This window comes from Dyadobacter diqingensis, assembly GCF_024220585.1.
In the GTDB taxonomy this organism is placed as follows: Bacteria; Bacteroidota; Bacteroidia; order Cytophagales; family Spirosomataceae; genus Dyadobacter; species Dyadobacter diqingensis.
Genome location: NZ_JAMXKF010000002.1, coordinates 173,015 through 634,387, shown reverse-complemented (window position 1 = coordinate 634,387; position 461,373 = coordinate 173,015). Strand labels below are relative to the sequence as shown.

Genomic DNA, 461,373 nt, shown 5'->3' with positions numbered 1-461,373 from the left:
GGATATAACTGATCCAGAAACCAATGCACAGTTTGCCGGCCACCTGGCCTCGGAAGATTTTTTTGCCATTGAATCATTCCCTACGGCTGTTTTTGAAATCACTTCTGCCATCCCGCAAACGGCTACCACGTATCATATCGGAGGAGTTCTGACCATCAAGGGGATCAGTCATCCGGTTGAATTCGATGCCGAGGTGAACCGTACAGCAGACCAGCTTAATGCTTCTGGCAAGCTCATCATTGACCGCACCAAATACGATATGAAATTCCGTTCAGGTAATTTCTTCCAAAATCTGGGTGATACCCTGATCTATAATGATTTTGAACTTGAAGTAAACATCACCGCAAAGGCTGCCTAGTCTTTGCATAACACTGGAAATCATGCCTTACATCAAAATAGAGTTAACCCGCGAAGGGGTTACAAGAGAACAGAAAAAGGCGCTTATAAAAGGCGTTACTGACGTGATTGTCGACGTATTGAATAAAGACCCGCATCTGACCCATGTGGTTATTCAGGAAGTAGCGCTGGATGACTGGGGTTATGCAGGAGAGCAGGTATCCGAGTTGCGGGAAAGAGGAATAACAGCAGATAAAAAATAGGATCATGAAAAAACAGACAGTCATTGTTACCGGTGCATCATCGGGCATTGGCAAAGAAATAGCCAGACATTTTCTTAATGAAGGCGATAATGTAGTCATTAACTCTTCAACACTTGAAAAGCTGGAACAGACCTACCAGGAATTGGGAGGGGGTAGCAACCTGGCCATGGTGGCAGGGAATGTGAAGGATAAAAGCACCGGCGAGAAACTGCTGGCGACTGCGATAGAGAAATTTGGAACGGCCGATGTACTCATTAACAACGCGGGCATATTTGAAACCAAACCATTTTTGGAAGTAGACGAAGCTTATCTGGACCGGTTTCTGGATACAAACCTGAAAGGTACCTATTTTACCACCCAGGCAATTATTCCGCAAATGCTGAAACAGCACGACGGCGTGGTGATCAATATTGGAACGCCATTGGTTAACCACGCGCTGGGCGGGGTTCCTATTACGGCTCAAATGGCTTCGAAAGGGGCGATTCATGCACTCACCATACAGTTGGCCGCCGAATTTGGCAAAGACAATATCCGGGTGAATACGGTTGCGCCGGGAACGATCCGCACACCTATGCATGGCGACAGTGTAGATGATAGCGCCGGTTTGCATCTGCTGAACCGTGTGGGTGAAGTGGAAGAAATTGCAAAAATGGTATATACCGTAGCGAAAAGTAATTTTATTACCGGAGCCATTATCAATGTCGATGGCGGTATTGCTGCGGGCCATCATCTTAACTAATAAAACTGACAATGCCTGTATTGTCTGACGCATTACAGGCATTCCATTTACTCTTAAAACATATGATCATGGAAGATTCACTAGCAATCCGGGAGGTTTTGGGACGTTATTTTAATTCGATTTATGAAGGCGATGCAGATGCGCTGGCCGATACCTTTCATCCCGGTGCCTTATTGTTTGGAGACGTGAAGGGGCAACCCTATGCCAAAACGTTAAGCGTTTATATCGATGGCGTCAGAAACAGGCAGAGTCCTGAGGACTCTGGAAAACCGTTTCATGCTGAGATCGTTGCCGTTGATGTGGTCAATTCCATTGGAGTTGCCACAGTAAAAGTGAAAATGTATGACTTTAACTACCATGAATTTCTTTCTTTTCACAGGATAGATGATCAGTGGGTTATCGTGAACAAAATGATTTCTGATGTTGCCGAATAATTATTAAACCATTCATACGATGTGGTATAACACACAGGCTTCGAAAATTTTAAATATTCAGTATCCGATCCTGCAAGGGCCTTTTGGCGGGAATTTGTCTTCCGTAAAACTGGTAAGCAGTGTATCCAATCTGGGTGGACTTGGGGGCTTTGGTGCCTACACGCTGAGTCCTGAGGAGATTATCAGCGTTGACCGGCAGATCAAAGCCGCTACCGATAAACCTTACAATATAAATTTATGGGTTTCGGACAGCGATGTTCCTGCCGGCGGGTTGGACGATGCCCGATATCAGGAGGCTGTAAAACTGTTCAGGCCCTATTTCGATGAGCTGGAAATAGCAATTCCGGAAAAACCGCTTCCTTTTATTTCAAGATTTGAAAATCAGGCAGAAGCATTGCTTCATCAGAAGCCACCGGTGTTCAGTTTTGTATTTGGTATCCCGTCGGCCGATATTTTGGAGCAGTGCCGAAAGGCAGGTATTGTAACGGTCGGTGCAGCTACGACGGTCGATGAAGCCATTGCGTTGGAAGCTTCGGGTGTTGACCTGATTGTTGCTTCGGGATTTGAAGCAGGTGGTCATAGGCCCTCATTTTTGGAGTCCTCAGAAAACTCGCTTAGCGGTACGTTTGTGCTTGTGCAGCTGATCAGGGAAAAAGTAAAAACACCTGTTGTTGCGGCAGGAGGTATTGTCGATGGAAAGGGCGTGGCGGCAGCCATGAAGTTGGGTGCCGAAGCCGTTCAGATCGGAACTGCATTTCTGGCTTGTGACGAATCCAATATTACGGATGCGCACCGCGAGGCGTTGTTTTCTGATCAGGCAAAAGATACCATGCTGACCAGGGTTTTTACCGGAAGGCTTGGTCGTGGCCTGGCCAGCAGGTTAGGACAGGAATTGTCCGGTAAAGAAAAACAGTTCCTGCCGTTTCCCCTGCAAGCGCATTTTATGTCCTCGCTAAGACAGGCCGCTATCGCCCAGAAAAAGACAGACTTGCTTATGTTTTGGAGCGGTCAGGTAGCTCCGGCTTTAAGACATCGGACTGTCAGCGGGTTAATGAACGATATTCTGGCAGAAACTTCTGCCTCATTATAAAGTTAGGGGTGAATAAGAAACCGGAACAGTCATTTGTCCGAGTTATTCCGGGAAAAATTATTTAAATAAGTTCAGCCATAATGACGCTCTTAATCCCAGATTACTCCCGGCCGGCGTATTTTCAATATTCCTGAAATCGTATACGACATAAGGGGAAAGCTGGGCCATAATTCTCGAACGGGTGTACTGAACACCAGCTCCAAACATAAAATTGTGGAAGAAGTTGGGTTTGGCATCCGTTTCAAAAGTATTTCTTCTTTTGTTTTTGTTGAGATAACTTTCAAAGTCAACTTCCTGATAAGCCGATAAATCCAGACTCGTCCCGGACTGTACAAAAATTGACAAATCCCGCTTCAAAGGAATGTAATATTTCAAACTGATCGGCAGGCTGATCACGGTTGTCTTGATCGAAATATCTTCAATCTTGTCGAAACGATGAGGAAGATAATCGCGGTACTGAATAAGGAAGAATTTACCTGTTGCGGAGTTATAATCCCGCAATGCTTTATGGTTTTCAGCTTCCAGTGTGGAGGCCTGAATACCAAAGGAAACACCCAGATTTTCGGTTGGGAATAACTCGACAACCGGCCCTATCCCATAACTGTGTAAAGAAAGCAGGCTTTCGAGGCCCAGCCGGGGCTGTAATGACGATAATCTGAAAGGAGGGCGTTTTGGTTTTACGGGGGGTAAGGATGCTTGTTTTGACGAGATCGAATCGACCAGTGCCGCAAGGAATTTATAATTATAGGTTTGAACGGCTCTGTTGGAATCCAGAATCGCGATTGTTTCGTCGCTTCGTACCTCGGTTCTTCCCGTATCTGGGATTACTGTTAAAGCCGTCGTGTTTTCGGAAACGGCAACGGAGGTATCGGTATTTTTCGATAAAACCTGATTTTCTGTAATTGGGATAATATTATTTTTTTCAGCAGGAGCCTCGTTAACCGGCTGCGGCAGAGCCGTAGTTGGTACAGTTGAGGTTTTTTGTCCCTTTTCTAAATGATCCGGCAGCTGATCGCCATTTCCTTTCGCAGCAACGCGGTTATCACGATAAAAATGTCTGTGTTCGACGATCGTTTTTTTAACAATATAGACGGTATCTTTTTTCGCAATGGATAATGCGCCGTTGTTTTTTACAGGCTCGTTATTTAGTCCATCTTCAGGCTGTACACGTGTGACTTCTTTTTTTTGACTGTCCGTCAGGTCTTTGATCAGCTCCTGATTTGACCTTAACGTATATAGGGTCGTTAGCCAGCCGGCCATCATCATACCCGCCAAAGCCCAGCCACCATATTGCTGAAACCAGGGCAGAAATCCTGCCGCAGGTAATCTTTTGCTGAACCGGTCCCAGGCATGCGGCTGATAGGCCGGCCTGACAGACTCAACGTTCTTTTTTAAAATTTTATCGAAACGTTCACTGGACATAGTTTCGTGTGTTTATAGAGCCCTTGGAGACCCAATTGATGAGTAGTTCCTGTAATTTAACCCTGGCTTTTGCCAGATTGGAACGTGAAGTTCCTTCATTGATCCCGAGCATTTCTGCAATTTCGGGATGTGAATAACCGTCCACGACATGCAACGAAAAAGCAGCCCGATAGGAGGGGGGAAGGTGTTGTACCACGGTCAGAATTTCTTCCGCGGACAATCGTTCAAGTAGCCCTTCATCCTGGCCAATTTCGTATGCTTCTTCAATGCTGCTGAATGTCAGACTGGATTTATGCTTTCTGTAATGATCAATGGCCGACCGTATCATCACGGTACGAAACCATGCATCAAACGGTTGATCCGGGTCGTAATAATTTATTTTATTTAAAATCCGGAGAAAACCGTCATCAAACATCTCTTCGGCCTCTTCCCTGTTGTCAGCATAACGCATACAGATATTTATACCGAAGCTATAATAGGCCTCAAATAACTGTTTCTGTGCGGAAGGTTTTTGGTTGCGGCAGCCTTCCAATATTTCAGGCAACGCCAATATTCTGGGTCTTTTAAAAAGCACAGAGCTGACAATTAGTTAGTGCAAAGTTTACTACGGACAAAAATAGGGTCGCCGTTGCCTGTCAAAATTAAATTTTTTTTCGGACAATTTCAGGCAACGGCGGCAGCTCCGCATGCCGTAATTGAAATGGAAGCAACACAAATTTGCTTTCGACCCTCTCAAAGCTTAATAGTAAAGTGCCAATGAAGCGTATTGCCGATTTTTTTTCCAGAGAGAAAGTAATTTTAGTTGTTTATATTTTATTGAGTGTTATTGTCGGGATTCAGGATTGTGTAAGGGGGCCAGCCAAGTTTAACAACTTTGTTATTTTCCGGCAGTCGTTATTTCATCTGCTTGCGAAAACAAATCTTCATCTGGGTTATCCCAAGGAGTACGATGATATCTTCCTGTATCATCCTTCATTTTGCATCATGTTTGCGCCTTTCAGCCTGATGCCGCTTGAAGTCGGGCTGTTTTTCTGGTTGATCTTTTGTACGGTCATACTGTTTTATGCCGTTAAAAGTCTTCCGCTGGAATACGGCCAAAAGGTGTTTTTCTGGTGGTTTATTCTTTTGGAGCTCAACACATCGGTGCACAACGAACAAACCAATCCTGTGATCGCTGCGCTGGGTTTATTTACATTTTCACTTCTGGAAAAAGGTAAAGTAAAATGGGCTTCGCTGCTGCCGGTTATTGCATTCTGTATCAAGGGATACGGACTGATTTTTGCGGGTTTGTTTCTTTTTTACCCCAAGCGCGGCCAGTATATTCTTTACTCCGTTTTATGGATCGTTCTATTCGCTTTTCTCCCCTTTGCCTTTGTTGGCCCGGATCATTTTGTACAGCTTTATAAAGACTGGTATACCTGTCTGGTTGAAGACCATAAGGTGAATTTTGGCTTTTCGGTAATGGGGCTCATGAAAGTATGGAGGCCTTCCCTGACCGATCACGACGTGACACTAATCCAGTATTTCGGCCTGCTGCTCTTCGGGTTGACATGGTTATGGACCTTATTGAAAAATAATTTTGAGACCCTGCAAACCCGCTTTTTATTGCTCGCCTATGCTTCTTTGTGGGTGATTATGTTTAACCACGCCGCCGAGTCACCCACATTCGTGATCGCCATTCAGGGGGTTGCAATCTGGTATATCATCAGCCGCGAACCGCTGCATCCCTGGGCGAAAGCGCTCGTTATCTGTGTTTTTCTTTTCAGTATTCTGGCGCCCACCGATGTTTACCCGGCATCATGGCGCCGCGATTTTTTCAGACCCAATCTGATTAAAGTGATCCCCTGTTTTATTGTTTGGTTCGTATTACAAATTCAGTTATTTAGCCTTGAAAAAAAGTAATTATCCGCCGCATTTAGTAAGCATTGTCCTGCCCTGTTACAATCCCGTCGATGGATGGTGCCAGACACTGGTCAACTGCATTACAGAGTTAAACGAACGGTTATCGTTCTGTAAAGTTCAGTACATCATCGCCAATGACGGCTCGACGCGACTCGACAAGGTCAAAGTCGGGATGCTGACATCTATTTCAAATGTCATATTTTTGGATAACCCCGTTAATGAGGGAAAAGGATCGGCCATCCGCAAGGGCACGATGCGCGCCGATGGTGACATTATCATCTACACGGATATTGATTTCCCGTTTGGTACAGATCCGATTGTCGAGATTGTAAATATTTTCTCGGAAAATCCGGATTGCTGGTTTGTTTATGGAAACCGGAGTAGTGACTATTTCAAGAAGCTTCCGCTCAAAAGGCAACTGGTTTCGAAAGGACTTCATGTGTTAAATCGTGTTTTGCTTTCAGGGCATATTACGGACACGCAGGCAGGCATAAAAGGCCTGAGAAGAGAAGTGCTTCCGGAAGTTCAGCAGACCAAAACCAACACGTTCGTCTTTGAAATTGAATTGATCCGAAAGCTTATCAGAAAAAAGATAGACATAAAGTCGGTCAATGTTTCTGCCAATGCTTCGATTATATTCAGTGATTTCAGTCTGAAAGTCTTAATTAGGGAAGCAGTAAGTCTCGGACGGATTTTTATGACAGGCAGAGCCTGGAACGATTTGTTATGAGATCAAACAGCATTTGTTGAACAGCGCCTTTGCCAGGTAATATTTAATAATTCATTAACACACAAGGATATCTGTGTTCATATTGTGATGGTAATTTCGGGCATCACTTAAGACGAGACTGATGGCTTTCCTGTTGATGAAAAACAGATATCAAAAATGCCTGGCATTGGCTTTGTTTATTTTGATTTTTTTATGGACAAGTACAGAATCCATAACCGGCTCCGGGGTTGATGATCCGATTACACTTTTAAGATCTTCACGCTTAACAACTGCTTCGGCCGGTGAATTTACCGTGATTACCTACAACGTGGCTGGCTTGCCCGGCTTTATTTCCAGTGCCGCGACTGAAAGATCATCGAGTATTGCCGAGATTGGTCGGCTACTAAACCGGTATGACATCGCCCATGTTCAGGAAGATTTTAACTACAATAAATATTTGTACGGGAAAGGAAATTTGCATGCTTATCGAACCCAATCGAAAGGCAAAGTTCCGTTTGGAGATGGCCTGAATACGCTTTCAAAATTCCCCGTTCACCAGATCAGGCGGATTGCGTGGAATAACTGCACCGGCGCAGACTGCCTGACACCGAAAGGATTTTCTTTCAGCCGGATAGAAGTTGCCGAAAACGTGTTTATTGATTTTTATAACATTCACGCCAACGCCTACAATCACCTTTCAGCGGCAGCCGCAAGGCGAAAAAATATCAAACAGCTATCGGATTATATCAGCGAACATTCCGGAAAGAACGCCGTGATTGTCATGGGGGATTTGAATGCGCATTATGGATTTTACTATGACAATATCCGATTACTGAATGCTGAAAATGGACTGAAAGATGTCTGGATGTCTCAGAAAAAAAATGATCACTATCCGGCGCTTTCCAAAGAATTTCCGTCGGACGATATACTGGCTGTGACGGATAGCTGCGAAACCATTGATAAAATTCTCTTCCGCAGCAGTGACGAGCTCTCGCTGCAAACCACCGATTATCAATTGGAAAACCGTCTTTTTTGCAATAAAGCAGGATTGCCGTTATCCGATCACCATCCCGTGAGTGCGCGGTTTTTGTGGAGTGTTAAGGATATGGAGCAGAAAGTTATCGAGCCTTTGTTGACTGCGCGTAAGAATTCGTATTAATAATCTACGTGAGGATCGTTTAATGTTGGTAGAATACCTTAATCTGTTATAAAGTAACCGGGTTAAATTTTGTCAGTTTATTGACAAAATTTAACCCGGGTCGTATCTATTCCGGCGTTATATATTTCCAGATAGACCCATTATAAAATGTTAATTTATTAACTGTTTTATCATATAGCATTAAACCTGCCGGAATACCTGGGTACGTTGCACTTATTGCATTTCTCTCGGTAGTTGTTACGGGAGTCATCGGCTGCGGTGCTATCCCGACGATTGGTTTGTCGTTGATAAAATTGTTGGACCATGTAACTCTTCCAGCTACTTTTTTTACAGCATAACCGGTAGAGACATTAATAGAATTCCCTGTCAGGATTGCATTGTTTTCTAATAAAATACCATTTATACCCTCTATTTCATTGCCGGTTATTACGTTACCGTCACTTACGGAATGAACTCCAATTTCAGCGCCTCTCATCTGATTGCCTGTGATGGTACTGTAACCTCCGTTCCCCAGCAAAGCTAGTCCATACGTATGATTAACCGGAAGTGTATCAATAGTGGCCGTGGCAGTACCAGAACCATTGATTTGGGTTATTGATTCGTTTAACGAAAACGTTCCGGAAACACTAGCAAGAATTAACTGTTTCTTTGCAATGTTGTATCCAATAACGCCTGCACTTGCTCCACTGGATGACCCAACAATTCTATGAATGGCTGTGTCGGTATAGGCCTGGAACGTACCTGTTATTGATTTGAGAATTAATGTCTTGCTTTGTTCTTCGGGAGTGCCGACAAAAAAAACGTTGTTGGAAATTGTATTGTTTGCATTCCCGCCGCTAACACTTTCTATCAAGACCCCTTGCAACGTACCATTAAAACGACCATTTGTGTCATATCCTACGTAAGGTCTGAAGACATTGTCATAAATTTTGTGTGAGCCTCCACTAACACCGTGTAAATAAACGGCAGCTCTTTTGCTTCCTTCAAATGTAGAGCCAGATAAAACCAGCTGATCACCCTGTGAGTCGATTCCATACATTCCTCCATCAGTTACAATACTGTGAATTTCAGGGTATCTGGCTCTCAACTTAATAAGTGATTCATTTTGTCCAGAATTAACGGTAGATCCGTTGAAGTAGGAATCTTTAATATAAATTCCATACGTATCGTAGTTTTCACCAATTTGGATGCAATTAACTTCGCCGCCCAAGAAAACGCAATCAGATATCTGAAAGCCGACAACATAATCGGCGTAGAGGATTCTGTTAGCGCCATTACTTTCAAACTGGATTGACTTAAATTCTATATCAGATTGAGCACGCGAGCCGTCTCCAACCTGTGGTAGACATTCAATTAGGTTTTTACCGGAGATTGCTGAGTAGATACCTTTAAGAATTGTGCGCCCCCGACCTTTGCCGCTCATCGATATTTTGTATTTAGTTTTAGACTCAACTTTTTTCGGTTTTAAAGTACTTCCTATCAAATATGTACCTTCTGAAAATTCTAAACGCATACCTGCGTTCTTAATCGAGTTGAGTGCCTTTTGAATAGCCGGCGCATCGTCGATAGAGTCATTAGGGATAGCTCCAAAATATTCAGGTCTGATAACATCATAGTCACGAATATATTTTCTACTACTGTTAATAATTACCAGAGCCGAGTCATCCGCGGTAGCGATAGCCGAATTGTATCTGAAGATACCAGATTTTAAACCCTCGTTAATGTATATCACTTTGGAGGTATCTGCCATTCCGGCTCTAAATTCAGTCAAAGTCATATGTGGTATATAATCCTGGCCAACAACCGCAATTCTCGCATTACTACCCGCAATAGTATCGGCAGAAGTAGAAATGGTCGTAAATGCCAGAGTCCCGACCTGAACAAATTCGCTTTGATTGCCTGCGCTTTTATGACTTCTTAACAATTGAAAAATTCCGCCTTTTGTGTCGGATGTGAATTTTCCTTTCACGGTATACGTCACAGATGGTTTGGATGAGGTAAGCTCTGTGCCTACAAAATCGGAGTAACTTCCGCCGGTTTGTTTGAACCCTTCCGGCATTATCAATTTAAGCTTAAAAGCGTTAGAGCCTTCGAATACATAAACCAGATTCGGATTGATGGAGAGGTATTTCGCAGTGATTTTGATTTCAAATTCTTCATTGGCAGATAAATAGGATGCCTCGGTGCTGATGGTGAAACGAACGGGATCAATTTTGTGAATTGTTTTTGCAAATAAATAGCTGTTTAGATTTAAAAAAATTAAAAGTGAAAGAATGAAACAGAGGGAAGGTGTGTTTTTCTTCATTACGATTTTTGGTTATAAGGTGTGTAATAATTGAACCAAAGCTAATAAAACAATTGGTTTTGTAGTATTAGTTATAAATTTTATATAAAACTAGTTATGTTATTTGCTATTTAAACAGTACTTTAACCACAAGATTTTTTGTTTGTGGCCATCTTAAAATTCCGCGATTAAGACAATCATCACAGCCATTTAACCTACTTTATAGTCGTAACACCCGCTTCCTTTGCATAAATTAAATATCATTAATTATGCAAAAAGAAATCAATGTTCCGCTTATCCTTGATGCGCTGAAACTGGCCGGGGATTTGTTTTATCAGGAGTTTAAAAGAACTGAAATTCCGCAAAACAATGAAGGCTTTTTAACAGGGCTGGACGACATCGAGACGCGGTGTCTGGCGTCGTTGAAAAATAGTTTATCAGAGGCATTTCCACAGGTTCCGTGGCTGGGAAATGAATTCGATTATGATGAACAGCGTCAGCCGCTCGACATTCCTGAATACTGGCTTTGCGACACGATGGACGGAGCCATTCAGTACATGCAGCATTTGCCGGGTTGGTCTGTCAATCTGGTTTTGATCAGAAAAGGCAGGGTACAATTTGCCGGGATGTACGATCCGGTTGCAAATGAGATGTTTTGGGCAACCGAGGGAGGAGGAGCTTATATGAATGGGGAGCCGATAAAACCAGGTAACAAAACGGATCTGGGGGTAATGCTCGCTGTGTTCGAGTATGCTTTGCCTTACGAAAAAGTGCCGGGACTTAACCAAAAAATAGGTGCTATGGTGACTGATTTGCTGGAAAACTTCGGTGTCGTCCGAAATTATGGGCCACATGGATTGCAGCTGGCATACCTTGCAGCGGGACGCATCGACGTATTTGTTCAGCAGGGCCTTGATACTTACAACTGGCTTGCCGGAATACTTATCGCAAAAGAAGCAGGTGCCGAAATTTTAACAGTTGACGGATTACCCTGGGTCTGGGGATCAGAAAGTCTGATGGTTGCATCGCCGGGTGTCGGCCAGAAATTTCTGATGGCAAAATCACAAAATGTTTTGTCTTAATCAGAATCTCAAATATGAATATTTCAATCATAGGCGCTTCTGCCGGTATCGGACGTCAGGCTGTTTTGCAGGGTTTGGAAAGAGGGCATAAGGTCACGGCATTGTCAAGAAATATGGAAAACATGCCGGAACATAATCTGCTCACCAAAATCAGCGGCAGTGCAACTTCGGTAGCCATACTTAAAAGAGTATTGGCGGGGGCGGATGCGGTAATTGTAACCGTCGGCACGAAAGACAAAAAAGATACTTCATTGTTTGTTGAGACTGCAAATGCGTTAATCAAGGCAATGGAAGAGCTGGATTTGAACGTCCCTGTTTTAGTCGTGACCGGATTCGGTGCCGGCGAAAGCAAAAACTATCTCAATTTCTTTATGCGCTGGGTAATCCGGTTGTTTCTAAAAAAACAGTATCAGCAAAAATCGAAGATGGAAGCGTTGATCAAAGGCAGCGGCCTGAAATGGCAGATCGTAAGACCCGGCATGTTGACCAACGGGGTGCTGACCGAAAGATACCAGATTCTTTCAGGCTTAACGAAAGCAATGCCTTTGAACAAAATTTCCAGGGCCGACGTCGCACATTATCTGCTTTCTGAGGCTGAACGCCCGACAAGAATGTATCAGACACCTGCAATTGGCGGTTAAGCTCCTCAAAAAGCAAACGGGTCCGCCTGTTGATAAGTTAAAATTGATAATTTTATAAACATTCGGTTATTTAATGGAATAATATTAGATATTGTATTGTAATCCATTATTTTCTGTTACATCAGCCATGAGAAGTATTATCGTTTTAACGGGCATTCTGCTGTATGCCGGCTCTTCCTACGGACAGTCTGCGTTGACAGGCAACAAGGCCTACGACTATTTACAGGCTCAACGTGAATTGGCCCGCGCTCCGCAAAGAGGAACGGAGCAGCCACCTCTTGATAGTTTGAAAAAAGCGGAGAAAATATTACAGGATGCGCTCGTTTACTATCACCAGCCGGAAGTGATGGAGCTGGCCAAGAAAAACGACCCGCTTTATTATCGTAAATCGGATATTTCCTTTGATCTCGCTCTGGTTGAAGTGAAAATGGGGAAAACAGAATCTGCCGTAAAACTGTTGGATTATCCGCTGAAAGGGAAGTTTGGAAATGCTTATGCGGATTTTATAAAGGATAGCCCACTCTTCTCGGAAGTGAAAAAGGATCCGGTTATAGCCGCTTTGCTCACAAAAATTGAAGTGGCCGGCAAAACCTTCGAGAGTGGCGCGCTCAAAACGCCCTACAAACCGGATATTAGTGAGGATGAGAAAATCGCGGGCCTGTCCAAACTCTGGTCCGAGGCCAAATACAACTTTGCCTACTTCGATCATATTCCGCAGGTAGATTGGGATAAGCTGTACCTGGATTATCTGCCGAAAATACGTTCAACAAAAACCACGGTTGAGTATCTGAATGTGTTAAAATCATTTTGTGCCAAATTGCAGGATGGCCATACCGATGTCTGGGGCAGCGATCCTGCCTTGGTAGACTTAACTGCTTACCGGCCGCCAATCCGTACCGTGCTGATTGAGAACAGGGTTTTTGTCCAGGAAGTATCGCAGGATAGTCTTGAAAAAACCGGGATAAAACCAATGCTTGAGATAATCAGTGTAGACGGGATCGCGGTAAAGGAATATGCGGATCAATTTGTGAGGCCTTATCAAAGCGGCTCAACGGTGCAGAATATCGACGTTAATACATACACCTATCGTCTTTTGAACGGGCCGAAGACCAAGCCGGTTACCATTACCTTTCGGGATAGCAAAGGCAAAACTTTTACCCGCAGTTTGCCGCGGTCGGGTTATAACAATGTCCGGCCATGGTCGTCTTTTGGTTTCCGGATTTTGCCGGGAAACATTGCTTATGTAGAGCTTAGGGATTTTGAAAGTAATAAGTCTCTTAACGGATTTAAAGCCGTTTTTGACTCAATTGCTACCACCAATGCATTGATCATCGACGTGCGTATGAACGGCGGCGGCGACAGCGGTTACGGCTGGGACGTGCTCGGGCATCTGACGGATAAGCCCATGGCAACGGGATCTCAAACGGCCCGGATTTACAGTCCGCTGCGAAGGGCAAGAGGCGGGCAGGTTGAGTTTGAACAAGTTGGAAACAGTGACTGGGCAGCCAATGGAAAGAAATTGTACACCAAACCGGTTGTTGTGTTAACCAGCGGACGTACATTTTCCGCCGCGGAAGATTTTTCGGTTGTATTTGATGCAATGAAACGCGGTAAAATTGTAGGAGAACCAACAGGCGGCAGCACCGGCCAGCCTCTGATGTTCTCGCTTCCCGGCGGTGTAATGGCACGTGTCTGTACAAAGCGTGACATGTATCCCGACGGAACGGAGTGGAACGCAAAGGGGATTCAGCCGAATGTGTTTGTCAAACCTACGATTGCTGATTTTCAGGCAGGTAAAGATACGGTGCTCGATGCTGCTCTGGTATTATTGAAAAAGTAGTCGGTTTATCCGGCTCTTATTGTTTAATAAAGAAAACGTTTTGTGAAAATCTTTGAGACTAGTCCGTCACTCTGGCCTTAAACCGGTACAGGTAAGGTGCTCGGTTGGAGGCTCCTGTAAATTTCTTTTCCAGTTTTTCCAGTACTTCAAGGCTTAACATTTTGCGGTGGAAATTGTTACGGTGAAATGTTGTTTCCAAAATGGTTTCGAAAAGATTCTGTAAATCGATCATCGTAAATGTTTCCGGCAGCAGTGATGCCGCCCACCGGTCCATGGTGTTCAGCCGGGTGTCCAGCATGAGTTTTAAAGTGTCCAATGCCTTTTCAATGATGTCGTTGTGGTCAAAAGCCAGCTGAGGAAGCTGCTTGATATCAAACCACTCCGATGCTTCGGTCATTTCGCCTGGTGTGGGAGTGATCAGTGAAAAGTTTACCAGCGCATAATAACCAATGGAAATAAACCTCCTGAATATCCAGTGGTTATCGGGCATATCGATGCCCACGTTATTCAGATAATCTTTCATGAATTTTGGATTCCCGCGGTCCACGTGACCAAAAGTGCGGAATTGTTCCAGATAAATATCAGTCAGGCCCGTCCGCTCTTTTAAAATATGGAGTGCCGCTTCGTCGATGCCCTCGTTTTGCTCTACGAAACCTCCCGGCAAAGCCCAAATGTCAACACCGGCGGTCTTGATCAGCAATACCTTCAATTGATTTTGATGAAAACCAAAGATGACACAGTCAACCGATAACTGCGGTACATAAAGATCCTGGCTGCTGACGAAATCTTTGAATTTTTGGTTGTGGTCCATAACTAACACGGGTAAATCGGGCGCAAACTACTAAAAACTTTTTTACAAAAACAGGCTTTTTTAATCCATTGAAAGTTATTTACTCAGAGTGAGTAAAATTATATACTCATTTTGAGTAAATAATTGCGTCCGGATGAAAAATCTAAATACAGAATATGTACCTTTGATTTTTCTCACTGTATAAGTCAATTATTTCACATTAAAATTTTATTCTTTTTGTCGATCCATATTCACCTGCAAATCTGTTTTAGTCAACATTTAAATCATATGATGTACTTATGCTAATAACCCTTACACCTTCGAAACCGTCGCGGTTTAAGAGTATTTTATTTTTGTTGTCGGTTCTGTTTTTGGTGACAGAATCGTTTGCCCAGGCACCCAAAATTAATGTGCTGGTTTTCAGCAAAACCGAGGCATTCCGGCATAACTCTATTGGTGCCGGAAAAACGGCCCTTGCGAAAATGGCTAAGGAGAAAGGTTTTGCCGTTAATTTCACGGAAGACTCCAAGCTTTTTAACGAAAAAGAATTACGGAAATACAACGCCGTTATATTTCTGAATACGACTGGCGATGTGCTGAATGATGGACAGCAAGCGTCGTTTGAACGTTATATCCAGGCCGGAGGCGGTTATCTGGGGATACATTCTGCTACGGACTGTGAGTACGAATGGCCCTGGTATGGTCAGTTGGCAGGCGCTTATTTCCTGGACCACCCGTCGACGCCAAGCAATGTTCAGAAAGGGAAATATTCAGTAAAGGAAAAAGGACACTGGGCAACTCAGGGAATGCCGGATGAATTTGAGCGGATGGACGAATTTTACAGCTTTCGGGATATTTCGCCAAAGATCAATGTCGTTTTAACGATCGACGAAAAATCTTATCAGGGCGGTAAAAACCCCGATTTTCACCCGATGAGCTGGTACCAGGAATTTGACGGCGGGCGTTCTTTTTACACCGCTATGGGACATACCGACGAGACTTTTTCTGAGCCGTTATTTTTGAACCACTTATGGGCCGGGATTAACTACGTTGCTGGTGGCCCTACGCCAAAACCGCTTGATTACACAAAATCGCGCCCGGAGGAAAACCGTTTTACGAAGGTGATTCTGGAAGAAAAGCTTGATGAACCGATGGAGCTAACTTTGCTGAATGACGGACGTGTGCTTTTCATCCAGCGTAAAGGTGAAGTGAGAATTTACAATACGAAAACGAAACAGCTCAAAACCATTGCGAAAATTCCGGTAAGTCTTAAATATGTAAGCAAGGAAGGTAAAGAATCGGTAGCGGAAGACGGGTTGCTGGGATTGAACAAAGACCCCAATTTCGCTCAGAATCATTGGATCTACCTTTATTATTCCGTGCCGGATGTGTCTAAAAATGTTTTGGCACGTTTTGAGTTGAGAGGCGAGGAACTGATTATGGATTCGAAAAAAGTCATGCTCGAAATTCCTACGCAACGTGAGGAATGCTGCCACACGGGTGGTTCGATCGCTTGGGATAAAACAGGTAATTTATATCTTTCAACGGGTGATAACACAAATCCGCACGGATCCGACGGGTTTAGCCCAAGTGATGAAAGAGAGGGCAGAAGTGCCTGGGATGCGCAAAAGTCATCTGCCAATACGAACGACCTGCGTGGTAAAATTATCAGAATAAAACCGACAGCGGATGGTGGTTATACCATTCCCGAAGGCAACCTTTTCCCAAAAGGAACGGCTGATACCCGTCCTGAAATTTACACCATGGGACACCGCAACCCGTTCAGGATTTCGATTGATCAGAAAACGGGTTATTTATACTGGGGAGAAGTGGGGCCGGACGGTTCCAAACCGGCTGACGACCGCGGCCCGGCGGGTCACGATGAAGTAGGGCAGGCTAAGGCTGCGGGTAATTATGGCTGGCCGCATTTTGTTGGCGACAACAAGGCTTACAACCGTTATGATTTTGCTAACAAAAAATCACTGGAAAAGTGGGAGGTAAATGCACCGGTTAACACTTCTCCCAATAATACGGGTCTGAAAAAACTACCACCGGCGCAAAAAGCCTTTATCTGGTATCCTTATGCTGTATCGAAAGAGTTCCCACTTGTAGGTAGCGGTGGCCGTAATGCCATGGCTGGCCCGGTATATTACAGCGAGGATTTTAAAAATGCTTCCAATGCTTTTTCCAAATATTATGATGGAAAACTGCTGGCGTACGAATGGATGAGAGGCTGGATTATGGCCGTAACGATGGACAAAGATGGCAACTACAAGTCGATGGAGCGCTTTATGCCAAGTTACAAGTTCAGCAATCCAATGGATATGGAATTTGCCGAGAATGGAGATTTATACATGCTTGAATATGGTTCTGGGTGGTTTTCTGCCAATGATGATGCCCGTTTGATCCGTATCGAATACAATGCAGGCAACAGAAAGCCGCAGATTCAGCTGGCGGCAAACCAGATGGGGGGCGCTATACCGTTTAATCTGAAACTAACGGCAAAAGGAACAACCGACGCAGACGGAGATGACCTGAAATATGCCTGGAAAATTACCTCCAAAAATGGATTTACAAAGTTGGTTAGCCAGCAGGATGCCGCGCTGACTTTGACCAAGCCGGGGATTTACAAAGCGGTTCTTACTGTCAATGATGGTAAAGGCGGGGTAAGTTCGCAGGCAATGGAAATCACGGCTGGTAACGAACCGCCGGTATTGACCTTTGAAATGCCTAAAAGCAATCAGACGTTTTTTGTTGCTGACAAAACCGTTGGTTATGAGGTAAAGGTGAAAGACAAGGAAGATGGCAGTCTGGCGGATGGAAGGATTTCTTCCGACCAGGTATCTGTGAAAATTGATTATTTGCCGGAAGGCTTCGATAAGGTTGCTATCGCACAGGGGCACCGTTCGGCAGATGAATTGTCTGCTTTTGCAAAAGGTAAAAATCTGATTGCCGCCAGTGACTGCAAAGCATGCCATAGTGCCGAAAAGAAATCGATCGGACCTGCGTACAGAGAGATTGGGTTGAAATATCAGAATGACAATTCGGCTTTGGAAAAACTGACCAAGAAAGTAATAACCGGCGGTAGCGGTGTTTGGGGTGAAACTGCCATGGCAGGTCATCCGCAGCTTTCGACAGCAGATGCTTCTGAAATGGTGAAGTACATTCTTAATATTGCCAAGGCGAAACCGGCTGAAAAATCGTTACCTGTTCAGGGAGCGTTTACGGCGAAATTGCCTGCAAAAGATAAAGGACAGGGCGTTTATATTTTAAGGGCTGCTTATCAGGATCAGGGTGCAAATGGCCTGCCGTCGATCAGCGCTGAGCAAACGCATACGCTTAGAAACTCAAAGCTGGGACCGCATGATTTTGATAAGTATGAGGATGTGAGCAAGATGACTTTTGGCGGAAATGCCTTTGCCATACCTTCTAAGGACGGCTCGTATATGTTGTTGAAAAACATAGACCTGGCCTATGTTGAGGCGTTAAATGTGACTGCGATGGCTCCGATAGCCCAGCTTAATTCGGCAGGCGGAAAAGTGGAGGTAAGGGTTGATGCACCAAACGGCAAGCTGATTGGGGAGTCGGAAGCGATTGAGCCTTCGAATTCAATGGCTGGGAAGCCTGTATCGATCAAAATTACGCCGACAACCGGTTCTCATGATCTGTATCTGGTTTACAGAAATCCGAAAGCAGATGGACGTTCGCTGTTTATCGTGACGGGCTGTGAGGTGAAACTCATAGAAAATGAAACGAAACAAGCCTCGGTGATCACTGAAAAACCTGCGGAGTCAATTGCGGATTATATCGGAAAATACAAAGTAACAGGTCTTCCGTTCGACTTTATTGAGATAAAAAATGCAGATGGCAAGCTGACTATGGTAGCATCCGGACAGGCCGGCGAGTTGAAACCGACGGAGACAGCAGACAAATACGACGCGGACGGGAAAGCGCTGATTACGTTTATCCGGGGTGATAATGGTAATGTGGGTGGCCTGAAAATGGATGCGATGGGAATGACGTTTGAGGGAAAAAGGGAATAACCAGCCCCTCGGACGTACCGAATTTGGTTCATTAATTTTAAACAGTTCCATAGTTTATTAACTTCTAACAATTATCTATAATGAATAAGCCAAAATCACTTTTCGCGATCATCGTTTTCTTGTTTATAGCAAGTTTTGCACAGGCTCAAACAGCGTCGGTGCCTGAGTATTTTCAGGGGAAATGGAATGTTCTGGTGAAGGATACTCCGAATGGCGACGTTACGATGCCATTAAGATTTGAGCATAAGGAGGGAAAACTGAACGGGTTTTATACCAACCTGGAAACGGGCGAGGAACAAAAAATGACCAGTGTTGAGATTAAAGGAGAAGAGTTGATCGCCGCTTATTCAATGGCCGGATATGACCTTTCCCTTGTTTTGAAAAAGCAGGATTCAGATCATGCCAATGGTAAGTTAATGGACATGCTGGATGCGCTGGGAACACGTGTGAAAGAATAAGTCAGGCCGTTTTTTTTGAACTGTTTTTATAAACAGACAAACTGGTACTTTTGGATCGTTTTTTATCCGAAAGTACCAGTTTTGATTTCAGACAGACTTATTAAATCAATTTAAAATAGAATATTTTCAAAATATCAGACAAAAATTGACGGCGACTTACTAACTTGAATTCCCTAGGGCAAATTTTAAATCATTGGTTGTCAATTCTCTATTTTAAAACGGGTTATTAATGAATGTCGTTGTCATTTTTGATATTGGAAAAACAAATAAGAAAGCATTTATTTTCGACGAAGATTATCAGATTGTCTGGCAAAAGTCAACAAATTTTGCGGAAACGGTCGATGAAGATGGAGACGCCTGCGAGGATATTGACCTGCTGACGAAATGGGTAAAGGCCTGTTGGCAGGAAGCTAAAAGTCTGGAAGGTTTTACGATTAAAGCCGTTAATTTTAGTACTTACGGAGCCAGTTTGGTTCATATCGGTGCGGATGGCAAGGTGCTTACACCGCTTTACAATTATCTGAAGTCTTATCCTGAAAAACTTAAAGAGAAGTTTTATCAAAGTTATGGCGGCGAAGAGGCGTTTGCGATGGTTTCTGCTTCGCCGGTTTTGGGAAGCCTGAATTCCGGGATGCAGATTTTCAGGATCAGGGAAGAAAGACCTGAGTTATTTGACCGGATCAGCCATAGTCTTCACCTGCCTCAATATCTGAGCTTTTTGTTCACTGGGCAATATTATGCTGACCACACAAGTATAGGCTGTCACACCAATTTGTGGGATTTTACCAAAATGGCCTATCATGAATGGGTAACCCGTGAAAAAGTAGCGGATAAATTACCTGCCATACGTACTGCCAACGAGAGCATTCCGTTGACGGATGGTATAACAGCGGGAGCAGGATTACACGATAGTTCTTCCGCACTGATTCCTTATCTGATTAATTTTAAGGAGCCGTTTTTATTGATATCGACCGGCACCTGGTCTATTTCCTTAAACCCGTTTAATGCAACGCCGCTGACATTTGAAGAAATTCAGTACGACTGCCTTTGCTACCTTGACTACAAGGCGAAACCGGTAAAAGCGGCCAGGTTATTCGCTGGTAATGAGCACGAAATCCAGACCAGACGACTGGCTGATCATTTTAAAGTTGCGGCTGATTACTATAAAAATGTAGCGTATGATAAAACCCTGATCGATACGCTTCAAGAAGAGCGGAATGAAGTAGCGTTTGATAAATACAAAATCCTTCGCGAATCAGCTTTTAAAAACAGGGATATTTCCCAGTTTCAGACTTATGAAATTGCCTATCACCAGTTATTGCTCGATATTATAAACCAGCAGATTATTTCTACGGAGCTGGTTATTTACAACAGTCCCGTGCAGAAAATATTCGTTGACGGCGGGTTTAGTAAAAATCCTATTTTTATGAATCTGTTGGCCGAATCTTTTCCTGAACTTGAAGTATATGCTGCGTCTATTGCGCAGGCCAGTGCGCTCGGCGCGGCTTTGGCTATTCACAAAGACTGGAACAGCAAACCAATTGCCAGTAACCTGATCAATTTGAAGTTTTACAGGCATTTATAAATGGAAATATGAACACCGTACTGCCGGCTCTAACCTGCGGTCCGGTGTTTTTAAATCCCAAATGCTTTTTCAGTTCTTCGTGCATGACGCTATCGTGAATGCCATCGGCTATGACCATATATGGATGTATGGTTTCAAAAATGGTTAGCGTCCAGAGTAATTTAGTGGTTTAATTATAAATTTTGGGAATATATTTTTTAACAAAATACTGCCGCGCAGTTTTTGAGTCCATCCATATTCCTGACCTTCATTTTCTGGTATATCTTGTATTTCATGGAACTGACAGTCGATGCGGTTACCTTTAGTTCATGTGAAATCTGTCTGACCCTAAGACCTTTTAAAAGTAAATAGGCTACTTGCGATTCTCTCGGGGACAAAACTTCCAACAAGTTGTTGCTTTTTATTCTGTTCAGTAAATAGTAGGTTAGTTGCTCAAAAATGTACTTTTCTCCTTTTATAATGGCTAGTAATGTATTTTGAAATTCGCTGTAATCCATCGATTTCAGGCAAACACCGTCAGCGCCATTCTTCAGGTAAGTATAGGCCAGTATTTTTTCATCCTCTTCAATAAAAACAAGAATTTTCATTTCCGGCCAAAGCGAACGAATACTGCCCAGATTTATAAGGTAGGTTTTTTCCTGTAAATTGATGTCAATGATAAGTATGTCAAACCGCTGACCAGCCGGTCCTTTTAAAACGGTGTCCAGCATAACGAGTTCAACATATGCGTCAGGTGCGTATTGCTTTAAGTGTGATTCGATTTCCGTTCTAAAGACATTATCTTTTGTTAAAAGCAGCACATTTGTCATTTGTATTATTTTAATAGAGGTGGTTGTGTAAAACGTGTTCCGGTGTTTGTATACTTCTTTTGCCTTCCGGGTTTTGAGGACTTGATCAGGATAATCCCGTGTGAATTATTTTGTGTTGGTATATAAAAAATATCCCCTGCCAGGGCAGGGGTATTTGACGTTAATCCGATGAGGGAATAAACAGACGGACTGGTTCTTGTGACCAGTGCCGTCCGCGACTGTTATCGGACAATCACAATTTTGTGATTGCTTGAAGTACCATTGATCTGTTTGACACGCAAAATGTAAATGCCTTGTGGCAATTTACTGACGTTGATGCCATCGGAATCTACGGCTTGGCTGCTGTAAACTATATGACCGTTCATATCGATAATGGAAACTTCCCTGATTTCTGAAATCCGGATATCCTTGATATAGATTTTATCGGATGACGGGTTTGGATAAATGCTAACCGGTACGCCCTTTGAATCGAAACTGGCGGTCCGGATCCTGCTATACGCATAAGTCCCGTCTTTATCGATCATTTTCAGACGATAGAGATTTTCACCAGTTTCGGGTGAAGGGTCAACGAAGGAATATTTCCTTAACGAAGTACTTTCACCTTTGGCGGCCTGCGATCCGATCTGAACCCAGTTTCTGGCATTCAGGCTTCTTTCAATTGCAAAGACCTGACTGTTGGTTTCTGATGTTGTAGCCCAAACCATTTTAGCGGTCTGCCCTTCCTTTGTTACATCAAAATAGGCCAGCGTCACAGGCAACGGACTTCCCCAACTGATGGTGTACCGTACTGGTGGGGAAACTATACCTGCCTCATCCTGGTAAGCATAATGGAAGGTTAATGCATTATAACCTGTGCCTGTGAGTTTGATTGTCATCAGCGCAGGATCGTAATTGTCGATAACCTGTCCTTTTGTGACCAATGCACCGTTGTACCAAAGTTGTCCATGATCCGGTAGTTCAGTGATAACCACGGTGCGGTTTTTTCCTGAACCATTCAGCGTTCCGTCTTCGGTATCGGTACCCGTAAGCTGTCCCGGTGAAGTCGTTCCGGTTCCTGTTGAAACAAGTGTTCCGTTTAACGTAATAACCTGATCGGTTGTCGGCTGGTCAATTACGTAAGTTTTAGGATCACTTACCGGGGGGATCTGTATACCCAGGTTAGCGTTGATAACACTCGTCGTATTTACCACCACATTGATCAGAATGCCGTTAACAGTTCCATCGCTTCCTGCTGTTGTACCCAGGTTTTCACCTGTGTTCAGCCAGCCTGTTGGCAAACCTGGTGTTGTTGAACCGGTTGAAGTTTGGTGCAAAACCACGCTGTAAGTACCCGGTGCGGTTGTGCCGAAATCGTAGGTTCCGTCAGCATTTACCGGTACTGTTTTCACCGCTACACCGCTCGCATCGACCAGCGTTACATACAATCCGGTCGGGATGGTTGTTACTGTCCCGGTTGTATTCACGACATTATCCGTTAATGCATTGGCATCATGGAATACATTTCCACTGAGCGTAACGGCAGGGATTGGTGTAAACGGATTGGTCACTTCGCTGACATTACTTTCAGCGCCTGCGTTGTCAGTTACTTTGAAAGGTACCGATGTGGTTACGCCGCCATCGATCGGATCGATTTGTACGGAAAGACCTGTAATCGGAACGGTCAATGTTCCCGGCCATACCTGCTGCGAACCTGTTGGTGTTACACCGGCTGGCACATACGTGATGCCGTTGATGGTTACCGTAGTTACATTGTCAGGGAAATCGGTAAAGGTGATGGAGGTTAACGTACCATCAGGATCAGATTTGATAAAATCATTGCTGATATCAACGGTCACGATTCCACCCGGATTAACCTGCGATGGGAGCGCTTTGTCGTTTGTTACCGGAGGCTGCTGCACGCCGAGGTTGGCATTTATAACACTCGTCGTATTCACCACCACATTGGTCAGGATGCCGTTAACGGTTCCATCGTTTCCTGCTGTTGTACCCAGATTTTCACCTGTGTTCAGCCAGCCTGTTGGCAAACCTGGTGTCGTTGCACCGGTTGAAGTCTGGTGTAAAACCACGCTGTAAGTTCCCGGTACGGTCGTGCCGAAATCATAAGTTCCGTCAGCATTTACCGGTACTGTTTTCACTGCTACACCGCTTGCATCGACCAGCGTTACAAACAATCCGGTCGGGATGGTTGTCACTGTCCCGGTTGTATTCACGACATTATCCGTTAATGCATTGGCATCATGGAATACATTTCCACTGAGCGTAACGGCAGGGATTGGAGTAAACGGATTGGTCACTTCGCTGACATTACTTTCAGCACCTGCATTGTCGGTTACTTTGAAAGGTACCGAAGTTGTTACGCCGCCATCGATCGGATCGATTTGTACGGAAAGACCTGTAATCGGAACGGTCAAAGTTCCCGGCCAGACCTGCTGCGAACCTGTTGGTGTTACACCTGCTGGCACATACGTGATTCCGTTGATGGTTACCGTAGTTACATTGTCAGGGAAATCGGTAAAGGTAATGGAGCTTAACGTACCATCAGGATCAGATTTGATAAAATCATTGCTGATATCAACGGTTACGGTTCCACCCGGATTAACCTGCGATGGGAGGGCTTTGTCGGTTGTTACCGGAGGCTGCTGTACGCCGAGGTTGGCGTTGATGACACTCGTTGTATTCACCACCACATTGGTCAGGATGCCGTTAACGGTTCCATCGTTTCCTGCTGTTGTACCCAGATTTTCACCCGTGTTCAGCCAGCCTGTTAGCAAATCTGGTGTCGTTGAGCCTGTTGGTGTCTGGTGTAAAACTATGCTGTAAGTTCCCGGTACGGTCGTGCCGAAATCATAAGTTCCGTCAGCATTTACCGGTACTGTTTTCACCGCTACACCGCTTGCATCGACCAGCGTTACATACAATCCGGTCGGGATGGTTGTCACTGTCCCGGTTGTATTCACGATGTTATCCGTTAATGCATTGGCATCGTGGAATACATTTCCACTGAGTGTAACGGCTGGGATTGGTGTAAACGGGTTGGTCACTTCGCTGACATTACTTTCAGCACCTGCGTTGTCGGTTACTTTGAAAGGTACCGATGTGGTTACGCCGCCATCGATCGGATCAATTTGTACGGAAAGACCTGTTACCGGAACGGTCAAAGTTCCCGGCCAGACCTGCTGCGAACCTGTTGGTGTTACACCTGCTGGCACATACGTGATTCCGTTGATGGTTACCGTAGTTACATTGTCAGGGAAATCGGTAAAGGTAATGGAGCTTAACGTACCATCAGGATCAGATTTGATAAAATCATTGCTGATATCAACGGTTACGGTTCCACCCGGATTAACCTGCGATGGGAGGGCTTTGTCGGTTGTTACCGGAGGCTGCTGTACGCCGAGGTTGGCGTTGATGACACTCGTTGTATTCACCACCACATTGGTCAGGATGCCGTTAACGGTTCCATCGTTTCCTGCTGTTGTACCCAGATTTTCACCCGTGTTCAGCCAGCCTGTTAGCAAATCTGGTGTCGTTGAGCCTGTTGGTGTCTGGTGTAAAACTATGCTGTAAGTTCCCGGTACGGTCGTGCCGAAATCATAAGTTCCGTCAGCATTTACCGGTACTGTTTTCACCGCTACACCGCTTGCATCGACCAGCGTTACATACAATCCGGTCGGGATGGTTGTCACTGTCCCGGTTGTATTCACGATGTTATCCGTTAATGCATTGGCATCGTGGAATACATTTCCACTGAGTGTAACGGCTGGGATTGGTGTAAACGGGTTGGTCACTTCGCTGACATTACTTTCAGCACCTGCGTTGTCGGTTACTTTGAAAGGTACCGATGTGGTTACGCCGCCATCGATCGGATCAATTTGTACGGAAAGACCTGTTATCGGAACGGTCAAAGTTCCCGGCCAGACCTGCTGCGAACCTGTTGGTGTTACACCTGCTGGCACATACGTGATTCCGTTGATGGTTACCGTAGTTACATTGTCAGGGAAATCGGTAAAGGTAATGGAGCTTAACGTGCCATCAGGATCTGATTTGATAAAATCATTGCTGATATCAACGGTTACGATTCCGCCCGGATTAACCTGCGATGGGAGCGCTTTGTCGGTTGTTACCGGAGGCTGCTGCACGCCGAGGTTGGCGTTGGTTACGTTGGTTCCGGCAATGGTGATACCGGTCAGAATTCCGTTGGTTGTCGCATCGTTGCCTGCGCCAGCACCCAGATTTTCTCCTGTATTTGCCCAGCCTGTAGGCAGACTTGGTATCGTTGATCCGCCCGGTGTCTGGTTTAACACTACACTGTAGTTGCCCGGGGCTGTTATGCCAAAATCATAGGTTCCGTCTGCGTTAACTGCTACCGTTTTTACCGGAAGGCCATTTGCATCTACCAAAGTTACATATAGACCGGTTGGTATTGCGATAGCCGAAGTCGTGTTGACGGAGGCATCCGTTAACGCATTGGCATCATGGAATACATTACCAGTCAGGGTTACGGGAGGGTAACATGCCTGAGCGGGGTTAATGTTCACGTCTACTGTTTTTACCAACTGACAGTTTGATACATTATCGGTAACGGTCACCGTGTAGGTTTTCGCCGTATTGGTCGTAACCGTAGGATTGGCTATAAATGCATTTGATAAACCCAGAGACGGAGACCACACGTATGAATAGTTACCTGTTGAAATTACATTAAGTGGTAAGGTCGATGCTACGTCGGGACATACAGCGGTATTGGCTGCCGTTGCCTGAATTGTATTTGGATTTACCACAACAATAACTTCTTTGTAGTTACTGCAACCTGTTGAGAGGTTGGTTTGCGTCAAACGGTAAGTCTGGGTTGATGTCGCCGTAATCGTGGTCGACGGAGAAGTTGGGTTGGCTACACCTGCAAGCGGGCTCCACTGCCAGCTCGTATTTCCGGGTGCTGCTGCGGTCAATCCAACGGTCGAGAAGCCGCCTTCGCAAATTGAAGTGTTACCTGTAATATTGAAAGCTGCGGGACTGTTAACGATCACGGTAACATCGTCGGTTATAATGCAGACTCCATTACTTACTGTAACCGTATACGTGGTTGTTGCTGTCGGTTTAACAGTTGGTTGTGCTGTATTGGCACCACTAACAATCCCTGCGCCTGACCATGAATAGGTCAAGCCGGCAATAGCGGCAGAACCAATCACCAATGATTCACCCAGACAAACGGTAACGTCCGGCCCTGCATTTGCCGAGGCAAGCGGGGTCACTTTTACCTGATCCATTCGCACACAGCCATTGTTATAGGTAACCTGAACATTGTATGTCGTTTCCACTTTGACTGATGTTGCAGGATCAGCAATGGTTGCGTTGTTTAGTCCTGTGGCAGGCGACCAGAGATAAGCAGAGACATTGGCGGGAGCCGCAGGATTACCCGCAGAACCAAAACCAATATTGACGCTTCCCGTCGGGCAGAAAGATTTGTCGATCAGGGCAATGGCCGGAGCTGTTTTCACAGTCACGGTAACCAGATCTTCCATAGGAAGCGAGCAGCCCGGATAACTCACTTTTACCTTGTAGATGGCGGTCGCATCTGGTGCGAGTAATGACGGATTGGCACAATTGGTACAGCTTAAACCTATCGCCGGACTTCCGTCCTGCATTGTCCATTCATAAGTTGCGAATGGCTCGGCCTGGCGTCCCAGTTGTACGTTTTCTTCCGGACAAGCGCTAATCGCTGCCCCGGCATACTCGCCAGCAGAAATGGTTGAACGTAATGTAACAGCGTCAGTTTTACTGCAACCTGATATAGGATCGGTCACTGTCAGATTAAATGTCTGACTTGCACTGGCGAACAAAACCTGTGGCTGTGCATCATTTGGTCCTGAGCCGGGTGCCCATGCGGCGTTAACTGGTGTCCATGAGTAAGTGAAATTGGTACCAACCGGTGGGGGAGTTCCCAACGTTATTGTACCTCCGTTACATACGGCCCGGTCATTGCCCGCATCAGCCGTAACTTCGGTCACAAAAACAGTGACGAGATTTTGGCTGATACATTCCGTGGCTGTCTCTGTTACTTTAACCTTGTATGGTGTTGTAGCAGAAACTGTTGCGAGAGGATTGCTTATCGTCGCGCTGCTTAGTCCTGTTGCCGGCGTTTCGTTCACGAACGTCCAGTTGTATGTAAAACCGGCATTGGCTACATCACCGATTGTGATGCTGGTACCCGGACAGGTATATTTATCCTGAGCGTTAAATATCGGCAGCGACCATTGTGGATTGTTAACCAGTTTGGTTTTCGAACAGGTGATGCTTGCATCATATTTGTTCGTTACGGTACAGGTAATCGGCGTATTAACTGCGGAGGTTACCGTCACAACAGCCGCATGCGGATCGTCTACCATATTGGCCGGACTCCATGTAAAGTTATAATCCGACGCAGGTAAATCTGTCATTAACTGGAATGATGGGAAGGCGGGGAAGACCTTCGGGCAACCTTGTTCACCGATCATCGAGATCTTGAAGTCACAGACGGGGCCTCCCGCAGTGCACGAAGTAATGAACACATCAGCAGAACAGGAAATACCGTTGAGTGTGGTCGTACGACGGAATTGTGTGATACCGCTGTTGCTTTTCAGGTAACCACTTGAACCTCCCGCACGTGTTGACAAAACGACACCGTTTCCACTGACAACCGACCAGGTATATACTGCTTCGTCGCAGTTTTCCCAGGTTGTCAGATTGTTATCGTTCTGATCTATCCAGATCGGACCGCATTTGGTCTCATTCTGAAATGTTATCGCCGGGTTGATTACTGAAACCTTTACCTGGTCCACGAAAGAGCACCCGGTTTTAACAGCCGTAACGGTGTAGTTCATGGCACATTGCACAGCAGAGGTGCCGGCACTGAAAACAGGATTGAATATCTGAGAATTTGACAGATATTGTCCGGAAGTCCACGTGTAGGCGAAAGTAGCGTCATTGGTTCCACCCAAAGTCACAGTGCTGTTTTTACAGATCGTTTGGTCAGGTCCTGCGAAAGCAGCGGTACCGTTGGGTGCTGACACAGGTGTAACAACGACATCATCCGTGGACGAGCAAGTGGCACCGCCTTTGCGGGTTACGGTAACGGTCAAACGATAAGTTGTTGCCACGAGTGGATTGGCAACAGGCTGAGCGCAGGAAGTACAACTTAAAGTAGATGATGCCGATGCGCCCGTTGATAAGGTCCAGGAATATACCACATTCGGACTGGACACAGGCGCAGTGCCGATTTGAACACCTGCTCCCGCACAATTGGATTTGTCGGCCCCGGCGCTCGCTACCGCAGGTGTTACCGTCACCTGATCGATATCGGAGCAACCTGCTGCATCCGTTACTTTAAGGGTATAAGTAGTTGCGGAAGTTGCAGTAGGTGTATAATCTGCCGTGGTTGCCACAGCTGTGGTAGCACTTCCTGCAAACCATTCATACGTAAATGAACCTGCTCCGCCGGTAGCACTTCCGTTTAATGTGACCGTATTGTTCGGACTGGCACAAACATACCATAGAGGGCCGTCCGCATTGGCGATCGGCGAGGCACTTGTCCCGATCACAACGCTGGTTACCGGTGACGTCGCGGCATCTACTGTTAGTAAATTACAATAACTTGTATTGACTTTTGACAACCGGCGATAGTACTTGGTTGTCTGAGACGCAGGTGGCTGTAAATCTTTAAAAGTCTCGCCCGGCAGATCCGTCCAGGGGCCTGCTGCGTTATCGGATTCCTGCCACTGGTAAAATACCTTGTTGACATAATCAGATGGTGTCAGTACGCCCGTTGCGTTTCCGGTGATCAATTGCGGGATGCCGAGGATACAGGCATTCTGCGTCATCGGTGAAAGGGTGGAAGCGTTTGTTATGAAATCCTCCGACAAATAATCTTCCTTAAATTTCACGATCATACCTTCGGATGTACTTCCAGGAGTCGTTTGGTGTGCACCAGCCGTGGCCAGACCAGCCGTGGATGCAGTCCCAACAACCATCAGTGTTTTATTTCCCAGATACTTTATCCCATAAGCATTATCAATACCTGCTCCACCAAAATAAGTAGCCCATAATCTGCTGCTGCCGTCGGCGCTTAATTTGAGCGTTAGCATATCTGTGTTTCCGCTTAGTTTGGTCGTTTGGAAACTACATGCAGAAGTAAGAGAACTTAAAGGTGAACCTGCCGTACCACCGGTGACGAAAATATTATTGTTTTCGTCAATATCCAGCGGTGTGCCGAAAGTGTTCAGTCCTTCCTGACCAGCCGCTCCGAAATAAGTAGCCCATTGCCGGGCGCCCGCAGGATTAAATTTGGCAATAATCCAGTCACTGCTGGCGGTCCAGTTGGGTTGAAAACTGCCGGGAGTTGCAAGTCCACCGCCCCACATTTCGCCAACCACGACGACATCACCTGCGTGATCCACTTTAATGCCAGCCAATGTCTCACCGGCTGTTACGGTAGAGCCAAAATAAGTACTCCAAAGTAGTGAACTTCCGGTACTGTTCATTTTGGCAATGAAGCCATCCTGATTTCCGGCTAGTGTGGCCTGGAAGGCTCCGGAGCTGGCTATCCCCGTGGAGCTGGTCGTTAAACCTGCCAGATAAATGTTTCCCGTTGCATCGACATCTAAACTGGTGATCATGTCACTTACATTGCCCCCAAAATACGTTCCCCATTGACGCACACCGGCAGCATTGAATTTTACAGCCATACCGTTTTGGGTTGATCCGCTCATTATCGTTTTTAGTGCGCCCGGTGTAGCGATGATATTGGCCCCGTTAGCAGACGCAGAACTTCCTGCAGCTATGATTCCGCCATCCGCCGTCAGAATAACACTGTTAAACTGCTCAAAACCTGCTCCGCCATAATACGTTCCCCAAAGCCTGGAGCCATTGGAAGCGTTGAATTTGACCAGCATTCCATCTGAACCACCTCCAAGCGTATTTTGGTGCCCTCCCGCTCCAATGAGGCCAGCGGTAGAAGTGCTGGTATTGCCTGCCAAATATACGGCGGTGCCATCCGACACAAGGTCATACCCGCTATCCGTGGTCCCGTTTCCTCCATAGTACGTTCCCCATTGTCTCACACCGGCGTTATTGAATTTCGCAACAAATGCGTCTGTAAAACCACTTGGTCCCGAAAAACTCACCTGATGTGCGGGAGATGCTGTTGCAATACCTGAAGTACTAAAAGTTGATCCCGTAACGTAGATATTCCCAGCCGGATCACTGTTTACTGAATAAACGAGATCAGAATCACTGCCGCCATAATACGTTGCCCAAAGCACAGTTGGCGTAGGGTCAATGACCAGTGTTTTGGTTTTATCATATGCGGGGACGTTAAAAGCAAAAAGGTCCGGGCGCTCCGTTTTGTAACGCACCGCCATATTTTTACCGCTTTGCTTTATCCAGCTTGCCGGAATACTTTCACTCAGTTTCCCAAATGCCAGCTGCATTTCTATCTTTCCGTTTTTCAGGGCGATGTCACTTCCGCTGTTGTATTTCAATTTGATCAGCGACGCATCAGCCCCGGGGTGCACGATAAAGTTATATTCGACAGGTTTGTCAGTGCCTTTGCTTGCTACAAATTCCAGGTCAATGCCGGGGTAAATGTCTTTGTAAGTCACTTTGCCGAAACTTCTGATACCCTGAAATTGTCCAAGTTCGTTGTAGACATTCGTCACATCGCCAACCTGTTTTTCGGGAACTATAAGTGCGTGTGTATTGGCTCCTTCCAGATCAATGTCCACGCGGTGAAAATGAAGGGCGGAACCTTTGGTTGAAGATGGTTTGCTGCCTTTTTTATTTTTCGCAACATAGGTATCATAACTGAAACCGCTTTTTCTAAGTTGGACGTTTAGCCCCTGCATATTCAGCAGGTATTTTACAGCCTTATTGGGTTTCCCGGTTTCGTCGACGATTTGTCCTTTGTTTTCAATGAAACCTTCGTTGTCTTTTTTTAGCCATTCGGAAGTTTTATCCTTCAATGCGGCAGGAACCGTTGGCTTGCCGGGAGGCGAGTGAAAAGGACTGCTTGTAGTCCTTTTTTGACTAAACGACGCAGCCGTCGTCCAGCACAAAATGAAAATTGTAAGTAAATAATTTCGGATCATAGACAGATCTTTTGGATGGTGTTTAAAACTGATAACAGGTGAAGATTTTCTTATTTTTATTTTTCCATGTATGGTGGGTTAGGTGAGAAATTGAACGTAGTGTGTATGGGTAGTGAACAGGAGGGTAGATTTTTTTTGTAACTAGTTTGAGGTGATAAGTAAAACAGATTTACAAGGATCATTCACATTGATGGTCAAAACTAGATCAGCCTGAGAGAATCTTTTGTCGAGGAATGGGAGAAGATTTGTAGAAAGATGTCTACAATAAAAATTAAATTAATTGCTTTGATTAACAGTATGTTATAGAATATTTTCTACCATAAACAACAATATCCTCCTGTAACACAGAAAGATATTGTTGTTTTAAACTAAGAAAATGAAGGATGTTTTGCTCTTTTTCGTTTTACCGGCTCTTCTATATATTATTTCAAAACACTTAAAATTTGTTCGAGTTTTAGATAATCGGCTGGTTCAAGCCCTTTCAAAGGGCTTCTGAGATAACCACTTTCGATACCCTGTATTTTTAAACCCGCTTCTATCGCCCGGGGCAATCCTTTGGCGACGATAAATTGTAGCAGATCAAATTGTTTGTAAAAAACTTCCTGTGCCTTAGTCAGGTCATTTTCCTGAACAGCCAGATACAGTTTGTTATTTAATTCCGGTATCAGATTCGGTGCAGCTGTGCACCATCCCGATGCGCCGGCGGCAAATGCAGCGAGTGCCAAAGGATTTGAGCCGTTGTAAAAGGCTACTTCTTCACCGAGTTCCCTGCGCAGATAATGCATGCGCTGCACATCTCCCGTACTTTCTTTGATCATGGTGACGTTGGGTATTTGCAACAGCCTTTTAAGCAGTGCAGGCGCCATATCGATACCGCCCGTTGCGGGATTATTATATGCCATGATCGGGATGTTAATACTGCTGGCGACTTTTTCATAATGCGTGAAAATTTCGTCATCAGATAGTTTCCAGTAGCTCATGGGAATGATCATAACCGCCGTTGCTCCTGCCTTTTCTGCAAATTTTGCGTGATAAACGGTCTTGTCGGTCGTTAGGTTTGAGACCCCGGCAAGTACCGGGACGCGGCCGTTCACTTGCTTTAAGGTCGCCTCGGTTATGGCTTCCTTTTCGTCGTCATTCAGATATGGGAGTACGCCTGTGCTTCCCAGAGGGGCGATGGCGTTGGCACCGGATATGACTAAACGTTCAGTCAGTGCTTTGAATAATGAAATGTCGACGTTTTCATGCTGATCAAAAGGGGTGATGGGGTAGGCGATAATGCCTTTGAAAGTTTTGTTGCTGCTCATGTTTTCTGGTTTGATGGTTGAAGGCAGGTATTCCCTCGTTCAGGATTACCTGCCCGGGGATTTTTATAAATCGCGTCCTTCTTCCTCTCTCAGTGCCACACCGAGATTCTGCAATTGCGGTGCATTTTCACAGGCAATGTATTTTGCCGGCTGGGAGTCACTCAGGTTCTGATGTCTGTGCCAGGCCCAGCTTGGAATGTAAACGGCGTCTCCGGCTTTCCACTCAACCTTTTCATCTTCAACCTCGGTGAATCCTGTGCCTTCGAGTACATAAAGCACTGTCTCATAGGTATGACGGTGCCTGTTGGTCAGTTGTCCGGGTAATAGGCCTCCGATGGTAAGACTTACATTTTTGGTAGGCAGATCGACGAAGAAAACCGGATGTTTTCGTTCTGTTGAGAATTGGCTGTGTTCTCCTGCATTTTCGACATTCTGATGGATCAGTTTCTCTGGTTTTACATAGGTCGGGCGGGCAAACGTCTGATGGAAATCCTTTGACGAAAATTGCGCTTTTGTTTTTTCTGTGATGTCTTCCATGGTATTAAGCGGTTATTGGTGAAAAATATATTGGTCTCAATCGCGTTTTGACTCTGCAAAAATTGTTTATTTTTGGATTACTAAAATGGCCCAGTTTTAAACTAAACAGATGGTCCAGATGCTCAGACCCTGGAAAACGATTCTTACGCTTGACTTTGGAAATAAACTTGCCGTTTACAGGCAGATAGCGGAAGGGATTATTGCAGAAATCAGAAAAGGAAGACTAAAACCCGGAACTGCGTTGCCGGGAACACGTGTGCTTGCAGAAGATATTGGCGTAAACAGAAAAACTGTTGTATTGGCCTACGATGCGCTGATTGCGGAGGGCTGGCTCGAAACAGCGGATAAAAAAGGGACATTTGTTTCGGCGGAATTACCCAAATTAAAAACGACCCAAACCAATGCCGGAAGCAATTTTCAATTCAACAATCATAGCAACATTGAAACGCTGCAAGCCAGAACACCTTCAAGTCTGATCACTTTCAATGACGGGTTGCCGGATGTTCGTTTAGCGCCAATGGATGAGCTGGCGAAGGCTTACAAACGGATTTTTCAGCAAAAGACGAGATGGCGAATGATGGGATACGGGCATGAGCAAGGTGATGAGAGGCTGCGCGTGGCATTGGCTGATATGCTTTCACACAAAAGAGGTATGACGGCTAATTTTGCCAACATCTGTATCACGCGCGGAAGTCAGATGGCTTTGTATTTGACGGTCAATACACTGATTAAGACTGGCGATTATGTGGCGATGGAGTGTCCCGGATATCTGCCGGCGTGGCAAACTTTTAAAAATGCCGGTGCGCAAATGATCACGGTAAACGTCGATGAAAAGGGTTTGGTCGTTGACGAATTGGAGCAGATTTGTAAGGTTAAACGACTCAAAGCGGTTTACGTGACACCACACCACCAGTTTCCAACAGCCGTGAGTATGAAAGTGGAGAGGCGGCTGAAACTGATCGAGCTTTCCAACCGCTATGGATTTGCAATTATCGAAGACGATTATGACCATGAATATCACTTTGAAACCAAAAGTCTGCTGCCTCTGGCCAGTGAAGTTCAGGCCGTCAATGTGATCTATATCAGTTCGTTGAGTAAACTGGTTGCTCCGGCTGTAAGGATTGGCTATGTTACCGGCCCTGCGGAATTTATATCATCATTGTCACAACTACGATCGATCATAGACCGGCAGGGGGACGTTATTATGGAACAGGCCATTGCGGAATTGATGGAAAACGGCGCTATCAACCGCCATGCCAAAAGGGCTTACAACGTTTACAAAGAGCGACGGGAGGTTATGGATCAAAACCTTCGTCGTTATTTGGGAGATCGGATAACATACCGGAAACCCGAGGGCGGGCTTGCCTTCTGGATAAAATTCAATCATGAACTAAGCACCGAAATGTTATCCTCACAATTGTTAAAAAAGGGTGTTTCTGTCATGTCTACCGAGCGGTTTTCCTTTGATGGAAAATCACTGAATGCACTCAGGCTGGGTTATGCGTCACTCACAGCAGCAGAACTGGAAGAAGGCATTCGCACCATCGCATCGGTGATTTGACTTATGGTTTTTGAATGAATATCTGCTCCTTTTTAATACCCAGTTTTTTGATCTTTGAATTAAGCGTACCCACTTTTATGTCCAAAATTTCGGCAGCACCGCCGGGTCCGAAAATTTTGCCATTACATTTATTCAATACCTCGATGATGTAGTCGCGCTCATGTTCTTCGTGCGTTTTGAAATATCCGTCTGTTTGCGGAGACCTGTTTTCTCCGGATTTTAGTTTGGGCAAATGCATATCGCGGATGACCGGTCCGGTGCTCATCAAAATACTCCGTTCGATCAAATGTTCCAGTTCCCTGACATTGCCCGGCCAGTTGTAGGCCATCAGTTCCTTCATAGCCTGGCTGGAAATCTGGCTTATTTTCTTCCCGTTATTTTTGGCGTACTTCTCAATAAAATGAGAAACGAGCGTGGGAATATCTTCCTTATGCTCCCGAAGCGGAGGCAGGGTAATGGGAAAGACATTCAAACGATAATACAGGTCGCTGCGGAACCGACCTTCATTTACTTCCTTTTGCAGGTTTCTGTTTGTAGCGGCAATAATCCGCACATCTATTTTTATCGTGCCTTTTCCGCCAACTCTTTCAATTTCTCTCTCCTGAAGGGCCCTTAATAATTTTACCTGCAAATCAAGCGGCATTTCTCCAATCTCGTCCAGAAATAAAGTGCCGTGGTTAGCTAACTCAAACTTTCCCAGGCGACGTTCGGTAGCACCGGTAAAACTGCCTCGTTCATGTCCAAATAACTCACTTTCGATCAGATTCGCGGGCAGGGCGGCACAGTTCACTTTTACCATCAGTTTGTTTTTTCGGGAAGAGGAGTTATGAATTGCCCTGGCAATCAGCTCCTTGCCGGTACCGGTTTCGCCTAAAATTAAAACAGTACTGTTGGTGAACGAAACATGGGAAAGCAGATGAAATACCTGCTGCATGCCGGCGCTGGCTCCGATGATGTCGTTATAGGAATAACCGCTGCTGGCTTCCTGCTGCAAATAAAGGTTTTCGTCTTCCAGCTGCTGTTTGTACCTGCTTATTTCTTCGAGCTGCTGTTCAATTTTTTCATTGGCAATAATATTGGAAACGGCCGTTGCGAGATGGTGCGAAAGTTTTTCGAGAAGGTTTTTGTCGTCCTGTGAAAAAGAATTGTCCTCTTCCGAAAGCAGCACGAGTGCACCGATAATCTCATTGTTATACCTGAGCCGAACAGAGGCTACTTCGCGAATGCCGGCATTGATAATGAATTCAATATGGGGCATTTTCATATTGGCAAGCATTCCGAATGAAAAAACAACCGGACATTCAGATTCCATAACCACGTTGTGCAGTCCGTCATTAATGGGGAACATCACGGAGACAACCCTTTCAAAATCAGGATGCTGAACCGTCTTTTCATTATCGCGGGCGAAAATTGAATAAAGCCCTTTTTTAATATCATACCAGGCTACGCACATATCCGAAAAAGTCAGAGTCGATTTCAGAGGTTGCTTAATGGAAGCCATCAGATCTCTCTTGTTGCGGGTCGAGGACAGCGCGTTGCTGATCGATAGCAGAATTTCGTTTTCCCGGTCGCGACGTGTAATTTCTTCCAGTGATAAAACAGTCGAAATGGCAGTGGAAAGCTGGTCGGTTATCCCTTTCAGGATTGTCAGATTGATTTCCTCAAATGCAGTCTCACTTTCTGACAAAATATTTAGAAAACCGATCACGTCATTGTTGCTGGTCAGCTTTACCAACAGCATTTTTTTAATGCCCATTTCGTAGATGAACTGCGTCCCTTCATGTTTTCCGGGGTTTGATGCAGCGTCTTCAATGGCTATAATAACCGGTTCATCATGGCCTAATGCAACGTCGTGAATGCCATCATGCACAGCGTATTCGGGGATAATTACATTTTTGAATTCAGGATGCTGCTCTCTTTTATCTGTTAAATGATGGGCAAAAACTTTGAATGTCTGGTTTTCGGAATTGTACAGCGTAATGGCAATGTCGGTAAATGACAGTAGTTCTTTGAGCTTATGTTTAATGATCAAAAGCAGATCTTTCCGATTTTTAACCTTATCAATATCAGCACTTAACGATAACAATATTTTAGTATCCTTCTCTTTTTTTTCAAGATTTTCGTTTGCAATAATATTAGCGACCGCGATGGCAATCTGGTGCGCAACTCCCTGAATGATATCGAGGTGATTATCCTTGAAGTTGTTTGGCCTGTCTGAGTAAAAATTCAGAATGCCAAATACTTCTTTTTCATTTTTAAGGCCCACAGAAACCATTTCCCGTGTACCGATGCTATGTTGGAATTGTAAAACCTCCGGCAGCGAATCTGTTTTTACCAGTTTATCCAGATCAATAAACAATGGTTTATTGTTATCAAGAATGGAGCAGAGATTAAAATCAATGGATGCCTGAAAAGTATTTTTCGGATGGTTTTTTGCCGGCACTTCACCGGTTGCATCTACAAAGTTTTCGTAAGATTTTTTATCTTTTGAAAGCAGAATGATTGTACTGTGGGAGAAGTAAAACAGTTTTTTTAATTCGAGATGCATTACTTCCTGCAAGTCAACTTTATTTCTGGTCTGGGCTAGATGCTTTCCAAGCGACAATAGCACAGATTTTTCGTCGTTGCGTATCCTGATCTCCTCGCTGGCCAGAATATTGGCAAGTGCTTTTGCGAGATTAAACGAGATGTTTTTAAGCAGCGAAAGGTGTTCCGGTGTAAACACATTTTCGTGCTCGGACAAGAGAACCAGCTGTCCCAGGGTTTCGCTGCCGTCAAGAAGTTTCAAATGGACAAGTTGCCGGACGCCCATTTCGTAGATCGCCTTACCCCAGTCGCTTCCCTCATCCACAAGATTTTTCACCTCGGTTAATTCGGGATAATGTGTTACTCTCTGGCTGTTTAAGTCCGGATATTCGACGCGGGTCATTTCGTGAAAACGCGGATCCGAAAAACGTTTCGGCAGTACCCCAAATGAAAATATTTTGTAAGACTCAGTCTGCTTGTTGTAAACCAGCACATTGTTCTCGTCATAAGGGATGTATTTTTTTAGCCCGGTATTAATCAGGTTTATGAAATCATCTTTGTCTTTTACCGCAACCATCAAATTCCCAATCTCAAAGAGGATTTCTTTCTCTCTGCCAAGCATCAGAAGTTCCTCGTGATAAAGGATGTTTTCCATGGCAGTCGAAATGTGGCAGGCGATTCCGTGAATCAGCGTGACGATATTGCTTCCAAAACTGTCCGTTTTGTCGGAATAAAAGCTGATGGCGCCAATAGGTTTTTCGTCTGCCGTTCGCAAAGCCACCACCATAAATTCCTTTAATCCGGCTTTATGGGTCATTCTGACGTAATCAGGCACATCAATAGCCGCAGCTTTTTTGGCAATATCAAAAACTACCGGCGTGTTTGCTTCAAACAAAACGTTGTAGATGCCATCCTGAACGGGAATAGGGCGTGAAACGATCTGGTCATAGTCCGGATCCGACTTGCTGACCGAGTTTGGGTCGAGCAGGAAAGTCGTCATGAACTGCCGGTTTTTATCGAATTGAAGCGTAGCCGTATGAGTAAAATAAAACAGATTTCTCAGGTTATCATTGATCACCTTCAATAGAGAATTCCGGTCTTTCACACCAGCAATCGCATTGCTGATCGAGAGCAAAATTTCCCTTTCCGTTGTTTCATTCTGATTCATAGGGTGTACGTCTTGGCTAACAGGTAGTCACTATTTCCGATTAAAGTTACTACCGTTTTGAATAAAATTGTTGAAATAAAAACAATTTTGTCCCCGATTCCAGCAATCTATGAGCTATATACGTATATTTTCCGACTGCCTGGATCGGGTTTTGCCTTGGTTTTCTAAGCGTTTTCAAATTCACCGCAATCTATCCTGATATCTTCGGAGGATAATTTAAGATTGAGTAAATTACAAAAGTGCTTCCCGTTATGGGACGAAAAATACCGGCAATTGAAACAGGTCCTCTGCACACTGATCACTTCCAGTTTGTTGAGCAGCCTGATGTAGCCCGATATATTTTCCCACAACACCAGTTTATCATCCTGATCTGATCTTGCGATAATCTCAGTCAGCGGATTTGTGAAATTCTCAGTTTCGGAAACTACTTTATCACCTGTCTCCGTAAGCTGGATCGTATAACTCCGGGTATCGCTGTGATCCGTAAATTTTTCGATCAGCTTTTTCTGTTCAAGTATTTTAATGGCATCACTGATGGTCGGCTTGGTCAGGTTAAATTCTTTCGCGAGATAACTTACCGTAGTCCGGTCGGCCCGGTGATGCCTGATAAAAATCAGCAGCTGAATTTGAATAGGACTTAAACTATGTTCTTTCGCCTTTTCCCAGAGCAAAATCCTGAATACCTGTGAAAGACGTTCCAGTCCTGCCACAATTTTATTATCCAGGTTTGCATTCTGCTCATTTAAATTAAAAACTGACATAATTTTTTAGTTTCCTGTTCTCCCGCCTTAGTCACATCCCTGCATCTCAATGATAAAATATCCTTTTTGACTGATGCCCTCAACGATCTCGGGTGTGGCTTGTTCAATATGACAAAACCTGCACTCACGGGATGTCAGCGGTTGATTTTCATGTTGTTTATATTGTAAGTAATCCTTACCAAAAGTATGGATAATTTCTGCATCTTTTATGTGATCGGGCGCGAGAATGTCAAAGTGCATGATTTCTCCGTCCTTTCTGGTCACGTATGTGTCCCAAACTGCAACTTTCATAATTTTTCTGGTTTAATAACAGGCATGAACTTTTCATGCCTGTTGTGTTTAATTTAGGAATCCTAACTATTTAATTCAAATTTTTTAACCTTTTACTTCTTCAATGGATGCTCCGAAATTGATATGAAGTACATTGCCGTTGGGGGTTACCAGCGCCGGTACCGACTTAACTCCAGATTTTTCTGCCTCCGCAATTCTGTCGCTGTTTTCACCTAGATGCACCACATCTACCGTAGCAGGATCGATAAGATTTAAAATATCGTGTTCTGCGCTCAAACAAACCGGGCAGCCGGCGTGATAAAAAATTGACTTCGCCATTTTCTTGTTTTTTAGGTTTAAAATAAATTTCGATACAAATATAGTAAGGATTCCTAACTATACAAATTTTTGATTGTTTAATTTTTTTGTGAAATCTTTTGAGGGGTACCGATGGCATCGCTGATGGTTTTGAAATCCATTCCAGCCAGCAAACCATCCCGGATTATTCTACAAGGATGTTTGCGACTTCGGTTGCTCTTGATAAGTCGAAAAGTGCAATAAGTGGTATTTAAGTGACATTCATTAAGATAAAAACTGAATAATAAAAGATGATTCGTGGTGGAAATTGGGTTTTTTTGTAGAGTTATCTCGACAAAGGCAAACCGATAAAAAAGTAATTTTGTGCAGATTTAGAAATTCTCTGCTCAACTTATGAACATACTTATTATTGAGGACCACCCTTTAATAAAAATTGGTTTAAAACATCTTATCCGGGAGTCTGCGCCCAAGGCCGTATTGACGCAGGCGGACAGCTTTCCCACAGGAATGGCATTGATGGATACTTCGAAATTCGATTTGCTTATTCTGGATATTGAAGTGCCGGGTGGACAAAATATCAAGATGATGGATATGGTCAGAAAAAAGCAATCCGAAATAATCATATTAATTCATTCGGGACATGATGAAGATACGTATGCGCTTCCGTATTTGCAGGCCGGTGCAGACGGATTTCTTTCCAAACAATCCTCTCAGGAGGAATTCAAAAAAGCTTTCAGTGAACTGATGAATCATGGAAAGTATGTGAGCTATCGCATCCAGCAGACGCTGCTGCATAACATCAGTGACAACAATTCCAGAAAGCTAAAAAACCCGATTCTTTCTCTTTCCCGCCGTGAAACCAGGGTTATGGAATTACTGATGGAGGGAAAGTGGACCAAGGAAATTTCCTCGATCCTGGACTTGAAAGAAAATACGATCAGCACCTACAAAAGACGGATTTTCGATAAACTTGACGTGACCAATGAACTTGAACTGGCGAAAAAACTTTCACTTTTCAAAAGTTATTAATCATTCTCGAAAATGAGGTGGAAGTAAGTCATATCGGTTTGCCTGATTTCCAGTTTGATGTTAATCAGAGCAGAGATTTCCTTTACAATCAGCAAGCCGAGCCCGGATTTCCGGCCGTTGGCAAATCGTGACTCCCAAAGCTGGTCATCGTCATCTGTGCGATTGATGAGCGCAATAATCTCCTCGGGGACTCCCAATGTGCTGTTTGAGATAATCAGCCGCGTTTTCTGATTCTCGTCCACTTCTGAATTTATCCTGATAATCCCGCTGTGCGTATATTTGGCAGCATTGTCGATCAGGTTATGAATGAGGATACCAAGCATTTGGTAGTCGGACATGACGGCTATATCGGCAGGCACGTCATTAATAAACTGATTGCTGTTAAAGTCAATCACATTTTTAAACAATTCAAGTTTATCCGTAACGATTGTATTCAGAAAGATATCTTCGAACTTCAATCTGTTTTCGTATACGTATACTTTAATATAATCCAGCAGCCCTTTGAGCATATTGCTCATTCGCCGGGACGAGTCGCCGATCAAAGCGCCGAGGGTCGCCACATCCTCGTATTCCTTATGGCCGATCATGCCGGGGATACTATTGGCCGTCAGGCTTATATAGTTTAGCGGGGTTTGGATGTCATGGGTCATGGAGGTTAATATCCGGGAGAGCACGTGCACCTGTTTTTCAACATCTCCCAGCGTTTCGTTTAGCTTTTCGGTACGACTTAAAATAATTTTTTCAAGCCGAAGGTTCTCTTTCGTGATTTTTCTCAGCCTGATCAGGTTATAGCCATACACGAGACCAATGATCACCAAGCCTAAAATCACTTTGGCCCACCATGTTTGATACCAGTGTAACGGTACCTGAACAGATAATTTTTTTATTTCGATGTTGTTGATACCGAACCCGTTTGTCTTTTTGATATATAAAGTATATCTCCCCGAATTGATATTGGAGAAAATGACATCGAAATTGCTGCCGTTAACCGGTATCCAGTCGCCTGCATCAGGTTTTTCATTTTCCTGTACCAGGGCATAAGCCAGGTGTAAGTTATTCAGATTTCCGTAGTAGGGGGTGGAGAAATAAAATTTGACCTGGGATGGGTCCATGGGCAAAACGATCTGGTCGCCGGAAACCCGGATTACTTTTTGATTGACCTCGACGCGATCCAGAAATATTTTTCCGGTAGGAGTTCTCGCTGTAACCTTGTCTGGCCTGAATGCCACCAGGCCTCGTAACGATGGAAGTGACATGTACCCGTTGCCCAGTTTTACACCGCAGGGCTGACAAGAGCCATTAAATTCATTGGTTGAAAACCCGTCTTCTTTGGCATAATACATGTAAAAAAGTTCAGGACGTGCCAATTTGGCTATGTTCGTTTTTTTTACATATTGAAACAAATCAGATTTTGAAAATTGAAAGAGCCCTTTGTTGGTAGGCACCCAGAGATAACCTCTGTCGTCATCCATTACGCAATGGGGACTGGCAAGGTATCTGTTTTTGTCAAGGGGAAATTTTACCAGCTTACTTTTGCCGTCGAAATAGATAAGTCCATTTTCAAGAGAAGTAAGCCAGACTTGATTTGTATTGGATACGGATATGCTTTTGATGTACATTTCCTCTGTGCCTTTTACCGTTTCGTAGCTATTTTCGGCCGGTTTGTAAATATACAATCCGGCTGTCGTAGCCACCAGCATTTTTTCATTAGACAAAAATGCCAGATAGGTTATTGCGAGGTTTTTCAAATATCGTCTGGGTTGGGGATTAGCCTTTTTGAGGTCGATCCCGTATAACCCGTCTGTATTGATACTAAACCATATCATGCCATTGGGGCCGTCTTGAATGTGTTTAATGGTCTCGGTGAAGTGCCAGCTGCGAAGAACTTTTTCAGTATTTCGATCAAACTGCTTAAGATTTGCATTCCCTACGATCCATATAAAACCATTTCTGTCTTTTAGTCCGACACGCCTATCTGCCTTAAATATCTTTTTTGAATCGATAATCTGTCTGGAAAAATTCAATCCTGTTTCGGGATCGATGCCCATTTCTGTTCCGGAAGGAATTAACACTGAGTTTTTGGAAAACGGAATCTGGGCATAAAAAACATTGTCTATTTCTCCCCCTGGCATTTTTAGATTTCTGAACGAGTGAAGTGTCAGAACAAACAGGCCTTGTGTCAGGCTGCCAAGAAGGACTTTTTTATGTAACCTGTCGAAGAAAATTTCCTGAATATTTTTATCAGTAAAGTCGAAATCTTTAACAATCAATTTCGTAGAAACTGTGCTTCCTGTGCCAGGTTCCAATAAATACAAGTCTCTTCCAATGTTGATAAATGCCTGATCCTCATCCAGATTCCAGTATAAATATGCTTTAAGGCCTGCTTTGTAGCCGGGATTGTTCAAAATTTCACCCCCGAAAGGCAGGTCTGTTACTCCTGATCTATCTATTTTTTGAATCCCCCGGTTGTCTTTAAAATAGTAAATTTGCGAATTCATGGTGAAAAAATTCAGCGCCTTTCCATGAAATTCAGTCTGATATTGTTTCAGGCCGTTTTTGTAAAGTTTTACCAAGTTATCTTCACAGAGATAAAAGTCTCTTCCTTCGTAATTAGCTGGCAGGACATAATGTTTAATATCCTTCATTTCTCCAAGAAAGTTAGGAAGTCCGTCTGCAATCATCGTGTTTTCATCGATAGCTTTTACCTTAGGGAGTATTGTTACTTTATCCCGTATAAAAGTCAGCTCTCGAACCGCCGTGCCATTTTCAATGGTAACAAGGTCGCCATGGGTGGTTACGGCATATAAAACATTTCTGAAATTCAGTCGGTTAGAATTGTTAAAGAAGGAGGATCCCGATCCATACAATCGCCCCAGTTTTATGACAGAGGGCGGTAAAATATGAAACCGGTTATTGGAAACATTTACATTGGTGTTGTTGAATATGTAAAACCGGTTGCCGTCAAACCGTAACAGACCGTCTTCGGTAGCCAGCCAGATAAAACCGTTGACATCAGAAACTATACCCCTTATACTGTTTTGAGGTAATCCGTTTTCATCGGTAAAGTGAGAAACGGAATAATTGCTTTGGGCAGAACTGCATACGGGCAGAAGGATTAATAAAATGTATAATAATACGGGGTTTCCGGGTAAAAGTTTAGTCATTAAAGTTGTGGTTTTACCTGACGTTAATTTGTATGGCTTGGTTGAACCGTACAAAAGAAAGCCCGGTTTGGGTCCATGTTGTGAATTGAGGGTAATATTGAACAAAGTAACAATCTTGTAATAGTTATATTATTCAGAATGTTAACTATTGCGTAGATCAAAGGTACCGTAGTGCCTTAAATTTTTCGACATAATTCTACAAAAAATAGTTTAAATCTCTACAACTTATTATTAGTAGTAACCGTAAATTTGGTAGGTGAAATAAACTTATTATGCTTAGTGTATTGTCACCTGTAGTACAGTGACAAGTGCGAAATTGATGGTAGCAATTATATGAATATCCTTCTAATTGGTAAAATAACACATACTAAACAATCATGAGCAAGAACCAACATAAGCCAAGGTATTTTTGTCTGCTTTATCCGGTTTTGTTAAAGCAGTATTCTTCTTCATTTCTTCCTGATAGCCTTATTTTAGCCAGTTTGCAAACAGATTAGCAGCCATTTGGTCTGGCTTTGTTCCTTATGTTAAATTGTGATAATATCAGAAAGGCTATCTTGGAATATTTCAATTTATCAACTTTCGGGTATCGGATTGAATGGGTTCAGATCTTCATTTTTTAGATGAAGCGTTTCTGGTGCAAACAAACTGGTGCCGGCTTTTTACGACGAAGAAAATGATTCCGATGGCTTTTTAATTAGAAAATACTTTACAAATAATACGTTAAAACCCTCTACAAAAATGACCAGAATATTACTCTCCATTAAAAATGACTTTTTCCGAATGGGAATTGCGGCGTCTGTTAAGGAATACACGGGCAATGCCTACATTGAGGAAATAGACAGCTTGAAAAATGTACAAAAAAGTCTGCAAAAATCGTATTTCGATTTGCTGATCGTTGAAGCCAATTTATCAGAGATGTTTAATCCGGCTGTTTTTGATGGCATACGCCAGATCCAGCCCGACATAAAGATTCTGATCATTAGTGAAGACAATGAAAAAGTGCTGGCATATACCTATTTAAAAAAGGGCGTCGATGGTGTTTTTCTTAAATCAATGAGCAAGTATGAGTTTCAATCGGCCTTCGATACGGTATTGACCGGACGGAAATACGTTGCCACTACCCGGATGGGTCGTCAGCGTAAAAGCAAAAATGTAAGCACACTTTCTCCAAGGGAGTCAGAGGTTATGCATTTGCTTTTGAAAGGCTTCCGTACAACTCAGATTTGTAAAGAACTCAATCTCGCGCCATCCACGATCAGTACGGTCAAATTTAAAATGTACCAGAAAATGCAGGTGGATAATGTGGTTGATTTAATGGGCAAGGTCAACAGGGTAGGTTAAAAATCGGCCTTACTGAATTCGAATATTTTTGTTGAAAATACTTTTTAAATCCGGTCTTAATCAGGGATATTACATCCTGGTTGAGACCGGATTTTGTTGTAAATATATTTTTCTGTGATACTGTCTTTATTGGTATGTATCAGGGTTCCAACGTTTTTATTCATAAGTGTGTCATGTTTAAAACCAAAACCTCATCCTTATGAAAAAGATATTTTACCTGCTGCTGTTGGCTGGCCTGATCGCGGCCTGCAAATCGAATCAGGCTGATGATTTCAAGGTAGAGCCGGGCTCCATTGCTTACAATGATGAGGCAAGAGTCCTGAAAAAAACCTATGCAACAGCTGCTGATAAATCTAACGAGATCAATACCGAAGAACGTTATACATACGATGCCAGCGGGAATCTGACGCGTGTGGACGGTTATCAGTTTTATCAGGGGAAGATGGGGCTTGTGTTCTATCAGGAAGATATTTACAATGCTGGTGGACAGCGGATCCGTCGTACATATTATTCTAAAAATGCTTACAATAAATGGCCGGCGGGCAGAGAGGTGGAATACGAATACGAAAACGGTGTACTGAAAAGGGAGAAGGCTTATTATTATGTTGACAATTCACAGGATACCAGGCGGCTGGCAAGTGTGACGGTTTACGAATTTAAGGACGGTAAAAAGGTCAGACAAAAGTTTTACGGCGATCAGAATGTGTTGTACTATGAAATTGTTTATTCATACAGCAATAACATACTGACCCTGGAAACTGTGTACAACGAGAAAGGAGAAGTTACCAGGACTTTTGAGCATAAGTTTTCCGGAAACCGCCGTCAGATCTCAGAACATATGCCAACGATGAAAGAGCAGATAGCCTTGATCGAGAAAACATATGACGCAAAGGGAAGGTTATCCCGCGAGGAAACCAAAGTGAACAATCCGCTGCTTTGCTCCATGATGGCAGGGTTTATCAGATATCATTATTAACGCGGTGCCAGCGTTTTGAGGTACGTAAAAAAATCGCTGTCGGCAAACCCGGCAGCGATTTTTTGGTTTTCAGTAATGTGATGGATTTTCGTCCTGCCATTCATTGACGCCGTCACGGATCCGGTTTCGGAAGGTCAGTGTATCCTGCGCGAACGAAGTGGTTCCGTCGGTGTTGGCAAATTTGTATTTCAAAACAATCTTTCTATCCTGAAGAAGTTTGGCCTGATTGAAAATGCTGGCTCCATCGGAAATAACATTCACACCTGACCCATCAGCTTTGCTGACCGTGATATTTCCTCCGTTCAGGGTTATCTTCATCGCCCCCGACTGATCGCTGATTTTATTGGTCACCAGGGCATTGGGTGCTACGGTTTTTAAAGTCATAACTTTGCTTTCCGGAGAAGGTATCGTGGTAAAATATTTTACTGTTTTCACAACTTTTCCAGTCGAATCTTTCACCGTTGTTACACCTCCATGCCAGTAATTTCCGAAGAGCATGTTCTCGTATTTCAGTGCAATCACGGTATAACGTTTTCCTTTTGGGATAGAATCGGCGTCTGCCGAGGCAATGTAAAACGGAATCGCATAGACCGGTTTTATCGTAGCGATATCATTTAAAAACCGGGCGGAGTCGGCCTTGATGGTGATGCTTCCGGAATGGTTGCCCTTTTTAATAACCATCTGGCTATTGTCGGAAATTGTGAAATAGCTCGCAGGCATCACTTTTAGCGTATCCACGGAACCGACCGCTTCTTTAATGTAACCTGCGCCTGCTTTCATCGCTGCCAGAATACTTGCATTGATCAGTTTGGTGTCCATATCAAAATTGACGATCCGGTCGCTGCTATTTTCCCGGACACCGCTCAGTGCCGCGCCAACTTCTATTTTCATTCCCTCACCAACGACAAATGTGCGGACATTGGTTTGGTACATGAAGTAAATGGCGGTGTAATCGAAATCCTCAATATAATCCTTGTAACAGGACGTCATAAGAACCGAGAGAAGAAGTAATACCGTTGTTATCTTTTTCATAGATTTTATAATTAATTATTTCCAGGCGTCCCAACCTTCATTTTGAACCAGATTACTCATTCTAAGCATTTCGTCGTACGGGATAGGCAGATAAGCCGACGGATAGGCGCGTACTTCCACGACCTGATCCAGATTGTATGTAAAAGTACCGTCAGCATTTTTCTGGATTTTCGCCATATGAACCGGTTTATTCAGCGATGTAAGATTGGTGGTCCAGCGGCGGAGATCGTAAAAACGATTTCCCTCAAAGCAGGTTTCAAGCCTTCTTTCATTTTTAATAAAATCGTTGAATGCAGCTTTCCCGAGAGAAGCCACTTCTGTCAGATAGGGGTCGGTTGTAAAACCCTTCCCGCCATCAGTATTGTCTTTTTTTCTTAAATATGCCATGGCGTCTTTGGCAGATAGTCCGTATTTAGCTCCTTCGGGACCTTCAAACTGGTTTGCGGCCTCTGCAAAGGTCAGGCACATTTGCGCCCAATAAATGAAAAACTTTGCGTGAGGCTGCCTGTTGATTGAATTATCCGACCAGTTAAGTCCCATGAATACCATTTTTTTGATGTGGTAATTGGTTCTGCTGTTTACAGCCGGACCAGCCGCGTCCTTGCCATTCAGCCAGTTTTCGAACGTATACATCGTCGTACTCGTATTGATTTTCACCGCCTTGGCATTGTTGTGGAAAATGGTAGCGTAGAATCTCGGATCACGGTTTTCATAGGGTTTGACAGGATCGTACAAACTTCTTGGATCCGAAATCGGATACCCATTTTTCATCGGGAAAGCATCGACAAGCTCCTGGGTGGCGCCAACAGAACCCGTTCCCTGAAAACCGCCCGGATAGAACATTCTCTCCATCGCATCATTGGCATTGGTATAGCGGGCTGAAAATATGATCCCTCCGAAGTTAGGGTCGAACCAGTTCGTGGCCTTGTTGACATTAAATCCGTTGGTCACGGCATCGGTTTTCATTTTGAAATCCATTACCTCCTTTGCATTTTTTGCTGCCAGGTCCCAGCGCGTGATATCGTTGCCGGGATTAAAACGCGGGCTGGCCCAGGTCAGATAAACCATTGCTTTAATCGCACGGGTTGTGATACCGTCAAAACGGCCCCAGTAACGCCCGCCTGCATACGCACGGTCGTTCACATTCGGGACAAGAAAGTCGCGGTGGGCAAGCGGCAGATACTTATAAGCTGAGTCGCAATCCGCGATGATTTGTTTTACACATTCGTCATAAGTATTACGGGCCAGATTGGTTTGTTCTTTGATATCAATCGGTTCGAGTACGATCGGGAATCCGAGAAGCTGGCCGTTCATGCCTTTGCCTCCGAATTTTTGAAGCAGATCCCATTGAAACCACGCACGTAAGGCAAAAGCTTCGCCCTGAAGACGATTCTTAACAAGGCTGTCCAGATGGGCATTGACAAGAAACTTCGTGTTATATCCGCGGCGGTCTTTCAGAAAAAGATTGACCAGATAAATGGAACGATAATCTCTGTCCCAGTAAGTTCTGAACGGGTCCATGCTTGTAGGTAACGCACCCACCGCGAGACGGCTTATTGCATTGGTGGTGCTGGTGATCACCACATCGTCGGTTGCTCCGTCCATGTAGACACCCTCGTTGTCGTTATAGTTTCTGGGCATGTTGTCGTAACATTGCCCTACAAGTCCCTGCACCATATCCTGAAATTTCCAGATATCTTCGGTGGTACGATTCCCGTTTGGATAAGGTTCCAGGTAATCGACGCATGAGCTGAAAACTCCGGCCACCAACAAGATGGAGAAGATGCTTTTTATATTGATCATTTTAAAATCCATAAAGTCCGTAGTTAAAATGTTAGTTTAACACCTGCCGAAAATGTTTTGAACAAGGGATAGACGGTCACGCCGGAGTTGATAGACTCGGGATCTACGTCTTTTATTTTTGACAATGTCCAAAGATTGGCGCCCCTGACGTAGAGACGGATCCCTCTTGAAGAGATTATATTTCCGGGTCTTACAGGTACGTTGTAAGCCAGTTCTATATTTTGGATCTTGAAGTATCCGCCGTCACGAAGCCAGAAGTTTGAGCCTACGAAGTTGTTATTGACTTTGTAATAGGTCATTCTCGGATAGGCGCCGTTGATGTTATCCTTTGAAAAATCAGAATAATTATTGTCGCCCCAGCCGTTCCAGAAATACTTGTTGGTCATCGGGATGTCGTAAAAAGCACGGCCGTTTCCGATGGCTGTTAATTCAATATTTCTGAAATTCAACCGGATATTCAGCGCATAGATCAGTCTTGGGGTTACATTGCCAATCTCACTCTGGTCATTGTCATCGATTACGCCATCACCGTTTTTATCCTGATATTTCAAATCACCGGCCAGCAAAACTTCGTCATATATCTGCGGTACTTCCTTTGTTTCTGCATCCGTTGCGAATTTGCCGACATAAGTTTGTCCCCAGTAAGAATCAAGCGGGGCCCCAAGCCGAGTCTGATAATCGTAACGGAAGTTGGGCTCGTCGTATTTCAGGATCTTACTGTTTTGATAAGTAGCATTGCCACCAATTGAAAACCGGAACTCACCGATCCTGTCCGTGTATTGCAAACCTGTCTCCACGCCGAAATATTTGATTTTATTATAATTAAACCAGGGCCGGGAACCAGAAATACCTGCAACAAGCGGAACAGTGTTTGTCAGCTGGGAAACCATTCCGTCACGCAGGTTATTGAAATAATTGATCTCAATAGAGAGTTTTCTTTTGAATAACAAAGCGTCAACACCGATGCTGAATTCCTTGCGTTTTTCCCAGGTAAGGTCCGGGTTCCCGATCCGGCTCGGGGAGGTGCGGTACACGGTGTTATCGGTATTACTGCCAAACCACTGGCCCGTAGAGTAGGGGCCAAAAGGAGAACCGGTTGTATTGACGCCCCAGCGGTCAAGATCATAAAACGGCGGCAAGAAACTTTCAAAACCGATTATACCGGCTTCTACGCGCAGTTTAAGGAAATTCACCGCTTTTAATCCGGACATAAAATTCTCCTCCGAAATCACCCAGCCAAGACCCGCTGCCGGAAACATGGCATATCGTTTGTCTTTGGCAAAACTGTAAGTTCCCGCATAGTTCAGTACGCCCTGAAATATGTATTTATCTTTAAAAGAATATGATCCGTTTAAAACAGCATTCTGCTGGCGTTGCGGCTCTTCAATGCCATTTCTTGAAGATTTTCCAATATAATACGTGAGCCCGGCCTGAACACTGTGAACATCCCAGCTTTTTTCATAATTCAGGTTTTCATATACCACAAAGCGCTGCGAATAATAATCATGCAACTTGGCTTGTCCGGGCATGTCTACACCGTCATGTACCTTGGCCAATGTGATTGTATCCAATCCGGCAGCCGTTTTGGATGGTGTTGGGATGTATGCAATGTAATCCTCGGCCTTACCGATACGCAAGCTGTTGAAAACATTGAACCCCACATAGGTATTGGATTTCAAACCTGGAATGAGCTCCTTCATATCGTACTGAAAGGTCAGGTTGGAAGCGCCTGTTCTGCCTGTTTCGGTGTAGTACCCGTTGTGCATGAGGTTTCCGATCGGGTTGGTTTTGTAATTTGAACTTACACCATACCAGGGAGCTACCGGGTTATCACCAAAGGCGGCATAGACCGGAAATGCAATCGGGGGCGTATTGGTAATGTCGTTTATCGCGGAGTTAAACTCGACAAGGTCAAGTGCGATGTTAGAGTTGCCATCGTCGCTGGTAAAGTTGGCGTTATAGCCATAATTTGCCGAGCGACGCAGACTGAGCCCGCCGAAAAAATCGAATTTAACTTTGATCAGATCATTGATTTTGACGTCGATATTGGAGCGGACATTGATACGGTTGTAATCCGATTTGGCACCAATTTTATAAATATCGCCTTCTCCGTTGTATCCCAGATAAGCGTTATACTGAACGGTTTCATTCCCACCGCTTGACGAGACATTTACCCTTCTGAATGATTTTGAATTTTTGAGCATCATCTTGCGAAAATCAACATTGGGATGATACATGTCATAGGGATCGTTTTTACCATAGGCAGCGATGTCGGATTCATTGTAAAGAGGTGCGAGTGCACTGTTGCTTCTGGCCATATTGTTGAGTCTGGCATAATCTGTACCGGATGCCCAGCCAGGGAAACGATCAACGATGCTTACGCCTTCTTCCGCATTTACATTCAAAACCCGCTCGTTTACTTTTCCCCGCCTTGTTTTGATGTAAATGATGCCGTCAGCGCCTCTTGGTCCCAGCATAGCCTTTCCAACGATGTCCTTAATGACGGTAACGGATTCTATTTCTTGCGGATCAATGGGCATTTCAGTGATATCGGTAGGGATATCATCGATCACGAAAATAGGACTGCGGCCTCTCATGCTCAGACCTATCTTCTCTGTGACCCGGAAATTGCCAAGTTGCTCTTCCGCATTCAATCCCGGTGAACCATCTCTTTCAACAACTTCCAGACCATTGACAAGTCCGGAAAAGGCATTGCGAAGGTCATTGGTCGGGTATTTTTCAAGATCACTCGTTTTTAGTGTCTTATAACTTCCTGTTACAAACCTCTTTTTAATATCCATAAAAGGCATAGGGACTACGTCTTCGGATGTCGTATACAGTTTTGCTTTTTTCAGTTTGATCACGCTGTTGGTAATGATATCACCAACCAGAAAAACGGATTTGCTATAACCATAAGATGATATGGAGACGAAATCTTCCGGTAATGCTTCAAAATCAAAATCACCGGTTGCATTGGTTTGGGCGTAAATGGTTCCTTCGCCGACAATGATCATTGCCTCGGGAATCGGGTCACCTTTTTCATCCGTCACTTTCAGATTGACCGTGACCGGCTTTTGCTTTTTTCCTTCCTGTGCATGCGTGTCAGTGCCTGTAAAAAAGCAGAGCAGACACAGACTGAAAAGGATATAATGGGTGTAAAATTTATATAATCTCATGATTGTCTGTTAGGAATGATTGATCTACCACACTTCGTTGGAAACAAAGTTTTTCATCTTGTACATATCCTCCGTGTTAAACGGCAGGTAATACATCGCATCTTTCCAGCGTGTCTGACGATCGGCGGACAAAGGCATGCGGGTGTATTTGTAGCCCGTAGGGTAGGTTGTACTTACCGGAACTTTCTCGATATCGACACGGTACAAAGGCCCGCCCATCACTTGCGGAGCATCTTTCCAACGGCGGATGTCATGGTAATAATGACTGCCTTCAAAACACAATTCAATGACGCGCTCGTTTTTGATCCGTTCACGTAATTTGTCCTTTGAAACGCTGTACGCCTGAAGCACGTTAGGCATTCCCACACGCGTTCTGATTTTGTTCAAAGCCTGTAAAGCCGAAACAGAGGCGCCGGGAGCCATCCCGTTTGGACCATATGCCTCATTGGCAGCCTCTGCATAATTCAGGTATAACTCTCCCAACCGGATCAGCGGGTCGGTGTACTGCGGTGTGGTTTTATTATTCACACTTTGCTCTCCCCAGGTTTTTCTTTCATAATAACCTGTTCTTGTGATTCCCGCATACGACGGATCCAGGAGCTGCGAATAAACCGCTGACCCGTTGTTGGTTTCGTAATATATTTTTGCAGTAGAATAACCAGGAATCGGGGCTGTGTTGTAAATGATATCGATATAGAATCTTGGATCACGGTCTTTGTAGGGATCCTGTTCATTGTAATGGCCGGCGGATGCAGCAGCTTGTCTGTCGGCGGCGGTGTTGAGAGGTTCGCCCCATTTCGTTTCAAATTTGTCAACGGTGTTTTGCGTAGGGCATTCTCCTGACCAGCCCGTTTTGCCGCCTCCGAAAATACCGTTCATCTGGGTATTAAGGTTACCGTCATTATATGCTTTTGTTCCTGCATACCAGGCCCACAACTGCTCGTTGGAATAGGTGGTTCCGATGTAGTTTTTCTTGTAATCTGCCAGAGATAACAGCTCATATCCGTTTTTCTCAGCAATCTGGATGGCTTCCCAGTTTGCTTTGGCGGCTTCTTCCCAGTCGGCTGCACCCCGTTCATTGTTGAGCGGACTGGCAGCATACAAAAGTGCACGTGCTTTGTATGCTTTGGCTGCCACACCCGTTGGTCGTTTTTGTTCGGGATTATTCAAATGGCCTGCCACACCTGGCCCCGGATCCCGGCGCATCAGATCTGCCTGTGCAAAAAAGGCTGCTGCGCTATCCATATCCGCCGCTATCCGCACAAGGGTTTCGTGTTTGGATAATCTTGCAATATCCCACGTGTCATCCGGACCGATCACCGTGTTCAGATAGGGCATAGGGCCCCATAGACGAAACAGTTCAAAATGTGCAAATGCGCGGATAAAATGCGCTTGTCCTTTAAAATCATTGACATCCACCTGATTTACATCTTTGAGCATACCAATATTTTTCAAAGTGACGTTACAGATTCTGATGATCGAGAACATGGACCCCAGGATCGGGCGTCTCTGCGGATCATAGGTCATTTTGTTAATGATTGCCGAAATCTGGCCGCTTTTTATAACCTGGGCATCCATCACACGGCCCATGTCGCTCATGTCAGTCAGCGATTCCAGGGTGTATTTTTGATCCCAGAATTCGAAATAAAGCGGATAGGCATTTTTTATATTATAAGCCCGCCAGGTATCGCCGTCTTTTTTATTGCCCTCATAAACACTGTCGAAAAACTTTTTGAAGTTTTCGTATTTAGAGAACACATCTTCTGTCGTCAGACCCGACTCTGGCGCTTTGTTCAGATAATCTTCCACACAGGAAGTCAGCACCAAACCGAGTATTGCCGTTGACAGGAATATTGAGATATATTTTTTCATCGTAATAGGATTTAGCTTTAAAATGCCGCTTTGATAGCGAACTTAATACTGGACATCTGCGGGTAGAATCCCTGGTTGAAATCCTTGCTATCCGGATCACCTTCAATTAGTTTGGTGAAAGTGAAAAGGTTGTTTCCGGTCACGAAAAAGACCAGATTGGAGGTGCCGATTACCCTTTTCAGTAACTTGGAACTGAAATTATAGGCAGCATAAACTTCTCTCACCTTTAAAAAACTTGCGTTTCTCCAGAAGCGGTCTTTCACCATAATGTCGAAACCTCTGTCGGCTTCACCACCGCCCCAGAAAAGGTTGTCTGTACTTCCTCCGCTGGAATAATGCAGGGTCGTATGTCCGGCATTCGGGTTGGTCGGCGTCCAGTAATCCAGCTGCGAAGCGTGTACACGCCAGTCACCTTTGATAAACTCGACTTCGTATGGCTGATTGAACTCAACATATTTTCCTACAACGCCCTGAAGCATGAAGTTGAAATCAAACTTTTTGTAAGAAAACCCTGCGGAAAATGAATAAGTCGTTGAGGGATATTCCGACCCGGGAATAGGATATTTGTCAAGGTTGGTGATCTTGCCATCTGAATTGTAGTCCAGATATTTGTAATCCCCCACGTTGAGCTTGCTCACATCAATCGGTGAAACGTTGTTATGAATATCGTCGACCGAAGTGAAATAGCCAGTCCCGGTGAGCTCAACACCGCTCAACTGTGCGCCAAGCGGTTTGTTTGCCGCTTTTTGATAGTCGAATGCATAAGGCAGATCATCCTTGAAAAGAATGCGGTTTTCGTTAAATCCGAAAATTCCTTTCACGAAATAATTAAAGCCATTTGCCGTATTTTTCCGGTACTCTGCTTCCAGTTCGATACCGTGTTTTTTCAGTCTCCCCAGGTTAAGTTCTTTAAATGAGTTACCCACGAGCATGGTCACACTCTGGGGATTAAGAAGCATTTTTTTGCGCCGCTCATCAAAGAAGTCGACACTGAATGTAAAGCTGTCGTTCCAAAGCCCGAGTTCGATTCCCAAATCTCTTTTTCTGGCTTCTTCCCACTGAGAATAAAGGTTTGGGCCAAGATCTTCGCGGATATAACCTGCGTTGTCTTTAAAATAATCACTCAGATATAACCACCGGTTGTCTGCGATGTCGCTACCGACTTTACCATCGGAATAACGGAGTTTAAGTTTACTGATCCAGGGAGCACGGTCTTTCATAAATTTCTCTTCTGAAATAAGCCAGCCTGCTGCTCCTGACGGGAAAAAACCATAACGTTTTCCAGGTGCAAACCGCTCGGAACCGGTATATCCTACGTTTACTTCCAGGAGGTATTTTCCAGCATAGTCATAGGTTGCACGACTGACAAGGCCCTGGTTGTAATATGGGAATTCAATGGTTTTATCTTTTTGCTGACGGTTTACCAAAGCCAGTCCTGATACATTATGTTTGCCAAATGCCCGGTTATAATTCAGAGCGAATTCATAATAGAGATCTTTGTAATAACCTCCTTCCAGTTCTCCTACGTTGATATCAAGCGGCCCCTGCTGGAATACTTCATTGCCCTGACCGTTGCGGAACCACGGATTTTCTTCTGTTCCGATTTTGTCATAATTCAACTGATATTGAGGAAAAGTATAAGTGGCGGTTAATGACCGGTTCTTGTAATAAGTACTCATGGAAACCTTGCCTCTCATCGATAATCCTTTTGTAACGCCGTCAAGTTTCTGGTCGAGGATCAAATCCGTGAAGAGTTTCGATTCCAGATAGCGGTTAAATGAACCCTGGTTCATGGTGGTATATGGATTGCCGGTGAATTCTCCGAAATTCATCACGAGCCTTTCGCCGCTGTCGTTTGGATAATCCGGGTCAGGAACCTGTTCAAGAACCCAGGCCGGGAAATAGGCCGGATAACGTGACGGACCGGTTGAATATAAATTTCGCCATGGCGTGTCGGTTGGCTGGTTTTTAATGCCTGTTTCACCGCCAACGTTCAGTGATAAAGTTGTGCTTTTTGTCAGGTTAAAGTCAATGTTGGTACGATAGTTAAACCGGTTGTACCAATATCGTGTGTCGTCATAGCCTTCGTTGTAGGCTTTAAAAAAGTCGCCCTGATAGGCGTAGCCAATAGATGCAAAGTATTTAATGAAATTTGTGCCGCCGGATACGTTGAAATTAGCATTGGCGTTGGCTGCAAAAGGTTTTGTCATTGTTTTAAACCAGTTTACATCCGGATATCTGAGACTGTTAAGGGGAGTAGTAGGATTTTTATATTCGTTCAGTACATTTTGCGGGATCAGGTCAGTAAACTGTTGTCCGTTCATCAGGGCAACATTGTACATCGACATGGTTGTGTGAGAGCTGATATGATCGGGAATTCGTGTCGCTTTTGATAAGCCATATGAAGCCGTAAAATCAAGCTTCGGCTTTCCAATTGTGCCTCTTTTGGTTGTTACGATGATAACTCCGTTGGCTCCTTTGGCTCCAAAAACTGCGGTCGCGGAGGCATCTTTCAGAACAGAAATCGTCGCAATTTCATTAGGGTCCATGTCTTTGAAATCTCTTTCCACACCATCCACCATGATCAGCGGCTGAGATCCGTTCCAGCTTGACAGACCCCTGATAACGATCTCAGAGTGATCGTTTCCGGGTTCACCGAACTTTTGCATTGTGAAAACACCGGAAAGTTTACCGGCAAGGGCATTGGTGACGTTCGAGGTGCCAGAGCGCATCAGTGCTTTGTTATCAACCTGGGTAATAGCACCGACAACACTTTCCTTACGCTGCGTTCCATATCCAACCACGACCACCTCTTCGAGTGACTTGTTTTCTGAAACCAGTTTTATATCGATGGATCTTCGTCCACCCACCGGAATTTCCTGCGAAACATAACCGATATAGCTGTAAACCAGTACGGAACTGTTACCCGCGACAGTGATTTTGTATTTTCCGTCTACATCGGTAGAAAGCCCGTTGACAGTGCCTTTTTCAACTACGTTTACACCCGGAAGCACTTCGCCGTTATCGCCTTTAACGACGCCGGATACGGTTATCGCCATGGCAGAAAGTCCATTTGAAACAACCTGTTTCAAATGGTTAGCATGATAATCTTCAACCGAAGATGCAGACATATCTGATTTTCCAGAAAGCGAGGCTGTTACGGTGCTGGCAGCATTGATTGTCTCGGTTACCGATTGTTTTTTCGCGGTAGAAACATAGATGGTCTCATTAATCCGGCTGAAACTCAGATTTGCTTCCCTTGAAATATGACGCAAGAGTTTCCCGATACTGGCTTCTGCGAAATTCAGATCGAGTTTTTTGTTTTGAACAAGCTTTTGGTCGTATTGAAAATTGAATTTTGTCTTTTCGTTGATGACAACAAAGGCGTCCTCCAGGGGAACATCCCGGAGGTTAATGGATATGTAGATTTTTTCAATACTCTGTTCCTGGGCACTACTGTCGGTGGCTGACAGGAGCCCGGCAAACAGGCATTGTAAAACCATGCCGATTACTGCATACCTGGACATTGCTACAATTTGTTGTAGTAGTTTAAATTCCATATTTTTGAAGGTTTTGAATTGACATTCATTACACTTGGCCTTTTCCGTAACCTGATTGAGCGCCAACTCTTATGCACGGTAGGGCCACACAACTGAACCGGTAATCTTTGGATTACCGGTTTTTTTTAGCTCGTATCTGCACCCATTTCTTTCAATATTATTGAATGTTAACTATGTCGGACTGAATTGAATAAGAGAATCGGTTGGGGTAGCGCATCACGTTGAGGATATATCCCAGCGGCTTGTTTTGAAAACTTCCGCTGAACCGCCAGGTCGGATCTGGTTTTAAATCCTTGTTGATGTTGATTTTGACGCCATACCAGCGTTCGAGTTTGATGATCGTGCTGGCGAAATCGGATTTTTCGAGATGTAAAACACCATCTTTCCATCCGATTTGTTCAGCCTCGTCATAGGGACTGATCGTTAACGCCTGGCGGTTTTTTTCGAAAGTTGCCATCTCCCTTTTGGTAAGGCAGACACTGTTTTTTTGTTTCAAAGAAGAAATCTCAGCGCTTACTTTTACCGTTCCTTCTACCACGGCAACCTGAACATCGTCCGTTTCAGGATAAGCCCGTACGTTAAAGGAGGTGCCAAGTACTTTGGTAGTGACCTTACCGGTATGAATAATAAAAGGAGCATTTTTCATAGACACAACCTGAAAAAATGCCTCTCCCGTCAGCGTAACCTCCCGAAGGTTATCGGCAAATTGGGCAGGGTAGGACACCACAGAACCCGCATTCAGTTTGACACGCGTACCATCAGGAAGTATGATGTCGCGTTGCTGACCATTGTCTGATCTTTGCTCAACGGGTGCCAGCGCGGTATGTTGCCGGCCCGAAAGCAGATAACGGTCCGTTGCGAAAATAACGGCCAATACGATGGATGCCGCGGCCATCCATTTTAAGACCGTGAAAATTCTGCCGTAGGTGATCTCTTTGCTTTCAGCAGTCAATGGTTTAACCGTGGCCATCGAGGTTTCAAGCCTTTTCCATTGCTGGTCAATGTCCGTGGTTTCGGGTTTTTTCCCTTTAATTTGAAGTGCATAAATAACCGTTTTTGCTTTTTCGGCTTCGATCCTGCCCGCAGGATTGGCCAATAGCCACGATTCCCAAAGGTGATTTTTTTCCGGGGCCTGGCCGTTAAGCCATTCCCTGAAATCATCATCCAGCACGAAATCGTTACATTTAAAATGTTTGTATTTCTGCTCTTCCACTTTTGTTAGCTTAGTTCTTTATCTAAATAGAGCTCGAACAATCGCTAAGTGACCCTCTGTTTGTTATTTTTTTTCTTGAATTTATTATAAATAATAAATAGAATAGGGTAACTGATTAATAACTAATTAGTTACAATTTGAAATAAATTATTCTAAAAGTGAAGCAAGCGGTCCGGCCTTTGCCGTAAGCTCGGGAGGCGTTGAAAAAAGAAGCGAAAGAAAAATACTGATTACAAAAGGGACATTCTTTGTTTGTGGTGCCAGCTCGCGGTTAAGTGCATCCAATGCTTTGTAAATCAGTTTGTAAACGGCTCTCGTGGAGATATTCATTACCGCCGCAATATCACCGAAAGACTGCTCATTGTAAAATTTCAGATACAGCGCTTCTTTCTGGCGGTCGGGCAGGTTTTGTATCGCATTTTGCAGGATAGAAATATTTTCTCTGAGTGTCTGGTCCTGAATTATTTTTACTTCAACGGATAACTCAATATTAAAACCGGAATACTCTTTGTCGGTATCGGATCCGTCGGAATCCAGCTCTACAAAAGAAGGTTCCTGTTTTTTCCTTTTCAGGATTAATCGGCGCAGAGAGGCGAGAAGATAACTTTTAACAGATTCGGATGCGCCCAGAAACTGTTTCCTTTCCCAGATATTCAGAAAAAGGATCTGAATACAATCCTTGATTTCTTCCTCATCTTTGTGAAACCGGAGACCGTAATTAAGCAGCGCAGGGTAATAAAGCCGGAATATTTTTTCAAAAGCACTATTACTTCCTTCTTTGAGTGAATCCCATAGCGGATCACCCTTAAAAACCTCGGCTTTTAAATTTTCTGAATGTTCGTCAGGTAAAATTACTTCATTTCCCATTTTTGTTGAGTTTTCGGAATAATCTTCGCTGCATTAATTAATTCCAAATAAAATATCACCCAGGGTTGACTAAAACCGAGACGAAAAATCCATTGGTTACCCTTAAAATATTTATTGTTTTTACTGAAAAATTCAAATAAAGGTTACTTAATCGGTCAAATCCCAACGATCAACGAGAGGTATGAGCATCGTTTGCAACTGCAACTTTCGACGCCAGATATTGTTTAACAATAGAGCAAGACTGAAGCTTCTGAGGCACCGTTGGCAAGAGGGTATTTTGTTTGAAGATAAGGATTTAAATCAGATTATGAATCAGCTGCACTTATTTAATCAGGATGAGGGACTGGTATTCCCGGAAAATCTCCTGGAATATTATCCGGGTTTTTTAAGCCAGAAAGAGAGTCGTGAGGTAATGGAAAAAATCATTAGTGAAGTTCCCTGGCAGCAGCGCACGATTATGATGTATGGAAAACAACTGCTGACGCCAAGGCTGATGGCGTGGTATGGCGATAAAAATAAATCTTACGCATTTTCCGGTAGCCGGTTTGACCCCATTTTCTGGACGGACGAACTTTTGTATCTGAAAGAAAAAATTGAAAGTTCGACCAGGTTATCCTTTAACAGCGTTTTGCTGAATTATTACCGGGATGGGAATGACTCAGTGGCATGGCACAGCGACGATGAGACGGAGCTGGGCAAAAGACCGAATATCGCTTCGCTGAGCCTTGGGCAGGGAAGAAACTTTGAGTTTCGCCATAAAACGGACCACCAGCGCAAGTATTCTCTGCATCTTGAAAACGGCTCCCTGCTGATCATGAAAGGCGATTTGCAGCATCATTGGGAGCACAGGATCCCGAAAATGACAACAAAAGCTGCCGAACGGGTAAATCTTACTTTTCGGACAATATTTTAATATAATCGGAGGGTATAAAAAAAGTAATCCCGGAAAGAATTTTTCCGGGATTACAGACTGGATGCTTACTTCGAATTTTAGTTTATGTCAACTTGTTGCCTTCCTTCACCTGGTTAACAAATTCCTTCGATGGTTTGAAATGTGGAACGACATGAGCCGGGACAATCACAGTCGATTTCAATGTAATATTCCTTGCTGTCTTCTCAGCTCTTTCCTTATTAATAAAACTGCCAAAACCGCGGATGTAAATATTTTCCCCTCCGCTCATTGAATTCTTAACGGTTATGAAAAACGATTCCAGAACCTTTTCTACCTCTTCCTTTGGAATTCCGGTTGCATCTGCTATTTGTGCAACCGTATCTGCTTTTGTCATAAAATTTAGCGGGCTTGTTTAATCTGAAAGAATAATCTTTTGAAACAAGGTAAAAAGGAAAATCGCTGAATCAAAGTAGGTTATAAAATTTGTTAAAAGTTTTGTCACATATATCCGACGAGCATAAATAATAGCTCAGCCCCAATGCGTAGAAATGAGGGAAACGGTCTTTTATCTAGTTATAGTGATCTGTTCATATGGGTTACATTATAATATAAAGGCGAATATTCCTAACAAACTTACCACCTGTTATTATGTCTGCATTTCGTTTTCTAATCCCGGTTTTTCTGATTTTTTGCTCGTTGTCCGCAACTTATGGCTCTGGTTTGCCCAGGTTAGTCCGGCAAGACACTACGCATTTTGACCGGGATTATACACTTGAAGCGACCATGCTAGGTTTTTTTGCACCGGATGGCGCGCGGAATCCTACGTTAAAAGCAAATAAAGGTGATCGTGTCCGAATTAAAATTACCAACGGAGAATTGATGACCCATGACATTTCGCTGGAAAAACTGGGGTTGAAAAGTACGGTGATTATCGAAAAAGGTGCGACGACAAGTATTGTTTTCAAGGCAGAGCAAAGTGATACTTATTATTGTTCTGTGCCTGGACATCGCGCGGCGGGGATGGTTGGGAGTTTTGAAGTGGTAGAAGGCGTTATATCTGATAAAACTGTGGCAGGGCAGCTTCCTGTTAAAGACGGGCAAGTGTTGAACCTGAATTTTGAAACCGGTACTTTGAAAGACTGGACGGCAACCGGTGATGCATTTACGAATCCGCTGGTGTCGCAGGATCCTTCGCCGGTGCATGAAAAAGATATGCACATTGGCTTTGAGGGGAAATATTTTCTAAGCAGCGGTGGTAACACAAATTATAAATTGACGGGTACGTTAACTTCTGTGCCGTTTAAGGTGACACAGCCATTTGCCGCTTTCAGGGTATCCGGCGGAGCGTTACAGGATACCCGGGTTGAGCTGGTGCTGGCGGGGACGAATGAGATTATTTATCATATTACGGGACAGGGGCGCGCTACGCTTCAGCCGGCGGTTGTGGATTTACAGCCTTATCTGAACAAAGAGATTTTTATCAGGATTATTGATAACGAGACGGGTATTTCGCAAATACCTTATATCCCGAATGATAAATGGGCGCATATTAATTTTGACGAGTTTTTGTTTTACCCCACCCGTCCTGATTTCCCGAATGAACTTAAACAGAAGGATATCATCATTCTTCCACCGCTCGATCCTGTACTGAATGCGGGACTTTCGGGGCAGGAAGCGGCAAAAGCAATGACGCCGCCAAAAGGTTTTAACGTGACGCTGGCAGCAGCAGAGCCTGATATTATCCGTCCAATCAGTTTTACGATCGATGCACGGGGTAGACTTTGGGTGGTTGAAGGACATACTTATCCGGTTCCGGCACCCGAAGGACAGGGGAGAGACAGGATATTGATCTTTGAAGATACCAATGGTGACGGCACACTTGACAGCAGAAAAGTTTTTACCGAAGGATTGAATCTCGTCAGTGGTATTGAAGTGGGGATGGGTGGTGTTTGGCTGGGTGCTGCGCCTTATCTTTTGTTTATACCCATTGATGCAAAAAATGATAAACCGGCTGGCCCTCCGCAGAAACTGCTCGACGGCTGGGGAACACATGATACGCATGAAGTGCTGAATAATCTGAGATGGGGGCCCGATGGTTGGCTTTACGGGACACACGGTGTTTTTACTCATTCGAACGTAGGAAAGCCGGGTGCAACAGACGCCGAAAGGACAAAAATCAACGCCGGCGTGTGGCGTTATCATCCGACCACACATCAGTTTGAGGTTTTCGCGGAAGGTTCGAGCAATCCGTGGGGAATCGATTTTAATGATTATGGGCATCCCTTTATAACGGTTTGTGTGATCCCACATATGTATCACGTGATTCAGGGCGCTCGTTATCAGCGTCAGGCCGGAAAGCATTTTAACCCCTATACTTACGATGATATCAAAACAATTGCAGATCATGTCCACTGGGTGGGAGAGCGTGGACCGCATGCGGGGAATTTTCGTTCAGCTTCGGCAGGAGGAGGGCACGCACATGCGGGAGCGATGATTTATCTGGGAGGTGACAGCTGGCCGAAGGAGTATCGTAACGATATTTTTATGAATAACATCAACGGTGCGAAACTGAATATTGATCACTTAACACGATCCGGTTCCGGTTATGAGGCCACTCACAAAAACGACTTCCTATCGATGAACGACTCCTGGTCGCAGTGGCTTAATTTCAAGTATGACCCAAGCGGTTCTGTATTCGCCATCGACTGGTATGATAAAAACCAGTGCCACAGCCCGAACCCGGATGTACATAACAAAACGATGGGGAGGATTTTCAAGATTACACATGAGCAGGATAAATGGGTCAAAGTGGATCTTTCAAAAGCATCGGATATGGAACTGGTAAAGTACCAGCTCCATACGAATGAGTGGTACGTTCGTCAGGCTAGGACCATTTTGCAGGAACGTGGCGCAAATAAGAAAGTGCATAAAGCGTTGAAAGAAATATTGGCTAAAAATCCGGATGCAACCCGAAAACTTCGGGCTTTATGGACGCTTCATGTTACAAAAGGTTTAAATGAAAAAGATCTGACCGGTTTACTGACGAATGAAAATGAATATGTCAGAAGCTGGGCAATTCAGTTACTAGCTGAAAACAAAACAGTATCTCCCGAAACGTTGAAGCGTTTCGTGACCCTGGCCCAAAATGACCAGTCGGCTCTGGTAAGGTTGTATCTCACCTCTGCGATGTTGAGACTGGAACCTGCGCAGCGCTGGGATGTTGTGGAGGCATTGGTTCAAAAATCGGAAGATAAAGACGATCATAACCTGCCGTTGATGGTGTGGTATGCCGCGGAGCCCTTAGCCGGGCTGGATATGAAAAGGGCATTGCAACTGGCTGAAAAAGCAAAACTCCCAAAGATATTGCCTTACACCATACAACGAGTTGCGGCAATAGGAACAGATGAGTCCAAAAAGGTCTTAAAAGACCTGAACGACCGCCTGGGCAAAGCAGATTCTCACGAAAACCATGAAACGCAAATATTGATTGGGAAGGTGTTGGAAAAGTGATTTAAGCAAGAAAGTGCAAATAAATGCTGCAAAAACAGGCTTGTTGGGAGCTTGTTTGGATATGTTGAAGGCGATGCTGGAATTTTAACAATAAAGCATTCAGGTGTAAGCAGCAACCTTCCGTTTGTTTAAAAATTCTTCCAATTCTATCGGTGATATAACAATCCCTTTGTTGGGCGTAGTCTCCCCTTTGTTGGGCGTAGTCTCCAGACTACGTCCGAGCGTCATCGGTCTCTGACTTTGTTAGGCGTAGTCTCCAGACTACGTCCGAACGTCATTGTTCTCTGACCGAAACATCAAATAAAATCAATCTCCGCTGTTTATTGATAAATTTATTTTGATAAACACATTCGGGTTTTAAGGTTTAAAAAAGTACATAGCAACCACATTATTCCAACAATTCCCTTTACGGCTCATACTCCTGACCACAAGTGCATTTTCTTCGAACAGACTTTTAAATTCGGTGCAAGCATATTGAACTCCTCGGCCGGAGTGAGTCGCCGTTGGGATGGAAAATTAATTCAGATATCACAGTATTCTTGTGGCCAAAAGAATTGAAATCCCCACTGCTGCTCCATCGAACCACGTAATTTCCCCTAACCCTTATATGGTATTGAAGTGCATGGCCTTATATCCCAAATTTGCACGTCGATAAAAATTTGCCGGTTCTGTTCTTTCCGTCAATATAACCCAGACCACTACGTCGGGAAAGACTCACTTTTGCACAAACTACATAGAAGAAAAAAACGGAATGCAACATGAAAAAACTGGCCTTTAAATTCATACTGCTTTGTGTCCCTGTCCTGATGGCGGGTCGATGCAGCCGGGAATCAGAAACACCAATACCACAGGAGAACTTAGCCGACTATGGCGTGGATGCTACTTTTGATGTCGGAGAAAATTACACCTTTAAACAATTTGTATCCATGGAAACCAATATGGGAAAACAAGTTGCCGGATGCAATTTTCTTGGAAATCAGATGGTCGTTGCCTTTGGTGCGCTGAACTACCTTGACCCCACCAAGTCCAACGGATTCAATGTTGGTTTCAGCGTTGATAATGTAACCCATGAAGGGGTATATCAATTTCGGGAGGAAGATTCTGGTGCCAAAAATACATCGAGCTACACTAAAAGAACCAGGTCAGGTTTGATTACATCGACCCCTTCTCCTTTAATGGCGTATGACAATCGTAAAAACTATTGGCGGCTGCCTCCAGATAAGGACGGTCGTTGTAGTGAACAACAGATGCAGGTGGGTTTCCAAAGTATCGACGTCACCAAATATAGTAGCGAAAACGGCGGTGTTATCGAAGGCAGCTTTCATATCAATGTGTATTATAAACCCGAAAGTAAATGCGCCCAGTACCAGCATCAGCTAATTACCGGAAATTTTAAATTAAAGCGCGTGAACATACCCCTGTAATTAAACCGTTTAGCATGAAAATCTCAAAAATTATAGCAATCGTCCTTATGTCTGTTGTCTTTACTTCCTGTAAAAAAAGCGGCAAAGACATCAGTCCGGTTAAAAATGAAAAAACGGGTACCATGTCTGTGGAAGTAAATGGTACCGTATGGACCGGAACCTGCGGTGCGGTCGATGCACAGATTGGAGCCGGGATCAATGTTACTATTTTAAGTAATAACAGTCCCCAAAAAGATTTAATATCGATGACCATTGTCGGATACACGGGAAGTGGCGATTATTCTACAAACTTTAAGACCGACAGTGGTTTAACTCTTGTCTACAATGGCTTGAACTACAAGTATGATAAAAAATCAACAGATCCTCTCGTAGTAAAAATCACCGAAAGCTCCTTGCCTGCCGCTCCTTTGGGCCTGGAAAGATTGCCGGTGAGTTCAGTGGTACATTCAAAAATGTTGAAGGAGGAAAATCAATCGTTCTTACCAAGGGAAAATTCCAGACTACTGACATTTTGTAGAAGGGCCATTTTTAATCAAAATTCACGAGGGACATTTCGGGGACGCGGGATCATCCCGGTTCTTCCGAAATGGCACCAGCTGATTGCCGGGGCGGTCAAATATGCAGGTTGAAATGTAGAACTGAAAAATATGAAAAAACTTATTTAATGGAGCTAGCCCAGGATTCCAATATGTTACTTTTGAGGAGGAGGTAGGTCAGTAAACCGTGACTTATCCAATACACGACTCTCTTAAATGATGAATTTCAAGACTTTCGTAATCAGCCTGCTTCAGTTGCTTTCTTATGCAGGCACTATCCAGGCTTTTGCTCAGAGCACCAGAGCAGTTGCGCCACCGAATATTCAAGACTTGATTTCATCTTCTGAACCTTTGATAAAACGTTCGGAATACGACTCGGCATCTACTAAACTGAGCCAGGCGTTACAACTTTCCATTAATTCTGATGCCCGGCATTATGTCGCAATTTGCTATGATAAACTGGCAGAGTTAAATCAGTTTATTGGTAAAACAGGTGAAATGAACCGGTTTGACTCGCTTTCCCTGCCCATCGTGAAGCACCTCAAAGATACCATTCTGCTGATCAATATCTATAACAGACAGGGGATCCAGTACATGGAAAAAGGGAAAAACAAAGACGCCGAACATTATTTTGGCATGGCACTTGCCCTTGGTCTGGAACGGGCAGCGTCCAAAAAAACAGCTGAGGTTTATAGTAATTTCGGTTCCATGTATCTCGCCAAAGGGGAGAAAGGTAAGGCATTGGAAAGCTTTTTGAAAGCCTTAACCCTTTATGAAAAGAATGGCGCGCAACAGGGTATGGGCGAGACGTACAGCAATATCGCCTCTTTATTTTATCTTTTGGGAAAGGTCGACGATGCGATTCATTATCAACTGCAAAGTATTGAAATCAGAAGAAAACTGAATGATAAAAAGGGACTGACCATTACAAATATCAACATCGGGCAACTTTATATTATCAAAGGAGCTTATCCGCTATCACTAAGCCATTTGCAGCAGGCTTTAAAATATGCTGAACAGTTAAAGAATACTAAATTGATTGCCTCTGCGTCTTCCGCCCTGTCTGCTTATTATTCTAAAACTAAAAATTATCCGGAGGCACTGACCTGGCAAACAAAAGGCATAGCGCTCTTTGAAGAGATTGATGACAAGCAAATGCTTTCCAGACTGTACGTTTCGGCGGGAAATTTGGCTAATGCTGCCAACGACTCTGCGAAATCCATCGCTTATTATGAGAAGGGATTGCATCTCGCAATTGCCATGGACAACAAGGAAAACATTGCCAATGCTTATGAAAAGATAAGTATGTTCCATTCGGGACGAAAGAATTTTAAACAGGCCCATTTCAACTACAAACAGTACATCGCTTACCGTGACAGTATTTCAGAGAAAAGTAATCTGGTGAAAATCACTGAGATCCGCACGTTGTACGAAACGGAGAAGAAGGATGGAGAAATAATACGGCTGAATACACTCCAAAAATTAAAACAACTGCAAATTGAGAAACAAGAGGCCGTAATTGCGGGAAACTTTTTGGAAGCTAAACGGAAACAAGCCGAAATAGAGTTGCTGTCGGTCGAGAAAAAATTAAATGATGAAGCCCTTGAAAAACAGAGCTTAATTACCAAAAACAAAGAACAACAACTGGCATTGTCGGAAAAGGAAACCGAGCTGGTCGACAGCCAGCTGGATAATGAAAGAATGATACGAAACCTGTTGCTCGCAATTCTGGCTCTGGGGTTGTTAACGGGATTTACGTGGCTTAACCGGTTCAAACTGCGGAAGAAGATCCAACAACAGGCCGACCTCCTGGCTATTCGGAACAACATCAGTAAGAACCTGCATGACGAGATTGGCAGCACGCTTACCAGCATCAATATTTTGAGCAATGTATCTCAAAAAGCACTTTCCTCCAATCCTCAACAAGCGAGGGAAATGCTTGGAAAGATCGCCGGGCAAAGTAAAACTGTGCAGGAAAAAATGAGTGATATCGTATGGGCAATTCGGTCAGAGAACGAAATGATCGAAAGTCTGGTAGCCAGAATAAGAGAGTATGCTTCGCAAACGCTGGAAGCGCTCGATATTGAAATCCAGATTTCACTGGGTGATGAACTTATTGACAAAGAACTGCCAATCCAAACAAGAAAGGAATTACTGTTGATATGCAAAGAGGCGATCAGTAACATCGCTAAACATGCGCAGGCGACTCAGGTCGCGGTGTCCTTCGGCAGAAATAAGGAGTCACTGGAATTGAAAATCAAAGACAATGGAAACTGGAAAGGAGATGGGACCGGTACCGGGACAAAAAGTATGATGGAACGTGCCAGGCAGCTGGGAGGAGCCCTTTCTGTTATACCAGATAACTCAGGAACTATGGTTCATTTACTGATTCCAATAACCTGAATATGGTATGTTTTTGGTATATGAACTTTGTTAAATTTGACACATGATTCCAAAGATCCTCATTTACGAAGATAACGAAAGCTTGCGCGACAGCGTGGTGATACTTCTTGAATGGGACAAATCGTGCGAGGTAGTGGCTGCCATTACAGATGCCAGTTTCGTTAAAAAGGATGTTCTTCGCTATAAGCCGGACCTCGTCATAATGGACATAGAAATGCCACACAGCAATGGTGTACATGCAGTAAAGGAGCTTCGTTCTGTTAATAAAGATGTTCCCGTTTTGATGTTCACTGTTTTTGAGGATGATGACAATGTTTTCAATGCGATTTGTGCAGGTGCAAACGGGTATATCTTAAAGAAAAATCTTGAATCGTTGCAGGCATCTGTACGTGATGTATTAACTGGCGGCGCTCCGATGTCGGGCTCCATTGCCCGTAAAGTGCTCGGGTTTATCCCCAAATTCGAGACCAAAAAAGACCCTAATCTTGAACTTCTCAGTAAACGGGAAAATGAGATTCTGGAATTTCTTGTAAAAGGTTACAGCTATAAAATGATCGGCTCTGCATTGACGATTTCAGTCGAAACGGTTCGCGTTCATATTAAGAGTATTTACAGGAAACTGCATGTAAACAGTGCTACCGAGGCTTTGTACAAAGTATCTCAGGGTAAATGATCCAGCGGGTTTTAGACCTTCCTACCCACAAAAACCAATTGATTCTAATTACCCAGCGCAGATTAGCCGGGGGAAAAGATAGGTAAACGTGTCTGGTGACTATTGTTGGACGTAGTCTCGAGACTACGTCCAACAATAAACTACGCCCAACGAACTCCGATCCAACGAACTCCGACCTACGTCAAACAAACTTTAATGAACTCCCGATTGCGTTCAACGATCTGACGTGCATAGCAAGTGGTTACGCCAACCGGGCCTAACTACTTTTGGAGAAATTTTTAAATCCATAAATCATTAGTTTAAGTAACTGCCGGCCTTCTATCAGTAATGACAATCCGATCATCTCAATATAACTGACAACCGCATGTCTAAACCCCGATTTTGGCTTAGTATCATCTTGTGTTTTCCACTTTGGATGAGTCTTTCGCACGCTCAGCCGACGTCCAAAGATTTCAGGAAAACCAAACTGACCGGCGATTTTATCTCGGAAGGTGCGGCGGTTGCGGATGTTAATAAGGATGGCAAAATAGATATCATAGCCGGTTATTATTGGTTTGAAGCGCCAAACTGGGCAAAACACGAAATTGCGCCTTCCCGTGTGTTTGATCCGTTGAAAGAATACAGTAATTCTTTTTTGAACATGGGGATGGATGTGAATCTGGATGGATGGGATGACGTGGTGATTGTTGATTTTCCAGGCAAACCTGGTTTCTGGTTCGAAAATCCGCAGAATAAACCTGGGGAATGGAAAAAACATATGATTGTGGAATCGGTGGGAATTACGAATGAATCTCCGAATTTCGTTGATATCGATGGCGATGGAAGGCTCGAAATTCTTTGTGGTGACAAAGCGACAAAACAGATTGTATGGTTACAGGCACCAACCAAACCCGGAGAAACGGAGTGGAAACGTTTCCCAATCAGCAAAGAAAATGTGCCGGGAACCGAACCGTTTTCACACGGGATCGGCTACGGAGACATTAATAATGACGGAATCAACGACGTTACCGTACATGACGGATGGTTTGAAGGGACCCGGGATGCGAAAGCAGGCAACTGGATATTTCATAATACCAGCTTAGGCGAGGCTTGCTCTCATATGCAAATTCTGGATGTCAACGGCGACGGGAAAAATGATGTGGTGAGTGCCTCTGCACACCAAATGGGAATCTGGTGGCATGAGCAGATCACCGATAGCAAAGGGCGTCTGTATTTTGCGACACATCTGATCAGCAAAACCACGGCACAAACACATTCGTCGATCATGGCGGATTTGAATGGTGACGGACGAAAAGATTACATAACGGGGAAGCGATTTCTCGCGCACCATGGTCACGATCCCGGCGACAGCGATCCGGCAATAATTTTATGGATAGAATTCAGCGGCGGAAAAGAACCTTTATTCAAAGAACATATTATTGACAACGATTCGGGCTCTGGGCTCAATATCACGGTACAGGATATGAATGGCGATAAAAAACCGGATATCGTGGTAGCGAACAAAAACGGGGTATTTCTGTTTGAGAATCATGTAAAGAAGTAACGCGGTTTGCTTACCTTTTCAACCCAAAATCAAACCTGCTGTCGATAACCCGTTTCAGAATGCCCAGTTGTCCGCAGTGCCACATAGTATGTTTGATATTCCAATCCAGTGCTTCGAATTTGTTTCGGGCGATGGGGTGAGGTACGTCCGTAACTTCCAAAGGCATTTCCAGCTCTGCATCCGATAGCGATTTGATCATCGCTATGGATTCCTGCTGCATGTAAATAAAATCCTCAAAGAGTTTTTCCGGTTCTGTTTTTTCAATTGAATAAACAGGCAGCGCATTCGTGAACAATGCATCGTAAGTTTTCAACGGAATCTTTTTAAGGATCGGTGTTTGGTGACCTTTGATAACCATGATGGAGTGGAAATAAAAACTGACAGTTAGGTGTCCGATTTGCCAGGTTACATTCGTTTCCACTACTTCCGGGATGTGCTCCCATTTACTGACCGGGATCGAACGGATAATTTTATTCGCCCAGTTGTAGGCATCCTGAGTCTGTTTCGTTAAGATTTTGATTTGCTCCATTGGATCGACAGTTCCCGGTGGTACTTGAAGTATATTGCGGTACAAAGCTAGGTGAGCCAATCGATTGATTTCGTTGATCCGGATCAAGAAATGTGAGAAGTTGAGATCTTTTTTCTGATCCGGCTGATCGTTTCAGGTTTAACGTTAAGGTAGGAAGCAAGCATGTATTGAGGAATCCGCTGAGCCAGATCCTGCCGCTCAGAAACTAGTTTTCGATAGCGTTCGGAAGGAGAATCAAGAAGTGCAGATTTCAGGCGGTTGTGCATTTTTAAAAACAAAAACTCATTCATTTGCCTGCTCATACGTTCGATGAATGCAAATTGCTTTCCGAGTTTGTTCAGCTCGGTTTTTGAGATCACGTACACTACGCAATCTTCCAGGCATCGAATTTCCTTTTCAGATGGCGTGTCGGTCACGAAGCTGTAATAATCTGAAATGAAATTATTTTCACATGCGAATTCAAATATTACTTCTTCGCCGTTTTTGTTGTAAACACATTTCATCAAACCTTTTTCAATGAGACCGACATGATCGCAAATCCTGCCTTCCGGACTAAAAATAGCATGCTTCCGGAATTGTGTTTTGGTGAAGGAATTAAGGAAAATAGCGGTTTCCTGCTCGTTGAGCAGAAAGGATGCGGCGATATGTTTCTTTAAATTCTCCACTCAAAACTTTTTTAGAGGTACGACTTTCCGGCTTTAAGTTAGCTTTTTTCCTAAAATTTCGGCCTTATGAATCCATTTTTGAATCGTTTCGGCAGAAGCGGTCTTAATAATTCCCAGGCGCGTCACCTTCACCGGACTCACGCCACAGAATTCAAGCGTCGATTTCTTTAACTGGTTAATACTGGGCTGACCGAAAAAAAGGAAATAGTACCAGCCGGGCTGATCCATCGTAGTGATGATGTGAGCCGTTTTTCCTTTTAACAGCTTATCCCACCAAACTGAATTTTCCCGGTATCTGAAAGCCATGCCCGGTAAAAACAGGCGGTCGATAAAGCCCTTCATCAGTGCTGGAAGCCCGCCCCACCAGACGGGGTGGACCCATACCAAATGATCTGCCCATTGTATTTTTTCCCAGGCAGCAAGCAAATCCGGTTCCAGTTCTGTGCGCTGCTGATAACCATAACGCAGGTTAGGATTGAAATTCAGCTCCGAAATGATGAGATATTCAATGTGCGCACCGGATATTTCAGCACCACGTATGTATGCCGATGCGAGCGCATGATTTAAGCTTTCGGGATTGGGATGGCCGTTAATGACCAGTATTTTTTTCATGCCGGAATGTCGGTTGTGTTTTTAGCGTTTACCCCTGAAACCTGCAAGCAGCAGTTGTTCGGGGTATGCTGCAAAAGTAACCGCGTGTTTTATCTAAAAACAGGACAAATGTCCTAAAACACTTCCTGGCTGATTTCTTTTCTTAACCGGCTTAAATGTCTGGGTGTGATGTTGAGAAATGAAGCAAGGTACTGCACAGGAATTTTTAAAACATGCCCGGGCTGTTTGGCCATCAGTTCTTCATAGCGCTTTTTGGCGGAATATTTCTGGTAGCTGAAAATCCGGTTTTCCAGTCCCACATATTGCAATTCGGTCAGGTATTTACCAACTTTCAGCCATGCATTAGCAGATTCATAAAGCGCGTCGAGGTTAGCTTTTTTTATTGCCAAAAGCTCCACATCCGTGAGCGCCTGAATTGCTTCTTCGGTCGGTTTTCCAGTGATAAGGGATGAAAATGCAGTCATCATATTTCCTTCGAAAGTAAGGCAATACGTTATTTCTTCGCCTTTGTCGGAAAGATAAAATGAGCGCAGTATCCCGCTGCTGATGTACACGACTTCGTCACAAACTTTCCCCTCCCGGATCAGAAAATCGCCCTTTTTAAGTGTTCTTTTGGTCATGTATGGGTCCAGTTGATTCAGCTCATCGTCGGTGAGCATGTTCAGCTGTTTGAAAAATGCCTTCATTAAATTCTTTCTTTTGCGTAAATACGTGGCATAAAGGTAACTGAAACCGGTAAACTTACACTTCCATGCTCTTTACCTTACCAGGCATGCAGTAAAACAAGTATAAAATATGATAAAAATTGATCGTCCGAATCTGGCCGATGCGCCTTCCTGGTATCCTTATTTTTTCGGTTTGACGAGCGGAAACGATTTGATAGAGGCTTTGCAGGAGAATAAAATGCAGATGATGGAGCTGATCAAATCCATTCCTTTTTCAAAGGAAGATTTCAGTTATGAAGCAGGTAAATGGACGATCAAACAGGTTTTTATTCATCTGGCGGACGACGAGCGTTATTATGCTTACAAAGCTTTTTGTTATTCGAGGCGGGTTAATGTTTATCTTGAAGTTCCGCAGGGCGATCATTACCGCAAAGACTTCAACGCGCAAAATCGCACGCTAGCGGATATTGCCGATGAGCTATTCACCGTACGCGACGCAACGATCAGTCTTTTCAGCAACATGACAAATGAAATGCTGGATTTTAAAGATTTTCCAAACGAAACCGTTTACACCGCAAGAAGTTTGGGGTGGATGGCCGTTGGTCATAACGTCCATCATTGCAGGATGATCCGGGAAAAGTATCTGGGGGACTATAATCTGTAATTCTGTTGCTAATCCGTTTATTCAGGCAATGGGAAAGGGTTTATTTTTTGTGAGGGAGAAGAAATGGCACGTAAAAAACTTTCCAGCTGCACGCGTTCTGTTTTGGATAAAGACAGTTTTTGTAGAATGGGTGAAGTTACCGGTCGCATGGACTCGTCCACTTTTACCACTTTTTGAATGGGCGAAGGATTGCCCAGATTGTAGTACTCAATAACATCAACGAGTGTCGGGAAATTGCCATGGTGCATCCAGGGCCCTGTGCTGTTGGTTTCTCTTAATGAAGGCGTGCGAAATTTGCCTATATCTTCCTTCTTCCGGCTCTGGTTGTACAAACCGAAATCCTGCATCTTGGAGCCGTACAAAGTTTGCCCGTCATTATGAAACTGATTGTCTGAAAAAAGGGGGGTGTTGTGGCAGTTAATGCATCTTGCTTTGGTGCGAAACAGGTGCAAACCCATCACTTCGTCGTCTGTCAGAGATTTTGAGTTGCCGCTGATAAAGCTGTCAAACCTCGTTTGTTTGCTTACGATTGTCCGTTCAAACGTAGCAATGGCTTTTTGAATGCGGTCTGTCGTAACTTTGTCGGAGCCGAACGCTTCGATAAAATAGGATCGGTACCCCTTAATTTTACGGATATTTTTCTCCATGGTTTTCAGGTTCTGGGCCATTTCCAAAGGATCCTGCACCGGAAACACAACCTGTTCTTCAAGACTTGCCGCCCTGCCGTCCCAGAATAACCGTTGGTAGTGGCCGGTGTTCAAAATCGTCATCGCATTTCGTTTTCCGTTTTGCCGGTTATGACCAAAAGAAAGGTGGCGCCCATCGCCCCAACCTAATTCCGGGTCATGACAGGAAGAGCAGGCAATTTGTTTGGATGCGGATAACCTCGGATCGAAAAATAAAAGCCTGCCTAATTTCACCTTTTCCGCTAAATAAGGATTGCTTTCGGGAAATAAGGGCTTTTCAAGCAATCCGATATCGCTGAAATTTTTGACGGTTGTGTCCAGGTTTGGCTTTGGCCATATCGCCGGGTTACCGCTGCTGTACAAATTTCGCAGTTCCGTTGCTGAATACTCTTTTTCAAAAGCAAACGCGGAAATCAGGATATAACCGGACAAAATGAAAATGAGAAATGGCCTCATGGTTCGATGGAATAAAGTCAGCCAAGCGCGAAAGGCACTCAGCTGGCTCACAATGAAAATTAGTTAAGTGTTAAGGCGTCAACACTCAGTTTGTATTTGCGCGCAACAGACGATTTTCCCCCGATGGAATTTTCGTTGAAATAAACCGTCAGATCGATCACCTTCGTTTCTTCGTCGTACGTACCCTGCCCACTGATACCGATTGAGATGGTCGCCGGATTGCCACTTTTTTTAGTCATCACAATATTCTGGGCAACAACTTTAACGGTTCCCTTTTTGGCTGCGGTCGCGTCCGGGAAAAACTGCAAAACCTTTTCTGCATTAATTCTTGCTTCCTTGATGTTACTTGTTCCCAATGTGTCCGCGTAAATCGTGGTCATGCCAAACAGGTTTACTCCGCTTTCTTTTACATAAGGGTTGGTAAAACCGAGATAACTCGGCTCATTCTGCGGAATGGTTGAGAAATGCGAACCGATTTTTGCAGTCCATTTGCTGGCAGTTGAATCGTAGCGGTAAACATTTAACTGGTAGTAAGCATCACTTTTGTGAAAAGTTTCGATCACTTTGGCCGAGGCTTCTGCCGGTTTTTCTTCAACAACCGGAGTCGGGTTACTTTCAGAATCTGAGCATGCGGTAGCGAAAAAAAGCGCAACGAAGGCTAACGGAATTAATTTATTGATTTTCATTTGTATGGTTTTTGTAATGATTAAAATTGAAAAGTCTGATGCTAATATCCCGGGTTCTGGCTGATCATCGGGTTTACCAATACGGTGGCAGCCGGCAGCGGGAGGATGTAATAAGGGGATGGGTATTTGAAACTGCAGGTTGGCGCGCTGCAATCCGTTCGGGTCAAATCCTGTTTGCGGCGTGAGAGGTCGAACAGCAAAAACCCTTCGTAGTTGAGTTCCTTGCGTCTTTCCAGTAAAATTCGGTTGATAACAGTCTGTTTGTCTGCACTGTTTTCGGAAGCAGCTTTCGGGTCAGCTCTTTGAGCAATGGTGTTCAGATCGAGGTTAGCCTGCGTAAGGTTTCCAAGTTCCGCTGCCGCTTCGGCCCTGATCAGGAACATTTCTGAAATCCTGAGCACCTTAATTCCTGTGGCCAATGTACCTCCGGTGGGGTATTTTTTACAGAAACTGAATGATGTTCCGTCAATGGTTTGTTTTGCATAAAAGCTGTCACGGTTTCGTACGTCGGTCGTTGTGTACAGATCCAGAAGATCGTTTGTGGCCGCCATTTGCAAAGTACTCGGCGATGCGTTCACCGTTGTGATGTCAAAATAACTTCCAAGACTGGTTCCGGAAGTAGCGTTGGGGACTGAAACCTCGAAAATCGCTTCCGATGTATTTTTCTGGGTCCATGCATTAACATATTCTGCATTCGAATACAGTTTAAATGACCCGCTTTTGATGACTTCGTCGGCATAGTTGTGAGCAAGTTGCCAGGATCCTTTTTGCAGATAAACTCTCGCCAGCAAGGCTTTTACAGAAGCCGGGTTCATGTAGTTTTTGGCATTGCCAGCGGTGAAAACGGGCGTACTGTTATCGAACAATGTTATTGCTTCATTCAGATCATTCACAATGGCGTCGTAACAGGCAGCAACGGTTGAACGCGCGCGGATTGACTCAGCGAGTAGAATGGGTTTGAGATTCAGGACAATTCCCGGATGGGAGGCGTCAGCCGTGTATTGATAAGGCTGGGCATATAGCAACAGCAAATCGAAATGAATCATGGCGCGTAACGCAGTCGCCTCCGCCACCAGACGATTTTTTGTCTTTTCGGTGCCGTTGCTAATCGCAGGCACGTTGGAAATGATGTTGTTTAAATTGTTCAGGATCGCATAAAGCTGGGTATAGGTGTTGTTCATGTCACCCGCGTCCGGATCGGCTGCGAAAAAGTAAACGTCGCTGAGGGCTACGTTGCTGATCCGTGCATATTTTACGTTGCCGCCTGCAATATCAGGATAAAGTAAGCGGTTCCCGTTGAGGTATGCGGTTTCAAAAAGGGAACCGTAAGCACCTGTCATGGCTACCTTAGCCGCTTCAAAATCCTGAAAAGTTTCTTCCAGTGAAATCTTGTTCTGCGGCTCCTTATCCAGCAAATTCTGGCATCCGGTAAGGACTGTCAACAGTAGCGGAAGCAGATATGTCGTGATGTTTTTCATATAACTATCGTTAAACCGGATTAGATACCGATGTTGATTCCAATGGTAATCGTCCTGGTTTCCGGTGTGGTAAACCTGATTTCGCGGATTCCGTTTCTGCCCTCGGGACTTTTCTCTTTATACCAGTAGGCAAGATTGGTGGCATTCAGGTAAGCCGACATTTGTTTCATTTTCAGGCGCTGGGTTATTGTTTTGGGCAACTGATAATTCAGCGTCACGTTTGACAATTTGATATTGGTCAGGTCATGGAGATATCTCGAAGAGTTTTTGACAAGTCTTTTTTCAATTGACAACTTCGAAACGGGCGCTACATCGCCCGCTTTCTGCCACCGATCGATCAGGTTGATGTTCATGTTGGTATTTTGCAGGTTAAGTCCGTCAGCGTAATATCTGGTCGACTGCATAAAACTCTCACCCAGCGAATACAGGATGTTCAGTGTCATGGAAAAATTTTTGTACGACAAGGTGTTGATCCAACTGCCCTGTGCCTTAGGCAGGCCGTCGCCGAGCTTAACCCAGCTTGATGCCGGGTAGGTACGGATGGTCGTCCGGTCGACAATGGATCCGTCCGGTGCGTAAAATTGCTCCTGACCTGTTTCCGGATTCACGCCGGCCCATTTGACTCCCCAGATCGCGGAGGTACTATATCCTTCTTTCGTTGCAACATTAGGTTCGCCTGTGGTGGATTCGGTGCTGGCATAGAGCGTTGTCAGTCCGTTATTGTATTTCAGGATTTTGTTTTTATTAAAGCCCATTACGAACACAGACCGCCAGTTGAAATCCTGTTTTTCAAAAAAGACAGTCTGCACGGAAAGGTCCAGGCCCTCGTTTCGCATGGTGCCGGTGTTGGCTGAAATTGTCGTAAAACCAGTTTCCTGAGGAACGGCGATATTGGAAATCAGGTCCCGAATGGTGTGGTTGTAATACTCAACGGTTAAAGATATTTTGTCAAAAAATGTAACGTCAAGACCCGTGTTTAACTTGAAGTTTTTCTCCCAGCCCAGATCCGGGTTTGGAGCTGCGGCGCCATCAGGGATTGCTGCTACTTCGCCATTGTAATTTCCGTAGCTGAAATTATAGAGGCCTCGGGCGGCATAGGATCCAATGCGGGAATTCCCGGTTGAACCATAACTGGCCCGCAATTTTAAAAAAGTGAGGGTTTTGTTTTCCTGTAAAAAAGCCTCTTTGGAAAGAATCCATCCCAGTCCTACGGCCGAGTTAACAGCTACTTGCCGGTCGTTGCCAAAGATGGACGACTGATCGGAACGGATACTGGCCGTCAGAAAATATTTTTTTGCAAAATCATAACCGGCCTGTCCGTAATAGGAGATGGTCGCATCTTCCTGTTTGGATGAAAAGGAGGTACGGGTGGTTGCCTGGCTCAGTTCACGGATACGGTCATAGGAAAACCCTAAACCGGAACCTCCGAGTAAAACCGTTTTTTCGTCTTTTACTTCATAACCAGCCAGAATATTGACACTGTGTTTGCCGGAAAAAGTCTTGTTGTAATTTCCCTGAAGATAACCGAGCCAGCCAAAAGTCTGCCGGTCAAAAATTTTCAGGTTTCCGTTCGTGCTGTTTCCGGTTGCATTTTTGGCAGATTTGTAAATCGTTTGTTTCCCCTGAAGATAATTAGTACCGATCGTTCCCGAAATGGTCAGGTCCGGTGTCACGGAATAATGCAGGTTGGCATTTCCGTTAAAAGCCAGCTTATTGCTTTTATCTTCGTTCTGTGCCAAAACAGCGAGCGGATTTGGAATTCTCAATAGTTCGGTGAAATTCCCCTCGGCATCATAAGGTGCAAGATTGGGCGGGAGATAGGCGTCGTTTTCATAATTGTCCAAGCCGTTTTTTACCAACAGGGAAGGGGACAGGGTTATTCCGAATTTGAATTTTTCAGAAACGATATTGTTTACTTTCAGGCTGAGGTTCATCTGTTGCAGGTTGTTGCCAATGGAGCCTCCCTGCTGGTTTCGGTAGCCGGTGGAGAAACGGTAAGTTAGCCCGTTTTTTCCGCCCGACAGGTCCGCGTTGATGTTGTTATAGGTGGCATTTCGGTTGGTCAGTCCAAGCCAGTCAGTATTTTGCGTGGCGCTTCCGGCTTGCTGTGCAGCCTGAGATTCGGTGAATCCGTCGTTTAGCAATGCCTCCTTTTTCAGGATGTAATATTGCGGCCCGCTTAGCAGCTTCATGCGGTTAACGAAAGTAGACACACCGGAGGAATAGGCGATGTTGCCCGTTGTTTTGCCCTCCCGTCCTGATTTGGTCGTGATGATGATAACGCCATTCGCGGCGTTCGCTCCATAAATCGTCGTTGCCGATGCATCTTTCAGAATCGAAATCGATGCGATATCCTGCGGATTGATTCCGGCAATCGGGTTCAGCAATGTCTCGCCATTGAAGTTTCCCGTGGCATCACCGACTTTTTGCTCCTGTACCGGAATCCCGTCAATAACAAAAAGAGGTTGCGTGGAAGTCGTTCTGCCGCTGCCAATGGGCGTCAGCGTTCCCTGCCCGCGGATGTTGATTTTCACGGGCGTACCAAGTCCTGTACTCGGCTCCACGTACACACCGGCTGCGAGCCCTTCCAGCATTTTATCCAGACTTTCGATTGGGCGGTTTACCTGTAACTGTTTTGCTGTTATCTGGGAAATGCTTCCGACGACTTCCTCCTTTGGCGTGCCGTTTGTATAGGCGTTCGTGACGACAACCTCGTCCATTTGCTGAAAATCAGTTTCCAATGAGACGTTTATCACATTTCGGTCCCCAAGTGGTGACGAAACGAAGGTTTTCATACCTACCATTTTGAATTCAAGCTGCGTTTTGGAGAGATCGTTAGCCGTGATGACCCCGCTGAACTTACCTGATAAATCGGTTATGGCAAGCACTTTCCCATTTGAAATCCGGACCGTTACCCCGGGCAAACTTTCCCCCGATTCCTTATCGGTAACAGTCCCGTTAACGAGGCGCCTGGAAGCGGTCCTGACCAAAATCCGGTTTCCTTCGAGGCGAAAGGTCAGCTCGGCGGTGTTGGCCAGATCGTTGAGTGCTCCGGTTAAACTTCCCTTGTGGACAAAATCGTAGCGTTTGCGCAGGTTTATTTCTCCGGCATCATAGTTGAAATGGACGTTTGCCTGTTTTTCTATTTCCGAGAAAATATCTGCTAACGTGCCTTTGTTTAATTTTATGGCCAAATGCTGGCTTCGGACGGGATGAATGAGCAATAAACACAAACCGATCAGACACACATATTTGTATAAATCGCTTCTCATTTTTCTGCGCTTAAATAGATGATTTTGTTATTGATCCGGTATTTCAGGTGTTTGGAAAAACAGATGTTTTCAATGACCTGGATAACCGATTGCTGATGGAAAGTTCCGTTATAATTCCAGTTTTTATCGGGACTCTGATTGATCAGCTTATATCCATACGTCCGCTGGATTCCTTTGGCGACGGCAGCAAAATCGGCATTTTTGAAAACGAGTTTATCTTCTTTCCAGCCGGTTTCTGACTCGATGTCAAACCCGGATTCTTTCAGCGTTTTTTGCGAAGCGTCGTAACTGACCTTTTGGCCCGGCATCAGCATGACCTGATCGTTAGCAGTTGTTACTTTTACCTTACCCCTGACAAGGGAAACCGATACGTTTTTATCCGGATCGTAAGCAGAAATGTTAAATTCGGTACCCAGTACTTGTGTGTTCAGCGCACCTGCATGCACAATAAAAGGTCTGCTGGCATCGTGAGCAACTGAAAAATAGGCTTCGCCATCCAGCTTTAATTCACGTTTTTTTGATGAGAATGATTTTGGGTAATGAAGCGTACTTCCGCCGTTGAGTACAATAACGCTGCCATCAGGAAGCCGGACCCTGGATTTTTTACCGTCAGGGTTTTCGTGCTTTAGCCATTCTACGGCAAGCTCAGGAGTGTTTTGAAAACGTTGTTTATATAAAAAAGTAACGCTGATGCTGAGGATCAGGAAGATCGAAGCGGCCAGTGACCAGTAGTAATTTTTTCTGGCGGGCGTGAGTGCGATAACCTGCCTGTCCGTTATAAAGGATTGCATTTTTTGCTTTTCCAGATCAAACTCGTCTTGGGCCAGTCGGATGGCAAGCATGTCAATCAGTCTCTCGGCGGCGGCTATTTCATCAAGCTTTTCGGGATTTAAACGCCCCCAGTTTTCCCAGAAAGCCACCGCTTTCGGATCACGTTTAAGATGATACGCGATGAAAGATTCATCTGCGGCAAAATCTTCGGCTTTGTAGTTGAGATAATCCATACTGGTATTGTTTGCATACCAGTGCGGAAAAGCGGCTTTTTTTACCGGATCTTTTTAGGTTTTATTTAGAGAAAGATTTTGAAAAGGAGTTTTGTTGGTGTTAAGGCTCTGTATATCAGTATCTTGGTTTTGATACGAAACGACTTAAAAAAGAAAGAATAAAAGGCTGCTTAGTACTTTCAAATGCAGACGCAGGGTCTTTAGTGCTTCTGACACTTTGTTATAAACGGTCCGGGGCTGCAATTGAAGCTGTTCCGCAATTTGCTCATAGTCCAGCTGTTCGTAGTATTTCAACCGGATGATTTCCAGTTGTCCGGGCGTAAGCCGTTCAAGTGATTTTTTTAACTGGTCCCTTGAAGCGGAATCAGTTTGCTGCTCGATTAACAAATCTTCGTACGAGCGTTCGAACACCAGTGACTGAATATGTTCGGGAGATAATGAAATGTACTTTTTTTCGAGTTCTTTGAGGATTTTCCTTTTGAGAAAGGTGGCCAGGTACGCCTTTGGGTTTTGGACCACGGAGAGCTCCGTTCTTTTGGCCCAAAGTTCAAAAAAGACTTCCTGAATGGTATCTTTGATCAGATCCTTGTCCGGATAAACGCGAAAACCGAAAGAATATAGTGCCTGATAATGTGTCTCGTATAAGCGCATAAAGGCCTTTTCATCGCCCTGCGTTATCCTATACCAGTCATTAAATTCCGTTTCGTTCTCCATATCAGCCTGCAAAACTAGTGCTTTTATTTAGAATGAATACAGATAAATTTCATTATTTTAAATTATTCAAGAAGGTCGTTTGTTAATTTACTTATATTCAAATAATTAATTGATTTTGTTTGTGACTAAACTGTTTTTAATGTCAGCTGGAATTCCATCCCGGTACTGACATTCGTTTTAACAGAAATCTTACAGGAAATAGCTTTGGCCAAATCCCTTATCAGATAAAAACCAAGACCTGTTTTGCAGCCGGATACCTCGTCTTCGCTGTAAAGTGCATGAAGCTGCTGCTCGGTTGCTCCCGGACCATTGTCGAGAATCGCCAGGATGATCTGGCCATTTTCCTGTTTTGCCTCCCATTTAATGCTGGCATCAGGTGTTTTTCGAAGTGCCTTGATCGCATTGCTGGTCAGGTTTTGCATGATCGTTTTCAGATAATCTTCATCGGTCACGACCGTCAGGTTATCGGGATTGTTGAAATGAAACGATACGTTGCCGGTACCGGCAAAGAATTTTCTGATGTAATTAAAAAGATCTTCCACGGGTATGGATTTGACCTGCGGTTTGAAATGCTGCATTTGTCCTTTGCTCCAAAGCAGCATCGATTCCATGTTTTCCAACAGATCTTCGGCAGATTCCGTGATCCTTTTCTGGTGCATTTCGGCCAGTTCGGGCGTGAGCAAATCGGGTTCTTCTTTTTGGAGGTGCAGGAAATTGATCAGGTTTGCAACCGGACTCCGCAGATCGTGACTTAGAATGGCAAAAAATCGGGCCTTGATTTTATTCGCCTCATCCAGTTCGCTGTTCAGATGTAAAAGGGTTGTGTTGGTCCGTTTTTTGGTCTGATTTTGCCAGTAAAGTAATGCCCCGATAATGGTCAGCAATCCCAGTCCGACAATCAGCCCGAGCCGTAACTTTTTTTGCCCTTCCAGTTCCAATTTATTGATTTCAATCTGTTTATCGCGAAGTTCAATTTCGCGCTTGCCTTCCAGTTCCGCAATCTCATTTTTACTTTCCTGCGAGTAAAGTGAATCCTGAACCGACTGAAAGGTCCTGAAATTGATGTAGGCACTTCGGTAATCACCTGTTAGTGCCTGCAATTCAGAGAGATTGGCAAGGAAATAAGCCCTCGATCCGATTTCTCCTTTTTGGTCACTGATGCGAATGGCTTTTTCCAGATAACTCCTGGCCCGGTTAAGTAAGTCGTTTTTGGTAGTCCCCGAATTTTTTGATGAACCCTTTTTTGCAAGATCAAAATAAGCAACACCCAGCGTCGCCAGATTGTTGGCCGCATCCAGATGCATCGGATTTACCTCGTTCCAGAGTTTTTCAGCCTTTTTGCCGTAAGCCAGTTTCAGAGCATCATCAGTGCCTGCTAAAATCGCCAGGCTCGAATAAGATTTGGCCAAACCTTCCAGATTTCCGGATTTTTCAAGCATGGGAACGGCTCTCTGGTAAAAAGAGCGAGCCTTGGTTTCTTCTTTAATTTCTGTATAAATGGCTCCAATATTGGCCAGCGCATTACCCACTTCACGGGGAGAAGTGGACGGGTCTTCTTTGATAATTTCCTCTCTGAGTTTTAAACTTTTAAAGGCGTAATCCAGCGCCTTTTTATAGTTTCCCTGATAAAAAAATATGTGAGAAAGGTTATCGTAACAGACTGAGCTGAGAAGTTTGTCATTAAACGTTTCACTTATTTTTAAGGCCTCCAGATAATATTTTGTCGCTTTGGGATAATCTGAATTGAAGTTTTGTTCCGCGGCACCCATGTTGTTCAGCGTGGTGGCGATATTGAATTTATCGTTGGCTTTTTTGTGAATTGTCAATGCGCGATTGTTGTAGGCCATGCTGGAATCATAGTTGCCCTTATCGCTGAATGCGCGGGCAATGGACATGTAAAAATTGCCAATGGCACGGTTCCATTTTGCTTTTTCAGCATAGCGCAGCCCGGTGCGACTGTATTGCATAGCCCGGTCAGGATCTATAAAAAAATACTCATCCGAAATCCGTTTTAACATCCGGATTTTTAACGAATCATTTGTCTGCTTTGGCAGTTCTTTCACCAGCGAATCGATGAGATTCTGTCCCAACTTTTGTGCAAAACACTGGGTAGTGATCATTAACAGCACAAAAATTCCGGATAGTATTTTCATAGATCTTTATTTTAAATGCACCAAAACGTCTTTATAACTCCGTCCCACCGGCAAAGTATAATCCTGGATGAAAACCTGCTGCGGCGTGATCTTGTCTATGTAATGACGCTGCACGGCGTAACTGCGATGGATGCGGACGAAGGAATTGAATGCCGATTCGAGCAGCAGGTTACCTATGGACGATAACACGCAGTGTTTTTTGGTGGTTGTTACAATTCTGGTATAATCTTTCAACGCTTCCAGATACACAATATCATGCAGGTTAATCTTGATCTGATCGTGTCCGTCCTTGATAAAAACAGTGCTGCCGCCGAGGCTGTAATCAAACAAAGAAGCTTTGTGCCTGATCTCAAAATAATTTTGCAGTCGCGTCATGCAAAGGTCAAAACGCTCCTTTTTTAAGGGTTTTACCAGAAAATCGAAGGCTTCTGCATCAAAACTTTCGGCGGCGTAATCCGGGTAGGCCGTGATAAAAATGCACACGGGAATATCCATCATCTGCCCACGAAAATCCAATCCGTTCAAATCAGGCATATCAATGTCGGTCAGCAGCACGTCGATGTGTTTGTGCTGAATTTTTTCAAACGCTTCCACTGCGGACGAAAAGCTGCCGGAGATATTCAGAAAAGGGTATTTTCTTGCAAAAGACAGCGCGGTGAGCCGGTCTATTTCATTGTCGTCGATGATGACGCATTGGTAAGCTGGAACATTCATGTTTGGCGTATAAAATCCTTTTCTGGCTGAATCAAAAATAATCTATTTTTTGACAATTGAGGAGGAATTTCCGTGTAATTGAGTTACCGGTCTATTTAAAACGTCGTTCGTCTATTTCCGATTGAAGCAGGGCTTCCCTAAGCATAATTTTGAATAAGTATTTATCTCAAAGCCAGACGTTTTATGAAAAAGCTTTTCTTTCTCACACTATTGATTGGATTGCTGTCGTGCTCCAAGTCAAACAATGACCCCGGACCTGACGATCCGGGTAATACATCCACAGACCCTGTAACGGTCGAGCCATCTTCGGAAATTGGAAAAGGGCAGCCGGGTGTGGTTGGTTTGAGCGGTATTGATGCCTGGGATAAACTTCCGGCTTCTGAAAAAAACAGGATAAAAGGATGGAATACCATCTTCATGCACCAGTCGGTGGGTGGTGACCTGGAAGACGGTGCGGAAGCCAATGGTTTTAAATTTGAATATTTTGACCTGTCATCAGCACCGAAAGGACTCTGCGGCAATGTGTTCAGTGTTTCAAATGGTGATCCGGTGGGCAAAATGGCGGAGTTTAAAAAGAACGCGCTGGCACATAAGTCGGTGCTGAAAATTGCAGTCTTCAAATTCGGTTATGCCGATATCAACGATGGAAACATCGAGCAGGTGAAAACTGCCTACAAACAAATGGTCGATGAGCTTCGTGGGCAAATTCCCAATCTGAGGTTCATTCATATCACACCGCCTCTGATTTACATTGTGACAAAAGATGATGGTAACGCGGCAAAAATGGCTGTGGCGCAATGGATGAAGGACACCTTCAAAGATAAGGATGTGATTTATGAACTGGAAGAGATTGAGTCAAACAACGGAAGCTGCAAGCTTGGGAATGTCCTTCGAATTTGTGATGAAAACCGTTCAACAGCCGGTTGTTCGAGCAAAAACCAGGGCGTAGATGCAGCAGAAGGGCAGGGACACCTCTGTGAAAAGGCAGCCGGCCGTATCAGCAAGGCATTTTTAATGAGTATTTATAACGCAGGTAAATAAACAAAATCATGAAAAAGCTAATTTCTTTTTTGGTACTTTCGAGCATCATGTTTCTCAGTGGAGGAGCTGGTTGCAGCGAGAAAAATGAAGATCCGACTCCAGACAATTTTTTAAGTATGCTGGGCAAATGGAGGCTGGAAAAGTATGTGTTAACGAGAGAATTGACGGATGGAAGTGAAAAAGTATCTTTATGGCATGCAAAAGATCATGCGGTAAATATTGTCTGGGATTTCAAAAGCGACGGTGTTTTTAAGGCATCATACGGAAGCAAGGAGTTACCAGGGAACTGGGATTTGAAAGTGCAGAAAGGTAACGCCGAGATTATTAACAATGCTATACTTACGCTTAGCGGTCAGGCTGCCAAAGAGGCAGCCCAGACGGTTTCCAATAAGGATATATTGGTGGGCAAGCTGACCGCTGCCAGCGATATTAGTGGTACGTATTTTATAATTACTTACGATGTAGATGTTTCGCTAGGTTATACAACCGATGGGAAAAAAATAACGATTTCTTATACTTACAGGAAAATATAAATCCGCTAAAACAGTCGCACGATGGACACGCAGAAAGTACGGTTTTCATGGGTCTGGATTCTCCTTTTACTGGCCGGATTTAGCTGGGGTGTTTACGAGTGTAAATATTATTACAGCAAATGGTCCGACTATCGTGACCGTCCCTGGGCATACAGCCGTGAGGAGCATGCGAAGCTGCTGGTCGGGCATTGGGAGGGTAGCTTCCGGGATCCTGATAATATTGCAAAAACTATAAAACTGGAAATTTTCGAACCGGTGACCGAAGAAGAAAGAAAGGCCAAAGCCAGTAAACGTAGCAGACGCAGGGGAGGTATCCGGCATAAGGATAAACGAGGTTTTGATGGCATTGCAACAGTTACCAGCAAACTGGGAGTTGAGGAATATGAAATTTACGGCGCTGTGGAAAAGGACGATGATCATCAACTGCATTTTAGTTTCAGAGTTGAAGACGAAACGAAGCGGGTCCTGCCAAATTTTACTTTGCTGGAAGCACAAAAAGGGAAGTGGCTGGAAGATAACCTCACGCTGACCTTAACATTTGGTTACAACAAAGCAGACGGGTCCAGTTTTTCAAGCAGTGCAGATCCAAGGCATAGCAAAGTTGTTGCTGTAACGCTCGGCAGACGAGGGAAATAACAACGCTTTATCCATTTCAAGTCATCGGGGCCATTTTGGTCTCCTGAATGCCTGTGCTTTAAGTTTAAAAACGACAAAAAATACATCACCAACAGGACCAATTTTTGTTATGAAAACGATCATCGATTTATACAAACCCGGCAATTTTTCTTTGAGAGTAAAATGCTGCTGTCTGATTTTGATTGGATTAATATCTTGTTCGAAGGATGAAGAACAGGAAACAGTCCCGGATGTGGTCACTGCCTGCCGGCTTCTGAAAGTTAGTTATTCAACGATCGGCGCGGGGTACCTGAGCAATGACTATACGGCCACAAGCGAATACAATGCTGAAAACCAATTGTTTCGTGTCGTGAACAATACAAAAGCCAAGGCCAACAACGGAAGTGAAACCAATAATGTCTCCACAATTACTTACGAGTACGACGCGAATGGTTTTGTGACCAACGAAAAGAAGGACGCCAATGAAAACAATGCGACCCGCACAGAGAACAATTCTTCTACTGTTCAGTACGGTTACAAGGATGGGAAACTGGTGACGGAGAGTCGGGTTAGCATTTACAAAACCACTTATAAGGATTCTGGAAAAACAGAGACATATACGTACAACGAGCTGTTAACCTTCGAATATGATTCAAATGGCAGGCTTTCGAAGTTGATCAGCAAGAACACTTCTTCGTCGGGAGGGCAGTCCGTTTCTACGCGTCTTTACAGCAACGGGAAAATCACCCGGATTCTTTACCAGGGCGGCAGCGATCCTGAGGAGGATTATTACACGATTTCTGACGGGAAGATCATTCAGTATAAAAACGGCGATAACCTGCAAATTTATAAATACGACGGACAGAACCGCCTGGTAAAAACGGAGGCCTGGAGCGCCGGAAAACTTACTTCGTATATTGATCAAGGTTATGATAATCAGAAAGTGCCGGTGGAAACGAGCCCCGAGTTGTTTTTCAAAGGTTGGCCAAGAGAGAAAATTTTAACGGGTGAGTATGGGAATGTATCAAACAACATCACGTCGGTGAAAATCAGTACGGTGAAGGCAACCGGCACTACCGAGGATGCCAATTATTCTTTCCGGTATGAGTTCAATAGCCGGGGCATTCCGGTGAAAGCAGCATTATCCGGTACTTATTCGGGCAGGTCTCTTGCCGGTGAATATCGCTATGACTACATCAACTGTAACTAGTATACCTTTACACTGGCCATGAAAAAGTCACTGATCTGCCTGTTTGTCGTCGTTTTGTTCGTCCTGACGAATTGTAAAAAAACGGAACCGGAAACTGACGAATGTGCTGACGATCCGACCGCTTGCGGCTGTCCCGAGGCGCCGGTGGGGTGCGGAGAAAACGAAAATCCGGCGGGAGAGACGATCAGCGGGAAGGTTTACATTGCGCCGAACGGAAATGATAACAACGACGGCACGGAAGCGAGGCCATTCAAGACAATTCAAAAAGCCGCTGACGCAGCGGATCCGAAGGGGTTGGAAATCATTTTACGAAATGGGACCTATGAAAGCAAAGAAATCCGGTTCAGGACTTCAAACCTTACTATTCATTCTTATCCGGGCGAGTGGGCGGTTATCAAGGCGGTTATCGGCATAGAAGATATTGCAAGCTGCCTGTGGTTTAGCGAACCTTCTATAAAAAACGTGACGCTGGAAAATCTGGAAATTATTGGCGGGTATTATTACGGACTGAAATTTGAGAGCAACTGGGACGACGCCCGCTCGGTACCTTTTGACAAACGTTTCGGGGTATCCAATGTCACCGTGAAAAATTGCAGGATTCATGACACGGGCCGGGATTGTATCAAGATCACACCGGGTTGCAAGGATATCAAAATCATAAACTGCGAGATTTACCGGTCAGGTGTAGGGCCTGCGAATGTAGAGGCGCAAAATGCCGAAGGGATTGATAACGTTAACGGCGATAATATGCTCGTTCGGGGTTGTTATTTTCATGATATAGCCACCAACGGTTTGTATGCAAAAGGCGGGGCGCAGAACTGCATTTTCGAAAACAATCTGATTGTGAATTGTGGGGAACTGGGCATGGCAGCAGGTTTTCTGGATACGGATGAGGAATGGTTTAACCTGGCTGCCAACCCGAATTATCAGGAAAGTTTTGACATAATCATCAGGAACAACATCGTGGTTAACGCAAAATGGGGAGGCGTGGGGCTTTTTGCGGCGGTTGGCGCAAAAGTTTACAACAATACTTTTGTGAATACAGGAGCAGAAACTTTTTCTCCCCTGCATATCAGCGCTGGCGAAATTTATACCAGTAATGCAGCCACTCCCAAAAGTCCGCCTTGTAAGGACCTGAGTATTATGAACAATATTTTTATTCAGTCTGCGGGTTCCGATCGCCCGATGATTCACCTGCGTGGTATGAACGATAATGCCGCGCCACCGCTGGCAGGTACGAATGTGATTGACTACAATATTTACTTTAAAACAGGAAAACCGGCCGTGTATCAAAATCGTGATGTCGAAGAAATGACTTTTGCGGCCTGGAAAACATCGACAAAATTTGATACACACAGCATGGAAACAGATCCGAAATTGGAGAGTAATTATCATCTCAAATCCGGAAGTCCGGCCATAAAAGCGGGAGTGGTTACCGATATTATCAGTATTGATTATGATGGCAACAACCGCAGCGGGAAACCTGACATCGGTGCGGATGAAATGGGCGAAGTTGCCTTAACCACACCTCCGGCGTCGGGTACAACAGGGACGGGGATAAAGTAAAAGGATGTTTGACGGTTCAAAATTTAATTCAATCTTTGACAGGGCAATTACGTTGTTCTATCGTCAATTGGAATATTCTGATCCTGAAATTTGTAAACTAACTTATCCTTTTACCATGAAGATCAAACACCTGACTTTCCTTGCGCTGGCTTTTGCTTTCGGTAACGAAAGTCTTTATGCACAAAAAAAAGGCAAACCCTTATTTCCCGAGCAACCGGGGATGGTCTCTTACACGTTCAGAAACAGCCTTGGCAAAAATACCGCGGCCACGCTGGATACGTTGAAGACGTTGGGTATCAAGGATATGGAGTTTTCTAGTTTGTTTGGAAAAACAGCGGCAGATCTTCGCAAATTGCTGGACGAAAGAGGAATTAAGTGTTCATCGTTTGGGGTAGGTTATGCGGACGCACTGAATAAAACGCAGGAAGTCGGCCAAAATGCGAAAGCTCTGGGAGCCAGTTTTGTACGTGTAGCCTGGGTGCCTCATACAGGGCCTTTTACACTGGAAGCGGCTGAAAAAACAGTAGCGGATTTCAACAAAATAGGCAAGCAGCTGAAAGAAGAATTCGGCCTTACTTTTTGTTACCACAACCACGGTTATGAATTTGAAAAACACGGCGATGGGACACTGATGGATTACATTATCCAAAAAACCGATCCGAAGTATGTAAGTTTTGAGCTGGATATGTTATGGGCGTTTTTCCCTGGCCAGGACCCGGCAGCGCTTATTGAAAAATATCCGGGTCGTTTCAAATTGGTGCACATGAAAGACCTCAAAAAAGGTGTGAAGGGTAATTTGTCAGGCGGAACACCGGTTGAAAATGATGTAGCCCTTGGGACGGGACAACTTGATATCCCAACGATTTTAAGAGCAGCGAAAAAATCGTCGATTAAGCATTTTTATATCGAAGACGAAAGCCCGAGTTATGCAACGCAGGTGCCGCAAACCATCGCATACCTGAAAAGCCTCACGTATTAAAAATCGAAAAGGTCCGCCTGTTTTCAAAGAAACAAGCGGACCTTTTGATTTATTTATCAGAGACTTCTATTTCTTTGAAGGTAAAGCCGCCCTTTTCTGCGACTACTTTCAATACGTTTGAGCCTTTTGCCAAACTGACATTTTTGATCTCAACCGTTTGCCAGGTTTCTTCTCCTCCCGTTTGCGGCACGGGTAGTTTGGCTACGGGTTTTTCATTGACTAAAAATGCGATCACGCCGTCTTTATTTTCTGCACTTACTTTAAGCTTTATAATAAAGGTTTTTTTGCTTTTAGCCTTAACAGAGTATTTCAGCCATTCGCCATCTTCAAAGCTGAAAACATAAGGCTCCCCATTTGTATCTGCCCGGATATCCACGCCATCATTCCGATAGGTATTACCCCGGTTTCCTCTGGTGTTAACGCCTGGAGTGTAATGATAACTGGCCGTATCTCTGTCGAAATAGGCCTGCCGTTGCGGACCCAGATCAAAATCCGTTGCCTTGATAATGGCCGATTTCGTGATGGTAACCGGCTTGAATGGTTTTGTCGTTTTCGAGTGAATTTGCCGGAACATCGCGTCAGTCACGTCGTGGTGGTAAATGTTATTTTCCAGTTTAAGGTTTTCAAGCAATTCGTCCAATATTTTTTGCGCTTCCGCAGCTGTTGGCTTTTCGCCCTTTTTCGACCAGTAGTTGACGAGTTTCTGATAACCTTCGGGTTGTTTTATTTCAAGCGGGTTATTTATTCCCATTTTTTTGTTCTGCCACCAGGCCCAGCCGATGTCGTTGGACTCAACCAGACCGATGGCCTCGGTAAACCAGTTGTTGCTGTTCTCGCCGGATTCGCCCAGCCAAAGCGGGACATTATTTTTAGCGCTAAGATCCAGGAAGTTCTGAATCGCTTTCGTCTCATTGAAGTTTCCGTATTTATGAAAACTCAGCACCGTGTTGTTATCCCAAAGCGGTAAAACGCCCCGGTAATTGTTTCCAAACCCGTTTCCCTCAATGATGATGATGTGTTTTTGATCTACTTCACGAATGGCTTTGGTGATATCCATCATGAGTTTGCGGAGTGGTTCGTTTTTGTTTTCAGCCGTTCCACGAAAATCTTCCTTGCTTTCAAAACCCCAGTTAGGCTCGTTGATGATATCATACCCGCCGATCCAAGGCTCATCTTTATAACGTTCGGCGAGTTTGCGCCACAAGGCAATGGTTTTTTGCTGATTCTCCTCACTTTCCCAGAGCGAAGGTTTGGCAGGATCCCGATCCGAAATCGCCAGGTCATTTCCTTGTCCGCCGGGTGTGGCATGCAGATCCAGGATCAGGTACATTTTATTCGCTTTACACCAGGCAAGCAAACTGTCCGTCATTTCAAAACCTTTGGAAAGCCAGGTATTTTGCCCTTTTACCTTTTCTTTTTCAACCGGCAGCGTGTAAAGATTGTAGTGCATCGGCAGCCTTATGGAATTGAATCCCCAGGCAGCCATGGAATCAATATCGATTTTGCGGGTGTGGTTCGCAAGCCATTTTTCGTAAAAAAGATCAGTCTCTTTGGGGCCGATCAGGTCGCTGATACTTTCCTTGATCCGGTATTGCTGCCCGAGAAATCCCAGTTTATACATATATCCTTCCTGCAATTGCCAGCCACCCAGGCCCATGCCGCGCAGGATCACTTTCTGATTTTTGTCGTCGACGATCAGTTTGCCATTGGTTTTCAAAATCCCTGTCCCTGAGCAGAAAGGACAGAGAGGAATATCAGTAAGCCTGATGAAAGAATTCGCAGTTGTTTCATGAATGTCAATTGGGCGCTAAAAAGTTTATAAGAGGTGACGATTAATGGAATTTTACCAGACATAAGTGCCCACAGAGCCGGGCTTCAATGTTGATCCGGCAACCTTTTTACCGTCCCTGAACGTGAAACTTTGTGTGGTATCTGTATCATTCAATACGATCAATACCTTTTTGCCATCCGGTGTTTTAAAGGCCACATTTGGGAGCTTATCAAGATAGTTCGAGGCGATTCTGACAGAACCCGGACGGACAAATTTGGAAGCATGAGCAACCACATAATAAGCCGGGTTGCGCGTAACCTGATCCTGATCAATCGTAATTCCGCCCAGACATTTGTTGCACCCGCCGCGATCTGTAAAAGGTTTGTATTCAGGATCTGAGGACAAATTCCATTCAAGCACTGTCCGGCTCCAGTTGCGTGTCGAGCCTATGGTCAGCTTCTTGATGTGATCAGGAAAGTCTTTCGCCAGATTCCCCGGTCCTCCCATCCATTGCTCCGTGAAATAAAGATTTTTATCGGGATGCGCCTTGTGTACTTCTGAAAGGGCTTCAATTTTCCCCCCATACAAGTGAAACGCAGAACCGTCGATGTACTTTTTTGCTTCCGGGTCATCGAGAATCGAAATCGGATAATCGGGCCTGTCGGCGTTGTGGTCGTAGATGATAATTTTTGTATCAATTTCCGCAGATTTAAATGCCGGTCCCAGGTTATTTTTTACAAATACTGCCTGATCTTTTGCCAGCATCAGTAAACTTGGATTGTTTCCCGGATGCAGTGGTTCGTTCTGAACGGTGATAGCGTCAATCCGGATGCCTTCTTTTTTCATCTCCTGAATGTAACGGACAAGATAGTTTGCATAAGCTCCATAAAACTCGGGTTTCAGGCTGCCGCCTCGTGTATCGTTATTATCTTTCATCCAGACGGGCGGAGACCATGGCGAACCAAGGATTTTAATCTTGGAATTTATAGCCAGAATTTCCCTCAGGACCGGGATCACATCTTTTTTGTCCGGTCCCAGATCAAATTGTTTGAGGTCAGTATCGGTTTGTCCGCCGGGTAAATCGTTGTATGAAAAAACGGTCTCATTCAAATCGGAAGCACCGATGCTCACGCGCAGATAACTGATCCCTATATTATTCCCTTCGACGGAAAAGAGCTCTTTCAAAAGTGCAGCTCTGCTTTGTGCGCGCATCTTAATAAGGTGTGAGGCACTTCCGCCAGTCAAGGTGAAGCCAAATCCGTCGATCTGCTGATATTTTTCTTTCTCGTTAATTTCAATAACAAGCCCTGCATCTGCTTTTTTAACAAACACAGGACCTGTTTTTTGCTTCTCAAATAAAGCCGATCCGTCCGTGTTGGTGAGCCAGAACGAAATTCCTTTTTGAGACTGGGCATTACAAAAATTAAAACTGAAAAGAGAAAGGGTTAGGAATAGTAATTTCAAACTCGCGTAGCGGTTATTCATAATGGCGTATTTTTTTCGTGAATGTGTTGAAATGACGCGTTTAGCGCAGAAAATTAATAGTGACAAACTTCGAAAATAATGTAATATATTGCGACTCCAAAGGTAAGCGGACCTGCACAGGTGAACTAATTAGCTACTACTACATTATTACTACAACACCCAATACATTGCATATTAAAGGCATTAAAGCACTGCATCACTACGTCATTCCATCATTGAGACTACAACAATTGCCAAGAATGAGAAGTGTAATTTTTTTATTTGTTTTTATCCTGTCGGTGAATCTCGTTTCAGGGCAGAATTCGATCGGTCTTCCCGAAGTTGTAAATTACACAAAACAACATTATAAAGGCGGAACTCAGAACTGGGCAATTCGTCAGGACAAGAACGGGATCATGTATTTTGCCAACAATGAAGGTCTTTTAACCTTCGATGGTATATACTGGCGGGTATATCCGTTACCCAATAAAACCAAAATCCGGTCGCTTGAAATGGGTACGGACAATCGGATTTATATCGGTGCGGAAAACGAGTTCGGGTATTTTTCCCCGGACGACAGCGGTACGCTGGTTTATGTTTCACTAAAAAAACTGGTACAGAAAAAAGACGAAGGTTTCGCCGATGTCTGGAATGTCGTGGAACTGGACGGGAAAATATTTTTCAGGGCTTCGAACCGGATTTTCCTTTATGAAAACAACACCATCACAACCTATAATCCAAATTCTACCTGGCGGTACATGGGTGCAAACGGCAAATTACTGATTGCCCAGGATGCGAGCAGCGGACTTTTAAAGTTTAATAACGGAAGATGGGAAGTTTTACCCGGTCAGAATCTACTTCCGGCTGATTATCTTGGGACTGCGATTGTCCCTTACGGAAAAAATACCTCCTTGCTGGTGACGCTGGATCATGGCATTTATATTTTGGGAGAGGATAAAGTTGCCAAACTGGAATCAGCCTTTATCAGTAAAATTACGAAGGAGAGAATTTACACCGCGACGCGCGTCAGCGATGACCTGATAGCCTTGTGTACGCAGCAGGGCGGCTGTTATACGATCAATAACAAGGGTGATTTTGTTTACCGTTTCAATAAAGCGGACGGGCTGCAAAACAATAATGTCCTGAGTGTTTTTCGGGATAAGGACCGGAATTTGTGGCTTGGGCTTGATAGTGGAATTGATTTTATTGCCAACAGCAATGCGATTAAAAATGTGTATCCGGCGATGTCCAAAGAGGGCGGGGGATATGCTTCTGCAATTTTTGAAAACAGGTTATATATCGGGACATCCATCGGTTTGTTTTACGCTGGGGTTGGTAAATTTGATGATCTGAGTCTGGTGAAAGGTGATTTTTCCTTTGTTCAGAATTCCAACGGGCAGGTATGGGGCTTGTCGGAAATCAATGGCAAGCTGCTGATGGCGCACCACGACGGGATTTTTCAGATTGAAGGCGCATTGGCTAAACCGATCATAAAACGTAACGGCTTTTGGGGATTTTTGCCTTTGTCGAGGATTTTCCCCGTATCTCATGTAGCCGTAGGAACCTATAACGGTATCGATTTTCTGAAATATGAGAACGGAAGTTTTCGTCAGTCTGGGCATGTGGCCAATTTTGACATTGCGGCCCGTTTTTTGTGCACAGATGCAAGAGATGAGCACGTGATCTGGACATCCCATCCTTACCGCGGTGTTTTTAAAATCACAACGGATGGTAAAGAAAAGGGCACTTCACGGTTGTATTCTGCCAAAGACGGCTTACCCTTATCGCTCAATAACAAGTTTATATACAAGATAAAAAATAAGGTACTGGTTACGACGGAAAAAGGTATTTATGAATACGATGAGCAGAGCGATCGTTTTCGCGAATCCGTTTTTTACAAAAATATCTTCAAAGGGATCTGGGTTTCACATCTGAAAGAGGACCAGGCGGGCAATATATGGTTTGTGCGGGATAAACAGCTGGGGGTGGTCGATATAACGGGAGTCAAACCACGGATTACTTACATTCCTGAATTGAATCATAAACTGGTTTCCGGCTTCGAGTACATTCATCCGATTGATAAGAATAACATTCTGTTGGGGGCGGAAAGGGGCTTTTATCATATCAATTTTGAAAAATATAAACAGAACAAAAACAATCTGGAAGTTCGGATTAGGACGGTCAGGGCCATCGGAAATTCGGATTCGCTGCTTTTCGGTGGATATTTCGGAGAAGTAAATGAAGTGAAAAAGCAGTCGGATAAGCAGGAGCTCCGTATCGATTATGGCCTGAATTCACTTCGTTTTGAATTTTCTTCGGCTTTGTACAGCCAGCAGTCCAACATTGAATACGCTTATTTTCTTCAGGGTTTTGATCATGCCTGGTCGGGCTGGTCGGGCAAGGGAGAAAAGGAATATACAAACCTGCCTGCCGGGACTTATGTTTTTCAGGTGAAGGCCAGAAATAATTTTGGTAATGAGTCCGCCGTATCTGCTTATCATTTGATTGTTTTGCCTCCCTGGTATCAGAGCATGTGGGCTTACATGGTTTACGGGCTCATGCTATTGGCACTCGGTTATGTCTATTATTTATGGCAGGAAAAACGGTTTGCCGCGCAGCAGCAAAAGTACCAGCAGGAGCAAAAAAGACTTCAATATCTTCACCAGCTGGAAATTGAAAAGAGCGAGAAGGAGATTATTAAATTGAACAATGAAAAACTGGAAGCAGAAATAACGCATAAAAACACGGATCTGGCGACTTCGGCGATGCACCTTGTTCAGAAATCAGAACTTCTGTCAAAGCTGAAAACTGACCTGACGCGAATCCTTAAAAACTCAGAAGACGAACAGGTGAGCGAGGAAGTCAAAAAGATGATCAAGGTGGTGAGTGAGGAAAATAAGGTAGATAAAGACTGGGGACAATTTTCAAAACATTTTGATAGCGTCCACAGTAATTTCCTGATTTCTTTGAAAGAAAAATACCCAAACCTTACGGCCACTGAATTGAAAATGAGTGCTTATCTCCGGATGAACCTTTCGAGCAAGGAAATTGCTCAGCTGATGAATATTTCGCTGCGCGGGGTTGAGGTAAGCCGTTATCGTTTGCGTAAAAAATTGCAGCTACCGACAGAAATCAATATGTTCAATTACTTTCTTGGATTTCATGTCGACGAATCAAAAGATAAAAGCCCGGACCAATAAAGGTTCCGGGCTTTTGTTCAGGATGTTAGGTTAATAATACTTTTGGCTGTCGGCTGTCGGCAATCGGGTAAGGGTGTGGCGATTGACCATTGACGAATGACGATTGACCATGACTATTGCCGATTGATTGCGGAGCATTGACTTTGGACTGTCAATTGCGGAAAGCCGACTGCCGAAAGCTGACCGCCGAAGTTATTTCGTTCCTCCCCATTCTTTGCTTTGCTGGATTTTGGTGTTTTCCATTTCCAGGAGCGGAATCGGCAGGATTTCATTTTTGCCGGCAACAAATCCTTTGGATTTTAGCACCGTCGGCGCATCACCCCAGCGAACAAGATCCATCCAGCGGTGGCCTTCACCGGCAAGTTCAAGACGTCTTTCCTTTTTGATATTTTCAAAAGTTGCTTCAACGGGTTTCAGGCCAACACGGGCGCGGACTGCGTTAAGCAAGGCTGCTGCTCTGCTCAAATCCCCGCTTCCGCGTACCAACGCTTCTGCTTCAAGCAGATAAGTATCGGCCAGACGGGTATCGTACATATTTTGCGGGAAGTTCAACTCCGGCGTTCCGGCTCCTGTCCAGCGGTTTGAGGTTCTCCCTGCAAATTTTTCAAGGAAGTAACCGGTGTTCTGATATCCTTTTTCGTAGGTCACCAGACCAGCTTTTTCAAGGCTGTCAAGGTTGGCGATGGTCGCCTGGTTACGCGGATCGAAGTGGATTGCGTTGAACAAATCAGGTGTTACAGGTAAAAAGCTCCATCCCGACACATAATCCGGTGCCGTTGTTGATTTGCGGTTATAACCACGAGGCCCCGTGATGATGTTCATGATATTTCCTTCGGTGCAGGAAACGCAGCTCCATGTTCCGGCAGACGTGTTGGTGTAAGAAATCTCAAAAATAGACTCATTGTTGAATTTATTGCTTGTTTTGAACAGGTCGGAGAAGTTAGGCAAAAGTTTGTACCCGTAAGCATTTGTCCCGCCTGGTGTTCCGTTCACTTTTGCAAGCTCCTGGGCCGCTTGTGCAAATTTCTTCTGGTATAAATAAACCTTTCCCAAAATCGCGTGTGCTGCTCCCTGGCCCGCACGTCCGCCTTCGGTTGCCGTATTGATCGTCACAGGAAGATCTGCAATGGATTCGGTAAGGTCCTTCTCGATTTGAGCATAAACTTCTTCCGGAGTAGCCTGCAACACGTCATACATCGCGCTAGTTTCTACCGGAACCGTGAACAGAGGAACATTTTTAAAGAGACGCACGAGCTCGAAGTAGAAATAACCGCGGAGGAATTTGGCCTCTGCCGTATATCTCTTTTTAAGCGTTTCGTCCATAGGAACGTTCGGAAGTTTTTGCAAAATGGAGTTGGCGCGGAACACACCTGAAAATCCTTTTCTCCATAGTTCGCCCTGCGGACCGGTTGTTGGATTAAGCGTGTAGTTGGATATCACCTGAAAATCCATGATGTCACTCGGACCGCCACCGCCTGCAAAATGATCATCGGAAGCCGCGTTCATGGTTGCAATCGTGGTTACGTAGCCGTTGCCCTGCCAGCCTACTACGTCGTAAGCGGCCACAATACCGTTAAAAGCTTCTTCCTGGTTGCGGTAATAATTTGCTTCCAGATTTAGTCCTTTGGGTTTAACTTCCAGGAAACTCTCGGAGCAGGAAAGTTGCATTCCGGCTGTAATTGCCAGAATAATAAGGTTTTTGCTATATTTAATTTTCATCATTTTCTTATTAACAATATTAGAAGCCAATGTTCAAACCAACCATGAATGAGCGAGCCTGAGGATAGATACCTTTGTCGATACTCAAAACACTGCCGCCGATTTCAGGATCATAACCCGAGTATTTTGTCAGTGTAAACAGGTTTTGGCTCATCACATAAATACGTGCTTTTTTCATCGCGATTTTGCTGATCAGTGCAGTAGGCAGGGAATAACCCAGCTGTAACGTTTTCATTCTGAAGAAATCTCCTTTTTCAAGGTAGAAACTTGACGGGTTCTGGAAATTCTTGTTCGGATCTCCGTTTACAATGCGCGGATAATCGTTGGAAGTACCCGGGCCGGTCCAGCGGTTAAGGGCGTCAGACTGCCAGTTTGCGTTGGCTATATCCAGACGGCGAAGTCCCTGGAAAATCTGATTTCCCGCAACACCTTGTCCGAAAATTACCAGGTCAAAACCTTTGTAACCTACATTGATTGTTAATCCGTATGAATATTTTGGGGTTGGGTTACCTATGAACGTACGGTCTGTTTCTGTGATCGTCCCGTCACCATTAAGGTCTTCCCAGCGGAAATCTCCCGGTTTTGCGTTCGGCTGTATTTTTTTGCCATCCTTGCTCACGTGGGCATTAACTTCTTCCTGAGTCTGGAAAATACCGGTTTGTTTGTAGCCGTAAAACGAGTTTATTGCATAACCAACCTGTGTTCTTGTGATAGGAGGGGCGCCCTGAAAACTTGCACCACCCGACAGATATTCAACGCCGTTTCCTAGGTTGGTCACTTTGTTTTTGATGTAAGACACGTTTCCGTTGACAGAAAAATCAACCTGTCCGATTCTTTTGCGGTAGCCCAGTTCAAGTTCAATCCCTTTGTTTTCCATATCGGCAATGTTGGCAGCCGGGTTTGAGATCGCGCCTACGTAACCCGGGATACGTGGATTTTGCAGGATATCTTTTGTCGCTTTTTTGAACCACTCAACGGTCAGGTTGATGTTTTGGAACAATGTCGCGTCAATACCGATGTTTGTCTGGCTGGTTTGCTCCCATTTCAAATCGGGGTTGGCTGGTGCATTGGGGCTATACCCGATGATGTAACTTCCTGAATTTCCGATGGTGTAATTTCTGCCGCTTCCGATAGTTGACAGGTAAGCAAAATCACCGATTCCGTCGTTACCAACCACACCATAACCTCCGCGCAGTTTCAGGAAGTTCAGCGCATTGTTTGTCGGGATAAAGTTTTCACGTGTCAGCACCCAGCCCAAAGAGAAAGATGGGAAAACACCATACTTATGGTTGGCACCGAAACGTGAGGAGCCGTCTCTTCTCACCAATGCCTGTACAAGATATTTTTCGTTGTAGTTATAGTTTAATCTTGCAAAAAGAGAGCTCACCGTGTGCAGCGCGCCTTCAGAGCCGTCGGAACTGCGCTGATCTGCCGGAACTTTAAAGTTTAGCGAAGCGTCTTGGAAATTGTCTGCCGGAACGTTAAAGAAGGTCACACTCGTCATCGTTGTGTTATTGTCTTTGTATGCCCCCTGGCCCAATAATACATTCACATTGTGCAGACCGAAGTCGCGTGTGTAAGAAACCGTGTTTTCCAGGTTATAGTCGATGCGGCGGTTGTTGCTTCTGTTGAAATTGGTTTGAGACGTAACCGAAGCCGCATTCAGCCAGGATACCGGCGTGAAACTCTCGTTACCCCAGAAAGAAAGTTTGCCACCCAGCGTAGTTTTCAAAACCAGACCTTTGATCGGCTCAGCCTGTAAATAGGTATTGCCGACGATGTTGTCGCTCCAACTGTAATTGCCTAACCGTGTTTTAATATACGCAAGCGGATTGCTCATTTCCTGACCTACCGCAGAGGAGATGCCATAGGGATTACCATTTTCGTCACGCACAATTCCCTTGTTGGTATACGGTGCTGCATTGGCAATGGCAGGATCTGTAATCACCGCCGGTGTGATCGGGTCAAGGTTGATCGCTGAACTTAACGGACCGCCAAATTCGCTGTTGGTGTTGCCAAGCCCGACGGATTTGTCGTGGGAGTAACCCAGGTTTTGACCAAAAGTAAGCCACTTCGCAATTTTGTGTTCAGAGTTCAGGCGGATGCTTGTTCTTTTATATTTAGAAATCGGCGTTGCTACAATTCCATCCTGGTTCAGTTGCCCGAATGACAGGTAAAACGTTGATTTTTCGTTACCACCACTGACACTTAATTCGTGATTCTGACGTTTTGCACTGTTATTGAAAATCAATGATTGCCAGTCAGTGCCTTTTCCAAATGATGATGGATTGGCATACACCGCGGGCTGACCAGCTGCCAGTGCTGCTTCGTTTCTGATTGTCGCATATTGCGTTGCATCCAACAGATCCAGTTTCCGGGCAGGAGCCGAAGTTCCGAGGAAACCGTTGTAGTTAACTCTGATTCCGCCTGCTTTTCCTTTTTTTGTGGTTACCAAAATAACCCCTGCTGCCGCTCTGGCACCATAAATGGCCTGTGAAGCCGCATCTTTCAAAACTTCGATGGATTCGATATCGGATTGATTAAGAAAACCAATGCCACCGTTATCCACCACCACTCCGTCAACTACCCAAAGTGGATTGTTATTGTTGAGTGTAGTCACACCACGTACACGCACGGTTGCGGCTGAGCCCGGCTGGCCTGAGTTGGAAGCGATGGTAAGCCCCGAGGTTCTGCCCTGCAAAGCTTCTTCCAGACGGCTGATCGGCATCGTTTCAAGATCGGCACCTTTTACGCTCGAAATCGCGCCGGTTACCACGCTCTTCTTTTGTACTCCGTATCCGACAATCACCACTTCGTTCAAATTATCGGCAGATTCTACAAGATCAAAATTGATCTCGGTTTTGCTTCCCACTGTCACTTTCTGGCTGATCATGCCGATGAAACTTGCAACCAGTACCGTACCTGGCTGTGCGTCGATCGAATAGTTTCCAGAAGCGTCAGTAATTGTGGCATAGGTGGTGCCTTCTACTACTACGGTTGCTCCAACCAGCGCCTCATTACCGGATTTGACCGCGACTCTTCCCTTCACCTTCTGGCCCTGGGCAAGTACCGATTCCAGTACCCCGAATAGCAATAAGGCACTACATAATAGTACAATTTTTCTTCTCATAATGTTAGGCTTGATTTTTGATGTTCCGGCAAATGTTATTTGCCCAATAATTTATTGAAATAATAATACTATTGTATTGATGGCAAAGGTAGAAGGCCGGGGATCAACCTTAAATTATTAGGTTACTACATTACTACCTCATATTGCTCAAATGAAACAAAATCAAGAAAAAATTACCCCTACATTACTACTACATTGCTATAATGTCACCCATAATTTACAGTGATAACGATGGATATGCTGAACAAATCGGGTAAGGAAATGGATTATTTTTAAAAATCAGGTAAGTACAGGATGGTTGTCGTTGGGCAGAGGGGGTAGGGCAGGTGGGCTATAAAAATAATCCTAAAACAGCGAGGGAAAGCAGTGATGACTTTCCCTTGCTGTTGCTGAAAAAATGATCTGTGAAGGTATTTACTTTTGTTTGAGCATTTGCGGAATCCCGATTTTCCGGGTAGATGCGGAGGCATCGTTGATACCCAGATTTTTCATAATTTCCGAAGAAAGGTTGGAGGTGGAGTCGCGGGCGTAAAGTACAATGGGCCAGAAATCACCGCCGTCCGGATTAAGGTCCATTCTCAAAACATAAGAATAACCTTTTTGCCTTCCTGCAAATACGATCGCTTCACTGACTTTTTGCTTGATGGGCGTAAATTTTTTGCTGTAATAATCTCTTAATTCCGACATGGCGTTGGTTTCAAAATCTTCATACGATTTTTTCAGGTTTTCAAGTTCGGCCAGTTTATCCCGCAGAATGGTCTGTTCCGATTTTGCCGCGGCCAGTTTTTCCAGCGCCGCGGACTTGGCCTCATATTCATCGTATTTGCCTTTGAGCACCTTTTCATACTGCTGACTTTTCAGGGTGATTTCCTGATTCAGTTTTTTGAATTCGGGCATATTTTCGATGATCAACTGCTGATCTACATAACCGATTTTGTCACGGTTTTCCTGAGCCAATACCGACTTGAAACTAAACGAAAGAGCAATGAAAAGAACAGTCAAGTGTTTCATAATGATTTATTTGGATAGGTGTAACATAAAATCCAAACGTCCTCATGAAATTTCTATTGTCTTAAAAAATGTTAAATAACTAAGTTTTTAGTCGATTTATTTTTTGAATGGTTTTTAACTGATTTCAGTCTTTTGCAAAGGCCACTTTGATGGACCGTACTTCGCGTATCCATCGCGCCGGTTTTTTATCGTTGGGCGTGATAATCCTGAACGGTCCTTCACCGGCCGGAAGTGGCTGCCCGTCTTTTTCTATGGCAAGTATAATGACCTGACTGGCGAATTCGGGATCGATTTCAGCGAGAGAGTAGATAACTTCATAACCATCAGCTGCTTTGATCAGCACATATTTGGCAAGATTTTCGCCGCGTAATTTACTACCCGTCGTTACGCCGGCTTTTTCAAGCAGTTCAATCAGGGCAACGCCCTTGAATTCGTGCTCTTTACCGTCGCGGTCTTTTACTTTTTGACTTACCTGTTTGAAAGCTGAAAGCTTCTGTAATGTAAGATCCAGCGGTGTCGTGACTTCGCCTGTAATGGTCAGTGTACTTGTGTTTTGGGAAAATCCGGAAACGGATAAACCCAATGAGAACAGAAGAAGCCAGAGAGAAATCCGGACGTGAAGAGTAAATCGTGACATGTTATTGAGATTTTAAGGTTAAATGCGGATTTGAAAATTCAGGATTCGTGATGAATGCAGAGTCGGTCAGCATCGACAAAAATGAAATGATATCTGTTTTTTCGCTTTTTGTCAGCATCAGCTTTTTGCCATTTGTCTCGTTGGAAACATCTCTCAGAAAACTGCTGAGGGTGGCACTTTCGAGGATATGTTCGTTGTAGTGATCCAGAACCTGTTCGATACGCTGAAAACGGCCGTCGTGCATGTATGGGGCGGTCAGCATGATGTTTCTGAGAGTTGGTACCCGGAACCGGCCCTTATCTTCTACCTGATTTGTAAAATTTTGCCGGCCGTTGTCAGAAAAAGTACTGTCAAGGCCGTTGTTATGAAACAATTCCTTAAACGTTTTCACGCCGCCATGGCAATGTTCGCAGTTGGCGCCGCGTATCAGTTTTTGCGGGTTGGGTGCATTCTGGAAAAGGGCCATGCCGCGTAATTCCTGGGCTGTGGGTGGGTAAGTTCCGGCCAGATAGCGGTCATACCTGGAATCCGAGGAGATCAGGGTCCGTTCAAATTGTGCCAGGGCTTTTAAAATATAATCGCGGGTAATGATATCACTGCCAAACGCGGCTTTGAATAACGGTGGATAAAGAGCCGTTTGCCGCAATTTGGCAACGGATTCTGTAAGCGGTTGCCCCATTTCATGCACATTGGTCAGCGGAAAAGCGGCCTGCTGTTCCAGATTCGGGGAGCGGCCGTCCCAGAAGAAATTGCGCACCCATAACAGATTGGCCAGCGACATTGCACTTCGCGTAGTAAGCGATCCGTCAGCGCCCTGGCTTAACGCCTTTCCGTCGGTAAAGGCAAGCTTTTGTAAATGGCAACTTTCGCAGGAAATGGAATTTCCGGCAGATAATTTTTTTTCGTAAAACAGAAGTCTGCCGAGATAAACACCTTCCTTGGTTATTGGGTTATCTTCCGGAATGGTGTAGCGACCACCGAAGTTGGCAGGATAACGAAGTGTGTATGGTGTCGGCTTTTGGTTTTCGAAAGAATGGGTAAGTCCGCAAAACAGAAAAAAGCATGCCATCAGGCCGGTAAAAAACCAGCCTGATGGATATGTTCTGAATTTTGTCCGTTTAAAACCTCTTCTCATTTTAGAAATGACTAAAAACAAGGTTGACAAAAAAGTTGCGTCCGGCCTCCGGAAAACCTTCGACCAAGGTATAATTGACGTCGAAAATGTTGTTCAAGCCAGCTTCGGCCGATATGAATTTATAGAGTTTTACGGATGCCTTTGTATTGACCAGGGTGTACGCGTTTGCCCTCGTTCCATAACTTGTGCTGTTGCGGCCGCTGTTATGTTCGACGCTTGCCACAATGTTCGCACGTTTAAGAAATGAAAAATCGGCATAACCAAAAATTTTATGTTCGGGAACGTTGGTGAAAAGAATCGCCGGATTGGTTTTATTCTTTCGTTTAATGAAGGAGTAATTGGATCCGATTTTCAAACCACTGACGATCTGATAATCGGCACCTGCTTCTGCTCCGTAGAATTTAGCCTTTCCTGCGTTTTGCAACTGGAATTTCCCCGGCTGGACATTGTCGACTTGCTGAATAATGTCGTTGATATCACTTCTGAACAGGCTGGCCTGCAAACTTAATTTGTCAGCAATTTTTCCTGAATAACTCAGATCATAGTTAACGGCGACTTCGGCTGAAAGATCCGGATTTGGGATTGCCTGACCCATGCGGTAGGAATAACGGTCCTTGATGGTGGCAAAACGGGTTTTTCTGGCAACGGATCCGCGAAGCGAGTGATTGGAAGTAACATCCCAAAACAGGCCAATCTGCGCGTTCACGGCATTGTTTTTACTATTGGCGAAATTTGTGATTTCTTTTGAAGTGGCGTTGTATTCTTCGGCTTTGTCTGCTTTTCTGGTGTTAAAACTGATACCCGGAATCACCGCTAGGGAAGGCAAGAGCTGATACGTGTTTTCAATACCGATTGAAAGCGTGTTGTCTATGTAAGACTGTACAGGCTCGCCCAGGTCGTGCTCCCGGTGCACATCACGCTTGTACTGCATGTTGAAACGGAAGACATTATTGGTGACCGCTTTGGATTCAAACTCAGCATTGCCACCGAGGGTATAATCATCATAAAAACTCTGAAACGCATAACCCTTGGTTTGTTTGACGTACGTGGTATCGTCGTAGCTGAAAAGCTGATTGACGAACGTGTCGTAATATAGCCTGGTTTTTACCTTATTTTTCTCACCCACAGCTGTATTGGAAATAAAATACAGGCTTTGCTTATTCCACTTAGGCCATTTCCAGAATCGTGTCGTAATTTTTGAATCATCACCAACATAAGGCGGCGTCCCTTTTTCTCCTTTTTGATTGACATAACCGATCACATATTCATCGGTAGCATTTGGTGTAAAACCAGCTTTAACGCTGAATTTCAGATCGTCACGGTAGGCATTTTCACGATCATCGGTCCGCTGATATTTTCTTTTTTTGAAGTCGGAGGATAGGGGGTAGGAATCTTGTTTTAACTGCGAAGCACCTACCTGATAAAAGAATTTGCCAAAACGGGACCCTGCGTTTACATTCCATCGATAACCGCTGCCGCTGAAAATGCCGGCGCGTCCGTTGATCTCAAATTTGCTTACGGGTTTTCTGGAAACAAGGTTTATGGCGCCTCCCATGGTATTGGCACCGTACAATATCGATGCAAATCCTTTGGAAACGTTAATCTCAGAAAGGTCAAATGTGGTAAAACGGCCCATATCCACGTAGCCATCATAAGGGACATAAACCGGGACGCCATCAATAAAAACCGGCACCTGACGAAGATCAAAACCGCGTACATAAACCACCGATTCATTCCGTGGCCCCACATTGGCGTTACTTACACCGGGAAGGATATTAAGCGCGTTAGACAGATCGGTGCGGTTGAATTTTTCAATACGAGCAGACGAAAGTTTCTGGCTGCTGTCTCTGAGGGCCGCACCTGGGATGGTCACTTCCCCGAGCTGGAAAGTCCGGTTGATGGGTTGCGGCGACTGCGCGAAAACATGGGAACAGACTGAGGCAATGATAAAAGGAAATAGATATTTTCTCATTGAAAGCGATATGTATATAAAGATATATCGCAAATATACAAAGAGCTGTTAATCCTGACCGGGATTTTTTTAATTTCTTAGATTAATGACAGCAACTCGCGTTCCGCTTCGGCAACGGCGGAAAGTTTAGCATCCAGTTTTTTGTAAGCCTCCATCACCTTTTTTCCGGTTTCGGTCACCTGTGTTCCACCTCCGTGTTGGCCGCCTTTTTGCGTAATTACATACGGACTTTGCGCATAGCTGTTCATTTCGTCCACCATCAGCCAGGCTTTTTTGTACGACATCCCCATCAGTTTTGCCGCTTTGGCAATAGAACCTGTTTCCTCGATCCGTTCCAGCAGTTCAAGGCGACCGGGCCCGAAAAACTTCATATCGTCAATATAGACCCAGTGCCTGAAACGTATTTTTATATCCTTGCTCATATCCTTTGAAAATTGCTCTGTCTTTTCTTTCCTGCAAGGTAGGCTAATATGGTTTTAAGTTTTTGAAATGGGTGGGAAATGTTGGGAGAAATACGGTAAACAATAGATGTCTTCATCCCGAACCATTATGTCGGATTTTCTAATTTCTCCACCCCCTCAATCAGCGACCTGAATATTTCGGCAGAGGATTTTTGCCTTGCCATACTGGCAGATTGCCCTGCCCAAAGTGTGGTGAGCTGCGTATTTCTCTGCTTTTGAGAAGCGATCCTGAGTGGACCCGTCAGTGTGTTGAGGATGGGGTAGGCCGGGTAATCCAGGGCAAGCTGCTGTACTTCGTCGTGAAAACTATTTCGGATGCCGCGTGCCCATCTCCCCGAAAATGCCCGGGTCAGGACGGTATCGGTATCCTGAGTTTTACTCAATTGTTCCTTATAGGCTGCAATCGCAAGGCTTTCATCACTGCCGATAAAAGCAGTCCCGACCTGAACACCCTGAGCGCCAAGAATCATGGAAGCTTTGAAAGGCCGTGGATCAGTGATGCCCCCGGCTGCTAGGACGGGTAACCTGATGGCATCCACCACTTGCGGCAAAAGCGAGATCAGACCAACCTGCGGGAGTGGCTCGTCAAACAGGAAAGTCCCGCGATGTCCGCCGGCTTCAATACCCTGGGCCGTCACGATATCGATACCAATATTTTCCAGATAGACCGCTTCCCGAACGGAGGTCGCCGTGCCGATGAGTATGATGCCTTGTCCGTGCAGGCGTTCAATACTGGGCTTATCCAGCACACCAAACGTGAAACTTACGATCGGCACCTGTTCTTCAATGAGCACATCAAGCTGCTCTTTGTAGGAGAAATGCCTGACCTGATTTAAATCAACCGGTGTGTAAGTAACACCATATTTTTCACTGATTTTGACTAATTGCTCCTGAATTGCCTGCGTTTGCGGAACATCCATGGTTGGGATATCATGGGCAAAGAGGTTTACTGCAAAAGGTTTATCGGTCAGTGTTTTTGTTTTTACAATCAACTCCCTGGCTTTTTCGGCAGACAAAAGGCCGATCGGCAGTGAGCCGAGTCCGCCTTCGTTGGATACGGCTGCCACCATTTCAGGTGTGGTTATGCCCAGCATAGGTGCCTGGACAAAGGGATATTTTATTTTTAATAACTGAGTTAATGCGTTATTCCAGTTCATACTTCAAAAGTTAAATAAGGTTTTTCAGTTTCAGTGCCATATAGTCGTCATCGTAGTATTTTCCTTCAAATTTGATCGCGTTGCGCTCCGTTCCGAAATGCTCGAATCCCAGGTTTTTATAAAGATTCTTTGCCTTTTCGTTGTGAGTCGCAACATTCAGGTTGATCTGTTCGATATCAGGTAGTTGCTCTTTAACCCGGTTTGTAACGTAAGTTATTAAATCATGGCCGATATTTTTTCCACCGTTTTCCCTCGAAACGTACATTCTGAAAATCTCGCCCTTGTGATGGAGTTTTTTACGACTTTCCATCAACCTTTGAAAACTGACAACCCCCATCAGGTTATTACCTTCATCCAGCATCGCCATGGTAAAACTGTAAGGTGTCCCCTGGGTTGGAAAATATTCCTCCCGTTGTTCGTCAGGACTGAGTTTAAAACAATCGGCGTGCCGGATTAGTGCTTCGCTAAAAAATGGATGATAATCGTAATTGTTTTCAGCTGTGATCTCAACGATGTTCATGGGCAATGGGTTTTTCAGGATAATAATTGGGTTACAAAATTAGAAGGCCCGTCTAATTAGTTACAGATACAGTTTTGTTAACTTTGATGGTGTCAGATTTAATTCAGGTTTCATGGAGGTTGCAAAGGATTATTTATACAGGGAAATTGCCCGGCAGTTTGAAAGTCAGATCCGGGATGGCGTGCTGAAAACGGGCGATAAACTTCCTTCGGTCCGTGAGGTGAGCCGGGAACGCGGCATCAGTATCAATACCATTACCCAGGCTTATCTGGAACTTGAAAGCCGTTCTTTGATAGAGTCACGGCCAAAATCAGGTTTTTTCGTTAGCTATTCCTCCAAGGGTAAGCCGTCTGTACCTGCGCCGAGCAGGCCTGCGTTATCTTCTCTGCACCAGCTGGAGGAAGATCTGATCGATAAGGTTTACGATAGTATGGGGGAGAAAAATATTACGTTATTGTCGCTCGGTTTCCCGGCAAAAGAACTTTTGCCCATTGCAAAACTGAATAAAGGACTGATGCACGCCATGCGCAGTCTCTCTGATAGCGGGACGGGATATGAGCCTGTGCCCGGCAATGAAAAACTCAGAAATGAAATTGCCCGCATGTCGTTTTCCTGGGGCGGGAATCTGAAAGCGGACGACATTGTGACGACACCGGGCTGCATCAGTGCATTGTCCTATTGTCTGACCGCTCTTACGGGTCCAGGCGATACGATTATCGTGGAAAGTCCGGCTTACTTCGGAATTCTTCAACTGGCTAAATCGCTTCGGCTGAATGTGATCGAACTACCTACGAATTTTGTAACGGGCATAGAGCTGGATGCGCTGAAAGATACGTTGGACAAAAAGCACATCGCCGCTTGTGTGTTGATCAGCAATTTTAACAATCCCTCGGGAAGTCTTATGCCGGACGAGCATAAAAGAGAGGTTGTGCGCCTGATGGCCTATCACAACATTCCCCTGATTGAAGATGATATTTATGGTGATTTGTTTTTCGGAAATCACCGGCCAACAAACTGTAAAACCTACGATGAGGGTGGTCTGGTTTTATGTTGCAGTTCCGTTTCCAAAACGCTTGCGCCGGGTTATCGGGTGGGATGGGTTTCGCCGGGACGGTTTAAAGATCAGATTATAAGGACCAAACTTCATCATTCACTTTCTTCCGCAAGCATTACACAGGAGGTCGTTGCCGATTTTTTGAAAAACGGACGATACGAAAACCATCTCCGGAAAATCAGAGCGACCCTGTATACCAATTACCGTAATTATGTAAACACAATTACTGAACATTTTCCAGATCATGTGAAGTTAAGTCAGCCGCAGGGCGGTTTTTTTCTCTGGCTCGAACTGGAAAACGGTTTTGATATGATCTCACTTTATGAAAAGGCCATGCAGTACAATATCAGCATTGCACCGGGCCGAATGTTTTCTTTGCAAAAACAATTTGAAAATTGCATGCGGCTGAATTATGGCATGTACTGGAATACGGAGCTGCAAAAGTCACTCGAAGTGCTGGGTATGTTGATCTCAAAAACCTGAGTTGCCGGAAACGAATTCCGGATAATCCGGATTTATTTAAATTGAATATTGGCAAGAGTCAAAACAGAAATAATAATGCTTCACCGGGACTTAGATTTGGGAACATGTTGCACATTACTGCATTGAAATCCTTATTTTGCGGGTTGAGTGAACAATTTACGATCCTGAACCAGGTAATAATATCCATATGAAAAAATTCGAGGTAACCCTTTTGTCCATGTTTCTGGCGGGTACCCTAAACGCGCAGCAGGTAACCACGCTGACCAAAGAAGATTATCAAAGAGCAGAGCGTTTTCTTGCTCCCAATACGCAAAAGTATATCGATAATGTCCCTGGGAAACCTACCTGGCTTTCCGGAGAAAAATTCTGGTACCGTACCCTGACGGCCGATGGCAGCCAGTTCATTCTTGTCAATGCGGTAAAGGGAACACGATCGGCGGCTTTTGATTATACCAAACTGGCCGCCGCTTTGTCCGGAGCAACGGGCAGAAACTACACGGCTTTCATGCTGCCATTCCAAACTATTACTTATGCACCGGATGGAAAGTCTGTATCCTTTGAAGCGGCAGACAGGGAATGGAAATGTGATCTGAAAACGTATCAGATCACACAGACAGAAATAGCAAAAAACGAGCTGAATCCGAGAGGGGGTATCCTGTCGCCTGACGGGAAAAAATATGCATTTATTAAGGATTTCAATTTATGGGTGCGCGATCTGGCCACCGATCAGGTTACACAGCTGACTACTGACGGGCAGAAGGATTTTGGCTACGCAACGGACAATGCAGGCTGGCGCCACAGCGACAGACCGGTTTTGTTGTGGTCGCCGGATTCCAGGAAGATTGCAACTTTTCAACAGGATGAGCGAAATGTCGGCGATATGTATCTGGTGACCACGAATGTGGGGCATCCGACACTGAAAGCCTGGAAATATCCTTTGCCGGGTGATAGCATTGTCGCTATGGTGCATCGTGTAATTATTAATGTAGATTCTCCCAAAGTAATCCGTTTGCAGGTAGCTGCCGATCCGCACCGGTCTTCGCTGGGCGATGATATCAGCCGTGCCGGTGTGCTCAACGATGCGGCATGGAATGAGGATGCAAGCCAGCTGGCATTTGTATCTACTTCGCGTGACCATAAACAGGAAAAAGTGCGGATTGCGGACGCGACAACCGGCACGGTTAAGGAAGTTTTTGAAGAAACTGTGGCAACGCAGTTTGAGTCAGGTCAAAACGGTATTAGTTGGCGTTTTTTGCCTAAGACCAATGAAATAATCTGGTACTCTGAAAGAGACAACTGGGGCCATCTCTATCTGTACGATATCAATACCGGGAAACTTAAAAACCAGATCACAAAAGGCGACTGGGTGGTGACACAACTTGTGAAAATAGACGAAAAGAACAGACTTGTCTATTTTATGGCGAATGAAAAAGAAGCAGGTAATCCCTACTATTCACATTTCTACAAAATAGGTTTTGATGGCAGCAATTTAACCTTGTTAACACCCGAAGCAGGAAAACATACGATCTCTCTGTCTGATTCTGAAAATTATTTTGTGGACAGTTATTCGCAACCGGACGTTCCGCCGGTGACGGTGCTGCGCCATATCAATGGTAAGCTGATTGCCCAGCTTGAAAAAACGGATGTCAGCAGACTGGCCGGCACAGGATGGAAAGCGCCGGTACCCTTTTCGGTGAAAGCCCACGACGGAAAGACCGATGTGTATGGTTTGTTATACACCCCAACGCAGCTTGACTCGACTAAAAAATACCCTGTGGTGGATTACATTTATCCAGGTCCGCAGGGAGGAAGTGTTGGTTCCTGGTCGTTTGTGGCGTCAAGAAAAGATAATCAGGCACTGGCAGAACTGGGTTTTGTGGTGGTGGAACTGGAAGGGACCAGCAATCCTGCACGATCCAAGCGTTTTCATGATATGAACTATGGGAACATGGCTGAAAATACGTTGCCGGATCAGGTTTCAGCGATCAGGCAGCTTGCTGCGAAATACCGCTGGATGGATACGACCAGGGTAGGGATGCATGGACATTCGGGTGGGGGATTTGCCACGGCATGTGCCATGTTCACTTATCCTGATTTTTTCAAGGTTGGGATATCGGAGTCAGGGAACCATGACAACAGAAATTATGAGGATGACTGGGGCGAACGATATATTGGTCTTTTAAAAGAAAACTCAGAAGGCGTATCAAATTATGAAGCACAGGCTAACCAGGTGCATGCCAAAAATTTGAAAGGCAAACTGATGCTGGCACATGGCATGATGGACGATAATGTGCCTCCTTACAACACCATGTTGGTTATTGAAGCATTACAAAAGGCGAACAAGGACTATGATTTGTTGGTTTTTCCAAACAGTCCGCACGCCTACGGTAGTTATGCGCCCTACATGATGCGACGCCGTTGGGATTATTTTGTCCGTCATCTTTTAGGTGCCGAGCCGCCAAAAGAATATCTGATCCGGAATGAAAATGATCCAAGAAATGCGGTGAAATAAGTAAAATGGATTTAGTGAAAAAGCAGTTTATCATCACGGTAAACTGCTTTTTTTATCGCTTATGGAATGCTGACAATCTGAGATTTTCTGTTTTGTACAAAAACCTTGGCCATTTGAAGGACAACCGAAAGGATGATCAAACCGAGGCCGATATAAAAGGGCGTAGTCAGTTCACGGTTTTCCTTGTAGATAAAAATGGCCAAGGCAATGGTATAAACCGGTTCTAGGTTAAAGCTCAGGTTCACGGTAAAGGCGGATATTTTTCTTAAAGCCTGGGTAAGCAGCATATACAAAACAACCGTACAGAAAAGCGAAAGCATCGTTAAATAAACGAGATCCTGTACCGAAGGTATCATCGAATCGACCGGGAAAAAGTGGAGATACACAGGCATCAGTACGGCAAGTCCCATGCTCCCGCCAATCATCTGGTAAACGGTAATGACTTCGCTGCCGAAAGTATGTGCCAGTCGTTCGTTTGCGATCGTGTAAAATGCCACGAGCAAGGATGAAATCACACCAAGCGTTATTCCGGTGCGATATTTTGAATCAAAACTGAAAATGAGGGCGATGCCGAGCAGGGTTAAACCACTAAGCAATAGCTCCGATATGGCAAATTTCTTTTTATTTAAAACAGGAGCCAGAATCGCTGTAAAAAAGCCCGTAAGCGAAAAACAAACTACACCAACCGAAATGTTGGAATACTTGATGCTACCGTAAAAGAATATCCAGTGAAGTCCGAGCAGAAATCCTGAAAAGGCAATACGTTTGAAATCCTGAAAGGAAACGGCTTTTAGCTTTTTCGAAGCTCCCAGGATCATGAGCAGTAAAAGCCCTGAGATCAGCATCCTGTACCAGACCAGAAGTCCTTCGTTGAGCGTGATTAACTTGCCAAACACACCTGTAAAACCTGCCAGTAAAATGGATATATGTAATTGAATAAAAGCTTTTCTCATTGTAAAAATTCTGTATTTTTTTTGACACTCCAATCCGGTACACAAACCTCGTCTTTGAATTGTCCTGAATTGATTATTTGGTTACTTGGATTATTTTATGAAAGGAAAGAGTACAGCTAATGCCTTAAAAAAGGTGTCAGACTACCCTGGGGATCGATTTGATTATGGAATGATTCGGTCAGGCAAAGTCCTTAAAATCCGCCTAACCGGTATGTTTACGTTGAAATGCATTTGTAAAAGGAGCCCTGATCTTATTGTATCTGTGAAGACTTTTACAAAAGTAGTTATTAAAGCAGAAAACTCAAATTGATGGTGGCAGATAACAGGAGCGAAATCCCGGATTATTTATAAAATTGTTGCTACTGTTCAAAATTATCAAAATACGTAAAATCCTGCGAGATCAATCCGTTTTCGATTTTAAAGATTGTGCAGATAGGCAATTCAAATTTGGAGCTGTCAGGCGCAGTGCCGGTAGACAAAAATTCAACGATGACGTGTTTGTCTCCGGATGGATAAACGGATATTACTTCGTCTTTTACATCAGGGAATAACTGGCTCAGTTCGCCATATTTTTTGATGATCTGTGCTTTTGTCTGCTTGACGACGCCCTGCCCAAGCGAAGGATCTTTAAACGCTGCGGTGTCCGAATACATGGCAGCCATCTTATGCCAGTCGTGTTTGTTAAAATACTCAAAATACTGTTTAACGAGTTTTTCGTTTTCGCCTGAATTTTCTTTGGGTTGGTTACACGAAAGAAGGGTAAGCATCGCTGGTATTACTAGCAGATAAATTTTCATGGCTTCGAAGGTTTAGTTATGAGTATGCCTAAGATAAATGTATCTAAAAGTTTATTAATTATCAATTTAAGAATATTATCGTTGCCTGTGTAGTAAAAGGTTTTCATTTTGGCAGGCCGGAAATGAAAAATTTGATGAAGATGAAAAAGTCACACGGATACTATAAAAACTTATACATTTACGTTGGGGCGAGATCAATGCATTTTTGTCGTCGTGGCGAAGGCGAGTTTGCAAACTCGTGTTAAGTTGCCTGAAAATTCTTTCATTTCAAAATAATATCAGATGAGCAGTTTAAAAGGAAAGGTTGCCATTATAACAGGCGCCTCGAAAGGAATTGGCGCGGGTATTGCAAAGAGATTTGCAGCAGCCGGGGCTGATGTTGTTGTGAATTATGCAACAAGCAAAGAAGGTGCTGATGCAGTTGTGAAACAAATTAAGGATGAGGGTGGGAGTGCATTGGCAGTTCAGGGCGATGTTGGGAATGCGGCAGACGTGAAGAGGCTTTTTGAGGAGACTAAAACAGCTTTCGGTAAGCTGGATATTCTGGTGAACAATGCCGGTACTTTCAAGTTTGAGCCTTTGGAGGCAGTAACCGAAGAGATTTTTCACTGGCAGTTTAATACTAATGTGCTCGGGCCTATCCTCACGATTCAGGAATCTGTCAAATATTTTGACAAAGACGGTGGCAGTATTATCAATATAAGCTCGATTGCCAGCGTCAATCCTGTTCTGAATTCAGTTGTGTATGCAGCCTCCAAAAGCGCAGTGGATGCCCTGACCTATGCTTTGGCAAAGGAGTTAGGTCCGAAAAAAATCCGGGTAAATGCTATTGCTCCGGGCGGTGTAGAAACCGAGGGTACTCACCAGGCTGGTATTATGGATGGTCCGGATAAAGTAATGGCGGCGGCAACACCGCTTGGCAGGTTTGGACAGCCGGATGACATCGCCAGGGTAGCCGTTTTTCTGGCCTCAGAAGATGCTTCGTGGGTTACCGGCGAGCGAATCACTGTCTCGGGAGGGTTTAAATAATCGGATAAAATGTTATAGTTTTTTGTTGCAAAGATTATCAGTTGAGAAGTTAAGCCAGGCGTTATATTTAAGTGATTTTTGGACGTTAGCGTTGTTGTTTTCGGCGAAGTTTTTTGTTCTGCATCGCGAGTAAAACGAGGTCTTTACGCACTTAAAAGCATAGCACAAATTAACAAATCATGACAAAACAGCTTAACGTTGGTATCGTAGGTTACAAGTTTATGGGCAGAGCGCACAGCAATGCCTGGTTGAAAGCCCCATTGTTTTTTGACCTTCCGGCACGACCGGTACTGAAAATGGCGTGCGGCAGACAGGAAGCATCTTTAAAGGAATTTGCAGATAAGTGGGGATGGGAAAAAACAGAAACAGACTGGAAAAAATTGATCAGCAGTCCCGATATCGATATTGTGGATGTGGCGCTTCCGCAAGCCCTTCATTACGAAATTGCCCTCGCGGCAGCCCGTGAAGGAAAACATATTTTCTGCGAAAAACCATTGGCGATGAACAGCAAGCAGGCCGAGGAGATGCTGCGTGTTTGTGAAGACAATAAGGTAAAACATTACCTGAACCATAATTACAGGAGGACGCCCGCTATTTCTTTTGCAAAAAAGATGATCGAAGACGGCAAAATCGGAAGGATTTTCCACTGGCGTTGTGCTTATCAGCAGGACTGGATTGTGGATCCTGAGTTTCCGCTGACCTGGCAGTTACGAAAAGAAGAGGCACAGGCGGGGCCGCAATGGGATTTGAACTCGCATGCCGTTGATCTGGCGCATTATCTGATTGGGGACATCAGCACCGTTTCCTGTCTGACCACAAATTTTATAAAGGAACGCCCGCTGGCTGACGAATCGACTTCGGGCAATCTTTCAGCAGCTACGCTGGGCGACCAAAAAGGAGAGGTTACCGTGGAAGATGCTGCATTAATGATGGTTCAGTTTAAAAATGGAGCCATCGGTTCTTTTGAAGCGACCCGTTTTGCAACAGGTAGAAAAAACGGACTGCGTTTTGAGATTTATGGAAGTAAGGGAAGTCTTCTTTTTGATCTGGAAAGAATGAACGAGCTGCAATATTATTCGCTGGGCGATGAAGAGGGCACACAGGGATTTCGGACAATTCAGACGACTGAGGCCGTGCATCCTTACGCGGGAAACTGGTGGCCGGCGGGTCATATCATCGGCTATGAGCATTCTTTTGTCCATGCCGTTGCGGATTTTGTGACTGCTATCGTGGAAGACAAAACGATCAAACCAGATTTTAACGACGGGCTTAAAATTATACAGGTGCTGGAAGCGGGGCTTCAGTCGGCAGAAACCAGACAGCAGGTAGGACTTTGATTTAATCGGTTACCATGTGTTATGAATAATTACGCACGCCTGAAACAGTTCTGTTACTGTTTTTTTCTGATCTCTCTGATTCAATGTTACCCGTCGTACGCTCAAAAGCAACAGGGGACGGATATTATTTACGCGAGGCAAAATCTGATCGCCTGGTGTATCGTGCCTTTTGATGTCAAAAATCGTGGTCCGGTGGAAAGAGCGGAAATGCTCAACAAGCTGGGTATTACAAGGCTGGCTTACGACTGGCGGGAAAAACATATTGCAGAATTTGATCAGGAGCTGGATGCTTTAAAAAAGCATCATATTACATTACAAGCATTCTGGTTCCATTCGGGGCCGAATCCTGAAAATGACAAAACTTTACCCATCATTCTGGATGTTTTAAAACGGCACGGTATCAAGACCCAGATCTGGTGCATGATAAGCGGCATTAAGGATATGAAAAAAATGTCGCAGCTACAGAAAATCGAAGCTATGGCAAAACCCGTGGGGTACATCGCGGACAAGGCGGCTGAAATAGGTTGCTCAGTCGGGCTTTATAACCATGGAGGCTGGTATGGCGTGCCGGAAAATCAGCTTGATGTGATCCGTTATCTGAAAAAGCCAAACATTGGAATCGTTTATAACTTTCATCATGCGGAGGACGACATCACACGTTTTCCGGCGTTCTTTCCAAAAATTCTCCCTCATTTGATGGCCGTAAATCTGATGGGGCTAAAAAGCGGAAATCCAGTGAAGGTTGTACCGATCGGGCAGGGTGACTCAGAAGCGGAAATGATCCGTATTGTCCGCGATAGTGCCTACCGGGGCCCTGTTGGTATTATCAATGAAGACACGGCGCCCGACGCAGAAGTGGGATTGACGATGAACATCGAAGGATTGAAAGGGATACTGAAATCGCAGTCGGATACCAAAGCGCTGAAAACGTATCGATAGATTGGATATAGTTTGGACAAATACCTGTTCAAGGCTTCTTAGTCAGTTGTCGCAAAGTGCCTCGAAAATGTCGTATTTCGCCACAGTTGATTAAAAGCGTCCACGCTATCTTTGTATCATGACAACTCAGTAATAATCTTCAAAAACGACATACAAATGGAAACTGAAAACAAGACTGCGATTACTGTTGAAGCTACAATCAACGCGCCTGTTAAAATGGTTTGGGAGTTTTGGACGGAGCCGGAACACATTACACAGTGGTGCCAGGCATCCGACGACTGGCATGCGCCATTGGCCGAAAATGATTTGCGACCGGATGGGAAATTCAAAACAAGGATGGAGGCAAAGGACGGAAGTATGGGATTCGAATTTGAAGGGATTTACACGGATGTACAGACTTACAAGCTGATCGAATACGTGATGGCAGATGGTCGGAAAGTGAGTATCACCTTCACTTTTGACGACAGCGTAACCCACGTCTCAGAAACATTTGATCCGGAAACCATTAATCCGGTGGAAATGCAGCGGGGTGGATGGCAGGCGATTTTGGATAACTTTAAAAATTATTCGGAAGCAACGGTTTAGAGAAGCTTCCGAATGTTCATGGTATATAAAAAGCATTTTCGGGGTGCGTTTTATATTCTGCTCACAGGTACTAAAAATTAGGCTTACCACTCAGGTCATTGATTCATCAGTGACCTTTTTCTTTTACAAACGAAGGGTTAAAACAAGCTGACCGGTATTATAAAAACTTCTTTTTTCTGCTTCAACAGGCAAGAACTGTTTGATGAAATTAATAACATGAACAAACATCGAAAGATAAAAGTCACCAAATTGAATTTGTAATGCTTATGCTGAATCAGTTTTAAAAAATTGCAGAGGGTAATCGTAAAGAGTGCTGGGTATTTACTTGAAAATGTGTGTAATGATGTTCTTTATAGTTAGGTTAATAATGCTGATTTGAGATTGCTGCTGTTATTCAAGCAAAATTCGTTTCACTTCTGTTTTCTGACCCGAATCTTTGTCAGGAACTACATATAAATAATAGGTTCCGCGGGGCAGGCTGGCTACGTCCATCTGCGTTTTTTTGCTGTTGCCTGCTGCCGAAAATGAATTGGAACCGGAAACTGCGCGAACGATGGCCGATTTTTCATTGTATAAAAGGATTTCTTTCGGAAGCAGTTTATCAGCGCTTTCGCTTTCAAAATCGACACTGATCACGTCCCTTGCCGGGTTTGGATAAATATTGGCTCCCGTATTGGTGCATTTCCAGCTGTAAGAAACCTGGTTTGACATCGGCGTTGTTCCGCAGGCATTTGTTACCGTAGCCTGTACAAAATGGTTTGCACCGCATGTCCCCCCGTTGATACTGACTTCACTTTCAAGACCGCTTTTTATCAGCTTTCCATCGATGTACCAATTGTAAGTTCCGTAGACAACTTCTGTCGTATTAGCGGCTACAACGCCGTATGTATCAACATTGGTGATGGTTGTAGTAAGACTTGGTAGTCCAACGTAAATATTTTTCGAAAATGTTAACGGTGTTCCGCATACGTCAATCGTTGCAGTCAGTGTCACCAAACCCGATTCTGTACCCACTCTTTTAGCCACACCTGTGTTTTCGTTAATTGAAAGTATGGCTGGATCACTGCTTGACCACTCAACAGACGGTCCCAAAAGATTCATGCGGTATGTAGAAGTATTGGCGCATAAGGTAGAATCTCCTAAGATCTTAAAGTCGTATTGTGATGTAAGCAAGTTTTTTTCATTGGCAGCAATAAAGTCTTTAATTTCTTTCTGTGAAAACTCAGAGAATACGAGTGCCTTTTCAAGGCCGCTGCACATCACTGTTTTGGTGCCTGTGCTGCATCCCGACTTTGCATCGTTGGGATGTGAAGCATTGAAATTGTGGCCGATCTCGTGAGCGGTAGTTAGGTATTCGTTTGGTGTACAGTAAGTTAACGAGTAAGCCATCGCTGGATTTTTGCCAATTGTACCTGTATGTGCAATGCCTAATGTGAACGCATCCAGTACTTTGGCAGTGAACAAATGTGCTACGTCTCTTTTTACACCGGTCATATTTTTGTTCCAGTACTTGGTGAATTCGCCAAGCAGCTTTGATGGATCCGTCGAGGTGTATGGATCGTCAGCGGTAGTAAATACGTGCTGATACGTAACCATAATCCGCACGTTAAAAGTGCTTTGGTAAATACCGGCAATGATATTCATATCGTTCAGAATGCGGCTGTTTGTTGCAGCGCCATTTCTTTTATAGTACTCATAATCAGCCTCTGTGGCTACTTCCAGTATGCGGCAGGCAGAGGTAAAGGTAGCAGAAGTCCTTGCCGCACTTTGCCCTTTCGCCACTGCCTGGCTGATTGGCTCTTCTAATCCGCATTTTCCATCTATTGTATTAACATCTGCTACATTAAAAACGATGTAACGGTTTCCTGCGTCCTGCGTTTTGGTGATATCTGCCAGTGGCTCAATCGCGTAGTAGCCTGCTTTCCCGTCACTGATCACGCCCTTAATCTGGTTCTGATCTATATAAAGACGAACAAACTGGCTGGGATCGTCATTAACATATCCTGAGTAAGTATTACAGATCGTGGTTGATGAATCAGCCACCAAACCTTTATCAGTTGTCATAAGCGCTTTATAACCAACACTTCTGATCTCGTTTTGCTGAATCGTCAGATCAAGGGTCAGGTCGTTGGATATCGCCAGTTTTAATTTAGCCTGTAAAGGATTTTTCTTTACATATCTGTTCAAAGTCGCTGGTTCCAGTTGCAATACATTGAAAACCTTCAACCCGTCCAGTTTCTGGATTTCCGTTTTGGAAAGTTTTGCCTGCGAAGTAATTTGAGTAACGATCTGTGCGTGCGCTACCTGCGATAGGAATGCAAGTACAATTAATAACTTTTTCATAACCTGAGTAACTGATAAATAAAGGGATATTTCTAATGCAACAATTGGTAAAAGTGACTTATAACGATGCTTGAAATGCTGGGTAAATAATGAATAAAAGTTATTCTACAAATGGGGTCTTTTTTTGAACTTTTAGGTGGTTTTCGCCGGCCTTAATCTAAGTACTATAAGAAAATCGGAATTGCAATCATTTTTTTATACAATTTTCGTTAAAATATATACAATTCTACTTGCTTGTAGAACTTCTTAATTGTTCGGTTACAAGTGATTTATGTTGGTACTGTAAATGACGTAGTCGAAGTATAAAATGATCGTAACTTATTGATATCAAGCTTTTAAAAGTCTATTGGTTAAGAGGACTAATGAAGTTGCATGTAACCGTGTTGTTTGTATGTGATTATTAAAATGGGTTTGTACATTAATTCGTTCAACAAGATGTGGTTTTAATGTAGAAATTTGTCGTGCTGAATGCTATGAAATTTTAAAATTGTATTTTACCGTGAATTTAATTTAGCGTGATGGATCTGCTGCAAGGAGGTGGATTCGATGTTTTGGAAGCCCTTATAATTGTTTTGGGATTTCAAGTGTCAGTTGCTCAGGCGTGAGCTAGCGGAATGGGCCGGATTGACGATTAGGAACGGCGTGACAATGCCCCGGTTCAGGAAAATCCCGGGTGCAATGGAGGCAAAGTTTTATGTGATTATTTACTATCTGATATACTCGACCAAAGTTAATTCGAATGGGTCTGCGGCCAGGTCTTTTTCGGCAATGTCTGGGAAAGTAACGAGGTAGCCGCTCACTTTTACAGCCAATCCATTCTTTTTCGCGGCAGCTGGAAGGTTACATGGGCCCAGATAACCGGTATGAACTTTACCTATGCCCGTACTTTTAAGCATAAACAAGTCTCCTACTTGTACAACTTCTGTTGTATATTCCGTGATGACGCTGTCTACATTACTGCTTGACGGCCAGCTGCACGTAAGTCTTATATCAGAAGGGACAACTTCGGGTTCCGCTTTTTGCGGAACGGCTTTGTCACAGCCAGCTGTGCTCAGCAATAATGCAGTCAAAATTGCTGCATAAAAATAATACGACTTCATAGCGTTGAGTAAAGGGTAATAAAATTCGACGGGAAAGGTAGAATGATTGTGGGGATAATACAAGTTAATAATAAGATAGTTATTGTTGTCACCGTGATTAATTTATAGCGTTTATCACACATAAAAGAGGAGCGTTTATGGAATCCTCATATCCGGCTCCTTTTTACATCTTTGATTTATCGTTATTTCGGAAGCGTTGTCGATAATTGTTGAAATAAAGACAATTTTTCGAGGGTTTTGTTGAGTATAATGTATTGATATTAAGTGTTTTATATTTGTGGCACGTGATTGGTTATTCAAGAAGTGGGTGAGTGCCGCCAATCCGAAAGCATTCTCCGTCAAATTTCACCAATCAGTAAGTCTAAATCACTTAACCTTATGGCCTCCGAAACTATTTTACAAACTCAATCCGTTGACTATGCTTCCGATCCGCATCTTTCCAACGCAGTAAAGGAATTTTTAAAACCATTGAATGGTGGCGGTCCGCCGCTGGAAAGTTTGTCCATAGAAGATGCGAGAAATGTTCTTGTGGGAGCACAGGTTGCTTTTCCTGTCGATCTTTCTGGCATTGAAGAATCCGAAAAGACAATTACTGCCGACGGTTACACAATAACGCTGAACATCGTGCGACCGGCCGGTGTTTCTGGCGTTTTACCCGTTTTTATGTTTATTCATGGCGGAGGATGGGTGCTCGGGGATTTTCCCACACATAAAAGGATGGTACGCGACCTTGCCGTGCTTTCAGGTTTTGTCGGTGTATTTGTGAATTACAGTCGCGCCCCGGAAGTAAAATATCCCCAGCCTGTGCGTGAGGTGTATGCCGTAGCAAAATGGTTATCGCAAAATGGCGGTGAGATTAATGTGGATGGTTCAAAACTTGCAATCGTGGGGAATAGCGCGGGTGGCAATCTTTCTACTGCAACCGCCCTTTTAGCTAAGAAAGAAGGTGGGGCTGAATTTAAGGTGCAGATATTGTTCTGGCCGGTAACTGACGCCAACTTTGAAACGGAATCCTATAAGTTATACGGCGAGCAGCGCTTTTTGACTTCGTCGCTGATGCAGTGGATGTGGGACCAGTATATAACGCCTGAACAACGAAGTGAAATTTACGCCTCACCACTTCGGGCTACTTTGGAAGATCTGAAAGGGTTACCGCCGACATTAATTCAGGTGGCTGAAAATGATATTCTGCGGGATGAAGGAGAGGCCTATGGCCGTAAACTTGGTGATGCGGGTGTAGAAGTTACAACGGTTCGTTACAACGATGTAATCCATGATTTCGGTCTTCTTAACGGTTTGGCTGAAATTCCGCAAACCAGGGCATTGTTTGTTCAGGCTGCGGCTGAACTGAAAAAATACCTTAAATAAACCTCTATTCTCATTCAGTGAAACTGGCTGACTGTTAAGATCAGCCAGTTTTATTATAAAACAATACCTATTCAACTTATGAAAACAAAAACGATTTTATTTGTAACCGGTGCTTTTGTGACGCATCATTGCTGGGATGAGTGGAAGGTTTATTTTGAAAACAAAGGGTATAAGACGATTGCGCCAGCCTGGCCGTTTAAGGACGGAGATGCGGAAACGCTCCGGAACCGTCAACCGTACGACACCGATCTGGCGGCATTGACTCTTTCGGAGCTGGTGGATCATTATGCGGACATCGCGAAAAATCTGGATGAAAAACCGATCATTATCGGGCATTCCCTGGGAGGGTTGATGACCCAGATACTGGTTAGCCGGGATTTGGCTACGGCTGCCGTGGCCGTTCATCCGGTACCGCCTTTGGGTGTTTTTCCTTACGAGTTTTCGTTTTTGAAAGCGGGCTGGAAATCGCTTGGGTTATTTACGTCTTTAAAGAAAACCTACCTGATGTCTTTCAAAGACTGGCAGTATGCCTTTGTCAACGAGATGCCCCTGGATCAGCAAAAGGAGGCTTACGATAAACTGACGGCTCCGGAATCAAAAACGGTAGCCAGGGGAGGTTTGACCAGTGCTGCAAAAGTAGATTTTAATAAAAAACATGCGCCATTACTGATCACGGCCGGAAGTATCGATAACATTATTCCGCCGCATCTGAACTATCGTAATTTTAAGGCGTATAAAACCAATGGTTCTGTGCTGGAATACAAGGAATTCCCGGGCCGTAACCACAATGCTTTGGGGCAGCCAGGTTGGGAGGCAGATGCTGATTATGTGTTGAACTGGATTTCGAAGTACTAATATTCTACATCCATAAAATAGTTATTCGTTAATCATTCTTTTATGGACGATTCAAACCGTACTATTGAAGCGTTGCTTGAAAAATTCAGACCGGTTATCGGTCTGGATTTTTCAAAATACAGAAACCATATTTATCGAGTTTTTTTTAATTGTCTGCTGCTTGATTCCGACGAGGCGAACAAGGAGAAGTATGCCATCGCTGTGGTATTTCACGATATCGGAATCTGGACCGACCATACCATTGATTATTTAAATCCTTCCATAGAACAGGCGAGAATTTATCTTACTGAAATTGGAAAACAGCATTGGATTGAAGAGATTTCTTTAATGATATACTGGCATCATAAAATAAGTCGCTATCAGGGAAAACATCATCAAACCGTAGAGAATTTCCGAAAGGCCGACTGGATCGACGTATCCCTTGGTCTGGTTTCTTTTGGTGTTGACAAACGGGCGCTTAAAGAAAACAGAAGAAATATACCTAACCTGGGTTTTCATTTTTTCCTTATCAGGGAGACTTCAAAAAACTTTTTCAGGCACCCGCTGAATCCTCTGCCCATGTTTACGAAATAATTTTGACTGCCGACCGTCGATGGCTGACCGCTGACCGCCAAAAAAGCGATCGTGGTAATTTTTATTTTATTATTTATTCTTTGTTAAGTTATAATTAATCAAAAATTATAGGTGTGCGCATAGTTTTGGGGCTTTCCGGAATTGTAATCTCGTTCCGGACTTTCACAAATCAACTGTTAACCTTTAATTTTTGACGCATGAGAAAATCCTGTTTACTATTATTTTTGTTCATCGCTGTGCTGCAAGGGTACGGCCAGGTCGTATTGGTCGACGACTGCGAATCGCTCACCGGATGGGGCGGAGGTGGAAACACACTTAGTCTCGATACCGATAGTCCTGTTCAGGGCACAGCTTCTATTAAATCGGTTGGCGGAAATACCGAACGCTTTCGTAAAAATTTCACAGCTCCGTTAAATACCGGAATTTTGGCAAGTGAGCTTACCATTTCCTACCTTCAGTTTTCGTTGTATGTTTCGGATGTTACCAAGTTTTCAGCATCCGGCGGCCAGTTTGAAATCACCAGTTCGGGTGGACCTGATACCGATGAATTCAGTTGGGGAACGGGCAGTGTTAACCTCCGAAACGGATGGAATAACGTGGTGCTGCGGTTAAGTGGTGCCGGCAAATCCGGGAATCCGAATTTATCGGCAATCAACTTTTTCAGATATTACAAACCGATCACGGCCGGTGAAACGATAACCATCAAAATTGACAACATCCGTTTTACAAAAGGTTATGTCGGCAGCGATCTGATTGGCGCGCATATATTCAGTAATGCGGACCAGGCGACAAATTGGACCGGGTCGAACACCGTGCAGGCAGATAACAGCAACCGGATTCTGGGAGCGGCTTCAATAACGAAAACGGGTTCAGGAGCCGACTGGTTTATTTATACACCTTCCTCCGCCTTTAATTCAACGGTAGGTGAGGCAAACGGTGTCGTTAAGTTCTGGCTCTATGTTTCTGATATCAGCAAATTTAACGGACCCGGAAGTGTCGTGTTTACTTCTTCCGGCCAGGCAGGTATTGATGAATATAAGTGGAATATCGCCGGACAAAAGCTTTTGAACGGCTGGAACCATGTTTTTCTGAAAATTTCCGAAGCAGCAAAACAGGGGAATCCGAACCTTGGAGCCATTAATTATTTCCGGATTAATCAGCCCTTATCTGCTTCGATTACCACTAAAATTGATGAAATAGAATTTTACAATCCGGCCTCCGCATTAACCGCAACGCCCGCTGCCAACACTTTAAACGGTAAAGTGATGTTTGGATACCAGGGATGGTTTGGCCTGCCGAATGACTCGCAGCCGACCAACAACTGGTGGCTGCATTGGTTTGGCGGAGCGCCGCAACACAGCACGGCTACGGTAGATATGTGGCCATATCTGGCCGATTATCCTCAGAATGAACTGGCCGCAACAACCATGACCTACGCAGACGGAAGTCCCGCTAAACTTTTTTCAAGTTACAATTACAGTACAGTGGACGAACATTTCAAATGGATGCAGGAGCATGAAGTCGACGGGGTTTTTCAGCAGCGGTTTTTAGGCTACGCCACTACGTCCGATGCCCGTGTGCATCGTCATTTTGATAAGGTTATAGAAAATGTGCAGACTGCCAGCAGCAAATACAACCGGGTTTATTCCATCATGTACGATCTTTCGGGAGCTAACGCAACCTCAACGGAAGCCATTATTGCAGACTGGAAAAGGCTGGTTGATGACCTGGGTGTTACAAGCGAAAACAGTTACTTATGGCATAAAGGCAAGCCACTGGTAGCCTTATGGGGGCTTGGGCTGGCATCGGATCCGGAAGCAACGGCGGCGCGTTCTGAAAAACTGGTTCGCTGGTTTAAGGAGGGAGACCCGACCGACCCGACTGATGACCCCAAATACAGGGCTACCATTATGGGAGGTCTAAACGACAACTGGCGTACGCATTCGGCTGCCTGGCTGGCGGTTTATGATTTACTGGATGCGATCAGTCCATGGTCTGTCGGTCGTTATGGCGACGAGAGTGGTGCGAATAGTTTTGCCATTAACTCGGTAAGGCCTGATATGGCTTATTTACAGCCAAAGGGTATCGATTACATGCCGGTTATTTTTCCGGGTTTCTCCTGGTTCAACCTTCAGACTTACCGCAATAACCCCACCGCTGCCATCAAAAACTCGATTCCGAGAAATGGCGGAAGTTTTCTGTGGCAGCAGTCACAAAATGTAATCAACGAAGGTGCGCAGATGATCTATCTGGCAATGTTTGACGAAGTGGATGAGTCGACGTCATTTTTCAAGATGGCAAAGTTTGCAGACCACACGCCCAAAGGCGGAAATACCTGGTTTTTGTCACTTGATGCCGATGGTTATGATCTGACACCCGACTGGTATCTGGCACTGGCGGGTTATACCAAGAAAGTGCTGGCTGGAAAGGCAACGAATAGCTTATCGGTTCCGCTTTTCCCGAATGCCATCACGACGGCTGCCGGAACGCCGCTGCCTGTAACGCTGACCACTTTTTCTGTAACCAACGAAGTCAATAACGCCCATTTAAAGTGGCAGACAACGTCTGAGACGAACAGTTCCCATTTTGAAATACAGCGCAGCAGCGACTCAAAACATTTTAACAATATCGGAAAAGTTAACACGGCTCAAAACACTACAACTTTGCAGTCTTACAGTTACTCCGATGTTAATCTGCCGTCAGGAACTTACTACTATCGTTTGAAAATGGTGGATCTGGATGAAACAAGCAGTCTAAGCAGGATTGTGACCACGAAGATCATTTCAGAAGACATCGTGAACGTGTATCCGAACCCCGTGGCCCGGAAACTCACGATTAAATCGCAGACAAAAATCCTGAATCTGGACATTGTCAGTTCGTCAGGGCGAAAAGTGTATTCGGCCAGTCCGGAGAAAAGCGAGCTTGAACTGGATGTGACCAACTGGGCGACTGGAATTTATGTGATCAGGCTCAACGGTATTGAACGGAAATTTGTAAAACAGTAAAGAAAATGAGGTCCTAAGTCTTTTCAAAGGCTTATGACCTCATTTTGATAGGATACTACTCAGTTCTGATGGACCCGTTCATGACAAATCGAGGTAGGACTTAATGACATTTTTGAGCTCTTCAAAGTTATCGGGTTTGGTAATAAAGTCGTAAGCACCAAGGTCTTTCGTTTCCTGTACCGTTCTGGCGCTGGCGGAAGTAGAGAAAATAATCACGGGAATGTTTTTCAGAGCTTCATCCTTTTTTATCTCTGTCAAAAACTGCTGCCCGTTCATAAACGGCATATTAAGGTCGAGAAAAATAAGGTCGGGCGTCAGGCTTTTTGACGACAACTTATGCAGCGCTTCACTGGCCTTATCCATTGCCAGGTATTGAACGGCATTGGATACATCATTTAAAGCAGCCAGAAAAATTTCCTGATCATCTTCGTCGTCGTCGATTAGTAAAATGTTGCGATAGCGCATCGGGGGCAACAAATGGATTAATTTATAATTTACGTTAAAGATATTGCAAGTCGTTTGATCAAGCAAAAATGGCTTTTTTTGAGTTACGAAACCTGCCTTTTCTTTATCACGAAGTGTAAATAATGTATCAAATAATATAAGATCAGCTACAAAGCGGCTCACTACATTTGAGTCTGTTTACGAAAGTTGATCTATACTATGAATACTGGAAGTTTAGGGAAGTGGAAGTCTTTTTTGGTTGTCACGGCATATCTGATGTTTTGTGTAAAAGACATTTCCGCTCAGTCGCGAAAAAAGGCGGAAAAGTTGTCCGGTTTGGGCAAAGGCCAGGCGTCTGTCCTGACCAACTTTGATAAAAGCGGTAACCAAATAACCCGTTTTGACGCATTGGGAAACGCTATTGACGCCCATGACGGAGAAATTGCCTATTTCGACGGAACCTATTATCTGTATGGAACCAGTTATGACTGCGGATTTGCCTGGCAAAACAAGAAAGCGCCCTTTTGCGGTTTTAAAACCTATTCTTCAAAAGATATGGTCCATTGGACGGACAGAGGTTTTTTGTTTGACGCACAAACGCCTGTCTGGCAAACGCGTTGTAATGGCAATACCTATGGTTGTTTCCGCCCGCATGTGATCTTTAATCCCAAGACGAACCTGTATGTTTTGTGGATCAACGTTTACGACAATAGGGTAGGATTCAGGGTTTTTACAAGCAAAACACCAGTCGGCCCGTTTACTGAGGTGGCTGAGCCAACACTGGCTGTTAACAGTGATTCGCCGGTTGCGGGTTTGAATAACGGAGACCATGACACTTTTATAGACGATGATGGCATCGCTTACATTGCCTACACCGACTGGCGGACGAAGGGCACCATCGTGATTGAGAAATTAAATGCTGATTATCTTTCGGGCACGGGGGAGCATGTAAAAACTGTGACGGCAGGTAAAACGGAGGCGCCGGGTTTATTCAAACGCAAGGGAATTTATTACGTTACCTACTCTGACCCGAACTGTGGTTATTGTTCGGGTACAGGAACTTCTTATAAAACAGCCGCTTCGCCACTTGGCCCATGGTCTGAAGGGATTAAAATCAGTGATAAATCATGCGGTGGTCAGCCTTCTTTTGTCTCGACGATCAAGCTGAATGCAGACACCATTTTTCTGTACGGCAGTGATTTGTGGAACAACGCAGCCCGAAATGAAGCACTGGCCAATTACTATTGGGCACCGCTCGTGTTCAATGAAGATGGCAGCATTAAACCAATGATCTGCAAAGATACGGTGCTCGTCACGCTGGATCACGGCGGGAAGGAGCGCAAGACAGCGGCGGTTAAAGACCTTGATAACAGTGTAGGTGTCAATGGGTTTATTACAAAATGTGATATTGCAAAAAACATGGAGAGATCTCAATCGTTTACTGCTAAGCGTTCGGGAAATTTATCCAAAGTAACTTTCACAACTTTTAAAAACGGGAACATGGATGATGGGCTGCAAATTGAGATCTATCAGACAGACCAATCGCAGAACCCGACCGGAAAGGCTTTGCATAGCACCGGATTTAGTGCGGATTCCATAGGCTGGGCTCCCAAAAATCTGGTTGTGTTACCCAATATCAAAGTGGAAGCTGGTAAACAGTATGCGATCGTCGTAAAATCGGGAACGACAACAGGATGTTATGGTCTGCAATACAATGACGCTGCGATTTTTAAAGGCGGATCGGCCTCCGTGCGTGTCAATGAAGGGAATGCCTTTACCCTTGAAAACAACCGAACGCTTAAATTTGAAACGTTTATAAAAAAGAATTAAAACAAGCCCCGCATGCACCGCACTGATTTCCTGCAAGGAATAACGGATAGGTACATGTGGGCTAAAAAGTTCTTGCCGGATTAATTCAGCTCTTTGATACGGATATTGCGAAACCAGACTTTTTCCTTCACGTTATGGTTTTGTAAAGCAATTTTACCCTTTGCGTGAGCCGTTGCATAGGGCCATTCTGCAAATTTACTTTTTTCAAGTTTGGCTTTCCAGTCATCGCTTCCGTACTGGTATTCGACAATTTTCCTGCCATTAAGATAATGCTGGATCCGGTTGTTATTGACAACAATACGTCCTTTGTTCCATTCCCCGGGCGGTTTCACAGCTGCAAGATCCGTGGGCGCATCCATGTCATAATTTGCCCCGGAGAGCTGGCTGTCCTTTAATTGCAGGATTTTGCCATCGGCACTTTTCCATACATAACCTTTGTCATCGATGATCTGATATTCGGGACCGGAAAAAACGGTGCGTTTGATCTCAGGTTTCTCCACAACTTTATACAATACGCCGCTATTGCTGCCCGGAGGTATTTTGAAATCGAATTCGAGGTCAAAGTTTTCATATTCTTTGTCTGTGACCAGATCTCCGCCTGTTCCGTCGGGTGTGAGTGAACCGTCTTCGATCAGCCAGCCAACGGCTGCATCTTTGGAATAACTATGCCAGCCGCTGATGGTTTTTCCATCGAAAAGCGTTACCCATTTACCTTTTTTCAGATCAAAGGGAATACCAACCATTGAGATCAGGAAAGTGGAAAAAATGATCATACACGTTTGCGTGAAAACTTGTCTGCCGTTTGGGGATATTTTTTTCATAGTATTAATTTTGATATAGTTAAGAGGATGTTGTACGCAGCTATTATGGCAATTTAAAAGCCATGATAAATCCGGAGGGATTTTCCTTATTTCCTCCGACCGATAACGCAACGAATTGTTTTCCGCCCACCATGTATGTGCAAGCGGTGGCATTGGCTACACCAGGAAGTTCAGTTTGCCAGAGGAGTTTTCCTGTCTTTTTGTCGAAGGCTCTTAACTTTTTATCGTTCGTACCGCTTATAAAAACCAGACCACCGGCCGTCACAATCGGGCCAGCGGAACCTTCCTGTCCCGTTTCAGGGGCATTTTTCTCCTGGCGTTTTTCATCATTTCCCAATGGGATCTGCCATTCGTATTCACCCGTGGAAAGATTAACGGCATTCAGCGTTCCCCAGGGAGGACGTAATGCAGGATTCCCTTCGGGATCACGGAAATGGCCGTAAGCGGTCAGGTTGAGATATTTATCGGCACCGGCTTTGGTTTGCCCCGTTTCAAGTTTGGTTGCTTTCAGCGAGTTTTGTTCCCGCTCGTACAAAAATGCAATAATCCCTTTTTCTTTCCCTTTTACCACACTCGCAAACGCCGGCATTTTACCACCGCCTTTTTTGATCTTATCCAGAGCCGCTTCGCGTGTCATCCTGTTTTTCAGGCCGATCAGCGAGGGATAGTTGGGTTCGTCTCCGTTTTTGTCCTTGCCATGGCAACTGACACAATAAGTCATGTAAATGCTTTTGCCCTGCTGAAAAACGGTCTGGTTTTTAGCCTCCAATTCGGGATCAACTTTTTTCATCGATTCTATTTCCGGAGAATCATTCGACTTAATGAAAAGCACGGTGCTGGACGGATCATAGGCGGCGCCACCCCATTCTGCACCGCCACGGGAGCCGGGCAGCATGAGTGTACCTTTCAAATCGGGTGGAGTGAAAAGTCCTTCATAACGAAGAGACCTGAATTTTTTAACAATTGAATCACGACCGGCAGGTGTATAACTGGTCAGGTCCTGCTCGGTCATCAATTGACGGGCGAATGGTTTTGGCTTCAAAGGAAAAGGCTGCGTTGGCCAGGATTCCTCACCGGGAATGGTTGAAACGGGTACCTTACGCTCCTCGATGGGGTACAAAGGTTTTCCGGTAACACGGTCAAAAACGAAGATAAAACCGTGTTTGGTGATCTGTGCCACCGCGTCGATAGCCTTTCCATCCCTTTGAATGGTGACCAGATTGGGTGGGGCAGGCAAATCATAATCCCATAAGTCATGGTGCACGATCTGATAATGCCAGATGTATTTTCCGGTGGCTGCTTCGAGTGCTACCACGCTGTTTCCGTAAAGGTTGCTGCCAATTCTGTCGGCTCCGTAATAGTCATAAGAAGGCGATCCAAGTGCAAGAAAAACAATGCCGCGTTTCAGATCGAGGCTCATACCCGACCAGTCATTTACGCCGCCTGCGTACTTATACGCTTCTTTTGGCCAGGTTTCATAACCCGGCTCTCCCGGTTTTGGAATGGTATGAAAAGTCCATTCAAGTTTCCCCGTTTTGCAGTTGTATGCCCTGATGTATCCGGGCTGCGCACCGTATAACTCCGAAACTTCGGCACCCATAATGAGCAGGTTTTTGAAAACAATACCAGGAGAAGTAGGAATGACAGAAATTGTTTCAGGATCGTCGCGCAGCCCGACGTTCATGCTCACGCTGCCGTTTTTTCCAAAACCGGGAATCGGTTTGCCGGATTTGGTATCTAGCGCAAAGAGTTTATCGCCGCCCGTTACCAGAATTCTTTTGTCGTCGCCCTCTTCCCAATAGGTAAGCCCTCTGCTTACGCCGCCTCCTTCGGCTCCGTCGAAAGGATCGAATGACCAGATTTGCTCGCCGGTTTGAGCGTTAACCGCGTACACCCAGTGTTTGGCAGAAGTGGCGTACATGATGCCGTCTACAATAATCGGGTTGCATTCGCTGCTGCCGGGACGGGCGCCTTCTTTCATATCTTTCAGAGCAAAAGTCCACGCTGGCTTAAGTTGGGTGACGTTGGAGATGTTGATCTGATCCAGTTTGGAATAACTTGTACTTTCAGCGTCGGCTTTGTAGATACTCCACGTACGTTCATCGCCGTTCTGCGTCTGATAAGCAACCAGGAGGAAAAAAGCCGAAATGAAGAACAGATAAACTACATTTTTGCTGACAATCAGGTGATAACATTTTTTTCGAAAGGTCATGTGGAATGAAGAGGTTCGGTTTCTGATTTAAGATGTTATTGTAAATCAAAAAGAATAGAAAACGGCTGTTTTACTATAACGGTTGCCAGTCCTGGTCCTTAAATTTTTCGATCAGCTCAAACTTTTATTATCTTTCACAATCCTGATTCTGAATTAATAACCTGCGATACGTTTATGAAATCAATTCTTCTGTTTACAATCCTTCTCTTTATTTTTGGAAACAATAATTCGGTGAGACCGGGAGAAGGTTTTGTTCAGGTATAAGGCGGGCGTATATGGTATAAGGTTGTGGGTTCCGGTAAGGGTGTTCCATTGCTGCTGATCCATGGCGGTCCGGGTAGCAGAAGCTGCGAGGGTATCCCGTCATATGCCACTTTGGGTGGCGACAGGCCGGTGATTTTTTATGATCAGCTTGGTTCCGGTCACTCAGACAGGCCAACGGATACCACACTTTGGCAGCTTCCCCGGTTTGTTGATGAAATTACAGTGTTGAGAAAAGAGCTGAACCTTACAGAAATCCATATCCTGGGCAGCTCCTGGGGTGGGACCGTTGCGGTAGAATACATGCTGACGCAGAAACCGAAAGGCGTAAAATCGGTGATTTTTGCAGGGCCCTTGCTCAGTACCTCGCGCTGGATGCGGGATGCAAAAATTCTTCTCTCACAACTTTCCCAACCTGTTCAGGATACAATTCAAAAATATGAATCCCTGAAAATGTATGACCATAAGGCCTACATTGCAGCCACAGATTCGTTTAACATACAATATTTGAGCAGGAAACCGGGTGTAAGAATTCCTGTCCCGGATTGTGAAAGCTCGGGAAAGTTTAACGCAGAGTTGTATCGTTACATGTGGGGGCCGACGGAGTTTAACGCAACCGGCACATTGAAATCCTTTGAAAGAACCGACCGTCTGCGAGAGATCAAAGAACCGGTGCTGTTTATTACGGGCCGTTTCGATGAAGCCCGACCTGAGACAATTTATGAATTCCAAAAAGAAATACCCGGTTCAAAGGTAGAAATCATTGAGAATTCGGGACACAACAAAGTGAGGGATAACCCGGTTGCGTATCTGGCGGCGATTCGGAGGTTTTTAAATGAAGCAGAGCGGTAGGCAGAGGCTGTGGATTGTCACCCATTTTTTGCCGTTGCGAATTTGATGTAACCTCTTATCAATAAATAGGTTCCGGGTGATCTGATTATTTTAATATTTGCCTGTCCCATTAAACAAATAATCTGTGACAGGAACGCAAAAGAAATCAGCCATATCCACCGCCATAATTGTGCTCAGTTCCTGCTATTTCATTTATAGTTTCCCGAACGAGGACCACTTTTGGCCCGTTGTGGCTATGATGATCATGATCGTGGCCAGCTTTGTTTTGTATCAGACATTTTTCAGATATTTTCCGGATAATGGTTGGGGAATACTGACTTTTTTCTTTGGGCGACTACTTTTCGCCGGCGTGTTAATTGCCGCGAATGCCTGGATATGTAATAATCTCAGAGAGAAATGGATAGAGGAGGATGGGGTAAGAACGTATGCCATCGCGGGACGTATTTCCAGCGACTATCGTAAAGGAAGGTATGAGTTTTACAGGCATTATCACTACCGGGTCAATGGACGGATGGTTGAAAAAAGGATGCCTTTTAACAAACAATTAAGAACGGGAGATACGCTTTATTTAAAATATTCGGCCAGTCATCCGTTTGTCGTTGAAATGGATGTTGTTAAATAAATTGCTGGCATTGAATTGTTTAGGGTTTCTTTTTTTGCCGGGGTAGGTTAACTTCCGTTCCTGGAATAATCGTATTTTATGTTTTACGGCTTGGTGGCGATTTAATCGTTTGTGACCAATTGCAAATTGCCCGTCTACAATTTGAGAAATGTAAATACATACTATGCGTAATTCAGTTATTTGATGAAGAATTTTAAATCCCTCACCCTTATTTTTTTGATTATTCTTACGCTTTCATGCAAAGACAAGAGCGATGACATTGCTCCCGGAGATTCGACAGAAGCTTGTTTAACGAAATCGTCTGAACGCTACTCAGATGGAAAGTTAGCTTACAGATCTTTCATTGAATATGATAAATTCTTCAATGTGTCTTATGTAAAGGACGAGTACTATGGTATTTCATCAGATCCGTCTATCCAGGAAAGAGTATTTGAAAATATATATGACTCAAAAAATTTGTTGGTTAAGTCAATATCCAGAGTAGGCGATGAAATTTATATGGAAACTTCCTATGAATATCACGCAAACTTGAAATTGAAAAGTAGAACAATGACCGCTCCGGGAAATAGCTATTTGAAAATTCAGGAATTCGATGACAAAGGGAGAATGACAAGATTTTACGACGGTGATGCCGGATGGGAGTTCTTGACAAGTTATGACGAAAGAGGGAATGTATTAACAACACGCACTATGCTGAAAAACGAGTTTCGGGGCGTCGAAAAAAATGTATATAATAAGGATTTTCAAATTATCAGTTCAACCTATACTTATTCTGATAACTCAACAAGTGTCACGAAATATTACTATGATGCGGAAAAGAGGCTTGTTGAAATGGTTGATGGGCAGGTTACCAAATATTACTATAACATGAAAGGTTTGCTGGTGAATGAGAAGGTATATCAGGGAACTAAACTAGTTGACGAAGTCAGGTCGGAGTACGATGAATTGGGGAAGCTGATTAAGAAAATATCGTTAAGTAATCTGAACGTTTTTTACGTAAGTGACGAATACGAATATTATAGCAATGGAAAATTGCGAAGAAAGTCTAGTTACGCGATCAAAAGCGGTTCCGAATCTCAAAGGTACAAATACTATGAGTACAGCCTTGACGAGAGCGGTAATGAGCTTGAAAGCAATTCGTATCGAGAGAATGGAACGCAGGAACAAAGGTATATTTACACCTATCAATGTAAATAGTGCGATGGTTTGCTGGATTATTCAACCTTCAAACTATCCACCGGGTTCATCAGCGCTGCACGGATACTTTGAAAACTGATGGTTGCAAACGCAATGCAAACAGACAATAGGGCTGAGGCCGGAAAAATCCACCAATTGATGTCGGTTTGATAGGCGAAGTTTTGCAGCCATTGGTGCATGCCATACCAGGCCAGTGGGGAGGCGATAAAGAATGACAGGAGCACAAGTTTTAAAAAGTCCTTCGATAAAAGCGTTACAATATTAGCCGTTGATGCACCCAGGACTTTCCGGACGCCGATTTCTCTGGTGCGCTGGATGGTGCTGTAAGAGGCGAGCCCGAGTAACCCCAGGCAGGAAATGAAAATAGCCAGTATGGAAAAGTTGAAAAACAGTTTTTCAAAACGTTCCTCACTCCGGTACTGGCGGTCGAAAAATTCATCGACAAAATAATAGTTGAACGAGCGGTTTGGCATCAGCGATTTCCATTTGCTTTCGATGGCTGTCAACGTGTTTTTGATATTGTTACCATCTATTTTTACTGATATCATACGAGCTTCGACGGGATCGATCCGCATGGTTAACGGCCTGATTTTTTCGTGTAGAGAAGTGAAATGGAAGTCCTTGATTACACCAATGATTTTGCCTTCCCGGCCCCATTGTTTGAATTTGCGACCAATGGCCTGCTGCGGATTGGTATATCCCAACAACTTGGAAGCTGCTTCATTGATGACCATGGCCTGGGTGGTATCGGTTGAAAAGGATTTGGAAAAACTTCTGCCGGCTACCAATTTGATTTTATACAAAGGAATGTAATCGAAATCAACGAGGTATAGTCCCAGGTGACCCACCTGTAAATCGCCATGGCTGTTTTCTATTTCCGAATAGGCTCCGTCAAAAGAACCGCCGGGTGTACTGGATGCTGCGGCAGTGGCCTGAACACCCGTGAGTTCATGCAGCGATTGTCTGAATGCCTGCTGATTTGCATCCCCCTCTGCATTGATGACCAGCATCTGATCCTTGCTGAAACCAAGATCCCTGCTGCGCATGAATGTCATTTGGGAGTAAACAATGAGTGTTGCGATAATCAGGATAATGGATATGGAAAACTGGACGGTAACGAGCCCTTTTCTTAATAAAATACCTTTCAGACTACTCGTGAATCGACCTTTTAAAACCTTAACCGGTTCAAAAGATGACAAGACGATCGCGGGATAAATACCCGCCAGAAACCCAATCAGAATGGCTGAAATAAACAATACGGCGATGTATGAAGGATTTTCCAGCATACCGTGACTGATTGTTTTTCCTGACAAGTTATTGAACCAGGGGATCAGCACGGCGGAAAGGAAAACGGCCAGGACAAAAGCGGCGAGACTGACCAGAACGGATTCGCTGAGGAATTGCCTGGCCAGCAGCATTTTTCCGGCACCAAAGGACTTTCGAATCCCTACTTCCTTCGCTCTTTCGGCAGAGCGTGCTGTCGAGAGATTGATAAAGTTGATACATGCAATCAGCAAAATAAATACGGCGATGGCAGAGAATATGTAGATGTTTTTTGCACTTCCTTTTTCATGGTCGCCGCGGGGCGAGTGCAGATATATCCGGCTTAATGATTCAAGCGACAAAATGTAAAGGACATTGGATTCTTTAAACAGTTTGCCGGCGTGATTTTGCATAAAAGCCGGCAGTTTAGCCTGGAGGTTTCCGGCGGAGGTCCCGGGTTTTAGCAGCAGATAAGAAACGGCACCAAAGTCGCCCCAGTTTTCATCGAGGTCCTTGTTAAGTCGCTGTGTAAAGGTTGACATCGACACAAACAAATCCGCCTTAATGTGGGAATTGGCCGGGATATCTTTCATCACTCCAGTGACTGTCGCCGCCAGATCGCTGCCGGATAAAACCAATATTTGTCCGATGGGATCAACATCTCCAAAGTATTTTTTTGCAGTTTTTTCGGTCAGTACGATACTGAGCTGCCCTTTTAAAACAGTGGCAGGATTGCCTTTGATCAGTTTAAAATCAAAAACATTGAACAGGGATGAATCGGCAAAAAAAGCTCTTTCTTCTTTAAACAGAACATTGCCTTTGCGGATCTTGAAATTGGCTGCATTAATTCTGGTAAATGCTTCCACTTCCGGGAAATCATCTTTTAATTTCGGCGCAGTCGACCAGGTGCTTACATCAACCTCCAGTGTTTCAGACGGTGTTTTGATATCCGTTACCAGCCGGTAGATCCTATCCGCTTTTGAATGGAAGTTATCATAACTCAGCTCAAAATGGACATACAGCGCAATAAGAAAACAGGCCGACATACCGACGGCCAGTCCCAGGACATTGATCAATGAAAAAACTTTGTGTTTCCAAAGACTCCGCAATGCAATTTTAAGATGGTTTTTAATCATGACCTGAATGTATTACGGGTGGTTTTGAACGGACACTTTTTTCTCGTTTTAAAGAAAAGTAGCTATTGATCAAAATATATCTGCCTGACTGTGTTAATATTAAAACGGCCAGGCAGATATTATTTTACAGCGAGAAGTTGCTAATTATTTCTGTAATGAATGATATTGATTTTAACCAGCTTGCCGTCTTTGAAATTTAAATGAATCAGATCCATCAGTTTATCACCTGGTATGTGGGTGAAATACCACTGCGGCGATTGCGCGAGAATAGGATCGTACTTTAAAGACATGTCTTTGGTGAAAAGAGAAATACGCTCGAATTTATTTGCGTAAGCGCTCAGCTTGTTGATTTTTAGTAGTTTGGCATATAGGAAGACCACGTCGTCTCCGGTTCTTATGGATGTAGCAGCGTCTCCAAAACCAGGCCATTGGGAAAGCTGCCGGCCGCTATTCAGAAATATCTTCGAAACTTTGTTGTTTTCAAACGAAATCTGCACGCCGGAATCGGTGCCTTTTTGCTCGTCAAGAAAAATGGATTGGTATAACGGAATCCGTTCCTGAAGTTGACCCAAGCCCGAAAATATGTTGTTAACCACATTGATGTATCTGACGTTTTTAGTATCACGCAACTGTTCAAGGGTTTTATAAATTTCATACGCATTTCCGCCGATTTCTATACCGAGGTGACTACCTGACATTAGGCTGTCTTTCCCGATAATCTGTGAGCTGAAACAATCACAAACGATTGGCGGGACTTCGGTTTCTTCCTTGATACAACTGCTGGCCAGAACAGATAAAAACAGGATTGCAATAAAATTACTTTTCATGGGCTATTCGTATGGGTTGGTTTATGGAAGAACAATAAATACTTATATTCTCATGACACAACTTTCAATTCCATGGTTGTAACCGAAAGAAAAAAGACTGTCTCATGGATTTGAAACAGTCTTTTTCAAAAAAGTAGATATTCTTATTTCGCAACAATCACTTTGGAGTTTCTGGTGCTGCCGTTTTTATTCGTAATCACCACGATGTAGCTTCCGTTGGGAATATTTGTAACATCAATTTCACTATTCGTGAGCTTAGAGATACTCAGGACAAGCTGTCCGCTGGCGTTGTGAAATTTTACATTTTGAACGTCACTCCAATCCGAAATGCCGGTTATATCCAGTTTTACCATATTGCTGGCTGGATTAGGATACAGAAGCATTGCCGCTAATTTAGCAGCGTGGAAACTTTCCATCCGGCTATAAGCAAAAGTTCCGTCCAGATCCATCATTTTCAGTCGGTAATACAACGTGTTTTTTCCAAATGACAGAATTTCGGCGTCAGAAAAACGATAGGTATTCGCTGTGCTTGGATAGATATTTTCTCCAATTTTTGCCCAGTTACGGGCATCGGCGCTTTTCTCAATTTCGAAATGACTGAAATTGGTTTCCTGTGATGTCGTCCATTGCAGCAATGCCCGATTTTCCTGCTGACTAACTTCAAATGATATCAGTTTTACCGGCAGTGGAGTTATGTCCGTCAGTGCAATAAAGCCGCTGAAACCTGCTACATCGAATGAAACCTCCCACCGCTGCATTGTCGTGTTCCAAATGATATTCGCATCGTCGGGATTTATAGCCAGTTTTGTGCCGGTATAAGTTGAAGGTAACCCGGAACCATCACTGCTCGTTCCCGATAATTTACCAATTCGAAGATTCGCTTTCCTTGCCGCTATGTTCGTGGGATTATCCGTGGATAAAGGAAGTTTTACTGCACTCAGGGCATTGAAATCGCTAAAATCCTGATTTGTAAAATAGAGTGTTATTGTTGCAGTGGCTGCCTGAACGTTATTGGCCGGCGTTATCTGGTAATGTCTCGCGACATAAGGTGCGCCGCTATAATCCGGAACGCCGCTTTCGATCCATACCTTCGCTGTGACGCTACCGTTCAAGCGGTTGGGTTCACCATTTATGGCATTCGGTACAATGCCGGCAATTAGCTTGCAGTTGTTAGTCAGTGTTGCAGGGCCGCTGACAGTCAGTGTTCGTTCGGTGGTTGAGGAAGCCAACTCAGTTTCGGCGAGCGACTTTACCGTAACGCTGAAATTTTGGGTGCCCTTAATATCTGCAGCGTCCGCCGCCGTGATGGTGATCGTTGTTGTTCCGGTTTGTCCTGCGACCGGGGTGACGGTCAATGTACGGTTCGAGCCGCTGCCGCTAAATACAAGATTGGCATCCGGTATCAAAGTTGTATTTCCACTCTTCGCTGTCAGGCCAACCGTCGCCACAGTTTCGTCGGTAACGGTTAAGGCAATCGCACCAATGGCAGTTCCAAGACAGGTGGTTTGGTTGGTGACTGTTGATATGGCGGGTGGGTTGTTTGGCCCGGATACTTTAATGCTGTTTAATGCGATGTAGGAATCTGCGCCATTGGCCTGGTAAATTCTGACTTCGTCAACATTACTAAATGCGCCCGGTAATTTTAAAGCCGGTGTCCCCGAAGTTTGCGACAGCGGCAGGTAAACAGTCGTTGTATTTCCGGTGAAACTTAGGCTGCCTCTGGATAAGCCTCCTTCAAAAGCTTCTATTTTAAAGCTTTTTCCGGTCTGGTCTCCCCAGTCCAAAAAACCTATTGATGCCAATGAAAAGTTAGCGCCATTGGCTGATTTAATCGACCAGCCATAAAAAATGCGGTTATTGCCGATGGTTATCAATGCCGGATAACCATCCCAGCCGCTGTCACCGTTATGAAATTCCAGTGGGTCATCGGTTAACTTGGTTCCGGCACTGTTGGTGATCGGGATGGTTTGGATGTCGATGTCAGAAATAGCTTCTGAGCTACCCTCGCCGTCTGTTGCGATATTATCACCAAAACCAGTATTGCTGGAAAAAGTAATCGTAGGTGACGTCGATAATAAACTCGCGCTTACCCTGAACGAACTTTCATTTTTGTTTTGTGAAAAGCCTTTTTCCTGAGCGAGGAGGGTTATAAGAATAACCAGAAGGTATCTGTGCCCAGCAAGTATTTTTCGACAGAAACTGTGATTTGGAATATTCCTGCTAACGGAAATTTGACGGAATGTTTGGATACAAGGAGTTTTCGATTGACATTTTGATGTCTGGTAGAAATTTGTCATGCAGTTGAGATTGAGTAGGGAAAAAAGTAGGCAGGTAGAAAATGGCTGACGTTTTTAAAGTAGCAAATAATTGCTTCATAAGATAGCTATAATTTTCTATTTTTTATAAAAATTGGACTATGAATTTGATTTGCCTGTTAGTTGGCAAAAGGCATTATCTGCTTGTAAGTATTTGATTTGTAGTTGTATGGGTTTCTGAATGCAAAGCTTGGGAGGCTTGCAATAAAATTTAATCAACCCAAAACCCTAAAGAGTAGATTTTCCAGGAAAACAGCTGTGAATTCTTTATGGTTTTCTGACGTGATGTCGGTCAGTTTTGGTAAGTAACTGCTAAAAAATTGCTGATAGTGGGCTGTTTCGATCAGTGTACTGCTAAGTGATCGGGGGTAGGAATAATCCGGATTGTACGCCGAGATAACACCGGCTATCTTCGAGCACAGATCCTTGTAAGGTTTAAAAACCTCATCCTTATTGATTTCTTTCACCTCCTTAACAAAATATACCTTGCTGCTCTCTGAGATAACGATCTGGTTGAGATATTTTTTGTTGTAATCCAGACGGCCCGCACTTTCAGGTAAATCGTGCGTAAGTAGTTCAATGATCGTCTTCAGTTTGACATGATTGTCAGTCACATTTTGCAGGCGAAACATCACCAGAAATTCCATATAACTCCAATACCAGTTTAGGATGTAAAGCAGCAGCCTGTGTTTGTTTTCAAAATACCGGTACACAGTGGCTTCGGTGGTACCCACCTCTACCGCCAGTTTCTTAAATGTAAAGTGTTCAAAACCGAGCTCGAAAATCAAATCGATAGCACTTTTAACGATGTGCCTGCCCACTTCACTGCTTTCCGGGTTGCGCAGAAATATCTTTTGATTTACCTGAAAGGTTACTTGGAATTCCATATTTAAAAATTTGATTGCAAAGTAGCAAAAAACCCACTGGTAATAGTATATGTTATCTTAAAATTATTTTTACTTTATTTTATGATAGTAATACTATTATTATAGAGAGCATTATTATATTTGTCAAAATTTATAAGCATGGAAAAAATAAGCCCATTACAAAGACTATGGAATCTGATCCGGCTCGAAAAGAGTGAAGTCGCCTCGATCTATTTTTATGCCGGATTAAGCGGTTTGATACAGTTGAGCCTGCCAGTCGGCATTCAGGCGATCATTGGCTTTGTGTTGGGTGCAGCTATGGTCACCTCGATCTACGTGCTGATATTTCTGGTAGTTGCCGGTGTGGCTGCGGTGGGTTTGTTGCAGATCAATCAGATGAAAGTGATTGAAAGGATACAACAGAAAATATTTACACGGAATGCCTTTGAATTTGCGGATATCATCCCGCGATTTGATCTGGTCAAAACGGATAGTTATTACTTGCCTGAAAAAGTAAATCGCTTTTTCGATACACTGAATGTTCAGAAAGGGTTATCGAAGCTATTGTTGGATGTGCCGATCGCGACAATCCAGATTGTGTTAGGATTGCTTTTGCTGGGGCTTTATCATCCGTTTTTTATCGTCTTTGGTATAGTACTTCTCCTTATTTTGTGGCTCATCTTTACTTTTACAGGAAAAAGCGGATTGGACTCCAGTTTGAGAGAAAGTGTATTTAAATACAAAGTGGCAGGGTGGCTCCAGGACATGGCGAGAGTGATTAACACTTTCAAAATAGCACATGGAAATCATTTGAACCTGCAAAAGACAGATACCTTCGTAAGCGGTTATCTGGATTCGCGCAGCTCACATTTTAAAGTACTTTTATTTCAATATAAGACGCTGGTATTTGTCAAGGTTGCGATAACAACCGCGATGTTGACCGTGGGCACATATCTGTTGCTCAACCAGCAACTGAATATAGGTGAATTTATTGCTGCTGAAATTGTGATCCTGACGGTGATCAACGCAGTCGAAAAACTGATCGTCAACCTTGACAGTGCTTATGATGTGGTTACGGGTCTGGAAAAGCTGGCGACGGTAACCGAAAATATGACTGAACGGGATGGGAAATTTAAGCTGGCGAACCCGGAAAAAGGAATAGATCTTGAATTGATAGATTTCTCTTTTGCATTTCCGGGGGGTAAAATAATTCTTGAAAACACCAGCCTGCATATCCCGTCAGGAAGCAGGGTTTGTATCAGAGCGCAGCGAGGATCCGGAAAGTCGACACTACTGAAAATACTGGGCGGCTTCTATCACGAATATTCCGGCTCTATACTTGTCAATAACATTCCATTGACCAGCTACGAATCACAGTCACTGCGTGAAAATTTTGGTGTATTTTTCTCACAGAAGGAAGTTTTCAATGGTTCGATCCTGGAAAATATAACGATGGATCGGAAGGGTATTACACCTGAAACAATAAATCAGCTGGCTGAAAAAACCGGGCTTTTACACGATCTCAAAATGCCAGTGCATGGATTGGAAACCAGTATAACTTCAAACGGGAAAAATGTAAGGGGAACTGTGCTGCGGAGTATCATGCTGTTAAGAGCATTGCTGAATGAACCTTCTCTGTTACTGTTGGAAGAACCGTGGGCCGGATTTGAAGAACCTGTAAAGGAAAAAATTATAAGCTATCTGATAAACAGGCCTCCACACGTGACGGTAATCGTTGTGACCCAGGATGAAGCCTTTGCTTCCAGATGTGACTATATCATCTCCCTGAACTCAGGTTTTGCCACCATTCAAAAAAATAACTGACATGGAACACCCCCAATATGAAATCCCACTGAAATCGCTGGAACAAATTTACAGTAGCGGAGAGCATCTAAAAGTGCGTATCTGGTTTGTAGGATTTATGCTGTTTCTGGTAGCAGTTATGTTTCTGCCGTGGACGCAAAATATCAAGGCAAAAGGTAATATTACGACCTTGTATCAGGAGCAGCGCCCGCAGGAAATTCACTCACCTATACCTGGCAGGATCGCCCGGTGGTCGGTGAAGGAAGGCGATTTCGTAAAGAAAGGAGATACGTTATTACAGATATCTGAGATCAAGGAAGACTACCTGGATCCCAACCTGATTGACCGTACAAAACAGCAGGTGGAAGCAAAAAAAGGTACAATTCAGTATTACAAACAAAAAGCAGGAACATCCGACTTTCAGATTCAGGCGCTGAATATGTCGAAAAAACTGAAAATTGACCAGCTCAATAATAAATTGAAACAACTTGACAACAAGTTGACCGGTGAAAGGGCTGAGCTTGATGCAGTGACCAACGAGTTTGAACTGGCGAAAAACCAATACGAACGCCAGCAGAAAATGTTTGAAGAGGGGCTCGTCTCCCAAACCCAGTTACAACAGCGCAACCTGGCATTTCAAAATGCTCTTGCGAAGCGTGTGATGGTCGATAATAAACTGGCCCAAACTCAGCAGGAGGTAATCAATACTCGGATTGAGCAGAACAGTGTAGAGCAAGAATATGCTGAAAAAGTTAGTAAGGCGTCAGGAGACCGATTCCAGAGCATGAGTAACATTGCAAGCGGAGAGGGTGAGGTGGCCAAACTGGAAAATCAGGTGACCAATTACACGATCAGAAATAACATGTATGTAATTCTGGCGCCACAGGACGGCCAGGTGGTGCAGGCCAAGAAGGCGGGGATAGGAGAAATACTCAAAGACGGAGAGCGCGTTGCGATCATCGTGCCCACCCGGGTACATTATGCGGTTGAAATGTTTGTCCGTCCGGTAGACCTTCCCCTGATAAGCATTGGCCAGAAAGTCCGGTTCATGTTTGACGGGTTTCCGGCTATTGTGTTCAGTGGGTGGCCCGAAAATAGCTACGGAACTTTCGGAGGTAAAATACTTTCCTATGAAAATACGATTAGCCCCAATGGAATGTTCAGGGTGTTGGTTGAGGAAGACAACACGGATAAAAGCTGGCCTGCGCAATTAAAGCTCGGGACGGGGGCGCAGGGCATTGCCCTACTGAAAGATGTTCCGGTTTGGTATGAGTTATGGCGGAACATCAACGGTTTTCCACCGGATTACTACAACTTGAAAGAAGAACAATCAAAAACAAGCGACAAAACCAAAAACAAATGATGTTCTCTTTTTGCATCCGAGTTAGCGTAGCCAGTATTTTATTCTATGTTTTGTCTGTTTGCGAAATATTCGGACAGACCAGCGATACGGTAAAAACACTGAATGCGGAGCAAGTACTCCAAATTGTAAGAAAATACCACCCCGTGGTAAAGCAAACGGATATTCACATTGATAAATCCCGGGCAGATCTGCTTGTTGCACGCGGTGGATTTGATCCGGTGGTGGGTGCTTACGTGGCAAAAAAAACTTTCGACGGTACAAATTATTACAAACAGACATCGCCTGAATTGTCCATTCCGACTTGGTTCGGCGTGGAAATCCATACCGGGCTGGAAAATTTGACGGGGAATAGAACAGACCCTACCTTGACAAAGGGGCAGTCCAGCTATGTCGGGGTGACGGTGCCATTGGCAAAAAATCTGCTCATGGATAAGCGTAGGGCATTTTTAAAACAAGCACGAATCTTTAATACGATGGCTGTGGCGGAGCAGCGGGCTATTGTGAACGACCTCCTGATGGATGGAATGGACGCATACTGGCTTTGGGTAAGGGCTTATCAGACCTACAAAATTGTGGGCGATAATGTGGAAATTAATCAAAGAAGATTGGAGCTCGTAAAGAAATCGTTTGTAAACGGCGAACGGCCGGCGATTGACACGGTAGAAGCCTTGACACAGCTTCAAAGTTTTCGGTTCAGACAAAATGAAAAGCGGGTCGAATTTCAAAATGCCGGTTTACGGCTTTCTGCGTATTTGTGGCGCGACAACGATGAGCCCTATCTATTACCTGAGGCAGTCATCCCGCAGAGCGAATGGGAAAATGAGATGGTCATTCAGAATTTTCAAACGGACCTGAACGGGTTGCTGGGTATTGCGGCTGCTTCACATCCCGAATTACAGCTTTATGATTTCAAACTGGATGCCCTGCAAATTGATCGGAAGTTGAAATTTCAGTCGCTTTTACCCAAAGCAGATTTTACCTACAATCATTTGAGTAAAGGTTATAATGTAATCAGTAATGAGTTTTCGGGTCTCTTTTTTAATAACAATTATCGCTACGGGTTCAAATTTGAGCTACCGCTGCGCTTATCCGAGGGCCGCGGCGAATACCGAAAAGCCAGACTTAAGATAGAAGAAACCAGTCTGGATCTTAGTCAGAAGAAGTTGGCAATACAGATCAAAATAAAAAGCTATCATAACGAATTTACTGCTTTGCAAACACAGCTTGCTATTCAGAATGCCAATTTTCTGAGCTACCAACAACTTGTCAGGGCGGAAGAAATCCGCTTTTTGAATGGAGAAAGCTCACTTTTTCTGATTAATACCCGCGAAAGTAAAGCACTGGAGGCGCAGGAAAAACTGGTTGAAATAAAAACAAAACTTTACAAAACTATCTACGCTTTGCAATGGAGTGCCGGGATATTGGTTTTATAGTGCCATTGGGTCCCGGTAATGTATCGGACCAATTTTGAAGGTACTTTTTTAGCTGGATGTATTCTTTTACGTCAATATGTCACTAGTCTAAGCCCGAAATACAACCATCGTTTCCATCTGTTTTGCCATTGTCAGGAAACGACTGAAAACTTCTACACAGGGAAGTACACACTAAACACAGCGCCATGGCCGGGATTACTGGTTGCGGTGATAGCTCCGCCATGGTTATTGGCGACTTTCTCGCAAATCGCGAGACCGATGCCCGTGCCTGCATATTCTGTTTTTCCGTGTAGCCGCTGGAAAATCTGAAAAATACGATTCGTGTATTTATCATCAAATCCGATACCATTGTCCCGGACATCAATGCGGTGATAGGTAGGAGCAAAACGGGCCGGTTTTATTGTATTGGGGAGATCCGCCGAATTTACGATTTCTGCATTTATTTCAATAAACGGCGCCTGATTGGGCAGATGAAATTTCAGCGCATTGCTGATCAGGTTTTGATATAATTGTCCCAGCTGTAAAGGGTCGCCTTCGATGACAGGCAATTGCCCGACGGAAATAACTGCCTTGGTTTCCTGTATTGCAAAATCGAGATCCGTTAATACAGACTTTACAACTTGATTAAGTTCAACCTGCTCGGTGATATCCTTTTGCGTAGAAACCCTCGAAAACGCTAGCAAGTCTTCAATCAGTGCCGACATTCTTCGGGATGCGCTCTGCATTCTTTCAAGATAATCTGCGCCTGCGCCCAGTTCGGCTGCATAACGTTTCTTTAGCAAATCGCCGAACGATTGAATTTTGCGTAGTGGCTCCTGCAAGTCGTGCGAAGCGATGTAGGCAAATTGCTGAAGGTTTTCGTTGGACCGCATCAAAAGCTCGTTGGACTTGGCCAGCTCTTCATTGGTAGCCGAGTATTCTTCGTTGATTGCTGCGAGTTCTTCATTGGTGGTTGCCAGTTCTTCCGTACGTTCCTGCACAAGCTGTTCCAGCGCAAGTTGCACCTTGCGTTGCTCAGTCACATCCTGTACGGTTCCGCTAATTTTAACCGGTTCCCCGTTTTTGTTAAAATAAGTTTTACCCTGAGCATGTAAAATACGCTCCCGGTCAGCACTGTTTACATCCACATTGTATTCAATATCATAAATTCCATCGGTTCCCGGAGTGGTTGCGTGGGTGATGGCAGCCTTAATGCGTGGATGGTCAGACTTATTAATCGCCGCATATCCTCTTTCAATGGTAATGATTTCGTCCGCTCCGATGCCAAACCATTCTCTTAAACGGGGAGAATAATCGAGAATACCCGTCGTCAGGTCAATATGCCAGGTTCCCAGATTGGCCAGCTCAACGGCGCCGCGTAAAGTTATTTCCGCTTCCTGGATTTTTTGCCGGGATAAAACCTGCTGTGTCACATCCGTTGCTACCACCAGAATGCCGGAAATGTTGCCATCTTTTTCAACCTGAGGCTGGTACGTCAGGTTTACGTATATCGTTTCAGGACCATTCTCTCTGGTGATATTTACCGGTGCTTCTGTTGAAAAATATGGCTTCCCGGTATTGATGGTGTTCGCCATAAGCTGATCAAAACCCTGGCCTTCCAGTTCAGGAAGTGCTTCCAGTAAAGTTTTTCCGATCAACTGTTCAGGCGCCCGGCCCACCATTTGTCCATAAAACGGATTGGCCATGGTAAAAACCAGGTCATCTTTATTTAATATCGCAATACCGATAGGAGACTGTTCAAACAAGGCGAGCAGTTGCATCTGACTTTCCTTCACACGTTGATCGGCCCGAACACTTTCCGTTACATCAATAGCGATATCAAGAATGGCATAAACTTCCCCGTTGGAATCCAGCAAAGGCGTGTAGGTAATGTTATAGAAATTGTGAGTCATCACACCATGCTGGACAATATCCACCTGCGAACCAAAACTTTGAAACATTTTTCCCGAAGTGAAAACATCGTCCAGAATTTGCAGATAAGCCTGATTTTCCAGTTCGGGCATTACCTCCCTGAGGGGCTTGCCTATGATATCTGATCCTTTACCGACAATATCAATGAAAGCCTGGTTGGGCATTTCAACAACCAAGTCGCGGCCTACGAACAGGCCGATCGCGGCTGGCGCCGTTGCAATGACAGACCTTAACTTGGCCTCGCTTGCTTCAAGCGCCCTTTTTGCCAATACTTTTTCAGTTACGTCCACAGCGGTGTCCATTACCCCGTAAACTTCCCCCTGGGCATTGCGCAGTGCTTTATAGGTAAAATCGAAATAATAACCGGAGAGTACCCCGTTAACTTCCAGGTCGACGAGCGCTTCCCTGGCGGTGTACGCTTCTCCCGTTGTGAATACGCTGTCAAGGATAGCGGGAAATTCTTGTCCGCGCAATTCGGGTACGGCTTCGATCAGAGGTTTTCCAAAAACTGATTTATCCTTTCCCCAATAACCAATCATGGTATCGTTGGCTACTTCAATCTTCATTTCCCTGCCTACGAAAAGGCAGGTAGCTATGGGTGCTTCTTCGATCAGACTGCGAAACCGTTCTTCGTTGATGAATATCTGCTGACGTGAAAGGACATTTTTAGTGATGTTTAAAGCAATTCCTGAGATCTTGTAAATGAAACCTTCATCATTGAGATGAGCCTGACCCTTGCAATTAATCCAGCGGGGCGATCCGTTCACATCATCAACAGCCCGGAATTCGATATCAAATTCCCCGTCTGAATTTTTACCCAGTACCTTCTTTGCTTCTTCCTTAGTTATCTCCCTTTGCACCGGATGAACACGGTTTAAAACGTTTTCCAGGGAAGTGATATCATCAAACGGGTAGTTGAAAATGGATCTGAACCGCTTGCACAAACGAAATTCACTGCTTCCCAGATCATACTCCCAGGTGCCCACATTAGCGGCATCCAGTGCAGATTCCAGTCTGTTTATTTCAGTGATATTATCGGGGTTAAATGGTTTCGTAGAGTGGGTCATATAACTTGTGTACTTTATGTGTGTAAAAGCTCCTGATTTATGCGAAAACGTAAGTGTCTAAAAGGCAAATTTTGAGTGACTGACGTTTTTTAATTTATTATATAAAAATTGTACCTGTTGACCGCATACGCAGATTTACAAACAGGGATAAGGCACCAACCTGATAAACATAGGGCAAATCAGAAGAAATGTTCAAAATGCGAACAGTTTACCAATAGTGAGTCGCAAATTCTACACAAATCACATCCACAGGAGATTTAATGATAAGGCCTTTTACCGTTTTAATTGAAGTTATTCGTTGAAAGTAAGGAGATAATAAGGGCCGTCAATAGAATCACCTTCCGATTCAGTTTTCCACCCCATCGTTTGATAAAAACATAATGCTGTTTCATTTGCTTTCAGGCATTTGAGTGTGGCGGGGCGCCCGGTTTGTTCCAGGCATTTTTTTAAAAGTGCTTTTCCTATTCCTTTTCCCGTAAAATCGGGATGGATAAATAGTGAATGAATAAAATAATCGGGTTGCCACCAAGCGATGAAACCTACCGGAATACCTTCATTTAAAGCCACAAGCACTTTTTCTCCTTCAATCGCACGATCAAAATCTTTTAGTTTGAAGGTTTTTGTGCCTACCCACGGAAAGGCCAGTTTTCGGGATTCCAGGAAAACTTCCCTAAGCCTGGCTGTGTGTTTTGGCGTGTAGTCTGAAATAGTCCACAGCATAATTTAAAGAGAGGTTAAAAAAGTGTTAATCCTGGTTTTTGCAAAAGCGATAAACACCGGGAAAGGCATGAAACCTATTTTTTGCAAGATTTTCAATTTACACAGTGGATAAAGAAAATCGTTAAAAAAAGTGATAAATATTATCGTACGGCAGGTTTTTCTGGTATGAAAATTACAGTCATCAGGGTATGAGGTAATAATTAAAAAATTTCAGCGTGATGAAAACAGATCAATTTTATAACAAGGCTTATAGTTGGATACTCGATAAAGGACCGTCATTTTTACTTGGAATCGCCATTCTTTTCGTGGGTTTCTGGTTGATTAAAATGTTGTCGAAATGGATGTCGGTGCGTTTGCATAAAAAAGAAGTTGACCCTTCTTTAACTCCATTTCTGTTAAGTTTGACCATTACCGTTTTGCGTGTTTTGCTGATCGTTGCAGCCATGCAGGTGATCGGAATTCAGATGACGGTATTTGCAGCTTTGATCGGTGCGATCGGGGTTGCCGCAGGGCTGGCACTTTCCGGAACACTACAAAATTTTGCAAGCGGCGTTCTTATCCTCATGTTGAAGCCGTTTAAAGTAGGCGACAATATCCTCGCGCAGGGGCAGGAGGGAACGGTGACGGCCATCAAGATTTTTTATACAGTTGTTACGACATTCGATAACCGCACTGTGGTCATTCCGAATAGCAAACTTTCCAATGAGATGATTATCAACGTCAGCAGTTCGGGGAAAAGAAGACTGGATATAGAAATGAAATTCAGCAACGGTATTGATTTTACAGCGGTTAAAGACCTGATCAACAAAGTGCTGGAAGGAACGCAGAACATTCTGGTTACACCAGAAAAAAGAATTGGGGTGTCTTCCATTGAATCCGATGGTTATAAAGTTATGCTGAATGTGTGGATCAACGCGCATGGATTCATCGATACGAAAATGGCGATCCAGCAGAAATTAATGGAGAATTTAAAAACTTCTGGTTTGAAATTGCCGGGTTTGTAAGAGTCGTAGTTCAAAATGATTTATCGTTGCAGACGAACCCGGGTTAGATTCCGGGTTTTCGTTTATAAGTGAAAATGTCATTTTGCGAACATCGTCATTCTAGCGGGCTTGTAGAAATAAACAGTAACACCCGATGAAAATTTTTCCTGATGAAACAGGTTGAGCTGGATTTTGTTTTTTGAATTTTTAAAGAGCGGTTTTCCGCTTCCAAGCAGAACGGGGTGGACCCAAAGCTGATATTCATCGATCAGATCTGACTTGATCAAAGCAGAAACGATACTGCCGCTGCCAAAAATGATGATGTTTTTACCTTTCTCTTTTTTTAGTCTCTGTACTTCCTTTTTTAAACCGCCATTTACGACTCTCGAATTTTGCCAGCCCAAATGTGCCAGTGTTCTTGAAAAGACAACTTTTTTGTAGCTGTTCATCATGTCGGCATAGGCAATATCCTGTCTGGCAAAAGATAAATTGACGGCCTGATAGGGCCAGTAAAGCGCCATGGCCCGATAAGTGATCCGCCCAAGTAAGATGGTGTCGGCTTTGCTCAGCTGCTCAGCGGCTGCTTCGGCCATTTCATCGTTCCAGTAATTGAAATGCCAGTCCAGTTCACCATCTGGACCGGCCATGAATCCGTCGAGTGTAACGTTCATGGAGACAACTACCTTGCGCATTTTTTTATCGTTATAATTCAGTGGGCCGTTTTAAAGCAATCCGGTTTTATCAAAATAATCCTGCTATTATTTCAGGTTTTCGTTACAAAATTATGGGCAATTAGTATATTTGATGGTGTGTAAAAGAGACTTCTTGTAGGGTACTTTGCGACTTCAATGTGAAGCATTTGTACTTTAACTGACGCCTGATTTTAAGCAATAAACCACCGATTAGCCATCCTATCCCATGAAACACATTTCAATTCTTATTCCGAATGAGGCCGTTTTAGCCAGTATTGTTGATCCCCGGACGATATTTACCGGTGCCAACGATTTTTTAGAAGCGCTAGGAAAACCTGCACAATTTAAAGTTCAGCTTGTCGGACTTGCCAAAGATGTAAAAGTGCATGGTGGAATGTTTTCGGTACATGCGGATTTGCTGTTGCACGAAGTTGAAAAAACGGATCTGATTATTATACCTGCGATTAGTGGTGATTTGGTCACGGCTGTGGAGTTGAACAAGGAATTTTTGCCATGGATCGTGAAACAATATCAGGGTGGTGCCGAGGTTGCCAGTCTTTGTATTGGCGCATTTTTGCTGGCGTCTACGGGTTTGCTCAACGGAAAAGAGTGTTCAAGCCACTGGAAGACTGCGCCGGAATTCAGAGAAATGTTTCCGGAAGTAACGCTGGTTGATGGTAGAATTGTAACAGAACAGCAGGGGTTATATTCCTCGGGCGGCGCTACTTCCTATTGGAGTTTACTTCTGCATCTGGTCGAAAAATATGCGGGCAGAGAGATCGCCATCATGGCTTCCAAAATTTACGCGTTAGAAATTGATCGTAAAAGTCAGTCGCCATTTGTGATGTTTAACGGACAGAAAAAACATGAAGACGATCCGATTAAAAAAGCACAGGAGTTCATTGAAAATAATGTAACCGAGAAGATTTCGGTGGAAGATCTGTCGTCAAGATATGCCATTGGTAGAAGGCATTTTGAAAGGCGTTTCAAGAAAGCAACCAACAACACGCCTGTGGAATACATTCAACGGGTGAAAATTGAAGCAGCAAAGAAACATTTTGAAACCACTGGCAAAAATGTCAACGAGGTAATGTATGACGTTGGGTATTCTGATGCCAAGGCGTTCCGATCCGTTTTTAAAAAGATAACCGGTTTATCGCCAATCGATTACAGAAACCGATACAACAAGGAAGCAGCGGTGGCATAACCTTGTCAGGGGGTTAAAGCGGAAGTTTGAAATGTTTATCGATCATTTGTTGGCCTTTGGCAGTAATGACAATGGCTCTGGAATTTTGCATTTTTCTTATCCAGTCCTCGTTTAACATTTTGTCGAGTAATGCAGCGGGGAGAGCGCCGGCCATGTGGTGTCGCCGTTCACTCCAGTCCAGGCAGGGGCGCAAAAATGACCGCCTGAGTTGTTTTAAGCCAGAAATGTTAATTCCCAAATCTGTAAACCAAGCCTGGCCATTCGCGCTTAATTCAAAGTTTTTGCCTTGATCGATGATTATTTTCTGATCAATCAGACTGTCTGTAACAGCAACACCGATTTTTCCGGCAAGATGGTCGTAACAGCTCCTGCAATACTTTACGGGTACTTCGATGGTGTTTGTTTTGGCTTTCTGGTCAATCTCAACAGGGATCAGATTTGCCAGTGCTTCGATCGCATAGGCGATATCTTTTCTTGCGAATTTGTAATATTTATGTCTTCCCTGACTTTCCACACAAAGCAACTGAGCCTGAACCAGCTTATTTAAATGCATGCTGATGTTTTGCGGCGAGGTATCGGCTGCAATGGCCAGCTCCGTTGCGGTGAATGCCTTCCCGTCGAGTAAAGTCCATAAGATAGTCGCGCGTGTCGGATCGCCGATCAGTGACGCGATCTGTTTGAAGTGTTCCTCCATGAAACTTTTACAGTTAAGTATAGAATGAAGTGTTGGTGCGTAAAGCTAGATAAATTTGCAAAAGACAAGCCCGGTTAATACCATAATTTTATTTCACTTATCTGTTCCGTCACATGATCGCAGTTATTTTTGAAGCAATTCCCCATGAAGGTAAAATGCAGGAGTACATGGACATTGCCAGGCAACTCAGGCCAGAGCTCGAAAAAATAGATGGGTTTATTTCCATCGAGCGATTTCAGAGTTTTTCGGATCCGGCAAAAGTTTTATCACTTTCATTCTGGAAAGATGAAGAAAGTATCAGGGAATGGCGAAGTCTCGAAATGCACCGGTATGCGCAGGCCAAAGGTCGAAACGAGGTTTTTCAGGATTACCATTTAAGGATTGCAGAGGTGTCCCGCGATTATGGCATGTTCGAACGGAAGGAAGCGCCACTGGATAGTAAACTGTATCATGAACGTGCAGAATAAAGCTGTTTTTTTCAAATTCCAGACGATCGCGACTAATAACCTCTGATCAGCTGTCCAAAGACCGTTTATTTATTTCTGATACGTCATAAACCCCCAAAGTTTCGGATAATCCTATCCGGAATTTTGGGGTGTTTTTATGCGATTTTTGTTGTTTTCGATGTCGTTTTTCATTGGAAATGGTTTAAAGAATGCCGCTTCAATCCGCTTAATCATTCAGGTTTTTATCATGATGGACGAGTATCGTTACAGATTTTGCGTACAGAAACTTTCTTGTAACCAGATATTTACTTCAATGATTAGTATGGTATTTGCCTGAAAATTAAGTGAATTGAATTTCTGTGTGAGATAATTCTAATCTAAAAATTTTAATTTATAAATTTAATTTTTAGATTTGTCTAAATTTAAACTTTGATGCACTGGAAAGTGCTTTTAAGCGAAATCAGACTTTGTTTTTCAAAAACAGGAAATATTTTTCCATGAATTTGATTATTCCGCAATAAAATAGAGACTTACAAAGAAAATGTAGGTAAATACATTTATATTTGCAACATTGTTGCATAAATTGAATTATGAGCATTGACATTATAAAACGACGACAAATTGCCTGCTTCTTGCTGGTATTGTGGGGCCTGATCTGCCTCAGCAATGTCGTGTTTCGTCATGCCCACCGCATGCCCGATGGACGGATTATCAGTCATGTGCATCCTTATGCTGAATTTGGTACTAAATGCAATTTTCCGGCACATCAGCATACCCAATCTGAGCTCCTTTGGCTGGATTGTATCAGCAACATACCCTTTGATTCATTTCTCCCTGAACTGACATGCTTTGTACCGGGAATCTGGTCGGTGGCACGCACGGTTTATGTCTATGAGGAAAAGCAGACATTTCGGAATAACAGGTCAATTTTTCTTCGGGGGCCTCCTGCGCAGGTTGGTTAAACAAACTCTTTTACTATTTAAATTTTTCAATTCAGGATGCGATCGTTACGCATAAGTAATGCGGTTTTATTTACGACTGTAAGCCATTGTTGCTACTCAATATTTTTTCCATGAAAATAACTATCCTCTTAACGACTCTGTTACTAGCCATTATCGCCAGTGCGCAGGCACAAACCGGGCAGATTTCGGGCATTGTCCGCTCGGGTGACAAATCAGTGCCTTTTGCAAATGTCTCGCTGGCAAAAACGCGTTACGGAACTCAGGCCGACAGTTCCGGAACCTATAAGTTATCTAATTTTCCGGCCGGTGTTTATGAAATTCAAATTTCAGCTGTGGGTTTTCAGCGTTACAGGAAAATGATCGATATCGTGGCTGGTCAGCCTGTTACCTATGATGTGGAATTACATGCTGCGAATACCACGCTGAATGAAGTGGTGGTTACGGGTGTGTCCCGTGCGACGGAACTGCGGAAAAGTCCGGTCGCTATTGCGGTGATGAGCAAAAAAGAAATGGACATGAATGTCAATAACAACATCGTGGATGCTGTTTTGAAGGGTGTGCCCGGACTAAGCGCCGTGACAACCGGACCGAATATTTCGAAACCATTTATCAGAGGATTGGGGTATAACCGTGTGCTGACGCTCTACAACGGTTTAAGGCAGGAAGGCCAGCAATGGGGTGATGAGCATGGTATTGAAATTGACCAGTATGGCATCGAACGCGCCGAGGTTGTGAAAGGGCCGGCCAGTCTTATCTACGGATCTGATGCGGTGGCCGGAGTAATCAATTTTATTCCTTACGTCCCGAAAGGTCCGGAAGGCAGACTTAAAGGTGACATTACCAGTGAATTTCATACGAATAACGGAATGATCGGCGCTTCGGGTGGTGTGGCTTATAACAAAAACGGCTGGAAAAGTGCTTTCCGTGTTTCCGGGAAAAACGCCACAGCTTATAAAAACAAAATTGATGGCCGGGTATATGGAACGGCTTATAATGAACTGAACCTGTCGGCGATGACCGGATTTGAAAAGCGCTGGGGATCGTCCTATGTTTATGCAACACTTTATAATAACCTCCAGGAAATTCCCGACGGCAGCCGTGACTCGCTGACCCGCCGTTTTACGCGTCAGGTTTTTGAAAGTGGAAAAGACGATATTAAAGACCGGCCATTTGTTGCGGAAAAGGATTTGAAAACCTACAATATCAATCCGCTGCACCAGCGTATTCAGCACTATCGTTTGTTTTCCAGAAACCATTTCTTAATTGGAAAAGGAGATCTGAACGCACTGTTTGGTTTTCAACAAAGCGTCAGAAGAGAATATAACCACCCGACCACGCCGAATCAGCCGGGATTATACATTCAGCTTAATACGTATAACTATGACGTTAAGTACAATTTACCGGAATGGAAAGGGCTGGAAGCGACGTTGGGCGTGAACGGAATGTACCAGACCAACAAAAATCTGGATGGTACGGATTTTCCGATTCCGGACTATAAACTGCTTGACATCGGTGGTTTTTTATTCCTGAAGAAATCGCTTGGAAAAGTTGACGTAAGCGGCGGGATCCGCTACGATACGCGTTCTTGGAACTGGGTTGATCAATACGTGCAGCACAATGCGGAAACGGGATATGACGAGCTTCTTAAAGTGCCGCGCAATACAAATGCTGTTCTTCAGTTTCCATCCTATGACCGAAATTTTAACGGGGTTTCAGGAAGTTTGGGAGCCACTTATAATTTGTCGGAAAGGCTGCTGGTGAAAGCCAATGTTTCCCGTGGTTATCGTGCACCGAATATTACTGAAATTGGCTCTAACGGACTCGACCCTGGGGCGCATATTGTTTACCTTGGTAATCGTGATTTCAAACCAGAGTTTAGTCTGCAAACTGATATTGGCTTTATCGGATATTTGAAAGAGTTGGATATCAGTCTGGAATTGTTCAACAACAAGATTGATAACTACATTTATCAGGCCAGATTGTATGATGATGCAGGCAAGCCGGTGATTATCGTGCCTGGGAATTTCACCTATAAATATCAGCAGTCCAAAGCGCAGTTATTTGGTGCGGAAGTGAGTATAAACCTGCATCCGACCGGGCTAAAATGGCTCACGTTTAATAATAGTCTGGCATTTATCAGAGGGCTTAATCGCAATGATGTGCTGATTGAGAAGGAAGGGAATGCGGCCAAATATCTGCCATTTATTCCACCAATTCATGGGCGTTCGGAATTGAGGGCATCTGTGAGCAAAGAAATCGGGAATTTGTCAGCGGTTTACTTTCGTGCAGAAGTCGACTATTATGGAGCACAAAACAAATTTTATGGTGTTGATAATACCGAAACAGCAACGGCAGGTTATGCATTGTTTAATATAGGTACCGGCGCCACAGTGAACAACAGAAATAAAAGAGCGCTTTTTCAGCTGTTTTTGCAGGTTGATAACCTGTTTAACACGTCGTATCAGTCGAATTTAAACCGCTTAAAGTATTTTGAATACTACACGGCTTCACCCAATGGCCGGTCGGGGATTTACAACATGGGGCGCAACGCAAGTGTAAAAGTGATTGTCCCATTTTAAGTTCTGATTTTTAAATTGATAAAGGTCTGTTGAGTAATTACTTGGCAGACCTTTTTTGTTGTGGAAGTTGTTGAAATTGGGTTTGATAATGCAAGGAGGCTCCTACGGAGCCAGTAGTCTTTGTTTTCTTCATTTATTTTATATACAGGGAGCTCTTACGGAGCTGTTGTGCCGTTATTTGCGTCGGATTTTCTTTGTTTATGCTAAAACCATCCGAACACTTCACCCCGGAGAGGTATCCTGTTTATAGAAAACAGGAGCCAGGAAACGCCGAAAAACTCCGTCCGGAGTTTCCTGTGCATTTCATCAAAATCAGGACAATTTCAAAGACAGATCGAAATTTTGTGTAACCTTTTTATTGTGCAGAGGTTACCACATTGTAGGTGTGAATGGGAGGACTTTATACCGTTTGCTAACAGATAAGAGCCGGCCCGGACACAGATGCAACTTTTTAAGGATTTTAGTGCCTTTGCGATAAATCGAACTAATAATTTAGCCATGAAAAAAATCTTCTCCATTATCCTTTTACTTTTCTTTTCTAATGCGCTGCTCGCCCAAACATTTTCCTTGGAAGGTTTGGTGAAAGATCAGCAAAATGCCGGTGTTCCCTTTGCAGGGATTGCTGTGTTGAGCAGTCAGGATTCCACATTGATCAAGGCGGATGTGGCTGACGAAAGCGGGATTTTTAAAATTGAAGGAATTGCAAAAGGAAGTTATCTGCTAAAAATTACAGCGGTAGGTTTTACTCCCTTCAAATCGGCAATTCTTAAAATCGAGGACAAAGATATCCGGATGGAGTCTATCGTCTTATCTTCCGATACAAAACAGCTCAGCGAAGTGAAAATTACCGCGGCAAAACCCATGATAGAAATTGCCAATGACAAGATAATCTTCAATGTGGAAGGCAGTGTAAATGCGACTGGCTCCACGGCGCTTGAGTTGCTCAGGAAATCTCCCGGTGTGCAGGTGGATAAGGACGAAAATATTCTGGTCAAGGGTAAGTCGGGAGTCAGGATTTATATTGACGGCCGCCCTTCACAAATTTCCGGGCGCGACCTCGCTTCTACGTTGAAAAGTATGAATTCTGCTGACATTGAAGCCATTGAAATTATTACCAATCCATCGGCAAAATATGACGCAGCGGGTGACCTCGGCATTATTAACATACGACTTAAAAAGAACAGGAAAATCGGTACTAACGGGAATGTAAGCCTGGGGGCGAATTTTGGTATCACGCCAAAATACAATACTTCACTAAACCTGAATCACCGGGATAAAAAGTTTAATATCTTCGGGACTTATGGGTACAGTCAGGGCGCCTGGCATAACCGGACGCTGGATGACCAGATTTTGAACGACATCAGCTATAAAAAAACATGGAAAGGGCTCTGGCGTGATACAACCCATAATGCCAGGGTTGGTGCCGATTATTTCCTGAGTTCAAAAAGTACGTTCGGCTTTAATGCCAACGGGCGGGTGAGTAATCATAACGGGGGAGGAGAGAGCCGGACGCTGATCAGTAAAAGATTTGATATGGATACCGATTCTGTGGTGCTGAATTCCAGGACATCGAATCCGGAAAAGAACAAAAATCTTAATTTTAATTTGAACTACCGTTACGCCGATACAACCGGTCATGAATTAAATGTGGATGCCGATTACGGGATTTTTTCTTCCAAAGGAATCAGTTATCAGCCGAATACCTATCAGTTTGATGAGCCGGAAAAGCTGCCATTGGAACGCAACTACGTGACCAAAACGCCTGTCGAAATCAGGATCAGATCTTTCAAGGCTGATTATGAGCAGCCGTTTAAAAAAGGGAAACTGGGTTACGGTTTCAAGCTTTCTGACGTAAAATCAGACAATACCTTTGATTTTTTTAACGTCATCAACGATGCGGAAGTGGTTGATGTTGACAAGAGCAACCGCTTTAAGTATACTGAAAGAGTGTATGCCGCCTATGTCAACTACAATAAGTCTTTTGCAAAGAAATGGGATATTCAGCTTGGACTGCGTGCTGAAAATACGCACTCGCTGGGTAACCTGATCAGTTACAAAGAAAACGCGCTGAACAGGGTTGATACATCTTACACCAACCTTTTTCCAAGTGGTGCTTTGTCTTATAAGGCTTCGAAGAACCATAGTTTCAACCTGAATTACAGCCGCCGGATTAATCGCCCGAGTTATCAGAATCTCAATCCCTTTGAATACCGGATTGATGAACTCGTTTATTCAAAAGGTAATCCTTTTCTCAAACCGGAATATGCCAATAGTTTCAAGCTTACGCACGTTTACAAGTCGAAACTGACAACTTCTTTTGGATACCGCAGGACGCGTTTGCCCGTGGTGACACTGCGTATTCCGTATGACAGCAGCAGAACGTATTTCATTACCCAAAACCTTGACTATTCGCAGGGCTTTAATCTGGATGTCAGTCTGACGACGTCGGTCACCAAGTGGTGGGAGATTTATTTCACGGTCAGCGGTTATCATAATGTCTGGAAAGCGCAGCTGGATAACGGTTTAATTATAAATAACAGGACAACGGCTTTTCTGCTGAATGGTCAGAATACTTTCAAGCTGAAAAATAACTGGACGCTGGAATTGTCGGGATGGTATAACTCGCCATACCGTCGTATCGACTACAACTGGGCCATGGGCATGATGGATGCCGGCGTGCAGAAAAAATTCTGGAAGGATAATGCCACCTTGAAACTTTCATTCAGTGATATCCTGCACACGGCAAGAGGGGGCTATACCTCGGAGTATGCAGGTATTGAAACCCGTCTGCGGTTCAAATTCGAAGGGCGCATGCTGAAACTGAACTTCAATTACCGGTTTGGAAGTAACGAAATTAAAGCGGCCAGAAGCCGCAGGGCGGGTAGCGAAGATGAGCTGAACCGGATCAAGGGTGGTTGAGAAGAACCTGAAAATCCTTCTTGTATAATCTGATCAAGCCGTGAAAATGCGTTTGCTTTGATTTATATTTTGGTAAATTGAGGTCCAAATCAGAAAATACAGGAACAGAATCTTATGGGTATTATTAAAGCAAGTGAAATAGCAGACCTGTCAGCTACCGGAGATACGGTGATCATTGACGCGCGCGGCGGTGCCGATGCGGAGGATCGTTTTGACACGGGGCATTTGGAAGGAGCACTTTTTGTAAATCTGGAAACGGATCTTTCCGATAAATCAGAGAATGCAGCAGACGGAGGCCGGCATCCGCTGCCGGACGTGAAGAAATTTGCTCAGTTGCTCGGTCAGCTTGGCATTACCCCTGAAACGACGGTTATTGTTTACGACGATAAAAGAGGGGCAATGGCGGCTGCACGTTTTTGGTGGATGCTGAAAGCCGCCGGCCATGAAGAGGTATATGTAGTAAGCGGCGGTCTTGAAGCCATTGTGAAAGAAGGGCTTGCTATCTCCCAGGATGCGCTGGAATTACTGACCGAATATCCGGCATATCCGGTTGATAGCTGGCTTTTGCCGACGGTGGATCTGGCAAAGGTAACTGAGGTCTCCTTAGATCCAGGTTACGTGGTTATCGATGTGCGTGAAAATTACCGTTATAAAGGCGAAAGCGAACCGATTGATCTGGTTGCCGGGCACATTCCGGGAGCGGTCAATATCCCTTACCTGGGCAATATGGGAGAAGATGGTGAATTCCTTTCGGCCGATGCTCTGAAAGAAAAATACGTGGAAGCATTAAAAGGACATGCGTCTGAAAAGATAATCGTCCATTGCGGTTCAGGGGTGACGGCTTGCCACACGCTTTTGGCGTTGGAAGAAGCGGGTATTTCCGGTGCCAATCTGTACGTAGGATCATGGAGCGAATGGTCGAGAAATGACAAACCGATCGCTAAGGAAGTGTAAATTGAATGAATCAGGTATCATAGCCTTTGTCTGATGGCTGTGATACCTGAATTTCTATTGTTTCGGTATTTTATTCTGATCGATCCAACGGCTCTTCTCTTCATTTCGGCACGCAAAAAGTACGGTTTGGATAAGATGCCTTTTTGTCTGAATCAAACATTGTTTTCGTCCGGAATGTAAGGACCGCCCGGCACTCCCCAGCCCCATTTGGGCATTGGTTCGTTTTCATTGAGCGGATTTCCTGTTTCGTGGGAATTGATTACGGCGATCCGGCTTCCCCATTCCAGATAAGCCACGAGCGCGGAACGGAATTCGGGATCATCGGCCAGTTTTACTTCGTCACAACTTTCCAGCAGCAGTGCAATCCAGCGTTTCCTTTTGGGCTCATCCAGCATTTTGCCAAGGTGGTGGGCAACCATTTTGTAATGACTTCCCTGATCGTCCTCGCTGTAAAACCGGGGACCTCCGAAAACCTCTGCAATAAAATGAGCCACATGGGTGCTGTGATCGGCCGACATATTTTTGAAAACAGGATATAAAAGATCATCCTGCATCACCTTTTTATAAAAAAGTTCGGTCAGTTTTTCGAGCGCTTCCTTGCCGCCAGACCATTCATAAAGTGTGGGAGTTTGTTTTATCGCAGTCATTTATTTTTCATGGTTTAATTTTTACCAAACATCCTGAAAATAGATTTCAAAATCAAATTCAGAATATTATTTGACATAAATAATAAAATTCATAACTATACTAATGTTTAAAATGAAAAGTCGAAATTTATTGAAATGAATTTCTGAAATATTGAAATAATTATAATTATGTAATTAACTTAGGACAACGATATGAAAGTCTGAAATTTTAATGACCTGATCAAAGATGGCCGCAATCGATGAAACTTTTTTATTGAATGGTATATCTCTTGGCGACAGAAAAGCTTTTGATGAGATTTACAATCAATACCATTCCGACATTTACAAATATGTTTTCAAGTTTGTAAAATCGTCGGATTGTGCCGAAGATCTTTGCCAGGAAATTTTTTTGAAGGTCTGGGAAAAAAGAACAAACCTGTCGGACGTACGCTCGTTCCGGGCTTATCTTTATACGGTTTCAAAGAACCATATTTTTGATTTTTTACGTCGGGCGTCCGTAGAACGTTCTGCAAGAGAGGAAATTCTTCATGCATCCCGTGCGCTGAACAGCCAGGTGGAAGATTCCATCCAGTCAGAGGAATATTATCAGCATCTTCAAAAAGTACTGGATCAAATGTCTCCCCGCAATCAGGAGGTTTTTAAGTTATGCCGCGAAATGGACCAGACTTACGACGAAGCGGCAGAAGTATTGGGTATTTCCAGAAATGCGATCAAAAAGCACATGGTCAAAACGATGAAACTTTTGAAGTGTTCTGCACAAAAAAGCTTCGGCCTCTCCTTCAATTCTTTTTTTGCGTTTTTTGTCCTTCTAGGCGCCTGATTTTTCCTGTTACAATATTCTTTTTGATACTAAACCGGCTGGTTGCCAGGTAATATTTTTGTGTCTGGAAAAATTAAGAAATTTTTTTTCAGATCGGGGTACCCTGTTTTCAACGTTAATCGTCTTCACTATAAATCCCTGAAAAATGGAAGAGAAGCAATTTCTGGATATTCTCGTCAAACGGTATGTTGCCAATGAGTTGAGTGAAAAAGAACTCGAAGCATTTTTCCATTTGCTGGCCCAGGGAAAACTCGATCATGTGCTGTGTAAATATCTTGATAAAGAAAGTGAAGCACAATTGAGGGACAATTTAAAACCGTTTTCGGGGAAACGTTTGCTTGCAAGACCGTCCAGAGGATTAAGTATCGCCGCATCGGTTATCATCTTGTTGGGTATGGTAACGTTTTTGGCAAAGCCGGCGATGATCAGTTTCCTGAAAATCGGAATTATTACCGTGGCAACGGAAAAGGGACAGAAAAAAGAAATCAAACTACCTGACGGCTCAACGGTATGGCTCAACGAATCAAGCAGGTTTGAATATCCTGAAAAGTTTGCCGGCGATGTAAGAAAAGTAGTGCTGGTGGATGGAGAAGCATATTTTGACGTGAAAAGAGATACTGCCAAACCATTCAGAGTGGAAGCTTCCGGCACGACGACGAAGGTTCTGGGAACTGCATTCAATATCAGGTCCTATCATTTTTTGCAAAGCGTGCAGGTAACGGTGACGAGGGGTAAGGTACAGGTTGAGGAAGAAAGCCGGGAGTCACAGCGTAAGATATTATTGCCGAACGAACAGGTTCATTTTGATACGAAAACAAAACAGATAAAAAAGGTGGCTGTGAACAGTGCAAACGCCGTGGCCTGGAAAGAGGGTAAATTACTTTTCGACAACGAGAGTTTTGCCAACGTTACTGCCATTCTTGAAAATAAATTTGGTGTAAAAATTTCCTTCGCCGACGAATCCATGAAAAGTTATCATATGTCAGCAGAATTCATTGCCACAGACTCCCTCTCTCACATTCTTGATCTGTTAAGTCTTGCCAATAATCTGGATTACCACCTTGAAAATAAACAAATCACACTACTCAGAAAGAAAAAAACGAATACTAACCCAATGCCTATGTAAAAATGTTGCCAGTTGTTAAAGTGAAATTCCGGCAAGCCAAGGCCCGCCGGAATGTATGATAGAGAAATCAGGACGTAACGCCAATCACCCACTGATTCTGCTATCCCGTGTTGGAATTAATGTTTATTGCTTAACCCCAAACTAATCCAAAGGTATGAAAAATTGTACCAGAAGTTTACGGTCCATTGCCAAATGGACGACTAAAAGCGTATGCCTGTTTCTTTTTGTCTTTTTTTCGGGAATACAGCCGACTTATGCGGAACGTCATTTCCCCGGGCAAAGTCTTCAGGAGGTTACGATAGACCTGACACTCAAAGATAAAAGTCTGAAAGAGGCGCTCACGCTCATTAACAAAAAGACGGGCTTCCGTTTTATCTACAACGAGGAACTGGTGGCACCCTACAAGGTTAACATTGCCGTCAGCAAAAAACCGGTTAATGAAGTGCTGCATGAATTACTGAGCAGTACAAAACTGGATTATCGGGAGCAAAAACGGACGGTGGTTATCATCGAAAAAGAGCTGAAAACCACAGGTGAGGTTAAGAAAACGGAGATTTTGCTGGCTTCTCTGGTCAGACAAATGGAAAGAGAAATTGCCGGGGTAGTAACTGACGGTGAAAATGGAGATGCACTCCCGGGCGTAGCCGTGCTCATTAAAGGCACGTCCACAGGCACCATCACCGATATGAATGGAAAATACAGCATCAAAGTAGCAGACGGCGGGACGCCCGTTCTGGTATTTTCCTATGTGGGTTATGTTGGTCAGGAAATTGCGGTGACCAGCCAATCGGCTGTCAATGTGAAGCTTGCCAGCAGTACCAAACAATTGAGCGAATTAATGGTGGTAGGTTATGGCACACAGTCAAAAGAAGAATTTACGGGTTCTGCGGCGCGTGTATTGGGTGATAAACTGAAAGATATGCCGGTTCAGAGTTTTGACCAGGGGATGGCGGGCCGCGCAACCGGTGTGAGCATCGGACAGCCAAACGGTGTATTGAACAATCCGCCGGTAATCCGGATCCGCGGTGTAAATTCCATTTCACTGAGTTCTTTTCCGTTGATCGTTGTGGACGGTATTCCAATTAATACCGGTGATATTTCCGGCAATACTACGGTTGCCAATAATCCGCTGGGAGATATTAATCCGTCTGATATCGAATCGATTGACGTTTTGAAAGATGCGGCTTCTACTTCTATTTATGGTTCAAGAGCGGCAGCGGGGGTTTTGCTGATTACAACCAAAAGTGGTAAGGTAGGCAAGCCCAAGGTAAATTACGAAGGCTGGGCAGGTATCACCAAAGCAACACGTTTGCCAACAATGCTGGATGCACAGCAGTTTATGGATATTAAAAACGAGGCGGTTTTAAATGCAAAAATCCTGGGCGGTAATGCAACCAATGACGCTGTTGCTTCCCAATTGTTTTTTCCGTCCTACAATGCAGACGGTTCGATGATCGATACAAAATGGTATGATCAGGTGTATCAAACCGGTGTTTCTCAAAACCATAGTTTGAGTATTTCAGGCGGTTCAGAGTCGACGAAATATTACTTTTCGACCAATTACAGCAACCAGAAAGGGATATTGAAAACCAATGAATTTACGCGTAAGGCAGCCCGTTTTAATGTGGATCATAAATTCAATAACTGGCTTTCGTTTTCCAGCAATATCAATTACAACAACAGTCTGAATTCTTCGCCGAACACGGGTTCTCTGAGCGGAAATGCTTTTGGTCTGGTGGGATCTGCACGTCTGGCCTGGTTGTCAGCACCAAACGTTTCGCCTTACAACGCGGATGGGTCCTACAATCTGGCGTCCTCCAACACACTGGGCATGGGTGCGAATAAGGTCGTGAGTAATTTTTACAACCCGGTCCCGCTTTTGGATCTGAACAAATATACCTCTGAAAATGATCGTATCATTGCCAATTTTGGCGGAACTGTTAAAATCATCAAGGGGCTGACCTACAAGATGAACTACGCGATGGATCGTCTGAAAGTTGAAAACGTAACTTTTGAGAGTCCTGTGCATGGCCCAGGCTTTTCTACGAACGGAAGCGCGCAGAACATGAGTCGCACGATCAGCAACTGGAACTGGACCAATACATTAAGTTACAACACGTCCATTGCCACAAAACATAATATCTCTTTGCTGGCCGGTTATGATGTTCAGAAGTTTAATACGTCGAGCTGGGGTGCAAGGCGCACGCAGTTATCTGACCCTTTCTTTGACGAGTTTCAGGGAAGTTACGGGCAGATCGTTCCGATCACCAATGTCCTGACAGAAAGCGCGCTTGTATCAGTTTTCTCACGTTTTACCTATGATTATGATAAGCGTTATTTCTTTACTTTAAACTATCGCCGCGATGGAAACTCGGCGTTGGGAGCGGGGAAAAAATATGGAAATTTTGGCGGGGTTTCAGGGGGATGGACCTTGTCTGAGGAAGAGTTTTACAAAGACTCAAAACTGTCTGATATCATGAGCAGTGTGAAAATTAGAGCAAGCTGGGGCCGGGTGGGTAACTCGGGTGTCAGTCAGTATGGCTCGCTTGCACTTTATGAATCCTCGCTTTATGGAACAGCGCCAACCTGGAATTTCAGCCAGGGTGGAAACCCGGACTTGGGGTGGGAAACCAGCAACCAGACCAACGTAGGGGCGGATATCAGTTTCCTGAACGACCGCATTCAACTGGAAGCAACCTATTATGCCAACAGCGTGAATGGGCTGATCCTGAATGTACCACAGTCGCCGTCAAAAGGGATACCCGGCAATGCAATTTTCATGAACATCGGAAGTATGTATAACCATGGGATTGAACTTGGGATCAACGCGAGCGTGATCAGAAAGGGCAAATTCAGCTGGAATACGAGCATTAACTTTACCAAGAACAAAAACAAGGTTACCGAGCTTTACGGTCAGGGAACAGAACTTGTCGGCACTACGTCCACAGCGGCAGAGGCTACCAACATTACCCGGATCGGTTATTCGGTGGGTAGTCTTTACGGCGCCAAAACGGACGGTGTGAATCCTGAAAACGGACAGCGTATTTTCATTAATAAGGCGGGAGAAAAGGTTCAGTACAGTCACGTGGTACCTACGGGCGGCAGCCGCTGGACCTACCTTGACGGAAAACCTGCTGCGGCCATCGGCGTGAATGATTATTATCTTCTGGGAAATGCCCTGCCAACTTATTATGGAGGTTTTATCAACAACATCAAATACGGGCAGTTTGATCTCGGCGTGAATTTCACCTATTCGGGTGGTAATATGGTGATGAACGGGACGAAGGCGACCTGGCGTGACCAGCGTTTCTGGAATAACTCAACGGATGTACTGTCAAGATGGACAACACCGGGACAAAAAACGGATGTGCCCAAAGTGGTTTACGGTGATTTGCTTTCAAACGGATCATCCTGGCCGATTTCGGAAAATGCTGAAAAAGGCGATTTCCTGAGATTGCAGTCGGCATCGCTGGGTTACCGCGTTCCGACGGGCGGTTTGGCCAAGGTGGGTCTGGCTTCTTTGAGACTTTATGTACAGGTTTTCAACGCATTTATCCTGACCAAATACACGGGGACGGATCCGGAGATTTCGGTGAATGGCAATTCAAATACGACGCCGGGTGTTGAGAAAAACTCGATTCCACAAGGCCGTACTTTCACGTTTGGTGTAAACCTTGGATTCTAAGATCATTTTTAAATCAATTGAAAGATGAAAGAAATCAATATAAAATCAGCAAAACATTGGGTGCGTAAGGCGGCCTATCTGGCGTTGCCACTCGGGCTGGCACTAAGCTCCTGTGATGAAAACAAGCTGCTAAATCCGGTTCCCAATATCCAGTTGCAGGATGCCTTTCTTTTTGATACACCTGAAAGGGTCTTGGGGCAGGTGAACGGCATTTACACGGCTATGAAAATCGGTGATCTGTACGGCGGGAGATATCTGATGCTGGCGGATATCCGCGGAGAAGAATTTATCAACCGCACGCAAAATGTTTTTACTGGTTATGATGCATGGAGCCACACCGTAACGTCCGGATCCAATGACGCATCTTCTGCGTGGGGATCTTCCTACACGGCGATCAACTCGGCCAACCTGATTATCGACGGACTGGCAGCGCATCCGACAGCCGTGGATGCAGCACTCGCGGCACAATACCTGGCAGAGGCGAAGTTTGTCAGGGCGTTTTGTTATTTTGGACTTATTACCCGGTACGGGCAGCCTTATGCGAAGGACAAAGGTGCTTCCAAAGGGGTTCCGCTGAGGCTGAAAGGTGAGACTACGCCAGCCAATAACGATCTTGCCCGTAGTACCGTTGCGGAGGTTTACACGCAGATACTGAAAGATCTGGAAGAAGCCGAAGCCGGGCTGCCGCTGACTTACAGCACTGCGCTGTTGAATACTACGCGTGCACATAAAAACACGGCAAGGGCATTTAAAACGAGAGTTTATCTAACCATGGGTGATTACGAAAAAGTGATTACCGAGGCTAAAAAACTGGTTTCCGATGCTGCCCCTTTTTCAGCTCCAACAGGTGTGAAGAATACGTTGCAGGCCAATGTAGCTACGCCGTTTATGACGGATTATACGACCACAGAATCTATTTTCTCGATGCCCATGACGGTCTTGAATATCGTTGCAGGACAAAATTCACTGGCTTATACGTACAATCTCAACCTGGAATATAACCTGAATGCGTCGGGGATTCTTGGTGATAAAACCTGGTCTGCCACGGATGCGCGGAAAACGAATTTTACCCGTGTGGCCGGTGGGGTGACTTATTTGAAAAAGTACAACCAGACCAATCCTGCACTCGACTATGTGCCGTTGATACGTTATGCCGAAGTACTGCTTAACTACGCCGAAGCGGCAGCAAAAACGGGTGATTTAACAAAGGCAGTGGCTTTGCTGAAAGCCGTTCGTAACCGCTCGGATGCTGCTTATGTTTTTCCGGATGCGGATATTGCAACAGCAGATGCGCTTGTTAAGACAATTTGGATTGAAAGGCGGATCGAATTTCTGGGAGAGGGATTACGGTCGAATGACCTGCTTCGGAACCTGCTGACGATTCCTGCGAAGGGAAGCGGAGGGTTATCTTCGCCAGCCGTTGCACCTACACAGCCGGAATATATTTTCCCTATACCGAATGCAGAACTTTCAACAAATAAGCTGATTTAATTAATGGTTAATTCCGGGTCGCCGGTGCGATTAACAATTAACAATGTGTTGCGTATATAGTTTGCAGTTTGGTGTTTTCAGGCTGCAAACTGTGTGCTCTGTTCTTTTAAATTATTCGAGAGATCTGTGTGGATCTAATAAACGTCTTTGGTTTGAATTGATGTAAAACCTGAGCACCTGAGAATTGACAATTAACAACTAACAATTAATAATTAACCTTTAATCTGTTATGAAATGAAAAAGAATGGAAACAGATTTTTTCGGTACAAAAGTTTAATCGCAAAGGGGATATGCCTTGCCGGGACTTTTGCATTGAGCACACAATTAGTGACGGCGCAAACGAAAATGACGCCGGCCAAAATTGATGCTTTGAAAACAGAACTTGCCAAAGAAATCGACGGGCAGAAAAAGTTTTCCCAGGAAATGGTGGATATGATTTTCAGCTTTGGAGAACTTGGTTTTCAGGAGGTGGAAACGTCACGTTACTTAACCGATATTTTAAAGAAGAACGGATTTACAATCAAGGAAGGTATTTCCGGAGTTCCGACTGCCTGGACGGCAACCTGGGGTTCCGGAAAACCTGTTATTGCCGTGGGTAGTGATATTGACTGCATTCCGAAAGCTTCTCAGAAACCGGGCGTGTCTTATCATGACCCGATTGTGGAAGGTGCGCCGGGACATGGTGAAGGGCATAACTCGGGCCAGCCGCTGAATGTTACGGCGGTTCTGGCTTTGAAAAAAATCATGGAACGGGAGAAAATTCCGGGTACGATTATGCTATGGCCGGGTGTAGCGGAGGAACAACTCGCTACGAAAGCCTATTTCGTGCGTGACGGCTATTTCAAGGATGTGGATGCCTGTATTTTTACGCACGTGAGCAGTAATCTGGGTACGGCTTATGGAGATGGTGGGATGACGGGTATGATTTCTGTCCAGTTCAAGTTTGAAGGACAGGCTTCTCATGCGGGCGGAGCGCCATGGCGTGGGAGAAGTGCGTTGGATGCTGTGGAGCTGATGAATATTGGCTGGAATTACCACCGCGAACATATGGAGCCAACACAGCGCTCGCATTATGTGGTAACAGATGGAGGCGATCAGCCGAATGTGGTTCCATCCAAGGCTTCTGTCTGGTATTATTTCCGTGAACGTTCCTATCCGAAAATTATGCAGATGTATAAGGACGGGATCAAAATTGCCGAGGCGGCAGCAAAAATGACGGACACAAAAATGACGTATGAAGTGTTGGGAAGTGCCTGGCCGGGACATTTTAATCAGCCTATTGCAGAGGCGATGTATGAAAATATCAAAATGGTAGGTTTGCCAAAATGGAGTGAAGAGGATCAGACGCTGGCAAAAGCAGCTCAGAAAGAAATGCAGAGCCCAACGGATGAAGGCAAAGGAAATGAGGGGTTAGCGACAACGTTGGGAGTGCTCAGGAAACCGGCTGCAACACCGTCGGCAGGTGGGGGAGGATCGGACGATATTGCGGACATTTCCTGGAATCTGCCAACGATTGTGCTCGGTTATCCGTCCAACATTCCGGGGTTGCCTGGTCACCATTGGGCCAATGCGATTTCGATGGCAACGCCGATTGCACACAAAGGGGTTACGGCGGGAGCCAAAGCGGAAGCAATGACTTTGCTGGATCTTTTTGTAAAACCGGAAATATTGAAAAATGCCTGGACTTATTTTAACGAGGTACAAACGAAGGATACAAAATATATCCCGCTGATCTCGAAAACGGATAAGCCGGCCATTCAGCTGAACAAAAAGATCATGGAGGAATTCAGGCCGGAAATGAAAAAGTATTATTATGATCCTTCAAAATATCCGACTTATCTGGAACAGCTTGGAATCAAATACCCAACGACGACAAGGGAAGTGAATTCTGCGGGAACGGGGAAATGACTTTGGCTATCGGCTGTCAGTGATCGGCTTTTACAAAGCGAACGGACAGTGGTGGCAAAATCTATTTTAAGGTTCAAGTAAAAAACATAAGGCACGTCGGTAGAAAGTCTGGTTAACCAAAAAACTGACAGCCGATTGCTAAAAGCCGACAGCAAAAAATATGAACTCAAAAACTCCTATAAAAATGCCCGCGCAAAATCTGCTATCAACACTCGGCTTCCGTTCAGCAGCACCGACGGCCGACCGCCGAAAGCCGATCGCCCTTTTCGGTCTCGGTTGTTTTCTCAGCGCCTTTTTAGCTATGTCTGCTCCGGTTTCTGCGCAAACCAAAATGACTCCCGCAAAAATTGATGCGCTGAAAACCGAGCTGACAAAGGAAATCGACAAGCAGCAAAAATTTACGCAGGAGATGGTTGATATGGTTTTCAGTTTTGGCGAACTGGGTTTTCAGGAGACGGAAACTTCGAAATATCTCACAGACATTTTACAGAAAAACGGTTTTACCATTCAACAGGGTATCTCCGGAGTTCCCACGGCGTGGACGGCTACATGGGGCTCCGGAAAACCTGTTATTGCGGTGGGAAGTGATATCGATTGTATTCCCAAAGCTTCGCAAAAACCCGGTGTTTCCTATCACGATCCAATCATTGAAGGTGCTCCCGGCCATGGAGAAGGCCATAATTCCGGTCAGCCGTTAAACATTACTGCCGTGCTCGCCTTGAAAAAAGTGATGGAACGTGAGAAAATTCCGGGTACGATCATGTTGTGGCCTGGGGTTGCCGAAGAACAATTAGGGACAAAGGCTTACTACGTCCGTGACGGTTATTTCAAGGATGTGGACGCTTGTATTTTTACGCACGTCGCCAACAACATGAGCGTGTCTTACGGAGATCCAGGGAATAATGGTATGGTTTCGGCTCTTTTCAGTTTTGAAGGACAGGCTTCTCACGCGGGTGCTGCACCTTGGCGCGGCAAGAGTGCACTGGATGCCGTGGAGCTTACCAATATTGCCTGGAATTACCACCGTGAGCATATGGAAACCACGCAGCGGTCGCATTATGTGATTAAGGATGGTGGTGATCAGCCGAATGTGGTTCCTTCCAGGGCGTCGGTCTGGTATTATTTCCGTGAGCGGACCTATCCGAAAATTATGCAGATGTATAAGGACGGAATAAAAATCGCTGAGGGCGCGGCACAGATGACGGACACCAAAATGACTTATGAAGTTTTGGGAAGCGCATGGCCGGGACATTTTAACCAACCGATGGCAGAGGTTATGTATGAAAATATCAAAGCGGTGGGACTGCCAAAATGGACAGAAGACGATCAGATTCTTGCAAAAGCAGCGCAGAAAGAAATGGAAAATCCGGAAGGCGGCGCACTGGAAACTAACGGACTCGCGACGACATTGAGCCCCTTGGCCAAGCCTACTGCAACTTCAGGTTCGGGCGGTGGTGGTTCTGATGATATCGCCGATATTTCCTGGAATTTGCCAACGATCGTGTTAAGATATCCGGCCAACATTCCCGGGCTTCCCGGTCATCATTGGGCCAACGCGATTGCGATGGCTACACCTATTGCACATAAGGGCGTGACAGCGGGCGCCAAAGTGGAAGCAATGACTTTGCTGGATTTTTTTGTAAAACCGGAAGTCTTGAAAAATGCAAAAACATATTTTACGGACGTGCAGACGAAGGACGTGAAATATACGCCGTTGATCTCAAAAACAGATAAACCGGCTATTCACCTGAACGAAAAAATCATGCAGGAGTTTCGCCCCGAAATGAAAAAGTACTATTACGATCCGTCAAAATATCCGACTTATCTTGAACAATTGGGAATAAAATATCCAACGGTAAGGGAGACGGGGAAATAACTTGGGCTGTCAGCCGTCGGCGATAGCGCAAAGCCGATTACTGACGGCCGACAGCCAAGAAAATTTATGCTTGAAATCAGATCACTTTCACATCAGTACAATGCAGCGACTAAGCTCTCTTTTCCGGATTGGAATATCCGTAAAGGGGAGCAATGGCTGCTTTTGGGAGAATCCGGGAGTGGAAAAACGACGCTGCTCCATATGCTGACCGGAATTAAAAAACCGACATCGGGTGAGGTTTTTATCAATGAAACGAATTTGTATAAGCTTTCAAACCGGGCACTGGATCAATTTCGTGGTATACATATCGGGCTGGTTTTTCAGCAGCCACACCTGATCAGGAGTCTGACAGTGAAAGAAAATCTGACGATCGCGCAACAGTTTGCCGGGCTTAAAAAAGATCCGGGGAGAATCGATGAAGTTTTGACGGAGCTTGATATTGTCCAAAAAATCAATAGCTATCCCGGAGAGCTTAGCCAGGGGCAGTTGCAGCGGGCATCCATTGCGAGGGCGGTTTTAAACAAACCTTCGTTGCTGATTGCGGATGAACCGACTTCGAGCCTGGATAATAAAAATGCAAAAGCTGTAATCAATTTGCTGCTGAAACTTTCCGTCGCCGGTGGGTCAACGCTCGTTGTATCCACACACGATGAGCGGGTGAAAGAGGCTTTTTCAAAAGAATATAGGTTATAATCACAGATGAATTCGATTCAGATCAGTTGGAAAAGCTTGCTGTTTAATCGGTTAACATTCTTTTTGAATGTGTTGTTAATCGCGTTTGGGACAGGTATGCTGACTTTGCTGCTACTCGGTTTCACGCAAGCCGGTGAAAAACTGAAAGGAAATGCACGGGGGATAGATCTGGTCGTTGGCGCAAAGGGGAGTCCGTTGCAGCTGATTTTGAGCAGTATTTATTTTATCGATTTTCCGACCGGGAACATTTCGCTGGAAGATGCGCAGCATTTATCCCGGAATCCGATGGTCAAACGCGCCGTGCCACTGGCTTTGGGTGATAATTATGCCGGTTTCCGAATCGTAGGTACGGATACCAGTTTTATAAATCTGTATCATTTAAAGTTGGCGGAGGGGAAGTTCTGGAAAAATGATTTTGATGTGGTAATCGGTTCAGAGGTTGCGCGGGTTAAAAAACTGAAAATCGGCGATAAATTTCATGGCTCGCACGGGTTAAGTTCAGACCAAGATATTCACGAGGGAAGCCAGAATCTGATTACAGGCGTGTTAGCCCCAACCGGAAATGCCACGGATAACCTCGTGCTGACAGGCGTTGAAAGTATCTGGAAAATGCACGGAATGGAAAGCGGTGATCATGCAAGTGACGATATAGGTAAAAGAGAAATTACGTCGCTGCTGATTCAGTACCGTTCGCGTATGTCGATTGTACTTTTTCCAATGCTGGTCAACAAATCGACATCCATGCAGGCCGCGTCTCCGGCAAAGGAAAGTGCGCGCTTGTTTTCACTGATAGGGATCGGGGTTGAAACTGCGGAGTGGTTTGCGTTTACCCTGATGTTTATTGCGGCGGTCAGTGTTTTTGTGAGTTTGTATAATTCCCTGAAAGAGCGGATGTATGACCTGGCCGTCATGCGGGTAACGGGGGCTTCCCAGTTCAGGATTTTTAATATCATCCTGCTGGAAGGTGTGATGCTTACCACCATCGGATCCGTGCTGGGCATGCTAGCCGGGCATATCTGCCTGGATCTCATTGGCCGTTTTCAGGATTCACCCCAGGCCAGATTGACCGGGTTTTACTTTATGCCGGAAGAGCTGTATCTTATTGCTGCCGGGTTTTTTATTGGAATTCTGGCGTCCATTTTGCCGGCAATCCAGGCTTACCGGGCCGATATTTCAAAAACGATTTCAAAAGGTTAGGTTATGTTACTGAAAAAAGTGGTTCTCCTTTTTCTCTTTTTGGCTTCTGCTGCGGTTTTAAAAGCGCAGCCACCGACGCACATTCCGTTGATGAACAATACCTGGAAGCTGATTGCAGAAAGAACGTATAAGAAGAATAAGGATTTCAAAATGGTGCCGGCATTTCCTGCCAGGCTGGAAGCTTTGCAGAACAAAATTGTTGAGCTTCCCGGTTACATCATCCCGATTAACGCCGACCTGAATCATTCAGAATTTATGCTCGCCGTGGTACCCATGGATCAGTGTCCGTACTGCGGACAGGGAGACGTTCCCTCGATGGTGGAGGTGAAAATGGGCAGGGAATTAAGTTATACAGATAAGCCGGTGAAACTTCGGGGGAAGCTGATGCTGAATAAAACCGGAGATCTGCGTTCTGAAATTTTTCTTCTTAACGCCGAATTAGTAAAATAAAATTTCGAAATTATTGACAAAATAACTCCTGTACTATGAAATTAAGTTTTAATACACTGGCCGTCTTACTGGCTGCGGGTTCTGTTTCTTATGCGCAAAATCAGCCTTCCGGAGGCGCTGCACCGGCCCGGCAAGCGGTGACGCCTGCGACAAGTATTTCGGCATTAACCCAGGGATTGAAGAAATACGAAGGCTTTTTTAATTTTTACTACGACGAAAAAACGGGGAAGGTATTTCTGGAAGTGGATAAACTCGACAAGGAATTTCTATATTTCTCTTCTTTAACCGATGGTGTCGGAAGCGGTGGTCCTGAACGCGGACAGGCCTCGTCGGCCATCGCGAAGTTTGTCAAAGTAGGTTCGAAAGTATTATTGGTTGAACCGGTTTACAGCTACCGGGCTATCACCCAAAATCCTGACGAGAAGAAAGCGGTTGAAAATGCGTTTGCCAAATCGGTGATCTGGGGTTTTGTTCCGGCTGCTATCGAGGGGGATAAAATTCTGGTAGATCTGACCCCTTTCATTATCCGCGACAGCCAGAACATTGCTTCGCGTTTGGGAGTAAGGAGAGCGGCCGGGCCTGTTGCCGTTCCGCAGCCGGCTGGTGGTGGTGGAACGTATCGGGTAGACGAAACACGTTCGGTTTTATATCTTGATAACACCAAAAATTTCCCCAAAAATACGGAATTTGAAGCGTTGATTACTTTTACCGGCGGGAATCCGAATACCGGATTTTTTGGTGGCGGACCGGGAATAGCTCCCGATCCTAGCGCAGTGACCGTGAACATGCACCAGTCTTTTGTGGAACTTCCGGACGCTAATTTCAAAACGCGGAAGTTTGATACGCGCTCGGCTTTTGGGATGTTCAGTTATATGGATTTTTCGGCGCCAATGAATGAACCGATCGTTAAAAAGTTTATTCGCCGTCACCGTCTTGAAAAGAAAAATCCGGGTTCGGCGCCGAGTGAGGCGGTTAAACCCATTGTTTATTATATTGATCGAGGCGCACCCGGACCTGTGAAAACGGCGCTTATCGAAGGCGGCGCTTTCTGGAATGAGGCTTTTGAGGCCGCAGGTTTTAAAAACGCATTTCAGGTAAAGGAGCTTCCTGAGGGCGCTGACCCAATGGATATCCGTTACAACGTGGTCAACTGGGTGAACCGCAATGGCAGTCCGCGCGGTTTCTCGTACGGTTCTTCTTACATCGATCCGCGTACGGGTGAAATTATCAAAGGGGTAGTCACACTTGGTTCTGACCGTCACCGTCAGGATTATCTTATTGCCGAAGGTTTGTTGCAGCCATATGAGGATGGTAAACCAGTTCCCAAAGCGATGCAGGAGCTTGCCCTTGCGCGTGTGCGACAACTTTCTGCGCACGAAATTGGTCATACACTGGGCTTTAACCACAACTTTGCAGCCAGTCCGAAAGACAGAGCTTCGGTTATGGATTATCCTTTTCCTAAATTTTCTTTGAAGGCAGACGGCACGGTAGATATCTCCGATTCTTATGCCAAAGGGATTGGAAGCTGGGATAAACGTGCTGTGATGTGGGGATATACCGAATTTCCAAAAGGCGTGAATGAGGAGGAAGGATTGGAGAAAATCATGCAGGAAACATTAAAACAGGGCTTCATCTACATCCCTGATATTGGCGGAAATGCACATCCTACCTCTCACCAGTGGGACGATGGCGCAAACCCAATCGATCAGATGACCAATATCATGGCCGTGCGGAGAAAAGTACTTGACAATTTCTCCGAAAAAGCCATTCAAAAAGGAGAGCCGATGGCTACGATCGAAGAGGTTTTAGTACCGGTTTATTTGCTGCATCGTTATCAGGTAGAGGCCGTTGCCAAATCCGTAGGTGGCTTGTACTTTACCCATGCTGTTAAAAATGACGGGCAGGTGATAACCCGGATGGTTGAACCCAAAGAACAGTGGAGAGCGCTGGAATCTTTGTTGGGAACGATTTCGCCGGAGGCGCTTGCTTTGCCTGAGGCTTTGATTAAAAAAATCCCGCCTCGCCCGTCGGGTTATCCGGCCAGTCTGGAAACTTTTTCAGGACATACGGGGCCAACATTTGATCCTATTGCTGCTGCGGAGACTGCCGCCGGTACCACTTTGTCGTACTTGCTTAATCCTGAGCGTGCTGCCCGCTTGATCGAGTACAATGCAAGGGATGAAAAACAGCCTGGCCTTATGCCGGTGATCGATAAAATCCTGGAAAGCACCTGGAAAGCGCCGGTTGTTACAGGGTATAAGGGTGAGCTTCAGACATTGGTGAATAACCTTTCGCTGAAATACCTGTTGCGACTTGCGGCGGATTCCAAAGCACCGGAAAGTGTTCGTGGTGAGGCGCTTTTAAAAGTAAGCGAACTGGGCGACTGGATGAAAGGAAAGCTGGGCAGTGCAGCGCCGAAGCAAAAAGCGAACCTGCTGTTCGGACTTTCGCAAATTGATGAATTTGGGAAAAATCCAAACAAGTTTGAACCGGCCTCAGTTTTGGATATGCCTCCTGGGGCTCCGATTATGGGACTCATGGACTTTATGGGCTGCTCGCAAACGCACACTGGCGATGGGCAATAACGAAATATCAGGTGTAGGTTCCGTGATCGCTGCGCGTTTCTGTCGGAAAACTCCGTTGTGAAGTTTGTTGTAATATCGGTTTAAAATACAATGGCGGGCCAGGATAAGTCGTGGAATTGATCTCAAATTTCAGGATACCTGCCCGCCTTTATCTTTCCATCCAGTCAGAACATCCAGGATATGAAAATACATACGCTTGTGGCGGCAGCAGTGCTCTCCGTCCATGGTTATTCCTTTGCCCAGAATGTATCACCCAACGCCAATTTAGCAGCGCAAAACAAACCTGTTCAGGCGCAAACGATATCAGCTAAAACGGCCGGGATGAAAAAAAATGAAGGTTACTTCAATTTTTACTATGACGAAAAAGACGGCAGAGTTTTTCTTGAAATTCCTGACAAAATGTTTGATCAGGAATTTTTATATGTCAATTCGATGCCAAGTGGCGGCGGTGGGGCGGGGGACAGAGGAACCGTGGGAGGATACCGCATCGTGAAATTTATAATGGTGGGGCCAAAAGTTTTTTTGACTTTGCCTAATTACGATTACAGGGCAGACACGGATAACATCGAGGAAAGGAAATCGGTGGCTGAGTCATTTCCACAATCCATTATCTGGGCTTTTAAGCCCGAGGTGAAGGAAGACGGGAAAGTACTGGTTGACTTAACCGGTTTCCTGCTTCGCGACAGCCAAAAGGCTGGGGAACGTCTTGGCGGTACTGGATTTCGTCCGGCAGCGCCTGCCAACATGTACCGGGTTGATGAAACAAGATCAGCCGTTGCAATCGCCAATACCAAGAGTTTTCCAAAGAATACGGAATTTGAGGCATTGCTGACTTTCTCGGGCGCGGGTGGTAATGAGCGGAGTTATTTTAGTGGCGGGCCCGGAACTGCGCCAAAAGCTCCGGATCCCAATTCGATTACACTGCGCAATCATCATTCTTTTATCGAACTGCCGGATAACAATTACAAAAAACGGGAATTTGATCCGCGTTCGGGTTATAACTCCATGGATTACTTTGATTTTGCAGCTTCCATAGAACAGCCGATTGTTAAAAAATACATCAGACGGTGGCGCCTTGAAAAGAAAAATCCCGGCGCGGAGAAAAGTGAAGCCGTAAAACCAATCATCTATTATGTCGACAGAGGTGCACCTGCCGGGATCAAAAAAGCGCTGATCGAAGGTGCTTCATGGTGGAATCAGGCGTTTGAAGCTGCGGGCTTTATCAATGCCTTTCAGGTGAAAGAATTGCCTGAAGGAGCCGATCCGATGGATATCCGTTACAGCATTATCAACTGGGTTCATCGTCCGACCCGTGGCTATTCAAACGGAATCGGGATTTTCGATCCGCGAACCGGAGAGATAATCAAAGGGCAGGTGACGCTTGGTTCGATGCGGGAAAGGCAGGATTTTCTGATTTTACAAGGGTTAACACAGCCTTATGGTGAGGATAAAACGGCTCCACAAAAAGCAGTTGATCAGGCTATGGCACGGATCAGGCAGCTGGCTGCACACGAGGTAGGCCACACGCTTGGTCTTTATCACAATCATATGTCGAGCAGCAACGACAGGTCTTCTGTAACCGATTATCCTTTCCCGAAAGTGACGCTGAAAAAAGACGGGACGATTGATGTTTCCGAGGCTTACACCAAGGGTATCGGTGTTTATGACAAACGGTCCATTTTGTGGGGTTATGCTGAATTTAAAAAAGGTGAAAACGAAAAGGCAGCTCTGGAAAAAATTATGCAGGAATCGATCAGGCAGGGGCAGATTTTCATGTTTGATCTGGGCGTACATCCGCAATCAGCGCATTGGGATAACACTGCCGACGCCAGCGCCGAATTGTTACGATTAATGGAAATACGGAAAAGGGTACTCGCTGGTTTCTCGGAAAAGGCAATTCCGGTCGGTGCGCCTATGGCAACTTTGGAGGAAGTTCTGGTGCCTCTTTATCTCCTGCATCGTTATCAGCTTCTGGCCACCTCTTATCTCCTCGGGGGCATGAATTATCGTTACGGATTACGAGGAGACGGCCAGCCTGTGACCGAAATGCTGGATCCCAAAGAGCAGGAAAAAGCATTGAATGCAATTCTTTCGGCAATAACCCCGGCCGAATTGGCCATTCCGGAAAAACTCATTAAATCATTGCCGCCTTATCCCATCGGATATTCCAAAACCCAAGAAAATTTTAAAGGGTATACTGGCATTACTTTTGATCCGGTTGGCGCCGCTGAATCATTAGCAGGGGACTGTATTTCGTTGCTTCTGGATCCGGAAAGAGCTGCCCGGCTTTTGGAATTTAATGGCAGGGATGTCCAACAGCCCGGCTTAATTGGCGTTTTGGACAAATTAAACGAACAAATCTGGAAGTCTGCTCCGATACCGGGTTATCAGGGTGATTTACAAAGCATGGTTCGTAAGGTTTATCTCAAAAATCTGCTTGGACTGGCTGCCAATACCGCAGCCTCTGACAACGTCCGTGCGACTGTTTTGGGAGAAATTGATACCTTGAAAACCTGGATGATCTCACAGAAAAATACGACGGATGTAAAGTTGAAAGGAGATATTTTATTCAGTTTATTGCAAATCAGTCAGTTCGAATCAGATCCCGATAAATTTAAACCGACACCGCCAGCAACCATGCCGGCAGGTTCTCCAATTTGATTTTGAATGCCGGAAAGTGCGGCCCGATACTTGTTCATTGGGCTGCACTTTTAACGGTATAATAATTAACGATTAAATTATTTAGGTACGGTTACATATCTGACTTTTACAGGTTACATTTGGATAAACATCACCAATCATAAAAGCCAATGAGACCTGTAATTTTCCTCCTTCTATTAATGATTTCTTCACCCTCTTTTAGTCAGATTATCTTCGAACCGGAGCTGACCTGGGAACAGGCTGCCAAAAAAGCAAAGGCTGAAAACAAGCTGATTTTTATTCATTTGGAAGGCAACAAATGCCAGCAATGTAATGAAGTTGCTTCCCAGGGCTTTAATTCAGGAGTTTTGAGGGAGAAATTTGCTGTCAATTTTATTTCGCTTCGCGTCAACGTTGAAACGGAAGCAGGTAAAAAACTTACAGAGAAATTCGGGATTAAGGGTTCTCTTGTTTCTTTATTTGTAGATCCGCAGGGAAATATTTTACATCGTTATGAGGGTTCTACGAGCGCCGGTTTTATTTATGCCGAACAAGCAGATATTGCATTGAGCAGACGCGGAGGAAAACAGCTGGACCAATTTATAAAAGAATATGAGGGAGGACAAAGATCTTTGCCGTTTTTGAAAGAGTATATCGTGAAGCGAAAACAAAGCTCTCTTTCTGTTGAGGATCTTTTGGACGAATATATTACCTTGCTACCTGCGGACTCCCTGAAAAACTATAATACGATCAGATATATTTACGCCCAAGGCCCTTCGCTGGAGAGCAAAGCCTACAAGAGTATTCAAGCTGTTGCTCCCAAGACTTTGATGGACAGTATTTACAGAACAGTTCCTTTTAGTGAGGCAGTTGCGATGAACAATGCCATCATTAATACTTCATTCAAGAAGGCTGTGGATAAGAAAGATCGTGAGTTGGCGTATACCGTTAGCAGATTTTCCGCGAACTCCTATATGCCTGATATTACGAAAGGGATGCTTGCTTTTAACCGAAGTATTTTGCGTTATTTCTATTTTGTAAAAGATACTTCAAGGTATTTTCTGGAAACCCGGAGATTTTTAGGGCAGGTTCATCAGCGGCTTACAGTTGATTCCCTTTTAAAAATGGATGAAAAGGAGTTTCGTAATCAGCCATTTCCCAAGGAGACGCCTTCTAAGGAAGTGTCAATACAAAGAGTTGGTTTTACTGCTCCGTCACAATTTTTCCATATCGAGCTGAATGAACACGCCTGGCACTTTTATGAAATGGCTAGAAAAAAGGAAGATCTTGAAAATGCCTTACAATGGTCGCAGTTATCGATGGCCTGGTTTGACGAGCTGACTAAAAATAAGCAACATCCCATGAGGCTAGGAAACGCAGCGTACCTGGATACCTACGCACATATTCTGTACAAACTTGAAAGAAGGAATGAAGCGATCGAGTGGCAAACCAAAGCAGTTGAAGTTCAGAAAGTAACCGGGCATCCAACGGGTTCTTTCGAAGCAACATTAGCAAAGATGAAAGAGGGTAAATTGTGATACACGTTGCAATATCAACGGCAAGTCCGGTATGAACGACTGATCCTGAATATGATACCAAGTCTATGCCTGAAAATTAATTGACTTGTAATGAGGTTTTTATGCCGGTATAAAGTAACAAAACTGTCCGAATGAGACAGTTTTGGTCAGTGTTGGACAAGCGAAGATATGTAGCCTAAACTCATTTCTTGGCATCAACAATAGCTTTGACATTGTTGACTAAAGCCTCTGAAACGCCGGTGAGCGCCGCGATTTTTGACGTTGAGAAATCTGTATTTAAGAGAAGGTTTTTAACGATATCTGTTTTTCCTCTTTCAATCCCTTTCTCAATAAAAATATCCAGCGTGCTCATGATCGTTTCTTTTAATACTATGGGCAATGATTCTATTATTTCTAAAATTTGTTTTTCCTGCAATGAGCTGTTACTGAACAAATAAATGATCAGATTCTTTTGCAATTTTTCCGAAGCTTCCTGCGCAAGAATCAGAATCCGTTGGGCATTAATTTCTAACCAATCTTTGTGAAAGCTATGTTTTAAAGCGAGTAACGAGGCAACCAAAAATTTGTTGTTAAGAATTTCAACCTGTTCGTCAGCAATGTCTCCAAGATTGTTGTAAACATAATCAAAATCAGGAAGATAATGACGCCAGGCAGGCTCTAATTTTTTGAACGTGGATGACAACGTCTGGTATTTCCATTTTCCTTTTCCATGATAGAGCAATACTGGAATTATCATGGAAAGTTCTTCTTTATTCTCAATCTGTTTTTGCAATCCTGAAAAAATATAACCGCCGATCTGAATAGGAGTGTATTGATCAGGGTAGCTTTTGTGTTCAATCAGCAAGCAGATTTTTATATGTTCTTTGCTGTCCTTTTTTTTACAAACATAAACAATATCGGAAATGGATTTTCGAAGTTGCTCAGATAGGTAAGTGTCGGTGATTTGCGTAAGTGTTGAAAAATCCAGCTTATCGGAAACATACGACGGGAGGTAATTTTCAAAATAATCAATCGCAATGCGCTTGTCGGACCGGATCGCACGAATGAAATGATCATGAATAGTGGTGTGTATTTTGCTCATCTTTAAAGATAATTCAATTGAGATGTAAGTCAGAATACAAATTATCCGACTTGCATCTCAATTGAATTATCTCTACAAAAACCGTCTGCTAACTCCCGCTTTGTACATCGTCATTTCTAATACCTCTTTTGTTCTTCCTGATCGCATCTTTCAGCTTGCCAAATTTATAGTTTACACTGAAATTGAACGATCGGAAATAGTCCTGACGGTCATTGTTCTGGGTAAAATCCGGGCCAAATGATTCATTATGATTACGTCTGAATTTGGTAAACGGATTGCTGACCGAAGCGGAGAGCGATAACTTATCTTTCACGATATCCTTATTGACGCTGAATGAGGAGCTAACCATGGAATTTGAGGTGCCTTGCAAACTTACGCTGGGTCCGTTTGCATTCAGATTTGCGTTGACCCGCCATTCTTTTTCAAAACGGTAGCCTGTTGAAGCGGAAAATTGATACATAAGTCCTTCATTTTTTATCAGAACATTATTGACCAGTCCTTGTACCATGCCATAAGCAACCCTTAAATTCGTGCTGAAATTCCATTTTTTTGTTATCGGGTAGTTGATATTCAGGTTTGCCTGAGGAAGTTTTGCACTGCCGGTATTACCGTAGGAAGTCCGGGTGATATTGGTTGTTGAGTCATAGACAGAAACCGGGAAAATCAGATCTTTGAAAAAAGAATAACTAAGTCCGAAATTGATTGAGGTTTTCTTAGACCAGTTGTATCCAAGCTGAATATCATTCACGTTCGCCGGACGAAGATTCGGGTTGCCGGTACGTTCAAAGTTTGGATTGGACTTGTCAACGAAGGGGTTTAGCCGGGAAATGCCCGGACGCTGGATTCTTTGGGTATAACCCAAATTTAAAGCGCTGTTTCCTTTAAGTTTTCTGTTGACAGAAACCGAAGGAATTACGTTGAAATAATTCCGTCGCACCTTCGAATCTGTTGAAATAAAATCTATGTTTATCACTGTTTGCTCGATCCGGGCACCGGCTTTGAAACTCCATTTTTTTATGTTGTACTGATAAGTATTGTAAGCGCCGAAAACATCCTGTCCATTTCTGAATTTATTTCCCATGCCAGGTTGAATTTCATACTGGTCTCTTTCATCATTGTAAGTCCAGTTTTGAAAATCACTTTTATTATCTCTGAGAATGGCTTTCAATCCTGCCTCAATGTTTAATTTTTTTAAAGGGTAAACGTAATCAACCTGGAAAGTTTGTTCCGAAAAGCGCTCGTCATTAAGCTGTTTATAATCTGCAATGTCATAATTCACCCGGTCGTCAAATGCCAGGTTGTTGTTCGATTTATTGCTGAATGAAAAGTAGCGGTAGGAGAAAGTAAGCAATCTGTTTTTGTCGGCTTTAAATCCCTTTTGATAATTCACAGCCGCGTCTACACCTCTGCCATTTCCATCATTGGTATTTCGCAGCATATACTTTTGCAAAATTTCTTCTGTACCGGTCAGAATGCTTTTTTGCGTATTAATTATTTTAAAATCGTTTCCATTGATATTAAACTGGCCGGAAATCAAATTAAGACTGTCTAGCTCATAAGTGATCTCGTATCCCAGATAAGCGTTCTTTTTGTTGTCAGATTTATTCGTTCCGTTTTGGAGCAGACTGGTCGGGTCATTTCCGAAGGTGTTACGTGATGTGGAGTTGGTCGTTGCGGGTGTATTATAGACGCTGGCCCCCCCAAATGCTGACATACCTAATTTTCCGAATTTGGCTGATACCGAACCTCCAAATCCCGGACCACCTGTTGGAAAACGTTCGTTTACATTCAACGATCCGTTATACCCATTGTCAATTTTTTTGTTTGTGATAATGTTGATAATACCGGCCAATCCTTCGGCATCATATTTGGCTGGTGGCGTGGTAATGACCTCAATACGTTCAATAGACGATGCAGGCATACTGCGAAGCACTTCTTTGTAACTTCTTTCCATCATACTTGAAGGTTTGCCGTTGATCAGGATTTTAAAATCACTGTTTCCCTTTAGAAAAACCGTATTGTCAGCGTCCACAGAAAGCAATGGAACCTTGCGCATCATGTCCAGCACGCTAAAAACCTTGCTTTCCGGATCGGCCTGCATGTCGTAGGAGATGCGGTCTACTTCCTGGGTTACCACCGGTTTTGTCGCTGTGATTTTCACTTCTTTCAGACCTACCGTAGCAGGACTTACAAGAATGTTTTCCAGGTTAACGGCTTGTTTAGTCGAGTCGCTGAGGTCGGCGGTTAGCATTTTGTCTTTGTATCCGACACCCACAATCACTACCTGATATTTCAGCGGTTTCAAACCCGAAAATGTAAAGGTCCCGTCAGTCTTGCTGTAATCGACTTTAATCACCGTGTTTTTGTCGGTCATTAGGTTAACAGTAATAAAGTCGAGCTTTTTCAGGGAAACAGAATCGGCAATGGAGCCGGTGATCTTTCGACCTTCGGGGGCATTTTGAGCCCAGATTTTTTTCGGTGTACAAAACAAAATACTCAACATGAGCATCTGGAAAAATAGGATAGATTTAAGTTTCATGGCAGTTAAATTTATGGCTAACAGATTTTTAAGGCATAGGAAGTCTTCTCCGAAATTTTGAATTTTTCGGCCACATCGGGTATTTGTATGCTCAATTACAATGTTGAAATCTTTGTCAGAACGTCTTCCTAAAAAGTATCAACATAACAAAGGTATATCAAGGTACTATGTTTTGCAAGGTACTTGGTGAAAGGTTTTTTAATTCGTGATAAGTGGCGCGATAGATATGTGAGTGGCGCTCTTGCCTGATGATTGTTTTGCAGACGTTAACTATTTATCCGCCAGTTTTCTTTCAATAATAAAATTAATGATCAGACTTAAACCGCCAAAAAGGAATATCATTGATAAAAATGCAGGTCCTTTACTTAAATCGTAGAATTCGTGCAGTACGTCACCAATAATAATGCCGAGCGCAATGCCGACAAACAGCATACCGAATTTAAGAGTAGGAGAAATTGATTTGTTCTGATCTACAAATATTGAGGCGTCAACACCTCTTTCTATCATGGCTATACGTTCTTTGTATCGTGTCATCAGGAATACGTATACAATTCCGAAAATCCCGGCAAAGCCAGCCAGGGCAATTATGGCACCTGCGAATACTCCACTCATCTTGTTTCAGTTGTTTAAATTGAACTTATACTGCATAAGACCAATGTACCAGCCCGAAGGTTACAAAAAATGTTTAAATTTATTGAAAGAAAAATTTTCAGCGATTTTTGTAACCAGAGTGGCTTATGCCTGGTCTAACACCCATCAGGCAGTCATGTACAAGAATGAAAAATACAGAAGACCAGGTTTATATTGATAAAGTTAAAAGAGGAGATCTGGCTTCTTACACATTTCTTGTTGAGCGGTACAAGGATATGGCCTATACCATTGCCATGAAGATCATGCGAAATGCGGAAGACGCCGAGGATGCCGCCCAGGAAAGTTTTATTAAGGCCTATCAGCAGCTTCACAGATTTGAAGGGAAATCGAAATTTTCGACCTGGTTGTATACAATTGTTTACCGAACTTCAATTACCAGATTGCAGAAAAACGGGGTACCGGCGTTTTCAATTGATGAGGAAACCGGGGACAACTTTTCATACGACCATGCTGTTCCGCAGATGGAGCATATGCATGCGCAGGAGCAAAGCAGATTCATCAAACAGGCAATTTCAAAATTACCGGAAATGGAAGGTTTGTTGATAACGCTTTTTTATATGAATGAAAATACTGTGAAAGAGATTGAGGAAATTACGGGGTTGTCTTCGTCTAATATCAAGGTTAAGTTGTTTAGGGCAAGGAAAATACTGGAAGCAGAACTTCGTTTTTTATTGTGAATCTATGCCCCGAGATTTGAAATGACTATGGAAATGGATAAGGAAGATATTTTTGGAAAACTGATTCAGCATGCCGGACCGGACAAAACCAGTCCTGGTTTTACTGGCATGGTGATGAAAAATATACAAATTGAAGCGGAACTGGCACTTGAAAGAGAGGCTGTTTTAGAAACCATTTTGCTGAAACTTCAACCTGAAAGCCCGTCGCCGTTGTTTCAAAAAGCGATCATGGCCCAGATTGCTATGTCGGAGAAAAAATCGGAAGAGCCGATTATCAGCAGGAAGGCTTGGTATCTGGTCGCGGCGACGGTGTTGTTGGTTATCGGATTCTGTGTTACAGGTCAATCCGATACCGCGGTAGAAGCTACGCCGGATGTTTTGCGGGAGACAAACAACATATTGGCTTCTTTTTCTTTACGCATCGTTGTTTTGCCGGTCATTTATCCAATTGCTATGTTTGCTCTGAGCATTTTACTATTTGCTGATTATTTTGTTCGTTACCGGTTGATCAGACATTAAAAAACGAGGTATGCGGAATGACCTTTCCCATACCTCGTCTCATTCTTTCGATTATTCAGCTTATCATTCACTCCGCAAAGCCTTCACCGGATTCATCAGTGCGGCTTTTACACTTTGGAAACTTATTGTGATCAGTGCGATGATAACGGCCATAAAACCGGCCAGAGCAAAAATCCACCAGGTTATTTCTATTCGGTAGGTATAATCTTTAAGCCAGTCGTTCATGGTATACCAGGCGATGGGGGAGGCCAGCACAAGCGCTACAAGTACCAGTTTAACAAAGTCTCCGGAAAACAAACCAAAAATATTGAAGGCCGAAGCGCCAATCGCTTTTCTGATTCCCATTTCTTTCGTCCTGGATTCGGCCATGAAGGCAACTACACCATAAAGTCCCAGACAGCCGATAAAAATTGCAATCCCCGTCAGAATCCGGAAAAGAGAAAAAAGCTGTTCTTCCTTCTCATAAAAACTGTTCAGTGTCTGATCGAGGTATGTGTATTTGAACATGTAGTCCGGGAAAGTTTCCGTCCAGGCTTTTTCAATTTGCGATAGTTGTTCCCCGGTTGCATTTGCTGCGAGTTTTATACCAAGCGTGCCATATTGGTCACGTGCTGTCGTAAGCACACATGGAACAATTTCTCTGTGCAGACTATAAGTATTGAAGTTCTTCACCACCCCGACAATCGGTAATTTGTTTTCACTGCCACCAATGGTCATTCTTTTGCCGATCGCATCCTGTGGATTTTTAAAGCCAAGCTTTTTAACAAATGCTTCATTGATAACATATTCCCGCATAGTATCCGCCGGCAGGTATGTTCTTCCCGCCAGCAAAGTCAGTCCGTAAGTGTTGATATAAGAAGTATCGGCCGGGCGCATGACAATTTCGAAGGCGAGGAAGTCTTCATCATTTTCATATTTAAAACCCGTCTGCCAGTTACTTTTGGACATGGGAGTGAAAGCACTGAAACTGATAGACTTCAAACCGGGAACTGACTTTAATTTTGTTTGCAGATTTTCAAGTTTTCCATCTTTTTGTTCAGGTAGTGGAATGTTAATGATTTCATCTTTTTGAAAACCGAGGTCAAGTGTCCGGAAATATTTCATCTGACTGTAAGCAATGATGGTACCAATCAAAACAACCTGAGAAATCGTAAATTGAAGAACAATAAGTCCCCGTCTCAAATTGGATTGCTGACTTCCTGATTTGCCTACTTTTCCTTTTAGTGCCAGAATAGGCTGATAACCTGAAACGATTAATGCAGGATAAAAACCGGATAAAATCGTTGTTAAAACACATAAAAGTACCAGAAATCCCATGATCACCGGATCTGTGATAAAGAATGTTCCCTCGGACTTTACGTTAAGAATTTGTGAAACATACGGCAGCGAAATTTGTGCGATAACAAGCGCCAGCACAACGGAAAGTGTGGTAATGATCCCTGTCTCTGAAAAATACTGACGGAGTAACTGTCCCCGGGTACTGCCAAGTACTTTTCTTACGCCTACTTCGCGGGCACGGCGCAGCGCCTGGGCAGTTGCCAGGTTTACAAAGTTTACGCAAGCGGTTATCAGAATAAAACTGCCGACAAGAATCATCGACCAGATCATTCCTTTGCTTATGGAGCGACCTGCGTAGTTTTGGGTATTGGTAGCAAAATGAATATCATGCAGGGGTTGAAGAATCCAGTCGTTGCCAGCAGCGTCTTTCGGGTCGCGATATTTTTTAGCGAAAGCCGTCAGCTGTTTTTCCATCTGGCTTTTGCTGACAGATTCGGGAAGTTTCATATAAATCTGACCACCGCCATAAGTCGATTGCCAGTCATCCCAGTTGGTATGCGTTCCATATTCTTTCAGGGACGAATACGAAAGCATGACCGTAAAAGGAAAACTTGTGGTAGCAGGAGGATTGTCGATAATGCCACTAACAACGAAGTTCATCTTATTGTTAACCCGGATCGTTTTTCCCATAGGATCGGCATCTCCGAAGTATTTCTTGGCCTGATCGGTGCTGAGTACGACCGATCCCGGATTGCTCAAACTACTTGCCGGACTGCCTTTTAGCCATTTGTAATCAAAAATGTTGAAATACTCAGGATCAATAAACGAGACAGAATTGATCGGATCTATAAATTTCTTCCGCTTTTCACCATCGCCAACGGAGATAAGCATCTCTTTTGATGCATAGGTGTTGGTTACGGTATTTCTGATTTCCGGAAAATCATTTCGTAAAGCGGCCAACACTGGAAGCGGAGCGCCGACAGCATAACCTTTTTCTCCCTGCTCTTTATTCCGGTTGACAAAACGATAAATACGATCACCGTCTTGATGATGATTGTCGAAACTAAGCTCAAAACGAACGGCAAAGAAGATCAAAACGCAACAGGCCAGACCAAGCGTAAGCCCGGTCACGTTGATAACCGTGAAGTTCCAGTTACGGCGAAGGTTGCGAAAAGATGTGATCAGATAGTTTTTAATCATGGCTGCTGATTTTATAAAGCGGAATCTTTCTAGACTTTACAAATTTGTGCCAGGGTTTTGTTGTAATTTTTAGTTATTGATAATCAGCTATTTGTGTTTTTGATGTAAACAAAAAATGTCCGCTTTCGAACATATTTCAGTTTGAAAGCGGACATTCTTAACGGGTTATTAAATTTTAGCCACGGCGGTTAAAACGACCGGAGTTGTGGTTGTTTTGATAAGCCATCCAGCGTTGGCGTTGAACCGGAGTCAATACAGATATGATCTCTTTTTGTTTTTCCCATTCAAGCTCCTTGTAATTACGACCTCTGCTGTTGGCCATTATTCTGTCATAGCGGTTTTCAATTTTCTTGATCTTGTTTTCCTGTTTACGGCTAAGCTTTACAATATTGTCAAGCTTATTGATCTGAAATTCTTCATAGGCGTTATCTCTTGGAGCATTGTAATCAGGTTTTCCATTTTGATAAGCGCGCTGCGCGAAAGAATTTCCAACAGAAAGTGTTGCTAAAACGGCGATTGCTAAGATGTACTTTTTCATGGTTTTCAGTGTTTAAATTTGTTTGTTATGTCTTTTAGAGGACATTCAAATCAATTGGTTTAACCACTACATAAGCCCAATCTGCCAGTTGCCGTTTTTAATAGATGAAACTAAAAGTTACACCGACGAAATGCAACTTTCCCCAACTGTCGAAAATTAATGCCAGGTCATTTATTCGCTTCTCAGAGATTTTACCGGATTCATCAGTGCTGCCTTAATACTTTGAAAACTCACGGTTAAAAAGGCAATGGCTACCGAAAGAATTGCCGCCGCCATAAATATCCACCATTTGATATCTGTTTTGTAGGCAAAATTTTCCAGCCATTTGTACATTCCATAGTAGGCCAGCGGAGATGCGATCACAAAGGCGACGATAACCAGTTTAAGGAAATCCTTTGAAAGAAGTCCGACAATGCTGCCGATCGAAGCACCCATCACTTTTCGGACACCTATTTCCTTGGTACGCTGCATGGTGCTGTATGAGGCGAGTCCGAGTAGGCCGAGGCACGAAATGAATATGGCCAGGATAGCAAAATTGAAAAACAGCTTTTCGAAACGTTCTTCACTACGGTACTGGCGGTCAAAAAATTCGTCCATAAAATAATAGCTGAACGGACGGTTCGGCATGGTGGCTTTCCATTTTCCTTCTATGGCGGCAACCGTACCTTTGATATTTCCGCCGTCAATTTTTACCGATACAAGATCACTTCCACCCGGTTCGATCCGCATGGTCAATGGCTTTATGGTTTCCTGCAAAGCACGGAAATGGAAATCTTTGACAACGCCGATAATTTTTCCCTCACGTCCCCATTGTTTGAATCTTCGGCCAATGGCTTCTTGCGGCGTTTTGTATCCGAACAATTTTACAGCGGCCTCATTCATAACCATCGCCTGAGTCGTGTCTGTCCCAAATTCTCTTGAAAATGGTCGTCCGGCGATTACTTTCAGCTGAAATTGTGGAATATAGTCGAAGTCGACAAAGTATAAGTCCAGATTGGCAATTTGTAAATCACCGCTTTTATTTTCGATTTCAGAATATGCCCCAGGATTCCCGCTACCCGGCACACTCGACGAAGCTGCGGTCGATTTTACACCAGCCAAGCCCGCCAATGATTGCTTGAAAGCTTCCCGTTTGGGATCGCCTTCTGAATTGACGATCAGCATCTGGTCCTTACTGAACCCGAGGTCTCGGTTGCGCATGAAGTTCATCTGGGTGTAAACGACAAGTGTTGCAATGATAAGCGCAATAGAGATAGCAAACTGGACAGTAACCAGCCCCTTTCTCAATAAAATGCCTTTTACACTGGTCGTAAAACGTCCTTTCAAAACCACAACCGGTTCAAATGAAGACAAAACCAGCGCGGGGTATAATCCTGCCACAAAACCGATGAGAATGGCTGCGACAAACATGCCACCTAAAAATGGAAGGTTTGCGAAGATACCGGTACTAATAATTTTGCCCGAAAGGTTATTGAACAACGGAATTAAGGCTGCGGATAATGCCACGGAAAAAACGAAGGCGATCAGGCAAATCAGGATGGATTCACTAATGAACTGGCGTGCCAGCAGCATCCTGGGGGCTCCAACCACTTTTCTGATGCCGACCTCCTTAGCTCTTTCGACGGAACGGGCGGTGGTCAGGTTAACAAAATTGATACAGGCTATCAGCAAAATGAAAATCGCGACGGCCGAAAATACATAAACATTGTTGGCACTTCCGGTTTCTTGTCCGCCACGCGTGGAATGAAGATAAACATCTCTGAGCGGTTCCAGGAACAGTGTGTAATGCATCTGCATTTCTTTCATCAATTTTCCTGCCCGGTTTTCAAGAAATGCAGGAAACTTCTTTTCCAGAGACGCACTTGTGGTTTGCGGTTTCAAAAGCAGATAAGTACTCGCGCCGAAGTTTCCCCATTGCTCATCAATTCCCTTATTCATACGTTGCGTCAGCGTAGCCATTGACAAAAACATATCCGCTTTAATCTGGGAATTTTCAGGTATATCTTTGATGACACCCGTAACAGTAGCCGGCAAACCTTCTCCTGACAAAAGTAAAGTCTGGCCAACGGGATCAGTGTCGCCAAAATATTTTTTCGCAGCCTTTTCAGTGAAAACAATACTTAGCTGATCCTTTAAAGCCGTTTTAGGGTTGCCCTTGATCAGTTTAAAATCAAATACCTTAAACAGGGTGGAATCCGCAAAAAGTGTTTTTTCTTCCTGAAACTTTATATCTCCTTTCCGCACAAGAAAACTTCCTCCGCTCACACGCGTAAAGGCTTCCACTTCGGGGAAATCATTTTTAATATTGGGTGCAAACGCCCAGCTGGTTACGCCGGTGTTGATGGTTTCAGATGGTGTTTTGATGTCCGTTACCAATCGGTAAATACGATCGGCTTTGGTGTTGAAAGCATCATAACTTACCTCGAAATTGACATACAAAAAGATTAGGAAGCAGGCCGACATACCGACAGTCAGACCCAGTACATTGATGAAGGAAAACACTTTGTGTTTCCAAAGATTTCGCAGCGCGATTTTTAAATAATTCTTTAACATAGATTGCCTTATGTATGAATTGAGGATTTTCAGCCGATGGCTTCGGCTTTTCATTTGCCCGATACTAAATCTATGCCGGATATTTTAATGTATTGATTGTTAATTGTTTATGGTTATTGAGAGGCCTGAAAATGTTCATTTTCGGACACTTGTGTTCAGTGCCGGATGGGTTGTTACAAAAAAAGTCAGCACCCGGGAGTATGGTGCTGACGTTGAAATTTGCGTGTTCAGGATTGAGTAAATCTAACCAGTGATTCTGTACGCCAGTAAGTTACCATAAACTACCGTCCCGTCTTTTAAAATCGCATAAGTTCTATAATATACCAGTGGGCCGCAGGCACCGCCTGCAAATTTTTGTTTCTCGCCCAATGTCAGGGGCAGATCAAAAACTGCTTTGGTATCCGTTTCAATGACTGGCGGATCTTTTGGCATAACTCCTGGCTGATATTCTTGCGCATTACCTGGTTTCCATACAATGCCGTATTCCGTAACAGGGAAGTCGCCCACTCTTCGTACATTCAACTTGTAAGTAAACAGAAATTTACAATTTGCTCCATAAACTAACGTTTCCAAATCAGGTTGTTCCTTGATGTCGTGATCTGTACAAGACAGCGTGAAAAAGAGCAGGACAACCACAAGGTAGCTGCCAATGGAGGATAGATGTTTCATGACGATAAATTGTTTGGGGGATTGAGTGACTTATTAACCGATGCTGACTAGTTAATTATAATCAAATATTTAATTATTTATACAAAAATCCTAGTTGTTTTTATTTAGTGGTTTTGCTGGAATCAGATAAAATGCGCTGGCTTCTAATCAGCGTAAAATCAGTTCAAAACATTACCCGTTTTTTAATTAACTTTGGTAGTACACAAATGAAATAAATATGGAACTGGTCAGGGAAATTATAGTGCCAACGGGCAACTCTTATCTGCTAAATCTGCCGGATGAAATGATTGGGAAACAGGTGGAGGTAATTGCGTTTGAGATTGATTCAAAACCTGTTTCAGATGCCCAGAGTAAAATTAATAAGCTTACCGCTTCGTTGACCGATCTGAAAACGGATCTTTCGGACTGGAAATTTGACAGAGACGAAGCAAATAATTATGATGAATAAAGTCGCCGTTGATACCAATATTCGGGTTTATTTGCACGACGAAAGTAATTCGTCTAAAACCGATAAAGCCAAGGATATTATTCAGCATTTTCCTGTCATACCGGCACAAGTCATTTCTGAATATTTAAATGTCCTGAAAAGGATTTTAAAAGTACCCAAGCTTCGTCTTATTGAGCATTGCATCATTTTGATAGAAGGATGTGAAATTGTTAATATCAATCACAGTATATTGGAACAATCACGAAATCTGATAACGAGATACGATTTCCAACTTTTTGACAGCATTATAGTTGCTTCGGCGCTTGCTGCAAATTGTAATATACTTTACTCAGAAGATTTGCAGCATAACCAACTTATCGAAAACCGTCTCACCATTATCAATCCATTTATTTGATTCAGGTGGTTGCTGTCAATAAGTTGGCTTAGTTTTTTTTTACTCGCTCTTTAAACTTTTTACAGGATTCATTAAAGCTGCTTTAATCGCCTGAAAACTTACCGTGAACAGCGCAATTAACAAAGCGGCAAATCCGGCGATGACAAAATACCACCACTCCATTTCTATCCGATAAGCATATTCTTCAAGCCAGCCTTTTAAGAAATACCAGGCGATTGGAAATGCAATCAGCGCTGATATTGCCACCAATTTTACAAAATCCGCAGAAAGCATGCTGACGAGATTGGTTACGCTCGCGCCCAGAACTTTCCGAACTCCGATTTCTTTGGTTCGTTGCTCAGCCGTAAATGCAGCCAGTCCAAATAACCCAAGACAGGAAATGAAAATTGCCAGGAAAGCGAAATAACCCGAAAGACGGCTGACAACATTTTCAGATTTATATTGTTTGCCAAACTCTTCGTCGGCGAATTGATATTTAAACGGAAAACCGGGATTCAGCCTTTTGAAGACTTCTTCTACACTCGCAATAGCCTGTTTGGTTTGTCCTGCCTCAGTTCGGATGATGGCGGCTCCGAAGTTCGGACTTTTGGCCTGAAGGTTAACAATCAGCGGCTCAATAGCCACATGGAGTGACCCGATATGAAAGTCTTTCATGAGTCCGATGATTTTTCCTTTCGACCCCCAAAGTGTCAGTTCTTTGCCTACGGGATCTTTATAACCCATCTTTTTGGCGGCCGCCTCGTTGACAAGATAATTTGTTGAATCCGTTCCGTAGTCCGAGCTGAAATCACGTCCATCGAGCAGTTTGATTCCCATTGTTTTTACAAAATCATAACCGGATGGATTGACATTAAAAAGCAGTTGCTGTGTCGTATCCTTTCCCGGCCACATGACACCCATGGTAGAGCTTCCGTAGTTCAACGGATTCGCCTGAGAAACCGAAACAGCCTTGATTCCCGGCTGATTTTCGAGTGCCTGTTTGAAAGTAGCGAAATTCTTTTCCATGCTTTTTTCAATATCGGTGATATAAAGCAGGTTTTCACGGTTAAAGCCCAGATTCTTTGTCTGGATATACTGGATTTGCCGGTAAACCACAATCATCGATAAGATCAGCAAAATGGACAAGCCAAACTGAAATACGACCAGTCCCTGACGGAAATAGGCAGCGCTGGGTTTGAATTTCAACGCACCTTTCAGCACGACAACAGGGTTTAGTGAAGACATAAACAAGGCCGGATAACTGCCCGCAATGATACCCGTAATGGCTGTTAATCCCAGGAGAATAAGGAACAGGTAGGGATTTGTGAAATCAAGCGACAATTGTTTTTCTGTCAATGTGTTAAAAGAGGGGATTAACAGAAGAACAATGGCCATGGCAAAAATCAGTGCCAGAAAGGTAATCAGAATGGATTCTCCCATAAATTGGCCAATTAAACTGCTTCTGTAAGCACCAACCACTTTCCGAAGACCGACTTCCTTGGCACGTTTTACCGAACGGGCCGTGGCAAGATTCATGAAATTGATACAGGCGATAACCAGAATGAAAACGGCCACAATGACAAACATCTTCACGTACTCGATCCGGCCGCCATTTTGTTTGCCGGAATCCCACTTGGAATAAAGATAGGATTCACCAAAATTCGTAAGAAAAAGATCGACGTTACTGTCCTTATTCTTGGTTTTGATATAACCTTTGATCTTTGCTGAAACCTTTTCCGGAGACGCATTTTTTGCCAGCAGCAAAACGCAGCTTGGCCCGTTATTGCCCCATTCCTTTGCCCAGGCATTGTAGGTTTTCCATCGGTCGAAGCTCATCAGAAAATCAAACTTTATTGAAGAGGTTGACGGGATTTCGTCCAAAATACCGGTAACAATGACGTCATCCTTATTATCGATACGCATGGTTTTGCCCATCGGATCTGTCCCTTTGAAATACTTATCGGCCAGTTTTTTAGAAATGACAACACCATCTGGTCGCTTCAATGCAGTGGCAGCATCACCCTCTGTCAGTTTAAACGAAAACATGCTCAGGAAATCTCCCTGTACAAAACGTCCTTTTTCATTGTCGAAAATATCGCCAACCCTGAACACCGGAGCCGTTTCCCATAGGAACTGACTTGCTTTTTCAATCTCGGGTATATCTTTTACAATGTTTTCGGCCAGGATACCGGGCGTGGACGCGTAAGTATTGATAGAGCCCGAGTAATGCTGGTTTTCCATCACATTGAAAAGTCGGGCATCATTTTCGTGAAAATGGTCCATTTTTATTTCATCCTGCACCCAAAGCATAATCAGCAGACTACACGCCATGCCCAGGGCGAGCCCGAGGATATTGATAAGGCTGAAAGTCTTATTTTTTAGGAGATTCCGCCACGCAATTTTAAAATAGTTTTTAAACATACTGGAGTGGTTGACGAGTCACAACGGGATTAACTTTTTATTCGCTTTTCAGAGATTTTACCGGATTCATCAATGCTGCTTTAATACTCTGGAAACTGACGGTCAGCAGGGCAATGAAGAGTACCAGAACAAACGGTGCAGCAAAAAGCCACCACTGGATACCGGTACGAAATGCATAACCATCGAGCCACTGACTGGCCGCAAACCAGGCAATAGGTGCCGCGATCAGGAAGGAAATAAAAACAAGGATGGCAAATTCGCGGTAGAGCATTTCAACGATGGCATAGACGCTGGAACCCAATACCTTCCGTATCCCGATTTCTTTGGTTCGTTGGGCGGTTGTAAATGATGCCAGTCCGAATAATCCCAGACAGGCCACCAGAATAGCCAGTCCTGTGAAAATACCAAATACCTGTCCAAAACGCTGGTCAGCTTTATACTGATCGTTAAACCGATCATCCAGGAATGTGTATTCGAAAGGATTTCCTGGGAAGAATTTGTTCCATTCTGACTGAACACTGGCAATGGCGCTGCCAGCCGATCCTGTGCTTAGTTTAACTGAAAAATATCCACGGATATCAGGAATCAAACGTATGATCAGCGGTTCGTAAGCATCTTTCAGGGATTGCTGATGGAAGTTGTCTGTAACACCCACGATCGTGAAAATCTCTCCCCAAAAATTAATTTCCTTGCCGATAGCCTGCTGCGGATCGCTAAAACCTAACTGCTGTACAGCCATTTTATTAAAAACCACGGCTTTGGGATCATTCCCGAAATCTTTTGAAAAGTTCCGGCCGGCAATCAGTTTTAAATCATAGGTCTGTAAAAAATCATAGTCCACACCGATGATACGGTATTGCTTTCCTACACTTTCGTCAGCTCCTTTCAGCCTTATACCCCCGGCGTTCCAGTCGGATGGCTGGCCGGGTACAACGGTCGATGCGGTAATCGCTTTTACCCCCGACTGACGTAACAGTTCTTCTTTGAAGGCAGCCATTTGCCGCATAAAAGTAGAATCATCGGCAATGATGGGCGGATTAATAACGAGCGTCTGGTCAATGTTGATGCCCAGACTTTGCTGCCGCATAAAACGGATTTGCTGAAACACCGTAAGCGTGCCAACGAGCAGGAACAGCGAAGCGGCAAATTGAAAAACAACCAACGACTTCCGCAGCAGAATACCCCGCGACGATGCACTGACTTTGCCTTTTAATACCGCAACCGGCTTGAACCCCGACAGGACGAAAGCAGGATATAGGCCCGAAAAAAACGCACCGATCAGAAACAGGCCAGCCAGAGGAAGCCAGAATAGTTTACTGCCAAGCAGTTTAAAAGAAAGCTCCTGACCTGATATTTCATTGAATTTAGGCAGCGACAAGGCGACAAGAACCAGAGCCAGTACTACTGCCAGGCCATTCAGCAAAACAGATTCTGTCATAAACTGGCCAATAAGCTGGCTTCTTAACGAACCAACCGCCTTGCGTACTCCGACCTCCTTGGCCCGGTTAATGGCCCGTGCCGTTGCCAGATTGATATAATTCACCCAGGCAATCACCACGATAAAAAATGCAATCCCGAGCAAAAGATACACGGTTTTGCCATCTCCGTTAGGTTCAGGTTCCATCATCAAATGAGAATAGAGATGGATATCCCTTAGCGGCTGCAAAAGATAAACCGCTGCCGATTTGTATTTTTTATGTTCTTCGCCGGCCAGTTTGTCGACGAGCGCGGGAAACTTCGCTTCAAGTTTGGCGGGATCTGTGCCGGGACGCAGTTTAATGTACGTCAGGCAGCCATCCCATTGCCAGGCAGTTTCAGGGTTGTCAGGTTTTACGTCGTTGAGAAATGTGGCGTAGGAAACAAGTATATCCGCTTTGATATGCGAATTTTTAGGCATATCCTCAAAAATCCCCGTCACTTTAAAAGGCTTCCTCTTGTTACGAAGGACTGTTTTTCCAACCGGGTTTTCGTCGCCAAAAATTCGTTTTGCAACGGAAGATGATAATACAACCGTATTGGGTTCTGTCAGTAAAGTTTTGGGATTACCGCTTACCAGCGGAAAGGAAAAAATGGAAAAGAACGAAGGGCTGGCCATGTAAATTTTTTCAACCTTTACGCTCTTCTCTCCATAGTCCACGATAGAGATGCCTTTTCTCAGTAATTTGACATAATCTTCCACTTCCGGATAAGCATCCTTGAAGGAATTGCCAACCGCATAAGCTCCGGCAGCCCATTGGGTGCTAAGTTTTCCGTCATTGTAGCGATCTTGTTTAACACGATAGATCTGACTGCCATTTTTATGAAAATTATCATAACTCAATTCAAACGCGACATACTGTAAAATCAGGATACAGGCTGCGATACCCAATGCAAGCCCAACGATATTGATCGCTGAAAAAGCTTTGTTGCGGATCATGTTCCGCCAGGCAATTTTGAAATAGTTTTTGATCATGGCCGATGTTATTAAAGAGCAGTGATGGTAAGTTTTTTTGAAACGTAGTTTACTCGCTCTTTAAAGATGCAATCGGGTTCTTTAAAGCTGCTTTGATGCTCTGAAAACTTATTGTCAGCATGGCAATACCAGCCGAAAGTGCTCCGGCAGCAATAAATATCCAGGCCGAAATCTCGGTGTGATAGGCGAATTCCTGCAACCAGCGGTGCATGCCGTACCAGGCGATGGGGGAGGCGATCACAATGGCGATTAAAACCAGTTTGAGGAAATCGTTCGACAATAACACGACAAGATTTGAAACACTGGCACCCAGCACTTTCCGCACACCGATTTCCTTAACCCGAAGCTCGGCCATGAACATGGAAAGTCCCAGTAAACCAAGGCAGGAAATAAAAATGGCTATCCCCGCAAAAACACCGAAAAGAAGCTGCTGCGTTTGTTCACGCGCGTACAACCTGCCAAAACGTTCATCGAGAAATTCGTAGACAAAAGGTTTTCCGGGGAACCGGCTTTCCCAGACCTTCTTGATGTGAGCGATCGAACCGGTAATATCTCCGCCCGAAACCTGAACCGAGATCCATCTCATGTTGCCATGCATAAACATGACAATCGGCGCTACTTTCTGATGTAGAGATTCAAAATGATAATCTTCGGTGATGCCGATGATCTGCCCACGGATATCACCGTAGCCAAACCGGTTGCCAACGGCCTCCTGCGGATTTTTCCAGCCAAGCAGTCGTGCGGCAGTTGCGTTGAGCACAAATCCTTCTGCCTTATCTGTTGGATATTGTTTTGAAAAATTCCTGCCCGCGGCCATTTTTATTTTGTAGGTCAGGATAAAATCTTCGTCAACAGCCAGCGATTTTATACTGATATCGGTAGGTGCCATGGAGTCACCTTTCATGACATAGGCTCCCCAGGAGTCGAGAAGCCGGCCCGATGGAATCCGCGATGAGCGGCCCACTTCGGTTATGCCACTGTTTTCTTTCAGCTGCTGACTTATCGCTTCATAGTTTGTAGCGGAGTCACCGGCCGCCTGCAACAGAATCACCTGGTCTTTGGAGTAGCCAAGTTTGTAATTTTGAATATACTTCATCTGGCTATAAACCACAGCGGTGCTGATAATAAGTACGACGGCGATCGAGAACTGAGCAACAACAAGTGTTTGTCGCAGTTTTCCGTTTTTAAGTGCCGAAGCAATTTTTCCTTTCAAAACACTGGTCGGTTGAAAGGACGTCAGGAAAAATGCAGGATAACTACCGGCAACCAGTCCTGTGAAAAGCGTAATGGAAATTAAAACCACGATGAAAACAGGATCTGCCAGCGCGGATAATGTCAGTTTTTTTTGAGTAAACTCGTTTAAAAAAGGAAGACAGAAAGCCACAATCAGCATTCCTAACATAAGCGAAATACAAACGAGCAAGATTGACTCGCTTAAAAACTGGTTAATCAGCTGACTACGCATGGCGCCAACTACTTTTCTCATACCCACTTCCTTCGCCCTTTTCGCAGAACGGGCCGTGGCCAGGTTCATGTAGTTGATACAGGCGATCAGCAAAATAAATATTGCGATGGCTGAAAACAGATAAACATACTGGATGTCGCCGTTTGCTTCCATTTCAGAATCCATGTGCGAGTGCAAATGAATATCCGAAAGCTTCATCAGATTAAGTACCGAGTAGGTGGATGCGTTTGAATCAATATGGCGGTTTTGGAATGACGGAAAAGCGCTGACCAGTTTTGCAGGGTCATAGTTTTTCGGTAATAACAAAAATGTTGAAAATGAGTTATTACTCCAGTTGGTACGCAATCCCTCTGCGCCGTAAACACGGTTATCGTTTAGTGTGGAAAACGAGATCAGAAAGTTCGGGTGAAAAGTTGCCTGCGAGGGCAAGGGCTCGTAAACACCTGTAACGGTATAATCCAGTAGATTATCAAGTCTGACTGTTTTTCCCAGAGGATTTTCCTGTCCAAAATATTTTTCAGCCATCGGCCGCGAAAACATGATTGAAAACGGATTGACCAACGCACTTGCAGGATTCCCCCGGATCACGTCGAAAGTAAAAACCTTAAAAAGATTTGCGTCTGCGGCGTAGAGATTTTCTTCATTGAAAAGGTGCTCTCCATAACGTACGATCGCATCCGTTTCCAGCATTCTGGTTACTTCTTCAACCTGCGGGAAATCCTGCTTGATCAATGGCCCGAAGGGAGGCGCAGCGTGACCAAGACGAAGTGATTCGGTTCCGTCTTTGGAAAGAAACGTTCTGGACAAACGATAAATCCTGTCTGCATTGGCATTGTGCCGGTCGTAACTGAGTTCGTCTTTTACGTAAATGGTGAGCAGTAAAAAACAGGCAAGGCCAATGGCTACACCAATAATATTGATGAAGCTGAATGACTTATGTTTAAGAAGATTTCTAAATGCGATTTTAATGTAGTTTCGGATCATGGCTGTTCGCTTAAATGTGGGCACCTCAGGTGCCAGGCAATAATTTTGTGCCAATATGTTTATCAGTCAATTACAGGGCAAATATGTCCGAAAGCGGACGTTTTTGTTCAGAAGCGGACAGCATTTTAGGGCTGACTTTCAAATGGTATGATTGTTCTTGCTGTAATAACTTGGCGTTTGTCCGGTAATGCTTTTGAAGATGCGGGAAAAGTAGGAGAGGCTTTCAAAACCGGTTTCAATGGCTATTTCATTAAAGGTAAGATCCGTGGTCAGCATCAGAAATTGAGCTCTTTCGATCCTTTTTATCTGAACATAGGCAAGCGGCCTCAAACCCGTGTGGTCCTGAAAGACTCTTGAAAAGTAATCCGTATTTTGAAAAGTCCTTTCAGCGAGCTGCGCGACCGTCAGATTTTCGCTCAGATTTGTCGCGATGTAATTAATGGTTTCCAGGATTTTGGACGGAATAGGTTTCGCAGTGGACGGATTATACAACTCCGGCGTTAAAAACCGTGATAAAAGCTGTAATAAAATACCTCTTGTTTCCATAAAAGCAGCGATCGGGACATCGTTATTCAAATCCTGCGAACGTTGAATAACCGGCTGTTTCTGATAGTCTTTCGGATTATGGGATCGTTTCAGGTCGCGTCCGGGGTTTAGCGTCAGCAGTCTTTTGAAATGGTCGTGATCCGTTGGTGTAGCACTGATTCTTAAAATTTTTTGGTGGGAAGAAAAAAGCGATGTCCCATCGGGCGCCTCTTCCAGAAAATGGATATAATACTGGCTCAAAAAATCCTGACAATAATAATTGCAGATGGTAAAACTGGGTATCAGATACAAATAATTTTCTTCCAGCGTGACTGTGTTATCGGTCTGATAGAGTTTGCCCGACCCGCCATCGATCAGATACAGCCGGTAGAAAGGACTGATGACATTACGGTAATTCCAGTTTTTGTTCAATTTGACATAATCGGTATTTAATAATGAAAATATCGATCTGGCAATGGATTGGTTCGTCATAACTTCTTTTTGTCAACCTGAGAAACGGAAATTTACCGATAAAAGTCGGATTTGTGAAAGTGTGGGTCAATTTTGTATAATTTTTACAATTTATTAAACTATACATTTGTTGAAGTTTTAATTAGCCCTGAATTCCGATGCGGTTTGATTATGTTTTGCTATTTTTCCTGTCTGCCGTTTTCCTGTTCTCCTGTGGACCTGATCTGCCGGCCGATGTGCAGGTGGCTTATGATGAACTGCCTGATCAACTGGATTATAACCAGCATGTCAAGCCTGTGCTGTCAGATAAGTGTTTTGCCTGTCACGGGCCGGATAAAGCCAAACAAAAAGCGGGATTGCGACTGGACCTGAAACAGGCAGCCTATGCCGAACTTTCCGAAAATCCGGGCAAGGTGGCCATCAACCCGGGAGACCTTGCGGGAAGTGAATTTTTTCACCGCATTATGTCTGCTGACCCGGATTACATGATGCCCACCAAAGAATCACATTTAAGTCTGACGGCCAGGGAAAAGGCAATCCTGATCAAATGGATTGAGGATGGCGCTGAGTATAAACCACATTGGGCATTTGTGAAACCTGAAAAAACGGGATTGCCGGACGTTGAAAATAAAGATTGGGTGAAAAATCCAATCGACCATTTTATTCTCGCGAAACTGGAACAGGAAAAGCTTAAACCGGCCAGGGAAGCTGACAAGGAATTGCTGTTACGAAGAGTTTCGCTGGATTTGACCGGCTTGCCACCTACGCTGGAAGAGACTGATGCTTTCCTGAAAGACAATTCTCCCAATGCGTATGAAAAACAGGTGGACCGACTTTTGAAATCTCCTCATTACGGTGAGAAAATGGCTGTGGACTGGCTGGATCTGGCCCGTTTTGCAGACTCACATGGCTACACGGTGGATCGACTGCGTGATATGTCGCCTTATCGGGATTGGGTGATCAAGGCATTTAATACCAACATGGCGTATGACAAATTTGTGCATTGGCAGCTTGCCGGTGACCTTATGCCAGGGCCGACAAAAGACATGATCATCGCCACGGCTTTCAACCGTAATCACCAGCAGAATATGGAGGGCGGAATTGTTGAGGAAGAATTTCAAACCGAATATGTGATTGACCGTACCAATACCTTTGGAGACGCGATGATGGGAATTTCGGTGGGTTGTGCCAAGTGTCATGACCATAAGTATGACCCCATCTCACAGAAAAATTACTATCAGCTTTTTAGCTTTTTCAATAATATAAAAGAAGCCGGGCAGATTTCCTGGGATGATGCATTGCCGACACCGACACTGATGCTGCCGACAGATCAGCAGGAGAAAATGCTTCGTTTTATTGACACGCAGATTGCTGTGCAGCAGAAAGCGGTCGACAATGCAAAGACAGCTTCGGAGCAGGATTTTCAAAAATGGATTCGTGAAAAAAAATATCAGGAACTCGCAACTGAAAAACTGCCTCAGGCCGGATTGCAGGGTTATTATTCTTTCGATCAGAATTCCTTGAAAAACCGCGCGAATCCCCGGCAAACGGGTATCATGAAAAGGGAGTCGGGACAAGCGGGAGATTTACCTGTATTCATGACGCATGACAATGGACAGGCTATGGCGTTGAATGGCGATGTCTTTTTAGATCTGGATCAGACCGGCGTTTATCGGCGATCAGAACCATTTAGCATCGGTATTTGGGTAAATATTCCAAAAGAGCTTAAAGAGGGTGTTATTTTACATAAATCGCAGGCCGAGCGGCTTTACAATTTCCGGGGTTATCATTTGTATTTAAAAGATGATCAGCTTGAACTTAACATGGCGCATACAGCACCGTCGAATGCAATCACGAAAATATCGAAAAAGGGCATTCCCCGGGCGCAGTGGATCCAGCTCACGATCACCTATGATGGCTCCTCAAAAGCAAACGGGTTCCGGCTGTTTCTGAATGGCTCAGAAATCAGTATGCAGACTACCATGGATCAGCTTACCAAGGATATTCTTTTTAAAACGGATAAACAACCCGGTTTGCAGATCGGAGGCTGGTGGCGCGGGCTTGGTTTTAAAGGGGGTAAGGTCGATGATATTGCTGTCTATAACCGGGTGCTGACGGACTATGAAGTTGGTGTTTTGGCCCGCAAAAATCTTTGGTCAGATATTACTTCCAAAACGCAGAATCTGCTCGCTGATAACGATAGGAAGGTGTTGAGAAATTATTACCAGTCGGCGGTTTCCCCGCGGACAAGAAGTGCGCAAACCGACCTGACGAAAACAAGAACTTTACAGGCCGATTCGGTCGAAAAAATCCATGAGCTGATGGTGATGGAGGAAATGCCAAAACCAAAGAAAACGCATATCCTAAATCGTGGGAACTATGATTCTTTCGGCGAGGAAGTCTTTCCGGATACCCCGGAGTCGATATTGAAGTTTCCGAAAAATCTTCCCAAAAACAGGTATGGTCTTGCTTTGTGGCTCACCAGCAAGGATAACCCGTTGACTGCACGGGTGGCGGTGAACAGGTTCTGGCAGAATTTCTTCGGCACCGGGATTGTCAAAACAACGGAAGATTTTGGAAATCAGGGAGAAATGCCAAGTCATCCGGAATTGCTCGACTGGCTTGCCGTAACTTTTCAGGATTCGAAATGGGATGTGAAAAAACTGAATAAACTGATCGTGATGTCGGCGGCTTACCGGCAGGATTCCAGGGTTTCCAGAGAACTGCGGGACAAGGATCCGGAAAACCGGTGGCTGACACGCGGGCCTTCTAACAGGATGTCAGCCGAAATGATCCGGGACAATGCTTTGATGGCGAGTGGTTTGATCAATAAAAAAATAGGAGGGAAGAGTGTGAAACCCTATCAGCCGGAAGGACTTTGGGAAATAAATAACACCACTTACCAGTCCGATTCCGGGGACGCTGTTTACAGGCGGAGTTTGTATGTTATTGTAAAGAGATCGGTGCCGAATCCGACGCTTTCGACTTTTGATGCAACGTCAAGAAGTTTTTGCGTGGTTAGAAGGCAGAAGACGAACACGCCCTTGCAGGCGCTGGTCACGCTGAACGATCCTACATTTATTGAAGCCATGAAGGTGATGGGTGTTCAGATGGCATCGATTTCTGATCCAAAAAATGCCATTTTTACCGCATACAGAAAGTTGACGGGTAAAAAACCATCAGCCCAAGAGGTTGAACTGCTTTTGGTGATGCAAAAAAAACAATACGAACGATTCAAAAAATCGCCGGGGAAAACGGTAGGCTGGCTTGGAGAAGGCCAGTTTTTGATTGACAAAAAAGCAGACACGGCACTGATTGCAGCAAACGCAGTGGTAGCAAGCACAATCCTGAATTCTGACGCTACCTTAACAAAAAGATAACGATGTCACACCATCACAACGACGAGTTCAGGCTGAATAGTCCTGAGTTCAACCATCTGAACAAAAAGCTTGACAGGAGACGTTTTTTGACCAAGACATCCCTTGGGTTGGGTGCGCTTGCTATGGGCTCATTACTTGGTGCAGAAAAGATTTTTGGCTCGTCGCCCAACGCCTCCCCGGAGAGCGCCGCAAAATTTGAGGAAGACATATTAAAAGCATTGCCGCATATCGCTCCGAAAGCGAAACGGGTGGTTTATTTGTTCATGAGCGGAGGTCCTTCGCAGTTTGAAACTTTTGATTACAAGCCCAAACTGGTAGATCTGGCAGGTCAGAATCTCCCGGATTCGGTGAGGAAGGGACAGCGTTTAACCGGTATGAGCGCCAATCAGAGTGCCTTGCCGATGGTGCCTTCGATCTATAAATTTAACCAGTTTGGAAAAAGCGGAACCTGGGTCAGTGAGCTGATGCCGCATACGGCCAGGGTTGTCGATGATCTTTGCATTATTAAGTCGATCAATTCCGAAGCGATTAACCATGATCCGGCCATAACCTTTTTTCAAACCGGTAATCAGCTTCCTGGGCGGCCTTCGATTGGCTCCTGGGTGAGTTACGGGTTGGGTTCCGACAATCAGAATCTGCCGACTTTCATCGTGCTGGTTTCTAAAAACGGATCAAAGGACCAGCCGCTGTATGCGCGTTTGTGGGGCAATGGTTTTTTGCCGTCAAAACATCAAGGAGTACAGTTTCGCTCGGGAAAGGATCCGGTTTTATTCCTGAATAACCCCGAAGGGTATGATGGTGCCGACCGCAAGGCAATGCTGGAATATTTGTCGAAACTTAACCAGCTGCAAAACGAGGCTTACGGAGACCCCGAAGTGGACGCGCGAATTGCCCAATATGAAATGGCGTACCGTATGCAGACTTCGGTGCCGGAAGTAATGGATACCAAAGATGAGCCCGATGAAGTTTTTGATCTTTATGGCCCTGATAGCCGGGATTCGGGTACCTACGCAGCCAATTGTCTTTTGGCAAGAAAACTTTTGGAAAAGGATGTCAAGTTTGTTCAGCTTTATCATCAGGGCTGGGATAACCATGGCGGGCTGCCTAAAGGAATAGCAAATCAGTGTAAAAATACCGACCAGGCCACGGCAGCACTGATAATTGACCTCAAAAGACGAGGTTTACTGGATGATACGTTGGTAATTTGGGGAGGCGAGTTTGGGAGAACGGTGTATTCGCAGGGCAAACTGACGGCAGACGATTACGGTCGCGACCATCATCCGAGATGTTTTACGATGTGGATGGCCGGCGCCGGTGTGAAGCCGGGCATCAGTTATGGGGAAACAGACGATTTTAGCTATAACATCGTAAAAGATCCCGTTCACGTGCACGATTTTCAGGCGACACTGATGCATCTGATGGGGGTGGATCACGAGCGGCTGACCTATAAATTTCAGGGTCGAAGGTTCCGGCTGACCGATGTGCATGGTAAGGTTGTCAACGATATTTTAACCTGAAAAACTTTTATTACGCTAAAAACAGTCGATTAATATTAATTAATCTGGCAAAGGCTTGATGATCCTATGAAACAACTATTTATACTTTTTTGCTTTTTAATTTATACCCACACACTCTTTGCGCAACCAAAAGAACTTGATAACTACAATGTTGTTTGGACTACACAGAGTAAAAATTCATCTGAATCCATGCCTTGCGGAGGTGGTGATATCGGATTGAATGTGTGGGTGGAAAACGGAGATGTATTATTTTATCTTTCTCGGAGCGGCACTTTTGATGAGAATAACCAGATGCTTAAACTGGGGAGAATGCGGCTGAAATTATCTTCCAATCCATTTGCCGGAACTGATTTTCGCCAGGAGCTGAGGTTGTCCGAAGGTGGCGTGAGAATTACCGGGGGCGGTACAGAGCTCAATCTGTGGGTAGATGTTTTTAGTCCGGTGGTGCATGTGGAGATAAAAAGTAAAAAAGCGGAGAAATTGACTGCCTCCTACGAATCGTGGCGGTATCAGGACCATCTGTTAACGGGCACTGAGTTTCGTGCAAATTCTTATCGTCACAAACAACCATTTGAGGTGAAAACGTTGAAGGATGAGACCGGCTTTCAGGATAATCAAATTGTTTTTTACCATCGTAACAGTGCGGAAAAAGAAAATATTTTTGATTACACGGTGCGCATGGAAGGCATGGGGTCTGTGAAAAACGAAATGTTTGATCCGGTAAAAAACAATACTTTCGGAGGTATGATACGCGGTAGTAATCTGAAAGTTGCCGGGAATGATCAGGGGCGTTATGCGAGTACAGATTTTAAGTCGTGGAAACTGGAAAGTGTTAAAGCTGCCCGGACACATACGCTGGAAATTGGTTTGCATGTAAGTCAGTCTGTCACGCTGGATAACTGGAAAAGCGGTCTGGCATCAATCATGAAGCAGGCCAAAGTGACTGAGAAAACGGCTTTGTCGAGGACCAGGCAATGGTGGAAGGATTTCTGGAACCGCAGTTATATTTTCATTGATGGTCAGGATAGCACCGTTTCCAGAAATTATCAATTGTTCCGGTACCAGCTGGGATGTAATGCCTATGGAAAATGGCCGACCAAATTCAATGGGGGGCTGTTTACTTTTGACCCGGAATACGTTGATAAAAATTACAGCTATTCACCCGATTTCAGGTTATGGGGCGGGGGAGCGATGACGGCGCAAAATCAGCGGCTTGTTTACTTCCCGATGATAAAAGCAGGTGATTTCGACATGCTCAAATCACAGTTTGACTTTTATCTGAACGCACAGCACAACGCGGAGCTAAGGAGCAGAATATACTGGAACCACGGAGGTGCATCCTTTACCGAACAGATCGAAAATTTTGGCCTGCCCAATATTTCAGAATATATCACGAAGAGACCGGCTGGTTATGACGCGGGAATGGAATACAATCCATGGCTGGAATATCTCTGGGAAACCGTTTTTGAATTCTGTCTGATGATGCTTGAAACGGAGCGTTATGAAGGGCGTGACATCAAGCCGTACATTCCCTTTATCGAAAGCTGTCTCACTTTTTATGACGAACACTACCAGCAAATTGCATTAAAACTGGGAACGAAGGCGTTTGATGAAAACGGTCATTATATTTTTTATCCAAGCACCGCAGCGGAAACCTTTAAAATGACCTATAACTCCACGACCGTTATTTCGGCTTTGAAGGTGATTTTAGAACGGATGCTTGCCCTTCCGGATCCATATCTTAGCCAACAGCAAAAAGACCGATGGGCTGTGATGCTGACACGAATCCCGCCGATACCTTTTCAGCAGTTTGACGGAAAAAAGACACTCGCTCCCGCGGTGGCCTGGGCAAGAGTTCAAAATTCGGAAACGCCGCAGCTTTATCCCGTTTTCCCCTGGGGCATTTACGGGGTAGGAAAACCGGACCTGGATGTGGCCGTTAATACTTATAAACTGGATCCGCATGCTGTGAAATTCAGAAGTCATGTTGGCTGGCGGCAGTATAGTATTTTTGCAGCACGGCTCGGTCTCGTGGATGAGGCTGCCGATTTGACCAAAGAAAAATTTAAAGATTCAAGACATCGTTTTCCGACTTTCTGGGGACCGGGTTTCGACTGGACGCCGGATCATAACTGGGGTGGTTCGGCCATGTCGGGTTTGCAGGAAATGATTATGCAGGTGCATGACAAAAAGATTTATCTGCTGCCAGCCTGGCCCAAAAACTGGAATGCAAAATTCAAGCTCCATGCACCTTACAATACGACGGTAGAAGGGATCGTAAAAGACGGTCAGGTATTGAGCTTAAAAGTGATTCCGGAGTCCAGGACTGCGGATGTGGTGTTAGTGAAATAGTGGGTTTGACGGTTGACGATTGACTGATGACGGTTTGACGATTGACAGGTGACTGATGACGATGGTTTTACCGTTGTTTGATTTATCGATCAGGGTCTGAATGGTTGGGAGACCGTTCAGACCCTGATCGATAAATAGCATTTGACGTTTTCGGAACTAAGGGTTAACCAGTTTTCCTTCAATGGAATCGTCCAGCGTTTTGCCCAATATTGCTCCGACGACCGTTTTCGCAAATGCGACAGCATTGCCATGTTTGTTGTCCCAGTAATAACCATTTTGCGGCTCGACCCTGATCGCCGTAATGCGTGGATCATCAATACCTTCCGTAAACCAGGCTTTTAAAAGTGGCTCCCATAATTCTTTGATCACCTGTTTGTCTTTGGTTATGGACGCGGTGCCATAAATGCTCAGAAAATCTGAATAGGCCGAACCCTGAAAAAGCAGGTGAACATTGGAATCAGCGCTTATGTCAGCGTTTTTGTGACTGTCGTCAGCACTTAAAAACCAGAGATTACCCGTTTCGTCGATCTTCTGTACAGACATCGGTCTCACTTTCAAAGGCTCTCCGGTTGTGATCTCCGTGCAGAAAAAACAGGTATTATCTGCATTTTTTACCAGCTCCCTGATTTTTTCTCCGGCTCTCTGTCCGAGAAGATCTTCATGATTTTTCTCGGGTTGTTGTTGATTTATACTGTCCATAATGTTTTGATTTTTAGGTTTTTAGTTTAAATGTGGTTTTTGAAGTATTTCGGATGCTGTTGAAGTTTTATATGCGGGATGTAAGCTGAGACCTTTCAAAACAGGTTCCGGTAGCGGGTCAGTCTTTTTTCTTCGGAACTTTCGCTCCGGCTTTTCGCGCCTCGGATAAACCTATCGCGACAGCTTGTTTTTTAGACGTTACTTTTTTTCCTGAGCCGGTTTTAAGTTTGCCTTCTTTTTGTTCATGAACGGCTTGTTCTACTTTTTCACTGGCCTTTTCTGAATACTTTGCCATTTCATTCAATCGTTTAAAGTTTGAAGATTAGTTTTTACTACCTATTCAGCATTCAAACGTTATGCCTGATTTTCAGATTGATAACTTTGAGTAAAATTGTTTGGCACCAAAAAATACAATTACAGACTCATTCCTCCGTCAACGAATATATTTTGACCCGTAATAAACTTGCCCGCGTCGGAACAAATGAAAAGTGCCATACCGGCGCAGTCTTCGGGTTGACCAATTTCTCCTACAGGTGTTTGCATTCTTTGTAGAATTCTATCATCAGCTTTGGGTACGGGTTCGTCTATCCTGGGGGTGGCAATGACCCCGGGGGCAAGGTTGTTAACGGTAATACCTTTGTCGGCCAGCTGCATAGCAATATTCTGGACGAGATTTAAAACGGCAGATTTTGTTGCCGCATAGGCGATCATTTCCGGGTGAGGTTTGACCTGCTGGACACTGCCAATGGTTAAAATCCTTCCCCATTGCTGTTTTTCCATAGCCGGGGCAAAACTTTGCATCAGAAACAGGGTGGATTTGAAATTAGCCTGGATCTGTTCGTCAAACTCGTCGCTGGTAAGTTTATCCCAGTTTTTTGCAATCTGGACGGATGCGTTGATTACCAAGATATCTACCCGGGTGACCTTTTTAAGCACCTTTTCGTGAAATGATTTTACACCGTTTGGTTTGGAAAAATCTGCCTGAACAATATGGACCTCCGCTTTGAGCTTACTAACCTTCTTCCTGACCTGATCCGCTTTTTGTTTCCCGCTGTTGTAATGTAGCACAATGGACGCCCCAAATTCTGCGAAAGTTAATGCGATGGCTTCACCGATACCCTGGCTCGAACCGGTGATGACGGCAGTTTTGCCTGCGAGACTGAGTTTTTCTGAAATCATATGCTTACAGATTAACCGGCTGATGACCTCAGCCTGGTGCTTAGTGTTGTTGAAAGAACGGGAAGAAATTACGTTCCGATCCGACAGGTATATCATTGCTTTATCGTAAAACAATTGTTCCCTTGGTTTTCGAAATAGTTGCCTGAAAGTTGGATTAATACCTGAATTCGGTGGCTGATTTTGGCCTGAAATAGAGAAAATTAAAATGAGTGTAGAATTTTCTTGCTTTAATTAAAAAACTTAATAAATTTTATAATTAATTGTAAAATAGGATTATTGTGTGTGCGGTCACATTTTTTTAATGGACTTCACGTGTTTTATTAGAATATAAGTTGGATTTTTACTTAAATCTCCGAAAATTGGAAAATCTCTACACTTATATATACCATCATACCGGTCTGCCCGAAAAAAGCTGGCAAGCCCTGATCAAGGTCCTGACAACCCGGCATTACAAAAAAGGCGAAGCACTTTTGAAGTTAGGAGAAGTCTGTACTTCCATTTTTTTTATAAGCAAAGGCTATTGCCGTGCTGTTTATAATCACGAAGGACAGGAGATAAACACCAACTTCTATTTTGAAAACGAACTGGCAACCAATATCCGCAGCCTTAAGCAGGAGCAGGGATCAGAGTATGTGATTCAGGCCGAGGAAGATCTTGAGGCCATTATCTTTGATAAGGACAAGTTGTATGCGCTTTTCAGTAAGTCGGCGGAGATTGACTCCATGGGCAGAACGCTGATGGAAGGCGTTTTGGAAAGGCAGGAAGAGCAGGCTAAATTGTTTAAACTGGACACCGCGCGCGAACGTTACGATTACATGCGCAGTATCCAGCCTCAGGTCATAGAGCGGGTTCCGTTAGAACATATCGCTTCTTATCTTGGTATTAGCCAGGACGCTCTTTTGGGCATCCACAACACCGATCGGGAAAATTAACTTCCGATTATACATCCTGTCTCAACACTTCGAGAGGCGATTTTGAAAGTATTCCCCGGCTATTGATTAATCCGATTATTACCGTCAATCCCGAAACCAGCAGGAACAATACCAGCACTGGTAGTAATTCAGGTTTGAATTCTGTTTCAAAAGTATAGGTAGCAAGCGCCCAGCTGCTGGCGAGTGCCAGAATAATGCCGGTCAGTGAAGCCATTGCACCGAGGAAAAAATATTCAAGTGCTGTAATAACAAAAATCTGCTTTCTGCTAGCGCCCAACGTCCTGAGCAATACACTTTCCTGTAAACGCTGATATTTGCTGATCAGAACGGAGGAAATTAAAACAACAAGGCCCGTCAGGATACTGAATCCCGCCATAAACCGGATCACAAAACCGATTTTATTGAAAAGATCATCAATTACTTTCAGTATCAGCGCGAGGTCAATAATGGAGACGTTAGGGAATCGTTGTACGAGTGCCTGCTGAAACCTGGCCGAAACCTGCGGGGATGGGACATGGGTTAAGATCACATGAAATTGCGGTGCATCTTCCAGAACGCCTTTGGGAAATACCACCAGAAAATTTGTCTGTACCTCAGCCCAGTTAACTTCACGCATACTGCCGATGACGGTTTGCATCATGGCCCCCTGTACGTTGAAAAGCAGGGTATCACCAAGTGAGATGTGGTTTCTTTTGGCAAAACCCTCTTCAATGGAGACGGGGATCAGCACAGACTGGTCCGTGTACGTGCCTGTCCATTTGCCTTGTACCAGTTTTTCAGAAGCAGTCAGGGAATCGCGGAAAGTAACGCGGTACTCCCGACCGAAGATGCGTCTGGACTGCTCTTTGGAGGTATCACTTTTTGCTTCGGCGCCATTCCTGCCGTTAACGGATTCCAGTCGCATATTAACAATCGGTACGGTTTCATTCACGGGCAAACCCTGCTGTTTTGCAAGAGCCATGATGTCATTTTTCTGGCTTGACTGGATATCGAATAAGACAATGTTGGGCTTATTTCCACTGGACGAACGTTTGACGCGGTTTAACAGGATGGTTTGTGTGAAAAACAGCGTACAGATAAACAGCGTACCGAGTCCGATGGAAACAATTAAAATAATGGTCTGGTTATTGGGCCTGAATAAATTAGCCAACCCCTGACGCCACAAATAACTCCATGAGGAAGGGAAAAACCGGCGGACGAGCCACATTAATAACACGGCCATGCCAGTCAGCACGATAAATGATGCCAAAATCCCTCCTGTGAAGGAAAGTGCCTGCATCCAGTTTTTGGTTTGTAGAAATGAGAAGCCGAAAATAAATGCAAGAATCAACACATAAACCAGCCAGGTAACGGGATCCCTTTCAAGTTTTACGTCATCACCGGTATTACGCAGCACATTTAGCGGTGAGATTTTTCTAATGCCCACCAACGGTGGCATGGCAAAGAGGATCGAAATAACAAGCCCTATACCTATGCCCTGACCGATGGCTGGCCAGGAAATTCCGGTTGTCAGCTCAAAGGGAAGAAAATCTTTTACGACAAAAGGTAAAAACTGCTGAATGACACTTCCCAGCGCGGCGCCTAAAATTGAACCGAAGAGGCCAATTCCGGCAATCTGGATCAGATAAATGAGGAAAGCCTGATAACCCTTTACGCCCAGGCAGCGTAATATCGCAATGGAATTAAGCTTTTCACGGATGTAGATGTGAACGGCGCTTGCCACGCCGATACAGCCCAGTAACAGTGCGATAAAACCGACCAGTGCAAGAAACTGTGTGAGGTCTTTGAAAGATCTTCCGGTGTCTTCCTTCTGGCTTTGAACTGTTTTGGAGTCCAGGTCAGCGGCGTCGAGTTTTGGCTCGATGGTTTTTACCAGTTTTTCAACATCGGTTTTAGGTTTAAATCTGATGTAATGACGATACGCTACCCGACTGCCCTTTTGCATTAACCCCGTTTGGTCAAGATATGCCATGGGGATATACACAGACGGCGCGACAGCAGCCGTGATCCCGGTTTGTCCGGGTGCTTTTAACAAAATCCCGGCAATGGCAAAGGTCACTTCCCCGACCTTGATCGAATCTCCTACTTTGGCTTCGTATTGCAGCATCAGTGTTTGGTCAACCACGGCCTGTTTCCCTTTACGGAAAGTTGTGCCGGCATCAGCAGGTATCGTTTCGAGAGACCCGTAAAAGGGGAAATTTCCTTCCAGGGCTTTGACCTGAGCCAGTCGGTTTCCGCCATTTTTGGGGAATAATATCATGGATGCAAAACTTCTTTCTTCGGAACGCTCTGTTCCGAGGGAGGCGATGAGCTGTTTTGCTTTTCCCGTAACCGGCCGGTTGCCGGATATCTGAAGGTCTGCACCGAGTAGTGTGGCTGCCTGGCTGTCGATGTTCTCGCGCAGGTTGTCGCCCAGAGAATAAATGGCGACCAGCGCCGCAATACCCAGTACAATGGATGACACAAAAAGCAGTAGTCGTGAACGGTTCCGACGACTATCCCGCCAGGCCATTTGCAGGAGCCAGGAGAAATTTAAACCTTCTTTGTTATTGTCAAAAGAATTTTCTGATGAGATCATTTGGTATCAGTATCAGAGATGATTTTTCCTCCCTTTATTTTTATGATTCTTTGTGTTTTTGCAGCGAGTTCGAGGTCGTGGGTGACAACAACCAGCGTTGTACCCGCTTCTTTGTTAAGATCAAAAAGAAGTTTGACTACTTTTTCGCTCGTTTCTGCATCGAGATTACCCGTAGGTTCATCGGCGAACAGAATCTGGGGTTTATTGGAAAACGCACGTGCAAGAGAAACACGCTGCTGTTCGCCACCGCTAAGCTGGGTAGGGTAGTGATGCCCACGGTCGGCCAGCCCGACTTTATCAAGCAGGTCCAACGCGCGCGGACGGATATTTTTTTCGCCGCGAAGTTCCAGAGGGACCATCACGTTTTCCAAGGCAGTAAGTGTAGGCATCAGCTGAAAATTCTGAAAAATGAAGCCGACGTATTTGTTACGTACCGATGCCAGCTGATCCTCGCTGAGTCCGTCCAGACGGGTTTCATGCAATTCAACCAGCCCTGACGTGGATCTGTCCAGGCCTGCGCACAAACCAAGCAGTGTCGTTTTGCCGCTACCCGACGGCCCTACAATCGACATGGTGGAGCCGGCTTCCACGGTAAAACTGATCTTGTCAAGTACAGTTAATGCGCGATCTCCGCTTTGGTATATTTTACTAACTTCCTGAAGATTAAGTATCGTATTCATTTAACTTTTTCGTTGTAAAGGTTCCTGGGTTTATCCTTTTGGGATCAGATGGTCACACGTGCGCCTGGCAACTATAATCTGTCAGGTTTGTTACCTAACAGGAAATATAAACCATTAATATTATATTTTTACATGTTGATGATGGGCATTTACAAAATGAAAGACTATAAAATTGTATTTTCAATAAATCGTCAGCACAGAATCCAAAATCATTTTCACGACATGAGATTATTTTTTTCATACACACGACTGCTTGCGCTGGTTATTTTGATCGCGGCGTGTAACGGAAATAAAAAAACTGAGCCAGATCAGGCTGAATCCGCGGCGACGGAAAAACAAGCTCCAAAGAAGAAAACGAAAACCATTCTTTTCTTTGGTAACAGCCTCACTGCTGCCTATGGGCTGGATGACCCGACGCAGGGTTTCGCTGGTTTGACGCAAAAAAGAATTGATTCACTCGGGCTTGACTATAAGGTTGTTAATGCCGGTGTCAGTGGCGAAACGTCCGCAGGTGGCAATAGCCGTGTGGACTGGATTTTGAAGCAGCCGGTGGATGTGTTTGTTTTGGAACTGGGTGGAAACGATGGGCTTAGAGGCATTCCGGTGGCTGAAACGAAAAAAAACCTGCAATCGATTTTGGATAAGGTGAAGGCAAAATATCCTGATGCGAAGCTTGTTCTGGCCGGTATGCAGATGCCGCCGAGCATGGGTAAAACCTATATTACCGATTTTAAAAATGTTTATCCGGACCTTGCTGCAAAAAATAATGTAACGCTGATCCCGTTTCTGCTTCTCAATGTCGGAGGCGAGCCCAAATTAAACCTCCCGGACGGTATTCATCCAACGGTAGAAGGACATAAAATTGTTGCAGAGACTGTCTGGAAATCGTTAAAAGATATTCTTTAAAATCGGCCGGCTCAGATTGGTTTGATAATTTCCCAAAGTTCCAGTTTGGCCTGCAATATTTCTTTTTTTGAGATATAGTTATCAAATGTGTCGTGGACCAGCCCATTCAAAAACCGGGGTTTGATCACCCTGGCGATATATTCTGTATCACTGAAAGGGTCTATCCACTTGGCTGAGTCTTTTTCCTTGATGAAAATGGAATAACCCCAGTTTGACTTGTTGAGATGAACGTACAACCAGACCGATACCTTGACCAGATCGCCGTTTTTCCTTTTAAATATCTTTTCGTGTGTCATGGCATGATAGGAGTGGTTGTTTTCAATCCATATTATTGAATACCACTTCCTGGATTTTATGTTCAAGAATTTTTTTAATCTTATTCATTTTCAAAATGACAGGGTCGTCGCTCTCCTCATTGAGAATAAGCTTGACATAATCTTCTTTTATTCTGCCTGTTACCTGAAACTGGTGGTCGCCAGCGGTTTTGTAAATAATAGCTTCCAGATCCTGTTTTACAAACTCATCAAGGATTTCATCTGCAACATTCTCCTGATACTTTTCGATTGTATCGAACAGAAAAAATCCATTTTCGTGTCTGCATTTTATATATTCCGCCATGTCGTGAATTAAGTCTTTTTATTGGGGGTTATTTTAAAATTATCATACCGAACTTAAAAAGCCGGTGGATATTCCTGAGAATATACCGGCTTTAAGTTAGCAAAAAAGACGATTAAATACCTAGTCTTCGTGGATTTGTGTTCCTCCTGAATGATTCCAGGCCGTAATGATATCGATACGGTCTTCGACTGTTTTGGGTTTGAAACCGATGATGATTCCACCATCTTTCAGGCTTTTGTCGTAATGATCCGCATGATTTTTGGGAACGCCTAAACCGACGAGCGCGCCGATTACTCCTCCTGTTAACCCTCCCGCACCAGCTCCCGTGAGGGAGGCAAGAATGGGGCCGGCGACTGCAATACCAAGACCAGGAATAACCACGGCTGTGCCGATGGCCGCAATGGCACCCGTGATGGCGCCGACAGTTCCGCCGATAGCAGAGCCTAACCCGGCATTTTCAAGGGTTTTGGTTGTCAGGTCCGTGGGACGGTTATCGTTAAAGTGCAAATCTCTGGTTTCGTTTGATAATAAAACCGTAATTTCTTCGGCCTTGTATCCCCTGTAAATCAATTCGTCGTAAGCTCTTTCCGCACCGTCCCGGGTCATAAACACGGCGGTAACGGTATCCGGGATATTTATTTCTTCTGAATTTTCCATAGTTGCTGATGATTTAGTAAAACCTGAGGCTTATGCTATTTCAGGTAACAATTGTGCCAGGCATGGGCAAGGCTGTTTTACAAAAAGGCTCAGAACCGGTTAGGATTCTGAGCCTGTATTTATTGATGAAGTATTTTTAGACCACTCTGTCTCCACGTATCACCCTAAGAATTACTGCAACAATAGCAATGACCAGAAGTATGTGAATGATGTTGCCCATTCCGAAGCTGGCAAAGCCAAAATAACCGATAAGCCACAAAATGACCAGAATAACGGCTATTGTATAAAGAAGATTTCCCATGGTGGTAGTAAGTTAGTTTGATGATTAAATGTATAGTGAGTTTTATTAAATTTAAGTGCCAGCACTATTTTGATCAGTTTTTCCCGGTATTAGGGCTCAAATCCTGGTTTTAAGCGCGGAATCGGTGGAAGTTGTGGAAAAAAACACTCAATATTTCTCTCCACATTGGTAATTGAATGTATTTCAGGTATTTACAAAATACACAACAGGGAGAAGAATTTCTGGTGCAGTTTTATCTGGTCAGAAGATTCGGCTGCGGTTGTTTTTCGGACACCGATATTATAAATTCGGCCGGATATTAATAGAAATAACACAAGTGATGAAATACGAAGATGTTGAGTTGGTGGATAACAAGGAGCTGCACAATTTTGAATTTGTGGTCGATGGTTATCGCTCTTTTATTGACTATGTGATTAAGTATGAGCTCGTTTATTTGATTCATACCGAAGTGGCTCCCGAGCTGGAAGGGAAGGGCGTGGCTTCGGCGATGGTTACAAAAACGCTGGAATATCTGGAGGCGCAGGGCAGGCAAATTGTTCCGCGTTGTTCCTATGTGCTGTCTTATTTAGAGCGGCATCCGGAGTGGAAAAGACTGGTGGCCCATCATTAGAGGTCTTTTATCTTTTTGCCTGAGTAATCTTTAAAAACCAGGTTTTTAGGCTCGCCGATAACCTGGGCGTGGTAAATGCTGTTGTTGCCTGAAAACAGATAAGCGATCACACAGGCAATGGCAGCATAGACGCCACATTCGGCTCCAAACAGTTCTATGGCCATGAGTGTACAGGCCAATGGGGTGTTGGTGGCGCCTGCAAAAACCGCTACAAAACCCATTCCGGCCAACAGTCCAACGGGGAGCGGTATGATAAAGGAAAGGGCGTTTCCGAGTGTCGCGCCGATAAAAAACAGGGGCGTTACTTCGCCGCCTTTAAATCCTGCACTCAGGGTGATGACGGTAAAAATAATTTTCAGCAAAAAATCGTAGGGCGGGAGGTTTTGGTCAAAGGATAACAAAATGGTGGGAATTCCCAGACCTATATATTTTGTCGTGCCGATCAGCCAAACACCCAGCGCAACCATTATGCCGCCTGCAAAAGGCCGTAGCGGAGCATAACGGATAACCGATTTGAAAAAACCGGAACAGATTGCCATGGCCTTACTGAAAACAGCTGCGGTAATACCAAATGCAATAGCCGCCGCAATGCTGTATAAAATGGAGAGAAGCGAAACTTTGGGTATCAGTGAAATGTGGTAATGCGTGTGCGCCACATCCCAGGCGTCAGTAACCAGACTGGCCAGAATAGCGGACATGAACGCCGGGAAAATGGCATCGTAACGTAACCTTCCGATCAAAAAAACTTCAAGCCCGAAAACAGCGCCCGCGAGCGGTGTACCGAAAACAGAGCCAAAACCCGCGCTGACCGCGGAGATCAGGAGTATTTTTCGGTCATTCACATTTAATTTGAAAAGCCGGGAAAACTGTTCGCCGATAGCACCGGCCATTTGTAAAGCAGTTCCTTCACGCCCGGCAGACCCTCCGAAGACATGCGTGGTGATGGTTCCGATCAGGACGAAAGGAGCCATACGAAACCGGATAAATTCTTTTGGATTGTGTATCGTATCAATCAACAGATTATTCCCTGCTTCAACTTCTTTGCCAAAATGATAATAAAGTAAGCCGATTAACAAACCTGCAACAGGCAGCAGCGCAATAAGCCATGGTTGCGATTCCCGCAGTTCGGTGGCCCATTGAAGGGATATCAGAAAAAAGGCAGAGGCAGAGCCCACACAAATAGCCAGAACACCGCAAAGAAATAGCCATTTGATGACGTACCGGGATGATGGAAATTTCTGATTGAATAAAAAGAGAGGGCTTTTTTTTGTGTGGATTGGCGACATTTCTTGATTTGGTACAGACATAATGATCCTGGCAGATAATGATTTTCATTAAAAATTACCAGGCGCCATCAGCTTTTCAGGGCGGTTCAAATAGGAAGACACCATTTCCTTTGCGCTACAAATATAGTATAATCGCTTTTTGCCTGACTATATTTAGCTGTTAAAAAAGAATTAAACCAGGCGGGACTTCGTTCAATCTTTTCCGGAAATGACAAAAATGGATACACAAAAATTATTTATGGTTTTGCTTGGCTGCCGTCCACCGGGACGATTCACCGAACAGCATGACATCTTTTTCGGAATAGGCAGTTCACTGAAAGATATCGTTCCGCAGCTGATCGCAAGCTGGCCTGAGGCAAAGGGGCAAATTCATGTTGACGTATTCCGGGAAGTAACGTCTGTCGGTGGTTATCACATTGAAATCGTGGAGAGGGCAGAACCAGCGAAGGAAACTGAGGAAGGCTTGTTTTTTATTAATCTGGGTGGTTACAAGGAAGGAGAATTTGACGAATTTCATTACAAAATGCTGGTGGTAGCTAAAAGTCAGGGTGAGGCCATTAAGGTTTCAAAGGAGACTGCATTTTACAAACACACCGGATTTAAAGGCGCACCTTCCCATGTGGATGATAAGTATGGCATCGACGTGGATGATATTTATCCTGTCAATGAAATTCTGTCGCCGGCTTTTAAAGATAAATACCGGATAAAAATCACTGAAAAACCGGTTGCGGAAGACCTGATTCATTTGGGTTATTTACACTAAAAAAGATCACCGAGGAGTTTTAGACGGCTACTACTAACTTATAATTCCTGAAACAATACATGCATATTGTTTCAGGAATTATAAGTTAGTAGTACAAAATTTGCCGCATTAAAGGTTGACCGCCGACCGCCGAAAGCCGATGACCGACCGCTACCTACTTAATCGTCAGCGTTGAACCGTTTCTCACTTCTTCACTGGCAGATTTTACAAGCTGATCGTCTATTTTTAAGCTGTCGCTGAAAATCTCGACATTTCCTTCCGCTTCTCTTCCTTTCTGAACATCAATCCAAACGGCTTTTTTGTCAATAACTTTGACGACGAAAACCCTTTCCATCGAATTAACGAGTGCCGATTTCGGGATGACGAATGAGCTGGCTTTTGATGCCAAAGGAATAGATACCTCAGCAATCATGCCAGGCAGCAGTTTCTTGTCGTTGTTAATTACGTCCATTTCGATGCGTTCAGAGCGAAGTCTTGTATCGAGCGCACCCGCCATACGTTTAACTTTGGCAGTAAACTGTTCGTTGGGGTAAGCTTTTACTGAGAATTTGATCTCGGTATGACTATTCACATAACCTACATAAGCCTCGGGAATTGAAACGACAAGACGCATTCTCTTCTGGTCCTGTAACGTGAACAGAGGAAACTCAGAGCCTTTGCCCGCTGGTCCGACGTAGGCCCCCAAATTCACATTTCTGGCGGTGATTATCCCTGCAAACGGCGCCCTTACTTCGAGATAATTTTTGGTCGCACTAATTTCCTTTTGACCAGCCTGCGCAGATTGCAACTGTGCATGATCCGCGTTCATACGGGCAAGTGCCTGGTCGAGGTCATTTTGAGAAATTGTTCCCGGCGTTTTGCTTGTTTCCAGAAGACGGTTATAATTGGCTTTGCTGGCAATGTAAGCGGCTTCCTGCGCCTTTGCTCTCGATTCAGCACCAGCCAGACGAGAATTTAATTCAGGAGCTTCCATGGAAATCAGCAGCTGTCCGGCTTTTACCTCGGTTCCCACGTCAGCATAAAGTTTTTTAACGAAGCTGGTTTCTCGTGCATACAGATCCACCTGCTGATACGAAATGAGCTCTCCCGGCGTATGAAATGCGGTTGAAAGGTCTTCTTTTTTCAAAGAGAAAGTTTCCGTTGCAGGAATTGCCGGGGTTTCTGTGGGTGCCTCGCCGGTTTTGTGTTCTTTTTCCTCCGCGTTGCTCTGGCATCCGATCGCGGTTGCAACGAGGATACCAAAGATCACACTGTTTATGGCTGAATATTTATTAACTGGTTGCATCGTGAATGTTTTGAATTAGTGAGCAGGTATGTAATATTTGCTGTCCTTATCCTCCGGATCGAGAGAGACCGAAGCAGTCGATGTTTTTTCCTGAACCCAGGCAAAAACTAATGGCAGAATAATCAGTGCAGAGAACGTCGAAGCAATAAGCCCGCCGATAACGGCTCTTGCCAGCGGTGATGCCTGATCACCTCCTTCACCAAATCCGGCAGCCATCGGTATCATACCTACAACCATCGCAACACTGGTCATTAAAATGGGGCGAAGACGCAGGGCAGTGGCCTCTTTTGCCGACAACAATGCATTCCCGTTATGTCTTCGCAGCTCTTCCGCGTTGGTTACCAGCAGTACGGCGTTGGCGATGGACACCCCGACCGACATGATGATCCCCATATATGACTGCAAATTTAACGTAGATCCGGTAATAGTCAACATCGCAAGCGCTCCCAGCAATACGGCCGGCACGGTGGTGAGTACAACCAACGAAACTTTAAAGGACTGGAAGTTAGCCGCAAGCATTAAAAATATTACTACGATTGCCACACCAAGTCCTGACTGAAGGCTGTCGAGTGTTTCGGTCAGGACATTACTTAATCCGATAGGCTCAACCGTTAATCCGCGTGGAAGTTCACCCAGCGACGCAATAGCAGCCTTTACCTCTTTGGTTGCTGTTCCCAAATCGGTCTTATGCAGATTGGCTGTGACAGAAAGTATCGGCATGGCGCCCAGGTTATCGTTTTCGCCATAAGTCGTATCCATTTTGATGGATGCTACGTCGCTGAGCACCGGTCTTGAAGAATTTTTCAATACCGGAATCTCGCCGATGCTGTTGATGCTGTTCATTTTATTTTCAGGAACCTGTACCTGCACTGCATAACTCAAACCGATTTTTTCATCCAGCCAAACGTTTTTCTCGGTATACCGGGAAGAAGAGGTGGAGGCTGTCAATGAGCGCGAAACGTCTGACATATCCACGCCAAGCTGCGCGGCGCGTGTTCTGTCGATATTGATATTAATGGCCGGATAATGAAGTGGCTGAGCAATCTGCACGTCACGAAGGAAACTGATCTGCTGTAATTTGGCTGCCAGTTTGTTCGCATACTCTTCATTTTGCTTTTTGTTTTTCCCCATAATCCGCACTTCAACAGGCGTAGGAGAGCCCTGGCTCAGGATCTTGTCGGTCAGTTCAATCGGCTCGAAAGAAACTTTCACGTCCGCCAGGTTCTGCTTCATTTTGTTCCGAAGACTTTCTTTTAGGTCATCCAGATTCACATGATAACCCTCTTTCAAACTTACCTGAAGAATGGCATCATGCGGCCCGCTTGTGAAAAGATAAATCGGGTTTGTAGAAAACTGGGCCGGGTGCATGCCGACAAAAGCGGAGGTAATCGAAATGTTTTCCTTACCCACCACACTTTCCAGAAGTCCGATCGTTTGAAGCAATTTTTCTTCTGTCCGTTCAATACGTGTTCCGTCAGCGACACGGATGTGCAGCTGGAACTGGCGCCCGTTTACCTTGGGAAGCACATCGCGGCCAATATTAAACAACAACAATCCGGCGAAGGCGGATATTACCACAACGTAGGCAATGACAACCGGCTTTTTTTGGGGCAGGAGTTTGTCCAGCATCGCCATAAAACGATTTCTGAATTTTTCGAATCCTGTTACTTTTCCGTCATTGTTAAAATCATCGCGTTCAACCAATTCCTTTTTTTGATCCCAGGTATCGCTTTCTGTACCACCTATCGATAAATCAGACGGTTTTTTATGCTTATGCTCCTTCATAAGCCAGTTGGCCATAACGGGTACGAAGGTCTGGGATAACAGATAAGACACAAGCATGGAAAAACCGATGGCCAGCGCAAGTGGCAGGAAAAGTGCTCCCGGTATCCCGGTCATTGTAAATGCGGGGGCAAATACGGCCAGAATACATAACAGAATCAACAGCTTTGGAAACGCAATTTCCTTACAGGCATCCCAGATGGCGAGGGCCTTGGGTTTACCGAGATCCAGATGCTGGTGAATATTTTCAATGGTTACAGTGGATTCATCGACCAGAATACCAATTGCAAGGGAAAGTCCGCTCAGCGTCATGATGTTGATGGTTTGTCCGAATAATTTCAGGAAAAGCACTCCGGCAATGATGGAGGTCGGGATGGTCATGATCACGATCAGGGCGCCACGCGGGTCGCCTAGGAAAAGTAATACCATGATCCCAGTCAGCACGGCTCCGATTGCCCCTTCCGTAATAAGACTCTCCACAGCATTGATTACATAAGCCGACTGGTCAAATTCGTAAGAGATTTTTACGTCGTCAGGAAGCAAAGACTGGAATCTTGGCAACGCCTTTTTCAGGTTTTGTACCACTTCCCAGGTTGAAGCATCCGCCGACTTGGCGATTGGGAGATATACGGATCTTTTTCCGTTTACCAGTGCATATCCGGCAGTTAAGTCAGCTCCGTCTTCAATCGTAGCTACATCACGCAGGTAAAGGTTTTGGACACTTCCCTTGAAGAGTGGAATGGCACCAAAATCTTCAACATTTTTAATTGAAGTATTGGCCGGTGTTAAATAATTTTTGTCTCCGATCCGGACATTTCCTGCCGGTGTTGCCTGGTTATTAAGCCGGATTGCTTCTACGAGCTGGTCGGGTGTCAGGTTATGTGACCGAAGCAGTTGCGGATCAGCCTTGATCAGTATCGTACGCAGGTTTCCTCCAAAAGGCGGCGGTGAAATAAGTCCAGGAATCGATGTGAAGGAGGATCGTACGTAAACGTGTGCAAGATCCAGCAGTTCATTATTTGAGCGGGTCGGACTGCTGAAAACCAGCTGACCTACGGGCAAGGTTGAAGCGTCAAACCTGATGATAAACGGAGGCTGGGAGCCGGGTGGAAAAGAGCTTTGCATCCTGTTACAGAACGAGCTCAGCTCGGCCGCTGCCTGCGCCATATTGGTGCCTTCGTAAAAACTCAGCTTCATCAATGTTAAACCCTGAATATTTTTGGTTTCAACGCTTTTTAAGCCATTTACAAAAAGGAAGATGTTGACATAAGGTTTACCGAAATAGGCTTCCATCTGGTTTGGTGTAAAACCGCCAAACGGGTGCGATATGTAAATCACCGGCAAATCCATCGCCGGAAAAATATCGATCTTGATGGTCCGCACCGCGTTGATTCCAAAAAAGAACATCCCGGCAACGAGTACTAAAATGGAGATGGGTTTGCGAAGTGCACTTCTTATTAATTCCATATAATTGGGGAGAGATTATGAAGGAAGGGTTAGGGATAACGCCTGTTTCACAACGATTCTAAAAACTGCTGGTGAATAAATTAAAGTCTCCGGTAGCTGCTGCTTTGAGCAGAAGTCCCTGCCAAACATTGCTGTAAGCGATATCTCTGTCGGTCTCGGCCCTGTTTAAAATGTAGAGCGCCTGAGTCAGGTCAACGATGTTACTCAGTCCGTTTTTATAAAGCGTACTTTTTTGAATGTATGCATCCGTCGCGGATTTGATCTGAACAGGGGCTTCCTGATAATTGCTCAGGGCATTTTTTATCTTGTTGTTCGACAAAAGCAGCTGGTTTCGGATCTGCTGATCTACCAGATCATATTCATTTTGCAGGGCATTGGAAACAAATTTTTGCGATAACACCTGATGCCTGATCCTTAAAACATTGGTCATATTCCAGACCACACCTACACCCAAAAGATAATTGGATCTTATGGGTTTGATCCCTTCCGTAAAACTTCCGGTATAAGAGCCCTGGTCCTGTGCGTAGTTGGAATTAAAGCCGGAACCTCTCGTCTGGAACACACCGAATGCAGAAAATACCGGCATGCTTAGCGTGTGGTAATATTTTGCCTGTTGGTTACTGAGTGCAATCCGGTTTGAATAGTATTTCAAAAGCGGGTGATTTTCATTCGGTCCGTTCAGTGAATCGCTGAATGAAATCGGTATTTTTGAAATGAAAATCGTGTCCAGAGCAAATTCCTGCTGTTCGACACCCATCAGCACGGCAAGTCTGTTGGCTTGTTCCTGCTCAAAATCGCGGGCCCGTGTAATCGCAATTTTGGCGTTACTGACTTCTGCATTGGCAAGTGAAGAATCCACGCCGGCGATAAGTCCGTTTTTAGCTCTTGTAACCACCACCTGCTTGATAGCAGAAGCGCGGGTGAGGTTGTTTTGCCAGGATCTGGTTAATCTTTGGGCAGCCAGCAGATTAAGATATGCGCCTGCGACCCGGATTTCGTGCTGGAATAACTCCTGGCTCAGGTCGCTTTCATCACGAACCACAGCGGATTTGGCAACGTTAATTTTCTCACGTGCGCGGCCAAAGGCAAAAAAGTCCCAGTTAACGTTCGTCAGGTAAAGTGCTCCAAAGGCTGCATTCCAGTTTTGGCTCGCCAGCGGGAGACCGGAAGAAGCCACGCCGAGGCCGCCGAGGCCATATAGAGGCCCGTTTTGTCCATTGACGGTTCCGTAATCCTGTTGCAATGAAAGGTTAAGGTTTGGTAAATAATCCTTCACACTTTGTTGCACGGTCGCTTTGGACGCATTGATATAATTTGCCTTTGCTTTTAGGCTGCCATAGGTGCTCCTGGCAGTGGCGATTGCGTCGGGCAGGGTTAATATCTGGGCACTGGTTTTTGCCGTAACGAAAACCGAGCTTGCCAGCAAAGCCAGGAAGAGTCCTTTTTGTTTTAGTAAATATGGAAGATAGCGGAAATGTCGAAAGATTAATGAAGTCTTGGGAGGATCTGCTGCGAAAATAAATTTCATTTTAATCATTTTCTAAAAGGGTATTCTTGGGCTACAAAAGTAATACGGCCCGTATCACTTATTCTTATGTATTTCAAACAATAAACTATAAAATTCAAACAATCATTTCCTGAATGTGTTTGGTGTTATTCCAGTCTGTTTTTTGAAAAGGCTGTTAAAGTATTCCGGGTATTCAAATCCCAGGCAGTAGGCGATTTCCGAGATGCTCCAATTGGAGTTTTTTAATAATATCTTTGATTCGAGTATCAGTCGTTCCGTTATGTGTTCCGTTGTTGTCTTTCCGGTTACTTCTTTGAGTGCGCGGTTGAGGTGATTGATATGTACCGATAACCTTTGCGCATAATCCTTGGCCGTGCGGAGCTGTAATTTATGCTCCGGGGAATCGATCGGAAACTGGCGCTCCATCAGCTCTGTAAAACAGGAGGCGATGCGGGTCGAGCCGTTGATGTGGTTGTCACCGATCTCGGAAGCTTGCATCTTTACGGCCTCATGAATGATCAGATTGACGTAGTTTTTTACCACATCATACTTATAAATGTAACTTGATTCCATTTCAGCGGACATTTTTTGGTAGATGTCCAAAAGATATTCCTGCTGTTGTTCGTTAATGAAGTAAACCGGGATGGTATCGTTTTTAGAAATAGGCAGATCCATGAAATTTTTTGTCCGGTTCATTCCATTCAGAAAGTCGTCGTTAAACAGACAGAAATAACCCGATTGCTGTTCTGAAAATGTTTCCCAGGAGTAGGGGACATTCCTGTTAAAAAAGACAAGTGCGTTCTGATTGATTTCAATTTTCGTGTCGCCGTAGAGCAATTTTCCTTTTCCGATGATCAGCGAAATCTTGTAATAGTCACGGCGGCTGTACGCGTTATACCGATTACAAAATTTCCGTGAAAATACATTAAAATGTTCCTGCTGCTGGTGTACGGGAATCGTGTTTACGGGAGCTTGTTGTGCCGCCGGGTGGGTTTTGTAAAAATCCGCTATTGACTCACTTTCTATCATTTCATAAAGCTATGAAATTCAAATATCAGCTGCAAAGTTTGCTGTGTTTCAATTTGTGATTTTAATGCTAAATTAATTTTTAACGCAGTCAGCGGAACACGCATCCATATCTCCGAATGGAGAATTTGATGCATATTCCGCTGAGAAAATTTTGCGGGAAATACTTAAAAACAACGAATCAATAGCTGAACCAGACCCTTTTAAGATTCAAAGACTTCAAAATGCCTTAAACAATCTGCGTCGATTTTGTCCAGATCATGACAAATGGGATGCGTAACGAAACGGATGCACCTGGCAAGTTCATTGATACGTATGTCATTTTTGGGTTTCCATACATACGTCTTGTTTTTCTTTCCCGGTGGATTGGAAGAACAGCCGTCTGCGGTTGAACGTGGAATTAGTGGGTTCTCACTCATAACATTTCAAGTTAAGTTGAGGTTTTGGATATCTAAACTTACGCAATCGGCAGGTTAATGTCAATTTCTCATCGATTAAATTCAATAAATAACGTAGAATTTAATCGTTTGTTAATGTAGAAGTAACTTGAAGTGAAATCTTTTGGGACAATTTGTAGTTGCAGCTGCTATGATCTCAGATGCAGAAAGAGATGGGTTTTATCGGCTACGAAATGCTCGCAGGGCCTGGAAATATTACCGTGAATTTTCTGTGAAATAGATTATGTAATAGTTTTAGAGGGTTAGGCTGTGGGTAATCGCGAGTCTAGTACGATCGTGATCAACGCCCCGCATAAATCGCATCTTTATCTAAAACGATCATTTTAGCTTTTGGTGTAACTCTTGGCTTTTCTATTTTTGCCGTAATTACGATTTCCTTTGTTTCGGATTTTCCAAACGGAGTGGTCCAGCAGAAATAAAATCCCGCCATCAAAACCATAACAACGGAAGATAGTCCAAGAGACCAAAGTAAAGCATCAAAGCAGCGTATCGAAAGTGAAATAAGACTTTTCATGGTGTTATCAAGATGGTTATAGTTACAGAAAGAGAGGCGTTACCAGACCTGATCTCTTCCCGTCCGGGATACTTTTAAAGAAAATCGTGCCACCGGCTATATGAAACCGTAACTTTTAACCAATTCAGACCAGTTTGCGGCCTTTCCACTCATATTCAGGTTTTTGTGCTACTAAACCAAAGAAACATACATAGAAAGAATAGAAAATTTGTGTGACCGGGATGAAGAAAATTGATACAGTTTTCCTTAAAAAGTGTAGAATTGTACCAAGGAATAACCATTCGGGGGCGCATTTGATCAGTAATAACGCCAAAAAACTGCTGCCTGGCAAAGTTCCTGCGAGCCATAGTATCAGGCTGACAATGAGCGCGAGGTTACATGAAAAAACATAAAGTGCCAGGATTAGCGGCGTTTTACTTTGGTAATGCTTCCACTTGCTGGCCCAGCGTTTTCTCTGTTTGAAAAACAAAGACCATTGTTTGTGGGCCTGGGTAGAAACGACAGCTTCTGACGATTTAAGGAAAGTGACCTGTCCGGGATAGTGTGCTGAAATTTTATGCATCAGAAATTCGTCGTCCCCGGAGGCAATGTGACGAACTCCTTCGTACCCGTTAACAGCTGTGAAAGCGCTTTTTTCATAGGCCATATTGGCTCCGTTGCACATCGAAGGAAAACCGGCTGCAATGGCACTGGCTCCGCTTCCGATCAGGCTTGAAAATTCTACGGTTTGTAAATGATCAGTGAAGGAAGTTTCGGCGGTAAAGGTTACGGGACCGCTGATTAATTTGGCGTTGGTGGTTTGATAACAATGCGCGATAGCGCCAAGCCAGCCGGCCTGAACGCGACAGTCTCCGTCAGTCGTGACGATCAGTTTTCCTTTTGCCTGTGACACAGCGGTTTCTATGGCCCTTTTCTTTGGCGAAGTAGTGGGCGTGTCGGGAAGTGTGACGAGACGTATCGCAGCGGCAGAATGCTGGCTGAAATTGTTGACCAGGGTGGCGGTATCATCCGTGGAACCGTCGTCCATGACGAGCACTTCAAATTGTTTAAACGGAAATGACTGTTTTTCCAGATCTTGAAGCAGGTTCAGGATATTTTCCTGCTCATTTCGAACCGGAATAACAACAGTGATGAAAGTATCACGATTGGTTTCAGTTTTAGTATGCACCGGGAGGAAATACCAGAGACATAATAAAACAATCGTGAATACAGCATAACTCACAATCAGGATCCATAACACCGGCACGAGCCAGGAAGCGATGTATTGTTCAATCATTCAGCTGTTTTTTAAAATTTGTTTGGAAGCCTGGCGGCAGATTACTTCAAACCCTTCCATTTATACTTCCAAATTAAGAATATTCCAACCAGTATAGGCCCGAGCACGTTAATCGTCCAAACCAGAAAAGTAGCGGCAATGACCTGTTCGGGCGGGAGATTATATTGCTTAAAGACAAATAGCGCAGTGAACTCCCGAAGACCCAGGTCCCCAAGCACGTTAATGGCGGGAATAAGGGTTTTTGCCAGAAATATCAGTGCGACACACGCTGCCAGGTCGATAAATGACATGGGGAAGTCGAAGAGCGACAAGGCCAGTAAAAATTGGGATAAAAAAACCAGATACCGGAGCATGCCATAACCGGTTGCGACGAGCAGGTCGGTGCCCGTGTAAGCGCCTATGATCCGGAAATAGGAGAGAGACTTTACGAGAAAAGCGCGCCTGGGTTGCCAGTTCGTAAGCCGTTTACGAAAAAGAACAACCAGAATCCCCAGTAAACACAGTGAGATCAAAAGTCCGTACAACATGTTTTTTCCGGAAGTATCGATCCCCAGTTTATTCCCGATCGAGGCAAGTCCCCAGCCACCAAAGATCAAAGAAACATAAAACTGGATACCATTGGAAACAACGGCGGCACCGATGGCTTTCAGTCGGTCATCGGATTTTAGTGCTGCAACACGGCCAATCGTATCGCCCAGCTGGGCAGGTGCTGCAACGCCTACAGCCAGGCCTGTCAATGTTCCGCGAAAAGCTTCACGAAATGTAATGGAAACCGCTTTGCTGGCCAGCCTTTGCCATTTCAGGCTTTCCAGAGCCCAGTTTAATGGAACCAGCAACAACATCGTCAGCAGGGTGAAAAGGTGATTTTCGGTCAGGATTTGTTTATAGACTGCGCCAATATCACCAACGCCTTTTTGTTCGTTTTGAAATGTTTTATAAATGTAGCTCAGAATCAAAAGGGTAACCACAAGCTTGCCCAACCAAAAAAGCTTTTGCCAGGTTGTTTTTTCTTTTGGAGTAGAGAGTTGCTTATCTTGCACCATGATAAAAATGCAGCAAGCTGACGCTACCGAAAAAGTGATAATTGGTGTGGATCCCGGCACCCAAGTGATGGGTTACGGTGTGATATCGGTAAAAGGGCAGCACATTACGTTGGTTCAATACGGTGTTATTCATCTCAGCAAATATACTACCCATGAGTTGAAGTTGAAGAAAATCTTTGAGCGGATTACGCAGCTGATCGAAGAATACCTTCCCGATGAGATGGCAATCGAAGATCCGTTTTATGGAAAAAACCCTCAATCGATGCTCAAATTGGGTCGTGCGCAGGGGGTGGCTATGGCGGCTGCTTTGGCAAGGGATGTTCCAATTGTCGAATATTCTCCTAAAAAAGTAAAGCAGTCGGTGACCGGAAGTGGCGCTGCTTCCAAGGAACAGGTCGCTTATATGCTTGAAAAAATATTGAAAATGGAATTGAGCAGAGAATTTATGGACGCCACCGACGGCATTGCCATTGCGATTTGTCACCATTACCATGCCAATTCTCCCGCAGCCGTTGCGTCGTCTTCGGCGGGAGGCAAAAAATCTAAAAAAGGCGGCTGGGGCGCTTTTGTCAGCGAAAATCCTTCCCGGGTCAAATAACAGATGTTTTTAGTTTTGCTGTAATAAATCTTGCAGCAAAACTCTTTATTTGAAATATAAAGGCCAGATTCATAATTGTCAAATGATCAGTGGATTAATGTTATTCATGACTGGTTGTGATAATAAGGTAAAACTGCATTTAACATATTTTAAGTTATTCTTCTGCCACAGAAGTACCCGCTTCCCTGTACTGCCAATTGAACGAAAGTTTAAAATGACAACTTTCGCTCGCTGTATTCAGTATTCCAACAAAATCCAAAGAGAAGGGCATTCGCCAGTTATGAAATTATTTTTACATGATATAATTACTTCATGCTTCACCAAAAATGATTTCATATGAATGATCAACTTAAGATATGTATCATATCTCTATTTCGGATGAGGATTGCCAGCAGCTGCAAACCGTAAAACAATTGTGTGATTTTGTTCAGACCACGGTGGTAGCCCTGGTGTGATCGTATTTTCTAATCCCAAAAAAACTGCGACGCAAAAAATGCTACCGCTGCGTTTATCCTTTCAGGTTAAGTCACCGATTGGATAAAATTATCTGTTTCTAAACCACTAGCCACTACTCAGTTTCACCGTTATGCTTCACGAAAATCTTTTAATAACCCTCTTGCTGCTCTTTGCCGTGTCCATGATTGTCATGTTGGGCAAAAAACTGAAAATTTCCTATCCTGTTTTTCTCGTACTGACCGGGCTCGGGATTAGTTTTATACCCGGAATTCCGGCTTTTGAAATCTCGCCCGACTGGATTTTTATGGTGATCCTGCCGCCCTTGTTATATCAGACCGCCTGGAACATATCCTGGTCGGGTTTCTGGAAATGGAAAAAATCGATTGGCATGCTTGCCTTTGGCCTGGTACTATTCACGTCGTGCATTGTCGCTTATTTTTCTCATGCGTTTATTCCAGGTTTTACAATGCCGCTCGGACTTTTGCTGGGCGCGATCATATCACCTCCCGATGCCATTGCGGCTAATTCGGTATTACAGGAGCTGAAAGTGCCCCGGCAAACTGTGACGATTCTGGAAGGGGAAAGTCTGATGAACGACGCCGCGAGTCTGATCGTATTCCGTTTTGCCTTGGAGGCAGTGCTGACGGGTAAATTTGTGAAAGAAGAAGCGGCAATCGCCTTCGTTGTGGTGGGAGTGATGGGCGTTTTGATCGGACTTGCCTTTGCTGTTTTGTTTTATGCTATTCACCGATACCTGCCCACAACGCCTAGTATGGATGCAACGCTTGAACTTCTGGCGCCTTACTTTATGTATCTGGTTGCCGAGCATTATGGCTATTCCGGTGTGATGGCAGTCGTCAGCGGTGGATTGTTTATGTCATTCCGCTCCATGAAATTGCATAATTATGCGATCTCCCGGCTGCATTCGGCCGCCATTGGCTCCGTGATCGTTTTTATTTTAAATGGCCTTGTCTTTATTCTGATCGGGTTGCAGCTGCCTGTGGTTGTCGAAGGTATACATGGCTATTCGCTTTACTCAGCCATAAAGTATGCCGTGGTGATCAGTCTGCTGACGATTGTTATCCGGATGTTCTGGTTGTTTTTTACCTCTTTTATTCCGGCCTGGCTGCGTGCCAAAATGCGTCAGGGTGAAAAGAAACCACGCTGGCAAAGTGCTTTTCTGATCAGCTGGTCGGGGATGCGGGGTGTGGTGTCACTGGCTTCGGCACTTTCGGTGCCGCTGCTGTTGAATAACGGACACATTTTTCCGCAGCGAAATCTCATCCTGTTCATCACGTTCACCGTTATTCTGGTTACGTTGATTTTACAGGGACTTACCCTGCCTTTTGTAACCCGATTTTTGAGAATCGAGGATTTTGAAACCGTTGTCCCGGCGGATGAACAGGAAGCAGATATGAATAAGCGGTTGCTTCTGATCGCTTTGAAAGAACTTAATGAAAAATATACCGGTGATGTGGAGCAAAATGAAATGTTGCAGCGGTTTAAATCTGAACTGGAAAGGGATCTGTTACTGCACTCGGAACCGGTTGAGTCGGCCGGGCAGGTCAGGCAGCAGATTTTACGATTCTCGGATGTGTCCAATAATATTCTCAGAAATCTTCGAAAAGAACTGACCCGTATGCGCCGTGAAAATTTGTTTGATGATGAGATGCTAAGAAAAAGGGAAATGCAGATGGATCTCGACGAGGCAAGGATTTATCACAAATTGCACTAAAACGGATTTTGATATTAAAACAGATTGAATCCGCCTATGCCACTTCTTTACACCTTTCTTTTTGATGTTAAACAGACATTAAAATTTTTTTAATGGTATTTATCCGATGATTGCTTGAATAAATCAAACGTTTGTTTAGTAAAATCAAACAAACGTTTGATTTATTATTTTTCTTCTATTACATTTGTATCGTCAATCAGCAGAGCATTGAATAATTAATCACTAATATGCTGATGATCAAAGAAATGGAATACAACGCAAAACAGTTACAGATCATAGAAGTAGCAGAGAGGCTTTTTGCAGGAAAAGGTTTTTCAGGTACATCGGTACGCGACATCGCGCATGAGGCTGAGATTAACGTTTCGATGATTTCCTATTATTTCGGTTCAAAAGAAAAATTGATTGAAGCGCTGTTTGAGGTGAGGAGTATAGAATCAGCGGCACGACTGGAAACGATTATTTCAAATGAGGATCTTTCGCCACTTCAAAAAGTATATATTCTGATAGACAGCGCCCTGGAAAGACTGATGGGCAACCAGTGTTTCCATAACATTATGCTGCGCGAACAGCTGTCGGGTGACGACCGCACACCGGTCATTTCAGACCTGATCTTTCAATTGAAATTTAGAAACTGGGAGGGTATGGAAAGCATCGTCCATGAAGGACAGCAGAAAGGACATTTTCGTAAAAATGTCGATATCTCTTTACTTTCTTCAACGCTTTACGGCACGATTAACCATGCCATTACCACACAATCTTTCTTCCGGAAAATAAATAATCTTGAACACCTTAGTCAGGCTGAATTTGAAAAAGACCTGAAACGTAAATTGAGCATACACCTAAAAAGCATATTCAAAGCAACAGTAACATATGAGACCATCGAGTAGTAAAAGAATGTCATTTGCAGCAATCGCATTATTTGTGCTGGCTGCATCGCATTCGTTCGCACAGACACCACGCAAGATTACGCTGGAAGAAGCCGTTGAGCTTAGCCTGAAAAACAGTAAACAGTTGAAATTAAGCCAGTCGAATATTGATATGGCCGGACTTAATATACGTGAGATTAAAGACAATCAATTGCCAAGTTTTAGTGTTTCGGCTTCTTACCTGAGACTGAACACGCCCAATGTTAACCTGAAACAAAGTTCGTCCAATGACAGCTCGGGAGCCAGCTCTCTGCATGTTAATCAGGTAGCTTACGGTATGGCGAGCGCATCAGTACCGCTTTTTTCAGGTTTTCGTTATAAGTACGGCCTGGAATCAGCGAAGTTTTTACAGGAAGCATCGAAACTGGATGCAGAAGGCGACCGCCAGGCGGTGATCCAGAATACGATTTCTGCGTACAGCAACCTGTATAAGGCTAAAAGATCGGTTGATCTGGTATCTGAAAACCTGATCCGTGAACATGAACGTGTAATTGAGTTTACAAACCGCGAGAAAAACGGAATCATCGCCCGTAATGACCTGTTGAAAGCAACCTTGCAGGAATCCAATATCCAGCTGGCCCTGATGGACGCTGAAAATGAACTTAAAATCACAACCATCAACATGAATCTTTTGCTGGGGTTGCCGGAGTCTACTGAAATTTTAGCTGATTCGAGCAGCTTTGACGTACTTAAAGATGCAGGAAATGCTATGGATTGGGAACAGACAGCGCTTACACACCGTAAAGACATGGCGGCCATCGCGATTCGCCAGAAAGCTGCCGGATCGGACATCAAGGTGGCGAAAGCAGACCTTTATCCAAGTGTTGCTTTAACAGGCGGATATGTTGCATTGAGTATTCCCGGATTTGTAACGGTTCCGAACGCTTTTAACGCGGGAATTGGCGTGAGTTACAATCTTGCCTCGTTATGGAAAACAGGCGCGAAAATTGAACAGGCAAAAACACATCTTTACCAGCTGAGAACGAATGAAGAGATTTTACTTGACCGTGTCCATCTGGAAATTAATACGGCTTATTACAACTATGTGTTAAGCAAGAAAAAGATAGAGGTGTATGAAAAGGCTGTTGAACAAGCCAATGAAAATTACAGAATCACAAAAAATAAATTTGATAACAGCCTGGTGACAACCACCGAACTTCTGGACGCCGACGTTGCCCAGGTTCAGTCTAAAATAAACTATGCTGCTGCGAAGGCCGATGCGATTGTCGCTTATAAAAAGCTTGAACAAACTGCCGGCGTAATTAACTAACCAAATTTTTAAACAGCGGCGGATCTTGCGAGCATCAACCGCACTTTCTAACATTCTATTATTCCAAAGATTATGGAGACCAATCAAAACACTGGCGTTGCAAACGAAGCAGCAGCACCTAAAAAGAAAAATTACACATTCGTTATCATTCTGGCTCTTTTGGTTGTGGCCGGAGGAACCTGGGGGTACACAAAATACAATCACGGTCTGCACCACGAAGAAACTGATGACGCACAGATTGATGCAAACATCAGCCCGGTAATACCTCGTATTTCGGGATATATTACGGAGATCAGAGTAAAGGATAATCAGCAGGTTCATAAAGGCGACACCTTGATCGTGCTTGACAACCGTGACGAACTTATCAGACTGGAACAGGCTAATGCAGCTTTGGAAGGTTCGAGAGGAAACCTGGTTGTAGCGAATGCAACCACGTCGGCATCAGTTGCCAGCGGCAGCACTTACATTGCGAATGTATCCGTTGCAGAAGCGCAGATTGAAGAAGCAAAAGTGAGTGTGTGGAGAGCCAATCAGGATTTTGCACGTTATGAAAACCTGATCAAGGATCACTCGATCACACAGCAGGAATACGAGCAGGCGCTTGCGAATAAACAAAAAGCTGAACGCCAGCTTCAGGTATTGGTAACGCAGAAAAACGCAGCAGAACGCCAGGCCAAGGCAGCAACTTCGCAGACTGCGGCAACTTCACGTCAGACCAGCGTAGTTAACGCAAATATTAAAGCACGCCAGGCTGATATTGACAACGCGAAACTGAATCTTTCCTACACCATTATTACGGCGCCAACGGATGGTCACGTTTCAAAAGTAAACGCCCAGCTGGGACAGTATTTACAGGCAGGCCAGTCGTTGTTCAGCATCATTTCAAATGCACAGCCATGGGTTGTTGCAAACTTTAAAGAAACGCAGCTTACAAAAATGAAACTGGGACAGCATGTGAAAATCCATATTGACGCATATCCCGACCACGTTTTTGACGCAACAATCGCTTCGTTTTCTCCTGCAACCGGCGCTCGTTTCGCACTTTTGCCTCCTGACAATGCGAGTGGAAACTTTGTGAAAGTAGTACAGCGTCTTCCGGTTCGTATCGAGTTTAAAGAAGTAAAAGATGAGTTTATCAGCCGCCTGCGTCCGGGGATGAATGTGTTTGTTGATGTTGAGCTAAATTAAGATCGTAGGAATGTCGATGGCGGGTTTCTGGTAAATCCGCCAGACAATATCTTATCATCATTAAAATCATTAGCATATGGAATTACAACCATCCCTGGTAGAATACGGCTTCCGACGGGTTATTATTACAATCACAGCCGTCATGTGTGCGCTTCTTGAAATTGTTGATACAACAATCGTGAACGTGGCACTCAACGATATGCGGGGGAACCTTGGGGGAACGCTCTCCGAAGTGAGCTGGGTGATTACGGCTTATGCCATTGGTAACGTAATCATTGTGCCGATGACCAGCTGGCTTTCACAGCAATTTGGCCGCCGTAATTATTTTGCTGCTTCCATTATCATATTTACAGTTGCCTCTTTTTGTTGTGGTAATTCGGACAATATCTGGGAGCTGGTATTTTTCCGCCTGATCCAGGGTTTTGGTGGTGGTGCGCTGCTGGTAACTGCACAAACTTTAATTACCGAAAGTTATCCTCCCGAAAAACGTGGTATGGCTCAGGCGATTTATGGTCTTGGGGTTATTGTAGGTCCTACGTTAGGTCCTCCGCTGGGTGGTTATATTGTGGATAATTACAGCTGGCCTTATATATTTTATATCAATATTCCGCTTGGGGTTATTGCTACACTTTTGACCCTTCAGTTTATCCGCAGCCCTAAATATTCAGAGAAGAAATCTGCCAACGAAATTGACTGGTGGGGAATTATTCTGCTGGCTATCGCGGTAGGTTCGTTGCAATATGTTTTGGAAAAAGGTCAGGAAGACGACTGGTTCAACGATGAAGCAATTATCATTCTGACAGTCACTGCGGTATTCGGCTTCTTCTTCTTCCTATGGAGAGAGCTGACATACAAAAATCCGATCGTGGCATTGAGAGTTTTGAAAAACAGTAACCTAATGATCGGTACCATACTTTCTTTCGTACTCGGTTTCGGATTATACGGATCCACCTTCGTAATACCATTGTATACTCAGGCTACACTGGGATGGACGGCAACACAATCAGGTTTGCTGATGGTGCCGGCCGCGTTGGTAACCGCCTTTTTTATGCCGATCGTCGGGCAGCTTATTCAGCGCGGCGTGAAGCAGCAATATCTGGTTGCAGGTGGTATGGTGGTGTTTTTTATATACAGTTTCTGGGGTTACAAAATCCTGACACCCGATACAAGTGCTGATGCGTTTTTCTGGATGCTGATGGTGAGGGGTGCAGGGCTTGGATTTCTTTTCGTGCCTATTTCCACACTGGCTTTATCAACCCTTAAAGGGAGAGAAATTGGAGAGGGCGCTGCATTTACCGGGATGATGCGTCAGCTTGGAGGTTCTTTTGGTGTGGCCGTTATTACGACCTACATCGCCAGACAAAACATGCAGCATCGCAGTGATCTGGTAAGTCATCTGGATATTAACAACCCTGCCGTTCAGCAGCGCGTAGAAGGTTTGCAGCGTTCGTTTATGGCAAAAGGTATGGCGCCGGATGTCGCGTTGAAAAGCGGTTATCAGATGCTTGAATATGGTATTTACAAACAGGCTACGGTACTTTCGTATATGGATGTGTTCCTGTTTTTAGGATGTTTATTTTTATTCTGCGTACCGTTTGTTTTAATGACACGGAGCGGAAAAACCAAAATTGATCCGTCATCGGTTCACTAATAATAAGTGTTTGTTAATTTGGTATAGTAGTAGTTTGAAAGAAGCTTTCCCATATGTTGAGGGAAAGCTTCTTTTTTATGACGCTTATCTGCGAAGACGACATCACCCGATTTCCAGACTTTTAAGTTCGGCAAGTCCCGTCTCTGCTTCGTGTTGAAGCGCTTCCAGCTGCTGTTTTAAGTCTGGGCTGTGAATACCACTTTTCAATTCTCCCTCAATTTTTTTGTATTTATCTGCCGTTGCAAGCAATCCCACAGAAAATAAAGAGGATCTGAATTTATGAACAACCTGACGTAATTTTTCATTATCCCCAAGCGCTTCCGCCTGCTGTATCAGCACGGACTGGTTGCTAAGTTCACTTTCAAATAAAAGGATAAGCTCTTTCTGAAGATCCGGATCTCCACCGGTAATTTCATTTAAATATCCAAGATTTATAATACTGGTTTCCATGGATTCATCAGCGTGGTTATTAACAGGACTCATTTCGTTGTAGTTTTCATTATGTTTACCCGTAAGATTTGAAATGGTATTAAGCAGTTCATTTTCACGGAACGGTTTGGAAATATAGCTATTGGCTCCAATGCTAAGGCATTCATCTTTTTCTCCGACCATCGCGTGGGCCGTCATGGTGATGATCGGGAGTGTCTGGGAAATCGAATTTCGGATTTTCTTAATGGCTGTATAACCGTCCATGACCGGCATTTGAATATCCATCAAAACCAGATCATACGTGTTGGTTTCGAGCTCATCAATTGCTTCCTGTCCGTTGTTAACAATGGTCAGATCAATGGAAAGCCTTTCGAAAATAGCTGCCAGCAATTTTTGGTTTAACGGATTATCTTCCGCCGCCAGCACATGAATGTCGCCGATAGGTTCAGAAACAAAATTTAAATTGTGGTCGTCGTCAGCCGAAGAAAAATCTGTTACAACGGTAAAGGGAAATTCCAGGATAAAGGTTGTGCCAGTCCCAAAAACGCTTTCTACCTTAATTGTTCCATCCAGAATATGTACCAGCGATTTCACGATGCTAAGCCCAAGCCCAGTGCCCCCGAAGAGACGGGTGGTGCTGTCGGACGCCTGTACAAAACGTTCGAAAATCTTGTCGATCTTATCCGCCGGAATACCAATACCACTGTCGGCGATCGTAAAACGGATCATCTGAACTTTATCAATAACCGGAGATACAGGTGTTACACTGATCTGAACCTGACCTTTCTCGGTAAACTTGATCGCATTTCCACAGATATTCAACAGGATTTGGGTCAGTCTTAGTTTGTCTGTCGATATCATTTCGGGAAGATCAGCAGACAATATCTTTTTGTACTCAATTCCTTTCTCGGACGCCCGCTGGTTGATAATAACAGAAACAGACTCGATCAGTTCGGAAATGGAAGTGTTTGTCTGGTCAAGTGTGATTTGCCCTGCCTCTATTTTCGAGAAATCGAGAATATCATTGATCAGTTCCAGGAGGTTTTTACTGGCCGTTTTTATATAACTCACGTAGTCAACACTTTTCGGATCGCTCACTTCACTTTCCAGCAGGTTCGTAAAACCAATGATCGCATTAAGCGGGGTTCTGATCTCGTGACTTACATTGGAAAGGAAGATATCCTTTACCCGTACTGATTTTTCGGCCAGTGTTCTGGCTTTCTCCAATGCGGCTTCATAGTTGGCGCGCTCGGTGATATCTCTGAATACAGTGATTGCATTGGTAATTTCCCCATTGAGGCCCACAACCGGGCGTACACTCGTTTCCAGGTGGTAAATCGCATTGTTTTTAATCAGGTCGATCTTGTTTCCGTCTGACTTTTCACCATCAAGTGCCCGGCTGACCGGTAAAGTTTCTGATGTGAACCGGATATTGTAAGTCATAGGGTCGAGTAAAACGAGCTTTTTGACTTGTTCGGCCAGTGTTTCCAGTTTCCCTTCAAGTCCTAGAATTTCCCGACCAGACTGGTTTAATAAAACAATATCTTTTTTTGTATCAAGTACCATCACACCATCCGGAATTGCTTCGATGTATTGGGCCAGGATCTGCTCTTTTTGTTTGATTTCAAATTGTAATTGCCTCTGTTTTTTTTGGTTCCATAAAAGAGAGACAATGGAAAGTACGGTAAGGAAAAAACCGAAAATACTCGTCACCATAATGAAGAGCGTTGTTTTCTTCTGCGTCTTCTGTATTAACTTTCGCTGTTCTTCAAGATGTTGATTTTCTGAACTTTCGATGGACTCAATTTTGTCCATCAGCATTTTGTTCAGGTGAAGTCCTTCCCCGAGTTTGATCTGTTCGAAAGCTTTCTGAGTGCCCTGTGTCCGGTAGACGGTCATGACGTTGTGTGTATGCAAAACGATTTTTCCGGAGATATCGAGCAGTTCACGGACCCGCGCCGTCTGTACCTTGTCATCCTTTACGAGATTAAACAAGGTGTCGGACATACTCAGCAGTTTGACCTTTTTCGCGTAAGTATCAGTAAGGAGTTTTTCGTTCCCGGTAATGACAAACTCATGCATGTTGGACTGAATGTCCTTATTGGCAAGCCCGAAATTGGCAGTTTGATTTAGTATGCCAATGGTCACATTAACTCCCTGGTTATGCAGGGAAAGATCCTGTACATTTTTATATGCAAAATACTGAGACGCAAAGATTAGGATCAGACCTATGAAGATACTAATGTAGGACCACCGGAGCGCTTTGTCTTTAAAAGAAGTTTGCATGTCAAAAAATATTTCCCGTTGAGTCTTACTTCAAATGTAAGCTTGTTAGGGGTAAAGTAAAAACTAATTTCTTGACGCTGACAGGAGACTACTTTAAAGAAAAAGGGGGGTAGGAAGGTTGGGTGTTGAGGTAACTGGTTGAAAATTAGCAAATAAATTACTCCTGGCTGCCTGGAATATTCGAAACAAAATTCAAAGAAAATAGCAGGAGCTACAAATAATTTTTATCAGCGAACCATTCAAACGTGTATAGGTTACCGAAAATTATGTAGACCAGCGATTTATTTTGCAACTAACTGTATTGAAACGGTTATTTATTTTTCAGGTTTTGTCTGACTGCCGCGTGATCGATAGGACTTAATGTGTAAAATTCTCCTCAAAGGTTTCCACAATTTAGAAACCTGCCCATCTGCGGTTTACTTTTGAAACGAAACCATTCCGTCGAATTTTGCTATTACATTCCTTCTGAATGACGCAGGGGCCGGGCTATCGAGGCTCATGACTAAAAGGACTAAACCTTCTCTGGTAATAAGAACATTAGAATCTGGTTTCCCTGACGGCCACATACTCGGTGACGACAGGAAGTTACTGGTTCTGAATTCCTTGCTGCAAGTCAGTTGTTCAATAGATCGTAAAATATCGTTATGCGATTTCCCAAACTGATCTGCTACTTCCGACGAGGAGGTTATTGGTTTTCCGTTGAGGAATGATATGAAATACATTGTCTTAGTAATTGGTTAATGCTTGTTATCAAACAAATATCATACCAGATACAAAACAGTATTTTCAAATCAGCTGTAACGATCGTTTCGCCAGGGATAGGCGGTATTTGAATATCCGCGGAGTTCCCAGAATCCGAGTTTATTTTTATTCAGGAATTCAATACGGTTGATCCATTTTGCGCCTTTCCAGGCATACAATTGCGGGGTTATCATGCGGACAGGCCCGCCATGATCTTTTTCCAGCGGTTTGTTGTCGGCTGTATGAACGAGCAATACGTCCTCTTTTAGTGCTTCTTCTATGGAAATATTGGTCGTGTATTTATCATATCCATAACAAAGTACATGGGTAACAGTTGATTTTGGCTGGACAAGAGCCGCAAGATCGGCCAGTCGTACGCCAACCCAGGGCACATCCATCCGCGACCAGGTGGTCACGCAGTGGAAATCGCTCGTGTCCCGGGTTTGGGGAAGGTCCATGAAGTCATTCCAGGAAAGTTCAACGGGAGACTCCACCTCGCCGTTTATGGTTAATTTCCAGTTAGAAAGTGCAATATCTGGCTTGAACCCCAAATCGAGCACCGGCCATTTGCTGGTTTGTATCTGTCCGACAGGTAATTGAGGCATTCCATGGCGGTTAATGGGCCCGGTTCCCATAGGCTTGCTGTCGGAAACAGAAGGAGTCTGACGCATTTTATCCTCAAAACGGGCTTTAAGTTTCAGCCTCGCCTCCACAATTTTATCCAGTTTCTCATTTTCAGACATGAGTAATTTCAGTTTAGCAGTGAAAATTATTTGTTCAGTTCGTGCAACAGACCGTTCAGGTTCAATATTCTTGTATACATTTCAAGATTTCCGTCCTCGGTTTTTGGCCAGGATTTTTCCGGTCTGTCCCAGTAGAGTTCTATGCCGTTATTATCTGGATCGTTTAGGTATAGAGCTTCCGAAACACCATGATCGCTGGCACCGGTCAGGGGATAATGTGCGTTGATCAGCCTTTGATAAATTGCTGCAAGGTCCTTTCGGGTGGGATAAACGATGGCCGTATGAAAAAGGCCGACGCCTTCTTTTGCTGAGGGAGGAAAGCCTTTGCTGTACCAGGTGTTGAGACCAATGTGATGGTGATACCCCCCGGCTGAGATAAAAGCGACCTGATCTCCATAACGTGTTGTGATTTCAAAACCCAGAAGCCCGCAGTAAAAATCAAGAGATTTTTCCAGATTTGATACTTTCAAATGAACATGGCCGATGCGGGTTTTCGCTGGCACTGTATACTCATTGGGCTGCATATGGGCTTAGTTTAGGTTGTAGAGATCAAGGTACGGGATGTAAAACTCTAATTTACCAATCAATTTTCACATAATGACCGGTAAATATGTAACTGACCAATCTTTTCAATAAATCATACAATACTTTTAAAACATCATTGATGAATCGCCGCGAAGCACTAACCTCAATAATCGCTGCCCCAGCAGCCACTGCTTTCCCATTTGAAACAAAAAAGGAAAAATCAGGGTCATTTATTTACTCGTTAAATATGAGCACGTTGCGTGGTCATAAGCTGGGTTTCAGAAAAGAGCTGGAAGTGGCGGCCAAAGCCGGTTTTACCTCGGTTGAAATCTGGGTAAATACATTGCAGGATTTCCTGAAAACAGGCGGCACATTGGCAGACGCCAGGCGGATTGTGAGTGATCTTGGTTTAAAAGTAGAGGACGCCATCGGTTTTGCAACCTGGATTGTGGATGATGAAACTGCCCGCTCAAAAGCGTTGGACCAGTTGAAAATGGAAATGGAACAGTTGGCACAGATCGGCTGTCCGCGTATTGCCGCTCCGCCTATGGGGGCTACGACAGGAGCATCACTGGAACTGCCTAAAATGGCCGAACGCTACCGGAAAATACTCGAATTGGGGGATCAGACCAAGGTCGTACCCCATCTTGAATTATGGGGTTTTTCGAAAAACCTAAGCAGGGTGGGAGAGTTGTTGTATGTAGCGGTAGAGTCGGATCACCCATCGGCCCGGGTGCTTATGGATGTGTATCACTTGCATAAAGGCGGTTCGGGTATGGATAGCGTGAAAGCCGTCGGTAAACCGTTGATCGAGATTTTTCATATCAATGATTACCCTTCAACCCCGCCGAGAGAAACGATAGCAGATGCCGACAGGATTTATCCGGGTGACGGCGTCGCGCCCTTAAAAGGGCTTCTGACATCCCTGAAAAATGCAGAAAAGCCGGTCATTCTTTCCTTCGAAGTTTTTAACAAAGACTATTACGCCCAGGACGCGCTGCTCGTAGCCAAAACCGGCTTGCAGAAGATGAAGAAGGTTACGGAAGGCGTGTAGGTGCGAAATATCAGATTATAATTAGTAGACATTTATCTGTATATTTGGGTAAAATGTCCACTATGAATACTGCGCCTATCAAGTCAAATCAAAAACCGGCAAAATCCACTGGGGATATTGTAGTCGGATTGCATCAAAAAGCGCCCGCCAATCAAATGACGTGGATGATTTTAGGCGGTAAGCAATTTATGGACGAACAGCCGTCTTCCGCGTTGGATTTTCTGGTTGCTACGGGCAGAGGTGTGTCAAAATCTTCGATTGAAAATTTGGCGGAGGTTATGGATGTACCCATGAAAGATATGGCCACGCTGCTTAACCTGTCTTACAAAACACTTTCACGCAAGAAAAAAACGGATGTTTTCGGAGATTTGGTGTCAAGTCTTTCGATTGAAATTGCCGGCACGGTTGCAAAAGGTTTAGCGGTTTTTGAAGATGCCGAAGTCTTGAACAGGTGGCTGCATAAGGAGAACAAAGCGCTGAAAGGTCAAAAACCTTTTGATCTTTTAAATACACCCACCGGTATCAAGCTGGTTAATCAGGTGTTGGGCAGGATCGAAGACGGTGTTTATTCATGATCCTGTATCGAATAGCCAAGAAAAAAGAGCGGGCGAATGATCTGAGCGGCCAAGGTGCGGCCAATGAAGGCGGCCGTTGGAATAACGAAGGAACTTTTGCTTTGTATACAAGTGAGAGCCGTGCACTGGCCATGCTCGAACTCCTGGTGCATGTGGATGAAACGGAATTGCCGCCCAATCTGTCTATCATGACCATTGAAGTTGACGAGTCGGCACTTCTTTATGAAATGCCTGATGATGACATGCCCGAAGATTGGCGAATGTCCGAAAATCTGTCTTTGAAAAATCTTGGAGATGGTTTCTTCAAAGACAGAAATTTTATCGGCCTGAAAGTCAGAAGCGCTGTGATGCCTCAGGAGTATAATTATGTTCTCAATCCTTTGTTCCCAAGATATTATGATCTTGTAAGGATTAAAAATATTGAGGACTATGAACGAGACGGCCAGCTTTAAATCACCCCCATATTTCATTCGCACCAGTCAGAATAACCGGTTTGCCATCGGTGATAATGATGGTATGCTCGTGTTGTGCCACAAAACCACCCTTATTACCGGTAAGTGTCCAACCGTCTTTTCCCTGGTTGGCGTACGTTGAACCGGTTGAAATAAAAGTTTCAACGGCTACAACCGAATTCTTTTTGAAACGCTGTTTATTGTCGTGATCGTAACAATTCAGGATCTCGTGCGGTTCCTCGTGCAAACTTCTTCCAACACCATGTCCTGCCAGATTTTTGATGACCTTAAAACCGGATTTCTTTGCTTCGGTTTCTATGAAACGGCCGATCTCCGAAACTTTCACACCGCCTTTGATGCGGTTAATTGCTTTTTGCAAAATGATTTTCGATGCATTCACAAGCGGCAGATGATTGTTTACGTCTTCACCGATAATAAAGGAACCGCCGTTATCTGCCCAAAAACCATCAAGCTCAGCAGAAACGTCGATATTGATCAGATCGCCTTCTTTCAAAACAGTTAACTCAGAAGGAATGCCATGGGCCACTTCGTGGTTAACACTGATGCAGGTCCAACCGGGAAATCCATATGTTAATTTGGGGGCTGATTTAGCACCAAATTCATTTAAAATACGACCGCCGAAATCGTCCAGTTCTTTGGTGGTCATACCGGCCTTGGCGTATTCCCGCATTTGTTTGAGTGTACTCCCGACGACCTCACTGATCCTCTGAATTCCTGTTAGTTCTGATACGTTTGTGATTGACATAACGATAATTTTAATTCCTGAAAAATGTCTGTGGTGCCTCCCGTCCGAGGCTTTTTTGCCGTCGGACGGGTATTGAAAACTTCCAAAACCGCAGGTATAAAAACCTCAATATCCGGAAATGCAATGACATTTCTAAATTTGCTTCTTTAACAACCAAGGATAGCTATTGTCAGGTTCCGGTAGCACGAATTTACCTCTGATCTATTGCCTGTTTTTGCTGGTTTTCAACGTCTAAACTTCCCGTTATTCTCCTGTAATTTTTGTTAACCGGAGCCCGTTTTTATTTTCTATATTTTTATTATAATTTTAATAACTGCTGCATGAAAACAACAAGACTATGGCGATATTTAACTTAACAGTAAACAACAAAAAGGTAAAGGTCGATGTCGAACCGGATATGCCCCTTCTTTGGGTCGTAAGGGATTTCGCCGATCTGAAAGGGACCAAATTCGGGTGTGGAATGGCGCTTTGCGGAGCCTGTACTATTCACCTGGACGGTCAGCCAACAAGGTCGTGTCAGACACCCGTTTCGAGTGTCGGTAAAAATACGAAGATTACTACGATTGAAGGAATTGGTGACGGAAAACTTCACGCCATTCAACAGGCCTGGATCGAAGAACAGGTACCGCAATGCGGGTATTGCCAGTCGGGCCAGATCATGTCTGCCGTTGCCCTGCTCAAATCGAACCCGAGTCCGAGCGATCAGGATATTGACTCGGCCATGAGCGGAAATCTTTGCCGCTGTGGCACGTATGACCGTATCCGTAAAGCGATTCACCGTGCGGCAGATACGATTAAGGTATCTGAAAAAGGTATTGGCAAGAATTAATCCTTCACAAAACAGCGATCAAAGACATTGGAAAATATAAAAGCAACACGCCGTGATTTTCTGAAAACCACTGGTTTAACCTCTTTCGGGCTGGCTTTGGGCATTTCTTCTTTTGCCAAAGATGCAGTGGTTAAGAAAATCACTCCGGCAATTATCAAGCTGGAAATCAATCCGTTTATTATCATCGATACTGCGGGGAATATCACGATTGTTAACCCGCGCCCCGATATGGGACAGGGCTCGACCCAAGCCGTTCCATCGCTGCTTGCAGAAGAGCTGGAAGTAAGCCTGGAACAGGTTAAAATTGCCCAGAGCGACGGGAAGGATAAGTACGGTAACCAGACATCGGGCGGAAGCAGTTCTGTCAGGTCTTTATGGGAGCCTATCCGTAAGGCCGGTGCGGCGGCACGTGAAATGCTGACCGAGTCGGCGGCAAAACGTTGGAATGTGCCCGTGATTGAATGTTATGCCAAAGAGGGCACGATCGTTCACAAGCCAACGGGACGTAGTTTGAGTTATGGCGAACTTGCCGACGACGCATCGAAACTTGAAATACCTAAAAATCCGAAATTAAAGGATCCGAAAGATTTTAAGATTATCGGAAAATACAACAAACGACTGGACGTACCGGAGCGTGTTACAGGCAAGGCCGTATATGGTATCGATGTGGATGTGCCGGGTATGGTGTACGCAAGCATCCTGCATTCGCCATCGCTGCATGGAAAAGTGGTGTCTATCGATGATGCGGATGCAAAGAAAATTAAAGGTGTCCTTAAAGTTGTTAAAACCGAACGCACGATGCCACACCGCACTTCCGAGGCCGTTGCGGTTATCGGGACAAACTGGTGGGCGGCATTGAAAGGTAAAAAGGCGCTGAAAGTGAACTGGGACAATGGCGATTACGAAAAAACACTGAGCACCGAAAAATACTTCGCCGAAGCGCACGTAGCAGCCAAAAAGGAAGGTGTTAATTTTGAAGAAAAAGGTGATTTTACTGCGAAATATAACTCAGCAGAAAAGAAAATCGAGGCCAACTACGAAACACCATTTCTTGCCCATGCGCCGATTGAGCCGGAAAATGCCGTTGTGCATGTAAAGGATGACGGCACCGTGGAAATCTGGGCGCCTGTGCAGGGGCCTGACTGGGCGTTACGGGATGTTTGTGCCTATTTGAAAATTGCGCCTGAAAAGGTCAAAATCAACGTCACGCTACTTGGAGGTGCTTTCGGGCGTAAGGCTTATCATGATTTTCTTTTGGAGGCCTGCCACCTTTCCAAGGAGCTCAAAAAACCGGTGAAAGTTATCTGGACACGGGAGGATGATATCACGCAGGGGCCTTACCGTCCCGGCATGGTTAGCCACATGCAGGGTTTTGTTGAAAACGGAGCGATTGCTGGTTATCACCATCATGCGATTGGAGAATCTATTCTGGGGCAGGTTTTTAAAGGACTAAAATCTGACGAGGCTGATCCATGGTTAAGCGAAGAAATCAGTACAAATAACAACAAGTATAATTTTGCGACGGCCTCAAAGGTGAGCTGGACCAACGTGAAAACGGATATTCCCATAGTTTGGTGGCGCTCTGTTTACGCTTCCAATTTTGGCTGGGGACAGGAGTGTTTCATTGACGAACTGGCCCATCTTGCCGGAAAAGACCCGATGAAAGCGCGGATTGAGCTTGTCAAGGACGAGCGTTTCAAAAAAGTTTTGGAAACACTTGGTGAAAAATCAGCCTGGGGCGAAAAACTTGCAGAAGGGCAGGGGAAAGGAATTGCTGTTTTTAAATCTTTTGACAGTATTTCGGCGACGTGTATCACCGTGACTAAAAAGGATCAGGGCGTAACAATTGATAAAGTCATTTCGGTGATTGATTGTGGTTATTACGTCAATCCTGATAATGTGAAAGCACAAACGGAAGGAAATATTGTCATGGGGTTAACGGCTGCCATCAAAGACGGTATCACTTTCACGAACGGTGTTTGCGATCAGAGCAATTATCACCAGTACAACGTGATGCGGCTTAACGAGACACCAAAAATGGAGATATACATCGTCGATAGTGGCGCTAATCCCGGCGGAGTAGGAGAACCGGGACTTCCGCCGATCGCTCCGGCACTGGGTAACGCTATTTTTGCAGCGACCGGAAAACGAATGAGAAAGCTGCCTTTTGATATCAATAATCTTGGATAAGGGCATCATCTTAAATTTAAAATCCCTGGAAAGCATAAAGCCTTCCAGGGATTTTTTGTTTGCTGATGAAGATGATTAGAACCTGCCAAATTTCAGGGTCAAATTATAGGATACGTTGCTAAGATCAGAATCGGATAAGCCGTCACCAGATGCCCCAAACGTTTTTCTGTAAGAAATACCGGGAGCAAAACGCATCCATTTTAAAAGATTGAATTCAACCTGCACCCCAGGCTCCATCACGAAGAAGCAATTTGGATCTTCATGATCGTCGTCATACCGGTCATCCCAGTCATCAAAATCATCCCAGTCTTTCCGGTCGTATTGCATGGTAAAACCAGCGCCGGTGGTCAGGTTGCCCACCACGTGAACACGTCTGTTGGATGCAAAAACGTATTCCGTCATCAGACCCACCTGTCCGTATTGGTAGGTTAGTTTTTGCCAGGGTCTTTCACTGTAAATTTGCGGTACAGGAATATGGTTGGTACTTCCGGCTGCACTTAATCCAATTAAAAATTTACTGTTGACAAACCAGCCGCCATAAATCTCGGCAATGTTGGCATAGTCACCATTGATGGTGGTAAACTTATTGGAAATAGCCGCGTAGCCACCGGATCTCTGGATTCCGCGTCCTTTGAAAACGGTCTGCATTTGCTGGGCAAATGTGTTGGTAGCGAGCAAAGACCAAAATAGCAGGATCGTAAAGGTTATCTGTTTCTTCATGACATAGATGTTTTTTTCTTTGTGACAATTCAAAACAAAAAGCCCCCTATGTCGTCAAAAAAATGTTTGAAAATCTGAAACGTATTGCTTGAAAAGACCCTTTATTCTCAAACAAAAAGTCCCGGAATCTCACATATTCCGGGACTTTTACTGCTTTTAAAATAATATCTTACTGAGCACCGTCTGTTTTGGCGCGTTGTACGGCATAATCACCCACCTTGTGGCCGGTAGCCAATCCCTGTTCGCAGTCAAAACGGTAATGAATAAGTCCATAAATCCTTGATACCGATGCTTCCGCTGCCATGGCATCCAGTTTTTCCTTATCCTTTGGGAAAATGTAGGAAAGTACTTCCGCGGCAGCGCCTGAGAACATCGAGTGACCGGATGTGTATGATGGGAAGTTTGGCAAACCAACCGAAGTTTTGACTTTGCTGTCCATCTGGTTTGGACGGGGATAATAATAGTAATATTTGGCATCCCAGCAGCAAACACCGGCGTCCTGAATGGCAGTACCAACCAGGGCGAAAGTTCTCGCTGTGCGTACTTCACTGAAATTATTGCTATGACATAAATCAGCCGCTTTGCGGTGCCAGTGTCCCGGAGGAGTATAACTTCCTACACCATCAGCCCAGAAATTGGCAATACGAGCCTGATCTCTTGTTTGTTTTTTAGCAATGGTGAGAAGTTCGTCCATGTTTTCTTTAAATTCCGGACTGTCGATCAGTGGAGGCGCCTTTGGGCGAAGTGCCACAACCGTAGCACTGTTGAAATTCCATGGCTGAACGAAACCATAGGTAGGCAGCATCGGTGGTCTGGCCGGGAATTCCTGACTAAGCCATGGTTTTGTAATGCCTATTTTAACTGCATTGGTAATCATTTCGGCCGTTTTTGCCTGGTTATTGGCAGCGCCCATACCATCTGCTTTGGCGCGGGTCATTACTTTTTGTCCCACAGCTTTTCCAAGTGCTTCGCCGGCTGCGATGTCACTATCCACATTCATACCAGCCCAAAGGCGGCTATTTTTATGTTCAGCCAGTTTAGCCTCCAGAAACGGTACTTCACCGGGAAACATCGCTTTTAGTATTTCAAAAGAAGCGGCGGCAACCACTGCATCTTCCGAAGGATAGGATGGAAGGTCTGAGACAGGAAGTAGCGCCTTGATCGATTCATCCGCTTTGGAAGGTGCTTTACGGTTAAATTTAAATTTGTAGTTCCAGGCCGATACCAACGCGTCATACTGTGCAACGCTCAGATAGGCAAGCGCCCGCGCTGTATAGGGTGGGTTGGCAAATGGAAATTTAGGATCTGCAAGCGGGTTTGCTGCATCCGGAACAGGATATTTTCCATCGGCATTTGAGGCGGGCGCGCTGTTGTAACGAGCCGAAAGTTCTCTTCCGATTTCATTCCAGCGGAAAGCGGCACCAGCTCCCCAGTAATTTACGATCTCGCGTTGCGAGGCCGTAACCGTAGTCATCGATTCTTTAAGTTTCTTTAACTCTGCCAGGTATTCGGTAGAAGTTGCTCCTTTGGGTTCTGCTACGGCAATTTCGCTGGAAGACGAAAGAATGTAAGGTTTCCAGTTGCCAGCATTGGCGTCAATCGTTGACGGGGCGCTGACCGATGCAGAAGGGTCATTAACTGTTTTGCTGCAAGAAAAAAGAGCCGCCGCAATAAACAGCGTTCCTGTTAACGAGGTAAAAACAGGACGCAGGGATGATATTTTTATATTCTTATTCATAACACGATTCGTAAAACTGTAAATTATTTTTTGCCCGATTTTATGTAGCCAAACTGGTAAAGAACCCCAGCCTGGTAGCTCATCGCCTGACCTACATTTTCTCCGTCAACCACATAGGAAACTCTGGCGTTGAAGCCCAGGTTTTTGGGTTGAAATTTTCCATACCAGCCCACAGCAGTTGATTTCATGTTGTTGGTTGGAAAGGGCATTTGGTTGCGACGGATATAGTCGCCATCCACACAGGCACCACGTTCTGCAAAAACTTCTGTCTGAATAGCTTTGTTGGTAAAGCCAATCCGGGCAGAAAGATCATAGGCATTGGGCACACTCACTTCATTGGTATTATAAAGTTTTTCATACATCAGGTACGAATCGCGGTCGATTTTGATTTTGCTTCTGAAAATATAACTGGAATAGGCCGTCACGTAAACACCACTGGTATGTTTGTAACGTACCACAAGTCGTCCTGTGGCAGTTTTGCACCGAAGTCCGATCGACATCGGCATAAAATCCGGGACGTAATCAGTCAGCGGAACCGAGCCGCCTACAACAGCATTCAATGAAAGTCCGGCTTTGTTGAAGAAACGGTATTTAAGCCAGCCCGAAACATCCTGAAAACCTTTATGCCATTTCAGGTTTCCTGCGCTGGCCTGCGTCCAGATGTATGGTACGCCAACAATGACATCGAAATCTTTCGTCACGCCTACCGCAAGCATTGCCATGGCTGTCTGTGTTGTCTGGGTTCCGATATTCAGGTTTTCCCTTTTTAGTTTGTTTTCCCAATATTTATCCCATGAAGTATGGTTGTAGGATAAGGCCAGACAGGCAGTGTTTTTGGACATGTAAATGGCATCATTGGGCATTTGCGCGTAAGCGGCACGGCTCAGGATCATTACAGTCACAATCAGCGTCATAAGGCGCATTTTGGTTCGTATAGTTTTAGGCATATCAATTTGTAATAAGGGATTATAACTGTCGTTGTGAAACGGCAGTGCAAATTAGAGTTTGTGGGTTATTTCAATTGTGGCAGAGGTAAATTCTGCATACAATCATTGGTAAGACAGACCTCTCAGGCATACGGATTTCAACAATCCCGACAATGCTTTGAGTTGTTACCTAATTTCACAAAATGCAGCTGGTCTCAGGTGGGGGTGTCTGCAGGCGAAGCAAGTAGGACGCGTGCAACTCATTAGCAGACTGATAGGTCACAGCGACAGGCATTGGTTGCGTAAGCTGTGGCTGGATCAGGAAATGCTCTTTATTCTGGAGATAATTCTTTAATAAATCACTAAGTAATTTAATGGCTTTGCCATGCATATTATCGGGCGAATCCTTATCAGAATCGGTCAGCGACTGCATCATACCGACAAGCTCGAAAAAATGATCACGTGCTGGCTGGTTGGATTTCATGGTTACATACAGCGTATCGTTGGAATGCAACACATGGGTAGCATTATAAAACTGACCTCTCTCTTTAAAAAGTCCTTCAAGGCCCTCTTCGTTTTCCCACTCTTCGGTGTAGGGGAGTGAGGGCATGTAAACTTTTAAAAGTTGATAGTCATCACCAGTCTGAATAACGGACGCGGACTTATGCTGATCGTCAAATAACAAAATAGCAGTTGTCAGCCCAAACGTGTTGTAGAGCAACAAAATCAATAACCCTATGGCTGCTATTCTTTTCAATTTTTAGAGGAAAATGTATCCAAATGTAAGAATTAATTCACTATTTTAATACTTCTGAAAGACTTAAATATATCACTTATAGAAGAAAAATTATGAAAATGATAAAAAATATTTTTCAGACAAAATCACTCACGAAAGTCACCATGATGTTACTTGTTAGCCATTTGGGGTATGCGCAGCAACCTTCTTTTACCCGACAGAATTTCCGCGACCTTGACAAGCTTGTGGGTATCTGGCGGACTGAGAAAAAAGGCGGGGTTTTGTATGAGAGCTGGCAGAAAAAGTCAGATGATCAATTTGATGGTAAAAGCTTTAAAATTACCAACGCGGATACTATTGTTTTGGAGAGGGTAAGACTTGCCAAAGAAGGAACGCGTATCGTTTACGCGGTCCGGGTTGATGGCGAGAATGATGGGAAGGAAACACGTTTTTATCTCCGTTCAATAACAAATAGTGACTATGTTTTCGAGGACAAAGAACATGATTTTCCGCAGCGTGTAGTATACAATATGCAGCCGGGAAATGGGCTGCATGCTTATATCGAAGGAATAATAGACGGTAAATCAAAGCGGTCGGAGTATCATTATATCAGGCTTGTGACCAAAAAGTAAATCCGGGCGGCAGAAGCAATTTTAAAGTTTGTTTCTTAATATTGAGGTATTAACAGCCCATATTTATGAAAAGATCTGATATCAATCCAATGCCCCAGTTTTTCGACCGATACATCAATCTGGTTGAAGATATTGACATTTTTGAAGCTTTTGAAAAATATTCACCTGCGAAAGTATACGATGACGTCAGTAAACTGACAGCCCTAAACGATAAAATATATGCCCCGGGAAAATGGACGGTAAAAGATATTTTACAGCACGTTATTGATAATGAGCGGATCATGGCTTATCGTGCGCTGCGGTTTTCAAGGAATGATGATACGGTGCTGGCGGGTTATGAGGAAGAATTGTTTGCAGCAAACACGATTGCGTCCCGACGCACGGTTGGTGATCTGATGGAAGAGTTTGAGCTGGTGAGAAAATCAACGATTCTGCTTTTCAAAAATATGGACGATGAGATGATTCTGCGCAGTGGTGTAGCTTATAAAAGCCAGATATCGGCGCTGGCACTTGGTTATGTGGTGATTGGTCATGCAATTCATCACATGAACGTTGTCAGAGAGCGGTATTATTCTTTGCTGGATTAAAGAAAAAAACTGCGGTCGTGAATCAGTTCAGGACCGCAGCTTTTCTAGTACTCATTATGCCAGTTGTTCGAGGGCTTCCTTCACGGAGGTGACGGGTAGCTGGCAGGTTTTATCGTAACACACATAAATGGCTGTCTGGCCGTTTAGCGGCGTGCGGTTTTCGAGAAGTGGGAGTGAGGACTGCGTTGTAGTTCCGGCAATAATTTTATTGGGAACAAAAAAGCGGTCAAAGTCCTTACGGATTTCATCGGCGTTTTCTCCGACAATGACAATCTCAGCCGTTGGCGTGATACGCTGGCAATAAAGTGCCGCCCAATTGGTAACCCATTGTACATCCGCAAGCAAAATTTTCGTCATTTTAGACAGCATCTGATCCGATAATTCCTGGTAATCGCTTCGATCCAGCATTTTGCCAAGCGTATAGAGATTCTGGGCCATCATCGAGTTGGATGCCGGAATTACGTTATCGAACAGCTCCTTTTTTCTAGCAATTAAAGTTTCGCCTTCGGTGTCTGTAAAAAAGAAAAATCCTTCGGATTCATCATAGAAATTGGCAATTGTATAATCGCAGAGACTTACGGCCTCGGTGAGCCATGCAGCGTCAAAGGTTATCTGGTAAAGGCCAAGATAAGCTTCTATAACAGCGGCATAATCTTCGAGGAACGCCGTGATTGATGCCTTCCCGTTTTTATAACTATGCCAGAGTTTACCGTTTTCGGTCATCTTTTCCAGAATAAAACGGCCTGTTTTTAAAGCCATTTCCCGGATGGATTCTTCGCCGGTTGCCTGATACGCCGTTGTTAGTCCCTTGATCAAAAGCCCGTTCCAGGATGCCAGAATTTTGTCATCAAGTCCCGGTCTGATTTTTGACGTGCGGGCGGCGGCAAGTTTATCGAGCGCCTGCTGATATTTGCTTTCGAAATCTTCGCTATGAATTCCAGCCGCTTTGGCTGTTTCCGAAGCAAAATTGGTCAGGTGCAAATGGTTATAACCGTGCTCCCAATTGCCATGCTGACTAATGTTATAAAGTTTTGAAAACCAGTTAAAATCCGCTCCGAGAATTTGTTCCAGTTCATTTTTTGTCCAGATATAAAACTTCCCTTCCACACCTTCGCTGTCCGCATCAAGTGCCGAGTAAAATCCTCCGTCCGGACTCGACATTTCGTTTTTGAGCCAGGCGACGGTCTGATAAATTCGCTCGGCGTATAAGGGGTTATCGGTCAGGGCGAAAGCTTCCGAAAATACAGACAAAAGCTGTGCGTTGTCATAAAGCATTTTTTCGAAATGGGGGATAAACCATTCGTCGTCGACAGAATACCGCGCCCATCCACCGCCTACATGGTCATAAATGCCGCCAAGAGCGATCCTATTCAGTGATAATTCGATCTGTGCGAGAGCTTCGGGATTTTGGGTGATATCGAAATAGCGAAGCAGAAATTTATAAATGGACGGCATCGGGAATTTCGGTGCGCGGTCCATTCCGCCCTTCAGGGTATCAAAGTTCTGTTTTAACTTTTCAAACATTTCGTCCACCGCGTCAACAGTATAGGCCGCTGCGGTGGGCGTGAGTCCGTATTTTTTGATATCCGACTGCACCATATTTTCAACAAAACCATCAGCTGATTTTGCCAGGTCATCGTAGTGATTGATGAAAGCATTATTAACGCTTTTCAGCAACTGGACCCAGTTTTGCGGCGGGAGATAAGTCACCCCGTAAAACGGTTTGGTGTCGGGAAGCAAAAAAACATTAAGCGGCCAGCCACCGCGTGTTCCCATGGCCTGCAATGAATCCATGTAAACGGCGTCAACATCCGGGCGCTCTTCTCTGTCCACTTTGATACAGACGAAATACTCGTTCATGATCTCAGCAACATTGTCGTGTTCGAAACTTTCACGTTCCATCACATGACACCAGTGGCAGGCAGAGTAACCGATGCTTACTAATATGGGTTTATTTTCAGCCTTTGCTTTTTCCAGCGCCAACGGACCCCAGGGATACCAGTCAACCGGATTATTGGCATGTTGTAACAAATAGGGGCTGGTTTCCTGGCTAAGACGGTTCATTATTTTGTGATGACGATTTTTTGAGTAATAGTTTTATTGGCACTCTTAAAGCGGGCCACATACAGGCCAGCGGCAAGAGCAGGCAAAGTGACAGGTTGATCCGACTCACCAACCTGCGCCTTTAAGTTCTTTTCAAACATGACGGTTCCGTGCATGCTGATGAGGGAGAAGTTAACATTTGTCACGCCGTTGATCCCTGTCAGTCTCACTTGCGACGCACCAACAAGCGGATTGGGGAAAAGAAATGCCTCTGTAACCGTAGGTTCTGTCGAGGAATTATCCTGGCTCAGATCGAATTTGCAAAGAAAAACGTCCTTACCTTTCAGTTTAATCGTTTTTACCCATTTTTGATAAGACAACGTAATGCTTGTCTCTGCATTGTCAGCCGCGTAGGGATTTTGCGCCGCGATCAGGATATGGCCATCCTTAACCACGCCGCGCCAGACCGGCTTTTTGGAAGTCATCAAATCCCTTGCCGATGTTGGAATGACAAGTTCATAATTTCCCTCAAACATATCTTTGAATTCAGAAAGACGGTATAGTCCGTAAATAAAATTCTCGTACGTGCTGTAATTTTCCTGGCGGCCGGTTTCATAAAAATTGTTTTCCCATAACCATAACCCGTTTGCTCCGGAAAAGAACGGGAATATCGCAGTTGCCTGGGCCTGAAATGCCGTGATCATCGGAACCGTCGGATCGAAGCTGTCGTGGATACGCATCCACACAAACGGTATAATGGGTTTATCGCTCCACGCCCGGTTTGCTTCAATCTGAAAGAGGAGATAAGTCAGGTAATCCTTGCCAATCGGGCTTTCGTAGCCATAATAATAATAGGGGGACGGCGTAAGACTGTTGATGGCGTTGTAAAAATTACCACCCAGTTTGCCGGCATTGTCCTGCATGAGGTAATGTGTCCGTGCCAGATTGGTTGTCCAGTCCTGCCAGCTGTTACTTTCGATATTCAGCCAGGTTGCCCGCACAGGAACGTCGCTGTAACTGGTTACGAGCGTCGACGCATCGAGTCCCTTGGCTTTTAAATGATTCACCGCTTCCGTATACCACCAGCGGATATCCCTTTTATAGGTCGCCAGAAATTCCGCGTCGGAAAGGCTGCGGTACTTTGCGGGAATTGCCGTATTGGTTTTTAGCTTTAATATGTCGCGGTCTTCAGTTAGCATTCGCTCCACATCCATGCAGATGACATCCGCTTTCGGGACGCCGCTGCCATAGGAGTCATTGAAGGTGTTGGCCATATTGCTCAGATACTGGTCCCACAGTTTTTTGTAGGTCGTTGTGTCATTTCCCCAGGGACTTCTGAGCGCATCCATACCCCAGGGCTGGTTTTCGCCGATGGTCGCGACGCTGTTCCAAAGCATCGCCCGGTTTTTTGCCGGAAGGGTATTGCCCTCGTTTCCCGTAAAGACCGCGAGGTGACTAAAACCGTGTTTTAAGGGTACGGATTCGGTGTCGCCAAAGCGTGGCCCATTATAAATAATCTTGAATGGCAAACTGAATTCCGGAAATTTACCCCACTCAATTTTATTGTTGACCGTAACCGGATTTAAAATGTAAGAAGGCTGGCAATCCTGCGCAAAACATTGGATTGAGCTGATTATCAATAGTATAATTTTAATGTGTAAATATCTCAATGACATATTTGTGTGATGATCGATAAGAATTGATGAAACAAATCGTTAATTTTGCAATACCAGCCAAAACTCAGTTAATTTAACTATTTTAAGATAGGGCGATTTTCTGAATCTGAAAACGGATGGTTTAGCCAAACCTATTATTTTAAAAACGCAAAAATGAACCGTTTAATTAATCTTGTTGCTGTATTTGCCATTTTATTTCTGCTGGGTTCCTGCGGTAAAGATAGTGACGATCCCGCGAAGCCTACGGAAAAGAGCAAAATTCTTGTAAATTATCCCTGGCTTATGACCTCCGTGACGGATCTGAAAGGCGTGGCCATTTCGCCTAATCAGCTGAATCTGGAAACAAGAGCTATCTCAGAAATGGAAATCCAATTTTTGCAGAATAACGTAGTGAAAGCGAAGGACAAGAATACTCAGCAGGTAACGAATGGCGGAACCTGGGCTTTACAAGAAGACACTAATATTCTTGACATAAAAATTAGCGGTTTCTCGGGTGCATTTGGTGTTGAGGAAATCAGTAACAGTAAATTGAAATTAAAAAACAAAATGCCTGTAAATGGCGTTGAGGTCGAAACTATTATGGTGTTTGATCCGGTGATTAAATAATTCCGGATTATATTAAATGATTGTAAGGAAGAGCGGCAGCATTAATCTGCCGCTTTTCTTATTTTGCGGTAAATTTCCTCTTATGCAAAAGAATAACCCTAAAATTATTAATGCCTGGTGTATGTACGACTGGGCCAACTCCGTTCACGCTCTTGTCATTGTTTCCAGTATATTTCCGGTTTATTTCAGTGCCGCTGCACTGAATGCTTCTGCCGGAACGGGAATCGTAAACTTTTTCGGGCTTTCAGTTAAGAGCTCGGTGTTGTTTTCTTATACCGTTTCCGCTTCTTTTTTGCTGACTGCGCTGCTGATTCCGTTGTGCACAGCCATCGCGGATTTTACAGGTCATAAAAAAAGGTTCATGAAGTTTTTCTGTTACCTGGGCGCGGTCAGTTGTATGCTGTTATTCTTTTTTACGAAGGACACGCTTAATTTTTCTGTGATAATCTTTGCATTGAGCCTGATCGGGTGGAGCGGAAGTATTGTTTTCTACGATTCTTATCTTCCGGAAATCGCCACCGAGGATAATTTTGATCGTTACAGTGCCAGAGGTTTTTCGATGGGTTATCTGGGAAGTGTCCTGCTTTTACTTTTTAACCTCAGTATGGTGTTATTTCCTTCCATTTACGGAATTACGGATAAAGCCATGCCCGCCAGAATTTCATTTTTTACGGTCGGTGTGTGGTGGATCCTTTTCGCTCAGATTCCGTTTCGTTATCTGCCTTCGGGGCATCATGGTAAAAAACAGGTTAAAAACTGGATCTTCAATGGTTTTACCGAACTCGGTAAAGTTTATAACGAACTGAGAGAGCAGCCTTATCTGGCCAAATTCCTTGGGGCATTTTTTGTGTACACTATGGGACTTCGCACGGTTATGTATGTGGCTACAATATTTGGAGCCAATGAGCTGAAATTGCCATCGCAAAGTCTGATCATCACCGTTCTTTTAATTCAACTCGTCGGTATTGCTGGCTCTTATCTTTTTGCCTGGCTTTCCTCGCAGATCGGCAATATTTATGCGTTGATGATTGGTGTAGCGATCTGGATTGGTATTTGTTCCGGCGCTTATTACACAACCGAAGCCATGGAGTTTTATTTGATCGCCTGCGCGGTGGGTATGGTTATGGGAGGAATTCAGTCACTTTCCCGGGCAACCTATTCCAAGCTTATTCCTGAAAATACATCTGAATCTGCCTCATTTTTCAGCTTTTATGACGTGACCGAGAAACTGGCCATCGTGATCGGGACTTTTATTTATGGCACTGTTGAACAAGTGACCGGAAGCATGCGCAACAGCATTTTGGCGCTTCTGATCATTTTTGTGATCGGGCTTATTCTGCTATCCAGAATTCCTTCTCAAAAAGTGTACCGGTATGGATTGGAGACAAAAACAAATTAGTATATATTTGTCACCGCAAACAGGATGTTAGCTCAGTTGGTTCAGAGTGCCGCCTTGACAGGGCGGAGGTCAGCGGTTCGAGCCCGCTACGTCCTACGTTGGTTTTTCTAAGGAGCTGTGATATAGACTATTGTAGCTCTTTTTTATTTTCCTGCAGGAACTATGCAGGAACAAACTCTCAAAAATTACCTACCACATCATAAGAGTAGGATGTAATCTTGCCTTCTGAATTATTGCGCAACATATTCGATCGATGTAATTTCGAAAGGATACCCGTAGAGAAGAACGGCAGAATCAAAATCTTTGAATCTTACTACATGACCGCTTACTATTACTTTTAGTCCTTCTTTTTTTTCTTCTTCAGGCATGTTACAAGGGTATAAAAAGTCTGGCGGCAGATCTCCTATTTTTTTTAAGGCGCTCAATACATATGTAGTGTCTTTTAAAAATACTTCGGATGAATAATTTTCGACAATTTCGCCTGAATGATAGTCGGCGGGCCAAGTGCATAGAAGAGGAACTCTTGGAATGCCCGAATCTTTTTTACACGATCCAATGAATAGCAGGATCAAAAAAAGTGATTTGGATTGATTTTTTGAAATTTTCATTCGTTAGTTTTTTCAAATCTAACGAAGTTGATTAGGATTTAACAGTGGCTAAGCTGTGTTATTGCGAAATATTCAGCAAATTTTTGGCGAATATTAATAGAGTCTCGGGAGTATAAATATCAGATTGACAGTTTGTAGAATTCAGAAAGCATTACAAACTAGGTTTATAATGCTTTCTGGCCCAAATTTGCTATTAACATTTGGACAATTAACTCCCTTTCGTATAACTCAACGCATATGCGCTGAGTTTCCCCGATTTTAGTTCAAAATCTCTTTTCTGAAATTTGAAGTTGATGCCGTTTTTGGTCCATGACACAGCGTCCTGAGCGTAGGTTGTCGTGTTGGTAGCCGGCGCATATTCCACCGGGATTTTGCTTGCGCCGAGCCTTGTAAATAAAGATTTTACAACATTGTATTCATCCTTATTCTGGAAATTTTCGGCTTTTTTATCAATGATTTCAGAGACCCTGACAAGTTTGTTGTCTTCAAACTCGTAATACGTCGATCCGGAAATACTATACCGGGTGCTTTTGCTGAACAATGAGGATTTTCCAAGGTATCCCGCATTGAGGGAAGATTCCAGCCAGCCCAGGATTTTATCCTCTGTCAGGCCAAGTCGTTTCGACTCACTTGTTTTAACCGCCTCTTTCGTCATCCCGAAATTGACATTGAAAAGGTCAAAAGAACTTGTTTTATTGGTGATATTGACTTGCGCGTTTTTTGTCCTAGATACACCCGTTTTCAGGTAGGTAACACTGGCTGTAACAGGCACCGACCCGGCCAGACTAAGCAGGTCAAGATCAAAGTCACTCTGGGCAATTTTGTATTTTTCCTTCGCGTCCCATTGACTGCTGAATCGGGTGATGTTTACGGGGTAATTGTAAACCGTAAATTTGAAAATGGCAGAATCTCCATCAGGCACTTTCGCCGAAATACCAATATCAGATGTGGTGTTGGTATAAAAGGTATCAATTTTGGTGTAGTTTGTGACGACTTCGATATTCTTGTCATCAAAGGCTGAAATGCCATCCTGATCAAATACTTCGGAAGAATTCAGTGGGTCAGGTTCAATACCCTTATCATTTTTCTTGCACGCGGCTGCTGATAGTAATATCAGCGATAATACTAGTGTTCGTTTCATTTTTAAGAGGAGGATAATATTGGTTAATCTTCTTTTCAGAATCTTAAAGATAGTTTAAATACAGTCATCAAAATTTAGTTTTGAGTTAATGGTAATCGGTTATTGAGTCGGCGTTGGCTGGTTATTTTGAAACAGATCAACTTTTAAGGTTTTTGCTTGCTAAATTTACAGTCATGAAAAGACCAGATCCCGAAGCGTTAAGCGATTTTTTTCGCTCACATATTTTTAATGCTGATCGTACTGACGTCACCGCTTTTGAGAAAGCGGTTGAAGAATTTTACCGGAGATTTGACACGGAATTCGATCAGCGTAAATACAATGAAATTGGGGTGCAGATACACCGGATCGTGCGTGAGCCGTATGTTATCGAAGAGCAAGGTGGTCAGGATGAGGGAATAAGACAGGTGAATACACTTGAAAACATTACAACTATTTATTTCTGTTTTCTTCAAAATCCGGAAGCAGAGTTGTCTTTTACTTTGTGGGGTGATATAGAAGAGAAACCTTTTTTCGCTTATTCAAAAGCAGAGCTGCTGGATTTCTTCGAATTTAGATTCCGCCGTTTCAGCAAATTTCTGATTCGTTAAAACTATGTTCCGTTTAACCGACGGCAAGCCTTAACTCCTCTGCAAGCTGCTCGATAGAATTTTGTTTTTTGAGTACTTTTTTAATGTGCAGTCCCACCACATGTTCAATTTCGAAACTTGGTTTTGATCCCGAGAGGATGTAAATGGGTGTTGTTTTGGCCACGTGTTCTTTTCGAAGCGACTTTATGCAGTCGATGGCGTTCATATAAGGCATACTCCAATCCATAAAAATATGATCGGGTACGATGCCCGACTGGCTGCTGAGGAAATCAATGGCCTGTAAACAATCAAATGCATAATGACAGACAGCATCGGGAAAAGAAAGTTTCAGGGCGTTTGCGAAGATAAAATGATCGTCTTCGTCATCATCAATCAGAAGAAAAGTCAGTTTTTTCATCGCTGGAATTGTTTGTGATTTGATATAGAACCATAGATATCAAATTATTATTCCTAACTGATTTATCGTTAATTTTGCGGAAACTTATCCTTTTCGTGTAGAGAGAGTTATACACAATGGCAGACAATAAAACAATTCATCTGGCCGATGATGACGAAGATGACAGGCAATTAATGAAGGAGGCTTTCGAAGAAGCTGATCCGGATGTGAAGGTTGTTGAGTCCGAAAATGGGAAAGAGCTGATCGACAATATGAAAAGTTCTGATGATTTGTCAGACTCAGTTGTGGTGGTGGATATGAATATGCCCAAAATGAATGGCCTGGAAGCCGTAGCTGCGATAAAGTCCGATCCGGAACTGGCCGCGGTACCAACGGTTATGTTATCAACCTCAGATAACCCGGATCTGATTCGGAAGGCGCAGGAGGCCGGTGTTGATGATTTTCTGACCAAGCCCAATTCTTTCCGGGGCCTTATTGATATAGCCAGAAAAATATTCAAAAGATTTTTTTCGGGTATTTCCTGACGTAACTACCTTTTTCGTAAAGTCCACTCATAAAGATAAAATGAGGAAAATAGTTTTAGACCTCGCCGTTACCCTGGATGGTTTTATTGAAGGACCCAATGGTGAAATCGACTGGTGTGTAATGGATGAGGAAATGGCATTCGACGATTTTCTGGGAGATATTGATACGATTTTTTACGGTCGGGTGAGTTATGACCTGTGGGGACAATATGTACCCGGGGCAGATGTATCGCCAGTTGAGGAGAAAATTTGGTCCTCTGTTCACAGCAAAGAAAAGTACGTGTTTTCGAAGAATCCACAACCCGATGGGAAAGCAACTTACATCAGCTCCGATATTCTGGATAAAATAGCTGAAATAAAAAGTCGTCCCGGCAAAAATATCTGGCTTTATGGAGGTTCAAGCCTGATCACAACTTTTATTAATCACGGACTTATTGACGAGTACCGTCTTGCCGTTCATCCGATAATTCTCGGTGCCGGAAAGCCACTTTTTACAAACCTGGAAAACAGAACGGGCTTAACGCTAAATCATGTAAAAACTTCGGCGTCAGGTGTTATTTTATTAAGTTATGCGAAAGCCACGGCTTTGAAATAGTTGAGAGATGATTTGCAAGACGAAAAGCAACGTATCGTTTTAGATCGACTAACTGTTTAATTCAAAATAAGTAGTCAATTCAATGATATTTTTTACACCAAGTTTTTCGAAAATCTTGGATTTGTAAATGCTTATCGAGGGCGCCGACAGATTTATGTGTTCGCTGATTTCCTTCGTAGACATTCCTTTGGTCAAAAGTCTTGCAATTTCTATTTCTTTATCGCTCAGTTTAATCAACCCTGATTTATTACTATTTTTAGAATTCAGCAGCATTCCGAAGGCGTTGTGCAGTACGGAAGGACTTGCATAAATTTTGGAATTCATCACGTTCTCAACTGCCAGTTTGAATTCATCCGAGGGCGCCGTTTTTGAAATATATCCGTTAGCCCCCGCTTTAAGATATGGCAACGCGTATAAATTTTCGTCGTAACTTGAACAAACCAGGATAGGTAAAGACGGTTGTTTTAATCGGACGGAGTCGATCATGCTGACTTTGTCACCTTCCGGAAGGTTAATATCCATGACCAGTAAGTCAAATGGATGCTTTTCTAATAAATCTAATGTCCTTGTAAAATCCGGAGCTTTAAATATGACAGCTCCCGGAATACACTCCGCCAGCATGGAAACGATGCCAATAATGACAAGTGGGTGGTCTTCTGCAACTAATATATTTTTCACAATTTAATCAATTTGCTTATTCCCCCTTATCCGGGAATAAATAACGTAGAGTTAGTTCGAGGGGTAGTAAATTATTTAAATGTTAATTCAAATTATTTGTTGAATATACCAAATTTAATTGGGCTTTTTTGTTCTTTCAGTACCGTAATTTTGTACCGTCAAAAGTTTTATCCCCGGATTTAACACAGACTGGACACACCTCCTTTTCGATACCGTTTGTATTTATACGACATAGCGGTTCAAAATCATAACAATTTTAAAATAGTACAAAAGAAAGATTTGGAATCTTCAATTTGTGCCAAATCTAACTTCTTAGTGAAGTCTTAATTCCAGGTAAGTTACAAATAGTTTTTATAATGATAATTGCTTCAATAGACAAGCATCCCGTATTACGCAAAGGCCTCGGCATATTTTTAAAAAAACAATTCGAAAATGCTACAATTCTGGAGTCGAGGTGTTTTGAATCGTTTCAAAATTTAAATCCGCACTCAAAACCTGACCTCATCATTATGGGGCTTGAAGAAAACTCCGTTTTTTTTGACATCAATATCATTAAATATGTAAAGGAGACGATGCCCAAAACAGCATTTATCATATACGACGGAGAGGCGCGTTATGATATGGCTGTTTCCTGTCTTGTGGCGGGTGCCAATGGGTATCTGGTGAAAAATGAGGAATTGGAGCAACTTGTGAAATGTATTGAAACTGCCATCAAAGGGCAGCGTTATGTTAGCGGAGAGCTGATCGATATTTTGCTTAATCAGTGTTATGAGGAATTGAACCAGAACACACCACTGGCATCCTTGAGCCGGGGTGAATATCAGGTAGCCAAATTTCTGAGTCAGGGGATGGAAGTGGACCAGATTGCAAAACTGCGGAACTACAAAATTTCAACCATCAACAAGCAAAAACTGAATATTTTTAGAAAATTGAATATCAGCCATACGCTGGAATTAAGAAATATCGTATTCGCGTAATGCTAAATCGATTTTAGCGTTTGGTTAGAGACAGCCGGGTTTTTATCCGCATAATGATTTTTTTTGACGTTGAATAGATCAGCCTCCTGGCTTTGTCGGGATGGTTGATTACCAAATACAGGTGGTCAATATTCTTCCTTAAACCTGAAAACTAAGCTGAATCGTGCTTCCCTGGTTATCCAGACTTTTTGCACAAATCCGGATTTTTAAAAGGATACTGATATCTTTCACAATGATCAGACCCAGGCCTTTGTGGTTCGGATTGCCCGGTCTATACAGCCAGCGATCGTAAGATTCATAGTTAACATTAAGCCATTCCAGAATTTCAGCCGGTATTCCTTTTCCTGTGTCCTCAATGATGATCTGGCGATAGTCCTTTTCCGCCCGGGTTGAAATCACAATCTTTGACTTACTCATTTTGACGGCATTATCCAGCAGGTTCTGGATGATGACCGAAAGCAATTTATCATCGCTCTTCACCTTGAAATCTCTCGCAACCTGATTGATTATTTCAATTTCCCTATGGTTGGCGCGCCCGTGTAGCAGTTTGCAGGAGTGTTCGACAATGTCAAAAACATTGACCTCATGAAAGGAAAGCGCTTGCTGACTGCCGGGGTTTTGGCTTTTTATGTAGTTTAAAAGATTGCTTGTATGTCCGCGGGCGTAATTAATGGTGTTGATCGTTTCGTCACTCATCTTGGAAATATAGGTATCAGCCAAACCGTATTTGCCCAGATGGTTTTGGATTTGGGTAAAAGATGAGCTGATAAAATGCAGCGGCGTTTGTATGTCATGATTAATTGCCGCAACAATCTGGTTATTAATATGATACTGTCGGTATAAATTCCTTTTCCTTTCCGCTTTCAGCAGAAATGTCGTTCTGAGTTTCAAGATGATCCAGAATAAAAGCAATAGCGCAAGAGCAAACACCACACGGAAAATCCAGGTCTCGTACCAGGCGGGATGGATATTGATTTTCAGGTTTTTGAAAGAATAATTATCCTTCGAAAAGCCATTTTGTTTTCTAATGACCAGGGTATGCTGGCCCGACGACGTATTTGGAATTTGTATGACCAGTTCGTCCGATACGGGCAGCCAGGTTTGAATATATCCCTCTTTTTGAAGCGCGTACTCCATCCTCAGATTGGTCCGATCGTTGAAATAGGGGGTTGCAAGGGATATCCGGAGCTGTTTAAAATTCCTTGGAACGTCTTTCAACGAGTCTGCGGTAATATTTTTTCCATCGAGTTCGATCTCGGTAATGAAGATTTCCTTGTTGGGCAGCTCCGGTCTGATCTTGTCAGGATTAAACCAAACGAGCCCGTTCATAGATGGAAAAGAAATGGTCTGGTCGGATAATGTGAGCGCACACGGCTGACAACCGCCGTTAAACTCATTGCTGCCGAACCCGTGACGCTTATCATAATGCAGGTAGAAAACAGACTGTTGTTTTTTGTGCGCAAAATTCTGTAAATCCTTCTTCTGTATCTGGAATAACCCCTTGTTGGTCGTAATCCAGAAATAACCCTTTTTATCTTCGACAATGCAATGTGAGGCGGATAAATATTGTTCTTTGTCGAGTGGAAGTTTAACCAGTTTATCATTTGTCATATAATAGAGTCCGTCTCCGTAGGTCGTAATCCAGGTTTCACCCTTTATATGGTAAATGCTTCTGATTGTAGAAGATTGGAGCTGGCGTATTGAGACTAATTTTTCGGAAGCCATATCAAATCTGAACAATCCTTTTTTTGTTCCGACAAGTAAATGCTGATCACTTAACCTGAACATGCAGGATACCTCTCCCAGCTTTGCCTTGATGATTGATTTCGGTTTGGAATTTCGATCGAAGGTATTGAGCGAAGACAAGACATTTTTTTCGCCACCGATCCATAATATCCCTTTCGGATCAAGGTACAGCGCCTTATGCCTTTCCGGTAGAGTGTATTCGATCAGAATTTTTGATCCTGTTTTGTTCAGTTTACTTAATGTATGACCGTTAATCATCCAAAATGTACTGTCACCGTTCATTGCCAGATAATATTTGCTGTCAATCCGGTTCATCAGCGGTGTGTTGTAATGAGACTTTAAAGCAGAGGTTTCTAAAAGAAGCCCCTGTGACGTCAGAATGGATGTTTTAGAAAAGGGCATTTGCGCATAGTAAACATTGTCCATTCCCTTGACGCCAAATCGCAGCGATTTGAAATCCTTGCCCCTTAATACATAAAACCCGGTTGTGTTACTTCCTAAAAAAAGGTATCCCGGTTTGGGATCGTAATAAACGGTCGAGATATTGTATTCGTCGAAATCAAAGTCATTTAAAATCAGACTTGTATGCAAAGAAGCACCATCGTCAGGTATGGTCAGCAAATAGAATTTTTTATTAAAGTATAGGTATGCTTCCAGTGAAACATTATTCCAGAAGAATTTGTAGTCGTTTTTATGACTTGAATAGGCGGCATCTTTTAAAATATCCCCGGTCAACGGCCGGTTCCAGTTTTTGTTATCGGCATTGAGATCCAGAAATGCTCCGTTTTGAGATCTCGCAAAGGGGTGGGAGCCGATCAGGAAAAATTCTTTGAATGTTCCTCTTATTGTTGATTTTTTTGTCTGTTTGTGATAATACTCAACTTTGTCTTTCGACCAGACATAGTATGTGTTTTCACCGGCGGGAGCTACAAAAGGGGGATGACTGTCCAGAATTTGATACCGGGATGGCAGACTCATCAGGAAGCCCATGTAATGATCCGTTTTTGCAGTCAGCGGAGAGTTTTGGCTGCGATAGGTGGAGTATGAGGTGTCAATTTTGGCTGTGCCGTCTTCCTGTATTTTTACGGATTCGTTTTTCTCTATTAAGGCGGTAAAGCGTTTGTTTGTGAGACTGTAATCCGGAAGCGAGGGGACTAGTCCATATATCCGGTTACTCGAAATCGAGCTGACAGACCTGTTAAATGTATAAAAGTGCTGACCGTCAAATCTGACAAGTCCGTCTTCGGTAGCGAGCCAGATAAATCCGTTGTTATCCTTCATGATCGCTTTTACACTATTTTGAGGTAACCCGTTTTCATCAGAATAATGCGTGATATTGAAATCAGGATTGCTGATTTGCTGCGCACGAGGCGTAAGAAACCCCAAAAGGCAGATCAGCAATAAAACCCCATTCCTCCGGATCATGAACGATGCAATTTATGAATAACGTTGATTTTTAAGCTTTATGAGCACTGGCTTAAAAGCCGTCTAGTCGCACAATACGGGTAGGTCTGGTTCTACCGCAAACCCGAAAATGGTTTCGAGCTGTTCGGGAGTGACGCGATAGGTGGAAAGCGGAAGTGATGCGGCAGACTCAAACCTGATCCAGGCGGCTCCTGACGTTTCGATTGTTTGTTGGGCCAGCTCTCCGCCGCCGGTAAGCTCGCAGAGTATAAAAAACTTGTAAACATACCACGGTTCGTAAGGATGGCCGTGTTTGTTTTTATCAAAAACAGCGAGCAATCTTGTTGCCTTTACATGAAGCCCTGTTTCTTCCATGACCTCTTTTTCGGCCACTTCAAAAGGAGAATAGCCAACGTCGGCCCAACCTCCCGGAATTGCCCAGCGATCATTGTCAGCCTTTTCCTGAGCCATCAGGATTTCATTTCCACTGCGAAAAACAACGGCGCGGATATCTACCTTGGGTGTTACGTATCCACTTTCAACAGGTAAGAGCTTAATGATATGTTCAATGGAAACATTACTCATTTCAGCTAAAATCTGAAGGGTTATATTACGGATTTCTTCGTAGCGCTCGCGGTCATAATCACTTTGCGGATATGCCAGGCCTGTCTGTGAAAGTGCATGTATTCTTTGAACGGCTGATAACAATTCCTGGGACGTCATGAATAATCTTAAATATATTTGGAAAAGGGTTTCCAAATATATGAAATGTGAAGTTGATTGCTTCAATCCGGGACAGAAAACGTCGTTTGAACCCAGTCGAACCCATCGTCTTTTTGTCTTACATGTCCTAAACCCGGCCATGGGAGGTGATATGAAAAGATCAGTTTCCGGTTTTCAGCGAGTTCTTTAAGTACTTTTTTTCGGGATTTTATAGCGAGATCAAAATCTGTATCACCCTCAAAACCCCAGTCAGGATGAGCTACTACCAGCGCCGAAGAGTGAACAAGGTCTGCGACGTGAACCAGCTCCTCATTTTTAGAGAAAATATTGACAATGGTATGCCCCGGCGTATGTCCGGGAGCCAGGACCAGGCGTATACAGTTGAAGAGCGTATCGCCGTCGTTAAAAAAATGCAGTTTGGGTTTAATGGTGGTGATGGTATGACGGGCGATATTCGTAACCATCTCGGCCAGCGATGCGTTTACTTTACTTTTAGAAAAATCCGGGCTGGCACCCATCCAGAAGTTGTTTTCAATTTGTGACAGATGGATGTTCGCGTGCGGGAAAACGAGTGTGTCGTCTTTGTTTAGTAAACCGCCGAGGTGATCAGGATGGGCGTGTGTTAAAACGATGTCCGTAATATTTTCGGGCTTGATCCCGGCAGCCGACAGGTTCTTAGGCAACCATCCGGAAGCGTCGCCAAAGTTAAAACCACAGCCACAGTCAATCAGAATAGTTTTTTGCGCACTTTTTACAACAAGGATATTGATGGCAAGATCAACTTCCTTAGATGGCAAAAAATTATCTTCAAGTGCTTTGATGACCTTGTCAGAAGCAATGCCGGGAGCGAAACTTGGTTGTATCTTATCAAATAAGATATGTCCGTCTGATATCACAATAAGTTCGAGATCACCCAGCCGGAATTTGTGATAACTGCTTAGGATTTTCTCCGGGTTCCCTTTCTGTTTTAATAACTCAGTTTTTAAAAAGAATGGAGCCGAAAGGCCCAGGACGGCGGTATTTTTTAATGCGTTTCGTCTGTTCATGATAATTTTTTCATCAAATGTATCGGAACAGAATCTTTGGGTCAAGTATGTACTTTTAAGTATCTTAGATACCTTTTAGTGTCTATTGCAGATTATCAGTGAGTTAAAAATTCAAATAATGAAAGATATCGGAGACAGTTCATTTTGCAGCGTCAACTACGCATTCCAATGTATAGGCGGAAAGTATAAAGGTCGGATTTTATGGTACCTGCATGAGCAAAAGGTATTGCGTTATGGTGAGCTTAAACGGACCATCAAAGGAATAACGACAAAAATGCTTACGCAAACTTTGCGGGAATTGGAAGAAGACGGGTTGGTTCATCGGAAAGTTTTCCTTGAAGTGCCACCTAAAGTTGAGTATTCTTTGACCATAGCCGGACTTGAAATAATTCCGTCAATCAATTCGCTGAGGGAGTGGGCGGATAGGCGGAATGAGGAAAAACCCGTTCAAAATATGATAACGGAATGCTGAGCAGCAAACATCTTAAAAGGGGTATGGGATCTGTTCGTTGTAAATTTTTTAAAGACCGGACGCCAATGATTTAAGAAATATTGGCGTCCGGAAATCACTATCGATTAGCTAAGTATGCACCAGTCCTGAGCGAGCATGTCAGACTGAGAGGCTTGCCAACCATTTAATACTTCGCCAGTTGCTGTCCATAAACACATGAATGGAAGGAATTCGATGTTTTTTTCCTGATTGATAAGAAAGGCCTTAACTGACTCGGGTAAGGATTTTACCTTTGGGATAAAATCCTTGGTAAGGGTGTTGCCCGGGCTCATAAAAATAAACATCCCATTTTCGTCCCAAACTTCACGACTAACACGTGCACCTGCTTTCAATGCTACCAGAGCACTTCCAAAACTTAATCCTGCTTTCATTGTTGATTAATTAAAAAGATTAGAAATTATTGAATTATTGAAAATTTTTATCCAAAGTTTTACAAGAAACTGTTGAGAACCTGACAAAATGAGTAAAAGAATTTCAGGTGATATTCCGAATTGGAATATCACAAGGTGATCAGGATCATAAGTAGAGGGTAAACGCCAGCCAATTTTATCAACGGCTGAATGGACAATTTAACACAGTTTACAGGACAAGTGGCTAATTTTAATTCGCGAACTTATCCTTGATGCTGTTCATTGTCAGGTAATTAAAAATACAAATAAATTAAAAAAACAGTTTAAAGCCAGAGGTGGCAATAGGGGCGGGGAGAATATTAGCAAGCCGCAGGGAGTTTCGGATTCCCGAAACTCCCTGCGGCTGTCGACTAATCATGATGATAAGAGATTTACTCGTAATACTGTTTCAATTTTGCGAGCTCTGATGCTGTATGACTTAACGTAAGACTTGGCTTGATCAATTCTTTAAAAAAAGGTATGACAGGTTTTTCGTGAAGTACTAAAAAAGGCCAGTCAGGATTAGCCAATGCAGCTTTGCCTATTGAAATAAAATCGGCTTGGTTGCTTTCAATTAAAGTCTCGGCTAAATTTAGGTCATGTAAACCACCGTTTGCGATGACCGGAACGCCCGTCAATTTTTTAGCAAGACCTGTTGAGGATAGTCCGTCAGGATACAGACATTCTCTGGCCCAGTTTCCGCCTTCGGCAGCTATGTGCAGATAATCAGGCTTGATTTTCGCCACAACATTAAATGTTTCGATTGCCGTTTGTGAGCCGCCAGGCCAGCGATAGGAGAGGTCGTTGACCTTGCTTTCTGACATCCGGATACCGACAATAAAACCTGATGGGACGGCTCCTTTGACGCAATTAAACACTTCTGCTAAAAAACTCAGCCGATTGGAAATGCTGCCTCCATAACGGTCGGTTCGCAGATTCGTGTATCCGGTGAGAAACTGATCGAACAAGTATCCGTTTGCAGCATGAATTTCAACCCCATCAAATCCTGCTTTTATGGCGAGTTTAGCTGCATTCAGATATCCTGTTTTTATGTGCTGCAAATCGCTTTCGGTTATTTCTTTGGGGATAGGAAATGTTCCGGTAAGACCTCCGGGTTCGGTTGATCTTTTCCCGATGGGTTTTATGGAAGAAGGAGCTATGGTGCTCTCGTGATATTGAGAAAGGGCTCCGGCGTGCATAAGTTGCGCAATGATCAAACTCCCTTCGTTATGGACCTGTTCGACAACTTTTTTCCATCCCTCCATTTGGTTTTCGTCGGTAAGTCCCGGCTGATTTTGGTCGGATTGGCTAAATAAGGTGTCGGTGTAGGTTCCCTCGGTAATAATTACGCTAAATCCTCCTTTGGCGAAAGCGTGGTAATATGCTGCCATTTCATCGGTTGGCACCCCTTCGGGTGTAGCACTTCTTCTGGTCATCGGCGCTACAATTAATCTGTTATTGAGCCTGTGGCCGCGTAACAACATCGGATCGAATATGCTGCTTTTTAACATTGTTTCGGATTTTATCTTAATCCAAAATTAAATGCGGAGGCAGGTAGTGGGCGTATAACTAGTTTAATATTTCGGCCTGTAATTATTTATTTTCGCCCTTAGCAAGATTTTTTCGGATCTGACTGAGGAATACCGGTGAGATTCCAAGATAGGAGGCGATATGTTTTTGAGGCAAACGTTGTTCAAGTGTCGGATATTTCCGGATAAGTGTTTTGTACAATGCTTCACCATTCATGGAGATAGAATTCAGGATACGTTGATTTTGGGCGATGGCGGAGTTTTGGTCCAATATCCGCCAGAATCTTTCAAAGGCCGGAATATCTTTGTAGAGTTGGTCAAGGTTTATTTTGTCTATTTGAAGAACAACAGAGGCTTCCTGAGCGATAATATTTCGTGTCGAAGGAATTTGTTGCAGCATACTCGTCGAATCGGTGATCCACCAATCTTCAAAAGCAAAATGTAGCGTGTGGTCGTTTCCCTTTTCGTCAATGGTAAATGAGCGGAGGAAACCCTTGCAGACAAAAGTTTCATGATTACAGATTTGTCCCTGTTCGAGCAGATATTGTTTCGGAAGCAATTGTTTTACTGTCAGAAGGGAACAAAAATATTGTTGCTGTTCCACTGTCAGTTCAATACGTTTTAACACATGACGAATAATAAATGCATGTAAGTTCGATGTTTTCTTGATGATACCCATTGATCTGAAAACTTGATATTGAAATTAATTTACCAATGTTTACCAGTTAAACAAAAGCGAAGAGAAAATAAACTTGTATACAACAAAGCCGGTCTTGATTGCTCAAAACCGGCTTTGTTATTATTCTATTGTGGTTTAACCTTACAGAGATCTCTTTACTTCACGTAATTCGAAACTTTCTATAATGTCACCAACTTCTATGTCATTGTAGTTTTTAATACTCAAACCACATTCATAACCATTTCTAACTTCCTGAACATCATCTTTGTAACGTTTCAGCGAGTCGATTTCACCCGTTAGAAGTACAATACCGTCACGAACGATACGAATCTTGTTGCTTCGTTTCACGAAACCATCCGTAACATAACACCCAGCAATCGTACCGATACGGCTGATTTTGAAGACTTCACGAATCTCGATATTACCAGTGATAATCTCTTCGATCGTTGGTGCAAGCATACCTGTCATCGCATCCTTAATCTCGTCGATTGCACTATAAATTACAGAGTAGTGACGAATTTCGATCTGATCCTGTTCCGCCATTTTCTTCGCATTAGCAGAAGGACGAACCTGGAACCCAACGATGATCGCATCAGCAGCAATCGCAAGGTTAACATCCGATTCAGAGATCTGACCAACCGCTTTATGGATGATATTAACCTGAACCTCATTGGTTGAAAGCTGCAATAACGAATCCGAAAGTGCCTCTACCGATCCATCCACGTCACCTTTGATAATCAGGTTAAGCTCACGGAAGCTACCAATTGCCTTACGGCGTCCGATTTCTTCCAGTGTAATGTGCTTACGGGTACGGATGGTTTGTTCACGTTGGATCTGCTCGCGTTTCACAGCGATGTCACGTGCATCACGTTCGTTTTCAAATACATTGAAACGATCACCTGCCTGCGGCGCTCCGTTCAAACCAAGCAGCTGAACCGGCATAGATGGCCCGGCAGTTTTAAGTTTACGACCCAAATAATCGGTCATCGCTTTTACTTTACCGAAATGCGCACCTGCTAAAACCACATCACCCACTTTCAGAGTTCCTGTCTCAACAAGGATCGTTGTAACGTATCCACGTCCTTTATCCAAAGATGCTTCAACAACACTACCGATCGCACGACGGTTAGGGTTTGCTTTCAGTTCAAGTAATTCTGCTTCCAGAAGCACTTTTTCCAAAAGAAGATCAATACCTAAACCAGATTTTGAAGATATTTCCTGAGTTTGGTACTTACCACCCCATTCTTCTACCAATATATTCATGTTAGCAAGTTCCTCACGTATTTTTTCCGTGTTAGCACCCGCTTTATCTACCTTACTAAATGCAAATACAATAGGTACACCTGCAACTTGTGAGTGATTAATCGCCTCACGTGTTTGTGGCATGATACTATCGTCCGCAGCAATTACAATAATTACAACGTCGGTAACTTTCGCTCCACGGGCACGCATCGCTGTAAAGGCTTCGTGACCCGGTGTATCAAGGAATGTAACCTGTTTGCCGGTTTTTGTTTTAACACTGTATGCACCAATGTGCTGTGTGATACCTCCCGCTTCACCGCTGGCAACATTTTCCGAACGGATATAGTCAAGAAGAGAAGTTTTACCGTGATCGACGTGACCCATGATCGTTACGATCGGAGCTCTTTCTACAAGGCTTTCTTCTGTATCAACTTCTTCAACAACGTCGTTTTGAACTTCCTCTTCTGCTGAGATAAAGGCAACTTCAAATCCGAATTCATCGGCGATAAAGGTGATGGCTTCGGCATCGAGACGCTGGTTGATCGAAACGAACATACCCATGCTCATACAAACCGAAATTACCTCCTGAACAGTAACTTCCATCAAAGAAGCCAGGTCATTCGCTGAAACGAATTCCGTTACGCGAAGTACTTTTGTTTCTTCAATTCCGTCTGCGTTTGGATCGTTCTGATCTGCACGGTCACGACGGCGAAGTCCTTTTCCACGTGCTGCGGTACGGGTATTACCTCCACCCATACGAGCCATTGTGGCCTTGATGTTATCAGAAACTTCTTTGTCAGAAACTTCTTCTCTTTTTCCTCCTCTGCGGTTGTTGTTACGGCCTTTGTTAGCAGCCGCTCCTCCACCTGTATTGGTATTTCCGGTTGTTCCGGCAGCAGGCGTAGTACCTGTGGTTCCGGCTGCTGGTCTTGTATTACCGGTATTTGTATTGGTTGTATTAGCCGTTCTTGGAGCGTTTTGATTAGGAGCTCCGTTTGGCGTTCTTGATCTGTTGTTATCCCTGTCTCTGTTAGCTGGAGCTCCGGGTGTCGTTGTTGTTCCTGTTGCTGGTGTGGTTGCAGGAGCGCCTGGAGTGGCTGGTCTTACTTCAACACCGTCACGGATACGCTTTCTCTTGCGACGACGTTTTTTATCTGATGCCGAATCGCTTGATGCTACCGGGTCTTTCTTTTTGATCCGGTCAGAAGGCAGTTCAATTTTACCAACAACCCGAAGACCGCGAAGCTGCTCACCGCGTGCTTCAATCAATTCAGATTCATTAGATTCTGGTGTTGCAGAGCTGCTTTCAGCAACTGGCTTGTTTTCAGCAACAGGAGGGGTAGTTTCTTTTACGGGAGTTTCCACCGGTTTTGACTCTTCTTTTAGAGTAGGTGGCTTCACTTCGGCAACGGGTTGTACCGGGGCCACTGGTTCCGGTTTTTCAACTACTACCTCTTTTTCAGCAACTAGCTCTTTCTTTGGTTGTTCGATAATTGTATTTTCAACAGGCGGTGTTACCACCGGCTGTGGTTCTTGCTTCACTTCCTGTACTTTCACAGGCTCCACTTCCTTCACCTCAGCTTTTGGCTCAGGTGTTACAACAGGCTGTGGTATTTCAGGTTTAACCTCCTTCACTACTTCCTGAACAGGCTCTGGTTTTGGCGCTGTAACCGGTCTCTTTGCGTCAAGATCGATTTTTCCAACCACTTTGATCCCCGGAAGTCTGTTTTCCAAAGCAGGTGTATTTGATTCTGCTTTTTCTTCTGCCTGAGGTTTTTCTTCAATAGGTTTAGAGGGCGAATTACGGAAATACAAAATTCCGTCAACGTCACTTTTCAGTTTTTCTTCCTTCACTTCGACTGCCGGTTCCGAAGAAGTATTTCTCGGAGACCATGAAGCTTTAAGATCCTCAGATTTGAAGTCTTTCGCAAGAAAATCAATTTGATCCGAATTAATTTTGGTATTGGGGTTACTTTCCACCTTGTACCCTTTGGCAGACAGGTGATCCACGATCGTAGTAATTCCTACGTTCAGGATCCTTGCCACTTGGCTTAGGCGCATCATTTTATCTTCTGCCATATTAGCAATTTGTAGAAAAAAGTTTTTGCATCCGTGGAAATATAAACACTATGTCAATACCTCCACATATTCTTGTAATTATTCAAACTCTTTGCGAAGGATATCCAGAATATCTTCAACGGTGTTTTCTTCTAAATCAGTCCGTCGAACAAGTTCCTCTTTATTAAGCGCTAAAACACTCTTAGCGGTATCCAATCCTATTTTGTGCAACTCGCTGATCATCCACGCGTCGATTTCATCCGAGAATTCAGAAAGATCCACATCTTCGTCATTCTGTTCTTCAATGTCGCGGAAGACATCAATTTCCATTCCAACCAGCTTACCAGCCAGTTTGATATTTTGGCCACCTTTACCGATAGCCAAAGAAACCTGATCGGGTTTCAGGAAAACTGATACACGTTTTGCCTCACGGTCAATCTGCATTGAACTTACTTTTGCAGGGCTTAAAGCACGGCTGATAAGCAGTTCCAGGTTGTCCGTATAATTGATCACGTCAATATTTTCATTACCCAGCTCACGAACGATCGAGTGAATCCGTGAACCTTTCATACCTACACAGGCACCCACCGGGTCAATGCGGTCATCGTATGATTCAACGGCTACTTTCGCACGCTCACCCGGCTCACGAACGACACGTCTTACAGAGATAATTCCGTCATAAATTTCAGGAATTTCTACTTCAAACAGGCGTTCAAGGAAAACAGGAGATGTTCTGGATAAAGTGATTTTCGGTGTTCCGTTATTCATTTCCACTTTATGGATCACTGATTTAACAGATTCACCTTTACGGAAACGGTCTTTCGAAATTTGCTCAGTACGTGGAAGAGAAAGTTCGTTTCCTTCACCGTCCATAATGATCACTTCGTGGCGAAGCGTCTGGTAAACTTCGCCTGTAATCATTTCGCCAACCTGATCCTTGTACTTTTCGTACATGATCTCCTTTTCCATATCTTTAATTTTCTGGATAAGGGTCTGGCGTGCTGTTTGTACAAGGCGACGACCGAATTCAACCAATTTCACTTCTTCCGCAACTTCCTCGCCGACTTCAAAGTCATTCTGAATCTTACGCGCTTCGGCCAGAGGTATTTTATTGTAATCCCAGATATCTTCGGAATTGTCGTCAACAATTTCACGTGTGCGCCACATTTCGAGGTCACCGCTCTCCGGGTTAATGATTACATCAAAATTATCATCAGTGCCGTACTTTTTACGAATCATTGTACGAAATACTTCTTCCAAAACGCTGATCATCGTTGGACGATCAATGTTCTTTGAGCTGGCAAACTCCGCAAATGACTCAATTAATATTCCGCTATCCATTGTAATGCTTAAGAATATTTGCTGATACTAAGTTATACATAATATATAATTTCCTGCAAATCAGATTGAAATGATAATCTGATCTATAAGTTTTTAAACGAGATTTCAACAAGTGCCTTCGATATCTGATCCACAGGGATCTCACGTTTCAGCGATGCTTCATCTACCGGTACTTTCGATTTTTTCTTGGGTTCTGGCAATTGAAGCGTTATCTCATTTTCTTTTGCTTCTGTCAACTGACCTGAAATTATTTCTCCTGTTTTTAAGGTAACCTTTAAATTTCTCCCAAGGTTTTTTAAATACTGGCGCAGAAGAACCAGAGGCTGGTCTAAACCAGGCGAAGAAACTTCCAGAGTATATGCGTCGGTGAAAATTTCCTGTTCTTCCAGTTGTTTCGCAAGTCTGCGGCTGATGGACGTACATTCCTGAATGGTAATACCTTCGTCCTTATCGACGAGAATAGTTACTTTCTGGCTCACCTTTGAAGCCTTTATCTGAATATCCACCAGAAAATAATTGCCTTCTTCCAAAAATGGAGCCAGCAAAACTTCCAAATGTTCTTTTATTGTCATGTAAGATGTACTACAAATAAAAAAGGGGATCAAATACCCCCCTCAATCAACCGATCAAACTCGAATTATTATGCAAATGTAAAACTTTTTTATGATTTGTACAAACTCTTGGAGAAGTGTTCTTTATTCGAAGTGTTCGTCTATTTTTGTGGAAGGATTGAAATCATAGCACATTGTGAAAGGATTGAAAGGTTTTTTTTGGCTTTTGTTTAAGTGTTTCGGGGCTTACAGTTTGTTGGTGTACGCTTTAACGTACTGGGTACCCACGCCGCATTGGGCCGCGGGTTTTTTAATGATGTCTCTCCCGGTTGCTATTATTGTCAATTTATTCTTTTTTGTATTCTGGATTTTTGTTGATGCCAAAAAATCACTGGCACCATTATTCCTTATTTGCCTTGGTAGCGTTTTTCTTCCGAGGACTTATCAGTTTTCAAAAAGCGGCGAGGAAGTAGATAAAAAGAAAGCTGGTGAATTTAAAGTAATTAACTACAACGTTTATGGTTTCTGGGTTACTGGAAGGCACACAAGAGAAGATGATGCCAAGACGGATAAAATGAAGGATTGGCTGGTAGAGCAAGACGCAGACATCTTGTGCATGCCGGAATTCACAAATGAGCCGAGCATTTCTTCTTTTAGAAATATACAATATTTTAAGAAAGCTGGTTACAAGTACTACAATACTTTGCGTGGTGCAAAAATAAAAGATAACAGCAGTTTGCATACGCTGGTCATTTTCTCAAAATATCCGATCGTTAACCACAAGGAGGCCGCTTTTGAGCAGCAGAATGGATTGATGTATGTTGATGTTGTTGTCCGCAAGGATACGGTCAGGGTTATTGGGGTACATCTTTATTCGATGTCATTGAAGTTGAAAACGCTGGTAAGTCAGAAGGAAATTGCCGGTATCAAACGAGAGACTAAGGGGACCTTCAATCGTATGAAAAATGGATTCTCTGCTCGTTTTTCAGAGATAGAGTTAATGGAAACCTGGATAAGAGAATCTCCCCATCCGGTGATTCTCTGCGGCGATTTTAACGAAACACCTTACAGTTATTTCTACGGGCGTACCAGGCGTTTGTTGAAAAATGCTTTCGAGGAAAAAGGAGAGGGGTTTGGTTTTACGTATAATAAAATACCCTGGTTTATACGGATCGACAACCAGTTTTACGATGACAAGAAGTTAACACTCTACAATTTTAAAACCTGGAAGAATATTAAATACTCCGACCATAATCCAAGTATCGGGACGTATTCAGTTAAGCGTGAGCGGTAAAGAGCACAATAATTAGGAATTTATAAATCAAAAAAACCGGCAATAACTTCAAAAGTTATTGCCGGTTTTTTTGATTTATAAGAAAACAGCTTAACGCTGATAGGTGATTTTTAAACTGTCAAGCTCCGGTATTGAAACGGATGGAGGGAAAACTCCTTTTCCCAGTTTATCAACCACAAGCTTACCTATAGAGAGCGCCTGTTCTTCTGTTTTGAACCCGCTATTGCCTGGCAATCCGGGGATATTTCTCTGCTCAATGATCGCAACGGTATCCTGATAAATGCGGTAACCCCACGTGCTGTCTACGGGAATTGCGGACACCTTGTAATTGCGAAGACCTTCGCTGTTAGAATTTTCTTTCTTCGTATTACACGATGAAATGAAAATTGTTACTGCGAAGGTCCAGCTGCAAATCAGAGCAAATCTGAAATTTATTGATTTTTTAATCACTTCTTAGTTATCGTCGTCGTCAACTGCTGCGTCAGGATTGAAGCCCCAGAAATCGTCAACAGGTGTTGAGTTAGCATATCCTGTACCAAAGTAACCAACATTTTTAATTACAAAACCTGCCGCATTTCCTCTTCCTGTACCTTCAAAGCTGGTTTTTTCAATCCAGATGTCAGTAGTTGGATTCCATTCCCAGCAATCGCTTCTGTTACCTGCTCCACCTACGATGTAAGCTTTTTCGTTGATAACCAATGCAAATGCATCCGAGCGCACTGGTGGAAAATCTCCGTTATCATCATTGAATACAGTTTTCTGTGTCCATGCACCTTTACCGTTTGCTCCACCTGGTGTAAACTGATACAGATCTCTTACAGTAGCAGCAGAGTTGTTTACACCAAAACCGATGTATCCGGAAGATCCAATTGTAAACGCTGTCGAACTTCTTCTTTTGCCACCGATGAAAGTTGCAACCTCAGTCCATGCGTCCGTAGTTGGGTTATACTCATAAAAATCCTGATACAAACCAGAAGCATTATATCCTAAACCAACATATCCTTTGTCTCCAACAGAAAATGCAGAAGCATACTGACGGGCAACCCCACCAAAATCAGCTACCGCTTTCCATTTGTTGGTTGTAGGATCATACTGGAAGAAATCTTTTTTATAACCATTGTTGTTTTCAGTTGTTTTGATACCGTCAAATCCAGTACCAACATAACCTTTTCCGGCAGCAACGAAAGCAACAGCGTCAGTTCTTGCAACACCAGGGAAAGCCGCAACCTGTTTCCAGATTTTGTTGTCCGCATCATATTGCCAGAAGTCATTTACTCTCGGCACGCTCTCGTTGGTATATCCGCCTCCGATATAACCTTTGTTGTCTATTGTAAAGCTTACTGCTCCATAACGGGGAATACCTCCGAAGGAAGGCATATCTTTCTTATACCAGTTTCCAACTTTGTCAGGATCAGAATCACTACCACATCCGAATTGAATTAGTGCAGTTGAGGCGATTAGAAGGGTTAACGATGACTTTTTTAAGGTATTAAACATGAAAAAATTCTGGTTTGACTAATTAATACAAATGAAAACAAAAATCGTGGTACACTAGGGATAAAAAAAACAATTGCGATGAATTGGCCGAATGTGTAGATGAAGAGACATTTTGACCAAATCTACTGCAAACATAACATCTTGGAATTGCTTAGAAAAATTATATATTTACTTTTTGTCTAAAAGTTTCATAATAACCATCACTGATAGGTACTGTAATTTGACCGATTTTGATGCGCTGGCTTCTGATAATATCTATTTTATCTATCGAAACGATATAAGATTTATGTACCCGGAAGAACTGACTTCGGGGTAACTTTTCCTCTAACGATTTCATTGTCATTCTGGTAACAACCGGGTTTAGCTGATTCACAAAGTAGATTTTAAGATAATCTTTCAAACCTTCGATATAACTTACATCCGATAATTTTATTTTTACAAGCGCGTAATCAGACATAACAAATAAATATTCCTGATTGACAAAATGCTCATCCACTGCGTAGTTTTTTCTGTCCCGAAGGCTTAGCAGACTGAATAATTCGTATGCTTTGTCTGACGCTTTTAGAAAACGTTCCTTATTGAACGGCTTTAATAAATAATCGAGTACATTCAGGTTAAAGGCTTCTAACGCAAAATTGTCACAAATTGTTGTGATAATAATTCTGGTATTGTAAGAAAGACTTTTTAAGAAATATAAACCTTCGATACCTAAATTTTCTATATCTAAAAATAGAATATCTACTTTCTGCGTTCTAAGCATGTCTGCTGCATCTTCGGAAGTAGAATAGGTACCTAACAATTCGAAAAAAGGAATGCTGTTAATGTGCTGACTCAAAACTTTCAGATCCGGTTCTATTTTATCAATAACAATACAGTTTATCTTCCTCATATGTACTTTAAAATGCAATTTCGGATGTAATATAGAGTTATACGTGGTAACAGACAATTTTGTTGCATTTAATTTTGGTCTACACATTTTGCCTGTTTGTCTAATTCCTTTTGTTATTCAGGTTTATATCTGATATTTTTGCATTTTTACTGTTCTTGCGCTAAATGAAATTTAATTATTGTTTTTCTAAAAGACTATTTTCGCCGGTTTCCAGCATCCTTGCAGGATTATATTTGTGCGTTTCAATATCAGGTTGTCAGTCAGGAGATGAAATAGTTTCGCTCGAACAGCGGAATCCTGATGACTTTCTTGTTCTTTTTTCCGATACCAGCACTGTTAAGCTCTCAACGGTAGCTTTTGATTCCACGATGACAGGCGGTGCCAGTCGAATGTTGGCTGGTCGTTTTGAAGATCCCTACTTGGGGAAAATGCACTCGACAGTATTTTTTCAGCCTACTTTGGAAAATGTCTTTACACTTCCGGAAAAGGCTGTGTATGACTCGCTCGTATTAAAGTTGGCTTACGATAAGTATTATTACGGTGATACGACTAAGACGCTGAATTTTTCTGTGCATACGCTTCAGGAGGATATTTTGACAAAAAGTGTTTATTTCAATAATAGCACCACTCCTTTTGACGCAACACCAATTGGAACCAAAAGCTTTAAGCCTACGCCGAATGCGACTAATTCGCTTAGAATTAAGTTGTCTGACGTGATCGGGAAAAAAGTTTTTAACGAAAGCGCTGCGAATTTGTTAACTAACAATGATCAGTGGATAAATATTGTTAAGGGTTTAATGGTTGTATCGGGTGCTAAGGATAATGCATCCGTAGTCGGTTTTAAGACTGGGACAGGCGCGCCGAGTGACAGTACTGTTGTAGAACTTCATTATCATACAGATGTTAAAGATGGTATAACAAGAGGGGTCGGTACATTTAATATCAAGGCTGATTACAACCAGATCGGGGCGGACAGAAGTGGTACGGACTTGACGAAGTTGCCAACATCGAATAGAATTTCCTTGCCTTCGGCGCAATCTGGTGAAAAGGTATTTATTCAGGCGGGTGTAGGCTTAATGGCACGTGCGGATTTTCCGACAGTAAGAAATTTAAAAGATGTAAAGTACTCTGTCCCGAACAGGGCATTTTTAAGGGTTACACCGTATAAAAATTCAATTGTAAAAGGTATTTTTGGAGCACCTCCAACGGTGTATGTTTATCTTTGCGATAAAAATAACCAGCTTTATACACAAAGTGGTGCGGTTGTACCCTTGCTTGATCTGGCCGGAAAAGCGGTTACCGGTACCTATATCAATGATTTGGTTACCAACAAGGAATATTATTTATTCGATGTGAGTGCCCAATTTACCACGATACTGGCAAGTTCATCGTCTGAAACCAATGGTCTGTTGTTTGTAACGGATCCCTTAAACAGCGGAACTTATCCGGAACACCCGTCTTTTTCACAGAGTCATACACGCCTTGTCATCGGAAGCCAGCAAAACACGGTAGAGCCGGGCGTGAAACTTGAATTGTATTATACGACATTAAGACCGTAACGGGTTGATAGTGAGTAATTATATCAACAAAAAACGGATGCGGATTATCTGCATCCGTTTTTTGTTGATCATGTTTTTTAAATCAAAATTATTTTACATAATATATCCGTCTTTCGGCAGAATTTTATCCGGGATTAACGGCGCTTCAATGAGTTGAAGCAGGTTAATTTCTATGGTGCGCGAGAGGGAAGTCATTGGTATATCGTTATGATTTCCCTCAAATGGACTTTGCATAACATAGGAAATTCCTTCCACGTAGAAAAACAGAAAGGAGATCAGAAAGGTGATCGGAATAGCAATTCTTCCGATGCTGTCGATCAGTCCCATTGGAAGGATCAGCGTAAAAAGAAAGATGATAAAGTGTACAAAAAAGCTGTACTGGGTCGGGAATATTGTATTTTTTATTCGCTCACATTGACCCATCGCGTCACAAAGCCGGCCTAAGGTATCGTCTATATTTTGGAAAAACAGGGGATGGAGGTAACCTTTGTCGTAAGCGTCATTAACGCGTTGCTGTATCAGAAATAAAATCGCGTTTGGGATATTGTCGTGTCTGGAAACGAATTCGAGCTCCTGCTCGCTTAAATGCAAATTAGCACTGACAAGCACCGGATCTCTTCGCAAGCTATTGCAAAGTGCATAACACCATGCAATCTGAAGATGTGTGATGTTTTGAACAATTTCTTTTTGTTCTTCGGGTTCGGTTTTGATAAATGCCAGCGACTGGCGTATCAAAGTTCTGCTGTCATTGACAATCGCTCCCCAGGATTTGCGTGCTTCCCACCAGCGATCATAGGCCGAGTTGGTCCTGAAACCAAGCAGGAGTGATAACGCAGTCCCGACAATGGAAATGATGGAGAGCGGAAAGACGAGAAAATGCCATTGATGATATTGATACAAATAAAAAACGATGGCGGCATAGGCGGTTACCGCAAGCACACCTGGCCAGATGCCTTTCAAAAGGCGCCAAATTGAGAATACTTCTTTTACGTACATTTAGGTAAAGTTATTTCGTAATAAGTCAGTTTTAGATCTTAAATAATTATACCAAAAAGTCTTACGATCAGGTTAACATTGACAAGGCATTGTCAATCGCCGCCGCATTTTTCCAAAGAAACATATAAAAAAGAGATACGCTGACGGATATCAGATTGCCTATCGGATAGAGCCTAAATCAATTTCATTTTTTTTGTAATAATATTTAGCCACAACAGAAAATATAAACAAGAGAATGATCTCGCTAATGATCATGATGGCTATTATGACTAATATTTTCATCGGCGATATATGTTAGGACTTCCTTGATGGCGAAATACTCCTCTATTTTAAGACTTTTTTTTCTTTTCCATATCTGCGACCTCGTTTTTTCCAGTTCTTCGGCAACCTTTTCGTAATCCGGATTTTTAAGAAAACTGGAAACCAGGCTATAATCTTTGCCCATTCGCCAGTCATCAACCATGCGCTGATAAATCATGATGGCGTTATTTAATGCTGCACTGGCAGGTTTATTCCGTAAGCTAAAAAAATATCTTGAATTTGTGATTTTTGTTTGAGTCAGAGCCTCCCGTGCCTGCGTAAGGCCTTCTCCCAGCATACCATATGCAATTTCTTTATTGATTGGGGTGTCGATTCTCCCTTCAAAAACAACAAAACGCAGCGGAAATCCATATGCTTTGTGGATAATATTCTCCTCGATATGAAACAGCAACGCAATGGCAGATTCGATATTTTTGGCAACCCCCTGAAACTCGTCTCCCAGTGTGATTGTCAGCGGAGATAATAAATATTTTTTAAGATGGACGTTTGTTTCGTCAGTCACTTCTTTGAAATTATCCATTAACGTCTGCTGATCAGACTTTCTACTGCTGACAATATCGGCCATCAGGATAATGTAATCTTTCGTTTTCATCAGAAACCAGGCGGTTTATTAACAATGTTTATATCAAATACTGAAACAAATTAATTGTAGAAAATGAGTAAAGGCTGTGTATGGAAATTCTTTTAGAAGTACCGTTCAGTAGTGAGTTGTCCAGGATCAGATGGGTGAAAAACAACGCAGGCGCGAAGCTCTAAGCCCCGCGCCTGCGTTATATTATTTTTTCTTTTACACTACAATCTGGACTCTCTGGCTTTTCTTCTTTCCTTTTGTTTGTAGGCAATTTTTTCAATCGCTACAAAAAGTACAGGAACTACAAAGATTGCAAGGGAAGTCGCGGCAAGCATCCCGCCGAATACAGTCCAGCCGATGGTCTTACGCGATTCGGCTGCTGCACCACTTGCAAAGGCCAGCGGAAGTACCCCTAAAATAAAGGCAAGCGAAGTCATGATGATCGGACGAAGACGTAACTGTACCGCCTCAAGAGTCGCCTTCACAAGCTCCATACCGGAATCTACCCGTTCCTTGGCAAATTCCACAATCAGGATCGCATTTTTCGCGGCGAGACCAATCAGGGTAATCAAACCGATCTGCGCATAAATGTTATTGGTAAGATTTGGCAGGAATGTAAGTGTCAAAATCGAACCAAATGCACCTATAGGCACCGCAAAAAGTACAGAGAACGGAATCGACCAGCTTTCGTATAACGCTGCAAGGAACAGGAATACGAACACAATCGAGATCGCAAAGATCGTTGTGGTACTATCACCCGCTTTTATCTCTTCACTACTCATACCCGAGAATTCATAACCATAACCAGCTGGCAGGGAAGTGGCAGCCACTTCTTTCAGAGCCGTAATGGCCTGGCCGCTACTGAATCCTGGTTTTGGCGTACCGTTGATTTCCACCGCACGATAAATGTTATAGTGAGAAATCAAAGCAGGGTTTTCAACGACACGTGAGCTTACGATCGACGAAAGAGGAATCATATTGCCAGCCTTATTGCGGACATAAAACTTGTTGATCTGTTCGATATTTGAGCGGAAACTACTGTCTGCCTGCACCATAACCCGGAAGTTACGGCCGTAAAGGTTAAAGTCGTTTACATAAGTACTACCAAGCAAAGTTGACAACGTATTGAAGACATCGTTAACCTGCACACCTAATTTCTTGGTCTTGTCACGATCCACATCAATCTGGTAAGAAGGTGTTTTCGCGTTAAAGAAAGTATAGGCAAATCCGATTTCAGGACGTTTGTTAACCTCAGCCAGGAACTTCTGGGTAACGGCTTCAAACTTCTTGATATCATCCGTACTGGTGGTCTGCTGTAACTCAAATGTAAAACCTGACGTCTGACCTAAACCAGGGATCGCGGGAGGGGCAATGGCAAGTACACGTGCCTCTTTAATATCGCCGGTCCGTTTCTGAATTTCTTTGATTACAGCCTGTACGTGGTGTTCTGCACCTTTCCGGTCGGCCCATGGATGCAAACTTACAAACATGGTACCTACGTTGGCTTTGTTTGAGAAACTGATCACGTTAAGCCCCGCAAGTCCACCCACTGTTTTGATTTCAGGGATTGCAGAAACACGTTTCATAATCTCTTTAATCATTTCAATGTTACGCGTTGTCGAAGCGGCTTCCTGCATTTCATATGTTACAAAAAGACGGCCTTCATCTTCGACAGGGATAAATCCTGACGGTTTGGTTTTGAAAAGATAAGTCAGACCAACAATCAGACATACCATCATGATGATCACATAAGGCGTACCCTTGATCCATTTCGAAACACCTCTTGTATAAGAGTGAGAAACTTTGTCGAACCAGGCGTTAAACTTGTCGAAGAATTTTTCAAGCAAATTCTTTTTCTCATCAGCGCCTTTGGTCGGTTTCAGCATCATCGCACAAAGTGCAGGTGTCAATGAAAGTGCAACAAATGCGGAAAGAAGAACAGAAACCGCAATGGTGATAGCGAACTGCTGATAAAGTCTTCCAACAATACCGGGAACAAAACTTACCGGAACGAACACGGCCGCAAGAATAAGGGCGATCGCGATTACCGGGCCGGAAATTTCTTTCATAGCCTTTTCCGTAGCTGCTTTTGGAGAAAGCCGACCGTGATCAATGTTATGCTGGACGGCCTCCACAACCACAATCGCATCATCCACCACAATACCGATTGCGAGTACGAATGCAAAGAGTGTCAGTGTGTTGATCGTAAAACCAAACGGAATAAAGAAGATAAACGTACCGATCAAAGAAACAGGGATCGCCAGAATCGGAATCAAAGTTGCACGCCAGTTCTGAAGGAACAGGAATACCACAATAACCACCAGGATCATCGCTTCTGCGAAAGTATGAAGTACTTCCTCAATAGACACCCGTACAACAGACGCCGTTTCAACCGGTATTACGTAGTCAATATCTTTCGGGAAAGTCTTTTTCAGCTCCGTAAGCGTTTTCATTACACCATCGTAGGTGTCAAGTGCGTTGGCACCCGGCGCCTGATAGATCAAAACGAACGCAGCAGGTTTTCCATTCACGAAGGCGTTACTGCCGTAATCAAATTTACCCAGTTCAACACGGGCAACATCTTTCAGGTATACAAGACTTCCTTCTGCCGGCGAAGAGCGAACAATAATATTTTCAAACTGCTCTTTTGTATTCAAACGGCTGTTTGTAAGCACGCTATATTCAAATGCCTGTTTGTTTGGCTGAGGGTTTCCACCGACAGTACCCGCTGCAATCTGCAAGTTTTGTTCAGCAAGTGCTGCTGAAATATCACTTGGCGTCATTTGCAAGCTGGCCAGTTTTTCAGGATTCAACCAGATACGCATACCAAAATCATCTGCACGGGAAACGATATCCCCCACACCTTTTACACGCTGCAAGGCATCTTTCAGGTAAATGTTGGCATAGTTACCAATAAACTGAGAGTTGTGCGTTCCGTTTGGCGAGTAAAGTGCCAAAGCGATCATGATACTAGGCTGTCTTTTACGAACCGTCAAACCAAGTCTTTTTACCGCATCTGGAAGTGCAGGTTCTGCCACACTCACACGGTTTTGTACGTCAAGCGCTGCAATGTTAACATCTGTACCGATGTCAAAAACTACGTTAATACTGCTTTGTCCGCTACTTGTACTGTTTGACGACATATAACTCATGCCCGGCGTACCGTTAACCTGGGTTTCAATGGCGGTGGTAGTGGTCTGCTCCACCGTCTGGGCATCCGCGCCGGTAAAGTTACCGGATATGGTAACTGTCGGAGGCGTTACGTCCGGATACTGCGCTACGGGTAGGGTTGTTAATGCAATAAGCCCGACGAGCACGATTACAATCGAGGTAACGATTGCCGTAACGGGCCTTTTAATAAAAATATCTGCAATCATTTTTTTAGTATTTAAGGGAATCAGAAGGAGTCTAATGCCTTAACAGGCAAAAATCCCGTTTAAACTTATCTTGCTGATGGGGCGCCAGCAGCAGGAGCTGGTGCGGTTTCCGTTTTAATTGTTGCTCCTTCACGTAAATTCTGAACACCTTCTACGGCGATCTTTTCTCCCTCTTTCAAACCTTCTTTCACAATGATATTGCTGCCAATCGGCTGACCTAAAACAAGTCTTCTCTGGCTTACCTTGCTGCTGTCGCCGGCAACGTATACAAAGAACTCACCCAACTGCTCCGTAACGGCTTTGTAAGGAATGACAACAGATTTGGCTGAACCGTTATTCAATACGCGAACCGTTCCGGTCATCCCCGCACGAAGCAAATTGTCGTTATTCGGGAAAACAAGACGTGTTTTGATGGTTCCGGTCTGTGGATCAACAGCGCGGTCGATCAACTGAATTTTACCAGGGTAAGGATAGATATCCGTTCCGAAGGCCAAAGTGAAAGTAGAATCTTTACCATTGCTGTTTTTCAAAAGATTGGTAAAACGGAAAATTTCTTTTTGGTCTACATTGAAGTCAACTGCAAGCTGTCCATCTGTTGAAACCGTGTTCAAAATCGTTTGTCCGGCCGATACCGCAGCACCAACTTTAACAAGAGAGATTCCGATAACACCATCAAAAGGTGCTACAACTTTAGTGTAACGTACATTTGTCGAAACGGCTGTAATACTTGCCTGTGCTGCATCTGCCTGTTTTTTTGCAACTTCAAGCGCTGCATCGGCATTGTCAACCAGTTGTTTTGCAACAGCGTCGTTTTTGTCAAGCTCATGGTAGCGGTCAGCATCTTTTTGTGCTTTTACTACATTGGCTTTTTGTACATTCAGATTGGCAACCGCCTGCTCATAATTGGCAGAGTAAAGCTGCGCATCGATGGAGTAAAGCAATTGTCCTTTTCTGACACGTGCTCCATCTTTGAAATGCACGCCTGTGATAAAACCTGTCACCTGTGGACGAAGCTCCACCTGATTAAGCGCTGTAACGGAAGCCGGGTATTGATCATGGTAAACGGCATCCATCGTTTTCACTTCTTCCAAAGTCACATTCACCGCCGGAGGTGCCTGCATACCGGCCTGCTGAGCGTCTTTTTTTCCGCAGGAAACCAGTACGAAAACCGATAATGCTGCTGTATAATATTTCATGGTATTTAAAAACATGGTATCAAAGGGGATTTCAATAATTAATAGTTAAGTTGACCAAGGGCTTTTTGTACGTCGATTTTGTTTGCCAAAACCTGATAGAGAGCATTGTAATAATTAATTCTGGCAAGACGAAGGTCGGTTTCAGAGGTAATCACTTCCAGATACGTTTTAATCCCTGACTTGTATTGCAGTTGGATCACATCGTAGACTTCTTTTGCCAGATCCACGTTTTCTTTCTGAGACAGCAGATTTGCAAGGCTTCCTTTGTAGTAGCTAAGTGCATTGGTATATTCTGAATTCACATTCAGTTTCAGGTTCGTGATATCCAGATCTACTCTTTTTACCTGCCATTCCGCTGAATTGATATTTGCCTTACGTTTACCACCCTGATAAAGAGGTAAAGTAAGTGTCAGAGCAGCGAAAGAGTTAGGGAAATTATTTACATAAAGATCACCAAACTTGTTATTTTGATAGTTCAAATTGTAAGCGCCATTGGCAGCAACAGTCGGCAGGAAGCTCATTTTGTTGTATTTCAAATTCGATTCAAGCAATCTTTTCTGAGTGGTTAACTGCTGGAACTCGATTCTTGAAGTAACTTCCGGTGCCTGAAGGGTATCAAGCGCGATCTCTCTTTCCATCTGAAGGCTGTCGTAGCTAATTTTAAGTTCATTGCCCAAAGGATAGCCCATAAGCGATTTCAAAAATTCAACTTTACCTTTCAAGATTTCCTCGTTGCTTTTCTTGGAAGCTTTTGTATTGTTAAGCGAGATCATCGCACGCTTATAATCAATCTTGTCGGTAACACCTGACTTATATTGGTTCTGAGCATCTTTCAGACTTCTTTCCAGACGTACAATATCTTCTGCTGAAACGCGGATCTGCTGCGTAGTTGCCAAAACATCATAAAATGCCTTGGATACATTAACGGCAAGGTCTGTTTTGTTGAAAGATGTATTCTGGTTCGCCTGAAGCAATACGTCACCTTTTGTTCTTCTGGCAAGTAAAACATCTCTGTTGAAAATCGCCTGAGAAACCGTAAACTGGCCGGCAGAAGTATTACTTACCCCAAGTTTTACAGGGTTACCCGCAATTACACTCGTCTGTACAAGAAAGTTATGTTGCAGGTTATAGTTAAAGTTAATCTGCGGATACCAGTCAGCAAGTTTACTTTTAACAGTGTTTTCAGCCACGCGCTCATCAATGATCGACTGCTGAATCAGAGGCTGGTTTTTCATGGCATACTGAATGATATCTTCCAGTGTGCCATTGGCAAGTGTATTCTGTTCCGCATTGCTTTGCTGGTTGGTTATGCCCGTTTGAGCAAAAACCAGCACAGGCGCCAGCAGCAGAAGTGAAATACAGAGTGCTAAAAGCCTGATCGTTTTAGCTTTAAAATAAAAATTCATGAAAAGGGAATGTTAATTTGATAATGAAAAAATGGTGTTGACGAATTTCAGGAGGAGGGGCTTTTAGCATTAACTGCCAATCGCCTCGTTTAATTCCTGATCAAGTATCACCCGAAAGATTTTTTTTAGGTGAGTACTCAGTTTTTGTTTCAGGTGCAGGTCGAGATCCTGCTGCGTTGCTTCTTCCAGACCGTATACCGTGCGGTAAAACGGCTGTGTGCTAATGGCCTGATTGATGGTTCCAAAAAGTGTTGTTGACAGCATGAGAACGTCAACATTTTTTTGAAAAACCCCCAGTTGCTGGCCTTCTTCGATGATACCTTCCATGGCTCTCAGGTTTTTCATCTTCATGGTACGAAGCAGATCGGAAATGATAGGCGTTCGGTTGCCGGTGAGTTGCTCTCTTACCACAATGTTATGAAAACACTGTTTTTCGATAAGCCGCTCAACAACGCCGTCGATCATCAGGTTTACTTTCTGAATAGGGGATAAGTCTGCATTGAGCAGCAGACTTTCAAGACGTGCCAGAAAATCTTTGGACCTGACTTCGAAAAGTGCTTCGATCAGCTTCTCTTTGGAACCGAAATAATACGATATCATAGAGACATTGATATCTGCTTCCTGGGATATGTCACGGACAGAAGTTCCGGAAAACCCTTTTTCGGCAAATAGCTTTTCAGCTACTCCGATAATCTGCAATTGTTTGCTGTTGTATTCCATTGGCTCAGTATCAGACGCCATCAAAGTAAGACCGGGCGCACTAATAACGGATCAAAGGTAGATGTTTAAAAAATTAAATCAAACGTTTGTTTGAAAAAATCAAACAGTTATTTGATTAATAGGAATTAATATTTGTAAAGTGCAAAATTGTACGTAGTACAGGAAGCATTTTTTAAGGTTATAGGGTTAATTCTTCTGTCAGGATCGTTTTCTCCGGCCAGATTTTTTCCAGTACCCATGCAAAGGCAATCACGAGCACGCAGCCAATCAGGTTGAGCCATAGGAATGCCGTCAGGTCTTTCCAATAGCTAAGCACGACGAAAATTTCGCCCAGTACAGCTGCCCAGAAAACGGCTCTTCCGCCAATGTTTTTGAAGTAAAAAGCAACAAGAAATATACCCAGAATAACACCGTAGAAAAGCGAGCCGAGTACGTTAACTGCCTCAATCATACTGCCAAGGCGGCTCGCATACTGTGCAACAAATATGCAGAAAATGCCCCAGAAGAAAGTCGCCCACCGGGAGGCCCGCACATAGTTTCTATCCTGGTCATCTTTATGGTACATGCGTTTGTAAATATCTACTACTGTGCAGGAAGCCAGTGAGTTATATGCCGCAGCAACGGAGCCCATTGACGCCAGCAGGATTACCGCGATTAGCAGTCCGAGCATACCTACCGGAAGGTAATCGATGACAAAACGAAGGAAGATATAATTCACATCATTGACTTCTGCACCGTTGGCTTTTGAAAGTAAAGTCTGCGCTTTTCCACGCACTTCTTTGACATCGTTTTCAATACCGCCCAGGACAATCCGGGATTTGTCAATAGCCGACTCGTCACCCTTATTTAATGCGTCGGTCAATGCCATCACATGCGCATGTTTGCCTTTTTGTATCAAGGCATGCTCAGTTTCAAGTTTCTCAAATTCACTGGCATACTGTGTTTTTTTGATCTTGTTTACTTCCACCTGATTGAAAAAAAGAGGAGGATTGGTAAACTGGTAAAATGCAAAAACCAGCACACCCACAAGCAGTATTAAAAATTGCATCGGGATCTTCAAAAGGCCATTCATAGCCAGTCCCAAACGGCTTTGTCCCTGGGAACTTCCGGTTAAATATCTGCCAACCTGCGACTGATCGGTGCCAAAATAGGAGAGTTGAAGAAAGAAACCGCCGATCAGCCCGGACCATACGTTGTAACGGTTATTCAGGTCAAAGGAGAAATCGATCAGGTTTGTTTTACCCATTTTCCCGGCCACATGAAGGGCGTCGGTGAACGACACATTTTCTGGTAAAAGTTTGACAACCATAAATCCGGCAATGACCATGCCGACCGTTACGATTCCCATTTGCTGAAGATGTGTATGAGAAACTGCCTTGGCACCGCCCGAAACGGTATAAAGCATAACGATTCCACCTGAGATAATATTGGTCCAGGTGATGTCCCAGCCAAGAATGGAGGAGAGAATCAGTGATGGTGCGTAGATGGAAAGTCCCGTTGAAAGACCACGCTGCAAAAGAAAAAGAAATGAAGTCAGCGTGCGTGTGCGAAGGTCAAAACGGCCTTCAAGAAACTCGTAGGCAGTAAAAATTTTGAGTTTATTGAACTTGGGCACGAAGGTGATACAAAGTATCACCATAGCCAGTGGAAGCCCGAAATAAAACTGGACGAAGCGCATTCCGTCCGTATAAGCCTGCCCTGGGGCAGACAAAAAAGTAATGGCGCTCGCCTGTGTTGCCATCAGTGACAATGTCACGTGGTACCACGGCAGGGATTTATTGGCAAGCAAATAGGAATCAATGTTACTGTTTTCCCGGCTTTTGTAAATGCCGTAAGCCACAATGAAAGTAAGGGTAAGAGAAAGTACAATCCAGTCAAGATAGCTCATTCGAAGTGGGTCATGAATAAATAAAAGAGGGCAATAAGAATAACCAGCGTCGCAATCAGAAGTGCGTATAACTGTGGCCAGGAACTTACGAACGGCGGCAAACCATCAAGATCCTCTGGCGGTGTCAGGCCATTTTTTTTATCCATTTTTTAAGAGTTCAGGGGGTAATGCGGGTCATAATATAGCCCGCGACAAAAATAGAACGCTTTTTGGATTGTTTTAGCATATTTTACTTTTCACTTCTGAGAACCAGCATATATTAGGATTTATTAACAAATTAGACCGGCCCGATGACACCTTGGTGTAAAACAGACCGGCCTGTGATTTGCAGACGTTAATTGATGAGGGAACAAATACTTGTTTCAACTATTTCAAGGTGTAACCAAGTTTTAAAGTAGCATAGTCCCGGTTGTTAAATTCCTTTTCATCAATTAAATGAAGTTCGATGGCTACTGAAAACGACATGATGTTAAGTCCGATCCGCGGCGAGAAGCCAAAACGGTTGCCCAGGTTTTTTCTGACTTTGACTACGTTTTCATCCGAAGGGTTATCGCCGGCCGGAAACTCGCCGGTACCCAGAAAATACACCCCGGCACCTAAACCGATGAAGGGTGCGAACCTGTTATTCCAGAGTTTTATGACATCACCCGTCACCGATACAGAGCCAATGGGATCGGCTTTGATCCTGCCGACCGTGGAAAGATAGGATTTCATGAAAGTATATTCTCCACGAAGTCCAACAGCCACATAGTTGGTCAGCCGGTAGGAAGGCTCCAATGAAAGTGACAGTGCAGAGGCATCCAGAAAGTTCTTTTTGTATCGCCAGGTTGTGCCCATGCCAGCCCCCACCTTTATGTTCCATCGTGGCCGGTATTGCAGAAAATCAACCGAGTTTTGATCGTTTGTTAAAGGTCTTAGATTTTCTTCGTTGTTTTGGGCGTGGGCAGCATGGAACAGGCTTGAAAACAGTAAGATATAAAAGGCTTTTTTCATTTTGTATAACGTTGAGATCCGGGGTTAAATAAATTCAGCACGGACATATTTGTCAGATTGACACTCTCCTGATAAATATTCGTACCAGCTATACAGTCAGTTACTTAAATTAATACGGCTTTGTTGATGCGCTTGCGAAATAATGTAAATGCGTTTCGTCGAAGTAATGGAAGTGGTGACAAGAAGAAAATCGGGGCGGGAAACATGGAGGAACAACAAAATTGTTGATAGGCACCCGCTATCACGCTGATGCGTGATTTTGTTTTATATTGGAATATTACAATCGTTAAAATTTTTCAGTTTCTTATTCCGGATTTTCCGACACTTTTCAGAATAGCGTTTTTTGTTGAAAAAATCCCCAGAAAACCACACAGTTTTATCATGGCGAGGATGTGATATGGAAGGAAACGCGAGGCTGTGTGAGATAAAAGCATCAGGAAATTACGACATTTCCTGATGCTGAATGGTAACTGATTAGGAGGGGTTTTGGATTACCTCCAGTATTTCAAGCGACTTCATACCGCCAGGCATTTTCCATTCCACTTTTTCTCCTTTACACAATCCTATCAACGCTGCTCCCATGGGCGTCAGGACGGATATTTTGTTCTCTTTGATGTTGGCAAAGCCGGGCAAAACAATACTGAATTCCATTTCGGTGTTGCTATGCAGTTCACGGACTTTTACATAGGAATTAAGCCGGATGCAACCGGCAGGCAATATATCATCTTCTACGACAATGGCTCTGTTAAGCTCGTAGGATAAAGTCATTTCATGCGTTTTGGCACTGGAAGAAAATTGCTCTGCAAATTGTTTCAGTACGCGGAAGTCTTCTTCTCCAAGAAGAACCGGAGTTTTTAAACTGTCCATAATTATATTTTTTAGGATATGATTTTTTGAAATTAGGGCACATGTAGTCCCGTTTCACGGTTTGTCCAAACCATGAATGAGGTGATGCCTGATTATGAAAATTATTGGCAGATCAGTCAATATCTTTTCAGCACCGGCATTTTGCTGGTAGGCAAAACTGCTGACGTCAAAAAAAGATTGAAATAAAATCTTACCGGAAAGAGTCTTTCCCCGAACCCTGGATCCTAGTAGCGGCCCGGGGCGAGCGTGTTGAAGTCCTTGAAATTTGAAATGAAATAAAGCTTCACACAAAAGCTTTGAAAGGTTAGCTGACCGCACAATAGCAAATATGTACCAACGAAATCAGATGTTCTGTTGGTAAAAATTTTGTGAGGATATTTGAAAAGCGTGTTAACCATATTGGCTAAGTTAAGCTTCATTTACAGACAAAAAAAATTAAAGCAGGAGTAAATGTTTCTTAATTCTTATTTTTTACCGTAACGTTCACAAATCCGGGTTATTAAGAGGCGGGTTATTTGCATGATAAAAACTATTGCCCATACATTGCAAAAAGAATCGTTTGAGTTTAATTGATCATAAAATGAAAAATACGGGTTATTCAGGATCGCCGCTTTCAAAAAAGCTGGGATTGAAAGCCGGTTTCAAAATTCGGCTGATCAATCAGCCCGAATATTATTTTGATCTTTTCGAGGACTGGCCGGAGCATATTGAAATTTCTGAGGAAAGAATCGGCAAAAAGAATTTGATCCATTATTTCGCCAAAGATTTTGAGGAATTGGAAAGAGATTTGTCTGTTTTAAAAGAGGAGATCGAGCAGGATGGAATGATCTGGATTGCCTGGCTGAAGAAAGCTTCGAAAATTGCGACGGATATTAACGAAGATCTTATCAGAAAACTGGCACTGGCTATCGGGCTTGTCGACGTCAAAGTATGTGCCGTGGATCTGGTATGGTCGGGACTAAAACTTGTCATTCCTGTAAAAAACAGAGCGAAAATTTGCTAGCCACCATTTTGAAAAAATGCCCATTTGTTTACAACGATCCTGAGCAGGATACAGCAGGCTGGATTATAGGGAAATAATACTTTACTTTCCTGAAATATTACTGTTAAACACCTTAATCTCTTAAATTTTGAAAAAGTTTTTCCTTTACACTTTTTGTCTTCTTTTTTTACAAATCCAACAGCTCTGCGCACAGAACCTGCCGCCGGTTTTTGGTGCTGATTATCCTGCGGAGAAAGATTCGCGGGTGCGGCAGTATCTGACAGCCACAAGGATTGTCTGGCAGTCGGACCGAAGCGGAAAGAGTATTGTTGATGCGGAAAACCTACTGCGTCCGGGAACAGGCCAGGCCGATCTGGTGCACAAGAATTTTTGCAAGCTTATCAGCAAGGATGGTGAAAAACCAGGGCTGGTTCTTGATTTTGGTAAAGAAATTCAGGGAGGGGTGCAGCTGGTAACGGACCAGCCTGCGGATCACCGGCCGATCAAAGTAAGGTTACGTTTTGGAGAATCAGTAAGCGAAACCATGTCCGAGATTGACACAATAAGTGGTGCGACGAATGATCATGCGATGCGTGATTTCGTGATCGAGGTTCCCTGGTTGGGTGTGATGCAGGTAGGCAATACCGGTTTCCGTTTTGTTCGTATTGATCTGGTTGATGCCGATCGTGAGCTTCAATTGAAAGAAGCGCGCGCCATTTTTGAGTATCGCGATATCCCTTATCTTGGATCTTTTAAAAGCAGTGACAATCGTCTGAACCAGATTTGGAACACAGGAGCTTACACAGTTCATTTGAATATGCAGCAGTTTTTGTGGGATGGGATTAAAAGAGACAGACTTGTCTGGGTAGGAGATATGCACCCTGAAATTATGACGATTAATTCTGTATTCGGCCAGAACGAAGTGGTAGCAAAAAGCCTCGATCAGGCGAGAGACATCACGCCGCTACCTGGCTGGATGAACGGAATCAGTGCGTATTCCATGTGGTGGGTGCTGATCCACCGAGATCTTTACAAATATCAGGGAGATCTGGCTTATTTAAGAAAGCAGCAAAAATACCTTGTTGAGCTGTTGGATCTTTTGATGAGCAAAACCAAAGATAACAAGGAGGCTCTGGACGGAACGCGATTTCTTGACTGGCCATCAAGCGAAAATCCGAAGGCAATTCATGCGGGACTACATGCCATGATGGTTATGACGCTTGAAGCAGGTGCCGAACTGTGTACAATTCTGGATGAGCCGGCTGAGGCGAAAAAATGTAAGGAGGCCGCGGTCAATCTTAAACTTTATGTGCCCGATGCCAATGGTTCAAAACAAGCCGCCGCTTTGCTTGCATTATCAGGTCTTGTTCCGGCTCAGAAAGCAAACAGTGAAGTGTTAGCGGTGGATGGTTGTGCGAGAATGTCTACGTTTTATGGTTATTATATGCTTCAGGCACGTGCCAAAGCTGGTGATTATCAGGGTGCGATTGATTGTATCCGGAACTACTGGGGCGGAATGCTCGACATGGGTGCAACTACTTTCTGGGAAGATTTTGATCTGGATTGGACAAAAAATGCAGCCCCGATTACCGAAATTGTCCCCGACGGAAAAGATGATATTCATGGCGATTTCGGTGCTTATTGTTACAAAAATCTGCGTCACAGCCTTTGCCACGGCTGGGCATCCGGGCCTACTTCATGGCTTTCTGAACATGTTTTGGGCGTGTCCGTTCTGGAACCTGGCTGTAAAACAATTAAAATTCAACCGAATCTTGGTGACTTGAACTGGGTTGAAGGTAGTTTTCCTACACCCATGGGCGTGGTGAAGATACGCCACGAAAAGTCTGCCGATGGAAAAATAAAGTCGACAATTGACGCGCCAAAAGGTGTGAAGATTGTAAGGGCAGTGAATTGAAAGTTAGCGGATAAGATTTTTTGTGTAAGACAGAAGGATGAAAAGCAGCAACTGCTTTTCATCCTTTTTTTGCTTTATGATGCAGGTGTTTTCGCCGGTAAAGATTATTTTTTTCTATTTATTTAACGGTTTGTTAAATGTTAAAAATCTGTTAAGTCACTTATTTGTTGTTAATTATCATTAAATTAAAATCTTAATTAATAACCCAGGCACGCTCTGCTTTATAATATCCAATTCTTTATCTGAAAAGTAATTGAATATATGATGTGTCGTTTTTTTATTCTATTTTTTGCGCTTTTATTGACATTTCACCCAAACTCCGCTCAGGACAACAAACGTGGAAATGTTTGGTATTTTGGGTACAATGCCGGAATCGATTTTAGTGCGACTACTCCCAAGGCTTTATCTGATGGAAAACTTTTTCAGCGGGAGGGCTGTGCCTCCATTTGTGATGAAAAAGGAAAGCTGGTTTTGTACACCGATGGCCTTCAGATATGGAACAACCAGCATAAAGTGATTTCGGCGGATATTCAAATGGGAGGTGACGAAAGCTCGACCCAATCTGCCATTATTGTTCCGAAGCCAGGCAACGCCAATGTCTATTATGTTTTTTCTACTTTCAGTGAACTGGTCTGCGTTACGGTCGACATTACACTCAATAAAGGAGCTGGCGGTATTATTGACAGAACGGTTCTGATGCGTAATTCCACAGAAAAACTGGCAGCTGTCCGACATTGCAACGGCCGGGATTTTTGGGTTATCGCACATGAGTTCGGAAATAATATTTTCAGATCTTATCAGATAACGGCCGATGGAATTCAGCAAGTTTATGTACGGAGCAAAATAGGAAGTTCGCTGGATCTTAACAAATCGGTGGGAACGCTCAAAGTTTCGCCTACCGGAAGACGAATGGCAATGGCCATTTTTGGTAAAAGCAAATACGAACTTTTTGACTTTGATAACGCAAGCGGAACGGTCTCAAATGCCATTACGCTGGAACATCCCGAATTTCGCTGGGCTTATGGTGTGGAATTTTCTCCGGATGAACACTTTCTGTATGTCTGTGAAACGGTTACTTTACTGAGCCCGATCCTTCAAATGGATATCAGCGACCCGAATCCGGCTAAAATTCTGAGCTCGAAGGTTGAAATAGGCAGGCCACCGGAATCTTACTATGGGGCGTTGCAATTGGGACCCGACAATAAAATTTATGTTACCCGGCACGGGGCCAAGTTTTTAGGTGTGATTCATGAACCTAATAAGAAGGGTTACAGTGCCAAATACATCAACGACGGTTTTAAATTGTCAACGGGAACAAGTGGTATGGGGTTGCCCAATCTGATATCAGCAGTTGTTCGCGAAAAATCTTCTGTGTCCCTTTCTCAAACAAAAGACTGTAACAATGTGACGCTGACTGCCAATGTTTTACCTGCGAATTCGACCGTGGTGTATGAATGGTATAAAGGAGATTCTTTGATCACCAGTCAGCATACGGCGGTATACAAGCCGGTAAGTTCCGGAAGTTATTCGGTAACCGTGACCAATGCCAGGTGCTCCGAACCGCCTGTTCATTCTGAAAATGTAGACGTCGAAGTTCTTGAAGTTATTCCTTCTGTTCAGAAACTGGAATGCGGGCTAGTAGAATTGTCAGCGAGCGCCAATGCAAGAATACGATGGTCGGGGCAGGGGATATCGGAATCTGATAATGCATTAAAGAAAGTTACACTCGAAGGTTCGGGCGTTCAGACGTTCAACATACGGGTATTTGACAAAGCTGATTCCACCTGTTTTATTGAGAAAAAAATAAAAGCTGATTTTGGGATCTGCGACGCGAAGCTACTTGTTCCCGATATTTTTACGCCCAATAACGACGGTATTAATGAAGTCTTCAAAATCAATGTAGTGGGCGGAGAAGGGATGGCGCTTAACATTTACAATCGCTGGGGTACAAGTATTTTTATTAATGCCGATAAGGATCCGCAATGGAATGGGAAAACCAATGGAATGGATGCTCCCATTGGTGTTTATACTTATCTTTTTAAATACAAAAGTAGCAAAGGACACGAGTTCACGCGCCGGGGTACGTTGATCTTACAGCGATAAAATAAGGTTAAATCACGACCATTTTTGTCTGGACAATCGGGTGGATTTCGTGTTCTATCAGGATTCTAGTTTTACGACCAGCTCGCGAAGCCGCTCTGAAGAGATTGGCTTGGGTATCAGTTCGAGTACATGCGGTGTTTCCGAAGCCCTCTGGAAATCATCTTCATCGGTTGAAGAGCTGCTAATGTAAACAGCGATATTATTTCTGAAAGATGTTGCCAACGTTGCAAACCCATCCATGAATTGCCAGCCATCCAGAATCGGCATATTGATATCGACGAGAACGAGCTGGGGCAGTTTTTCTGAGTTGTCTTTGTGTTCGGTAAAATAATTCAGTGCTTCGCGACCATTTTTAAAGAAAATTGATTTCAGGGATACCTCTGCTTCATCAATGATTCTTTTAATAAGGAAGGTGTATATGGGGTCATCATCTATTACACACAGCAAATCAATTTTTTTCATTAAAAGTAATTTTAAAAGTTGTTCCTTGGTTGGGTTTACTGATTACCTCAATTTTTCCACCCTGCGATTCGATCTGGTTTTTTATCAAAAATAGCCCGACGCCATGCGCATCTTTGTGAGCGTGAAAAGTTTTATAAAGGCCGAATATTTTTTCACCGTGTAAGTCTAAGTCAATACCAATCCCGTTATCCGAATACTCGAATATCTTGGTTTGATCTTCATTAAGATACGTTTTAAGCGTAACATGTAAAGGAATGTCAGTTTGTTTGTATTTGATGCCGTTTGACATCAGATTCATAATGATACTTTCCAGATATACGCTTGGAAACAAGATCGTGTCAAATTCAAAGTGCATATCCACTGTTGCATCACTCGCATTTAACGCGACTTCCAGTACTTTGAGTGTTTTTTTTGTGACTTCTTTGAAGCTTAAATTTTCACTTGGCAAATAACCGTCCCTTATCTTAAGGATACTGGAAAGATCGTCCAGCGTACTATTCAGGCCGCCGGAAACAGTTCTGATTTTTTGAAATATCTCTGAATTGTTATTATCCAGTGTGGTTTCATCCATAAAATTGGAAAGCAGCGAAATATTATTGGCGTGATTACGCAGGTTATGCGAGAGTATGTGCGTGAAATTTTTGAGCTGGTTGTTTTGTCGGGCCATCGTATCAACGGATTTGCTAAGGTCCAGCTCGTTGATTTTGTACTTATCAATGTCCATCAAAACTCCCCGGATTTTTATTAGTTTTCCATTCTGATCAAAAAGAGGTTTTCCATAATACCTTACCCATTTTTTTTGATTTTTGAATGTAATCATTTGAAGTTCGAGGTCCCAACCGATGCCTTGTTCATAGGCATTGGTCAGCGATTGTTTCATGATTTCACGATGCGGTTCGATAAACAGCGATACAGTATCGTCCATTTCATCGATCTGGCCGGCTTCGGATTCAAGAATTTCATAAGCCGTTTTTGACCACTCAAACCGGTTGGATATGTTGTCAAATTCCCATCCTCCAACACGACCCACGTGCCCGGCTTCTGATAGTAAAAACTCACTGGCTGCAAGTTTCTCTTCCACCAAACGGCGTTCCCTGATCTCATGTTCAAGTTCCTTTACAGACCGTAGCTGTAAGACACTGGGCAGTATTTTATGTAAAGCATAAACCGTGACCATTGAAACAACAGCAGTCAGAAATCTGATCAGGGCACTGAGACGGTATAAAGGCCACCAGAAAATAATGGCGTCGATGAAGTGTGTAGTACCGCATAAAACGATGAATGCAACGAATAACCAGGCAATTTTTGGAAACGGAAAGTCTTTCCGTTTTATGATCATCCTGACCAGCAATACCGGAATAAGAAAATACGCAGCCCAGGTCAGGAAATCAGAAGCGATGTAAAGCCAGCCGTGGAAATCCGACCAGGTGCCGCAATACCATCTTGGCGGCCAGTCGTTGGTATTGAAAAGTTCTGAGAAAAAAGTAAAAACCTGATCCGAAAGGCCGGATTGCTGTTGGTGTTTATGAATGGTTTTACACGCCATTCCACACTCCGCTATGGAAGCGCCGGGAGCAGGGGTTGGTTTCAAATGTCGAGCGGGTTAATAAAAAGTATTGCATATTAAACATAAAAGTGTAAAATATTATGGTGATGACTTTTATGCTGGTGTAAATTTAACATGGCAAGGCAATATCAACGCCCTGCCAACGTTGCAAGGTACCGCTTTAACACAAAAAAAATTTCAGGAAGGACAGAATTTATATTTACCGGTCTGGCAGGAAGATGGGCATGTTAGCGCAGACACACGACTTTATCTCATATAAAAAGAGGATACACGAGTAGGTTTCGGGTATCCTCTTTTTATTTCGATTACTGTTTCAGATCAGAATTGCTGACCGGGGAGAGGGTTATTAGTTTTGGCTCAGTCTTGACAAACAAACTTTTAAACTTTCTCTCCAATATGGGATTTCGATTCCAAATGTGCTTTTTATTTTCGACTTATCCATGACAGAATAGGCCGGGCGAACCGCTTTGGTTACGTACTCGGAAGTTTTTACCGGATTGACTTTTACCGAAGTTTCGCTGATGTCAAAAATGGTTTTTGCAAAATCAAACCAGGAAGTTACGCCTTCGTTGCTGTAATGGAAGATTCCGTAGGAAGTACTGTTTGACTCAATGATGTCAAAAATAGCACCGGCCAGGTCAATTGCGTAAGTAGGAGAGCCTGCCTGATCCATGATCACACCAAGTTGTTCTCTTTCTCCGCCCAAACGAAGCATGGTTTTTACAAAATTGTTGCCAAACTCTGAATAAAGCCAGCTTGTTCTTAATGTGAAATGTTTTTCCAATACATCAGAAATTGCTTTCTCGCCTTCCAGTTTTGTCAAACCGTAGATATTTTCAGGTTCGGCAGGATCGGTTTCAGACAAAAGCTGGGGTACGTTTCCTTTAAAAACGAAATCAGTTGACACATGAATCAGCGTAGCATTGTGTTTTACGCAGGATTGTGCGATGATCTCAGCGCCATCACGGTTTACCCGGCGACAGATATCAATTTCATCTTCTGCTTTGTCCACAGCGGTATAGGCCGCGCAGTTAATTACAAATTCCGGGTTTTCTTTGCTGAACAAAATGTCCAGAAGATTGGCATCAAGAATATTTCCATCCTGTTCTGATGGGAATGATATGTCAGTGATATTTCTTTCTTCTGCTACTTTTTTAAGGCAATGGCCGAGCTGTCCCGAAGCTCCAAGTACTACTATTTTCATGTGCTGGTGTGAATTATTGTCGAGGTAAAGTAACGGAATTATAATCTGAAAGTGAAAAGAGTATTCCGGAAAGATATTCCAATCAATTTTCTCTTTGAGAATTTAAGTAATTCGTATGGTATTGTCTGAGCTTTTGATCAAGCGCATAACCTGTCCGGTAACGCTCGCCGATCTGGAAGCCGCGTGTGTATGAGTATTCCCAGCGAAACTGGTCTGTTGTTCTCAAACGGGCATTTTGTCCTTGCAGGATTTTGCCCGGTGGAATCGGAATCGCGAAGTTAAATCCCGCTGTGGCGCCGTTGACTGTTTTCATCGCATAGAGACCAATTTCCACATTTGTAAATTGCTTTACAAAATCTACACGCACACCGCGGTCTTTCCAAAGATATTGTCCTCCTGATAATTTAAGCGTAATATCCGGTTGAGTAAGGCGATAAGCAACGTCAGCCTGTAAAAACAACTGATCCAATGGCCCTGCGTAAATTCCTCCTCTTGGATAATAATAGTAACCCGTCAAACCCGCTTCCGCACCGAAGGACCAGGGATTTGTCATGTCGGTATGGCGGTATTGTACATTTACACCATACTGGTCATTGTAAAAATAGCCGGCCGATGCGCTGATAAAATTTTTCCCGAACGCATAAAACTGGTTAAGGAAAACCGGAGCAGGACGGATAATTTTTGGATGACTGTTCATGTCGTTTGTGATCGGGAAGAGAATTCCCGCATTTAACACCATTCCCTGCCATAAATAAAACTGCGTTTGCAAAAGCACGCTCGTATTACTTTGTAGTGTCTGTTTACGATACCCAAAAACGGCCGAAAACAGAGGTTGAATCCAAAAATCGAATTTATACCGGCTTGGGTGCGGAAAAAATTTGATACGCTGGTTTTGCCTTTCTTCCAAAGTCGGAACGGACGCGGTGATTTTAGACCCCAGTTTATATTTTCCGATGATAATACCCTGGAACATCGGAAGGTATTCATGGATGTTGTTATCCGCTAAGGATTTACGCATTTCCAGCAAACCATACAAAGGGTTTCTATCAAGGCGTTGTTCATAGTAGATCCTGCCGTTCAGCGGATCCAGAGTCGTATTTTCGTAATTTAACCAAAGAGATTTACGCTTAGCCAGTGTAGAATCGCTTTGTGCAAATACCGGAGAAATACCAAGAAACAAGAAAATTCCTGAAAGCAGTGTACTAATTTTCATTCGCTTTTTTTAACCGTTTTGGCAGCGTTTTAAGATTGAGGGCATATGATGTCCCGAATGTGATCTGGTCGAAATTGATAACACCAGCCTGGATCGTCCACCTTTTGAACAAGGTTCCGTAAGCACCGATATTAAGATGTTGTGAATCCCATTCAACCATGAGGCCACCCTTATTAGCATATTTGAAATTTACTCCGCCAATCGGACCGGATAAATAATAGTAAGCCAGTTCCTTCTTTTTTCGAAATTTAAGATCCTGAAAAATATTGTAATTGTCTTTTTCAGAATCGTCTCTTTGAATGTAGTAGGGGCTTCCCAAGCCTGCTGTTACCTCGGCAGCTAATTTGCCAGATAATTTAAACGATTTGGTTGCTACGAGGGCATTTGTAGTCAGGGAATTGTCAATACCGAAAGGAGCGGAGATGATAAGCGCAAGTGACGGTTGATATTTTTTCTCTTTTAAGATGAGATACTTGAAATCGATCTGTCGGTCTCCGATACCTTTTTGCCCGTTTATTTTTTCGTTGTTAATACGGAGCAGATTGACATTTACTTCCAAACGAGGTACAATGGTGACATTGATGAAATAAATATTTTCGGAGTTTTTTTTATTAAAACGGAAACCGTAGTTAATGGGGTTGTAATTAATACCAAACTGAAAGTTACCTTCTTTGGTCTCACTGGCACTAGGCACGTACATCAAACCGGGCTTTCCGGAAATATTCATCTGACCATAGCCAGAAGTGCTCGCACATAAAATTACCAGAAAGGGCAATAAACTATTGCCCTTTCTGGTAAAAAATATACGAATCTTGTTAACCAATGTGGATGATACCAAAATCAATTTTAGATTCATAAAGTTTGTTTTTAGTTACCACCACCTTGGTTATGGCAACTTGCTATTGCGTCGGTTCTAAGCTTGTTAGCTTCTGCTATAGCTGTTGAATAAGCTGCGTCAACTTTTGATAAGTTTGCTGTTTTTGCGGCGTCTGCAAGTGATTTAGCAGCAGTAGCTTTTGCAATACAAGCTTGTTTGTCCGCTGCTTCCAACGTGTTAATAGAACTAAGCGCTCCTAAAAGCTGAATATTAACAAGGGCCTTTAAAACAGGATATAAATTTCCTAGAACACCCTGAGCAGCATCCAGATCAGCGATTGCAGCAGCAGCAGTTTGCTGAGCCGCAGCTCTGTAAGCTGCATATTTGGGCGTAAGTCCATCTGTACATGCTGTTTGTGCAGCAGCAATAGGAGCAATCCAAGTCGCATAGGCTGCGTCAACTTTTGCAACCTCAGTTGCTTTTGAAGCATCAAGTTTCGTTTTAACAGCATCAAACGCGTTGTTGGCAGCGTCTACACAAGCATCATTAACTTGCACACCTTCTACTTTTTCAACACTTTCAGAACCAGCTACACGTGTACCCTTTAAAGCTACACCCTCAACTGTTGGGAAGGTGAACTTAGGCAAATACGCTGCAACAGCAGAATTAGCCATTGCTTTGTCAAGGATAGTTTTTAACTCCGGTGATAAAGCTCCACCTGCTGCAACTGCTGAGACGGTTTCAGAAGAAACAGAATTCAACGTGCTAACTTCCGAGGCAGAGATTGCTCCCGATACATTACCGGCGGCGCCAGATACACTTGCTGGTACTGTACCAGATGCAGCTATGCCATCCAATGCTCCAGCAACCTCAGTTGCTTTTGCAGAAGCTTCAATACTTGCTTCGGTTGATTTTACAGCAGCAGGTGCAACAACAGTAATAGGAACAACTTCCACCTTGTTAAGGTCATCGATGAGGCCGGAATCTGGTGCGTCCGGATCTTTATCCTTATCCTTACAGTTGAACAGCATGGCAGTCATTAAAAGACTGTATACTGCTAATTTAATCGTACGTTTTTTCATCGTGAGTAAAATTGATTTGTGGAATTAATAGTTTAACAATTATTTATATAATATAAATACAGGATTTCAAAACACTTCGGAGGTTGTTCTCAGGGTTTATCTGCAGGAAGGATCATTGACCTCTTCCCAAGACCATTACTTGCATGGTTTTGAAAATAAGATTGATATCATCCATAACACTATATGACTTCAAGTACTGAAGATCGTATTTCAAGCGCTCTACATTTTTTGCAACGGTATCGGCGTAACCGACATTGATTTGCCCGATGGAAGTGATGCCCGGTTTTACCGTCAATAGCCTTTGGAAATCGTGTGGCTCTGCTTCCATCAACATATCCACATCGTATTTGTAAAGAGGTCGTGGACCTACGACAGACATATCACCTCTTAGTACGTTGTAGAACTGAGGTAACTCATCCAGTCTTGTTTTTCGTAATATTCTGCCAATGGATGTAATACGGGGATCACTGTCGCCTGTGGAATGTTGACCCATTTTGTCGGCGTTTACGCACATACTGCGGAACTTGTAAATCTCAAACATTTCACCCCACTGTCCGCAACGTCTCTGGCGGTAGAATACCGGACCTTTAGATGTAAGTTTTACAGCAGCCATAACTGAAAGGAAAATGGGTGCTCCCAATAACATTACAACACTTGAAAATATCAGGTCAAAAGATCTTTTTAATGTCTGCTCGTTAATACTTGAAAAGGGCTTAGTATTAACTTGAATAATCGGATACATGTCGTGGTATTCAATGGTAGCCATATTCGTCATAAATCCACGAAAATCTGGAACTAAGCGAATTTGTGTTTTTTGCCGTTCCCCAAGTTTAATTACGCCTCTAACCTGCTCATCGCTCATCTCAGACAGACAGCAATAAACATAATCAAGTTTTTGGTTGCCCATCAAAGCCTCCAGGCTATTCAGTTCGTCGTTATTGTTGTTGAATTCAAACATGCCACAGAAACGGTATCCTAACTCTTTCCTGTCGTTATAAAAACCACGGATCAGTGTCGCTAGGTCTCCTTTGCCTACAATGGCATAACGGCTGTAATTGTAACCAGCCTGACGATAAAGCTTAAGAGACAACACCGTTGCAGCCCGAACTGTCAGCGCCATGATAAGAAACGCTCCGTAGGTCATTAAAAATTGCTGGCGTGAATATGCTTCTCCCTCTTTGAAGAGGTAAAGAAAAGCCATAATGGTTGCTGCGTGTATAAGAGCTGCTTTAAAAAGGTTTCCAATCTGGGTGTTGAAATTGTAAGACAATCTTGTAAAAAGGTACGTTTTTAAAACGTAGATGGTGAAAATCCACAAAAGATTGGCTACCAATAACAGATTTACATATTGATTTTGGAACAGATTAGACAAATCTCCAAACCTTACAAGGTAAGCAAAGAGAAAGGCACCGTTCAGAAGGACAAGATCTGTCCACAAGTGGGCCTTGGGAAGGAGCCCTGGATAGCGATTTTTCATAATTTTAAAAATAACGTTGAGTATGTATTCCTATATTAAATCTTGACAAGCATAGCAATAGCTTATAAAAATGTAATATTTAGTATTTGTATTCCAAGGCAATATCTAAAACTATTCGATTACAAATCTAACACAAATAAATCTTATATGTAGAATTTATTTTATGATTGTTGTAGGTAAATAGTTGTAACAATTTTACGAAAATTCTCTGATAAATCACAATTGAAATTAATTATATATTTTGTATATGTCACATATATAGGTAGTTGCACTATTTTGTGATTCGAAAACAACCAATAATTCTTGATTATATACTATAATTATTCTATACTTTTTGTAGTATTAATAATTTATTAAACCCAATTGATACCCAGTCCTTTTTATTTGACAGAATATAAAATTTGAATTTTACCTTCCCGATTTTTAAAGGATTCGTATTACTCTCGGTAATCCGATGTTATACCAAGCCCAGTAAATACTTACCGTAGCCACTTTTTACCAATGGTTTTGCGACCTCTTCGAGTTCTTTGGAGTTAATAAAACCCATTCGGAATGCGACCTCTTCAATACATCCGATTTTGAGCCCCTGACGCTCTTCAATCACTTGTACAAATTGCCCCGCCTGCATTAAAGATTCAAAAGTACCTGTATCGAGCCAGGCTGTTCCTCTATCCAGAACCCCTACTTTTAACTTACCAAGTTCAAGATATTTTCTGTTGATGTCCGTAATTTCCAACTCACCTCTTGGTGACGGTTCGATATTTTTTGCAATATCTACCACATCGTTATCATAAAAATACAAACCAGGAACCGCATAGTTAGATTTTGGTTTAAGTGGTTTCTCTTCAATCGACAAAGCTTTAAAGTCAGGATCAAATTCTACCACCCCATAGCGTTCCGGATCATGAACCTGATACGCGTAGATCACACCACCGGTAGGATCGTTGTTTGCCTGCAGTAATTTTGACAAGCCGGATCCATAAAAAATGTTGTCACCAAGCACCAAGGCGACTTTGTCTTTGCCTATGAATTCCTCTCCAATGATAAAAGCCTGTGCCAGCCCATCAGGACTTGGCTGAACGGCATAGGTGAATTTGCATCCTATACGACTTCCATCACCTAGAAGCTTCTCAAAATGAGGTAGATCGTGCGGTGTGGAAATGATTAGAATTTCATTAATCCCAGAAAGCATCAAAATCGAGAGTGGGTAATAAATCATCGGTTTGTCGTAAACGGGCATCAGTTGCTTACTCACTGCCAGCGTTAGTGGATGAAGACGTGTCCCGGATCCACCAGCAAGAATTATTCCTTTCATATTATGGCTTTCGGCTTTCAGCAGTTGGCTGTCAGCTCTTTTTATATTGTAAGATTTGTTAAATTCGATCCCGTCGTACGGCTGTTTCAGCCGTACGACGGGTAAAAAATCGTTTAAGATGTTCTTATCTGGTGGCGTACATGCCCTCGTAATATTTTTGGTAAGCGCCGGAAGTTACGTTTTCGAGCCACGCTTCGTTTGTAAGATACCAGTCGACTGTACGTTCCAGGCCTTCTGCAAATTGCAGAGAGGGTTCCCAGCCGAGCTCATTCTTCAATTTAGTCGCGTCGATCGCATAGCGCAGGTCATGGCCAGCCCGGTCGGTAACATAGGTGATCAGTTTTTCAGAAGTACCTGCTTCACGACCAAGTTTTTCGTCCATTGTTTTACAAAGCAGGAAAACCAGGTCAAGGTTTTTCCATTCGTTATGGCCGCCAATATTGTACGTTTCTCCGACAGCGCCCTTATGGAAAATAACATCGATAGCCCTTGCATGGTCTTCCACAAACAACCAGTCACGAACATTTTCTCCCTTGCCATAAACCGGCAGCGGCTTGTTCTGGATGATGTTGTGGATCATTAGCGGAATCAGTTTTTCCGGAAAATGATTCGGACCGTAATTGTTCGAGCAGTTGGATATGACAACAGGTAATTTGTATGTCGAATGATAAGCTCTTACGAAATGATCGGACGACGCCTTGGATGCCGAGTAAGGTGAACGCGGGTCATATTTGGTTGTTTCAAGGAAGAACTCGTTTGGATCATGCAATTCCCCGTACACTTCGTCCGTCGATACGTGGTAGAATAATCTTGGCGCGTCAGGCTTTCCAAGGTCATCTTTCCACGCTTTACGGGCGGCGTTTAATAAATTCGCCGTCCCAACAACATTGGTCATTACGAAGGATAAAGGATCAGTAATAGAACGATCTACATGCGATTCGGCGGCAAGGTGAATTACACCGTAAAAGTCATTTTCCTGAAAAAGCTGATCAATAAAAACGGCATCAGTAATATCTCCTTTTACAAAATGATAATTATCCAGTTGTTCTACATCACTTAGGTTTTCGAGGTTGCCCGCGTAAGTAAGTGCGTCGAGATTGTAAATCTGGTATTCCGGATATTGCGTTGTAAAACGGCGTACGACATGAGAGCCGATAAATCCGGCTCCGCCTGTTATTAATATTTTTTTCATGATTTCGTAATTTGTAATAAAACTAGATGGTCGTGGTGGAGTAGATTACCGTTAGACACGTACATTTTCAAGATTTCTCTCTATATACTCCTGAAAAGTCGGTAAAATCTGATCTTTCGGTGAAACGATTGGATTATCTACACCCCAGGGAATTTGAAGCGAAGGGTCATTCCAGTGAATACCTGCTTCCGCTTCCTTGCAATAACCACCCGTGCATTTGTAGTGGAAAATGCTGTCCTCCAGAGCAACAAACCCATGTGCGAAGCCCTCTGGAATGTATACCATTTTTCCGCTTGCAGCATCCAGCTCAAAAAGTTCGTATTTCCCGAAAGTGGGGGAGTCAGGCCTTATGTCAAGCGCTATATCCATAACGCGGCCCTGAATCACGCGTACCAGCTTGCCCTGGGCGTGTACGCCTGTTTGAAAATGCAAACCTCTTACCACACCCTTATGTGAAAAGGACTGATTATCCTGAACAAATGCGCTGGTAAGCCCCTGGTTATTCCAGGAATTAAGATTAAAAGATTCGAAGAAATGGCCACGATCATCGTGAAAAATGGCTGGCCTGATCAGGATCACATCCTGTAAGGTTGTTGTTTCAAATTTCATTTTTTCGTTGAGTATATGGTTTCAAAATGATTCTCGTACTGATCAATGATGGTATTCCATTCATAGATCCTTTCAATTTTTTCAAGGTTATTTTGAACAAAACCTGCGTAAGCTTCTTTATGCGTTTTATCTATATAGTCACTTACTTCTTTTGCAGTTGAAAAGTAGAAAGCGTCTTTTTCCAATATGGCGCTATTGAAAAGATTTTGATTTGCGCAAATTAAAGCATGTGATGCCATTGCCTCGAGTAAGGAGGGGTTGGTTCCTCCGACCGAATGACCATGAAAATAAAGATTAGAGTAATAGCGAAGATTATTCAGAATATTGATATCATATACGCCACCGACAAATTGAATATGTGGATGAGACTTGAATTTTTCCTTTAGGTATTCGCCATACTTGGTAGCATGTTTACCAACAACCAAAAAAGGTGTTTTGATAGTGGCGGCGGCGGCACCTTCCAAAATCGTATCAATGTTATTTTCTGGTTCGAAACGAGCTACTAACATATTGTAATTGTACTTCTGGACCTTGTATGCTGTTAAATCTCCCTCGCCGGGTGTATTAAACGGGAATGCACCATATGGGATATACGTAGAGGGAATGTTGTATTTTTTAGTTAAATAATCCTGTATTCCCAGTGAGTCAGAAATCCAATGATCGCTGAAAACGGTTGCAAGATACTCCGCCTGTTTCAAAAACCACTGCACCGGTTTAGAGTACTTGGACCTGGACCACTCAAGACCATCCATGTTGGTTGTTATGACGCAGTTTTTACGCGGTAAAAGCCAGCCCCAAATGGTACTGCTTGTATAACCCAGTTGTAAAATGATATCAAATGATTTTTTTCTGGTATCCAGAATACAGTTTAAATCATAAACGAATTGTCCAACCGTCCCCCATTTGTCTTCCGGATCCTGACAATGTACGAGTTTGACGCCATTCCATTCCGACTGCTGATAGGGGTGAAGATGGGAGTTGTAAACGGTGATATCATGGCCGCGTTCTACAAGGCCCTTTGCCAAATACTCGGCAAACTGTTCGAATCCTCCGTAGTGGTTAGGAATACCTCTTGTGCCGATGATTGCTATTTTCATTGAAGGTCTGATATTTGACAGAAATAAATGAATTGGATTAGGAAAATTCCTTTTGAAATTGTCCGGTTGTTTTATTTAAAACCGCGTTATACGCATCGAAAGTCTGTTTGGCGGCCATTTCCCAGGTGTAATTGTCAAGGATATATTCACTTAAACGACTATCAACAGCATTATTAAAAGCTGATAAAACACTTTGTTTTATACTTGAAATATCGTCAGGTTGGCAATAAAATGCCATGTCTTTAAAATATTCTTCAGTATCGCCTTTTCTTGTGACAACAATGTTACATTCCATAACACCGGCTTCGAGAGAACTAAGTCCAGTTGTTTCAAACCAGCTGGGCAAGATATGTACCTTTGCTGCTTTATAAATTTTCACAAGCTCCTCGTGTTTGATATGCTCAATAAAATGAATATTGGAAACAGAAGACGCTAATTCTTTGCACGCATTGTAATATCCAATATGATTAGGGGAAGGTTTTCCTATAATGGTTAGATTTATATCTGTTCCCGCAAGAGCTTTAATCAGATTCAGTTGATTTTTTCTTCCTTCTATTCGGCCCACGCACAGAACATGATCTCTGTATTGTTCATTGGATGCTACATTCTTGTCGAATACGGAAGGATCAATTGCATTTACCACTTTTTTAAATGGTGATTGCCGGTTAATATATTGAGCAAACCGTTTGTACTCGCTGTTAGAATTAGGTAAAATTACTTTTGCCTGTGATGCAACGCGCCGAATCGATTTATTGTGACCATTTAGCAGATAATACCTCGATTTAATTTTATCTCCGTTCATAATCCATCGTGCTATTGCCTTAATGTATTCTATATGGCCTGGATTTAAAATTTTGAAAATGGTCCCTGCAATTCCTTTCCGGTTTTCACGCTCGTATTCAGAATAATCGACAAATATTGTTGATACAACAAATGGCACAGAATGGTTTATATGAGGCAGTATGTCATCAGGTCGAATGATATTAAAAAAATGAATCAGAGCGTAGTCTGTGTAAACTGGTTTGGCATCTGCCAAAACGATATCCACTAAAACCCCCAGGTTTCGAAGATATTTAGCAGTCATGTCAATTTGTACAGTATCACCACCTGGGGTGGTGTAACAATTTGATCTGACAATCATTAATATTTTCATACTACAAAATTTGTTCAATTGAATATTTAGTGAAAATAATGGCCTAGGGCCTTTTCAGATTTTTTTGTTCCCTAGATATTGCTGATCGTTGAAAATACAAAGCTCTTTTAACGCCTTCGAGCAAATTCACCCCATTTTTTGAGGGAGTTAGATATGCACCTTCACCATTTTCATTCCAGGCGTAAACAAAGGCAATTTTTTCGATTGTTGTATTTTTTGAATTGATATTCAGCCAGTTAATGCAATTCGTAATTGAGTTATAAACTGTTGTTGGAGATACACCGATATAATAAGGATCTTTTGCGTATCGATTTGAACTGCTTGCCCACGGCCTCGGGTCCCAGTTTAATGTTGTTGTTGGGATATATCTTAAGTTACTATTGACGGCAATCCGGTCCCATACTTTTGTTTCAACTACCTTCAATGTGTCCACCGGGATCTTCGTTGTCTTATCAAAACCGGCAGAATGATAATTGTAACCTGTAAGAAGATCAAACCCACATGATTCGGCAGTTTGAATATCTTCTTGGCTTATATTGTAAGGAACACAAAGAGCAACGCTTACACCTGCTAATCCCTGTTGTTGAGCTTCGGTTTTTAAGTTGCTGATGGCATTTTTTAAGGCACTAGTGGAGCCAAATTTTTGCAGCAATGTACTAATTGTAAAAAAGGCTATTATCGGTTTATTGTCAACAGTTACATAATTTCGATTTTTGAAGTATTTAATCCATTCTGATGAAACAAATCCCCAATCCTCTGGGCCAATTTCAAATCCTTGGTGGTTGGAAATCATAATGCAATATTTGAGCTTGTCATTATTTTTGGAGCTTTGATAGTATCTTAAAGAATTGTTAAGAACTTCATACTTATACTTTTCTCTACCAGAATAAAACCAGCAAAAACTAAAAAAAGAGAGTCCTGCATCTGCCGCCAGTAGAATCTGTTCATCCATTATTTTCTGGCTACTTGTAATCCATCCCCACTTCGGTTCCCGCTCTGGAAAGGAATCAACAAGGCTCTTTGTAATGTGATAGGGGAATGTACCAGTCCAGCCATCGAAATAATACGCCCCAAAATTAATTTTGTTTCCTTGGGCGTAAATATTCGTTTGTAGCAAAACAGATATAACTATAAATACTGACGATATTTTCTTAATCATAATAACGAGTAAAAATATTTTCTAGATACTCCATAGTTGACTTGAAATTACCGGGAGGAACTCGAATTAACCTTAAAATATGTCTAGTGTTCTAAGGACTATCTAATTCTTAATCGCGGCGTAAATTTTTAAAAAAATCATTTCCATTCCTTCATCTGATGGATGAATGGATACTCCGTTGTTGATAAACTTTCCTTGCGCAGTATTTTGTTTGTGTGCGAACAAGTCGGAAATATTTACAAACCCCCATTTATTTGTAGCTGCACAGTTTCTCATCTCAGTATCGATGATTTTATCAGGCCAAAATCTAGAAGTAATAATAATTCGCGTTGGTTTATTGCTTGACAACTTATCGCTTAGAGTTAATAAGTTGTCGCAAAGGGAGTATTTTTTTGTTGAATCACTTTTGATGTTTTCGCCAAGCCTAAAAATTATTAAATCAGGATGATAATTTTTAAATTCATTTACAATAGAACTGTCGTAAACCCAAAATTTTCTTTCAAATGACTGGGCGACATTTGAATATCTAATTTCGGTGCTGACATCCTCTATTTTCATTTTTTTTATAAGCAAATGGACATAGTCTTTATCTTCAGACGATGCAGCCATTCCCCAATTACCATTCCATCCTATGCTTTGGTCGGGAAGGTGCTTCGTTATGCTGTTCCCTAAGATTAGAATCTTCTTTGGCGCTAACTCTAAGTGAGTTGCTTGAGGGTGGGTGCTTGTTTGTAAAATAAGTAAAACTAATGCCAGAACTAGTTTTGTTATAAAGACACAGCACTTTTTCATTAAAATCTATATTTGATTAGTTTCGAAGGTATACCACCATAAATTCCATTATTAGGATATTTACCGGCCGTCATGACTGATCCGGCAGCTACAATACATCCATCGCCAAGAGTAACACCGTCGAGAATGGTTGCTTTGGCTCCGATCCAACAATTTTTCCCAATGCTAATACCTTTATGGTTAACGCCTTGTAATCTAATTGGAGTCGAGGGGTCTGAAGCATTATGATTCTCTGAATGCATGCTTACAAAGTTGCCAATAATTGTATCTCTACCAATTGAAATTCCTCCGGCACAGCCGTAAAAACAATCTCTTCCGAGACCGACGTTGTCTTCAACAACCAGCCCTTTGCCTAGATGCTTTAGGCTTCCGGAGCACTCAATAACTGTTCTTTTCCCCATGGATACCTTATCTCCCAAAACGATACCATTTTTCGACAGGGCATCAATGTAACAATGGTCATCGATAGAAACACCATTTCCAACCAACATCAGATTTCTAGCTTTTAGAGTTACATTCTTGCCAACAAAAAATAGCCCTTTGTGTGGGATTAAAGAAGTTTTGCCCCGAAAAAGCATGAAAGATCTCCCCATAATTAATTTTATCAAATAAGAGGAGGATATTTTCGGGTCAATGGTGTACCCATCACCTCTTATTTTTCCCAGAGCTTTATTAATCAATTGGTGAAACATCTTGGGTGGGCTTTAGAATGTTGGTAATACTCTTTACATTTTCATAATGGAACATTTTCTTTAAAGCTTCTCGTTGTTCATCGTTCTTCTTTAAAATGTCTGATTTCAAGATTTGTAGAATGTATTTCGCATATAATTCCGGAGTATCGGCTATGTAAAAAACATCACTGAATTCTTTTGGAAGTCCTTTTATTCCAGAACTTGTACTTACCACTTGGTTTGGGAGAAATAACATATCAATCGACTTGATATTTACTCCGCTTGCAAATTGGACAGGATTTATCAACACCTTTGTATTATCCAGATATAGATATGGATCAGTAGGGTTTGGTATCAACGTGATTGTTTTGTCGGAACTACATAAATCAATAATCTCCTGATTTGGCATTGAACCCATTACAAGAAATTTAGAGTCGTGATATTCTACTTTTACCTTTGGATATACTTGTTCAATAAACCATTGAATCCCTTTAACATTATTTGGAGTATTTAAATTGCCGAAAAAACCTATATCAAAGCTATTTTTACTATCGTTAAGGTCTTGACTTTTACGTGTTTGCTTGTTTGGGAAAACAGGAGGCAGCCAAAAACCATTCTGCAAACCTTCTTCTCTCCAAAATTGCAAATCATGTGTGGAAATGTCAAAAAACGCTGTTACAGTCGAAAGGAGATCGTATTCGTATTTTTTTAAATGAATTAGAGAAATTATAATAGCGAGCCTTTCTTTCAAATTTTTAGCAAGTAAATATTGACCGTACATGTATTTATGCTCGATGTTGTGAAGTCTTAACCCGGATGGTAATCTAAAATGATTAGCTATTTTAAGACCAGTTGAACCTCCGTAGATTCCATCAATAAATACTGCATCGGCTTTAAATTCTTCTAGCTCTTTTATTAAGGATTGGTAAGTACCATCTGATAGCATTCTGGATGCGACCAGCGACGGGTTGCTCAATGATCTTAGAATTCTTTTCCAACCTCTTTCCATTGGAATCAAAAATAAGTTGCTCACGTTACTCTCGACAACTTCGATCTCCAATGATTGAGGTTTGTCTCCTTTCTTTATACCGTACCATGTCAATAGAAACACTTCAACACCTTGTTCTTTCAACGCCAATAATCTATTCCAAATGTCCATTTTAGCACCGTGGTTGGGCGGATAAGGGAATTCATGGGCAATGAATAATAATTTCATCTTTTCTAAGTATAATTAATGCACTCCTCTGTATTTCTCAGCGAAGTACATGATAAATAAAAAGTATGGCAGTATGTTTAATGAAAATGGAGCCCAGCCAGTAAGGCCATAAAATATGTAAACTATTACTGTACCAATTTGAGTAATAGAAAGTGCTGTATTCTGACCTTTCGAAATGTCGAATTTAGAATTAGCAACACTCCTACCCAAAAAGATTATCCACATAATAAAACCCACTAACCCCAGCTCAACCAGCAATATTAAATGGATATTGTGGATTGGATTTTCGAGGAAAAATGGACTTAATTCTAAATTCTTTAAAATGGTAGGATGTTTTGAAAAATAAATCAAATGAGTATTAAGACCCACACCGAAGATTGGAGCTTGTTTAAAAGCTTCAATTGCCATCAACCAGTGAAGAGCTCTATTGTCAAATTGTTGATTAACGTCACTTTCTAGAAATATATCGCTAAGTGGTGAAAATACGATTATCCATAAAAATAGAAGACCGAGCGGTAGAAAAAGTCGTAATACATTTTTTAGAGAAAAAATGGATTTTTTTGGGTTCTTAAGGATATAATATGAAAGAAATATTACCAAAATATAAACCAGATATGTAGTTCTGGAAAAGGTAAGTACGATAGTAACTAAATTTAAAAGAAAAATAAAGTTGCTCTTTTTTACATTTTGTTTATTCAAGATGTAAAAAAGAAAAAACACGGAAGAAATAGTAGAATATAGTGCTAGAGCTCCCGGATGAGCAAAAAAGCCAATTGCACCGGCTCTGGATTCAGAGCCCATTCTTGTGGCGCCAACGTCACCGGTAAGATGAAATAGTGTGGTTACTATTTTCATGTTTAAAATGGGGAAACATACGGCAAGAATAAAATTGGCAATTCCCAACACAAAGAAACCATCATACGTTCCTTTAAGAATAGTTTTGTACGAGACATTAGAATTAATTGTCGCAAAGAAAAGAATACAGGACGAAAAGAGACATAATGCAACTAAAGTACCAGTACTATTCTCATTATCAGAATTTAAAAATGACATGCCGAATAGTCCTAGTACTATCCATATCCATCTGTTCCTCTTATCCCACCAATCCATTTTTAACTTGAACTGAAATAGTGGGAATGCTAGACAGAATAATATGAATGGGAGGAATATATACATCTGGCTGCCAAGACTACCAGATAAAATTTGGTATTCTGATTTGCCTATTGGTATGTTTACCTGAAGTGGAGTTATGGACAAGAAAAAGCTTATCAAAAGTACAGCCGGATTTGTCTCTTTCTTTAAAAAGAGGATACGACATAAATAGAAAATACTCCAAATAATGAAAAACTCCAGCTTAAACATATTATAAAGGCAATTTTTAGTTGTGCTGTTATCGAATTAACTTCAGCTCATCATGTATTTTTTCGTCGACTTCTGAAACTATCGTATCCGAAGATAAATAGTAATTTTTTATACTTGAGATCGTGTTAATCATGTCACTTTTACCAACATTTCTCAAATAAAATTCAGCGTTGATCATTCCATTTGAAATACTCTTTATCCAATTGTGGAGAAAAGGTTTTCTGTATAATTTCACCTGACTTACGTCAATATTTTTCAATCCTACTGATTGCATCCAATCATTCCATTTAAACTCAGAAACCATACCTCCTTCGTTATGAGGCGTTGAAAAAACGATTCTATGCCAGGGAATTCTGAAAATATCTGCAATTATAGCCCCATGCATAGCTTCTGTGATGATTAACTTGGACGACGCGATTTCAGTTAGTATATGGTCGATTCCTAACTCTGCATGAGGTGAAATGTAATTTATATTAAGATCAGCACAAATTTGTTTCCAATTCAAATATGATAGTGATTGAAAGTAGGGAATGAAACTAATTTCATGTTTTTTCGGAGTAGATTGAAACTTGTCAAAATCGGGTAATTGACGAAGAGCATAAGCTGCATCCGTGATATACTTATACTTACCATCAAGGAAAGACGCAGACATGGGGCCTCTTAAAAAACGAATATCCCAGGTTTCGTCAAAACTAAGCTGAGAATAACTGGGTCTTACACCACTGCCAAAGACAATTTTTTGTTCGTTTTTGAACCCAGTGAATAGCGAATTATTTTCAAACAACACTGTTCCGATGCCGACAAAATGTTTATCTATTTCTTTCTCTTTTTCTATCAATTTAGGCCAGAGCCAAGGGTTTAAATCGTCTCCAAAATTTCCCTTTTTGTCCTTGTAATATAAATAGTTCATTTCAATTAATTTTAAAGTAAAAACGGATGTTTGCCTATTTTTGGAATTCTAATTTTACAAATCTCCTAAGTATTGAGCCAATCATATTTCTTTCGTTTTGCTCTAATCCGGTTAGGAGAATTGATAGGATAAAAACAGTCGATGATGTTATTCCGGTAAGAAAAAATCTATATTGAAACTGAGAATATAGATTTACTAATAAACACGCTAGAATAGCGGAGGATACTGGAACTATTTCCCTAAGGATTACACTCTTAAAATATTCACTTATCGATAGCCCTGCGATTTGGTTGAGAAAATACAATCTGAATCCACACGCAATTAATTCAATTAATGAAAAACTGACAAGAGCCATATATGCCGGATAGCCTAATTTCAGAAGTATATAAGCTATTGGCAGGTTTAAAAGGATTATAGATCCAACAACTGATTGGTAAATTTTGATTCGGCCAGTTGCTTGGATAGCTGATTGTAAACCAATTGTCAACTGGTTTATTAAGGTTCCTGCCAAAATCAAATTGCAAAAAATTAGGGTATGATCTGGAACCTCTTTGAGCCAGAATTCAAGAATGGCTTTCATTTCAAACATACAGGGAATTGCCACTATTGCCAGAGAAAAGAAACCGAACTTACTTGCAATCATTGATAAGCGTAGCATTCGTTGTCTGTCATTGGCTCCTTCACTTTTCATGATTTGTGGATTCAAAGCCTGGAGCAATGTATAAGAGAAGAAATTTAGCTGCCCCGAGACCTGATTGGCAATACCATAAGCAGCGTTTACTACTGCGCCAAAAAAGATATTTAACATTATTGCCAATCCCTGAGTTCTACCTAGGCTACACAGCGTACCAAATAAATTCCATCCAGCAAAAGAGGTTAATTCTTTCAGTAGAATCGGGTCCGTTTTAAAGAGATTAGAAATTGAGCATTCCTGATATTTAAATAGACAATATGACGAGTATAATATAAAGCTTAACACGCTCACGCTAGCAGTCAAAAGCCCAAATATTTCAAGTTTGTCCTTTGTTAGAAATAAAAGCAGAATTGCAATAGAGAGTTTTGAAAGTGCTTCTATAACGCTCACCGATGCAAGTACAGCCATATTTTCTCTGGCATTTAGGGTGCCCGTAAATGGAACAGAGATAACTGTAAAAAAAACGGTAGCGGACATAAAATGATAAACAATTTTAGCCGTGCCCAGGCGATTCTCAGGAATGTTGAGAAAGCCCTCAAAAAGAAATAAACCGATTATTTCGAGGCTTAAAACAATTACAACTCCGATGACAAGATGCAGAATTAAACTATTGGAAAATACCGATTTCTGTTTAATAGAATCGTTTTTTCCTTGATAAAAGGATAAAAATCGCTGAGTAGAGGCGGTCATCGCTGTGTTTAGAAAAGATAACATTGCAATGACACCGGCAATTAAATTGAAAATACCATAATCTATACTCCCCAGAGCATTTAGAACTAATCTTGTTGAATAAAGGGCTATCGCCATGGTTAGGAGCATCCTGCCATATAATATTCCTGTATTGATCGCTACTTTCCTGACTGCTTGCATTTTAGAATTTAAAGCTATTCGAACTTGGTGTGGAAACTATGCCTTCTTTGATCAAAAAAAGATCGACAATGCCAGATCAACCTAAATTACATGTGATCAAAGTTTCTAGACATTCTTAATTTATTAGCTCAGGTTTTTCCTTCTCTAGTCTTTCATAAATTTTCTTTACATCCTGAGAGCTTTTTTTGGCAACTACTAAAATTGCGTCATTAGTTTCTACCAAAATTATGTTATCAACTCCCAAGAATTCAACATGCTTTGAAGATCCAACAATGCAATTATTTTGAATGAATCGATGTTCTTCTCCTTCACTTTCCCAATGATCCCATATAGATTCAAATGATCCCAAATCTGACCATCCAAAGGTTGTATGGACTACTTTAATTTTTTCGGATTTTTCCATAACTGCATAGTCAATACTCTTGGAGGGAATTAACATAGTCTCAGTTTCCGGGAGGAAGGCATTGCATTGTCGTTGTGAAGTTTCAAGAGCTGTCAGGTAAATTTCAGGTTCCAGTGATTTAAGTTCCTCGAGATATACACCTGCTTGGAAACAAAACATGCCACTGTTCCAAAGAAAATTGCCTTGCTGTAAAAATAACTCTGCAGTTGATAAATTAGGTTTTTCCCTAAATGCAATAACTTCATTGCCTTGATGTTCTATATATCCATAACCAGTTTCTGGCTTGGACGGTTTTATGCCAAATGTAACGAGATAGCCTTGTTCTGCTAATGCAACAGATTCTGTTATCGCCTTGGCATAAGCTTGGTCATTGGTGATAATATGATCCGAAGGCGTAACAAGTAGCAAATCATCGGGCTTTGTGTTAAAAGCAGCAAAAGCAATAGCCGCTGCGGTATTTCGTGGCGCGGCTTCAATAATTTCTGTGTACTTGTAAACACCAGCTCTTATTAGATCCGCTTGTGATAACAAATAATTGTCTTTATTGCCAACTATGATTGTATGGTCGACGAAGTCCTTATTTCGTTCAGCTGTCAGTTGAAACAAAGATTTGTCACCGAACATTGGGATATATTGTTTCGGCATTGATTTTCTGGAAACAGGCCATAGTCTGCTACCAACCCCTCCGGATAAAACTACGTGGATGATACTCATAATTTAGTGGCTAAGGCTAACGTCATTCAATCGTCGACTGAGTTGCCAGTGGTATAACTTCAATTTTTCAGACTTGGTAAAAAGCCCCGATAGAGAAAAGGTATCAAGAGAAGTAATATTAAAGAAGGTAAGTCATATCCAGATCTTTATAAAAAGATATATGTTCTCCTCTGTAAACTCCATTAATTTTCCCATCAGAAATAGCATACACAGCATTGAAGCTTAGGTAATACGCCGTTGTTATAATTTAAGGTGCAGTTAGAGCATTGAAGCCTGGCGAATCATGACCTGAGTTGGGCCGCAATTGATTCCGAAACGTAGACAGGCTGCCTGGCAGCCTGTCTATTTTGTTTTTGTCTAAATAGGTAATTGATTTCATATATAACGTTGAGTAAAATAGTCACTTCAAGAATTTGTTCGGATCAGTCCCATTTATGGTCATCCGAAAATATTTATACAGTACGAATCTCTCAAAGGACTACTGAAAATAATACTATTTTTACTATATTCAAAATATATTTTATCTTTCTTGCTTTTATTCAATAAATACTCTGTCATTTTAAATTCAATTAAGTGATCATTGAAATTTTACAAGTTTTTTTTAATTGTATTTTAATGTTAATATAATAATTGTACCAAAATGATATTTTTTGTCTATTGAGTTTGACGAGGAGTTGTTGTATTTCAACTTACCAGGTAAATCAACAGTTTATTGCTGATTTACCCGGTAAAATCTTTGTTACACTTTCCCAACTAATTTTTTCAGTCGATAACCTACACTCTGTACTTTGGTTTCCTTATCGTCACCGTAGTATCCGTATCCATACCCGCCATACCCATACCCATATCCGTACCCAGCTCCATAATTTACACCGTTGAATATTACGGAAAGATTGGAGAAGCGTTTTGCTCGCTGTAATTCACCGATACGTTTTAGGTGATCTATTAATGTATAATTGAAGCGAACCAGATACAAAGTGGCATCGACATGCTCAGCAATTAGGGATGAATCTGTCACCAGTCCATATGGGGGAGAGTCAATTAGTATGTAATCATATTCCTTACGGAGTTCTGCAAGTAATAATGGTAAACGGCCATTACTTAGTAGTTCAGAGGGGTTGGGAGGGATTGGTCCACTTGTTAATACATCGAATTTAGGATGGACAATCGTGGACTGAATAAAATCAGAAGGCTTTCCCTGACCAATCAGGCAGTTGGACGCTCCATACTGATTAGGGACCTGCAAACGATCATGTAAAGTCGGTTTGCGCAAGTCTAAACCGATAAGCAATACACGTTTGTCGGAGTAAGCTAAGCTTGCTGCCAAGTTAATACTAACAAAACTCTTCCCCTCACCTCCAATAGAAGAGGTGAACATTAGGACACGACAACTGCCATCGCCTAGATACTGGAGGTTTGTACGGAGAGCTCTAAACTGTTCCGCCACTGCGCTGCGGCTGGTCATTTTAATAATGGCATCTTCACCTGGTTCGCCTTTGGCAGTTTTCATGTGTCCAATTTCTCCTAGAATAGAAGCATGTGTGGTTTTTTCTATTTCTTCTCTGTTTTGTACTGTATTATTTAATAAAAATATCAGATTAATTAAAAGTAATGGAATTGCAAATCCGGCCGCTCCAGCTCCAGCCCAGATGAGGGATCTTTTTGGTTTAATGGGTTTGTAAGTCGAAATAGGGGCGTCAATCAAACGACTGTCAGTTACAGTAGAAGCATACATTAATGCAGTTTCTTCTCTCTTTTGTAAAAGATAGAGGTATAAGCCTTCCTTGATACTTTGTTGGCGTTTAATCCCCACAAATTCTCTCTCTTTTTGTGGGATACTTCTCAATCCGGCTGAGAAACGAGTGTTTATTCCCTGTAAATTTTGTTTGGTAACATCCATACCGCGCCTCAGGTTTTGGACATTTTCTCGAATCGCCTGACGTGTGCCATCTAGTTGGGTATTAATAGTTTGTAGTAGGGGGTTGTTGGCAGTGGTGGTTCTCGCATATCGTTCGCGTTGCAATTCGAGTTCGTTGAATTTCGTAAGTAGGGAGACTAGTACTGGATCGTTGATCATGTAAGTGGCCGGTGCAACAGCGCCATCGCCGGCATTTTTTATGTAAGTGTCGACACTTTCAAGGATACTAATCTGTGTGTTTACCTCATTTAATTTGGCATCATTCTCTTTGATGTTTTCCAGGAAAAGTTGAGATTCGGCACTAATGTCTGTAATGCCTTTTGTTGTTTTATATGATTCCACGTCTTTTTCTACATCACCCAGCTCACCCGTAATCAAGCCCAGACGAGTTTCAATAAACTTCAATGTATTGCTCGCTTCACTATTTTTATCACTTAATGAGGATTGAACATAAACATCAAGTAATTTGTTAAGAACATCTTTTCCCCTTTGGACAGAAACGTCTTCATATGTAAGCTCAATAACTGTACTTTTAATATTGGGTTGTTGTACCTTGAGGCGGGCCAACATCTTTTCGGCAAGATTCTTAACATCACCAAAAGATACTTTTATATCTGCGTATTCGGTATTTTTGCCTTTGTTGACTATAAACGCTCCCCAGGCATTATTAAATCGCTGACCGAAAGTATGCAGCTTATCCTCGTTGTTGAAGGTAAAATGCAGGCTGTCTGCCATATGAATAACAAGCGGCTCCTCAAGTCCCTGTTCTGTGATAATTTCAGGTCGAACGATTACGGGGCTCTCCTGATAAAGGTTTACAGTACTAAGGCCATCTTTGGTAGTATAGGAAACATCCAAACTTAACTCTTTAATCACCTGCTCCATCAATGTTTGGGACTTGAGTATTTCCAACTCATTTTCAACGAGCTTATTTCCACCAAACTGGTTGCTTAGTTCTGATAAGATATCTCCCTGAGATCCTCCAAGACCTTTTTTTTCATCCTTAATTAAAATACTGGTTTTTGCGCTGTACACAGGTTGTGTGATCTGCAGATAAAAAAAAGCAGCAGTTAGTGTCAATGCGACAAAAATTGGGAACAAATACCAGTATCGTAAATAGCGACGGATATAATCTTGTAAATTAAATTCCTGTTCCTCGTCTTCTAAAAAATCTTGTGACATTCTGTTGAGATTTCGGTCTGTAATAATTGATATTATTTCGTGATGTTAAGAATCAGGATCCCCAAGGTGCTGATGCCCCCGACAATGGTAGCAATCAGTGGAACTGTCCTGACACGGCTATCTGTATCTAGCATTTTTGATTTAACCGGTTCTACGTAGACTACGTCATTTTTATGCAAATAATAATAGGGGGAGTTAAAAATGTCTCTGGACGTAAGGTCAATTCGAGCATACTCCCGTTTCCCGTTTTCCTCTCTAATAATCATTACATTACTTCTATTTCCATATATTGTTAAATCGCCGGCAAGGCTCAGAACTTCCGGTAGTGTGATTTTCTCATCGGGAATGACATATACTGCAGGTAACTTTACTTCGCCAAGTACTGACACTTTAAAATTTAAGTTTCGGACCATCACAGAAGGCTCTTTCAAAAAATTTAGAAGTTTATAACGGATTGTATCAGCTGCCGCTGTGGTTGTTAAGCCTTTGATCTTCACTTTACCAATCATTGGTATTTCAATAAAGCCATCCAAATTTACCAAGTAGCCAAGTGGCTGTAATCTAGCACCACTGCTATTGGCAGAGTAATTCGTACTTGCAGTCATAGCCGTATTAGCTGTATTAAACATTTCGTTCGCTTCTGAGTTTAAACTTCCGACAACGATTGAAAGCAGGTCATTGCTTTGAATTGTTGGTATATAATTCTGCACTACGTCCTGTGAAGAATGTCTTAACGTATCCCCTTGGAAATATACAATTGACTTAGGTGATACGCAGGATGAGGTTCCACCCCATACGGCTATGTAAAGTAGTAATATTAAAACGCTGTACCGGGTTAAATTGGAATTCATATTCTTCATAAGTTGAGATTAGATTGGTTGTTTGTTAATTATTAACTGGCTGATATTTATATAATTAAACAAGCAAGACGCAATAATGATAAAAGAGGTATAATTTGTCGGTTTCAGATGTTTTAGTATGTGTAAAATCTAATAATCATGGCAAAGTTATATAAACTTATTTTCAATACTACTAAGTTGCATCAAATATTTCTAATGGCAATGTAGAATAAGTTCTAATTACGCAACTGGCTGACTTAGAAGTTTTTCGTTTTGAAATGGGTACTTCGTTAGCCACGATGCTTTATCGCCTTTGGATATAAGGTCCAGATGCTGCATGCGGTGGGCGTCTGTTCCCAGAAAAGTGATAAGCTCATTTTTCAAAAGCCATTCTGCCATTTTATGCACATTCTCGCCGTAGTAACCGCCCAGGGATAATATGTTGACTTGTAATTCGCAACCCTGATCGCAATATTTTTTATAAACAGATGGATCAGAATAGAAGTATGTGTAGCGTTCCGGATGGGCCAAAACTGGTTGGTAACCTTTTTCAATAATTTTAAAAAGGGTCTCCGAGGTATTCATCAAAGGGGTCGAGTAGGGGAGCTCAACCAAAAGCCGGTTTCCCGGTAAAGTTAAAAATTGTTTTCCGGTATTCAGGATGTCCATAAAATGCTCGTCGATAAAATACTCGGCGGCGGCATTTACCTCAATTGTAAGCCCTGCCTGCTTACAGGCCAGTCTGACATCTTCAAGACCGGATAATATAATTTCAGGAGAATTTCTGTAACAGTCCCACATGACGTGAGGCGTGGTGTAAATGCGCGAATAACCAAGTTCCTGCATCTTTTGTACCATCGCCACAGCTTCTTCAACGGTTTCTACACCATCGTCGATGCCTGGAATTAAATGAGAATGGATGTCCATTCCAATTCGTTCCAGATTTACTTCTTTTTTCTTCTTATCGAATAACCAGTTGAGCATATATAATAAAAGTGTCCTGAAAAAGCCACACCGCGGCCACGTCGCAATTCGTGCAATTACTTAATTCAGGAATATTGTGTATCTAAGGGTAAAGCAAATTTAATGCAAAAAACGGCAGAAAAAACAGAATATTGCTTGGAATATTTCAATAATAATACAAATTTCATAATTTCTTCATCTCTATTGAAGTATTCCGTTTATTTTCTGTACTAAACATTTTTCGTAGTGAACTTGTAAACTAAATTTTGTTACCCGTCGACTTTCTATGACATTCAAAATAGTTGGAGTTTTACAAAAAAACTCATCTAATCGTGAAATCTCCACTACAGGTATAAAATTCGTGCCAGACAAAAACGACTATGAAGAAACGGATCTGCAACGGACAGGTATGTTTTGACGTAATCACTATTTTAAAGCATCTTCCGCGCATTGATCATTGGGTACAATTATGGGAAAAATTCTATTATTGGTTGTGTTCGTTTTTTTTGCTTCTGTGGTAGGTTACGGACAAAAAGTGGATTGTGGCAACATTGGTTTTGAAGAGGGTACCGCCAATGGCTGGATACTCAGCAACGGAACAGTGGAAAATGTCGGATCCACAGTGGTTTACAGCAATGAAACCACTGGTATATACGCAAATGGACACTTGGTTACAAAGCTTAGTGATGGCAACGATCCAAAAATTACGTCTGAGGCTATACCGATGGTTGCGCCGGGCAGTAATTATTCGCTGAGACTGGGTAATGTAAGTCAGGGAGGACGTTTTGATCGGGCGAAGACCAGTTTTGTGGTTGGGCCGGATAATACCTTATTTCAATACAAGTTTGCCATTCTTTTGGAAAATCCCACCAATGATCACGAACCTTATCAGAAGCCGGGTTTCAATGTGAAAATATATGATGCAAAGGGTAACGCGATTGCCTGCAGCAATTACGACATTCAGCTGGAAGCGACGAACACGGTGGATGGTTTTAAAAGCCAGGGAGATTTCCAGTTTAGAAACTGGACGACCGGTGCTATGGATCTTCGAGATCATATCGGTGAAACGATAACGGTTGAGGTTACAGCACATGGGTGTACAAAAAGACGTCATATAGGTTATGCTTATTTTGATGCGCAGTGCTTAAAATCGGAGGTTAAACAGGCGTCTAACTGTCCTGATGAAAATGGTTTTATGACTTTAATTGCGCCTTCGGGTTTCGGAAAGTATACTTGGAATAACGGAGCGACAACACAACAGGTTAAAGTGCAGGCTAATCTTGGGGATATTTATCATGTTAAAGTGGTTCCGCTTGCCAGCCTTGATGAGTCCTGCGCACTTCAGCTGGATTATAAAATAGAATTCAGGCAAACGGATACGACGATTAACACTTCCTTTTGTGAAGGAGAAAGTATTGTCATAGGCGACACTATTTACCGGACAACCGGCAAATTTACACGAAAGATTAACCGTGGAAACGTATGTGATAGCACCGTTCATTTGAATCTGACGGTGAATCCGAGGATAAAATACGCACAGAATCTGACGATTTGTGAGGGGGACAGCGTTGCCGTGGGTGACACACTTTATCGTACGGCTGGCTTGTATGTTCGAACGATAAAAACCGTTGCCGGGTGTGATAGTGTGGTGACCACGGACCTGAAAGTCGATCAGCTTGATCTGGCTGATATTTCTGATACGTATATCGTTGCAGGTGATAGTGTTCAGTTGATCAGTGCGGTGGAGCCGCCGGGCAGTTATACCTACATCTGGCAGCCACCCACCGGATTAGCCTGTTCAACTTGTCCTGAAACATGGGCAAAGCCGCCGGTGTCGACGCAATATACCTTGCAGGTTACGGCGCTGAACGAGGTTTGTAAACGTAGTAAAAAGGTTAACATTGCCGTACGACCCTGTGCCATTTATGCGCCAGAGGCATTTTCGCCTAATAACGATCGCGACAACGATATCTTTTTTGTGTACGGTAACACCTGTGTAAAGCAAGTCCGGGAAATGGTAATTTACGATCGCTGGGGAGAGGTGATCTTTATGAAAGCAAATTTCGCCGCGTCAGATCCTGGCAGCGGCTGGGACGGCAACTATCACGGGCAAGTTATGGTAGGCGGCGTTTATCCTTATAAAATAAAGGTCGAGTTTAAAAGCGGTGAGTTGTTTGATTATAAAGGTGTGGTTACATTATTGAGGTAATATTCTACGTTTTGGGTATTGTTGGGGTGGTTGTTGACGATTGACGATTGTCTATCGTCCATTGTCTATTGACCATCGTCCATTGTCCACTGACCATTGTCTATCGTCCATCGTCAATTGTCCATCGTCTATTACCATTAATCATTAACCACCTCATCTCCTTTCCCCATCAGGTCGCGGAAAATGGTGCTTTGTTTGTTGAGTTGGTCAAAGGTGCCTTCGTCGATCAGATGGCCATCTTTTAAAATGTAGATGTAATCAAATTTCGGTAATAGATGGAGCCGGTGAAGGGCAGAAAGTACGGCTTTGTCGCTGAATTCGGCAAACATGTGATCGTAGATAAGCGCTTCGGTTCTTGGATCGACGCTGCTGGTCGGCTCGTCGAGTAAAATAATATCACTGCTTCTTGCAGCAAGCACGCCGCGTGCGAGCGCCAGTCTTTGTTTTTGCCCACCGGATAGGTTGACACCTTTTTCCTGAATATTGGATTGCAGTCCGTTTGGTAGTTTTTCAATAACGCTGCTGAATTGCGCCGTGTCACAGACGTTCTGAATTTCACTGGCGTCGAAAGGAAGTCCCAGTGTAATATTGTATTCGATCGTATTTTCAAAAATTTCGGGGTCCTGAGGAAAAAGTGTGACGGTATCGGCAATCACTTCCAGTGGCAGGTTTTCTGCATTATCAACGCTTAGTCTGACATCTTTTTCAGCATTATAAAGTCCGCGCAACAGGGCAAGCAGCGTACTTTTTCCACTTCCGCTTTCACCGATAAAAGCAATTCGCTGACCACGGCGGATTTTAATATTGAGTGCATGTAAGCTATGCGCCTTTTTGTTGGACTCATAAGTTTCAGCATGAGAGAAGCTAAGGTTGTTGATCCGAATCTCCTTCCAGTTTTCGGGAAGCGGATGGTTTGTTTCTGCCCGGTGCTGGTCATGATACGCCTCGCCGATCATTCTGGCAGTTTTTACTTCTGTGTCGTACCGGATAATCTCGGTATACTGCCAGGCGACATCCTGAAACACACTGGTAAACTGATTGACATAACCGAGCAGTGTCACAAGGCCGCCAACCAGAAACACACTTCCGGGGGTGTAGTTTTGATAAATAAAACCGATGGTGACCACCACGTAAATGAGGCCGATGAAAAGACTGGCAACAAACCATTTCCATTCATTGATCACAACTTGTTTTTTGAAAGGCGGGAAAACATCGCCTACTTTATTTGACAAACTGATCTGCATCCTTTTTTCAAGACGCAGCGTGATCACTGTAATGATATTGGAAAGGCTGTCGAAGAGCGTGGATGAAACAACGTGTTCTTTTTCGTTCGTTTCGTCAAGGGCTTTGATAAAGGGGACGTCGAATTTGAAAATTACCCACACCGTCAAAATCCCGATCAACACCCCGATGCTGCCGAATAATGGAGAGAAGTAAACAATGGCGACGAACGAAAAAATGAATTTCGAAAATGCATGAAGAAACATAAAGCCGTTTTGAAAGAAATCTTTTAGTGCTTCGTAAGCTTTTCTTATCCGGTTGATGGTCGCCCCGCTGTGATGGTCCTGATGCCAGCGGATGGGGAGGTGCAGCGATTGATGGTAAAGCTCGTCCAGGAAATTTCTGCTCAGATCAAAGGCAAGTTTTCGTTCCATAACCCGTGCAGGTCCGTGGAAAGCCCATTCCAGTAAAGTCAGTCCAATGTATGCACCGGCATACCACCAGACATTTTTTAGTACAGCGTCACTATCTTTCTGAATCGACTCGACAAACCAGCCATATAAAAGCGGATGTAAAGCCAAAACTACGTTGGCCATCACGAATAATCCGTAGATTAGTAAATAGCGTTTTTTCTGCTGACGGGCATAACGCCAGGCTGTGGCCAATAAAGAAAGATAGGGGTTACGCATTAGAATGATCGTTTGTCAGGCAAATATAAGGTGATTGTTTGGTTCTGATTTTAACTTTTTCTGAATAGATTTTGATCTGGCTTACAGTAGTTTTTATTCATTGCGCGGCTTTTTGACTAAACAAAACCTATCAAAATTTTTCTTCCATTTTGACCAATCTTATGAAAAAGACGATAAACTTATTTGCCGCGCTTCTGCTTGTGGCTGTTTTGGGTAGTTTTGTATCGGGCACAAAACAGGACGGATGGATTTCCATTTTTGATGGGAAATCTTTAAATGGCTGGAAAGTGGGAGAGAATGCCGGTTCATTTTCCATTGTGGACGGGGCTATTCAGGTTGCTGGTCCGAGAGCGCATTTGTTTTATGAGGGCCCGATCAAAAACCATATGTTTAAAAACTTCGAATTCAGGGCCCAGGTGATGACAAAGCCGGGTGCCAATTCAGGAATTTATATTCACACCGACTATCAGGAAGGTGGCTGGCCATCGAAGGGTTACGAAATTCAGGTCAATAACTCGCATACCGACTGGAAGAGAACGGGGAGTTTGTATAATATTCAGGATGTGAAAGAAACTTATGTGAAAGACAACGAATGGTATACCGAGTACATCCGGGTTGAAGGCAAACACATTACGATTAAGATTAATGACAAAACGGTTGTAGACTACGAGGAAACCGACACCGATAAAAGATCGGCAGGTGAGAAAAACCGGATTCTGAGCAGTGGTACGTTTGCTTTGCAGGCGCACGATCCTAAGAGTGTGGTGCTTTTTAAGGATATTCAGGTGAAGCCGTTGACGGAGTAAGCTATCGGCAGTCGGCTTTCGGATATCGGAGTGACGCTGGTGGCGATTGCCGACGGCCGATTGCCGAAGTCAATAGTGAAGCTTTTAATAAAAACTGAAAAAAGTTGGCAGAATACGTTCAATTTGAATCATTGCTGGAAAGATTTCCGGATAAGGGAGGATATTATTACATCATTGTTCCGGATGATGTTGCGGAGCAATTTGTAGAGGGCAGGAAACCCGTTCGTATGGTTTGTTTGCTTAACGAAAATACTGAATTTCAATGTGCCATAAGACCCAAAGGCGATGGTGCTTTTTATATCAATGTGGCAACGACATTGCGGACGAAGGCAAAAATCAGGCTTGGCGACAAAATCCAGGTGAAGGTTTGGAAAGATGAGAGCACTTATGGCCGGGACATGCCGGAAGAGCTGACGGAGTTGCTGGCAATTGATGAGGAGGGTAACGAGCTTTTTCATCAGCTTGTTCCGAGTCATCAGCGTGGCATTATTCATTATGTCGCTTCTTCCAATGTCGTTCAAACCAGAATTGACAGGGCTATTAAGATGATAGACCGGCTAAAAGTCAAAGGCTAATGGTTTTGTTTTTTGCTGACAAACAAAAGAGGGCGGAATTACCGCTCTCTTTTGTTTAAACACTTCTGGGAAATTACGACTAGTTTCCGCCGCCCTGATTGTGGCAGTTTGCGATCATTTCGTCTCTCAGTTGTTGTGCTTTTGTAAGTGCAGTGTTGTATGCATTTTCGATGGCAGCCAAATTTGAGTCTCTCACGCCTGCTGCGGCAGCTTTTGCAATGTCAGCAATTTCGTTACAGGTAGCAATTTTGGCAGATTCCAGCTGATTAACCTTGTTGAGGTAATCTAGCAACTGGATGTTAATAAGCGCCTTTGTAACTTCATACTGCGCCGTGCTGATATAAGGTTTCGCACCTTCCAGAGCTGCCAAAGCTGCATTTGCAGTTTTTATTCCTTCCTGGCGCAATTTGTCAAAGCGGTCAGCGGAAGTCTGGTCGATACATTTCGCTAGATTTTTAGCGATTTTCTCCAAATCCTTATTGTAAGCATCTGCCACTTTTCCGGTTTCTTTTGCTTTGCTGTCGTCCAGGCGCTCCTTTGTTTTGTTGAACTTGTCATTGGCGTGCTGAATACAGTCGTCGTCACTTTTTGCAGTGGTGGCTGAGGTTCTTAGCGCACTCTCGCCCGTGCTGCCGATTCGTCCTGATTTCACTTCTGTTACAGATGGAAGCGACAGTTTTGGCAGGTAGGCCTGTACTTTGGAGTCGGCAGTAACCTTCGCCAAAATGGCTTTCATCTTTGCAGACTCGGCAGTGTTCTTGTCCGTGATGTTAGTGGTCGTCAGCGTGTTCAGAGTTTTGATCTCCGTTGCCGTTAGCAATGCCGAAGTTTCATTGGCTGCCTTGGAAACGCTGCTTGGTACGGATTTGGAGCCGGCGATCGTCGCAAGATCCGAATTCAATGTTTTCGTCTGCGTGGACAGTTCAACGTTTCCCGGATTGTAAGTCACCTCAGGGGTTACCGCAATCGATACCTCGCCAAGCTGAAGTTTGTCAAATTGCTCCGACAATTCATTGTTCGCTGGCTGCATCGAATCTTCGTCTTTTTCCTTACAGTTGTAGAGTGCAACCGTCAGGAGCATGCAAAGCATGAGTAATTTCAAGAAATGTGGCTTCATAATTGCAAATTGTTAAGTGAATAATAAATGGTTTGGTGGATGGAAAAACAAATTAGTTACTTATGGTTACTTAAAGTTTTGATACAAACATTCCTGAATACAAACCGGATAGGTTTGATGAAAGCACATAGTTATCCTGTGCCGGAAAAAATTTGCGTACGCAACTCTTCCAGGCTGGAAATACCAACTTTTTAAGTAATGAACTATGATTTTCAATGGCCCGACCGGCCCGAAAATCTGAATTCTTTTAGTGAGGGTTAAAGCTTAAATTTGAGATTGTTACCTGAGAAATCCTTAAATGAAAAGATTTTCGGCGTGCGTCATAGCAGATTCTCTGCATGCACTTTTGCTACAAATAGGGAACGATGAGCGAGGAGAGGAATGGAGTGGTCTTTCTTTTTGAATCAGCCAGGATTTAGCTTGGCTGAGGATTAATTGTGAAAAATGGTTCATCATAACGTTGAGAAATTGAGTGAGTTATATTCTTGAAATCCGGATTATGCATAACAACGAATTCTTTTAATGGTATCGGAGGGGATGTAATTAAGAATCTTTGAAAAATCCTTAATTTACTTTGTAGAATTAATATTACTTACTTAAATACATAAATGAATAAATTCTACACACAATATTAGGATAATTCTGGATAGGTTCCAAATTATATTATCTCGAATGAAAATATAATTGACTTATTATTAGTTGGTTATGAAATTATATATCTGAAAATTATTAACTATTATTGGAACAGTTATAAAAAATGGCTTGTAGAAGTCTATTTTTCGGGGATGTACCTCGTAGTATATCTAAAAATTGATTGATCATTGCTCAAATAGCTCTAAATGGCTTTATTTTGAATAAATAAGAATACGTCCTTAGATTTTATCCAATTTTTAGGATCCGTTGATGTTATTGTTAATATAGAGTTAATACTACAATAACTTATTTGTAGTATTCATGTCGCTATGTCCGGTCGTAAAAGATGAAGGCCGGCAATCCAAACTTCTGCATTTCACCCATGCGAATGGCAAAATTTTGAATCCCCGGCTTTGCAAATAAGATATGGTAGTCGTGTTTTATGTCCGATTGTCTTTTAATATCAAAACAGGAATTTGGGTGTTTAAAGCGATTGCTTCGGTAATGCTTCGGTGCGTGAGTTTATAGAAAAAGCTATGCCTTCCGGGCAGTGCGATGATCAGCTGAATTTCTTCATTTTGTCTTGCGAAATTTAAAATTCCCTTGGCTATATTTTTCTCTTCCGAATAATACAGTTTGTATTTAAAGTCGCCCAGCTGTTCTTTTAATAATGCCTTATGGAACCCTTCTTTTGCCGAATGCTGATCGAATGGGCCGACATTCAGAATAGTAAGTTCGGGATTGAGCATTAACTTAATTTTGTGCAGTTTCTGTAACAGAGAAAGCTGGGCAATGGCGTCGAAATCGCAGGGGACTAAAATGCTGTCGAGTTTTTGATACCGACTGGTTGTAGGGATAATCAGGACCGGAGTGGTACTGATTTGTGTAATCTCAATAACGTACTCGCCAATGTGACTTTCGTAACCGTCGGCGTCACTGCCTAAGAGCAGCAACTGGGGCTGATAATCTTTGATCATGTCGTGAATTGCCCGGAGAATGGGCAGATCGCTGACAGCCACTTCCACCTGAACACCAGGTTTGCATTTTTTTAACAGTTCCCGCCCGGTTGATCGTAAATGGTCCTCAATTTCCTTCCTTTCCTCCATGATCAGTTCGGCATTGGACTGGCCGTATTCGGCGGATGGAATGATATGGGAGTAAACCGAGATGTAGTGCGTTTTTAGTAAAATGATGCGCTCAATGTCGAGGTCTTCGCTAGCATCGGCAATGTACTGTAATGCGTTAGAGGAAGTGAAAGAGAAATCAACCGGGATCAAAATCGTTTTCATGTCGGTAGGGATTTTAAGTTATTCTAGTCGGATGAAGAATTGGGTTTTCTTAAACTGAGAATCATTTGCTGAAACATATCAATGCCGTCTTTCAGATTTTTTTTGTCGAAGTCCTCTGTCGCCTGATGATATACTTCGGCGATCCAGGGATACAATTGCGTGCGTAGCGCGGTTCCGGCTTCTGTCAGGAAAATCAGTTTATTCCTTCTGTCAAGCTCGTCTTCGATCCTTTTCACCATATCCCGTTTGACCATGTTGTCAATCATGTAGGTCATGCTGGATTTGTCTTTCAGGGTCAGGTCGGCAATTTCCTGTTGGTTAATTCCGTCTTTCTGCCAAAGGCAATAGAGCACTTCGAGCATTTCAAAGGTGATGTTGATACCGTGCTCTTTGATTTTTAACTGAACGGACTGACGCAGCTGGTTCCGAAATTCTGTCATGGTTCGTCCCAGCTCAATGGCGAGGTCGGTCCTGGATTTCTTTATGACTGATGAGCTGTCCATGAAGAAGATATTTTAACAATTCGTACCAGATTTAAGGATCTTTTTTACGAAAAATGTTATACTTAAAGTTAATAACTTGATAGTTGTAAGTCAAACTATTTGGCGTATTTTTTATACTTTTTAGCCTACGCTTTGTGTCGGAGGATAATCTGTAACATGAATTTTTAAATCTGATTTTCAGTATTTTATGTTGCCGTGTCAGTTGCCGGTAATTTAATGTGAAGAATGCTTTGCTCCTGGGACAGCCTTGCGCGATGTACAGGTTTACAATGGTGTAAATTTTACCGTATTATGTTATGGATCGTTCTGGATTTGCACGATTGAGCTTTCAAAGAAGCACAGCTGTCAAAATAGGCCCGGTTGTCACAAACTTTAATTAACCGATAGGTATAAATGTAAGAAGCAAAACACGATCAGCACATTGACCACATAACCGAACTTGATACGGAGAATCCGGAGGCATTTGCTGATGTGGAATTCGACTGTTTTTTCGGTGATCGCCAGTTCGCGCGCAATTTCCTTGTTGGGAATCCCGCTGCGGCTCATTTCAAAAACATGCCTGCTTTTTTCAGGAAGGTTTTCAAGTTCGCGGTCGTAGAGTGCCTGCACTTCCTGAACCTGCATCCATTCGTGCACCAGGTCCGCAGACTGCGAGACCAAAGTTTCCATATTCAGCTCGTCGAGTGAGACGGTGGCCTGGCTGGTCTGTTTTCGGAAATGGGAGATAACCCGGTTTTTAAGTGCAGAAAACAAATAAAGGTTCAAACCTTTTTCAATGGAAATATTCGCTCTGTTGAGCCAGAGGGCAACAAACAAATCCTGAACCAGATCTTCCGATACATCATCATTCCCGGTTTTATGGACGGCAAGTTTGTAAAGTTTAAAGGAATAACGCCGGTGAAGTTCAGCAAATGCACGGGAGTCATCCGCGACTTTTGCAAGTTGCCACAATTCCTGATCGCTTTTATCGCTGTAATCTTTACTCATTTACGTACTCCATTCAACATTTTTCAAAATTAATAAGGTTTGGATAGTAATTGTTATAAAATTTCTTCAAAAGTCACTAGGGTTGTGAATTGCTGCTGCGTCTTACCAGTACAGACTTGTATTAATCGGTTATTTTACAGCAAAATGCAATGGATAATAAGCATATCTCACCTGAACTTTTGAAGAAATATCTGGAAGGAAAATGTAGTCAGGAAGAAATATTTCTGGTCGACGAGTGGTATATGTCTCTTGCTGAGCGTGATGAGGCAACCGTTTCCGAAGAACAATTTGATCAGCTGCATCATCTGAAAAAAGTTGAGACAAAAATCGAATCCCTGCAAAATAATGAAACTGTTGTAAGACCGTTGGCGCGGTCTTCGTCCAGACAAATATTTTTCCGGCTTGCGGTGGCTGCCATGTTATTGGTGGTTGCAGGTTTTGGTATTTATCTGGCGCTTAATAAGGACGGCGTTATTTTTAGTACAGGAATGCAGCCCGTCTCGGTTTTTAATAAAACCCGTCAGGTCAAAACACACACACTCCCTGATGGCAGCATTGTTTCCCTGAATCCGGGGTCTAAGATCCGTTATAATAAAAAAGGATTTGAAGGAAATCTCCGGGAAGTCAGTCTGGAAGGGGAGGCCTTTTTTGAAGTGACAAAAGATGCAGCCCGTCCGTTCCTGGTAAACAGCGAGGCTGTTCTGGTGAAGGTACTGGGTACGAGTTTTAATGTGAAGGCCAATCAGGGTGCATCGGAGTATGAGGTTTCGGTGGTGACGGGGAAAGTTTCTGTGTCCGTGCCAGAGGATGAAGGCAAGCAGATTACACTGCTGCCGAATCAGCAGGGGGTATTTAAAGTAAAATCCCGCCAACTGATAACCGCAGAGATTCAGGCGGGTCAGGACAAATTGCCTGTATGGCAGCCTGTTTCCCTGACTTTTGAGAACGAAAAACTGGGTGAGGTGATGAGAAGATTAGAGAAAAAATTTGATGTAGAAATAAACCTGGCCAATCCGGACCTTGAAAACTGCCTGGTAAAAGCAAGTTTTGACAACAATCGGCTTTCAGAAATTCTGGAAATGACCATGCAGATTGTGGAGGCAAAATATCAGATGCAGGGCGATGTCATTACCATCGAGGGGAAGGGTTGCGCCAATAGCTATTAGCCATGAAACAAGTTTTTAAAAGATAATGCTGACTCTTAACCTAACCGAAGCTTCTATGATTATAACAAAACCTGAAAAATAATTTCCCCTTCAAAAAAAATCAGGAGTGATTGAGGCACCCCTGATCCTGAACGAAGTCTTTTTGCACATCACTTGGCGGTGATGAACGGCTTCTTATTGTTCATATTAACCAATCCAAACTTATGTATTTTTTTCTAAATAGCAAGACGGCATACCATATTATGCGGTTATCAATACTACAACTCTTCCTGGTCGGATTGTTTGCGGCGGCTGGTTATGCCGGGGAGTCCGGCGCGCAGGATCTTCTCAATAAAAATGTGACGATCCAGATGGAGAACATCTCGCTGGAACATGCATTGGACCGTATCGAAAACCAGGCGAAAGTCAGGTTTGCATACAGCAGAAGCATCATTCCCATTAAAACAAAAGTGACGGTTTCAGCAACCAATGAATCACTTTCCTCCGTGCTGGAAAAACTTCTGACGCCGCTTCAGATCGAATATCAGGCCACAGATGGGCAGATTCTTTTAAAACGCAGTCGCAAGGTTTCTTTGGAAAGCAATTTTCCTGTGAGTAATCAGGCGGTGACTATCCAGGGCAGCGCCAAGATTGTCGAAATAAACTTGTCCGGGACTGTAAAGGACGATAAAGGAGAAAGCCTGCCGGGTGTGAGTGTGGTTTTGAAAGGCTCACAGCGCGGAACCGTGACGAACGAAAAAGGGGAGTTTTCTTTGCAAATTCCTGAAAATAATTCGGTTTCAGAGCCTTCGGTGCTGATCTTTTCTTTTGTAGGCTATTTGTCGGAGGAAGTGCCTGTGGGCAATGAATCGATATTCAATATTGCATTGAAAGTAGATTCAAAATCGCTGGAAGAAGTGGTTGTGGTGGGTTATGGAACGCAGTCAAAAAAGAATATTACCGGATCGGTCGCGACCGTTCAGGGCTCGGATATCGTGAGAAGTCCGCAGCCTAATATTTCCAACTCCTTTGCAGGACGTTTGCCGGGGTTGATCGCCAGCAACAGATCCGGAGAACCGGGTTCTGACGGTTCTTCCATCCTGATCCGGGGACGCAGTACAACCGGCGACAGCAGCCCGTTGGTGGTTATTGACGGGATTGCCAATGCCGTCGGTGGTTTGGAAAGGTTAAATCCGAATGACATCGAAAGTGTGACTGTCTTAAAGGACGCTTCCGCAGCGATTTATGGTGCCCAGGCTGCCAACGGGGTAATCCTGATCACGACTAAAAAGGGAGTAACAGGAAAGGCAAAATTTGACTATTCCTTTAATCAGGGTTTTGTACAGCCGACCCGTTTACCCAAATTCGTTGACGCAGCGACTTATGCCGGTATTATCAATCAGGTGGATGCGTACAGAAATCCATCCGGTGGCATGAACCAACGATACACAGCCGAAGAGATTGAAAAATTTAGAAATGGTTCTGATCCTGTGAGTTATCCGAATACAAACTGGGTGAAGGAACTGATGAAACCGGTAGCTATGCAAAATCAGCATAACCTCTCCGTTTCAGGTGGTACGGAAAAAATCAATTATTTCGTTTCTGCCGGGACGATGTACCAGGATGGACTTTTCCGGGATGGGGTAAGCAAATACCGTCAGTACAGCATCCGTTCGAATATCAATGTTAAAGTAAACGACAAGCTGACTTTTGGTGTGCAGCTTTCCGGCAGAAGGGAAAACCGTAATTATATCGCGGGTTATGGGGCATCCAACGTCTTCGAATTTTTATACCGGACTTACCCGACTTTGCCGGCCAGATTTCCCGACGGTCGTTTGGGTGCCGGTGTAGAACAGGGGAAAAATCCACTTGCGATGGCGTCTCTGGCAGGAAAAAATTACAGCCCGACGACCTATTTCAACAGCATTCTGCGCGCCAGTTATCAGTTACCGATCGAAGGACTTTCACTGGACGGTTTCTTCTCGGCTGACCAGGGTTTTGGTTTTACCAAAGAATTCAAGACAAACTGGACGGTTTATCAGTATAATAAAAGTACACAGCAATATACTTCCGTAAAGGGAGGCCCGTCAGCGCCGCAGATTTATGAGAGCCAGACAAATACGGCCTTGCTTACAGGAAATATTAAACTGAATTACAGTCATAATTTTGGTGATCACGCCTTTTCATCTTTTATCGCTTACGAGCAAAGTCAGCAAACGCAGGAGAATTTCAATGCGTCCCGGAATAACTTTATCACGACGCAATTACCCGAGTTAAGTCAGGGAGGAGCTCAGCCAGCCGACTATGGCAATGGCGGCGGCAGCTACCGTACTTCACGCCGAAATGTTTTCGGACGGGTTAATTATAACTATCTGGGAAAATATCTTGCCGAAATCCAGCTTCGTTACGACGGTTCATCGGTATTTCCTCCCGGCAAACGTTACGGATTTTTCCCAGGTATTTCTCTGGGATGGCGACTTTCGGAAGAAGCATGGTTTCCTAAAGGGAATTCAATTAATGATTTGAAATTGCGGGCTTCTTATGGTCAGCTTGGCAATGACCGTGTTTCCGCTAATCAGTTTCTGGATAACTTTCAGATCAAAAACACTGTTTTGTCTACCGGAAACTCGGCTGCCAATGTGCCAACGATTGAATACACTTTGCTGGCTAACCGCAATATTACCTGGGAAGTTGCCAAAAAATACAATGTGGGCTTAAACGCGACTTTCTTCAAAAAACTTGTCGTTGATCTCGATGTGTTTAAAGAAAACCGTACGAAAATTCTGGCCAGCCGCAATATCAGTATTCCGGCGGTGAGTGGAATCAGCAGCGCACAAATCCCCAATGAAAACATAGGAGAGGTTCATAATCAGGGGATTGAAACCCAGGTTCAGTACAACGGGAAACAGGAAGATTTTACATATTCAATTGGCGGTAATTTTTCTTTTGCCAAAAACAAAGTGATATTTATTGACGAAGCACCAGGCACCTTGACTTACCAGCGTGCAACCGGTTTGCCGATTGGCTCGGACCTGATGTACAAGTCTACCGGTGTGTTTAAATCACAGGCAGAAGTGGATGCGTATCCGCATGTGTCGGGCGCAGGCCCGGGCGATCTTCGTTACGAGGATACAGACGGAGACGGAAAAATTACACCGGCCGACCGCATCAGAACCGAGTTCAACAACATTCCTCAGGTAACTTATGGGTTTAACCTCGGAGCCGGTTACAAGAATTTTAGTCTGAATGTTCTGTTTCAGGGCCAGGCACGCGTGGCGCAGTATGTCATGATTGAGTCGGGAGAATTTAGCAATGTGATGCAGTCCCGCGCAGACGACGCCTGGACACCAACCAATACCAATGGCTCTTCACCGCGCATCGATTCACGCGCCAGTACGGGCGTTAACGGAAGTTATAGAAATACATTCTGGTTACAGAATACGGCATTTTTACGTTTGAAAAATGCTGAAATAGCCTACACCGTTCCTTCAAAAATTATCTCAAAACTGGGATTGGGCGGTATCAGAATTTACGCAAACGGATTTAACCTGCTCACTTTCACGAAAGTGAAAGATTTCGATCCTGAAGGAAGCGACGGTTATGCATATTTCTACCCGCAGCAGAAAATTTACAATCTGGGCGTCAACGTGTCATTTTAAACTGAAATCGAAATGAGAAGTAATTATATAGTAATGTTAATTTTTGCAGGAATATTTTCGATGCTGTTAAGCGCCTGCGACAATGAATTTCTGGATACCAACCCAACCAATATCGTTTCAGATCAGGCCATCTGGGCAGATTCTGCGCTTGCGGATGCCTATGTCGTGGGGCGTTATATCGGGGTGGGGCTGTCTTCGGAAGGCGGAAAACCAGGTTTTGGACGTGGATTTGAAGATGCCTGGATGAGCTCCGTCAGTGATGAGACCATATGTAATTTCGATAACGATACGTATTTTGTGTTACAGGGAAATCTTGCCGCAGACCGGACCGGTTGGGTTTCCAATCTCTGGACAAGAGGTTACAGAAGTATCAGGGAATGTAATTACGGCCTTGCCAATCTGGACAAGGTACCGATGAGTGAGTCGGGTAAAAGAATTCTGAAAGCTGAACTTCGTTTTATTCGTGCATACCGGTATCATGACCTGATCCGTAACTTTGGTGGCGTCCCTATCATTGGCGACAAAGTTTACTCGCTGGAAGACCGTGATTACAGTGAGTTGTTTAAAAGAAAAACCATTGAGGAAAGTATCGCTTATGCAACCAGTGAGCTGGATGCCGCAGCGGCTGGAATGGCCGGTCAGAAGGTGGTGACGGGACGTGGCACAGCGGGGGCCGCATTGGCTTTGAAGGCGAGATTACTACTCTATGCTGCAAGCCCATTGTACAATAACGACCAGAATGATGCAGCCAAATGGCAGAAAGCAGCGGATGCGGCCAAGCTGATCATGGATCAAAACAGTTATTCGCTATACCCGGATTATCGCAAGCTTTTCATTACCAATAACACCAGCGAGGATATTTTTATCCGCCTGTATTCGCCGACCAACGAGCACACCAATCTGGAACTGGTTAACGGGCCAAACGGTTACGGTGGCTGGGCAGGTAACACGCCTATGCAAAATCTGGTGGACGACTATGAGATGCTTGACGGAACCAAGATCACCGACCCGGCTTCGAATTACAATGCGCAAGATCCATACAAAAACCGTGATCCGCGTTTATCTATGAGCGTTTTGTACAACGGAGCGCCTTATCGTGAGCGGAAATTAGAAACATTTTTGCCGGGCGGTCAGGACAGTAAAGACGGAAATGAAAATTGGAATACCTCAAAGACAGGTTATTATGTCTATAAATTTATCAATGATCAAAACCCGATCAGAAATGCGAACCAGACAGCGACGCAGCCTTGGAAATACATTCGTTACGGAGAAATTCTGCTGAACTATGCCGAAGCTAAAAACGAAGCTTCGGGGCCGGATGCAACCATTTATCAGGCGCTAAACCTGATCAGAAAACGGGCAGGAATGCCGGATATCCCGACCGGGCTGACGCAGGCAGCTTTAAGAGAAAGAATTCGCGGAGAAAGAAGAGTGGAACTTGCTTTTGAAGAACACCGCTTTTATGACGTACGCCGCTGGAAAATTGCCAACATTACCGAGAATATTCCTGCTTACGGCGTTCGCCCGGAGAAAAAGGCTGACGGCAGCATTAATTATGTCAGGATCATAGCACTGGACGGCAGAAAGTTTCAGGACAAAAACTACTGGATGCCGATTCCGCAAAGCGAGATTCAGGCCTCAGGCGGTGCATTGGCTCAAAACAAGGGATATTGATTTTATGATGATGTATAAAAAAATAGGAGTAATGGGTAATCTGTTATGGATTACCCTGTTAACGATCCATGTTGTCAGTGCCGGGAGCATGAAGGTTCAGAAGGATATCATCAGCATGCATTATGGTAAAACTGGCCGTATCAATTACCATATCAAAACTGGCCTTTTTGATGTGCAGTCAGCGGGCAAGGAAATTATCCATGGGGCTTATGCACTGGTGAAAAACGGCGATACCGAACTTAACAGCGCCAGGTATTCGACCAGAAAACATGTAAAAACTGCAATAACGGACGGTTTTGGTAAAGGTGAAAAACATCGTATTTTGTTGACGCAGGCTGGTCTGCCGGCAATGCAGCAGGTTTTTTATGTTTATCCTGATAAAGATTATTTCTTTTCGGAGGTGATCATTGAAGGCAAGGATCTGAAAAGTAATTACATGGCCCCGCTGATTTGCCGGAAAGTGGATATTGGTGTCAAAGGCGACAATCGTACGCTTTTCGCTCCGTACGACAATGATACTTTTATCACCTATGATGCAAAATCACTGGCTTCTCAACTGACCAATACCAGTTCGGAAATTGGCGCGGTTTATGAAAACCAAAGCCGGAAAGGTCTGATTGTGGGATCAGTTGAGCATACCGTCTGGAAAACGGGAGTGAAAACCAGCGGGGTTGGCAATCTGCTGAATCAGCTGGAAGTCTGGGGTGGATACAGCGAAGAAAAAGTGACCCGCGACAGAATTCCGCACGGCACCGTTTCGGGCGCTATGCTGAAATCGCCTAAAATCTTGATTGGTTATTTTGAAGACTGGCGGGATGGGTTGGAAACTTACGGCAAATCAAACCGTATTGCCGACAAACCTTATGTTTTTAACTGGGACAAACCAACGCCTTTTGGATGGAACAGCTGGGGCGTGATTCAGGAGAAAATTACCTATGATAAGGCAGTTGCGGTTGCAGATTTTTTTGCCGACAGCCTCAAAGAATTCCGTAACGGGAACACGGCCTACATTGATCTGGATTCTTTTTGGGATAACTTTTTCAGAGGCGGTTTGAATGGCGATTTTGCTAAACTCAAGGCTTTCGCCGACGATTGCAAAAGCAAAGGGCTGGAACCTGGCGTTTACTGGGCACCGTTTACCGACTGGGGCTGGAAATCGGGAGGAGACAGGATCGCAGAAGGAAGCAAAACCAAATTCGGAGATATGTGGACGAAAGTGAGCGGCGGTTATCATGATCTGGACGGCGGAAGAGCTTTGGATCCGACGCACCCGGGGACACAGCAGCGCGTGGCTTTTGTGATAAAAAAGTTAAAGGATTGCGGGTTCAAGATGATAAAAATTGATTTTTTGGGGCATGCAGCGATCGAGTCAGATCAATTCTCTGATCCAGCCATCACAACCGGTATGCAGGCTTTCAGAAAGGGGATGGAGCATCTCACGGATCAACTCGACGGGCAGATGCTGATTTATGCTGCCATTTCTCCCAACCTTGCCATGGGGCGTTACGCGCATACCCGTCGTATTGCGTGCGATGCCTGGAAAACGATCAAAGACACCCGCTATACGCTCAATAGCCTCAATTATGGCTGGTGGCAAACATATGTCTATAACTTTATCGACGCGGATCACGTGGTTTTCGGAGAGGAAAGTGAAGGCGTCAACCGCGCCAGATTGACCTCCGGTGTGATTACAGGTACGCTGATAACCGGCGATGATTTTTCTGCGCCGGGTCCGTGGAAGAACAGGGCAAAATCGCTGCTGCAAAATCCTGATATACTTCAAATTGCTAGAAATGGTATTGCATTTAAGCCGGTTGAGGGAAATTCAGGAGACACGGCTAGTGAGCTTTTTGTGCGGGAAATCAACGGAGACTTGTATCTGGCTGTCTTAAATTATACTGATCAGCCCAAGAAATTTGCAATTGATCTTAAAAGAATTGGCCTTGATCATCTTAAATCCTATGAAACCCGGGAGCTTTTCGGCAACAGGAAAACTGCCGCCAATGGAACGCTCAACGTGGATTTGGCAGGAACTGATGCGGCCATTTTTAAGATAACCAATAGGTAAAACCCTTCGAAATAATAATGACTTCATGAGGCTGCGTATTACCGCAGCCTCATGAGACACGCGTCTGTATTTTTCATTTTGATCTGCAACATTTTAACTGCTGTTTTTTATGGGTAAGGTTTTTTCAAAATTAACAATAGCGGGGTTGCTGCTGTTGTTTCACGTGACCGCTTTTGCACAGAGTTATGAAGCTGAAAGCGGAACTGTTTCCAACGGCGCAGACATTCAAAACTGTGGTGCTTGTTCAGGTAGCAGTCAGGTTGGAAATCTGGGCGGCGGGGCCGTTTTAATCCCCGTTGTGGTATCGCAGACCGGGATTTATAACCTGACGATTGCTTACAGCACAGGTGATCCCAGAACGATCAACGTTACGCCAAATGGTGGAAATTACATCAGCGTGTCATGCCCGGCATCGGGAGGGTGGTCAACACCGGCATCCACGACGGTGCGTATTGCGCTCGTTGCCGGAAGCAACAGCCTCAAACTGGATAATGTCAACGGTTATGGTCCCAATATTGACAAGATTTTTTTGTCCGCGGCCAACGCGCCGGATGTCAGAAGTATAACTTTTGGAGCTGATAACCGCATTGACTATGACTTGAATAATGGATATTATGACGTGTATTTCAATAACGAAAAAGTAATTTCGGACGCGTCTTCATCCGCCAGTTCAAATTCGGTTTTTAAAAGTACCGTGGGTTATACCAGCCGGGTTTACAGTTCGAATGCGGTGACTGACAACTTCGGAACAGGAACCAAACATGTCATTACGATGACCGGTACCGGTCTGCTGGAAATGCAGCAGGTGTTTTACACCTATCCGGGGAAAAATTACTTTTTCACGGAAACGATCCTGAACGGTAGCGGTTCCAATTGTTACCGGATGTCGCCGTTGACCTCGAATCTGGTCGATATCCATGCCAATGCCGACAGACGCGCTTTGTTTGTCCCTTTTGACAACGATGCCTGGGTACGTTATGATGCTAAGGAAATTCGCTACGCCAATTTTTTTAGCTCGGAAGCCGGTGCGATTTATGATAATACCAGTCGAAAAGGTTTGGTGATTGGTTCAGTAGAACATGGCGTCTGGAAAACCGGGGTAAATCTGGTAGGCGAGGGCAGAGGCCAGACTGCCTATCTTTCCGTGCAGGCAGGCTGGACGCAGGAAAGTGTTACCCGAGACAAGCGGGGGCATGGCTGGGTTTCGGTTGGGCAAAACAGTTGCAAGTCGCCGAAAATTATGGTGAGTTATGACACCGACTGGCGAAACGGATTTGACAATTACGGAAAAGCCAATGCCGCCGCAGAACCTCGTTATATTTTTAACTGGAACGAGGCGACTCCCTTTGGATGGAATAGCTGGGGCGCGATACAGTCGAATATCAATCTTGCAAAGGCGAAATCCGTCGTTGACTTCTTTTCAACAGGTGTGCCGAATTATAGAAACGATGACAATACGCTGTACATCGATCTCGATTCTTATTGGGACAATATGTCGGGCGGAGGGCTGACGGGCGATTTTAGTCAGCTTACCGAGTTTGCCAACTATTGCAAAAGCAAAGGTTTCAAACCAGGAATTTACTGGGCGCCTTTTGTGGATTGGGGTAAATTCGGTCGACAGATGGAAGGCAGTACGCAAAACTATCAAGATGCCTGGACCAAAGTAAACGGCGGTCCGCAGGAGCTGGATGGTGCCTATGCGCTGGATCCAACGCATCCGGGTACCAAAGACCGGATTCAGCTTGTGATCGGTAAGTTTAAAGCCTGCGGTTTTGAAATGATCAAAATCGATTTTCTCGGGCATGCAGCCCTGGAGGCTGACAGTTATTATGACAACACAGTACATACCGGGATGGAGGCATTCAAAAAAGGGATGGAGTTTCTGACGGATCAACTGGATGGTAAAATGCTGGTTTACGCAGCCATTTCTCCTAATCTGGCTACGGGAAGGTATGCACACATGCGCAGGATTGCCTGTGATTCATATAAGGATATTAATGAAACCAGTTATACGCTGAACAGCACGACTTACGGCTGGTGGCAGAAGCATATTTACAATTATCTGGATGCGGATCATATCGTTTTTGGGAATGAGCCCGACGGTGAAAATCGTGCAAGGCTGGCCTCGGGAATCGTAACCGGCGCGTTAATTACGGGGGACGATTATTCTGCAACCGGGACCTGGACGGCAAAATCGCAAACCCTGCTTCAAAATGCAGATCTTTTAAATCTGGCAAAAAATGGCCTCGCTTTTTCACCCGTGGAAGGTAATACGGGCAATCAGGCCAATGAACTTTTTGTGCTGACCAAAGGAAGTAAATCCTATCTGGCCATCTTTAATTATAGTGGTTCGGCCAAGACGTTTTCGGTTGATCTGACAAGGGTCGGGTTAAGCGGAACCGATGTTTACACGACCAAAGAATTGTTTAGCGGAGCCAGTACCAACCAAAGGCAAATGGCTGCCAACGCGCAAGGCACGTTCAGCATCACCCTGCCGGCAGCCGATGCAGCAATTGTAGAATTCGGGAATACCGTATTGCCTGTGAATCTGACGAGTTTCTCTGCCCAAAAGTCTTTTTCCGGCACCTCTTTAAACTGGAAAACGTCAGGCGAGACCAGCAATAAAGAATTTGTCATCGAGCGCAGCACGGATGCGAAAACCTTTAATGCAATTGGGAAAGTTTCAGGATCGGGCGATTCGAAGGCCGGGCAAACCTATGCTTTCAATGACCCGGCCCCCGTGCAGAATGAAATCAATTATTATCGTTTAAAACAAATCGATTTTGACGGGGCATTTGAGCATTCACGTATTGCCGCAGTGGATTATAAAAATTTAGCGCCGGAAAATCAGGCCTATCTGTTTCCAAATCCGGGAAGCGATGTGCTAAATATCCGGCTAAATAATCTCCTGGAGGGTAACGTGACAATTCAGATTAACGATTTGAAAGGAACGAACCTGATTGAGAGAAGTTATGAAAATCCATCGGAGATAATCCCGGTTCCCGGTGTCGGAAAATTCCTGCCCGGTACTTATCTGATTGAGGTGAAATCTGAAAAGGGACAGAGCCAGCAGATGAAATTTGTGAAAGAGTAAGTTTTGAATTTTTTAAATAGTAAACGGTTTGACCAGAGGAAATGTGTTCCTTTGGTCAAACCGTTTTTTTTGTAGAAACGGAGTCAGGTCGCGATCGGAAATTTTCGCTATTTGTTGGCGATTATTTCATTGATCAGTGCCACTCTTTTGAGAAAGGCAGAGTAGGTGTATAAAAGATATGCAAATAACCTAATCCCTGACCAAACGAACTGAGATTCCGACAGAAACTTGAGCATCCCAACGGAACGCTTTTTTTAAATTTTGTTTACTGCTACTTGGAGGGCCGCCATAGTGAAAGTTCCACTCCCAGACTTTATCAACCGAATTAGTAAGTGTGGACGTCCAAAAGTAGCCAAGAGTACCTTGGAACATATAACTGCCGTCGGGTCTTCGGAGACCTCCTGCAAGCGCATCGAACCCACTGCTGTTGGTGCCGTTACCGTCTTCATTCCAGCTTTTGACGCCTTTAAGAGCTTCACCGGCCTTGTCCGTACCGCCAAATTGAGTTACCAGGATAGCCCATTCGTTGTCCGTTGGCAAATGCCAACCGCTGGGACAGGCTTTTTTCGCTGCTTCCCAAGTGTAAAGCAAGCCCAACTCTTTTCGATTATTCTCATTGTCATCATAAGCATAGCTGCCTTCAACTTTATAGTTCAGGTTTTGTGCCATCCAAGTAACGGTTTTGCCCGTCAAATCTTCTTTAAAGCTGATCGTTTTATACGTTTGGCCATCTCGCGAGTCAGTGAAGGTGCCGGTAGACTGGGCAATTCCCACTTGCGTAAAAAACAAGGTAGCAAGTACGGTAAAGATGTGTTGTTTCACTATTGTTATCTCAGGTTTAGTTTTGTCAATATACAGCTTATCAAAAGATACTTATTTATGTAAAGAAGCTTAGTAAAATAAAACCTCAGCTTACCACTCCCGTGCCGCAATTGAGGATGAGTTGAGGGGTGGGATGACATAATGATTTTCTTATAATTCCTATTCGTCATGCAATTTCTATTGGCATAAACAATGCTACGAAATAAAAACGACAAGCCAAATCGAAGCAAACTGCAAAAAGCGATGGAAGTGCGTTTTAAGCATATTTGGCATGAACGGACCCTGCTTTACAATCATCGGTTACTCAGATCAAGTCTATTCTGGATCGTTCGCTGGACCGCATCTAAATGATAGATGAAGAAATCGCTTTTAGTGACACAGTTTTCGAAAGTATAATCAGCCTTTAAGGTTAACCCGCCTTCTGCTTGCAGCAAGTCTGTGTTTTCAGAAACAATCAATACTTCGAAACAGTCTGCGCGAATGAAAACATCATAGGGGCCCACAAAATCCTGAATGGTTAGTCCGGGAAACAGCAGCATGCCCACTTTGTATTTTTTGGGTTCTGTAATCATGGTTTTATCTGGTTACGTCTCTGTTGTAATTCCTTCCAGGTGGTTGTGATCACCCCGGTTTCTTTTATGAAATTTTTGAGTTTTTCGTTAGTCATGGCCAACAGGTCAGCCCGCCTGGTATTGCCGGAGTCACTGATGTTTTTAAAATGTTCCCCTGCTTCTGTACAATGAATAAGGATGACGGTGATCCCTGGTTTTAGTGAACTGAGTAATGTCTTGAATTTCTCCGTTTTGAAATTTCTTAAATTTACATCCGTCGGTTTTAATTCAGAAGGAAAAACCCAGTCATAACTCAGGATATGAATGTCATCCACTACCGGTAATCCCGCCTGCCATAGTTTTTCTCCCTGATTCCTGATTGCATCCAAAACCTCCGCGGCAGTGGCATCGGGATTTGCAAGTTTTTTAAGTCCTGACAAGGGTCCTTCCGCGAGGCATTGTTCCACCCATGTCAAATGACCAGCCGGCAATAAAACCGGGATATGTTCACGAATACCGGTCTGCACATATTTTTTCAGAAAATCCGGCGATGACCACAATGTCCCCATATGCGTATCCAGATGTGTAGGATTAAAACCCATTTTACGCGCTTTCCGGATTTGTGCCATTATTTCAATATCTATTTCGTCAGCCGTTGCGTGGCTGAGGACGTCAGGGACATTATCCCATAAAAAGCCTTGCTGATCTGCCAATCCGGGTGTCGCCGAAATACCCGAGACGGAAGCCCACCGGTAATTTTTCCATTCGGAAGTATGGGTGAGGTGCAGGCCGGCATCGACGCCAGGGTTGGCGTTCAGGTAGTTTATAAAATCGCTGGTCCATGGGCAGGGCATCATCACACTGACAGAAGTTGCTACCTGTTTGGCCAGGGCAAGTCTGGCTCCTTCGTTGGATTCAAATGACATGCCGGCATCATCGACGTGGAACATGACGACCCGGTCGTTTTTCTTCCATCCCAGTCTTTCGGCATAGGTTTCCATATTTTGGGCGATGGTATTTTGAATAAAAAAGGTCAGGCACATGGCTTGTGTCAGGAGGCGGATCTTACGTTTTCTTTTAATCATAAATTGGCTGATAATGATTAGTTTTACACAAAAGAAGAGCCATTTTTCAATACCTGCAATTAGTCAATATAGTATGACTACCGAAAAAAACGAGGTGCTTTTAAACTGCCCGAAAGAGTTTTTACTAAAAATGCTGACCGGAAAATGGAAGCCTTGCATCTTCCGTTATGCTACTCAGGGCCCTGTTCGGTTTGGACAAATTATGAAACTTTTACCCGAGGCTTCCAAGCAGGCATTGACCGTTGCATTGCGGGAAATGGAAGAAAGCGGGATATTGGACAGAAAGGTGATCAAGGAAAAACCGCTGCATGTGGAATACACATTAACTGACCTTGGCCTGGAATTTATCCCGATTTTTAAGGCAATTGACGAGCTCAATTTGTTGCCGGTCAGGAAGTAAATGTATTGGTTTTGAATTTTTTGGAGCGATATCGGGTATTATCTACATATCCGGGGTTTACAATTGCCTTATTCCATGAATAGAATCCTACTGCTGTTTTGTTTTGTATGGTCTTTCAATGCACGTGCGCAGAACGGCATTGAGAAGCTCGATTTTAAAATCCTCCAAAAAACGGAAGCATCCCGAACCGAAGCGCAGACGAAAACGCTGAAAATTATTTCGGACGCCAATAATTATGTGAACCTTGCCATACCGGCTGGTTTGTTCGTAGCTGGCGCCATCGATCGGAATAAAGACATGAGGCAAAATGCACTCTACGTTGCCAGCAGCACGGCCACAACGGCATTGTTGAATTTTGCGCTGAAAAAAATATTCAAAAGACCCAGACCCTTTCTGGTTCACCTGAGCCTTACACCGATTTCCAGACCCGGTGAATATTCGATGCCGTCGGGGCATACGTCGGCTTCTTTCAGTACCGCCACAGCTTTGTCGAGGGCTTATCCCAAATGGTATGTGGTTGCTCCGTCATTTCTTTGGGCGGGTACCGTTGGTTATTCAAGGGTTTATTTAGGCGTTCATAATCCATCCGACGTTGTGGCTGGTGCCGCGCTTGGTGCCGGAACTGCACTTGGATTTGGTTTTATGAAACAATAGCAAAAGTTGATCGGATCGGAATAATTGACAAGCCGTTAACCAGCCGATCGATGACTGCCGACAGCTTTACAGAATTTCTACATATCCCTCCGTTCCGTTCACCCGGATTCGCTGTCCGTCCCGGATCAGCCTGGTAGCATTTTCTAAGCCGACTACGGCGGGTAAACCATATTCGCGTGCAATCACGGCTCCGTGAGTCATCAGGCCGCCCACTTCGGTGACCAGGCCTTTGATAGAAACAAATAAAGGCGTCCAGCTGGGGTCAGTAAAAGAAGTGACCAGAATATCACCCTCTTCCAGAACTGCATTTTCTATACTCAAAATGACACGTGCACGCCCCTCGATAACCCCGGAAGAAACGGCGAGACCTGCGATGGCTTCTGCGGGAAGATTTTCGCGTTTGTATCTGCCAGAGATAATTTCTCCGTCGGACGTGATCACACGCGGGGGTGTTCGTTTTTCATTGATTTTGTGTTCCTCTTTTCGCTGATTGATGACCTGATAATCTGGTTTTTCGGTATTTACCACTTCGCGAAGCTCTTCAAAAGAGAGATAATAAATATCTTCTTTTTTGTGAATAACGTGGGCTTGTACGAGCCGTTCGGCTTCTTTCAGTACGGCCTGCTTGTAAAGGAAGTACCGGTTAACCAACCCGTATTTTGGATATTCCCGGTAACCGGCGAGGTTCCGGAGCAGCGCGATCATCTTTTTTGTTTCTCCGGCTTTTTGCTCACCATCAGGTAATTGTCTTAGTCGCTCCAATAACGCTTGTTCCTTTTTCGAAGCTTCCTGTAACCCCAGCTCAAATTTCTGAATCCCTGCACCAGGTTCAAAGTTTTTGATGTTCCCGAGAATGATTGGTATAAGCGTCGTCGGTTTTTCATGCCAACGAGGTTTGGTAATATCAATTTCACCGGCACAACGCATGCCATATTTGTTAAGATAAGCATGGATGGCACCGCGACTTTCCTTTCCACCTTCGAATTGATCCAGTTTTTCCAAAAAGGAGTCTTCTTTTACTGCTTGTAAATACGCGACGACAGCCGGATAAGGCCGAATCACATCGGCAACATCGAGTAGCGCCAGACCCATTTCGGAGGTAATATTGTTTGGCGCAGATTGAGAAAGTATGTCGGTTGCGTTTTTCTCACCCAGCCATTCGTCCATTTTTTCATTGATCCACAACGAAGCATTCATGCCGGTCATGATCAAACCGAAACTTTGCGGGTCTGATAAGTCCTTCTTTAACTGCCGGATATCTTCGAGGATAAAATCAAACAGATCTGATCCTGACTTTGTCCCGATATTTTGTCGTAATGTCTCAACTGATGTTTGGTTACGCCTGATCAGATCTGATACCATTGCGGCCGGGCCACCTGTCGAATTGTATTCGTTTAAAGTTTGATAATCCGGACGCGATACAGCCTGATTGTTTCTACTTGGACCCGCTTCCCGTTTATCATCCGGGAACGATTTTGTAAAATCTTCCCGCTTTATGAGTGTTATAAGTGCGTCTTTGATAAGTGGATCAGATTTCCCCAAGGTAACATTGACAAGCGTTTCTCGGCCAGCCGGAGTAGCCAGCAGTGGTGTGATATCAACAAACAATCGTCCTCCTGCGGTACGCATCGATGCCGGGGTTGTTAAAAGCCAGAAAGATAACCCCAGTGGTTTCATGGCGTCGGTCATCATTTGCTGGTGGCCGACCGATACATAAACGCGCAGGCTGCTTTCTCCGGAATGTGGCGCAGCCAGACGCGGCTCGACCCCATCATTATCCTGCTCATGCATTTGCGGGATCGGGAATAAGGTCGTGATAGGCCGGCTTTGCACGATATAAAAGGTATCACCCGCCAGGCACCATTCGATATCCTGAGGATGTCCGAAATGTTTTTCGATCTTTCTGCCAATGCTTGCTAATTGTAAAATGTGTGGCTCGCTAAGTGCTGCGGTTTTTTGCAGATTGGTTTCAATCCCGCGTTGCTTCGTTCCTCCATCTGTTAAGGCATAAACCGCCAGTTTTTTGGCGGAAATCTTTGTATCGGTCACTTGTCCATCCCGAACCTTGTAGTTATCAGCATTGACAAGTCCGGAAACCAATGCCTCTCCGAGCCCAAAGCTTGCGTCAATGGATAACACTTTCCGGTTCGAAGTGACAGGGTCGGCGGTAAACATGATGCCTGATACATCTGGAAAAATCATTTGCTGCACAACGACAGCCAAATAAACTTTTTTCTGGTCAAATCCATTTTGCAAACGGTAAATGACCGCACGGTCTGTGTATAAAGACGCCCAGCACTTACGGATATGTTTCAGGATTTCCTCCTTCCCGATGATGTTGAGATAGGTGTCCTGCTGTCCCGCAAACGACGCGGTGGGCAGGTCTTCTGCCGTGGCACTGGAACGTACGGCATAGGCATTGCTTTCACCAGAATCTTCAAGATATCTGAAAATCACATTCCGGATACTCGTTGGAATCGGTGTTTCTTCGATCGTCTTTCGGATTTTCGCACTGATTTCGCTGATGTCTTTCCGGTTGTCTGCTTTTAAAACCGTCAGCTGATTCAGTAGGGAAAGAAACGTTTTGTTATCCCTGACAATTTCCTGATATGCTTCCGTAGTAATACAAAAACCAGCAGGCACTTTCACACCGTCAATGCCGGATAACGCCCCCAGACTGGCACCCTTGCCTCCGACCAGATCGAATTTGCTCAGGTCAGTTTTCTGAAAGTCAAGTATATAGATAGCCTCGTTTTTCATTTTCTTTTTCCGGATTATTTATTACTGAGCAGACTTGTTGTTTCGTTCATGATCTCCATGGCCTTTACCAGATAGGCTTCAATGACTTTACTTTCCTCGCTTGAAAAGGAAGCAATGAGCGCTTCTGACTTGCTTCTGAAATCTTTATACAGCGGGACAAAAAGTGCCATGATGTTTTCGGTGTTCGGTTTAATGATCACCTTACGCCTGTCGTTTTCAGCAAACTGTCTTTTTACCAGATTTTTCTTTTCAAACCGATCTATCAAACCGGTCACCGCACCCGTGGTCAGGCCGGTTAAAATGGAAAGTTCGCCCGCAGTCATTTGTCCTTTTTCGATTAAAAAGCCGAGGTATTTATGGTCAGTCCCGGAAAGCCCTGCCTTTCGTGCAACGGCTTCATGCATCTGAATCGATGTGTAGGCATAAAGCTGACTCAGTTTTCTGATACGTTTGACTTGGTCTTCTTTCATTTTATCTTAGCTGATAAATATCTTAGTGACAAAGATAAACTAATTAAAGAATTGCATCAAATTATTTTGCAGACTTTTAAGCACACCGTTCATGCTGACGGGAAAGGGGGGAGGTTGAATGAGGACATAGCCAGTCTGCCGGTGAAATACCGGAAACCGGAATAAAGAGAAAAAACTGGCTTAACTATTGCGAGGTTTACTGTTTAAACTGATACAAATAAGGCGCTTTGTGGGCCCCGCCGCTGTATTGTTTTTCGAGCCGGTCCAGAATATCAAGACTGAGCATTTTGCGCTGGAAGCTGGAACGACGAAGTTTTTGTCCCAGAATAGTCTCATAAAGTTTTTGCAAATCAGCCATGGTAAAGGTTTTAGCCAGTAACGGAGCGGCCCAGCTATCATAACCGATCAGTTTCCGATCCAGGTCGGCGCGTAAGGTTTGCAGGGCTTTTTGAACAATGTTTGTGTGGTCGAGCATCAGGCCGGGCAAATTGTCCAGATCATACCAGGTACAGGTATCTGACAGCGGATCGGGAGTCGGGACAGCTTTTGTAAAATCGATCAGCGCGTAATAACCGACCGAAATAAACCGGCGAAGTAGCCAGTGTTCGTCCGTGGGAACCAACCCTTTCGCCTGCATGATCGTTCGCATCGGGGCCTGATCGTAACGGTCAAGGTCGCCAAAGGTGTAAAATTGTTCGAGATAAATATTGGTAAGGCTCGTGCGTTCCGCTAAAACCCGACGGGCAGCATCATTTAAATTTTCATGTGTTTTGACAAAACCACCCGGCAGCGCAAAGAGGTCCGTGTTGCGGTATTCAAGCAAAAGTATTTTTAGCTGATACTGATGATAACCAAAAATAACAAAGTCCATGGCCAGTCCCGGCAGAAAATCAATACCCTCGGGATTTTGCTCCAATGGCGTTATTTGTTCAGACATAGTATTAAAATTTTGTGTGCAAGTTAGAAAAAAAGAAGAATGTCGATTTAATTTTTTATTATTGTTCCAAAGTGAGACAATAATAAAAAAATTTGATGATATGTGTCTGCGCTGATCGAATAAATTTACGGTGTACCCATTTTTTATTTAAAACAAAAAACGATGAAAACATTGTTTATCACAATCTTACTGGCGGCCCAGTTGGCACATCTGGCTACGGCACAGACAAAGAAAACTGCGGCAGCTCCACAGATCAAAACGGCTAATGGCGTTGTTGAAGGTGTAATCGAGCCCAGCGGCATCCATGCGTTTAAAGGAATTCCCTTTGCGCAGCCGCCGGTAGGGGAGCTGAGGTGGAAGGAACCACAGCCTGTCAAAAACTGGGAGGGCGTGCGTAAGACCGACAAGTTTGGGCCGCGTGCCATGCAAAACAATGTTTTTGGTGATATGGGCTTTCGGTCGGATGGCATGAGTGAAGATTGTCTTTACCTTAATGTCTGGACGCCCGCCAAATCGGCCAAAGAAAAGCTACCGGTACTGGTGTATTTTTATGGAGGCGGTTTTGTGGCCGGTGATGGTTCAGAGGGACGTTATGATGGAGAAAGTATGGCAACCAAGGGTATTGTAGCCTTGACTGTGAACTACCGTCTGGGGGTATTTGGATTTTTTGCGTCGTCTGAATTGTCAAAAGAATCGGGGCATGGTTCGGGCAACTATGGTTATCTGGATCAGACGGCTGCACTTCGTTGGGTAAAGCAGAATATTGCTGCATTTGGCGGAGATCCTAATCGGGTCACGATTGCCGGCGAATCGGCAGGCTCACTTTCGGTGAGTGCTCAAATGGCATCACCCCTTGCCAAAGGATTATTTGCGGGTGCTATCGGAGAAAGTGGTTCGGTATTGGGCACATTGCCGCCTGTTCCGATGTCGGAAGCAGAGGGGGCTGGTTCGAAGTTTGCAGAACAGGTTGGTGCAAAATCGCTGGCAGACCTGCGTGCAATACCGGCCGAGAAACTGCTTGAAGCAACGGCCAAATCGGGTGTAGGAAGATTTTTATCAACTATGGATGGGTATTTCTTCCCTAAAAATCCTGTTGAGACCTATACCGCCGGTGAACAGGCACATGTGCCTTTGCTGGTGGGCTGGAATTCGGAAGAAATGAACTATCGTTTTGTGTTGGGACAGGATGCTCCAACACTGGAAAATTATACCAAAGCGGTGAAAAAACTTTACGGGGAACGCTCAGATAAGGTTTTGAAAGAATACGCAGCATCTTCTGATGCCGATGTGGAACAGGTTGCAACGGATCTCGCGGGCGACCGGTTCATCGGGTTCGGTACTTGGAAATGGGCAGAAATGCAGGCGAAAACCGGTGGAGGAAAGCCGGTTTACCGTTATTATTACGCCCGCCCGCGTCCGGCCATGACGGCGGAAATGGGCAACGCAGCCCCAGGTCTTGCGGGAGGTGTGACCAAAACAGCCGATCCAAATGCCGTTAAAGTAGCGCCGCCGCGTGGTGCCGTGCATTCTGCGGAAATTGAATATGCTATGGGGAATTTGTCAAAAAATAAAGTTTATGCGTGGACTCCTGAGGACCATAAAGTCTCGGAAACCATGCAGAACTTCTTTGCAAATTTTATCAAAACAGGTAATCCAAATGGTGCGGGTTTACCCAAATGGGCAGCCGCAAATCAGGGTGACGGTGTGCAGTTTATGGTGATCGATGTTAACAGCCGTCTGGAAACGGAGAAAAACCGGGGACGGTATTTGCTGCTGGATTCGATAAAGTAGAAGCACTGAGGTTTGTTTGGACCAAAATAGCAGAGGGGTTTCAAAATCATTTTTGAACCCCCTCTGCTATTAGACCAGTTTATCTCTTTTTTGGATGAATAGTAGAGTACCAACTATAAAAGTCCGGATAGATAGCTTTTCCTTTACTGCTTGCTATTATGTTGTTGATTTCGTTTAACTGTTTACTTGTCTGCATCTGCTTTATATTTAAGTTTTAAAGCAGAATATATGTTGTAAAATGCTTCGAGAAAAGCATCTTACGGTATTTATTTTTTAGTAAAGAAGTCTCTAAAAGGACTAACCTTGTTTTTAGAAGTTCTTTGTAGATGAGGGGCAATTCGTTATAGCTGTCCCTTATTTTTTTAGATTATCCCATATTAACCATAAATGTTTCCTACCTCGCCTCATCAAAGTTTTTCATCAGGTCCGCATTAAAAGTGACATCCACAACAGGGCCTCCGGCCGCTGAATGATCAAATTTCAGTGTGCCTGCAAGTTGTTCCTGGGAATCCGTGGAAAGTGAAAGTGTCTCATTAACCGATGTGCCCGAATACTGAACCAACTGTCCGTTGACACTTACCCAGTAAAGCAACCTTGGCGCCGCGTCCAGATCCAGCTGAATACCCTCGATGTACTGATCTACACAATTGAGCACTTTGCAGGATTTTATCTTTTCGTCAAGCGGATTTGCTGTAAATATCAGCCTTCGGATTTTCTTTTTGGGATCAAATGTATCCGGCCCGGTAATGAAGTGCGCATATTTTAGTTCAATATCAAACGTCTTTTTCCCGGCTTTGTAAAAAAGTTTTCCCTGACAGCTTTCCTTGACGGTCGTAAAGGAAAGGGCCATGAAAAGAGAGAAAAAAATGAGGCCATTGAAAAAGCGCAGACCATATCTTTGAAAGTTGTAGCGTGTTTTCATAAGATCATCAGGTGAGGTGAATTTACTCTTTATGCCCCGAAGGTTCATCCAGCCCTCCGCTGACATAGCGATATTGTGACGGCGAAATTCCTTCGGATTTTTTAAACTGCCGGCCGAAATAATTCAGGTCTGAAAAACCGAGCTGATAACAAACATCAGAAATAGTAGTCCTCGAATCGGAAAGCAGGGACTTCGCTTTTTTAATTTTTTCTTTCAAAACAAATTCCAGAGGGCTGATACTGAACTCCCTCTTAAAGGCCCTGTAAAAAGATGCCCGGCTCATGCAGGCCCTTTCACTGAGATCCTCCACCAGAATTTTTTCACCAATATTTGCCCTGATGTAATGGATCACATACGCAAGCGGGTTGTCTTGCTGGTGATACAGGTCCTGCTGAACCGATTGCAGATTTTGCGTTTGCACAATATGGACAACCAGCTCTTGAAGCGTCAGGTCGGCTAGGATATCTTTTCCAAGTGAATTTCCGGAACAGATATGGATTAGCTTATTGATGCTCTGAGCCAGGTCAAGGTTATTGAGAAAATGATACTGGTTATGCTGCAACTGCCAGTACTGATCCTGGCCTTCGCGTGGATATTGTTCGTTGAGCCGGTCGACGATCTGCTGAATTTTTGTCTGGTCAAGCGCGAGGGCGATACATTGCGTCGGGTTAAGTTCAGTAGCTTCCGGAAAATCTATTTTCATGGTCACGTGAGCGGGCACAAGCACAGTCTCGCCCGGCAAATAGTCAAATCCGGGCTGGTCAAACAGGTGCATGATCTTTTTGCCCCGCAGCATACTGGTTACCACAAAATCGGAAAAGGTAAGCGGCACCAAAGCAGAAGCCTGCTGGGTTTCAAAAACATTCAGTTCGCAATTTTGAAGCGTAAAAGCACGGCGGTTTTCCACCAGTGTTTTCATGGATTTCTGACTGGAAATAGCGATCTGATTGAGTTTATATCCTGCTGGCATTTTACTTGGGCGATAAAGATGTAGAGAAAATCAAGGTGTCGTCTTCGATTTTACACCTGAAAGATAACGTGACAATGACTGAATAAATATAGCAATAATTTTATTTTTTTTGAGATTATTATCCTATTATTTGAAACAATAGTTCCAGTCAAAAGCCTGATTGACGAGTAAGTTTGTGACAGTCATTCACGAATTAAAATTGATATATCTATGGATACGCTGGAAGTAGAAAACAAATCAGATGTTAGTTCCACCCTTGCCCAACGACCTTCTTTTAAGGCACAATACGAAAATTATATCGGCGGAAAATTTGTCCCACCGGTAAAGGGTGAATATTTTGATAATCTTTCACCGATCGATGGTAAGGTTTTTACAAAGGCGGCACGGTCCGGCAAGGAAGATATTGAGCTGGCTCTGGACGCAGCTCATGAGGCATTTAAAACCTGGGGCAAATCAGCTGCGACGTACAGAAGCAATATTATGTTAAAAATTGCCCAGGTTATTGAAGACAATCTGGAATATCTCGCCGTGGTGGAAGCCATCGACAATGGTAAGGCAATCCGTGAGACAAGAGCGGCCGACCTGCCCTTATGCGTTGATCACTTCCGCTATTTTGCCGGGGTGATACGTGCCGAGGAAGGCGGTATTTCGGAACATGATGAAAATACGGTTTCCATTAATTTGCATGAGCCGCTTGGCGTAGTAGCCCAGATTATTCCGTGGAATTTTCCATTATTGATGGCAACCTGGAAAATCGCTCCGGCACTGGCTTCCGGCTGCTGTGTGGTCGTAAAACCGGCGGAGCAGACGCCGACTTCGATCATGTGTCTGATGGAGTTGATCGGGGATTTGCTGCCCGCCGGTGTTCTTAATATTGTAACAGGATTTGGCCCGGAAGCAGGAAAGCCGCTGGCAACGTCTCCGCGCGTAGCCAAAGTGGCCTTTACTGGCGAAACCACAACAGGACGTCTGATCATGCAGTATGCTTCCGAAAACCTTGTTCCGGTAACGATGGAGCTTGGAGGTAAGTCGCCAAATATTTTCTTTGCTTCGGTTGCTGATGAAGACGACGCGTTTTTTGACAAGGCCGTGGAAGGTGCGGTTATGTTTGCGCTGAACCAGGGCGAAGTATGTACCTGTCCGTCGCGGATTCTCGTGCAGGAAAGCATTTACGACAAATTTATGAGCCGTGTTATCGAGCGTACCAAGGCTATTAAATTAGGGCATCCGCTGGATGGAACGACGATGATGGGCGCGCAGGCGTCGAACGATCAGTACGAAAAGATCCTTTCGTATCTGAAAATTGGTAAGGAAGAAGGCGCTGAGGTCTTGTGCGGGGGAGAAGCCAATACGTTTGAAAACGGTATCTCCGGCGGTTATTACATCAAGCCGACGCTCTTCAAGGGGAATAACAAGATGCGGATTTTCCAGGAAGAGATTTTTGGTCCCGTGGCATGCGTCACTACTTTCAAAACGGTTGAGGAAGCGATTGAGATCGCCAATGATACTTTGTATGGTTTGGGCGCAGGCGTATGGACGCGTGATGCGCATGAGATTTACCAGGTGCCCCGGGCCATTCAGGCGGGTAGGGTATGGGTGAACAATTATCACGCTTATCCTGCGCACGCACCTTTTGGCGGATACAAAAAATCCGGTTTCGGTCGTGAAAACCATAAGATGATGCTGGGTTATTATCGTCAGACTAAAAATATGCTGATCTCTTACGATCGCAATAAGCTTGGTTTCTTTTAATGCTGGTGTTGTTTTTTGTCAGACATTCGCCGGCGCTATGTACCGCCGGTGTTTTGTCTGAATTTTATTCTGTATCCATTTTAATCCGGTTATACCATGAAAACGCCCCGTGTGCTGATAACGCCCGAAGCCGAAAAAGTAGTGGCTCAGTTGAAGGAACGCTTCGGAGATCTTATGTTTCATCAGAGCGGAGGTTGTTGTGACGGCTCTCAGCCGATGTGTTTTGAAAAAGGAGAGTTTAAAACCGGCGATAGCGATGTGCTGTTGGGGGAAATTGCAGGTTGTGCGTTTTACATGAGCCGAGATCAGTTTGAGTACTGGAAGCATACGCAGCTATCCATTGATGTGACGCCGGGCAGGGGATCAAGCTTTTCGCTGGAAATTCCAATGGGTGTCCGGTTTATTGTCAGATCACGCATGTATACACCTGAGGAAGAGGCAGATTTAACAGAAGTGTACTAGGGTGGAAATTTGTTTGATATAAAAAAACTGCTGTTGTTGTGAATTAGTTTGGGTGGAAAAACGAAAAATCCGTCAGTCTGACGGATTTTTCGTTTTATCTTCTTATGGGTTATTCAGGTTCATTAGGCCAGGCTGTCACAGGAAAGCGTGTGGCGGGAAATGAAGTTTTCGGCGAAAAGAATTTCTTTGTTTTGTTTTAAACTGAATTCAAGCGTTGTTTTTTGTTCCTGCACAAGCACTTTTAATTTCATGGTTCCCTTGGCGGTTGTAATTATTCCGTCGGCGGCATGTTCTGATTTTGTTATGACAGGAACAAATAATTCAGTTAATACCTTCTGATCCGGTTTGATTTCAAACTCTGAAACCGCCCGTGCAATGGCGTCGAAATGAAAGCTGGACAAGGAGCTGCAATATTGCCACTTCCCGGCTGCATTTTTTCTGAAAAATAGCGCACTGATATCAATAATTCCCGCAGACGTATTTTTTAAAGAGAGCGGAAAAGCAGCAGTCTGGTTTTTATCGCAAAAATAAAACTTTGCATCGTGCTGCCGGTAACCTACATCTGTCAGACTTTTAGACTTTGATTGGTAAACATTCAGTAATTCGGGGTCATTCAGAAATGAAAAAAGTTGTGGAATTGCTCCGATGTTGTTTAGGTAATCTGTAAGTCGTTGCTTGTGAGTAGATAGCGGGCTGCCCAGAGAAGGGGCGTTACTTTGAATCAAGGCTCCCACCGTCAAGGCAGAGGCCGCCAAAAAGTTTCTTCTTTTCATAGAGTAAAGGTTATATCACAAATGTATATCTTTTAGTGGAACAATTGTACTATACTAATAGTGACTAGCATAGAATTTATTAACAATTAATGGAAAAAATTCTATAATAAAAACGCTTTCCCTCAAAATAAAGACTATTCCGGCACTGATTATTTTTATAAACTTCTGATTAATGATTTATTCTGTCCTGAATCGCAAACTGTATTTTTCATGGTGCCGGATTTGCGGAGCCTTGTATATCGGCTGCCGGCTTTTTTCAAAAGATGTTGTATCCGCCTGACAACTTTTATGAAACCGGCGGTTGCAGACGAAAAGACCATGATGAGAGGCTGATCATTACAGGAAAGACTTTTCAATAAATTGTTAAACAAAACAGTAAAAATGATTTCCCGGACGCTTACCCGGGTTTATGCTTGTCGTATTTGATATCGGTTTCGTGGAAAACCACAAATTTCAGCCCTTTAAATATGTGAGTATTTTTAGATATATTTGATTATTTTATTGTTTATTATCCGATCAAAATTATACTTTTGAGGATAAGTATTCATTTATGCAGGACACCATTGCTACCGATGCCGTTTTAATACAGCTCCTCGAAACAGGTGATGAAAATGCTTTTCAGGAAATCTACAAAAGGTATTGGTACAAACTGTATACTGTGGCCAGGCGTAAGGTTGAGGTGCAGGAAGATGCAGAAGAAATTGTACAGGATATTTTTGTGGACCTTTGGGAACGCCGTATCCGGCTTAATATTAACGAGTTGGATCGGTATTTGTTCAGTGCTGTAAAATATAAAGTGCTAAACTACATTAAATCCCGGATTGTCCGTCAGACCTACCAGCGTGATACCATCAGTTTGAAAGTAGACGCAGATTCTAATACGGAAGAAGCGCTGGCCTTGCAGGATCTGAGTCAGGCCATTACCAATGGAATTGAAAACCTCCCTCCCAAAACGCAGGAGATTTTTCGGTTGAACAGACTGGAAGGTATGTCCGTCAGAGAGATTTCAGACTTGCTTCACATACCGGAACGAACGGTTGAATATCACATTACGCAGTCGCTCCGCTCCATGCGGGTGTACCTCAAAGATTTTGTTGTTTTGATGCTGACGCTAATGTTTGCTCAGTTTCACTAAACCCACCTATATCCTATCATTGGATTTAATCAAGAAAATTTGATTTATTTCTTATGAATGGTATAAACTTTTCAATAACTTTTAAAACAATTTGCGGTAAAACAGCTTCCCGGTTTACTTATTAAGTATAGTGTAAAAGTGACACAACAGTATTAAGCCGGGTTATGCAAAAGCAGAGAAAAGGGTTTCTGAAAATTTTACAACGTTACATGGATAACGCCGCTGCGCCGGAAGAAAAACGTGTAATGGATTTCTGGTACGACTCCATTGACAATGAAGTTGGTGAGCCAGACCATGCGTACCGAAAAAATCTGGAAGAAAAATTGTGGTTAAGGATAAAATCTGAGACGACCGGCGAAAAAGCATTGCCTGATCCGGTCAAAAGAAGATGGTGGGAAAGCAGCGTACTTAAAATGGCCTCAGCGGCGGCTGTGCTGTTTGTGCTTGGTTTTATTTATTACACATCCGATTACCGAAAACTGGCTTCATTTCCCGTAAAAGGAATTTCGGTAGAAACTTTTGCTTCCTTATCCCATACAGAAAATAATACGGCCACAACCAGATTGGTGCAGCTGAAAGACGGGAGCACGGTAAGACTCGATCCGGGGGCTTCGCTTTATTATCCTGAAAGTTTTGCATCAGATAAAAGAGTGGTTTATCTGGTTGGAAACGGTTTTTTTGATATCGCCAAAAATCCGGAAAAACCTTTTCTGGTGTATAGTGAAGATATTGTGACCAAGGTTGTCGGTACCAGTTTTACAATCCGGAAAGATAAAATATCCGGTAATGTCGAGGTGGCGGTGGTGACCGGAAAGGTTATCGTCGAAAAATCCGCGCATAGCACAGCTGATTTCAAACCGGGCGAAGAAGGCGTTGTGTTAACCCCCAATAAAAAGGTGATCTATCTTGCCGAAAGTGAGCAGTATGTGACAGGGCTGGTGGAAAGCCCGGTTCTGGTGCAGCATCAGGAAGAATTTGTCAAACCGGAAGCCTTCAATTTTGAAGAAGCACCTTTGAGTTCCGTGATCGAGAAACTGGAAAAAGCTTATGGTGTTGAAATTGAGGTAACCAATAAATCGATTCTGAATTGCCCGATCACGGCTGATCTCACGCAGGAGTCCTTATTTCCGAAGCTTGAAATTATCAATGCCTTGTTAAACACAAAATCCGCGGTCGAAGGAACATCGGTCATACTCAGCGGCGGAGAATGCGCACCCTTTAAATCTGTTCACGCTAATCCCTGATTTATGGCATAACCGAAATTCTACTTTACAAAAAAACCGAAGATGTTGCAGCATCTCCGGCCTGATGACTTCCCAAAACTTGTGCTAACATGTTCATTCATTCTGAAAAATGAATACGGGAAGCCTTTTGTCCAATCTTTCACGATGTAACAAGAACAAAACAATGAAAAAACGAAGACAATTCATAGCGCCGTTAGGTACTATTATGAAAGTTTCATTTATACAGATATTACTGGCGTTCATCGCAGCAACATATACTTATGGGCACGTGGTCAGTGCGCAGGAATTACTGCTGCAAAAAGTGGACGTGAATGTTGAGCAGAAGGAAATTAAAACGGTGCTCACACAGCTTGAATCGATGCGCAATATCAAGTTCGTATATAGTTCAAGGTCACTGCCGGTGCAGCGTCGGGTTTCGCTGTCGATGACCAACAAAACGCTTTCGGAAGTATTGGATGCGATGTTTCGCCCCGACCGTGTTTCCTACAAGATTGTCAGGGACAGAATTGTGCTGACGATGGTCAGTCCATCCTCGTCGCTTGATGTCCCGGTAGAAAATCCCTTGCCGGAAAAATCGTTGGAAAGAACAATTACAGGGCATGTCACCGATGAATCCAAAGAACCTCTGCCGGGTGTGAATATTGCTATTAAAGGAACTGCCAAAGGTACAACCACCGATGCCAGGGGGAACTTCTCACTGGAAATTCCGGAAGGTGTGGTCATTCTGGTGTTCTCTTTCGTGGGTTACAGCGCACAGGAAATAAATGCTGATAACAGTTCGAAACTCGATGTAGTACTGGCTATCGATAATAAATCACTGAATGAGGTTGTCGTGGTAGGTTATGGTGAAAAGAAAAAGGCGACGCTGACCGGTGCCATTGCAACCATAGGAGCGGAGACATTTCAAAACCGTGGCGTATTGTCAAATCCGGTTCAGGCCTTGCAGGGACAGGTTCCGGGTGTGACGGTAACACGCAGCAGCGGCGCACCTGGCCGGGAAGGCTGGGATTTTAAAATTCGCGGAGAATCTTCCATTAACGGAACCGGGGCCCTGGTGCTTATCGACGGTATTCCCGGCAGCATGAGTAACATGAATCCCGATGATATTGAAACCATATCGATTTTGAAAGATGCCTCGGCAGCCATCTATGGCGCCCGTGCTGCGGGCGGGGTGGTTCTGGTAACGACGAAAAGGGGGAAAAATCAGCCTCCGAAAGTGACTTATAAAGGAAATGTTGCCATAAAAAGTCCGGGCCGCGTCAACAAATGGATGGATCAGAGCCAGTGGGCTTATTCGATGGAAGAGGCTCAGTTGAACTCAGGAAAAGTACCGGGGGATAACGTGGGGGCTATCGGAGACTGGGCAATCCAGGCCATGAAAACGCGCGATCCTCAGTATTATGGAAAGGTCGTGCCCTACGTAGGACCGGCAACGGGTATCGCCGACATGGGATTTGTCGATGTGGACTGGAACGATGTGTTGTGGCGATCTGTGGCTTCCCAGTCGCACAGCATTGGTATTCAGGGGGGAAGCGATAAAAGCACTTATAACCTTTCTCTGGGTTATATGGATGACAATTCGGTGCTTAATAAATGGGGAGAAGACGTTTCCCGCCGTTTCAATATCCGTTTGAACAACGACTTTAAAATTACAAAAGCAATCAGTTTTGCTACGAGCCTGGCCTTTGAGCGCCGTGCTACGATATATCCAAGTTTGAAGCCCAACGAAATCAATGGAAATCCTCCGGGTTCCCCCGTTTCAACAAAATCGGGACTGCCATATGCCTGGGGTGGAAATTACGGGGCGCAATGGAAATCGAAACTCGGTGGCAGCGTCAATGATAATGTGAACAGCCTTCTGGTCAATCTTAAACCAACTGTAAAACTTTTTGACGGACTAAATCTGGTCGGTAATGTTTCGTTCAATCCCTCAAATACGGACTACCAGTTATACGAAAATAAAATTCAGTGGTACAGCTACGAAGATGTGCCTTATGCGACGGTGATCAGCCCGAGCAATAACAAAATCGAGAAACGTTCCAGATCAACCATCTATCAGAATTATCAGGCCTATCTTGATTTCAACAGAGATTTTGGTCAGCATTCAGTTGGTGTGATGGCGGGCGCATCCTATGAGAAAAACCGTTACGATCAGTTCACCGGTTCTGCCAGTACGCTGAGCTCTCAGGATATTCATTCGCTTAATACCGGTGCCACAAAAGGAGCAGTGGACGAAATCCGGGCCTGGGCTCTGGCATCTTATTTTGGCCGGGTCACCTATGCTTTCAAAGGACGTTATTTACTGGAAGCGTTGGGGCGATACGACGGATCATCACGTTTTACACCAACAAACCGATGGAAACCGTTTTACGGCGCGTCAGCAGGATGGAGACTTTCGGACGAAGCTTTTATGCAGTCCAACGGCATTTTTGATGATCTTAAAATACGCGCCTCGTACGGCGAAACAGGAAACCAGAACGGAATCGGAGAATATGATTACATCGCTTTACTGAATCAGAATACAGCAACGGGGACGGCAGCAGGACAATTTCTTTTCGGATCGGACGCTAGTCCGGTTTATGGCCAGACGTTAACACAAAGTAACGTGGTAAGTTTGTCGAGAACCTGGGAAAAAATAAGGAATACCAACGTTGGAGTTGACTTTGCGATCCTTAAAAACCGGCTGACCGGAACGCTGGATTATTTCTGGAAAGACAATGCCAATATGCTGGCCTCTGTAACCTATCCGCAGGTTTTGGGAGCCACGGCACCTAAAACAAACTCAGGAAGACTGAAAGTGAAAGGCTGGGAAATTGGCCTGAACTGGCGCGACAAGATTGGTGAGCTTAGCTATTTTGTAAGTGCTAATTTAAGCGATAACCAGAACAAACTGATCTCGATGCAAAATGCGTCCGTGAAGACATATGATGCGAGAACGTCTTATCTCGAAGGTTATGCGTTGAACAGCTATTGGGGGCATCAGGCTTACAAACTGATTGAAACGCAGGCAGAACTGGATTCTTACAAAACGATCAACACGCTGCTGGCGCCGAATTTGCTGCGCATTGGTGATATGATGTACAAGGATACCGACGGTGATGGTAAAATCACAACTGCTGACGTTGTGCTGCTCGGTGACGAGACCCTTCGAAAAAGTTATTCGTTTAGCTTCGGCGGCGCCTGGAAAGGGTTTGATTTTAACGCGATCTTTCAGGGAGTTGGAAAAAGAACGGTGATCAGAAATAAATCTGCCGCAACCGTCCTGATTGCCAATACATTTCAGAATCATGACGCTTCTCTTTATGGAACGGCATGGAGTGATATCGCCGAGAAATATCCGGATAAAAATCTGCCAAAAGTTAATAAAGACCCATATGCCCGTCCGAAAACGACTACCGATGGTGGTACGAGAACCTACGATTATCTTTATTCCGATGCCTGGTACCGCAAGCAGAATGGCGCTTACCTGCGGATGAAAAATGTCGTGGTGGGTTACACAATTCCAAAGGTGATCACCTCCAAAATTCACATCGATAAGCTCCGGGTTTATTTTTCAGGCAATGATCTGTTTGAATTTACCAAAATCAAGGATGGCTGGGATCCGGAAACTTCCGCACAGGATCCGTTCGGTGGCACCGTGGGCTCAAATGCCTATCCGTTTGCCCGCACCTATTCTTTTGGTCTGGACTTAACTTTTTGATTTTATTATAAAAGACATTGATTATGAAAAAGATAAGTATTGTTTTTATCGCGCTGCTGGCGCTTTTACATACAGCTTGCAAGGATGCCCTTGATCTTTATCCTGAAACGGACCTTTCCGATATTTCCATGTGGAAGAACGCTGGTGATTTTGAAAAAGGGGTGAATAAATTTTATGAATGGCTGCCGAAGATCATGGACAACAATGATGCCAGCGTTGCAGAAAATACGCGTTATGGTATTGCCGACCGCGACAAGCTTGCGGATATCGTGATTGACAACGGGAGCTTGAATAATATCAGCAATTCCACCTATAACATTCCGGCCACAGATCCGTATTACGAAGGATATTACAAGCGGCTACGGGCGATTAATTATGTTTTCAAAAACGCGGAGGGATATGCGAAACCGGAAGAGATCAAGCAGTACCTTGCCGAAGCGAAGTTTTTCAGAGCTTATTACTCTTTCCTGTTTTTTGCTGATTTTGGCCCTGGTACAATTGTTAAAAATGTCCTGGAAACCGATGCCCCCGAGTTATCCTCAGCCAGAAATACCCGGGATGAATTTGCCGATTTTATCATCGCCGATCTGGAATCAGCCATCGCAGATTTACCTACACAGGCGACATTGCCTGCCGCACAGAACGGTAGAATTTCGAAAGGAACCGCACAGTCGATGCTGGCCCGCGTGGCACTTTTTGAAGGGACCTGGCAGAAGTATCATTTGACAAACGTAACCCGGGCGAATACGCTGCTGGATAAGGCCATTGCCAATTCGGAAGCGGTGATGAACGACGCATCCTATCAGCTGTTTTACGATGCCCGCATGGGTGCGGAGAGTTATCGCTGGATGTTTGTTTTGGAAAGTTCTTTACAGACCAATCCTTACAAACTGACGAAAGCGGTCAACAAGGAATACATTTTCAGAAACCGTTTTGATGAAAATATCCGCGTATCCAACCAGAACGTGGTACATACCATGCCGGGTGCGGGTGTAACAGCCAGCAGAAAAATGCAGGAAATGTACTTAACCGCGGAAGGGAAAATTGCCGTGCCGGATTACAAGACTTCACTGAACAGCTTTTTGAAAAACAGAGATCCCAGGCTGGCCGATAATCACCGCGCCGTCCTTGATCTGTATTGGGAATATGCTTTGGGCCGGGGCGACTGGGCGGGAGGAAAAGTGGATAGTCTGAGGGCGTCCGTGCGGAGTTATGATGGAGTTGGGTTTTTTAACAAAAAATTCGCTTCCGAAAGACTTTTTACCAATGCAACACTGGATGGGATGGACGTGCCGATTATTCGCCTGGCTGAAATTTACCTGACCTACGCCGAGGCAAAATTCGAGAAAAACGGCTCGGTCACAAACGCGGAGCTGGATCTGTCGATCAATAAACTGCGGACGCGTGTGCAGATGCCTGCCTTGACGAACGCAACGATTCCGGCCGGGTCGGATATGAAAACGGAAATCCGCCGCGAAAGAACGGTAGAGCTTTGGCTGGAAGGGCACCGCTACAATGACCTGCGTCGATGGAAAACAGCTGAAACGGAAATGAGCCAGGATCTTGACGGTCTGCCGTTTATGGGAGGTTCCGCATACCTTCGCACGGCCAGTGTTTTCGTTCCGAAGGACAATAAAACAGTAACTTATACGAATACCTACACGACCAACAAGGGTGTGGTCAATGCTGCCGGATTTGCTTTGAGAGAAGCAGGATCGGGGCGTAAATTTTCTGCAAAACATTACCTGAAACCGATCCCTTCAAAGCAGATCGAGATCAATCCTAATTTGAAACAAAACGAAGGCTGGTAAGGGGCAAACCCCTTTCTTTCCTTTTCTCTGATAGCCAATCAGCCCGCATGAGCCGGTGCTGAATGGCTGACGGGAAAGTCATGACCATTCCATTCACTTCAAATTGACATCGTAATGAAACGGGTATTTTTATATACAATCTTATTGCTCAGCAGTTTTATTCTTTTTCTTTCTACGAAATCAGTCGCACAGCGGACATTTGTCCATCCCGGTTTATCCCATAAAAGATCGGATCTCGACCGGATGAAATACATGGTGCAGGCAGGTAAGGAACCCTGGAAAACTTCGTTTCAGAATCTCTCGCAAAATCCCTACGCCAGTTATAACTATGCGGTCCAGGGAGATCCGGGTGTGACACGGCTGGTTGAACCTGCGGCGTTGCCCGGCTACAATTACGAAAAATTTAAGTACGACGCCCTGGCAGCTTACTACAATTCGATCATGTGGTACATCACCGGTGACGAGCGGCATGCGCAGAAATGTGTGTCAATTTTTAATGCCTGGGTTAATATCACGCACATCGAATCGAATGGTACCAAGGCACTTGACGCAGGCCGTGTGATCTGGAAAATGCTGGAAGGTGCCGAAATTATAAAAAATACTTATCCCGGCTGGTCTGCAACGGATATTGGTAAATTCAAAGATATGCTGGTATATCCGGGATATTCCACCACAGCAGAGCCAACCGCGGCGATCGATGCCGAAGATGCGACTTTCTACTGGTACACGTACAACGGAGATCCCGGACGCCATGGAAATCAGGGTATTTTTGCGATGCGGGGCATTATGGCTATCGGTATTTTCATGGATAACGAAATCATTTATGACCGCGCTCTGCGTTACACGAAAGGTTTGCCGCATCGCACCGACGATCTTCCATATCCTCCGGGTCCGCGTATCGTGACAGCTGCACCGGTAGCCTCTTCCAATGAATATTACGATGAATACAATACGGTATCTCCTTATACTGAGACCACTATACTTGATTATGGTTATAATGAATTGATCAGTAATTACATCTGGGAAAATGGGCAGTGTCAGGAGAGTTCACGGGATCAGGGACATGCTGTGAGCGGGGTTTCTAATATCAACACCATGTGTGAGATGGCGTGGAGCCAGGGAGATGATATATACAGCTTTCTGGATTACCGGCCTTTGCTGGGAATCGAGTTTGGAATGCGGTATAACATGTCTCTGAACTATACTTTTGCCGATCAGCCTGCACCCTGGGAGCCGACTGCTGAAAACGGGGAATTTATTCAGCGCAGAGACAGAAGCGGCCGCTGGTTTTCAAAGAAAATCAATCCATGGAACGGTGGCGACCTGACAAGACTGACACGTGGACAAAGTTTCAAATTTAATGAAGTGCCGTTTTTGGAAATGTCGCTGGGCCATTACAAGGACCGTATCGGTTTGGATCCCAACCGCTACAAATGGCTGAAACGCAGCTTTGACGCTTCAACAAACGAATATGGTCTGGAAGGGCAGGGCTTTCAGGTTGATCATCCGGGGTGGGGTGGGCTTACTTTCCGGAGGGCGGCAAACAGTCCGGGCGACCCTGTGGAATTTGTCAATGGCAATCCTGTTTACAAAATGAACGTGCTGCCGGGGAAAATCGAGGCGGAAAATTTTGATCAGTTTGTGAATGATGGCGAGGGAAAGGTTTACCATGATTTAACGCCTGCCAATACAGGTAGCCAATACCGCACCGGTGAAGCCGTTGACATTGAGGTCAGTTCGGAAGGTGGTTATAATCTTACAAATCTGGAAGACGGGGAGTGGATGAACTATACGGTGGCCGTCCCAACCTCCGGCAAGTACAAACTGGATGCGCGGTATGGGTCCAGTGCGGCAAGCGGATTTTTAAAAATTGAGTTTGACGGTATCGACAAAACCGGGCAGGTGGCAATTCCGTTCGGCAGCGGGCATTCCAACGGTGCTCAGGACTGGCAGGATATAACCGTGGCCACCGGTTTTACTTTACACGCCGGCGTCCAGAGTATGCGGGTTTTTATCTCAGGAACCAGCAATGTTTTTGCTCTAAATCATTTCAACATTAGTTATTTGTCTGCGCTACAATCGCAGACGATCGATTTTGCTCCTTTGCCAGCCAAAAATATCGGGGCTGCTGATTTTAATCCCGGCGCAAGTGCCACTTCCGGACTGCCTGTCAGTTATATCAGCTCCAATACCTCCGTTGCGACCATTGTAAACAATCAGGTGCATGTCGTTGGGCCGGGAGTGACCACGATCACAGCAACTCAGGCTGGCGATGATACGTATAGTCCGGCGTCCGGCGTGTCACAGATGCTCACCGTTTCGGGGATTGCCGCGGGGGATTATGTTTCGTCCGGCAATATCAACTGGAACGGCGGTAGTTGGAATATTTCTGATGGCAACGGAGGTGTATCCGGCACCACAACGACGGCACCAAATGCCAGCAGCAATGTTCATATTCTGGCTGGTCACACCGTAACGCTCGCGACTACGGCGGGTTTGATCAAAAATCTGACGATCCAGTCAGGTGGAGTTTTGTTACAACAGACTACTCTGACTGTTTCGGGATTGACTACCATCAGCGGGGAGCATACGATGTCGAGTACTTTCACGGTCAATGATTTTGTCATTACGGAGTCAGGCGTATTGGCCTCAACGACTGTTCCTGCCGGAAGCGTCAGCAGTCTGATCACTAACAAGGCAGTCACGATAACCATTCACGGACGGTTAGGTGCACCCGCGGGTTCGCCTGTCACGACGGTTGGGTCAGGAATCCGGATTTTTGTCAATGGCTCAGGTACTACAACATTTACCGGCTCCGGAATTGTTAACATCGCCCGTTTTGCCCCCAATGGCAATAACGCGGCGACACAAACGATCATTATTGACATCAATATGGAGCTGCGTAACTATGCCGGTTCAAGCGTTTCAAGCCTTACATTGCAAAATGGAAACACGGGCGCCGGAACAAAAGTACTGGTGATTAACGAAGGTAAAACGGTAAAACTTAACGGGAGTAATGGAAATGGTGCGTTTCACGGTGCTTATGGCACGGCCTATGGACTTACAGCGGCTAATAACACCGGCTCTTCCATGACGTACAACATCAATGGCACGCTGGATTGCTCCGATGCCCAGTTTAATCTGGTAACCAACCGCCAGACTGATGCCAATCTCGTAACAGTTAATGTCAATGGCGTTTTAAAATTGGGTTCGACGGTGCGCTTGTTCCGGTTTCGGTCAGCGCAGAAAATTAATGTTAATGTCGCAGACGGAGGTGTTGTGGATGGCGCAAGCGTGGCATTGAATTTAACTCATGGCACGGTCGGGCAAAGTGTCAATACCAGCAATTTTACAGGAACCGCCGCTGTGGCCAACGGTCTGGGCGGAGTGACTTTCAGCGGCAACAATCCTGCTGTTGGCACTTATACTTTCGATGGAAACGGAGGTTCAGGTTACGTAACACCACCCAGTGTTTATTTTAACGGAGGTACCACATCAAACAATTTATCGCCGACCTATGCCATTGGAAATCTAACAAATGGAGTTGTGACGAGTATTACGGTGATCTCAACCGGTACTTATACCATCAAACCGACTTCACTCGAATTTGTGGGTGGAGGCGTTCCTGCACAGTGGTTCTCCTTTATGGGTGAAAATCAATCCGGGGCAATTACGCGTTTGGTCAGCGCCGGTGTTTCAACGCCTTTCTGGCTGGGTAACGGAGCTTTGAGTTATAACCCTTTAACGGTTAAGCCAACTTCCGAAACGGTTTTTACGGTAAATGTCAGAGAAGGGAATTCAGCTCCCGCTTCCGTTCCAAATGCAAACATTACGCTGAACCGAACCTGGAATATCACACCGGTTAATCCATCTGTTACCGATCTGACTTTTGGTTATAACAATACGCAGGGCAATGCCAACTTTAATCCCTCGTATGCGATGAGACTGCTGCATTACAATGCCGGAACTTCTGCCTGGGAAACGCTGGGCGGTGCTGCAAATGCTATAACCGGGACTGGAACGGATGCCCTTATGACGTTTACCGGCGTGTCGGCGTTTTCGCCATTTACCATCGCCAATGACGTATCCGTACTGCCCGTAAAGCTGGTTTCTTTTAATGCCAGGAAATCAGGTGGTGAAAACAATGGCAGGGCGGTGTTGTTAACCTGGAAAACCAGTGCCGAAACGAATAGCGATCACTTTGAGATTCAACGGAGCCGTAACGGGAAAAACTGGGATGCGATCGGGAGAATTCTTTCGAGCCGCGAAAGTAGTACTTTGACTGAATACCGTTTTGAAGATGCCCGTCCGTTCACCAGCGGTCCAGTTGAGGGCGAAAACCTGTATCGCCTGAAAATGGTGGATCAGGACCAGACATTTGCTTACAGCATGATCCGGTCAGTCCCATTTGATGCTGACGCAAGAACGGTTTTATATCCTAATCCCGTGACGGACAAGATCACCATTCAGACCGACAACTGGCAAGATGTTAAAGAGATCAAGGTTTTTGATGTGTCGGGAAAACTGATTTACAACGATGAAAAAAATCCTGTTGCGGTCGTAAGTGCTAAGAATTTCTCTGGCGGGCTATATCTGCTGCATATCATCAGGAATAACCAACCCGCCGAAATTTTAAAAGTCGCGGTGGTTAAGTAAAAATAAAATTAATAGCTCAGTCAGGTTTTACGTCTTACTGAGCTATTAAAAATGAATGCGATCGCGAGGTAAAACATGGATGTCGGCTTCGGCATAATAATTCAAAAAGTGATGCAGAAATATTTTTTAAGCCTGGCGTTTTTTGCCACTATTTCGCTGGGATTGCGCGCTCAGTCGCATTATCCGGGGCAGCATGGGGGCAAGTTTGCTGTGGAAGACCAGTCAAAACCGGCCCGTTACAGTTTCGATCTTCAGGATGTGACGTTACTTGACAGCCGTTTCCGGGAAAACATGGAACGTGAACAGCAATGGCTGCTTGCGATTCAGAGCCGTCAGCTGCTACATAGTTTCAGAACCAACGCCGGAATTTACAGCGGTAATGAAGGAGGATATTTCGAGGTGAAAAAACTCGGTGGCTGGGAGTCGCTGGATTGTGAACTTCGCGGGCATTCCACGGGTCATATCCTGTCTGGTCTTGCGCTCATGTATGCTTCGACGGGCGATCAGCGATTTAAGTTAAAGAGTGATAGCCTCGTTTCCGGACTTGCAGAAGTACAGAAAATACTGAACCAAAACGGATATCTGAGTGCTTATCCGCAGGAGCTTATCAACCGGAATCTGGCCGGGAAAAAAGTGTGGGCTCCATGGTATACGCTGCATAAGATTTTCGCCGGACTCCTGGACCAATACCTTTACTGCGACAACCGGCAGGCACTGGAAATTGCTTCCGGTATGGCCTCCTGGGCATACCAAAAACTTCAACCGCTGTCTGCCGCGCAGCGTGCTGTGATGCTTAGAAATGAGTTTGGTGGGATCAACGAGTGTTTTTACAACCTGTATGCGATCACAGGAAACCGGGAAAGTAAATGGCTGGCTGAGTTTTTCTATCACAATGAAATGCTCGACCCGTTGAAAGAAGGCAAGGATATTCTCGATAAAAAACACGCCAATACTTACATTCCCAAACTGCTGGGCTTTGCCCGAAACTATGAATTGGAAGGTGCCGGTGAAGGCGGTAAAACAGCTGATTTTTTCTGGCAGACGGTGATCGATCATCATTCTTTCGTGACAGGCAGCAACAGTGATAAGGAAAAGTTTTTTGAGCCTGATCATCAGTCCGGGCATTTGACGGGTTACACTGGAGAGTCCTGTAATGTTTACAATATGCTGAAACTGACGCGCCATCTTTTTTGTCAGCGTGGTGATGTGAAGTACGCAGATTATTACGAGAAGGCGTTATACAACCATATTTTAGGCCAGCAGGATCCCGCCACCGGTATGATTTCGTACTTTCTGCCGATGTTGCCGGGAGCTCATAAAGTGTACAGCACACCCGAAAATTCGTTCTGGTGCTGCGTGGGCAGTGGTTTTGAGAACCAGGCCAAATACGGAGAGGCCATTTATTATCATCACGATGCTTCTCTTTTTGTCAATCTGTTTATTCCTTCCCGGCTTGACTGGAAAAACAAAGGCATAAAAATCAGACAGGAAACTGCATTCCCGAAATCCGGTACGACCGTGTTCACGATCGAAAAAAGCAATGCCGCTGCCTGGACGCTGCATGTGCGGAATCCTTCCTGGGTGGCGGGAGTTGCGCAAGTGAAAATAAACGGTCGCGTTTCGAAACCGGAGTTATCGGAAGGTTATATCGCGATTGAACGAAAATGGAAGGCAGGTGATACAGTGGAGATCAGTTTTCCGATGGCGCTGGGCGCGGTGGCAACGAATGATCATGAAAATAAAGTCGCATTCACCTTTGGTCCGATTGTACTGGCCGGAGATTTGGGCGGCAGTACAGTCCGTAAGCCTGCGCCCTATTCAAATCCCGGGTTATACAACGATTATTATACCTACAATTATCAGGTGCCGGCGGATATCACCCGAAGTCTGGATATCGATTCCAAAAATCCACAAACCGGTCTTTCCCGTGTCAGTCCCGACGATCTGACTTTTAGAATTGAAAAAAACGGCGTGACCCTGCGTCCGTTGTATGATATTCACAGAAGCAGATATGTGGTTTACTGGGACGTTAAACGACCATAATCATCCATTGAAAAGCTTATCCCCATCACACGCATGTACAAGTATTTCTTACCCATGGTTTTGGAAAAATTATTGCTGCTCGTTATCCTGCTTGGTTTTACAACGAAGCTGACAGCGCAAAAGCACCCGTATCTCATCTTTACAAATGAGCGGATTGAAGTGCTAAAAAAACGCATTAAATCCGACACCGCTATGGCTGACAATTGGCAGGAGCTGAGGACCGCGGCTGACGGTTTTCTGGTCAAAGGCAATGTCAAGGATAACCTTGATTATCTGTCGGTGGTCTGGCTGGTTACGGGAGAAAAAAAGTATGCGGACAAGATAAAGGAAGTGCTGTTAAAACTTTGCAGCCGTCCGTCATGGGCCAATGAAGAAATGCTCAAGCGCAAACCTGCCTGGCTGTCGGACCTGGAAACGGCGCGTAACTGCTGGGCGTTAGCGATCGGCTTTGATGCGATTTATGACCAGCTCGATAAAGAAGAAAAAAGAATGATCGTCGAAGGCGTTGTGCGGATGGGCATCAAAACCGCACTGGACGAATGGCTGCTTGCCGGCAAACGGATTCATACGCTCAATTCGATGGGGCACAACTGGTGGAGCGCCTGTGTGGGAAGTGCCGGAATTGCTGCGCTGGCAATAAAAGATGAACACCCCGAGGCTGAGGCCTGGGCAGAAGCTGTTGGGAATGGGATGGAAGAATGGTACCGTTTTAATGGTGACATCTTGCAAAACAAACCGAAAACCATCGATCAGGACGGAGGTATGTACGAAAGTGTTGGTTACGCTTCCTTCGGTATACAGCAATTTTTATTGTTCAATCTGGCTTTCAAAGATACTTATCCCCATAAAAAACAGCCGTTAACGCCGGGTCTGGGTAAGATCGCTGATTGGTTTTGTCAGGTTTCTTATCCGCGGGAAGGCGCGCTTTATTCGCTTAATTTTGGGGATAGTGAAGTACATGTGGCCGGTGAAAGTGTCATGAAACTGCTGTATGCTTTGGGAGAGAAAAACCCGAATATACGCTGGTACATCGATCAGGTGAAAAAGCGGCAGCATCGTGATATCTGGTTTGCCAATACGCCCATGGGTATTATCATTCAGCCGGATATGGAAAAAGTGCCGTCGGTTCCCAACCTGCCAACCGCTGCTTTGTACGAAGACATGGATTGGGCTACGATGCGGAATTCATGGCAAAAAGATGAGACGATGCTCGGTGTCAAAAGCGGGTATACCTGGAACCATTCCCATGCAGATGCCAATTCTTTTATCCTTTTTCACAAGGGAGAGGATATTATCAAGGATGCGGGCAATTCCTGGTACGGTTCGCAGGAATATCCTGCTTACTTTTTTCAGAGCGAGGCACATAATGTTGTCATATTTAACGGCAAAGCACAGCCCAAAGAGCAGCAGTACAATGGCTCACCCGTGCGAGGGCAGTTAAGCGATCTGATGGATGGCGGTCATATCAAGTATATTCTGGCTAACGGCGTGGGGCCAACCGCCCTGAATTTCACCCGTAATTTTCGCAATTTTATCTGGCTTGATAAGGTCATTATCATTGTCGATGACGTGAAAGCTCATGAAACCGGGAAGTTTTCATGGCGGCTGCATCCCGGCGGAACGTCGAAAAAAATAGGTGGAGATATTAGTATCAGTCACAATAAATCGTCGGTGCTGGTGCGTCCCTTGTTTCCCGAAACATTGGTGCAAACCGGTTTTGATCATGATTTTCCTGAAAAAATGAAGCTCACTGAAATTTCTGCGCCCAAGGCAAGAGATCCACAGCATCTGACTGAAATTCATTACGCAGTCGAATATCCCAGGGAGGTAAAGGAAACCAAGTTCATCACCGCGATCATTTTAAAAGACTCGCTCAACGATAAAAATCTGCCGGTGATCGAACGTCTGGAAAACCTGACAATGAACGGATTAAAAATCACACAGAACGGTAAGGTTACCGAGCTGTATCTCAACCTGCTGGCTGACGGACATATCATGCATCTGAACAGTGTTAATAATTTTGGTGGCTGGGACACAGATGCTTATCTGTTTGGTTTTTCCTATCCTGAAAAAAGCGGACAACCCCAAGCTGCCGATATCACGGATTATTTTATGGCCTATGGGAGTTATTTCAGACGGGACCAGAAAACTCTTTTCAGCTCACTTTCCAAGCTGAATCTGATCGCGCAGAAAAGCGGGGAGAAGTTTGACCTGATCTTGCAAGGGCAGCCGCTTATCAATGCCACTTTTAGCCTCGACCGGAAACCAGCCGTTTTTTCGCTTAACCACAAAACGACAACTCCTGTTTTTCAAAATAAAACATTGCAGATACGTATTGATAACGCCGCTAAATGATACTGACGATGGAAATTTGTTTGTCTCGAATAACCCCCTTTTCGAAAACGGGAAATAAGCAAAAGATATTCTGGCTTGTGTTGCTGCTGCTTTGTAACCGGGAACTCTGCGTGGCGCAGGTCTGGCAATGGAGCGTGCCGGTAGAGGGAGTGATTTCAGAAGAAACGAAGTCGAATCCTGAGGCGTTTTTGTGGATACCTGAAAACTGCCGGCACGTCAGGGGCGTGGTTTTTACACAGCATAACATGGTGGAAGAGGGAATGCTGGAACATCCTGCATTCAGAAAAACGATGACCGAACTGGGTTTTGCCGAGATTTGGGTAACGCCCGCCCTGACAATAACCTTTGATTTCCATCAAAATGCTCCGGTAGATTTCAATCGCATGATGAAGTCATTGGCAGAAATCTCAGGATATAAAGAGCTTGAACATGCGCCGATTATGCCGATAGGACATTCTGCGTTGGCAAGTTTTCCATGGAATTTTGCTGCCTGGAATCCGTCGCGGACACTGGCATTGGTGTCGGTGCACGGAGACGCCCCCCTGACAAAATTAACGGGAAGCGGCAAGCCTAATCCTGACTGGGGTGATCGAAATATTGAAGGTGTGCCGTCCTTATTTATCATGGGTGAGTACGAATGGTGGGAAGAACGGATCAAACCCGGCTTTGAATTTGTCAAAAAAAATCCTGCGACACCGATCACTTTTTTTGCTGATGCGGGGCACGGTCACTTCGATTACTCAGAAGGAATGATCCGGTATGTTTGTCTTTTTATCAAAAAAGCAGCTGAAAAAAGATTGCCCAAAAGCAGTACCCGAACAGGACCTGTCAGGCTTTTAGCGGTTCATCCCTCGAAAGGTTGGCTGATGGACCGGTGGCGTAAAGACAGTTTGCCGCTTGCCAGAGCGAATCGTTATAAAAATTATCAGGGCGACCGGTATACGGCATCCTGGTGTTTCGATAAAGAAATGGCTGAGGAAACTGAGCTGTTTTATGCCAAAACAAGAGGTAAACGACAGCAGTTTGCAGGTTTCAGGCAAAATGGGCAAGTACTGGATCCCGGAAAATCCCATGCCCGGTATAACCTGAAATTTAATCCGGTGGAGGATGGAATCACTTTTTCGGTCAGTGCTTTTTACGCGGATAGTTCCGAGACGAGACCAGCGGGCCGGCATTCCGGTACGCCTTTGGCGATCAGCCGGATTTGCGGCCCGGTCAGAAAAGTCAACGACACAACTTTTCAGATCAGCTTTTACCGGATGGGTTTTAATAATCCTAAACGGTCGAATGATATCTGGCTGTTGGCATCGAGCGAGGGTGATGATAAATACAAAAGTGTCGTGCAGCAAGTCAACATGCGGTTTCCGCTCGTAAACACTGACGGGAAAACACAAAACATAGTCTTTGACCCGATCCGGGACTATTCCTATAACCCAGATTTGATAAAACTTCATGCGGTTTCCAGCGCCGGTGTACCCGTTTCCTTTTACGTAAAAGAGGGTCCTGCCGAAGTAAGGGGTGACGAATTGCATGTTACCAAAATTCCACCAAAAACCAAATTCCCGGTAAAAGTGACGATCGTCGCCTGGCAATATGGCCGGACAGCGATTCCCGAACTGCAATCCGCAGCACCAATAACCAGAACTTTTTACATCAAAAAGCCCTGAAAGGGCGTCCTATCTTAACCTGGGGCATCGCCCTGGGACATCAAAAACGATGAAATATCTAAAAACGATCACATTAGCGGTAACCCTGACCAGTCAGGTCTATGCGCAAAACCAGACACTCGACGTAGACAAAGAGCTGGCCTATTGTTTCACGCAAGCAAAGAAAACCCTGGCGGAAAAGCAGCCTTATTCCAAACTCCCGAGACGCATCGCCAAAGGTGACAGCAACTGGAACTACGTCGGGATTGACGACTGGACCAGCGGCTTTTGGCCCGGAACACTCTGGTATGCTTATGAGAATTCAACAGACAAATCTTTCAAAGATGCGGCCGAAAAATTTACGGAAGCGCTGACACCGGTTCTTGATGCCAAAGAACATGATCATGACCTCGGTTTTCTGTTTTACACCAGTGCCGGAAATGGCTATCGGCTGACGAAAAATCCCGTGTTTAAGCAACCAATTTTACGCGCGTCGGATTCGCTTGCATTGCTTTTCAATCCGAAAGTGGGCACCATACTTTCCTGGCCGCGCATGGTCAAACAGATGGGCTGGCCACACAATACGATTATGGACAACATGATCAATCTGGAAATGCTTTTTTGGGCGGCGAAAAACGGAGGTGGTAAACGGTTGTATGAAATCGCCGAAAAACATGCCGAAACGACAATGAAAAACCATTTTCGTCCGGACTGGACCTCTTATCATGTCGCGGTTTATGATGATAAAACCGGCAGATTTATCAAAGGTGTGACGCATCAGGGATATGCAGATAACACCATGTGGGCACGCGGACAGGCCTGGGCGATTTATGGTTTTACGATGAGCACCAGAGAAACCGGCAGAAAAGATTTTCTTGAAACCGCGCAAAAAACCGCCGATGTCTATATCAAAAATCTGCCCGCTGATCAGGTGCCTTATTGGGATTTTAACGATCCTAAAATTCCGCTGGCCCCAAAAGATGCATCAGCGGCGGCTATTGTAGCGTCAGGTCTTCTTGAACTTTCTACCCTGACAAAGGACAAAAAGAAGGCTGCGTTTTATCGAACAGAGGCGGAGAAAATGCTAATTTCCCTGGCTTCCAATCACTATAAAAGCGGCGACAAAAACCATGCGTTTCTAATGCACTCGACAGGCCATCATCCCAATGGTACTGAAATTGACGTGTCGATCAACTACGCCGATTACTATTACATCGAAGCCCTGACCAGGCTTAAAAAGTTACGTCAGGGACAACATTGAGGTAAAAATAAATAGAATACGGGTTCGGAGCTTGGAGAAGCTCCGAACCCGTATTCTATCAAAGTACTGCGATCATTTTCTCATAATTCTGTTGAATTTTTACCTCTTTAACGAGCTTTTGTTTTTTGTAATACACTTCGAAGTAGTACACGCCTTCGTTCATTTCATCCATATTAAAAACACGACTGTATTTTTGTCCCTTGGGATTATAAAACTCCGAATAGTAGGTTGTGCGATCCTTTCCTTTCAGCACAATTTTCAGGTTACTGTCCGTACCAGAATCCACCATCAGTTTTACCTTGTGGGTATTTGCAATATTGTAAAGCCGTGCATCCAGCTTTTGGACGGTTTCGTTTCCATCCCTAAATGAGCTCAAAGAAATCAAAGTCAACAGACTAAGCAGCAAGTAATTGATTGGAGTTTTCATGGCTAATATTTTTGTAGTGAAACATTAGTTCATAGTATTAAAAGGGCGTGCCTGTCAGGAAAATCGTTGGATTTTGGCAAAGTATATTTATTTAATATGATGATTATCAGATTGTTAATATTTTTCACTTACCTGTTATCCAAATATAACTCTGTTCAAATCTGAACACTCTTGCGTAAAATGTCCGGTTACGGTCCGTTAGTGAAGTCCTCCCTTAGCATCCTAAACTCAATTATACCTCATAAGCGGTTTTGAACACTTCATCCGGGTCAAATGACATTTTAACCGGTTCAACTTTCAGCTTAGGTGCTGAGTAACACAAATTTGCATGGTCAGGATCGATTAAACGCGGTGTAGGGCTCCCTCGCCGCAAAGATCATTCCGGTTTTTTAAAGCAATAAAATATCAAAGCCATGTTAAAGAAAATAATGAAATGGACGGTGCGGATACTGCTGCTGATCGTCTTGCTGGTGCTTGGTTATTACACCAAAGCCTGGATTGCAACGGACAACCGAAGGAATAAACAGTTTTCAGTAAAACCCGTTGCGATCGACCTCGTCACCGATTCAGCCATAATTGCGCAGGGAAAACGACTGGTCGCTGTCAAAGGCTGTGACGACTGTCACGGCAAAGATCTGAGTGGCAGAACAATATTTGAAAAGTCGGGTGTGGGGCGCCTGGTGGCTAAAAATATCACCCGCGGTCAGGGTGGGCTGCGACCGGGTTTTACCGCACGTGATTGGGTTCTGGCCATCCGGCACGGGCTTGGTCAAGATGGGAAACCGCTTTTGTATATGCCTTCTGTCAATTATAACCAGCTTACCGAACCTGATTTGAAAGCCATCATCGCCTACTGCGCGCAGGTTCCTCCTGTGGATAATCAGCTTCCGTTATCCGAGATCGGACCGGGTGCCACGATCCTGACGGATCTTGGTCAGCTGGATTTGTTCGCCGCTGAAAAGATTGATCATGCCGCTTTGCCGCCTGCTGGCAAAGAAATGGCAGAAACGGCTGAATTTGGTAAGTACGTGGCCTTGGTGTGTACGCATTGCCACCAGCCCAATATGAAAGGGGGAGGGCCCAATCCTGATATTTCGTCCACCGGAAAAAGCAGCCAATGGACAGACGAGCAGTTTTTCCATGCGCTTCGGACTGGTATCCGGCCAGATGGCAGTACACTGAAAGAGCCTATGCCGTGGAAGATGACCAGGGAGTTTTCAGATGTAGAATTAAAGGCCGTGCGTCTTTACCTTAAAAGTATTTAACTGTATCTTTATCTGCAAGATCCGTCGATTATCAAGCCGTTAGCTGCTTCGTAATTGACGGATTATTTTCTCAGTCCGAACCGTTTTGATAGCGTCTCATGGATTACTTGCAGGAGATTATCGGGGAAATTGAAGTTCATTCGGTTGAAGGGATCAGACGATGTTTTGAACACGGTGTTACTCCCAACGATTACTTCAACGGAAAACCCCTTATTGAAGAACTGACCAGTGAATATGCCCGCTCGCCACGATTTAAACAATGCGTCCGGGTTTTCGTTGACTACGGATTGGAATTTGATGATAAAATTTTACTCGCCGTGCTGCTTGATGATGCCGTGTCACTGGCAGAACATCTGGTTATTAACCCATCGGTGGTTTCGAAAAGGTATACGCTTCGCTGTGCCTACACGCCCCTTGATCAGGTGACCTTACTTCATATTTGTGCCGAGTTTAACCATTTGGCCAGTGCCCGGGAGCTGGTCAGAGCCGGGGCTGATATCAATGCGCAGGCCGGATTTGATGTTCACGGGTTTGGCGGACAAACGCCCGTTTTTCATACGGTCAATCAAAATTCAAATCAATCGCTGGATATGCTGAACTATCTGATTTCCGAACAGGCAGATTTGAAAATTACCGTACCCGGACTCATCTGGGGGAAGGGTTATACGTGGGAAACTTTGATCCCTGCGGTGAACCCGGTGAGTTATGCCATGATGGGATTATTACCACAAATGCACCGAAATGAAGAGACAATTTCAGGTGTCGTTGTCAGCCTTCTCTGGGCTGCTTACGGGATCGATTATCAGCCTTCCAATGTTCCCTGCGCTTACCTGAAAAACGGGTAGAAAAAAGATGTCTATTGAGGGGAACTTTTCTGATTTTTAAATTTTATGCAAACGTTTGCAATTGATTATACGTATTTCCGGATATTTCTCGAAAATATTATAAAAAAATACGCACGACTTCTTTTTTTGTAGCGTTTTGTGTCGCAGCCTTTTAGCTTGAAAACTTGTATTTTTAGAGCTAATTACCTGTTTTATAACACTTGTAAAATTTATTTCGGGTTGATTTATTTAGTTTCTTTACGGGATCATTATTAAATAAAATAGATCCGATAATGCAAAAAGAGACTAATAAAATCAGAGTTGCCATATTAGGTGTCGGAAACTGCGCCAGTTCACTAGTTCAGGGAGTAGAATATTACACTAAATTTTCTGAGAAAACATCCGGTTTAATGGCCGACAATATCGGCGGATATAAGGCCGAAAATATTGAATTTGTCTGCGGGTTCGATGTGGACGAAAGAAAGATTGGGCTTCCCCTGAAAGATGCGATTTTTGCCAGGCCAAATTGTACAATCGTACTGAATGGAGACATTACTTCGGAAGCGCCAATTTACCGGTCTCCGGTGATCGACGGGGTATCACCGCAAATGGAAGCTTATCCGGAAAGCAACCGTTTTGTGATCAAGGACGAGCTGAAAACGACAGATTCACTGGTGGACGGTGTTGTTTATGATCAGGACCTGGTTCATTCGCTTCGTGCCGAAATTGTTCAGCAATTGAAAGATCATCAGGTTGAAGTTTTAATCAATTATCTGCCGGTCGGTTCGCAGCTTGCGACTGAATTTTACGCGGAGATTTGTATTGAACTGGGAATTTCCCTCGTAAACTGTATTCCGGTGTTCATCGCCTCCGATCCTGTATGGGAACAGAAGTTCATCGATGCAGGTATTCCTATTATCGGCGATGACATGAGAAGTCAGTTTGGGGCAAGTATTGTCTCGCAAATGCTTCAGGAGCTTGCCTTCGAGCGGGGGCACCATGTGAAAGCGCATATCCAACGAAATGTTGGCGGTAACACCGACTTTTTGAATATGGAGGACAAAAACCGTTTGAAGTCCAAGAAGATTTCAAAGGAAAACGTGATCCGTGCCCAAAATGACATCCGCGGGATTTCTACGCAGGACAGCTTTTTACACGCCGGTCCTTCGGAATACATTGCTTTTTACGGTGATAACAAAGTTGCCAATTTCCGTTTGGAGCTGGAAGGTTTTATGGGTGCTCCGGTTATTCTTGACGCCCAGCTTTCTGTACAGGATTCACCCAACTCCGCCGGTGTGGTGATTGATGCGATCCGTTATGTGTATGTAGCCCGGGAACTGGGGCTGGTTGGAGCACTTCGCGGCCCGTCTGCGTCTACCCAAAAAACGCCGCCGCAGCAAATGATGTTCAGCGATGCGATTTACGAATGCCACGCCCTGGCAAAACGTGAGTTGACGGAGTCAACCAGAAAACAACTGAAAAAATAATTTCCTGACCATAACCGCAAAAGTCTTCATTCAGCCAATCTTTTGTGATTGACAGGATGAAGGCTTTTTGTAAAAATGGGTTGCGTGAAGTCAGCGCACAAGCTGCAAATGATCGCTTTGATTCTCGTCAAGCAAGTAGCCCATCGGATCAATAACCACGGACCCGGGCTTTTTATTAACGGTCAGATCAAGCACTGTTCGCTGGCTGTTAAAATGATGTTTTTGGAGATAAACAGGGGATGACTTATTATTTTCGGATGATGATTTCCGATCATACACGGCAATGTCGATGTATTCATCCGGTCTGATGGTCTCATTTTTCAGCTGATCGGTTTTGTTAATATCGACCTGGATCTTCACGCGGAACTGTCCGTTGGTCAGGGGTTTGCAGGATAATATTTTCAACTGCAAATCATAAACTATCACCTTTGTCAGCCAATCCTCAGTCAATTTTGCCTGATCCGTCGTAGACTGCCGGTACAATGCACCGAGCAGATCATCCGCCGTCGCTTTGGGATGTGGATAGGAATGGCGATCGAGCAGGTCATGCAGTGCTGCATTGAAGCGTGTTTCGCCAAGCAATTCTCTAATTGCATACATTACCAGTCCACCTTTCTGATAATGTACAAAAGTTTGTTCCAATGTCCGGGTTAGTGGCAATTCTTTGCCTGAGCTATTTCGCATGGCAAAATAAAGGCTGTTGTCAATTTTCAGATATTGCCTTGCCAGCGATTTGCCAAAGGTTTTTTCCAGTATCATCATTTCCGTGTATTTCGCCAGAGACTCGGTGAGCATGTTGCGACCTGGTTGATCGGCCGGAGCGAGCCTGTTGGCCCACCACTGATGCGAAACCTCGTGGGCAACAATGGCATAAGCCTGATTGACACGGTTTGTATCCCGAAAATCACTTAGAAAATTGATTTTTTCAGCACTAAAAACAATGCCCGGATAAGCAGTGGCAGCACCCCGGTAATGCGGAATTTCAGCAATTGTCAATTGTTTAAGCGGATATTGGCCGTAATTCAGATTGCAGTAATTTAGCGCATCCTTCATTGCTTTCATCATGAATGGAACATTGTTTTCATGTCCTTTCTGATGAAGAATTCGTAATTCAACTTCAGCGAATTTTTCTTTTTTCGTCTCATAACGGGCGGAACTCAGCGCGAACATAAAGTTTACGGGAGCCGACGTTTTGTAGTTAAAAAATCTCCTGTTGTCTTTCGTCCACGATTTTTTCAAAGTACCTGTTGTTAACACATACTGGTCGGGGAGAGTCGAAACGGTTGTTTCAAAATCAATCAGGTGATAATCCAGATCATCCGATTGCGCGGCTGTAAAAGTAGGTAAACCTGCATTTTTTCTTGAAGTCGGATCATCAGTTTCAAATCCGCTGTTGTATCCCAAAAAAGGAACATATTTTTCCAGCTCAATGTAGGATCCGTTGGTCGCTACGGAGTTTTCGTTGTTAAATTCTGTAAAACCCGACCGGTTGATTTCCAATGAAAAGTCTATGGCTATTTCCTGGCCGGGCATGAGTGGTTTGGTAAGCTGGAAGCTGTACTGACCAAATTCGGCATCAACGGTTGATTTTACTACTCCGTGTATCATTAAATGTGCTTTTGTGATCTCAGGATCCACACCGGCCACGATATTTTCCATCGGCTGAGCGGTTTCATTTTTTAAAATGTAGTGGCCTTTCACAGTATATCTTGCCTCGTCAGGATATAGGTCAACGGTTGTTTTAACCGACTTAATGTTAGGTTGAGCCAGGCGGGCGAGGGGTTTGTATTTTTTCTCGTACTGCAACTTCCAATCCAGTTTTGCTTTCGAGTTTTTGTAACGGGCAGCGATATTGGTTTGATAGTAAATGTAAGCACCAGTAGACATCCAGGTTATCAGCGCGAGAATAAAGGCAGTTTTACCGGCTCGTGTCCAGTGAGTTCCAATAGACCTAATACGTTGCCAGGGCCTGATATATGCGTTGTTTCGCCAACAGACGATAGCGAGTAGCGAAAGCATGACGGAAAAAGCCGTCCAGTAGAGCATGTACCAGTTAAAGGCCTTGGCGTAATGGCCAAAACCGTTCATGTCTGCATAATGAAGCTCGGGCACGATGCCATAACGTAGTAGATAATGTTCCAGTCCAAGTTTTTTACTGAAAAGCAGGATAAATACTACGACCGCAGTTAACAGCATGCCCAGGTATTTATTGGGTGTCAAGGTTTGGATCAGGATGGCGAGCAGGGCGAAAAGCAGCAGCGGCAGACCGCTGTAATAGTAAAGTGAAAGGTATTGAGATAATTCAAAATTGAAATAACCGCTGCCAATCTGCATGGTAAGCCCGATACCGATGTTAGCTGTGACCAAAACAAAGAGCAGGAATGCCAGGGTGACAGATTTTGCCGCCCAAATGATGCCATTCGGTACCGGTGTGCTGTATATCAGAGGCTCAATGTGATCGGTTCGCTCTCTGCCAAGCAGCTCTGCTGTGTAAAAAATAATGAGCAGCAGCGCGGGCTTGATCGACCGCATTTCGTCCACAATGATGCTTGTAGCAGGGAAGGAACGTATCCCAAGCGGTCCACTGAAAAGGGTGTCTTTCAGCTCGATGGTAAAAATAAATATCCACAAAAGAAGCATAACCATAAAAGGGATATGCTTGTACAGGCCAATCACTTCCAGTTTTAACTGTGAACGGAAAGCGGTAAAAAAGTAGCCAGTGCCAGCTGGCTGTACGGTATAACGCTGGTAACCCAACCTGCGTGGAATATATTTTTCAGCCTTTTTGCTTGGTTTGGCACTCGCGGATGCAAGGGGACGAAACGAAAAAAAACGATAGCTGCCACCCAGCAAAAACAGCGACAAGGTCGTCCACAATAGTCGGTTGGACAAAAAGGGGTTTGTGAGAGGGAACAACAGCGTGTTTCGTTGGAGATCGGTCCAGGTACGTGTTTCGGTAAAAAATGCCGCCAACCCAAACGGGTCCAATAATATGGGAAGCGCATCATCCGGTGTGATTTTTAACGTCGAGGAAGCAAATAAGGGAGAGTTTCCAAGGATTGATGCGGTCAGGTAAAGGATGTATAATAATACCCCGGCAGCATACACGGCCCTGAGATTGCGGGTCAGCATAGCCGTGCAGAAAATGATACCAGCCGAGAAGAGAATATTGGGCAGTCCGAAAACAAGAAGCGGTTGCAGATAGAAACCGAAGCTAAATGTTCCGGTTTGACCAGCGTCAAGAAATGCGGACCCGACGAAAACTCCCAGTTCAGAAAGAAACAAAACGATAAACACTGAAATTAGCAGTCCGAGAAACCGGACCAGAAAATACGTTCCGCGTTTTACCGAAGTGGCAAATACGATGGCTTCCATGCGGGATGTGGCATCGCGCAAAACCACGTTGGCGCAAAATAAGGTGCTGACAAAAATTGAAGACAGCGATAGCAAACCGACAATGAATGTGATCACATAAGGTGCGTTTTTATGGACTTCGTCACCGCCGAAACTGCCATGAATTGCGATGACTCCGAGCATGAAAAAGAGCATTGCGGATAGCTTAAACGTGATCTGGCTGAAATGATACCTGATCTCAAAACCCAACATCGAACTCAACATGGCTGATCCTCCTTTCCCGGCAATGCTGAAAAATATACTTCTTCAAGACCAGGGTAAAATGGCTCAAAGCCCGTTTTCGGACATGAATCTGCCAATACCAGCACCTGGATTTTTCCGGCAATTCGGCGTGTTGAAATCACTTGCTGAGAGGATTGATAACTTGATACCTCTTCTTTTGACACAGTTTTCAACCAGATTTTTCCGTTTAATGCTGCTGTCAGATTAGCTGGTTTTCCCTTCAAAATAATTTTCCCGTTGGCCATAACCGCCATTTCAGGGCAGAGGTCGTGAACGTCTTCAACGATATGTGTGGAAAGAATAACCACGACCTGCTCACCGATTTCGCTGAGCAGGTCGTGGAAACGGTTTCTTTCCTGTGGGTCGAGACCGGCTGTCGGCTCGTCGACGATGATCAGCTGAGGATTTCCCAACAGCGCCTGTGCAATTCCGAAACGTTGCCGCATACCGCCGGAAAATGTGCTGACAGCCTGTTTTCTGAAATTGTAAAGATTGGTCTGCTGTAAAAGTGCCATAACCTGATCTTTTCGCTCGTTTTTGGTTATCAAACCTTTCAACACGGCAAGATGATCAAGCAGGTCCATCGCGGATATTTTTGGATAAACCCCGAAGTCCTGAGGGAGATAACCCAACCGGGCGCGCAGTTGCTGAGGATTTTTATGAATATCGTCACCGTCGAAAAGCACCTGTCCGCTGTCGGGTTCTTGCAGTGCTGCCAGCGTTCGCATCAGCGTGGACTTACCGGCGCCATTGGGACCTAATAAACCAAACATGCCGGTGCCGATGGTTAGCGATACATCATCCAATGCCTTGGTTCCGTTTTTATAACTTTTGCTGAGATTGATGATTTGCAGCCTTTTCATAGTGTTTTGTTTTGATAACAGGCCGGAAATTAGGTGATTAGCTGTGTGTGGTCAACTTAAAGTGATGAAGTGATCCGCTGTCGTGACAAAGGTGTGCAGACCGGTATTTTTTCGACTTTTTTTACCTACATCATCATAATCATTACTTTCATCATTAAGATTTGCCGGGCTCGGATATTAGTGATTATTTTATCGTCATGAACAAATTGACAGATAAACCTGGCTTGCTGGTCAGGCAGCAGGGATTTTTCATTTTTGCCGGTTTATGGCTCTGGATGGGTATTATCAGTATGGTGGAAAACCGGCATTCGAGCTGGGGACACTATTTTGGAGCGCTTACGGCTCTGGGACTGATCCTGTTGCCGGCCATGGTTTTTGCCTGGAACAGAGAAAAGCTCCGGGAAAATTTGTCCCGTAAGCATTATCTTATTGTCTGGGTTCTATGTTTTTGTCTGCTTTTACCCTTGCTTACGCTGCTTTGCGGTATCTACAAGCCGCTGAATTGTTCGCCTTCGGCAATGGTCGCCGGTGCCGTTTGCTGTTTTGTTATTGAGATCTTATTCGCGGGACAGGCTTATCTGCAAAAACGCGAGAACCAGAATACCTGGATTCATAAAATCAATTTTGAGGGAGCCGTTCTGATTATCATTGTTCTTGTCTGCACGATCCTTGGTGCAATGGCGACTTGTAGTCTGAATAACCCGCTTTATCACACCCGAAAACAATTGCTGATCGGTTTTGAATTTAGCCTGACCAAAATATTTTGGAATTTCGGCACCTTCCTGAGTTTTACGGCCCAGTTCCTTATTATGTATTTGTGTGGATACTTATTGTTTATTATCAACAGCCGTTTTCTGGTTGCGAAGGTGTTCAGGCAAAAAGGGTTTCTGATTTATATCCTGAGCACGCTGGCTGTTGTCTCTTTTTTATATCCCGTTTTAGGGCAGTTGCTCAAATTCCTTCCGATGGACAGACTGTTGGGTGGTGTTTTTCCTCAAAATCCTTTTTCGCTGGAAAATGCCTTTGGAGCGATTCTCGTCATGTTTTTAAGTCTGCCGGTTTTGCTGTCGCTTCAATGGGTAAAGCAAAACAATCAGATCGTGGAACTGGAAAAGGAGAAGACGCGGACAGAACTGGACTTGCTTAAAGAGCAGCTGAATCCGCATTTTTTCTTCAATACCCTCAATAACCTTTATGCATTAAGCCTTCAGCAGTCGAAACAAACGCCGGATAGTATCATGCAGCTGTCGGAATTGATGCGTTATGTGATTTACAAGGGCAAGCAGGCGCAGGTCAGCATTGGTGAAGAGGTAAAATATATTAATGATTATATGCAGTTGCAGCAGATCAGGCTAAGAAAAAATCTTGATTTTCGCTTTACCATGGATGTGTCCGACAATATGCAGCCTGTCACGCCTTTATTGCTGATTGTTTTTGTCGAGAATGCGTTCAAACATGGTGTGGAACCTGCCGAAGATAACGCATGGTTGTATCTTGATTTAAGATGTAATGCCCAAACGCTGTATTTCAGATGCGAAAACTCTTTTGAACCGGCCGACGTAACGACCACCGGCATCGGATTGTCGAATCTGAAAAAAAGACTGGTTTTACTATTTCCTGATAAACACAGGATGGAAACGAGCGTGGAAAATCAGAGATTTATAGCAGAATTTGAACTGGACCTGTCATGAATATACGCTGCCTGATAGTAGACGATGAACCTCTGGCGCATGATGTGATTTTGAATTACATCAGTGAAGTTCCGTTTCTGGAAGTGGCCGGACAATGTTACAGGGCCACTGAAGCGCTGAATTTTCTTCATAATGATCCCGTTGACCTGATCTTTCTGGATATCCGGATGCCAAAACTCAGCGGTCTTGATTTTATAAAAACGCTTCAAAAGCGGCCGATTATTATCATCACTTCCGCTTATGAAGCGCACGCACTTGAGAGTTTCGACCTGGATGTATGCGATTATCTGCTGAAACCTTTCCGGTTTGAAAGATTTCTGAAAGCGGCAAATCGTGCGTTATCCACTTTTAATTCCCAAAAGCAAATGCCGAACGTTGAGGTGGCGCCGTCGTTAATAACGGCGGAGCCAACGCAGATTTACATCAAATCAGACAAAAAATACATCTTACAGGACCTGGATAAGATCTATTATCTCGAAAGTCTGGGTAATTATGTGAAAATCTGGGATGACGAAAAATTTTGGCTGACTCCCAGGACGTTAACCAGCTTCGAAAGCCAGCTGTCTTCCGAAACCTTTATCCGCGTCCATAAATCTTTCATCGCAAACCGGGCTTTCGTGCACTATATCGAAGGTAATACCATTTTTCTCCGAAACGGTAAACAGTTGCCTTTGGGTAAAAATTACAGGCATGTGGTTAAACTGCTGTTTGGTCCGATTTGAGCCGGTGTTTTAGTTCGGCGCAATCTCGCACAGATCGCGTACAGTCGCTTCAACCTTCGTTTCCAACGGTTTCAGGCCTAGTAATTCCATCATCACAAAGTCGTCATGCAATCGCGGGTTGGGCGTAACGAGCAGCTCCTCGCTTTCACTGGTGAAAATCGAATTGGCGCCGGCCATAAAACAAAATGCCTGTTCCTGTTGATTCATTTCAGCTCTGCCGGCACTTAACCTGACCATCGCCTTCGGCATCAGGATGCGCGCCGTTGCAATCATCCGTACCATTTCCCAGCTGTCCGTTTTGGGCAGATAGGCGAGTGGCGTGCCGGGAACCCTGGCCAGCGCATTAACCGGGACAGACTCCGGATGTTCCGGCAGATTCGATAGGGTATAGAGCATCGCGATCCTGTCATTGTGTGTTTCACCAAGTCCGATAATACCGCCGCAACAAACAGAAATTCCGGCTTTCCGGACATTTTCAAGGGTGTTGAGCCGATCGTCGTAGGTCCGGGTGTTGATGATCTGATCGTAATAATTTTTAGAAGAATCCAGATTATGGTTATAAGCGTAGAGTCCTGCCTTTTGAAGCTTATCCGCCTGTTCTTCGGTCAGCATTCCCAGCGTACAGCACACTTCCATACCTATTGCGTTCACTTCCGTAACCATTTCGAGCACCCTGTCAAAATCCCGGTTGTCTTTTACTTCACGCCAGGCCGCAGCCATACAAAACCGGCTTGATCCTGCTTCTTTGGCTCTTGCCGCGATCGATAAAACCTCCTCTTTTTTCATCAGTGACTTAACGCTGATCCCTGTCTGATAACGCGCAGCCTGTCCGCAGTAGGCACAGTCTTCCGGGCATCCTCCCGTTTTTATGGACAACAATGTACAAACCTGTATTTTTTCAGGATCGTGCCATTGCCGGTGTACCGCCGCTGCTTCAAAAACCAGTTGAAGCAGCGGTTTGTTATAAATGGCATTAATTTCTTCAAGCGACCAGTCGTTTCTTATCGTTTGTGATGTTTGCATGTTTTTGTTTTTCGCCAAAACTATGGTGGTTCCGGGTTGCGGGAAGCATCCGGTTTTGACTTCATTAGTAGTCCGGTGTAGTGATATACCGGGCTTAAAGCACGATGTTCAGGATTTTACAAATCCGAAAACTCATTTCCTGCGGATGCAAAATTTAAAGTTTTTATAAGTTCAAAGAAGAACGGATTTGCCAGTTGCTCAAATTTTGAAGAGAATTTAACCAAAATAAATTGCTAAAATGTTGGTGCGAAATCCTGCAAAACAATGGTCACGGCTTTGTAGTCGATGAAGTTACATCTATTTGCTAACTAACATTTGTTCAGACAATTGACTGCATTAAGATCCGGTTTTAACACAAAATAAGATGAAATAATTCATAAGGGATGCAAGTATCAGATCATTGTCGATTTTGTTAATATATTGATTATTAATAAAATAACGGCATGCGGGTACTTCTAAGTTATTTGCGTATATTTGCTATGAATCAAGCGGTTTGCTGACTGGTGAAATCAAAAGTCAGCTTATATTATTTTAAAACTGTTCGAGGCTTTGAAGGGTATTAAGTATCTTAATCATGCACTGGAACTTAAAAAGCTGAATTTTGAATTTTAACGAATTTGAACTCCACGAAGACGTACTGAACGCCGTGGATTCTATGAACTACCAACAGGCAACACCTATACAGGAACAATCCATTCCTTATATTCTTCAGGGAAAAGACCTTCTCGCATGCGCTCAAACCGGAACGGGGAAAACAGCGGCCTATTTAATCCCCATTTTGGATAAAATTGCTACAACACCCACCGGACAAATTGGAGCATTGATACTCGTGCCAACACGCGAGCTTGCCCAGCAGATTGATCAGCAGATACAAGGACTGGGTTATTTTGTAGGTGCTACCAGTATAGCCGTTTACGGCGGGAACAAAGGGCCGGAATGGGATCAGCAAAAGCGTGCCCTTACACAGGGTGCGGATATTATTATTGCAACACCGGGGCGACTTATTGCTCACCTTCAACTGGGTTATGTAAGTTTTGGATCGATTCGCCATCTGGTATTGGATGAGGCGGACCGTATGCTGGATATGGGTTTTCTTAGTGATATCCTTAAAATAATGAGCTTTTTGCCCGCCAAACGTCAGACGCTGATGTTTTCGGCAACGATGCCTCCCAAAATAGGGGAGCTTGCCAAGCGTATCCTGCACAAGCCGGAAGAGGTAAGATTGGCTGTTTCGAGACCTGCCGACAGAATTGATCAGCAGTTTTATATGACAACCGACGAGCAGAAACTGCCGCTTCTTGCGCATTTGCTTACGCAGGTTCACAGCACGAGTATGGTGTTGTTTACGTCAAGAAAATCGACTGTGGAACCGATTGTGCGCGCACTCAGGAAACTGGGACATGAAGCACGGGGTATTTCCTCGGATTCAGATCAGGCCGATCGCGAGATTGTTTTGCGGGATTTCAAAAACCGGGTTTTTCCTGTTCTGGTGGCTACGGATGTGTTATCAAGAGGTATTGATATTGACAATTTAAGTCATGTGGTAAATTACGACGTGCCTCGTGATCCGGAGGATTATGTACACAGGATCGGTCGTACAGCCCGGGCGGAATCGAAGGGTACGGCGATCACGTTTATCAATGAACATGATCAGAAGTATGTACTGAAAATAGAAAAACTTTTTGAGAAGGAGGTTGAAAAACAATCGATCACTCAGGAGCTTGGATTGGGAGAAGCGCCTAAGTTTGAACCAGGCAAATTTCGCAATTCAGCCCCAAGAAATAAAGGCAGTCACGGTCCCCGGAAAAACGCGGATGCTTCTTCCAGAAAAAGAAGACCAAAGCAAAAGAATGAGAAAAAAAGTCCTTTGGAAACGTAATCAGCCTTATCTTGCGTTGATATAACAGGAAACAGCTGTTTATTCCGGATAAAAGTTTAGAAAAAATAATATGCCGAAAGGCGCCAGATTTGCGGCAGTGGTATAATTTTTTCTGAACTTTTTCTGAGGTATAAATCCTCGTTTGTCTGTTTGTGGACGTTATGAAATATTTAAATTAAATACACTTGGAACGTATTCTTCAATGGTGGAAAAATTATCGTTTTAGCATATCCGATCCTCCCATTATTTCAATGGAAGGACTTTATCCGCTCCTGTTACTTCTTGTTTTAAGTCTGGTTGCCGTCTTTTTTCATCTGGTTAGGATTTTATTTAATGCACCGGTTGATTTTTCGATGGACTGGAATCTGTTCCTGAGCTGGATTCCACTGATGGCTGCATTTTTTATTAATAATATAACCAGGCGTTTTGGCCGGCTTCCTTTTCTTGTCATTACCGTAAGCCTTTTCTGGCTTGCTTTCTTTCCCAACGCGCCATATATGATTACCGATCTGGCGCATTTAAGTGTTGATTATCAGCGTGATTTGACCTGGCATGACACGATCATGCTTTTTTGTTATGCAGAGGTGAGTTTGTTCAACGGACTGGTTTCACTTTACTGGATTCATCAAACCTGGATCAGGGTCTTTAATAAAAAAACAAGTACAACGCTGCTTCTACTAAGTCTTCCGCTTGCCGGTTTTGGTGTTTATCTCGGACGGGTCAGACGGATGAACAGCTGGGACATCCTGCATGATCCGCGACTTATTCTTGAAAACCTTTTTCAAAGTATGCTCGATAGAACTGCACTCGTCATTAGTCTCGAAATCGGGTTGCTGCTTGGCATGCTTTATCTTGTTTTATGGGCCATTGTCAGGTTCAGAGTTCGCTATGGCAAAAGAGAGGGATGAGGTAAAATTCAGCCTGATAAAATATTTTTGACCAATCACATTACCGCTTCTGCGCGTTTATTGAAACAATTATCCTTTACTTTGTAACGTAAAATTCTTTCAAATCCCGGAAGTATATCAACATACGTGTGCAGTATGAATGTATCAGAAAAAGTAAAAGATTCTTATTCAAGTCAGTACGATGAAAAATCGGTGGCCTGGCGAAATATGGGTGCCCGTTACAAGGCACAAAATATCGTCGAGCTGGCTAAAAATATCACCTTTGAGAATGTACTTGAAGTGGGAGCGGGTGAGGGGAGTATCCTGAACTGGCTTTCTAAATGGAATTTTTCGAAGAATCTGAACTGTGTGGAGATCTCTGAAAGCGGGATTGAAATGATCAAGTCAAAGAATATAGAGCATCTTAAAGATGTGCTGCTTTTTGACGGTTACAAAATTCCTTATCCAGATAATCAGTTTGACCTGGTTATCTGTTCACACGTGATGGAGCACGTTGAGCACGAACGTATACTTTTGCGGGAAATAAAAAGGGTTTCCAAAAACCAGATCTTTGAGGTGCCGATTGATTTTTCTTTTTATGTTGATAAAAAAATTAATCATTTCCTGGCATATGGTCATATCAATATCTACACACCGGGTCTTTTCCGGTTTTTGCTTAAATCTGAGAATTTCAAGGTTGTAAAAGATATCTGTTATCTGTACGAGGACGAGATGCTGAAACCTTTGTTTGAGACGAATAAAAAAGGTTTTTATCTGACCAAGCTTAAAATGTCAATCCTGCGTCTTTTTCCGTATTTGCTGGGAATTAAGCCCAATGCGTATGCCGTCCTTACGACCAAGACGGATAAAGATCTTTCCATATTTTAATACGCTGATTGGAAAACGAATCTGAAATAGCCGGTTTGACGCCGCAAATTACCCTGGAAATTATTTATCAGGATGATTACCTTGTGGCCATTAACAAACCACACGGTCTTTTGGTGCACCGTTCACCCATTGCAGCAGATGCCACAGAATTTGCCGTCCAGATCCTTCGTGATCAACTTGGAAGAATGGTTTATCCCGTTCACCGGTTAGACCGGAAAACTTCTGGCGTCCTGCTTTTTGCATTGAATGAAGAAATGAACAGCAAAATGCAGGTTCAGTTTTCAGACGGAAAGGTCAGCAAACAATATCATGCCATTGTCAGAGGGTTTACCCCGGATACGATGGATATCGATTATCCCCTGAAACGCGATGATGGTATTGTTCAGGAGGCCTTTACTTCTTTTATAACTTTGCAAAAGACTGAGCTGGATATTGCTTCCGGAAAACATGCTACTTCCCGTTATTCGCTGATCGAACTGACACCGACGACAGGCAGAATGCATCAGCTAAGGAAACATATGGCGCATGTTTTTCACCCTATTATCGGCGATCGCCCGCATGGCTGCAACAAGCAGAATAAGTTTTTTCTGGAATATTTTCAGATGAATTCCATGCTTTTGCACGCAAAGCAAATCAGTTTTTATCATCCGGTGACAGCACAGGAAATTTTGATAGCAGCTGATTATCAGCCTGAGTTTAAAAGAATGCTCAATCTACTGGGCTTTCAGAAATAATAGTTTTCTTATTGTAAGTTGTCAGGGAACAGGATTTAGTTTCATAGCCACGCAACCAGTCGAAAAGTTGCCCCGTATAGGCTATTGTAACTAATACTTACCCCTAACAACTATTTTATGAAAGCAAAAAGTTTTTTCAATTCCCTTTTACTGACGGGATGTATCGCCGCGATTGGCTGGTCGTGCAGCTCCGACGATGACACACCGGCAGTAGTCGTACCGCCCGCTCCAACTTTTGACATCTCCCAGAAAGCCACTAAGCTTGGGAATGTACTTACGGACCAGAAAGGTAAAACACTCTACTTTTTTACCAAAGATGTTAACGGAACTTCTGCATGTACGGGTGGCTGTCTGGATGCCTGGCCGATATTTTCGGTTGCAACCCCGCGTTTGGATACAGGGCTTGTTGCTACTGATTTTGGTTCGATCACAAGAGCCGATGGGAAAAGTCAGGTGACTTACAAAGGCTGGCCTCTTTATTATTATGCCCAGGATGCCGCCGCCGGCGACGTGAATGGTGAAAATAGTCAAAATGTATGGGTGGTTGCCAAAAAATCCTATTCACTAATGCTTGCTAACGCACAGCTAGTAGGGCACGATGGTAAGAATTACACTGCTGAATATAAAGAGGGAACTGCCGATACCCAGTTTTTTGTAGACATTAATGGCCGGACGCTGTATGCCTTCAACAAAGACAAAAAGAACAAGAACAACTTCACGAAGTCCGATTTTAGCAATGACGCGGTCTGGCCCATTTATCAGAGCGACTTGAAGGATATTCCTTCTGCTCTGGACAAGACACTTTTCGGTACGATTGACGTGTTTGGCAAAAAACAACTTACTTACAAAGGTTGGCCGATCTATTATTTCGGACAGGATAACAGCACCAGAGGTTTGACCAAGGGGGTAAGTTTCCCAACACCCGGTGTTTGGCCAATCATCCAGAAAGCCACGGCTGCTGCCCCTGAGTGATGCTGGGTTAATATTTTCACTTTTAACATTTACTTGACATCTGCTAAAAACCCCTCAGAACGCAATTGTTTTGAGGGGTTTTGTTTTTAATCTGGCAGGTGGTTAATTATTTGAAAACATTTTTTGGTTACATACAGTATATTTCTTTAAAACCATGTTAGTATACTGTTGACTACCAAAGTTTTGCCAAGGTTGTCCGACTCAAATAATCTATTCCGTTTAATCTGATCAGATGAAAAGAAAGGTTTTCTGGCAGCGGTTTCTGCCTCATTTTATCACTGTTATTGGTTTTGCCCTGTTGTCTGTCTGTTATGTTTCGCCGGTTTTGCAGGGCAAAAGGCTTAGTATGGAGGATGACAAGCAAGCCCGGGCAGCTGCAAGAGAAGTTGTTACATATCATGAAAAAACGGGAGAGTGGTCGCAGTGGACCAACAGCATGTTTGGTGGCATGCCGGCCTTCATGATCGCAGCAGATTATCCCACCAGTTTGCCAACAAAAATGGGACAGGTCATTAATAAATTACTGCCCGCGCCGGCAAATTATCTTTTTATCGGTCTGGTCAGCGCTTATATCCTTTTTATGGTTTTGGAGGCGGGCTTTGGACTGTCCGTGTTTGGTGCAATTGCTTTTGCTTTCTGCTCTTTTAATGTCATAAATCTGGAAGCAGGCCATGTTTCACAAATCATCGCGATTATGTATGCGCCGGGTGTACTGGCGGGAATTATTCTCGCTTTCAGAAAAAACTGGCTTGCAGGAGCGGCGGTGACTGGTCTTTTTTTATCTCTCGAACTTTATGCAAATCATCCGCAGATAACCTATTATCTCGGTTTTGGTGCTGTTTTACTGGTGTTTGTTGAAGGTCTTCCTTTGATTAAAAGCGGCAGAGGTAAAGATTTGGCGTTCATTCTGCTTGGTCTTACACTGGCGGCGGGAATATCAGTCGGGGCGCACAGCACCAGGCTTTGGAACAGTTATGATTATACCAAAGAAACCAGCCGGGGAAAATCAGAACTGAAAGCAGTGGCTGGCCCTCAAAAGAAAGAAGGGCTTGATAAAGAGTATGCTTTTCAATACAGTTATGATTTGGGTGAATTGCTGACGTTGATAATTCCGAATGCTTACGGAGGCCCGTCCTATGGAAAACTGGATGGCAAATCACAAACCTATCTTACCTTAACTGGTCACGGTGTTCAGCCAGCAGCGGCCGCAGGTTTTGTAAAACAATTGCCGTTGTATTGGGGTGAGCAACCGATTATGGGTGGGCCGTATTATGTGGGCGCTATGATTTTCTTCTTTTTTGTCCTGGGTATTTTTATCGTTAAAAATCCGTTGAAATCTTGGGTGGCCGGGATTGTTTTGTTATATCTAATCTGGGCATTAGGGAGAAATATGCCTTTGATCAATAACCTGTTTTTTGATTATTTCCCAATGTTCAATAAGTTCAGGGCCGTCACGATGGTTGTTTCCCTGGCGCAATTACTCATGGTCTTTCTCTCGGTACTTGCGCTTCGTCTACTTGTTCAACGGAAAATTGACTGGAAAGAATTGGAAAAGCCTTTTTTGATAACATTAGGTATTACTTGCAGTCTCACACTGATTTTGGCAGTCGCACCAGGAATCTTTTTTGATTTCCGGTCTGTGGTTGATTCAACGCATCTGGCTGGTTTTGAGCAGATGACGGGAGATAAAGTTTTTGCCGGGCAGATGATGGATGCTATCGTGTCTGACAGGGCCGGTATGATGAAAGCGGATGCATTCAGAACACTGGTTTTTGTTTTGCTGACTGCTTTGCTCAGTTGGCTTTGGATCAAGGAAAAGATTAAACCGTTACTTTTTAATGTTGGACTGATTTGTCTTCTGATTCTGGATATGTTTGGTATCGATAAACGTTATCTGAACAATGAAGATTTTGTAAGTGGTTACATGGCTAAGACGTTGGTAGCTCCTTCCGCAGCCGACGAGCTGATACTGAAAGATCCCGATCCGGATTACAGGGTTTATGACGTTTCAGCCACGCAGGGTCCATTCAATAGTGCCGAAGCTTCTTATTTTCACAAGTCACTGGGCGGTTATCATGGAGCTAAATTAAGGCGATACCAGGAGTTATTCGAACGTCAGATCTATAAGCAAAACCCTAATTTTACGGTGCTCAATATGCTTAATACAAAGTATATTATTTCTGCCGATGAAAAGGGAAATAAAATTGCGCAGGCCAACCCGGAAGCTTGCGGACACGGATGGTTTGTCAAAAGTTACAGAATTGTCGCGGATGCAAATGCTGAAATGGCCGCAATGGATGGTTTAAATCCGAAGGAGGAGGCGGTCCTGGATCAAAAATTTAAAAAGGAGTTGGACGGGCTTACGATCCGGGCGGATTCTGCCGATCACATAAAGCTGATCAGCTACAAGCCTGATGAAATTGTTTATGAAAGTGTTTCAAAAAATGATGGCCTGGCCGTTTTCTCTGAGATTTATTATAATGTACGAGACGAATGGAAAGTGACCATTGATGCTAAGTCCGCTGCGCTTTTACGTGCTGATTACGTCTTGCGGGCATTGAGGATACCTGCTGGAAAACATCGGATCGTCTTTAAATTTGAACCTTTATCTGTTGTAGCAGGTCACCGGATTGACCTGATCAGTTCCATATTGCTGGTTGCGCTAATAGTGGGCGCTTGTATCGTGGAGGTCAGAAGAAAAGGGTAGCTTTGCCGGGGTTAATAATCTCTGCTTAGCACTATTAACCCCAGTAAATGAAAATACAATTTTCGTTAAAGCCTGATCTCAAACAAACTGAAATCACCATCCTTGTAATGGGCCGGCAGACTGTCGCTGTTTGTCAGTTTTATAACGCCCAGATAAGTAAACCCGCAGCTTACATAGTAGTTGTTCAATTTCTCATTACCGCTGCCCGTATCCATTCGGATAAAGGTTTTTTGGATTTCCCTGGCATGAACTTTTGCCCACTCTACGATTTGTTTTACAAGAAATCGGCCTCTGAAAACCGGATTTGTGGCAATGCGGTGTATGTAAATCGAGGGATCGTTATCCTTATCTCCCCAAATGTCCGGATCATTGTAATCGATAGCAAAAACGCATGCAACCTCGTTGTCAATAACAATTTTCCACTGTCTTTTTTCGGAAATTTCCTGTTCGATCAATGAACGCTGGAATCCTTTCCAATGCTTTTTTGCTACTTTTTTCTGATGTTCTGTTCCATGATTGTACAATTCGAAAATCGTTTCAATGTCTGCATTTGTGCTGTTTACTATTTTCATATTAAGTTTTAGGTTGGCTGTCTAATTTCAAAAGCCAAAGTTCTTAAAATGAAAAATTACATAACAGATGCAGAATTGTTATTTTTGATCGGTACAGATCGTTTTGGTCAATGGTTAATCAGGCTCTTCGGACGCGATGGAAGTAATTTGGTTTTGGCAAAATCCGTGGGTTTATAAGTCGGCTGAATCATGGCACATTCTTCTTTTGAAAGACCATTACTGACGATCCAGTCATTGAGGAGTTGATCGTCCGCCGCGAGTGACTCTTCATATTGGTATTTTTGATTGATCTGTTCCAAAACCCGTTTGGCGGCCGTTTTCTCGATCAGATAACCAAGTGCGGATAGCTGAGCCTGATTGCCTGGTTCGTGTTTTTGGGATACTTCCGAAGTCCGGTAGGCATGCAGCATATCCAGAACGTATTCCCGTTTATTTCTCAATGCCAGTGGCAAATGTGAAACATCTTTTTGGCGAAGCAGTAGTTCGACATATTCGAGACGTTTTTTGATTCTCAGAACATTGCCAGTCGATTGGTTAGAAGGGGGCTTTTTATCAGAAACATCATCGTTGCCAATCACAGGTTTTGCCACCTGGTTCTGGCTCTGACTGTATTTATTAAATCCCCAAAGTAAAGTTGAAATTGTCAATGAAATAACAAATACCAGTGGTTTCATATATGTGAATTTTACATGGCCGGAATTTCAAAATGTCGCTTTTCTTTCACTATCACCGACAAGGTTTGCAGACAATTACGCCTGAAAACTTATCGGATTTATTGGTTTAAAATAAACGACCTGAATATCATTATTATTGAAAAAGTGCACTGGAAATGACCTAAATGTCCTGATTGTAAGCAGGAGTGCTGCTTTTATTCAAAATAACAGCTTACTGATATGACTACGACAAGTGATAAATGGTTGGAATCTATGTAACCGATTTGTGGTATTTTTTCAGTTAAGTAGAATTTTGCGGAAAATGTCGACGGAAGTGCCGTTAAATAAACTCTATTTTAATAAGTAGAAAACATTCTACAATTTTATTAAATTCGTTATAGTGTTCTGTGAATGTGTCACTTACTCAACGCTGAGATGAAAAAGTTAAAATGTTTAATGAGCCTTTTGTTTGGCCTTTCGTTAACGCTTACTTATGGGTTTGACGGCAACGGCAGCATCACGTCTGGCGGCAAAACAAGAAGTTTTACTTTCCATGCACCTGGAATTTCTGTTGCCCAGAATCTGCCACTGTTATTTGTCTTTCATGGAGATGGCGGAACGGGTGCCGGAATAAAGGCCTATGCCGGCTTTGATGCCATGGCCGATGCGGGAAACTTTATTGTGGTTTATCCCAATGCCGACAATGACGGCGCTGGTTGGCACAGAGCTATCGATCAGCTCAAAGATGTAAATTTTACTTCCAATCTGATTGATTATTTCTGTTCCACCTATCATATCAACGCTAAAAAGGTTTATGCATCCGGGCATTCGGCAGGTGGATTTATGACTTACAACCTGGCTGTAAACCTGGCCGGACGTATCGCCGCGTTTGCTCCTGTGGCGGGCAATATGTATGCCAATAATAATAATTTTTCCTACTTTTCGAGTCCTGGTTTCAAGCCTGTTCCTATTTATCATGTCCACGGAGACCCGGACAATACGGTTGCTTATCCGGACCCAAATCATGTGCCGGACGATTGGAGTGAATGGCCGCTTACACAGTTTTCGTATTATGTTTGTCAGAAGAAAACTTATACGTTACCAAACACACCTGTTGCCACGAATGTTACAAAGCTGACATTTTGCACAGGTACGGAGGCCAACGCAAAGGAAATCGTGCTCGTCAGGGTAGCGGGTATCGGACACAGCTGGCCGGCTGTTACGGGTTTTAACCCGGCGGAGGCAATCTGGAATTTTCTGAAAACTTATTCGATCGAAGGTGCTGCTTCCTGCGCCGTTGTGACAGAGCCGCCAACGCATGCTGCCGGGACGATCCACACGCTGGGGAATCAAATATTAAGTGCCTGTGAAGAAGTTTTTATCCCGCGCGGTATGAACTATTCGCTTGCCGACGACTGGGAATTTCCTGCCAATATCAATGGAGATCCTACGCATGTGAATGACGAACTTTCAGCGGAAATTATCAAAGCCAAACCAAATATTGTGAGGATTGAATGGTATGCAAACCGTGCTGCGGGTTGGAAACCATATACTGTCGCAGATCTGGAAGTCGTGGTATCACGTTTTCGGAATGCAGGTATCGTTTCGGTTATTGATCTTCATGACCTCACCTGCTCAAACGATTATACGCAGTTTAACAACACGGTTTTGCCCTGGTGGAAGCAGCAGTCGGTTCTGAATTTGCTCAATAAACATAAGGGGTATGTGATTGTAAATATTGCCAATGAATTCGGAAATGTGCTGTGGGCTTCGAATCAGACTACTGCCTATACGACCTGGCTTAATAATTATAAAAATGCGATCACGGAGCTTCGCGCGGTAGGTATTCAGGTGCCGCTGATGATCGATGCACCCGATTGTGGGCAGAGTCTTGATATTGCTATTCAGGCTGGTGCCGCGCTCAGGACACAGGACCCTCTGCATAATATCATCATGAGCGCCCATGCATACTGGTATCTGGATAATGCTGCCGCAATGGAAAATCGTGTGCAGCAGATCGCCAACGCTGCTTTTCCAATTGTTTTGGGTGAAATTGCCAACATCCAGGATGCAACAGGGCCTTGCTCAAACACGATTCCCTATTATTCTAATCTACTTCAAAGTTGTCAGAATCACAATGTTGGCTGGCTGGCCTGGACCTGGACGGACGACTGGTGCGAAGGAGTTAACGGGCGTAGGATGAGCTTGAATGGAAGTTTTTCAAATCTTTCCGTGTATGGGAATACAATTATCAATAACCCCGATTTTGGTCTGGCGGCCAAGGCTGTAAAAATGCAGGCTTCCTGTCTGGAGGGACCGTTGCCTGTTACGCTTGTTTCTTTTCATGGAGAAGAAGGAGAGGCAGGTCATATCAATCTTCATTGGAAAACGACCCGTGAGATCAATGCGAGGCATTTTGGACTGGAACGTAGTATCGATGGGAAAAACTTTAAACAAATTGCTGTTGTTAACGCCATGAATTCGGCGGCGTTCAACAACTACCTGTACGATGATTCCGGGCTTGTCGGGAACAAATATTATTACCGGTTAAAAATGGTCGATTTGGATGGGAGTTTTACCTATTCGAGCATTATAGGTATCGGCAGACAGGTGGATTTGGTAGTAATTTATCCGTCGCCAACCCGTGATAAACTTACCATAAACGGACCCGATGGTTTTTTCCCTGCAACTGTTACTATTGTTGATCATGCAGGGCGGAAATTAATTTCGAAAATGATCAGCAAACAGGATCCGCATATTGATGTCAGGGGTCTTACGAAGGGAGTGTATGTGGTGACCTCGGAAGAGCGGGTGATCGGCAAGGTGGTTGTAGAAGGAAATTGATTGACAGATTGTTTTTTATAAATACGTGCGAAAACCGGAAAAAGAAGAATCAGCTCTCGGTGTTAGAGAGCTGATTCTTTTTGCAATTACGGATCTATTTGATATGAACTACCTTGTGTATTTGCACAGACCCATCCGTGCGGGTAATGCTAACGATGTATACGCCCGAAGCAAGATTTTTCATGCTTACTGTATCCGACAAAAGAATTCCGGAGTTGTAAACTTCCAGCCCGGAGGTGTTGACAATGCTTACTTTTTTAACCTGTTTCCAATCAGATACTTTTAAGTTTAATTTGTCGTCAACCGGATTTGGGAAAATACTTGTTTCGAAACCGGTGTCAAATTTAACACTTCTGATTCGGCTATACGCGAACGTTCCGTCCCGGTCGATCATTTTCAATCGGTAAAGTTGTTCGCCGTTTGGTAAGCTTGCTGATTGGTCCCTGTAAGAATAAGTCTGGTTAACTTTACTTTCTCCTTTTGCGTCAACGCGGCCAATTCCAAACCAGTTTTTGCCATCCGCACTACGTTGAATTTCAAAGTGGTCGCTGTTTGTTTCCTGCGTTGTAATCCAGTTTAGCAAAGCACCTGACTCTGATCTTTCAGCCGTAAACGAAACCAGTGTCACAGGCATTGGCGTCTGGAAAGTAATGAAATAATCTTCTACTTCTCCATTGGAAGCTGAGCCCGCAGGATTACCGCTGGTCAGTACGTCGGTTGTAATTCGGAAACGCGCATAAACGCCGGTTGTTCCTGCAATGCCGGCAAGTGTCGCAGCTGACCATGTCAGGGGCGCTGTCGCGACGCCGTTGGCTACTGTGGTGCAAACTCCTTCGCTCGATTCAAAAGTTCCGTTACTATTCCAGTCAATCCAGCCGCAAAGATTAGCCGTTGCTCCAATGCCGTTTGTGACATTTACATTGACTGTATAGTTGGTAATGGCAGTGGCCGCGCCACCCGTAATGGTCGGGAATGTGGAAATTCCGTCTTCGTCCGAAGAGCTTACACCGTCATCTCCCTTGGCATCTGCTGTGGGCAATCCGTCGGTCTCTCCGTCTACAATACCACCCAGTTTTAATAAGGCTGTTTCTTTATGCGAAGGTCCGTTGGCTGATGTTGTTGTTGAATAACTGTCAGGTGCATCACCATAATCACAAGAAACGCCTATCGAAATGTCGTCTATCGCGATATCATTTCCGTTAATACCGACAGTTTGTTGATTATTCCGGACGATAAAATCAATAGTACCGGATGCATCAGCAGTAACTTCCAGCTGATATTTGTTCCAGCTCACGCCGCTATAAGCTATATCTCCGCTTGTAAAGGATGTCAGTAATGTGCCGTTTGTCTGACGGGCCTCCATGACAATGTTTGGCTTAACGGGCGCATCACTCAAACTGGTTGCATACATCGACAAGAAGTAAGTAACGCCGGGAATTAATCCGGAGAAACGGCGACGGAAGAACTCATCCTGGCCAAAACCACCATTGATCAGCAATGAATATCCGCCAATGTCATTGGGTGTATGATCCGGACCGGTAAATGGCCATCCGGCGCTTGCGGCATCGTTGGATATCATCGTCGCACCGGCAGCGGACCCATTTGCATGATAAGCAGTGTATCCGTTTGGCAATGGAGGTCCAATTTGCGGCGTAGTGGTACCCGCAGCACCGAAGTCTTCGATGTATGGAGATCCACAGGTATTAGATACGACATTGGATATGATGTTCGCATTATCAAATTCTACATAGGCTGTTTGATCAGCTGTAACGGTAATGGTTATGGTGCGGGATGTGACATCTTTGGAAACTACGCTGCCACTGGCTGTAACAATGTCGGTGAGCTGCCAGGGTGCCGGCGGAGCGTCCTCTGTAATGGTATAAGTGCCTGGAATTACGTTGTATGTAACCGTATTATCGTTAGTAATATTAATGGTGTGATCGTCTATAAAGGAATCATTCTCATTTCGCTGAAACAGACGTCCGGCATAGGTCACATATGGCGTATCTCCGTCTGATCCTGCTGAAATGGAAGAACCAAAACTACCGGAATTCGGGTCAATCACGAAGGAGCCACCGGTGAGTCTGGCAAGAACTCCCGAATCTGATATACCCCAGACAGTTCCGTCGGCTGCGACCGAAACATCACTCCAGTTGCCCGGATACACTTGTAAAAGGGTAGCGGTAACAATGTTCAGAGAATAATGGTACATGCCAACACCACCGGCGCCAACTACCCAGACTGTTCCATCGGGTGCTACATCCAGACTTTTTCCTGTCACGGCAGGCGTGGCGGGGACAAAACTTGTTCCGTTATAGCCGTATAGTGAAGGTGCAGAAACCGTTCCGGCAAGCACCCAGAGTACCTGTGGAGCTCCGGCGGATACACCCACATCTCTGACATTTCCGGCTGGCATCGCTGTGAAAGTACTACCGGAAGAAGTAAACAATTGCCCGGCGGAATTAACAAGATAAGCAGTTCCATTGATGTCGGAATCGATTCTGGTTCCTGATCCCGGAGCGGCTGTCCAGGCCGTATTTCCGGCGGTACGATAGTAAACAGGGCTATCTCCTGTTCCGGTGGTAACCCAGACGGTATTGTTTGCTCCGACGCCAATATCCTGCACGGGAATATAAGATGCATGATCGGTCAGATTAAAAACACTTGCACCGGGAATTGAAGAGGTAAACCCAAAGGTTTGTCCGGTTTCGGATTGAGATTTTTTGGCGATTGTGATCGTCGATAATAATGATGCGCAGGCACTAACAGGAATGGTCAGTTTGGCAATGGTACCCGGTGCCAGGCAGCTTGCATCACTTCTTACTAGGTAGCTCACTTCGTCATTTCCAACAAAAGCAAGGTCGGTCAGAGTGTATACAATCTGGCCACCAACCAGTTGTGCGGTTCCATGCGCGGGTGTGCCGATGATTTGATCGACATATAGTGTTCCCGAACCTGGATTTACATCATTGGTAAGCACCGATGTTGAGACCGTCGTTTGTCTGCAATTGGTGATTGCAGAAGCCTGATCATTGGCTGCAACCGGGGATGGTGTTAATGATAAGAAATCGGGGAAACGATAACTCAGCGTGTTGGCAGCTAGCGGGAAACTTTCGAAGCCATCTACCACCGGATTCTCAATATTGAAAGTCGAGCGGACGGCGCGGGCAGGAGCCACGTCGGTCCCGTAGTTATTTGTATTGACCCATAATCTACCATCCGGCCCGGCTTTTAAACCTATAAAAGGCAGACTTGCCCATCCGTTGCCAGCACCATTGATGTTACCAATGTCTGTATTGGTTTGCATATTAAATGCCCGAAGCGCGCCCGTGGCTGGTACCGAAGAGGCAGAATTGACCGAAAAATACAGCCATTTTCCACTGGGTGAGAATTCAGTACTATAAGCCATGAAAATATTTGGCGGTGCAAACCTGACAGGATTTGTTGTTCCTGAAAGCACGCCCGTAGTGCTGTTAAAATCAGATATGTAAAGATTGTAGCCATTACCATAACTCATGCTCATGGCAAATTTTCCTGTTTTTTGATTGTAAGCCATAGAGCCGAGCAGCCAGTAATAGAGATTGCCGGAAGCAGTCCATACCGTCGGCCAGTCAACGCCTGGCAGCGTGTAAGTGGAAACTGGCGTGGTATTTAGGGTTCCTGTTGCTGAAACTGCATATACTTCCATCCGGTTGGTCAGAACGCTATTCAGGATGAGCCACGCTCCCTGATTGTCTGGTCGGGCAACAACATACATTGACTCAGTAAAGGCATTGTTAAGAATCCGGACAGGCTGCTGTGTCACCGCACCTAAGCCGCCATTGGCATTCATATCAATCTCACCAATGTATATGGATCCCGGTTTTGCTGATCCGCCGTATTCATTAGCGTCATTGATAAAATAGAGGAATTTTCCGCAATTTCCGGTTGCCAGTGCATTTGGTTTTTCGATAACCGCAACACTTTGTGCTCCGTTTACACTGGTGTTAAAAATGCCCCCGTTGGGTTGTACGATCGGTGCAGGTGCCGGAAAAACCAGGTCCCCGTTTTGCATCGGAACGTGATTCTTGTTGACAATCGTATTGCCCGATGTATAAAACATCAATTCACCGGTTGTTGGATTGGTTGCGACAAAACATCCTTCGGCACCAAAGGGGGTGTAATGGTTGTTGAGGGCACTTGCCTGATTTGTTGTATTGTCAAAATTCAGACCGCCGGAAGGGGAGTTTCCAAAGTACCAGATGTGATCCTGATATTGCGCATGAGAGACAAGCGATAGAAAAAGAAAAAGGTGTAACAGTAGTACTTTCTTCATAATTGAGAACTGATGGTTTGATGGGTAATGCGCGTAATTTGTGAGGCCTGCTCTGGCATGGGGAGATAATTGAGTGGTTTAAAAAGTGAAGTGATTTTTGGTAAGTAATAAGCCGATCGTTTCCAGTAGATATTATTTATCTGTCGAATAGATCAATGTGTCAAATCTGCGACTTATCTGGAAGGTAAATTGTAGAATACCTAAATCCGTTTTGTAGAATTATCTCTGTACTACGTGGCATTTTTATTTGTCAGGCTCAGTAGAGATTTGGGTGTTGTAAAAACTGTAAAAAATCTTTAAAATGTACTATTGTTTAAACGGGTTGTATTATTGTTATATGCTGTTTTTCAATTGATTGAATTGTATTGCATTGTTTTTGTCCTATCATTGAGAAACAACAAGTATCATTGTACTTAATCCGGATGTTTTTAGAAAAAATAATGATGTAAAATAAATGCTACTTGTTGTCTAGTGAGTGTAATATTTATTCGTATTTTTATGATACCGTAAACCTCATGATGATACACATTCTATGGACAAGTCAAACATTTTTGTTCACATCGAGCTGTCCAAGCTTGCTGAGAGCCTCACTACGAGTATCCCTATTTCAAAGAAACATCTAAAAGCGCAGGCAGGATATTTCAACATTATTCCGCCAAAATATTTTTCAGATGCGTTAAGCCCGGAATGGCAGATTATTACGGAGGAGATTAAACAAAAGGGGCCAAAAATTGATCAGGATGGTAAAGTGATTGCCAGTGCTGTGATCAATACAATCGATCAGATGTCGGAGCAGGAGTGTTCTAATCTTGTTTCACGCGTTATTAACCTGCGTGAAAAGGTCTCTAAAGAATTTGAGTAATCATTTTGATAAATCAGAATGATGTAATTTGTGGATTGTAGTAAAATAAATATCCTCAGACGCCTGTCGGGGATATTTACTTCTTCTTTTTTAAGAAAATAGGCATCACCCTTTAATCTTTCCCTTTCCGAATCTTCATTCGGTTTTTGTGTTGCGTTTATTGGGCAGAGTTTTGCAGGCAGCAGCAATCGTCATTTTATTTTGAAAATCAGTATTACGCGCAGGGATCGGTTCTTGTATTAGCGTCATCTGAAAGTTATTACTGAACCGATACTTATGTATAAAAAATATCCCGCCGGGGAATTCCGGAGAGGTATTTTTTACATTTTCAAACTCAGACTTTCACCTGATTTTATTCAGATTATTTTCCAATGACCACCTGTTGTGTTGATCGCAAACCGTTTGCACGGGTTATTTTCACCATGTAAACACCGGCCGGTAATCCTTTAACATCAATTTTGTTCCAATCTTTCCCATCGATACTACGCTGAATCTCGAAATGATCACTGTTCGTTTCGGATGGCGTTGACCAGTTCAAAACTGAGTTTTTTTCTGCTTTGGTAGCCGTGAATGAAATCGCCGTAACGGGCGGAGGGCAATTAACGCTGACAGCAATGGACGCTTCGTTTCCAGGTCGTTTCCATCTTTTACGATATATTTAACCGTAGATGTATTCTGAAACCCATTAACCGGTGTAAAAGTAATAACAACGGTGGTGGTATTGACAAGATAAGTCCCTTCGCCGGTAATTTTGTCGTTAAATCCCGGCGTTGTCAAAAAATAATATGTGTATAGTTTCTTTGAGGTGGTTGTAAAACAGGGTTGTGCTTTCAGTTCGTCAAAAATAGGTGCCGAAATCGAAATGTTTCGTAGTATATGTCGATGTCAATTTGTAGAAATATTTTTATTGATATCCTGAGGTATTTTGGTTAAAATCTGCGCGAGATATTCGATCATTTGATAGAGATAATTAATTGTTCTTGCCGGGGATTTTTGAAGAGGCGGATCTCATTTTAAATTTTCTTTACATTTTCCAATGCTCTCTGCATATTATTTTACACTGCCGTTTACTAAGCAGCTTTTTTTACACATTATGTTTCGGTTATCTTTGAGCTTGATGCGACGAAGGTCAAAAATAACCGCGTTATTGGCCAAAGTATTTGCTGGATGTAACCTGCTGTGGAGAGTTATTCCCGTTTCGCCCATAAATTCCATAGGTTCACATGCCTTGCTGCTACATCTGCGTTGATAAATCCTTCATTTATAATATTCTACAAAAACTTGTCGTGATTTTTTGTAGCGTAAATTATTTAAATTCTATAAAGAAATACTACAATTAAAATTAATAGTGTAGAAAAAATTTCACAGAAAAGTAGAATTACTTTCTTTCGGTAAATTTTTTTGCCTTATATTTCGGATACAGAAAGACTAACCATGTCTTCATACCTACCACAATAGAACATAAAAAAGATGAAAACGAAACGAAATAAATTACTCTCGCTGGAACGTTATGAAAAACTTAGAAATTATTGGTCTGACTCCAATAGAGAAACCTGATGTAAAACTTGCCCTGGCGTTGCACAAGGCAAAGGCTTTTCCGGTTATACATCTGGGTAGAGATCAGAAAGAAGCTGCTGAGGCGATTAGGGAGATGTCCAAAAAAACTAAGGTTAAATTTGGTATCTGCATATCCGAATCAGGTTTCTTTGATATAAACTTATCCGATCAAATAACATTAGCCATTGTACCTTATGGATTGACTTTTCCTTTCAAGAGTAAGAGTGTCAAAATTGTATATCAGGTCCACAGTGTTGAGGAAGCGCGTGCTGCCAGGCAGGATGGTGCCTACGGAATTATTGTTAAGGGGAATGAGGCTGCCGGTAAAGTAAGTGCAGATTCTTCGTTTATATTATTTCAGCGAATTTCAAGAGAAGTTTCCGGGATCCCCATCTGGGTTCAGGGTGGGATAGGTGTGCACAGTGCCGCTGCTGTAATTGGAATGGGAGCCAGAGGTGTGGTTTTAGACAGCCAGCTTTTGCAGTTTCCCGAATGCCAGGCACCTGCGGGTTTGAAAACGCTTTGCGAAAAACTTAATGGCAATGAAACGCGCGTCATCGACGGGTTCAGAGTGCTGAGCCGTCCGAATTCGCCTGCGCTTCCTGAAAAACCGACATTTGAAGATTTGCGTCCATTGCTGGGTTCAACGGATCTGGACAAAGGTTATCTGCCTTTGGGACAGGATGTTTGTATCGGGACGGATCTTTATCAAAAATATAAAAAGGTATCAAGTCTTGTATTCGCTATCAGGGAATCGGTATACGGGCACCTGAGACAAGCCAAGAGTCTTGATCCTATTTCAGAAAATAATGCGCTTGCCCGGTCTCTGGGGATGCGTTATCCTATTGCGCAGGGCCCCATGACGCGGGTTAGTGACGTACCTGAATTTGCTAATCACGTGGCAGAGGCAGGCGCATTGCCGTTTATTGCCTTGTCGCTACTGAAAGGTGAAAAAGCAAAAGAGCTGATTCGTGAGACCGCCAAGCTGGCCGGGGAAAAAACCTGGGGTGTAGGAATATTGGGTTTTGCGTCTCAGGAGCTTCGTGACGAGCAGCTCGCGTACATCATGGAAGCAAAACCACCGGTGGTGCTGATTGCCGGAGGACGTCCATCGCAGGCTAAACCACTTGAAAAACTGGGAATCAAGACGTTCCTGCACGTTCCATCCTCGGTGCTTCTGGATATGTTCCTGAAAGAGGGGGCCAAAAGATTTGTGTTTGAAGGACGGGAATGCGGCGGTCACGTCGGGCCTTTGTCCAGTTTTGTTTTGTGGGAAAAGCAAATCAACCGTTTGTTACAGGAAGAACAGCCTGAACAGCTGGAAGTCTTTTTTGCAGGCGGAATCCATGACGCTTATTCAACCGCGTTGGTTTCGGTAATGTCTGCGCCGCTGGTTGCCAAAGGGGTGAAGGTGGGGGTGCTGATGGGCACTGCGTATTTGTACACCAAAGAAGCGGTAGTTTCGGGAGCGATACTTCCGCAATTCCAGTCGCAGGCGGTTGTTCATACGGAAACGATTTTGCTTGAAACCGCGCCCGGGCATGAAACCCGTTGCTTTGATTCTCCTTTCGCCACTTATTTCAATGAAGAGAAAGAGCGTTTGCTGAACCAGGGACTTGACAAAAAAGAAATATGGGCTGAATTGGAAAAACTCAACGTCGGACGCTTACGTATAGCCGCCAAGGGTTTGGAAAGAAGAGGTGATGATTTGATTGAAATACAGTCGAAAGACCAGCTGGAAAGCGGCATGTATATGATCGGACAGGCTGCGGCGATGCTTGATAAGGTGGTTACCATTGCAGAACTTCATCAGGAGGTTGCGGACGGTAATTTCCGTTTCATCGATCAGGCTGTTCTGCCTGCAATTCCAAAAAATAAAAAGGGTGCTTTGAATGTGGCGATCGTTGGGATGGCCTGTATTTATCCGGGTGCCCGGAATATCGAAGAGTTCTGGACCAATATTCTTGCAGGAAAAGACCTGGTTACAGAGGTGCCCGATGAACGCTGGAACAAAGATTTATACTACGATCCGACTTCAACCAACGGAAGTAAATCGCACTCCAAATGGGGTGGGTTTATTCCTAAAATAGATTTTGATCCACTGGAATTTGGTATTCCACCGCAGTCTTTGGCCGCTATTGACCCTACCCAGCTATTAAGCTTGCTGGTGGCGAAACAGGCGCTGGAAAATGCAGGATATGCCGAGAATGTTAACCGCGAGAATGTCTCCGTGATCATCGGTGCGGAAGGCGGAAATGACCTTGCTAATAACTACGGTTTCAGAGCGCTGTTTACGCAGATTTTTGGCGAAATGCCTAAGGAACTGGATGATGCTTTGCCCAAACTTACCGAAGATTCTTTCCCCGGTATTCTTGCAAATGTGATCTCCGGTCGGATCACCAACAGGCTGAATCTGGGCGGTCGTAATTACTCCGTTGACGCGGCCTGCGCATCGTCGCTGGCGGCGATTGACCTTGCCTGTCAGGAACTGATACTCGATAAGTCGGATATGGTGCTGGCTGGCGGCGCAGACCTTCATAATGGTATCAACGATTATCTGATGTTTTCCAGCACCCATGCGTTATCACGCAAAGGACGCTGTGCAACCTTCGATGCCGAGGCAGATGGTATTGCTTTGGGCGAAGGCGTGGCGATGCTGGTTTTGAAAAGAGAAGAAGATGCCCTTCGGGACGGAGATACGATCTATGCCGTGATTAAAGGTGTCGGAGGTTCCAGCGACGGCAGAAGTCTGGGCTTGACGGCACCAAGAAAATCCGGTCAGGTGAAAGCACTGGAAAGGGCCTACGAGCAGGCCGGCGTGTCACCCGTTGAACTGGGACTTGTGGAGGCACATGGAACAGGAACCGTGGTGGGCGACCGAACAGAATTAAGTGCGTTGACGGATATGCTGCTGGCTTCGGGAGCCATTGCCGGTCAAACGCATTTAGGCTCGGTAAAAACCCAGATTGGTCATACCAAATGTGCCGCGGGACTGGCCGGACTGATCAAGGCGACCCTGGCTGTATATCATGGTGTGAAACCACCTACGATTAATTTGTCGGATCCGAACGCTTTTTATAATGCAGAAACAAGTCCTTTCGCTTTCCATACGAAAGCAGCCTTATGGACCGATGAACGCCGTGTGGCGGGTATCAGTGCATTTGGTTTCGGGGGCACGAATTTTCACGCGGTTATTGAAAATGTTTCCGGTAACAAACCAAAGCAATCCGTTATTAAATCATGGCCTGCTGAGTTACTGGTATTCCGTGGCGATTCGTTCGATGATATCCGGTCTTCGTTGAAATCGGTTGCTTCGATACTTGAAACTAAAACGGCTGCGTTGAAAGATATCGCTTTCAGTCTGAGCGAATACAACAAAAAACCTGTTCAGCTCGCGATTGTTGCCGATCATCAGGCCGATGCTTTAAACAAAATTAAACTTGCTTTGGGGGCCAGCGAAGCGAAAGGCATTTATCCGGCAAAAGATCTGAAAGGCAAAGTGGCCTTCATGTTCCCAGGTCAGGGAAGCCAGCGTGTGGATATGGCGAGAGCACTTTTTGTGGCATTCCCCGCCATGCGTAAATTGCTTAAAAATAATCCGGCTTATCAGCAAATCCTGTTCCCGAATGCTGTTTTTGATGACGCATCCTTAAAAAATCAAAAAGAGAAGATCAAGGATACGCGTCTGGCGCAGCCACTTTTGGGCATCGTTGATCTGGCGATTGCTTCCCTGTTGCGAGATTTTGGGATCAATCCCGATATGGTAGCGGGGCATAGTTATGGCGAACTTCCTGCCTTATGTTTCGCCAATGTTTTTGATGAAGATCAGCTGGTCTCGCTAAGTGAAAAACGCGCAAAAGCGATCCTGGATGCCGTCGAAAATGATAAAGGGGCGATGATTGCGGTAAACTGCCCGGAAGAGCAGCTGACCAAAATCGTGTCGGAAGTCAACCAGATTTATCCAGTCAATCACAATTCGCCGCAGCAATGGGTACTGGCAGGAACAACGCCGGCCATTGAGATCCTGATTGAAAAACTTAAAGAACAAAAAATATCCTATAAACAGCTGGAAGTTGCCTGCGCCTTCCACAGTCCGATACTGGCCAAATCAAAAGGCCTGTACGAAAATGCCCTGAAAGACATTTCATTCTATACACAAACAGTTCCTGCCTGGTCCAATACCTCAGCTTCGGTTTATCCGTCTGATCCGGACCAGATCAAGGAGCGCCTGACAGAACATTTGATCCGACCGGTCAGATTCTCAGAGCAGGTGCAAAAAATGTACGAAAACGGAGCCCGTGTGTTTATTGAGGTTGGGCCTGGCAAAGTGCTCACAGGACTGACAAAATCCATTTTGGGTAAAGATGAGCTTCGTCTTTATACCGAGGATAAGGACCTCGATGGCATCAGTCAGCTTCTGAACACATTTGCTGCTTATCTGGCGAGTGGCAGAGAAATCAAGCTTCACAAACTTTTTGAGGACAGGGACGTAAAACTGCTCGACCTCGACAGACCGGAGTTATATCGCCCAAGCAGTTCCATATGGATTGTGGACGGCCAGATGGCCTTGCCGGCCAATGGTAAGTTGCCAAGCCACGGTGCCCTGCCGATTACAACACCGTTGAAACTGATCCAGACATCGCGTCAACCAGAGCCGGTACAGGCAAGTGGTAATGCCGAGCTGATGGTTCAGGAATATCTCAATAGTGTGAAGTATCTGGTTCAGGCACAGCGTGATGTCATCCTGGGTTATCTCGGGCACGCCCCGGCGGCCTCCGCTGCCATGGATTTGAATGGTTTGCAATACAATGCGCCGTTGGACAACACGGTAAGAAGAGAGCCGGTCGTAGACGTTTTTGCCAAACAGCCGGAGGTTTATCTTCCGTCGCCAGAGGCTGGTACTGCAAAAGTTAAGAAGGATATCAAAACATTGCTGATGCAGGTTGTTAGTGATAAAACAGGTTATCCGGAAGAAATGCTTGGCCTTGACATGGATCTGGAAGCAGATCTGAGTATTGATTCGATCAAACGGATGGAGATTATCGGTGAACTTCGCAATCAGTTGGGTGGTTTTGATACCTCTTCTAAAAGCGAGGAATCGATTATTGAAGAACTGGCGTCCATCAAAACAATGAAATTGCTGCTTGACTGGATGGCAGGTCACCAGCAGGAAAGCGAGCCTGCGGTTGAAAATATTCCGCTCAGTTCGCTGTCGGTAACACAGGACGGGGTTATTGAAGGATGGTCGCAGGAGCGGATCAAGACCGTTTTACTGGATGCAGTGAGCGACAAAACGGGTTATCCGCAGGAAATGCTTGGTCTGGATATGGACCTCGAAGCTGATCTGAGCATTGACTCTATCAAACGCATGGAGATCATCGGTGAGCTGAAAGACAATATCGACGGACTGATAGAAATATACAACAACAAAGGGGAAGAGTTGGTTGAAAAACTGGCTTCGATCAAAACGCTGAACGGACTTATCAACTGGATAATCGATTCTCTTTCAGATCAGAAAGATTCGATTGAACAGATCACAGCAGGTACCGGTGACGAAGTTGTGAAGGTTGTTTTAAGTGAAAAAATATCACGACTTCGTTTCGAGCTGACACCATTGTCAGCAGCTGGCGCCAAGGTTGAAAATATTGCTGGTAAGCACTTTGCTGTTACGGATGACAAAGGCCAGGTGGCAATAGCGATAAAAAATCTGCTTGAAGGAAAGGGAGCGATCGTGACGATCATTTCGGAAAATCAATCGCTTGAAAGTTTTGACGGACTGATCATACTGAACATTTTTGCATCACCGGTAAGGCCTACGATCATCGAATCCTTTGAGCTGATCAAGAAGCTTGATTTTGAAAAAGTGAAATGGGTTTATACGATTTCGGACACACAAAGCCTTGTTTCCGGCGATTCTGATATCAAACTGTTAAGACATTTTCAGGGTTATTCCGGCCTGCTAAAAAGTCTAGACAAAGAATACGATCATACCAAATGCAGGCTGGTCAGTATTACTTCCAAACTTTCATCGGAGGAAATTGCTGCGGTTACGCTTGCGGAAATCCTGAATTGTGACGAACCTTCCGAGGTTATCTATGATCAGAAAAACCGTCAGATTCTTAAGCTGGTACCAACGCAGCTTCCAACAGGAACAAAGTCTGATATTGTGCTGGATAAAAAATCGGTGGTATTGGCATTGGGAGGGGCGCAGGGTATTACTTCTGAGCTTCTGGTCCATTTCTCCAAGGATCATGCCTGCCATTACGTACTGGTTGGTCGGTCGGCCGATCCGCGTGAAACAGGAGATCAGCAGTATGCAGGGCTGAAAACAAAGGAAGAAATTCGAAAATATCTGATCAGGCAGGGAGAATTAAAAACGCCTGCCGAGATTGAAAAACTTACCGAAGCAATCCATAAATCCAATCAGATATTGGGTACGATTGCCTCACTGGAAAAATATGGCTGCACGGTAAGTTACCACGCGCTGGATTTAAGAGACGAAAAGGAGTTAAGTAACCTGATTACCCAGCTTTACGAGCAGTATGGCCGCATCGACGGTGTTATCCATGGTGCTGGTCTGTTGGAAGACAAGTTGTTCCATCAAAAAACGGTGGCTTCTTTTGAAAGGGTTATTTCTACCAAAGTCACGCCGTTGAGAGTACTTGCCGAGCAGCTGAGAAGTGACGTACAGTTTGTGATATTGTTCTCGAGTGTGGCGTCTGTTTACGGTAATCGCGGCCAGACGGATTATGCCGCGGCCAACAGCGTGATGGATCGTTATGCCTGGGAGTTGAAGAAAAAAATCAAAGGGAAGGTAATTTCCATAAACTGGGGACCCTGGAAGGGAACGGGTATGGTGTCGCCATCGCTTGAACGGGAATATGAACGCCGTGGAATTCCTTTGATTCCGTTGCACGATGGGATGGAAACTTTTGTCAATGAATTGAAATATGGTACAGAAAGTCAGGTGCTTATCATGGCTGAGTAGGTATTAAAATTCATCAAAGGAAGTTTTCGGCATATGAGAAAAAATACAGATATAGCAATCATTGGTATGTCCGGGATTTTCCCCGGGGCAGGTGACCTGCATACTTTTTGGAAAAATATAGAGAATGGTGTTGATGCGATCCAGGCTGTTCCTGAAAACCGGATGGACGCTGTTTTCTTCGGAACGGATCATCCGTCGGTCGACCGTTTTTACTGTCGTCGGGGTGGGTTTATCGACCAGTATGCGCAGTTTGATCCGGTTCAGTTTGGCATTTTGCCATTGGCGGTAGAAGGCACGGAGCCGGAGCAGCTGCTGGCTTTAAGCCAGGCGTACAAAGCATTGGAAGATGCCGGTTTGCTGACTACAAAGGAGGGGTTTGACAAAACGGGAATCATCATTGGAAAAGGTAATTATACCGGTCCCGGTGCCACCAGAGCCATTGAAATTGTCAGGACGGGTGAACAGATTGTGCAGGTTTTAAAAGATCTGCTCCCTGATTTGAAGGGGGAGGATCTTGAAAAAGTAAAAAGAGAATTTCAGCAAAAAAAGGGACGTTTTACGGCTGATACGGCCATGGGACTTATTCCTAATCTGGTTGCATCGCTGATTGCAAACCGCCTGAATCTGGGTGGTACGGCCTATACGCTGGACGCGGCCTGTGCAAGTTCACTGATCGCGATCGACCATGCGGTCAGAGAGCTGGACTCTCTCCGTGCCGATATCATGATTGCCGGAGGAGTACATGCCTGCCAGAATGCGCCTTTCTGGAGTATCTTCAATCAGTTGGGGGCCTTATCTAAAAATGAGCAGATACGTCCCTTTGATCAGCGTGCCGACGGACTGCTGATCGGTGAAGGCTGCGGGTTTGTCGTGTTAAAAAGACTGGATGACGCCATTCGTGATGGTCACAGAATTTATGCGGTGATCAAAGGGGTAGGTGTGTCCAGCGACGGCGCGGGTGCGAGTGTGATGAGCCCGACCGTACACGGACAATCCAAAGCCATTCGTCAGGCATGGGAAATGGCAGGTATCGACACCAGCGAAATCGGGTATCTGGAAGCACATGGAACCGGAACACCTCTCGGAGACCGGATTGAACTGGAAACGCTCGCTACTGTTTTTGGAAAAGGAGACTCGCTTCCCAAGGCCGGAATAGGCACTGTGAAATCCATGATCGGGCATGCCATGCCGGCGGCCGGAATAGCGGGCGTTATCAAAACGGCATTAGCGTTATACCATAGCAAACTACCAGCAACATTACACTGTGAAACCCCGCTTGCAGTCATGGAACAGACCCGTTTTGCACCGGTAAACCGGACGCGGGACTGGAATTTGTCCGAACTTCCCAAGCGTGCCGGTGTTAATGCCTTTGGTTTTGGAGGGATTAATGCACACGTGGTTATTGAAGCATTTCAGACCGAAACTTTGCAGGTGAATGGGCACCATACGGGCATTGATCTGCCTGAATTTCAAAAAGATGACGTGCTGCTTTTGGCGCGGGAAAGTAAAGAAGCCTTGCTGGAAGCACTTGAAAATAATGACCGGGAAACCGGTGCCGGTCCGTTCCGGCTGGCAGTTTTTGATCCAACACCGGACAGGCTAAAAAAGGTGGCGAAAATTGTTGAGAAAAATGCGCCGTGGCGAAACCGGCAGGATATCTGGTTTACCAATAATCCATTAATCTTAAACGGAGGAAAAGTAGCATTTCTCTTCCCTGGCCTGGATGGACTGGCCGGTGGGGAAACAGAAAGTGTAGCGAAATATTTTAAGCTGCCAAAGTTCGAGTCGAAAGGTGATCTGGGTGATGAAAGTGTTTTTAGTACAGCCATGAAGCTGTTGGAAAACAGCCGGATATTGGATTCGGCTTTAAAAAATCTGGGTGTGATTCCTGACCTGAATGCAGGACACAGTTTGGGTGAATGGCTTGCGGGCCGTTCGTCGGGCTTAGCGTCGGAAACTTCGGTGTTACAGCTGCTGACCAAACTTGATCCGCAATTGTTTGAAGTAAAAAACACCCGTTTTCTGGCAGTGGGTTCGGGGTATGATAAGCTGATTCCTTTGCTGGAAGGCAGGGAAGATATTTACCTCTCAATAGACAACTGTCCGCAGCAGGTTATTCTCTGCGGCACCATCGAAGCGGTGGACGATCTGGCTGCTGCCTTATTGCAAAAGCAGATATTTCATCAGATACTTCCGTTCCAGTCGGGGTTCCACTCGCCGTTTTTAAAACCGAAACTGGATCAGTTGCTGGCAGGGATGGAAAATATGGATTTTCAAAAAACAGAAATTCCATTGTGGTCGGCCACTACCTTGCAGACTTATCCCGAAAATTTTGATGAGATCAGGGCGTTAAGTGTGGAGCATTTGATCAAACCTGTCCGGTTCAGGGAATTAACTGAAAAACTCTACGAGGAAGGGGCGCGCGTATTCATTCAGGTGGGTTCGGGCGGTCTTGTGGGTTTTATCGATGACACGCTGAAAGGGAAAACGTATAGCGCGATTCCTTCCAATTCGAATTTACGATCGGGGCTTTCGCAGCTGCAAAGAGTCGTTGCAGCCCTTTTTGTCGAGGGAAAAGAAATAGACCTGTCATTTTTAGGCGTTGAAAAGGCCAGGAAAAATGCCGGGGCGCTTATGTCTCTGCAACTGGGTTCGCCATTTGTTTCGGAAATGGAATCCGTGAAAGCATTACGGGTTTTACGCCAGAATCCTGTGATCAAAAAGGAACTTGCGCTGGCCGATGTGGCCAATCCGGTGATGCGTGCTTTTTCAAACAATTTGAATGAAATCGCAGATATTCAGGCGGAAATTGTTAACCTGATTAACCGGAAAACACCGCCTGTGCTCGTCAATACGCAGCCAGCTTACACGCCCCCGAAGCCGGTAAAGCGGGAGAATTTTAGTAGGCAGTTGGATATTTCTCTTGAAAATTCGCCATATCTGATTGATCACTCCCTTTTGAAACAAAAACCTGGCTGGCACTGTGTTGAAGATATGGACCCGGTGATACCGATGACTATGATCTTCGAATTGTTTGGCGAGATCGCCAATGAAAATGCCCCGGAGCTGCTTGTTCAAAAGATCATGAATATCAAGGTTTTCCAATGGATGAATGTGGTTTCACCTTTTAAGGAGAAAGTGACAGGCACCTGGAAAGGAGTAAATCATGTTTACCTGGATCTGGATAAATATGCCAACTCTGAGGTACAGCTCGCGACATCTTACGGAGTGCCGGAGGTAAATGCTTTGCCTATTGGTAAATCGTTGAACATTACCATTACGCCAAAGCAGATTTACGAAGAAAACATGTTTCACGGCCCAGCTTATCAGGGAATCAAGGAGGTCGTTTCGGTTTCTGAAAATGGTATTATAGGAATGATCGAAAGCAATGCCGGCAAAGGATCTTTGCTGGATAATGCAGGGCAGCTTTTCGGGTTGTGGCTTCAACTGACGTTGGAAAAGGACAGGATCGCATTTCCCGTAAAAATTCAGGAAGTTGAATTTTATGGTGATATGGCCGATCAGCAGGGGACATTTGAATGTACCTGCGCCCTGACCGAACTGACTGACGAGTTTGCTACGGCCAATTTTATCCTGAAAAGAGATAACAAGGTCTGGGCGATCATTCGTGGTTGGCAGAACCGTCGCCTCGAAATCGATAACAAGTTATGGGATGTGTCGATGGCGCCTTTGCATAACATTCTTTCCGAGGAAGTTGCGCCCGGAATTTTCCTGTTCAGAAATGTTTATCAGCGGGTTGTTTCGTGGGATTTTATCCTGAAACGATATTTCAATCAGACTGAAAAGAAGTATCAGCGCTCGCTGTTGCCCAATAAGAAAAAAGAGTGGATGATCAGCCGGGTGGCGGTAAAAGATGCCGTGCGAATGCTGCTTCTGAAAACAAAGAACGATCCCTATTTTCCAATCGAATTCGAGATTAAATCAGACGAGGTGGGAAAACCATTTCTGGAAGGCGCGATGGTGGACGGGATCAATATATCGCTGGCCCATAAAAATCTGGAAGCGGTTGCGATTGCCCGTTTCGATAAACCTGTGGGGATCGATATTGAAGAAATCCAGGCCAGAAGTGCCGGATTTAATGAAATCGTATTTACACCTTCGGAGTTATCGCTGATCGGACAGAAGGAAAATGACGAATGGGTAACCAGGTGCTGGGTAGCGAAGGAAGCTTTTGGCAAAATGCTTGGGAAAGGATTAATGGGCAACCCCAAGGCCTATGTGATCGAAGAAATCAGGGGAGAAGAGCTTAAAATTAAAGATACCTGGATTAGCACTATTAAACATAAAAACTTTATAATCGGATGGACCAATTAACGGAGGAACCAAAAAAATTAAGCAACGACGAAATATTTGATGTGCTCAATCAATTCATCACCGAGGTGATCGGAGAGGAATTTGTCGATGAGATGGATATAACCCCTGACAGTTCTTTTACAAAGGACCTGGAAATGGACAGCATTGAAATTGTGGCCTTCTCTGAAAAGGTAAAGTTACATTTTGGAGAAAATATCAATTTTACGGGCTGGCTTTCCAACATGGATCTGGACGAGATCATCAGTTTGAAATTGAGCGATATCATAAATTATATCCGCCAATGCCAGTAGTCGACGTTCAGCGTGTCAAACTGCATATTCAGGAGCTCAATCCGTCAGGAGAGGAGACCATCATTCTGATTCACGGAATGTTCAGCAATCTGGCGGTATATTATTTCAATATAGCGCCGATGCTCGCCGAGAATTTCAGGGTGATTCTGTATGATATGCGGGGACATGGCATGAGTGAGAAAGTGAAGGAGGGGTATGATCTAACGTCGATGACCGATGATTTATATGCGTTAATGGAAGCGCTTCATGTTGAGAAAACGCATCTGGTTGGGTATAGTTACGGCGGACTAGTTGCACTGAAGATGGCGGTTCGTTATCCGGAAAAAATCGCCAAGCTCGCCGTGATCGAAGGGCCGGACCCTAATGAGCAGGAGACCCTGGCGATCATCGATACGTATAGCAAAGAGTTTTTGATCCATTATGTCAACAACTTTGCAGACACCACAAAAATGCAAATGGGGAAGCGGCAATTGGAGCGAAATCACCGGATGTACGAGTTTTTGTTCAATGAAACGACGATTCGCTCGGATATGGAATCGGAAAAGGATTTTTTTCAACATAAAGCGTTGAGCCAGATCACCCATGAAACTTTGCTGATTTATGGAGAGCATTCCAATTGTGTTCCCTCGGGTGAAAAGCTTGCTGCCAAAATAGGAGATGCCAACCTGGTTCTGGTTCCGGGCGACCATAATGTGCCCATTCAGCAGCCCGAAACGATAGGGAGCGAGCTGCTGCTCTTTTTTAACAAAGACCTGGATATAGATATTTATGATTCTAATCTGCTGGTTGTCAATTAACCGGCTTAAACTTGGTTCATGGGGAGATTTGTATTTATCGTGCCACCCTTAACGGGACACATTAACCCTACGCTGAGTGTAGGGGCGGAACTGCTGGACAGAGGGCATCAGGTCGGCTGGATTAGTTTGGACGAAAATCTTGGAGCTCAGCTGCCCGATGGCGGCCAGTTGCTTCTCATCCGCTACGATCAGAACGATCAGGAAAAAAACGACAGCGAGCAATATCTTGATATCATTACCAAGAAGATTGTATACGGAATCGAGAGCATTAAATTTCTATACGAAGAAGTATTGGTGCCGCTGAACCAGCATATGTTTGATGGTATTATAACCCAGCTGGACGTTTTTGAACCTGACGTGGTGATCAACGATCATCAGCTTTTTGCCGGTGCGGCGGCGGCATATCTGAAAGGTATTCCGTATGCAACGTCGGTAACGGCGCCGGCTGCTGTGAAAATGATGGAAGATTTGCCCAAAATTCATGAATGGGAGGTTAACCAGATCATTGCGCTTCAAAAGGAACTTGGGATTGAAGATGAAAAATCGGTGGCGTGTTCGGAATTGCTTACGATGGTATTTACTTCCAGAGATTTTTTCGGAGATATGGAGTTGCCGGAGTACTATCATTTTCCCGGTCCCGTGATCAGTCACCGTAAAAAAGTGATCGCTTTTGACTGGGAGAAATTCCATGCGTCACCCGCGCCGAAAATTCTTGTTTCCATCGGGACAACTTTTGACCATGAATACAAGAAGGACTTTTTTAGCAAAGTAGTGGAAGCATTTGGTGGTGAAGCCATACAGGTTGTGCTGGTATCTGATCCGGATTTGTTTCCGGAATGGCCGGCTAATTTTATTGTACAAAGTCGTGTGCCACAGCTGGATCTGCTGCCACATTTGGATGGGGTGATATGCCATGCAGGTCATAACACAGTGAGCGAAACACTTTATGAGGGACTTCCGCTGGTCGTGATCCCGATTGCCTATGACCAGTCGCATGTGGCCGGCAGGGTGGTGGCGAGCGGCTGTGGTGTTCGGTTAAACTACCGTAGATTCAAAGCCCGGCATTTAAAGGAAGCTGTGCACGAAATTTTATCTGAACCTGATTATAAAAAGGCTGCTCGGAAAATAGGCGCGTCTTTCCAGGCAGCGGGTGGAACAGGCAAGGCCGCCGAATTACTGGAAAGTCTTGTGCTGCATAAACAGGCAGTAACGCTGGATAAGTAAGATACAGGTTTGATAAGTAACAGGACAAAGGTCCGCCGGTGCGCCGGAATTATTTTTGAAAACATTATAAGCAAGCCATGGCAAATTTCATGTTTGTAGTGCCACCATTTTTCGGGCATTTAAGTCCAACGCTGAGTGTGGGAGCCAGTTTATTGGCCAACGGACACAAGGTGGTGTGGGTCGGTATTACAGAAGTTGCAGATAAACATATTCCTGACGGAGGGAAATTTATTGTACCGTTTCCAGAGCTGGAAGAACATCAGGAAGAAATTGAGAAAATACTCAGAAGGCAGGATGACGGCCCTTCGCTTTCCGGTCCGGAGGTGATGAAACTGGCGTTAGAAGAAACTTATGTGCCACTGGCCAAAATCCTGATGAAAGGACTTTCGCGTGTGGTAGATGAGTTTCAGCCGGACGTGATCATTAACGACTGCATCACTTTTGCAGGTGCTTTGTGTGCTTATCTCAAGGGGATTCCGTGTGTGACCACAACACCCGTGCCGCCCGACGTGATGGGTGACACGAAGAATTCGGCGCCTAAAATTTACGAGTGGCAGCAGAACCTTATTCTCGGATTGCAAAGGTCGGTCGGCATTTATACCGACGACATTGTCATTCATTCGCATCTGATGAATATTGTTTTTACCTCAAGGGAATTTGCCGGATTTACGGATCCGGATCCTCATATGAAGTTTGTTGGGCCAGTGAAAGGCAGGCCGAATACGATACCATTTCCATGGGATCGCCTGGAAAAGGCAAAAGGTCCGAAAGTTTTTGTGTCTTTGGGGACTTTGCTGGTTGATATCAGAAAGGACTTTTTTCAAAAACTTATTGAAGCTTTTGGCAACGAACCCCTGACCATCGTAGCGGCGACAGATCCGGGAATAATCGAAAACTGGCCTGACAATTTTATTGTGCAGGGCTTTGTGCCGCAGTCGGAAATTGTCCCGAAAATGGATGCAGTGATCTGTCATGGCGGTTTTAATACCGTCAATGATACCTTCATGAACGGCCTGCCCATGCTCATAACGCCTATTGCCTACGATCATTTTCATACGGCAGCATTAATAGAAAATGTAGGTTGCGGGATCAAACTGCGTTACAAACGGCTCCGGATTACGGATCTGAAAGCGGCGATGTGGGAAATCCTGACAAACGATCAATACCGAAATGCTTCCATAAGAATTCAGCAGACATTTATCGATGCAGGTGGAAATGATACGGCTGTGGCTTTGCTGGAAGATTTTGCAAGGGAAGTGCTTGAAGAAAAAGTTTAAAAACCAGAAAATTTGAAACAAAACGGTCTGTTAGCCATCGAAAAATGAAAAGAAAGCTACTGTTTTTGGAAAGAGTGTTGTACGGAAATGGTTCTCAGCCTTTTCACGGCGTATTTTCGGTGAAAATTGCTGGCAGAATCATACCTGAAAATTTTCCGGTGGCATTAAGGAAGCTGCAAGAAAAATATCCGATATTGACCGCCTGCATTGAAGAGGACGAAAAGGGCGATCCGTACTTTGTTCGGCAATCGCCTGCACCTGAAATTCCTTTGCGCATCGCAACGCGTTTGTCCGATCAGGACTGGATCGATGAATCGCGATATGAATGGGCGACTTCTTTTCAGATCAGAACCGGTCCGCTGCTTCGTGTGGTCTGGATACGTTCCGACGAGGTGTCGGATTTGATCCTGGCTTTTCATCATTGCATGTGTGACGGCGGTTCGGGGATGGCTTTACTGACAGACCTGCTTGCACTTTTAGATAACACAGACCACGAAATTGGCACTTCATCCACATTCTCATCACTCGATGATCTGATTCCCGCCAGCATTTTGAACAACAACGGAAAAAAAATCAAAGCGGGTTTTTCTTCCGGTCTGGTCAATGCCTCACTGGCCGTGATGTCGAATTTTATTTCAACAAAAAACAAAATCCTTCCGCAGCGGGAGTCTGATTATCTGATCAGCTGGAAGCTTAGTCAGGAAGAATCATCTGCACTTTTCGCTGTTTGCAAAAAGCATCAGGTGACGGTGAATACGGCCTTATGCCTAGCATTTTTGGAGGCGTTTAAAATGGTGAACAAAACGGCGGCGCACGGTAAAGCTACCTGCCCGGTCGATATCCGCAGGTACATGCCGGAAGTAAAACGAGATACGATTTTTGCATTCGGGCTGGCTATGAACATGCAGCTTGCTAAAAAGCCGGCGGCTGATTTTTGGGTAAATGCCGAAAAACAGCAAGTGTTGATTTCAAAACAAATGGAAAAACTGAACCCGTATGAATTTATCATGGGTATGGAAGGCTCTCATAAGGCGATCAGACATTTGATAAAATTCCTTACATACGCCAAAGCCGGCAACGATTTTATGTTTTCGAATATGGGTCGGCTCGATATTCCCTCGGACTATCGGACGTTCACGATCGAGACGGTTTACAGTCCAACGGTGATTGGCCCGTTTGGCAATCCGACTACGATTATTACCACAACTTTTAACAAACAAATGGATTTTTCGTTTGTGTCGAACGAAATGTTTATGGCGCGTGAAAATGCCATGAAGATCAGACAGGAAGCGATGAAACTCATGTTTTCTGAGACATTTGTTGGAGATACTGTCGGCGTATGAAAAGAAAAATGAGCTTTCTGGAGGGCTCCATGTTTGCGGGGAAGGATACGCCGGTGAATCTGATTTTTACGGTGGCCGTGGAAGGAAATCTTTCAGGGGGGAATCTGGAAAACGCACTACAAAAAGTGCAAAATCGTCACCCGCTTTTAAAAATTGTAGTTTGGCAGGACGAGAACGGAATTCCGTGGTATGTGTCGCCGGACGAAATACAGCCGATTTCATTACGAATCGTTGAGCGGTTGTCGGATAAAGATTGGTGGAACGAAGCTGAAAAAGAGTGGCATAATCCATTTAATGTCGAAAAAGAACCTCTGGCGAGGCTGGTCTGGATAAGATCAGAGCGAACCTCGGAACTGATACTGATTTGTCATCACTGCATTTGCGATGCCACTTCGGTTATTCAGCTGATGCATGAGATATTGAACGTGACTGATAACCCGGGCATGGATATTGGCTCCTATCAGTCCGTATCGTCCCTGATGGACCTTGTTCCTGTTGAAATGCAAAGAAGGAGGGCCAATATTTTTATGACGAATCTGATAACCGGAGCCACAGGCTTTTATCTGGGTATGGTCAGTTGGATGAAGGAAAAGAAAAAGGATCATTTTTATACGATGAACTGGAAGCTGGATCGTGACACCACTGGGTTAATCCTCGAAAAATGCAAAGAGGAGGGACTGAGTGTGAATACGGTTTTGTGCCTGGCTTTTATGAAGGCCTTTGAAAATGTCCGACATCGTTCAATAAACAGACGCGTGTTCTGTTCGGTGGATACCCGCCGGTTTTTACCCGAAATAGGTCGTGACCATCTGTTCCCTTTTCCGGTAATGATTGAGCTTTCATCTGGAAATAAGCAGCACGATTTCTGGGGTCAGGCCAGATATCTCCGGGATAAACTTTATAACAAGATTGAAAAAACGGACATCCGTAAAATGCTGATGTATACAGAACATCTGGTCTCTTTATTACCGAAAAGCATCCGGTACGCGAAAGCGGGGAAAGGACCTCATGACTTTGCCTTTGCCAATTTGGGAAAGGTGAAAATTCGTGAATCTTATAAAAATTTCAGTGTTCGGACTGTGTACAGTCCGTCGTCCCGATTTCCAATGGGAAACCCGACAAAGATCTCAACATCCACATTTCGTGGACAGATTGATTTTGTTTTTACATCAGAAGAAGGATTTTTAAAATATCAGGATGCGCTTATCATCAAAGAGAATGCGATGAAGTTACTCCTGAATCAGGTCGCCACCCACGAAAGCAGTGTATTTTAATATGAACAGAAGATTAATCGTTGGCGAGAGAATCATGTATGCCGATGGGCAGGCACCCGTCAACTGCACATTTACCGTAACCATTAAAGGGCCACTCTCAGGAGAACGGATAAGTGATGCGCTGCTGAAATTGCAGTCGAAACACCCGCTTTTGAGAGCCAATATCAAACATGACAAGAAAGGTTTTCCATCGTTCGTCGTCAACCCGGCTATTCCGGCGATTCCGGTCAGTGTTTTGGAAAGATATTCAGAGGATCAGTGGGAAAAGGTAAGTATCTCCGAATGGGTAAAACCTTTTGATGCCGACAGTGATCCATTGGCCCGGCTTGTCTGGCTGAAATCCGAAAACACTTCTGACCTCATGCTGGTTTGTGCCCATTGCATTTGCGATGGAACGACCTTTGTGACGCTCATGCGGGAATTCCTGCAAATACTGGACGATCCGCAGACGAATTTAACAGCCTATCAGACTTTTACCGATATCCGGGAATTACTGCCGCCCTCATACACGCAAAAGGGTAGTCTGAAATTTAAGGCGGCATTTTTTTCTGCTCTTGCCAAAGGTCTGTTTTTTATAATAAACCGTAAGCCAAAACTGGAAAACGAGCATTTTTACTTTATGAACTGGAACTTCACGTCCGGGTTGTCATCTGCGCTGGTGAAAAAATGCAAAGCTGAGAATACGTCGGTACAGGCAGTTCTGTGTGCGGCCTTTTTGCAGGCTTTTGCTTTTGAGATGGGGAGCGGAGCGAAAAACAAGGTGATAAGTCCGGTTGATATCCGGAGATATATTCCCGATATCAAAAAAGACACCATGTTTGCTTTTGCGCCGATCGTGGAATTGTCGATACCAAAGAAAGAAAGGGATAACGATTTCTGGACCATCTCACGCAGCATTAAAAGTGATCTGGTTGAGAAGGCGGACAAGATTAATATGCCGGAAATAATTGTCATGAGCGAATTTTTCCATTCAACCGCCCGGCAGATGATTGGTCATTTGAGATCCACCAAGGGTAGTCATGATGTTACGCTATCCAACATGGGCGTTTTGGATATCCCCACAAATTACCGGACATTTTCAGTGGAAGCGCTGCACAGCCCCGCGGTTGGCTTTCCCTGGCGGAATCCGAATACGCTCGTCGTCAGTACCTTTCAGGGCAAGATTGATTTTTCGTTCTGTTCCAACGGGGCTTTTTTACCGGTGGATAAGGCCAGGGATATCCGTAAACGGGCTGTGGCCATTTTGTCGGAGGAAATCAACTGAATTTTCGATAAGTAACTTCAAGGATCCTTGTTGCGTATTTCTCATACGTTAGCGGGGATTTTTTCTTTTTTTCTGAGTTTGAGTAAATTTTTTTCAAAAAAAAGAAGTTTTTTTTTGACTGAGACAATGTCTTGTCAGTTAGTATCTTGTGTAATAAAATGACATTATTTTCTTCACTAAACAGACTCTTGGTCTGTTTATTTTTTTGAAACTCCTGTGACCTCTTTCGCGTCTCTCCGTCTTCTTTAAAGAACCCGATTACACACCATTAAAAATAATTTAAGTACTCAACACGCACTATAATTAACATACATTTGAAACTAATTTACCCTCTCCGTAAAACAGGATCGGCGGTGAAACTTTACCGCTGCTTTTTAGAAAAAGAACGCTTGTCTGCGCTGCGAAAGCTTGGCAGTCTGGCTTTGCTCATTTTTATTGTTTTTTCCTGCAAAGAACCCGGAGAAGTTTCCGGCCTTAAGCAAATCATTTCGTTTGCTCTTCCAAAAGTAAAAACCGTCAGCGTTTCCATTGACGAAACCTCAGGGATAATCAGCGTCGTCGTCCCTTATGGTACGATATTAACGGATCTGAACCCGGAAGTATCCATTAGCCCGGATGCGTCGATCGTCCCGCTGGCCTCTGTGGCGCAGGATTTTACAAAACAAGTGTATTACACTGTAACGGCTTCGGATGGTTCCAGGAAAGTTTATACGATATCCGTAACTTCCCAAAAACAAGGAGCCGCGCTGATCACAGGTTTTTCCAGGGATACCATCCGCGCAGGCGAAACGCTGCTCGTTTCAGGCAAAGACTTCGGTAGTTTTGGAGCGGGTATTCAGGTGGTATTCAAAAACGCTTCGGGTGCCGAAATTTCGATCCCATCCAAACTGCTCGATTCCACCCGGTTAAGTCTGGTCATTCCGGCGGCAACGAACCCTGATTCCTATTTCATTAAAGTCATTAAAAATAAAATAGAAACGGTTTCGGCAAAAACGCTTCTGGTGAAAATTCCGCCGCCTGACATCACTTCTGTTAAGTTTAAAAATATTTTGCAGGGCGATAGTATTCACATCACGGGCAATTTTATTGCGCCGGCCCGTTACGATTATCGTCTGGAACTTCGCACCGATCAGCTGCGATTTCCCCTGGATCCCGCCAAAAAAGAAAACGGAAAATTATCTTTCTTCACGGATGCCAAACTTCCGGCGGGATCATATTCCCTTTATCTGGTGAACGTGCGTGAGCAGATCACAAGCATAGCCGCAGCGGAAAATATCCGGATTTACGATAACCAACTGCCGTTTATCAAAGGTATTGCCGATTCGAAAACCACTTTCAGACCGGGAGAGACGGTTCGGATGTATGCCGATAAATTTGAAAAACTGACGACACGTTTTTATCAGGTTGAATTGTCGGGCAAGGGCGTGAAATATTATCAGAACGGCATTTATTCACGGGCTGATAAGCGGTTATCGATCGTTTTGCCAGCGGATATGAAGGCGTCCCGATACACGATCAAAGTGATTTTTCTGACCGACTCAGCGGGTGAGGTTTATAACCTGGATCTGGACGATACCCTAACAATTACAGAATAACATACACTCTTTATGAAACGAATCTGCGGTGGATTACTGCGTCTTCCTGTTTTTATTTTTCTTATTTCAGGATTTTTTGTGAACAAAACCTGGGCTCAGAACAAATTGTTCATGAACCCGATCAAATATACAGACCGGCAGCTGGAAGTATACGGCTCTCCGTGCAGCGATCCCGCTCAGATCCATCTATTTATTAACAATGTTCCAGTCAATCCTGCACAGCTGACCACCAAGTTTATTGTCGGTGGTTACTGGGCTTTTGAGATGGATTTCGGACTTATGAAACCCGGGGACGTATTTAAAACTACCGATGACTGTGGCGGGGTACCTTATCAGCAAACCGTCAAAGACGACTATGTGTACGTAGAAGTCCCCGGTGGAGCAGCCACCGCAGGGAATGGAATCGGCCCGGATGACCAGTATCCGCCATATGCCAAGTTAAGTAGCGCGGTTGCCGTCGGAAAGTGTTCGCCTGTTAATATTGATTCCCACGGCCTTGTGAGTTATTATGTTTTCAGCCCGCAAACCGGCGGTACTTTTTTGTTAAATGGCTCTCCTTTAACGAATGGCGCCACGGGCATCAATCCGGGCGGTTATGAAATCAATTTCAACGGTTACCAGGGAAGGCCCGTTTACAGCATCAATGCCAACGGTTCTATAACCGCCAACACGGCTGTAAAACTGGAAAGTAAAACGCATTATTCCGGCCAGGTCCCAATCTCGCTGGAATACCGTCACGACGGTGGCGTAGTTGGAGGGGATTTGTCATTCGGGTTTAAAGCCATGTCGATACGACAGGTTAAAAACAACAGTTTTAACATCGAAAAAGCATCGCTTGGCGGTAATTTCAATACAGTTACTTATACTTCAAATCCAAATTCAAAATTTAAAATTACTTACGACGGTGTTTATTACCGGGCCTATATGGACAACGTATTGGTGGATGAACTGCGCCGTTTTGTAGAATACGGAACATCCAGCGGTACGCTTACGCCCGGTTCGAGTGCCGGACTGGATTATAGCACGCCGGTTACCTGGAGTGGTATGCAATCGGGGCCTCAATGGGTCAGTGTGCTGATCGACGGGGTTTTGTATACCCGCCAGCAGTTTCAGGTGGCGCAGGACATCACGATCAATCCGGTTGTGAGTAACATCGCATGCAGCGGGAGCAGTTCGGGCGGTATTACCGTTAATGCCACGGGAGGAGTTGCGCCTTTACAATATGCACTGAATTCAGGAGCATATGTTTCAGGTAATGTTTTTTCCAATCTTGCAGCAGGAAATTATGTGATCAAAGTACGGGATGCCTCCGGCTGTACGGCCACGCGAAATGTTACCGTTGGTTCTTCCGTGGCCTTGCAGGTTTCGGTGGCAGCCAAAACAGATGAAAGCTGCTCGGCCACAGCCAATGGTTCTCTGACCGTTCAGGCTTCGGGTGGCGCTTCGCCTTATCTCTATTCCAAAGACGCAGCGACTTATGTAACCTCCAACGTTTTTACGGGTCTGGTTGCCGGCATTTATACTTTTCAAGTAAAAGATAACAACGGCTGTATTGGCACGGTTTCTGATACGATAAAAACGACGAGCAAATTACTCGCGACCATTGCAAGTCAGCAGAATGTCAGCTGTTTTGGTGGTAATACCGGATCAATAACCATTGGAACGGCGGGATCAGTCGTAAGCGGAAGCTTACTATTTTCCATTGATAACGGAGTAAACTTTCAGGCCTCTAACGTTTTTACAAATCTGACTGCCAATACCTATAAGGTTATCGTAAAAGATAATACATGCTCGATTTCGGTTAATGCCACAATCACCCAGCCGGGAGATCTCACCATTGCAGCTGTCTTAAAACAGGCGGTGTCCTGTAACGGGTTAAGCGATGGTATGCTGGAAGCAACGGCGAGTTCGGGAACGGCGCCTTATCAGTTTTCCATCAATGGAACGCAGTATGTTTCATCGGGGATTTTCGGCGGCCTCGCTTTGGGTAATTATAAAATATGGGTAAAAGATGCCGCCGGCTGTGTTAAAGAATCTGTTGTGGTGCCGGTATCTCAGCCCGATGCGGTCTCCGTTTCTATTTTGAATAAAACCGATGTTTCCTGTTTTGCAGGCTCAAATGGTTCTTTGACAGCAACCGGACTGGGAGGCACATTCCCGTATCAATTTTCCAAAGATGGCGTAAATTTCCAGCCGTCACCCACTTTTTCGTCGCTTGCTTCGGGTAATCAACTGATCACCATCAAAGATGCAAACGGCTGTAAGGCAACGGTTAAAGGGGATATCCTGCAACCTGCCGACATTACAATCAGTGCGGTTAACAGTATAACAGTGAGTTGTTTTGCCGGAACTAATGGTCAGATCAAGGCAACCGGATCGGGCGGGACGGGGATTTTAAAGTATGCGATCAATGGAACTGATTTTACAGCCCAGACTATTTTTGATGGTCTTCCTGTTGGCAACTATCAGGTCACCGCGCAGGATGCGAACGGTTGTAAAAAGGTGTCGGCAATTACAAGCGTAACGCAGCCAACACAGATTGTACCAACGTTCACGAAGTCTGACGTAAAATGTTTTGGGGGAGCGGATGGTTTGGTGACGGTTGCGGCAACAGGCGGGACAGGCGCTTACACTTATTCAAAAGACGGGACAAACTACCAGACTGCCGGTCTGTTTCAGTCTTTACCGGCCGGAAGCATTACCTTTTATGTGAAGGACGCCAATAACTGTGTCCGCACTGTGGACGTAACCATTGGCCAGCCGAGCGCGCTTGCTGCCACAGTCTCAGCTTCCCAACAGGTATTGTGTTATAATGGAAAGAGCGGGATTATTCAGGCTGCGGCTTCGGGCGGAACAGCACCTTACCAATATTCAGTCAACGGAACGACGTATCAGTCATCCGCGACTTTTGCTTCACTTCCGATCGGTACCTATAAAGTATGGGTGAAAGATGCTAACGGATGTGTGAAGGAAACGGATGGTATCACGTTGACACAACCCACGGAATTGGTCGCATCGATCGCTTCGCAAACCGCGGTAAAATGTTTTGCAGGCAGTGACGGATCGGTGCAGCTTGCTGCAACAGGTGGCGTGTCGCCTTATAGTTACGCCCGAGACTCGGTGAATTTTCAGGTATCACCTTCGTTTTCAGGTTTGCCCGGTGCTGCCATCCGTTTTGTGATCAGAGATGGAAATGGCTGTACAAAGCCAGTGACTGCGCAGGTAACCCAGCCGGCGCAGGCTTACACAATAACCCTGGCTTCGCAAACGAACCTGAGCTGTTACAACGCCAACATTGGACGGATTGAAGTAAAAAATAATGGCGGAACAGCGCCGTATCAGGTTTCCGTTGATAACGCCAAATTTCAGGCTTCGGATGTTTTTAGTAACCTGTCTGCCGGAACGTATACCGTGTATGGTCAGGACGCAAATAATTGCAAGTTTACGTTAACAGGTATAAATTTATCGCAGCCCACGGATATTGTGGTTTCGTTGATCAGCAAAAAAGATGTCGACTGCGAATATTACCAAAAAGGAGAAGCACTGGTGTCTGCCAGCGGATCAACAGGAAATTTTTCTTATGCTCTGGGTGGTTTTGATTTCAAATTCAATGCTATTAGCGCCGTTACAAATACAACGGGATTTTTTGAAAATCTGAAAGCCGGGGATTATACCGTAACAGCCCGTGACCAGTCGGGTTGTACCAAAGAGTTTCCGGTAACTATTATCCCGAAAAATACAAACATCCGCTACGATGTCAGTAAAACGCTGCCTTCCAACTGCAACAGTCAGGATGGAACGATCAGCATCATTAACACGTCGGGTGGGAAGCAACCCTATCAATACAGCATCAGTTCTCAAAACAGTTTCGGAAGTAACGCTACTTTTGGCGGACTTTTAAACGGAACTTACATCGTTACCGTTGCGGATGAGCTTTGTTCTTATAAAAAAGAAGTGGATCTGACCGTGCCCGGCAGTATCAAAGCATCCTATACCATTGATCCGATTAGCTGTACAACGCCCGTCGCCAATCTGAACGTGAATGCCATCAGTGGAGGGAATGGCGGATATCAGCTTTCGTTAAACGGAGCTCCGCTGACGGCATCCCGGAGTTTTGCCAATCTTCATCCAAATGTATATAACCTGCTGATCCAGGATAACCCGCTATCGTGCAAGACCGTTTTGGGTATCGAAATCAAGGAACAAAACCGTGCGGATTTACAGATTGTCTCCAAACAGGACGTACTGTGTTACGGTGGAAACAGTGGGGTGATCAATATTAAGGGAGACAACAATGTAGGCCCTTTCAGCTATGCTATCAATAACGGGTCTTTTGGCAGCGATGGCACGTTCACCGGTCTTTCCATTGGCACCTACCGCTTATATGCCAAAAACCGGATGGGCTGTGTAGATAGTCTTCGGGTGACTTTGATGCAGCCGACGCAACTCAGCAGCAGTTTTACCAAAACCGATAACAGCTGTAATGGTGACAATACCGGAGCACTGGAATTGTTCGGAACCGGTGGAACGCCGGCATACAGTTATTCGATCGACGGAGCAAATTTTGTTTCGACGGGTAAATTTACTTCACTAACCGCCAATACTTATAACGCTTATGTTAAGGATGCAAACGGTTGTATCAGCGTGCAAAATGTGCCAGTTGTTCAACCCGCTTTGTTGACGATCACGCCGGTTTATCAGGATACGATACGCTGTTTTGGGGAAGCTAATGGCGTGGTCAATGTTGTTGCGGGAGGCGGGACACCTTCCTATGTTTATTCGATGAACGGGACAGATTATTTCCCGGATGCAAGTTTTAAAAACCTATCCGTCGGTACCTATAAATTTTACGCCCGTGATGTAAAGGGTTGTTTGAAAACCAGCGAACTCAGCATTGCTCAGCCAGCGCTTTTGGAACTGGGATTGGTATCTCAGACAGATCCGTTGTGTTTTGAAGGCAAAGATGGCAGTATTCAGGTGGCTGCGAAAGGAGGGAATGCCGGTTATATTTATACGCTTGATAATGCGGTCAGCCAGCCGACGAGCCTTTTTCAAGGACTGACGCAATCGGTTTATTCCATCACCGTCAAAGACCGTAAAGGATGCAGTGCGAGTATGAAAACGGTCGAACTGAAATGGCCGTCGAAAATCCAGTCGAAATATGCCACGGTCATGCCGGCCTGTTTTGGAGAATCAAGCGGGACAATTACCGTGGAAGTAAGCGGGGGAAGTCCGGGATATCAGGCGCTTTTCAACGGACAGAACTTTAACGCCGTGAATAATCTGTTCACTTTTGCTAATGTAAAATCGCAAACATATCCGATTGAAATAAAAGACCAGCACGGTTGCATTGACAAACTGGATGTGCTGTTATCGCAGCCAACGGCGCTGGTAAGCAAAGTAACTGTTACCAATAACAATTGTTTCGGTGATAAAACCGGTAAACTGGAAGTATCTGCGGAGGGTGCAACGCCATCTTATCTGTATGCTTTAAACGGCGGGGCTTATGCTGACAATGGCACTTTTGCCGACCTGACTGCCAGTGCCTACACGGTCCGTATCAAAGATACAAAGGGCTGTGTGCTGACAAAAGAAGTGGAGGTTATTCAGCCAACGGCGGTGAGACTGCTGGCTGTGAATCAGGATACAGTACGTTGTTACGGTGAGAAAAACGGTAGTATCCGAATTTTGGCCAGCGGCGGTACTCCCGGTTATGTCTACTCTCAGGATGGAACGCAGTTTTATTCCGACAGCACCTTTAAAAACCTGGCGGCGGGAGCTTACAAATTCTGGGTAAAGGATACCAAGGCATGTTTGCAGACGACGTCATTAAGCATTACCCAGCCAGCCGTTCTGGATTTGAGTTTGACAGGTAAGACGGACCCGCTTTGCGCCGGTGAGCAAAATGGGCGTATTATACTGGCCGCAACGGGTGGAAACGGCACTTATACCTATTGGAAAGATAATGTAACGCAGCAAAAGAACGGCACATTCGAAGGATTGACACAGGCTGAATACACCTTCAAGGTGGTGGATCGCAGGGGATGTGAAGACACCGTTACCAGTGTAAAACTGGTTTGGCCAAAATCGCTTTTAAGTCAGGTGAGCTGGAAGGGGCCTGTTTGTGATGGTGATAATAACGGAAGCATTTCCATGAAACTGGCCGGTGGAATTGCGCCGTACACGGTTAGCGCACCTCAAAATGCGGGAGCAGCTGTTAACACCGGGGATGTCTGGGATTTCAAGAACCTGTCTGCTGGTAAATATATATTAAATGCACGGGACGCGAACGGCTGTCTGTCGGTTTCGTCGGTCAACGTGCCGGCGCCGGAAAAATTCAATACCATCAGTTTTCCGGTCACAGAGGCGGTTTGCAAGGGCCAGGAAATTGTGCTGGATGCAGGGAATCCCGGCAAATTTGTCACCTGGTATTACAAGGAACAGGTTATTGCCGAAGCCAAAAATCAGCAAAGCCTCAATGCTGTGGAGCCTGGTATGTATAAGGTGGTCGTAACCAATGAAACGGGCTGTTCTGTAAGTCGGGAATATAGGCTTGAAAACAATAACAACGCTTTAAAAGCTGATTTTCTGATGACGGTTCAGGCTTTTGTCGGAGATACGGTGAAGGTGCTGGATATTTCAAAACCTGCACCGGATGAGATCATCTGGGAGCTGCCGGCACAAGCCCAGACGATATTGAACGAGATCACAAAACTGTCGTTTGCTGTGATCGAAAAAGGGGAATATCCGATTAAGATGACTGCCAGAAAAGGCGATTGTATCAATACGAAAATCAGGACCATCAAGATTTTTGACAAGGAAGATATCGATCAGACGGATTCGCTGCTTCATTATCAGGAAATCAATATCGTGCAGGAAATGCTCGTATATCCCAACCCGAATTTCGGGAAGTTCACCGTGTCGGTAAAACTGGCCAAGGTCAGTGATGTGATGTTATCCATCTCGAATTCGAGTACAAACACGCCGGTTTTGAAACAGGAAAAGAAAGGGGAGAAGGAGTACACTTTTGAAATAAGCCTCAGAGATTTTATGCAGGATACCTACGTGGTCACCATTCAGGCGGGCAAGTCGGTACTGTTTAAAAGGGTACTGATGATGAATTGAACATTAGCGGTTGGCTATTAGCTGTTGGCGGTTGCACTGAGGCAGTGCGACTTCCCCAGTCTAAATTTTCTCTTTTAAAAAAAATCAATTATGGCTAAAATTATACATGTACTCATACTGCTTTTGCTGATTTCTTCAGTAGGTGATCCTGTGGAATGTTGGGCGCAGAATAGTTCGCCGCTGGGCTTAGAAAAACTCGGTGAGCTAAAAAATATTTCGGTAAAAAACGAGCTGAAAAAGGGAATTAAAGTTTCAGGGATGGCCGGGGCTAACTTCGTATACTACCACGCGGCTGGTATAACCGACCGCAGAAGTATTCCGTTTAATACGCTTTTTACGGGTAATCTGAATGTTGATCTTTTTGGCAAAATTAAGATGCCTGTCAGTTTCAGTTTGTCGAATCAGAACATAAACTGGTCACATCCGTTTGACCGGAAATACCAGTTTATGCAGCCTTTCAACCGGTTTGTGCTAAAACCGACCTACAAAGGCTTTACGCTTCAGGTGGGTGTTTGCAGCATGAATTTCTCTCCGTTTACACTGGCCGGGCATCGTTATGACGGTGTAGGGCTTGAATATAAATCAAAGCAAAATCCATTCTATTTTGGGTTAATGCTGGGTAATCTTCGCCGGGCTATCAGGGTGGACAGCTCCTATTATACTTCCAACAACATTCCGTCCTACAAACGATCCGGAGTCGGCCTTCAGCTTGGTTACCGACAGAAGGAAGATAAAGTGGAGCTGATCTTTTTTACAGCTTCTGATAAACTGAGTTCGTTGCCCTATACCCTGGACGATTATCATATTTCACCGGAGCAAAATGCGGTTGTTTCTTTAAAGGGTGCTAAGGTGATACAAAAGAAATGGGTAGTTGATGCAGAAATTGCGGTTTCAGCAGTTACCCTTGATACCCGCGCGCCACGCTTGGAAAGGCAGTCCAATATCGTCAGCAGTTACCTGGGGACGATCAGCCCGGGCAGTTCAACCGAATATAAAAAGGCGATAAAAACGGCGGTTACGTATCGGGGCAAGGGTTTTAATACAGGCATTGAGTATAGCAGGATTGACCCGGGTTACCGGACTTTGGGCGCTTATTATTTTGCCAATGATCTGGAAACTTATGCGGGTAAAATAGCGGGACAGCTGCTTGCGGGCAAGCTGAATGTCAGTGCCAATGCTGGTATTCAGCACGATAACGTACAAAAGCAAAAGTTGAAAACCCTCAAACGCTGGGTAGGAGCTCTGAATGTCACCTACGTGCCGGCTGAATGGATAACGACTATGCTGAGTTATTCGAATTTTACGAGTTTCTCAAATCTGAGGCCAACGTACGATTACCTCAAACAGATCACTCCTTATCAGGCGCTCGATACACTCAATTTTAAACAGATCAACCAGAACATTCAGGCGGGTGTCAATGTGGTTCTGCCTTCCAAAAATGAAGATATCACCCAAAATATCGGGTTGAATCTGGTTATGCAACGCGGCAGCGACAACCAGGGCAATTTGAAAGTTAAAAACAATTTGAGCAATACTTCGCTGGATTACAGCTATGGTGTAAAACCGCTGAAAATGAACATATCTGTTTCGCTATATTATTCCGATAGTGATATTTCCGGGTTGACAGGCACGCAATGGGGGCCGTCGCTGGGATTTGGGAAAGGGTTTGGAAATCAGGACGGGATCCAATGGAAAACCCAGTTCAACGGTACTTACACGTCCGGCAAAATGGACAAAGTCTCGCAATCAATGCTGAATCTCAGGGCTGGTGTTTCTGCCAGTCTGACCCGGCAACTGAACCTGACCACCAACATCATTTACCTGAACCGCAGGAACGTCAGCACAGAACGGTATATCCCGTCATTCCAGGAGATTACGGCCACGCTGGGGCTGGTTTATAATTTCTCGGTTTTGTAGGGTATGACCAGAGAAAAACTTGTGACCATCTAATTCAATTCAACAGATAATCCAACCGGTAAACACATACTAATGAGATCATTTATTTTGCTGCTCTGCCTTCTAACTGCTTTGTTCAAAACAAATTTGGCGGAAGCGTATAGCAGAACTGCTGAACACAAACCGGGTTTTACAAAGGATGAAAACCTTCCTGCCGCCCTGCGTGACGGACGACATTTTTTTATCCGTGAACATGCCCTGGCCGGACAGCCAAGTCAGGCAGAGATTGATGCGGCCATGGCTGCATCTGTGGCGCAGGGGCGGATCATCCAGGTTACAACCGGTGGGCTGAACATCCCTTCCTTGCTGAAAGAGATCACCAGTTTGCCTGTTGTGTTTCGAAGCAGGATCAGCGGACATGATTATGACATTGTTATTATGGGCATGCGTTTTACGCCGACGGGTGCAACGCTGAGCATGGGATGCCGGTTTACTTTGCCGGGCAACGCTTTGCCGGGCAACGCCTTGCCAGATTCCCAAACAAATCTCTATTTTGGTTCTAACGACATCGCCGTGTCGGGTAAAAGCGGATTTGCAGGTGATCTTCCCATATTAAAAACGTCATTGGGTGATGCCAAATCTTCGGAACTGGATGATCCTGGCAAGCTTTTGGGAGGGCAAACATCTTTCGCTGAGTTTGCGCTGCCGGGTTTTGGCAGTAATCTGACGATGGGGCTGGGTGCGGATTCCAAACTAAGTTTTACCTGCGGTGCCTTTAATACGTTTTCTTTATCCGGTTTTGTAAAAGCTTATAATCTTGTTGAAAAAGAGACTGCGGATGGAAAGAAGGTGGCTGATGGCAAACCTTTGCTGCTCGTTTTTACCGGTCAGCAGACTTCTGACTGGAAAGATATTTTTATTGACGCCAAGGTTGCATCCGCGTTTCACGCAGCGAGTTACCCTGACCTTGGGTTTCATTTTGGTAGTGACAACCTGGCAAAAATTGATTTAAGTATGCTTCGCAACCCGGCCAATCTGCCTTCCTGTGCGCAGGTGTCGGCCGAAAGCTGGCAGGGTATCGCCTTTCCGACTTTTAAACTCAGGCTTCCTGCATTTTTCAAATTACGCTCTGCTGCAACGTTGGCGATGGGAAACGTGGCACCGGCCACCGGAAAAAATCTTTTCATGGATGCGAAGGGGCTACTCGGAAGTGTTGGAGCGGAAAATGTCTACACACTTAAAGAGGGTTATACCGACGAGATCAACAAATATGATATGTCGCTGGATAACCTGACTGCCAATTATTCGTGTAATGGCCAGGTAACGGCTTCGATGCTTGGAAAAATAGCCATGCCCTGGTGTGGGGAAAACTCAAAGTCTGATGCGCCTTTGCTCCGGTACAGCTTTCGGTATACCAATAACCGTTACGAAGTATTTGTCAAGGACACCGAGCAGGGCAATTATGGTTCTGGTCCCTATCTACTTTCGACGGGTTCACAACTGGCTTTCAACGTAACCGACAGCAAGTTTTTGATTCAAACAAAATCAACTGAAAAGCCTGTGATTTCGGCGGATGTGTATGGTAACAGCGTTTGCCGTGATTTTCCGGCAAAACTTTCGGCTTCTCAATGTACCGACAAAGCGCTGATATGGAGTACCGGTGCCTCGGGTGCCAGTCTGGAAGTTAAACCTGCGGTTACTACTACCTATACGGTTAAATGTCGGGATAAATATTGCGTTTCTGCCAGCTCTGATTCTTTAAAGATCACGGTTTATGAATCACTGCCGAAACCCGCTTTGATTGCGGGGCGCGATGCTTTTTGTCGTTATGAAAGCACGGATCTGAGTGCCGATAACTGTGTAGGGAAAATAGAATGGAAAAATCCGGGCGACGGTTCGTTTGATGGCTCCGGCGCAGATCAGCGGGTACAGCATGCCAGTTTTTCAAACGTAAACCAGGCTACTGATTTTACTTATCTGGTTCGTTGTAACCTTAATAGCTGTCTGAGTCCGGAAGCGGCGAAAACGCTGCGCGTTAATCCCGAACCTGCTGCTCCGAACCTGTATTCCAATGCGCCCAATAACACCATTGATAAAAACGGCAGTGTTACCATTGGTGGAAACTGCGCCAATGGTGACCGTCTGGTGTGGGAGAATTTGCCTCCGGGCGGCGTTCCGCAGTCTACGGTGACGCTGGCTTCAACAACCAGTTATGCGGCGATTTGCTGGAACGATGCGACGGGCTGCCAAAGTCTGTCGAAAAGTTCGATCACCATCAACGTTTTATACTTCCCACCGGCAGCACCGACAAACCTGGCTTTTTCCGGTGCCGGAACCAACTTTCTGACATTGACGTGGCAGGATAATTCAGGTAATGAAGACGGGTTTACCATTTTAAGGTCCACCTCGCCAACGTTTGCCAATGCACAGACAGTCGGTAATGTGGGCGCTAACATCACATCCTTTCATGACAATAATTTGACGGAAGGCATCACTTATTACTATCAGGTCATTTCGCATAACCGGTATGATAATGGTTATTCAGACTGGGCGTCGAGAAGTACCGTCATTACACCCGGTGCACCAGAGCTCCGGGCCGATAATCAGAATATTGTAAAGGGTACTGCGGCGCGTGTGTCGGGGTATTGCCCGGTTGGAAATCTGGTCTGGACGGTTCCGGTTGGTTACGGCGGCGGTGAAAGGGTACAATACGAGAATACCACTTACTGGGCGAAGTGTGTGAATGAAGGTGTTGAAGGAAGGGGTGGCAGCATAACGGTTTCTGTTTACGTTCCAACGCCGGGAGCACCGGAACTATCCGCTTCCAGCACCAACATCGTAAAAGGAGGCAAGGTAAATGTAACGGGTACCTGCGCCAGCGGGACATTGGTCTGGACCGTTCCTGTTGGTTACGGAGGCGGTGAACGTACGCAAAATGAAACGACCACTTACTGGGCGAAATGTGTGAATGATGGTGTTGAAAGTGGCGGGTCGAGTATTACGGTTTCGGTGTATGTTCCGACACCGGGTGCTCCGCAACTATCAGCTTCGAATACAAGTATCGTGAAAGGCAGCAAGGCAAACGTGTTCGGCACGTGCCCGTCAGGAACCCTGGTCTGGACAGCACCTGTCGGTTTTGGCGGTGGTGAATGGCTGCAACAGGATAACGTGACTTACTGGGCGAAGTGTGTGAATGAGGGTTTTGAAAGTGCGGGGGTAAGTATTACGGTTGCGGTGTATGTTCCGACACCGAATTTGCCTCAGTTGTCGGCTACAAGTACCAGTATTGAAAAAGGAAGTCCTGCGAATGTGCACGGGACTTGCGGCAGCGGTACGCTCGTATGGACTGCTCCGGTGGGTTATGGAGGCGGTGAAAGGGTTCAATATGAAAATACTACTTATTGGGCAAAGTGTGTGAATGAGCGAGTAGAGAGTGCTGGTGCGAGTATTACGGTTTCGGTATATGACAAGCCAGTGGTGCCGTGTAACTTGCCATCAGTTCCATGGATTTCTGTTGATGACATCACAATCACTTCTGGCACCTGGGGAAGGCTGACTGCTAATGGTTGTGATGGCGGTTCTATCCAGTGGAATACCGGTTCAACCGATCGCAGCATAGGTGTGAACCAGGGCGGGTATTATACGGCCACCTGTACAGTTCGCAATGACTGCGGCAGCAGTACCGGCAGTGACGGCGGGACGGTCAATGTTCAGAATGCACCTTGTAATCCACCATCTACGCCATGGATTTCAGTTGATGACATCACAATCACTTCTGGCACCTGGGGAACGCTGACTGCTAATGGTTGTGATGGCGGTTCTATCCAGTGGAATACCGGTTCAACCGATCGCAGCATAGGTGTGAACCAAGGCGGGTATTATACGGCCACCTGTACAGTTCGCAATGACTGCGGCAGCAGTACCGGCAGTGACGGCGGGACGGTCAATGTTCAGAATGCACCTTGTAATCCACCATCTACGCCATGGATTTCTGTTGATGATATCACAATCACTTCTGGCACCTGGGGAACGCTGACTGCTAATGGTTGTGATGGCGGTTCTATCCAGTGGAATACCGGTTCAACCGATCGCAGCATAGGTGTGAACCAAGGCGGGTATTATACGGCCACCTGTACAGTTCGCAATGACTGCGGCAGCAGTACCGGCAGTGACGGCGGGACGGTCAATGTTCAGAATGCACCTTGTAATCCACCATCTACGCCATGGATTTCAGTTGATGATATCACAATCACTTCTGGCACCTGGGGAACACTGACTGCTAATGGTTGCGATGGTGGTTCTATCCAGTGGAATACCGGTTCAACCGATCGCAGCATAGGTGTGAACCAGGGCGGGTATTATACGGCCACCTGTACAGTTCGCAATGACTGCGGCAGCAGTACCGGCAGTGACGGCGGGACGGTCAATGTTCAGAATGCACCTTGTAATCCACCATCTACGCCATGGATTTCAGTTGATGATATCACAATCACTTCTGGCACCTGGGGAACGCTGACTGCTAATGGTTGTGATGGCGGTTCTATCCAGTGGAATACCGGTTCAACCGATCGCAGCATAGGTGTGAACCAGGGCGGGTATTATACGGCCACCTGTACAGTTCGCAATGACTGCGGCAGCAGTACCGGCAGTGATGGTGGGACGGTCAATGTTCAGAATGCACCTTGTAATCCACCATCTACGCCATGGATTTCTGTTGATGATATCACAATCACTTCTGGCACCTGGGGAACACTGACTGCTAATGGTTGCGATGGCGGTTCTATCCAGTGGAATACTGGTTCAACCGACCGTAGCATTGGCGTGAACCAGGGCGGGTATTATACGGCCACCTGTACAGTTCGCAATGACTGCGGCAGCAGTACCGGCAGTGACGGCGGGGCGGTCAATGTTCAGAATGCACCTTGTAATCCACCATCTACGCCATGGATTTCTGTTGATGATATCACAATCACTTCTGGCACCTGGGGAACACTGACTGCTAATGGTTGCGATGGCGGTTCTATCCAGTGGAATACTGGTTCAACCGACCGTAGCATTGGCGTGAACCAGGGCGGGTATTATACGGCCACCTGTACAGTTCGCAATGACTGCGGCAGCAGTACCGGCAGTGACGGCGGCACTGTAAATGTTCAGAATGTACCTTGTAATCTGCCATCTACGCCATGGATTTCTGTTGATGACATCACAATCACTTCTGGCACGTGGGGAACGCTGACTGCTAATGGTTGCGATGGTGGTTCTATCCAGTGGAATACAGGTTCAACCGACCGTGGCATTGGCGTGAACCAGGAGGGCTATTACACCGCAACCTGCACCGTTAGTAATGCCTGTGGTAGTAGCAGCAACAGCGATGGCGGAACTGTGCATATAAAGATTTGCAATCCACCGTCGACACCCTGGATTGCTGTTGAAGATATTACAATTGATTATCTTGCCTGGGGAACCTTGGTTGCCCAAGGTTGTGAAGGCGGATCAGTTCAGTGGAGTAATGGTTCAACGGAGCGCAGTATTCGTGTTAATAAAGCGGGAATATTCACGGCGACATGCGCCGTAACGAATGAATGCGGTACTAGTCAAAACAGTGACCAAGCATCTGTTCGTTTGACTTTGCCTTGTTTTGTAAGTCGTCCGGTCTTTAACATTAACGGAAATTCTAATTATCAGGACAATGTTACCATAAATCAAGGTGAAAGTATTCAGGTCGGAGCCTCTTGTTTATTAGGACAACTGAGTTGGAGTGCTGGGTCTCCCGGCAATTACAGGCCTGATAATAACATGACCTTTGTTGCCAATTGCTCTCAATCTACTTGCAGTAACTCTTCTACTTTTACAGTAAATGTTATTAAGTGCACTCCTCCATCAGCTCCGTCTCTGTCTGGGCCAACTTCTGTAATAAAAGGATTCTCAGCGACATTAACAGCCTCCGGTTGTCCTCAGGGGAGTGTTTACAATTGGAGTCCATCGGGTGATGTATCGAATATAGGAAGTGCCTCACAAAATGTAGTGAATATACTGTCGGAGACGCATGTCTCAGTAAGTTGTACATATAATGGATGTAGTGGGCCCCAGGCTGCAATAAATATTACACCGCGAGAGCGCACTCCCGGACCGGGTGAAGAAGGGGGAAATTCTGGATGTAAATCTCATTTTATAAAGCCAAATGGAAATGAAAATTCCGAATGGATGGTGAGTTACATATCATGTGAGGGAAAACAAGAAATCATCCGTAACACTTGGGGTGACGATAATCCAGGTTTTTATGTGAGTGCACAAGACGGCAAGATATCCTGTTCCGGATCTAATGGGGGAGGATGTAAAATTGATTGATGAGAAAGTCTAATGCTCTTTAGTCGCATTAGCGGTCAAAGAGCATTAGATTTTCTCAAATAGTTTTTGACAATTAAAAATAAGAATAATGGAAGCTATTAAAATCTCCTTTTCGGTTCTGATTGCGGCACTTTTATTTTCCTGCAATGAGGAAGATAGCGATGTTATGATATTCGATGATGTTGCTGAGATTTCTTATCAAGATCGCAAACCCTTTGAATATATCGCACCGGTGCTTATCGGTACTGATCATGTGGAGAAGAATAAGCCTTTCAGATTGCAAATCACCAGTTGTGACTATGAAGGAGTGAGCATAAGTCCGAGTCAAAGCGCGATTGGATATAAAACAATTCATGTAAAAGATTGATTTGCAAAGTCTTCATTCGGCCTTTTAAATCCGGATGATCAGTAAAAAACAACGGGTCGTAACAAGGCCCAGGAATTATATAAAAAATAATATTACGCTCATGCACTACCGTTTCGTTCGCGCCTTGTTGTTATTGTTGACAGTCCTGTTGTTTTTCAGGGATGTGCGTGCCCAGTCCACCGACCAGAATTACCCGGTCACAGCCCAGGCGTTCATTGTAGCGCAGCCCAACCAGCGGCTATCGTCTTATTTTTCGAGCAGCACTGCCCTTTCGGTAAATCTGCTCCTGAAAGATCTGACCAAGAACAGCATTCAGGTTTATCTGAGGTGGAGTATGGAGGGTACTGGCGTTCGGGTGTCAAGCATGGACGGGTATATCCCGGCGAACCTGATTACACTGGACAGGGGCATGATCCGGCGTTTTAGTGGCCTGGACCTGCAACACGATTATTTTCGTCAGGATTTAATCGAGGAGCAGGGACTCGGGAACTCTCCATTACGGACAAACTTACCCGAAGGCTTTTACACCTTCCGGGTGCAGGCATTGGAAGCGGGCACGGGTCGTGAGGTCTCCAACATCGGTGAAACCTATTTCAGTATTACCACCCCTTTGCCGCCAATCATCAACATTCCTTTCAACGGGGCAGAACTGACGACGGCCGGCGTTCCGATGACCGAGCCGCAAAGGGTAAATATCCAGTGGATGCCTCGTCATTACCGGATGCCGGGCAATATCACGACGTACGACCTGAAAGTCTGCAAAGTGCCGGACGGGTATGAGCCCACAGAAGCACTGGATGCCTGTGTAAACCCTGTGATCGATGACAAAGGTAACCCGGGTACTTTTTATCCGGGCAATACGGGTATCGGAAATAGCCTGATCGGTGCTTTGGAGCGTGGCGCCCGTTATGCGGCGCGGGTTACGGTGCATGAGTTTGATACGGATGGGAATGAGGTCGTTTTTGTAAACGAAGGCCGCAGTGAGGTGAACTGGTTCCGTTATGGTAAAGAATGTGTCTCTCCGGAAAGTTTTGTGATTACCGAAACGGGGCCGGGGAGGCTCCAACTGAATTGGGAGGCGGCGGCAGACGTGGACAGTTATAAAGTGTTATACCGAAAAACGGGTGACACTAAATGGACAACCCAAATCGTTTCAGCAACGACAGCATCGATTACAGACCTTGCTTTGGGTAGTTACGAGTTTGCCATTCAATCGGGTTGTACGGATATAGTCCCCGACCATGTTCAAACCTTTGAGGTTACGGATGAAAGTGACGACTTGGAAGACCTTCCCATCGTGCTGGCAGATCCGATGCAAATCCCTGTTCAGGTTTCGGGTTGTACGGCGGTCACACCCGGAGAGCTGGCAGATTATTATTCCAATTTTCCGGGAACAGATGGTACGGTTCCGTCTGATACTACCGGAAAGTTGAAACTTCCTGGCTGTACGCTGCAAAGCAGTGCCTTTTCGATTTGCAGTCCGGAGCATCCTATGGTGCCTTTGCCAACCGGCGGCACTGAGCTGGCAAACCTGAAAACCGGGGATGTATTGGGGATTTATGATTTTGCTGTTTTTATAACCGAAGTAAGCGGCTCCGAAAGTTTTAGCGGGAAAGGGTTGGTTCGTCTTCCGTTTATGGAGGGAACCCTGGCTTTGGCAGAATTCAGTGGTGTAAAGGCCATCCGAAGCGACGATGGCAATGGCGGCTGCGTATATGAAGCAACGAACTTTCGTTTGCTGAACGTTCCACAGTCGGAAGTAGCGGCGGCGAAAAGTAAGCTTTTAAGCACGCTGGCACAGCAGACAGACCCGGCCGCTTATGCAGGAACGCTTGCGGGAGCACTGGCTGGTTATGAAACGATCTCCGATACGGCTTCGCTTTTCTGCACGTACACGGCTGCGATTCTTCAGGCGAGTGAAGAGATCCGGAAAGCACTTGTGGATGCGGGCGGCGTTCCGTCGGGCGGCGATCCGTCGGAAGGGGGTAATCCAGATCCTCGGATCACGGACATTCTAACGGACCTGAAAACCATAACCGACCAATTGATGGCAGGAAGTCCAAAAGTGGACAGCATCACCCAAAAATATCAGGACCTGATCAGTAAACTGGATGCGTTAAAGAAGGACAGTCCGTCAGGCGAACCAGGCAGCGGCCCCGGCAATCCGGTGTTTGCGATTCGTAACGTGCAGGTGAGTGGTATTGACAACAAATCAGCACGTATTAATTGGGAATTGTCGGGTGGGCCGACGCTCGGCGGCGTTCCGTCTGGTGGCACGGCGAGCAAATACATCATCGAGTACCAGGATAAAGACGGGGCTGTTCTTCAGGAAACTGTAAAAAGCCCGGTAATTGATTTGTCGCGTTTGCGGGAAGGGATGGAATATAAGTACAGGATATTGGCGTACGACGGAGATAAAGTAATTGCTACTTATGGGCAAGATGTGTTCCAGACAATCAAACGAAGAATCGGTAATCCTCAGAATTTGCAATATGCGCCGAAGACTGATGATTCCAAGGTTGTAAGAATAACCTGGGATGCCAACAAAGACCACCGTAGCTATAAACTGGTTTATGTGGACCAGAACGGAATAGAAAATACCGTATATCCGACTACAAATCAGGTCGATATTGGTGGATTGGACCGTAACAGGAGTTACCCTTACCGGATTATGGCTTATGGCGATGATGGGGTCTTTAGTGAAGAGGTCTCGGGACAGTTTAATGTTGGTACGGTTTGTGAAATAAGCCTGGTTGCATCCAGTCTGCGTGTTATGCCTGGCACCCCGGTAACACTCACTGTGTATGGCTGCGCAGACGAATTCAATAAACCCGGTGTAGTGGAGTGGTTAGATGGTTCCAACGCTACTATAGGACGTACGGAGGATATCACGGTTACTCCTCAGGCAACAACAACCTATAAGGTTGTCTGTCTTTTGGATAAACTACTTGAAAATGGACAGAAGGAACATGCCGGATGCTCGAAACAGGAAACGGTGATTGTTGACAAGAAATGCGAGGGTATTGTGGTGACTGCAACGCCAGTCTTGGTGAAATATGGAGACCCGGTATTGTTGAGAAGCAATGGTTGTTTTGGTGAAACCGAGTGGCGAGATGGTTACCCATCGGGTCAGATTGTAAGTTCGCATTCGGCAGCAATCGTCTTTCCAAAAATAACAACGGAGTATAATTTGACTTGCACAGAAGCTGACGGGGACGTTTGTGTAGCTAAAAGCGATAAGGTTAATGTCAGTTGTGATAATTTTATTCTGACATGGAGCGCGATTAGTACCACAAAGGGGTATATTTCGGTAAGAGCAAGTGGGTGTGACGGAGATATTACATGGAGCGAAACGGGCAAGGATGGCAAAATCAAAAAGGAATATTCCCCCGATAAACATTCAGTGTTTTACTCTGATGTAGATCAAGGGTTTTCGGTGCAGGCAACCTGTACAGCATCTGGTTGTCAATATGATACTGGCTTTATGGGACGGCCTGGCAAAAAAGCAGGGTGTTTCATGGCCGTGGAGCTGTTAAAAGAGACTTCAAAAACATTTACACTTAAAGTGTCAACGGGAGACAATATAGGTTTTCGATGGCTGGATAACAATTCATCGAAAAATCCCAGAGAATTCCCGATCCCGGATGCGCCCAAAATTTATACAGCATATTTTAAGGGGAATGATTCTTATGGTAACGATACGCATTGTTCTTACCAGTATCTGTACACGCCTAAAAAAATCTATAACACACTGTCTCCAATTCCTTGTCTACCTTTTGGAATTTCTGTACCGGGCACCGTAGCTATTCCGGTGAACGCCACTTCAGCAACCGCCAGTTTATCGGCGTCAGGATGCAGCAACGGGGTGGAGAATTTTCCTGTTATCTGGAAGAAGGAAGGTGTTGCTGTAAATTCGGGTAAAGAGGGTGTTACAATTCTTACTTTTAATGCTGCAACGGATAAAGACAAGACATTTAACATTTCTGCTACCTGCAGCCTGACAGGTGAAATTAAGACGGGGAAAATTAAGGTCACCCAACTGGTACCTGAGCCGCTTAATCCCATTGACCCATGCAATATTTTTGTATACACAAACAAAGCATACAATTACTTTCCGCTTAACACTCTGATTGAGTTTACTATCCTGGGAGGGAATTCGATTTCATTCCTCCCCAAAGGAAAGACTCCTAAGCCACTTTTCCTGCGTACAGAAAAATCTGGTGAGCGGGTTTATTCGATTGCTCCGCAAGCTTTTGAGGGAACTTATTCATTTGAGGTTCAGAACACGACAACCGAGGGAGCATTGTGTACTGTTGCTTTTTCAATTCTTGTTCTCAAAGACAAACCAATAGATTATGTTGAAGGTAATTTTCAGCCGAACACGCCATCGACAGCGCACCCTAAGCAGTCCGGCGATTGCGGCAGTTACTACCAGTTTGGCACAAATTCAGCACAGTTTGGCATTCCCAGAAATCCATTTGGATATTCTATTGCCACTGTTTATAACAATGGTAGTAAAAATTTGGGTGTTTTTGCTATCTACGACGTCGAGCCGGTTGAATATGAGTATGATCCTGAAAATATTGGACTTGTGGACAAGGTTTGTAGCGAAAACAAGGGATCATTTAGCCTCTATTCGGATGCGAGAAGAGATGTGAATACAAAAGTTGGCGGTAGCGGGACTTTGGGAAATAGAAAAAATAAAATGGACTATATTTCCGTGCGTCTTAATAACAAGGTTACGAAGACCTACTACGGCAGATGTACCTTTGGGGATCAGACTTATTGTGATACAGAGATCACTATTGTACCCGGGCTCAGAGGTAACGGCAGAATCGCGGGAACAGAAGAAGATCAAAATGAGCAAGGAACTGAGATCTGCCAATATTCGAAGCGGGAAGCTACGAATGTGTTACTTCAAAACCTGATTTGTGAGACATTGAGTGTGTTAAAGGGCAATGAGAAGCAAAAACTTGAAGCAGTAAAAGCTGCCTTGTCAACGAAGGGGATCATGCTTGCTGATATAACGGAAGCAATGGTCAGTAACCTGGCAGCGGGAAAATGTTCGGATGTAGTAAATGCACTGACAGTCAATATTACAGGGAACGAACTCGTTCAAAGCCTCAACGATAAATTGGTAAACAAGCAAATGGTCGACCAATTGGTGAATGATGTGTTGAACGTCATACTGGTTGAGCCAGTAGTCCTTGTCGCCACGGTTACCGATGCAACCTGTAAGTTGGACGACGGAGTCATTAACCTTAAAGCCACCGGAGGTGTTCCGCCATACCAATTTAGCATGGATGGCACAACCTTCCAGGAAAGCCTTTCATTTACCAAACTCGAATCCGGAAACTATACGCTGACGGTGAAGGATAGCAAAAATGCTACGGCGACAGCTACGGCAATTGTTAAAGAGCCTGAAACCTATCTCATAGAAACCAGTAGTTTTGCCATTCCATTACGTTTAGGAAATACTGATCCAAATGCCAGAATCACAGACGAAGGTTATGTGACAGCTCAGTTTGACGAAAACAGTCGTAAGGCCACCTTCAAGCTCAAAGCAGGTTTTGATCTGAAACAGTTATCTTCAGGTGTTTGGAAATTGACCATAACCAGTAGCGACCAAGCTGACAAAAAGTATGAAGGAACATACAGGCCCTATTTCAACGCCTGTAACCATAGCCTGTTTGTCGGATTTTATAAAGAAGATTATTCGGGAATACCGTGCAAAACAGACAAACGGATCGACTTGCAAGGCAAGCAGTACTGTATTGAAGGCTGGCTTCCAGAATCGGCTTATGCTGAAATTGTCAAGAATATTATGATTTTTGCGAATGGGTATCGATTTTATGGAAAAGGGACAGCAGGGATATTGCTAAATTCGCCGAAGGAGTATAATAATTCCAATAATATCATTACCACCAGTTCAATAGCTGACTATTGGGGGGCAGATCCGGTAACGGATGAGAACAAATCGTCTATGGATATTAAATTCTCGGAAAGACGGAAACCAGATGTAACCTACTATGCTGACGGGCATCATAGCATCACTACTTCTAATCACAATGTGGCAGGTGATGTAACGCGTTCGATGTCAGAGAAATTTATTCCGGGAATTTTAGGATCACTGCTGGCGCAACAAAACATGTTGGTATCACCATTTTTAGAGCAATTAAGTTATTTGGTTGGTCATTTTGCAAGTATTGGTGAAGTTCTCACTCCTTTGGAAGAAAATGCATTATCGAAAGCATTGTTGAGCTTTAACGAAACGCATCCGCATATCAATTGCTCTGAGAATCCTGATTGCGTTGCCCTGGATACTCAGCCTAACGATGCAGGATTCCAGATAAGGTATGAAAATGGCAAATTGGCTGCTACTGATTTGATAGCAAGAATGATTAGTATAAAAAGGCCTGCCAATGCCAAAGTGACTTATAATATCGACATCGTAGCTCACTCCATGGGCTTTGCTTACGCGCAGGGGATGATCGCAGCATTAGCAAATAGTAGTTTGAAAGATAAAATTACCTGGAGTAGTTACTACATTATCGCCCCTGAAAACGGCTGCTCTGAAACGTACGGCAAGGTAGATCCCGTTCAGTGGAAAGATCAACTTTGGCAGTACGGCAGCAATCGAGGTCAAGGACAACCAGACCCGGTTTGGGATCAGGACGGGGTGGCTCCGCAATGTGAGGTCGGGAATATTGGTTTCGCTAGACGAGCCTTTATTCCAGCTACCTATGGAAATGGAGAGAAAATTCCAAAAGGCTATTTAGATAGTCATAGTATTAGTAATTATGGATGGATATTTGAAATACCAAATGAAAAGGATGCAAAAGGCTATGTTCAATCTAGATAAAGTTTTCCCGTTTGTTGTATTGGTTGTACTTGTATGGTTTATTTCATCATGTTCATCCAATGATAAGGGTGAATTGGCAGATCATGGGAGAGAAGCACTGGAAAGAAGGAAGTTATTATACAAATTCGCTCGCTCTATGATCGGGCAAAATGAATATCATTTAATTCAGAGGAAATTAGCCGATAGTATTGAGTTTTATAAAAAAAATAGGTTGAAATCTTTTTATTATGATGATCAGAATTATTCAACCACCACAGATAGTCTATTATGTATTAATACAGCAAATAACAAATTTATTACTTCAAGATACATACGATACTCTAATAATTCAAAAATGGACGCAATCGAATATTTCTATGGAGTCAAAATAAAGGAACAATGGTATTTTTTTAGCGGTCCAACCGTGTATATTCCTCGTGATCCAGAGAATTTAAAGACACCTACAAGTTTCACCAAGCTTCACGAAATAGCGATTGATAATATTTTCAAAGGTTATTTGAAGAAGAATAAGGAAAGTGGTGAATGGGAGATAAATGAGGGATTTTTTGCGGATTTGACCGGCAATGCCGGTTGCGCAGATTGTGAGACACAGGTGCAATGGGATTCGGTGTATTTAGCGACAGTACGAGAAAACTGGAAGAATAGGGATACTACCAACTACAAACCGTTACAATAGTTATGGGATTTGCCTACGCTTAGGGGATGATTGAAGTCTTAAAAATAGTAGTATAAGGATCAGGTTACTTGGAGTAGTTATCGGGCGGCGTTCCGCTACATTATCGCCCCTGAAAACGGCTGTTCTGCAATGTATGGCAAAATGGATCCTTCACAGTGGAA

328 protein-coding genes, 1 tRNA gene and 1 riboswitch (2 of these 330 only partly in view) are annotated in these 461,373 nt (G+C 44.1%); of the genes, 158 read left to right on the top strand and 171 right to left on the bottom strand.

The window, feature by feature from the left end; genetic code table 11:
• The 5 genes from M1L62_RS08155 to M1L62_RS08135 all read left to right on the top strand — a co-directional run.
• On the top strand, positions 1-358 hold the 3' portion of the coding sequence (locus M1L62_RS08155) for a YceI family protein (protein ID WP_254412540.1). 176 nt of this gene lie to the left of the window's left edge; only the last 358 of its 534 coding nucleotides appear in the window; its start codon lies off the left edge, out of view; the stop codon is at positions 356-358.
• A 22-nt stretch (positions 359-380) separates the two neighbouring features.
• Positions 381-599: a tautomerase family protein gene (locus M1L62_RS08150; protein WP_254412539.1), complete on the top strand. Its 219-nt coding sequence runs from the start codon at positions 381-383 to the stop codon at positions 597-599.
• Between the two features lie 4 nt (positions 600-603).
• Positions 604-1,338, top strand: a complete 735-nt coding sequence (locus tag M1L62_RS08145; RefSeq protein ID WP_254412538.1) for an SDR family NAD(P)-dependent oxidoreductase — start codon at positions 604-606, stop codon at positions 1,336-1,338.
• A gap of 68 nt (positions 1,339-1,406) precedes the next feature.
• The gene (locus M1L62_RS08140; protein WP_254412537.1) at positions 1,407-1,772 is read left to right on the top strand and encodes a nuclear transport factor 2 family protein; all 366 of its coding nucleotides are present in this window, start codon (positions 1,407-1,409) and stop codon (positions 1,770-1,772) included.
• 19 nt (positions 1,773-1,791) lie between these two features.
• A complete protein-coding gene (locus tag M1L62_RS08135; protein WP_254412536.1) occupies positions 1,792-2,862 on the top strand; it encodes an NAD(P)H-dependent flavin oxidoreductase in 1,071 nt (356 codons plus the stop codon).
• Positions 2,863-2,919: 57 nt separating this feature from the next.
• Here the strand turns inward: M1L62_RS08135 and M1L62_RS08130 are convergent, their stop codons facing one another.
• Together M1L62_RS08130 and M1L62_RS08125 are read right to left on the bottom strand one after the other, a co-directional pair.
• The gene (locus M1L62_RS08130) at positions 2,920-4,284 is read right to left on the bottom strand and encodes a hypothetical protein (protein WP_254412535.1); all 1,365 of its coding nucleotides are present in this window, start codon (positions 4,282-4,284) and stop codon (positions 2,920-2,922) included.
• The gene (locus M1L62_RS08125) at positions 4,274-4,858 is read right to left on the bottom strand and encodes an RNA polymerase sigma factor (RefSeq protein ID WP_254412534.1); all 585 of its coding nucleotides are present in this window, start codon (positions 4,856-4,858) and stop codon (positions 4,274-4,276) included. The genes M1L62_RS08130 and M1L62_RS08125 overlap by 11 nt, the downstream gene beginning before the upstream one ends.
• A 182-nt stretch (positions 4,859-5,040) precedes the next feature.
• Here M1L62_RS08125 and M1L62_RS08120 point away from each other — a divergent pair, with 182 nt between their 5' ends.
• The 3 genes from M1L62_RS08120 (at position 5,041) to M1L62_RS08110 (ending at position 8,054) form a co-directional block, all read left to right on the top strand.
• Positions 5,041-6,186, top strand: a complete 1,146-nt coding sequence (locus M1L62_RS08120; RefSeq protein WP_254412533.1) for a glycosyltransferase family 87 protein — start codon at positions 5,041-5,043, stop codon at positions 6,184-6,186.
• Positions 6,173-6,916 carry a glycosyltransferase gene (locus M1L62_RS08115; protein ID WP_254412532.1) on the top strand — a complete coding sequence of 248 codons (744 nt, stop codon included), beginning with the start codon at positions 6,173-6,175 and terminating at the stop codon, positions 6,914-6,916. Before M1L62_RS08120 ends, M1L62_RS08115 begins: the two co-directional genes overlap by 14 nt.
• A gap of 121 nt (positions 6,917-7,037) precedes the next feature.
• Entirely contained in the window at positions 7,038-8,054 is a 1,017-nt protein-coding gene (locus M1L62_RS08110) for an endonuclease/exonuclease/phosphatase family protein (protein ID WP_254412531.1), read from the top strand.
• A 106-nt stretch (positions 8,055-8,160) separates the two neighbouring features.
• On the opposite strand, the gene M1L62_RS08105 is transcribed toward M1L62_RS08110, so the two are convergent.
• Entirely contained in the window at positions 8,161-10,359 is a 2,199-nt protein-coding gene (locus tag M1L62_RS08105; protein WP_254412530.1) for a pectate lyase family protein, read from the bottom strand.
• 248 nt (positions 10,360-10,607) lie between these two features.
• On the opposite strand from M1L62_RS08105, the gene M1L62_RS08100 reads away from it, so the two are divergent.
• The 3 genes from M1L62_RS08100 (at position 10,608) to M1L62_RS08090 (ending at position 13,901) form a co-directional block, all read left to right on the top strand.
• Positions 10,608-11,420: an inositol monophosphatase family protein gene (locus M1L62_RS08100; protein WP_254412529.1), complete on the top strand. Its 813-nt coding sequence runs from the start codon at positions 10,608-10,610 to the stop codon at positions 11,418-11,420.
• Between the two features lie 14 nt (positions 11,421-11,434).
• Entirely contained in the window at positions 11,435-12,061 is a 627-nt protein-coding gene (locus tag M1L62_RS08095; protein ID WP_254412528.1) for an NAD(P)-dependent oxidoreductase, read from the top strand.
• Positions 12,062-12,188: 127 nt separating this feature from the next.
• A complete protein-coding gene (locus tag M1L62_RS08090; RefSeq protein ID WP_254412527.1) occupies positions 12,189-13,901 on the top strand; it encodes a S41 family peptidase in 1,713 nt (570 codons plus the stop codon).
• 58 nt (positions 13,902-13,959) lie between these two features.
• Here M1L62_RS08090 and M1L62_RS08085 read toward each other — a convergent pair whose 3' ends face one another.
• Complete coding sequence (locus tag M1L62_RS08085) at positions 13,960-14,712, bottom strand: NUDIX hydrolase (RefSeq protein ID WP_254412526.1); 753 nt, start codon at positions 14,710-14,712, stop codon at positions 13,960-13,962.
• Positions 14,713-14,990: 278 nt separating this feature from the next.
• On the opposite strand from M1L62_RS08085, the gene M1L62_RS08080 reads away from it, so the two are divergent.
• From M1L62_RS08080 to M1L62_RS08070, 3 genes are all read left to right on the top strand, one after another.
• Complete coding sequence (locus M1L62_RS08080) at positions 14,991-18,734, top strand: ThuA domain-containing protein (RefSeq protein ID WP_254412525.1); 3,744 nt, start codon at positions 14,991-14,993, stop codon at positions 18,732-18,734.
• Positions 18,735-18,814: 80 nt separating this feature from the next.
• Positions 18,815-19,192, top strand: coding sequence for a hypothetical protein (locus M1L62_RS08075; protein ID WP_254412524.1), 378 nt, complete (start codon positions 18,815-18,817; stop codon positions 19,190-19,192).
• Positions 19,193-19,421: 229 nt separating this feature from the next.
• On the top strand, positions 19,422-20,777 hold the full coding sequence (locus M1L62_RS08070) for an FGGY-family carbohydrate kinase (protein WP_254412523.1): 1,356 nt from the start codon (positions 19,422-19,424) through the stop codon (positions 20,775-20,777).
• 197 nt (positions 20,778-20,974) lie between these two features.
• Here the strand turns inward: M1L62_RS08070 and M1L62_RS08065 are convergent, their stop codons facing one another.
• The 4 genes from M1L62_RS08065 to M1L62_RS08050 form a co-directional block, all read right to left on the bottom strand.
• Positions 20,975-21,586: a LuxR C-terminal-related transcriptional regulator gene (locus tag M1L62_RS08065; protein ID WP_254412522.1), complete on the bottom strand. Its 612-nt coding sequence runs from the start codon at positions 21,584-21,586 to the stop codon at positions 20,975-20,977.
• A gap of 221 nt (positions 21,587-21,807) precedes the next feature.
• Positions 21,808-31,704: a DUF7948 domain-containing protein gene (locus M1L62_RS08060; RefSeq protein WP_254412521.1), complete on the bottom strand. Its 9,897-nt coding sequence runs from the start codon at positions 31,702-31,704 to the stop codon at positions 21,808-21,810.
• Positions 31,705-32,126: 422 nt separating this feature from the next.
• Positions 32,127-33,011 (bottom strand): dihydrodipicolinate synthase family protein, encoded by an 885-nt coding sequence (locus tag M1L62_RS08055; RefSeq protein WP_254412520.1) that lies wholly within the window; start codon positions 33,009-33,011, stop codon positions 32,127-32,129.
• A gap of 63 nt (positions 33,012-33,074) precedes the next feature.
• Entirely contained in the window at positions 33,075-33,548 is a 474-nt protein-coding gene (locus M1L62_RS08050; protein WP_254412519.1) for a cupin domain-containing protein, read from the bottom strand.
• Between the two features lie 118 nt (positions 33,549-33,666).
• Here M1L62_RS08050 and pdxR point away from each other — a divergent pair, with 118 nt between their 5' ends.
• A complete protein-coding gene (pdxR, locus tag M1L62_RS08045) occupies positions 33,667-35,109 on the top strand; it encodes a MocR-like pyridoxine biosynthesis transcription factor PdxR (RefSeq protein WP_254412518.1) in 1,443 nt (480 codons plus the stop codon).
• A gap of 1 nt (position 35,110) precedes the next feature.
• Here the strand turns inward: pdxR and M1L62_RS08040 are convergent, their stop codons facing one another.
• The 4 genes from M1L62_RS08040 to M1L62_RS08025 all read right to left on the bottom strand — a co-directional run bounded on the left by M1L62_RS08040 (position 35,111) and on the right by M1L62_RS08025 (position 40,173).
• Positions 35,111-38,803 carry a sigma-54-dependent Fis family transcriptional regulator gene (locus M1L62_RS08040; RefSeq protein ID WP_254412517.1) on the bottom strand — a complete coding sequence of 1,231 codons (3,693 nt, stop codon included), beginning with the start codon at positions 38,801-38,803 and terminating at the stop codon, positions 35,111-35,113.
• A 164-nt stretch (positions 38,804-38,967) separates the two neighbouring features.
• Positions 38,968-39,564, bottom strand: a complete 597-nt coding sequence (locus M1L62_RS08035; RefSeq protein WP_254412516.1) for a MarR family winged helix-turn-helix transcriptional regulator — start codon at positions 39,562-39,564, stop codon at positions 38,968-38,970.
• A gap of 27 nt (positions 39,565-39,591) precedes the next feature.
• Entirely contained in the window at positions 39,592-39,855 is a 264-nt protein-coding gene (locus tag M1L62_RS08030; protein WP_254412515.1) for a DUF2024 family protein, read from the bottom strand.
• 84 nt (positions 39,856-39,939) lie between these two features.
• Positions 39,940-40,173 (bottom strand): thioredoxin family protein, encoded by a 234-nt coding sequence (locus tag M1L62_RS08025; protein ID WP_254412514.1) that lies wholly within the window; start codon positions 40,171-40,173, stop codon positions 39,940-39,942.
• A gap of 372 nt (positions 40,174-40,545) precedes the next feature.
• On the opposite strand from M1L62_RS08025, the gene M1L62_RS08020 reads away from it, so the two are divergent.
• Positions 40,546-41,181, top strand: a complete 636-nt coding sequence (locus M1L62_RS08020; RefSeq protein ID WP_254412513.1) for a response regulator transcription factor — start codon at positions 40,546-40,548, stop codon at positions 41,179-41,181.
• Here M1L62_RS08020 and M1L62_RS08015 read toward each other — a convergent pair.
• Positions 41,178-44,345: a sensor histidine kinase gene (locus tag M1L62_RS08015; protein WP_254412512.1), complete on the bottom strand. Its 3,168-nt coding sequence runs from the start codon at positions 44,343-44,345 to the stop codon at positions 41,178-41,180. The genes M1L62_RS08020 and M1L62_RS08015 overlap by 4 nt on opposite strands.
• 741 nt (positions 44,346-45,086) lie before the next feature.
• On the opposite strand from M1L62_RS08015, the gene M1L62_RS08010 reads away from it, so the two are divergent.
• On the top strand, positions 45,087-45,689 hold the full coding sequence (locus tag M1L62_RS08010; RefSeq protein WP_254412511.1) for a response regulator transcription factor: 603 nt from the start codon (positions 45,087-45,089) through the stop codon (positions 45,687-45,689).
• Between the two features lie 199 nt (positions 45,690-45,888).
• The gene (locus tag M1L62_RS08005) at positions 45,889-46,665 is read left to right on the top strand and encodes a hypothetical protein (RefSeq protein WP_254412510.1); all 777 of its coding nucleotides are present in this window, start codon (positions 45,889-45,891) and stop codon (positions 46,663-46,665) included.
• A gap of 69 nt (positions 46,666-46,734) precedes the next feature.
• Here M1L62_RS08005 and M1L62_RS08000 read toward each other — a convergent pair whose 3' ends face one another.
• From M1L62_RS08000 to M1L62_RS07970, 7 genes are all read right to left on the bottom strand, one after another.
• Positions 46,735-47,697, bottom strand: coding sequence for a DUF1735 domain-containing protein (locus M1L62_RS08000; protein WP_254412509.1), 963 nt, complete (start codon positions 47,695-47,697; stop codon positions 46,735-46,737).
• Positions 47,698-47,712: 15 nt separating this feature from the next.
• On the bottom strand, positions 47,713-49,512 hold the full coding sequence (locus M1L62_RS07995) for a RagB/SusD family nutrient uptake outer membrane protein (protein WP_254412508.1): 1,800 nt from the start codon (positions 49,510-49,512) through the stop codon (positions 47,713-47,715).
• Between the two features lie 11 nt (positions 49,513-49,523).
• Positions 49,524-52,676 (bottom strand): SusC/RagA family TonB-linked outer membrane protein, encoded by a 3,153-nt coding sequence (locus M1L62_RS07990; protein ID WP_254412507.1) that lies wholly within the window; start codon positions 52,674-52,676, stop codon positions 49,524-49,526.
• A gap of 24 nt (positions 52,677-52,700) precedes the next feature.
• Positions 52,701-54,548 carry a RagB/SusD family nutrient uptake outer membrane protein gene (locus M1L62_RS07985; protein WP_254412506.1) on the bottom strand — a complete coding sequence of 616 codons (1,848 nt, stop codon included), beginning with the start codon at positions 54,546-54,548 and terminating at the stop codon, positions 52,701-52,703.
• A gap of 17 nt (positions 54,549-54,565) precedes the next feature.
• The gene (locus M1L62_RS07980) at positions 54,566-58,108 is read right to left on the bottom strand and encodes a SusC/RagA family TonB-linked outer membrane protein (RefSeq protein ID WP_254412505.1); all 3,543 of its coding nucleotides are present in this window, start codon (positions 58,106-58,108) and stop codon (positions 54,566-54,568) included.
• 157 nt (positions 58,109-58,265) lie between these two features.
• Positions 58,266-59,321, bottom strand: coding sequence for a FecR family protein (locus M1L62_RS07975; protein WP_254412504.1), 1,056 nt, complete (start codon positions 59,319-59,321; stop codon positions 58,266-58,268).
• 147 nt (positions 59,322-59,468) lie between these two features.
• Positions 59,469-60,188, bottom strand: a complete 720-nt coding sequence (locus M1L62_RS07970; RefSeq protein WP_254412503.1) for an RNA polymerase sigma factor — start codon at positions 60,186-60,188, stop codon at positions 59,469-59,471.
• A gap of 307 nt (positions 60,189-60,495) precedes the next feature.
• On the opposite strand from M1L62_RS07970, the gene M1L62_RS07965 reads away from it, so the two are divergent.
• Positions 60,496-61,101, top strand: a complete 606-nt coding sequence (locus tag M1L62_RS07965; protein ID WP_254412502.1) for an alpha-ketoglutarate-dependent dioxygenase AlkB family protein — start codon at positions 60,496-60,498, stop codon at positions 61,099-61,101.
• 82 nt (positions 61,102-61,183) lie between these two features.
• On the opposite strand, the gene M1L62_RS07960 is transcribed toward M1L62_RS07965, so the two are convergent.
• A complete protein-coding gene (locus tag M1L62_RS07960; RefSeq protein WP_254412501.1) occupies positions 61,184-61,474 on the bottom strand; it encodes an HU family DNA-binding protein in 291 nt (96 codons plus the stop codon).
• A gap of 254 nt (positions 61,475-61,728) precedes the next feature.
• Between M1L62_RS07960 and M1L62_RS07955 the strand changes: the two genes are divergently transcribed.
• The 6 genes from M1L62_RS07955 to M1L62_RS07930 all read left to right on the top strand — a co-directional run bounded on the left by M1L62_RS07955 (position 61,729) and on the right by M1L62_RS07930 (position 71,169).
• Entirely contained in the window at positions 61,729-64,590 is a 2,862-nt protein-coding gene (locus M1L62_RS07955; RefSeq protein ID WP_254412500.1) for a PVC-type heme-binding CxxCH protein, read from the top strand.
• Between the two features lie 758 nt (positions 64,591-65,348).
• Entirely contained in the window at positions 65,349-66,014 is a 666-nt protein-coding gene (locus tag M1L62_RS07950; RefSeq protein WP_254412499.1) for a hypothetical protein, read from the top strand.
• 14 nt (positions 66,015-66,028) lie between these two features.
• On the top strand, positions 66,029-66,643 hold the full coding sequence (locus M1L62_RS07945) for a hypothetical protein (RefSeq protein ID WP_254412498.1): 615 nt from the start codon (positions 66,029-66,031) through the stop codon (positions 66,641-66,643).
• 123 nt (positions 66,644-66,766) lie between these two features.
• A complete protein-coding gene (locus M1L62_RS07940; RefSeq protein ID WP_254412497.1) occupies positions 66,767-68,953 on the top strand; it encodes an ATP-binding protein in 2,187 nt (728 codons plus the stop codon).
• Between the two features lie 43 nt (positions 68,954-68,996).
• A complete protein-coding gene (locus M1L62_RS07935; RefSeq protein WP_254412496.1) occupies positions 68,997-69,626 on the top strand; it encodes a response regulator in 630 nt (209 codons plus the stop codon).
• Between the two features lie 415 nt (positions 69,627-70,041).
• Positions 70,042-71,169, top strand: coding sequence for an FG-GAP repeat domain-containing protein (locus M1L62_RS07930; protein ID WP_254412730.1), 1,128 nt, complete (start codon positions 70,042-70,044; stop codon positions 71,167-71,169).
• Positions 71,170-71,179: 10 nt separating this feature from the next.
• On the opposite strand, the gene M1L62_RS07925 is transcribed toward M1L62_RS07930, so the two are convergent.
• From M1L62_RS07925 to M1L62_RS07910, 4 genes are all read right to left on the bottom strand, one after another.
• Entirely contained in the window at positions 71,180-71,698 is a 519-nt protein-coding gene (locus M1L62_RS07925) for a DinB family protein (protein WP_254412495.1), read from the bottom strand.
• A gap of 83 nt (positions 71,699-71,781) precedes the next feature.
• Entirely contained in the window at positions 71,782-72,363 is a 582-nt protein-coding gene (locus M1L62_RS07920; protein ID WP_254412494.1) for a Crp/Fnr family transcriptional regulator, read from the bottom strand.
• Between the two features lie 33 nt (positions 72,364-72,396).
• Complete coding sequence (locus M1L62_RS07915; RefSeq protein WP_254412493.1) at positions 72,397-72,975, bottom strand: NAD(P)H-dependent oxidoreductase; 579 nt, start codon at positions 72,973-72,975, stop codon at positions 72,397-72,399.
• Positions 72,976-73,088: 113 nt separating this feature from the next.
• A complete protein-coding gene (locus M1L62_RS07910) occupies positions 73,089-73,661 on the bottom strand; it encodes a Crp/Fnr family transcriptional regulator (RefSeq protein WP_254412492.1) in 573 nt (190 codons plus the stop codon).
• Between the two features lie 109 nt (positions 73,662-73,770).
• On the opposite strand from M1L62_RS07910, the gene M1L62_RS07905 reads away from it, so the two are divergent.
• Positions 73,771-74,304 (top strand): DinB family protein, encoded by a 534-nt coding sequence (locus tag M1L62_RS07905; protein WP_254412491.1) that lies wholly within the window; start codon positions 73,771-73,773, stop codon positions 74,302-74,304.
• Between the two features lie 17 nt (positions 74,305-74,321).
• On the opposite strand, the gene M1L62_RS07900 is transcribed toward M1L62_RS07905, so the two are convergent.
• The 8 genes from M1L62_RS07900 to M1L62_RS07865 all read right to left on the bottom strand — a co-directional run bounded on the left by M1L62_RS07900 (position 74,322) and on the right by M1L62_RS07865 (position 85,467).
• Complete coding sequence (locus tag M1L62_RS07900) at positions 74,322-75,446, bottom strand: cytochrome-c peroxidase (protein WP_254412490.1); 1,125 nt, start codon at positions 75,444-75,446, stop codon at positions 74,322-74,324.
• Positions 75,447-75,505: 59 nt separating this feature from the next.
• Complete coding sequence (locus tag M1L62_RS07895; RefSeq protein WP_254412489.1) at positions 75,506-76,132, bottom strand: hypothetical protein; 627 nt, start codon at positions 76,130-76,132, stop codon at positions 75,506-75,508.
• Positions 76,133-76,173: 41 nt separating this feature from the next.
• On the bottom strand, positions 76,174-77,610 hold the full coding sequence (locus M1L62_RS07890) for a RagB/SusD family nutrient uptake outer membrane protein (protein WP_254412488.1): 1,437 nt from the start codon (positions 77,608-77,610) through the stop codon (positions 76,174-76,176).
• Between the two features lie 20 nt (positions 77,611-77,630).
• Positions 77,631-80,882: a SusC/RagA family TonB-linked outer membrane protein gene (locus tag M1L62_RS07885; RefSeq protein ID WP_254412487.1), complete on the bottom strand. Its 3,252-nt coding sequence runs from the start codon at positions 80,880-80,882 to the stop codon at positions 77,631-77,633.
• A complete protein-coding gene (locus tag M1L62_RS07880; RefSeq protein ID WP_254412486.1) occupies positions 80,879-81,886 on the bottom strand; it encodes a FecR family protein in 1,008 nt (335 codons plus the stop codon). The genes M1L62_RS07885 and M1L62_RS07880 overlap by 4 nt, the downstream gene beginning before the upstream one ends.
• Before the next feature lie 144 nt (positions 81,887-82,030).
• Positions 82,031-82,600, bottom strand: a complete 570-nt coding sequence (locus M1L62_RS07875; protein ID WP_254412485.1) for an RNA polymerase sigma factor — start codon at positions 82,598-82,600, stop codon at positions 82,031-82,033.
• 125 nt (positions 82,601-82,725) lie between these two features.
• Positions 82,726-84,753 (bottom strand): tetratricopeptide repeat-containing sensor histidine kinase, encoded by a 2,028-nt coding sequence (locus M1L62_RS07870; protein ID WP_254412484.1) that lies wholly within the window; start codon positions 84,751-84,753, stop codon positions 82,726-82,728.
• A gap of 6 nt (positions 84,754-84,759) precedes the next feature.
• Entirely contained in the window at positions 84,760-85,467 is a 708-nt protein-coding gene (locus M1L62_RS07865) for a LytR/AlgR family response regulator transcription factor (protein WP_254412483.1), read from the bottom strand.
• A 183-nt stretch (positions 85,468-85,650) separates the two neighbouring features.
• Here M1L62_RS07865 and M1L62_RS07860 point away from each other — a divergent pair, with 183 nt between their 5' ends.
• The 6 genes from M1L62_RS07860 (at position 85,651) to M1L62_RS07835 (ending at position 91,411) form a co-directional block, all read left to right on the top strand.
• Positions 85,651-86,508: an SGNH/GDSL hydrolase family protein gene (locus M1L62_RS07860; protein WP_254412482.1), complete on the top strand. Its 858-nt coding sequence runs from the start codon at positions 85,651-85,653 to the stop codon at positions 86,506-86,508.
• Positions 86,509-86,516: 8 nt separating this feature from the next.
• The gene (locus M1L62_RS07855; protein ID WP_254412481.1) at positions 86,517-87,041 is read left to right on the top strand and encodes a Rossmann-fold NAD(P)-binding domain-containing protein; all 525 of its coding nucleotides are present in this window, start codon (positions 86,517-86,519) and stop codon (positions 87,039-87,041) included.
• A 21-nt stretch (positions 87,042-87,062) separates the two neighbouring features.
• A complete protein-coding gene (locus tag M1L62_RS07850) occupies positions 87,063-87,677 on the top strand; it encodes a hypothetical protein (protein WP_254412480.1) in 615 nt (204 codons plus the stop codon).
• A gap of 109 nt (positions 87,678-87,786) precedes the next feature.
• Positions 87,787-88,866, top strand: coding sequence for a hypothetical protein (locus M1L62_RS07845; protein ID WP_254412479.1), 1,080 nt, complete (start codon positions 87,787-87,789; stop codon positions 88,864-88,866).
• An 18-nt stretch (positions 88,867-88,884) separates the two neighbouring features.
• Positions 88,885-90,432, top strand: a complete 1,548-nt coding sequence (locus tag M1L62_RS07840; protein WP_254412478.1) for a right-handed parallel beta-helix repeat-containing protein — start codon at positions 88,885-88,887, stop codon at positions 90,430-90,432.
• Positions 90,433-90,547: 115 nt separating this feature from the next.
• On the top strand, positions 90,548-91,411 hold the full coding sequence (locus tag M1L62_RS07835) for a sugar phosphate isomerase/epimerase family protein (protein ID WP_254412477.1): 864 nt from the start codon (positions 90,548-90,550) through the stop codon (positions 91,409-91,411).
• A gap of 49 nt (positions 91,412-91,460) precedes the next feature.
• Here M1L62_RS07835 and M1L62_RS07830 read toward each other — a convergent pair whose 3' ends face one another.
• Both M1L62_RS07830 and M1L62_RS07825 read right to left on the bottom strand, forming a co-directional pair.
• Complete coding sequence (locus M1L62_RS07830) at positions 91,461-93,128, bottom strand: cellulase family glycosylhydrolase (RefSeq protein ID WP_254412476.1); 1,668 nt, start codon at positions 93,126-93,128, stop codon at positions 91,461-91,463.
• Positions 93,129-93,254: 126 nt separating this feature from the next.
• Positions 93,255-94,667 carry a glycoside hydrolase family 30 protein gene (locus tag M1L62_RS07825; RefSeq protein WP_254412475.1) on the bottom strand — a complete coding sequence of 471 codons (1,413 nt, stop codon included), beginning with the start codon at positions 94,665-94,667 and terminating at the stop codon, positions 93,255-93,257.
• Between the two features lie 239 nt (positions 94,668-94,906).
• On the opposite strand from M1L62_RS07825, the gene M1L62_RS07820 reads away from it, so the two are divergent.
• On the top strand, positions 94,907-97,846 hold the full coding sequence (locus M1L62_RS07820) for a ligand-binding sensor domain-containing protein (protein ID WP_254412474.1): 2,940 nt from the start codon (positions 94,907-94,909) through the stop codon (positions 97,844-97,846).
• Positions 97,847-98,038: 192 nt separating this feature from the next.
• Here the strand turns inward: M1L62_RS07820 and M1L62_RS07815 are convergent, their stop codons facing one another.
• The 9 genes from M1L62_RS07815 to M1L62_RS07775 all read right to left on the bottom strand — a co-directional run bounded on the left by M1L62_RS07815 (position 98,039) and on the right by M1L62_RS07775 (position 109,588).
• Positions 98,039-99,568, bottom strand: a complete 1,530-nt coding sequence (locus M1L62_RS07815) for a RagB/SusD family nutrient uptake outer membrane protein (RefSeq protein WP_254412473.1) — start codon at positions 99,566-99,568, stop codon at positions 98,039-98,041.
• 16 nt (positions 99,569-99,584) lie between these two features.
• Complete coding sequence (locus tag M1L62_RS07810) at positions 99,585-102,695, bottom strand: SusC/RagA family TonB-linked outer membrane protein (RefSeq protein WP_254412472.1); 3,111 nt, start codon at positions 102,693-102,695, stop codon at positions 99,585-99,587.
• 414 nt (positions 102,696-103,109) lie between these two features.
• Complete coding sequence (locus tag M1L62_RS07805) at positions 103,110-103,706, bottom strand: OmpH/Skp family outer membrane protein (RefSeq protein WP_254412471.1); 597 nt, start codon at positions 103,704-103,706, stop codon at positions 103,110-103,112.
• A 124-nt stretch (positions 103,707-103,830) separates the two neighbouring features.
• Entirely contained in the window at positions 103,831-104,343 is a 513-nt protein-coding gene (locus tag M1L62_RS07800; RefSeq protein WP_254412470.1) for a molybdopterin-dependent oxidoreductase, read from the bottom strand.
• Position 104,344: 1 nt separating this feature from the next.
• On the bottom strand, positions 104,345-105,478 hold the full coding sequence (locus tag M1L62_RS07795) for a cytochrome-c peroxidase (RefSeq protein WP_254412469.1): 1,134 nt from the start codon (positions 105,476-105,478) through the stop codon (positions 104,345-104,347).
• A 1-nt stretch (position 105,479) separates the two neighbouring features.
• The gene (locus M1L62_RS07790) at positions 105,480-107,450 is read right to left on the bottom strand and encodes a TonB-dependent receptor plug domain-containing protein (RefSeq protein ID WP_254412468.1); all 1,971 of its coding nucleotides are present in this window, start codon (positions 107,448-107,450) and stop codon (positions 105,480-105,482) included.
• 77 nt (positions 107,451-107,527) lie between these two features.
• Entirely contained in the window at positions 107,528-107,872 is a 345-nt protein-coding gene (locus M1L62_RS07785; RefSeq protein ID WP_254412467.1) for a winged helix-turn-helix domain-containing protein, read from the bottom strand.
• A 125-nt stretch (positions 107,873-107,997) separates the two neighbouring features.
• Positions 107,998-109,068 carry an NAD(P)H-dependent flavin oxidoreductase gene (locus M1L62_RS07780; RefSeq protein WP_254412466.1) on the bottom strand — a complete coding sequence of 357 codons (1,071 nt, stop codon included), beginning with the start codon at positions 109,066-109,068 and terminating at the stop codon, positions 107,998-108,000.
• Positions 109,069-109,078: 10 nt separating this feature from the next.
• Positions 109,079-109,588, bottom strand: coding sequence for a GNAT family N-acetyltransferase (locus tag M1L62_RS07775; protein ID WP_254412465.1), 510 nt, complete (start codon positions 109,586-109,588; stop codon positions 109,079-109,081).
• Positions 109,589-109,700: 112 nt separating this feature from the next.
• Between M1L62_RS07775 and M1L62_RS07770 the strand changes: the two genes are divergently transcribed.
• Positions 109,701-111,125 carry an aminotransferase-like domain-containing protein gene (locus M1L62_RS07770; protein ID WP_254412464.1) on the top strand — a complete coding sequence of 475 codons (1,425 nt, stop codon included), beginning with the start codon at positions 109,701-109,703 and terminating at the stop codon, positions 111,123-111,125.
• Positions 111,126-111,312: 187 nt separating this feature from the next.
• Entirely contained in the window at positions 111,313-113,637 is a 2,325-nt protein-coding gene (locus M1L62_RS07765; protein WP_254412463.1) for a S9 family peptidase, read from the top strand.
• A gap of 59 nt (positions 113,638-113,696) precedes the next feature.
• Here M1L62_RS07765 and M1L62_RS07760 read toward each other — a convergent pair whose 3' ends face one another.
• Positions 113,697-114,590 (bottom strand): DMT family transporter, encoded by an 894-nt coding sequence (locus M1L62_RS07760; RefSeq protein WP_254412462.1) that lies wholly within the window; start codon positions 114,588-114,590, stop codon positions 113,697-113,699.
• A gap of 359 nt (positions 114,591-114,949) precedes the next feature.
• Entirely contained in the window at positions 114,950-115,387 is a 438-nt protein-coding gene (locus tag M1L62_RS07755) for a nuclear transport factor 2 family protein (RefSeq protein ID WP_254412461.1), read from the bottom strand.
• A gap of 282 nt (positions 115,388-115,669) precedes the next feature.
• Between M1L62_RS07755 and M1L62_RS07750 the strand changes: the two genes are divergently transcribed.
• The 4 genes from M1L62_RS07750 to M1L62_RS07735 all read left to right on the top strand — a co-directional run bounded on the left by M1L62_RS07750 (position 115,670) and on the right by M1L62_RS07735 (position 119,277).
• Complete coding sequence (locus tag M1L62_RS07750; RefSeq protein WP_254412460.1) at positions 115,670-116,416, top strand: SDR family NAD(P)-dependent oxidoreductase; 747 nt, start codon at positions 115,670-115,672, stop codon at positions 116,414-116,416.
• 179 nt (positions 116,417-116,595) lie between these two features.
• Positions 116,596-117,753: a Gfo/Idh/MocA family protein gene (locus tag M1L62_RS07745; RefSeq protein WP_254412459.1), complete on the top strand. Its 1,158-nt coding sequence runs from the start codon at positions 116,596-116,598 to the stop codon at positions 117,751-117,753.
• 21 nt (positions 117,754-117,774) lie between these two features.
• Positions 117,775-118,692, top strand: coding sequence for a sugar phosphate isomerase/epimerase family protein (locus M1L62_RS07740; RefSeq protein WP_254412458.1), 918 nt, complete (start codon positions 117,775-117,777; stop codon positions 118,690-118,692).
• A 156-nt stretch (positions 118,693-118,848) separates the two neighbouring features.
• Complete coding sequence (locus M1L62_RS07735) at positions 118,849-119,277, top strand: SRPBCC family protein (protein WP_254412457.1); 429 nt, start codon at positions 118,849-118,851, stop codon at positions 119,275-119,277.
• A 390-nt stretch (positions 119,278-119,667) separates the two neighbouring features.
• On the opposite strand, the gene M1L62_RS07730 is transcribed toward M1L62_RS07735, so the two are convergent.
• Positions 119,668-121,620 carry a M12 family metallo-peptidase gene (locus M1L62_RS07730; RefSeq protein WP_254412456.1) on the bottom strand — a complete coding sequence of 651 codons (1,953 nt, stop codon included), beginning with the start codon at positions 121,618-121,620 and terminating at the stop codon, positions 119,668-119,670.
• A gap of 707 nt (positions 121,621-122,327) precedes the next feature.
• Positions 122,328-122,720, bottom strand: a complete 393-nt coding sequence (locus M1L62_RS07725) for a hypothetical protein (RefSeq protein ID WP_254412455.1) — start codon at positions 122,718-122,720, stop codon at positions 122,328-122,330.
• A 378-nt stretch (positions 122,721-123,098) separates the two neighbouring features.
• Here M1L62_RS07725 and M1L62_RS07720 point away from each other — a divergent pair, with 378 nt between their 5' ends.
• The 4 genes from M1L62_RS07720 to M1L62_RS07705 all read left to right on the top strand — a co-directional run bounded on the left by M1L62_RS07720 (position 123,099) and on the right by M1L62_RS07705 (position 128,521).
• Positions 123,099-124,088: an alpha/beta hydrolase gene (locus M1L62_RS07720; RefSeq protein ID WP_254412454.1), complete on the top strand. Its 990-nt coding sequence runs from the start codon at positions 123,099-123,101 to the stop codon at positions 124,086-124,088.
• A 78-nt stretch (positions 124,089-124,166) separates the two neighbouring features.
• Positions 124,167-124,943 (top strand): alpha/beta hydrolase, encoded by a 777-nt coding sequence (locus M1L62_RS07715; protein ID WP_254412453.1) that lies wholly within the window; start codon positions 124,167-124,169, stop codon positions 124,941-124,943.
• Between the two features lie 42 nt (positions 124,944-124,985).
• On the top strand, positions 124,986-125,516 hold the full coding sequence (locus tag M1L62_RS07710; RefSeq protein WP_254412452.1) for an HD domain-containing protein: 531 nt from the start codon (positions 124,986-124,988) through the stop codon (positions 125,514-125,516).
• A 197-nt stretch (positions 125,517-125,713) separates the two neighbouring features.
• Entirely contained in the window at positions 125,714-128,521 is a 2,808-nt protein-coding gene (locus M1L62_RS07705) for a T9SS type A sorting domain-containing protein (RefSeq protein ID WP_254412451.1), read from the top strand.
• A 78-nt stretch (positions 128,522-128,599) separates the two neighbouring features.
• Here the strand turns inward: M1L62_RS07705 and M1L62_RS07700 are convergent, their stop codons facing one another.
• Positions 128,600-128,986 (bottom strand): response regulator, encoded by a 387-nt coding sequence (locus tag M1L62_RS07700; protein WP_254412450.1) that lies wholly within the window; start codon positions 128,984-128,986, stop codon positions 128,600-128,602.
• Positions 128,987-129,184: 198 nt separating this feature from the next.
• Here M1L62_RS07700 and M1L62_RS07695 point away from each other — a divergent pair, with 198 nt between their 5' ends.
• A complete protein-coding gene (locus tag M1L62_RS07695; protein ID WP_254412449.1) occupies positions 129,185-130,795 on the top strand; it encodes a family 43 glycosylhydrolase in 1,611 nt (536 codons plus the stop codon).
• An 80-nt stretch (positions 130,796-130,875) separates the two neighbouring features.
• Here M1L62_RS07695 and M1L62_RS07690 read toward each other — a convergent pair whose 3' ends face one another.
• Positions 130,876-131,538 (bottom strand): 3-keto-disaccharide hydrolase, encoded by a 663-nt coding sequence (locus M1L62_RS07690; RefSeq protein ID WP_254412729.1) that lies wholly within the window; start codon positions 131,536-131,538, stop codon positions 130,876-130,878.
• 121 nt (positions 131,539-131,659) lie between these two features.
• Positions 131,660-133,828: an outer membrane protein assembly factor BamB family protein gene (locus M1L62_RS07685; protein ID WP_254412448.1), complete on the bottom strand. Its 2,169-nt coding sequence runs from the start codon at positions 133,826-133,828 to the stop codon at positions 131,660-131,662.
• A 273-nt stretch (positions 133,829-134,101) separates the two neighbouring features.
• Here M1L62_RS07685 and M1L62_RS07680 point away from each other — a divergent pair, with 273 nt between their 5' ends.
• The 3 genes from M1L62_RS07680 to M1L62_RS07670 all read left to right on the top strand — a co-directional run bounded on the left by M1L62_RS07680 (position 134,102) and on the right by M1L62_RS07670 (position 136,760).
• Positions 134,102-134,941, top strand: coding sequence for a proline iminopeptidase-family hydrolase (locus M1L62_RS07680; RefSeq protein ID WP_310589965.1), 840 nt, complete (start codon positions 134,102-134,104; stop codon positions 134,939-134,941).
• A gap of 124 nt (positions 134,942-135,065) precedes the next feature.
• Complete coding sequence (locus tag M1L62_RS07675; protein ID WP_254412446.1) at positions 135,066-135,563, top strand: hypothetical protein; 498 nt, start codon at positions 135,066-135,068, stop codon at positions 135,561-135,563.
• 183 nt (positions 135,564-135,746) lie between these two features.
• A complete protein-coding gene (locus M1L62_RS07670; RefSeq protein WP_254412445.1) occupies positions 135,747-136,760 on the top strand; it encodes a hypothetical protein in 1,014 nt (337 codons plus the stop codon).
• A 17-nt stretch (positions 136,761-136,777) separates the two neighbouring features.
• Here M1L62_RS07670 and M1L62_RS07665 read toward each other — a convergent pair whose 3' ends face one another.
• The 4 genes from M1L62_RS07665 to M1L62_RS07650 all read right to left on the bottom strand — a co-directional run bounded on the left by M1L62_RS07665 (position 136,778) and on the right by M1L62_RS07650 (position 143,188).
• Positions 136,778-139,159 carry an ABC transporter permease gene (locus tag M1L62_RS07665; RefSeq protein ID WP_254412444.1) on the bottom strand — a complete coding sequence of 794 codons (2,382 nt, stop codon included), beginning with the start codon at positions 139,157-139,159 and terminating at the stop codon, positions 136,778-136,780.
• A gap of 140 nt (positions 139,160-139,299) precedes the next feature.
• Positions 139,300-139,986: a hypothetical protein gene (locus M1L62_RS07660; protein ID WP_254412443.1), complete on the bottom strand. Its 687-nt coding sequence runs from the start codon at positions 139,984-139,986 to the stop codon at positions 139,300-139,302.
• 143 nt (positions 139,987-140,129) lie between these two features.
• Positions 140,130-142,283: a T9SS type A sorting domain-containing protein gene (locus M1L62_RS07655; protein ID WP_254412442.1), complete on the bottom strand. Its 2,154-nt coding sequence runs from the start codon at positions 142,281-142,283 to the stop codon at positions 140,130-140,132.
• A gap of 233 nt (positions 142,284-142,516) precedes the next feature.
• Positions 142,517-143,188 carry a TetR/AcrR family transcriptional regulator gene (locus M1L62_RS07650; protein WP_254412441.1) on the bottom strand — a complete coding sequence of 224 codons (672 nt, stop codon included), beginning with the start codon at positions 143,186-143,188 and terminating at the stop codon, positions 142,517-142,519.
• A 138-nt stretch (positions 143,189-143,326) separates the two neighbouring features.
• Here M1L62_RS07650 and M1L62_RS07645 point away from each other — a divergent pair, with 138 nt between their 5' ends.
• From M1L62_RS07645 to M1L62_RS07635, 3 genes are read left to right on the top strand one after another with little or no spacing between them, the layout of a single operon-like run.
• Positions 143,327-144,991: an ATP-binding cassette domain-containing protein gene (locus M1L62_RS07645; protein ID WP_254412440.1), complete on the top strand. Its 1,665-nt coding sequence runs from the start codon at positions 143,327-143,329 to the stop codon at positions 144,989-144,991.
• Between the two features lies 1 nt (position 144,992).
• Positions 144,993-146,333 (top strand): HlyD family secretion protein, encoded by a 1,341-nt coding sequence (locus tag M1L62_RS07640; RefSeq protein ID WP_254412439.1) that lies wholly within the window; start codon positions 144,993-144,995, stop codon positions 146,331-146,333.
• On the top strand, positions 146,330-147,766 hold the full coding sequence (locus tag M1L62_RS07635; protein WP_254412438.1) for a TolC family protein: 1,437 nt from the start codon (positions 146,330-146,332) through the stop codon (positions 147,764-147,766). The genes M1L62_RS07640 and M1L62_RS07635 overlap by 4 nt, the downstream gene beginning before the upstream one ends.
• Positions 147,767-147,918: 152 nt before the next feature.
• Here M1L62_RS07635 and M1L62_RS07630 read toward each other — a convergent pair whose 3' ends face one another.
• Positions 147,919-150,744, bottom strand: a complete 2,826-nt coding sequence (locus tag M1L62_RS07630; RefSeq protein ID WP_254412437.1) for a PAS domain-containing sensor histidine kinase — start codon at positions 150,742-150,744, stop codon at positions 147,919-147,921.
• Between the two features lie 291 nt (positions 150,745-151,035).
• Positions 151,036-151,464, bottom strand: a complete 429-nt coding sequence (locus M1L62_RS07625) for a GNAT family N-acetyltransferase (protein WP_254412436.1) — start codon at positions 151,462-151,464, stop codon at positions 151,036-151,038.
• A gap of 218 nt (positions 151,465-151,682) precedes the next feature.
• On the opposite strand from M1L62_RS07625, the gene M1L62_RS07620 reads away from it, so the two are divergent.
• Positions 151,683-152,468, top strand: coding sequence for a mechanosensitive ion channel family protein (locus M1L62_RS07620; RefSeq protein ID WP_254412435.1), 786 nt, complete (start codon positions 151,683-151,685; stop codon positions 152,466-152,468).
• A 77-nt stretch (positions 152,469-152,545) separates the two neighbouring features.
• Here M1L62_RS07620 and M1L62_RS07615 read toward each other — a convergent pair whose 3' ends face one another.
• Entirely contained in the window at positions 152,546-153,139 is a 594-nt protein-coding gene (locus tag M1L62_RS07615; protein ID WP_254412434.1) for a dihydrofolate reductase family protein, read from the bottom strand.
• 226 nt (positions 153,140-153,365) lie between these two features.
• Between M1L62_RS07615 and M1L62_RS07610 the strand changes: the two genes are divergently transcribed.
• Complete coding sequence (locus M1L62_RS07610; RefSeq protein WP_254412433.1) at positions 153,366-154,346, top strand: GlxA family transcriptional regulator; 981 nt, start codon at positions 153,366-153,368, stop codon at positions 154,344-154,346.
• 13 nt (positions 154,347-154,359) lie between these two features.
• On the opposite strand, the gene M1L62_RS07605 is transcribed toward M1L62_RS07610, so the two are convergent.
• On the bottom strand, positions 154,360-155,040 hold the full coding sequence (locus M1L62_RS07605) for an ArsR/SmtB family transcription factor (protein WP_254412432.1): 681 nt from the start codon (positions 155,038-155,040) through the stop codon (positions 154,360-154,362).
• 113 nt (positions 155,041-155,153) lie between these two features.
• Between M1L62_RS07605 and M1L62_RS07600 the strand changes: the two genes are divergently transcribed.
• From M1L62_RS07600 to M1L62_RS07580, 5 genes are all read left to right on the top strand, one after another.
• The gene (locus tag M1L62_RS07600; RefSeq protein ID WP_254412431.1) at positions 155,154-155,507 is read left to right on the top strand and encodes an antibiotic biosynthesis monooxygenase family protein; all 354 of its coding nucleotides are present in this window, start codon (positions 155,154-155,156) and stop codon (positions 155,505-155,507) included.
• 569 nt (positions 155,508-156,076) lie between these two features.
• Complete coding sequence (locus tag M1L62_RS07595) at positions 156,077-156,448, top strand: DUF8478 family putative metalloprotein (protein WP_254412430.1); 372 nt, start codon at positions 156,077-156,079, stop codon at positions 156,446-156,448.
• A gap of 110 nt (positions 156,449-156,558) precedes the next feature.
• On the top strand, positions 156,559-159,027 hold the full coding sequence (locus tag M1L62_RS07590) for a TonB-dependent receptor (protein WP_254412429.1): 2,469 nt from the start codon (positions 156,559-156,561) through the stop codon (positions 159,025-159,027).
• A 498-nt stretch (positions 159,028-159,525) separates the two neighbouring features.
• Positions 159,526-161,946 carry a TonB-dependent receptor gene (locus M1L62_RS07585; protein WP_254412428.1) on the top strand — a complete coding sequence of 807 codons (2,421 nt, stop codon included), beginning with the start codon at positions 159,526-159,528 and terminating at the stop codon, positions 161,944-161,946.
• 114 nt (positions 161,947-162,060) lie between these two features.
• Positions 162,061-162,900, top strand: coding sequence for a sulfurtransferase (locus M1L62_RS07580; protein WP_254412427.1), 840 nt, complete (start codon positions 162,061-162,063; stop codon positions 162,898-162,900).
• Positions 162,901-163,052: 152 nt separating this feature from the next.
• On the opposite strand, the gene M1L62_RS07575 is transcribed toward M1L62_RS07580, so the two are convergent.
• Positions 163,053-163,547, bottom strand: a complete 495-nt coding sequence (locus M1L62_RS07575; RefSeq protein ID WP_254412426.1) for a group II truncated hemoglobin — start codon at positions 163,545-163,547, stop codon at positions 163,053-163,055.
• Positions 163,548-163,773: 226 nt separating this feature from the next.
• Between M1L62_RS07575 and M1L62_RS07570 the strand changes: the two genes are divergently transcribed.
• From M1L62_RS07570 to M1L62_RS07515, 12 genes are all read left to right on the top strand, one after another.
• Positions 163,774-164,367, top strand: a complete 594-nt coding sequence (locus M1L62_RS07570; protein WP_254412425.1) for an RNA polymerase sigma factor — start codon at positions 163,774-163,776, stop codon at positions 164,365-164,367.
• A 145-nt stretch (positions 164,368-164,512) separates the two neighbouring features.
• The gene (locus M1L62_RS07565; protein ID WP_254412424.1) at positions 164,513-165,493 is read left to right on the top strand and encodes a FecR family protein; all 981 of its coding nucleotides are present in this window, start codon (positions 164,513-164,515) and stop codon (positions 165,491-165,493) included.
• 154 nt (positions 165,494-165,647) lie between these two features.
• Positions 165,648-169,178: a SusC/RagA family TonB-linked outer membrane protein gene (locus M1L62_RS07560; RefSeq protein ID WP_254412423.1), complete on the top strand. Its 3,531-nt coding sequence runs from the start codon at positions 165,648-165,650 to the stop codon at positions 169,176-169,178.
• A 24-nt stretch (positions 169,179-169,202) separates the two neighbouring features.
• Positions 169,203-170,669, top strand: a complete 1,467-nt coding sequence (locus M1L62_RS07555) for a RagB/SusD family nutrient uptake outer membrane protein (protein ID WP_254412422.1) — start codon at positions 169,203-169,205, stop codon at positions 170,667-170,669.
• A 345-nt stretch (positions 170,670-171,014) separates the two neighbouring features.
• Positions 171,015-172,577 carry an amidohydrolase gene (locus M1L62_RS07550; protein WP_254412728.1) on the top strand — a complete coding sequence of 521 codons (1,563 nt, stop codon included), beginning with the start codon at positions 171,015-171,017 and terminating at the stop codon, positions 172,575-172,577.
• A 301-nt stretch (positions 172,578-172,878) separates the two neighbouring features.
• Entirely contained in the window at positions 172,879-174,453 is a 1,575-nt protein-coding gene (locus M1L62_RS07545) for an amidohydrolase (protein WP_374760298.1), read from the top strand.
• A gap of 66 nt (positions 174,454-174,519) precedes the next feature.
• Positions 174,520-175,146, top strand: a complete 627-nt coding sequence (locus tag M1L62_RS07540) for an ABC transporter ATP-binding protein (RefSeq protein WP_254412421.1) — start codon at positions 174,520-174,522, stop codon at positions 175,144-175,146.
• 6 nt (positions 175,147-175,152) lie between these two features.
• Complete coding sequence (locus M1L62_RS07535; RefSeq protein ID WP_254412420.1) at positions 175,153-176,343, top strand: ABC transporter permease; 1,191 nt, start codon at positions 175,153-175,155, stop codon at positions 176,341-176,343.
• A gap of 3 nt (positions 176,344-176,346) precedes the next feature.
• A complete protein-coding gene (locus M1L62_RS07530) occupies positions 176,347-176,793 on the top strand; it encodes a DUF3299 domain-containing protein (RefSeq protein WP_254412419.1) in 447 nt (148 codons plus the stop codon).
• Between the two features lie 35 nt (positions 176,794-176,828).
• Positions 176,829-179,378, top strand: a complete 2,550-nt coding sequence (locus M1L62_RS07525; protein ID WP_254412418.1) for a zinc-dependent metalloprotease — start codon at positions 176,829-176,831, stop codon at positions 179,376-179,378.
• 180 nt (positions 179,379-179,558) lie between these two features.
• On the top strand, positions 179,559-182,039 hold the full coding sequence (locus M1L62_RS07520) for a zinc-dependent metalloprotease (protein ID WP_254412417.1): 2,481 nt from the start codon (positions 179,559-179,561) through the stop codon (positions 182,037-182,039).
• Between the two features lie 149 nt (positions 182,040-182,188).
• Positions 182,189-183,556, top strand: a complete 1,368-nt coding sequence (locus M1L62_RS07515; protein ID WP_254412416.1) for a hypothetical protein — start codon at positions 182,189-182,191, stop codon at positions 183,554-183,556.
• A gap of 181 nt (positions 183,557-183,737) precedes the next feature.
• Here M1L62_RS07515 and M1L62_RS07510 read toward each other — a convergent pair whose 3' ends face one another.
• The 3 genes from M1L62_RS07510 to M1L62_RS07500 all read right to left on the bottom strand — a co-directional run bounded on the left by M1L62_RS07510 (position 183,738) and on the right by M1L62_RS07500 (position 187,788).
• Positions 183,738-184,637, bottom strand: a complete 900-nt coding sequence (locus tag M1L62_RS07510) for an Rpn family recombination-promoting nuclease/putative transposase (protein WP_254412415.1) — start codon at positions 184,635-184,637, stop codon at positions 183,738-183,740.
• A gap of 88 nt (positions 184,638-184,725) precedes the next feature.
• Complete coding sequence (locus M1L62_RS07505) at positions 184,726-187,176, bottom strand: outer membrane beta-barrel family protein (RefSeq protein WP_254412414.1); 2,451 nt, start codon at positions 187,174-187,176, stop codon at positions 184,726-184,728.
• Between the two features lie 270 nt (positions 187,177-187,446).
• Entirely contained in the window at positions 187,447-187,788 is a 342-nt protein-coding gene (locus M1L62_RS07500) for a DUF6249 domain-containing protein (RefSeq protein ID WP_254412413.1), read from the bottom strand.
• A 164-nt stretch (positions 187,789-187,952) separates the two neighbouring features.
• On the opposite strand from M1L62_RS07500, the gene M1L62_RS07495 reads away from it, so the two are divergent.
• A complete protein-coding gene (locus M1L62_RS07495) occupies positions 187,953-188,504 on the top strand; it encodes an RNA polymerase sigma factor (RefSeq protein WP_254412412.1) in 552 nt (183 codons plus the stop codon).
• Positions 188,505-188,537: 33 nt separating this feature from the next.
• Entirely contained in the window at positions 188,538-189,023 is a 486-nt protein-coding gene (locus tag M1L62_RS07490; RefSeq protein WP_254412411.1) for a hypothetical protein, read from the top strand.
• Positions 189,024-189,086: 63 nt separating this feature from the next.
• Here the strand turns inward: M1L62_RS07490 and M1L62_RS07485 are convergent, their stop codons facing one another.
• The 4 genes from M1L62_RS07485 to M1L62_RS07470 all read right to left on the bottom strand — a co-directional run bounded on the left by M1L62_RS07485 (position 189,087) and on the right by M1L62_RS07470 (position 195,261).
• On the bottom strand, positions 189,087-191,501 hold the full coding sequence (locus M1L62_RS07485) for an ABC transporter permease (RefSeq protein WP_254412410.1): 2,415 nt from the start codon (positions 191,499-191,501) through the stop codon (positions 189,087-189,089).
• A gap of 175 nt (positions 191,502-191,676) precedes the next feature.
• A complete protein-coding gene (locus tag M1L62_RS07480; RefSeq protein ID WP_254412409.1) occupies positions 191,677-192,039 on the bottom strand; it encodes a hypothetical protein in 363 nt (120 codons plus the stop codon).
• A gap of 171 nt (positions 192,040-192,210) precedes the next feature.
• Positions 192,211-194,592 (bottom strand): ABC transporter permease, encoded by a 2,382-nt coding sequence (locus M1L62_RS07475; protein WP_254412408.1) that lies wholly within the window; start codon positions 194,590-194,592, stop codon positions 192,211-192,213.
• A gap of 243 nt (positions 194,593-194,835) precedes the next feature.
• Positions 194,836-195,261 (bottom strand): hypothetical protein, encoded by a 426-nt coding sequence (locus M1L62_RS07470; protein WP_254412407.1) that lies wholly within the window; start codon positions 195,259-195,261, stop codon positions 194,836-194,838.
• Positions 195,262-195,478: 217 nt separating this feature from the next.
• On the opposite strand from M1L62_RS07470, the gene M1L62_RS07465 reads away from it, so the two are divergent.
• Both M1L62_RS07465 and M1L62_RS07460 read left to right on the top strand, forming a co-directional pair.
• The gene (locus M1L62_RS07465) at positions 195,479-195,709 is read left to right on the top strand and encodes a hypothetical protein (protein ID WP_254412406.1); all 231 of its coding nucleotides are present in this window, start codon (positions 195,479-195,481) and stop codon (positions 195,707-195,709) included.
• Positions 195,699-196,103: a PIN domain-containing protein gene (locus M1L62_RS07460; protein ID WP_254412405.1), complete on the top strand. Its 405-nt coding sequence runs from the start codon at positions 195,699-195,701 to the stop codon at positions 196,101-196,103. Before M1L62_RS07465 ends, M1L62_RS07460 begins: the two co-directional genes overlap by 11 nt.
• 39 nt (positions 196,104-196,142) lie before the next feature.
• Here the strand turns inward: M1L62_RS07460 and M1L62_RS07455 are convergent, their stop codons facing one another.
• The 4 genes from M1L62_RS07455 to M1L62_RS07440 all read right to left on the bottom strand — a co-directional run bounded on the left by M1L62_RS07455 (position 196,143) and on the right by M1L62_RS07440 (position 204,421).
• The gene (locus M1L62_RS07455) at positions 196,143-198,503 is read right to left on the bottom strand and encodes an ABC transporter permease (RefSeq protein WP_254412404.1); all 2,361 of its coding nucleotides are present in this window, start codon (positions 198,501-198,503) and stop codon (positions 196,143-196,145) included.
• A gap of 37 nt (positions 198,504-198,540) precedes the next feature.
• Positions 198,541-200,955: an ABC transporter permease gene (locus tag M1L62_RS07450; RefSeq protein ID WP_254412403.1), complete on the bottom strand. Its 2,415-nt coding sequence runs from the start codon at positions 200,953-200,955 to the stop codon at positions 198,541-198,543.
• Positions 200,956-201,004: 49 nt separating this feature from the next.
• Positions 201,005-203,404: an ABC transporter permease gene (locus tag M1L62_RS07445; protein ID WP_254412402.1), complete on the bottom strand. Its 2,400-nt coding sequence runs from the start codon at positions 203,402-203,404 to the stop codon at positions 201,005-201,007.
• Positions 203,405-203,542: 138 nt separating this feature from the next.
• The gene (locus M1L62_RS07440) at positions 203,543-204,421 is read right to left on the bottom strand and encodes a helix-turn-helix domain-containing protein (RefSeq protein WP_254412401.1); all 879 of its coding nucleotides are present in this window, start codon (positions 204,419-204,421) and stop codon (positions 203,543-203,545) included.
• 137 nt (positions 204,422-204,558) lie between these two features.
• On the opposite strand from M1L62_RS07440, the gene M1L62_RS07435 reads away from it, so the two are divergent.
• From M1L62_RS07435 to M1L62_RS07425, 3 genes are all read left to right on the top strand, one after another.
• Positions 204,559-207,780, top strand: a complete 3,222-nt coding sequence (locus M1L62_RS07435) for a DUF1553 domain-containing protein (protein WP_254412400.1) — start codon at positions 204,559-204,561, stop codon at positions 207,778-207,780.
• Between the two features lie 2 nt (positions 207,781-207,782).
• The gene (locus tag M1L62_RS07430) at positions 207,783-209,297 is read left to right on the top strand and encodes a DUF1501 domain-containing protein (RefSeq protein ID WP_254412399.1); all 1,515 of its coding nucleotides are present in this window, start codon (positions 207,783-207,785) and stop codon (positions 209,295-209,297) included.
• A 66-nt stretch (positions 209,298-209,363) separates the two neighbouring features.
• On the top strand, positions 209,364-211,649 hold the full coding sequence (locus tag M1L62_RS07425; RefSeq protein WP_254412398.1) for a DUF5703 domain-containing protein: 2,286 nt from the start codon (positions 209,364-209,366) through the stop codon (positions 211,647-211,649).
• Positions 211,650-211,805: 156 nt separating this feature from the next.
• On the opposite strand, the gene M1L62_RS07420 is transcribed toward M1L62_RS07425, so the two are convergent.
• From M1L62_RS07420 to M1L62_RS07410, 3 genes are all read right to left on the bottom strand, one after another.
• Positions 211,806-212,348 (bottom strand): pyridoxamine 5'-phosphate oxidase family protein, encoded by a 543-nt coding sequence (locus M1L62_RS07420; protein ID WP_254412397.1) that lies wholly within the window; start codon positions 212,346-212,348, stop codon positions 211,806-211,808.
• 118 nt (positions 212,349-212,466) lie between these two features.
• Positions 212,467-212,643 (bottom strand): DUF6496 domain-containing protein, encoded by a 177-nt coding sequence (locus tag M1L62_RS07415; RefSeq protein WP_254412396.1) that lies wholly within the window; start codon positions 212,641-212,643, stop codon positions 212,467-212,469.
• A gap of 119 nt (positions 212,644-212,762) precedes the next feature.
• On the bottom strand, positions 212,763-213,527 hold the full coding sequence (locus M1L62_RS07410; RefSeq protein ID WP_254412395.1) for an SDR family NAD(P)-dependent oxidoreductase: 765 nt from the start codon (positions 213,525-213,527) through the stop codon (positions 212,763-212,765).
• A 359-nt stretch (positions 213,528-213,886) separates the two neighbouring features.
• On the opposite strand from M1L62_RS07410, the gene M1L62_RS07405 reads away from it, so the two are divergent.
• Positions 213,887-214,459 carry a Crp/Fnr family transcriptional regulator gene (locus M1L62_RS07405; protein WP_254412394.1) on the top strand — a complete coding sequence of 191 codons (573 nt, stop codon included), beginning with the start codon at positions 213,887-213,889 and terminating at the stop codon, positions 214,457-214,459.
• Between the two features lie 7 nt (positions 214,460-214,466).
• Here the strand turns inward: M1L62_RS07405 and M1L62_RS07400 are convergent, their stop codons facing one another.
• Together M1L62_RS07400 and M1L62_RS07395 are read right to left on the bottom strand one after the other, a co-directional pair.
• Positions 214,467-217,037 (bottom strand): ABC transporter permease, encoded by a 2,571-nt coding sequence (locus M1L62_RS07400; RefSeq protein ID WP_254412393.1) that lies wholly within the window; start codon positions 217,035-217,037, stop codon positions 214,467-214,469.
• Positions 217,034-217,717: an ABC transporter ATP-binding protein gene (locus M1L62_RS07395; protein WP_254412392.1), complete on the bottom strand. Its 684-nt coding sequence runs from the start codon at positions 217,715-217,717 to the stop codon at positions 217,034-217,036. Before M1L62_RS07395 ends, M1L62_RS07400 begins: the two co-directional genes overlap by 4 nt.
• A gap of 222 nt (positions 217,718-217,939) precedes the next feature.
• On the opposite strand from M1L62_RS07395, the gene M1L62_RS07390 reads away from it, so the two are divergent.
• Positions 217,940-218,623, top strand: a complete 684-nt coding sequence (locus tag M1L62_RS07390; protein ID WP_254412391.1) for an arylesterase — start codon at positions 217,940-217,942, stop codon at positions 218,621-218,623.
• Between the two features lie 11 nt (positions 218,624-218,634).
• Here M1L62_RS07390 and M1L62_RS07385 read toward each other — a convergent pair whose 3' ends face one another.
• The 4 genes from M1L62_RS07385 to M1L62_RS07370 form a co-directional block, all read right to left on the bottom strand.
• Entirely contained in the window at positions 218,635-218,919 is a 285-nt protein-coding gene (locus M1L62_RS07385) for a hypothetical protein (RefSeq protein WP_254412390.1), read from the bottom strand.
• 22 nt (positions 218,920-218,941) lie between these two features.
• Complete coding sequence (locus tag M1L62_RS07380) at positions 218,942-219,241, bottom strand: hypothetical protein (RefSeq protein ID WP_254412389.1); 300 nt, start codon at positions 219,239-219,241, stop codon at positions 218,942-218,944.
• 120 nt (positions 219,242-219,361) lie between these two features.
• Positions 219,362-219,898: a hypothetical protein gene (locus M1L62_RS07375; RefSeq protein ID WP_254412388.1), complete on the bottom strand. Its 537-nt coding sequence runs from the start codon at positions 219,896-219,898 to the stop codon at positions 219,362-219,364.
• 136 nt (positions 219,899-220,034) lie between these two features.
• On the bottom strand, positions 220,035-220,199 hold the full coding sequence (locus M1L62_RS07370; protein ID WP_137339943.1) for a lmo0937 family membrane protein: 165 nt from the start codon (positions 220,197-220,199) through the stop codon (positions 220,035-220,037).
• Between the two features lie 319 nt (positions 220,200-220,518).
• Between M1L62_RS07370 and M1L62_RS07365 the strand changes: the two genes are divergently transcribed.
• Entirely contained in the window at positions 220,519-220,809 is a 291-nt protein-coding gene (locus tag M1L62_RS07365; protein WP_254412387.1) for a GNAT family N-acetyltransferase, read from the top strand.
• Here M1L62_RS07365 and M1L62_RS07360 read toward each other — a convergent pair.
• Positions 220,806-222,095, bottom strand: coding sequence for a voltage-gated chloride channel family protein (locus M1L62_RS07360; protein WP_254412386.1), 1,290 nt, complete (start codon positions 222,093-222,095; stop codon positions 220,806-220,808). The two genes, M1L62_RS07365 and M1L62_RS07360, sit on opposite strands and share 4 nt — an antisense overlap.
• A gap of 52 nt (positions 222,096-222,147) precedes the next feature.
• A riboswitch (Fluoride riboswitch) is annotated at positions 222,148-222,213 on the bottom strand.
• Between the two features lie 90 nt (positions 222,214-222,303).
• Here M1L62_RS07360 and M1L62_RS07355 point away from each other — a divergent pair.
• Positions 222,304-222,858 (top strand): DUF1543 domain-containing protein, encoded by a 555-nt coding sequence (locus tag M1L62_RS07355; RefSeq protein WP_254412385.1) that lies wholly within the window; start codon positions 222,304-222,306, stop codon positions 222,856-222,858.
• Positions 222,859-223,012: 154 nt separating this feature from the next.
• Here the strand turns inward: M1L62_RS07355 and M1L62_RS07350 are convergent, their stop codons facing one another.
• From M1L62_RS07350 to M1L62_RS07315, 8 genes are all read right to left on the bottom strand, one after another.
• Positions 223,013-224,143, bottom strand: coding sequence for an efflux RND transporter periplasmic adaptor subunit (locus tag M1L62_RS07350; RefSeq protein ID WP_254412384.1), 1,131 nt, complete (start codon positions 224,141-224,143; stop codon positions 223,013-223,015).
• 15 nt (positions 224,144-224,158) lie between these two features.
• Positions 224,159-227,392, bottom strand: coding sequence for an efflux RND transporter permease subunit (locus tag M1L62_RS07345; RefSeq protein ID WP_254412383.1), 3,234 nt, complete (start codon positions 227,390-227,392; stop codon positions 224,159-224,161).
• Positions 227,393-227,450: 58 nt separating this feature from the next.
• Positions 227,451-228,920, bottom strand: a complete 1,470-nt coding sequence (locus tag M1L62_RS07340; RefSeq protein WP_254412382.1) for a TolC family protein — start codon at positions 228,918-228,920, stop codon at positions 227,451-227,453.
• A 102-nt stretch (positions 228,921-229,022) separates the two neighbouring features.
• Entirely contained in the window at positions 229,023-229,928 is a 906-nt protein-coding gene (locus M1L62_RS07335) for a helix-turn-helix domain-containing protein (RefSeq protein WP_254412381.1), read from the bottom strand.
• A 200-nt stretch (positions 229,929-230,128) separates the two neighbouring features.
• Entirely contained in the window at positions 230,129-230,344 is a 216-nt protein-coding gene (locus M1L62_RS07330; protein ID WP_254412380.1) for a hypothetical protein, read from the bottom strand.
• A 319-nt stretch (positions 230,345-230,663) separates the two neighbouring features.
• A complete protein-coding gene (locus tag M1L62_RS07325; protein WP_254412379.1) occupies positions 230,664-230,897 on the bottom strand; it encodes a hypothetical protein in 234 nt (77 codons plus the stop codon).
• A gap of 124 nt (positions 230,898-231,021) precedes the next feature.
• Positions 231,022-232,173 carry a glycosyltransferase gene (locus tag M1L62_RS07320; RefSeq protein ID WP_254412378.1) on the bottom strand — a complete coding sequence of 384 codons (1,152 nt, stop codon included), beginning with the start codon at positions 232,171-232,173 and terminating at the stop codon, positions 231,022-231,024.
• 41 nt (positions 232,174-232,214) lie between these two features.
• On the bottom strand, positions 232,215-233,216 hold the full coding sequence (locus M1L62_RS07315; protein WP_254412377.1) for a lysylphosphatidylglycerol synthase transmembrane domain-containing protein: 1,002 nt from the start codon (positions 233,214-233,216) through the stop codon (positions 232,215-232,217).
• 7 nt (positions 233,217-233,223) lie between these two features.
• On the opposite strand from M1L62_RS07315, the gene ruvC reads away from it, so the two are divergent.
• The 6 genes from ruvC (at position 233,224) to M1L62_RS07285 (ending at position 241,040) form a co-directional block, all read left to right on the top strand.
• Positions 233,224-233,814: a crossover junction endodeoxyribonuclease RuvC gene (ruvC, locus tag M1L62_RS07310; RefSeq protein WP_254412376.1), complete on the top strand. Its 591-nt coding sequence runs from the start codon at positions 233,224-233,226 to the stop codon at positions 233,812-233,814.
• Positions 233,815-234,400: 586 nt separating this feature from the next.
• A complete protein-coding gene (locus M1L62_RS07305) occupies positions 234,401-236,005 on the top strand; it encodes a Na+/H+ antiporter (protein WP_254412375.1) in 1,605 nt (534 codons plus the stop codon).
• Between the two features lie 227 nt (positions 236,006-236,232).
• A complete protein-coding gene (locus M1L62_RS07300; protein WP_254412374.1) occupies positions 236,233-236,892 on the top strand; it encodes a TetR/AcrR family transcriptional regulator in 660 nt (219 codons plus the stop codon).
• A gap of 7 nt (positions 236,893-236,899) precedes the next feature.
• Complete coding sequence (locus M1L62_RS07295) at positions 236,900-238,201, top strand: TolC family protein (RefSeq protein WP_254412373.1); 1,302 nt, start codon at positions 236,900-236,902, stop codon at positions 238,199-238,201.
• A gap of 72 nt (positions 238,202-238,273) precedes the next feature.
• Entirely contained in the window at positions 238,274-239,389 is a 1,116-nt protein-coding gene (locus tag M1L62_RS07290) for an HlyD family secretion protein (protein WP_254412372.1), read from the top strand.
• A gap of 76 nt (positions 239,390-239,465) precedes the next feature.
• Positions 239,466-241,040 (top strand): DHA2 family efflux MFS transporter permease subunit, encoded by a 1,575-nt coding sequence (locus tag M1L62_RS07285; RefSeq protein WP_254412371.1) that lies wholly within the window; start codon positions 239,466-239,468, stop codon positions 241,038-241,040.
• Between the two features lie 102 nt (positions 241,041-241,142).
• Here the strand turns inward: M1L62_RS07285 and M1L62_RS07280 are convergent, their stop codons facing one another.
• The 4 genes from M1L62_RS07280 to M1L62_RS07265 all read right to left on the bottom strand — a co-directional run bounded on the left by M1L62_RS07280 (position 241,143) and on the right by M1L62_RS07265 (position 245,763).
• Positions 241,143-243,755 (bottom strand): ATP-binding protein, encoded by a 2,613-nt coding sequence (locus tag M1L62_RS07280; protein WP_254412370.1) that lies wholly within the window; start codon positions 243,753-243,755, stop codon positions 241,143-241,145.
• A 416-nt stretch (positions 243,756-244,171) separates the two neighbouring features.
• A complete protein-coding gene (locus tag M1L62_RS07275) occupies positions 244,172-244,477 on the bottom strand; it encodes a Rha family transcriptional regulator (protein WP_254412369.1) in 306 nt (101 codons plus the stop codon).
• A 69-nt stretch (positions 244,478-244,546) separates the two neighbouring features.
• Positions 244,547-245,239 (bottom strand): molybdopterin-dependent oxidoreductase, encoded by a 693-nt coding sequence (locus M1L62_RS07270; RefSeq protein WP_254412368.1) that lies wholly within the window; start codon positions 245,237-245,239, stop codon positions 244,547-244,549.
• Positions 245,240-245,265: 26 nt separating this feature from the next.
• Positions 245,266-245,763 carry a VOC family protein gene (locus M1L62_RS07265; protein WP_254412367.1) on the bottom strand — a complete coding sequence of 166 codons (498 nt, stop codon included), beginning with the start codon at positions 245,761-245,763 and terminating at the stop codon, positions 245,266-245,268.
• A 140-nt stretch (positions 245,764-245,903) separates the two neighbouring features.
• Between M1L62_RS07265 and M1L62_RS07260 the strand changes: the two genes are divergently transcribed.
• The 3 genes from M1L62_RS07260 (at position 245,904) to M1L62_RS07250 (ending at position 247,845) form a co-directional block, all read left to right on the top strand.
• On the top strand, positions 245,904-246,818 hold the full coding sequence (locus M1L62_RS07260) for a sugar phosphate isomerase/epimerase family protein (RefSeq protein WP_254412366.1): 915 nt from the start codon (positions 245,904-245,906) through the stop codon (positions 246,816-246,818).
• A 62-nt stretch (positions 246,819-246,880) separates the two neighbouring features.
• Positions 246,881-247,393 (top strand): Xre family toxin-antitoxin system antitoxin, encoded by a 513-nt coding sequence (locus M1L62_RS07255; protein WP_254412365.1) that lies wholly within the window; start codon positions 246,881-246,883, stop codon positions 247,391-247,393.
• Entirely contained in the window at positions 247,390-247,845 is a 456-nt protein-coding gene (locus M1L62_RS07250; RefSeq protein ID WP_254412364.1) for an RES family NAD+ phosphorylase, read from the top strand. The genes M1L62_RS07255 and M1L62_RS07250 overlap by 4 nt, the downstream gene beginning before the upstream one ends.
• Before the next feature lies 1 nt (position 247,846).
• On the opposite strand, the gene map is transcribed toward M1L62_RS07250, so the two are convergent.
• On the bottom strand, positions 247,847-248,611 hold the full coding sequence (gene map, locus M1L62_RS07245) for a type I methionyl aminopeptidase (protein ID WP_254412363.1): 765 nt from the start codon (positions 248,609-248,611) through the stop codon (positions 247,847-247,849).
• Positions 248,612-248,948: 337 nt separating this feature from the next.
• Here map and M1L62_RS07240 point away from each other — a divergent pair, with 337 nt between their 5' ends.
• Positions 248,949-249,440: a (2Fe-2S)-binding protein gene (locus tag M1L62_RS07240; protein WP_254412362.1), complete on the top strand. Its 492-nt coding sequence runs from the start codon at positions 248,949-248,951 to the stop codon at positions 249,438-249,440.
• A 27-nt stretch (positions 249,441-249,467) separates the two neighbouring features.
• Positions 249,468-251,630, top strand: a complete 2,163-nt coding sequence (locus M1L62_RS07235; protein ID WP_254412361.1) for a xanthine dehydrogenase family protein molybdopterin-binding subunit — start codon at positions 249,468-249,470, stop codon at positions 251,628-251,630.
• A gap of 75 nt (positions 251,631-251,705) precedes the next feature.
• Here M1L62_RS07235 and M1L62_RS07230 read toward each other — a convergent pair whose 3' ends face one another.
• From M1L62_RS07230 to M1L62_RS07215, 4 genes are all read right to left on the bottom strand, one after another.
• Positions 251,706-252,350 (bottom strand): hypothetical protein, encoded by a 645-nt coding sequence (locus M1L62_RS07230; protein WP_254412360.1) that lies wholly within the window; start codon positions 252,348-252,350, stop codon positions 251,706-251,708.
• A 169-nt stretch (positions 252,351-252,519) separates the two neighbouring features.
• Positions 252,520-254,088 (bottom strand): vanadium-dependent haloperoxidase, encoded by a 1,569-nt coding sequence (locus M1L62_RS07225; protein WP_254412359.1) that lies wholly within the window; start codon positions 254,086-254,088, stop codon positions 252,520-252,522.
• 23 nt (positions 254,089-254,111) lie between these two features.
• Positions 254,112-255,035, bottom strand: a complete 924-nt coding sequence (locus M1L62_RS07220; RefSeq protein ID WP_374760297.1) for a hypothetical protein — start codon at positions 255,033-255,035, stop codon at positions 254,112-254,114.
• Positions 255,036-255,210: 175 nt separating this feature from the next.
• Positions 255,211-255,771, bottom strand: coding sequence for a hypothetical protein (locus M1L62_RS07215; RefSeq protein WP_254412358.1), 561 nt, complete (start codon positions 255,769-255,771; stop codon positions 255,211-255,213).
• 92 nt (positions 255,772-255,863) lie between these two features.
• Here M1L62_RS07215 and M1L62_RS07210 point away from each other — a divergent pair, with 92 nt between their 5' ends.
• Together M1L62_RS07210 and M1L62_RS07205 are read left to right on the top strand one after the other, a co-directional pair.
• A complete protein-coding gene (locus tag M1L62_RS07210) occupies positions 255,864-256,382 on the top strand; it encodes a DUF6265 family protein (RefSeq protein ID WP_254412357.1) in 519 nt (172 codons plus the stop codon).
• A 65-nt stretch (positions 256,383-256,447) separates the two neighbouring features.
• On the top strand, positions 256,448-256,969 hold the full coding sequence (locus tag M1L62_RS07205) for a DinB family protein (RefSeq protein WP_254412356.1): 522 nt from the start codon (positions 256,448-256,450) through the stop codon (positions 256,967-256,969).
• 54 nt (positions 256,970-257,023) lie between these two features.
• Here M1L62_RS07205 and M1L62_RS07200 read toward each other — a convergent pair whose 3' ends face one another.
• Positions 257,024-259,033 carry a thioredoxin domain-containing protein gene (locus M1L62_RS07200; protein WP_254412355.1) on the bottom strand — a complete coding sequence of 670 codons (2,010 nt, stop codon included), beginning with the start codon at positions 259,031-259,033 and terminating at the stop codon, positions 257,024-257,026.
• Positions 259,033-260,652: a T9SS type A sorting domain-containing protein gene (locus M1L62_RS07195; RefSeq protein ID WP_254412354.1), complete on the bottom strand. Its 1,620-nt coding sequence runs from the start codon at positions 260,650-260,652 to the stop codon at positions 259,033-259,035. Before M1L62_RS07195 ends, M1L62_RS07200 begins: the two co-directional genes overlap by 1 nt.
• Before the next feature lie 189 nt (positions 260,653-260,841).
• Between M1L62_RS07195 and M1L62_RS07190 the strand changes: the two genes are divergently transcribed.
• The 3 genes from M1L62_RS07190 to M1L62_RS07180 all read left to right on the top strand — a co-directional run bounded on the left by M1L62_RS07190 (position 260,842) and on the right by M1L62_RS07180 (position 262,789).
• Positions 260,842-261,294 carry a hypothetical protein gene (locus M1L62_RS07190; RefSeq protein ID WP_254412353.1) on the top strand — a complete coding sequence of 151 codons (453 nt, stop codon included), beginning with the start codon at positions 260,842-260,844 and terminating at the stop codon, positions 261,292-261,294.
• An 82-nt stretch (positions 261,295-261,376) separates the two neighbouring features.
• The gene (locus tag M1L62_RS07185; RefSeq protein ID WP_254412352.1) at positions 261,377-262,693 is read left to right on the top strand and encodes an MFS transporter; all 1,317 of its coding nucleotides are present in this window, start codon (positions 261,377-261,379) and stop codon (positions 262,691-262,693) included.
• A gap of 21 nt (positions 262,694-262,714) precedes the next feature.
• A tRNA-Val gene (locus tag M1L62_RS07180) sits at positions 262,715-262,789 on the top strand.
• A 134-nt stretch (positions 262,790-262,923) separates the two neighbouring features.
• Here M1L62_RS07180 and M1L62_RS07175 read toward each other — a convergent pair.
• Together M1L62_RS07175 and M1L62_RS07170 are read right to left on the bottom strand one after the other, a co-directional pair.
• Positions 262,924-263,301: a hypothetical protein gene (locus M1L62_RS07175; RefSeq protein WP_254412351.1), complete on the bottom strand. Its 378-nt coding sequence runs from the start codon at positions 263,299-263,301 to the stop codon at positions 262,924-262,926.
• 208 nt (positions 263,302-263,509) lie between these two features.
• Complete coding sequence (locus tag M1L62_RS07170; RefSeq protein ID WP_254412350.1) at positions 263,510-264,442, bottom strand: hypothetical protein; 933 nt, start codon at positions 264,440-264,442, stop codon at positions 263,510-263,512.
• A 173-nt stretch (positions 264,443-264,615) separates the two neighbouring features.
• Here M1L62_RS07170 and M1L62_RS07165 point away from each other — a divergent pair, with 173 nt between their 5' ends.
• Entirely contained in the window at positions 264,616-265,029 is a 414-nt protein-coding gene (locus M1L62_RS07165) for a hypothetical protein (protein ID WP_254412349.1), read from the top strand.
• A 13-nt stretch (positions 265,030-265,042) separates the two neighbouring features.
• Here the strand turns inward: M1L62_RS07165 and M1L62_RS07160 are convergent, their stop codons facing one another.
• Positions 265,043-265,426: a response regulator gene (locus M1L62_RS07160; RefSeq protein WP_254412348.1), complete on the bottom strand. Its 384-nt coding sequence runs from the start codon at positions 265,424-265,426 to the stop codon at positions 265,043-265,045.
• Positions 265,427-265,542: 116 nt separating this feature from the next.
• On the opposite strand from M1L62_RS07160, the gene M1L62_RS07155 reads away from it, so the two are divergent.
• Positions 265,543-265,950, top strand: coding sequence for a response regulator (locus M1L62_RS07155; protein WP_254412347.1), 408 nt, complete (start codon positions 265,543-265,545; stop codon positions 265,948-265,950).
• Between the two features lie 40 nt (positions 265,951-265,990).
• The gene (locus tag M1L62_RS07150; RefSeq protein ID WP_254412346.1) at positions 265,991-266,545 is read left to right on the top strand and encodes a dihydrofolate reductase family protein; all 555 of its coding nucleotides are present in this window, start codon (positions 265,991-265,993) and stop codon (positions 266,543-266,545) included.
• A 48-nt stretch (positions 266,546-266,593) separates the two neighbouring features.
• Here M1L62_RS07150 and M1L62_RS29550 read toward each other — a convergent pair whose 3' ends face one another.
• On the bottom strand, positions 266,594-267,223 hold the full coding sequence (locus tag M1L62_RS29550) for a response regulator transcription factor (protein WP_254412345.1): 630 nt from the start codon (positions 267,221-267,223) through the stop codon (positions 266,594-266,596).
• Between the two features lie 356 nt (positions 267,224-267,579).
• Here M1L62_RS29550 and M1L62_RS07140 point away from each other — a divergent pair, with 356 nt between their 5' ends.
• Positions 267,580-268,200 (top strand): response regulator, encoded by a 621-nt coding sequence (locus M1L62_RS07140; RefSeq protein ID WP_254412344.1) that lies wholly within the window; start codon positions 267,580-267,582, stop codon positions 268,198-268,200.
• A gap of 138 nt (positions 268,201-268,338) precedes the next feature.
• Here the strand turns inward: M1L62_RS07140 and M1L62_RS07135 are convergent, their stop codons facing one another.
• From M1L62_RS07135 to M1L62_RS07125, 3 genes are all read right to left on the bottom strand, one after another.
• Positions 268,339-271,371, bottom strand: a complete 3,033-nt coding sequence (locus M1L62_RS07135) for a sensor histidine kinase (protein WP_254412343.1) — start codon at positions 271,369-271,371, stop codon at positions 268,339-268,341.
• Between the two features lie 63 nt (positions 271,372-271,434).
• On the bottom strand, positions 271,435-272,073 hold the full coding sequence (locus M1L62_RS07130; protein WP_254412342.1) for an NUDIX hydrolase: 639 nt from the start codon (positions 272,071-272,073) through the stop codon (positions 271,435-271,437).
• Positions 272,074-272,135: 62 nt separating this feature from the next.
• Positions 272,136-273,119, bottom strand: a complete 984-nt coding sequence (locus tag M1L62_RS07125) for an MBL fold metallo-hydrolase (protein ID WP_254412341.1) — start codon at positions 273,117-273,119, stop codon at positions 272,136-272,138.
• Positions 273,120-273,237: 118 nt separating this feature from the next.
• Here M1L62_RS07125 and M1L62_RS07120 point away from each other — a divergent pair, with 118 nt between their 5' ends.
• Positions 273,238-273,591 carry a winged helix-turn-helix transcriptional regulator gene (locus M1L62_RS07120; RefSeq protein ID WP_254412340.1) on the top strand — a complete coding sequence of 118 codons (354 nt, stop codon included), beginning with the start codon at positions 273,238-273,240 and terminating at the stop codon, positions 273,589-273,591.
• Between the two features lie 104 nt (positions 273,592-273,695).
• Here the strand turns inward: M1L62_RS07120 and M1L62_RS07115 are convergent, their stop codons facing one another.
• The 6 genes from M1L62_RS07115 to rimP form a co-directional block, all read right to left on the bottom strand.
• A complete protein-coding gene (locus M1L62_RS07115) occupies positions 273,696-274,001 on the bottom strand; it encodes a DUF2829 domain-containing protein (protein WP_254412339.1) in 306 nt (101 codons plus the stop codon).
• Between the two features lie 410 nt (positions 274,002-274,411).
• Positions 274,412-275,530 (bottom strand): oxidoreductase, encoded by a 1,119-nt coding sequence (locus M1L62_RS07110; RefSeq protein ID WP_254412338.1) that lies wholly within the window; start codon positions 275,528-275,530, stop codon positions 274,412-274,414.
• Between the two features lie 82 nt (positions 275,531-275,612).
• Positions 275,613-276,227 carry a Crp/Fnr family transcriptional regulator gene (locus tag M1L62_RS07105; RefSeq protein ID WP_254412337.1) on the bottom strand — a complete coding sequence of 205 codons (615 nt, stop codon included), beginning with the start codon at positions 276,225-276,227 and terminating at the stop codon, positions 275,613-275,615.
• Between the two features lie 141 nt (positions 276,228-276,368).
• Positions 276,369-279,548 (bottom strand): translation initiation factor IF-2, encoded by a 3,180-nt coding sequence (gene infB, locus M1L62_RS07100; RefSeq protein WP_254412336.1) that lies wholly within the window; start codon positions 279,546-279,548, stop codon positions 276,369-276,371.
• 78 nt (positions 279,549-279,626) lie between these two features.
• Positions 279,627-280,868, bottom strand: coding sequence for a transcription termination factor NusA (gene nusA / locus M1L62_RS07095; protein ID WP_254412335.1), 1,242 nt, complete (start codon positions 280,866-280,868; stop codon positions 279,627-279,629).
• An 83-nt stretch (positions 280,869-280,951) separates the two neighbouring features.
• A complete protein-coding gene (gene rimP, locus M1L62_RS07090) occupies positions 280,952-281,440 on the bottom strand; it encodes a ribosome maturation factor RimP (protein WP_254412334.1) in 489 nt (162 codons plus the stop codon).
• Positions 281,441-281,615: 175 nt separating this feature from the next.
• Between rimP and M1L62_RS07085 the strand changes: the two genes are divergently transcribed.
• Complete coding sequence (locus M1L62_RS07085; RefSeq protein WP_510185841.1) at positions 281,616-282,713, top strand: endonuclease/exonuclease/phosphatase family protein; 1,098 nt, start codon at positions 281,616-281,618, stop codon at positions 282,711-282,713.
• A gap of 90 nt (positions 282,714-282,803) precedes the next feature.
• Here the strand turns inward: M1L62_RS07085 and M1L62_RS07080 are convergent, their stop codons facing one another.
• The 3 genes from M1L62_RS07080 to M1L62_RS07070 form a co-directional block, all read right to left on the bottom strand.
• Positions 282,804-283,034 carry a DUF4907 domain-containing protein gene (locus M1L62_RS07080; RefSeq protein ID WP_254412332.1) on the bottom strand — a complete coding sequence of 77 codons (231 nt, stop codon included), beginning with the start codon at positions 283,032-283,034 and terminating at the stop codon, positions 282,804-282,806.
• A 132-nt stretch (positions 283,035-283,166) separates the two neighbouring features.
• Positions 283,167-284,210 (bottom strand): Kelch repeat-containing protein, encoded by a 1,044-nt coding sequence (locus tag M1L62_RS07075; RefSeq protein WP_254412331.1) that lies wholly within the window; start codon positions 284,208-284,210, stop codon positions 283,167-283,169.
• Between the two features lie 160 nt (positions 284,211-284,370).
• On the bottom strand, positions 284,371-285,099 hold the full coding sequence (locus tag M1L62_RS07070) for a LytR/AlgR family response regulator transcription factor (protein ID WP_254412330.1): 729 nt from the start codon (positions 285,097-285,099) through the stop codon (positions 284,371-284,373).
• A 164-nt stretch (positions 285,100-285,263) separates the two neighbouring features.
• On the opposite strand from M1L62_RS07070, the gene M1L62_RS07065 reads away from it, so the two are divergent.
• Positions 285,264-286,658: a DUF4270 family protein gene (locus M1L62_RS07065; protein ID WP_254412329.1), complete on the top strand. Its 1,395-nt coding sequence runs from the start codon at positions 285,264-285,266 to the stop codon at positions 286,656-286,658.
• A gap of 93 nt (positions 286,659-286,751) precedes the next feature.
• Here M1L62_RS07065 and M1L62_RS07060 read toward each other — a convergent pair whose 3' ends face one another.
• From M1L62_RS07060 to M1L62_RS07020, 9 genes are all read right to left on the bottom strand, one after another.
• Positions 286,752-287,654, bottom strand: a complete 903-nt coding sequence (locus tag M1L62_RS07060; RefSeq protein ID WP_254412328.1) for a bestrophin family protein — start codon at positions 287,652-287,654, stop codon at positions 286,752-286,754.
• Positions 287,655-287,898: 244 nt separating this feature from the next.
• On the bottom strand, positions 287,899-288,567 hold the full coding sequence (locus M1L62_RS07055) for a SatD family protein (protein WP_254412327.1): 669 nt from the start codon (positions 288,565-288,567) through the stop codon (positions 287,899-287,901).
• 200 nt (positions 288,568-288,767) lie between these two features.
• Positions 288,768-291,923, bottom strand: coding sequence for an efflux RND transporter permease subunit (locus tag M1L62_RS07050; protein ID WP_254412326.1), 3,156 nt, complete (start codon positions 291,921-291,923; stop codon positions 288,768-288,770).
• A gap of 65 nt (positions 291,924-291,988) precedes the next feature.
• The gene (locus M1L62_RS07045) at positions 291,989-293,119 is read right to left on the bottom strand and encodes an efflux RND transporter periplasmic adaptor subunit (RefSeq protein ID WP_310589962.1); all 1,131 of its coding nucleotides are present in this window, start codon (positions 293,117-293,119) and stop codon (positions 291,989-291,991) included.
• A 38-nt stretch (positions 293,120-293,157) separates the two neighbouring features.
• A complete protein-coding gene (locus M1L62_RS07040) occupies positions 293,158-294,525 on the bottom strand; it encodes a TolC family protein (protein WP_254412324.1) in 1,368 nt (455 codons plus the stop codon).
• A 69-nt stretch (positions 294,526-294,594) separates the two neighbouring features.
• Positions 294,595-295,266, bottom strand: a complete 672-nt coding sequence (locus M1L62_RS07035) for a TetR/AcrR family transcriptional regulator (protein WP_254412323.1) — start codon at positions 295,264-295,266, stop codon at positions 294,595-294,597.
• A 157-nt stretch (positions 295,267-295,423) separates the two neighbouring features.
• A complete protein-coding gene (locus M1L62_RS07030) occupies positions 295,424-297,133 on the bottom strand; it encodes a sodium:solute symporter family protein (RefSeq protein WP_254412322.1) in 1,710 nt (569 codons plus the stop codon).
• Positions 297,134-297,499: 366 nt separating this feature from the next.
• Positions 297,500-298,126: a hypothetical protein gene (locus M1L62_RS07025; RefSeq protein ID WP_254412321.1), complete on the bottom strand. Its 627-nt coding sequence runs from the start codon at positions 298,124-298,126 to the stop codon at positions 297,500-297,502.
• Between the two features lie 474 nt (positions 298,127-298,600).
• Positions 298,601-298,993: a GreA/GreB family elongation factor gene (locus tag M1L62_RS07020; protein WP_254412320.1), complete on the bottom strand. Its 393-nt coding sequence runs from the start codon at positions 298,991-298,993 to the stop codon at positions 298,601-298,603.
• Positions 298,994-299,573: 580 nt separating this feature from the next.
• Here M1L62_RS07020 and M1L62_RS07015 point away from each other — a divergent pair.
• The 3 genes from M1L62_RS07015 to M1L62_RS07005 all read left to right on the top strand — a co-directional run bounded on the left by M1L62_RS07015 (position 299,574) and on the right by M1L62_RS07005 (position 303,993).
• Positions 299,574-299,996: a DUF3052 domain-containing protein gene (locus tag M1L62_RS07015; protein WP_254412319.1), complete on the top strand. Its 423-nt coding sequence runs from the start codon at positions 299,574-299,576 to the stop codon at positions 299,994-299,996.
• A gap of 127 nt (positions 299,997-300,123) precedes the next feature.
• Positions 300,124-301,890: an alpha-L-rhamnosidase-related protein gene (locus M1L62_RS07010; protein ID WP_254412318.1), complete on the top strand. Its 1,767-nt coding sequence runs from the start codon at positions 300,124-300,126 to the stop codon at positions 301,888-301,890.
• A gap of 261 nt (positions 301,891-302,151) precedes the next feature.
• Positions 302,152-303,993, top strand: a complete 1,842-nt coding sequence (locus tag M1L62_RS07005) for a T9SS type B sorting domain-containing protein (RefSeq protein ID WP_254412317.1) — start codon at positions 302,152-302,154, stop codon at positions 303,991-303,993.
• Positions 303,994-304,050: 57 nt separating this feature from the next.
• On the opposite strand, the gene M1L62_RS07000 is transcribed toward M1L62_RS07005, so the two are convergent.
• The 23 genes from M1L62_RS07000 to M1L62_RS06890 form a co-directional block, all read right to left on the bottom strand.
• Entirely contained in the window at positions 304,051-304,455 is a 405-nt protein-coding gene (locus tag M1L62_RS07000; RefSeq protein ID WP_254412316.1) for a response regulator, read from the bottom strand.
• A complete protein-coding gene (locus tag M1L62_RS06995; RefSeq protein ID WP_254412315.1) occupies positions 304,442-306,046 on the bottom strand; it encodes a sensor histidine kinase in 1,605 nt (534 codons plus the stop codon). Before M1L62_RS06995 ends, M1L62_RS07000 begins: the two co-directional genes overlap by 14 nt.
• Positions 306,047-306,368: 322 nt before the next feature.
• A complete protein-coding gene (gene rfbD / locus M1L62_RS06990; RefSeq protein WP_254412314.1) occupies positions 306,369-307,226 on the bottom strand; it encodes a dTDP-4-dehydrorhamnose reductase in 858 nt (285 codons plus the stop codon).
• Between the two features lie 82 nt (positions 307,227-307,308).
• Complete coding sequence (locus M1L62_RS06985) at positions 307,309-308,439, bottom strand: YjbH domain-containing protein (RefSeq protein WP_254412313.1); 1,131 nt, start codon at positions 308,437-308,439, stop codon at positions 307,309-307,311.
• Positions 308,429-309,295: a YjbH domain-containing protein gene (locus M1L62_RS06980; protein ID WP_254412312.1), complete on the bottom strand. Its 867-nt coding sequence runs from the start codon at positions 309,293-309,295 to the stop codon at positions 308,429-308,431. The genes M1L62_RS06985 and M1L62_RS06980 overlap by 11 nt, the downstream gene beginning before the upstream one ends.
• An 11-nt stretch (positions 309,296-309,306) precedes the next feature.
• Positions 309,307-310,338 (bottom strand): hypothetical protein, encoded by a 1,032-nt coding sequence (locus M1L62_RS06975; protein ID WP_254412311.1) that lies wholly within the window; start codon positions 310,336-310,338, stop codon positions 309,307-309,309.
• Positions 310,339-310,450: 112 nt separating this feature from the next.
• Positions 310,451-311,815: a sugar transferase gene (locus M1L62_RS06970; RefSeq protein WP_254412310.1), complete on the bottom strand. Its 1,365-nt coding sequence runs from the start codon at positions 311,813-311,815 to the stop codon at positions 310,451-310,453.
• Between the two features lie 457 nt (positions 311,816-312,272).
• Positions 312,273-313,130, bottom strand: a complete 858-nt coding sequence (gene rfbA / locus M1L62_RS06965) for a glucose-1-phosphate thymidylyltransferase RfbA (protein ID WP_254412309.1) — start codon at positions 313,128-313,130, stop codon at positions 312,273-312,275.
• A gap of 124 nt (positions 313,131-313,254) precedes the next feature.
• Positions 313,255-314,322, bottom strand: a complete 1,068-nt coding sequence (rfbB, locus tag M1L62_RS06960; RefSeq protein ID WP_254412308.1) for a dTDP-glucose 4,6-dehydratase — start codon at positions 314,320-314,322, stop codon at positions 313,255-313,257.
• Between the two features lie 51 nt (positions 314,323-314,373).
• On the bottom strand, positions 314,374-314,931 hold the full coding sequence (rfbC, locus tag M1L62_RS06955) for a dTDP-4-dehydrorhamnose 3,5-epimerase (RefSeq protein ID WP_254412307.1): 558 nt from the start codon (positions 314,929-314,931) through the stop codon (positions 314,374-314,376).
• A complete protein-coding gene (locus M1L62_RS06950) occupies positions 314,928-316,028 on the bottom strand; it encodes a DUF1972 domain-containing protein (protein ID WP_254412306.1) in 1,101 nt (366 codons plus the stop codon). Before M1L62_RS06950 ends, rfbC begins: the two co-directional genes overlap by 4 nt.
• A 37-nt stretch (positions 316,029-316,065) precedes the next feature.
• Positions 316,066-317,181 (bottom strand): glycosyltransferase family 4 protein, encoded by a 1,116-nt coding sequence (locus tag M1L62_RS06945; protein WP_254412305.1) that lies wholly within the window; start codon positions 317,179-317,181, stop codon positions 316,066-316,068.
• Positions 317,182-317,224: 43 nt separating this feature from the next.
• Positions 317,225-318,340, bottom strand: coding sequence for a glycoside hydrolase family 99-like domain-containing protein (locus M1L62_RS06940; protein ID WP_254412304.1), 1,116 nt, complete (start codon positions 318,338-318,340; stop codon positions 317,225-317,227).
• A gap of 102 nt (positions 318,341-318,442) precedes the next feature.
• Positions 318,443-319,132 (bottom strand): SGNH/GDSL hydrolase family protein, encoded by a 690-nt coding sequence (locus M1L62_RS06935; RefSeq protein ID WP_254412303.1) that lies wholly within the window; start codon positions 319,130-319,132, stop codon positions 318,443-318,445.
• On the bottom strand, positions 319,132-319,824 hold the full coding sequence (locus M1L62_RS06930; RefSeq protein ID WP_254412302.1) for an acyltransferase: 693 nt from the start codon (positions 319,822-319,824) through the stop codon (positions 319,132-319,134). Before M1L62_RS06930 ends, M1L62_RS06935 begins: the two co-directional genes overlap by 1 nt.
• A complete protein-coding gene (locus M1L62_RS06925; RefSeq protein ID WP_254412301.1) occupies positions 319,805-321,019 on the bottom strand; it encodes a glycosyltransferase in 1,215 nt (404 codons plus the stop codon). Before M1L62_RS06925 ends, M1L62_RS06930 begins: the two co-directional genes overlap by 20 nt.
• Positions 321,020-321,034: 15 nt before the next feature.
• Positions 321,035-321,874, bottom strand: coding sequence for an O-antigen ligase family protein (locus tag M1L62_RS06920; RefSeq protein ID WP_254412300.1), 840 nt, complete (start codon positions 321,872-321,874; stop codon positions 321,035-321,037).
• 535 nt (positions 321,875-322,409) lie between these two features.
• Positions 322,410-323,291, bottom strand: a complete 882-nt coding sequence (locus M1L62_RS06915; protein ID WP_254412299.1) for a polysaccharide pyruvyl transferase family protein — start codon at positions 323,289-323,291, stop codon at positions 322,410-322,412.
• A gap of 34 nt (positions 323,292-323,325) precedes the next feature.
• Positions 323,326-324,855 (bottom strand): MATE family efflux transporter, encoded by a 1,530-nt coding sequence (locus M1L62_RS06910; protein WP_254412298.1) that lies wholly within the window; start codon positions 324,853-324,855, stop codon positions 323,326-323,328.
• 115 nt (positions 324,856-324,970) lie between these two features.
• Positions 324,971-325,972: a mannose-1-phosphate guanylyltransferase gene (locus tag M1L62_RS06905; protein ID WP_254412297.1), complete on the bottom strand. Its 1,002-nt coding sequence runs from the start codon at positions 325,970-325,972 to the stop codon at positions 324,971-324,973.
• A 739-nt stretch (positions 325,973-326,711) separates the two neighbouring features.
• Positions 326,712-329,072, bottom strand: a complete 2,361-nt coding sequence (locus M1L62_RS06900) for a GumC family protein (protein WP_254412296.1) — start codon at positions 329,070-329,072, stop codon at positions 326,712-326,714.
• Between the two features lie 32 nt (positions 329,073-329,104).
• Positions 329,105-329,923 (bottom strand): polysaccharide biosynthesis/export family protein, encoded by an 819-nt coding sequence (locus M1L62_RS06895; protein ID WP_254412295.1) that lies wholly within the window; start codon positions 329,921-329,923, stop codon positions 329,105-329,107.
• Positions 329,924-330,151: 228 nt separating this feature from the next.
• A complete protein-coding gene (locus M1L62_RS06890) occupies positions 330,152-330,895 on the bottom strand; it encodes a tyrosine-protein phosphatase (RefSeq protein WP_254412294.1) in 744 nt (247 codons plus the stop codon).
• A gap of 448 nt (positions 330,896-331,343) precedes the next feature.
• Here M1L62_RS06890 and M1L62_RS06885 point away from each other — a divergent pair, with 448 nt between their 5' ends.
• Positions 331,344-333,083 carry a T9SS type B sorting domain-containing protein gene (locus M1L62_RS06885; RefSeq protein ID WP_254412293.1) on the top strand — a complete coding sequence of 580 codons (1,740 nt, stop codon included), beginning with the start codon at positions 331,344-331,346 and terminating at the stop codon, positions 333,081-333,083.
• A 137-nt stretch (positions 333,084-333,220) separates the two neighbouring features.
• Here M1L62_RS06885 and M1L62_RS06880 read toward each other — a convergent pair whose 3' ends face one another.
• The gene (locus M1L62_RS06880) at positions 333,221-334,993 is read right to left on the bottom strand and encodes an ABC transporter ATP-binding protein (protein WP_254412292.1); all 1,773 of its coding nucleotides are present in this window, start codon (positions 334,991-334,993) and stop codon (positions 333,221-333,223) included.
• Between the two features lie 161 nt (positions 334,994-335,154).
• Here M1L62_RS06880 and M1L62_RS06875 point away from each other — a divergent pair, with 161 nt between their 5' ends.
• On the top strand, positions 335,155-335,799 hold the full coding sequence (locus tag M1L62_RS06875; RefSeq protein ID WP_254412291.1) for a 3-keto-disaccharide hydrolase: 645 nt from the start codon (positions 335,155-335,157) through the stop codon (positions 335,797-335,799).
• 104 nt (positions 335,800-335,903) lie between these two features.
• Positions 335,904-336,374 carry a YdeI/OmpD-associated family protein gene (locus tag M1L62_RS06870; RefSeq protein WP_254412290.1) on the top strand — a complete coding sequence of 157 codons (471 nt, stop codon included), beginning with the start codon at positions 335,904-335,906 and terminating at the stop codon, positions 336,372-336,374.
• Between the two features lie 79 nt (positions 336,375-336,453).
• Here M1L62_RS06870 and M1L62_RS06865 read toward each other — a convergent pair whose 3' ends face one another.
• From M1L62_RS06865 to M1L62_RS06850, 4 genes are all read right to left on the bottom strand, one after another.
• Positions 336,454-337,491: a hypothetical protein gene (locus tag M1L62_RS06865; protein WP_254412289.1), complete on the bottom strand. Its 1,038-nt coding sequence runs from the start codon at positions 337,489-337,491 to the stop codon at positions 336,454-336,456.
• A 1,073-nt stretch (positions 337,492-338,564) separates the two neighbouring features.
• Positions 338,565-339,413, bottom strand: coding sequence for a universal stress protein (locus tag M1L62_RS06860; RefSeq protein ID WP_254412288.1), 849 nt, complete (start codon positions 339,411-339,413; stop codon positions 338,565-338,567).
• Between the two features lie 23 nt (positions 339,414-339,436).
• On the bottom strand, positions 339,437-339,916 hold the full coding sequence (locus tag M1L62_RS06855) for a MarR family winged helix-turn-helix transcriptional regulator (protein ID WP_254412287.1): 480 nt from the start codon (positions 339,914-339,916) through the stop codon (positions 339,437-339,439).
• A gap of 372 nt (positions 339,917-340,288) precedes the next feature.
• Entirely contained in the window at positions 340,289-340,903 is a 615-nt protein-coding gene (locus M1L62_RS06850) for a sigma-70 family RNA polymerase sigma factor (RefSeq protein ID WP_254412286.1), read from the bottom strand.
• Between the two features lie 149 nt (positions 340,904-341,052).
• Here M1L62_RS06850 and M1L62_RS06845 point away from each other — a divergent pair, with 149 nt between their 5' ends.
• From M1L62_RS06845 to M1L62_RS06825, 5 genes are all read left to right on the top strand, one after another.
• Positions 341,053-342,069: a FecR family protein gene (locus M1L62_RS06845; RefSeq protein ID WP_254412285.1), complete on the top strand. Its 1,017-nt coding sequence runs from the start codon at positions 341,053-341,055 to the stop codon at positions 342,067-342,069.
• Between the two features lie 203 nt (positions 342,070-342,272).
• Entirely contained in the window at positions 342,273-345,707 is a 3,435-nt protein-coding gene (locus M1L62_RS06840; protein ID WP_254412284.1) for a TonB-dependent receptor, read from the top strand.
• Between the two features lie 12 nt (positions 345,708-345,719).
• Positions 345,720-347,381, top strand: a complete 1,662-nt coding sequence (locus M1L62_RS06835) for a RagB/SusD family nutrient uptake outer membrane protein (protein ID WP_254412283.1) — start codon at positions 345,720-345,722, stop codon at positions 347,379-347,381.
• Between the two features lie 31 nt (positions 347,382-347,412).
• Complete coding sequence (locus M1L62_RS06830; RefSeq protein WP_254412282.1) at positions 347,413-349,449, top strand: alpha-galactosidase; 2,037 nt, start codon at positions 347,413-347,415, stop codon at positions 349,447-349,449.
• Positions 349,450-349,558: 109 nt separating this feature from the next.
• A complete protein-coding gene (locus M1L62_RS06825; protein WP_254412281.1) occupies positions 349,559-352,543 on the top strand; it encodes a T9SS type A sorting domain-containing protein in 2,985 nt (994 codons plus the stop codon).
• Positions 352,544-352,732: 189 nt separating this feature from the next.
• On the opposite strand, the gene M1L62_RS06820 is transcribed toward M1L62_RS06825, so the two are convergent.
• The 3 genes from M1L62_RS06820 to M1L62_RS06810 all read right to left on the bottom strand — a co-directional run bounded on the left by M1L62_RS06820 (position 352,733) and on the right by M1L62_RS06810 (position 355,001).
• Positions 352,733-353,365: an FISUMP domain-containing protein gene (locus M1L62_RS06820; protein ID WP_254412280.1), complete on the bottom strand. Its 633-nt coding sequence runs from the start codon at positions 353,363-353,365 to the stop codon at positions 352,733-352,735.
• A 293-nt stretch (positions 353,366-353,658) separates the two neighbouring features.
• Positions 353,659-353,937, bottom strand: a complete 279-nt coding sequence (locus M1L62_RS06815; protein ID WP_254412279.1) for a type 1 glutamine amidotransferase family protein — start codon at positions 353,935-353,937, stop codon at positions 353,659-353,661.
• Positions 353,934-355,001, bottom strand: coding sequence for a polysaccharide deacetylase family protein (locus tag M1L62_RS06810; protein ID WP_254412278.1), 1,068 nt, complete (start codon positions 354,999-355,001; stop codon positions 353,934-353,936). The genes M1L62_RS06815 and M1L62_RS06810 overlap by 4 nt, the downstream gene beginning before the upstream one ends.
• Before the next feature lie 73 nt (positions 355,002-355,074).
• On the opposite strand from M1L62_RS06810, the gene M1L62_RS06805 reads away from it, so the two are divergent.
• Together M1L62_RS06805 and M1L62_RS06800 are read left to right on the top strand one after the other, a co-directional pair.
• Complete coding sequence (locus M1L62_RS06805; protein WP_254412277.1) at positions 355,075-355,401, top strand: winged helix-turn-helix transcriptional regulator; 327 nt, start codon at positions 355,075-355,077, stop codon at positions 355,399-355,401.
• 75 nt (positions 355,402-355,476) lie between these two features.
• Positions 355,477-356,055, top strand: a complete 579-nt coding sequence (locus M1L62_RS06800; protein ID WP_254412276.1) for a phosphatase PAP2 family protein — start codon at positions 355,477-355,479, stop codon at positions 356,053-356,055.
• A 66-nt stretch (positions 356,056-356,121) separates the two neighbouring features.
• Here the strand turns inward: M1L62_RS06800 and ppsA are convergent, their stop codons facing one another.
• From ppsA to M1L62_RS06785, 3 genes are all read right to left on the bottom strand, one after another.
• Positions 356,122-358,815, bottom strand: a complete 2,694-nt coding sequence (gene ppsA, locus M1L62_RS06795; protein ID WP_254412275.1) for a phosphoenolpyruvate synthase — start codon at positions 358,813-358,815, stop codon at positions 356,122-356,124.
• Between the two features lie 14 nt (positions 358,816-358,829).
• Positions 358,830-359,285, bottom strand: coding sequence for a MarR family winged helix-turn-helix transcriptional regulator (locus M1L62_RS06790; RefSeq protein ID WP_254412274.1), 456 nt, complete (start codon positions 359,283-359,285; stop codon positions 358,830-358,832).
• A 196-nt stretch (positions 359,286-359,481) separates the two neighbouring features.
• Positions 359,482-360,222 carry an NUDIX hydrolase gene (locus tag M1L62_RS06785; RefSeq protein WP_254412273.1) on the bottom strand — a complete coding sequence of 247 codons (741 nt, stop codon included), beginning with the start codon at positions 360,220-360,222 and terminating at the stop codon, positions 359,482-359,484.
• Positions 360,223-360,384: 162 nt separating this feature from the next.
• Between M1L62_RS06785 and M1L62_RS06780 the strand changes: the two genes are divergently transcribed.
• A complete protein-coding gene (locus M1L62_RS06780) occupies positions 360,385-362,013 on the top strand; it encodes a carboxylesterase/lipase family protein (RefSeq protein ID WP_254412272.1) in 1,629 nt (542 codons plus the stop codon).
• A gap of 394 nt (positions 362,014-362,407) precedes the next feature.
• Here the strand turns inward: M1L62_RS06780 and M1L62_RS06775 are convergent, their stop codons facing one another.
• Together M1L62_RS06775 and M1L62_RS06770 are read right to left on the bottom strand one after the other, a co-directional pair.
• Positions 362,408-362,935 (bottom strand): hypothetical protein, encoded by a 528-nt coding sequence (locus M1L62_RS06775; RefSeq protein WP_254412271.1) that lies wholly within the window; start codon positions 362,933-362,935, stop codon positions 362,408-362,410.
• 22 nt (positions 362,936-362,957) lie between these two features.
• Complete coding sequence (locus M1L62_RS06770; RefSeq protein WP_254412270.1) at positions 362,958-363,905, bottom strand: AraC family transcriptional regulator; 948 nt, start codon at positions 363,903-363,905, stop codon at positions 362,958-362,960.
• Between the two features lie 210 nt (positions 363,906-364,115).
• Between M1L62_RS06770 and M1L62_RS06765 the strand changes: the two genes are divergently transcribed.
• Together M1L62_RS06765 and M1L62_RS06760 are read left to right on the top strand one after the other, a co-directional pair.
• Positions 364,116-365,657 carry an aldehyde dehydrogenase family protein gene (locus M1L62_RS06765; protein ID WP_254412269.1) on the top strand — a complete coding sequence of 514 codons (1,542 nt, stop codon included), beginning with the start codon at positions 364,116-364,118 and terminating at the stop codon, positions 365,655-365,657.
• 96 nt (positions 365,658-365,753) lie between these two features.
• Positions 365,754-366,119 (top strand): DUF779 domain-containing protein, encoded by a 366-nt coding sequence (locus M1L62_RS06760; RefSeq protein ID WP_254412268.1) that lies wholly within the window; start codon positions 365,754-365,756, stop codon positions 366,117-366,119.
• Between the two features lie 122 nt (positions 366,120-366,241).
• On the opposite strand, the gene M1L62_RS06755 is transcribed toward M1L62_RS06760, so the two are convergent.
• The gene (locus M1L62_RS06755; protein ID WP_254412267.1) at positions 366,242-366,892 is read right to left on the bottom strand and encodes a hypothetical protein; all 651 of its coding nucleotides are present in this window, start codon (positions 366,890-366,892) and stop codon (positions 366,242-366,244) included.
• A gap of 550 nt (positions 366,893-367,442) precedes the next feature.
• On the opposite strand from M1L62_RS06755, the gene M1L62_RS06750 reads away from it, so the two are divergent.
• From M1L62_RS06750 to M1L62_RS06710, 9 genes are all read left to right on the top strand, one after another.
• Entirely contained in the window at positions 367,443-368,027 is a 585-nt protein-coding gene (locus M1L62_RS06750) for an RNA polymerase sigma-70 factor (protein ID WP_254412266.1), read from the top strand.
• Positions 368,028-368,191: 164 nt separating this feature from the next.
• Entirely contained in the window at positions 368,192-369,271 is a 1,080-nt protein-coding gene (locus M1L62_RS06745) for a FecR family protein (protein WP_254412265.1), read from the top strand.
• 163 nt (positions 369,272-369,434) lie between these two features.
• Positions 369,435-372,971, top strand: a complete 3,537-nt coding sequence (locus M1L62_RS06740; protein WP_254412264.1) for a TonB-dependent receptor — start codon at positions 369,435-369,437, stop codon at positions 372,969-372,971.
• Positions 372,972-372,994: 23 nt separating this feature from the next.
• Complete coding sequence (locus tag M1L62_RS06735) at positions 372,995-374,782, top strand: RagB/SusD family nutrient uptake outer membrane protein (protein WP_254412263.1); 1,788 nt, start codon at positions 372,995-372,997, stop codon at positions 374,780-374,782.
• A gap of 114 nt (positions 374,783-374,896) precedes the next feature.
• Entirely contained in the window at positions 374,897-379,438 is a 4,542-nt protein-coding gene (locus M1L62_RS06730) for a T9SS type A sorting domain-containing protein (protein WP_254412262.1), read from the top strand.
• Positions 379,439-379,549: 111 nt separating this feature from the next.
• Entirely contained in the window at positions 379,550-381,481 is a 1,932-nt protein-coding gene (locus M1L62_RS06725) for a glycoside hydrolase family 127 protein (protein WP_254412261.1), read from the top strand.
• 33 nt (positions 381,482-381,514) lie between these two features.
• Positions 381,515-383,836 (top strand): heparinase II/III domain-containing protein, encoded by a 2,322-nt coding sequence (locus tag M1L62_RS06720; protein WP_254412260.1) that lies wholly within the window; start codon positions 381,515-381,517, stop codon positions 383,834-383,836.
• 8 nt (positions 383,837-383,844) lie between these two features.
• Positions 383,845-385,503: a hypothetical protein gene (locus M1L62_RS06715; RefSeq protein ID WP_254412259.1), complete on the top strand. Its 1,659-nt coding sequence runs from the start codon at positions 383,845-383,847 to the stop codon at positions 385,501-385,503.
• Positions 385,504-385,552: 49 nt separating this feature from the next.
• Positions 385,553-386,743 carry a glycoside hydrolase family 88 protein gene (locus tag M1L62_RS06710; protein WP_254412258.1) on the top strand — a complete coding sequence of 397 codons (1,191 nt, stop codon included), beginning with the start codon at positions 385,553-385,555 and terminating at the stop codon, positions 386,741-386,743.
• A gap of 58 nt (positions 386,744-386,801) precedes the next feature.
• Here M1L62_RS06710 and M1L62_RS06705 read toward each other — a convergent pair whose 3' ends face one another.
• A complete protein-coding gene (locus M1L62_RS06705) occupies positions 386,802-387,170 on the bottom strand; it encodes a hypothetical protein (RefSeq protein WP_254412257.1) in 369 nt (122 codons plus the stop codon).
• 413 nt (positions 387,171-387,583) lie between these two features.
• Between M1L62_RS06705 and M1L62_RS06700 the strand changes: the two genes are divergently transcribed.
• From M1L62_RS06700 to M1L62_RS06690, 3 genes are all read left to right on the top strand, one after another.
• Positions 387,584-388,435 carry a c-type cytochrome gene (locus M1L62_RS06700; protein WP_254412256.1) on the top strand — a complete coding sequence of 284 codons (852 nt, stop codon included), beginning with the start codon at positions 387,584-387,586 and terminating at the stop codon, positions 388,433-388,435.
• Positions 388,436-388,533: 98 nt separating this feature from the next.
• The gene (locus M1L62_RS06695) at positions 388,534-389,280 is read left to right on the top strand and encodes an ankyrin repeat domain-containing protein (protein ID WP_254412255.1); all 747 of its coding nucleotides are present in this window, start codon (positions 388,534-388,536) and stop codon (positions 389,278-389,280) included.
• A 272-nt stretch (positions 389,281-389,552) separates the two neighbouring features.
• Complete coding sequence (locus M1L62_RS06690; protein WP_254412254.1) at positions 389,553-390,746, top strand: inositol-3-phosphate synthase; 1,194 nt, start codon at positions 389,553-389,555, stop codon at positions 390,744-390,746.
• 90 nt (positions 390,747-390,836) lie between these two features.
• Here the strand turns inward: M1L62_RS06690 and M1L62_RS06685 are convergent, their stop codons facing one another.
• Together M1L62_RS06685 and M1L62_RS06680 are read right to left on the bottom strand one after the other, a co-directional pair.
• Positions 390,837-394,364, bottom strand: a complete 3,528-nt coding sequence (locus M1L62_RS06685) for an ABC transporter permease/M1 family aminopeptidase (protein WP_254412253.1) — start codon at positions 394,362-394,364, stop codon at positions 390,837-390,839.
• Complete coding sequence (locus tag M1L62_RS06680) at positions 394,358-395,245, bottom strand: ABC transporter ATP-binding protein (protein WP_254412252.1); 888 nt, start codon at positions 395,243-395,245, stop codon at positions 394,358-394,360. Before M1L62_RS06680 ends, M1L62_RS06685 begins: the two co-directional genes overlap by 7 nt.
• 197 nt (positions 395,246-395,442) lie before the next feature.
• Here M1L62_RS06680 and M1L62_RS06675 point away from each other — a divergent pair, with 197 nt between their 5' ends.
• Together M1L62_RS06675 and M1L62_RS06670 are read left to right on the top strand one after the other, a co-directional pair.
• Positions 395,443-396,936: a sensor histidine kinase gene (locus M1L62_RS06675; RefSeq protein WP_254412251.1), complete on the top strand. Its 1,494-nt coding sequence runs from the start codon at positions 395,443-395,445 to the stop codon at positions 396,934-396,936.
• Positions 396,933-397,658 carry a LytR/AlgR family response regulator transcription factor gene (locus M1L62_RS06670; RefSeq protein WP_254412250.1) on the top strand — a complete coding sequence of 242 codons (726 nt, stop codon included), beginning with the start codon at positions 396,933-396,935 and terminating at the stop codon, positions 397,656-397,658. Before M1L62_RS06675 ends, M1L62_RS06670 begins: the two co-directional genes overlap by 4 nt.
• A 9-nt stretch (positions 397,659-397,667) precedes the next feature.
• Here M1L62_RS06670 and bioB read toward each other — a convergent pair whose 3' ends face one another.
• Positions 397,668-398,681, bottom strand: a complete 1,014-nt coding sequence (gene bioB / locus M1L62_RS06665; RefSeq protein WP_254412249.1) for a biotin synthase BioB — start codon at positions 398,679-398,681, stop codon at positions 397,668-397,670.
• A gap of 601 nt (positions 398,682-399,282) precedes the next feature.
• On the opposite strand from bioB, the gene M1L62_RS06660 reads away from it, so the two are divergent.
• The 6 genes from M1L62_RS06660 to M1L62_RS06635 all read left to right on the top strand — a co-directional run bounded on the left by M1L62_RS06660 (position 399,283) and on the right by M1L62_RS06635 (position 406,748).
• Positions 399,283-400,560: a DEAD/DEAH box helicase gene (locus M1L62_RS06660; RefSeq protein ID WP_310589961.1), complete on the top strand. Its 1,278-nt coding sequence runs from the start codon at positions 399,283-399,285 to the stop codon at positions 400,558-400,560.
• Positions 400,561-400,745: 185 nt separating this feature from the next.
• Positions 400,746-401,468 (top strand): DUF1361 domain-containing protein, encoded by a 723-nt coding sequence (locus M1L62_RS06655; protein ID WP_254412248.1) that lies wholly within the window; start codon positions 400,746-400,748, stop codon positions 401,466-401,468.
• A 135-nt stretch (positions 401,469-401,603) separates the two neighbouring features.
• Positions 401,604-402,335, top strand: a complete 732-nt coding sequence (locus M1L62_RS06650) for a class I SAM-dependent methyltransferase (protein WP_254412247.1) — start codon at positions 401,604-401,606, stop codon at positions 402,333-402,335.
• Positions 402,336-402,343: 8 nt separating this feature from the next.
• Positions 402,344-403,069, top strand: a complete 726-nt coding sequence (locus M1L62_RS06645; protein WP_254412246.1) for a pseudouridine synthase — start codon at positions 402,344-402,346, stop codon at positions 403,067-403,069.
• A gap of 117 nt (positions 403,070-403,186) precedes the next feature.
• A complete protein-coding gene (locus tag M1L62_RS06640) occupies positions 403,187-404,041 on the top strand; it encodes a hypothetical protein (protein WP_254412245.1) in 855 nt (284 codons plus the stop codon).
• Positions 404,042-404,273: 232 nt separating this feature from the next.
• Positions 404,274-406,748 (top strand): glycosyltransferase family protein, encoded by a 2,475-nt coding sequence (locus M1L62_RS06635; protein WP_254412244.1) that lies wholly within the window; start codon positions 404,274-404,276, stop codon positions 406,746-406,748.
• A 65-nt stretch (positions 406,749-406,813) separates the two neighbouring features.
• Here M1L62_RS06635 and M1L62_RS06630 read toward each other — a convergent pair whose 3' ends face one another.
• Together M1L62_RS06630 and M1L62_RS06625 are read right to left on the bottom strand one after the other, a co-directional pair.
• The gene (locus M1L62_RS06630) at positions 406,814-407,320 is read right to left on the bottom strand and encodes a GNAT family N-acetyltransferase (RefSeq protein ID WP_254412243.1); all 507 of its coding nucleotides are present in this window, start codon (positions 407,318-407,320) and stop codon (positions 406,814-406,816) included.
• Between the two features lie 107 nt (positions 407,321-407,427).
• Positions 407,428-407,994: a hypothetical protein gene (locus M1L62_RS06625; protein ID WP_254412242.1), complete on the bottom strand. Its 567-nt coding sequence runs from the start codon at positions 407,992-407,994 to the stop codon at positions 407,428-407,430.
• 414 nt (positions 407,995-408,408) lie between these two features.
• On the opposite strand from M1L62_RS06625, the gene M1L62_RS06620 reads away from it, so the two are divergent.
• Positions 408,409-410,817, top strand: a complete 2,409-nt coding sequence (locus M1L62_RS06620; RefSeq protein ID WP_254412241.1) for a cellulase family glycosylhydrolase — start codon at positions 408,409-408,411, stop codon at positions 410,815-410,817.
• A 94-nt stretch (positions 410,818-410,911) separates the two neighbouring features.
• On the opposite strand, the gene M1L62_RS06615 is transcribed toward M1L62_RS06620, so the two are convergent.
• Entirely contained in the window at positions 410,912-415,132 is a 4,221-nt protein-coding gene (locus tag M1L62_RS06615) for a GEVED domain-containing protein (RefSeq protein ID WP_254412240.1), read from the bottom strand.
• 532 nt (positions 415,133-415,664) lie between these two features.
• Here M1L62_RS06615 and M1L62_RS06610 point away from each other — a divergent pair.
• Positions 415,665-415,994, top strand: coding sequence for a hypothetical protein (locus M1L62_RS06610; RefSeq protein WP_254412239.1), 330 nt, complete (start codon positions 415,665-415,667; stop codon positions 415,992-415,994).
• 361 nt (positions 415,995-416,355) lie between these two features.
• On the opposite strand, the gene M1L62_RS06605 is transcribed toward M1L62_RS06610, so the two are convergent.
• Together M1L62_RS06605 and M1L62_RS06600 are read right to left on the bottom strand one after the other, a co-directional pair.
• A complete protein-coding gene (locus M1L62_RS06605; protein ID WP_254412238.1) occupies positions 416,356-416,532 on the bottom strand; it encodes a T9SS type A sorting domain-containing protein in 177 nt (58 codons plus the stop codon).
• Complete coding sequence (locus M1L62_RS06600) at positions 416,529-416,771, bottom strand: hypothetical protein (RefSeq protein WP_254412237.1); 243 nt, start codon at positions 416,769-416,771, stop codon at positions 416,529-416,531. The genes M1L62_RS06605 and M1L62_RS06600 overlap by 4 nt, the downstream gene beginning before the upstream one ends.
• A 733-nt stretch (positions 416,772-417,504) precedes the next feature.
• On the opposite strand from M1L62_RS06600, the gene M1L62_RS06595 reads away from it, so the two are divergent.
• From M1L62_RS06595 to M1L62_RS06515, 17 genes are all read left to right on the top strand, one after another.
• Positions 417,505-424,539 (top strand): type I polyketide synthase, encoded by a 7,035-nt coding sequence (locus M1L62_RS06595; RefSeq protein WP_254412236.1) that lies wholly within the window; start codon positions 417,505-417,507, stop codon positions 424,537-424,539.
• Positions 424,540-424,572: 33 nt separating this feature from the next.
• Positions 424,573-428,874 (top strand): type I polyketide synthase, encoded by a 4,302-nt coding sequence (locus M1L62_RS06590; RefSeq protein ID WP_254412235.1) that lies wholly within the window; start codon positions 424,573-424,575, stop codon positions 428,872-428,874.
• Positions 428,862-429,164 (top strand): phosphopantetheine-binding protein, encoded by a 303-nt coding sequence (locus M1L62_RS06585; RefSeq protein ID WP_254412234.1) that lies wholly within the window; start codon positions 428,862-428,864, stop codon positions 429,162-429,164. The genes M1L62_RS06590 and M1L62_RS06585 overlap by 13 nt, the downstream gene beginning before the upstream one ends.
• The gene (locus tag M1L62_RS06580) at positions 429,155-429,961 is read left to right on the top strand and encodes an alpha/beta fold hydrolase (protein WP_254412233.1); all 807 of its coding nucleotides are present in this window, start codon (positions 429,155-429,157) and stop codon (positions 429,959-429,961) included. The genes M1L62_RS06585 and M1L62_RS06580 overlap by 10 nt, the downstream gene beginning before the upstream one ends.
• A gap of 18 nt (positions 429,962-429,979) precedes the next feature.
• On the top strand, positions 429,980-431,185 hold the full coding sequence (locus M1L62_RS06575) for a glycosyltransferase (protein WP_254412232.1): 1,206 nt from the start codon (positions 429,980-429,982) through the stop codon (positions 431,183-431,185).
• A gap of 77 nt (positions 431,186-431,262) precedes the next feature.
• A complete protein-coding gene (locus M1L62_RS06570) occupies positions 431,263-432,462 on the top strand; it encodes a glycosyltransferase (protein ID WP_254412231.1) in 1,200 nt (399 codons plus the stop codon).
• A 44-nt stretch (positions 432,463-432,506) separates the two neighbouring features.
• Complete coding sequence (locus M1L62_RS06565) at positions 432,507-433,805, top strand: condensation domain-containing protein (protein WP_254412230.1); 1,299 nt, start codon at positions 432,507-432,509, stop codon at positions 433,803-433,805.
• An 8-nt stretch (positions 433,806-433,813) separates the two neighbouring features.
• The gene (locus tag M1L62_RS06560; protein ID WP_254412229.1) at positions 433,814-435,079 is read left to right on the top strand and encodes a condensation domain-containing protein; all 1,266 of its coding nucleotides are present in this window, start codon (positions 433,814-433,816) and stop codon (positions 435,077-435,079) included.
• Between the two features lies 1 nt (position 435,080).
• The gene (locus tag M1L62_RS06555; protein WP_254412228.1) at positions 435,081-436,343 is read left to right on the top strand and encodes a condensation domain-containing protein; all 1,263 of its coding nucleotides are present in this window, start codon (positions 435,081-435,083) and stop codon (positions 436,341-436,343) included.
• A gap of 314 nt (positions 436,344-436,657) precedes the next feature.
• Positions 436,658-437,938, top strand: coding sequence for an SGBP N-terminal domain-containing protein (locus M1L62_RS06550; RefSeq protein WP_254412227.1), 1,281 nt, complete (start codon positions 436,658-436,660; stop codon positions 437,936-437,938).
• 12 nt (positions 437,939-437,950) lie between these two features.
• Positions 437,951-445,063, top strand: coding sequence for a T9SS type A sorting domain-containing protein (locus tag M1L62_RS06545; RefSeq protein ID WP_254412226.1), 7,113 nt, complete (start codon positions 437,951-437,953; stop codon positions 445,061-445,063).
• Positions 445,064-445,153: 90 nt separating this feature from the next.
• Positions 445,154-446,980 (top strand): hypothetical protein, encoded by a 1,827-nt coding sequence (locus M1L62_RS06540; RefSeq protein ID WP_254412225.1) that lies wholly within the window; start codon positions 445,154-445,156, stop codon positions 446,978-446,980.
• A gap of 72 nt (positions 446,981-447,052) precedes the next feature.
• The gene (locus M1L62_RS06535) at positions 447,053-453,307 is read left to right on the top strand and encodes a fibronectin type III domain-containing protein (RefSeq protein WP_254412224.1); all 6,255 of its coding nucleotides are present in this window, start codon (positions 447,053-447,055) and stop codon (positions 453,305-453,307) included.
• A gap of 88 nt (positions 453,308-453,395) precedes the next feature.
• The gene (locus tag M1L62_RS06530) at positions 453,396-453,674 is read left to right on the top strand and encodes a hypothetical protein (RefSeq protein WP_254412223.1); all 279 of its coding nucleotides are present in this window, start codon (positions 453,396-453,398) and stop codon (positions 453,672-453,674) included.
• A 34-nt stretch (positions 453,675-453,708) separates the two neighbouring features.
• Complete coding sequence (locus tag M1L62_RS06525) at positions 453,709-460,536, top strand: fibronectin type III domain-containing protein (RefSeq protein ID WP_254412222.1); 6,828 nt, start codon at positions 453,709-453,711, stop codon at positions 460,534-460,536.
• Positions 460,508-461,212 (top strand): hypothetical protein, encoded by a 705-nt coding sequence (locus tag M1L62_RS06520; RefSeq protein ID WP_254412221.1) that lies wholly within the window; start codon positions 460,508-460,510, stop codon positions 461,210-461,212. The genes M1L62_RS06525 and M1L62_RS06520 overlap by 29 nt, the downstream gene beginning before the upstream one ends.
• 141 nt (positions 461,213-461,353) lie before the next feature.
• On the top strand, positions 461,354-461,373 hold the beginning of the coding sequence (locus M1L62_RS06515) for a hypothetical protein (RefSeq protein ID WP_254412220.1). It continues 319 nt past the right edge of the window; only the first 20 of its 339 coding nucleotides appear in the window; it begins with the start codon at positions 461,354-461,356; its stop codon lies beyond the right edge, outside the window.

Coding starts and splice junctions, on each gene's coding strand:
- M1L62_RS07600 (WP_254412431.1), top strand. CDS start 155,154: ATGATCGCAGTTATTTTTGAAGCAATTCCCCATGAAGGTAAAATGCAG.
- M1L62_RS07750 (WP_254412460.1), top strand. CDS start 115,670: ATGAGCAGTTTAAAAGGAAAGGTTGCCATTATAACAGGCGCCTCGAAA.
- M1L62_RS06895 (WP_254412295.1), bottom strand. CDS start 329,923: ATGAATTCCAATTTAACCCGGTACAGCGTTTTAATATTACTACTTTAC.
- M1L62_RS07860 (WP_254412482.1), top strand. CDS start 85,651: ATGAAAAAGCTTTTCTTTCTCACACTATTGATTGGATTGCTGTCGTGC.
- M1L62_RS06705 (WP_254412257.1), bottom strand. CDS start 387,170: ATGAAAACTCCAATCAATTACTTGCTGCTTAGTCTGTTGACTTTGATT.
- M1L62_RS07460 (WP_254412405.1), top strand. CDS start 195,699: ATGATGAATAAAGTCGCCGTTGATACCAATATTCGGGTTTATTTGCAC.
- M1L62_RS07575 (WP_254412426.1), bottom strand. CDS start 163,547: ATGACTGCGATAAAACAAACTCCCACACTTTATGAATGGTCTGGCGGC.
- M1L62_RS07760 (WP_254412462.1), bottom strand. CDS start 114,590: ATGAGAAAAGCTTTTATTCAATTACATATATCCATTTTACTGGCAGGT.
- M1L62_RS08100 (WP_254412529.1), top strand. CDS start 10,608: ATGCAAAAAGAAATCAATGTTCCGCTTATCCTTGATGCGCTGAAACTG.
- M1L62_RS06610 (WP_254412239.1), top strand. CDS start 415,665: ATGGACAAGTCAAACATTTTTGTTCACATCGAGCTGTCCAAGCTTGCT.
- M1L62_RS07545 (WP_374760298.1), top strand. CDS start 172,879: ATGTCTGCTCCGGTTTCTGCGCAAACCAAAATGACTCCCGCAAAAATT.
- M1L62_RS07045 (WP_310589962.1), bottom strand. CDS start 293,119: ATGAAATATTATACAGCAGCATTATCGGTTTTCGTACTGGTTTCCTGC.
- pdxR (WP_254412518.1), top strand. CDS start 33,667: ATGCTCAGACCCTGGAAAACGATTCTTACGCTTGACTTTGGAAATAAA.
- M1L62_RS08145 (WP_254412538.1), top strand. CDS start 604: ATGAAAAAACAGACAGTCATTGTTACCGGTGCATCATCGGGCATTGGC.
- M1L62_RS07690 (WP_254412729.1), bottom strand. CDS start 131,538: ATGGTTGGTATTCCCTTTGATCTGAAAAAAGGTAAATGGGTAACGCTT.
- rimP (WP_254412334.1), bottom strand. CDS start 281,440: ATGACAATAAAAGAACATTTGGAAGTTTTGCTGGCTCCATTTTTGGAA.
- M1L62_RS06785 (WP_254412273.1), bottom strand. CDS start 360,222: ATGTCTGAACAAATAACGCCATTGGAGCAAAATCCCGAGGGTATTGAT.
- M1L62_RS07355 (WP_254412385.1), top strand. CDS start 222,304: ATGACAAAAATGGATACACAAAAATTATTTATGGTTTTGCTTGGCTGC.
- M1L62_RS08015 (WP_254412512.1), bottom strand. CDS start 44,345: ATGACTAAACTTTTACCCGGAAACCCCGTATTATTATACATTTTATTA.
- M1L62_RS06595 (WP_254412236.1), top strand. CDS start 417,505: ATGAAAAACTTAGAAATTATTGGTCTGACTCCAATAGAGAAACCTGAT.
- M1L62_RS07595 (WP_254412430.1), top strand. CDS start 156,077: ATGAGCATTGACATTATAAAACGACGACAAATTGCCTGCTTCTTGCTG.
- M1L62_RS07020 (WP_254412320.1), bottom strand. CDS start 298,993: ATGGACAGTTTAAAAACTCCGGTTCTTCTTGGAGAAGAAGACTTCCGC.
- M1L62_RS07165 (WP_254412349.1), top strand. CDS start 264,616: ATGAAAAGACCAGATCCCGAAGCGTTAAGCGATTTTTTTCGCTCACAT.
- M1L62_RS07040 (WP_254412324.1), bottom strand. CDS start 294,525: ATGAATTTTTATTTTAAAGCTAAAACGATCAGGCTTTTAGCACTCTGT.
- M1L62_RS08105 (WP_254412530.1), bottom strand. CDS start 10,359: ATGAAGAAAAACACACCTTCCCTCTGTTTCATTCTTTCACTTTTAATT.
- M1L62_RS06985 (WP_254412313.1), bottom strand. CDS start 308,439: ATGAAAATTAGTACACTGCTTTCAGGAATTTTCTTGTTTCTTGGTATT.
- M1L62_RS07590 (WP_254412429.1), top strand. CDS start 156,559: ATGAAAATAACTATCCTCTTAACGACTCTGTTACTAGCCATTATCGCC.
- M1L62_RS07880 (WP_254412486.1), bottom strand. CDS start 81,886: ATGGATTATCTCAACTACAAAGCCGAAGATTTTGCCGCAGATGAATCT.
- M1L62_RS07325 (WP_254412379.1), bottom strand. CDS start 230,897: ATGAAAAGTCTTATTTCACTTTCGATACGCTGCTTTGATGCTTTACTT.
- M1L62_RS07745 (WP_254412459.1), top strand. CDS start 116,596: ATGACAAAACAGCTTAACGTTGGTATCGTAGGTTACAAGTTTATGGGC.
- M1L62_RS07995 (WP_254412508.1), bottom strand. CDS start 49,512: ATGGATTTTAAAATGATCAATATAAAAAGCATCTTCTCCATCTTGTTG.
- M1L62_RS07120 (WP_254412340.1), top strand. CDS start 273,238: ATGAAAGATATCGGAGACAGTTCATTTTGCAGCGTCAACTACGCATTC.
- M1L62_RS07540 (WP_254412421.1), top strand. CDS start 174,520: ATGCTTGAAATCAGATCACTTTCACATCAGTACAATGCAGCGACTAAG.
- M1L62_RS07125 (WP_254412341.1), bottom strand. CDS start 273,119: ATGAACAGACGAAACGCATTAAAAAATACCGCCGTCCTGGGCCTTTCG.
- M1L62_RS07820 (WP_254412474.1), top strand. CDS start 94,907: ATGAGAAGTGTAATTTTTTTATTTGTTTTTATCCTGTCGGTGAATCTC.
- M1L62_RS06690 (WP_254412254.1), top strand. CDS start 389,553: ATGCAAAAAGAGACTAATAAAATCAGAGTTGCCATATTAGGTGTCGGA.
- M1L62_RS07335 (WP_254412381.1), bottom strand. CDS start 229,928: ATGATAGAAAGTGAGTCAATAGCGGATTTTTACAAAACCCACCCGGCG.
- M1L62_RS07700 (WP_254412450.1), bottom strand. CDS start 128,986: ATGCGCTATCGCAACATTTTACTAATCGACGACGACGAAGATGATCAG.
- M1L62_RS06580 (WP_254412233.1), top strand. CDS start 429,155: ATGCCAGTAGTCGACGTTCAGCGTGTCAAACTGCATATTCAGGAGCTC.
- M1L62_RS07375 (WP_254412388.1), bottom strand. CDS start 219,898: ATGGAAAATTCAGAAGAAATAAATATCCCGGATACCGTTACCGCCGTG.
- M1L62_RS07705 (WP_254412451.1), top strand. CDS start 125,714: ATGAGAAAATCCTGTTTACTATTATTTTTGTTCATCGCTGTGCTGCAA.
- M1L62_RS07220 (WP_374760297.1), bottom strand. CDS start 255,035: ATGCCTAAAACTATACGAACCAAAATGCGCCTTATGACGCTGATTGTG.
- M1L62_RS07925 (WP_254412495.1), bottom strand. CDS start 71,698: ATGGAGCAAATCAAAATCTTAACGAAACAGACTCAGGATGCCTACAAC.
- M1L62_RS07275 (WP_254412369.1), bottom strand. CDS start 244,477: ATGTATTTCATATCATTCCTCAACGGAAAACCAATAACCTCCTCGTCG.
- M1L62_RS07930 (WP_254412730.1), top strand. CDS start 70,042: ATGAGTCTTTCGCACGCTCAGCCGACGTCCAAAGATTTCAGGAAAACC.
- M1L62_RS07455 (WP_254412404.1), bottom strand. CDS start 198,503: ATGTTTAAAAACTATTTTAAAATTGCGTGGCGGAATCTCCTAAAAAAT.
- M1L62_RS07775 (WP_254412465.1), bottom strand. CDS start 109,588: ATGAACATCGTTGAGATCACAGCTGAAAACAATTACGATTATCATCCA.
- M1L62_RS08030 (WP_254412515.1), bottom strand. CDS start 39,855: ATGAAAGTTGCAGTTTGGGACACATACGTGACCAGAAAGGACGGAGAA.
- map (WP_254412363.1), bottom strand. CDS start 248,611: ATGTCAATCACAAACGTATCAGAACTAACAGGAATTCAGAGGATCAGT.
- M1L62_RS07550 (WP_254412728.1), top strand. CDS start 171,015: ATGACGCCGGCCAAAATTGATGCTTTGAAAACAGAACTTGCCAAAGAA.
- M1L62_RS06835 (WP_254412283.1), top strand. CDS start 345,720: ATGAGAAGTAATTATATAGTAATGTTAATTTTTGCAGGAATATTTTCG.
- M1L62_RS06565 (WP_254412230.1), top strand. CDS start 432,507: ATGAAAAGAAAGCTACTGTTTTTGGAAAGAGTGTTGTACGGAAATGGT.
- M1L62_RS08000 (WP_254412509.1), bottom strand. CDS start 47,697: ATGAAAAAGATAACAACGGTATTACTTCTTCTCTCGGTTCTTATGACG.
- M1L62_RS06810 (WP_254412278.1), bottom strand. CDS start 355,001: ATGATTAAAAGAAAACGTAAGATCCGCCTCCTGACACAAGCCATGTGC.
- M1L62_RS08090 (WP_254412527.1), top strand. CDS start 12,189: ATGAGAAGTATTATCGTTTTAACGGGCATTCTGCTGTATGCCGGCTCT.
- M1L62_RS07695 (WP_254412449.1), top strand. CDS start 129,185: ATGAATACTGGAAGTTTAGGGAAGTGGAAGTCTTTTTTGGTTGTCACG.
- M1L62_RS07780 (WP_254412466.1), bottom strand. CDS start 109,068: ATGAACTGGAATAACGCATTAACTCAGTTATTAAAAATAAAATATCCC.
- M1L62_RS07495 (WP_254412412.1), top strand. CDS start 187,953: ATGAAAAATACAGAAGACCAGGTTTATATTGATAAAGTTAAAAGAGGA.
- M1L62_RS08095 (WP_254412528.1), top strand. CDS start 11,435: ATGAATATTTCAATCATAGGCGCTTCTGCCGGTATCGGACGTCAGGCT.
- M1L62_RS07135 (WP_254412343.1), bottom strand. CDS start 271,371: ATGATCCGGAGGAATGGGGTTTTATTGCTGATCTGCCTTTTGGGGTTT.
- M1L62_RS07670 (WP_254412445.1), top strand. CDS start 135,747: ATGAAGAATTTTAAATCCCTCACCCTTATTTTTTTGATTATTCTTACG.
- M1L62_RS07005 (WP_254412317.1), top strand. CDS start 302,152: ATGATGTGTCGTTTTTTTATTCTATTTTTTGCGCTTTTATTGACATTT.
- M1L62_RS06520 (WP_254412221.1), top strand. CDS start 460,508: ATGCAAAAGGCTATGTTCAATCTAGATAAAGTTTTCCCGTTTGTTGTA.
- M1L62_RS07850 (WP_254412480.1), top strand. CDS start 87,063: ATGGACACGCAGAAAGTACGGTTTTCATGGGTCTGGATTCTCCTTTTA.
- M1L62_RS07260 (WP_254412366.1), top strand. CDS start 245,904: ATGAATCGCCGCGAAGCACTAACCTCAATAATCGCTGCCCCAGCAGCC.
- M1L62_RS08110 (WP_254412531.1), top strand. CDS start 7,038: ATGGCTTTCCTGTTGATGAAAAACAGATATCAAAAATGCCTGGCATTG.
- M1L62_RS07990 (WP_254412507.1), bottom strand. CDS start 52,676: ATGAGATTATATAAATTTTACACCCATTATATCCTTTTCAGTCTGTGT.
- M1L62_RS06695 (WP_254412255.1), top strand. CDS start 388,534: ATGGATTACTTGCAGGAGATTATCGGGGAAATTGAAGTTCATTCGGTT.
- M1L62_RS06575 (WP_254412232.1), top strand. CDS start 429,980: ATGGGGAGATTTGTATTTATCGTGCCACCCTTAACGGGACACATTAAC.
- M1L62_RS06860 (WP_254412288.1), bottom strand. CDS start 339,413: ATGAAAACGATTTTGATCCCGGTTGATTTCTCTTTCACTTCCTCTAAC.
- M1L62_RS07970 (WP_254412503.1), bottom strand. CDS start 60,188: ATGGGAAATGAAGTAATTTTACCTGACGAACATTCAGAAAATTTAAAA.
- M1L62_RS07400 (WP_254412393.1), bottom strand. CDS start 217,037: ATGATCTCATCAGAAAATTCTTTTGACAATAACAAAGAAGGTTTAAAT.
- M1L62_RS07810 (WP_254412472.1), bottom strand. CDS start 102,695: ATGAGAAGAAAAATTGTACTATTATGTAGTGCCTTATTGCTATTCGGG.
- M1L62_RS07525 (WP_254412418.1), top strand. CDS start 176,829: ATGAAATTAAGTTTTAATACACTGGCCGTCTTACTGGCTGCGGGTTCT.
- M1L62_RS08080 (WP_254412525.1), top strand. CDS start 14,991: ATGCTAATAACCCTTACACCTTCGAAACCGTCGCGGTTTAAGAGTATT.
- M1L62_RS06825 (WP_254412281.1), top strand. CDS start 349,559: ATGGGTAAGGTTTTTTCAAAATTAACAATAGCGGGGTTGCTGCTGTTG.
- M1L62_RS07955 (WP_254412500.1), top strand. CDS start 61,729: ATGTCTGCATTTCGTTTTCTAATCCCGGTTTTTCTGATTTTTTGCTCG.
- M1L62_RS06725 (WP_254412261.1), top strand. CDS start 379,550: ATGCAGAAATATTTTTTAAGCCTGGCGTTTTTTGCCACTATTTCGCTG.
- M1L62_RS07305 (WP_254412375.1), top strand. CDS start 234,401: ATGCTTCACGAAAATCTTTTAATAACCCTCTTGCTGCTCTTTGCCGTG.
- M1L62_RS07485 (WP_254412410.1), bottom strand. CDS start 191,501: ATGATTAAAAACTATCTGATCACATCTTTTCGCAACCTTCGCCGTAAC.
- M1L62_RS07865 (WP_254412483.1), bottom strand. CDS start 85,467: ATGAATGTTCCAGCTTACCAATGCGTCATCATCGACGACAATGAAATA.
- M1L62_RS06875 (WP_254412291.1), top strand. CDS start 335,155: ATGAAAAAGACGATAAACTTATTTGCCGCGCTTCTGCTTGTGGCTGTT.
- M1L62_RS07425 (WP_254412398.1), top strand. CDS start 209,364: ATGAAACAACTATTTATACTTTTTTGCTTTTTAATTTATACCCACACA.
- M1L62_RS08025 (WP_254412514.1), bottom strand. CDS start 40,173: ATGGCGAAGTCAATTTTTTATCACGCCGGCTGCCCGGTTTGTTTGAGC.
- M1L62_RS07770 (WP_254412464.1), top strand. CDS start 109,701: ATGGAGGTTGCAAAGGATTATTTATACAGGGAAATTGCCCGGCAGTTT.
- M1L62_RS07115 (WP_254412339.1), bottom strand. CDS start 274,001: ATGAAAGCAGGATTAAGTTTTGGAAGTGCTCTGGTAGCATTGAAAGCA.
- M1L62_RS06910 (WP_254412298.1), bottom strand. CDS start 324,855: ATGCAAGCAGTCAGGAAAGTAGCGATCAATACAGGAATATTATATGGC.
- M1L62_RS07030 (WP_254412322.1), bottom strand. CDS start 297,133: ATGAGCTATCTTGACTGGATTGTACTTTCTCTTACCCTTACTTTCATT.
- M1L62_RS08070 (WP_254412523.1), top strand. CDS start 19,422: ATGAATGTCGTTGTCATTTTTGATATTGGAAAAACAAATAAGAAAGCA.
- M1L62_RS06940 (WP_254412304.1), bottom strand. CDS start 318,340: ATGATTAAGAAAATATCGTCAGTATTTATAGTTATATCTGTTTTGCTA.
- M1L62_RS07350 (WP_254412384.1), bottom strand. CDS start 224,143: ATGCAACCAGTTAATAAATATTCAGCCATAAACAGTGTGATCTTTGGT.
- M1L62_RS06730 (WP_254412262.1), top strand. CDS start 374,897: ATGAAACGGGTATTTTTATATACAATCTTATTGCTCAGCAGTTTTATT.
- M1L62_RS06670 (WP_254412250.1), top strand. CDS start 396,933: ATGAATATACGCTGCCTGATAGTAGACGATGAACCTCTGGCGCATGAT.
- M1L62_RS06980 (WP_254412312.1), bottom strand. CDS start 309,295: ATGAATCTAAAATTGATTTTGGTATCATCCACATTGGTTAACAAGATT.
- M1L62_RS06675 (WP_254412251.1), top strand. CDS start 395,443: ATGAACAAATTGACAGATAAACCTGGCTTGCTGGTCAGGCAGCAGGGA.
- M1L62_RS07205 (WP_254412356.1), top strand. CDS start 256,448: ATGAAAAGATCTGATATCAATCCAATGCCCCAGTTTTTCGACCGATAC.
- M1L62_RS06780 (WP_254412272.1), top strand. CDS start 360,385: ATGAAAACATTGTTTATCACAATCTTACTGGCGGCCCAGTTGGCACAT.
- M1L62_RS07685 (WP_254412448.1), bottom strand. CDS start 133,828: ATGACCTTTCGAAAAAAATGTTATCACCTGATTGTCAGCAAAAATGTA.
- M1L62_RS07270 (WP_254412368.1), bottom strand. CDS start 245,239: ATGTCTGAAAATGAGAAACTGGATAAAATTGTGGAGGCGAGGCTGAAA.
- M1L62_RS06855 (WP_254412287.1), bottom strand. CDS start 339,916: ATGGACAGCTCATCAGTCATAAAGAAATCCAGGACCGACCTCGCCATT.
- rfbA (WP_254412309.1), bottom strand. CDS start 313,130: ATGAAAGGAATAATTCTTGCTGGTGGATCCGGGACACGTCTTCATCCA.
- M1L62_RS06840 (WP_254412284.1), top strand. CDS start 342,273: ATGTATTTTTTTCTAAATAGCAAGACGGCATACCATATTATGCGGTTA.
- M1L62_RS08140 (WP_254412537.1), top strand. CDS start 1,407: ATGGAAGATTCACTAGCAATCCGGGAGGTTTTGGGACGTTATTTTAAT.
- M1L62_RS07210 (WP_254412357.1), top strand. CDS start 255,864: ATGAAAATGATAAAAAATATTTTTCAGACAAAATCACTCACGAAAGTC.
- M1L62_RS08060 (WP_254412521.1), bottom strand. CDS start 31,704: ATGATCCGAAATTATTTACTTACAATTTTCATTTTGTGCTGGACGACG.
- M1L62_RS06585 (WP_254412234.1), top strand. CDS start 428,862: ATGGACCAATTAACGGAGGAACCAAAAAAATTAAGCAACGACGAAATA.
- M1L62_RS07710 (WP_254412452.1), top strand. CDS start 124,986: ATGGACGATTCAAACCGTACTATTGAAGCGTTGCTTGAAAAATTCAGA.
- M1L62_RS07845 (WP_254412479.1), top strand. CDS start 87,787: ATGAAAACGATCATCGATTTATACAAACCCGGCAATTTTTCTTTGAGA.
- M1L62_RS07825 (WP_254412475.1), bottom strand. CDS start 94,667: ATGAATAACCGCTACGCGAGTTTGAAATTACTATTCCTAACCCTTTCT.
- M1L62_RS07200 (WP_254412355.1), bottom strand. CDS start 259,033: ATGAACCGTCTTAGCCAGGAAACCAGCCCCTATTTGTTACAACATGCC.
- M1L62_RS08050 (WP_254412519.1), bottom strand. CDS start 33,548: ATGGAAGACATCACAGAAAAAACAAAAGCGCAATTTTCGTCAAAGGAT.
- M1L62_RS07300 (WP_254412374.1), top strand. CDS start 236,233: ATGCTGATGATCAAAGAAATGGAATACAACGCAAAACAGTTACAGATC.
- M1L62_RS06700 (WP_254412256.1), top strand. CDS start 387,584: ATGTTAAAGAAAATAATGAAATGGACGGTGCGGATACTGCTGCTGATC.
- M1L62_RS08150 (WP_254412539.1), top strand. CDS start 381: ATGCCTTACATCAAAATAGAGTTAACCCGCGAAGGGGTTACAAGAGAA.
- M1L62_RS06615 (WP_254412240.1), bottom strand. CDS start 415,132: ATGAAGAAAGTACTACTGTTACACCTTTTTCTTTTTCTATCGCTTGTC.
- M1L62_RS07140 (WP_254412344.1), top strand. CDS start 267,580: ATGATAATTGCTTCAATAGACAAGCATCCCGTATTACGCAAAGGCCTC.
- M1L62_RS06535 (WP_254412224.1), top strand. CDS start 447,053: ATGAGATCATTTATTTTGCTGCTCTGCCTTCTAACTGCTTTGTTCAAA.
- M1L62_RS06845 (WP_254412285.1), top strand. CDS start 341,053: ATGGATAATAAGCATATCTCACCTGAACTTTTGAAGAAATATCTGGAA.
- M1L62_RS07610 (WP_254412433.1), top strand. CDS start 153,366: ATGAAACACATTTCAATTCTTATTCCGAATGAGGCCGTTTTAGCCAGT.
- M1L62_RS07645 (WP_254412440.1), top strand. CDS start 143,327: ATGGAAAAAATAAGCCCATTACAAAGACTATGGAATCTGATCCGGCTC.
- M1L62_RS07965 (WP_254412502.1), top strand. CDS start 60,496: ATGAATCAGCTGCACTTATTTAATCAGGATGAGGGACTGGTATTCCCG.
- M1L62_RS06530 (WP_254412223.1), top strand. CDS start 453,396: ATGGAAGCTATTAAAATCTCCTTTTCGGTTCTGATTGCGGCACTTTTA.
- M1L62_RS07875 (WP_254412485.1), bottom strand. CDS start 82,600: ATGGAGAACGAAACGGAATTTAATGACTGGTATAGGATAACGCAGGGC.
- M1L62_RS07660 (WP_254412443.1), bottom strand. CDS start 139,986: ATGAAAAGTAATTTTATTGCAATCCTGTTTTTATCTGTTCTGGCCAGC.
- M1L62_RS07475 (WP_254412408.1), bottom strand. CDS start 194,592: ATGTTAAAGAATTATTTAAAAATCGCGCTGCGAAATCTTTGGAAACAC.
- M1L62_RS07155 (WP_254412347.1), top strand. CDS start 265,543: ATGGCAGACAATAAAACAATTCATCTGGCCGATGATGACGAAGATGAC.
- M1L62_RS07185 (WP_254412352.1), top strand. CDS start 261,377: ATGCAAAAGAATAACCCTAAAATTATTAATGCCTGGTGTATGTACGAC.
- M1L62_RS07895 (WP_254412489.1), bottom strand. CDS start 76,132: ATGAAAATCAATAAATTAATTCCGTTAGCCTTCGTTGCGCTTTTTTTC.
- M1L62_RS07055 (WP_254412327.1), bottom strand. CDS start 288,567: ATGAAAACGAAAGATTACATTATCCTGATGGCCGATATTGTCAGCAGT.
- M1L62_RS06560 (WP_254412229.1), top strand. CDS start 433,814: ATGAGCTTTCTGGAGGGCTCCATGTTTGCGGGGAAGGATACGCCGGTG.
- M1L62_RS06915 (WP_254412299.1), bottom strand. CDS start 323,291: ATGAACTATTTATATTACAAGGACAAAAAGGGAAATTTTGGAGACGAT.
- M1L62_RS07720 (WP_254412454.1), top strand. CDS start 123,099: ATGGCCTCCGAAACTATTTTACAAACTCAATCCGTTGACTATGCTTCC.
- M1L62_RS07620 (WP_254412435.1), top strand. CDS start 151,683: ATGAAAACAGATCAATTTTATAACAAGGCTTATAGTTGGATACTCGAT.
- M1L62_RS06685 (WP_254412253.1), bottom strand. CDS start 394,364: ATGTTGAGTTCGATGTTGGGTTTTGAGATCAGGTATCATTTCAGCCAG.
- M1L62_RS06890 (WP_254412294.1), bottom strand. CDS start 330,895: ATGCTCAACTGGTTATTCGATAAGAAGAAAAAAGAAGTAAATCTGGAA.
- rfbD (WP_254412314.1), bottom strand. CDS start 307,226: ATGAAAATAGTAGTACTTGGAGCTTCGGGACAGCTCGGCCATTGCCTT.
- bioB (WP_254412249.1), bottom strand. CDS start 398,681: ATGCAAACATCACAAACGATAAGAAACGACTGGTCGCTTGAAGAAATT.
- M1L62_RS07910 (WP_254412492.1), bottom strand. CDS start 73,661: ATGAAGGCATTTTTCAAACAGCTGAACATGCTCACCGACGATGAGCTG.
- M1L62_RS07075 (WP_254412331.1), bottom strand. CDS start 284,210: ATGTTTAATACCTTAAAAAAGTCATCGTTAACCCTTCTAATCGCCTCA.
- M1L62_RS07380 (WP_254412389.1), bottom strand. CDS start 219,241: ATGGCGGAATATATAAAATGCAGACACGAAAATGGATTTTTTCTGTTC.
- M1L62_RS06650 (WP_254412247.1), top strand. CDS start 401,604: ATGAATGTATCAGAAAAAGTAAAAGATTCTTATTCAAGTCAGTACGAT.
- M1L62_RS07905 (WP_254412491.1), top strand. CDS start 73,771: ATGATAAAAATTGATCGTCCGAATCTGGCCGATGCGCCTTCCTGGTAT.
- M1L62_RS07950 (WP_254412499.1), top strand. CDS start 65,349: ATGAAAAAACTGGCCTTTAAATTCATACTGCTTTGTGTCCCTGTCCTG.
- M1L62_RS06735 (WP_254412263.1), top strand. CDS start 372,995: ATGAAAAAGATAAGTATTGTTTTTATCGCGCTGCTGGCGCTTTTACAT.
- M1L62_RS07580 (WP_254412427.1), top strand. CDS start 162,061: ATGGGTATTATTAAAGCAAGTGAAATAGCAGACCTGTCAGCTACCGGA.
- M1L62_RS06745 (WP_254412265.1), top strand. CDS start 368,192: ATGCAAAAGCAGAGAAAAGGGTTTCTGAAAATTTTACAACGTTACATG.
- M1L62_RS07360 (WP_254412386.1), bottom strand. CDS start 222,095: ATGTCGCCAATCCACACAAAAAAAAGCCCTCTCTTTTTATTCAATCAG.
- M1L62_RS07070 (WP_254412330.1), bottom strand. CDS start 285,099: ATGAGGAAGATAAACTGTATTGTTATTGATAAAATAGAACCGGATCTG.
- M1L62_RS07935 (WP_254412496.1), top strand. CDS start 68,997: ATGATTCCAAAGATCCTCATTTACGAAGATAACGAAAGCTTGCGCGAC.
- M1L62_RS07890 (WP_254412488.1), bottom strand. CDS start 77,610: ATGAAAAACATCACGACATATCTGCTTCCGCTACTGTTGACAGTCCTT.
- M1L62_RS07510 (WP_254412415.1), bottom strand. CDS start 184,637: ATGAGCAAAATACACACCACTATTCATGATCATTTCATTCGTGCGATC.
- M1L62_RS06620 (WP_254412241.1), top strand. CDS start 408,409: ATGAAAAAGTTAAAATGTTTAATGAGCCTTTTGTTTGGCCTTTCGTTA.
- M1L62_RS07520 (WP_254412417.1), top strand. CDS start 179,559: ATGAAAATACATACGCTTGTGGCGGCAGCAGTGCTCTCCGTCCATGGT.
- rfbB (WP_254412308.1), bottom strand. CDS start 314,322: ATGAAAAAAATATTAATAACAGGCGGAGCCGGATTTATCGGCTCTCAT.
- M1L62_RS07230 (WP_254412360.1), bottom strand. CDS start 252,350: ATGAAGAAACAGATAACCTTTACGATCCTGCTATTTTGGTCTTTGCTC.
- M1L62_RS07915 (WP_254412493.1), bottom strand. CDS start 72,975: ATGAAAAAAATACTGGTCATTAACGGCCATCCCAATCCCGAAAGCTTA.
- M1L62_RS07050 (WP_254412326.1), bottom strand. CDS start 291,923: ATGATTGCAGATATTTTTATTAAAAGGCCCGTTACGGCAATCGTTACC.
- M1L62_RS06680 (WP_254412252.1), bottom strand. CDS start 395,245: ATGAAAAGGCTGCAAATCATCAATCTCAGCAAAAGTTATAAAAACGGA.
- M1L62_RS07885 (WP_254412487.1), bottom strand. CDS start 80,882: ATGAGAAGCGATTTATACAAATATGTGTGTCTGATCGGTTTGTGTTTA.
- M1L62_RS07560 (WP_254412423.1), top strand. CDS start 165,648: ATGAAAAATTGTACCAGAAGTTTACGGTCCATTGCCAAATGGACGACT.
- M1L62_RS07515 (WP_254412416.1), top strand. CDS start 182,189: ATGAGACCTGTAATTTTCCTCCTTCTATTAATGATTTCTTCACCCTCT.
- M1L62_RS06755 (WP_254412267.1), bottom strand. CDS start 366,892: ATGAAAAGAAGAAACTTTTTGGCGGCCTCTGCCTTGACGGTGGGAGCC.
- M1L62_RS06715 (WP_254412259.1), top strand. CDS start 383,845: ATGGAAATTTGTTTGTCTCGAATAACCCCCTTTTCGAAAACGGGAAAT.
- M1L62_RS06570 (WP_254412231.1), top strand. CDS start 431,263: ATGGCAAATTTCATGTTTGTAGTGCCACCATTTTTCGGGCATTTAAGT.
- M1L62_RS07870 (WP_254412484.1), bottom strand. CDS start 84,753: ATGAAAATACTATCCGGAATTTTTGTGCTGTTAATGATCACTACCCAG.
- nusA (WP_254412335.1), bottom strand. CDS start 280,868: ATGGATAGCGGAATATTAATTGAGTCATTTGCGGAGTTTGCCAGCTCA.
- M1L62_RS06800 (WP_254412276.1), top strand. CDS start 355,477: ATGAATAGAATCCTACTGCTGTTTTGTTTTGTATGGTCTTTCAATGCA.
- M1L62_RS07000 (WP_254412316.1), bottom strand. CDS start 304,455: ATGAAAAAAATTGATTTGCTGTGTGTAATAGATGATGACCCCATATAC.
- M1L62_RS08130 (WP_254412535.1), bottom strand. CDS start 4,284: ATGTCCAGTGAACGTTTCGATAAAATTTTAAAAAAGAACGTTGAGTCT.
- M1L62_RS06555 (WP_254412228.1), top strand. CDS start 435,081: ATGAACAGAAGATTAATCGTTGGCGAGAGAATCATGTATGCCGATGGG.
- M1L62_RS06590 (WP_254412235.1), top strand. CDS start 424,573: ATGAGAAAAAATACAGATATAGCAATCATTGGTATGTCCGGGATTTTC.
- M1L62_RS07980 (WP_254412505.1), bottom strand. CDS start 58,108: ATGGAATTTAAACTACTACAACAAATTGTAGCAATGTCCAGGTATGCA.
- M1L62_RS07940 (WP_254412497.1), top strand. CDS start 66,767: ATGATGAATTTCAAGACTTTCGTAATCAGCCTGCTTCAGTTGCTTTCT.
- M1L62_RS07535 (WP_254412420.1), top strand. CDS start 175,153: ATGAATTCGATTCAGATCAGTTGGAAAAGCTTGCTGTTTAATCGGTTA.
- M1L62_RS06950 (WP_254412306.1), bottom strand. CDS start 316,028: ATGAAAATAGCAATCATCGGCACAAGAGGTATTCCTAACCACTACGGA.
- M1L62_RS07835 (WP_254412477.1), top strand. CDS start 90,548: ATGAAGATCAAACACCTGACTTTCCTTGCGCTGGCTTTTGCTTTCGGT.
- M1L62_RS07570 (WP_254412425.1), top strand. CDS start 163,774: ATGGCCGCAATCGATGAAACTTTTTTATTGAATGGTATATCTCTTGGC.
- M1L62_RS08005 (WP_254412510.1), top strand. CDS start 45,889: ATGAAAAAGATATTTTACCTGCTGCTGTTGGCTGGCCTGATCGCGGCC.
- M1L62_RS06625 (WP_254412242.1), bottom strand. CDS start 407,994: ATGAAACCACTGGTATTTGTTATTTCATTGACAATTTCAACTTTACTT.
- M1L62_RS07985 (WP_254412506.1), bottom strand. CDS start 54,548: ATGAAAAAATATATCTCAATATTCCTGTCAACGGCAATACTCGGTTTG.
- M1L62_RS07635 (WP_254412438.1), top strand. CDS start 146,330: ATGATGTTCTCTTTTTGCATCCGAGTTAGCGTAGCCAGTATTTTATTC.
- M1L62_RS07175 (WP_254412351.1), bottom strand. CDS start 263,301: ATGAAAATTTCAAAAAATCAATCCAAATCACTTTTTTTGATCCTGCTA.
- M1L62_RS07390 (WP_254412391.1), top strand. CDS start 217,940: ATGAGATTATTTTTTTCATACACACGACTGCTTGCGCTGGTTATTTTG.
- M1L62_RS06970 (WP_254412310.1), bottom strand. CDS start 311,815: ATGAAAAATCGCTATCCAGGGCTCCTTCCCAAGGCCCACTTGTGGACA.
- M1L62_RS06830 (WP_254412282.1), top strand. CDS start 347,413: ATGGGTAATCTGTTATGGATTACCCTGTTAACGATCCATGTTGTCAGT.
- M1L62_RS07765 (WP_254412463.1), top strand. CDS start 111,313: ATGAAAAAATTCGAGGTAACCCTTTTGTCCATGTTTCTGGCGGGTACC.
- M1L62_RS06850 (WP_254412286.1), bottom strand. CDS start 340,903: ATGAGTAAAGATTACAGCGATAAAAGCGATCAGGAATTGTGGCAACTT.
- M1L62_RS07640 (WP_254412439.1), top strand. CDS start 144,993: ATGGAACACCCCCAATATGAAATCCCACTGAAATCGCTGGAACAAATT.
- M1L62_RS07735 (WP_254412457.1), top strand. CDS start 118,849: ATGGAAACTGAAAACAAGACTGCGATTACTGTTGAAGCTACAATCAAC.
- M1L62_RS07265 (WP_254412367.1), bottom strand. CDS start 245,763: ATGCAGCCCAATGAGTATACAGTGCCAGCGAAAACCCGCATCGGCCAT.
- M1L62_RS07345 (WP_254412383.1), bottom strand. CDS start 227,392: ATGGAATTAATAAGAAGTGCACTTCGCAAACCCATCTCCATTTTAGTA.
- M1L62_RS07225 (WP_254412359.1), bottom strand. CDS start 254,088: ATGAATAAGAATATAAAAATATCATCCCTGCGTCCTGTTTTTACCTCG.
- M1L62_RS06770 (WP_254412270.1), bottom strand. CDS start 363,905: ATGCCAGCAGGATATAAACTCAATCAGATCGCTATTTCCAGTCAGAAA.
- M1L62_RS06920 (WP_254412300.1), bottom strand. CDS start 321,874: ATGAAAATAGTAACCACACTATTTCATCTTACCGGTGACGTTGGCGCC.
- M1L62_RS06945 (WP_254412305.1), bottom strand. CDS start 317,181: ATGAAAATATTAATGATTGTCAGATCAAATTGTTACACCACCCCAGGT.
- M1L62_RS07800 (WP_254412470.1), bottom strand. CDS start 104,343: ATGTCACGATTTACTCTTCACGTCCGGATTTCTCTCTGGCTTCTTCTG.
- M1L62_RS07435 (WP_254412400.1), top strand. CDS start 204,559: ATGCGGTTTGATTATGTTTTGCTATTTTTCCTGTCTGCCGTTTTCCTG.
- M1L62_RS07130 (WP_254412342.1), bottom strand. CDS start 272,073: ATGACGTCCCAGGAATTGTTATCAGCCGTTCAAAGAATACATGCACTT.
- M1L62_RS07625 (WP_254412436.1), bottom strand. CDS start 151,464: ATGCTGTGGACTATTTCAGACTACACGCCAAAACACACAGCCAGGCTT.
- ruvC (WP_254412376.1), top strand. CDS start 233,224: ATGCAGCAAGCTGACGCTACCGAAAAAGTGATAATTGGTGTGGATCCC.
- M1L62_RS06885 (WP_254412293.1), top strand. CDS start 331,344: ATGGGAAAAATTCTATTATTGGTTGTGTTCGTTTTTTTTGCTTCTGTG.
- M1L62_RS07395 (WP_254412392.1), bottom strand. CDS start 217,717: ATGAATACGATACTTAATCTTCAGGAAGTTAGTAAAATATACCAAAGC.
- M1L62_RS07315 (WP_254412377.1), bottom strand. CDS start 233,216: ATGGTGCAAGATAAGCAACTCTCTACTCCAAAAGAAAAAACAACCTGG.
- M1L62_RS07630 (WP_254412437.1), bottom strand. CDS start 150,744: ATGACCCACTCTACGAAACCATTTAACCCCGATAATATCACTGAAATA.
- M1L62_RS07755 (WP_254412461.1), bottom strand. CDS start 115,387: ATGAAAATTTATCTGCTAGTAATACCAGCGATGCTTACCCTTCTTTCG.
- M1L62_RS07650 (WP_254412441.1), bottom strand. CDS start 143,188: ATGGAATTCCAAGTAACCTTTCAGGTAAATCAAAAGATATTTCTGCGC.
- M1L62_RS07255 (WP_254412365.1), top strand. CDS start 246,881: ATGAATACTGCGCCTATCAAGTCAAATCAAAAACCGGCAAAATCCACT.
- M1L62_RS07470 (WP_254412407.1), bottom strand. CDS start 195,261: ATGAAACATCTATCCTCCATTGGCAGCTACCTTGTGGTTGTCCTGCTC.
- M1L62_RS07065 (WP_254412329.1), top strand. CDS start 285,264: ATGAAATTTAATTATTGTTTTTCTAAAAGACTATTTTCGCCGGTTTCC.
- M1L62_RS08055 (WP_254412520.1), bottom strand. CDS start 33,011: ATGAGCAGCAACAAAACTTTCAAAGGCATTATCGCCTACCCCATCACC.
- M1L62_RS07415 (WP_254412396.1), bottom strand. CDS start 212,643: ATGGCAAAGTATTCAGAAAAGGCCAGTGAAAAAGTAGAACAAGCCGTT.
- M1L62_RS07285 (WP_254412371.1), top strand. CDS start 239,466: ATGGAATTACAACCATCCCTGGTAGAATACGGCTTCCGACGGGTTATT.
- M1L62_RS06790 (WP_254412274.1), bottom strand. CDS start 359,285: ATGAAAGAAGACCAAGTCAAACGTATCAGAAAACTGAGTCAGCTTTAT.
- M1L62_RS08075 (WP_254412524.1), top strand. CDS start 18,815: ATGAATAAGCCAAAATCACTTTTCGCGATCATCGTTTTCTTGTTTATA.
- M1L62_RS06540 (WP_254412225.1), top strand. CDS start 445,154: ATGGCTAAAATTATACATGTACTCATACTGCTTTTGCTGATTTCTTCA.
- M1L62_RS06815 (WP_254412279.1), bottom strand. CDS start 353,937: ATGATTACAGAACCCAAAAAATACAAAGTGGGCATGCTGCTGTTTCCC.
- M1L62_RS06930 (WP_254412302.1), bottom strand. CDS start 319,824: ATGTTTCACCAATTGATTAATAAAGCTCTGGGAAAAATAAGAGGTGAT.
- M1L62_RS07465 (WP_254412406.1), top strand. CDS start 195,479: ATGGAACTGGTCAGGGAAATTATAGTGCCAACGGGCAACTCTTATCTG.
- M1L62_RS07605 (WP_254412432.1), bottom strand. CDS start 155,040: ATGGAGGAACACTTCAAACAGATCGCGTCACTGATCGGCGATCCGACA.
- M1L62_RS07530 (WP_254412419.1), top strand. CDS start 176,347: ATGTTACTGAAAAAAGTGGTTCTCCTTTTTCTCTTTTTGGCTTCTGCT.
- M1L62_RS07320 (WP_254412378.1), bottom strand. CDS start 232,173: ATGATTGAACAATACATCGCTTCCTGGCTCGTGCCGGTGTTATGGATC.
- M1L62_RS07585 (WP_254412428.1), top strand. CDS start 159,526: ATGAAAAAAATCTTCTCCATTATCCTTTTACTTTTCTTTTCTAATGCG.
- M1L62_RS06935 (WP_254412303.1), bottom strand. CDS start 319,132: ATGAAAAAGTGCTGTGTCTTTATAACAAAACTAGTTCTGGCATTAGTT.
- M1L62_RS07500 (WP_254412413.1), bottom strand. CDS start 187,788: ATGAGTGGAGTATTCGCAGGTGCCATAATTGCCCTGGCTGGCTTTGCC.
- M1L62_RS08120 (WP_254412533.1), top strand. CDS start 5,041: ATGAAGCGTATTGCCGATTTTTTTTCCAGAGAGAAAGTAATTTTAGTT.
- M1L62_RS08135 (WP_254412536.1), top strand. CDS start 1,792: ATGTGGTATAACACACAGGCTTCGAAAATTTTAAATATTCAGTATCCG.
- M1L62_RS06750 (WP_254412266.1), top strand. CDS start 367,443: ATGCAGGACACCATTGCTACCGATGCCGTTTTAATACAGCTCCTCGAA.
- M1L62_RS06900 (WP_254412296.1), bottom strand. CDS start 329,072: ATGTCACAAGATTTTTTAGAAGACGAGGAACAGGAATTTAATTTACAA.
- M1L62_RS07365 (WP_254412387.1), top strand. CDS start 220,519: ATGAAATACGAAGATGTTGAGTTGGTGGATAACAAGGAGCTGCACAAT.
- M1L62_RS07615 (WP_254412434.1), bottom strand. CDS start 153,139: ATGCGCAAGGTAGTTGTCTCCATGAACGTTACACTCGACGGATTCATG.
- M1L62_RS07730 (WP_254412456.1), bottom strand. CDS start 121,620: ATGAAAAAGTTATTAATTGTACTTGCATTCCTATCGCAGGTAGCGCAC.
- M1L62_RS08010 (WP_254412511.1), top strand. CDS start 45,087: ATGACCAGAATATTACTCTCCATTAAAAATGACTTTTTCCGAATGGGA.
- M1L62_RS07805 (WP_254412471.1), bottom strand. CDS start 103,706: ATGAAACACTTGACTGTTCTTTTCATTGCTCTTTCGTTTAGTTTCAAG.
- M1L62_RS06525 (WP_254412222.1), top strand. CDS start 453,709: ATGATCAGTAAAAAACAACGGGTCGTAACAAGGCCCAGGAATTATATA.
- M1L62_RS07420 (WP_254412397.1), bottom strand. CDS start 212,348: ATGGACAGTATAAATCAACAACAACCCGAGAAAAATCATGAAGATCTT.
- M1L62_RS07555 (WP_254412422.1), top strand. CDS start 169,203: ATGAAAGAAATCAATATAAAATCAGCAAAACATTGGGTGCGTAAGGCG.
- M1L62_RS07280 (WP_254412370.1), bottom strand. CDS start 243,755: ATGCAAACTTCTTTTAAAGACAAAGCGCTCCGGTGGTCCTACATTAGT.
- M1L62_RS06710 (WP_254412258.1), top strand. CDS start 385,553: ATGAAATATCTAAAAACGATCACATTAGCGGTAACCCTGACCAGTCAG.
- M1L62_RS06720 (WP_254412260.1), top strand. CDS start 381,515: ATGTACAAGTATTTCTTACCCATGGTTTTGGAAAAATTATTGCTGCTC.
- M1L62_RS06905 (WP_254412297.1), bottom strand. CDS start 325,972: ATGAGTATCATCCACGTAGTTTTATCCGGAGGGGTTGGTAGCAGACTA.
- M1L62_RS08020 (WP_254412513.1), top strand. CDS start 40,546: ATGAACATACTTATTATTGAGGACCACCCTTTAATAAAAATTGGTTTA.
- M1L62_RS07900 (WP_254412490.1), bottom strand. CDS start 75,446: ATGAGGCCATTTCTCATTTTCATTTTGTCCGGTTATATCCTGATTTCC.
- M1L62_RS07160 (WP_254412348.1), bottom strand. CDS start 265,426: ATGAAAAAACTGACTTTTCTTCTGATTGATGATGACGAAGACGATCAT.
- M1L62_RS07110 (WP_254412338.1), bottom strand. CDS start 275,530: ATGTTAAAAAGCAGCATATTCGATCCGATGTTGTTACGCGGCCACAGG.
- M1L62_RS07430 (WP_254412399.1), top strand. CDS start 207,783: ATGTCACACCATCACAACGACGAGTTCAGGCTGAATAGTCCTGAGTTC.
- M1L62_RS08040 (WP_254412517.1), bottom strand. CDS start 38,803: ATGAATCAGAATGAAACAACGGAAAGGGAAATTTTGCTCTCGATCAGC.
- M1L62_RS07665 (WP_254412444.1), bottom strand. CDS start 139,159: ATGATTAAAAACCATCTTAAAATTGCATTGCGGAGTCTTTGGAAACAC.
- M1L62_RS07655 (WP_254412442.1), bottom strand. CDS start 142,283: ATGACAAATTTCTACCAGACATCAAAATGTCAATCGAAAACTCCTTGT.
- M1L62_RS07250 (WP_254412364.1), top strand. CDS start 247,390: ATGATCCTGTATCGAATAGCCAAGAAAAAAGAGCGGGCGAATGATCTG.
- M1L62_RS07565 (WP_254412424.1), top strand. CDS start 164,513: ATGGAAGAGAAGCAATTTCTGGATATTCTCGTCAAACGGTATGTTGCC.
- M1L62_RS07740 (WP_254412458.1), top strand. CDS start 117,775: ATGAATAATTACGCACGCCTGAAACAGTTCTGTTACTGTTTTTTTCTG.
- rfbC (WP_254412307.1), bottom strand. CDS start 314,931: ATGAAATTTGAAACAACAACCTTACAGGATGTGATCCTGATCAGGCCA.
- infB (WP_254412336.1), bottom strand. CDS start 279,548: ATGGCAGAAGATAAAATGATGCGCCTAAGCCAAGTGGCAAGGATCCTG.
- M1L62_RS08085 (WP_254412526.1), bottom strand. CDS start 14,712: ATGGACCACAACCAAAAATTCAAAGATTTCGTCAGCAGCCAGGATCTT.
- M1L62_RS07490 (WP_254412411.1), top strand. CDS start 188,538: ATGGATAAGGAAGATATTTTTGGAAAACTGATTCAGCATGCCGGACCG.
- M1L62_RS07410 (WP_254412395.1), bottom strand. CDS start 213,527: ATGATTTCAGAAAAACTCAGTCTCGCAGGCAAAACTGCCGTCATCACC.
- M1L62_RS06740 (WP_254412264.1), top strand. CDS start 369,435: ATGAAAAAACGAAGACAATTCATAGCGCCGTTAGGTACTATTATGAAA.
- M1L62_RS07385 (WP_254412390.1), bottom strand. CDS start 218,919: ATGACACACGAAAAGATATTTAAAAGGAAAAACGGCGATCTGGTCAAG.
- M1L62_RS07440 (WP_254412401.1), bottom strand. CDS start 204,421: ATGACGAACCAATCCATTGCCAGATCGATATTTTCATTATTAAATACC.
- M1L62_RS07025 (WP_254412321.1), bottom strand. CDS start 298,126: ATGAAAAAAGCCTTTTATATCTTACTGTTTTCAAGCCTGTTCCATGCT.
- M1L62_RS06865 (WP_254412289.1), bottom strand. CDS start 337,491: ATGAAGCCACATTTCTTGAAATTACTCATGCTTTGCATGCTCCTGACG.
- M1L62_RS07290 (WP_254412372.1), top strand. CDS start 238,274: ATGGAGACCAATCAAAACACTGGCGTTGCAAACGAAGCAGCAGCACCT.
- M1L62_RS07785 (WP_254412467.1), bottom strand. CDS start 107,872: ATGAGCAAGGATATAAAAATACGTTTCAGGCACTGGGTCTATATTGAC.
- M1L62_RS07105 (WP_254412337.1), bottom strand. CDS start 276,227: ATGGGTATCATCAAGAAAACATCGAACTTACATGCATTTATTATTCGT.
- M1L62_RS07960 (WP_254412501.1), bottom strand. CDS start 61,474: ATGACAAAAGCAGATACGGTTGCACAAATAGCAGATGCAACCGGAATT.
- M1L62_RS06630 (WP_254412243.1), bottom strand. CDS start 407,320: ATGAAAATAGTAAACAGCACAAATGCAGACATTGAAACGATTTTCGAA.
- M1L62_RS06880 (WP_254412292.1), bottom strand. CDS start 334,993: ATGCGTAACCCCTATCTTTCTTTATTGGCCACAGCCTGGCGTTATGCC.
- M1L62_RS07295 (WP_254412373.1), top strand. CDS start 236,900: ATGTCATTTGCAGCAATCGCATTATTTGTGCTGGCTGCATCGCATTCG.
- M1L62_RS06640 (WP_254412245.1), top strand. CDS start 403,187: ATGAAAGCAAAAAGTTTTTTCAATTCCCTTTTACTGACGGGATGTATC.
- M1L62_RS07505 (WP_254412414.1), bottom strand. CDS start 187,176: ATGAAACTTAAATCTATCCTATTTTTCCAGATGCTCATGTTGAGTATT.
- M1L62_RS07330 (WP_254412380.1), bottom strand. CDS start 230,344: ATGAGTGAGAACCCACTAATTCCACGTTCAACCGCAGACGGCTGTTCT.
- M1L62_RS07060 (WP_254412328.1), bottom strand. CDS start 287,654: ATGTACGTAAAAGAAGTATTCTCAATTTGGCGCCTTTTGAAAGGCATC.
- M1L62_RS07725 (WP_254412455.1), bottom strand. CDS start 122,720: ATGAAGTCGTATTATTTTTATGCAGCAATTTTGACTGCATTATTGCTG.
- M1L62_RS07445 (WP_254412402.1), bottom strand. CDS start 203,404: ATGATCCGAAACTACATTAAAATCGCATTTAGAAATCTTCTTAAACAT.
- M1L62_RS07855 (WP_254412481.1), top strand. CDS start 86,517: ATGAAAAAGCTAATTTCTTTTTTGGTACTTTCGAGCATCATGTTTCTC.
- ppsA (WP_254412275.1), bottom strand. CDS start 358,815: ATGAAAAACGAGGCTATCTATATACTTGACTTTCAGAAAACTGACCTG.
- M1L62_RS07190 (WP_254412353.1), top strand. CDS start 260,842: ATGAACCGTTTAATTAATCTTGTTGCTGTATTTGCCATTTTATTTCTG.
- M1L62_RS07150 (WP_254412346.1), top strand. CDS start 265,991: ATGAGGAAAATAGTTTTAGACCTCGCCGTTACCCTGGATGGTTTTATT.
- M1L62_RS07015 (WP_254412319.1), top strand. CDS start 299,574: ATGAAAAATACGGGTTATTCAGGATCGCCGCTTTCAAAAAAGCTGGGA.
- M1L62_RS07815 (WP_254412473.1), bottom strand. CDS start 99,568: ATGATGAAAATTAAATATAGCAAAAACCTTATTATTCTGGCAATTACA.
- M1L62_RS07340 (WP_254412382.1), bottom strand. CDS start 228,920: ATGAAATTTATTTTCGCAGCAGATCCTCCCAAGACTTCATTAATCTTT.
- M1L62_RS07450 (WP_254412403.1), bottom strand. CDS start 200,955: ATGATCAAAAACTATTTCAAAATTGCCTGGCGGAACATGATCCGCAAC.
- M1L62_RS07480 (WP_254412409.1), bottom strand. CDS start 192,039: ATGAAAAAGTACATCTTAGCAATCGCCGTTTTAGCAACACTTTCTGTT.
- M1L62_RS06805 (WP_254412277.1), top strand. CDS start 355,075: ATGACTACCGAAAAAAACGAGGTGCTTTTAAACTGCCCGAAAGAGTTT.
- M1L62_RS07790 (WP_254412468.1), bottom strand. CDS start 107,450: ATGAGAAAATATCTATTTCCTTTTATCATTGCCTCAGTCTGTTCCCAT.
- M1L62_RS07035 (WP_254412323.1), bottom strand. CDS start 295,266: ATGGCGTCTGATACTGAGCCAATGGAATACAACAGCAAACAATTGCAG.
- M1L62_RS06765 (WP_254412269.1), top strand. CDS start 364,116: ATGGATACGCTGGAAGTAGAAAACAAATCAGATGTTAGTTCCACCCTT.
- M1L62_RS07945 (WP_254412498.1), top strand. CDS start 66,029: ATGAAAATCTCAAAAATTATAGCAATCGTCCTTATGTCTGTTGTCTTT.
- M1L62_RS08065 (WP_254412522.1), bottom strand. CDS start 21,586: ATGACAAATGTGCTGCTTTTAACAAAAGATAATGTCTTTAGAACGGAA.
- M1L62_RS07795 (WP_254412469.1), bottom strand. CDS start 105,478: ATGAGAAGAGGTTTTAAACGGACAAAATTCAGAACATATCCATCAGGC.
- M1L62_RS06545 (WP_254412226.1), top strand. CDS start 437,951: ATGAAACGAATCTGCGGTGGATTACTGCGTCTTCCTGTTTTTATTTTT.
- M1L62_RS06925 (WP_254412301.1), bottom strand. CDS start 321,019: ATGAAATTATTATTCATTGCCCATGAATTCCCTTATCCGCCCAACCAC.
- M1L62_RS07170 (WP_254412350.1), bottom strand. CDS start 264,442: ATGAAACGAACACTAGTATTATCGCTGATATTACTATCAGCAGCCGCG.
- M1L62_RS07715 (WP_254412453.1), top strand. CDS start 124,167: ATGAAAACAAAAACGATTTTATTTGTAACCGGTGCTTTTGTGACGCAT.
- M1L62_RS07240 (WP_254412362.1), top strand. CDS start 248,949: ATGGCGATATTTAACTTAACAGTAAACAACAAAAAGGTAAAGGTCGAT.
- M1L62_RS06775 (WP_254412271.1), bottom strand. CDS start 362,935: ATGAAAACACGCTACAACTTTCAAAGATATGGTCTGCGCTTTTTCAAT.
- M1L62_RS06975 (WP_254412311.1), bottom strand. CDS start 310,338: ATGAAAAAACGTACGATTAAATTAGCAGTATACAGTCTTTTAATGACT.
- M1L62_RS07370 (WP_137339943.1), bottom strand. CDS start 220,199: ATGGGAAATCTTCTTTATACAATAGCCGTTATTCTGGTCATTTTGTGG.
- M1L62_RS08035 (WP_254412516.1), bottom strand. CDS start 39,564: ATGTCAGTTTTTAATTTAAATGAGCAGAATGCAAACCTGGATAATAAA.
- M1L62_RS07840 (WP_254412478.1), top strand. CDS start 88,885: ATGAAAAAGTCACTGATCTGCCTGTTTGTCGTCGTTTTGTTCGTCCTG.
- M1L62_RS06635 (WP_254412244.1), top strand. CDS start 404,274: ATGAAAAGAAAGGTTTTCTGGCAGCGGTTTCTGCCTCATTTTATCACT.
- M1L62_RS06760 (WP_254412268.1), top strand. CDS start 365,754: ATGAAAACGCCCCGTGTGCTGATAACGCCCGAAGCCGAAAAAGTAGTG.